The organism is Streptomyces sp. NPDC017246, from assembly GCF_044331325.1.
In the GTDB taxonomy this organism is placed as follows: Bacteria; Actinomycetota; Actinomycetes; order Streptomycetales; family Streptomycetaceae; genus Streptomyces.
This window is the reverse complement of sequence record NZ_JBIRMW010000001.1, coordinates 626,610-1,007,830: the sequence shown is the minus strand read 5'-3', so window position 1 is coordinate 1,007,830 and position 381,221 is coordinate 626,610. Positions and strand designations below refer to the sequence as shown.

General features: G+C 72.6%; 341 protein-coding genes, 1 tRNA gene, 13 pseudogenes and 1 riboswitch (1 of these 356 only partly in view). Of the genes and pseudogenes, 227 read left to right on the top strand and 128 right to left on the bottom strand.

Annotated elements, in window-relative coordinates; all coding sequences use genetic code 11:
- Both ACH4MY_RS04560 and ACH4MY_RS04555 read right to left on the bottom strand, forming a co-directional pair.
- Nucleotides 1-479, bottom strand: a 479-nt coding sequence (locus ACH4MY_RS04560) for an acyl-CoA dehydrogenase family protein (RefSeq protein ID WP_397997314.1), incomplete at its 3' end; no start/stop codon positions are given.
- A gap of 145 nt (nt 480-624) precedes the next feature.
- Entirely contained in the window at nt 625-1,287 is a 663-nt protein-coding gene (locus ACH4MY_RS04555) for a ScbR family autoregulator-binding transcription factor (protein WP_397997311.1), read from the bottom strand.
- Nucleotides 1,288-1,415: 128 nt separating this feature from the next.
- Here ACH4MY_RS04555 and ACH4MY_RS04550 point away from each other — a divergent pair, with 128 nt between their 5' ends.
- Both ACH4MY_RS04550 and ACH4MY_RS04545 read left to right on the top strand, forming a co-directional pair.
- On the top strand, nt 1,416-2,366 hold the full coding sequence (locus ACH4MY_RS04550; RefSeq protein ID WP_397997309.1) for a ScbA/BarX family gamma-butyrolactone biosynthesis protein: 951 nt from the start codon (nt 1,416-1,418) through the stop codon (nt 2,364-2,366).
- A 14-nt stretch (nt 2,367-2,380) separates the two neighbouring features.
- Nucleotides 2,381-3,442 carry an NAD-dependent epimerase/dehydratase family protein gene (locus tag ACH4MY_RS04545; protein ID WP_397997306.1) on the top strand — a complete coding sequence of 354 codons (1,062 nt, stop codon included), beginning with the start codon at nt 2,381-2,383 and terminating at the stop codon, nt 3,440-3,442.
- A 113-nt stretch (nt 3,443-3,555) separates the two neighbouring features.
- Here the strand turns inward: ACH4MY_RS04545 and ACH4MY_RS04540 are convergent, their stop codons facing one another.
- Entirely contained in the window at nt 3,556-4,206 is a 651-nt protein-coding gene (locus ACH4MY_RS04540) for a ScbR family autoregulator-binding transcription factor (protein WP_397997303.1), read from the bottom strand.
- A gap of 390 nt (nt 4,207-4,596) precedes the next feature.
- On the opposite strand from ACH4MY_RS04540, the pseudogene ACH4MY_RS04535 reads away from it, so the two are divergent.
- From ACH4MY_RS04535 to rfbB, 3 genes and pseudogenes are all read left to right on the top strand, one after another.
- A pseudogene (locus ACH4MY_RS04535) lies at nt 4,597-4,737 on the top strand (sugar phosphate nucleotidyltransferase); the annotation flags it as partial.
- Nucleotides 4,731-4,916, top strand: a pseudogene (locus tag ACH4MY_RS04530) (glucose-1-phosphate thymidylyltransferase); the annotation flags it as partial. The pseudogenes ACH4MY_RS04535 and ACH4MY_RS04530, both read left to right, overlap by 7 nt.
- Nucleotides 4,917-5,218: 302 nt before the next feature.
- On the top strand, nt 5,219-6,187 hold the full coding sequence (rfbB, locus tag ACH4MY_RS04525) for a dTDP-glucose 4,6-dehydratase (RefSeq protein WP_397997301.1): 969 nt from the start codon (nt 5,219-5,221) through the stop codon (nt 6,185-6,187).
- Nucleotides 6,188-6,354: 167 nt separating this feature from the next.
- On the opposite strand, the gene ACH4MY_RS04520 is transcribed toward rfbB, so the two are convergent.
- A complete protein-coding gene (locus ACH4MY_RS04520; protein ID WP_397997299.1) occupies nt 6,355-6,858 on the bottom strand; it encodes a hypothetical protein in 504 nt (167 codons plus the stop codon).
- A gap of 332 nt (nt 6,859-7,190) precedes the next feature.
- Between ACH4MY_RS04520 and ACH4MY_RS04515 the strand changes: the two genes are divergently transcribed.
- The 7 genes from ACH4MY_RS04515 (at nt 7,191) to ACH4MY_RS04485 (ending at nt 16,630) form a co-directional block, all read left to right on the top strand.
- Nucleotides 7,191-8,741, top strand: coding sequence for a vanadium-dependent haloperoxidase (locus tag ACH4MY_RS04515; RefSeq protein ID WP_397997296.1), 1,551 nt, complete (start codon nt 7,191-7,193; stop codon nt 8,739-8,741).
- A gap of 319 nt (nt 8,742-9,060) precedes the next feature.
- Nucleotides 9,061-9,600 (top strand): HPP family protein, encoded by a 540-nt coding sequence (locus tag ACH4MY_RS04510; protein ID WP_397997293.1) that lies wholly within the window; start codon nt 9,061-9,063, stop codon nt 9,598-9,600.
- Nucleotides 9,601-9,705: 105 nt separating this feature from the next.
- The gene (locus ACH4MY_RS04505) at nt 9,706-10,617 is read left to right on the top strand and encodes a sulfurtransferase (RefSeq protein WP_397997290.1); all 912 of its coding nucleotides are present in this window, start codon (nt 9,706-9,708) and stop codon (nt 10,615-10,617) included.
- On the top strand, nt 10,610-11,047 hold the full coding sequence (locus ACH4MY_RS04500; RefSeq protein ID WP_397997287.1) for a cupin domain-containing protein: 438 nt from the start codon (nt 10,610-10,612) through the stop codon (nt 11,045-11,047). The genes ACH4MY_RS04505 and ACH4MY_RS04500 overlap by 8 nt, the downstream gene beginning before the upstream one ends.
- Before the next feature lie 101 nt (nt 11,048-11,148).
- Entirely contained in the window at nt 11,149-11,622 is a 474-nt protein-coding gene (locus tag ACH4MY_RS04495; RefSeq protein ID WP_397997284.1) for a cobalamin B12-binding domain-containing protein, read from the top strand.
- On the top strand, nt 11,619-14,888 hold the full coding sequence (locus ACH4MY_RS04490; RefSeq protein WP_397997281.1) for an FAD/NAD(P)-binding protein: 3,270 nt from the start codon (nt 11,619-11,621) through the stop codon (nt 14,886-14,888). Before ACH4MY_RS04495 ends, ACH4MY_RS04490 begins: the two co-directional genes overlap by 4 nt.
- Nucleotides 14,885-16,630: an acyl-CoA synthetase gene (locus ACH4MY_RS04485; protein WP_397997279.1), complete on the top strand. Its 1,746-nt coding sequence runs from the start codon at nt 14,885-14,887 to the stop codon at nt 16,628-16,630. The genes ACH4MY_RS04490 and ACH4MY_RS04485 overlap by 4 nt, the downstream gene beginning before the upstream one ends.
- Before the next feature lie 277 nt (nt 16,631-16,907).
- Here ACH4MY_RS04485 and ACH4MY_RS04480 read toward each other — a convergent pair whose 3' ends face one another.
- On the bottom strand, nt 16,908-17,486 hold the full coding sequence (locus ACH4MY_RS04480; protein ID WP_397997276.1) for a TetR/AcrR family transcriptional regulator: 579 nt from the start codon (nt 17,484-17,486) through the stop codon (nt 16,908-16,910).
- A gap of 144 nt (nt 17,487-17,630) precedes the next feature.
- On the opposite strand from ACH4MY_RS04480, the gene ACH4MY_RS04475 reads away from it, so the two are divergent.
- Together ACH4MY_RS04475 and ACH4MY_RS04470 are read left to right on the top strand one after the other, a co-directional pair.
- Complete coding sequence (locus ACH4MY_RS04475; RefSeq protein WP_397997273.1) at nt 17,631-18,179, top strand: carboxymuconolactone decarboxylase family protein; 549 nt, start codon at nt 17,631-17,633, stop codon at nt 18,177-18,179.
- Between the two features lie 151 nt (nt 18,180-18,330).
- Nucleotides 18,331-19,344, top strand: a complete 1,014-nt coding sequence (locus ACH4MY_RS04470; protein ID WP_397997271.1) for a LysR family transcriptional regulator — start codon at nt 18,331-18,333, stop codon at nt 19,342-19,344.
- 278 nt (nt 19,345-19,622) lie between these two features.
- On the opposite strand, the gene ACH4MY_RS04465 is transcribed toward ACH4MY_RS04470, so the two are convergent.
- Nucleotides 19,623-20,714: an Lrp/AsnC family transcriptional regulator gene (locus ACH4MY_RS04465; protein ID WP_397997269.1), complete on the bottom strand. Its 1,092-nt coding sequence runs from the start codon at nt 20,712-20,714 to the stop codon at nt 19,623-19,625.
- 63 nt (nt 20,715-20,777) lie between these two features.
- Between ACH4MY_RS04465 and ACH4MY_RS04460 the strand changes: the two genes are divergently transcribed.
- The 8 genes and pseudogenes from ACH4MY_RS04460 to ACH4MY_RS04425 all read left to right on the top strand — a co-directional run bounded on the left by ACH4MY_RS04460 (nt 20,778) and on the right by ACH4MY_RS04425 (nt 27,552).
- The gene (locus ACH4MY_RS04460) at nt 20,778-22,088 is read left to right on the top strand and encodes an MFS transporter (RefSeq protein ID WP_397997266.1); all 1,311 of its coding nucleotides are present in this window, start codon (nt 20,778-20,780) and stop codon (nt 22,086-22,088) included.
- Nucleotides 22,085-23,404: an amidohydrolase gene (locus tag ACH4MY_RS04455; RefSeq protein WP_397997264.1), complete on the top strand. Its 1,320-nt coding sequence runs from the start codon at nt 22,085-22,087 to the stop codon at nt 23,402-23,404. Before ACH4MY_RS04460 ends, ACH4MY_RS04455 begins: the two co-directional genes overlap by 4 nt.
- Before the next feature lie 199 nt (nt 23,405-23,603).
- A complete protein-coding gene (locus ACH4MY_RS04450) occupies nt 23,604-24,200 on the top strand; it encodes a TetR family transcriptional regulator (RefSeq protein ID WP_397997261.1) in 597 nt (198 codons plus the stop codon).
- 286 nt (nt 24,201-24,486) lie between these two features.
- Nucleotides 24,487-24,648, top strand: a pseudogene (locus tag ACH4MY_RS04445) (DJ-1/PfpI family protein); the annotation flags it as partial.
- A 52-nt stretch (nt 24,649-24,700) separates the two neighbouring features.
- Nucleotides 24,701-25,111: a DJ-1/PfpI family protein gene (locus ACH4MY_RS04440; protein ID WP_397997259.1), complete on the top strand. Its 411-nt coding sequence runs from the start codon at nt 24,701-24,703 to the stop codon at nt 25,109-25,111.
- Nucleotides 25,112-25,402: 291 nt separating this feature from the next.
- The gene (locus ACH4MY_RS04435) at nt 25,403-25,585 is read left to right on the top strand and encodes a cold-shock protein (protein WP_397997256.1); all 183 of its coding nucleotides are present in this window, start codon (nt 25,403-25,405) and stop codon (nt 25,583-25,585) included.
- A gap of 142 nt (nt 25,586-25,727) precedes the next feature.
- The gene (locus tag ACH4MY_RS04430; protein WP_397997253.1) at nt 25,728-26,087 is read left to right on the top strand and encodes an ArsR/SmtB family transcription factor; all 360 of its coding nucleotides are present in this window, start codon (nt 25,728-25,730) and stop codon (nt 26,085-26,087) included.
- A gap of 103 nt (nt 26,088-26,190) precedes the next feature.
- Complete coding sequence (locus ACH4MY_RS04425; RefSeq protein ID WP_397997435.1) at nt 26,191-27,552, top strand: MFS transporter; 1,362 nt, start codon at nt 26,191-26,193, stop codon at nt 27,550-27,552.
- Here the strand turns inward: ACH4MY_RS04425 and ACH4MY_RS04420 are convergent.
- Nucleotides 27,501-28,226 carry a TetR/AcrR family transcriptional regulator C-terminal domain-containing protein gene (locus tag ACH4MY_RS04420; RefSeq protein WP_397997250.1) on the bottom strand — a complete coding sequence of 242 codons (726 nt, stop codon included), beginning with the start codon at nt 28,224-28,226 and terminating at the stop codon, nt 27,501-27,503. The genes ACH4MY_RS04425 and ACH4MY_RS04420 overlap by 52 nt on opposite strands.
- Nucleotides 28,227-28,383: 157 nt before the next feature.
- Here ACH4MY_RS04420 and ACH4MY_RS04415 point away from each other — a divergent pair, with 157 nt between their 5' ends.
- Entirely contained in the window at nt 28,384-29,895 is a 1,512-nt protein-coding gene (locus tag ACH4MY_RS04415; protein ID WP_397997247.1) for an MFS transporter, read from the top strand.
- 69 nt (nt 29,896-29,964) lie between these two features.
- On the opposite strand, the gene ACH4MY_RS04410 is transcribed toward ACH4MY_RS04415, so the two are convergent.
- The 4 genes from ACH4MY_RS04410 to ACH4MY_RS04395 all read right to left on the bottom strand — a co-directional run bounded on the left by ACH4MY_RS04410 (nt 29,965) and on the right by ACH4MY_RS04395 (nt 34,762).
- Nucleotides 29,965-31,245: a radical SAM protein gene (locus ACH4MY_RS04410; protein WP_397997432.1), complete on the bottom strand. Its 1,281-nt coding sequence runs from the start codon at nt 31,243-31,245 to the stop codon at nt 29,965-29,967.
- Nucleotides 31,246-31,399: 154 nt separating this feature from the next.
- The gene (locus tag ACH4MY_RS04405; protein WP_397997245.1) at nt 31,400-32,740 is read right to left on the bottom strand and encodes an ABC transporter substrate-binding protein; all 1,341 of its coding nucleotides are present in this window, start codon (nt 32,738-32,740) and stop codon (nt 31,400-31,402) included.
- A gap of 101 nt (nt 32,741-32,841) precedes the next feature.
- Nucleotides 32,842-33,831, bottom strand: coding sequence for a carbohydrate ABC transporter permease (locus ACH4MY_RS04400; RefSeq protein ID WP_397997243.1), 990 nt, complete (start codon nt 33,829-33,831; stop codon nt 32,842-32,844).
- A 4-nt stretch (nt 33,832-33,835) separates the two neighbouring features.
- Nucleotides 33,836-34,762, bottom strand: coding sequence for a carbohydrate ABC transporter permease (locus ACH4MY_RS04395; protein WP_397997241.1), 927 nt, complete (start codon nt 34,760-34,762; stop codon nt 33,836-33,838).
- 355 nt (nt 34,763-35,117) lie between these two features.
- Here ACH4MY_RS04395 and ACH4MY_RS04390 point away from each other — a divergent pair, with 355 nt between their 5' ends.
- On the top strand, nt 35,118-36,122 hold the full coding sequence (locus tag ACH4MY_RS04390) for a LacI family DNA-binding transcriptional regulator (RefSeq protein WP_397997429.1): 1,005 nt from the start codon (nt 35,118-35,120) through the stop codon (nt 36,120-36,122).
- A 144-nt stretch (nt 36,123-36,266) separates the two neighbouring features.
- On the opposite strand, the gene ACH4MY_RS04385 is transcribed toward ACH4MY_RS04390, so the two are convergent.
- Nucleotides 36,267-37,262, bottom strand: a complete 996-nt coding sequence (locus ACH4MY_RS04385) for a LacI family DNA-binding transcriptional regulator (RefSeq protein ID WP_397997427.1) — start codon at nt 37,260-37,262, stop codon at nt 36,267-36,269.
- Between the two features lie 647 nt (nt 37,263-37,909).
- On the opposite strand from ACH4MY_RS04385, the gene ACH4MY_RS04380 reads away from it, so the two are divergent.
- Together ACH4MY_RS04380 and ACH4MY_RS04375 are read left to right on the top strand one after the other, a co-directional pair.
- Nucleotides 37,910-39,349 (top strand): RICIN domain-containing protein, encoded by a 1,440-nt coding sequence (locus ACH4MY_RS04380; RefSeq protein WP_397997238.1) that lies wholly within the window; start codon nt 37,910-37,912, stop codon nt 39,347-39,349.
- Nucleotides 39,350-39,554: 205 nt separating this feature from the next.
- Nucleotides 39,555-41,984, top strand: a complete 2,430-nt coding sequence (locus ACH4MY_RS04375) for an RICIN domain-containing protein (RefSeq protein ID WP_397997235.1) — start codon at nt 39,555-39,557, stop codon at nt 41,982-41,984.
- Nucleotides 41,985-42,001: 17 nt separating this feature from the next.
- On the opposite strand, the gene ACH4MY_RS04370 is transcribed toward ACH4MY_RS04375, so the two are convergent.
- Nucleotides 42,002-43,756 carry a beta-galactosidase family protein gene (locus tag ACH4MY_RS04370; protein WP_397997232.1) on the bottom strand — a complete coding sequence of 585 codons (1,755 nt, stop codon included), beginning with the start codon at nt 43,754-43,756 and terminating at the stop codon, nt 42,002-42,004.
- Nucleotides 43,757-44,101: 345 nt separating this feature from the next.
- Here ACH4MY_RS04370 and ACH4MY_RS04365 point away from each other — a divergent pair, with 345 nt between their 5' ends.
- Nucleotides 44,102-45,154 carry a substrate-binding domain-containing protein gene (locus ACH4MY_RS04365; protein WP_397997229.1) on the top strand — a complete coding sequence of 351 codons (1,053 nt, stop codon included), beginning with the start codon at nt 44,102-44,104 and terminating at the stop codon, nt 45,152-45,154.
- Between the two features lie 85 nt (nt 45,155-45,239).
- Nucleotides 45,240-47,981, top strand: a complete 2,742-nt coding sequence (locus ACH4MY_RS04360) for an ATP-binding cassette domain-containing protein (RefSeq protein WP_397997226.1) — start codon at nt 45,240-45,242, stop codon at nt 47,979-47,981.
- 29 nt (nt 47,982-48,010) lie between these two features.
- Here the strand turns inward: ACH4MY_RS04360 and ACH4MY_RS04355 are convergent, their stop codons facing one another.
- From ACH4MY_RS04355 to ACH4MY_RS04345, 3 genes are all read right to left on the bottom strand, one after another.
- Nucleotides 48,011-48,490 carry a molybdopterin-dependent oxidoreductase gene (locus ACH4MY_RS04355; protein WP_397997224.1) on the bottom strand — a complete coding sequence of 160 codons (480 nt, stop codon included), beginning with the start codon at nt 48,488-48,490 and terminating at the stop codon, nt 48,011-48,013.
- Between the two features lie 160 nt (nt 48,491-48,650).
- Nucleotides 48,651-51,440 (bottom strand): molybdopterin-dependent oxidoreductase, encoded by a 2,790-nt coding sequence (locus tag ACH4MY_RS04350; RefSeq protein ID WP_397997221.1) that lies wholly within the window; start codon nt 51,438-51,440, stop codon nt 48,651-48,653.
- Nucleotides 51,437-52,273 (bottom strand): FAD binding domain-containing protein, encoded by an 837-nt coding sequence (locus tag ACH4MY_RS04345; RefSeq protein ID WP_397997218.1) that lies wholly within the window; start codon nt 52,271-52,273, stop codon nt 51,437-51,439. Before ACH4MY_RS04345 ends, ACH4MY_RS04350 begins: the two co-directional genes overlap by 4 nt.
- Nucleotides 52,274-52,536: 263 nt before the next feature.
- Here ACH4MY_RS04345 and ACH4MY_RS04340 point away from each other — a divergent pair, with 263 nt between their 5' ends.
- Nucleotides 52,537-53,004, top strand: coding sequence for an SRPBCC domain-containing protein (locus tag ACH4MY_RS04340; protein ID WP_397997215.1), 468 nt, complete (start codon nt 52,537-52,539; stop codon nt 53,002-53,004).
- A gap of 232 nt (nt 53,005-53,236) precedes the next feature.
- Here ACH4MY_RS04340 and ACH4MY_RS04335 read toward each other — a convergent pair whose 3' ends face one another.
- Entirely contained in the window at nt 53,237-53,656 is a 420-nt protein-coding gene (locus ACH4MY_RS04335; protein WP_397997212.1) for a hypothetical protein, read from the bottom strand.
- A gap of 186 nt (nt 53,657-53,842) precedes the next feature.
- Nucleotides 53,843-56,011, bottom strand: a complete 2,169-nt coding sequence (gene helR, locus ACH4MY_RS04330; RefSeq protein WP_397997210.1) for an RNA polymerase recycling motor ATPase HelR — start codon at nt 56,009-56,011, stop codon at nt 53,843-53,845.
- A 246-nt stretch (nt 56,012-56,257) separates the two neighbouring features.
- On the opposite strand from helR, the gene ACH4MY_RS04325 reads away from it, so the two are divergent.
- Complete coding sequence (locus tag ACH4MY_RS04325) at nt 56,258-57,274, top strand: FAD-dependent oxidoreductase (protein ID WP_397997207.1); 1,017 nt, start codon at nt 56,258-56,260, stop codon at nt 57,272-57,274.
- A 40-nt stretch (nt 57,275-57,314) separates the two neighbouring features.
- Here ACH4MY_RS04325 and ACH4MY_RS04320 read toward each other — a convergent pair whose 3' ends face one another.
- Nucleotides 57,315-58,514 carry a serine hydrolase domain-containing protein gene (locus ACH4MY_RS04320; RefSeq protein ID WP_397997204.1) on the bottom strand — a complete coding sequence of 400 codons (1,200 nt, stop codon included), beginning with the start codon at nt 58,512-58,514 and terminating at the stop codon, nt 57,315-57,317.
- Nucleotides 58,515-58,695: 181 nt separating this feature from the next.
- A complete protein-coding gene (locus tag ACH4MY_RS04315) occupies nt 58,696-59,718 on the bottom strand; it encodes an RNA-binding protein (protein WP_397997202.1) in 1,023 nt (340 codons plus the stop codon).
- Between the two features lie 142 nt (nt 59,719-59,860).
- On the opposite strand from ACH4MY_RS04315, the gene ACH4MY_RS04310 reads away from it, so the two are divergent.
- The gene (locus tag ACH4MY_RS04310) at nt 59,861-60,379 is read left to right on the top strand and encodes a TerD family protein (RefSeq protein ID WP_397997200.1); all 519 of its coding nucleotides are present in this window, start codon (nt 59,861-59,863) and stop codon (nt 60,377-60,379) included.
- Here ACH4MY_RS04310 and metE read toward each other — a convergent pair.
- Complete coding sequence (gene metE / locus ACH4MY_RS04305) at nt 60,270-62,588, bottom strand: 5-methyltetrahydropteroyltriglutamate--homocysteine S-methyltransferase (protein ID WP_397997198.1); 2,319 nt, start codon at nt 62,586-62,588, stop codon at nt 60,270-60,272. The two genes, ACH4MY_RS04310 and metE, sit on opposite strands and share 110 nt — an antisense overlap.
- Before the next feature lie 163 nt (nt 62,589-62,751).
- A riboswitch (cobalamin riboswitch) is annotated at nt 62,752-62,978 on the bottom strand.
- 191 nt (nt 62,979-63,169) lie between these two features.
- On the opposite strand from metE, the gene ACH4MY_RS04300 reads away from it, so the two are divergent.
- The 7 genes from ACH4MY_RS04300 to ACH4MY_RS04270 all read left to right on the top strand — a co-directional run bounded on the left by ACH4MY_RS04300 (nt 63,170) and on the right by ACH4MY_RS04270 (nt 74,474).
- Nucleotides 63,170-63,748: a TetR/AcrR family transcriptional regulator gene (locus tag ACH4MY_RS04300; RefSeq protein ID WP_397997197.1), complete on the top strand. Its 579-nt coding sequence runs from the start codon at nt 63,170-63,172 to the stop codon at nt 63,746-63,748.
- Between the two features lie 223 nt (nt 63,749-63,971).
- Entirely contained in the window at nt 63,972-65,369 is a 1,398-nt protein-coding gene (locus ACH4MY_RS04295) for a diacylglycerol/lipid kinase family protein (protein ID WP_397997195.1), read from the top strand.
- Nucleotides 65,370-65,483: 114 nt separating this feature from the next.
- Nucleotides 65,484-66,734, top strand: a complete 1,251-nt coding sequence (locus tag ACH4MY_RS04290) for an NAD(P)/FAD-dependent oxidoreductase (RefSeq protein ID WP_397997193.1) — start codon at nt 65,484-65,486, stop codon at nt 66,732-66,734.
- A gap of 404 nt (nt 66,735-67,138) precedes the next feature.
- The gene (locus ACH4MY_RS04285) at nt 67,139-68,929 is read left to right on the top strand and encodes a lysyl oxidase family protein (protein WP_397997190.1); all 1,791 of its coding nucleotides are present in this window, start codon (nt 67,139-67,141) and stop codon (nt 68,927-68,929) included.
- 267 nt (nt 68,930-69,196) lie between these two features.
- Nucleotides 69,197-70,333: a hypothetical protein gene (locus ACH4MY_RS04280; protein WP_397997187.1), complete on the top strand. Its 1,137-nt coding sequence runs from the start codon at nt 69,197-69,199 to the stop codon at nt 70,331-70,333.
- 246 nt (nt 70,334-70,579) lie between these two features.
- Nucleotides 70,580-72,817, top strand: coding sequence for an FG-GAP repeat domain-containing protein (locus ACH4MY_RS04275; protein ID WP_397997184.1), 2,238 nt, complete (start codon nt 70,580-70,582; stop codon nt 72,815-72,817).
- A gap of 196 nt (nt 72,818-73,013) precedes the next feature.
- Nucleotides 73,014-74,474, top strand: a complete 1,461-nt coding sequence (locus tag ACH4MY_RS04270; protein WP_397997181.1) for a hypothetical protein — start codon at nt 73,014-73,016, stop codon at nt 74,472-74,474.
- On the opposite strand, the pseudogene ACH4MY_RS04265 reads toward ACH4MY_RS04270, so the two are convergent.
- From ACH4MY_RS04265 to ACH4MY_RS04255, 3 genes and pseudogenes are all read right to left on the bottom strand, one after another.
- Nucleotides 74,455-74,694 (bottom strand): annotated as a pseudogene (locus tag ACH4MY_RS04265) (transposase family protein); the annotation flags it as partial. The gene ACH4MY_RS04270 and the pseudogene ACH4MY_RS04265 sit on opposite strands and share 20 nt — an antisense overlap.
- 266 nt (nt 74,695-74,960) lie before the next feature.
- Nucleotides 74,961-77,165 carry a trypsin-like serine protease gene (locus tag ACH4MY_RS04260; protein WP_397997179.1) on the bottom strand — a complete coding sequence of 735 codons (2,205 nt, stop codon included), beginning with the start codon at nt 77,163-77,165 and terminating at the stop codon, nt 74,961-74,963.
- Nucleotides 77,166-77,217: 52 nt separating this feature from the next.
- Nucleotides 77,218-77,715 carry a hypothetical protein gene (locus ACH4MY_RS04255; protein WP_397997176.1) on the bottom strand — a complete coding sequence of 166 codons (498 nt, stop codon included), beginning with the start codon at nt 77,713-77,715 and terminating at the stop codon, nt 77,218-77,220.
- Between the two features lie 720 nt (nt 77,716-78,435).
- Here ACH4MY_RS04255 and ACH4MY_RS04250 point away from each other — a divergent pair.
- On the top strand, nt 78,436-81,990 hold the full coding sequence (locus ACH4MY_RS04250) for an ALF repeat-containing protein (protein WP_397997173.1): 3,555 nt from the start codon (nt 78,436-78,438) through the stop codon (nt 81,988-81,990).
- Nucleotides 81,990-82,379, top strand: coding sequence for a hypothetical protein (locus ACH4MY_RS04245; protein WP_397997170.1), 390 nt, complete (start codon nt 81,990-81,992; stop codon nt 82,377-82,379). The genes ACH4MY_RS04250 and ACH4MY_RS04245 overlap by 1 nt, the downstream gene beginning before the upstream one ends.
- 156 nt (nt 82,380-82,535) lie before the next feature.
- Here ACH4MY_RS04245 and ACH4MY_RS04240 read toward each other — a convergent pair.
- A pseudogene (locus ACH4MY_RS04240) lies at nt 82,536-83,289 on the bottom strand (transposase family protein).
- Between the two features lie 325 nt (nt 83,290-83,614).
- On the opposite strand from ACH4MY_RS04240, the pseudogene ACH4MY_RS04235 reads away from it, so the two are divergent.
- The 3 genes and pseudogenes from ACH4MY_RS04235 to ACH4MY_RS04225 all read left to right on the top strand — a co-directional run.
- Nucleotides 83,615-84,981: pseudogene (locus ACH4MY_RS04235) on the top strand (IS1182 family transposase); the annotation flags it as partial.
- 52 nt (nt 84,982-85,033) lie between these two features.
- Nucleotides 85,034-85,135 (top strand): annotated as a pseudogene (locus ACH4MY_RS04230) (hypothetical protein); the annotation flags it as partial.
- A gap of 44 nt (nt 85,136-85,179) precedes the next feature.
- Complete coding sequence (locus tag ACH4MY_RS04225) at nt 85,180-85,533, top strand: hypothetical protein (RefSeq protein ID WP_397997425.1); 354 nt, start codon at nt 85,180-85,182, stop codon at nt 85,531-85,533.
- Nucleotides 85,534-85,987: 454 nt separating this feature from the next.
- On the opposite strand, the pseudogene ACH4MY_RS04220 reads toward ACH4MY_RS04225, so the two are convergent.
- Nucleotides 85,988-86,173: pseudogene (locus ACH4MY_RS04220) on the bottom strand (CorA family divalent cation transporter); the annotation flags it as partial.
- Nucleotides 86,174-86,379: 206 nt separating this feature from the next.
- On the opposite strand from ACH4MY_RS04220, the gene ACH4MY_RS04215 reads away from it, so the two are divergent.
- Together ACH4MY_RS04215 and ACH4MY_RS04210 are read left to right on the top strand one after the other, a co-directional pair.
- Nucleotides 86,380-87,546 (top strand): ISL3 family transposase, encoded by a 1,167-nt coding sequence (locus tag ACH4MY_RS04215; RefSeq protein WP_397997167.1) that lies wholly within the window; start codon nt 86,380-86,382, stop codon nt 87,544-87,546.
- A complete protein-coding gene (locus ACH4MY_RS04210; protein WP_397997164.1) occupies nt 87,543-87,989 on the top strand; it encodes a transposase in 447 nt (148 codons plus the stop codon). The genes ACH4MY_RS04215 and ACH4MY_RS04210 overlap by 4 nt, the downstream gene beginning before the upstream one ends.
- A 642-nt stretch (nt 87,990-88,631) precedes the next feature.
- On the opposite strand, the gene ACH4MY_RS04205 is transcribed toward ACH4MY_RS04210, so the two are convergent.
- From ACH4MY_RS04205 to ACH4MY_RS04190, 4 genes and pseudogenes are all read right to left on the bottom strand, one after another.
- Entirely contained in the window at nt 88,632-89,114 is a 483-nt protein-coding gene (locus ACH4MY_RS04205; RefSeq protein WP_397997445.1) for a hypothetical protein, read from the bottom strand.
- 52 nt (nt 89,115-89,166) lie between these two features.
- Nucleotides 89,167-89,499, bottom strand: a pseudogene (locus ACH4MY_RS04200) (ArsR/SmtB family transcription factor); the annotation flags it as partial.
- On the bottom strand, nt 89,496-89,645 hold the full coding sequence (locus ACH4MY_RS04195) for a hypothetical protein (RefSeq protein ID WP_397997161.1): 150 nt from the start codon (nt 89,643-89,645) through the stop codon (nt 89,496-89,498). The pseudogene ACH4MY_RS04200 and the gene ACH4MY_RS04195, both read right to left, overlap by 4 nt.
- Before the next feature lie 698 nt (nt 89,646-90,343).
- Nucleotides 90,344-90,571: a hypothetical protein gene (locus ACH4MY_RS04190; protein WP_397997159.1), complete on the bottom strand. Its 228-nt coding sequence runs from the start codon at nt 90,569-90,571 to the stop codon at nt 90,344-90,346.
- Nucleotides 90,572-90,581: 10 nt separating this feature from the next.
- Here ACH4MY_RS04190 and ACH4MY_RS04185 point away from each other — a divergent pair, with 10 nt between their 5' ends.
- The 4 genes from ACH4MY_RS04185 (at nt 90,582) to ACH4MY_RS04170 (ending at nt 92,906) form a co-directional block, all read left to right on the top strand.
- Nucleotides 90,582-91,133: a hypothetical protein gene (locus ACH4MY_RS04185; protein ID WP_397997157.1), complete on the top strand. Its 552-nt coding sequence runs from the start codon at nt 90,582-90,584 to the stop codon at nt 91,131-91,133.
- A gap of 23 nt (nt 91,134-91,156) precedes the next feature.
- The gene (locus ACH4MY_RS04180) at nt 91,157-91,288 is read left to right on the top strand and encodes a hypothetical protein (RefSeq protein WP_397997154.1); all 132 of its coding nucleotides are present in this window, start codon (nt 91,157-91,159) and stop codon (nt 91,286-91,288) included.
- Nucleotides 91,289-91,318: 30 nt separating this feature from the next.
- Nucleotides 91,319-91,756 carry an NUDIX domain-containing protein gene (locus ACH4MY_RS04175; protein ID WP_397997151.1) on the top strand — a complete coding sequence of 146 codons (438 nt, stop codon included), beginning with the start codon at nt 91,319-91,321 and terminating at the stop codon, nt 91,754-91,756.
- A gap of 808 nt (nt 91,757-92,564) precedes the next feature.
- Nucleotides 92,565-92,906, top strand: coding sequence for a hypothetical protein (locus tag ACH4MY_RS04170; protein ID WP_397997148.1), 342 nt, complete (start codon nt 92,565-92,567; stop codon nt 92,904-92,906).
- 57 nt (nt 92,907-92,963) lie between these two features.
- Here ACH4MY_RS04170 and ACH4MY_RS04165 read toward each other — a convergent pair whose 3' ends face one another.
- Nucleotides 92,964-93,380: a hypothetical protein gene (locus ACH4MY_RS04165; protein WP_397997146.1), complete on the bottom strand. Its 417-nt coding sequence runs from the start codon at nt 93,378-93,380 to the stop codon at nt 92,964-92,966.
- A 353-nt stretch (nt 93,381-93,733) separates the two neighbouring features.
- Entirely contained in the window at nt 93,734-94,840 is a 1,107-nt protein-coding gene (locus ACH4MY_RS04160) for a magnesium and cobalt transport protein CorA (protein ID WP_397997143.1), read from the bottom strand.
- A gap of 254 nt (nt 94,841-95,094) precedes the next feature.
- Between ACH4MY_RS04160 and ACH4MY_RS04155 the strand changes: the two genes are divergently transcribed.
- On the top strand, nt 95,095-96,216 hold the full coding sequence (locus ACH4MY_RS04155) for a winged helix DNA-binding domain-containing protein (protein ID WP_397997141.1): 1,122 nt from the start codon (nt 95,095-95,097) through the stop codon (nt 96,214-96,216).
- Between the two features lie 70 nt (nt 96,217-96,286).
- On the opposite strand, the gene ACH4MY_RS04150 is transcribed toward ACH4MY_RS04155, so the two are convergent.
- The gene (locus ACH4MY_RS04150) at nt 96,287-97,090 is read right to left on the bottom strand and encodes a response regulator transcription factor (RefSeq protein WP_397997423.1); all 804 of its coding nucleotides are present in this window, start codon (nt 97,088-97,090) and stop codon (nt 96,287-96,289) included.
- Between the two features lie 112 nt (nt 97,091-97,202).
- On the opposite strand from ACH4MY_RS04150, the gene ACH4MY_RS04145 reads away from it, so the two are divergent.
- Together ACH4MY_RS04145 and ACH4MY_RS04140 are read left to right on the top strand one after the other, a co-directional pair.
- The gene (locus tag ACH4MY_RS04145) at nt 97,203-98,879 is read left to right on the top strand and encodes an AMP-binding protein (protein ID WP_397997420.1); all 1,677 of its coding nucleotides are present in this window, start codon (nt 97,203-97,205) and stop codon (nt 98,877-98,879) included.
- On the top strand, nt 98,876-100,480 hold the full coding sequence (locus ACH4MY_RS04140; RefSeq protein ID WP_397997138.1) for an AMP-binding protein: 1,605 nt from the start codon (nt 98,876-98,878) through the stop codon (nt 100,478-100,480). The genes ACH4MY_RS04145 and ACH4MY_RS04140 overlap by 4 nt, the downstream gene beginning before the upstream one ends.
- 80 nt (nt 100,481-100,560) lie before the next feature.
- Here ACH4MY_RS04140 and ACH4MY_RS04135 read toward each other — a convergent pair whose 3' ends face one another.
- The 3 genes from ACH4MY_RS04135 to ACH4MY_RS04125 all read right to left on the bottom strand — a co-directional run bounded on the left by ACH4MY_RS04135 (nt 100,561) and on the right by ACH4MY_RS04125 (nt 102,827).
- Nucleotides 100,561-101,106, bottom strand: coding sequence for a GNAT family N-acetyltransferase (locus ACH4MY_RS04135; protein ID WP_397997135.1), 546 nt, complete (start codon nt 101,104-101,106; stop codon nt 100,561-100,563).
- Nucleotides 101,107-101,125: 19 nt separating this feature from the next.
- Nucleotides 101,126-101,926 carry a TIGR04222 domain-containing membrane protein gene (locus ACH4MY_RS04130; protein ID WP_397997133.1) on the bottom strand — a complete coding sequence of 267 codons (801 nt, stop codon included), beginning with the start codon at nt 101,924-101,926 and terminating at the stop codon, nt 101,126-101,128.
- Between the two features lie 133 nt (nt 101,927-102,059).
- Nucleotides 102,060-102,827: a hypothetical protein gene (locus ACH4MY_RS04125; protein WP_397997130.1), complete on the bottom strand. Its 768-nt coding sequence runs from the start codon at nt 102,825-102,827 to the stop codon at nt 102,060-102,062.
- A 1,262-nt stretch (nt 102,828-104,089) separates the two neighbouring features.
- Here ACH4MY_RS04125 and gcl point away from each other — a divergent pair.
- Complete coding sequence (gcl, locus tag ACH4MY_RS04120) at nt 104,090-105,868, top strand: glyoxylate carboligase (protein ID WP_397997418.1); 1,779 nt, start codon at nt 104,090-104,092, stop codon at nt 105,866-105,868.
- Between the two features lie 73 nt (nt 105,869-105,941).
- On the opposite strand, the gene ACH4MY_RS04115 is transcribed toward gcl, so the two are convergent.
- Complete coding sequence (locus ACH4MY_RS04115; protein ID WP_397997127.1) at nt 105,942-106,913, bottom strand: ArsR family transcriptional regulator; 972 nt, start codon at nt 106,911-106,913, stop codon at nt 105,942-105,944.
- Nucleotides 106,914-106,988: 75 nt separating this feature from the next.
- Here ACH4MY_RS04115 and ACH4MY_RS04110 point away from each other — a divergent pair, with 75 nt between their 5' ends.
- Nucleotides 106,989-108,287 carry an MFS transporter gene (locus tag ACH4MY_RS04110; RefSeq protein WP_397997124.1) on the top strand — a complete coding sequence of 433 codons (1,299 nt, stop codon included), beginning with the start codon at nt 106,989-106,991 and terminating at the stop codon, nt 108,285-108,287.
- Here ACH4MY_RS04110 and ACH4MY_RS04105 read toward each other — a convergent pair.
- The 4 genes from ACH4MY_RS04105 to ACH4MY_RS04090 form a co-directional block, all read right to left on the bottom strand.
- Nucleotides 108,223-108,888 (bottom strand): HNH endonuclease, encoded by a 666-nt coding sequence (locus ACH4MY_RS04105; protein WP_397997122.1) that lies wholly within the window; start codon nt 108,886-108,888, stop codon nt 108,223-108,225. The two genes, ACH4MY_RS04110 and ACH4MY_RS04105, sit on opposite strands and share 65 nt — an antisense overlap.
- 513 nt (nt 108,889-109,401) lie before the next feature.
- On the bottom strand, nt 109,402-110,859 hold the full coding sequence (locus tag ACH4MY_RS04100; protein WP_397997120.1) for a catalase: 1,458 nt from the start codon (nt 110,857-110,859) through the stop codon (nt 109,402-109,404).
- A 188-nt stretch (nt 110,860-111,047) separates the two neighbouring features.
- Complete coding sequence (locus ACH4MY_RS04095; protein ID WP_397997117.1) at nt 111,048-111,938, bottom strand: 2-hydroxy-3-oxopropionate reductase; 891 nt, start codon at nt 111,936-111,938, stop codon at nt 111,048-111,050.
- A gap of 83 nt (nt 111,939-112,021) precedes the next feature.
- Entirely contained in the window at nt 112,022-112,855 is an 834-nt protein-coding gene (locus tag ACH4MY_RS04090; RefSeq protein ID WP_397997114.1) for a TIM barrel protein, read from the bottom strand.
- A gap of 140 nt (nt 112,856-112,995) precedes the next feature.
- On the opposite strand from ACH4MY_RS04090, the gene ACH4MY_RS04085 reads away from it, so the two are divergent.
- The 9 genes from ACH4MY_RS04085 (at nt 112,996) to ACH4MY_RS04045 (ending at nt 121,006) form a co-directional block, all read left to right on the top strand.
- On the top strand, nt 112,996-113,247 hold the full coding sequence (locus tag ACH4MY_RS04085; RefSeq protein ID WP_397997416.1) for a hypothetical protein: 252 nt from the start codon (nt 112,996-112,998) through the stop codon (nt 113,245-113,247).
- A gap of 44 nt (nt 113,248-113,291) precedes the next feature.
- Nucleotides 113,292-113,630: a helix-turn-helix domain-containing protein gene (locus tag ACH4MY_RS04080; protein WP_397997413.1), complete on the top strand. Its 339-nt coding sequence runs from the start codon at nt 113,292-113,294 to the stop codon at nt 113,628-113,630.
- A 155-nt stretch (nt 113,631-113,785) separates the two neighbouring features.
- A complete protein-coding gene (uraD, locus tag ACH4MY_RS04075) occupies nt 113,786-114,310 on the top strand; it encodes a 2-oxo-4-hydroxy-4-carboxy-5-ureidoimidazoline decarboxylase (protein WP_397997111.1) in 525 nt (174 codons plus the stop codon).
- Entirely contained in the window at nt 114,307-114,696 is a 390-nt protein-coding gene (gene uraH, locus ACH4MY_RS04070; RefSeq protein WP_397997109.1) for a hydroxyisourate hydrolase, read from the top strand. Before uraD ends, uraH begins: the two co-directional genes overlap by 4 nt.
- Before the next feature lie 5 nt (nt 114,697-114,701).
- Complete coding sequence (pucL, locus tag ACH4MY_RS04065) at nt 114,702-115,625, top strand: factor-independent urate hydroxylase (protein ID WP_397997106.1); 924 nt, start codon at nt 114,702-114,704, stop codon at nt 115,623-115,625.
- A gap of 71 nt (nt 115,626-115,696) precedes the next feature.
- On the top strand, nt 115,697-117,103 hold the full coding sequence (locus tag ACH4MY_RS04060; protein WP_397997103.1) for a nucleobase:cation symporter-2 family protein: 1,407 nt from the start codon (nt 115,697-115,699) through the stop codon (nt 117,101-117,103).
- A 48-nt stretch (nt 117,104-117,151) separates the two neighbouring features.
- Nucleotides 117,152-118,540, top strand: a complete 1,389-nt coding sequence (locus tag ACH4MY_RS04055; protein ID WP_397997101.1) for an 8-oxoguanine deaminase — start codon at nt 117,152-117,154, stop codon at nt 118,538-118,540.
- A gap of 409 nt (nt 118,541-118,949) precedes the next feature.
- Nucleotides 118,950-120,299: a nucleobase:cation symporter-2 family protein gene (locus ACH4MY_RS04050; protein ID WP_397997411.1), complete on the top strand. Its 1,350-nt coding sequence runs from the start codon at nt 118,950-118,952 to the stop codon at nt 120,297-120,299.
- Nucleotides 120,300-120,358: 59 nt separating this feature from the next.
- Entirely contained in the window at nt 120,359-121,006 is a 648-nt protein-coding gene (locus ACH4MY_RS04045) for an aspartate/glutamate racemase family protein (protein WP_397997098.1), read from the top strand.
- 46 nt (nt 121,007-121,052) lie between these two features.
- Here the strand turns inward: ACH4MY_RS04045 and ACH4MY_RS04040 are convergent, their stop codons facing one another.
- Entirely contained in the window at nt 121,053-121,757 is a 705-nt protein-coding gene (locus ACH4MY_RS04040; RefSeq protein WP_397997096.1) for a hypothetical protein, read from the bottom strand.
- Between the two features lie 167 nt (nt 121,758-121,924).
- Between ACH4MY_RS04040 and ACH4MY_RS04035 the strand changes: the two genes are divergently transcribed.
- The 3 genes from ACH4MY_RS04035 (at nt 121,925) to ACH4MY_RS04025 (ending at nt 126,074) form a co-directional block, all read left to right on the top strand.
- A complete protein-coding gene (locus tag ACH4MY_RS04035) occupies nt 121,925-122,863 on the top strand; it encodes a fibronectin type III domain-containing protein (protein WP_397997094.1) in 939 nt (312 codons plus the stop codon).
- A 220-nt stretch (nt 122,864-123,083) separates the two neighbouring features.
- Entirely contained in the window at nt 123,084-124,199 is a 1,116-nt protein-coding gene (locus tag ACH4MY_RS04030) for a hypothetical protein (protein WP_397997091.1), read from the top strand.
- An 84-nt stretch (nt 124,200-124,283) separates the two neighbouring features.
- Nucleotides 124,284-126,074: a hypothetical protein gene (locus ACH4MY_RS04025; RefSeq protein WP_397997089.1), complete on the top strand. Its 1,791-nt coding sequence runs from the start codon at nt 124,284-124,286 to the stop codon at nt 126,072-126,074.
- 58 nt (nt 126,075-126,132) lie between these two features.
- Here the strand turns inward: ACH4MY_RS04025 and ACH4MY_RS04020 are convergent, their stop codons facing one another.
- The 3 genes from ACH4MY_RS04020 to ACH4MY_RS04010 form a co-directional block, all read right to left on the bottom strand.
- Nucleotides 126,133-127,278 (bottom strand): GDSL-type esterase/lipase family protein, encoded by a 1,146-nt coding sequence (locus ACH4MY_RS04020; RefSeq protein ID WP_397997087.1) that lies wholly within the window; start codon nt 127,276-127,278, stop codon nt 126,133-126,135.
- A 248-nt stretch (nt 127,279-127,526) separates the two neighbouring features.
- Nucleotides 127,527-129,149 carry a malate synthase A gene (gene aceB / locus ACH4MY_RS04015; protein ID WP_397997085.1) on the bottom strand — a complete coding sequence of 541 codons (1,623 nt, stop codon included), beginning with the start codon at nt 129,147-129,149 and terminating at the stop codon, nt 127,527-127,529.
- Nucleotides 129,150-129,376: 227 nt separating this feature from the next.
- A complete protein-coding gene (locus ACH4MY_RS04010; protein WP_397997083.1) occupies nt 129,377-130,003 on the bottom strand; it encodes an NTP transferase domain-containing protein in 627 nt (208 codons plus the stop codon).
- A 187-nt stretch (nt 130,004-130,190) separates the two neighbouring features.
- Between ACH4MY_RS04010 and ACH4MY_RS04005 the strand changes: the two genes are divergently transcribed.
- The gene (locus ACH4MY_RS04005) at nt 130,191-130,517 is read left to right on the top strand and encodes a DUF5955 family protein (protein ID WP_397997080.1); all 327 of its coding nucleotides are present in this window, start codon (nt 130,191-130,193) and stop codon (nt 130,515-130,517) included.
- Between the two features lie 148 nt (nt 130,518-130,665).
- Here the strand turns inward: ACH4MY_RS04005 and ACH4MY_RS04000 are convergent, their stop codons facing one another.
- A complete protein-coding gene (locus ACH4MY_RS04000) occupies nt 130,666-131,292 on the bottom strand; it encodes a response regulator (RefSeq protein WP_397997077.1) in 627 nt (208 codons plus the stop codon).
- A complete protein-coding gene (locus ACH4MY_RS03995) occupies nt 131,289-132,569 on the bottom strand; it encodes a histidine kinase (RefSeq protein WP_397997075.1) in 1,281 nt (426 codons plus the stop codon). The genes ACH4MY_RS04000 and ACH4MY_RS03995 overlap by 4 nt, the downstream gene beginning before the upstream one ends.
- Nucleotides 132,570-132,681: 112 nt before the next feature.
- Here ACH4MY_RS03995 and ACH4MY_RS03990 point away from each other — a divergent pair, with 112 nt between their 5' ends.
- Nucleotides 132,682-133,761 carry an ABC transporter permease gene (locus ACH4MY_RS03990; protein ID WP_397997072.1) on the top strand — a complete coding sequence of 360 codons (1,080 nt, stop codon included), beginning with the start codon at nt 132,682-132,684 and terminating at the stop codon, nt 133,759-133,761.
- Nucleotides 133,758-134,438, top strand: coding sequence for an ABC transporter ATP-binding protein (locus ACH4MY_RS03985; protein WP_397997069.1), 681 nt, complete (start codon nt 133,758-133,760; stop codon nt 134,436-134,438). The genes ACH4MY_RS03990 and ACH4MY_RS03985 overlap by 4 nt, the downstream gene beginning before the upstream one ends.
- A 63-nt stretch (nt 134,439-134,501) precedes the next feature.
- On the opposite strand, the gene ACH4MY_RS03980 is transcribed toward ACH4MY_RS03985, so the two are convergent.
- A complete protein-coding gene (locus ACH4MY_RS03980; protein ID WP_397997066.1) occupies nt 134,502-134,903 on the bottom strand; it encodes a winged helix-turn-helix transcriptional regulator in 402 nt (133 codons plus the stop codon).
- 68 nt (nt 134,904-134,971) lie between these two features.
- Here ACH4MY_RS03980 and ACH4MY_RS03975 point away from each other — a divergent pair, with 68 nt between their 5' ends.
- Nucleotides 134,972-135,664, top strand: a complete 693-nt coding sequence (locus ACH4MY_RS03975; RefSeq protein ID WP_397997064.1) for a nitroreductase family protein — start codon at nt 134,972-134,974, stop codon at nt 135,662-135,664.
- 69 nt (nt 135,665-135,733) lie between these two features.
- On the opposite strand, the gene ACH4MY_RS03970 is transcribed toward ACH4MY_RS03975, so the two are convergent.
- On the bottom strand, nt 135,734-136,540 hold the full coding sequence (locus tag ACH4MY_RS03970) for an IclR family transcriptional regulator (protein WP_328941822.1): 807 nt from the start codon (nt 136,538-136,540) through the stop codon (nt 135,734-135,736).
- 360 nt (nt 136,541-136,900) lie between these two features.
- On the opposite strand from ACH4MY_RS03970, the gene allB reads away from it, so the two are divergent.
- Together allB and alc are read left to right on the top strand one after the other, a co-directional pair.
- Nucleotides 136,901-138,235, top strand: coding sequence for an allantoinase AllB (gene allB, locus ACH4MY_RS03965; protein ID WP_397997060.1), 1,335 nt, complete (start codon nt 136,901-136,903; stop codon nt 138,233-138,235).
- A 1-nt stretch (nt 138,236) separates the two neighbouring features.
- On the top strand, nt 138,237-139,352 hold the full coding sequence (alc, locus tag ACH4MY_RS03960) for an allantoicase (RefSeq protein ID WP_397997057.1): 1,116 nt from the start codon (nt 138,237-138,239) through the stop codon (nt 139,350-139,352).
- Between the two features lie 269 nt (nt 139,353-139,621).
- Here the strand turns inward: alc and ACH4MY_RS03955 are convergent, their stop codons facing one another.
- Nucleotides 139,622-140,362 (bottom strand): SDR family NAD(P)-dependent oxidoreductase, encoded by a 741-nt coding sequence (locus ACH4MY_RS03955; protein WP_397997054.1) that lies wholly within the window; start codon nt 140,360-140,362, stop codon nt 139,622-139,624.
- A gap of 294 nt (nt 140,363-140,656) precedes the next feature.
- Here ACH4MY_RS03955 and ACH4MY_RS03950 point away from each other — a divergent pair, with 294 nt between their 5' ends.
- Together ACH4MY_RS03950 and ACH4MY_RS03945 are read left to right on the top strand one after the other, a co-directional pair.
- Complete coding sequence (locus tag ACH4MY_RS03950; protein WP_397997052.1) at nt 140,657-141,592, top strand: DMT family transporter; 936 nt, start codon at nt 140,657-140,659, stop codon at nt 141,590-141,592.
- Between the two features lie 11 nt (nt 141,593-141,603).
- Complete coding sequence (locus ACH4MY_RS03945) at nt 141,604-141,957, top strand: hypothetical protein (protein ID WP_397997050.1); 354 nt, start codon at nt 141,604-141,606, stop codon at nt 141,955-141,957.
- Between the two features lie 86 nt (nt 141,958-142,043).
- On the opposite strand, the gene ACH4MY_RS03940 is transcribed toward ACH4MY_RS03945, so the two are convergent.
- Nucleotides 142,044-142,265, bottom strand: coding sequence for a hypothetical protein (locus tag ACH4MY_RS03940; protein ID WP_397997047.1), 222 nt, complete (start codon nt 142,263-142,265; stop codon nt 142,044-142,046).
- 145 nt (nt 142,266-142,410) lie between these two features.
- Between ACH4MY_RS03940 and ACH4MY_RS03935 the strand changes: the two genes are divergently transcribed.
- The 3 genes from ACH4MY_RS03935 (at nt 142,411) to ACH4MY_RS03925 (ending at nt 145,613) form a co-directional block, all read left to right on the top strand.
- The gene (locus ACH4MY_RS03935; RefSeq protein ID WP_397997045.1) at nt 142,411-143,625 is read left to right on the top strand and encodes a sensor histidine kinase; all 1,215 of its coding nucleotides are present in this window, start codon (nt 142,411-142,413) and stop codon (nt 143,623-143,625) included.
- Nucleotides 143,622-144,293 carry a response regulator gene (locus ACH4MY_RS03930; RefSeq protein WP_397997043.1) on the top strand — a complete coding sequence of 224 codons (672 nt, stop codon included), beginning with the start codon at nt 143,622-143,624 and terminating at the stop codon, nt 144,291-144,293. The genes ACH4MY_RS03935 and ACH4MY_RS03930 overlap by 4 nt, the downstream gene beginning before the upstream one ends.
- A gap of 141 nt (nt 144,294-144,434) precedes the next feature.
- Nucleotides 144,435-145,613, top strand: coding sequence for a cytochrome P450 (locus ACH4MY_RS03925; RefSeq protein ID WP_397997040.1), 1,179 nt, complete (start codon nt 144,435-144,437; stop codon nt 145,611-145,613).
- Nucleotides 145,614-145,715: 102 nt separating this feature from the next.
- Here ACH4MY_RS03925 and ACH4MY_RS03920 read toward each other — a convergent pair whose 3' ends face one another.
- Nucleotides 145,716-146,714 (bottom strand): Gfo/Idh/MocA family oxidoreductase, encoded by a 999-nt coding sequence (locus ACH4MY_RS03920; RefSeq protein ID WP_397997037.1) that lies wholly within the window; start codon nt 146,712-146,714, stop codon nt 145,716-145,718.
- A gap of 100 nt (nt 146,715-146,814) precedes the next feature.
- On the opposite strand from ACH4MY_RS03920, the gene ACH4MY_RS03915 reads away from it, so the two are divergent.
- The 6 genes from ACH4MY_RS03915 (at nt 146,815) to ACH4MY_RS03890 (ending at nt 152,382) form a co-directional block, all read left to right on the top strand.
- Nucleotides 146,815-147,573 (top strand): GntR family transcriptional regulator, encoded by a 759-nt coding sequence (locus ACH4MY_RS03915; protein ID WP_397997034.1) that lies wholly within the window; start codon nt 146,815-146,817, stop codon nt 147,571-147,573.
- Between the two features lie 122 nt (nt 147,574-147,695).
- On the top strand, nt 147,696-148,715 hold the full coding sequence (locus ACH4MY_RS03910) for a sugar ABC transporter substrate-binding protein (RefSeq protein WP_397997031.1): 1,020 nt from the start codon (nt 147,696-147,698) through the stop codon (nt 148,713-148,715).
- A complete protein-coding gene (locus ACH4MY_RS03905; RefSeq protein ID WP_397997028.1) occupies nt 148,712-149,773 on the top strand; it encodes an ABC transporter permease in 1,062 nt (353 codons plus the stop codon). The genes ACH4MY_RS03910 and ACH4MY_RS03905 overlap by 4 nt, the downstream gene beginning before the upstream one ends.
- Nucleotides 149,740-150,564, top strand: coding sequence for an ATP-binding cassette domain-containing protein (locus tag ACH4MY_RS03900; RefSeq protein WP_397997408.1), 825 nt, complete (start codon nt 149,740-149,742; stop codon nt 150,562-150,564). The genes ACH4MY_RS03905 and ACH4MY_RS03900 overlap by 34 nt, the downstream gene beginning before the upstream one ends.
- 67 nt (nt 150,565-150,631) lie before the next feature.
- Nucleotides 150,632-151,807 carry an ROK family glucokinase gene (locus tag ACH4MY_RS03895; RefSeq protein ID WP_397997025.1) on the top strand — a complete coding sequence of 392 codons (1,176 nt, stop codon included), beginning with the start codon at nt 150,632-150,634 and terminating at the stop codon, nt 151,805-151,807.
- Complete coding sequence (locus ACH4MY_RS03890; RefSeq protein WP_397997023.1) at nt 151,804-152,382, top strand: hypothetical protein; 579 nt, start codon at nt 151,804-151,806, stop codon at nt 152,380-152,382. Before ACH4MY_RS03895 ends, ACH4MY_RS03890 begins: the two co-directional genes overlap by 4 nt.
- Nucleotides 152,383-152,448: 66 nt before the next feature.
- Here ACH4MY_RS03890 and ACH4MY_RS03885 read toward each other — a convergent pair whose 3' ends face one another.
- The gene (locus tag ACH4MY_RS03885; RefSeq protein WP_397997021.1) at nt 152,449-152,889 is read right to left on the bottom strand and encodes a MarR family winged helix-turn-helix transcriptional regulator; all 441 of its coding nucleotides are present in this window, start codon (nt 152,887-152,889) and stop codon (nt 152,449-152,451) included.
- Between the two features lie 169 nt (nt 152,890-153,058).
- Here ACH4MY_RS03885 and ACH4MY_RS03880 point away from each other — a divergent pair, with 169 nt between their 5' ends.
- From ACH4MY_RS03880 to ACH4MY_RS03870, 3 genes are all read left to right on the top strand, one after another.
- Complete coding sequence (locus ACH4MY_RS03880; protein ID WP_397997018.1) at nt 153,059-154,549, top strand: MFS transporter; 1,491 nt, start codon at nt 153,059-153,061, stop codon at nt 154,547-154,549.
- A 465-nt stretch (nt 154,550-155,014) separates the two neighbouring features.
- Nucleotides 155,015-155,386, top strand: a complete 372-nt coding sequence (locus ACH4MY_RS03875; protein ID WP_397997015.1) for a hypothetical protein — start codon at nt 155,015-155,017, stop codon at nt 155,384-155,386.
- Between the two features lie 97 nt (nt 155,387-155,483).
- Nucleotides 155,484-155,918: a hypothetical protein gene (locus ACH4MY_RS03870; protein ID WP_397997013.1), complete on the top strand. Its 435-nt coding sequence runs from the start codon at nt 155,484-155,486 to the stop codon at nt 155,916-155,918.
- Between the two features lie 68 nt (nt 155,919-155,986).
- Here ACH4MY_RS03870 and ACH4MY_RS03865 read toward each other — a convergent pair whose 3' ends face one another.
- A complete protein-coding gene (locus tag ACH4MY_RS03865; protein ID WP_397997011.1) occupies nt 155,987-156,802 on the bottom strand; it encodes an NmrA family NAD(P)-binding protein in 816 nt (271 codons plus the stop codon).
- Nucleotides 156,803-157,115: 313 nt separating this feature from the next.
- Here ACH4MY_RS03865 and ACH4MY_RS03860 point away from each other — a divergent pair, with 313 nt between their 5' ends.
- The 9 genes from ACH4MY_RS03860 to ACH4MY_RS03820 all read left to right on the top strand — a co-directional run bounded on the left by ACH4MY_RS03860 (nt 157,116) and on the right by ACH4MY_RS03820 (nt 164,212).
- A complete protein-coding gene (locus ACH4MY_RS03860; RefSeq protein ID WP_397997009.1) occupies nt 157,116-157,415 on the top strand; it encodes a hypothetical protein in 300 nt (99 codons plus the stop codon).
- Nucleotides 157,416-157,539: 124 nt separating this feature from the next.
- Nucleotides 157,540-158,790 (top strand): alpha/beta fold hydrolase, encoded by a 1,251-nt coding sequence (locus tag ACH4MY_RS03855; RefSeq protein WP_397997007.1) that lies wholly within the window; start codon nt 157,540-157,542, stop codon nt 158,788-158,790.
- Nucleotides 158,791-158,819: 29 nt separating this feature from the next.
- Entirely contained in the window at nt 158,820-159,452 is a 633-nt protein-coding gene (locus ACH4MY_RS03850; protein WP_397997005.1) for an MBL fold metallo-hydrolase, read from the top strand.
- A gap of 62 nt (nt 159,453-159,514) precedes the next feature.
- On the top strand, nt 159,515-160,294 hold the full coding sequence (locus ACH4MY_RS03845) for an exodeoxyribonuclease III (protein ID WP_397997002.1): 780 nt from the start codon (nt 159,515-159,517) through the stop codon (nt 160,292-160,294).
- 116 nt (nt 160,295-160,410) lie between these two features.
- Nucleotides 160,411-160,854 carry a DUF6278 family protein gene (locus ACH4MY_RS03840; RefSeq protein WP_397997000.1) on the top strand — a complete coding sequence of 148 codons (444 nt, stop codon included), beginning with the start codon at nt 160,411-160,413 and terminating at the stop codon, nt 160,852-160,854.
- A gap of 162 nt (nt 160,855-161,016) precedes the next feature.
- Nucleotides 161,017-161,763 (top strand): amino acid ABC transporter ATP-binding protein, encoded by a 747-nt coding sequence (locus ACH4MY_RS03835; RefSeq protein ID WP_397996997.1) that lies wholly within the window; start codon nt 161,017-161,019, stop codon nt 161,761-161,763.
- A 14-nt stretch (nt 161,764-161,777) separates the two neighbouring features.
- The gene (locus tag ACH4MY_RS03830; protein WP_397996995.1) at nt 161,778-162,695 is read left to right on the top strand and encodes a glutamate ABC transporter substrate-binding protein; all 918 of its coding nucleotides are present in this window, start codon (nt 161,778-161,780) and stop codon (nt 162,693-162,695) included.
- 18 nt (nt 162,696-162,713) lie between these two features.
- Nucleotides 162,714-163,358 (top strand): amino acid ABC transporter permease, encoded by a 645-nt coding sequence (locus ACH4MY_RS03825; protein ID WP_327164999.1) that lies wholly within the window; start codon nt 162,714-162,716, stop codon nt 163,356-163,358.
- A complete protein-coding gene (locus ACH4MY_RS03820) occupies nt 163,355-164,212 on the top strand; it encodes an amino acid ABC transporter permease (RefSeq protein ID WP_397996991.1) in 858 nt (285 codons plus the stop codon). Before ACH4MY_RS03825 ends, ACH4MY_RS03820 begins: the two co-directional genes overlap by 4 nt.
- Before the next feature lie 37 nt (nt 164,213-164,249).
- On the opposite strand, the gene ACH4MY_RS03815 is transcribed toward ACH4MY_RS03820, so the two are convergent.
- Both ACH4MY_RS03815 and ACH4MY_RS03810 read right to left on the bottom strand, forming a co-directional pair.
- Nucleotides 164,250-165,821: an alpha/beta fold hydrolase gene (locus ACH4MY_RS03815; protein WP_397996988.1), complete on the bottom strand. Its 1,572-nt coding sequence runs from the start codon at nt 165,819-165,821 to the stop codon at nt 164,250-164,252.
- Nucleotides 165,822-165,936: 115 nt separating this feature from the next.
- Nucleotides 165,937-167,229: a hypothetical protein gene (locus tag ACH4MY_RS03810; protein ID WP_397996986.1), complete on the bottom strand. Its 1,293-nt coding sequence runs from the start codon at nt 167,227-167,229 to the stop codon at nt 165,937-165,939.
- Nucleotides 167,230-167,318: 89 nt separating this feature from the next.
- Here ACH4MY_RS03810 and ACH4MY_RS03805 point away from each other — a divergent pair, with 89 nt between their 5' ends.
- Nucleotides 167,319-168,620, top strand: a complete 1,302-nt coding sequence (locus ACH4MY_RS03805; RefSeq protein ID WP_397996983.1) for a cytochrome P450 — start codon at nt 167,319-167,321, stop codon at nt 168,618-168,620.
- On the opposite strand, the gene ACH4MY_RS03800 is transcribed toward ACH4MY_RS03805, so the two are convergent.
- Nucleotides 168,571-169,302: a hypothetical protein gene (locus tag ACH4MY_RS03800; protein WP_397996981.1), complete on the bottom strand. Its 732-nt coding sequence runs from the start codon at nt 169,300-169,302 to the stop codon at nt 168,571-168,573. The genes ACH4MY_RS03805 and ACH4MY_RS03800 overlap by 50 nt on opposite strands.
- Before the next feature lie 105 nt (nt 169,303-169,407).
- On the opposite strand from ACH4MY_RS03800, the gene ggt reads away from it, so the two are divergent.
- Nucleotides 169,408-171,219: a gamma-glutamyltransferase gene (gene ggt, locus ACH4MY_RS03795; RefSeq protein ID WP_397996978.1), complete on the top strand. Its 1,812-nt coding sequence runs from the start codon at nt 169,408-169,410 to the stop codon at nt 171,217-171,219.
- Nucleotides 171,220-171,235: 16 nt separating this feature from the next.
- Here the strand turns inward: ggt and map are convergent, their stop codons facing one another.
- Nucleotides 171,236-172,003 carry a type I methionyl aminopeptidase gene (gene map, locus ACH4MY_RS03790; protein ID WP_397996975.1) on the bottom strand — a complete coding sequence of 256 codons (768 nt, stop codon included), beginning with the start codon at nt 172,001-172,003 and terminating at the stop codon, nt 171,236-171,238.
- 32 nt (nt 172,004-172,035) lie between these two features.
- Between map and ACH4MY_RS03785 the strand changes: the two genes are divergently transcribed.
- Together ACH4MY_RS03785 and ACH4MY_RS03780 are read left to right on the top strand one after the other, a co-directional pair.
- Nucleotides 172,036-172,287 (top strand): helix-turn-helix domain-containing protein, encoded by a 252-nt coding sequence (locus tag ACH4MY_RS03785; RefSeq protein WP_397996972.1) that lies wholly within the window; start codon nt 172,036-172,038, stop codon nt 172,285-172,287.
- Between the two features lie 61 nt (nt 172,288-172,348).
- A complete protein-coding gene (locus ACH4MY_RS03780; protein WP_397996970.1) occupies nt 172,349-172,921 on the top strand; it encodes a DinB family protein in 573 nt (190 codons plus the stop codon).
- Between the two features lie 34 nt (nt 172,922-172,955).
- Here ACH4MY_RS03780 and ACH4MY_RS03775 read toward each other — a convergent pair whose 3' ends face one another.
- The gene (locus ACH4MY_RS03775; protein ID WP_397996967.1) at nt 172,956-173,393 is read right to left on the bottom strand and encodes an NAD(P)-dependent oxidoreductase; all 438 of its coding nucleotides are present in this window, start codon (nt 173,391-173,393) and stop codon (nt 172,956-172,958) included.
- Nucleotides 173,394-173,402: 9 nt separating this feature from the next.
- Between ACH4MY_RS03775 and ACH4MY_RS03770 the strand changes: the two genes are divergently transcribed.
- From ACH4MY_RS03770 to ACH4MY_RS03730, 9 genes are all read left to right on the top strand, one after another.
- On the top strand, nt 173,403-173,738 hold the full coding sequence (locus tag ACH4MY_RS03770) for a winged helix-turn-helix transcriptional regulator (RefSeq protein WP_397996964.1): 336 nt from the start codon (nt 173,403-173,405) through the stop codon (nt 173,736-173,738).
- Nucleotides 173,735-174,118 carry a PPOX class F420-dependent oxidoreductase gene (locus ACH4MY_RS03765; RefSeq protein ID WP_397996962.1) on the top strand — a complete coding sequence of 128 codons (384 nt, stop codon included), beginning with the start codon at nt 173,735-173,737 and terminating at the stop codon, nt 174,116-174,118. Before ACH4MY_RS03770 ends, ACH4MY_RS03765 begins: the two co-directional genes overlap by 4 nt.
- A 138-nt stretch (nt 174,119-174,256) precedes the next feature.
- Nucleotides 174,257-175,561: a UL36 very large tegument protein gene (locus ACH4MY_RS03760; RefSeq protein WP_397996960.1), complete on the top strand. Its 1,305-nt coding sequence runs from the start codon at nt 174,257-174,259 to the stop codon at nt 175,559-175,561.
- Nucleotides 175,562-175,809: 248 nt separating this feature from the next.
- Nucleotides 175,810-176,652, top strand: coding sequence for a nitrilase-related carbon-nitrogen hydrolase (locus ACH4MY_RS03755; RefSeq protein WP_397996957.1), 843 nt, complete (start codon nt 175,810-175,812; stop codon nt 176,650-176,652).
- A complete protein-coding gene (locus ACH4MY_RS03750) occupies nt 176,649-177,929 on the top strand; it encodes an aspartate aminotransferase family protein (RefSeq protein WP_397996956.1) in 1,281 nt (426 codons plus the stop codon). Before ACH4MY_RS03755 ends, ACH4MY_RS03750 begins: the two co-directional genes overlap by 4 nt.
- A gap of 37 nt (nt 177,930-177,966) precedes the next feature.
- A complete protein-coding gene (gene hydA, locus ACH4MY_RS03745) occupies nt 177,967-179,370 on the top strand; it encodes a dihydropyrimidinase (protein WP_397996953.1) in 1,404 nt (467 codons plus the stop codon).
- Nucleotides 179,371-179,418: 48 nt separating this feature from the next.
- A complete protein-coding gene (locus ACH4MY_RS03740; protein WP_397996951.1) occupies nt 179,419-180,420 on the top strand; it encodes a TIGR03842 family LLM class F420-dependent oxidoreductase in 1,002 nt (333 codons plus the stop codon).
- 94 nt (nt 180,421-180,514) lie between these two features.
- The gene (locus tag ACH4MY_RS03735) at nt 180,515-181,078 is read left to right on the top strand and encodes a GNAT family N-acetyltransferase (RefSeq protein ID WP_397996948.1); all 564 of its coding nucleotides are present in this window, start codon (nt 180,515-180,517) and stop codon (nt 181,076-181,078) included.
- A 192-nt stretch (nt 181,079-181,270) separates the two neighbouring features.
- The gene (locus tag ACH4MY_RS03730; RefSeq protein ID WP_397996947.1) at nt 181,271-182,809 is read left to right on the top strand and encodes an NCS1 family nucleobase:cation symporter-1; all 1,539 of its coding nucleotides are present in this window, start codon (nt 181,271-181,273) and stop codon (nt 182,807-182,809) included.
- Here ACH4MY_RS03730 and ACH4MY_RS03725 read toward each other — a convergent pair.
- The 4 genes from ACH4MY_RS03725 to ACH4MY_RS03710 form a co-directional block, all read right to left on the bottom strand.
- The gene (locus ACH4MY_RS03725) at nt 182,763-183,575 is read right to left on the bottom strand and encodes a serine protease (RefSeq protein ID WP_397996944.1); all 813 of its coding nucleotides are present in this window, start codon (nt 183,573-183,575) and stop codon (nt 182,763-182,765) included. The genes ACH4MY_RS03730 and ACH4MY_RS03725 overlap by 47 nt on opposite strands.
- Nucleotides 183,576-183,683: 108 nt before the next feature.
- A complete protein-coding gene (locus ACH4MY_RS03720; protein ID WP_397996941.1) occupies nt 183,684-185,390 on the bottom strand; it encodes a hypothetical protein in 1,707 nt (568 codons plus the stop codon).
- Nucleotides 185,365-186,135 (bottom strand): hypothetical protein, encoded by a 771-nt coding sequence (locus ACH4MY_RS03715; RefSeq protein WP_397996938.1) that lies wholly within the window; start codon nt 186,133-186,135, stop codon nt 185,365-185,367. The genes ACH4MY_RS03720 and ACH4MY_RS03715 overlap by 26 nt, the downstream gene beginning before the upstream one ends.
- Complete coding sequence (locus ACH4MY_RS03710; protein WP_397996935.1) at nt 186,132-187,058, bottom strand: hypothetical protein; 927 nt, start codon at nt 187,056-187,058, stop codon at nt 186,132-186,134. Before ACH4MY_RS03710 ends, ACH4MY_RS03715 begins: the two co-directional genes overlap by 4 nt.
- A gap of 224 nt (nt 187,059-187,282) precedes the next feature.
- Here ACH4MY_RS03710 and ACH4MY_RS03705 point away from each other — a divergent pair, with 224 nt between their 5' ends.
- Nucleotides 187,283-187,984 carry a 4Fe-4S single cluster domain-containing protein gene (locus ACH4MY_RS03705; protein WP_397996933.1) on the top strand — a complete coding sequence of 234 codons (702 nt, stop codon included), beginning with the start codon at nt 187,283-187,285 and terminating at the stop codon, nt 187,982-187,984.
- Here ACH4MY_RS03705 and ACH4MY_RS03700 read toward each other — a convergent pair.
- On the bottom strand, nt 187,959-189,161 hold the full coding sequence (locus ACH4MY_RS03700) for a macro domain-containing protein (protein ID WP_397996930.1): 1,203 nt from the start codon (nt 189,159-189,161) through the stop codon (nt 187,959-187,961). The two genes, ACH4MY_RS03705 and ACH4MY_RS03700, sit on opposite strands and share 26 nt — an antisense overlap.
- A gap of 197 nt (nt 189,162-189,358) precedes the next feature.
- On the opposite strand from ACH4MY_RS03700, the gene ACH4MY_RS03695 reads away from it, so the two are divergent.
- From ACH4MY_RS03695 to ACH4MY_RS03680, 4 genes are read left to right on the top strand one after another with little or no spacing between them, the layout of a single operon-like run.
- On the top strand, nt 189,359-191,749 hold the full coding sequence (locus ACH4MY_RS03695; RefSeq protein ID WP_397996927.1) for a protein kinase: 2,391 nt from the start codon (nt 189,359-189,361) through the stop codon (nt 191,747-191,749).
- Nucleotides 191,746-193,488 (top strand): hypothetical protein, encoded by a 1,743-nt coding sequence (locus tag ACH4MY_RS03690; RefSeq protein ID WP_397996924.1) that lies wholly within the window; start codon nt 191,746-191,748, stop codon nt 193,486-193,488. Before ACH4MY_RS03695 ends, ACH4MY_RS03690 begins: the two co-directional genes overlap by 4 nt.
- Nucleotides 193,485-195,578 (top strand): AAA family ATPase, encoded by a 2,094-nt coding sequence (locus tag ACH4MY_RS03685; RefSeq protein ID WP_397996921.1) that lies wholly within the window; start codon nt 193,485-193,487, stop codon nt 195,576-195,578. The genes ACH4MY_RS03690 and ACH4MY_RS03685 overlap by 4 nt, the downstream gene beginning before the upstream one ends.
- The gene (locus tag ACH4MY_RS03680) at nt 195,578-196,033 is read left to right on the top strand and encodes a hypothetical protein (protein WP_397996919.1); all 456 of its coding nucleotides are present in this window, start codon (nt 195,578-195,580) and stop codon (nt 196,031-196,033) included. The genes ACH4MY_RS03685 and ACH4MY_RS03680 overlap by 1 nt, the downstream gene beginning before the upstream one ends.
- Nucleotides 196,034-196,074: 41 nt before the next feature.
- Here ACH4MY_RS03680 and ACH4MY_RS03675 read toward each other — a convergent pair whose 3' ends face one another.
- Genes ACH4MY_RS03675 through ACH4MY_RS03665 form a run of 3 tightly spaced genes read right to left on the bottom strand, consistent with a single transcriptional unit; the run spans nt 196,075 to nt 200,905 of the window.
- Nucleotides 196,075-196,734, bottom strand: coding sequence for an RES family NAD+ phosphorylase (locus tag ACH4MY_RS03675; RefSeq protein WP_397996917.1), 660 nt, complete (start codon nt 196,732-196,734; stop codon nt 196,075-196,077).
- The gene (locus ACH4MY_RS03670; protein ID WP_397996914.1) at nt 196,734-197,369 is read right to left on the bottom strand and encodes a hypothetical protein; all 636 of its coding nucleotides are present in this window, start codon (nt 197,367-197,369) and stop codon (nt 196,734-196,736) included. Before ACH4MY_RS03670 ends, ACH4MY_RS03675 begins: the two co-directional genes overlap by 1 nt.
- Entirely contained in the window at nt 197,366-200,905 is a 3,540-nt protein-coding gene (locus tag ACH4MY_RS03665; protein WP_397996912.1) for a CHAT domain-containing protein, read from the bottom strand. The genes ACH4MY_RS03670 and ACH4MY_RS03665 overlap by 4 nt, the downstream gene beginning before the upstream one ends.
- Before the next feature lie 378 nt (nt 200,906-201,283).
- Here ACH4MY_RS03665 and ACH4MY_RS03660 point away from each other — a divergent pair, with 378 nt between their 5' ends.
- The 10 genes from ACH4MY_RS03660 (at nt 201,284) to ACH4MY_RS03615 (ending at nt 208,748) form a co-directional block, all read left to right on the top strand.
- Nucleotides 201,284-201,589, top strand: a complete 306-nt coding sequence (locus ACH4MY_RS03660; RefSeq protein WP_397996909.1) for a hypothetical protein — start codon at nt 201,284-201,286, stop codon at nt 201,587-201,589.
- Nucleotides 201,586-202,239, top strand: coding sequence for a hypothetical protein (locus tag ACH4MY_RS03655; protein ID WP_397996906.1), 654 nt, complete (start codon nt 201,586-201,588; stop codon nt 202,237-202,239). Before ACH4MY_RS03660 ends, ACH4MY_RS03655 begins: the two co-directional genes overlap by 4 nt.
- A 98-nt stretch (nt 202,240-202,337) precedes the next feature.
- On the top strand, nt 202,338-203,174 hold the full coding sequence (locus tag ACH4MY_RS03650) for an inositol monophosphatase family protein (RefSeq protein WP_397996903.1): 837 nt from the start codon (nt 202,338-202,340) through the stop codon (nt 203,172-203,174).
- 105 nt (nt 203,175-203,279) lie between these two features.
- Nucleotides 203,280-204,683 (top strand): phytoene desaturase family protein, encoded by a 1,404-nt coding sequence (locus tag ACH4MY_RS03645; RefSeq protein ID WP_397997405.1) that lies wholly within the window; start codon nt 203,280-203,282, stop codon nt 204,681-204,683.
- A gap of 9 nt (nt 204,684-204,692) precedes the next feature.
- Complete coding sequence (locus ACH4MY_RS03640; protein ID WP_397996899.1) at nt 204,693-205,313, top strand: L-threonylcarbamoyladenylate synthase; 621 nt, start codon at nt 204,693-204,695, stop codon at nt 205,311-205,313.
- Between the two features lie 114 nt (nt 205,314-205,427).
- Nucleotides 205,428-206,189: a metallophosphoesterase gene (locus ACH4MY_RS03635; RefSeq protein ID WP_397996896.1), complete on the top strand. Its 762-nt coding sequence runs from the start codon at nt 205,428-205,430 to the stop codon at nt 206,187-206,189.
- Between the two features lie 135 nt (nt 206,190-206,324).
- A complete protein-coding gene (locus ACH4MY_RS03630) occupies nt 206,325-207,809 on the top strand; it encodes an AlkA N-terminal domain-containing protein (protein ID WP_397996894.1) in 1,485 nt (494 codons plus the stop codon).
- 6 nt (nt 207,810-207,815) lie between these two features.
- Nucleotides 207,816-208,313: a methylated-DNA--[protein]-cysteine S-methyltransferase gene (locus ACH4MY_RS03625; RefSeq protein WP_397996892.1), complete on the top strand. Its 498-nt coding sequence runs from the start codon at nt 207,816-207,818 to the stop codon at nt 208,311-208,313.
- Nucleotides 208,314-208,345: 32 nt separating this feature from the next.
- Nucleotides 208,346-208,549: a DUF2191 domain-containing protein gene (locus ACH4MY_RS03620; protein WP_397996890.1), complete on the top strand. Its 204-nt coding sequence runs from the start codon at nt 208,346-208,348 to the stop codon at nt 208,547-208,549.
- Nucleotides 208,550-208,553: 4 nt separating this feature from the next.
- Entirely contained in the window at nt 208,554-208,748 is a 195-nt protein-coding gene (locus tag ACH4MY_RS03615) for a hypothetical protein (protein WP_397996887.1), read from the top strand.
- Nucleotides 208,749-208,764: 16 nt separating this feature from the next.
- On the opposite strand, the gene ACH4MY_RS03610 is transcribed toward ACH4MY_RS03615, so the two are convergent.
- Nucleotides 208,765-209,538 (bottom strand): ADP-ribosylglycohydrolase family protein, encoded by a 774-nt coding sequence (locus ACH4MY_RS03610; protein WP_397996884.1) that lies wholly within the window; start codon nt 209,536-209,538, stop codon nt 208,765-208,767.
- 52 nt (nt 209,539-209,590) lie between these two features.
- The gene (locus tag ACH4MY_RS03605) at nt 209,591-211,273 is read right to left on the bottom strand and encodes a BCCT family transporter (protein ID WP_397996881.1); all 1,683 of its coding nucleotides are present in this window, start codon (nt 211,271-211,273) and stop codon (nt 209,591-209,593) included.
- A gap of 145 nt (nt 211,274-211,418) precedes the next feature.
- Here ACH4MY_RS03605 and ACH4MY_RS03600 point away from each other — a divergent pair, with 145 nt between their 5' ends.
- On the top strand, nt 211,419-212,537 hold the full coding sequence (locus ACH4MY_RS03600) for a glycerate kinase (RefSeq protein ID WP_397996878.1): 1,119 nt from the start codon (nt 211,419-211,421) through the stop codon (nt 212,535-212,537).
- Nucleotides 212,538-212,605: 68 nt separating this feature from the next.
- Here the strand turns inward: ACH4MY_RS03600 and ACH4MY_RS03595 are convergent, their stop codons facing one another.
- Both ACH4MY_RS03595 and ACH4MY_RS03590 read right to left on the bottom strand, forming a co-directional pair.
- Complete coding sequence (locus ACH4MY_RS03595) at nt 212,606-212,794, bottom strand: hypothetical protein (RefSeq protein ID WP_397996875.1); 189 nt, start codon at nt 212,792-212,794, stop codon at nt 212,606-212,608.
- A 194-nt stretch (nt 212,795-212,988) separates the two neighbouring features.
- Entirely contained in the window at nt 212,989-214,197 is a 1,209-nt protein-coding gene (locus ACH4MY_RS03590) for a PucR family transcriptional regulator (RefSeq protein WP_397996872.1), read from the bottom strand.
- A gap of 207 nt (nt 214,198-214,404) precedes the next feature.
- On the opposite strand from ACH4MY_RS03590, the gene ACH4MY_RS03585 reads away from it, so the two are divergent.
- Genes ACH4MY_RS03585 through ACH4MY_RS03565 form a run of 5 tightly spaced genes read left to right on the top strand, consistent with a single transcriptional unit; the run spans nt 214,405 to nt 219,478 of the window.
- The gene (locus ACH4MY_RS03585; RefSeq protein WP_397996870.1) at nt 214,405-215,223 is read left to right on the top strand and encodes an ABC transporter ATP-binding protein; all 819 of its coding nucleotides are present in this window, start codon (nt 214,405-214,407) and stop codon (nt 215,221-215,223) included.
- Nucleotides 215,220-216,152, top strand: coding sequence for an ABC transporter ATP-binding protein (locus ACH4MY_RS03580; RefSeq protein WP_397996868.1), 933 nt, complete (start codon nt 215,220-215,222; stop codon nt 216,150-216,152). Before ACH4MY_RS03585 ends, ACH4MY_RS03580 begins: the two co-directional genes overlap by 4 nt.
- Nucleotides 216,149-217,039, top strand: coding sequence for a branched-chain amino acid ABC transporter permease (locus tag ACH4MY_RS03575; protein ID WP_397996866.1), 891 nt, complete (start codon nt 216,149-216,151; stop codon nt 217,037-217,039). Before ACH4MY_RS03580 ends, ACH4MY_RS03575 begins: the two co-directional genes overlap by 4 nt.
- Nucleotides 217,032-218,216 (top strand): branched-chain amino acid ABC transporter permease, encoded by a 1,185-nt coding sequence (locus tag ACH4MY_RS03570; RefSeq protein WP_397996863.1) that lies wholly within the window; start codon nt 217,032-217,034, stop codon nt 218,214-218,216. Before ACH4MY_RS03575 ends, ACH4MY_RS03570 begins: the two co-directional genes overlap by 8 nt.
- Nucleotides 218,213-219,478: an ABC transporter substrate-binding protein gene (locus ACH4MY_RS03565; protein WP_397996860.1), complete on the top strand. Its 1,266-nt coding sequence runs from the start codon at nt 218,213-218,215 to the stop codon at nt 219,476-219,478. Before ACH4MY_RS03570 ends, ACH4MY_RS03565 begins: the two co-directional genes overlap by 4 nt.
- Nucleotides 219,479-219,482: 4 nt before the next feature.
- Here ACH4MY_RS03565 and ACH4MY_RS03560 read toward each other — a convergent pair whose 3' ends face one another.
- Complete coding sequence (locus tag ACH4MY_RS03560) at nt 219,483-220,328, bottom strand: NAD-dependent epimerase/dehydratase family protein (RefSeq protein ID WP_397996858.1); 846 nt, start codon at nt 220,326-220,328, stop codon at nt 219,483-219,485.
- Between ACH4MY_RS03560 and ACH4MY_RS03555 the strand changes: the two are divergent.
- A pseudogene (locus ACH4MY_RS03555) lies at nt 220,234-220,809 on the top strand (GNAT family N-acetyltransferase); the annotation flags it as partial. The gene ACH4MY_RS03560 and the pseudogene ACH4MY_RS03555 sit on opposite strands and share 95 nt — an antisense overlap.
- A gap of 102 nt (nt 220,810-220,911) precedes the next feature.
- Nucleotides 220,912-221,427, top strand: coding sequence for a GNAT family N-acetyltransferase (locus ACH4MY_RS03550; protein ID WP_397997403.1), 516 nt, complete (start codon nt 220,912-220,914; stop codon nt 221,425-221,427).
- Between the two features lie 71 nt (nt 221,428-221,498).
- Here the strand turns inward: ACH4MY_RS03550 and pssA are convergent, their stop codons facing one another.
- The 9 genes from pssA to ACH4MY_RS03505 all read right to left on the bottom strand — a co-directional run bounded on the left by pssA (nt 221,499) and on the right by ACH4MY_RS03505 (nt 232,360).
- Nucleotides 221,499-222,365 (bottom strand): CDP-diacylglycerol--serine O-phosphatidyltransferase, encoded by an 867-nt coding sequence (pssA, locus tag ACH4MY_RS03545; protein WP_327166650.1) that lies wholly within the window; start codon nt 222,363-222,365, stop codon nt 221,499-221,501.
- The gene (locus tag ACH4MY_RS03540) at nt 222,358-223,014 is read right to left on the bottom strand and encodes a phosphatidylserine decarboxylase (RefSeq protein WP_189834654.1); all 657 of its coding nucleotides are present in this window, start codon (nt 223,012-223,014) and stop codon (nt 222,358-222,360) included. Before ACH4MY_RS03540 ends, pssA begins: the two co-directional genes overlap by 8 nt.
- Nucleotides 223,015-223,183: 169 nt before the next feature.
- Nucleotides 223,184-224,389, bottom strand: coding sequence for an acyl-CoA dehydrogenase family protein (locus tag ACH4MY_RS03535; RefSeq protein ID WP_397996855.1), 1,206 nt, complete (start codon nt 224,387-224,389; stop codon nt 223,184-223,186).
- 2 nt (nt 224,390-224,391) lie between these two features.
- Nucleotides 224,392-224,916 (bottom strand): MaoC family dehydratase, encoded by a 525-nt coding sequence (locus ACH4MY_RS03530; protein ID WP_229315537.1) that lies wholly within the window; start codon nt 224,914-224,916, stop codon nt 224,392-224,394.
- 5 nt (nt 224,917-224,921) lie between these two features.
- Nucleotides 224,922-225,887: an HpcH/HpaI aldolase/citrate lyase family protein gene (locus ACH4MY_RS03525; protein WP_397996852.1), complete on the bottom strand. Its 966-nt coding sequence runs from the start codon at nt 225,885-225,887 to the stop codon at nt 224,922-224,924.
- A complete protein-coding gene (locus tag ACH4MY_RS03520) occupies nt 225,884-227,896 on the bottom strand; it encodes a protein meaA (RefSeq protein ID WP_397996849.1) in 2,013 nt (670 codons plus the stop codon). The genes ACH4MY_RS03525 and ACH4MY_RS03520 overlap by 4 nt, the downstream gene beginning before the upstream one ends.
- Nucleotides 227,897-227,910: 14 nt before the next feature.
- Nucleotides 227,911-229,248, bottom strand: coding sequence for a crotonyl-CoA carboxylase/reductase (gene ccrA / locus ACH4MY_RS03515; protein ID WP_397996845.1), 1,338 nt, complete (start codon nt 229,246-229,248; stop codon nt 227,911-227,913).
- A gap of 387 nt (nt 229,249-229,635) precedes the next feature.
- Nucleotides 229,636-230,463 carry a TetR family transcriptional regulator gene (locus ACH4MY_RS03510; RefSeq protein WP_397996842.1) on the bottom strand — a complete coding sequence of 276 codons (828 nt, stop codon included), beginning with the start codon at nt 230,461-230,463 and terminating at the stop codon, nt 229,636-229,638.
- 115 nt (nt 230,464-230,578) lie between these two features.
- Nucleotides 230,579-232,360: a 3-hydroxyacyl-CoA dehydrogenase family protein gene (locus tag ACH4MY_RS03505; RefSeq protein WP_397996839.1), complete on the bottom strand. Its 1,782-nt coding sequence runs from the start codon at nt 232,358-232,360 to the stop codon at nt 230,579-230,581.
- A gap of 347 nt (nt 232,361-232,707) precedes the next feature.
- Between ACH4MY_RS03505 and ACH4MY_RS03500 the strand changes: the two genes are divergently transcribed.
- Nucleotides 232,708-233,310 carry a HEAT repeat domain-containing protein gene (locus ACH4MY_RS03500; protein ID WP_397996836.1) on the top strand — a complete coding sequence of 201 codons (603 nt, stop codon included), beginning with the start codon at nt 232,708-232,710 and terminating at the stop codon, nt 233,308-233,310.
- 87 nt (nt 233,311-233,397) lie between these two features.
- Here the strand turns inward: ACH4MY_RS03500 and ACH4MY_RS03495 are convergent.
- The 3 genes and pseudogenes from ACH4MY_RS03495 to ACH4MY_RS03485 form a co-directional block, all read right to left on the bottom strand.
- Nucleotides 233,398-233,799, bottom strand: a pseudogene (locus tag ACH4MY_RS03495) (RidA family protein); the annotation flags it as partial.
- Nucleotides 233,800-233,877: 78 nt separating this feature from the next.
- A complete protein-coding gene (locus tag ACH4MY_RS03490) occupies nt 233,878-235,539 on the bottom strand; it encodes an alpha/beta hydrolase (protein ID WP_397996833.1) in 1,662 nt (553 codons plus the stop codon).
- Nucleotides 235,540-235,655: 116 nt separating this feature from the next.
- Nucleotides 235,656-236,687 (bottom strand): Rv2578c family radical SAM protein, encoded by a 1,032-nt coding sequence (locus ACH4MY_RS03485; protein WP_397996831.1) that lies wholly within the window; start codon nt 236,685-236,687, stop codon nt 235,656-235,658.
- Between the two features lie 192 nt (nt 236,688-236,879).
- Here ACH4MY_RS03485 and ACH4MY_RS03480 point away from each other — a divergent pair, with 192 nt between their 5' ends.
- On the top strand, nt 236,880-237,323 hold the full coding sequence (locus ACH4MY_RS03480; RefSeq protein WP_189834665.1) for an SRPBCC family protein: 444 nt from the start codon (nt 236,880-236,882) through the stop codon (nt 237,321-237,323).
- A 253-nt stretch (nt 237,324-237,576) separates the two neighbouring features.
- Nucleotides 237,577-240,030 (top strand): MFS transporter, encoded by a 2,454-nt coding sequence (locus ACH4MY_RS03475; protein WP_397997400.1) that lies wholly within the window; start codon nt 237,577-237,579, stop codon nt 240,028-240,030.
- Nucleotides 240,031-240,046: 16 nt separating this feature from the next.
- Here the strand turns inward: ACH4MY_RS03475 and ACH4MY_RS03470 are convergent, their stop codons facing one another.
- On the bottom strand, nt 240,047-241,321 hold the full coding sequence (locus tag ACH4MY_RS03470) for a hypothetical protein (RefSeq protein ID WP_397996828.1): 1,275 nt from the start codon (nt 241,319-241,321) through the stop codon (nt 240,047-240,049).
- A gap of 172 nt (nt 241,322-241,493) precedes the next feature.
- On the opposite strand from ACH4MY_RS03470, the gene ACH4MY_RS03465 reads away from it, so the two are divergent.
- From ACH4MY_RS03465 to ACH4MY_RS03440, 6 genes are all read left to right on the top strand, one after another.
- A complete protein-coding gene (locus ACH4MY_RS03465; protein WP_397996826.1) occupies nt 241,494-243,269 on the top strand; it encodes a hypothetical protein in 1,776 nt (591 codons plus the stop codon).
- 96 nt (nt 243,270-243,365) lie between these two features.
- Complete coding sequence (locus ACH4MY_RS03460; protein ID WP_397996823.1) at nt 243,366-244,199, top strand: M55 family metallopeptidase; 834 nt, start codon at nt 243,366-243,368, stop codon at nt 244,197-244,199.
- Nucleotides 244,192-245,526 (top strand): M20/M25/M40 family metallo-hydrolase, encoded by a 1,335-nt coding sequence (locus tag ACH4MY_RS03455; RefSeq protein WP_397996821.1) that lies wholly within the window; start codon nt 244,192-244,194, stop codon nt 245,524-245,526. The genes ACH4MY_RS03460 and ACH4MY_RS03455 overlap by 8 nt, the downstream gene beginning before the upstream one ends.
- Nucleotides 245,527-245,568: 42 nt before the next feature.
- Nucleotides 245,569-247,572 (top strand): prolyl oligopeptidase family serine peptidase, encoded by a 2,004-nt coding sequence (locus ACH4MY_RS03450; RefSeq protein WP_397996818.1) that lies wholly within the window; start codon nt 245,569-245,571, stop codon nt 247,570-247,572.
- A gap of 85 nt (nt 247,573-247,657) precedes the next feature.
- Nucleotides 247,658-248,638, top strand: coding sequence for an LD-carboxypeptidase (locus tag ACH4MY_RS03445; RefSeq protein ID WP_397996815.1), 981 nt, complete (start codon nt 247,658-247,660; stop codon nt 248,636-248,638).
- A gap of 209 nt (nt 248,639-248,847) precedes the next feature.
- Nucleotides 248,848-250,653, top strand: a complete 1,806-nt coding sequence (locus ACH4MY_RS03440) for a CocE/NonD family hydrolase (RefSeq protein WP_397997398.1) — start codon at nt 248,848-248,850, stop codon at nt 250,651-250,653.
- 39 nt (nt 250,654-250,692) lie between these two features.
- Here the strand turns inward: ACH4MY_RS03440 and ACH4MY_RS03435 are convergent, their stop codons facing one another.
- Both ACH4MY_RS03435 and ACH4MY_RS03430 read right to left on the bottom strand, forming a co-directional pair.
- Nucleotides 250,693-251,796: an adenosine deaminase gene (locus ACH4MY_RS03435; RefSeq protein WP_397996812.1), complete on the bottom strand. Its 1,104-nt coding sequence runs from the start codon at nt 251,794-251,796 to the stop codon at nt 250,693-250,695.
- Between the two features lie 55 nt (nt 251,797-251,851).
- Complete coding sequence (locus ACH4MY_RS03430; RefSeq protein WP_397996809.1) at nt 251,852-252,634, bottom strand: GntR family transcriptional regulator; 783 nt, start codon at nt 252,632-252,634, stop codon at nt 251,852-251,854.
- A 177-nt stretch (nt 252,635-252,811) separates the two neighbouring features.
- Here ACH4MY_RS03430 and ACH4MY_RS03425 point away from each other — a divergent pair, with 177 nt between their 5' ends.
- Together ACH4MY_RS03425 and ACH4MY_RS03420 are read left to right on the top strand one after the other, a co-directional pair.
- Nucleotides 252,812-253,063, top strand: a complete 252-nt coding sequence (locus tag ACH4MY_RS03425; protein ID WP_397996806.1) for a DUF1049 domain-containing protein — start codon at nt 252,812-252,814, stop codon at nt 253,061-253,063.
- Entirely contained in the window at nt 253,060-253,410 is a 351-nt protein-coding gene (locus ACH4MY_RS03420; protein ID WP_397996803.1) for a hypothetical protein, read from the top strand. The genes ACH4MY_RS03425 and ACH4MY_RS03420 overlap by 4 nt, the downstream gene beginning before the upstream one ends.
- Nucleotides 253,411-253,570: 160 nt before the next feature.
- Here ACH4MY_RS03420 and ACH4MY_RS03415 read toward each other — a convergent pair whose 3' ends face one another.
- Nucleotides 253,571-253,903 (bottom strand): DUF6204 family protein, encoded by a 333-nt coding sequence (locus tag ACH4MY_RS03415; protein WP_397996800.1) that lies wholly within the window; start codon nt 253,901-253,903, stop codon nt 253,571-253,573.
- A gap of 178 nt (nt 253,904-254,081) precedes the next feature.
- On the opposite strand from ACH4MY_RS03415, the gene ACH4MY_RS03410 reads away from it, so the two are divergent.
- Nucleotides 254,082-256,139 carry a DUF5107 domain-containing protein gene (locus ACH4MY_RS03410; protein WP_397996799.1) on the top strand — a complete coding sequence of 686 codons (2,058 nt, stop codon included), beginning with the start codon at nt 254,082-254,084 and terminating at the stop codon, nt 256,137-256,139.
- Nucleotides 256,140-256,581: 442 nt separating this feature from the next.
- Nucleotides 256,582-257,880, top strand: a complete 1,299-nt coding sequence (locus ACH4MY_RS03405; RefSeq protein WP_397996796.1) for a hypothetical protein — start codon at nt 256,582-256,584, stop codon at nt 257,878-257,880.
- A gap of 15 nt (nt 257,881-257,895) precedes the next feature.
- Here the strand turns inward: ACH4MY_RS03405 and ACH4MY_RS03400 are convergent, their stop codons facing one another.
- Nucleotides 257,896-258,741, bottom strand: a complete 846-nt coding sequence (locus ACH4MY_RS03400; protein WP_397996793.1) for a methyltransferase domain-containing protein — start codon at nt 258,739-258,741, stop codon at nt 257,896-257,898.
- Nucleotides 258,742-258,832: 91 nt separating this feature from the next.
- On the bottom strand, nt 258,833-259,351 hold the full coding sequence (locus tag ACH4MY_RS03395; RefSeq protein WP_397996791.1) for a GNAT family N-acetyltransferase: 519 nt from the start codon (nt 259,349-259,351) through the stop codon (nt 258,833-258,835).
- A 217-nt stretch (nt 259,352-259,568) separates the two neighbouring features.
- Between ACH4MY_RS03395 and ACH4MY_RS03390 the strand changes: the two genes are divergently transcribed.
- The 3 genes from ACH4MY_RS03390 to ACH4MY_RS03380 all read left to right on the top strand — a co-directional run bounded on the left by ACH4MY_RS03390 (nt 259,569) and on the right by ACH4MY_RS03380 (nt 263,508).
- Nucleotides 259,569-260,819, top strand: a complete 1,251-nt coding sequence (locus tag ACH4MY_RS03390; protein WP_397996788.1) for a sulfite oxidase — start codon at nt 259,569-259,571, stop codon at nt 260,817-260,819.
- Nucleotides 260,820-260,948: 129 nt separating this feature from the next.
- Complete coding sequence (locus ACH4MY_RS03385) at nt 260,949-262,181, top strand: aminotransferase class I/II-fold pyridoxal phosphate-dependent enzyme (protein ID WP_397996786.1); 1,233 nt, start codon at nt 260,949-260,951, stop codon at nt 262,179-262,181.
- A 136-nt stretch (nt 262,182-262,317) separates the two neighbouring features.
- The gene (locus ACH4MY_RS03380; protein ID WP_397996784.1) at nt 262,318-263,508 is read left to right on the top strand and encodes an MBL fold metallo-hydrolase; all 1,191 of its coding nucleotides are present in this window, start codon (nt 262,318-262,320) and stop codon (nt 263,506-263,508) included.
- On the opposite strand, the gene ACH4MY_RS03375 is transcribed toward ACH4MY_RS03380, so the two are convergent.
- Both ACH4MY_RS03375 and ACH4MY_RS03370 read right to left on the bottom strand, forming a co-directional pair.
- The gene (locus ACH4MY_RS03375) at nt 263,488-264,153 is read right to left on the bottom strand and encodes a DedA family protein (RefSeq protein ID WP_397996782.1); all 666 of its coding nucleotides are present in this window, start codon (nt 264,151-264,153) and stop codon (nt 263,488-263,490) included. The two genes, ACH4MY_RS03380 and ACH4MY_RS03375, sit on opposite strands and share 21 nt — an antisense overlap.
- A gap of 52 nt (nt 264,154-264,205) precedes the next feature.
- On the bottom strand, nt 264,206-264,985 hold the full coding sequence (locus ACH4MY_RS03370; protein ID WP_397996779.1) for an MBL fold metallo-hydrolase: 780 nt from the start codon (nt 264,983-264,985) through the stop codon (nt 264,206-264,208).
- A 136-nt stretch (nt 264,986-265,121) separates the two neighbouring features.
- On the opposite strand from ACH4MY_RS03370, the gene ACH4MY_RS03365 reads away from it, so the two are divergent.
- The 7 genes and pseudogenes from ACH4MY_RS03365 to ACH4MY_RS03335 form a co-directional block, all read left to right on the top strand.
- Nucleotides 265,122-265,538 (top strand): hypothetical protein, encoded by a 417-nt coding sequence (locus tag ACH4MY_RS03365; RefSeq protein WP_397996776.1) that lies wholly within the window; start codon nt 265,122-265,124, stop codon nt 265,536-265,538.
- 209 nt (nt 265,539-265,747) lie between these two features.
- On the top strand, nt 265,748-267,889 hold the full coding sequence (locus ACH4MY_RS03360) for a phage holin family protein (protein ID WP_397996774.1): 2,142 nt from the start codon (nt 265,748-265,750) through the stop codon (nt 267,887-267,889).
- A gap of 295 nt (nt 267,890-268,184) precedes the next feature.
- The gene (locus tag ACH4MY_RS03355) at nt 268,185-268,895 is read left to right on the top strand and encodes a hypothetical protein (protein WP_397996771.1); all 711 of its coding nucleotides are present in this window, start codon (nt 268,185-268,187) and stop codon (nt 268,893-268,895) included.
- Between the two features lie 22 nt (nt 268,896-268,917).
- Nucleotides 268,918-269,898 (top strand): hypothetical protein, encoded by a 981-nt coding sequence (locus tag ACH4MY_RS03350; protein ID WP_397996768.1) that lies wholly within the window; start codon nt 268,918-268,920, stop codon nt 269,896-269,898.
- Between the two features lie 195 nt (nt 269,899-270,093).
- Entirely contained in the window at nt 270,094-270,471 is a 378-nt protein-coding gene (locus ACH4MY_RS03345; protein ID WP_397996766.1) for a hypothetical protein, read from the top strand.
- Between the two features lie 57 nt (nt 270,472-270,528).
- Nucleotides 270,529-270,693 (top strand): hypothetical protein, encoded by a 165-nt coding sequence (locus ACH4MY_RS03340; RefSeq protein WP_397996763.1) that lies wholly within the window; start codon nt 270,529-270,531, stop codon nt 270,691-270,693.
- Nucleotides 270,694-270,770: 77 nt separating this feature from the next.
- Nucleotides 270,771-271,972, top strand: a pseudogene (locus ACH4MY_RS03335) (alpha/beta-hydrolase N-terminal domain-containing protein); the annotation flags it as partial.
- Between the two features lie 63 nt (nt 271,973-272,035).
- Here ACH4MY_RS03335 and ACH4MY_RS03330 read toward each other — a convergent pair.
- Nucleotides 272,036-273,244: a low temperature requirement protein A gene (locus tag ACH4MY_RS03330; RefSeq protein WP_397997395.1), complete on the bottom strand. Its 1,209-nt coding sequence runs from the start codon at nt 273,242-273,244 to the stop codon at nt 272,036-272,038.
- Nucleotides 273,245-273,505: 261 nt separating this feature from the next.
- Between ACH4MY_RS03330 and ACH4MY_RS03325 the strand changes: the two genes are divergently transcribed.
- Nucleotides 273,506-273,928 carry a hypothetical protein gene (locus ACH4MY_RS03325; RefSeq protein ID WP_397996762.1) on the top strand — a complete coding sequence of 141 codons (423 nt, stop codon included), beginning with the start codon at nt 273,506-273,508 and terminating at the stop codon, nt 273,926-273,928.
- A gap of 63 nt (nt 273,929-273,991) precedes the next feature.
- Here ACH4MY_RS03325 and ACH4MY_RS03320 read toward each other — a convergent pair whose 3' ends face one another.
- The gene (locus ACH4MY_RS03320; RefSeq protein ID WP_397996759.1) at nt 273,992-274,819 is read right to left on the bottom strand and encodes a helix-turn-helix domain-containing protein; all 828 of its coding nucleotides are present in this window, start codon (nt 274,817-274,819) and stop codon (nt 273,992-273,994) included.
- Between the two features lie 90 nt (nt 274,820-274,909).
- Between ACH4MY_RS03320 and ACH4MY_RS03315 the strand changes: the two genes are divergently transcribed.
- Both ACH4MY_RS03315 and ACH4MY_RS03310 read left to right on the top strand, forming a co-directional pair.
- On the top strand, nt 274,910-275,215 hold the full coding sequence (locus ACH4MY_RS03315; RefSeq protein ID WP_397996757.1) for a 4a-hydroxytetrahydrobiopterin dehydratase: 306 nt from the start codon (nt 274,910-274,912) through the stop codon (nt 275,213-275,215).
- A 53-nt stretch (nt 275,216-275,268) separates the two neighbouring features.
- On the top strand, nt 275,269-276,003 hold the full coding sequence (locus tag ACH4MY_RS03310) for a class I SAM-dependent methyltransferase (protein WP_397997392.1): 735 nt from the start codon (nt 275,269-275,271) through the stop codon (nt 276,001-276,003).
- A gap of 161 nt (nt 276,004-276,164) precedes the next feature.
- On the opposite strand, the gene ACH4MY_RS03305 is transcribed toward ACH4MY_RS03310, so the two are convergent.
- Nucleotides 276,165-277,055, bottom strand: coding sequence for an NmrA family transcriptional regulator (locus tag ACH4MY_RS03305; protein WP_397996755.1), 891 nt, complete (start codon nt 277,053-277,055; stop codon nt 276,165-276,167).
- A 95-nt stretch (nt 277,056-277,150) separates the two neighbouring features.
- Here ACH4MY_RS03305 and ACH4MY_RS03300 point away from each other — a divergent pair, with 95 nt between their 5' ends.
- Together ACH4MY_RS03300 and ACH4MY_RS03295 are read left to right on the top strand one after the other, a co-directional pair.
- A complete protein-coding gene (locus tag ACH4MY_RS03300; RefSeq protein WP_397996753.1) occupies nt 277,151-278,083 on the top strand; it encodes an AraC family transcriptional regulator in 933 nt (310 codons plus the stop codon).
- Nucleotides 278,084-278,167: 84 nt separating this feature from the next.
- On the top strand, nt 278,168-279,091 hold the full coding sequence (locus ACH4MY_RS03295) for a class I SAM-dependent methyltransferase (protein ID WP_397996750.1): 924 nt from the start codon (nt 278,168-278,170) through the stop codon (nt 279,089-279,091).
- 18 nt (nt 279,092-279,109) lie between these two features.
- Here the strand turns inward: ACH4MY_RS03295 and ACH4MY_RS03290 are convergent, their stop codons facing one another.
- A complete protein-coding gene (locus ACH4MY_RS03290; RefSeq protein ID WP_397996748.1) occupies nt 279,110-279,574 on the bottom strand; it encodes an RICIN domain-containing protein in 465 nt (154 codons plus the stop codon).
- A gap of 139 nt (nt 279,575-279,713) precedes the next feature.
- Between ACH4MY_RS03290 and ACH4MY_RS03285 the strand changes: the two genes are divergently transcribed.
- Entirely contained in the window at nt 279,714-280,991 is a 1,278-nt protein-coding gene (locus tag ACH4MY_RS03285) for an SUKH-4 family immunity protein (RefSeq protein WP_397996745.1), read from the top strand.
- A gap of 67 nt (nt 280,992-281,058) precedes the next feature.
- On the opposite strand, the gene ACH4MY_RS03280 is transcribed toward ACH4MY_RS03285, so the two are convergent.
- From ACH4MY_RS03280 to ACH4MY_RS03270, 3 genes are all read right to left on the bottom strand, one after another.
- Nucleotides 281,059-281,847 carry an aldo/keto reductase gene (locus tag ACH4MY_RS03280; RefSeq protein WP_397997389.1) on the bottom strand — a complete coding sequence of 263 codons (789 nt, stop codon included), beginning with the start codon at nt 281,845-281,847 and terminating at the stop codon, nt 281,059-281,061.
- Nucleotides 281,848-282,109: 262 nt separating this feature from the next.
- Entirely contained in the window at nt 282,110-283,933 is a 1,824-nt protein-coding gene (locus ACH4MY_RS03275) for an AMP-dependent synthetase/ligase (RefSeq protein WP_397996743.1), read from the bottom strand.
- 329 nt (nt 283,934-284,262) lie between these two features.
- On the bottom strand, nt 284,263-285,129 hold the full coding sequence (locus ACH4MY_RS03270; protein ID WP_397996740.1) for a LysR substrate-binding domain-containing protein: 867 nt from the start codon (nt 285,127-285,129) through the stop codon (nt 284,263-284,265).
- Between the two features lie 262 nt (nt 285,130-285,391).
- Between ACH4MY_RS03270 and ACH4MY_RS03265 the strand changes: the two genes are divergently transcribed.
- The 14 genes from ACH4MY_RS03265 (at nt 285,392) to ACH4MY_RS03200 (ending at nt 298,982) form a co-directional block, all read left to right on the top strand.
- Nucleotides 285,392-286,600, top strand: coding sequence for a bile acid:sodium symporter family protein (locus ACH4MY_RS03265; RefSeq protein ID WP_397996738.1), 1,209 nt, complete (start codon nt 285,392-285,394; stop codon nt 286,598-286,600).
- 25 nt (nt 286,601-286,625) lie between these two features.
- Entirely contained in the window at nt 286,626-287,168 is a 543-nt protein-coding gene (locus tag ACH4MY_RS03260; protein WP_397996735.1) for an isochorismatase family protein, read from the top strand.
- The gene (locus ACH4MY_RS03255; protein ID WP_397996733.1) at nt 287,165-287,548 is read left to right on the top strand and encodes a (2Fe-2S) ferredoxin domain-containing protein; all 384 of its coding nucleotides are present in this window, start codon (nt 287,165-287,167) and stop codon (nt 287,546-287,548) included. The genes ACH4MY_RS03260 and ACH4MY_RS03255 overlap by 4 nt, the downstream gene beginning before the upstream one ends.
- A 173-nt stretch (nt 287,549-287,721) precedes the next feature.
- The gene (locus ACH4MY_RS03250; protein ID WP_397996731.1) at nt 287,722-288,678 is read left to right on the top strand and encodes a beta-ketoacyl-ACP synthase III; all 957 of its coding nucleotides are present in this window, start codon (nt 287,722-287,724) and stop codon (nt 288,676-288,678) included.
- A gap of 319 nt (nt 288,679-288,997) precedes the next feature.
- On the top strand, nt 288,998-289,570 hold the full coding sequence (locus ACH4MY_RS03245) for a hypothetical protein (RefSeq protein ID WP_397996728.1): 573 nt from the start codon (nt 288,998-289,000) through the stop codon (nt 289,568-289,570).
- A 189-nt stretch (nt 289,571-289,759) separates the two neighbouring features.
- Nucleotides 289,760-290,539, top strand: coding sequence for a class F sortase (locus tag ACH4MY_RS03240; protein WP_397996727.1), 780 nt, complete (start codon nt 289,760-289,762; stop codon nt 290,537-290,539).
- Nucleotides 290,540-290,705: 166 nt separating this feature from the next.
- Nucleotides 290,706-291,887: an ROK family protein gene (locus ACH4MY_RS03235; protein ID WP_397996725.1), complete on the top strand. Its 1,182-nt coding sequence runs from the start codon at nt 290,706-290,708 to the stop codon at nt 291,885-291,887.
- A gap of 336 nt (nt 291,888-292,223) precedes the next feature.
- Complete coding sequence (locus tag ACH4MY_RS03230) at nt 292,224-293,711, top strand: sugar ABC transporter ATP-binding protein (RefSeq protein WP_397997387.1); 1,488 nt, start codon at nt 292,224-292,226, stop codon at nt 293,709-293,711.
- A complete protein-coding gene (locus ACH4MY_RS03225; RefSeq protein WP_397996722.1) occupies nt 293,708-294,709 on the top strand; it encodes an ABC transporter permease in 1,002 nt (333 codons plus the stop codon). The genes ACH4MY_RS03230 and ACH4MY_RS03225 overlap by 4 nt, the downstream gene beginning before the upstream one ends.
- Before the next feature lie 89 nt (nt 294,710-294,798).
- A complete protein-coding gene (locus ACH4MY_RS03220; RefSeq protein ID WP_397996720.1) occupies nt 294,799-295,845 on the top strand; it encodes a substrate-binding domain-containing protein in 1,047 nt (348 codons plus the stop codon).
- Between the two features lie 98 nt (nt 295,846-295,943).
- The gene (locus ACH4MY_RS03215; protein WP_397996717.1) at nt 295,944-297,194 is read left to right on the top strand and encodes a Gfo/Idh/MocA family protein; all 1,251 of its coding nucleotides are present in this window, start codon (nt 295,944-295,946) and stop codon (nt 297,192-297,194) included.
- Between the two features lie 13 nt (nt 297,195-297,207).
- Nucleotides 297,208-298,212, top strand: coding sequence for a sugar phosphate isomerase/epimerase family protein (locus ACH4MY_RS03210; RefSeq protein ID WP_397996714.1), 1,005 nt, complete (start codon nt 297,208-297,210; stop codon nt 298,210-298,212).
- Between the two features lie 538 nt (nt 298,213-298,750).
- Nucleotides 298,751-298,838, top strand: a tRNA-Leu gene (locus ACH4MY_RS03205).
- 6 nt (nt 298,839-298,844) lie between these two features.
- A complete protein-coding gene (locus tag ACH4MY_RS03200) occupies nt 298,845-298,982 on the top strand; it encodes a PhnA domain-containing protein (RefSeq protein ID WP_397996712.1) in 138 nt (45 codons plus the stop codon).
- On the opposite strand, the gene ACH4MY_RS03195 is transcribed toward ACH4MY_RS03200, so the two are convergent.
- From ACH4MY_RS03195 to ACH4MY_RS03185, 3 genes are all read right to left on the bottom strand, one after another.
- A complete protein-coding gene (locus ACH4MY_RS03195) occupies nt 298,969-299,730 on the bottom strand; it encodes a class I SAM-dependent methyltransferase (protein WP_397996710.1) in 762 nt (253 codons plus the stop codon). The two genes, ACH4MY_RS03200 and ACH4MY_RS03195, sit on opposite strands and share 14 nt — an antisense overlap.
- A 134-nt stretch (nt 299,731-299,864) precedes the next feature.
- On the bottom strand, nt 299,865-300,377 hold the full coding sequence (locus ACH4MY_RS03190; RefSeq protein WP_397996707.1) for a hypothetical protein: 513 nt from the start codon (nt 300,375-300,377) through the stop codon (nt 299,865-299,867).
- A 5-nt stretch (nt 300,378-300,382) separates the two neighbouring features.
- Nucleotides 300,383-300,826: an ATP-binding protein gene (locus ACH4MY_RS03185; protein ID WP_397997384.1), complete on the bottom strand. Its 444-nt coding sequence runs from the start codon at nt 300,824-300,826 to the stop codon at nt 300,383-300,385.
- Nucleotides 300,827-301,089: 263 nt separating this feature from the next.
- Here ACH4MY_RS03185 and ACH4MY_RS03180 point away from each other — a divergent pair, with 263 nt between their 5' ends.
- From ACH4MY_RS03180 to ACH4MY_RS03170, 3 genes are all read left to right on the top strand, one after another.
- Nucleotides 301,090-301,965, top strand: coding sequence for a helix-turn-helix transcriptional regulator (locus tag ACH4MY_RS03180; protein ID WP_397996704.1), 876 nt, complete (start codon nt 301,090-301,092; stop codon nt 301,963-301,965).
- A complete protein-coding gene (locus tag ACH4MY_RS03175; protein WP_015037566.1) occupies nt 301,966-302,202 on the top strand; it encodes a DUF397 domain-containing protein in 237 nt (78 codons plus the stop codon).
- Between the two features lie 74 nt (nt 302,203-302,276).
- A complete protein-coding gene (locus ACH4MY_RS03170; RefSeq protein WP_397996703.1) occupies nt 302,277-303,083 on the top strand; it encodes an SAM-dependent methyltransferase in 807 nt (268 codons plus the stop codon).
- 123 nt (nt 303,084-303,206) lie between these two features.
- Here ACH4MY_RS03170 and ACH4MY_RS03165 read toward each other — a convergent pair whose 3' ends face one another.
- Nucleotides 303,207-305,102 (bottom strand): M64 family metallopeptidase, encoded by a 1,896-nt coding sequence (locus tag ACH4MY_RS03165; RefSeq protein WP_397996701.1) that lies wholly within the window; start codon nt 305,100-305,102, stop codon nt 303,207-303,209.
- Between the two features lie 69 nt (nt 305,103-305,171).
- Entirely contained in the window at nt 305,172-306,515 is a 1,344-nt protein-coding gene (locus ACH4MY_RS03160; RefSeq protein WP_397996698.1) for a 6-phospho-beta-glucosidase, read from the bottom strand.
- A gap of 113 nt (nt 306,516-306,628) precedes the next feature.
- Between ACH4MY_RS03160 and ACH4MY_RS03155 the strand changes: the two genes are divergently transcribed.
- Complete coding sequence (locus ACH4MY_RS03155) at nt 306,629-307,102, top strand: YchJ family protein (RefSeq protein WP_397996696.1); 474 nt, start codon at nt 306,629-306,631, stop codon at nt 307,100-307,102.
- Nucleotides 307,103-307,177: 75 nt separating this feature from the next.
- On the opposite strand, the gene ACH4MY_RS03150 is transcribed toward ACH4MY_RS03155, so the two are convergent.
- The 3 genes from ACH4MY_RS03150 to ACH4MY_RS03140 form a co-directional block, all read right to left on the bottom strand.
- Nucleotides 307,178-309,292, bottom strand: coding sequence for an MDR family MFS transporter (locus tag ACH4MY_RS03150; RefSeq protein ID WP_397996693.1), 2,115 nt, complete (start codon nt 309,290-309,292; stop codon nt 307,178-307,180).
- Nucleotides 309,293-309,462: 170 nt separating this feature from the next.
- Nucleotides 309,463-309,714: a hypothetical protein gene (locus tag ACH4MY_RS03145; protein WP_371635200.1), complete on the bottom strand. Its 252-nt coding sequence runs from the start codon at nt 309,712-309,714 to the stop codon at nt 309,463-309,465.
- Nucleotides 309,715-310,095: 381 nt separating this feature from the next.
- The gene (locus ACH4MY_RS03140; protein WP_397996690.1) at nt 310,096-311,154 is read right to left on the bottom strand and encodes an ATP-dependent DNA ligase; all 1,059 of its coding nucleotides are present in this window, start codon (nt 311,152-311,154) and stop codon (nt 310,096-310,098) included.
- 52 nt (nt 311,155-311,206) lie between these two features.
- Between ACH4MY_RS03140 and ligD the strand changes: the two genes are divergently transcribed.
- Nucleotides 311,207-312,298 (top strand): non-homologous end-joining DNA ligase, encoded by a 1,092-nt coding sequence (gene ligD / locus ACH4MY_RS03135; protein ID WP_397996688.1) that lies wholly within the window; start codon nt 311,207-311,209, stop codon nt 312,296-312,298.
- Between the two features lie 113 nt (nt 312,299-312,411).
- A complete protein-coding gene (locus ACH4MY_RS03130; RefSeq protein WP_397996686.1) occupies nt 312,412-313,323 on the top strand; it encodes an alpha/beta hydrolase in 912 nt (303 codons plus the stop codon).
- 26 nt (nt 313,324-313,349) lie between these two features.
- On the opposite strand, the gene ACH4MY_RS03125 is transcribed toward ACH4MY_RS03130, so the two are convergent.
- Both ACH4MY_RS03125 and ACH4MY_RS03120 read right to left on the bottom strand, forming a co-directional pair.
- On the bottom strand, nt 313,350-314,018 hold the full coding sequence (locus ACH4MY_RS03125; protein ID WP_397996683.1) for a TetR/AcrR family transcriptional regulator: 669 nt from the start codon (nt 314,016-314,018) through the stop codon (nt 313,350-313,352).
- Nucleotides 314,019-314,147: 129 nt separating this feature from the next.
- Complete coding sequence (locus ACH4MY_RS03120; RefSeq protein ID WP_397996681.1) at nt 314,148-314,942, bottom strand: IclR family transcriptional regulator; 795 nt, start codon at nt 314,940-314,942, stop codon at nt 314,148-314,150.
- 200 nt (nt 314,943-315,142) lie between these two features.
- Here ACH4MY_RS03120 and ACH4MY_RS03115 point away from each other — a divergent pair, with 200 nt between their 5' ends.
- The 8 genes from ACH4MY_RS03115 to ACH4MY_RS03080 all read left to right on the top strand — a co-directional run bounded on the left by ACH4MY_RS03115 (nt 315,143) and on the right by ACH4MY_RS03080 (nt 321,786).
- Nucleotides 315,143-315,268: a putative leader peptide gene (locus tag ACH4MY_RS03115; RefSeq protein WP_397996678.1), complete on the top strand. Its 126-nt coding sequence runs from the start codon at nt 315,143-315,145 to the stop codon at nt 315,266-315,268.
- A 347-nt stretch (nt 315,269-315,615) separates the two neighbouring features.
- Nucleotides 315,616-316,641, top strand: a complete 1,026-nt coding sequence (locus ACH4MY_RS03110; protein WP_397996676.1) for an ABC transporter substrate-binding protein — start codon at nt 315,616-315,618, stop codon at nt 316,639-316,641.
- A gap of 57 nt (nt 316,642-316,698) precedes the next feature.
- The gene (locus ACH4MY_RS03105; RefSeq protein WP_397996673.1) at nt 316,699-317,733 is read left to right on the top strand and encodes an ABC transporter substrate-binding protein; all 1,035 of its coding nucleotides are present in this window, start codon (nt 316,699-316,701) and stop codon (nt 317,731-317,733) included.
- Complete coding sequence (locus tag ACH4MY_RS03100; protein ID WP_397996670.1) at nt 317,730-318,566, top strand: ABC transporter permease; 837 nt, start codon at nt 317,730-317,732, stop codon at nt 318,564-318,566. Before ACH4MY_RS03105 ends, ACH4MY_RS03100 begins: the two co-directional genes overlap by 4 nt.
- Complete coding sequence (locus ACH4MY_RS03095; protein WP_397996668.1) at nt 318,563-319,363, top strand: ABC transporter ATP-binding protein; 801 nt, start codon at nt 318,563-318,565, stop codon at nt 319,361-319,363. Before ACH4MY_RS03100 ends, ACH4MY_RS03095 begins: the two co-directional genes overlap by 4 nt.
- Nucleotides 319,360-320,223: an ABC transporter substrate-binding protein gene (locus ACH4MY_RS03090; RefSeq protein ID WP_397996665.1), complete on the top strand. Its 864-nt coding sequence runs from the start codon at nt 319,360-319,362 to the stop codon at nt 320,221-320,223. The genes ACH4MY_RS03095 and ACH4MY_RS03090 overlap by 4 nt, the downstream gene beginning before the upstream one ends.
- Before the next feature lie 5 nt (nt 320,224-320,228).
- Nucleotides 320,229-321,311: an LLM class flavin-dependent oxidoreductase gene (locus ACH4MY_RS03085; RefSeq protein ID WP_397996662.1), complete on the top strand. Its 1,083-nt coding sequence runs from the start codon at nt 320,229-320,231 to the stop codon at nt 321,309-321,311.
- Nucleotides 321,312-321,528: 217 nt separating this feature from the next.
- Nucleotides 321,529-321,786, top strand: a complete 258-nt coding sequence (locus tag ACH4MY_RS03080; protein WP_397996659.1) for a WhiB family transcriptional regulator — start codon at nt 321,529-321,531, stop codon at nt 321,784-321,786.
- Nucleotides 321,787-321,989: 203 nt separating this feature from the next.
- Here the strand turns inward: ACH4MY_RS03080 and ACH4MY_RS03075 are convergent, their stop codons facing one another.
- From ACH4MY_RS03075 to ACH4MY_RS03045, 7 genes and pseudogenes are all read right to left on the bottom strand, one after another.
- Nucleotides 321,990-322,964, bottom strand: coding sequence for an acyl-ACP desaturase (locus ACH4MY_RS03075; RefSeq protein WP_397996656.1), 975 nt, complete (start codon nt 322,962-322,964; stop codon nt 321,990-321,992).
- A gap of 226 nt (nt 322,965-323,190) precedes the next feature.
- Entirely contained in the window at nt 323,191-323,466 is a 276-nt protein-coding gene (locus ACH4MY_RS03070; RefSeq protein WP_397996654.1) for a hypothetical protein, read from the bottom strand.
- 21 nt (nt 323,467-323,487) lie between these two features.
- Nucleotides 323,488-323,676, bottom strand: a complete 189-nt coding sequence (locus ACH4MY_RS03065; RefSeq protein ID WP_397997443.1) for a hypothetical protein — start codon at nt 323,674-323,676, stop codon at nt 323,488-323,490.
- Nucleotides 323,677-323,744: 68 nt separating this feature from the next.
- Nucleotides 323,745-323,867, bottom strand: a pseudogene (locus ACH4MY_RS03060) (Scr1 family TA system antitoxin-like transcriptional regulator); the annotation flags it as partial.
- Between the two features lie 501 nt (nt 323,868-324,368).
- Entirely contained in the window at nt 324,369-326,012 is a 1,644-nt protein-coding gene (locus ACH4MY_RS03055) for an ABC-F family ATP-binding cassette domain-containing protein (protein ID WP_397996652.1), read from the bottom strand.
- A gap of 277 nt (nt 326,013-326,289) precedes the next feature.
- Nucleotides 326,290-326,706, bottom strand: a complete 417-nt coding sequence (locus ACH4MY_RS03050; RefSeq protein WP_397996650.1) for an SsgA family sporulation/cell division regulator — start codon at nt 326,704-326,706, stop codon at nt 326,290-326,292.
- Nucleotides 326,707-326,898: 192 nt separating this feature from the next.
- Complete coding sequence (locus ACH4MY_RS03045) at nt 326,899-327,363, bottom strand: (4Fe-4S)-binding protein (protein WP_397996648.1); 465 nt, start codon at nt 327,361-327,363, stop codon at nt 326,899-326,901.
- Nucleotides 327,364-327,439: 76 nt separating this feature from the next.
- Here ACH4MY_RS03045 and ACH4MY_RS03040 point away from each other — a divergent pair, with 76 nt between their 5' ends.
- A complete protein-coding gene (locus ACH4MY_RS03040) occupies nt 327,440-328,534 on the top strand; it encodes a WD40/YVTN/BNR-like repeat-containing protein (protein WP_397996645.1) in 1,095 nt (364 codons plus the stop codon).
- On the opposite strand, the gene ACH4MY_RS03035 is transcribed toward ACH4MY_RS03040, so the two are convergent.
- Nucleotides 328,535-328,834: a YciI family protein gene (locus ACH4MY_RS03035; RefSeq protein ID WP_397996643.1), complete on the bottom strand. Its 300-nt coding sequence runs from the start codon at nt 328,832-328,834 to the stop codon at nt 328,535-328,537.
- 140 nt (nt 328,835-328,974) lie between these two features.
- Here ACH4MY_RS03035 and ACH4MY_RS03030 point away from each other — a divergent pair, with 140 nt between their 5' ends.
- The 3 genes from ACH4MY_RS03030 to ACH4MY_RS03020 all read left to right on the top strand — a co-directional run bounded on the left by ACH4MY_RS03030 (nt 328,975) and on the right by ACH4MY_RS03020 (nt 330,273).
- Nucleotides 328,975-329,670 (top strand): endonuclease V, encoded by a 696-nt coding sequence (locus ACH4MY_RS03030; RefSeq protein WP_397996640.1) that lies wholly within the window; start codon nt 328,975-328,977, stop codon nt 329,668-329,670.
- Between the two features lie 100 nt (nt 329,671-329,770).
- Nucleotides 329,771-329,905, top strand: a complete 135-nt coding sequence (locus ACH4MY_RS03025; RefSeq protein ID WP_397996638.1) for a hypothetical protein — start codon at nt 329,771-329,773, stop codon at nt 329,903-329,905.
- A complete protein-coding gene (locus ACH4MY_RS03020) occupies nt 329,902-330,273 on the top strand; it encodes a VOC family protein (protein WP_397996636.1) in 372 nt (123 codons plus the stop codon). The genes ACH4MY_RS03025 and ACH4MY_RS03020 overlap by 4 nt, the downstream gene beginning before the upstream one ends.
- Nucleotides 330,274-330,301: 28 nt before the next feature.
- On the opposite strand, the gene ACH4MY_RS03015 is transcribed toward ACH4MY_RS03020, so the two are convergent.
- The gene (locus ACH4MY_RS03015) at nt 330,302-331,591 is read right to left on the bottom strand and encodes a saccharopine dehydrogenase family protein (RefSeq protein ID WP_397996633.1); all 1,290 of its coding nucleotides are present in this window, start codon (nt 331,589-331,591) and stop codon (nt 330,302-330,304) included.
- Nucleotides 331,592-331,820: 229 nt separating this feature from the next.
- Here ACH4MY_RS03015 and ACH4MY_RS03010 point away from each other — a divergent pair, with 229 nt between their 5' ends.
- Genes ACH4MY_RS03010 through ACH4MY_RS02995 form a run of 4 tightly spaced genes read left to right on the top strand, consistent with a single transcriptional unit; the run spans nt 331,821 to nt 337,605 of the window.
- Complete coding sequence (locus tag ACH4MY_RS03010; protein ID WP_397996630.1) at nt 331,821-332,978, top strand: CaiB/BaiF CoA transferase family protein; 1,158 nt, start codon at nt 331,821-331,823, stop codon at nt 332,976-332,978.
- Nucleotides 332,975-334,117 carry an acyl-CoA dehydrogenase family protein gene (locus tag ACH4MY_RS03005; RefSeq protein WP_397996628.1) on the top strand — a complete coding sequence of 381 codons (1,143 nt, stop codon included), beginning with the start codon at nt 332,975-332,977 and terminating at the stop codon, nt 334,115-334,117. Before ACH4MY_RS03010 ends, ACH4MY_RS03005 begins: the two co-directional genes overlap by 4 nt.
- 51 nt (nt 334,118-334,168) lie before the next feature.
- Nucleotides 334,169-335,383: an acetyl-CoA C-acetyltransferase gene (locus ACH4MY_RS03000; protein ID WP_397996626.1), complete on the top strand. Its 1,215-nt coding sequence runs from the start codon at nt 334,169-334,171 to the stop codon at nt 335,381-335,383.
- 47 nt (nt 335,384-335,430) lie between these two features.
- The gene (locus tag ACH4MY_RS02995; protein WP_397996623.1) at nt 335,431-337,605 is read left to right on the top strand and encodes a 3-hydroxyacyl-CoA dehydrogenase NAD-binding domain-containing protein; all 2,175 of its coding nucleotides are present in this window, start codon (nt 335,431-335,433) and stop codon (nt 337,603-337,605) included.
- A gap of 67 nt (nt 337,606-337,672) precedes the next feature.
- Here the strand turns inward: ACH4MY_RS02995 and ACH4MY_RS02990 are convergent, their stop codons facing one another.
- Entirely contained in the window at nt 337,673-338,410 is a 738-nt protein-coding gene (locus ACH4MY_RS02990; protein ID WP_397996621.1) for a MerR family transcriptional regulator, read from the bottom strand.
- Nucleotides 338,411-338,705: 295 nt separating this feature from the next.
- On the opposite strand from ACH4MY_RS02990, the gene ACH4MY_RS02985 reads away from it, so the two are divergent.
- A complete protein-coding gene (locus ACH4MY_RS02985; RefSeq protein WP_397996618.1) occupies nt 338,706-339,224 on the top strand; it encodes a hypothetical protein in 519 nt (172 codons plus the stop codon).
- A 22-nt stretch (nt 339,225-339,246) separates the two neighbouring features.
- Here ACH4MY_RS02985 and sph read toward each other — a convergent pair whose 3' ends face one another.
- On the bottom strand, nt 339,247-340,251 hold the full coding sequence (gene sph, locus ACH4MY_RS02980) for a sphingomyelin phosphodiesterase (RefSeq protein WP_397996615.1): 1,005 nt from the start codon (nt 340,249-340,251) through the stop codon (nt 339,247-339,249).
- Nucleotides 340,252-340,409: 158 nt separating this feature from the next.
- On the opposite strand from sph, the gene ACH4MY_RS02975 reads away from it, so the two are divergent.
- A complete protein-coding gene (locus tag ACH4MY_RS02975) occupies nt 340,410-340,895 on the top strand; it encodes a hypothetical protein (protein ID WP_397996612.1) in 486 nt (161 codons plus the stop codon).
- Nucleotides 340,896-340,990: 95 nt separating this feature from the next.
- Nucleotides 340,991-341,899 carry an oxygenase MpaB family protein gene (locus ACH4MY_RS02970; protein WP_397996609.1) on the top strand — a complete coding sequence of 303 codons (909 nt, stop codon included), beginning with the start codon at nt 340,991-340,993 and terminating at the stop codon, nt 341,897-341,899.
- 105 nt (nt 341,900-342,004) lie between these two features.
- Here ACH4MY_RS02970 and ACH4MY_RS02965 read toward each other — a convergent pair whose 3' ends face one another.
- Nucleotides 342,005-343,570 (bottom strand): M1 family metallopeptidase, encoded by a 1,566-nt coding sequence (locus ACH4MY_RS02965; RefSeq protein WP_397996607.1) that lies wholly within the window; start codon nt 343,568-343,570, stop codon nt 342,005-342,007.
- A 231-nt stretch (nt 343,571-343,801) separates the two neighbouring features.
- On the opposite strand from ACH4MY_RS02965, the gene ACH4MY_RS02960 reads away from it, so the two are divergent.
- From ACH4MY_RS02960 to ACH4MY_RS02950, 3 genes are all read left to right on the top strand, one after another.
- Entirely contained in the window at nt 343,802-345,886 is a 2,085-nt protein-coding gene (locus tag ACH4MY_RS02960; protein ID WP_397997381.1) for a Xaa-Pro dipeptidyl-peptidase, read from the top strand.
- A complete protein-coding gene (locus tag ACH4MY_RS02955; RefSeq protein WP_397996604.1) occupies nt 345,883-347,190 on the top strand; it encodes a M14 family metallocarboxypeptidase in 1,308 nt (435 codons plus the stop codon). Before ACH4MY_RS02960 ends, ACH4MY_RS02955 begins: the two co-directional genes overlap by 4 nt.
- 127 nt (nt 347,191-347,317) lie before the next feature.
- Nucleotides 347,318-347,611, top strand: coding sequence for a hypothetical protein (locus ACH4MY_RS02950; protein WP_397996601.1), 294 nt, complete (start codon nt 347,318-347,320; stop codon nt 347,609-347,611).
- A gap of 79 nt (nt 347,612-347,690) precedes the next feature.
- Here the strand turns inward: ACH4MY_RS02950 and ACH4MY_RS02945 are convergent, their stop codons facing one another.
- Nucleotides 347,691-348,650, bottom strand: a complete 960-nt coding sequence (locus ACH4MY_RS02945) for an FAD-dependent oxidoreductase (RefSeq protein WP_397996599.1) — start codon at nt 348,648-348,650, stop codon at nt 347,691-347,693.
- 71 nt (nt 348,651-348,721) lie between these two features.
- Here ACH4MY_RS02945 and ACH4MY_RS02940 point away from each other — a divergent pair, with 71 nt between their 5' ends.
- The 4 genes from ACH4MY_RS02940 to ACH4MY_RS02925 are packed head-to-tail and all read left to right on the top strand — an operon-like array spanning nt 348,722 to nt 352,051.
- On the top strand, nt 348,722-349,210 hold the full coding sequence (locus tag ACH4MY_RS02940; protein ID WP_397996597.1) for a hypothetical protein: 489 nt from the start codon (nt 348,722-348,724) through the stop codon (nt 349,208-349,210).
- Between the two features lie 13 nt (nt 349,211-349,223).
- Nucleotides 349,224-350,864, top strand: a complete 1,641-nt coding sequence (locus ACH4MY_RS02935) for an ABC-F family ATP-binding cassette domain-containing protein (RefSeq protein WP_397996594.1) — start codon at nt 349,224-349,226, stop codon at nt 350,862-350,864.
- A gap of 57 nt (nt 350,865-350,921) precedes the next feature.
- Entirely contained in the window at nt 350,922-351,650 is a 729-nt protein-coding gene (locus ACH4MY_RS02930; RefSeq protein ID WP_397997379.1) for a 2-phosphosulfolactate phosphatase, read from the top strand.
- A complete protein-coding gene (locus ACH4MY_RS02925) occupies nt 351,647-352,051 on the top strand; it encodes a hypothetical protein (RefSeq protein ID WP_397996591.1) in 405 nt (134 codons plus the stop codon). The genes ACH4MY_RS02930 and ACH4MY_RS02925 overlap by 4 nt, the downstream gene beginning before the upstream one ends.
- An 81-nt stretch (nt 352,052-352,132) precedes the next feature.
- Here ACH4MY_RS02925 and ACH4MY_RS02920 read toward each other — a convergent pair whose 3' ends face one another.
- Together ACH4MY_RS02920 and ACH4MY_RS02915 are read right to left on the bottom strand one after the other, a co-directional pair.
- Nucleotides 352,133-354,547: a helix-hairpin-helix domain-containing protein gene (locus ACH4MY_RS02920; RefSeq protein WP_397996589.1), complete on the bottom strand. Its 2,415-nt coding sequence runs from the start codon at nt 354,545-354,547 to the stop codon at nt 352,133-352,135.
- A gap of 121 nt (nt 354,548-354,668) precedes the next feature.
- Complete coding sequence (locus tag ACH4MY_RS02915; protein WP_397996586.1) at nt 354,669-355,535, bottom strand: hypothetical protein; 867 nt, start codon at nt 355,533-355,535, stop codon at nt 354,669-354,671.
- A gap of 193 nt (nt 355,536-355,728) precedes the next feature.
- Here ACH4MY_RS02915 and ACH4MY_RS02910 point away from each other — a divergent pair, with 193 nt between their 5' ends.
- Both ACH4MY_RS02910 and ACH4MY_RS02905 read left to right on the top strand, forming a co-directional pair.
- Complete coding sequence (locus tag ACH4MY_RS02910) at nt 355,729-356,751, top strand: GlxA family transcriptional regulator (protein ID WP_397996584.1); 1,023 nt, start codon at nt 355,729-355,731, stop codon at nt 356,749-356,751.
- Between the two features lie 9 nt (nt 356,752-356,760).
- Nucleotides 356,761-357,405, top strand: a complete 645-nt coding sequence (locus ACH4MY_RS02905) for a DJ-1/PfpI family protein (RefSeq protein ID WP_397996581.1) — start codon at nt 356,761-356,763, stop codon at nt 357,403-357,405.
- An 18-nt stretch (nt 357,406-357,423) separates the two neighbouring features.
- Here the strand turns inward: ACH4MY_RS02905 and ACH4MY_RS02900 are convergent, their stop codons facing one another.
- Nucleotides 357,424-358,167 carry an enoyl-CoA hydratase/isomerase family protein gene (locus ACH4MY_RS02900; RefSeq protein WP_397996578.1) on the bottom strand — a complete coding sequence of 248 codons (744 nt, stop codon included), beginning with the start codon at nt 358,165-358,167 and terminating at the stop codon, nt 357,424-357,426.
- Nucleotides 358,168-358,299: 132 nt separating this feature from the next.
- Here ACH4MY_RS02900 and ACH4MY_RS02895 point away from each other — a divergent pair, with 132 nt between their 5' ends.
- Nucleotides 358,300-358,911, top strand: coding sequence for an HdeD family acid-resistance protein (locus ACH4MY_RS02895; RefSeq protein WP_397997377.1), 612 nt, complete (start codon nt 358,300-358,302; stop codon nt 358,909-358,911).
- A gap of 94 nt (nt 358,912-359,005) precedes the next feature.
- Nucleotides 359,006-359,563 carry an ATP-binding protein gene (locus ACH4MY_RS02890; protein WP_397996575.1) on the top strand — a complete coding sequence of 186 codons (558 nt, stop codon included), beginning with the start codon at nt 359,006-359,008 and terminating at the stop codon, nt 359,561-359,563.
- On the opposite strand, the gene idi is transcribed toward ACH4MY_RS02890, so the two are convergent.
- The 3 genes from idi to ACH4MY_RS02875 form a co-directional block, all read right to left on the bottom strand.
- Entirely contained in the window at nt 359,529-360,149 is a 621-nt protein-coding gene (idi, locus tag ACH4MY_RS02885) for an isopentenyl-diphosphate Delta-isomerase (RefSeq protein WP_397996572.1), read from the bottom strand. The genes ACH4MY_RS02890 and idi overlap by 35 nt on opposite strands.
- A gap of 152 nt (nt 360,150-360,301) precedes the next feature.
- Nucleotides 360,302-361,549, bottom strand: a complete 1,248-nt coding sequence (locus tag ACH4MY_RS02880) for a GNAT family N-acetyltransferase (protein ID WP_397996569.1) — start codon at nt 361,547-361,549, stop codon at nt 360,302-360,304.
- Nucleotides 361,550-361,747: 198 nt separating this feature from the next.
- Nucleotides 361,748-362,689: a cation diffusion facilitator family transporter gene (locus tag ACH4MY_RS02875; protein WP_397996565.1), complete on the bottom strand. Its 942-nt coding sequence runs from the start codon at nt 362,687-362,689 to the stop codon at nt 361,748-361,750.
- A gap of 415 nt (nt 362,690-363,104) precedes the next feature.
- Between ACH4MY_RS02875 and ACH4MY_RS02870 the strand changes: the two genes are divergently transcribed.
- The 17 genes from ACH4MY_RS02870 to ACH4MY_RS02790 form a co-directional block, all read left to right on the top strand.
- The gene (locus ACH4MY_RS02870) at nt 363,105-364,892 is read left to right on the top strand and encodes a DUF5941 domain-containing protein (RefSeq protein ID WP_397997374.1); all 1,788 of its coding nucleotides are present in this window, start codon (nt 363,105-363,107) and stop codon (nt 364,890-364,892) included.
- A complete protein-coding gene (locus ACH4MY_RS02865; protein ID WP_397996562.1) occupies nt 364,889-365,626 on the top strand; it encodes a sugar phosphate nucleotidyltransferase in 738 nt (245 codons plus the stop codon). Before ACH4MY_RS02870 ends, ACH4MY_RS02865 begins: the two co-directional genes overlap by 4 nt.
- Nucleotides 365,614-366,675, top strand: a complete 1,062-nt coding sequence (locus tag ACH4MY_RS02860; protein WP_397996559.1) for an iron-containing alcohol dehydrogenase family protein — start codon at nt 365,614-365,616, stop codon at nt 366,673-366,675. The genes ACH4MY_RS02865 and ACH4MY_RS02860 overlap by 13 nt, the downstream gene beginning before the upstream one ends.
- Nucleotides 366,653-367,432, top strand: a complete 780-nt coding sequence (locus ACH4MY_RS02855; RefSeq protein ID WP_397996556.1) for a CDP-alcohol phosphatidyltransferase family protein — start codon at nt 366,653-366,655, stop codon at nt 367,430-367,432. The genes ACH4MY_RS02860 and ACH4MY_RS02855 overlap by 23 nt, the downstream gene beginning before the upstream one ends.
- 47 nt (nt 367,433-367,479) lie before the next feature.
- A complete protein-coding gene (locus ACH4MY_RS02850) occupies nt 367,480-368,325 on the top strand; it encodes a glycosyltransferase family 2 protein (protein WP_397997371.1) in 846 nt (281 codons plus the stop codon).
- A gap of 49 nt (nt 368,326-368,374) precedes the next feature.
- Nucleotides 368,375-369,304, top strand: a complete 930-nt coding sequence (locus tag ACH4MY_RS02845) for an ABC transporter permease (protein WP_397996554.1) — start codon at nt 368,375-368,377, stop codon at nt 369,302-369,304.
- Nucleotides 369,297-370,088: an ABC transporter ATP-binding protein gene (locus ACH4MY_RS02840; protein WP_397996551.1), complete on the top strand. Its 792-nt coding sequence runs from the start codon at nt 369,297-369,299 to the stop codon at nt 370,086-370,088. The genes ACH4MY_RS02845 and ACH4MY_RS02840 overlap by 8 nt, the downstream gene beginning before the upstream one ends.
- Before the next feature lie 118 nt (nt 370,089-370,206).
- Complete coding sequence (locus ACH4MY_RS02835) at nt 370,207-370,854, top strand: TetR/AcrR family transcriptional regulator (protein WP_397996549.1); 648 nt, start codon at nt 370,207-370,209, stop codon at nt 370,852-370,854.
- Nucleotides 370,855-371,167: 313 nt separating this feature from the next.
- Nucleotides 371,168-372,079 (top strand): squalene synthase HpnC, encoded by a 912-nt coding sequence (gene hpnC, locus ACH4MY_RS02830; protein WP_397996547.1) that lies wholly within the window; start codon nt 371,168-371,170, stop codon nt 372,077-372,079.
- Nucleotides 372,076-373,026 (top strand): presqualene diphosphate synthase HpnD, encoded by a 951-nt coding sequence (gene hpnD / locus ACH4MY_RS02825; RefSeq protein WP_397996544.1) that lies wholly within the window; start codon nt 372,076-372,078, stop codon nt 373,024-373,026. The genes hpnC and hpnD overlap by 4 nt, the downstream gene beginning before the upstream one ends.
- 82 nt (nt 373,027-373,108) lie before the next feature.
- Complete coding sequence (gene hpnE / locus ACH4MY_RS02820; RefSeq protein ID WP_397996542.1) at nt 373,109-374,509, top strand: hydroxysqualene dehydroxylase HpnE; 1,401 nt, start codon at nt 373,109-373,111, stop codon at nt 374,507-374,509.
- Nucleotides 374,506-375,606 carry a polyprenyl synthetase family protein gene (locus ACH4MY_RS02815; protein WP_397996540.1) on the top strand — a complete coding sequence of 367 codons (1,101 nt, stop codon included), beginning with the start codon at nt 374,506-374,508 and terminating at the stop codon, nt 375,604-375,606. The genes hpnE and ACH4MY_RS02815 overlap by 4 nt, the downstream gene beginning before the upstream one ends.
- A gap of 107 nt (nt 375,607-375,713) precedes the next feature.
- Entirely contained in the window at nt 375,714-377,699 is a 1,986-nt protein-coding gene (gene shc, locus ACH4MY_RS02810) for a squalene--hopene cyclase (RefSeq protein ID WP_397996537.1), read from the top strand.
- Nucleotides 377,699-378,379 (top strand): 1-hydroxy-2-methyl-2-butenyl 4-diphosphate reductase, encoded by a 681-nt coding sequence (locus tag ACH4MY_RS02805; RefSeq protein ID WP_397996535.1) that lies wholly within the window; start codon nt 377,699-377,701, stop codon nt 378,377-378,379. The genes shc and ACH4MY_RS02805 overlap by 1 nt, the downstream gene beginning before the upstream one ends.
- 7 nt (nt 378,380-378,386) lie before the next feature.
- Nucleotides 378,387-379,409: an adenosyl-hopene transferase HpnH gene (hpnH, locus tag ACH4MY_RS02800; RefSeq protein ID WP_397996532.1), complete on the top strand. Its 1,023-nt coding sequence runs from the start codon at nt 378,387-378,389 to the stop codon at nt 379,407-379,409.
- Nucleotides 379,410-379,422: 13 nt separating this feature from the next.
- Nucleotides 379,423-380,808 carry an aspartate aminotransferase family protein gene (locus tag ACH4MY_RS02795; protein WP_397996529.1) on the top strand — a complete coding sequence of 462 codons (1,386 nt, stop codon included), beginning with the start codon at nt 379,423-379,425 and terminating at the stop codon, nt 380,806-380,808.
- A 75-nt stretch (nt 380,809-380,883) separates the two neighbouring features.
- Nucleotides 380,884-381,221, top strand: partial view of a helix-turn-helix domain-containing protein gene (locus tag ACH4MY_RS02790; protein ID WP_397996526.1) — the 5' end (the start) only. It continues 364 nt past the right edge of the window; only the first 338 of its 702 coding nucleotides appear in the window; it begins with the start codon at nt 380,884-380,886; the stop codon falls past the right edge of the window.

Genomic DNA, 381,221 nt, shown 5'->3' with positions numbered 1-381,221 from the left:
CACCGCTTGACGCCGTTGAGGACCCAGAAGTCCCCGTCGCGCACCGCGCGGGTCTTCATCCCGGCCGCGTCGGAGCCCGCGTCGGGCTCGGACAGGGCGTAGGAGAACATCGCGTCGCCCTTGGCCAGCGGGCCGAGGTACTTGTGCTTCAGCTCCTCCGAGCCGGACAGGATCACCGGCAGCGAGCCCAGCTTGTTGACCGCGGGGATCAGCGAGGACGAGCCGCACGCGCGCGCGACCTCCTCGATCACGATCACCGTGGCCAGCGCGTCGGCGCCCGCACCGCCGTAGGTCTCCGGGACGTGCACGGCGTGCAGGTCGTTGGCGACCAGCGCGTCCAGGGCCTCCTGGGGGAACCGGCCCTCCTCGTCCACCGCCGCGGCGAACGGCACGATCTTCGCCTCCGCCAGCGCACGAACCGACTCCCGGAGCATGTCGTGCTCCTCGGAGGGCCGATACAGGTCGAAGTCCTTGCCCATGATGTGGAGCTCCCCTAGACGCTTTTGGCACTGAGTACCCTCAGCAAAACACACTCAGTGCCATGACGCCAGAGCGCCCCGACGCGGAACTGTGTCGGGGCGCTCATGGGACCGGTCGGTCGGTTTTATTAACCAGGGGTGTACGTCAGGTCTCTTCGTCCCTCCGGCGCCGGCTCGCGTCGTACTGCGCGCCGAGCTCCCGGGCGCGGCCCTCGGTCATGTCGAGATGGGTCAGCAGGGCCGGGGTGCAGATGCTCGGCAGGAAGTGCTGGAGCAGGACCGAAACTCGATGGGCCAGGTCTTTGCGGTCGCACAGAATCTGGGACATCGCCTGAATTCCCGAGAAAGCGCCCGAGAAGAGTTCGGCCGTATCCGTGACGTTCACATGGACGAGCAGCTCTCCCCGTGCCTTCGCGACCATCAGGATCTCCGACACCTGGTCGATCCACGCCTGGAAGGGGGCGGCGCGGTCGACTCCGGTGGCACCGCTGTCCAGAGCCAGGGCGACACTCGCCCGCACCAGCGCGTCGCGCTGCAGCCGGTGGGTCAGCAGGAAGGCCTGGTCCGCCAGCTCCTGGAGCTTGACGGCCTGCGGGGTCAGCGGCACGTCGAGCATTTGGGCGTCCAGCACGCCGAGGGCGAGATCTTCCTTGGAAGCAAAGTGGAAATACAGAGCTCCCTTGGTCACCCCGGCGCGCACAAGGATCTCGCCGATGGTCGTCCGCTCGTAGCCGCGCTCCGCGAAGACTGTCGCGGCCGACTCGAGGATCAACCGTCGGGTTCGGATTGCACGCGCTTGCTGCGCCAAGGCGCCTCCTGCTGTCTCGCTGTCTGTGCTCAACGTGTGACGTGAAGCATTGAAAAGAAAACCGCGCTGTACGTATTCTAAAGTCGGCGGACTCACCGCCCAGGGGCGCGGGGTTGCAAGGGGGATCCATGGATCAGAACTGTCGAGGAGTGACGACACACGTCCCCGGGGAGTTCGTTCACCGAGCGGATCCCGCGGACATCATCCCCACAGGGTGGACCCAGCTACGGGAGAATCGGTTCTCCGTCTCCGCTCGCTGGCCTGCCGCACATCCCTTCTTCTCTCCGGTGGCAGGGGACCGGCACGACCCCGTACTGGTGGCCGAGACGATACGCCAGGCCACCATGCTGATCGCTCATGCCGAGTTCGGGGTACCCGTGGACGACCAGTTCGTCATGTGGGGCCTCGCCTACAACGCGGACCCCGAGGCGCTGACCGTCGACGGGCTCTCCTCGGACGTGACCGTGGACGTCATCTGCTCCGACCTCAGCAGCCGCGGCGGACGCCTCCGTGACCTGCGCACCACCATGGTGCTCACCCGCGACGGCCGGTTCCTCGGCACCGGCAGCGCCCTGGCGCGCTGCACCTCCGCCCTCGCGTACCGCAGGATCCGGGGCGACCGGATGGCCGCGCTCGGAATGCCGGTCCCGCTGATTCCGGAAGTGGCGCCGCACCTGGTCAACCGCGAGCGTTCCGAGGACGTCGTCCTCGGCCCCGGCACCCGCCCCGGTCAGTGGCAGCTCCGGATCAACACCGACCACCGCACCCTCTTCCGGCGCCCCAACGACCATGTGCCCGGGATGGTCCTCCTGGAGGCCGCCCGGCAGGCGGCGGTGCTGACGATCGACGGCGGCGCGTTCCTTCCCACCGTCATGGACGTCTCCTTCTCCCGTTACGCCGAGCTCGACAGTCCCTGCTGGATCGAGACGGAGATCGTTCCCGGCGCCGACCCGTCGACGACCACGGTCCGGGTCGTAGGTCTCCAGGACGGCCGGTCCGTCTTCCACACCCTGCTCACCTCCCCGTCCCGGGTGCCGGCGGTGGCCGGAGCCGGCCTCGTCGGCCGGCTGGCGGGCTGAACCGGAACGGCACGATGGGCCCTCGCATTCTGATCACCGGCGCGACCGGATTCATCGGCGGCCGGGTGGCGGCGGCGTCCGCGGCCGCCACGGCGTCCGCGACGGCTGAGCCGGCCGCGGTGTCGGCTGCGGTGCCAACGTTGTCGGCATCGGGAGCGGCGTTCGTGTCAGCGTCCGCGTCCGGGAACCCCGCGCGCGTACGGCTGCTCGCCCGCCGCCCGCTCACTGCGCCGCCCACCGGCCCGGGGGAGCCGGGGGGACCGGAGGGGCCGGGGACCGAGACCGTCCTGGGCGACCTCCGTGACCCGGACTCCCTGCGCCGTGCCTGCGAGGGGGTCGACGTCCTGATCCACTGCGCCTCGGCCATCGGCGGGGACGCGGAACTGGCCCGCGCGGTCAACGACGAGGGAACCCGCTCGCTGGTCGACGCGGCCGTACGCGCCGGAGTGACCCGGATCGTCGCCCTCAGCACCGCGTCCGTCCACGGCCGCGGCCCTTTCCGCGCCGCCTCCCCGGGCACCCTGCCCCTCGCCCCCGGTTCGGCGACCAGCCGCACGCGGGCGGCCGGCGAGCGGTATGTCATGGACGCCGGCGGGACCGTACTGCGGCCGCACCTGGTGTACGGCACCGGGGACCGGCAGTTGATGCCCGGCCTGGTCCGGCTCCTCACGGCCCTGCCGGGACCGCTCGACGGCGGAGCCTCGCTGCACTCCCTGATCGACGTGGACGGCCTGGCGCGCGCTCTGCTCGGGGCGGCGCTCTCGCCCGCGACCGAGCCGGGTCCGTACTACGTCGCCCATCCCGAGCCGGTGCCCGTCGCGGAACTGCTCGCCGCCGCCGAGGAGCTGCTGACCCGGACGGGGGCGCCGCGGGGGCCGGCGGTCGACATCGCCACGGCCCGCGCGCTGCTCGCCGGGCTCCCCTTCGCGCAGCACCACCTGGACATGCTCGCGACCGATCACTGGTTCGCCGACGACCGTCCCTGGCGGGAGCTCGCCTGTGATCCCGGGCCGGGCTTCACCGCGGGCTTCGCCGACCACGTGCCGTGGTACGGCGAACTCCTCGACCGCGCCTGAACCGACGGGACCGACGGGACCGACGGAACCGCCCGAACCACCGGGACTGCCGGAACCGAAGGAGCCGCCCGAACCGGCCGAACCGGCCGCACCGACGCCCCGTGAACGGTGCCTCAGGCGACCGGCAGGTGTGCCCGGCCGGTCACGGTCGCGCTGCCCGCCGGTTCCAGGCCGGCGAGCGTCTCGGGGCGCGCCAGTATCGGCAGCAGGGTCCGCCACAGGCCGGTCACGGTCCCGGGCGACAGCCACTCGCGGTTGTCCCGGCAGAGGGCCTCGAGTCCGATCGTGGCGGCCACGATCGTACGGGCGAGGTCCTGCTGGCTGCCGATGCCGGCGGCGAGCAGCCCCTCGTCGGCCGCCTCCGCGAGCCGATGCAGTACGCAGCTCTGCCACTCCTGGCGCAGATTGAGGTCCGTACGGCAGCCGTGGGAGCAGCTGAGCCGGAATCCCGCGCGGACGACGACGTCCTCACGGAGCAGCCGGGCCAGGGCGTGCGAGGTGTCGGCCAGGTTCTGGAGGGCGTTCGACCCTTGTCGGTACACGACCCGGGAGGTCCGGCGCAGGGTGGTGGACGCCTCGCCCTCGACGGCGGCCGCGATCGCGGCCTTGTTCTCGAAGTGGAAGTGGAGCGCGCCGGGGCTGACGCCCGCTCCCGCGCTGATCGCCGACAGCTTGGCCAGGGCGTAGCCGTGCTCGTCGAATTCGCCGGCCGCCGACTTGATCAGCGCGTCGCGGGTCCGTGCGGACCGCTCTTGTTTGGTCACCAATGGCTCCAGTAGCACCATGCGTCGCAGCGGAGCGTCCTCGCGTCCCGTCGCGCCGTACCGCTCGACGACGATAAACCGACTGCTTGGTATTGTACGGGGTTTCCGTGCGACCTTGAGCGCTTCGGTGCGCATCGGGTGCCGGCCGATCCGCACGGCACGGGAAACGCTTTCGCCTGCGCGGAGTTGGGTGGCGGGTGTGGGGGGCGGACGGGACGATCGCCGGGCCTAAGGGAAATGAGGGTCCATCAACAAACCGATCTGTCGGTTTGTCAGCGGCCGGGACGCGCTTGAGGCTTCCTCCGTTCAGAACCTGACCGGGCCCCGACCGGGGCGCCTTGAACGTCGCAGCGCACCCGATGAGGCTGGGAACCCCACGAGGAGAGAACCGTGAAAGGCATCGTCCCGGCCGGAGGCCACGGCACCCGGCTGCACCCGATCACCCTCGGCATGTCCAAGCAGCTGCTGCCGGTCTACGACAAGCCGATGATCTCCTACCCGCTCTCGGCCAGGAGAAGGCCCGGGACGCGCTCACCGAGGCCGGCCAGTACGTGCGGATCCTGGAGCACCGCCAGGGCGTACGGCTCGCGTGCCTGGAGGAGATCGCCCGGCGCATGGGGTTCATCGACCGGGAGGCCTGTCTGCGGCTCGGCGAGGAGCTCGCGAAGTCGCCGTACGGCCAGTACGTCATGGAGATAGCCCGCGCCGGCCGACCCTCACGGGTCGGCCGGCCCTCCACGGCCACAGCCACGGGCACAGCTCCCACCGCACCCCCCACCCCACCGCACGCCACCCCACCCACGCCGCCCCGCGGAGAGAGAGTCATGCGATATCTGTTCACCACCGCCCCGGGCACGCCCCCGCCGCTGCCCCTGATCCCGCTCGCCGCCCCAAGGGGAGCCGTGCCGATCGTCACCACCGGTGGCGCCCGACCAGCACCCCTCGCAGGGGTGTCGACCGAGCGCGTCGCCCCCGTGGGCTGCCGGCCCGACGCGCCCCTCAGGAGGACGGCATGAGGATCCTGGTCACCGGCGGCGCCGGATTCATCGGCTCCCACTACGTCCGCTCCCTCCTGGCGGGGGAGTACGGCGGCGACGGCACCGACGCCGTCACGGTCCTCGACAAGCTGACCTACGCGGGCAACCGCGCCAATCTGCCCGTCTCCCACGAGCGGCTCACCTTCGTGCGCGGCGACGTCTGCGACCTGCCGCTGCTGCTCGATCTGCTCCCCGGGCACGACGCCGTCGTCCACTTCGCCGCCGAGTCCCATGTCGACCGCTCCCTGGAGTCGGCCGACGCGTTCGTCCGTACCAACGTCCTCGGCACCCAGACGGTCCTGGAGGCCGCGCTGCGCACCGGTGTCGCGCGGCTCGTGCACGTCTCCACCGACGAGGTGTACGGCTCGATCGACGAGGGCTCGTGGACGGAGGACTGCCCTCTCCTCCCGAACTCCCCGTACGCCGCGTCCAAGGCGAGCTCCGACCTGGTGGCCCGCTCCTACTGGCGCACCCACGGGCTGGACCTCTCGATCACCCGCTGCTCCAACAACTACGGGCCGTACCAGCACCCCGAGAAGCTCGTCCCCCGGTTCGTCACCCACCTTCTGGAGGGTCTCCCGGTGCCGGTGTACGGAGACGGGCGGAACGTCCGCGAGTGGCTGCACGTCGACGACCACTGCCGTGCCGTCCACCTGGTGCTCACCACGGGACGGCCGGGCGAGACGTACAACGTCGGCAGCGGGAACGAGCTCAGCAATCTCCGGCTCACCGAGCGCATCCTCGACCTCTGCGGCGCCGACCGCTCGATGATCCGGTACGTCGAGGACCGCAAGGGTCACGATCTGCGGTACGCGCTCTGCGACGCCAAGATCCGCGAGGAGCTCGGCTACACGCCCCGGACCTCCTTCGAGGAGGGGCTCGACCGGACCGTGCGGTGGTACCGCGACAACCCCGGCTGGTGGAAGGCGGTCAAGGAGGAGTGACGACGCGGACGTAGACGCCCCTGGCCGTCGAGTGGGCCTTCGCCTTCGCCACCGCCCCGTGCGGGCACCGCCGTGCGCCGCGGGGCGGTTACCGGTGGAGGGCGTGCTCGGCGGTGGCGGTGAGGGCCGCGGTGACCCGGTCGACCGTGATCAGCCCTTCGTCCCGCTCAGCGGCGGGGGTGCGTCGTCACGACCACCACGCCCGCGAGCAGCACCACGTTCTTGACGACGAACTCGCCGACCATCGTGAGCAGCAGCGGGTTGGAGTGGGTGAACGCCACCGACGGGGTGAGGACGAGCACCGCGAAGGTGCCGCAGAGGTGGGCGGTGAGCACCGGCAGTGCCACCGCGCGGGCACGTCCCGACATCAGCCAGAGGCCGAGCGCCACCTCGGCCCAGCCGAGAGCGGGGACGAACCAGTCGCCCGCGGGGAACGGCAGGACGTCCACGACCAGCGCGGCCGCCGGACTGAGCCCGATGACCTTGAGCACCCCGAACCATACGAACACGCCGCCGAGGCCGGCTCTGAGCATGCCCAGGCCGTACTGGTGGAGCCGTGGCGCGAGCCGGTCGAAGAGGCCGAGGAGCCCGGACGCGGGGGAGTCCTGCGGAGCGGAGGCCCCCGGGGCGGGGGTCGGGGCGGTAGATATCACCTGGGAGGAAACGGTCATGCGCGGGCATCTCCATCACGAGTCGACGCGGGGGCCTGGCGGGGCCGGGCGGGGCGGGATCGAGGCCGGGTGGGACGGAGCCGGGCGGCGGACCGTTCGGATCACGCCGAAATCCCGGCAGGAGGGTCGGACGCCGTGGGGCCACGCTAACCACGTCCCGAGCACCCCCGCGACGCCCATCGCTTCCTTGCATGCCTGCGATGGAAGAAGTCGATCGGGCGTTGCCGGACGCGATCAAATCTCGCCAGCCTGAGCACTGTTCGAGTTTGTGTTTGATCCACGGACCCGGACCGCGTCCATCCGCTCCCGGCACCATGCGAAGGAATCCACGGATGTCCCACCGACCCGCCGCCCCTGCCACGCCCACGACCCCCGCGCCCCGCACAGCGCTCACACGGCGCCGGGTGCTCACCACGTCCGCCGCCGCGGCCGGGGCGCTCGCCCTGTCCGGCGGCGCGGCGTGGGCCGTCCCCACCAGCTTCGAGGCGGAGACGCGCACCGGTCGCCGCCGGCCCGGCGCCGTGACCGACCCCAGCGTCGTCATCCGCTGGAACCAGGCCGCGATGGACGCGATCCTCGGCCGCTACCAGGCAGCCGGCAACCGCTTCGGCCCCGCCACCGTGAACGCCCGCGCCCTCGCGATCATCCACAACGCCATCTACGACGCCTGGGCGTGTTACGACCACTGTGCCGTCGGCACCCGCTTCGGCGGCTCCCTGCGCCGGCCCCGCTCCGAGCGCACCCTCGACAACAAGAACGAGGCCATCAGCTACGCGGCCCACCTCGCGCTGCTCGACCTGTACCCCGAGTACAAGGTCGCCATCGACAACATGCTGCGCAGCCTCGGCCACGACCCCGAGCTCGTGAACCCGCGCCGCAACAGCCCCGCCTGGATCGGCCGTCGTACCGCGCAGGCCGTCCTCGAATACCGGCACGCCGACGGCGCCAACCAGCTCGGCACCCCGGCCTACAGCGACACCACCGGCTACCAGCCGCGCAACACCCCGCAGATCGCCGGCGCCTTCGACCCGTCCACGGTCACGGACCCGGCCCACTGGACCCCGCTGATCGTCGGCGGCAAGACGCAGCGCTACCTCACCCCGCAGTTCGCCGTGATGCAGCCCTTCGCGCTGAGCCGCCCCGACCAGTTCACGGTCCCCGCCCCGCCGGCGTACCCCACCGTCCGGATGACCGCCGCGATCGAGGAACTCCTCGACATCAGCGCCAATCTGACGGACGAGCAGAAGGCCATCGCCGAGTTCTGGCTCAACGACGACGTCACCCCGCCCGGCGCCCAGCAGATGTGGGGCCGTTACGTCTCCGCCCGCGACGGTTACGGGGTCGACGAGGACGCGCAGATATTCTTCGGCCTCAACATGGCCGAGTGCGACGCCGCCATCGGCTCCTGGGCGGTCAAGGCCGACTACGACTTCGCGCGGCCCTCGACCCTCATCCCGTACGACCGGCGCGGGCAGCAGATCCGTTCCTGGGGCGGCCCCGGACAGGGCGCCGTCACGATGGACGGCGTCGACTGGCAGGCGTACGTGGCCGTGCCGCCGTTCCCGGCGACCGTCTCCGGGCACAGCACCTTCTCCGGCGCCGCGGCCGAGTTCCTGCGCCGCTTCACCGGCTCGGACTCCTTCGGCGACTCGTACCGCTTCAAGGCGGGCGCCTCCACCGTCGAGCCCGGCCTCACCCCGCGCACCGACGTCGTCCTGCACTGGCCCACCTTCAGCGAGGCCGCCCGGCAGGCCGGCATCTCCCGGGTCTACGGCGGCATGCACTGGAGCTTCGACAACGAGCCCGGCATCGAGATGGGCCACCGCATCGGCAAGGTCGTCCACCAGCAGGCCATGCGCTACTTCGGCGGCACCCACCGCTGACCCGCCCGCCGACCCGCCCGCGGGGCGGCCCTCACGGGCCGCCCCCACCGGCGGCCCGGTGGTGCCCGCCCCGCTCGACCGGCGCCCGTCGGAGCCCGTCCCGTTCGACCGGCGGCCGGCGGTGCTCGCCCGCCCCGGCCGGCGGCCCGGTGCCGTGGACACCCGCCACCGGGCCGCCGGCCGGGCCCGGCAGCCCGTCACCCCCGCCCGTCGCCCGGCTGTCCGCTCCGCCCGTCCGCCCCGCCCCGACGTTCCGCGGGGCGCGAGCGCCGCCCCTCGCCCGGCCTCGTCCCGCCCCGCCCCGCCAAGGAGAGAACCCGTGAGCAACCAGACCCAGACCCCCGCGGGCGCGGCGACCCCGCCCGCCCGCAGCCGCTGGGCGGGCGGCGCCCCGCCCTTCCCCGGCGGCCGGCCCGCCGCCCTCGGCACCCTCGCCACCGTCGTCTCCCTGGTGATCCTGGTCGCCCTCGGCGAGGCCACCGGTCATCTCCTGATGATCGCCCCGCTGGCCGCCACCGCCATGATCATCTGCAGCACGCCCGCGCTGCCCCCGGCCCAGCCCCGGGGCGTGATGCTCGGCCAGGTCGGCTCCGGCGTCCTCGGACTCGTCGCCGTCGCCCTGTTCGGCCACTCCCTCTGGGTGGCCGCCGTCGCCGCCGGCCTCAGCGTCGGCCTCATGCTGCTGCTGCGGGCCGTCCACGCCCCCGCCGCCGCCACCGCCGTGCTCGCCGTCCTCCAGGACCCCGCGCCGCTGCGCTTCCTCGTCCTGCTCGCCGTCGGCAGCGCCCTGCTGGTCCTCGTGGGCCTGCTCGCCTCCCGCCTCGGCGTGATCGGCAAGTACCCGACGTACTGGTGGTGACCCCGGGCCACCGGCGGTGAACACCCTCCCCTCCTCCTTCCGCTCGCCTTCTCGTCCCCTTCAGTCCGCCCGTACCTCCGCGTACCGACCCTCAACGGAGCGCCCGTGAACCGAGACAGACTGCTCGTCAGCTGCGAGCAGATCATGGAACAGCTGCGGAACCCCGCGGCCGGGGACGAGAACACGGTCCTCGTCGAGATCACCGACGGCGGCAGCGCGCTGGGCCGGATCCCCGGCTCCGTCCGCCTGGACTGGACCGGCGACCTCCAGGACCCGGTGCGCCGGGACGTCATCGGCCCCGAGGCCTTCGCCGAACTGCTCGGCCGGCACGGCATCACCGCCGACCACACCGTCGTCCTCCTCAGCGGCAACAACAACTGGTGGGCCGCCGCCGGATACTGGCAGTTCACCCTGTACGGCCACCGGGAGCTGCGGATCCTCGACGGCGGCAGGCTCCGCTGGGAGGCGCTCGGCGCCCCCCTCACCCAGGACGTCCCGGAGCGGAAGCCCACCTCGTACCCCGTACCGGGCGTCGACGAGACGATCCGCGCCCGCCGCGAGGACATGCTCGACCACATCGGACGCCACCAGCTCCTCGACGTCCGTTCCCTGGAGGAGTACCTCGGGCAGAGCAACACCCCGCCCGGCGTGCCCGAGGACCTCGGCGTGCGCTGCGGCCACGCCCTCTCCGCCGAGCACATCCCCTGGCACACCGCCGTCCGCCCCGACGGCACCTTCCGCGACGACGCGGAGCTCGCCGCCGCGTACGCCGGTGTCCGCACCGACGCCCCGACCGTCGTCTACTGTCGCGTCGGCTGGCGCTCCGCCCACAGCTGGTTCGTCCTGCGGGAACTCCTCGGGCTCCCCGACATCCGCAACTACGACGGCGCCTGGCGCGAGTTCGGCTCGCTCATCGGCGCCCCCATCGTCAACGGACCCCGGCCCTGGGGTCCCGACGACATCCCGTCCATCGTCGCCCAGCGCGACGCGGCCTCGGAGGTCCGCGCCCATGCCTGACGTGACCGTCTTCCGCAATGTGCTCCGCAACGGTTTCGACCAGACCGACCTGCCCTGGGTGCCCTGGGCCGAACCCGGTCGCGTCGGCGTCGAGTACGTCGTGCTCTGGGGCCCCGACCCGGCCGAGGACGAGGACTCCGCCTCCCTGCTGCTGCGCTTCCCGCCCGGCGCGCACGGCGACTTCCACGAGCACCTGGGCCATGAGCTGATGCTCGTCCTCGACGGCACCCTCGACCACAGCGACGGGCGCCGCTTCCACCGCGGCGACCTCGTCGTCGAGGAGCCCGGCACCCGGCACCAGATGTCCAGCGCCGAGGGCTGCACCGTCCTCGCCGTCCGCGCCCGCCCCGCCGCCTCCCGCACTCCCGAGGCCGGCGAGATCACCACCGGCGTCGGCGCCGCGGCCGGCGCCGGGGCTCGCACCGCCTGAGCCGCTTCGGTCACGCACCAGAGGCCGCCGGGCCCCCGCAGGCCCGGCGGCCCTTCCGTACAGCCACCCGCCCGCCCGCACCCCTTCCGGAGAGAGACGCCATGACCACGTCCGCACGGCCCCAGCCCCTGCGCAGTCCCGAGCCCTCCCGCCGGGTCCTGCTCACCACCGGGTCTTCCGACGCCCACACCTGGAACCTCGTCCACCTCCAGCTGTTCCTGGAGGAGCACGGCCACTCCGTGCTCAACCTGGGCCCCTGCGTGCCCGAGCAGCTGCTCGTCGACACCGCCCGGATGACCAGCCCCGACCTCGTCGTGCTCTCCTCCGTCAACGGCCACGGCCACCAGGACGGGCTGCGCGCCGCCCGCGCCCTGCGCGCCGACCGCAAGACCCGGTCCGTCCCCATGGTCATCGGCGGACTCCTCGGCATCTCCCCGGAGGGCGCCGCCACCCGTACCGCCGAACTCCTCGACGCCGGATACGACGAGGTGTACGCGGACGGCACCCCGCCCACCGCTCTGCTGCGCCGGCTCGCCGACCTCGGCGGCGCGTGTACCGGGCGGGCCGCGGCTTGACGACCTCCGCCCCGCCCCCGCTCGCCCCCGGCGATCTCGGCGCCTTCGTCCAGGAGTCGGCCGAAGCCGGCGAACTGGTCGTCCAGCCCCGGATGGGGATGGTCGGGCCCGAGGAGATGGCCGGCGGAGTCGCCGCCGTCGCCGCCCTGCCCGAGCGGACCGTCGCCACCCTCACCATCGACAGCTACACCCGCGTCGGCGACCACGCCGCCGCCACCGCGGCCCTCCGCGCAGGTCTGCCCCTCAACGGGTTCCCGCTGGTCAGCCACGGGCCGAAGACCACCGCACAGGTCGCCGCAGCGGCCGGACGCGCCACACCCGTCCAGGTCCGACACGGTTCGGCCGACCCGATGGCCATCTTCCGCACCATGGCCGCCGCCGGGCTCTCCGCCTCCGAGGGCGGCCCCGTCTCGTACTGCCTGCCCTACGGGCGCACCCCGCTCGCCGAATCCGTCGCCGCCTGGCGCGACTCCGTCCAGTTCCTCACGGAGGAGAGCCGCGCGCACGGCCGCCGGGCCCATCTCGAATCCTTCGGCGGCTGCCTCCTCGGCCAGCTCTGCCCGCCGTCCCTGCTCGTCGCCGTCTCGGTCCTGGAGTGTCTGTTCTTCGTGGCCAACGGGGCGACCAGCGTCTCCCTCAGCTACGCCCAGCAGACCCATCCCGGCCAGGACACCGGCGCGCTCACCGCGCTGCGGCTGCTCGCCGACGAGTTCCTGCCGCCGTCCGTCGACCGCCACATCGTGCTCTACACGTACATGGGCGTCTACCCGAGGACCGTCCCCGGCGCCCGGCTGCTGCTGCGCCGCAGCGCCGAACTGGCCGTACGGGGCGGGGCGCAGCGACTGATCGTCAAGACCGAGACCGAGGCGCACCGCATTCCCACCGTCGCGGAGAACCTGACCGCCCTGCGGATCGCCGCCGACGCGGCCCGCACCGCGCCCCGGCGCGGCACGCACCCGGGCGGCCGGTCCGCCGCGGAGGCCGACGCGGAGGAGACGCTCGCCGAGGCGCGCGCCCTGGTCACGGCTGTCCTCGCGCTCTCCGACGACCTCGGCGTCGCCCTTCTGAAGGCCTTCGACCGGGGCCTGCTCGACGTGCCGTTCTGCCTGCATCCGGACAACCGGGGCGCCGTCCGGTCCACCGTCGCACCGGACGGGCGCCTGCAGTGGACGGACCTGGGTGCGCTGCCGCTGCTCACCACCAGCAGGAGGACCATTCCGATGACCTCACGTCAGCTCTCCGGCATGCTCGGCAGGGTCGCCCGTGAGCACGACCAGGCGGCGGCCGCGAACCCGCCGCCGGAGCCGGCGCCCCGGGACGCCCCGGCGCCGTCCGAGGAGCCGCTGCGGATCGCGTTCGTGGGCATGGGCCCGCGCGGTCTCTCCGTACTGGAGAGGCTCGCGGCCCGCTGCGCCGACCGGCCGCCCGCGCGTCCGGTCGAGGTGTTCGCGGTGGATCCGTACGAGGCGGGGGCCGGGCGGATCTGGCGGACGGACCAGTCTCCCTGGTTCCTGATGAACACCCCGGCCCAGGAGGTCACCATGTTCTCCGGGCCCGCCGACGCCGGGCCGCACCGGCCCGGCGCCGGGCCCACCCTCGGCGAGTGGTGGGCGCAGGACGACCCGGCGGGCGCCGAGCCCGAGGGGTACGCGCCCCGCGCCGTCTACGGCCGCTATCTGACGTACGTCATGCGGCGGATCGAGGAGACGCTGCCGTCCTCGCTCACCGTCCACCGCGTCCCCGCCCGGGTGATCTGCGCCGACCGCGCGCGGACCGGGGGCGGGCAGGACGGGCCCGCGCACCGGCTGAGACTCGACCGCGGTGACGTCCTCACCGTCGACCGCGTGCTCCTCGCCACCGGCCACCCGGTCAACGAGCTCGACGCCGGCCAGCTCGCCTGGAAGCGGTTCGCGCGGGACCACAGCACGCCCGCCCGTCCCGTCCGCCACATCGCGGGCGGCTCGGCGAGCGAGATGCCGCTCGCCGCGATCCCGGCGGGCGCGAGCGTGGGCATCCTCGGCATGGGGCTCACCTTCTACGACATCCTCACCGAGCTCACCCTGGGGCGCGGCGGCACCTTCACCGAGGGCTGCGACGGACTGCTCTACCTGCCCAGCGGCAAGGAGCCCCGGATCCTCGCGGGTTCGCGCGGCGGAGTGCCGCTGCTCACCCGGGGCGCCAATCAGAAGGGGCCCGCACACCGCTACGAGGCGCGTCTGTTCACCGCCGAACGGATGGCCGCGTTACGCGCGGAGGGGGCGCCGCTCGACTTCGAGGCCTCGGTCCTGCCCTGGCTGCTCGCCGAGGTCAACCTCGTCCTCCTGGCCACCCGGATCCGCCAGGTGCACGGCCCCGAGGCGGCGCGGGAGTTCACCGAGCGCGGGGCGCAGGCCCTCGCGGACCGGCCCGACCCGCGGCTCCTGGAACGGCTCGCCGCCGGGTACCGCGTCGACTCCCGGCCGCTCGGCGCGATCGACGCGCTCGCCCGGCCGTTCGGCGGCCGGCGCTTCGGCTCCCCGGCCGAGTACCACAAGGTGCTCACCGAATGGCTGCGCGCCGACCTGTTCGAGGCGCGGCTGGGCAATGTCGACGGCCCCCTCAAGGCGGCCGCCGACGTGCTGCGTGACGTCCGTCAGACCATCCGTACCATGGTCGACTTCGGCGGACTCACCCCGGCCTCGCACCGCTGGTTCCTGGCCGAGTTCGGCCCCGTCGCCGCGATGGTCTCGACCGGGCCGCCGCAGTTGCGGTCGGAGCAGTTCCTCGCCCTGCTCGCGGCCGGGGTCCTCGAACCGGTCGGTCCCGGAGCCCGGTTCGGCGCGGACCCCGTCGAGGGACGGTTCTCGGTGGAGTCCGCGCAGGTGGAGAACTCCTGGGTGCCGCTGGACGTCGTCGTGGACGCCCGGGTGCCGGGCACCGACCTGGCGACGGACCGGGACCCGCTGATCCGGGGCCTGATGGCGGACGGGGAGATCCGGACGTTCACCAACGCGGTGGACGGCTCGGGGGAGTTCGCCACCGGAGGCCTCGACTGCACCGACTCCCCGTTCCACCCCGTGCGGGCCGACGGCTCCGTGGACACCACCACCCATGTGCTCGGCATCCCGAGCGAGTACACCCGCTGGTTCACCCAGGTGGGCAGCGGCCGGCCCGGCCCCTGGGGTTCCTTCACCCGGGACGCGGACGCGATCGCGGAGGCGCTCGTGGGCGCCGCGGGGGTGGGCCGCCCGGTCGCCGAGCGTGCGCTCGTCGGGGGTGTGGGATGAGCCGCGCCCGTTCATCGGCCCATGAGGAGTACCGGGCCGCGCGGGATCTGCTGCTGCGGCTGCGCGGCGACCGCGAGGCGGCCGGTGCCGCCTTCCGGTGGCCGCGGGCCGAGCACTTCAACTGGGCCCTGGACTGGTTCGACGTCATCGCCGAGGGCAACGAGCGGCCGGCGCTCGAAATCCTCGGCCACCCGGGCGCTGACGGCGGGCTCCCGGAGGGCGGAGTCCCGCACCGCAGGGCTCCGCACGGCGGCCTCCCGGGGTGTGACGTCCCCGTCGTCGACCGGGTCTCCTTCGCCGAACTCGCCGCCCGCTCGGACGCGTTGGCGGTCGCGCTGCGCGAGTACGGGGTGGTGCGGGGCGACCGCGTCCTGATCCTGCTCGGCACCAGGGTCGAGCTCTGGGAGACACTGCTCGGCTGCATCAAGCTCGGCGCGGTCGTCGTCCCCGGCTACCAGGACCTCACCCGCGCCGAGGCGGCCGACCGGATCGGCCGGGGCGCCGTCCGGCACGTGATCTGCGCACCCGAACTCGTCGAACTGCTCGACGGGGCGGCCGTTCGGGTGCCGGGCGTCCGGATGGCCGTCGGGGCGGACCGGGCCGGCTGGGTCCCGTACCCCGACACCCGCCGCCCCGGCCGGCCCCGTTTCGTCCCGGACGGACCCACCCGGGCGGCCGACCCGTCCTTCTGCTACTTCACCTCCGGGACGACCTCCCTGCCCAAGCTCGTCGAGCACAGCCACGCCGGATACGGCGTGGGGCATCTCTCCAGCCTGTACTGGAGCGGACTGCGCCCCGGCGACCGGCACCTCAACCTCTCCGCGCCGGGCTGGGCCAAGCACTCCTGGTCGAGCTTCTTCGTCCCCTGGGCGGCGGAGGCCACGGTCGTCGCACCCCCGGACGGCGGCCTCCCGCCGTCCGCGCTGCCCGGTGTCCTCGCCGCGCACCGCGTCACCAGCTTCTGCGCGCCGCCCAGCGCCTGGCGGTCCCTCCTCCCGTACGTGAGCGGCGGCGCGGAAGCCCCCCGGCTGCGCGAGGCGACGGCCGCCGGGGAGCCCCTGACCGCCGAGACGGTCGAACGGATCGAGGCCGCCTGGGGCGTACGGGTCCGGGACGGCTACGGCCAGACGGAGGCCACGGCCCTCATCGGCCGCGCACCTGGCACCCCGGAACCGCTCGCCCCGCTCGGACACCCGCTCCCCGGGTACCGGATCGTCCTGCGCGACCCGGAGACGGGGGAGAGGGGCGAATCCGGTGAGGTCTGCGTGGATCTGACGGAGCGTCCACCGGGACTGATGCGGGGGTACGCCGGTCTGCCCGAGCGCACGGCGGAGGCCTTCGCCGACGGTCTGTACCGCACGGGGGACCGGGGCGAGCGGTGCGCGGACGGCTCCATCCGGCTGCTCGGCCGGATGGACGAGGTCTTCAAGTCCCATGGGCACCGGGTCTCCCCGATGGAGATCGAGGCGGTCCTGCGCACCCACCCGGAGGTGGCCGACGCGGCCGTGGTGCCGTGCGAGGACCCGGAGGGCGGTCTCGCCCCCTACGCGGTCGTCGAACTTCGCTCCGATCGCTCCGAGTTGACGGACTTCGCCCGGATTCGCATCGGATCCGAACTCCTCGCGCTCGCCGCCGAACGGCTCGCACCGGTCTTCGTTCCGCGCGGTGTCGACGTCGTGGGAAGCCTGCCGCGCACCCGCTCGGGCAAGGTGCGCCGGGGCGAACTGAGCCCCGGGGCCTGAGCCCGGGAGCCCCCGCCCCGGGGCCCGAGCCGCCTCCGGTACCGGAGCCTCCGGGGGAGCGCGTCCGCTGCGAGCACGGCCGGGCCGAGGGTCCGGGCCGGGCCCGGGCACGCCGAACCCGAGGTGTGAGCCGGGCCCGGGCACGCCGAACCCGAGGTGGCGAGCGGGGCCCGGGCATGCCGGTCACGAGGTCCGGTCCGGGCCCGGGGCACGCCGGGTCCGAGGTCCGGAACGGGCCCGGGAGCCGGGCCCGAGGGGCCGGGCCGGCCACCGCCCGTCAGGCGCTCACCGGCTCCCGTTCCGCCGTCCGCAGCAGGATCTCCGCGACGCTCCTGGCCCGTACCGCCGCCTCGGGCGTGCCCTCGCGGAGGGCCGTCACGATCGCCCCGTCGCCGAGCAGGGCGAGCTGGCGGGCCAGGGCCTCGTGGTCGAGGTAGCCGCCCTCGGTGAGGAGCCGGTCCAGGACGGCGATGACCTTCTCCTTGTGCTCGGCGGCCACATGGTGGGCCGGGCTGTCGGGATCGGCCGTCTCGACCATCGTGTTGATGAAGGCGCAGCCCCGGAACGAGGACGCCGCGAAGCGTTCGGCCAGGCCGTCGAAGAGCGCGAGCGGCAGCTCCTCGGGGGAGCGTTCGCTGACCGCGATCCGGCCGTCGAGCCAGGCGCGCCACATGCCGTCGCGGCGTCTCAGGACTTCGACGACCACGTCGTCCTTGCTGGGGAAATGGCGGTAGAAGGAGGCGCGGCCCACTCCGGACTCGGACAGGATCCGCTCGATGCCGACGGCCCGGATCCCCTCTTCGTAGAACAGACGCTCCGCCGCGCTGAGGAGCCGTTCTTTCGCGTTCGTGGCCATACCAGACGGTACCACTCGGTGCCGTATCGGTAATCCGTCGAGGGCGAGCGGAGTGGTGTCCTCCCGTTGCGCCAGACGGAACCGATCGGTACCGTCCTGATGGTACCGATCAGTTCCATCTTGGTCCGGCTCTAGGAGAGCTCCATGCCCCGCCTGCCCCAACTGACCGTCGAGACCGCCAACGAGGAGCAGCGCGAGCTGCTCGAAGGCACCCTCAAGCAGCTCGGCAAGCTGCCCAACCTGTACGCCGCCCTCGCCAACGGCCCCGCCGCGCTCCGCGGATACCTCGCCATGCGCGAGGCCCTCGTCGGCGGCAGCTTCAGCGCCCGCCAGCGTGAGCAGCTCGCGCTCTACATCGCGCAGTACAACGACTGCACCTACTGCGTCTCCGCGCACACCCTGCGCGGCGGCAAGGTCGGCCTGAGCGACCGGGAGCTGCTCGACACCCGCCACGGCCACGACGCCGGCGACCCGCACATGGACCAGGTCCTCCGCTTCGCCGGCGCCGTCATGTCCACCGGCGGCCGCGTCACCGACGGAGCCCTCGCCGACGCCCGCGCCGCCGGCGTGACCGACGCCGAGATCGCGGAGATCGTCGGCCACGTCGCGCTCAACGTGCTGTCGAACTTCTTCAATCACGTTGCGCAGCCGGACTTGGACTTTCCGTTGGTCCCGGCCCAGCTCGCCGAGTAGAGTCTTCGCGGCCGAGCAGGGGTGCCGGGCGCGACGAAGCGTCCGGCACCCCTGCGGCTTGTGCGACAGACCGTCTGGGGCGATCGAAGCGGGTGGTCGACCAACCACCTGGTGCGAGGAACTGCCGCCTGCGCGGCAGGGGGGAATTCACGTGGACATCGACGCAAGAACCCTTCGGACCTTCCGCGAGGTGACCCTGACGGGGTCGTTCACCCAGGCTGCGCGACGCCTCGGGTACTCGCAGTCCAGCGTCACGGCACAGATGCGTGCGCTGGAGAGACAGGTGGGTGAGCCCGTCTTCGAGCGGCTGCCCAACGGCGTCCGGCTCACCCACGCCGGAACCGTCCTGCGGGACTACGCACGCCAGATCCTCACCCTCGTCGGTGAGATGGAGACCGCCCTGCGCCGGCCCGCGGCCAACCCGCCGCGGCTGACCGTGGGCATCGTCCCCGCCCTGGCCTACGGACAGCAGCTCGCCCGGGTCACCCACATCGGGCGCCGTCTCCTCTCCGGGGTCCAACTCGCCCTGCGCGTCATGGGAACGTCCGAGGTCCACGACGCCTTCCGGTCCGGATCGATCGACGGCGCCCTCGTCCTCACCGTCGTCGACTGCGAGGACCCGGCCGTCCTGCCGGCCGACCAGCCGCACGCCGAGCGTTCCGACGAGCTGACCGAAGTACGCCTCCAGGAAGTCGAGTTCGTCCCCGTCACCAGCGTCGGCCACCGGCGCGGCGGCCTCGGCCGCCAGGTCGTCATCGCCGACCCCGACTGTCCCTCGCAGCGCTGGCTCCCCGAATTCCTCCGGCTCCGCAGCGACAGTCCGCCCGAGATCCACGAACTGGGCTCCATGGCGGGCGTCCGCGCCGCCGCCCAGTCCGGCCTCGGCTGCGCCATGCTCCCCATGGCCCTCGCCGCCTCCCACCAGGAGGCCGGCGGACTGCGCCCCCTCCCCGGCGTGCCCCGGATGCGCTGGAACGCCTCCCTCGTCCTCGGCCGCCCCGACACCCGGCCCGCCGTCGACTGGCAGAACCTGACGGAGACCCTCCGTCAGGCCACCGCCCTCTCCTGCGCGGTCCACCCCGGCGAGCCCGGCCCCGCGAGCGCCGTCGGCGTCCTCGGCGGAGACTCCCCGGCCCTCGACCCGAACCCGAGCATCGCCGGCTGACCCTCGGGTCCCGGCCGATCCGCTCCACCCACAGACCGGTGCCACGGCGCACCGCCGCCTCCCCCCGGCCCCACCCCCGACCGGGTCCTTACGGGAGCGACGGCGCGCCGTGGCACCTCCTTGTCCCCGGGAACTCCGCGCTCCCGTGGCCCCCGGGAACTCCGCGCCCCCTACGCCCGGCCCGTCCGCGTTTCCCACGCCCGGCCCGTCCGCCCCCCGACGTCCGGCCCGTCCGCGCTCCCGACGCCCGGCCGGTCCGCGCTCTCCGGGCCCGTGCCTCAGTGCTCCCGCAGCCCCAGCGGGACCCGGCCCGTGGCCCTCCCGTGCTCGTCCAGGAGCCAGCTCATCCGCTTGGGGGAGTGCAGGGCCACCGTCCGGTCCCGCACCTCAAGGGCCGGGAAACGCTCGGCGAGCAGCGCCTCGAAGGGGTCCACGGCGCCGAGGCCGTGCAGCCAGACGAGGACGAGCAGGTTGTACGGGCCGCTCACCGACACGCACATCCGCACCTGTTCGAGCCGGGCGAGCGCGTTTCCCGTCTGCTCGAGGAGCGCGTGGGGCACCGACGTCCGGTAGACCACCATCGTGGAGAGCCCCGCCATCGGGTGCGCCAGATCGCAGCGCAGGGTGATGTCCCCGTCGCGGATCATCCGCTGGAGCCTGCGCCGCGCCGTGTGCTCGCTCATCCCCGTGAGCGCGCCGAGCTCCCCGTACCCCAGCCGTCCGTCGGCACCGAGCGCCGTGAGCAGTGCCTGGTCCTGCGGGGAGGGCCGGTCGTGGAGATGGGTGCTGTACGTCCGGGGCCGGGCGGCCGGCGCCCCGCCGAGCCCGGCGCGCTCGGCCGGGTTCATCGCGCGCATCCGCCAGTCGCGCCCCTCCCCGTACAGCGTGATGCCCAGCCGGGTCCGGGTGGAGCGGACCCCGCGCATCCCGCCGATCCCCCGGTGCACCGCGCGCCCGAGCGACGGCAGGTCCGGGGCGGCGACGGACAGGAAGAGATCGAAGTCCCCGGCCGTCTCGTCGACGCTGAACACCCACGGCAGCGCGGTCACCGCCGCGCTCACCCGGTCGAAGGCGCGCGGCCGGCACCGCACCTCCACATAGGCGACCGTGGCCGTCTTCGCCGCGTCGTAGGCGGTGACCCAGGCGAGCCCTTCGGCGCGCAGCCGTTCGAAGCGGCGGGCGGCCGTCGTCGCGTTCACGCCGAGCGCCCGCCCGATCCGGGTCCACGGCGCCCGGGGGGCCGCCTGGAGGGCGTCGACCAGTGCCAGATCCAGCTCGGAGAAGCCCGTGGGGGAGTCCCCCGTACCGGAATCCGGCACAGGGATGCTGTCGATGATGCTTTCCGGCAATTCCGCGGGGCTTTCGGTCACGGACCGGATCGTAGGGGCACTTCCGGCCGACCACCAGATTCGGCCACCGGCGAGAGGAGTACCGTGCCTGCTCCGACCCTTCCCGCGCCCCCGGCGGCGCCGTCCGCGCATCGCAGAACCGTCCGCGTCACGGTCGTCCTGCTCTTCGCGGCCTGGCTGGTCGACTACGCCGACCGGCTCGTGATCAACCTCGTCCTGCCCTCCCTCGGCGCCGAGTTCGACCTCGACCGCACCCGGCAGGGCCTCGTCGTCTCCGCCTTCTTCCTCGCCTACGCCCTCTGCCAGATCCCCGGCGGCCTGCTCGCCGACCGGTTCGGCGGCCGCCGGGTGACCCTCTGGGCGCTGCTGACCTGGTCGGTCTTCACCGCCCTCACCGGCTTCGCCTGGTCCTTCGCCGTCCTGCTCGCCCTGCGCTTCGCCTTCGGCGCCGCCGAGGGGATCTTCCCGCCCGCCGCCATGAAGGTCCTGGTCGAACGCACCCGGCCCGAGGAACGCATGAGCGCCAACGGCACGGTCATGAGCTCCAACGCCCTCGCCGCCGTCATCACCCCGCTGGCCGTCGCCCCGCTCGTCGCCGTCTTCGGCTGGCGCTCGGCCTTCTGGTCCACCGCCGCCCTCGGCGTCCTCGCCCTCGTCGCCGTACGCCTCTGGCTCCCGGCCCCGCTGTCCCGCACCGAGTGCACGGAGGACGCCGGGACCGTGGCCGCCCGCCCCGCCCTCGCCGCCGTGCTGCGCAAGGGAGTCCTGTGGCGCTTCGCCCTCATGATGTTCGGCTACAACACCATCGTCTGGGGCCTCAACACCTGGGTCCCGTCGTATCTGAGCGAAGAGCACGGCATCCCGCTCAGCTCCGCCGGGGCGCTCATCGCCGTCCCCGCGCTCGGCGCCGCGCTCGCCACCGTCCTCGGCGGGCGGATCTCCGACCGCCTCGGCGGCCACCACCGGAGGATCATCGTCCCGGGCATGGCCGTCGCCGCCGTCGCCCTGCTCCTCATGGCGAACGCGCCGTCCGTCGCCGGCTTCGTCGTCTTCGGCACCGTCGCCGTCTTCGCCGCCTCCCTCGCCTACATGCCGATCTTCGCCGTCCCGCTCGCCGGCCTCGCCCCCGCGTACGTCGGAGTGGGCAGCGCCGTCGTCATCCTCGGCGGCCAGGTCGCCGGCATGGTCGCCCCGCCCGTCATGGGAGCCCTCGCCGACGCCTTCTCCTTCCAGGTCGCCTTCGGCTTCCTCGTCCTCGGCGCGCTGATCGCCGCCGTCATGGCCTGCCTCACCCCGCAGGACGCCGCCGCCTTCCGAGCCGCCGCCGACGCTCCGTCCGCGGCTGCCCCGAGCGACACCGACCCTTCTCCGAACACCGCAAAGGACCCCGTATGACCGTCGAGACCGCCACCCCGTCCGTCGCCCGGCTCCTCTCCGGCCTCGACGCACGGCTGCCCGAGCTGACCGCCCTCTACGAGGACCTGCACGCCCACCCCGAGCTGTCGTTCCAGGAGTTCCGCACGGCGGGTGTCGTCGCCGGCCGGCTCCGCGACCAGGGCTGGGAGGTCACCGAGGGCGTCGGGGGCACCGGAGTCGTCGGTGTCCTCGCCAACGGTCCCGGCCCCGTCGTCCTGCTCCGCGCCGACATGGACGGCCTCCCCGTCAAGGAGGAGACGGGACTTCCGTACGCCTCCACCGCCACCGGCACCGACCCCGACGGCAACGAGGTGCCCGTCATGCACGCCTGCGGGCACGACATGCACGTCACCTGTCTGCTCGGCGCCACCGACCGGCTCGCCGCCCACCGCGACACCTGGCGCGGCACCGTCGTCGCCGTCTTCCAGCCCGCCGAGGAGATCGGCGGCGCGCCCGCCATGATCGAGGACGGCTTCCTGGACCGCTTCCCGCGCGCCGAGATCTGCCTCGGCCAGCACGTGGCGCCGGCCCCGGTCGGCTTCCTCGGCACCCGCCCGGGTCCGGTGATGGCCGCATCGGACAGCCTCCGGGTGACCCTCTTCGGCCGCGGCGGCCACGGCTCCAGCCCCGAGACGGCCGTCGACCCCGTGGTGATGGCCGCGGCGGTCGTCATGCGACTGCAGACGGTGGTGTCCCGGGAGATCGGCGCCTCCCAGACGGCGGTCGTCACCGTCGGCTCGCTGCACGCCGGGACGAAGGAGAACATCATCCCGGACACCGCCGAACTGAGCGTCAACATCCGCTCGACCACCCCGGCCGTACGCGACCGGATCCTGGCCGCCGTCACGCGCATCGTCCGGGCGGAGGCCGCCGCCTCCGGCGCCCCCAAGGAGCCCGAGATCGCCCCGATCAACTCCTTCCCCGTCACCGTCAACGACGCCGCGGCGACCGCCGTCGTGCAGCGGTCGCTCACCGAAGTCCTCGGCGAGGGGAGCGTCTTCACGCTCCCCCAGGTCATCACGGGCAGCGAGGACTTCGGCGTCTTCGGGACCGCGCTCGGCGTGCCCTCCGTCTTCTGGCACTTCGGCGGCGCCGACCCCGCCCTCTACGCGGGCGTCGACCCCGCCTCCCTCCTGGAGAACGGCCTCCCCGACACCGTCCCCGCCAACCACTCCCCGCACTTCGCCCCCGTCCCCGGGCCGACGATCCCGCTCGGCGTGACCGCCCTGCTCGCCGCCGCCGCCCCCTGGCTGACGAAGCCGATGGAGCCGGCTAAGGAGACCCCCGGCGTCTGACACCCCGCCGAGCCTCCTCCGCCCCCGGTATCCGCCCCCGGTATCCGCCCCGGTCTCCGTACCGGGCTCATGGTCCCGGCCCGCGACCCGCACACGGCCCCGCCCCCGCTGCTCCCGGAGGAGGCCGCCGCCACACGGCCCACGTGGGCGGCCGGCTCACCTGGGGCGGGTGGGCCCGCACGGATAAGGTGGCCGCACGATGAGCCGTTTTCGCGAGAGTGTTCGATCCCTGCTGCGCGAGCAGGTGCTCGACGCCGCCTACCGCCTGGTCGCGGCCGACGGCTGGGGCGGGCTGCGCATGACCGCCGTCGCGCGGGCCGCCGGCATCAGCCGCCAGACCCTCTACAACGAGTTCGGCTCGAAGGAGGCCATCGGCAACGCCCTGGTCCAGCGCGAGCTGGAGGGCTTCCTGGTCGGCATCCAGCGCGAACTCGACGCCCACCGGGGCGATCTGGAGGCCGCGGCCGCCGCCGGGGTCGGCTACACGCTCCAGCAGGCCGTGGACAACCCGCTCGTCAAGAGCGTCCTGGTGGCGGCGCGCGGGGGAGAGGACGATCTCCTCGCCTATCTCACGACGCGCCCGGAACCGGTCTTCGGCACGGCCATGACGATGCTCGACGCCTACGCGATCGAGGCCTGGCCCGATGTGGACGAGGAGTCGCGCGGCCTCGCCGTCGAGACGATCGTGCGCCTCACCGTCAGCCACATCGTCCAGCCGGTGGCCTCCCCGGAGGAGTCGGCGCGGCGCATCGCCACGATCACGGCGAGGATCGCCTACCCGGGAGGCAGGGTCTGACGGGAGGGACGTGGCCGCCGTGAGCGGGTGAGCGGGAGGGCGGCGGAGTCATGTGCCCGCGGGCCCGGGAACCGGTCGGCGGCGCCCTCCGACTGTCTCGACGCGACAGAAACGTCGGGACCGCCCACCGCTCCGGGGAGAACCATGAACCGCCGCCACCTGCTCCGCGCCACCACCGCCCTCGGCACCACCACCGCCCTGGCGGGCGTCACCGCCGCCACCGCCGCCGACACGGCTGGCACCGTCACCGCCACCGCGAAACCGGTCCGCGCGCCGCCCGCTCCGTGTGCACCTCGTCCTCTTCGACGGCGTCGAGGAGCTCGACTTCGCCGCCCCCTACGAGGTGCTCTCCGCCGCCGGATTCTTCTCGGAGCGCCCGGTGGAGGTTCGGTACGTCTCCGTCGCCGGCCCCGGAACCGTCACCGCCGCCTACGGGACCGAGGTCCGCGTCGAGCACCCCTGGGCTCCGGACCGGGCCGACCTGCTCGTCGTGCCCGGCGGTGGGTACGCGCGGCGGTGGGTACGCGCGGCGCGACAGCCCCGGTGTCTGGGCGGAGATCGACCGGGGCACCCTGCCCCGCGCCCTCGCGGCGGCCGTCCGGCCGGGACTCACCGTGGGTGCTCTGTGCACGGGCGTGATGCTGCTCGCGGCCGCCGGGCTCACCCGTGGCCGCCCCTGCACCACTCACCACAAGGCGCAGCCGGATCTGGAGCGGCAGGGGGGCGTCTTGAAGAGGGCCCGGGTGGTCGACGACGGCGACCTGGTGACCGCGGGAGGCGTCACGTCCGGCCTGGAACTCGCGCTCTGGCTGGTCCGCCGCGAACTCGGCCCCGACGCGGCGAACGGCCTGGAGGCCATGCTGGAGTACGAGGCCCGAGGCACCGTCTGGACCTCGTCCCGACGCGCGTGAGGATAGGACGAGGCCCGGTGACGGACACGGGGGATCTCCGGCACCGGGCCTCTGTTGAAGATTGTACGAGACTCGGGGGAGTGGCGCGCACACCAGGGTGGTCCGCCGCCTCGGCCTCCGGGTCCGGGGCGGCTCCCCGTGGTCGGGGCCCGGCCGCACCACGGGCGAACGGCGGGTGGACGGGGTAGAAGTCGTCTGAGACGCGAATGCGGCCGAGAGGGCCCTCGCCCCCTCGGCCGCGTCGCCGGTGACGACGAGGAGGCCGCCGTGGAAGGCAGAAGCAAAGGGTTCGTGCATTCCTTCAATCGCACCGGCGGGTACGGATTCGTCGTCCCCGTGGGCTCCGAGGAGCAGGTCTGGTTCAGCGCCGAGGAGATCGAGGCGGAGGATCACGTGGTCTCCGAAGGTCAGCAGGTCACCTTCGTCCTGGTCCTGGGGGAGGGCCGCTTCGAGGCGAGGGAGCTCCGCGTCTGACGCCGGGCCGGCCCGGTTCCGAAGCCGGCCGCACCGCGCGGCCGGCTGCACCGTGAGCCGATCGCCGAGGGCTCTCGTCCCCGGTCCGCGGTGACCGGGGACGAGAGCCGAGGGGCGCCGCCGCCCCGCCTACGATGGGGTCATGTCTGAGCGCCTGGAGCCCGCGGCCGTGTCCCGTCCGCACGAGCGGACGCCGGGAGCGCTCGAACTCTCGGCGGCGGCGGAGGTGTTCGGGCTGCTCTCGGACCCGACCCGGCTGCAGCTGGTGTGGCTGCTGACCAGGGGAGAGGCCGATGTGACCGCCCTGACGGAGGCGTGCGGGGCCGCGCGGCCCGCGGTCAGTCAGCACCTGGCCAAGCTGCGCCTCGCCGGGCTCGTGCAGTCCCGGAAGGACGGCCGACGGGTCGTGTACGCGATGCCGGACGGGCATCTGAAACGCCTGGTGGTCGAGGCGATCAGCCGTGCCGACCACGAGGTGAGCGGGGAGCCCTGGCACGACTGAGGGGCCCCGCGGAGCCCTCCTGAAGTCAACATGTGCGCAAGCGTGCACATGTCGGCTACGGTGGTGCCGTCCGCCGTCCGCCGTGGCCGACCGGGGCGTCCTCATGCTGTCCGTGCTGCGCAATCCCACCTACCGGAGCCTGTTCGGCGCCCAGGTCGTCGCCCTCACCGGCACGGGTCTGGCCACCGTCGCGCTGAGCCTCCTCGCGTACGACCTGGCGGGCGGGAACGCCACCGCCGTGCTCGGCACCGCCCTCGCGATCAAGATGGCGGCCTATGTCGTGATCGCCCCGCTCGTCGGCGCCCTCGCCCACCGCGTCCCCCGGCGGGCCCTGCTCGTCTCCATGGACCTGGCGCGGGCCGCGGTCGTCCTCGCCCTGCCGTTCGTCGGCCGGGTCTGGCAGGTGTACGTCCTGATCCTGCTGCTCCAGGCCGCCTCGGCCGCCTTCACCCCGGCCTTCCAGGCGACGATCCCGCAGGTGCTGCCCGACGAGCGCGACTACACCGAGGCGCTGTCCCTCGCCCGGCTCGCCTACGACCTGGAGAGCCTGGCGAGCCCGGTGCTCGCCGCCGCGCTGCTGACCGTCGTCCCGTACGACTGGCTCTTCACCGCCACCGCCGCGGGCTTCCTCGCCTCCGGCCTCCTGGTCCGGACGACGGCCCTGCCCGACCCGGCCCCGCCCCCCGGCCCGGCCCCGGGCCCCGACAGGGCCCCGGGCGCGACCCCGGACTCGGATCCCCTCCGTCGTGTCGGCGGCGCCGCCTGCGCGAAGGCGGCCTCCGGGATCCGGCTCGTCCTCGCCGTTCCGCGCCTGCGCGCCCTGCTCGCCCTCGACCTGGCCGTCGCGGCGGCCGGGGCCGTGGTCCTGGTCGACACCGTGATCCTGGTCCGCGACACCCTCGGCCGCCCCGCGGGGGACCTGCCGCTCGCCCTCGGCGCGTACGGGGCGGGCTCGATGGCGGTGGCCCTGCTGCTGCCGCGCGTCCTGGAACGGGGCGGCGACCGCGCGGTGATGACACGGGCCGCCTTCGTCCTGCCGGGAGCCCTGGGGCTGCTGGCCCTCGGGCTCACCGTCCCGCCCGGAGACTGGTCCTGGCCCGCGCTGCTGGTGGTCTGGCTGGTCGCCGGCGCCGCGGGCTCGGCCGTCCTCACCCCCGGCGGCAGGGTGGTGCGCGGCGCGGTCCGGAGCGGTGATCTGCCGGCCGTCTTCGCGGCCCGGTTCTCCCTCTCGCACGCCTGCTGGCTGCTCGCCTACCCGCTCGCCGGCTGGCTCGCCGCGACGGCGGGCCCGGCCGTCTCGGCGGCCGTGCTCACCGTGGTCGCCCTCGTGGGGGCGGTGGGCGCGGCCCGCCTGTGGCCCACGGAGGACCCGGCGCCCGAGGAGGTGGCAGCGGCGTCGGACCCCGGCTCCCGTCAGCGGGGAAGCCGCATCTCCAGACCGTCCAGGACCACGTCGAGGCCGTAGGAGAACTTCTTGTCCCGGAGGGCGGCCGGGTCGGCGGGCGCGTGGAGGGCGGCGTCCGCGTAGGCGTCGGCGAGATGGTCGTGCCCGGCCGCCGCCTGCTGTGCGGCGGGCATCAGGCTCGCGATGAACTCGCCCTCGGTCTTCCCCGCGCGGGCGACCGTGGTGAGCCAGGCGGCCTCCGTGGTGCTCATGCCGATCACGTACGACAGGACCGTGTCGATCGCGCGGCTCGGTTCGGGGAAGCCGGCGTCCGTGAACAGGGCGGCGAGCCGCTCGGAGTACGACATCAGGTGGGGGCCCAGATAGGCGAGACCCGCCTGGCCGAGGACGGCCGACAGCCAGGGGTGGCGCAGGGCGGTCGCGCGGAACGAGACCGCCGCCTCGGTGACGGCGGTGCGCCAGGGGCTGCCCGGCGGCGGAACGGTGAACTCGGCCGCGACCTCGTCGACGGCGAGCTCCATCAGCTCGTCCTTGGTGGCGACATGGCGGTAGAGGGAGGTGGCGCCCGCGTTCAGCCGGGCGCCGAGCTTGCGCATGCTCAGCGCCTCGATGCCGTCGGCGTCGAGCATGACGATCGCCTCGCGGACGATCGCGGTGCGGCTGAGCGCGGGCTGGTCGGGGGCGGACCGCTGTCGTGCCCACACCGACGGAACGGGGTTCGCCTTGGCGGTCATGGTCCTCCTCGGTGAGCTGCCGTGCGTACGGCGTTCGCATCCAGCGTACAGCGATCGAAGGTTGCGAACACTGTACGCAGCTGCGTACAGTGTTCGCATCGAAGGAAGCGAGCGCCGACGGAAGCCGGACGCTTCCGGAGCCGAGGGGGAAAATCCCATGGAAACCCGCAACCCACGCCGCTGGTGGATCCTGATCGTGCTGTGCCTCAGCACCCTGGTCCTGGTGGTCGACAGCATGGCGCTCACCGTCGCGGTGCCGGCCATGACCGAGGACGTCGGAGCGAGCGCCCAGGACATCCAGTGGATCCTGGACTCCTACATCCTGGTGTTCGCGGGACTCCTGCTCACCTCGGGAAGCCTCGGTGACCGCTTCGGCCGCCGGAAGATCATGGTCATCGGCCTGCTGCTCTTCGGCGCGGCCTCCCTGGCCGCGACGTTCTGCGCCACTCCCGGCGAGGTCATCGCCGCGCGGATCACCATGGGCGTCGGCGGCGCGCTGATCATGCCCTCCACACTCTCCATCCTCATCACCGTCTTCGACGAGGACGAGCGCCCCCGGGCGATGGCGGCCTGGGGCTCGGTCTCGATGCTCGGCCTGGTCGGCAGCCCCGTCCTCGGCGGCTTCCTGATCGACCACTTCTCCTGGCAGTCGATCTTCTTCATCAACGTCCCGGTCGTCGTCCTCGCCGTCCTCGCCGCACTCGTCCTCATGCCCGAGTCGAAGGGCCCGTGGCAGAAGCCCGACCCGCTCGGCGCGATCCTCTCCGCGGTCGGCATGACCGCGATGATCTGGTGGATCATCGAGATCCCGCAGCACGGCGCCTTCGAGGGCCGCGGGCTCCTCACCCTGGCGGTCGCGGTCGTCACCCTCGCCGGGTTCGTGATCTGGGAGAACATCACCCCCGAGCCGATGGTGCCGCTGGTCCTCTTCAAGCACCGCAACTTCAGCGGCGGTTCGCTCTCCCTGACGCTGGTGCAGATCGGCAACGGCGGCCTGCTCCTCGTCCTCACCCAGTACCTGCAGTTCGTCCTCGGCTACTCGCCGGTCAAGGCCGGCCTCGCCTTCGTCCCGCTCGCCGTGGCCGCCGTCATCGGCAACGGCGCCGGTGCCGGACTCGCCGCGAAGACCGGCAACCGCGTCCTCATCCTGGCCGGCATGCTGGTCATGGCCGGTTCCTTCGCCCTGCTGACCACTGTCGACGCCCACTCCGGCTTCACCGTCCCGGCCGTCGCCCTCGGTCTCCTCGGCCTCGGTGCCGGTCTCGCCATGCCGGCCGCCGTCGGCGCCCTCATGAGCACCATCCCCGAGGACAAGGCGGGCGTCGGCTCCGCCCTCAACGACACCATCCAGCAGGCCGGCACCGCGCTCGGCATCGCGATCCTCGGCTCGCTCCTCACCAGCACCTTCCGCTCCGAGATGCCGGCCGACGCCCCCGAGCAGGCCAAGCAGTCGATCGGTGGCGCACTGGCCGTCGCCCGGGGCGACGCGGAGCTGGTCGAGGCCGCCCGGGAGGCCTTCGCCTCCTCGATGGCCACCACCTTCACCATCAGCGCCGTCGGCGTCCTCGCGGCGGCCGTCCTGGCCACCCTGGTGATGCGGGACGCCAAGCCGGCGCCGGCCGTCGACACGAAGGACGGGACCAGGGAAGGGACGGAGGTCGTCGCCTGACCGCCCATGACGTGAGGGCCGGTACCCCCGCTGGGGTACCGGCCCTCACGTCGTGTCACCCGCCGTCCGTCACTCCGCCGGAGCCGGCGGCAGCGCGTCCATGAACGAACTCACCGAGAACACCGCGCGCCCGGGGCCCGCTGGCCCGTACCCGGGCGGCGCGGTCAGACCGTACTCCTCCAGCGTCGCCGTGTACGCCTCCAGGAGACGCAGGTGGTACTCGAGGGGAGCCCCGTCCGGGTTGTCGCGGCCGAGCGGGGTCGTCGGCTCCGGGCACCAGGTGGTGAAACGGGGGGTGATCCCGCGCGACATGAAGAAGCGCAGCCCTTCCCGGGTGGAGGCGATCGCCTCGTCCACGGTCAGGAAGCCGGACGGCTTGGCCATCTCGACGCCCGCGACGAAGTTCGGGATGACATTGCGCGGCCCGAAGATCTCGGCGGAGTCCAGGATCCGGCGGTGCCACTCGTCCCGGCCGATGTAACGCTCCTTGCCGGGGCAGTACAGCTCGAACAGCCGGCGGTCCCACACCTCGTAGTTGGGGTGGTAGATCCGGATGCCGTAGTCGTGGAACCGCCGCACGTCCTCCTTCGGCAGGGCCTGTGCGACGACCTTGCCGATCCAGCGGCCGGGGAACCGCTCCTCGATCGCCCGCGCGTACTGCCCGTAGAAGTCGGCCTCGTCCTTCCCGCCGACCTGGGACGTGACCGCCCCGCCCGTGAGGGTGTACGCCGTCGAGGTGCGGGCGGTGTCGTGGCGGTCGATGATCTCCAGCGCCTCCAGGACCTCGTCGACCGGCTTCACCCCGGTGTACGGGCGGCCCGCCGCCTTGTGCTGGCGCCAGTTGTGGTTGATGTCGCAGTACTGGCACTCCTCCTTGGCGCCGAAGTACTGGCAGACCCGGAAGACCGTCAGATAGATCAGATAGCCCCACTGGATGGTCGGGGCGACCTCCATCACCGACTTGCCGTTCGTCAGCGGGTGCCGGTAGTACTCCGGCATCGGCGGCAGGCCGACATCGGCGATCCTGACCCCGTCGAGGAAGAGCGCGAGCGTCCCGTCGCCGTCCGGCGCCACCCGGTACGGGGACGACGGGTTGACCCGTACCGACACCACCGTGCGGCGCAGCCCGTACGGCCCGCCCGTGAGCACGATCTCCTCCGGCGGGCGGTTCAGCGCCGCCTCCCCGAGCTCCGGCAGCGTGCGGTGGTCGAAGGAGAAGATGAAGTACGACTTCGGCTTCACCTCGCCCCCCTCGTTGCCGCTCAGCGCGGACGGGTCGAAGGCGACCCCGCCGCGCAGCAGGTCCTCCTTGAACACGGCCTCCGGAGGGACTCCGGGGAAGCGCTCCATGAGGGACTCGACGACGGCGGTACGGGTCGGGGCGGCGTGGGACACAGCGGATCTCCATGGGTGAGAGACGACGGAGCCGACGCGTCTCACGCTACGCGCGTCCGGGCCCGGGGCCGCGACCGGGACCCCGGCGCGGCCCGACGGGCGGCGGTGATCACTTGTTGACGGTGAACCCCTGGTCGTTGCCGTACGTCACGCCGGCCTCCTGCCACTTCTTCAGGCCGTCGGTGAGGGTGGTGGAGGAGACGTACGCCTTGCCGACGGTGTCGTTGAAGATCGAGTTCGCGTACACCTGGTACGGCAGGTAGGTCCAGTCGGCGCCGACGTTCCGCGCGGACTCGGCGAAGATCCGGTTGGCCTGCTGGCCGCCGAAGTACGGGAACGCGGTGTCGAGGAACGCCTTCGACTCCAGATCGGCGCGGGTGGCGGGGAAGGCGCCCGCGGCGACCCGGCTGCTCGCTCCGGCGCCGGTGGTCGCGAACTCCGTGAAGGCGTAGGCCAGTTCCTTGTTCTTCGCGGCCTTCGGCACGGCGAGCGAACTGCCGCCGTTCTCCGCGCTCGCCTTGTCGCCCTTCGTCCACTGCGGCAGCGGGGCGACCCGCCAGTCGCCGGAGGCGGAGGCGACGCCGGAGGTCAGGTTGGCCGGCATCCAGGCGCCGATGGAGAGGGTGGCGAGAGAGCCGTCGGCCAGGCCCTTGTACCAGGCGTCGCTCCATGAGCTGATCGGCGCGACCAGCTTCTCGTCGAGGAGCTTCTGCCAGGTGGCCGTGTACTTCTTCGTGCCCTCGTCGTCGAAGCCGATGGTGACCTTCGTGCCGTCGGTCCTGTACGGCCGGCCGCCGGCCTGCCAGATGAGGCTGGTCGTGGCACCGGCGTCGCCGGTGTCGTTGGTGATGAAGATCTTGGGGTCGGCCTTGTGGAGGGCGCGGGCGGCGTCCACGTACTCGTCCCAGGTCGTCGGCACCTCTATGCCGTGCTTGTCGAAGACCTTCTTGTTGTAGAAGAACGCCATCGGGCCCGAGTCCATGGGGAGGGCGTGGATGGCCTTGTCCTCGGTGACGGCGTTCCACGGGCCGGGGGTGAAGGCCGTGCCGTACTTCTGGGCGCCGTAGGGCGCGAGGTCCTCGACGGACTTGCCGATGGCGAACTGACCGAGGGCGTAGTACTCGACCTGTGCCACGTCGGGGGCACCGGAGCCGGCCGCCATCGCGTTCTGCAGGGCGGTGTACTGCTTGTCGCCGGTGCCCGCGTTGACCAGTTCGACGTCGACCTTCGGGTACTTCTTCTCGAAGTCCTCCGCCACCTTCTTGAGCGTGGGCTCCCAGGCCCACACGGTCACCTTGCCGCCCTTCTCGAGCGCGGCCTTGACGTCCTTCGGCGCGCCGCCGCCGGCATCGCCGTCCGAGGCGTCGGAGCCGCAGGCCGTGACGGTCAGCGCGAGCGTGGAGGCGACGGCGAGGGTGCCGAGGAGTCGGCGGGTGATGTGCGTTCTCATGGGCTGTGCTCCTGGTCGGTGGTGCGGCGGGAGGACGGAGGAGAAGAACGGAGAGAAGAAAGAAGAGGAAAGGGAAGGGGCGGGCGGGGGCGGTGCCGGCGTCATTCCTTGACGCTGCCCGCGGCCAGGCCGGACTGCCAGTACCGCTGGAGCAGCAGGAAGATCGCGACGATCGGCACGATCGTCAGCAGGGAGCCGGTGATGATGAGGTCGAACACGGCCTCGCCGCCCGCCGTCTGGGCCTGGGCGTTCCAGGCGTTGAGGCCGAGGGTCAGCGGGTACCAGTCGGGGTCCTTGATCATGATCAGCGGCAGGAAGTAGTTGTTCCAGGTCGCGACCATCGAGAAGAGGAGCACGGTGACGGTCCCCGGCATCAGCAGCGGCAGCGCGATGGTGAAGAAGGTGCGCAGCTCGCCCGAGCCGTCGATCCGCGCGGCCTCCAGAAGCTCGGTGGGGACGGCCTCGGCGGCGAAGACCCACATCAGGTAGAGCCCGAAGGGCGAGATGAGGGACGGGATGATGACCGCCCACGGGGTGTTCGTCAGGCCCATGTTGCTGAACATCAGGAAGGTGGGGACGGCGAGCGCGGTGCCGGGTACGGCCACCGCCCCGAGGACCACCGCGAAGACCGCCCGGCGGCCGGGGAAGTCGTACGTGGCGAGGGCGTAGCCGCCGAGGACGGCGAGGACCGTGGCGCCGCCCGCGCCGGCGGCGACGTACAGGAGGGTGTTGAGCAGCCAGCGGACGAACACCCCGTCGTCGTACGTGAGGGTGCGGCCGACGTTGTCCCAGAAGTGGCTGTCCTCGGCGAACCAGAGACCGAAGGAGTCGAGGAGCCCGTTCTGGTCCTTCGTCGCGTTGATGACCAGCCAGGCGAGCGGCAGCAGGGTGTAGACGAGGACCAGGCCGGTCACGAGGGTCAGCGGCACGCTGGGGCGGGGGTGGAGCGGGGTGTGCGGAGGGCGCTTGCGGCGCTTCGTCGCGCGGGTACCGGTGCCGGACCCGCTCGTGGTGCCGGGGGTCGCCCCGCCCGGCCTGTGGGAGGCGGGGGTACCGGATCCGGAGACCGCGCTGGTGAGGGAGGTGGTCATCGGCTCAGCCCTTCCGCATGCCGCGCAGCTGGACCGCGTAGGCGATGATCGCGGTGAGGACACCCATCACGATCGCCACGGTCGCCGCGTAGTTGTGCTGCTGGCCCGAGAAGGACAGCGAGTAGGTGTAGACGTTGGGGGTGAAGTCGCTGGTGATCGCGTTGGGGGCGAGCTTCTGGAGGATGCTCGGCTCGTTGAAGAGCTGGAAGCTGCCGATGATCGAGAAGATGGTGGCGATGACGAGGGCGCTGCGGATCGCGGGCAGCTTGATCGAGGTCACGACCCGCCACTCGCCGGCGCCGTCGATCGACGCGGCCTCGTAGAGCGAGCGGGGCACGACCTTCAGCGCGGAGTAGAAGATCAGCATGTTGTAGCCGACGAACTCCCAGGTCACGATGTTGCCGATGGAGGCGAGGACCAGGGAGGGGGAGAGCGGGTCCGGCAGGGCGATCCCGAAGGCGTCGTCGACGTTTCCGACGAGACCGAACCGCGTCCCGTACATGAAGCCCCAGATGAGGCTGGCGACGACGGCGGGCACGGCGTACGGGAGGAAGACCGAGACACGGAAGAAGGTCTTGCCGTAGAGCCGGCCGCTGTCGATCGCGAGGGCGACGAGGAGCGCGATGCCCAGCATGACCGGCACCTGGACCAGGAGGAAGAGGCCGACCCGGGTCAGCCCCTCCCAGAAGCGGGGATCGGTGAGGGCCTTGCCGTAGTTGTCGAGGCCGACGAACGAGGTGCCGCCGATGAGCCGGTCCTGGAAGAGGCTCAGGTACAGGGCGTATCCGATCGGCGCGAGGAAGACGAGGCCGAAGACCGCGACGAACGGGCCGGCGAATCCCCAGCCCACGAGGGCCTCCTTGCGGAGACGGAAGCGGGCTCGTGGGCGGGGCGGTGGTGCTGCCGTAGCGCGCGTCGACAGGAGCGTCATGGCTGGGGTCCTTGCGTCGGTGACCGAGCGGGTCCGGAGACGGGGAGCGGAGCGGGAGAGGCGAAGACGGTATGCGGGAGGATCGTGATGTGACGTGCCGGGCGGGACAGGCGGAGGGGCGAGCGAGGCGTTGAGGGCCTGGCGGCCGGAAATCGGCCCCGCGTGGGCTGGCCGACGAGAAATGTTTACGTAATCATCGGTAGCGTGATGGTGACACTCCCGCTGGGGGGCGTCAAGCGTGAAGCAGCGGTGAATGAGAGGGATTCGGGTGGCGGAGAAGAACACGGGCGGTCGGTCGACGACGGCCGGGAACGACGGCCCACGCGGGGCCAGAGGCAGGCCGCGCCGGGTCTCCATGGCGGACGTCGCCCAGCTCGCGGGGGTCTCCTCGCAGACCGTCTCCCGCGTCTCCAACGGCGACGCGGCCGTCGTCGAGAGCACCCGCGCCAAGGTCCTCGACGCCATGAAGGAACTGGGCTACCGGCCCAACAGCGCGGCCCGCGCCCTCAAGCGCGGCGAGTTCCGCGCCATAGGCGTGATCACCATGGGCCTCTCCAGCACGGGCAACGTCCGGACCCTGGAAGCCATCGCCGGATCGGCCTCCCACGCGGGATACGCGGTCACCCTCATCCCGCTCGACGCACCCACCCAGGACAACGTCAAGGGCGCCTTCACCCGCCTCGACGAACTGGCCGTCGACGCCGTCGTGCTCATCATGGAGGTGCATCTGCTCGACACCGCCGCCCTCACCCTGCCGCCGCACGTCAAGGTGGTCGTGGTGGACTCCGACGCCACCGGACGCTTCCCCGTCGTGGACACGGACCAGCGACAGGGCGCCCGCACGGCGGTGCGCCACCTCCTCGACCTCGGGCACGCCACGGTCTGGCACGTCGCGGGACCCGAGGAGTCCTTCGCGGCCGGCCGCCGCGCCGAGGCCTGGGAGGCCACCCTGCGCGAGGAGGGGCGGAAGGTGCCCCCGGTGCTGCGCGGGGACTGGACCCCCGAATCCGGCTACGAGGCGGGGCTCCGGCTCGCCGACGAGCCCGACTGCGGGGCGGTGTTCGTGGCCAACGACCAGATGGCGCTGGGCGTGCTCAGGGCCCTCCACGAGCGGGGCAGGAGAGTGCCCGAGGACGTGAGCGTCGTCGGCTTCGACGACATCGCGGAGGCGGCCTCCTTCATCCCGCCGCTGACGACCGTCCGGCAGGACTTCGCCCGGGTGGGGGAGCTGTGCGTGGACGCGGTGCTGCGCGAGCTGCGCGGGGAGACGGTGACGGGCGTACGGCTCGTCCCGACGGTCCTGACGGAGCGGGCGAGCACGAGGGCACCGGGGGCGGGTGGAGCGGGGCGGGGAGCCTGACCGGTGGCGGTGGCGGCGGCGGCGGTGGCGGTGGCGGTGGCGGCGGCGTCGAGGGATGGCCGGGCCGGGTGACGTGAGCCGGGCCGGCCGTGGCGGCGCGGCAGGGGGGCGAGGCGTCCGGAGTGTCCGGCGCGCGCCGGGGGATCAGGCCGAAGTCCCCGGTGGTGGCGGGCCCGTGCTCGACCGGACCACCAGGACGGGTTCCACCGCCTTGCGGCGGGGGCCGTCCGTACGCCCCTCGATCTGGTCGAGCAGCAGCGCCACGCAGTGTCTGCCGACCACCTCGAAGTCCTGGTGCACCGTCGTCAGGGGCGGATGGAGGTAGGCGGCCTCGGCGATGTCGTCGAATCCCGCCACGCTGATGTCCCCCGGCACGTCGCGCCCCGACTCGCGCAGGGCCCGCAGCATCCCCAGCGCCATCTGGTCGTTGGCGGCGAAGACGGCGGTCGCCTCCCGCCGGCGGGCGATGCCGAGGCCCGCCCGGTAGCCGGACTCCGCCGACCAGTCCCCGTACAGCACCGGAGGGACGGGCGCGCCCGCGGCGGCCAGGGTCCGGTGCCAGGACTCGGCGCGCCGTCGCGCCGCGAACGAGTCGCGGGGCCCGGCCAGGTGCCAGACCGTCCGGTGCCCGAGCCCGAGGAGGTGGCTCACCACGCTGTGCGCGCCGTGCGCCTGGTCGAAGTCGACGTTGGGGTAGCGGTGGCCGGTGTCGCCGTCGGCGACGACCACCGGCATCGACGGCGGGAGATGGAGGGAGGGGGTGTCGAGCATCTGCGACTCGACGAGCACGATGCCGTCGACGGACTGCAGCATCAGATGCTGGAATGCCCGCCGGACCGCGGCCTCGGTCTGTGCCCGTACCCCCATGAAGTTCACGGAGAAGTCGGCCTCGCGGGCGGCGTCGGCGATCGCGGCGAGGGTACGGGCGTTGCCGTGCGCGCCGACGTCGAAGCTGACCACGCCGAGGGCGCCGAACCGGCCGGTGACCAGGGCCCGGGCCGCGGTGTTGGGGCGGTAGCCCAGGACCTGCATGGCGGAGAGCACCTTCTCGCGGGTGCTCGCGTCGACGTTCTCCCGGTTGTTCGCCACACGGGACACGGTCTGCGAGGAGACGCCCGCCATCGTGGCGACGTCCGCCATGGAGGGCCATTGCCGGGCCGGCCGCGCCCGCGGCGACCTCGTCTTCTTGTCCGTCACCACGCACGCGACCTTCCGCAGGGAACTGAAGGGCCGCCCGCGCGCGAGCAACCGTACTGCGTGCATGTTGACGCAAACATGAGAGAGGGTCAAACCCTCGGCGGATGTCGTCCGATTCCTTGACAGTCCGATTCGCCCCTCCCAGACTCTCCCCCGAAGCGCTCGTGTTAACGCGAACATGGAGGGGCGACATCTCCGCGTCACACGGCGGTCATCGTGCGACCGGGGGCGCCGGGACACCCTCCGGCACGCCCGCCACCGAGCACGTGCCCGAGAGCACGTGCCGCACCGCACTCCCCACCGCAGTCTCCCCACCCCACGTGCCCCGGCTCGGTCTCTCCAACGCACAGGCCTCACTTCGGTCTCTCCACCGCAGGGCCTCACCTCAGCCCTGCCGGCGCCCACGCCCCACCGCACGGCCCCCACGGCACACGCCCCACTGCACGTGCCCCACCGCACGCCCCACCGCACACGCCCCACCGCACACGCCCCATCGGCGTGCGCCCGCCCACCCGGCCGGCTCCCCGCACCCCGGTGCGTCCGGCCCCGCCCGCCCACCTTCCCTTCCCCCAGCCACGAGGTACGCGATCATGCGACGCACTCCCTCGAAGACGCTCACGGCGCTCACCGCGCTCTGTGCCGTCCTCCTCTCCCTTCTCGGCTCCCTCGGTACGGCCCACGCCGCCACGGTGACCGTCACCAACGCCACGCAGTTCACCGACCCGGCGGGCAACCCCGTGCACGCCCACGGCGGCGGAGTCGTCAAGGCCGGCTCGTACTACTACTGGTTCGGCGAGAACCGGAACGCCGACAACACCTTCCGTTACGTCTCCGCCTACCGCTCCACCGACCTGAAGACGTGGGAGTTCCGCCACCACGTCCTCACCCAGAGCACCGACCCCGAGCTGGCATCGGCCAACATCGAGCGCCCCAAGGTCATGTACAACGCGGCCACCGGGCAGTTCGTGATGTGGATGCACAAGGAGAACGCCACGGACTACGGCGAGGCGCGGGCCGCGGTGGCCGTCTCCTCCACCGTCGACGGCGACTACACCTGGCTCGGCAGCTTCCGCCCGCTCGGCCACATGTCCCGTGACATCACGACCTTCGTCGACACCGACGGCGCCGGCTACATGATCTCCGCCGCCAACGAGAACGCCGACCTCCACATCTACCGGCTGACCGCCGACTACACCGGCATCGCCTCCCAGGTGCAGAAGCTCTGGTCCGGCCAGTGGCGCGAGGCCCCCGCCCTCTTCAAGCGCAACGGCGTCTACTTCCTGCTCACCTCCGGCGCCACCGGCTGGTCCCCCAACCAGCAGAAGTACGGCACCGCGACCAGCGTCACCGGTACCTGGAGCGGGCTGCGGGACATCGGCGACGGGACCACGTACGGCTCCCAGACCGCGTACGTCCTCCCCGTCCAGGGCACCTCCGGCACCTCGTACCTCTACCTCGGCGACCGCTGGGGCAACTCCATCGGCGGCAACGTCAACGACTCGCAGTACGTGTGGCTGCCGCTCCGCTTCCCCACCAAGACCACCATGGCCATGGACTACTTCCCCCAGATCACCGTGGACACGGCGGCCGGTACGGTGAAGGGCCTCGGCAGCTGGGAGACCCTCACCGCCGCGCACAGCGGCAAGTGCGCCGACGTCGCCGACCGGTCCACCGCCGACGGCGGCGCCGTGATCCAGTGGAGCTGCGGCACGAACAGTGTCAACCAGCAGTTCTGGCTCCGAAGCCTCGGCAACGGCCAGGTGCAGATCGTCGCCCGGTACAGCGGCAAGTGCCTCGCCGTGAGCGGCGGTTCGACCGCCGACGGCGCCGCGGTCGCGCAGTACGGCTGCGACGGAAGCACCGGGCAGCGGTGGCGCACGGTCGCCGCGGGTGCGGGCGTCCAGCTCGTCGCCGTCCACAGCGGCAAGTGCCTCGACGTCACCAACACGTCCACCGCCGACGGCACCGCGCTGGTCCAGTGGACCTGCAACAGCGGCACCAACCAGCAGTGGAGCCGCACGGCGGTCTGACACCGCCCTCCGTGGCCGGGGCGGTCCGAGAGACGCGCCCCCTCGCGGTTGGGGGTGGCCCGAGCCCCCGCAGCCCCCGCAGCCGGGAACGGTCCGAGCACCGTTCCCTGTGGTCGGGCCCGTGCCCCCGGGCCCGGGCCCGACCGTCCACCCGCCCCTCCCCTCCCCTCCTCACCCGCACCCGCACCCACCAGGGAGTGAGCACGTGCTGTCCCCACACGTTCGCCAGGCACCCGGGCTCCGTCGCCGAACCCGGCTCCGCGCCCTCGCCGTCGTCTCCGCGCTCGTCCTGCCCACCCTCGCCGCCACCCCGGCGGCCTCCGCGCCCACGGCGGTCGGCGCCGAGGCCGAGGCGCTGACCGTCCGTCCCGACCCCAGCTACCAGCAGCCGGCCTTCGAAGGGTGGGGGACCGCCCTCGCCTGGTTCGCGAACGTCACCGGCGGCTGGCCGGACGAGCGGCGCAACGCCCTCGCCGACGCCCTCTACGGCGCGGACGGGCTCGGCTTCACCGTCGCCCGCTACAACATCGGCGGCGGCGACAGCCCCGAGACCGCCCCCTACATGCGCCCCGGCGGCGCCGTGCCCGGGTACTGGAACCGGCCGGGAGCCGAGTCCCCCGACTGGTGGGACCCGGACAACCCGGCCCACTGGAACGCCCAGGCCGACGCCAACCAGCGCTGGTGGCTCTCCGCCGCCAAGGCCCGCGGCGCCGACACCTTCGAGGCCTTCTCCAACTCCGCCCCGTACTTCATGACCCGCAGCGGTCTCGTCTCCGGCGCGGTCGACGCCGGTCAGGACAACCTCCGCTCCGACCAGTACGAGCGGTTCGCCGCCTATCTCGCCGGCTCGCTCCGCCGGGCCGAACAGGGCTCCGGCGTCACCTTCGACTCGATCTCCCCGGTCAACGAGCCCAACACCGCCTACTGGCGGGCGGGCGGACGGCAGGAGGGCTCCCACTGGGACCCCGCCTCCCAGGCCCGGATGATCACCACCCTGCGCGCCGGCCTCGACGCCCGGGGCATCGGCACCCCGATCGCCGCCATGGACGAGACGAACCCCTCGACGGCCCGCGCGAACTGGGAGCAGTACGCGCCCGCCGTCCGCGACAGCGTCGGACGCGTCAACACCCACACGTACGGCACGAGCGGGCGCACCGGTGTCCGCGACATCGCCAAGGGCGAGGCCACCCCGCTGTGGATGTCGGAGGTGGACCTCGGCGGCAGCGTGCCGCAGAGCTTCACCGACATGAGCCCGGGGCTCGATCTGGCCGGCCGGATCAACGACGACATCCGGGAGCTGGAGCCCCGGGCCTGGGTCCTGTGGCAGGCCGTCGAGGACTACGAGAACATGACGCCGGAGCACGAGAACGCCAACTGGGGCCTCATCCAGACCGACTTCACCCCCGCCGACGCGGCCACCGAACCGCTGCGGAAGAACAAGAAGTACGGGGTCATGGCCCAGTACAGCCGCTTCGTCAGGCCGGGCGCCCGGGTCCTCGCCACCGACGACCCCGACACCCTCGCGGCGGTCCGCCCCGGCGGCCAGGGTCTCGTCCTCGTGCACACCAACCGGAGCGGCGGCGCACGCGAACTCACCCTCGACCTCGACGGCTTCGCGACCGTCGGCGGCACCGTCGAGCGGTACACCACCGACGCCACCCGGGACGTCCTGCGCGGCACGGATCTCACCACGGCGGGGAGGACGCTGAAGGCCACCGTCGGCGCCGGCTCCGTCACCACCTTCGTCCTCCCGGGCGTCACCGGGGTGAACACCGCCGCCACGAGCGCGCCGGTCGGCGCGGCCTGGCAGATCCTCAACGACCACAGCGGGATGGCCCTCGCCGTCACCACCGCGGCCGGGAAGGACAGCCCGGTGCAGCGCACCTCGAACCCGGCGGACACCTCCCAGCAGTGGACGTTCACCAAGCTCGCGGCGAGCGACTGGGGCAGCACGGCCGCGTACCGCGTGACCAACGTCCGTACGGGCAAGGCGCTCGCGGTCACGGCCGGGGCGCTCGGCTTCGCGGCGCCCGGGACCGGCGCCGAACAGCGATGGATGCGCTCGACCACGGGCGACGGCCACGCCACGCTCGTCAACAGCGCCTCCGGGCTCCTCCTGGACGTCTTCGGCGCGGCGACGCACGACGGTGCGGAGGCGGGCGTCTACCGGCCGACCACCGGGGCCAACCAGTCCTGGACCTTCCGCCCGGCCGCGTCCGCAGCCTGGAAGGCGCCGGTGTTCCGCCACAGCTCCAAGTGTCTGGACGTGGTGGGTGCTTCGACGGCCGACGGCGCCTCCGTCGTGCAGTACGGGTGCAACGGGGGAACGAACCAGCAGTGGTCGCTCCGCCCCACCGCGACCGGTTACGTGAGTGTGGTCGCCCGGCACAGCGGCAAGTGCCTGGACGTCAGCGGCGCCTCTGCCGCCGACGGCGCCCAGGTGTTCCAGTACGCCTGCAACGGCGGCCGGAACCAGGAGTGGGCGGTACGGGCGGTCGGCGCGGGCCATGTCACCCTCGTCGCCCGGCACAGTGCCAAGTGCCTTGAGGTGGCCGGGTCTTCGACCGCCGACGGAGTCGCCCTGCGCCAGTTCACCTGCGACGGCGGGACGAACCAGCAGCTGCGCTTCGGCTGAGAGTGATGCGGGAGCTCCTACTCCTCCGTCGGACCGAGGTCCGGCGTCGCGCGGAAGGCGACGGTGCGCGCCCGGTGGGCGGCGTGCAGCTCCAGGACGACGAGTTCGTTCGTGCCGGGGCGCAGCACCGGAGCCGGGACGTACAGGGAGCGCTGGGGGCCGCGGGACCAGTGGCGTCCGAGCGGGAAGCCGTTGATCCAGGCGTTGCCCTTGGTCCAGCCGTCGAGGTGGAGGAAGGTGTCGGCCGGGTCCGCCACGTCGAACAGGCCCCGGTGGAAGGCCGGTCCGACGGGTGTCGTCGTGGTGGGCGCGAAGGGGATGCCGTCCGGGCCGGGCAGGGGCAGCGGGCGATTGGTCCAGCCCGCGAGCTCGACGCCGTCGAGGAGGACCTTCCCGAGGAGCCCCTTGCGGTCGTGGATGCCCTGGCCGTAGTTCACCCGCCCCTGGTTCTCGACGAGGACGGTGAGGACACTGCCCGCCCGGGGGACCGTGAAGGACAGCGCGTGCTCGTGCTGCTCGCGCTCCAGGACACCCACGGGCTGTCCGTCGACGAACACCTGCGCCCGGTCGCGGACCTGCTCGATCTCCAGGAGCGCGGGGCCCCTGACGGGCAGGACGGTCTCGTAGTGGACGAAGCCGAAGTCCTGCTCCAGCTCCTCCATCGTGAGCGGTCGGCGCGACTCCACGGTCGCCGCGGCGAGCGCGGCGGCGTGCGGCAGCAGCTCGGCGCTCTCGGTCAACGCGAAAGCGGGCAGGGCGAGTTTGGGCCCGGGAGCCGGTACGGGCTCGCTCGGCACGGCCGCGTACCTGGCGATGACCTCGCGGAAGGCCGTGTACTTCGCCGTCGGGTCACCGGCCTCGTCGAGCGGCGAGTCGTAGTCGTACGAGGTGACGGTGGGGCGGTAGGTGCCCTTGTCGTTGGCGCCGTTGGTGAAGCCGAAGTTGGTGCCGCCGTGGAACATGTAGAAGTTGACCGAGGCGCCGGTGGCGAGGAGCTCGTCCAGCTCCTGGGCGGCCGTGTCCGGGTCCCTGACGACATGGTGCGCGCCCCAGCGGTCGAACCAGCCGATCCAGAACTCCGTCGTCATCAGCGGCCCCTCGGGCCGCCGGACCCGCAGGGCGGCCAGCTGGTGGGCCGAGCGGCTGCCGAAGTTGGCCGTGGCGAGGACCCCGGGCAGCGCGCCGCGTTCCAGGTCCGCCGGCTGGTCGCAGGTGAAGAGGGGGACGTCGACCCCGCAGCGGCGCAGGGAGTCGGCGAGGTGCTCCAGATAGGCGGTGTCGTCGCCGTACGCCCCGTACTCGTTCTCCACCTGTACGGCGAGGACGGGCCCGCCCTGCGAGGCGAGGTACGGGCGGAGCGGGGTCAGCAGGCGATCGAGGTAGTCGTCGACGGCCGACAGGAAGCGGGGGTCGCGGGTGCGCAGCCGTATGTCCGGTTCGGCGAGCAGCCAGGACGGGAGGCCGCCGCCCTCCCACTCGGCGCAGATGTACGGGCCGGGCCGGAGCAGGACGTACAGCCCCTCGGCGGCGGCCAGTTCGAGGAACCGCGGCAGGTCGAGCCCGCCGTCCAGGCGGAAGGTGTCGGGGCGTGGCTGGTGGAGGTTCCAGGGGACGTAGGTCTCGACGGTGTTGAGACCCATGAGCCGGGCCTTCCGCAGCCGGTCCGCCCACTGGTCGGGGTGGACCCGGAAGTAGTGCAGCCCGCCGGACAGGAGCCGGAAGGGACGGCCGTCGAGCAGGAAACCGGCCTTGTCTGTCTGGAGAACGGGCATGGGGTGGCGGCTCCTGTGCTCGGGGTGCGGTGCGGGCATCGCTGCTAGGAGTATGTTTACGTAAACATACTCTCCTGGCAAGCCCTTGCCGTGCTCCCGTGGCCGCAGTGCGAATTTCGGGTCCAGCTCTTGACGGCGGGGCGTGCGGACGGTCTTATGTGTCGCATCACGTTTGAACGTGTTGAGTTTTGGGTGTTTAGCGACCGCTGATCGCACCCCTCGTCGGCCTCCCGCCGCCCCGCGCCCCCGCTGCCGCACCATCCGATTCCCCTCCGCGCCACCCTTCCGTCCCGCGTCGGGCCGGCCCGCCCCCCGTGCGCGGCCGGCATCAAGGAGATCCCGCAGATGTTCCGAACCTCCCGCACCCGTGCCCTCATGGCCACCGGCCTCCTCCTCGGCCTGGGGCTCACCACCGCCTGCTCGTCCGGCAAGACGGACTCCACCGGCTCCCCCGACGACGCGGCCGCCGGCCCCAAGACGGGCAAGATCTCCCTGACGTACCTTCAGAAGCAGGGAGACCAGGAGTACTTCGTCGGCGAGGCCGCCGGAGCCAAGGCCAAGGCCGATGAACTCGGCATCGACCTGAAGGTCGTCAACCTCGGCAACGACGCCAACAAGACCGTCAGCGAGGTCCAGGCCGCCATCGCCCAGAACGCCGACGGCGTGATCGTCGTCGTCCCCGACCCGGCCGTCGGACCCCAGGTCGTCCGCACCGCCCGGGACGGCAAGGTCGCCCTCCTGACCTCCGACGACCAGATCTGCGCCACCGGCCCCGACCCGGCGGCCTGCGCCAAGGCCGACCTCGTGCCCCGGATCGGCTTCAGCGGGGCCCAGATGGGCGGCGAGGTCGGCAAGCGGGCGGCGGCCGAGTACGCCAAGGCGGGCTGGAAGGCGTCCGAGACCAGGATCATCTCCGCCTGGAAGCAGGACGTCACGGTCTGCGGCGACCGCGTGAAGGCCGCGCGGACCGCCTTCGACGCCGCCGCACCCGGGGTCGAGGCCATCGACGTCGCCACCGACAACACGCCCACCGGCGCCCAGGACAAGGTCGCCGCCACGCTGACCGCCAACCCCGGTGTGAAGAACTGGATCGTGTGGGGCTGCAACGACGAGAACGTCGCAGGCGGCGTCACCGCCCTGACCAACGCGGGCCTCGGCCCCGACCGGGTCATCGGTGTCGGTCTCGGCGCCTACCTCGCCTGCAAGGAGTGGGGCTCCGGGAAGCCCGGCGGCATGAAGGCCGCGCTCTTCATCAACGGCAAGGACGTCGGGGCCCTCGCCGTCCAGACCATGTACGACAAGCTCAAGAGCGGCAAGGAGTTCCCGGCCGAGGGCTTCGCCCCCACCACCATGGTCGACGCCGCCACATGGAAGTCCTCGGGCCTCACCTGCGGCTGACCGCCCTCCTCCGCCCCACCTTCGTCGCCCCGGCCTCTTCGCCCAGCCCTTCCACTCCCGTACCCCCGACCAGCGAGGTCCCCCTATGACTCCCGCACGCAGTCCGTCCCCCGCCCCGCCGGTGCTCGCCGTCGACGGCATCGTCAAGCGCTTCGGCGGCGTCCGGGCGCTCGGCGGCGTCACCCTCGACTTCCCCGCGGGCCAGGTGACGGCCCTGATGGGGGAGAACGGGGCGGGCAAGTCGACGCTGCTCAGGATCCTCACCGGCGACCACACCCCCGACGAGGGGCGGGTCCTCCTCGAAGGGCGCGCCGTCACCTTCGACTCGCCGGCGGCCGCCCGCGCCGCCGGGGTCCGCGTCATCCCGCAGGAACCCGAGATCATCCCGCACGTCACCGTCGCCGAGAACGTCTGGGCCGGAGCGCTGCCCCGTCGGCGGGGGCGGTTCCTCGACCGCCGCGAACTCGTCCGCAGGGTCGCGGCGGACCTGGAGGACCTCGGCTTCTCCGAGGTCCTCGACCCCCGCCTCCTCGGCGCGCAGCTCACCCCTGCCCAGCGCCAACTCGTTGAGATATTGCGGGCGTTGACCGGGGACGTACCACCGCGTCTGATCGCCTTCGACGAGCCGACGTCCTCGCTCTCGGAGCACGAGGTCGACGCGCTGTTCGGCCTGATCGGGCGGCTCCGCGCCGACGGCATCGCCGTCGTCTACGTCTCCCACCGGATGCGGGAGATCTTCCGGCTCGCCGACCGGATCGCGGTGCTCAGGGACGGCAGCCCGGCGGGCGTGGTGGAGGCCTCCGAGACCGACGAACGCGCCCTGGTCCGGCTGATGGTCGGCCGCGATCTCTCGACGGTGTTCGTACGGGAACGGGAGCGGCCCGGTGAGGTCGTCCTCGACGTCCAGGGCCTCACCACCGACGACGTGCGCGGCATCACCCTCCAGGTCCGGGCCGGGGAGGTCGTCGGCCTCGCCGGCCTCGTCGGCGCCGGCCGTTCCGAACTCGCCCTCGCGCTCGCCGGGGACCGGCCGGTCCGGCACGGCACGGTCACGGTGGACGGTGTACGGCTCCGGGGCGGGCGCCCCAGGGAGGCCATCCGTGCCGGACTCGGGCTCGCCCCCGAGGAGCGCAAGGCGCAGGCCCTCTTCCTGCACCGGTCGATCCGTGACAACACCGCGCTCGTCGTCCTCGACCGCATCCGCCGCTTCCGCTTCGTACGCCGGGGCGCCGAGCGGGAACTCGCCGGGGAGTACGTCACCCGACTACGGGTCCGTACCCCCTCCGTGGAGCAGGAGGTCCGCACCCTCTCCGGCGGCAACCAGCAGAAAGTGGTCCTCGCGCGCTGGCTCGCCCGGAAGCCCAAGGTCCTCATCCTCGACGAGCCGACCCGGGGCATCGACGTCGGCGCGAAGGCCGAGATCTACCAGATCGTCGCGGGCCTGGCCGCCGAGGGCGTCGCGGTCCTCGTGATCTCCTCCGAGCTGCCCGAACTCCTCGGTCTCGCCGACCGGTTGGTGGTCATGCAGGGAGGCCGGGTCACCGGCGAACTCGACCATGCCGAGGCCACCGAGGAAGCCGTGCTCGCCCTCGCCATGGCCGACGACCTGACGCACCCGCCCGCCGACAACCCGGCGCACCCGTCTTCCCACGCCCCGGGACACCCGCCCGCCGACGGCCCGGCGCCGCACCCGTCTTCCCACGCCCCGGGACCCCTCCGCCGACGGCCCGGCGCGCACCCCCGTCGACCTCCCGTCCGTCACCCCCACCCCTGGAGCCCCCTGATGTCGTCCCTCACCACCGATCCCCGCCGCCCGACGGCCGACTCCCCGGGGCACGGCGCCCGCCCGGCCGGGCGCGGCGGGGTCCTCGCCCGGGTCGGCGGTCAGAACCTCGGTCTCGTCGGGGCCCTGGTGCTCGTCGTCGTGCTCTTCGGCACCCTGAACGAGAACTTCCTCAGCCTCACCAACATGCGGGTGATCGCGGAGGCGGCCACCATCACCGGCCTCCTCGCCGTCGTGCAGACGGTCGTCGTCATCTGCGGCGGACTCGACATCTCCGTCGGCTCCCAGGTCGGCGTCGCCTCCGTGGTCAGCGCCATGGTCTTCACCGGTACCGGGTCCAACGCCCTCGTCGGCGCGGCCGCGGCGATCGGCGTCGGTGTCCTGATCGGGGTCCTCAACGGCCTCGTCATCGTCCACGGCCGCGTCAACCCGACCATCGCGACCCTCGCCGGCCTCGCCGCCTACAAGGGGCTGGCCCAGCTGCTCTCCGACGGCCGCGCCCAGGGATACGTCCTCGACGACGACCTGTTCGTCTTCCTCGGCCGGGGCAGCATCGCCGGGCTCCCGGTGATGGTCTGGATCCTGGCGGTCGTCGCCGTCGTCGTCCACGTCCTCCTCACCTACACCGACATCGGCCGCAACATCTACGCCATCGGCGGCAACGACACCGCCGCCCGTCTCGCCGGGATCCGGATCAACCGGTACCTCATCGCGGTGTACGCCCTGATCGGCGTCGTCGCGGCCGTCGCCGGCATCCTGCTCACCGCCCGCACCGGCTCCGGGCAGCCCACCTCCGGCAGCGAGGGCCTCGAACTCAAGGCCATCACGGCGGCGGCCCTCGGCGGCTGCGCGCTGCGCGGCGGCAAGGGCGGCATCGGCGGAACCCTGCTCGCCGTGGCCCTCCTGGGCTGTCTGGAGAACGGCCTGACCGTCCAGGGCATCAACTCCTTCTGGCAGAACGTCGCCCAGGGCGTCCTGCTCGTCGTCGCCGTCGTCGTCCAGCAGCGCCGCAACGGCGAACGCGCGGTCGGCCTCCCCGACTGACCGCCGCCGCGACCCTGCTCCGGCCGGGGTCAGACCGGCACCGGCACGGGACAGCCACCGATCCAGATACCGGTGACGGCGCTGACGTACCGGGCGCCGCAGCGGTCGGAGGGGACGACGAGCTGCGTGCCGGCCCCTTCGAGATCCATGTCGTCCATGCGGGTCGCGAGGAGGACCGGGGCGTTGCCGAAGTCGGCGTCGATCTCCGCCCACGACAGCACGGTGTGGTGGCCGTCGCCCCCGCTCACGGCGAGCAGGAAGCGCGAACGCTCCTTGCGCCGGGCGGGATCGAAGTCCGGGCGGACATGGCCGAGCACCTCGCGCAGCAGCGGACCCTCGAAGGTGTGGTGCTGCGGCCCGGCGGTGGCGCAGTCGAAGACGACCTCGACCCGGTGCTGCTCCCAGCCCCTCCGGAGATCCGCGACGGTCAGGCGGGCCGGCTCGGCCACCTCCCCCCAGAGCGTGAACGCACCCGTGCGGGTGGCGGGCGGAGCGCTGGGTCGACTCATCGGGATCCCCTTCGGACGGCCGGTACGGCGACTGCGCCCAGTGATACCCGACCGCCGGGGCGGAGAACCGTGCATGCCAGGGGTATCCCACGATTCAAGCAGCGGTTGTGAGCTTTCTACGAGTAGCTCGTTCTCATCCTCCGGTCCGAAGCCCCAGGCGTCACCGGTTTCCGCCGTCCGCGGCGCGGGCCCGGTCCAGCGCCAGCCACACACGGTCCCGGGTGACGGGAAGCTCCGTGAAGCGGATGCCGGTCGTGTCGCGGAGCGCGTTCGCGAAGGCGGGACCCACCGGGTTGAAGGGGCTCTCGCTCATCGACTTGGCGCCGAGCGGCCCGATCGCGTCGGCCGTCTCCGTGAAGTGGACCTCCGTCCTGGGCACATCGGCGTACTGGGGGAGCCGGTAGCGGCGGAAGGCCGCGGTGCTGACCTCGCCGCTCTCGTCGATCCGGACCGTCTCGAAGAGGGTGGCGCCGAGCGCCTGGGCGACACCGCCCTCGACCTGGCCCCGGCACCGCATGGGGTTCATGACCTTGCCCGCGTCGGCCGCGTGGACGCTGCGGAGGATGCGTATCTCCCCGGTGCCCGGGTCGACGGCGATCCGGAACCACTGGGCGTTGAACGCGACCGACCGGGGCGAGCCGCCCCAGTGCCCGTCCGCCGCCAGCTCCTCCGCCGCACCGCGCGCGTGCCCCGCCTCGTACAGCTCCTTCAGGGTCACCGTACGGTCGGCGCAGTCGACGGCCTCGGCGCCGAGCACGCACAGGTGCCGGGCGACGCCGGTGTGGCGGGCGGCGAGGGTACGGAGCCGTTCCGCGAGCGACCGGGCGGCGAGGAGGACGGCCTTGCCCGCGACGACGGTGCCCGCCGAGCCGAAGGCGCCGGTGTCGTGGCGGACGACGTCGGTGTCGGACTGACGGATCGTGACGCGGTCCCCGGTGGTGTGCAGGGCGCCCGCGGTGATCTGCTGGTGGACGGTGGTGGTGCCGTTGCCGAACTCGGCGGTGCCCACGGCCACGTCGTACGTCCCGTCGGACAGCAGCGAGACGCGGGCGTCGGCGTAGTGACCGCCGGGAGGGCCGGTGGCGATCATCGCCATCGCCGTCCCCTGCCCGGTGAGCCAGCCCTCGGGCACGTCCTGCTCGCTGGTGTCCTCGGCGATCGCCGTGCGGACGACCGCGAGGCACTGGTCGAGGCCGTACGAGGCGATGTGGAGGTCCTCCTCCTCGCCGATGGGGCTGTGCATGGCCTCCCCGGGGCCGATGATGTTCTCCTCGCGCAACACGAGCGGATCCATGCCGAGGCGGCGGGCCAGCTCGTCCATGACGGACTCGACGGCGAAGGTCACCTGGCCCAGGCCGTAGCCGCGGAACGCGCCCGCCGGGACGGCGTTGGTGTACACCGACCAGGCGTCGACCTTCTTGTGCGGGGCGCGGTAGACGGCGAAGGACTCGCCGACGCTGTGGAACATGACCGCCGGACCGTGGTTGCCGTACGCGCCGGTGTTGGACACCACCCGCATCCGCACGGCGGTCAGCGTCCCGTCCGCGCGAGCGCCCACCTTGATCCCGATGGTGAACGGATGGCGGGTCGTCGCCCCGTAGAACTGCTCGGCCCGGGTGTACTCCAGCTTCACGGGCCGTCGCAGCCTCAGCGCCGCCAGCGTCACGATGTCCTCGGTGAGCATCTCCTGCTTGCCCCCGAAGCCACCGCCCACGCGCCCCGCGACCACCCGGACCTCGTCCTCGGGCAGCCCGTACAACGCGCACAGCGCCCGGCGGGTCAGGAACGGCGTCTGGGTCGAGGAGCGCACGGTGAGCCGCTCGCCCGTACCGTCCTCCTTCGGTTCGAAGTACGCGACACAGCCGTGGGTCTCGAGACTCGCGTGCTGGACCCGCTGGGTACGGAAGGTCTCCTCGTAGACGACGGCGGCCTCCGCGAAGCCCCGCTCGACGTCCCCGATCTCGCCGTGCACCTCACCCGCCACGTTGTCCGCCGCCCGGGCGATCCGCGCCTCCGGGCCCTTGTCGCCGTGGAGCGCCGGGGCCCCGGGCAGCATCGCGGCCTCCGGGTCCAGGACGTACGGCAGCCGCTCGTACGTCACCTCGATCCGGCGGCAGCCCTCCTCGGCGGCCTGCTCGCTGTCGGCGACGACGGCGGCGACCCGCTGCCCGACGTACCGGACGACGCTGTCCAGGACCCGGGTGTCGTCGGGGTCCTCGGTGGGATGTTCGTGGCGGGCGCTGGAGTACAGGGTCGCCGGGGCGTCCTCATGGGTGAGGACGGCATGCACCCCCGGCACCCGGAGTGCGGCCGAGGTGTCGATCGCGACGATCCGGGCGTGCGGGTGCGGGGAGCGCAGCAGCTTCATGTGGAGCAGCCCGGGAACCTCGACGTCGAAGGTGTAGCGGGCCCGGCCCGTGACGACGTCGGGCCCGGCCGGCGCGCCGACGTTCCGGCCGACGGCCTTGCCCGCGCAGGGGAGTTCGGTGTGCCTCACGCCCCGCACGGCGTCCTCGACCGCCCGGTATCCCGTGCAGCGGCAGATGTCGCCCTTGAAGGCGCGGGGCAGATCGTCGAGCTTGCCGTCGTCGTGCGCGGAACCCCGCTCGGCTTCGAGGGCGGCCGTGGTCATGAGGAAGCCGGCCGTGCAGAAGCCGCACTGGTAGCCCTGCGCTTCGAGGAACTTCTTCTGGACCGGGTGGAGTTCACCGTCCGGCGAGGCGAGTCCCTCGACGGTGGTGACACGGCGCCCGTCCGCCCGTACCGCCGGATAGAGACAGCTGTGGACCGGCTCTCCGTCGACATGGACCGTGCAGGCGCCGCAGTCCCCGGCGTCACAGCCCTTCTTCACCCCGAACCAGCCGCGCTCGCGCAGATAGGTGCGCAGGCACTGGCCGGCCCGCGGGTCGGCCTCGAAGGGCCGGTCGTTGACGTGGATGCGGAAGTTCATCGGGGGTCCGCCTGGGCGTCGGGCCGGGTCAGTTCACGGCGGACCTCCTCCGCGAGGCGCAGCCCCATGTGCCGTCGCCAGGCGGGCAGTCCGTGGATGTCGTCGAACCAGTCGTCCTCCGCGACGGCCGACTCGATCGCCTGCCGGAGGCGCGCGGCGTCCGGCGGCAGCGGGAACCAGAACCGGAAGGGGCGCACGGTCGCCGCCGTGATCGTCACGGCCATCGAGCCGTCCACCGGATCGAGCGTCGCGGTCACCAGCGCGCCGGAGTGGCCGAGATCGTACAGCGAGGCCTGCCGAAACGCCGTACGACAGCGCAGGGCCCGCTCCGGCAGGGTGACCGAGCGCAGGAGTTCACCCTCTGCGAGGTCCTTGCGCCCGGCGCCGGTGATGAAGTCGACGACCTTCACACGCCGCAGCGAACCGTCCTGCGCGCGCAGCAGGCACTCCCCGTCGAGGGCGGCGGTCAGCGAGATCATCGGCCCGGCCGGAAGGCCGTTGCAGAGGTTCCCGCCGACGGTCGCCATGTTCCAGATCTTGAACGAGGCGAGAAAGGCCCGGCAGCACTGCTCGAACAGCGGCGCCGCCGGGGAGGCCGACGACCGGCCGAACCGGGACAGCTGGGCGACGGTACAGGTCGCGGCGATCTCCAGGGACCCGTCCGCCCGCCGCGTCAGCGGCTCCCAGCCCATCCGGCTCAGATCGACGAGACGGCGCAGCTGCGGCTGTGGCTCGGAGAACAGATACGTCCCGCCGCCCAGCCAGGCGTCCCCGGGCCGCCAGGGCTCGTGCCGCCGTGCGTCCCGTACCTCGTCCACCGTGTTCAGATCCATGTCTTTCCACGCCTCCCGACCTTTCAATTCAGGCCAGTGAAGCCCGGCGGAGGCAGGGCGGACGACTGGTGCGGAAGCCGGAATATCCCTGCTCGGCAGGCGGGTGCGCTGGAGGATCGACCAAGGAGATTTCGCGCCTCGAGGTGCTGCGTGACGCCGGTCTCGTTACGCTGCGCAAAGAGCGGACGAAGCGGTTCCGCCGGGTGGACCGGGAAGGGCCCGGCCCGGCTCGCCGAAGAGGCCGAACGAAGCGAGAAGCCCTGATGACGATCCCCGAGACGCCCATGGACACCGTCACCCTGGAGCGGCGCATCGACGCCCGCCCCGAGACCGTCTTCGGCTTCCTCGACGACCGCGAGAAGTGGCTGTCCTGGATGGGCGCCGACGGCACCTTCTCCTTCGAGCCGGGCGGCTCGTACCGCACCCGCGTCACCGGGGAGGACGTCGCCTCCGGCCGTTTCATCACCGTCGACCCGCCCCGGCGGATCGTCTTCAGCTGGGGATGGGAGTCCGGCCCCGTGCCCGTCCCGCCGGGCTCCAGCACGATCGAGATCACCCTCGCGCCCACCCCGGACGGCACCCTCCTGCGCCTGATCCACAGCGGTCTGCCCACCACGGAATCCTGCGAGTCGCACGCCGAGAGCTGGCAGCACTACGTCGACCGCCTCGCGACCCGCGCCGAGGGCGGCGACCCGGGCCCGGACACCTGGACGCGCCAGCCGGAGGGCTGAGCGCGCCGGCCGGCGCGTGGATCCGGCACGGCGGCCGTCGGATCCGGAATCCGGGCAGCGGCCGTCGGATCCGGGATCCCGTACCAAGGCCGTCGACTGGGGTCCGTCGCACGGCGGCCGTCGGCCCCGGGTGCTCGTACAGCGGCCGCCGGCCCCGGGGCGGGGGCGGCGGCCGCGGGGGACGCGTGAGACGGGCGCGCCGTCGCGAGGGCCCTTGTGCGTCGTGCGGAGGTCAGGCGCCCACCGGCATCGGGGTACGGATCCGGGCTCCGGCGCCGAGCTCCCCGACGAGGCGGTGCCCGAGGCGGAGATAGGCGGCGAGGTCGGCGCGCGGGGCCTTGCGGACGAGGTGGCGGATCGCCTGCATGGCCTCCCAGGCGGAGGCGTGCGCCAGGGGTCCGCCCCAGCTCTCGCCGAGCCCGTCCCAGAGATAGGCGCTGAAGCCGAGCTGAAGCGCTCCGGCCCGGCGCCGCTCCTCCTCGTGAGCCTCCAGAGCCTGGGCGAAGAATCGTTCCGCCTCCACGGGGGGAAGCGCGGAGAGGATGATGCGCAGGTACGGCGCGACAAGGGACGCGACCTCGGGGCACTCCCCGCCGGGAACGACCTGGTCGTCAGCATCGGGAGCGGCGGCCTGTTCGCGTGTCTGAGTCATGGACCTATCGATACGTCATCTCATCGCAGGAACGTTCGTGGCACGCCCACGTACGCCACCGGTTCGCCCCACTGAGCCAGGGGAGGGAGACCCGGCACCCGAACGGGCGCCGGGCCCCGGCCCGCTCCGCGCGGCCCGGCCCCCCCCGGACGCGGCCCGACACACCCGCCCGGCCCGGCTCCTCCCTCAGGAGCTCGTGAGAACGACGAGCTGCTTGGTCGCGCGCGTCATCGCCACATAGCGGTCGACCGCTCCCTCGATGCCCACACCGAACAGCTCCGGGTCGACCAGGACCACCAGATCGAACTCCAGCCCCTTCGAAAGGGACGGGGTCAGCGACTGGACACGGGACGTCGGCCGGAACCGGGGCGCCCCGATGACGCAGGCCGTCCCGTCCGCGTGGGCGTCGAGCCAGTCGGCGAGGATCCCGTCGAGCTCCGACACCGGGCCCCGGGCGACCGGAATACCGCTGCTGCGGACCGACGTCGGCACATTGGCGTCCGGGAGCGCGGCCCGGATGGCCGGCTCGGCCTCCGCCATGACCTCCTCCGGCGTCCGGTAGTTGATGCTCAGGGACGCCACGGTGATCCGGTCGAGCCCGACCCGCTCGAGGCGCTCCTGCCACGACTCCGTGAAGCCGTTCCTGGCCTGGGCACGGTCGCCGACGATGGTGAAGCTCCGGGACGGGCAGCGCAGGAGCAGCATCTGCCACTCCGCGTCCGTCAGCTCCTGCGCCTCGTCCACGACGATGTGCGCGAACGGCCCGGCCAGCAGGTCCGGTTCGGTGCCCGGCAGTGCGGACTCGTCGACCAGAGTGTCCTTGAGGTCCTGGCCGCGCAGCATCGTGACCGCGCCCTCGCCGTCGTCGTCCGCCGCGAGGACGTCGGCGATGACATCGGCCATCCGCGCGCGTTCGGCGGCGATGGTGGCCTGCTGCCGACGCCGGTGCCGTGCCGCCTCGGGGTCGCCGAGCCGCTGCCGCGCCGCGTCCAGGAGCGGCAGGTCGGACACCGTCCAGGCCTGCGCGTCCGCGCGCTGGAGCTTCCGGACCTCCTCGCGGTCGAGCCACGGAGCGCACTTGCGCAGGTACGCGGGGACCGACCACAGGTCACCGACGAGGTCGGCGGCCTCGAGCAGCGGCCACGCGCCGTGCAGAGTGCCGGCCAGCTCCTCGTCCTGCCGCAGCGACCGCCGGAACTGGTCCTCCGGGACCTCGCCGTCGAGCTTGCCCAGGAGGATCGTGCCCAGCTCCTCCCAGATCTGCTCCCGCGCCTCGTTGTGCGGCGTGCCGGCCTCCGGCGCGTCGAACGCCTCGGCCCAGTCGTCGGCGCTCAGCCGCACGTCGGCCCAGTCCGTCGACACCGTCATCCCCCGGGCGGGCGGCTCCTCGTAGAAGCGGACGGCCGCCTCGATCGCCCGCACCATGCCCGCCGACGACTTCAGGAGCGCCACCCCGGAGTCGCGCTCGACCGCCGCTCCGGCTCCCTCCGCGACGAGGTCCCGCACGGTGCAGGTCTGCACGCCCTCCTCACCGAGGCTGGGGAGGACATCGGCCACGTACCTCAGATAGGGCTGGTGCGGACCGACGAACAGCACGCCGCCACGCCGGTGTCCGAGACGCGGGTCCGCGTAGAGCAGGTGCGCGGAACGGTGCAGCGCGACCACGGTCTTGCCCGTGCCCGGTCCGCCGTCGACGACGAGTGTGCCGCGGGAGCCCGCCCGGATGATGGCGTCCTGGTCGGCCTGGATGGTGGCGAGGACATCGCGCATCCGCGGCGACCGGCTGCCGCCCAGGCTGGCGATGAACGCGGACTGGTCGTCGAGCGCCGCATGCTCCTCCAGCCCGTCGGCGGTGAACACCTCGTCCCAGTAGTCGCTGATCCGGCCGCCGGTCCAGCGGTACCTGCGGCGGCTCGCGAGCCCCATCGGGTCGGCGTGGGTCGCCGCGAAGAACGGCTCGGCCGCCGGGGAGCGCCAGTCGACGAGGAGCCGGCGCCCCGTGCTGTCGGTGAGGCCGAGGCGTCCGATGTACACGGGCTCCGCGCCGTCCGCGCCGACGATGTGCCCGAGGCACAGGTCCAGGCCGAAGCGGCGCAGGGTGCGCAGGCGTCCGGTCAGCCGGTGGATCTCCGCGTCCCGGTCCATCGCCTCCCGGCCGGCACCCCCGGGCGCCCTGCGCGTGGCGTCGAGACGGTCGGACAGTTCGGCGATCGTCTCTTCGAGGCTCGTCGCGATCGCCGCGAAGTGCCGCTCGTCGCCGGCGATCAGCGCCGGGTCTGCCTTGGCGGAGAGACGGTCGGGAAGGTCGAACGCACCGGCGCCGCGCGACTGGTCCACCGACGAAAGCACATGCACGGGGTGAGTCTCATTTCTGCAGGTCCTGGCTGAGGTGAGTGATTCTGCGGTACGACGGGGGCCTTGCCGCAAGCCCCCCTGTGCGCTATAAGTTGTAAGTGGCGAGAGGTGAGTGCACCTTCTCGCCCTTGTCATTTGCGCATCGCCACCGGCCCTCATCGCCGCCGTCGCCCTCGGCGCGGCAGGCCCCTGCCGCCGTCGGCCTCCGGTACACGCCCGGACCGGGCCCCCTGCTGGAATGGCCCCATGGCCGACACACCGCCCCGCACGGCTCAGCCCACCCTCACTCCTGCCCCCACCCGTCGTACCCCCGTCTCCGTCTCCGCCTCCGTCCCCGACACCGACCTGATCGTCATCGGCGGCGGGCCGGCCGGCTGCGCTGCCGTCCGCACCGCGGCCGGCGTGGGGATGCGGACGATCCTGATCGAGCCGGACGCCCTGTGCCGCAACCTCTACCGCATCCCGGCCCTGAACAACGTCCTCGGCGGCTGGACCAACGGCCCCGAGCTCGCCGACGCCGTCACCGCCGAGCTCAGGAGCACGGAACTGTGCCGCCTCGAACTGGGCAGCCGCGTCGCCGTACTTCACGCCGACGACGAGCGTGTCACCGTCACCCTGGACACCGGTACGCGCCGCACGGCCCCGTACGCCGTCGTCGCCACCGGCGTCGGCCCCCTCCAGCCCCACGACGCCGGCTGGATCACCGCCCCCGGCACCCGGCCCCTGCCCCCGCTCTGGCAGGCCACCGCGCAGGACGCCGAGACGCGCACCCTCCTCGTCCTCGGCGGCGACCGCCCGATCGGCACCTTCCTCCGCGCCCACCCGGGCACCGACACCCGACTGCTCGTGGCGTACCCGGAAGCGGACGCGTACAAGATCGAGGAGATCCGCGACGACCCCCGTGTCACGCTCCTGCCGACCGAGCGCCTGACCCTGTCCGATGCGCTCTCCGGGCGGCCGACGGCGGACATCCTGGGCAGGGACGGCGGACGTCGTACGGTCACGGCGGACGCCGCGTACCTGAGCATCGGGAACGCGCCCACCGCCCCGCCCGGCGACCTCGTCCGGGGCGCGGACGGCTACTGCCCGCCGGGCGGGCAGCATCCCCGTGTCATCGTCGCAGGCGACCTGCGCGCCGCCCGCTTCCAGCGGATCATGACCGCCCTGGGCTCGGGCAGCGAGGCGGCGCTCCAGGCCTACTACGCGGCGAGGGACCTCGCGGCGGGGGACTTTTCGGCAGGGGGCTCTTCGGCAGGGCCCTGAGGGGCCGCGGCGAGTCCCCCGAGTTCCTTGGCGCGGTGTCCTACCGGGGGGCGGTCCCGCCGTCGTACACGTTGTCCGGGGTGGCGACCGCGGTGATCGCACGGGCGAGCAGCGTGGACGGCTCCTGGCCCCCGGCCCGGGAATCCGTGTTGATCATGACGACCAGGGTGGCCTTCTGCGAGGGCAGGTAGACCGTCACGGTCTCGTAGCCCGGGATCGAGCCGTTGTGCCCGATCCAGCCGTTGGTCTCGAAGATCCCGAGACCGTAGCTGGTGCCGGGGAAGCCGGTCGGCAGCGTCTTGAGGCGCTGCGCCTGCGTCTCGGGGCTGAGCAGTTCACCGGTGGCGACGACCTTGGCCCAGCGGCGCAGGTCGTGCAGGTCCGAGATCATCGCGCCGGCCGCCCAGGCCCAGCTGGGGTTCCAGTCCGTGGCGTCCGCGACCGTGTTGGTCAGCGTCTGGTCGGTGTAGCCGCGCGGGTGCGGTTCGGGGAACGCGGCGTCCGTGGGGAAGAACGTGTGGCGCAGGTGGGCCGGGCGGAGCACCCGGTTGCGGATGAAGTCCGGGAGCCGCTGACCGGTGACCTTCTCGACCACCAGGCCGAGCAGGACGAGATTGGTGTTGGAGTACTCGAACTGCGCCCCCGGCTTGAACGTGTTCTTGTGCTTGAAGCCGTACGCGAGCACCTCCCGCGGGGTGAACGAACGCTGCGGATCGCTCAGCAGGTCGTGGATGAAGTCCGCGTCGGAGGTGTACGGGAAGAGGCCGCTGCGCATCTCCGCGAGCTGCCGCAGGGAGATCCGGTCACCCTTCGGCACACCGTGGACGTAGCGGGAGATCGGGTCGTCGAGACCGATCCGGCCGTCGTCGACGAGCTTGAGCAGCGCGGTGACCGTGAACGTCTTGGTCTCGCTGCCGATCCGGACGAACCCGTCGGTCTCCATCGGCCTGCCGGTGGCGGTGTCGGCGACCCCGGTGGACCGGACGTAGCTGCCCTTGCCGGGCATCCAGAGCCCGACGACGACACCGGGGATGTTCGCCTGCTTGCGGACGTCCTCGATCGTCTTGTCCAGCCGTGCGGTCAGCTCGGGCCCCAGCCCGCCCTGCGGACAGTCGTCCTCACCGTGCGCGGCGACGCTCGCGGCGTGGGCGGGCGTGGCGGGAGTCGTCGCCATCGGCGCCAGCACGGACGCCACGAGCACCGTCGCGGCGAACAGTCGGCGATAGGGGGTACGTCGCATATCAGGACGCCTCTTCCAGATCACGGGCACGGTCACGGACGGCCACATCACCACCGCCACCCCGCACCCGACAGCCCCCGCCCACCGGGCCCCCCGGCGAGTCCACTCATTCGGCGCCACCCACGTCACCGGGGGTGCCGGCCTGGATCACCTCACGGCATCGGGGTGTGCCGCACGTCGTTCACGGCAGCGGCGGCTCATGCCCGGCCGCCCATTCCAGGTCGTCGGGAGTCGGCTCCGTACGCCAGCGGGCCCGTAGAACTCCGTCGCTGTCGGGCAGGGCGGCGGTGAACAGGGGGCGACGGCCGTCGAGGTCGAGGGAGAGAACGGCGGCCCGGGCACCCGTCGGTCGCGCGGCGTCCGCGAGGTCCTCGGTGGAGTCGACGAGAGCGCTGGTGACCGTCCCGTTCCCGTCCTCCCGGACGAGCTCCACCAGGCCCTCGTCCGGGGGAATCGCGGCGAGCACCGCTTCGACGTCCTCGTCGTCCTGGAAGAGGTCCGGCCAGACGGTCAGCCTGGCGCGCGGCGTGAGCCCGGCGCGCACGGCGTCGAGGGTGCCCACGGTGAGGCGGTGCCAGCGGCAGGCGTTCTGGACGTACGCCTCCTCCAGCAGACAGGCCTCCCCGTCGGCCACGGACCGGCGCAGACGGGCCCAGAAATCCTCGTCGGCGGGGCGCTGCACGCCGGGTTCGTCGTCGAGGACCGCGTCGTACGGCGAGGACCGCAGACGTTCCGGGAACAGTCCGAGTGCCCGGGTGGTGGCGAGGGCGTCCTCGCAGGGCCGGTCGCTGCCGACGAAGACGTACTGGTCCCATCCGACGTGCACGGTGAACCGGTCCTCGACCTCCAGCCGACACCACGCTCCGTTGTCGCGGAGCATGGCCCGGACCAGCTCCAGGGCGAGCGACAGGGGTACCACGGCCCCGTCGTGGTACCCGCCGAGGTCCGGCGGGAAGAGCCCGAGCAGGCCGTGGCCCTCGATCTGCGGCTCCAGGCCGAAGTCGACGAAGTCGACGCCCACCTGTGGCTCGCGCACGGCCACGTGATCGATCCCCGAGGCCTCGGCGAAGGCGGCCACGGCCGCCAGGTAGGCGGCCTCCACCGGCCCGTGGTCACTGATCGGCTCCTCGTCGCCGATGTAACCGCCGTGCTCGTCACGGTCGGCAGGGTCGTACTTGGTGATCCGGTGGACGAAGGACGGCACGCTGCTCCCTGGGGTTCCAGAGGACGAGGATCGCCGTCGGGAGCACCTCTCGCAAGCCGATTCGGTCGTCGGGCCGTCCGGCTGCCGGAACGCCCGGCTGACGGACTGTCGGCGGTGTCCGGCCCGGTGTCAGGATGCGCGTATGACACAGATCATCAAGGGGGGAAACCTTCCGCTCAGTGGCGAGCCGATGCGGGTCGCCGTCGTGCGCCGGTCCGGTGGGGCGGGAGCACCGGAGGTCGGCGCGGCCGCGCTGCTGGTCGACGGGGGTGGCAAGGTCAGGGGCCGGGGCGACCTGGTCTTCTACAACCAGCCCGAGCACGCGGGAAGCGGTGTACGGCTGGCGGGGCACGCACAGGGTGAGGGCGGGGTGGTCGCCGACTGGCTGGAGATCGACCCCGGCCGCGTCGAGCCGTCCGTGGAACGGATCATGGTCGCGGCGTCCTGCGACGGCGGGACCTTCGGCCGGCGGGCAGCGTCGGGTTCTGGACCCGCCGCCGCTAGCCGACTCCGGGCCCGGGGGCGCGTACCCCCGGGCCCGGCGGTCGGGGTCAGGACCGGGGCAGCTCGTCACGGACCGTGCGGGCGGCCGCGACCAGGTTCTCCAGGGACGCGCGGGTCTCCGGCCAGCCCCGGGTCTTCAGACCGCAGTCGGGGTTGACCCACAGGCGCTCGGTGGGGATCGCCTCAAGTCCCCTGCGCAGCAGGGAGGCCGCCTCCTCGACGCCGGGGACGCGCGGGGAGTGGATGTCCCAGACACCGGGGCCGGCCTCGCGCGGGTAGCCGTGGGCGGCGAGTTCGCGGGCGACCTGCATGTGGGAGCGGGCCGCCTCCAGGCTGATGACGTCGGCGTCGAGGTCGTCGATGGCCTGCACGACGTCCCCGAACTCGGCGTAGCACATGTGGGTGTGGATCTGGGTCTCCGGCCGCACCCCGCCGGTGGAGAGACGGAAGGACTCCGTCGCCCAGCCGAGGTACTCGGGGCGGTCGGCGGCCCGCAGCGGAAGCGTCTCGCGCAGGGCCGGTTCGTCGACCTGGATGACGGAGGTGCCGGCGGCCTCCAGGTCCTCGACCTCGTCGCGCAGGGCGAGCGCGACCTGGCGGGCGGTTTCGCCGAGGGGCTGGTCGTCGCGGACGAAGGACCAGGCGAGCATGGTGACGGGGCCGGTGAGCATGCCCTTGACCGGCTTCGCGGTCTGCGCCTGCGCGTACGTCGTCCAGCGCACGGTCATCGGCTCCGGACGCGAGATGTCCCCGGCCAGGATCGGCGGCCGGACGTAGCGGGTGCCGTACGACTGGACCCAGCCGTGCCGGGTGGCCAGATAGCCGGTGAGCTGCTCGGCGAAGTACTGCACCATGTCGTTGCGTTCGGGCTCGCCGTGCACGAGGACGTCGATCCCCGTCTTCTCCTGGTAGGCGATCACCTCCTGGATCTCGGCCCTGATCCGCTGCTCGTAGCCGCCGGAGTCGATCCGGCCGGACCGCAGGTCGGCGCGGGCGGTCCGCAGTTCGGCGGTCTGCGGGAAGGAGCCGATGGTGGTGGTCGGCAGCAGGGGCAGACCGAGGCGGGTGCGCTGGGCGGCGGCCCGTTCGGCGTACGGCAGGGAGCGGCGGGTGTCCGCCCCGGTGACGGCGGCGGCCCGGGCCCGTACCACCGGGTCACGGGTGATCGGTGAGGCGGTGCGGGAGGCGAGGGCGGCCCGGTTGACGGACAGCTCGCCGGAGATGACCCCGGTACCGCCCCGCAGGCCCTTGGCGAGGGTGACGACCTCGGTGGTCTTCTGACGCGCGAAGGAGAGCCAGCGCAGGATCCGCGGGTCGATGTCGCGTTCGGCGGCGGTGTCGAGGGGGACGTGGAGGAGGGAGCAGGAGGCCGACACGTCGACCCGGTCGGTGAGCCCGAGGAGGGTGCCGAGGGTGGCGAGGGACTTCTCCAGGTCGTTGATCCAGATGTTGCGGCCGTCGACGACGCCGGCGACCAGACGCTTGCCCGGCAGGCCGCCGACGGCGGCGAGTCCGTCGAGATTGGCCGCGGCCCGGCCGGTGAAGTCGAGGGCGAGCCCGTCGACCGGTGCCTTGGCCAGGACGGGCAGGGCGTCGCCGAGCCGGTCGAAGTAGGAGGCGACGAGCAGCTTCGGGCGGTCGGTGAGCGCGCCGAGATCGCGATAGGTGCGGGCGGCGGCGTCGAGTTCGGCCGGGGTCCGGTCCTGGACCAGGGCGGGTTCGTCGAGCTGGACCCATGCGGCCCCCGCGGCACGGAGGTCGGCGAGGACCTCCGCGTACACCGGGAGCAGCCGGTCGAGCAGCGTCAGGGGATCGAAATCGGCGGCGACTCCGGGCGCCGGCTTGGACAACAGCAGGTAGGTGACGGGGCCGACGAGGACGGGCCGGGCCGCGAGGCCGAGCGCGAGGGCTTCCCGCAGCTCGTCGACCCGCTGGGAGGAATCGGCGGCGAACACCGTGTCCGGCCCCAACTCCGCCACCAGATAGTGGTAGTTGGTGTCGAACCACTTCGTCATCTCCAGCGGCGCCACGTCCTGAGTGCCGCGCGCCATCGCGAAGTAGCCGTCGAGCGGATCCGCGGCGACGGCCTCCCGGTGGCGCTCGGGGATCGCGCCGACCATGACGGTGGTGTCGAGGACGTGGTCGTAGAGCGAGAAGTCGCCGGTGGGCACTTCACGGATGCCGGCCTCGGCGAGCCGCCGCCAGTTCGCGGCGCGCAGTTCGGCGGCCGTGGAGCGCAGGGCGCCTGCGGTGACGCGGCCCTTCCAGTAGCCCTCGATCGCCTTCTTCAGCTCCCGGTCACCGCCCTGGCGGGGGTGGCCGTACACGGTGGCCCGTGCGGCCGGGGCCGTGGACTTCGTGGTCACGGAGATCTCCTTCGCGAGATGAATCCCTGAGATCCCGGAGACGGGACGAGAGCGCGAAGGGGCGACGACCGGACGGCCGACCGGGCGCGCTACGGCGCGGTCGTCCGACTGGTGTGTACGCCGACCCGCCCTCGAGGTCACCGGGATGTCCGCGCGCGGAATCGTCCGCGTGCGGGCAACGGGCAGGTCTTCGGACTCGCGGGCACGCCCTCCGGATTCCACCGGCGGACACCTAGTGGCCGTCGCTTCCCGGACCCTTCCCGGATCCAGTGCGTATGACGGCGGTCGTTCCCGCTCACCGCTGCGGGGCAGTCCCGGATTCCCACCGGGTTCCCTCTTACGACGCATCCCGCCTGGCGGACGGGGCGAACCAGCTGCACGCCCAGGCTACGGCAGCGGTCACGGCCGCCGCTGGGAAGATCGACTTGTCGCCGGCCGCCGCCCGCCGTTTCCACGAGTCCGCTGTCGACCTTCGTCGCGGAGGAAGGCCGGGTATGTCACTGATACGATTTCGAATCGTGTTCGAGAAAACACCGGCAACCCGGACTCCCGCTCGCCCGGCCGTGGTGCAGCGCCGGGGCGTGGAGCGCAGACGGGCCATCCTCGACACCGCGGAGGTCCTGCTCGTCGAGCAGGGCTACGAGGCCGCCACGCTCAAGGCGATCGGAGAGCGGGCCGGGATCCCCGTCGCCTCCGTCTACCACTACTTCTCCGACCGGCACCAGGTCGACGCCGAGCTGCTGCAAGGCCATATGAACGAGGTCGACGCCCTCGTCGGCGCCGAGCTGGAGGCCTCGGGACCGCAGACGCTGAGTGACACGGCCGACGCCGTCATCAACCCGCTGCTCGGCTACTTCCGTCGCCACCCCGGCTGCGTCGAGCTGTGGTTCAAGGGGCGCGGCGAGCCGCTCGTCGAGCTGGTCCGCGCGTTCGACGAAGCGCAGGCCGAGCGCCTCCGGCACCTCCTCGTGGAACGCGGCCTCGTCCCCGCCGACGTACCGCCGCTGGTCCTGGAGCTCGCCTTCGAGATCGGCAACCGGCTCTTCGACGTCGCGTTCCGGCGCTCGCCGGACGGTGACGACGCCACGATCGACGAGGCCCGCCGCGTCGTGACCGCGTATCTGGAGACCTACGCCTCGGACGCGCGGCGCCGGGGCTGACGGCGGTCACCGCCCGGCGGGGCGGCGACGGCCGGGGCGGCGTTGTGCGGGGCGGTCCGGGCCGCGGGGCGGCCCGGGTTCCCGAGGGGAGAAGAGGAAGCGGCGCTCACCCGCTCGGCCCGCCAGGGATGCCCGCCGGTCCGTGAATGGGAAGGCTGGTGGCACGGAGCGGGCGCTGACCGGGCGCCGACCGGGCGCGTGCGGGGTGAGAGGCGGACACGGGATGGGGCAGGACGGCAGGGGTGGGACGCGGTTGACGGAAACCGGCCCGCCGCCGGCCGCGCGGCTGCTGGCGCGCCTGGCCGTGCTGGCGGTGGTCGGTTCCGTCGTCGTGCTCGTGCTCGCGGTCGGCGAGGGCGGACTGGAGGTCGTCGGAGCCGGGCTGCTCGGCCTCGTCGTCTGTGCCGCGGGTGTCTGGTGGTTCGTGGCGCACCGCGGTGCGGTCCGGCTGCTGGGGGCGCTCCTCGCGGTCGCCGCTCCGGTCGGCGTCGTGGTGCTCTTCGCACACGACGGTCTGTGGCTGACGGCGCTGGTGCTGGTCCTGTGCTGGGGTGCCGCGCTGGCCCTGGCCCGTGCGGCGCTGCGCAAGGCCCGTCCCCGGCGGGTCAGTCGCGGCGTCGCCGCGCCCCGGCCCCGACGGCCGTACCTCATCATGAATCCGAAGTCGGGGGGCGGGAAGGTCGGCCGTTTCGGGCTGGTCGAGCGGGCGGAGGCACTCGGCGCCCGGGTGACCGTGCTCGATCCCGCGGCCCCGGCCGACGTGGCCGAACTGGCCCGCGAGGCGGTGGCCGAAGGAGCGGACCTGCTCGGCGTCGCCGGCGGCGACGGCACCCAGGCCCTGGTCGCGGCGGTCGCCGCCGAACACGACCTGCCGTTCCTCGTCGTCCCGGCCGGCACCCGGAACCACTTCGCCATGGACCTCGGCCTGGACCGGTCCGATCCGGCCCGCTGCCTGGACGCGTTGACGGACGGCGAGGAGCTTCGGATCGACCTCGGTGACGTCGCGGGCCGGCCCTTCGTCAACACGGTGTCCTTCGGCGTCTACGCCGATGTCGTCCAGCGCCCCGAGTACCGCGACGACAAGGCGGGGACGGCCCTGACCCTCATGCCGGACCTGCTGGTCGGCGAAGGGGTGCGACGGCTCGACGCGCGGATCGACGGCACGCCGCTCTCGTCCCAGCAGGCACTGCTGATCAGCAACAACCCGTACGTCTCACCCGACGTGGTGAGCAGTGGCGGCCGCCGGCCCAGTCTCGACGACGGCGAGCTGGGCGTGCTGGGCATCCGGGTGGAGGGCGCGGCCGAGGCGGCGGACCTCGCGGTGCGCGGCTCGCAGTCCACCGGCCTGACCGTCACCACCGCACGACGGGTCGAGGTGACCTCCTCGGCCGGGGAGGACTCGGAGGAGATCCCCGTGGCGGTGGACGGTGAGGCGCTGCGCATGTCCCCACCGGTCGTGTGCACCCTGCGTCCGGGCGCGCTGCGGGTCCTGGTGCCACGGGACCGCCCGGGTGTCGTCGACCCCACCCCGCCGGTGAACTGGCGACGGCTCTTCGACCTGGCCTTCGGCCGTACGGGACGGCCCCGGGAAGAGCGGACCACCGCAGGGCGGAGCAGCTGACGCGCTCCCGAACCGCGCCACCCCTTGGACTTCGTCATTACCGGTCAGTAGTGTCGCGCGCACCGCACCACTCCTCCCGCGTACGGCACCACGACCCGAAGAGGCGATCAGCGCATGACGGAACCTGAGAGCGCGGTTCACGACTACGACGTCGTCATCGGCGGAGCCAGCGTCGCCGGCAGTGCCGCGGCGATCCTGCTGGCGCGACGCGGTGCCCGTGTCGCCCTGCTGGAACGGCGCTCGGACCTCGGGGCGTACAAGGTGCTGTGCACCCACTCCCTCACGGCCAACGCCTACCCGGTGCTGGACGAACTCGGCCTCGTCCCCGCCCTGGAGAAGGCGGGGGCCGTTCGCAACGACGCCCGGTGGTACACCCGTTGGGGATGGATCGAGCCGCGGGCCGCGGCGGAGGGCCCCGAGCTCCCGCACGCGTACAACATCCGGCGCAGCGTCCTCGATCCGCTCATCAGGTCCCGGGCGGCCGGGACCCCCGGTGTCGACCTGCTCCTCGGCCACCAGGTGACCGGACTGATCCGGGAGGCCGGGCGCACCGTCGGGGTGCGCGTGTCGACCTCGGAGGGCGAGCGGGAGATCCGGGCCCGCCTGGTCGTCGGCGCCGACGGCAAGGACTCGGCCGTGGCGAAGTTCGCCGGGGTGCCTGCCCGGCAGTACGAGAACACGCGGTTCGGCTACCTCGCCCACTTCCGCGACCTTCCCCTGCGGGGCGGAACAGGCCAGACGTGGTTCCTCGAACCCGACATGGCGTACGCGTTCCCCAACGACGACGGGGTGACCGTCCTGGCGGTCCTCCCGGACAAGAAGCGGCTGCCGGCCTTCCGGGAGGACCTGGAGGGCAGCTTCCACGACTTCGTCCGCGCCCTGCCCGACGCGCCGCCCATCGACTCCGCCCAGCGCGTTTCGAAGGTCGTCGGCCTGGTCAACTACCCGCTGCACAGCCGCAGGCCGACCGCACCGGGTCTCGCGTTCATCGGCGACGCGGCCCTGACCGGCGATCCCCTGTGGGGAGTGGGCTGCGGATGGGCTCTGCAGTCCGCGCGATGGCTGGCCGAGGCGGTCGGCCCGGCCGCGACCGGCCGAGGCGACCTCGACAAGGCGCTCACGGCGTACGCGCGCACCCACCGGCGCCGGCTGCTGGGCCACCAGTTCCTGGCCGCCGACTTCGCCAAGGCGCGCCCGTTCAATCCCGTGGAACAGCTGATGTTCTCGGCGGCGGCACGCGACGAGGCGCTGGCGCGGCACATGCATCTGTTCGCGTCCCGCCTGATCGGCCCGATGCGCTTCCTGAACCCGATGGCCCTGGCCAGGGCCGCGGCCGTCAACATCAAACACCGCGGGGCGGCTTAGCCCCGCGCCCGCCGGGGCGACGACGGCCCGAACCACGATGCCGCCCGCGGTCACCGTGACGCTTGCGGGACCTCGGCGAGCCGTTCGATTTCATCGTCCCCCCCGGCGCGGTCGCCGCTGGGCGAGAGCCCTCCCGCGCGCGCCCGGACACGGCTGCCCGGGTCCGTTTCCCGGGAGGGGCGTACCGATCGCGGCGACGGTTCGTTTTCTACCAAAGGAGCGCTATCCGGCCAACATTCTGATGATTTCGACCGCCCGGACAACCGGAAATCCGGTCCCCGCCTCTCACGGCACGGGTGCAGCGAGTGCCTCTCACCGCGCCGGCCGGACGGCTGTCCCGTCCCGCAGGGCCGGGTGGCCCGCTGTCTGCTCCCTTCCCACAGCATCCGGAGGACGAGGGAACGATGACCACCACGCGCACCACCCGGCTGCGGCGTCCGCTGCTCGCCGGTACCACGGCCGTCGCCGTCATGGCCGTCACGGCCGGCTTCATGGCCGCGTCGTCGGAGCAGGCGAAGGCCGCGACCGGGCCCAAGCTGAGTCTCATCGCCGCGACCGACTCGGTCACGCTCACCTCCTGGAAGGAGGAGCCGGGCGTCTACCTGGACCTGGGCACCTACCTGACCGCGGAGGGGACACCGCTGGAGCTCAAGGTGACCCGGAAGTCCTACAAGGACCCGGTGACCATCACCCAGACCGTGTACGAGGGCGGCAAGGCCAAGGCCAAGACGCTGCCCCTCGGCACCGTGAAGGACTTCTCCGGCCTGCCCGGCTTCGCGGAGATCACCATCACCGACAGCACGGGCAAGAAGGTCGCCGGCCGGACGGAGGGCTTCTGCCCGAACAACGCCAGCGGACGGGTCCGGCCCGACGCGCCCTCCACCTCGAAGTATCCGGAGAGCTGCCCCACCAACCCGTTCACCCTCGGGTCCGTCTGGGGCGTCGAGAAGGGGTGGGCCGCCAACACCTACGCCGGTTCCTACACCCAGCCGGTGAAGCTCGCCGCCGGCACGTACACGGCCAAGGTCGGGGTCGCCAAGAAGTACCGCGACCTCTTCGGGATCGCCGACAAGCCCGCGACGGTGAAGGTCACCGTCCAGGAGCGCAGCTGGGAGGACGGCCCCGGCGTCCCGGGCGCCCGTTCGGCCGCCGCGGGGGAGCACGCCGGTCACGGCGCCGGCCACCAGGCTTCGGCCGGCCACGCCGGTCACGGTGCCGACCACCAGGCTCCGGCCGGCCACGCCGGTCACGGGCCCGGGCACGGCCCGACGCCCGCCCAGGCCGGTGCGCCGGAGACCAGCGGCGCGGGCCCCTCGTACAACGTCGGCCACGGGCCGCTGAAGGCCGCGCCGCCGGCCCTGCCCTGGGCGCTGAAGAAGCAGCAGGCCGCGCGCGCCGACCTGCGGGCCGACGACACCGCCGGTCAGACCGACGGCTCCCGCATGGCCCCCGCCCTCACGCCGCTCGCCAAGCGGCCCACCGGCAGGGCCTCCGTCCCGAACGTCCCCAAGCCCGACCTGCGGTCGCTGCCGGCGTACGGCATCACCATCAGCGACGGGGGCCAGGACGTCCCCGGCAAGGACTACCTGGCCTTCAGCGCCAACGTGTGGAACGCCGGTCCGGCCCAGCTCGTCGTGGACGGCTTCCGCACGCCCGGCAAGGCCACGATGGACGCCTACCAGTACTTCTACGACGCCAACGGCAAGCAGGTCGGATACACCCCGACCGGCACCATGGAGTGGGACCCGCGTCCCGGCCATGTGCACTGGCACTTCACCGACTTCGCCAGCTACCGGCTGCTGAAGGCCGACAAGAAGGAAGCGGTGCGCAGCGGCAAGGAGGCCTTCTGCCTGGCCAACACCGACGCCGTCGACTACACGGTGAAGAACGCCAACTGGCACCCGTACAACACCGACCTCTCCACCGCCTGCGGCCAGGAGAACTCCATCTCCGTCCGCGAGGTGCTCGACGTCGGCTCCGGTGACACCTACACCCAGGACCTGCCGGGCCAGTCGTTCGACATCACGGACGTGCCCAACGGCACGTACTACATCCAGGTGCTGGCCAACCCGGCCAAGCAGCTGAAGGAGACCAACCTCGACAACAACTCCGCCCTGCGGAAGATCGTCCTGGGCGGCACGCCCGGCAAGCGGACCGTGTCCGTCCCCGCGCACGACCTCGTGAACGCGAACTGACTCGTGCACGCGAACTGATCAGGCACCACACGCCGTAACGCCCGCTCCGCGCCCCCGAGGCCGGAGTGGAGCGAACAGCCGCGCACCCCGAGGACGGAGGATTCCTCGGGGTGAGTGTGTGTGCTCCGGTACGCGGAGTCGCGGGCGCGTGGGTATGCGCGCGTACGAGGGTGCGCACGCGTGTGTGCGCGGGGCCGCGGGTGCGTGGGCGCCCGTTCTCCCCGGATTCTCCCCGGCGAGCGGCCCGAACCTGGCACGCTTGCCGCCGTGAGATACGTCGTAACGGTGGAGACGCGCGTACCCGATGGTTCGGACGAGCTGGAGGCGCTGCAGCAGGTCGGCGCGTCCGTGCTCCTGGAGCGCGGGTTCGACGCGGTGGAGGGGATCGAAGGGCCCGACGGAGTCGAGGTCGACGTCCTGGAGGCGATCGTGGCCGTCTACCCGGGCGGGGCGATCCTCAAGGTGTTCGTCCACGCTCCGTCCCTGGAGATCGCCGAGGAGGCCGTCGGCTCCGTCGCCGAAGACGTCCTGGACCGCTCCGAGCTCCTCTCCGACTGGGTCGTCGAGAGCAGCGAGGTCAAACTGCACCTCGATCTCACCCGGGAGAGCCTGGAGGGAGCCGACGGGCCGGAGGCACCCTCCAGCGACCTCGAGGTCAGGCGGGCTCGGCACGAGGCCGAGGCCGCCGTCCCGGCCGACACCGAGTTCAGCGGTATCCCGGAGGACCACGAGGCACAGATCAGGCTTCTGGCCCCGCGGCTCAGCTCCTTCGCACCCGCCTCCTTCGGCAGCGGGGGCGACCAGGGGCCGGAGGAGGGCGAGCGGGCGTACCCCGTCGGCGCCGGGGCCGCCGAACTGGCCGCCGGCGCCCTGGTGTACGCCTCCGAGGTCCTCATCGACGAGCTGTACGACGATGTCCGGACTCTCGCCGAGGAGGAGTCCAACGTCGCCGAGTGCGCGGGCGAACTCTGGCACCTCGACCGGCTGCCGCCCCGCTACGCGCTGCGGTACGACGAAGCCTTCGCCCGCCGCTTCCTGGTCACCGTCATCGCCCTGACCACCCGGTTCACGGACGGCGGCTTCCGGAACCTCGGCTGCCTCGCGGAGGGGCTCGTCCTGAAGCTGCTCCTCGAAGAGGCCCACGCCACGCTCGACCTCTTCGGGCTGCTGAGCGGCGAGGTCGCGGAGGCACTGGAGTGCTTCAGCACCGGCGTGTACGAGGACAGGGACTTCGAGTGGCTCTACGACGACTCGAAGGACGGCATAGACGAGGACCCCGACCTGAACGGCATGGGCATCACACCGCTCGGCTTCCGCACGTGGTTCACGCCGTCCGGCACCGGCAGGTACGTCCACCCTTACGCCGTCCACGAGAAGCACGAGGGGAGCGGCGCCGACAGCTGAGGCACCGGCACGCGCCCGGATGCCCGACGCACCGGCACGGCCCCGACAGGTGGGGCGCGGAAGGCGTTCCGCGCGGCGGGTTCGACCTTCCTGTACGGCGGGTTCGACCTTCCTGCACACCGCCCCGATCCGGACCTGACGGACTTGCTCCGGCTTTCGAACCCTCGTACAACCCTGAACAGCTCCCGCGAGTCCTGTGGTCGTGGCGCCTGGACGCCACGACCACAGCATCCGGGAGGAATCCCCTTGAACCACCTCAGCCCCGCCGGACGACGTCTCGCCGGTCGAGGCCGCGCCGGTCGACGACTCGCCGTCGCCGTTGCCGTCACCCTCGCCGTGACGGCCGGAACCGCGATGACGTCCGCCCCCGCCCTCGCGGCGCCGCGGACCGCCACCGCCACCGCGTCGGAGGAGCAGGCGGGTCCCTTCGCCATCGATGTCAACGCGCATCTGCTCGGCGCGGGGGCGACCGGCTTCCTCACCTACGTCAGCGACCGCACGGACACCACCTTCCGCTGGACCCGGTTCGAGGACGGGGCCACGACCACCCTGCCCCAGGGCGTGGCTGGCGACAGCCCCACGGTCTCCGTCGGCGGCGACCTCGTCGCGGTGCGGACGCGGGGACGCACCTACCGGCTCATGGACATGGCGGGCGGCGGGTCCGTCGACATCGACACCACCCCCGTCGGCCCGAGTGCGGACCTCTGGCAACTCGCGGGGGACACGCTCGTGATGCGGAGGTACGACGGCCCCGGCCGCCACAGCCTCCACCTCGTCTCCCGGCCCGCGGACAGGACCGTGCACCGCGCGGTGACAGGCCTTCCCGCCGACGCGGACATCGCGAGGGTGGAGTACTCCCCTTCCGGGGTCCTCGTCGTCCAGTACCGGGGCACGGCCGGCGGTACCACCGGCGAGCACCTGGCCGTCGTGGACCTCGCCGGGGCGAAGGTCGTCGAGGACCGGGCCGTGCCCCGCTTCTACCCCAACTCCGGCGTCTCGGTCACCGACACGCACCTGGCGTGGGCGGAGACGAACCCCGAGGGCGACGTGACCCTGGTGACGGCCCGTCGGGGTGCGGCGGAGTCCACGCGGCTCACGACCTTCGAGCCCGTGGGCCGCTACGTATCCGTCTCGCTGCTGGGGGACTGGGTCACGTACGGAGTGAGCGAGGAGGAGCTCTCGGCCGTCTCCCTCAAGGACGGCACGACCACCGGCCCTCTCCTCGACGGAGTGCGGGACGCGTACGGGACAGGAGACGGCCTGCTGGCGCAGGGCACCACGCCGGAGCACCGCAAGGGTGTGTACAGGATCGTCGCCGGAGCCGACGGACGACCCACCGTCGCCGTGGTGGCGACCAACGGCGTGACCACGCCGCTCACGATGGTGAACGAGCAGGTGCCCGCCACCGCCGGCTTTGCCCGGGCGGGTGCCAAGGCGGTGCTGCGGTGGCGGTTCGGGCGCGGTGACGTGTGGGTGCGCCTGCGGCTGACCCACAAGGCGTCGGGCCGGAGCTGGACCGCCGAGCAGAACCTCCTGGGGGCGAGCACCGAGGCCGTCTTCGACTGGGAAGGCACCTTCACCTACGGGACCGCCGCCCACAACGGCGCCTACACGTGGAAGATGACCGTCGCCCCGCTCAACGACGTCGGCGAGCGGATCGAGCGGACCGGCACCCTGGAGGTCGCGAGCGGCACGGCCCAGCACGACTACTCGGACAGCGGCTCGCCCGACCTGCTCCTGCGGGACGCGGCCGGACGCCTGGCCTCGTACGACACCCGGCAGTTCACCACCGTGCCGGACCGGGACTGGGAGCGGACCGACCGGGGCGCCGGCTGGCACGTGTACGACCGGCTCCTGGCCCCCGGGAACCTGGACGCGTCCCCGTACTCGGACGTCGTCGCCCGGGACAAGGGCGGCGTCCTGTGGTTCTACTCGGGCACCGGCCACTCCCTCGCCAAGCCGACCCGCGTCGGCGGCGGCTGGGGCATCTACGACAAGCTGGCCGCCGGTTCCGACCTGACCGGCGACGGGCGCCCCGACCTCGTCGCCACCGACAGGACGGGCGTGCTGTGGCTGTACCGGGCGACCGGCTCCGCCGCCTCCCCCTTCGCCGCCCGCAAGCGGATCGGCGGCGGCTGGGGCGTGTACGACACCATCGTCGCGGCCGGCAACCTGGGCGGTGCCAAGGCGGGCGACCTCCTCGCCCGCGACCGCTCCGGCGTCCTGTGGTTGTACCTCGGCAAGGGCGACGGCACGTTCGCGCCCCGGACACGGATCGGCGGCGGCTGGAACGCGTACAAGCAGCTCGTCGGTGTCGGCGACATCGACCGGGACGGACGTCCCGACCTGCTGGCCGAGATCCGCTCCGGGGACACGAGCCTGCTGACCCACTACAAGGGCACGGGCGACTGGAAGGCCCCCTTCGCACGGCCCGTCGTCCTCAACGTGCCCGCCCCGTACTCCGGCCCGGCCATCCTCTTCTGATCCCTCCCGGCCACCCGCCGCGGCCCCGTGGGGGACATCCACCCCCTCGGGGCAGCGGGGATGCAGCGGCACGAGGAGGGGTGGCCGCGGGGCCGCGGGGCCGCGGGGGTGCGGGGACGCGAGGGCGTGGGGACGCCGGTCCCCACCGGGCGAATCTCGCTGGTGGGGCGGAGAACGCCCCCGTTAGCATCCGACGATGACCACGTCGCCGGACAAGTCCTTCCACGACGCGGTGCGTCGAGCCGACGTCCGCCGGCTGGCCGGCCGTCTCGACGCACGGCTCTGCCCGCCGGCCGTCTTCGAACTCCTCGTCCGGCACGAGGATCCCCGCCTGCGGCACCTGGGGCTGGTCCTTCTGGACGAGCGCGCCGCAGCGGGTCGGCCGGGCGACGAGAAGGAGACGGCCGAGCTCGCGCGACTGCTGCCGGTCGTGGTGGACGGCCCGCCGGAAGCGGCGCTCGTCCTGGCGCGGCTCCATGAACGACTCGGTCCGTATCGCCGCGGGCTCCACCGGCCGTCGTGGCGTACGGCCGAGCTGCCGGCCCGGGTGCGGATCGCCTGGCTGCGCGCCGAGATCCTGAACGAGCCGACGGTGATCCGGAAGGAGCCTCCGGGCGAACTGCTCTACCAGGCCGTGCGGGAGATCACCGTCACCTGCGCGCACCGGCCCGAGCGACTTGTGAACGAGCTGGTGGACAGCGGTGATCCGGTGTTGCAGGCAGCGGCACTGCGGCTGGCCCGGCAGGGACCGCACGCCGGTCTCCTGTCACCCGCACTGGTGCGCGCGTGTGCGATCGGCCTGCTCGGTGCCGACAGCGCGGACACCGTTGCCGCCGCACTGGGGGAACTCGGCGAGCCGTGGGCGGCGTTGGAACCCCTGCCGCCGGGGCGCCTCGCCCCCTTTCTCTCTTCCGATGCGGTGATCACAAGGCCCGGGGTGGCCGATGCCGCGATCACGGCCGCCGCCCGTCACGGGCACCGTGGCCTGCTGCGGCAGGTCGTCGACGATCCTGATCTCCCGCCGGATCTTCGTAGGCGCGGGATGGAACTGCTCGGTGACCTGGCGGACCGCGGTGACATCGGCGCATTGACGGCTGTCGCCGCACGCGACCCCTTGCTGTTCGGCGGGCCGCTGATGGCCTGCCTGCGCGGGCTCCACCGGCGCGGGCACTTCCCGGACGGTCCGCACGTCGCCTCCCTCATCGGCCTGGCGCTGGCCGATCACTCCCTTCCGTCCCACGAGGTCGCGACGATCCTGTTCACCTGCCGGCAGGTGATGTTCCGTGTACTGGTGGACGTCGACGCCGACGCCGACGCCGACGCCGACGTCTGCGTGGACGTGGACGCCGGCGATCCGAGCTGGCCGCGGCGGCTCGCCCTGCTGGTCGCCCTGGCCGAGCAGGGGACGGGGGAGCTGCCGATCGGCGACGCGATCACACGGATACTTCCCTCGGCCCCCGTGCCGAGGCCGTTTCTCGACGCCATCCGCGCACTGCGCCACGTCGATGCCGAAGACGCCGTGGTCGCTCTCCTTCCGTCCGCTCCCGCAGCGGCCCTGGAGGCTCTGGAGGCCCTGGAGGCCATCGGCGGGGACCGGACCGTCACCACGCTGAGGGAAGAACTCGGCCTCGCCACGGCCTCGAAGCAAGGAGTTTGATCACGCTCTGTGCGTGGGCGTGGGCGGTGCCTTCGCTGATGCGGAACCCTGCGGCGAGCTTCGCGTAGGTCGTGTGCTCGCGCAGGTAGACCAGGGTGATGATGGCGCGTTGTGAGGGCCGCAGTTTGCAGCGGCGGTCACCCTCGCGGGTGACGATCAGCATCGTGACCCACCCCACAAGCGCATGCGGCAGGTCGAGTGCGGCAGGATAGACGGCCAACGAGACCTCCGGGCGCAGCGGTTGAGACGTCAGACAACTCGAACCACTGCCCGAAGGCCTCGCCTGCTATCCACCTTCGGCCGTCACCCGATCGGTGACCACGCTGAAGATCCTTATTGATCGCGATGCCCGCGCTGATGGCCGCAAAAGGGGAATCGACCTTGCGTCCGTCGGCAGTTGCGCCGTTGCCGGCCCACGTCCTCGCGGGGCCGCTGGACAGCCAGTGTGACGCCTACAGGTTGGCTGTCCAGCGGCGGACGCCTACATCAGCGGGCTTGCGCGCCGAAGCGGGTGCCGACGTTGGGCAGGCCGCCGGTGCCCGGCTTGTACGCGGTCACCGGTGCGACTGTTCCGCCGATGATGGTGTTGGACATGGGCAGGGCGTACAGGGCGCCGAGGCCGGGTCCGTAGGGCATGCCGACGTAGAGCTTGGTGCCGGTGTAGTGGATGTTGCGGCCCAGGTACTGGTTGGCGCCCGGGGTGCCGGGGATGCCGTCGCCGTCTCCGGCCTCGATCCAGCGGTCGTTCGTGCCGGCCGCTGCGACCAGAGAGAAGGTGTGGATGGCGCCGGCGTTGTCGGTGGTACCGAGGGCCTCACCGGGGGTGCCGACGGCGAGGCGCATGGTGGCGCCGGTGCTCACGGCACGGGGTGCGGTGTTGACGGCGGTCAGGCTCTCGCCCATGCGGTCGCCGGCTTCGGCGGTGCCGGAGACGTCGTCGTCAGCGGTGCCCTGCCACAGCTGACGCGTCTCGCTCCACGCGCCCGCGGCGGTCACGCGGCCGACCACGACACGGCCCGCGTCGGCCTTCTGCGTGGCGCCGCCGTCCGTGGACATGGCCTCACCGGGCGAACCTATCGCGAGGATCGACTCGTTGGCGGTGGCCGAGCCCGAGGGGCGGTAGTCGGTCAGGGAGAGCGACCAGGCGAAGTCGTCGTTCGCCTCGGCGCCGCCGGAGACGTTGTCGAGGTCCTGGTCGAGGCCGAACAGCGGCTTGGGGTGACCGTCGGCGTGCAGGGTGTGGCTGAACACCGCGAGGTTGCCTGCGGCGGCGTCGCCACCGATGACCTCATTGGGTGCGCCGATCGCGATGTGGTTGGAGTCGGCGGCCAAAGACGTGCTGAAGCCGTCGTTCGCCTCGGCCGCACCGGGGACGTCGGTCTTGTCCTGGTGGATCGCGACGTTGACGGATCCACGCAGGTAGAAGGCCGCACCGGCCTTGGCGATCGTGCCCACCTTCTCGCCGGGCGCCGAGACCACGATGTAGGGCTCGCCCGCGGCGGTGGTGCCGGCCACGATGTTGTCGCCCATCCGGTCGCCCGCCTCGGGCGTGGCGGCCTTGATTGCTCCGTCACCCGCACCCTGCTCGAAGTGGGTGCTCTTCAGAGCGCCGGTGCCCATACCGCCCGGGGCGCCGTACAGGATGTCGAAGAAGCCCGCGTCGGCGGCGGTGCCCACGTCCTCGAGGGTGGTGCCGACGACGAGGTCGGTGTAGCCGTCCTCGTTCCAGTCGACGGTGTCCATGGAGTCACCGAACCAGTCACCCTGTTCGGCACCCCCCGCCACCCAGTCGAGGTCCTGGTTGATCTCGGCGACACCCTTGCTCCCGCCGTACACGATCCGCACCAGACCCGCGGTGGTGTCGGTGCCGACCGTGCCGCCCGGGTCGGCGATCGCGATGTCCTCGAGACCGTCACCGTTGAAGTCCACGATCCGGGTGGCACCGACCTTGCCGTCGATCCAGGACTTGAGGTCGTCGACACGGGAGATGACACCGGCCGTGGAGGTCTGCGCGGGGTCGATACCGTAGCAACCCCCCTGCGAGGACTGGCTGCTGAGGCCGACGAGCTGGCCGGCGCGTACGACGGGGCCACCTGCGTCGCCCATGCAGGCGGCCGCGCCGTCCTTGCCGGTGACGGTCGCGGAGGTGGCGGCCGCCGAGTCGACGGTGTAGGCGGCGGTGTGCAGCTTGAGCGGTGCCCACTCGGTCTTGTTACGGCCGTAACCGGCGAACTTCAGCTCTTCACCCGCTGCCAGTGCGGACGTGGCGAGCGCCACCGGAGTGACGCCTGTGACCGGTCTGTTGAGGCGGGCCAGGACGACATCGCGGTCGGTACGCGGGACAAGTTCGACCACGCGCCGCTCGGCACCCTGGGTGCCGGACAGATCAGAGCGGCCGATGATCGCGGTGGTGCTCTTCTGCGGGGCTCCGGCCGGGACGGCGAGCGAAGCGGCCGGGTCGGCGGCGAAGCAACTCGCCGCGGTCAGCAGCCATTCGGCGTCCACGAGGACGGCGGAGCAGCCGCGGTCGTGCGGACCGACGGTGATCTGGGCCGTGTAGGCGTAGGTGGTGTCGGAGTCGGCGACAGGCGTGCCGGTGACTGCGGAGGCGGGTGCGGCGCACAGCGCCAGCGGAGCCGCTATCAGGGCTGCGCCGAGCGTGGCCAGGCGGAGACCTCGGGAGTGCTGCATGAGTTGTTTCCTTGCTGCGGAATCCAAGGGGTGAACAGGCGGTCTGACGTTCCTACTTGGAGGTGCGGATCTCGACGAGCATGTGGTCGCGGCCCTCGGGGTCGGCACTCTCGCCGACCGCGGTCCAGGTGTTCTTGGCGACGTCGAAGGACTTTTCCTCCGTGCCGACCGTCATGTCGACCTGGGCGCTCTGGTCGACGCTGCCCCTGACGGCGTACACGGAGGGGATCTCAAGCGTCAGCCAGCCGCTGTTTCCCGTGACCTTGAAGCAGATCTTGTCCTTGCTGCGGGCCCAGACCTCGAGCAGTCCAGTCTCGCTGGCGCAGTCGGCCAGCACGATGTGCCCGTCGCCCCGCTTCAGGACGATGTTCTTCTCGGCGAGGATCTTGTCCGCGTTCGGGTAGTTGTAGTCCTCCACGGCATAGCCGGGTGCCGCGTCGGCCACGGAGTCCGTGTCTCCCGTCGGCTGGCCCGCCGACGAAGTCGTCCACAGAACGGCCGCCAGGCCGGCGGTACATGCCGTCGCAATGATGCGAGTGACGAGTTTCATGTGCAGTTCCCTCTTACAGATCAGGTGCCTCATCCCCTTTTTCTATGCATAGCGACGCGTCCCGACCGGGTGCCTCTACGCTGTTTCAGGGAAATGCGAGCAAGCCCTGGATGCAGCCGGGATGACGGCTGCCGAGATATTTCCGCGCAGGCCATTTCAGCCCACCTGGCGAGGCGTGCGAATTCATCCAGGCGAGCTGAAGCGGCTTTCTGCGGCGCCTCATTCAAGAGCTCAATCCCTCCACATGTCCAACAGGGCAAACCGGAAGCAGCTATGCAGGGTTGGCGAATTCGCCCGCTGAAACAGCCAGTTGCACGAAGGTTGTAGAGATGATCGTGAAGGGCTTGTGAAAAATTTGAGGCGTGACTTTCACGGACGTGTGGGCTTTGACGCGCGAATGGAAATTCTATCGGGAGATGTTTGGAGTCGAAACTTCCAATTTGCTGGATGGATCGCGCTTTGCGATCCATCATGAATGGTGGAGTGGATTCCCCGAGAAAACGGAACAATTGCCACAGATCAAACCGTAGAGCTGCACCTCGCATTGCCAGCCAATTGACGTTTAACTGAATGGATGTTGGGATCATGCTGCCTCGACGCCCGGACAGCATCTGCGCGCCATTTGCGCATCTGTCTCGGCGACGCGGCGGGCGGCACCGTGCCGCGCCATCGGGGCGAGTGCGGGTCGGATAGACACAGTGAGAGTGGAAAGGAGTCGTGATGTCACAGCAATCACGGCGGGTGTTGAGTAGGCGTCAGACGCTGGCCATTTTCACCGGGGTAGCGGCCGGCAGCGTGCTGTCCACCGGTATGTTCGGGACGCGCCCGGCGTACGCGGCGAGCGGTTCGGGTGGCACGCCGGTGGTGCCCGAGGGATCTGGACTTCCGGATACCGATCGCGGCAAGGTGGTCTGGGCGTACCGATCGGGCCGCCGGGCCGTCCGCACCGCGGCGTCTGCGGCGCTGGCGGGATCCGCCGCGGACATAACGGAGTTCCTCGCTCAGAAGGCACCCGTGGCCTGGGCCGAGGACAACAGGTTCGCGCTCGCGGAGTCCCTGGCCACAGCGGGCTTGGCGACGCGCAACGCCATCGGTGCGGCGTTGTCCAGCGGGGACGCAGCGGTCGAGACCCTCCTCCAGGGCGGTTTCCAGACTGCCGTGGACGAGGATCTCAGGGTGGCCGTGAGTACGGTCCAGGCCCACGGTGCCAAGGCTGTGAAGCGTGATGCATCCGCCGCGCTGGCGGCCGATTCCCCCTTCGCGTTGCGCGCCTTCCTCAGTGACGGGCGGTTCACCGCGCAGGAGGAGGACGACCGTGTGCAGGTGATGACCATCCTCGCCTCAGCGTCACCACAGGTGGCTGACTACGCGAGTCGGGCCATGAACGACGGGTCGGCCAGGGCCATCCGGTGGTTCCTGGAGACGGGTCAGTACATCGCCCGGGCACGCGACGAGGAATCGGCCACGATCCAGCAGTTGGTCGACACCGTGGAGAAGGAAGCACGCCGCGCCGGTCAGAAGACCGATGAGGCTGTCGAGCTGTCCGAGCAGGCAGTCAAGGCTTCCGAGAAGGCGAAAGCCTCGGCACTGGAAGCCAAGGCCGAGGCCTTGGCCGCCGAGCAGGATGTCGCACGCTCGGCCAAGGCGGCGGGGAAGGCCGCGCAGGCGGCCAAGGGCGCGGCCGCGGCCGCGTCGACCGCGGTGGCGGCCTCACGGACGGCACAGTCCGCCGCACAGCGTTCGGTGGCTGCCGCCAATGCCGCTGCCGCGGCAGCGGCATCGGCGGGACGCGCTGCGGCGAATGCGTACCGTGCGGCGATCGCCGCTTCCAAGGACAGGGCGATGGCGGGCGCGGCCACCGCGGCGGCGGACGTGTGCCTGAAGCTGGTGAGCTTCGTGCGCACGGTGGCCGCCAAGGCGGACCTCGCGGCCTTGGCTTCCGACGCGGCGGTGCGGGCGGGCGACGCCGCCCGCAACTCGGCGGTCAACGCGGCCGCCGCCGCCGGCGCGGCGGCCGACGCGGCCGTGGCCTCCGGAGCAGCCAAGTCCGAGGCCGCCGCCGCGAAGCAGGCCGCCGCCGAAGCGGATGCCGCCGCGGCCGTGGCGACCACGGCGGCGGGCAGGGCGCGGAACCTGGCCGGGCAGGCGGCCGTCGCTGCCCGCACGGCGCGTGACGCGGCCAACAGCGCCGCCGATCACGCCGAGAAGGCCGCGGCCGCGGCCAAGGAAGCGGCCGCCCACGCCGGTGAGGCGGTCGACTACGCCAACCGGTCCACGCTGGCTGCCGACGCCGCTGTCGAGGCGGCGAACGCCGCCGCCGCCGCGGTCGCCAAGGCGGGGGATGTCGAAGCGCTGGCCCGCCAGGCCGAGGCCGACAGTCTGGCCGAGGAGACCAGCGAGGCGATCGAGCAGGCACGGCTCGCGGCGAGTGCGGAGTTGAACGAGCTCGAACGGTTCAACCGGGAGCGGACCCAGGAAGCACGCCTCTCCGAAGAGCTCCGGGCACTCATCAGCTCTGCGGAATCAGCACTGCAGAACGGAACCATCGAGCAGGCCGCGGCGGCCGGGCGCAAGGCGGCGGTCCGCCTCTTGGAGGGTTCGGGGACCTGGACCCGTCAGGCAGCGGAGTACGCGCTGGCCGGTTCGGACCAGGACGTCGTCAACTGGATCTCGACCGACCGCGTCCTCGCGCTGCAGCAGGACAACGTCGAGAACGTCGGGGCGGTCGCCGCGACGTCGACGGAGGCCGTGGCGACGGCGGCCGCGGCGGCTCTGAAGACCGAGGACCACGCCAAGATCAAGGCGTTCCTGGAGACCGGAGCGGTCGAGGCGGGCGCTGAGGACAACCGGGTCGAGGTGGCCAGGATCCTGGCCGACCCCAGCAGCGGCACGAGGGTGCGAAGCGAGGCATCGGCCGCACTGGACGCGGGGACCGCCGAGGCCCTGCACACCTTCCTGTGGGTCGGCCGCGAGGCGGCCGTACGCGAGGATGACCGGGTGGCCGCTTCCGCACTGCTCGCAAGCGGAGGCCCTTACACCAAGGCGGCGGCGCAGATCGCGCTCGAGGGCGACACCTTCATGCTCCGCCAGTTCATCTCAACCACTCAGTACGACCTCGCGCGGATCGACCACGATCGCGCCACGCACATCAGCGCGGTCCGTGCGTCGATCGCACGCGCGGCCAAGATCGCGGCGAATGCGCAGGAGGACGCGGCCCGCGCCTCCGAGGCTGCCGCCCTCGCACGCCAGGCCGCTGACAAAGCGCTCGAGTGGGCCGACCTCGCCAAGGGTTATGCCGCGGATGCGGAGAACTCTGCGCAGGAAGCACGTGACAACGCCGACGCCGCCGAGACGTCTGCGGCCGAAGCGGCGAAGTCCGCCCAGACCGCGAGCAACGCGGCCGCCGCGGCAGTCAAGGCGAGCAGCGTGGCACGCAAGGCCGCGACGCGAGCCGTGCGGTCCGCTGAGATCGCCGCGCGCTACGCCACGGACGCCGCGATCTCGGCAACGTTAGCCCGCAAGCAGGCACTCGAAGCCGGCAAGGACGCCGTCGCCGCCGCGCAGGCCGCAACCCAGGCCTACATTCTTGTTGCCCAGGCCGCGGTGCGTGAGGCGATCCAGAAGGCGATCGACAACGCTTCCGTTCCCATCGGCGGCGGGAACGGCCTTCCGGCCGGAGCCGAGAGCTGTCTGACGCCGTTCGGCAAGCCCATCCCGTCCGGAAACGGCAATAACCCGTTTGAGCTGGGGTGGAGCTGGCTCACGGGGGGCGGCGACCGTTCCCAGTGTTTCGGCCCGGACGACGGGTTCACCAAGCTCTACCGCGAGCATCCCTGGACCAGTGAGGCCCTCGGCTACTTTGCTGATCGGGTGCGGGCCGGGAACTACGAGCTGGGTCACACGTACATGTACGACTACAGCCTCGCCGGCTTCCAGGGCCTGAAATGGCTCAGAGACATCCATGCCACGCAACCAGGAGACGGGCTCCTGACCGGGTACACCGGAAACTTCGCGTACGCGTTCCTGGGCTCACAGCAGATCCGGATGACCCCCATCCGGAAGAACGCGGACGGCAGCGTGGTGTGGCGGTACACGGCGTTCAGCGCGCAGAGCATTGAGTCCGCGACCCGCCCGCCTGTCATCGGATACCAGGACTGGTACAAGGACACCGCCGGTAAGGCCATCAACGGGTTGATCGACTGGGTCAGCGGCGACTCAGGGCCGGGGTCGACCATGACCATGGTCATCGAGTTCAACGTGACGCTGGGGCCGTAGTGGGCAAGCTGACGAGTGGACGTTGGTTCGCCGCTGCCCTGGCCGCTTCCGCGGTACTCATCGCAGGCTGCACGGCTCAGGCCGACGCCGAAGACCTGCCCGGTCTGTACCGCAACAAGGAGACCGGCGGCGAGATCCGGCTTGATTCCAACGGCACATTCACGGCCACTCATCTGTCGACAGACGCGCACACCGACCCCGCCGATTTCCACGGCCAATGGGAGTTCGTCGACAGCAGCGGCAGCGACTTCGTCTACCTGGACATCGATGAGCGTGGCATCGGTGAGGTCTCCGGTGTCCAGCTCTACGCGCGCGGCGGAGGAAAGGTAGCGTTCAGCACTCCGGATGGGGCGTGGTCCCTGGTGCTCACCAAGAGCACTGAGACTTAGGGGCCGTGTCTCAACCGGTCATGGAACGTATGGGTCGAACAGGGATCCTGGCCGGGTGATCTTCCGGTGGTGCGCGCATGAAGGCAGGGCCTCTCGGTAGCTCAGTGGTTGTTGAAGCCAAGAGCTGTTCCAGGAGGCCCTGAGCCTTTTCCAACCTCACGCTGATGCGTGGTGAAGGACGACGACGGCCTTCACGATGCTGGTGGTGCGGTCAGGACAGCAGCAGAGTTTCCGCAGTGGACGCCAGCACTTGAGCGTGGCCATGGCCTGGTCGCCGGCACAGCAGATCTTGGCGTGGGTGGTGTTGTGCCGACGCTGCCGTCGCTTGAGCCGACGGCCCCGGAACGGGACGCGAACACACCGGCCGGCACCCTGATAGGACTTGTCCGCCCGGCACTTGATGTCGGCATCGGCAAGGGCGTCGACGATGCCGTGCGTCCGGGCGGCGGCGAGGTCGTGGGTGGAGCCGGGCAGCGCGGGTGAGGCCCACAGCAGCCTGCCGTGCGGGTCGGTGAGGACCTGGACGTTCATGCCGTGACGCTTGTGCTTCCCGGAGCAGTACGGGCGGGTCGGCGGCGACGCGGTCGATCGGCAGCAGCGTGCCGTCCAGGATCACGAACGCCAGACCGCGCGCGGCCTGTACGGCGCTGGCGGGGCTGGGCGCCTGCGCGGCCAGGATGTCGATGGCCTCGCGTATGTAGCGATAGGCGGTGGCGATCCCGATGCCGAACCCGGCAGCGAGCTGCGCGTAGGTGTCGCCGCACCGCAGATGAGCCAGGGCGAGCAAGGCCGGCCGTCCTGCCGTGAGGCGCCGCCATCGGGTGCCGATCTCCGCGCGGTGCAGCGTCAATTGGCGGGCGAGGTACACGCAGGTGCGTGTTGGACAGATCGATCGCCTACGGGTGGACAAGCACGCGAAGCTCCTGCGCAGCACGGTGGATCTTGGTCGTGACACCGTCTACCAGGAGCTTCGTCATGCTGCAGAGCTGACCAAGCCGACTCTCCCGCCGCTGCCTGCTGCGGCCCGGGCAGCGACTCCGCCCGGCCCCCGGATCGGCCGGCATCAGCGGCTCGATCCGGTCCCACATTGCATCGGTGATCACTGAGCTTCTTCGATGTGACCACCGATCGGGTGACGGTCCGTGAAGCGCAACGAGCGAGGCCCCCGGGCTGTTGATCGAGATGTCTGACGTCTCAATGACGTTGCTCGGGGGCCTCGTTGGTCATGCGTCCTGCTGCACGGGCTCTCCGACTTCGAGACGGTCCAGGAACTGCGCTGTGACCTGCGGTGGAAGGCCGCCTGCGGGCTCGGCTTGCACGACACCGCGTTCGATCCGTCCCTTCTGGCCTACTTCCGTCGGCGCCTGCGCTCCAGTGACCCGAACCGGCTGTTCCGCAAGGTCAGAGAGGTCGTCGCGGCCACCGGTGTCCTCAAGGGCCGGCAGCGGCGGGCCCTGGACTCCACCGTGCTCGACGACGCGGTCGCCACCCAGGACACCGTCACCCAGCTCATCGCCGCGATCCGCCGGGTCATCCGCGAAGTCCCCCACGCCGAGCGGACCGCCGCGACCTGGTGCACCGCCCACGACTACACCGACCCCGGCAAGCCGAAGATCGCGTGGAACGACGAGCAGGCCCGCACCCGCCTGCTCGACGCCCTGGTCACCGACGCACTGAACCTGCTGGGCCGCCTGCCCGAGCAGGACCTCGGGGAAGCCGCGGCGAACGCTCTCGGCCTGCTGGCCCTGGTCGCGGGCCAGGACGTCGAACCCGCCGCCGACAGCGACGGCCGCGACGGGCGCTGGCAGATCGCCCGGCGCACCGTCTATGACCGTACGGTGTCCACCGTCGACCCCGAAGCCCGTCACATCCACAAGAACCGGACCGCCACGAGGAGGGGTTCCGCGCGCACGTGGCCTTCGAGCCCGAGACGGGAGTGTTCACCGAGGTCGCGCTGACCGTCGGCAGCGGGACCGGCAACCACGCGGCAGCCGTCGCCCGGGACCTCCTCGCCGACGAAGACCTGCCGGTCACCGCCCTGGGTGATGCCGCCTACGGAACCGGCGACCTGCGCGAACACCTCCAGGACCTGGGCCATGACCTGGTCCTGAAGCCCCCGCCGCTCAAACCCGCCGTCCCCGGCGGCTTCACCGCCGACGAGTTCACCGTCGACACCGAACAGGGCCACGTCACCTGCCCCGCCGGACACGCCGTCACGCTCGGCCGACGACTGGCCAACGGCGCACGCCAGGCCCAGTTCAAGAAACTGTGCGCCGCCTGCCCGCTCAAGGACCGCTGCACCCGCTCCAAAACCGGCCGCGTCTTCAGCGTCCACACCCAATACGACCTGCTCAAAGCCGCCCGCGACCAGGCCGCAACCGACCCCCACTGGCAGGCCGAGTACCGCCGCTGGCGCCCGCCAGTCGAACGCGCCATCGCCTGGCTCGTCGCCAAAGGCAACCGCCGCGTCCCCTACCGAGGCGTCATCAAGAACAACACCTGGCTCCACAACCGCGCCGCCGACCTCAACCTCCGCCGCCTGATCAACCTCGGACTCACCCCAACCAACGGCACCTGGACACTCACCCCTGCCACCGCATAACGCGAGGGGCCACCCGGCCCACCGCCAGGCGACCCCTCGGACAAGATTTTCAGTGATCTTCCAGGTGACCGTCCCTGAGGGCGGGGCCGAGCTGGAGATCTTCGTCGAGCCCTTCGGCCGGGTCAACTACGGCCCCCACCTGGCCGACCGAAAGGGCCTGATCGGCGGCGTGCGCCTGGACCACCAGCACCTCTTCGGCTGGGACATCAGCGTGCTGCCCCTGGACGACCTGACGGTTCTGCCCACCAGCCCCGCCGCGGAGACGGCGGCCGGCCCGGTCTTCCACCGCGCCGACGTGCAACTCCAGCAACCTGCAGACGCGTTCCTCGCCGTCCCGGCAGCCACGGCACCCTGGTCTGGCTCAACGGATTCCTCCTCGGCCGCCTGTGGACCAGGAAGGGGCCCCAGCACACGCTGTACGCCCCCGGGCCCCTGTGGCGCGCGGGCACCAACGAGATCCTCGTCCTGGACCTCCCGGGCACCGCCGCAGGCCTCACCGTCGAACTGCGGGACCACCCCGACCTCGGCCCTACGGCACCGGCGCGGCACTGACTGCGGGTCACGTCGCTCATCCGTGCTTCACCATGAGGACGCCGGAGGCACTTCTACCCGGCGGGCAGCGGCAGACGGCGCCGGAACTTCTCCCGGTACGCACCAGGTCCTCGGCAACCGCGCCCGAGGGATCCCTTGAGGAACTGACGTGTTGCTCCGCCCTGAAGCCAGTGTCACTGTCCGTGATCGGCCAGGAGGCGGAGCTACTGGCGAGATGCCGAGCAGGGAAGAGGACACGGACCGAATCCGCAGACGAAGGAGCTGCGTCGCCGGCTGATTTCTCCCCGGATTCTCCCCAGCGCTTACAGGAGGGCAAAAGTCCTGGTCAGGGCCTTTCCGGAGGCAGGTAGACGAGATCACCCGCATCACTTCTCCCCAGAGCCCGAATTGGGCGGTTCGCGCAGGAGGTGCAGAAGCAAACCGCGTGTGCTGTGCGTGTAGGGCCGGGCGCCTGCTACAGCCAGTCTCGACGCTTGAAAATAGCGCACAAACTCACGCAGACCACCCCCAGCAAGCCGATCGCGAAGGGATATCCGAGGCCCCAACTGAGCTCAGGCATCTGCTCGAAGTTCATGCCGTAAATAGTTCCCACGAGTGTGGGTGCGAAGAGGATGGCGGCCCAGGCGGAGATCTTCTTGAAGCCGTCGCCTTCAATGAGCCGACCTGCGCAAACATCTGTATGAGTCGTGCTGACCTGCGGCGCCCGCATGCCGTTGGAGAGCGAAGGTTCTGGCTCAGTTTCCGTGAAGCGCATACGTTGAGTGACGGCTGACGTCTGCGGCAGCTTCTGGAAAGTTGCCTGAAAACGATCAGGGCCGATACTGAGGTGGCCGACAGTTCGAGGTCGTGGAAGAGGGATTGCTCCGGCTGGAAGCTCTGTTGTTCCCGTCGGTTGCGGACGTGTCGGTGCTGTCGGTGCTGTCGGTGGACGTGTGCGACGAGGTGGTACGCGTCGAGGCCCGCAGCACGACGGCCGAGGCGGTATGTCCGAGCTGTGGGTGCTCTTCGAGCCGGATACACAGCTCCTACCTGCGGTTTCCCGCCGATGTGCCCAGCGCGGGAAGGCGGGTCGTTCTGTGCCTGCGCGTCCGCAGGTTCTTCTGTTCAGATGCCGCATGCGGACGGCGAACTTTCGCCGAGCAGATGCCGGGCCTGACCAGGAGATACAGCCGGTGGACCGAACGGCTGCGATCGACCCTGGCCCTGGTGGGCCTCGCTCTCGCAGGCCGAGCCGGCTCCCGGATGGCGGGCGTGTTCGGCGTGTCCGTCAGCCGCAGCACAGTGCTGCGGCTCGTCGCGGTACTGCCTGAGCCGGACGTGCCGGCACCGCGGGTGGTCGGCGTCGATGAGTACGCCACGCGGAAAGGCCACGTCTACGGCACCGTGCTGGTCGACTGCGAGACCCGCCGGCCGGTGGACCTTCTGCCTGACCGGGAGGCGTCCAGCCTGGCCGAGTGGCTGGCGGAGCGGCCAGGCATCGAGGTGGTCTGCCGGGACCGGGCTCCGTTCTTCGCCGAAGGCGCTTCGGCCGGGGCACCCCAGGCGGTTCAGGTCGCTGACCGGTGGCATCTGTGGCACAACCTCACCGAGGCCGCCGAGCGAGCTGTCGCCCGCCATCGCCAGTGCTTGCGCGTCCTGGTCCCGGAACCGGTCGAGGAAGGATCCGCCGGGTCCACACCCTCGGTGGTGGACCCGGCCTCGCCATGGAAGAGCGACCGGTTCGCCAACCGCATCCGATCCAGACACGCCACGGTCCACGCGATGCTGGAAGCCGGCCACAGCCGCCGTTCCATCGGCCGTCAACTCCACATGACACACCGCACCGTCAAGAGCCTTGCCGACGCGGCCAGGCCGGAAGATCTCTTCACCGGTCAGTACCAGTTCAACCGAGCCTCCGTGCTGGACGAGTACAAGCCCTACCTCGACGAACGCTGGAACGAGGGCTGCACCAACCCTGGAAACTCTGGGAGGAGATCGTCCCGCTTGGTTACAAGGGCAGCTACGGCATCGTGAGCGCCTATATCAGGAAGAAGCGCACGTCGCCCCGGCCGGTCACCGCGCAGCCCCCGGCACCCCGCCAGGTGGCCAGATGGATTCTCAGGCGCCCGGAAACGCTTACGGAGGTCGAGCAGCTTCGGCTCAAGGCGGTGCTGGCCAACTGCCCCGAGCTCGACGCCCTCACCGGCCACGTCCGGTCCTTCGCCCAGATGCTCGCCGAGCGCCAAGGCCAACGACTCCCCGAATGGCTCGACGCCGTTCGCCAGGACGACCTTCCCAGCCTCCACACTCTCGCCGCGGGCATTGACCGCGACCGCGAAGCCGTGATTGCTGGCCTCACTCTGCCCTGGAACTCAGGCGTGGTCGAAGGACACGTCAACCGGATCAAGATGCTCAAACGCCAGATGTTCGGCCGCGCCGGCTTCGCGCTCCTCCGCAAGCGGGTCCTCCTCGCATAACAACCTGGCCGAGCATCACGACCATCCAGTTCTGGCCGTGGATGTCGTGCGAGTGCCAGGATGCGTGCCGAAGTGCAGACAGACATGGGGAGGGGAACGGATGCGACTGACGTCGGCAATGCGTGAGTGGAGTACACGGCGCAAGGTGACTACCGCTGCGGTGCTGCAAATACTGTGGCTGGGTGTTCTGATCACCGCCTTGACCACTTGGGACCTCTCGCTCTCCCTCCCCGCCGCCATCGCAGTATGGGCCGGTCCGGCCCTGGGAGGAGTGGTCGGCACCTGGGCTGCCTCGAAGACATCTGCCCGGTGACGATCAGTTACCGCTTCAAGAAAACTGAGCCAGAACCAGAGCGAAACCGGCAGGTCGGCGTGAGTGAGGAAGGCAGCCGCTGTCGCTTGCCGCGCAGGGTCATGGCGCGCAGCAACCTGCCGCAGAGCCGAACCCGGGTCGCCGACCTGATCAGGGACGCGGTACGGGCGGCGAGCCGACCGCCCGACCTCGGCGTATTTCTGGCAGGCATACGCGTCGACATGTGCCTACAGGGCGTCGTGCGGCGGCGGAGCGGCCCGGTCCACGCAGTCGGTCCTCGAGGGGAGACCGGGGACCGGGGCGCCCGATGTTCGACTCAGGCGTCGCCTTCAGGCCTGCCCAGGGACGGCGACGCGAAGGTCGAGGAGCTGTTGCGTATGCACGGGCACGTGGTCTTCGGTTAGGCCATTGAGGAGGCTTGCCAGCGGAATCGGCTGGTCGAGCACGAGTGCGTCATGGGACAGGAGGAGCGTCGGCACAAGAACCGAGGCGGCTTGCTCGTTGAGCTGATCGGCGATGTCGCAGAGGACGGTGGCCTGGCTCCGGACATGATCAATCAGGTCCGCCCGCCCTGAGTGCTCGGTGATGATCCGGTCAAGGTTCCAGGTGTCGAGGGAGATCCGGTTGTCGAAGGTGGGCCGCGAGCCGGCGACGATGCCCAGAGCAACCGCTGCGATCGAGGCGTCGACGCTGAGGAGATGGGCCAGTATCTGGTCGGCGTTCCATCCTCCATCGTCCGCGTCGCCGAGGTCGGGGATGGCCGCCGCATCGAGCAATGTGGCGTAGGCGCTGCGAAGTACCGTCGTATCCATGACGTGCTTCCTTCATTCGGGGCGTGTCGAACTCGAATCCCGCTCCGCTGCCTGCCTCAGCGACGTGTTTGATGTTCGCCAACCACTGGTCCCAGTAGGCCGCGAGCGAGGCCATCCACCGTGCCGTCGTGTCCAGCGCCGCGGGCCGCACTGCATACCGCACCTCCCGTCCGACCCGGCCGCCGGAAACCAGCCCGGCGGCGTCCAGGACGGCGAGGTGCTTGACCACCGCTTGCCGCGAGACGGGAAGTTGTTCGGCGAGCGTCGTGGCAGTGGCCTCGCCCTGTGCGGCGAGCAGGTCCAGCAGTTGACGTCGCGTCGGGTCGGCCAGCGCACCGAGGACGCTGTCGACGACCTCGGCGGCTCCAGAACGTTCTTCTGTCACGTGGAGGGCTGTTCGGCGCGCGTCTTGAGCGCGTCGAGCTCCAGGGGCCAGCCTTCGGTGTGGTCCTTCAGGTTCTGACTGCGCGGGGGGCTGTTGTCCTCGCGCAGCTCTTCTCCGGGGAACGCGCTGGTCCAGCGGTACGCCAAATCTGTGCCACCAGTGACCAGACCCGCTCCAGGGGTGCAGCGTTCAGGGTTTCGCGTTCGATCCGGTCCTCGCTCATGAGGGACTCCTTCACCGTGACCATCGGATGCAACCCCAGGGTTGCACTTTGACCGCCTAGGTGCAACCTTCAGGTTGCACCTAGGCGGTCATTGTTGGGGTTGGTCATGATGGAGAGGGGCTGAGTGAGGGCCGTAAAGCTGCTCAAAGACCGTAATGATCACGTCCCACCAGCGGTCGGCGCGCCTGAGACCGGGAGATACCCGATGCGGCGGGTGGCGATCCTGCCGTCGAACGGACCAGTACTCCGAGGGGACACCGTCATCGGCACCAAGGTTCTGCTCATCACCTCGTTCCAGTACGTCACCTTCTCCTGATCCGGCACGGAGTCGGTCGTCAGTACCACGCCCAAGCTGGCCTCCACTCGGGGATGGGTCTCAAGTGCTGAGGGCGAGACGGCGGCGGAGTGGACCTGCGAAAACGAGTGCTGCCATGACGCTCATCGCCGACGTGGTGAAACCCGTGGTGACCGCTGTTCACCGCTCGTAGAGGCACGGTTGGGGCACGCCGGCGGCGAGGACATCCGAGAAGAGTCGCCAGCGCAATCCTGCGGGATTCACGTACCAGCCCAGCGTCAGTGCACCCGCAAGCTGTCAGCACGGCACCCTGCTACCGACGGGCGTCAGCGGCGGGGGACTCCGGCCGTCGCGTTGCCGAGGATCTCGCACAGCTCGATGTCGTCGTGATACGAGACGTATCCGTACCTCTTCCACGTGAACGAGTACACGTATCCCATTCCCCGGATCAGACCGAGTGCGCCGCGGATGAGCAACTCACCAGCGGCACCGGCCGGTGCGGTCGGCGTGCCGAGGAGACAGGGGAGCGTGTGCCGCTGGCTGAGTGCGTCCAAGGCCTCTACCTTGACCGCATCCGTCCCGGTGGCCGCCTGGACCGCTGGTACATGCGGCGCGACCTGCAGCTGGGCCCCCGACCGCCGTCGGCTCGCCGGTCTGACACCGGGCGATCCCACGGAACCGAACATCGCCGACCCGCTGTGCTGGCTCGACTTCGAGTTCGCCGGCCGCAACACCGTTGCGGGCGAGGCAGCCAACCTGATCTGGTACCTGCTGGCGCTGGGCGGCTGGCTCGTCCCCCGCTACCAGCCCGACGTGTACGCCCGCACCTTCCGCCTCGCCCTGCCCATCCTTGGCGTCATCCCGCCCTCCCGGCTGACCGGACACGACCTCCTGCTCGTCCTGATCAAACTCGCCGAGAGCCAGGACCCGCACACGACGCTCGACACCTTCTTCACCACCACGCCGGCCCCTCACCTCCACCGCGGTGAACGGAGCAGTGCATCGGCAGCGTCAACGCCCGCGCCGGCCGGACGAACCTCGTCGCGTACAGCACCGCGAAAGCCGGGCTGCGTCGAACGCGCGGGCCCCCCGGGATCGCAGTCAACGCCGACCTGACCGACCCGGGCTCCGTCCGGACCATGGCCGAACTCGTCCGCACCGAGATCGGGCCCGTCGACATCCTGGTCAACAACGCCGGCCTCGTGGGCCCCTCCGCCTCGTTCTTCACGGGGCAGTCCGTCCACGTCGACGGCGACTGGATGCTCCACTGAGACCGTCAACAAGCAAGGAGACGAACCGAAATGATCGAACGAGTCCGCGCCGTCCTCGTCACCGAAGACGACACGATGCTGGTCATCCGCCGTACCAGGCCCGGCATCCCCGAGTACTGGGTCCTGCCCGGCGGCGGCGTCGAACCCAGTGACGCGTCCCGGGAGGCCGCCCTCCACCGGGAGATCCACGAGGAGATCGCGGGGAAGGCCGACATCGTCCGCCTCCTCCACACGATGGAGACCGACGACGAGCGCCAGCTCTTCTACCTCGCCCGCATCGTGACCTGGTCCTTCGACGACCGCACCGGTCCCGAATTCAGTGCCGAAGGCCGCGGCGAGTACGCGCTGGAGGAGGTCCCACTGACCCTGGAGGGGCTCGACGGCATCGACCTCAAGCCCGAGGAGATCGCCCACGTGCTGCGGGGAGCCATCGGCGCCGGAAGCCTCGGAGTCGAGACATCGCTCTGAGCCTGCGCGTACGTCGCCCTGCTGCCGGGACCGGCTCTGAGATGAGCCGGTCCCTGCGGCCTTCCGAGGTCAGGGTGTGGGCCAGTGACTCCTGGAACCAGGCGTAGTCCTTCGCCCGCACGTGGCAGCCCCGTACGGGTTCCGGTGCCACCAGGCCCTCGGTCGGCGGGTGGATGTCAGGTATCACGTTCGACTGGAACGGTGGGGGTTCAGGTTCGGCTCACGGCCTTCCGTCGGGGACAGCCGACCTCCGCCGCCGAGTGCCTGGAGGGCGTGGACGGTCATCGTGCCGCCGTCCGTCGGGAGCTGTGTGCTGAACGGCAGGCCGGGGGTCTCGCTCCACGCGCCGATGTGGACCGCTTCGGCGTGGGCCGAGGCGGAGGCCAACTACTCGGCGGATTGGCGGAGTCGCTGTGGTTGCCCGTGCAGGCGAGGGGGGTGACGAGGGACGGCTCGCCCGGCCGCCAGGCCTCAGTGAAGTACTGGGGACGATAGCGGTACTTCACCTTCTCGCCCTTGTCCCTGCTGGTGAGGGCCCAGCCCGCGCGTAACGCCGTGTCGGCGGGGACGATCGTCACCGAGTGGTCGGGGAAGCGGCTGCCCAGCATGTGCTCGGTGAGCGTGAGCGCGAAGCCGATGCCGAGTTCGCCGGACTGCAGCGACTTGTAGGGGTCCGCGATGCGGTGGCCCTCGTCGGTGAGGCCGAGGAAGGAGTTGCGACCGCCCGCCAGGGCTCTCGCCGCAGGACGTCGACTTAGAGCGTGGCGTCATCCGCGTGCGACGACAGGTTCAACTGCTCGATGGCCGATTGCACTTCACTCTGTCCAAGGGTGGGAAGACCCGCGTCGTCGGCATGCCCCGCTCGGTCGCCGCAGAGCTGGCCGCCTACTTCCTGCAGTGTCCGGCCGTGGAGGTCGAGCTGCCGTGGGGCGGACCGGAGTCCCTCCGGCACACGTACGCCTCGATCATCCTCGAAGCCGGAGAGTCCGTGGTCACTCTCGCCCGATGGCTCGGCCACTCCAGCCCGACCATCACCCTCGACCACTACGCCCACTTCATGCCCGAAGCTGGCGGTAAGGGCAGGGCAGTCGTCGACGCGCTGCTCGGCGTCGTCCCCGAGTGCGTCCCGGAAAACCTCACCTTGGCATGAGCGAGCGGGGGCACGGCACACGCTGTGCCCCCGTTGTCGTTGGGCTGCCTGCAGGATTCAGCCGGTGAGGCTCTTGCGGCGGACCCGCATTCCGTACTTCGTTCCCTCAGGTCCACTGCTGATGCCCCAGCCGACGCTGGTGGCGACGTCCCATCCGCTCTGTGCCTTCATCTGGGCTGCGAAGGTTCGGAGGTTGTGGATCGTGCAGCCGCAGTCCAGAGAGACGTCGATGCTCAGATACGGGCTGCGGGGATTGTCGTTCCCGTACGAGGTCTCCTCCCACCGCACCTCGTGGGTGTGTTCCTTGAGGCCGGTCCGCCCCTCGTCGTGCTTGATGCCGTGGGCCTTTGCGTACTCGTCCAGGTCGTCGATCACGAACAGGTGGCTGGACCACGCGCCTGGCCAGACCGCGAAGAGCCGTGAGCTGCCGGCCAGAGCTCGTTCGTAGGTGGCACGGTCAGCCCCGTGTGTCACTCTGCCGTCGTCGTGGACCTCGATGTAGCACGTCGTATGTGCGGTGTACGGGAAGTCCCTTCCCGCAGCCGCTGCACTCCTCGGTTCCAACCGGCCCTCCCTGTGTGCGATGCCCCGCGTGGAAGTCAACAGCATCCGGGGAGCGGTCCGCAGGGCTTCGCCCGGCACCCTCGGTGACGGCGGACTCTCAGCCTTGCCTATGGGACCGTGGTGGCCGCAGCACTGCGAGCGGGGGGCGGCAGGCGTTCACTCCCCAGCGTCGCGCGTTCTCCCCAGATTCTCCCCAGGCGTACGGAACACCCTCTTCCAGGCGTTCGCGCCTGTGAAGGTGATCAGGCGGTAGCGAGGCGTTGCTACAGCCAGTCCTTCCGCTTGAAGACCACGTACAGACTCACGCACACCACCGCCATCAGCACCACCGCGAACGGATACCCGCCCGCCCAGTGCAGCTCCGGCATGTGGTCGAAGTTCATGCCGTAGATCGTTCCCACCAGCGTCGGTGCAAACAGAATCGCGGCCCACGAGGAGATCTTCTTGATTTCCTCGTTCTGTTCGAAGCCCGCTTCCGCCAACGCTCGCATCTCCGCGTTCTGTTGTTGGGTGACCAGGGTCGCGTTGACCGTGAGGATGTCCGTGAGGGCCTGGCGGAAGCCGTCGACGCGTTCGCTGGTGTGGGTGACGTGGTCCGCCACGTCGCGGAGGTAGCGCTGGAGTTCCTCGTCCGTGCCGTACTTGGCGAAGCCGGCCATCAGGCCGTGGAGCATGCCCACCAGGGGGCGCGTGGCGCGTTGGAACTCGACCATCTCCCGGGAGAGTTCGTAGATGCGGCGGGAGACCGCCGGGTCGCCGCCGAAGACCTCCGTCTCGATCTCGTCGATGTCGTTCTGGACGCCCGCCACCACCGGGGCGTAGCCGTCGACCACCGCGTCCAGGATCGCGTACAGGACCGCCTCCGGGCCCAGGGCGAGGAGTTCCGGGTCCTTCTCCATGCGGCGGCGGACCGTGGACAGGTCGGGAGCGGCGCCGTGGCGGACCGTGATCAGGAAGTCCGGGCCCACGAAGATGTGGAGTTCGCCGAAGTCGACCTCCTCCTGGGCGTCCAGGTAGCGGGCGGCCCGGAGGACCACGAAGAGCGTGTCGCCGTACCGTTCCAGTTTCGGGCGCTGGTGGGCCTCCATCGCGTCCTCCACGGCGAGTTCGTGGAGGTCGAACTCGGCTGCCAGGGAGTGGAGTTCCTCCTCGGTCGGGCGCTGGAGGCCGATCCACGCCATGCCGTCCGGGTGTTCGCGCAGCTGTCGGAAGGTCTCCGCGAGGGTGGTGGGGGAGGAGACGCGGCGGCCGTCGCGGTAGAGGCTCGCCTGGACGACGCTCGGGCGTTCCGCCGGTGGCTCCGGGGACGTGGTCGCCGGCGGCTCCGCCAGGGGGCGGCGCCACCCCGCGCGCGGGCGTCGGTCGGACATCTCGTGCACCTCCTCGGTTCCGGCGGGGCGGTGGGGCGGTGGGGCGGTGGGACGGAGGTACGGCGGTGGGGCTGCGGGTCCGGGGCTCTGTGGGCCGCCGGTCCGTTGGTCTGCGGCTCTGCGGTGCGGCTGGGCGTTCCTCGGCAGGATATATGGGGTGAATGGTCGCAGCGCGGGCTCTGGTCCCTGCGACCCGCCCCTTCCCCGGGGCTTGCGGACCGTATCTGTCCGCAAGCCCCGGTAGCGTGCCTCTCATGGCCCTCAAGACGACCCACCCCGTGCTCGGTCCCCGCGCCCTGAACCGGGCGACCCTCGACCGCCAGCTGCTCCTGCGGCTCTCCCCGATGGGCGTCACCGAGGCCGTCGGCCATCTCCTCGGCCTTCAGGCGCAGAACACCAAGCCGCCGTACTACGCCCTCGCCGCCCGCCTCGACGGCTTCCGGACCGAGGACCTGTCCGAGCTCATGGAGTCCCGGCGGGTCGCGCGGATCGTCTCCCTGCGGTCCACCGTGCACACCCACACCGCCCGTGACGCCGACGCCCTGCGCCGCCTCGTCCAGGCCGGGGCCGTCGACCGGGAGCTCAAGATGTTCCGCAAGGGGCTCGAAGGCGTCGACCTCGACCGGCTCACCGCGCTGGCGACCGAGTACGTCGAGGAGCGGCCCCGCACCCCGAAGGAGCTGCGCGAGCGTCTCTCGGCCGAGTGGCCCGACGCCGACCCCCAGTCGCTCGGCATCGCCGCCCGCTGTCTGCTCGTGATGGTGCAGGTCACCCCGCGCGGCCTCTGGGGCCGCAGCGGTCAGGTCGCGCTCACCACCACCGACGTCTGGTTCCCCGGGCAGGAGCGGGAGGCCGCCGACCTCGACGAGACCGTGCTCCGCTACCTCGGCGCCTTCGGCCCCGCCTCCGTCAAGGACATGCAGACCTGGTGCGGCCTCACCCGGCTCCGGCCCGCCTTCGAGCGGCTGCGTCCCGAGCTTCTCGTCTTCCAGGACGAGGCCGGCACGGAACTCTTCGACCTGCCCGACGCGCCCCGCCCGGACGGGGACACCCCGGCCCCGCCCCGCTTCCTGCCCGAGTTCGACAACCTGCTGCTGTCGCACGCCGACCGCGGCCGCGTCGTCCCCGCCGAGCACCGGGGCCGCACCTGGACCGGCAACCAGGCCCACCGCGTCTTCCTCCTCGACGGCTTCCTCGCCGGGCTCTGGTGGCTCGACGAGCAGAAGGACCGCACCACGCTCACCGTCGAGCCCTTCGCGCGGGTGACGCGCGCCCAGCGTGACGCGCTCACGGCGGAGGCCGAGCGGACCCTCCGGCTCATGACGCCGTCGGACACCCCGTACGACATCGTCCACGCGGAGGGCCGAGAGGGATAAGGGGAGCAGGAGGCGCACCCCTGGCGCACCCCCGGCGCACCCCGGCGCAGGGCGGCGCCTGGAAAGGCCCCTAGGGCAGCGCCCCCGCCCGTCGGGCCGCGACCACCGCCTCCAGGCGGGTGTGCGCGCCCAGTTTCCGCATCGCCGAGCGCAGATAGCCCTTCACGGTCTCCGGGCGCAGGCCGAGGCGGGCCGCCGCCCTCGCGTTCGTCGCCCCGGAGGCGACCGCCGCCAGGACGTCCGTCTCCCGAGGCGTCAGGGCGATCCCCGGAGCCGGGGCCGAGGTGCCGGAGGCCGATTCCAGGCGGCCGCAGACCGCGAGCAGCCGTTGGCGCAGCTCCGCGTCCGCGACCCGGGGCGCCAGTTCGCGCAGCTCCCCGTACGCCTGGCGGACCTCCTCCCAGGACGGTCCCGAGGGCGCCGGCGCGAGGAGCTGCCGGACCTCGTCCCGTACGGCCAGGGCCTGCTCGATGTCGCGGGCCGCCGAGACCGCCGCGTCGAAGACCCGCTCGCCGATCGGCATCGCGTCGCGCAGCGCCCCGTACAGCACTCCGCGCACCTTCCGCCGTACGACGACCGGCACCGCGATGACCGAGCGCAGCCCCTCCGCCGCGACCGGTCCGTCGTACTCGTGGGTGATGTGCCGGGCCGAGGGGTAGTCCGTGACCGCGCACGGCCGCGACAGGGCGAGGCACTTCCCGCCCAGGCCGGAACCCGCCGAGATGGTGAGTCCGTGCAGCGCGGGCGTCACCGCTCCGCTCATCTCGGCGATGCGCAGCGCGCGCCCCTCCTGGAGGAGTCCGCCGAAGACCACGGGCAGCCCGCTGCCGCGGCGCAGCCGCAGCAGCGCCGCGCGCAGCTCGACCGTTTCCATCTGCTCGGCCACGGGACCACTCCTTCACCCCCGAACGGGGGTAGTGAGACCTGGGTCACTGATTACACGATGTCCTGGACGGGTCCCGCAACGAGGAGGATGCATGTCGGCTGTGAGCGCGACCAGTGCGACGGAGAGGTTCCGGGCCGCCCGGGACTTCCTGGTCCAGCATCGCGAGGACTACGAGACGGCCTACGAGGGCTTCGTCTGGCCCCGTCCCGACCGCTTCAACTGGGCGCTCGAATGGTTCGACGTCATCGCCGAGGGCAACGACCGGACGGCGCTGCACCTCGTCGAGGAGGACGGCTCCGAGACGAAGGTGTCCTTCGCCGAGATGTCCGCCCGCTCGAACCGGGTCGCGAACTGGCTGCGTGCCCAGGGCGTGCGCGCGGGCGACCGGATCATCGTGATGCTGGGCAACCAGGTCGAGCTCTGGGAGACCGTCCTCGCCGCGATGAAGCTGCGCGCCGTCGTCATCCCCGCCACCCCGCTCCTCGGCCCCGCCGACCTGCGCGACCGCGTCGAGCGGGGCCGCGCCCGCCATGTGATCGTGCGTGCCGAGGACACCGCCAAGTTCGACGACGTCCCCGGGGAGTACACCCGGATCGCGGTCGGCGGCGACGGGGTGAGCTGGCTGGGGTACGAGCTCTCCGCCGACGCGTCGGAGGTGTTCGAGCCCGACGGCGCCACGCTCGCCGACGACACCCTGATGCTGTACTTCACCTCCGGCACCACCGCCCGCCCCAAGCTGGTCGAGCAGACCCACACCTCGTACCCGGTCGGGCACCTCTCGACGATGTACTGGATCGGTCTCAAGCCGGGCGACGTGCACCTCAACATCTCCTCGCCCGGCTGGGCCAAGCACGCCTGGTCGAACCTCTTCGCCCCGTGGAACGCGGAGGCGACCGTCTTCATCCACAACTACACGCGTTTCGACCCGGCCCGGCTGATGGACGAGATGGACCGGAACGGCGTCACCAGCTTCTGCGCCCCGCCGACCGTGTGGCGGATGCTGATCCAGGCCGACCTGGGCCGGCTGAAGACCCCGCCGCGCGAGGTCGTCGCCGCCGGCGAACCGCTCAACCCCGAGGTCATCGAGTCGGTGCGGCGCGCCTGGGGCGTCACCGTCCGGGACGGTTTCGGTCAGACCGAGACCGCCGTCCAGGTCTCCAACAGTCCTGGTCAGCGACTCAAGGAAGGCTCGATGGGGCGCCCGAGCCCCGGCTTCCGGGTCGTCCTCGTCGACCCGGTGAGCGGCACGCCGGGCGTGGAGGAGGGCGAGATCTGTCTCGACCTCTCCACCCATCCGGTGGGCCTGATGACCGGCTACCACGGCGATCCCGAGCGTACGGCGGAGGCGATGGCCGGCGGCTACTACCGCACCGGCGACATCGGCTCCCGGGACGCGGACGGCTACATCACCTATGTCGGGCGCGCCGACGACGTCTTCAAGGCCTCCGACTACAAGATCAGCCCCTTCGAGCTGGAGAGCGCCCTCCTGGAGCACGAGGCCGTCGCCGAGGCGGCCGTCGTCCCGGCTCCCGACCCCCTGCGGCTCGCCGTCCCGAAGGCGTACGTCGTGCTCGCGGCGGGCTGGGAGCCCGACGCGGAGACCGCGAAGATCCTCTTCGCCCACTCGCGCGCGGTCCTGGCCCCGTACAAGCGGGTCCGGCGCATCGAGTTCGCGGAGCTGCCCAAGACCGTGTCGGGCAAGATCCGGCGGGTGGAACTGCGCCGGCTGACGGCGGAGGGCGGCGGTACGGAGTTCACGGAAGGGGACCTCGCGTGAACGCGCCCAAGGAGCTCTCGTACGCCCACGGGGTGTCCACCACCGCCCTCCTGGGCGACACCATCGGCGCCAACCTCGACCGGGCCGTCGCCGCGTGGCCCGGCCGTGAGGCGCTCGTCGACCTTCCCTCCGGCCGCCGCTGGACGTACGCCGAGTTCGGCGCGGACGTCGACCGGCTGGCCGGCTCCCTCCTCGGCAGCGGGGTCCGCAAGGGCGACCGGGTCGGCGTCTGGGCGGTCAACTGCGCCGAGTGGGTCCTCGTGCAGTACGCCACCGCCCGCATCGGCGCCGTCATGGTCAACATCAACCCCGCCTACCGATCGCACGAGTTGGCGTACGTCCTCAACCAGGCGGGGATCACGCTGCTCTTCGCCTCGCTCGCCCACAAGACGAGCGACTACCGGGCGATGGTCGAGGAAGTCCGCGCGGAATGCCCGGAGTTGAGTGAGGCGGTCTACTTCGGGGACCCGGGCTGGGACGCGTTCCTCACCCGTACACCCGGCGAGCTGCGCCCCGAGGAGCTCTCCTGCGACGAACCCGTCAACATCCAGTACACCTCGGGGACGACGGGCTTCCCCAAGGGGGCCACCCTCTCCCACCACAACATCCTCAACAACGGCTACTTCGTGGGCGAGATGATCGCCTACTCCGAGCAGGACCGGATCTGCATCCCGGTGCCCTTCTACCACTGCTTCGGCATGGTCATGGGGAACCTGGCAGCCACCTCGCACGGCGCCTGCATGGTGATCCCGGCGGCCTCCTTCGACCCGGCGGCCACGCTCCGGGCGGTGCAGGAGGAGCGCTGCACCTCGCTGTACGGAGTGCCGACGATGTTCATCGCCGAGCTGAACCTCCCCGACTTCGGCGCGTACGACCTCTCCAGCCTCCGCACCGGCATCATGGCCGGGTCGCCGTGCCCGGTGGAGGTGATGAAGAGGGTCGTCGCCGAGATGAACATGGCCGAGGTGTCGATCTGTTACGGCATGACCGAGACCTCACCCGTCTCCACCCAGACCCGCCGCGACGACGACCTGGAGCGCAGGACCGGTACGGTCGGCCGGGTCATGCCGCACATCGAGGTCAAGGTCGTCGACCCGGCGAGCGGCCTCACCGTGGAGCGCGGCACGGCGGGGGAGCTGTGCACCCGCGGCTACAGCGTCATGCTCGGCTACTGGGACGAGCCGGAGAAGACCGCCGAGGCGATCGACACCGGCCGCTGGATGCACACCGGGGACCTCGCGGTGATGCGGGAGGACGGCTACGTCCAGATCGTCGGCCGGATCAAGGACATGATCATCCGGGGCGGCGAGAACGTCTACCCGCGCGAGATCGAGGAGTTCCTCTACGGGCACCCCGGCATCGCCGACGTCCAGGTCGTCGGCGTCCCCGACGAGCGCTACGGCGAGGAGATCCTGGCCTGCGTCATCCCCCGCGACCCGGCCGACCCGCCCACCCTGGAGGACATCGCCGCCTTCTGCCGCGACCGGCTCGCCCACTACAAGATCCCGCGCAGGGTGGAGATCCTCGCCGAGTTCCCGATGACGGTGAGCGGCAAGGTGCGGAAGGTGGAACTGCGGCAGCGGTACGGGGAGGGGAAGTAGGCCCGCCGGGCCCGGCGGCGCGGGAGGGCGACGCGAACGGTCCGCGCAGCCCGGCGGCCCGGTCTCCCCTCTCCCCGGGGCTACGGGACGAGAGGGGTCAGCCGGACGCTGCTCTCCACCTCCCGGCGCATGCAGACGCGCGGCCAGACCGAGAGGCCGTGGTCGGCCTCCGCGCGGCTGATCGCCCGCAGGCCCTCCGTGAGCGCCGGGTCGGATTCGTCGAGCGGGCGGAAGCCGAGCCGTGCGTAGTACGGGGCGTTCCACGGCACCTCGGCGAACGTCGTCAGGGTCAGCGCCGCCAGGCCCTGCTCCCCGGCCGCCGCCGCCAGATGCTCGATCAACGCCCGGCCGACGCCCCGGCGGGCGGCGTCCGGATGCACCGAGACCTGCTCGATGTGGGCGGCACCGTCGACCGTGTCGTTCAGGAGGTACGCGACCGGACGGTCGGAGGCGTCCACCGCCACCCACGCCCGGCCCGCACAGCGATAGGACTCCAGGACGTCCAGGGGCAGCGGGTCGTCGTCGGCGATCGCCGCCATGCCGAGGGTACGGAACGGCTCGCCCGCCGCCCGTTCGATGTCCTGGAGCAGCGGGAGTTCGGCCGGAGCGGCCGCTCTGATGCGCATACGACAGTATGGCGCGGCCTCACCCCGCGGCGCCGCCCGTGAACGGACCGCGCTCCTGCGGCGGCCGGTTCGGATCCACCTCCCCGGGCCGGTCCAGGAGCCCGCCGTCCCGCGAGAACCGGGGCAGGAAGAGAGCGAGCGCCGGATCGCCGTACAGCGCCACGTACAGCTGGACCAGCCGTCCGTCCGTCACCTCGCGCCGATGCACCGGCAGCGGGTACCGCTCCCGCAGACCCGCGAGGAGCCGCCGCGCCGTCCGGGTGGCCGGCGGCAGCCTCAGCAGCACCACCGCCACCAGCACCGGAACGGCGCCCACCGCGAGCGTCCCCGCCAGACCCGCACCGGACGCCCCCGTCGCGTACGCCCCCACCGACACCGTCAGCGGTACGCAGCCGAGCAGCGCCCTCGCCGCCCACAGCCGTACCGGCGGCCGCAGCAGCCCCGCTCCGTGGAGCTCGTGGCGCAGCGCGTCCACCGCCCGCCGCGCCTCGGGGCGCACCGCGAGGTCCCGCAACGCGAAGGCCCGGTGCAGCGCCCCGTGAACTCCCAGCTGTACGGGGTCCCGGGTGCGGCCGGGCCCACCGTTGGCCCGAATCGTATGTTTGCGGCCCGCGGCGACCGCGCCGCGCTGATGCAGCGCCACGAGCGCCACTATGACGGCCGCCCGCCGCCCGCCCCGCAGCAGCGCCAGGGCCTGCGGCTGCGGTACGTCGTCCGGACGCGGCCCTTCGCTTTCCTTGCTGCGGGTTCGCAACAACACGGCGGCGAACAGCAGTTGCCCGCAGGCCGCTCCGATGAACCACCACATCCCCGTCGGCATGACGCCCACCCCCCGAGGGTGTTGTGCCCGGGAGAGCGTGATCGTCACGCGTGAATGGCCGGATTCGGATGCCGAGGTGTTGTGCGCGGTACGGTTCCGGCCCCGTGGCCGCGCCGCCGCGCCGCCCGGCGGCTCAGGCGCCGCCCGAGGCCAGGTCGTCGGCGGCGGTGTTCACCGGCTGCGGGGTGCCGGTCAGGTCGAGGACGAAGAGCGGCAGCCCGACCTCGGCGGCCCGCGAACGGGCCTCCGGGGTGTAGCCGGCGAGCGAGAAGCACACGCTCACCGAGGAGGTGCTCAGCCCGTTCAGCCACAGGCACTCGACGGCCCGCAGCCCGGTCGGCCGGGTGCTCGGGTCGACCTGGGCGACGAGCCCGGGCGCCCGCAGATCCACCCCCGACGCGGGGCGCTCCTCGGGCTGCACGACATCCCGGAAGCCCAGCCACCGCAGATACCCGGCCGCCGCGGCGACCGCGTCCCGCGCCGTCCGGATCGTCAGCGGCCGGAAGGTCCCGCGCACCGGAGCCGGGCGCGGGGCGGTGGGCGGCAGCGGGATGTGGGAGGGGTACCGCTCGGCGAACGTACGGTGCGCGCCCGGGCGGGGCGGGGTCGCGGGGCGACGGTGACCGGCGGGCCGGGGAACGGGACCGAAAGCCGGGCCGGCGGCACCGGGATCGCGTCCGGGGCCGCCGGGGCTGCCGCCACCTGTACCCGGGGTGCCGGGGCCGTCTTCGGGACCGTCGGGACCCGTGCCCGGGGTGCCGGAGCCGTGCCCGGGACCGTCGGGACCCGTGCCCGAGGTGCCGGAGGCGTATCCGAGGCTGCCGGGACCCGTGCCCGAGCTGCCGGGGTCCGTACCCGAGGTGCCGGGACCCGCTTCCGCCCCGCCGGTCCCAGGTCCCACGGCCCCGGGTGCCGTCCCCCAGGCACCGAGGCCGGTGCCGCCAGGCGGTGTGGCCGGGCCGATGCGGGGTGTGTCGGTACGGGGTGCGTCGGCGTCTCGCCCGTCCGCGCGGGGGTCGCCCGAGTCGGCATCGGCCGGGCCGTACCCGGACGCGGCTGCGCCGCGTGGTGCCGAGGGGCCCGCGCCGAACCACGCCGAGCCGCGCTCGACCGCCCGGGGGTGTGCCGTACCGGCGGTGCCGTCCGTCCCGGGCGGGCAGGGCCCGCCTGCGGCGGAGGGGTCGGAGAGGGAGGGCGAGGTGGGGCCAGTGGCGGACGGGCCGGCGGGGGAGGACGGTGCCCTACCTGGGGCAGACCCCTCCGTGCCCGAGGCGGACCCCTCCGCGCCGTGAGCGCCGCCCTCCGCTCCGCTCCCGCCGGACGTGCCCGCACGGGGGCCGCTCGTGTCGGGCCCGCTCACGCCCGGCCCGGCCGTACCCGTACCCCTGCTTCTGCCCGTACCGGGCCAGGCCGCATCCGCTTCCGGCCACGACCCGGCCGTTCCGCCGGAGCCCGCCGCCGCGCCGCCCGTCCCGGGCGCGCGGGGCGCCGGGTCATCAAGGTGGCCGGGGCCGCCCGGTGCCGTGTCCCGGCCCGGCTGTCCGGTTCCCGCTGTCGTGCCGAAGTGTCCCGGCGCACCGGCCGGACCCCCTGCCGTACCGAAGGGCCCCGGCTCACCGGCCGCACCATCCGTCGGGCCGGCCGCCGAGGCCTCCGCGTCCACGGCCCGGACCGGTACCCGCAGGACCGTTCCGCACGTGCAGCCCAGTTCCGGGTGGGGCCAGTCGTCCTCGCGGCCGCAGGCGCCGCAGCGGACGGTGACCCATTCATCCGTCCAGTTCCGGTGGGTGATGGGTTCCGCCGTGGCGCCCGCCGTGACCGGTGGCGCCACCGGGCTTCCGCAGGCGCAGGGGAAGACGGGTGCCGCGTATGCCTGCGTGCGCAGGCATTCCGGGCAGCGCACCGGTACCGACTCGCCCACAACCAACCCCCTGTCGTTCGGTCCCATCGTCCACCCATCGGCTGCCTCGGGGGAGGGTGTTCGGCCACTTCCGTGATCCCGCAGCGCGGACTTCTCTTGACGGTTCTCCAGAGCCCGACCTACATTGCTTCCGTATAGCAGAACAGTATTTCCGCATTACGGAAACAAGCCGCCCCGGGGTCCTGAGCCGACCGGTGGGCTTGGATCCGCCCGGCCGAAGCAGGAGCACTCCCATGCCTCGTATGACCGCCGCCGCAGCGGCCGTTGAGATCCTCAAGCGCGAAGGCGTCACCACCGCGTTCGGCGTGCCCGGCGCGGCGATCAACCCGTTCTACCGCGAGCTCAAGAACGTCGGCGGCATCGGCCACACGCTGGCCCGCCACGTCGAGGGCGCGTCCCACATGGCCGAGGGCTACACCCGTGCCAAGGCCGGCAACATCGGTGTCTGCATCGGTACCTCCGGCCCGGCCGGCACCGACATGATCACCGGCCTGTACTCGGCGATCGCCGACTCGATCCCGATCCTCTGCATCACCGGCCAGGCCCCGGTCTCGAAGCTCCACAAGGAGGACTTCCAGGCCGTCGACATCGCCTCGATCGCCAAGCCGGTCACCAAGAAGGCCACCACGGTCCTGGAGGCCGCGCAGGTCCCGGGCGTCTTCCAGGAGGCCTTCCACCTGATGCGCTCCGGCCGTCCCGGCCCGGTCCTCATCGACCTGCCGATCGACGTCCAGCTGACCGAGATCGAGTTCGACCCGGAGACCTACGAGCCGCTGCCGGTCTACAAGCCGCGCGCCACCCGCGCCCAGGCCGAGAAGGCGCTGAACTTCCTCCTGGAGTCCGAGCGCCCGCTGATCGTCGCCGGCGGCGGCATCATCAACGCCGACGCCTCCGACCTGCTGGTCGAGTTTGCCGAGCTGACCAACATCCCGGTCATCTCCACCCTGATGGGCTGGGGCGCCATCCCCGACGACCACGAGCTGGCCGCCGGCATGGTCGGTGTCCAGACCGCGCACCGCTACGGCAACGCGACCTTCCTGGAGTCGGACTTCGTCCTCGGTATCGGCAACCGCTGGGCCAACCGTCACACCGGTTACAACCTGGACGCGTACACCAAGGGCCGGAAGTTCGTCCACGTCGACATCGAGCCCACCCAGATCGGCAAGATCTTCGCCCCGGACTTCGGCTTCGCCTCCGACGCCAAGGCCGCGCTGGAGCTCTTCGTCGAGATCGCCAAGGAGCTCAAGGCCGACGGCAGGCTCCCTGACTTCTCCGCCTGGGCCGCCTCCGGGCAGGAGCGCAAGGCGACCCTGCAGCGCCGTACGCACTTCGACAACATCCCCCTGAAGCCGCAGCGCGTCTACGAGGAGATGAACAAGGCCTTCGGCCCGGAGACCCGCTACGTCACCACCATCGGTCTCTCCCAGATCGCCGCGGCCCAGTTCCTGCACGTCTACAAGCCGCGCAACTGGATCAATTGCGGCCAGGCCGGCCCGCTCGGCTGGACCATCCCGGCCGCCATCGGTGCCGCCACCGCGGACCCGGAGACCCCGATCGTCGCCATCTCGGGCGACTACGACTTCCAGTTCATGATCGAGGAGCTGGCGGTCGCCGCCCAGCACAAGGTCCCCTACGTCCACGTCCTGGTGAACAACGCCTACCTGGGCCTGATCCGTCAGGCGCAGGGCGGTCTGGGGATCAACTTCGAGGTCAACCTCGAGTTCGAGAACATCAACACCCCGGAGATCGGCGTCTACGGCGTCGACCACGTCAAGGTCGCCGAGGGCCTCGGCGTCAAGGCGATCCGCGTCACCGACCCCGACAAGCTGGGCGAGGCGTTCGAGGAGGCCAAGAAGCTGGCCGTCGAGCACCAGGTCCCGGTCGTCGTCGAGGCCATCCTGGAGCGCATCACCAACATCGCGATGAGCAAGACGGTCGACATGAGCGATGTCACCGAGTTCGAGGAGCTGGCCACCGAGCCCGGCCACGCGCCGACCGCGATCAAGGCCCTCAAGGTCTGATCCGGGAGCCCTGACACGGCCCCCGCCCCGAGGAGCACCGGGGCGGGGGCCGTTCCGTGCGCCCGCGCTCCCGTCAGCGCTGCGCCCGTACGAGCACCGCGCCCGCCTCCGTCCACTCGTACAGCACCGACCGGCCCGCCCGTCCCCGCCGTACGAGACCGGCGTCGAGCAGCACCTTCAGATGCCGTCCCACCGACCCGAGGCCCTGACCGGTGAGTGCCACCAGCTGACTGGTGGACTTGGGGGATTCGAGCCGCACGAGGACCCCGGCGCGCGCTCCGCCGAGCAGCGTCCCGAGCGCCTCGGGCACCACGGGGCCCGTCGCGTCCGTCAGGGCGCCGGAGCACGGGTAGACGATCGCGAACCGTTCGGAGCCCTCCCAGGAGACCCAGCCCCGGCCGGGCGTCACGGGGACGAAGAACAGCCGGCCGCCGCCGACCCGTCTCGGCGGATACGCGCGGGGGTTGACCTGCAGCCGTCCGTCGCCCAGCCAGCGCATCTTCCCCGGGCACAGCTCGTCGAGCGCCGCCGCCCAGCCGCCCCGGCCCAACAGGGCGGTCCGCGCCACCACATCGGCTTCCAGGACCCGGCGGCGGCGCGGCCAGTCGGCGAGCACCGTCTCCCGCCACACCCACTCCAGGACGCCCGCCATCCGGTGCGGCAGATCCCTCGCCGACCGCAGCGGCTCCGGTACGGGTCCGCCGACCGCCACCTCCAACTGCGTTACGGCATGGGCTGCTTCGGCCCCGCGGACGGCCGCGACCTCCTCCTCGAAGGACCGCTCGCGCTCTCCCGTCGGCGTCGGCGTCAGGAAGTCGGCGTTCCAGGTGGCCCCGATGGCGGCCCGTACGAGCAGCGCGTCGAGCGGCTCGGCGGCGAGGCGCGCGCGGTACGCGGGCAGGTGCGCGGCCAGCCAGGCGCGTTCGCCCGGGTGGGCGCCGACCGCGGCGTGCAGGGTCTTCAGGGCCGCGGTCGCCTCGGCGAGCGGCGAGACGAGGAATCTGCTCCCGGCCAGCGAGTCCGTGCCGATCTGCCACCACCCCATGGCCCGCGCCCCTCCGTCGTTTCGCGTCTCCGCGAAACAGTACCGAGGCGGTCGGCCCGCCCCGAGACTCCCGGCATGCCCCGCTACCGCGACCTCTTCCGTACCCCCGAGTTCACCCCGCTCTTTCTCACCGGCGCCGCCCACACCGCCGCCCAGACGGTCGTCGGGCTGGGGCTCGCCACGCTCGTGTACCGCGCGACCGGCTCCCCGCTCCTCTCCGCGCTCGCGCTCTTCGGGCCCTCGCTCGCCCAGCTGATCGGCGCGACCACCCTGCTCTCGGCCGCCGACCGGCTGCCGCCGCGCGCCGCCATCGCCGGGATCGCGCTCTTCTTCGCCGTGGGCACCGTCGTCCTCGCGGTCCCCGGGCTGCCGACCTGGGCGGTCTTCGCGGTCCTCCTCGCCGAGGGGCTCGCGGCCTCGCTCGGCGGCGGGGTGCGCCACGGGCTCCTGAACGAGATCCTCGCCCGGGAGGACTACCTCCTCGGCCGCTCGGTGACGAACATGTCCGTGGGCGTCTGCCAGATCGCCGGCTTCGCGGCCGGCGGAGTCCTGATCGCCGTGTTCTCGCCGCGCGGCACGGTCCTCGTGGGCGCCGGTCTCTACCTCGCCGCCGCGCTCCTCGCCCGTGCCGGTCTCGGGGCGCGCCCGCCGCGCGCCGCTGGCCGGGCCTCGGTCGGCGAGACCTGGCGCACCAATCGCCGGCTGCTGTCCTCGCCCGCGCGCCGGCGCACCTACCTCGCCCTCTGGCTGCCCAACGGGCTGATCGTGGGCTGCGAGTCGCTCTTCGTGCCGTACGCCCCCGAGCGCGCCGGGCTCCTCTTCGCCTGTGCCGCGCTCGGGATGCTGGCCGGGGACACCGTGATCGGCCGCTTCGTCCCGGCACGGCTGCGCGGCCGGATCCGTTTCCCGCTCCAGGCGCTGCTCGCGGCCCCGTTCCTGGTGTTCGCCCTGGACCCGGCGCCGCCGGTCGCGCTGCTCGCGGTGACGGTCTCGGCGGCCGGGTACGGGGCGAGCCTCCTGCACCAGGAGCGGCTGATGGCCCTGGTGCCGGAGGAGCTGAGCGGTCACGCCCTCGGCCTGCACACCTCGGGGATGCTCGCCCTCCAGGGGGTGAGCGCGGCGCTGGCCGGCACCCTCGCCCAGTACACGTCGGCGCGGACCGGGATGGTGGTGCTCGCCCTCGCCTCGCTCACCGTGACGTTCTGTCTGGCCCGGGCCGACCGCGAGGCCGACCGCGGGGCCGAGCGCGGGGCCGAGCGCGGGGCCGACGGCGAGCCGGCCGACTCGCCGCGGCGCGGATCCGAGCCGCTCAGTGGGGGGACGTCGAGCGGATCACGACGGTCTCCTCGCAAGGACCGTCGGCGAACAGCTTGAGCGCCTCCACCTCGTCCTTGTCGGCGGACAGGCCCCAGCGCAGCTTGGTGGCCACCCACTCGCCGATGTAGCGGCAGTACCGCGAGGCGTCCGAGGGCACCCAGTCGGCCGGGTCCCGCCCCGCCCTGTCCCGCTGACCGCGGGTGGTGACCGCGACGAGGGTCGCCGCCGCGCCCTGGTCGTTCGCGAACCGTTCGCGCCGGGCCGCGCTCCACCCGGAGGCCCCCGACGCCCAGGCCTCCGCGAGCGGGACGAGGTGGTCGACGTGGAGCGCGGCCGGGTCGGAGACGTTCTGGCCGTCGTAGTACGAGGTCCAGCGGCTCCCGGTCAGCGCGCAGTTCGCGCCGGTCGCGGGCGCGTCGACGGCCTCGGCGAGCAGGACCTCGGAGCGGGTGTCGCAGCCGTCCGCCGGGTCGAGGCCGGCGTTCCAGTGGGGGAACGCGCTCACCCGGAAGCCGTCCGGGTCCTCGGCCGCCTCGGTGAGCTCCGCGAGCGCGTCGGGCAGCATCACCACGTTCGCGGAGAGGGCGGGGGAGGGGGCGGCCAGCGGGGAAAGGATCAGGACGAGCGGGGTGAGCCCGCGCGTCAGGTTCTTGATCATGTACGAGTGGATAGCGCCGGTGGCGTGGTCCCATGGACCCGAATCGCGGTGCGCTCCTCCGAGCGGGTGCGGATCTTCACCGCAGAAACGATGCGCTCCCGGGGCCGTCCGCACGACGCAGTACGGGCCGGGGCCTTGCACACGAAGAAGAGCGCGGAACCAGGGACCGTAAACCTGGTTCCGCGCTCTTCGGCTTGTGACCGCCCGACGGCACGAGGCTGGCGCGACAGGACGTTCGCGCCGCCGGGCGGAGTCTTCGGGGGATCCCCTCGGGAGGGAATCGCTCGGGAGGGGGCGTTGGGACCGCGGCGGTGCCGACGGGCGGCCGGTGGTCTCCTTCTTTCAGGTCAAGAAGGGGGACCGGCGCCCTTACCACCGCACTGGCTCGGCGCCGCCGCGGTCCTCACGCTTGTCCGGATCGCCGGCCACCCCTCATCCGGGTCGGTGATCCGGACCACGTACGACACTGACCTCCCGTCAGATGTCGTACGCAGTCTGGGTGTCGCTGGTCGGTCAGTCCTCGCGCAGGGCGTTGACCGCCTCGGCCACGCGCTTGCCGTACTCCGCGTCGGCGGCGGCGAAGTGCGCGAGGTTCTTCTCGATGACGTCCTCGCGGGACACCTGGGAGAGACCGCCGGCGATGTTGGCGATCAGGCGCTTCTTCTCGTCCTCGGACATCAGGCGGTAGAGCTCACCGGCCTGGAAGAAGTCGTCGTCCTTGGTGTGCTGCGGCGCCTCGTGGGTGCCGGTCCAGCCGTGGATCGCGAGCGGGGCGGAGAGCGCCGCTTCGGTCTGGGCCGGGCCCTGGTACGAGTTGGGCTCGTAGTTCTTGTCGTGGCGGGAGCCCTGGCGGGTGGCCATGAGACCGTCCCGGCCGTAGTTCTCGGCCACGGTCGCCTTGGGGGCGTTCACCGGCAGCTGGGTGTGGTTGACACCGAGGCGGTAGCGGTGGGCGTCCGCGTAGGCGAAGAGGCGGCCCTGGAGCATCTTGTCCGGCGAGGGACCGATGCCCGGGACGAAGTTGTTCGGGGAGAACGCGGCCTGCTCGACCTCGGCGAAGACGTTGTCCGGGTTGCGGTCGAGGACCAGACGGCCCACGCGCTGCAGCGGGTAGTCGCTGTGCGGCCACACCTTGGTGAGGTCGAAGGGGTTGAAGCGGTAGTCCACGGCCTCGGCGGCCGGCATGACCTGGACGTACAGGGTCCACGAGGGGTTCACACCGCGCTCGATGGCCTGCAGCAGGTCGGTCTGGTGCGAGTTCGCGTCCTTGCCGACGAGCTCGGCGGCCTGGTCGGCGGAGAGGCTGCGGACGCCCTGGTTCGTCTTGAAGTGGTACTTGACGAAGAAGGCCTCGCCCGCCTCGTTGGTCCACTGGTAGGTGTGCGAGCCGTAGCCGTTCATGTGACGGTACGAGGCCGGGATGCCGCGGTCGCCCATGAGCCAGGTGATCTGGTGGGTGGCCTCGGGGGCGTGGGCCCAGAAGTCCCAGACGTTGTCCGCCTCCTGCTTGCCCGTGAAGGGGTCGCGCTTCTGGGAGTGGATGAAGTCGGGGAACTTGATCGGGTCCTTGATGAAGAACACCGGGGTGTTGTTGCCGACGAGGTCGTAGTTGCCCTCTTCGGTGTAGAACTTCAGCGCGAAGCCGCGCGGGTCACGGACGGCGTCCGCGCCGCCGAGCGAGTCGGCCACGGTGGAGAAGCGGATGAACGTCTCGGTCCGCTTGCCGACCTCGCCGAGGAAGTCGGCCTTGGTGAAGCCGGTGACGTCGTCGGTCACCTCGAAGTAGCCGTACGCGCCGGAGCCGCGGGCGTGGACCACGCGCTCCGGGATCCGCTCACGGTTGAAGCGCGCGAGCTTCTCCAGCAGGTGCTGGTCCTGGAGGAGGAGAGGGCCACCGACGCCGGCGGTGGCGGAGTTCTGGTTGTCGGCGACGGGGGCGCCGGACTCGGTCGTAAGCACGCGCTTCGACATCGTGACCTTCCGTACGGGAACTCTGCTGACGGTCCGAGGAGCGTAAATTCGGCTCGAACGTGACGTCAACAGTTTGTTGAAAAGGAAGTGTGGTGTTCCGGTCGGTGGCGGCGCCTGGGCGCGACAGGACAGTTGTCAGCGACGCCACCGACCGGAAATCTGGGGCCCCCGCTCACGGGGGCGCTGTGTCAGACCTGCTGGCCGGAGAGGCGCTCGACGGCGCGCAGCAGGGCCGAGTGGTCCAGGCCGCCGTCACCCTGGGCGCGCAGCGAGGCCACGAGCTGGGCGACGACCGCGCCGACCGGGAGGGCCGCACCGACGTTGCGGGCGGCGTCGGTGACGATGCCCATGTCCTTGTGGTGCAGGTCGATCCGGAAGCCGGGCTTGAAGTCCCGCTTCAGGAAGTTGTCCTTCTTGCGGGTCAGCACGGTCGAGCCGGCCAGACCGCCGTTGAGGACGTCCAGGGCGGCCTCGAGGTCCACACCGGACTTCTCCAGGAAGACCACGGCCTCGGCGCACGCCTGGATGTTGACCGCGACGATCAGCTGGTTGGCGGCCTTCACCGTCTGGCCGGAGCCGTGCGGGCCGCACAGGACGATGGTCTTGCCGAGGGCCTCCAGGATCGGCAGGGCTTCGTCGAAGTCGGCCTTCTCGCCACCGACCATGATCGAGAGCACGGCCTCGATGGCGCCGGCCTCGCCACCGGAGACGGGCGCGTCGATGACGCGGATGCCCTTCTCCTTGGCGTTCTTCGCCAGGTCGACCGAGGTCTGCGGGGTGATCGAGGACATGTCGACGATCAGCGCGCCCTGCCGGGCATTCTCCAGGATGCCCTCGGGGCCGTAGGAGATGGCCTCGACGTGCGGGGAGGCGGGCACCATCGTGATGATCACGTCGGCGTCCTTGACGGCCTCGGCGATCGACGCGGCGGAGGTGCCGCCGGCCGCGGTGAGGCGGTCCAGCTTGTCCTGCTCCAGGGTGAAGCCGGTGACGGAGTAGCCCGCCTTGATCAGGTTCTCGGACATGGGGGAGCCCATGATGCCGAGGCCGATCCACGCGATCTTGGGGAGGTTGCTCATGAGGGTGCCTCTCGAAAACTGGTCGTACGGGGGAGGGTCGCGGGGCGGCGGTCGGCCGGCCTGCCGGTCAGCGGGGAGGCTGGTCAGCGGGCGGGTCGGGCCTCGGCCGGGAGCCACTCGAAGGACGCGGCGGCGTCGGCGGCCTTGTACTCCAGGCCGATCCAGCCCTCGTAACCGGCCTTCTTCAGCTCGTCGAGGAGCTGTTCGAGCGGCAGGTCGCCGGTGCCCGGCGCGCCGCGGCCCGGGTTGTCCGCGATCTGGACGTGACCGGTCTTCGACGCGTACTCGGCGATGACCCGGCCGACGTCCTCGCCGTTCATCGACAGGTGGTAGATGTCGAGGAGGAACTTGGCGTTGCCGAGCCCGGTGGCCGCGTTGACCTTGTCGATGACCTCGATCGCGGAGGGGGCGCTCACCAGCGGGTAGAGCGGCGACTCCGGCTTGTTGAGGGTCTCGACGAGGAGGTTCGCGCCGATCCGGTCCGCCGCGCGGGCGGCCAGGACCAGGTTCTCCAGGGCCAGGGCGTCCTGGATCTGGGGGTCCACGCCCTCGACGCGGTTGCCGTAGAGCGCGTTGAGCGCCTTGCAGCCGACCGAGGCGGCGAAGTCCGCGGCCACCTCGATGTTGGCGCGGAAGCGGTCCGACTCGTCCCCGGGTACGGAGAGGGCTCCGCGGTCGGGGCCGGGCAGCTGTCCGGCGTAGAAGTTCAGGCCCACCAGCTGGGTGCCGGCGTCCTCAAGGGCTTTCTTGAGGGCGTCGAGCTCGCTCTGCTCGGGGGTGGCGGTGTCGATCCAGGGCCACCACAGCTCGACCGCGGTGAAGCCCGCCGCGGCGGCGGCCGCGGGGCGCTCCAGGAGCGGGAGTTCCGTGAAGAGGATCGACAGGTTCACATCGAAGCGCTGGTCCGTGAATCCCATGAGGGGCGGCGCTCCTTCCGTATCGCGGAAGTAAGTTTCTGTCTGACGGAATGTTGCAAGGAGGGTGAGGTGCTTGTCAAGAGGTCCCCGCAGGTCCGGGGCTCCCGCAGGCGGGAGCGGGGCCGTAGCGTGGGGCCATGGTGCGTTTGAGAGTGGAGTTCACGACCGAGCCGTTCGACCTCGACGAGGCGCCGGCGCACGCGGTCGTGGCCCGTGAGGTCATCCAGTCGGCCGAGCTGGACGCGGTCGATGTCGGCCCCTTCGGCAATACGGCGGAAGGCGGCGCCGACGAGGTGCTCACCGCCGTCGACGCGCTGCTGCGCAGGTCGCTCGCGGCCGGGGCCACCCGCGTCTCGCTCCAGGTGAACGTGATCGGGGAGGACCTGAAGTGAGTGAGCACCCTCTGGTCGCCGCGGTGAAGCCCCTGGTCGACGCCATGGGCGCCGAGCTGCTCGTCCCCGCGCAGGCGGAGGCCGACGATGTCGTCCTGGCCTGGGAGGGCGAGGACGTGCTCGCCGTGCGGCTGCCCCAGCTGTCCGAATCCCTCGATCACATCCTGGCCGCGATGGAGCGGCGGCACGGGATGCCGCTGGCCGAGCTGGACCGCAAGGCCAAGCAGGAGGCCGTCCGGCTGCTGGAGGCCCGGGGGGCCTTCTCGGTGCGCCATGGAGTGGAGACGGTCGCGGGTGCACTGGGTGTCAGCCGCTTCACCGTCTACAACTACCTGAACAGGGAGACCGCCCTGAACAGGGAAAAGGCCGCCAAGGGCGACTAGTTGATCATGTGTGGCCGCGAGCCGTCGTCCGGATGTCGGGACGACGGCTTTTGCGTGGCCGAGTTTTCAACAAAGTGTTGACGTGATGTTGCGGAGGGCGTTAGCTATCCGCAGCCCGTCCGACGCACAGCGAAAAACAGCCACGGAGGCTTCCCGTGACTTCAGGTACGACACCGGGCCTCACCCGGTTCAACACCTCGGCGGACAGCGAGGCCCTCGCCGCGCTCCACGAGGTGTGTTCCAGTTCGGCGTGGGGGAGCAAGATCCTCGCCCAGCGCCCGTACACCACCGCCGACGCTCTCTTCCTCGCCAGCGACGCCGCCATGGCCGAGCTGACCGCCGAGGACCTTGCCGAAGCGATGGCGGGGCACCCGCCGATCGGTCGTCCGAAGGCCGGGGACCCGACCTCCTCCCGCGAACAGAGCGGGATGGCCGGCGCCTCGGCGGAGCTCAAGACCGAGATGCTCGAACTCAACCTGGCCTACCAGGACACGTTCGGACACGTCTTCCTCATCTGCGCCACCGGCCTCACCGGCGAGCAGATGCGCGACGCGCTCCGGCAGCGGATCGGCAACTCGTCCGAGGAGGAGCGGGAGATCGTCCGCACCGAACTGGGCAAGATCAACCGCATCCGGCTGACCTGTCTCGTAGAGACCTCCGAGGAAGAGAGCTCCGCATGAGCACCGACACCACGGCCTCGGTGTCCACACACATCCTGGACACCAGCATCGGCCGCCCCGCCGAGGGCGTCTCCATCACCCTCGCGGCCCGCAGCGGCTCCGACGCGGAGTGGATCGCGCTCGGCGGTTCGGCCACCGATGCGGACGGACGTTGCAAGGACCTGCCGGCGCTGCCGGAGGGCACCACCCACGTACGGCTCGACTTCGAGGTCGAGACGTACTTCTCCAAGAAGCAAGCCGAGGCGCAGCAGGACGCCCCCCGCGTAAGGGACAGCGGCGCGTTCTTCCCCGAGGTGGCGATCACATTCGCCGTCACCCCGGGTGAGCACTACCACGTACCGCTGCTGCTCAACCCGTTCGGCTACTCCGTATACCGAGGGAGCTAGCAGACATGCCCACGATTCTCGGCCAGAACCAGTACGGCAAAGCAGAGAACCGCGTCGTCAAGATCACGCGGGACGGCGACACCCACCACATCAAGGACCTCAACGTCTCCGTCGCCCTCTCCGGCGACCTCGACGACGTCCACCTCACCGGCTCCAACGCCCACTGCCTCCCCACCGACACGACGAAGAACACCATCTTCGCGTTCGCCAAGGAGTACGGCATCGAGTCCGCCGAGCAGTTCGGCATCCACCTCGCCCGCCACTTCGTGACGAGCCAGGAGCCGATCAAGCAGGCGCGCATCCGGATCGAGGAGTACTCCTGGGAGCGCATCGCGTCCTCCGAGGCCAACTCCAAGTTCATCGGGGCCGACGAGGTCAACCACTCCTTCGCCCGCAAGGGCCAGGAGACGCGGGTCACCCAGATCACCTACGACGGTGAGCGCTGGGAGGTCATCTCCGGCCTCAAGGACCTCGTCGTCATGAACTCCACCAACTCGGAGTTCTGGGGCTACATCAAGGACCAGTACACGACGCTCCAGGAGGCGTACGACCGCATCCTGGCCACGCAGGTGTCCGCCCGCTGGCGCTTCAACTGGACCGACGACGACCAGCGGATGCCCAACTGGGAGCGGTCCTACGAGCAGACGCGGAAGCACATGCTCGAGGCCTTCTCGGAGACGTACTCGTACTCCCTCCAGCAGACGCTGTACCAGATGGCCACGCGCATCATCAACCACCGCTCGGAGATCGACGAAGTCCGCTTCTCGCTCCCGAACAAGCACCACTTCCTCGTCGACCTCGAGCCCTTCGGCCTGAAGAACGACAACGAGGTCTACTACGCCGCCGACCGCATGTACGGCCTCATCGAGGCCACCGTCCTCCGCGACGGAGCCACGGCGCAGATCCCGGTCGACATGACCAACCTCTAAGCGGCATCTGAGTGACCGGCCCCCGCCCGCCCGCAGTCGGGCGGGGGCCGCGCCAGACCGGAGGGATTCCCATGGCACAGCCCGCAAAGGGGCCGGCACACGCCGAAGGCCCGTGTTCCACCCCGCCGGACACCACCCGTCAGGTCCATCCGGTGGACGAAAAGCTCCCCGCCTCGCGGCTCGTCCCCGCGGCACTCCAGCACATCGCCGCCATGTACGCGGGCGTGGTCACCCCTCCGCTCATCATCGGTCAGGCCGTCGGCCTGGACGCCGCCGGAATGACCCGCCTCATCGCGGCCAGCCTGCTCATCGCCGGCTGTGCGACCATCCTGCAGACCCTCGGCATCCGACGCTTCGCCGGCAACCGGCTCCCCTTCGTCAACGCCGCCTCGTCCGCGGGCATCGCCCCGATGCTCGCCATCGCCGAGACCAGCGCCCCCGGCCACCAACTCCCCGCCATCTACGGCGCTGTCATGGTCGCCGGAGTCTTCTGCCTCGCCGTCGGCCCCTTCTTCGGCAGGCTCCTGCGCTTCTTCCCGCCGCTCGTCACCGGTGTCGTCATCACCCTCATCGGGGTCACCCTGATGCCCGTGCCCGTCGGCTGGGCGCAGGGCGGCGACCGGACGGCCGCCGACTTCGGCGCCATGAAGTACCTGGCACTGGCCGGCTTCACCCTCGTCGTCATCCTGCTCTTCCAGCGCTTCGGCAAGGGCTTCGTCAAGCAGATCGCCCTGCTGCTCGGCCTCCTCATCGGCACCCTCGCCGCGATCCCCTTCGGGATGGCCGACTTCACCGCCCTGCGCGAGGCGCCCGTCGCGGCCCTGCCCGCCCCCTTCGCCTTCGGCGCCCCCGAGTTCCAGCCCGCCGCGATCCTCTCCCTGTGCATCGTCATGCTGGTCCTCATGACCGAGTCCAGCGCGGGCATGCTCGCCCTCGGCGAGATCTGCGACCGGCGCAGCGACGGCCGGACCATCACCCGCGGACTGCGCACCGACGGCATCGCCACCCTGCTCGGCCCCGTCTTCGGCGGCTTCCCGACCTCGGCCTTCGCCCAGAACGTCGGCGTCGTCTCGCTGACCCGGGTGCGCTCCCGCTATGTGGTCGCCGTCGCCGGCGGCGCCCTGCTCGTCCTCGGCGCCTTCCCCGTCCTCGGCGCGGTTGTCTCGACGGTCCCGATGCCCGTCCTCGGCGGCGCCGGCATCGTCCTCTTCGGCTCGATCGCGGTCAGCGGCATCCGCACCCTGTCGGAAGCCGGACTCGACGACAGCTCCAACATCATCCTGGTGGCCGTCGCGCTCGGAGCGGGCATCATCCCGCTTGCCGCTCCCACCTTCTACGCGGAGTTCCCGGCCTGGGCCCAGACGGTGCTCGGCTCCGGCATCAGCGCGGGGGCGCTCGTCGCCGTCCTGCTGAATCTGTTCTTCCACCATCTCGGCACCCGGAGCCGTCACACGGCCCCGGCACTCAAATCCTCCTAGGGTCCTGCCGTGCCCACTCCACCCCAGAGGAATGAAGGAACCACCGCCATGGCAGCACCTGCGGCAGCCCAGCGCATCGTCATCGAGAACGCGGCGATCGCGACCGTCGACGCGAACGACACCGAGTACGCCTCCGGTCACCTCGTCGTCGCCGACAACAAGATCGAGTCCATCGGTGCCGGCAAGGCTCCCGAAGGCCTGGAGAACGTGGTCCGGCGCATCGACGCCACCGGCCACCTCGTCACGCCCGGTCTCGTCAACACCCACCACCACTTCTACCAGTGGATCACCCGGGGCCTGGCGACCGACCACAACCTCTTCGACTGGCTGGTCGCGCTCTACCCGACGTGGGCGCGGATCGACGAGCAGATGGTGCGTGCCGCCGCCCAGGGTTCGCTGGCCATGATGGCCCGCGGTGGTGTGACCACCGCCATGGACCACCACTACGTGTACCCGGTGAACTCCGGCGACCTCTCCGGTGCCATCATCGGCGCCGCCTCCGAGATGGGCGTCCGCTTCACCCTCGCCCGCGGCTCCATGGACCGCAGCGAGAAGGACGGCGGCCTGCCGCCGGACTTCGCCGTCGAGACCACCGAGGGCGCGCTCGCCGCGACCGAGGAGACGGTGAAGAAGTACCACGACGCCTCCTTCGACGCGATGACGCAGATCGCCGTCGCCCCCTGTTCGCCCTTCTCCATCTCCACCGAACTCCTCCGGGAGGGCGCGGCGCTCGGCCGCCGCCTGGGCGTGCGCATGCACACCCACGGCTCGGAGACCGTGGAGGAGGAGAAGTTCTGCCACGAGCTCTTCGGGATGGGCCCGACGGACTACTTCGAGTCCACCGGCTTCCTCGGCGAGGACGTGTGGATGGCGCACTGCGTCCACATGAACGACTCCGACATCGCCGCCTTCGCCCGCACCAAGACCGGTGTGGCGCACTGCCCCTCCTCCAACGCGCGTCTGGCCGCCGGCATCGCCCGCGTCCCCGACATGCTGAAGGCGGGCGTACCCGTCGGTCTCGGTGTCGACGGCACCGCCTCCAACGAGTCCGGCGAGCTCCACACCGAGCTGCGCAACGCGCTCCTCATCAACCGGCTCGGCGCCCACCGCGAGGCCGCGCTCAACGCCCGCCAGGCCCTGCGCCTCGGCACCTACGGCGGCGCCCAGGTCCTCGGCCGCGCCGACAACATCGGCTCCCTCGAAGCCGGCAAGCTCGCCGACTTCGTCCTGTGGAAGATCGACGGCCTCGGCCACTCGACCATCGCCGACCCGGTCACCGCCATCGTCTTCGGTGCGGCGGCCCCGGTCACGGCCTCCTTCGTCAACGGCAAGCAGATCGTCGAGAACGACCGACTGCTCACCGTCGACGAGGACACCATCGCGCGCGACGCGCGCGCGGAGGCGCAGCGTCTGGCCCGCATCGCGGCCCAGGGCTGACCCTCCCCGCAGAGTCCGACCGAGGGGGACGGCCCTCGGTCGGTCGCCGCGGACCCGAGCGGGGTCCGCGGCAGCCCGACCGGGAGGTGCCGAGGGCAGAAGACCTCGGCACCTCCCGGAACGGTGATGTCCGCCCGCACCCCCACCGGGCACCTCACCGGGCATCCCCGTCCCCGCGTAGCGACTCCCCGCGCACGCACGCATTCCGCAGCACCCCGCAACGAGCCGCACCTCCTGCACCCGCACCGCATCGCACCACCTCCCTGACCCCCGCGTCACCGCCGACGTGTAACCGACCGGAGGAACCGCCGTGGCCGCCAAGCCCCAGGTTCGCAATGCACAAGACGCAGGTTCCGCCCCCGACGACCGTGAGACGCATCCGGTCGACGAGAAGCTGCCCCCACTGAAGATGATCACCAGCGGCCTCCAGCACGTGGCCGCCATGTACGCGGGCGTCGTCGCCCCGCCCCTGATCGTCGGAGCGGCCGTCGGCCTCTCCGGCACCGAACTCACCTTCCTGACCGGCGCCAGCCTCTTCACGGCCGGCCTCGCGACCTTCCTCCAGACGCTCGGGGTCTGGAAGATCGGCGCCCGGCTGCCGTTCGTCAACGGCGTCACCTTCGCCGGTGTCGCGCCGATGCTCGCCATCGTCGACACCACCGACGACAAGGCCGACGCGCTCCCCGTCATCTTCGGCGCGATCATCGTGGCCGGACTGCTCGGCTTCCTCGCCGCTCCCTGGTTCTCCCGCCTCGTGCGGTTCTTCCCGCCGGTCGTCACCGGCACCGTGATCACCCTCATAGGTGTCTCCCTCCTCCCGGTGGCCTTCGGTTGGGCCCAGGGGCCCAACCCCGCGGCCGAGGACTACGGTTCGACCACGTTCCTCTCGCTCGCCGCCATCACGCTGGTCGTCGTCCTGCTGCTCCGCCGCTTCACCCGCGGCTTCCTCAAGCAGATCGCCGTTCTCGTCGGCCTCGTCATCGGCACCCTGATCGCCATCCCGTTCGGCGTCACCGACTTCTCCCCGGTGACCGAGGCGGACATCGTCGGCTTCCCCACGCCGTTCCACTTCGGCGGACCGCAGTTCGCCCTCGCCGCGATCATCTCCATGTGCGTGGTCATGCTGGTCTCCATGACCGAGTCGACCGCCGACATGCTCGCGCTCGGCGAGATCGTCGACCGGCCCGCCGACGAGAAGACCATCGCGGCCGGACTGCGCGCCGACACCCTCGGCTCCGCGATCAGCCCGCTCTTCAACGGCTTCATGTGCAGCGCCTTCGCACAGAACATCGGCCTGGTCGCCATGACCCGGATCCGCAGCCGCTTCGTCGTCGCCTGCGGCGGCGGCTTCCTGGTCCTGATGGGCCTCTCGCCGGTCGCCGCCTCGCTGATCTCGGTCGTCCCCCGGCCGGTCCTCGGCGGCGCGGGTGTCGTCCTCTTCGGCTCGGTCGCCGCCAGCGGCATCCAGACCCTGGTCAAGGCCGGCCTGGAGAAGGACAACAACGTGCTGATCGTGGCGGTGTCGCTCGCCGTCGGCATCATCCCGATCACCGCGCCGGAGTTCTACCACGCCTTCCCGGAGACGGCGAAGATCATCCTGGACTCCGGCATCTCGACCGGCTGCGTCGCCGCGGTCCTGCTCAACGTGGTCTTCAACCACCTCGGCGGGGGCCGGGACGACGACGAGGTCACCGCACCGATGGAGCCCGGCGACGAGATCTCGGGCAGCCACACGGCCAAGGCGGCGCACGTCCACTGAACCGCCCCGCCGTTCCACCGCCCGCCCCGGTCCCCGCGCACACCGCGGGGCCCGGGGCCGTGGTGCTGATCAACCCCAACACCTCCACCGCCACGACCGCGATGATGACCGCCATCGCCCGGCGCACCCTGGGCCGCTCCCTCGCCGTCCGGGGCGTGACCGTGTCCAGCGGCCCGCGCATGCTCACCGACCCGGCCGCCCTGCGGGCCGCCGTCCCCGAGGTCCTCGCCGCGGGCCTCCGCGCCGCGGCCGGCGGCGACTGCGCCGCACTCCTCGTCGGTGCCTTCGGCGACCCGGGCCTCGCGGAGCTCCGCGAGGCGACCGGCCTGCCCGTGACGGGTCTCGGCGAGGCGGCCCTCACCGAGGCGGCCGCCGACGGGACCCCGTTCGGCATCGCCACCACGACACCGCTCCTGGCCGACGCCATCACGGCCCATGTGACGGCCCTCGGCCTCACCGACCGGTACACGGGCCTGCGCCTCACCACGGGCACCCCCGAACACCTCTCCGCCCACCCCGAGTTGCTCCTCGACGCGCTGGAGCGGGCGGTCCGCGCCTGCGGGGAACGGGACGGGGCGCGCGCGGTCGTCATCGGCGGCGGCCCGCTCGGCGAGGCCGCGGAGGAGCTCCGCTCCCGGTGCGCGGTCAGGATCGTGGCCCCGGTCCCGGCGGCCTGCCGGGCGATCGTCCGCAGGCTGTACGGCTGACCCTCGCGGGTGCCGGGGTCGCACAGGGCCCCGGCCGCGTGCCCGCTCACCGCTCCACCGCGATCCGGCGACGGCACTCGCCCTCCAAGGAGGGGTACGCGGCGGCGATCGCCTCGTACAGCCGCCGCCGCAGCAACCGCTCGGCCTCGCCGCGGCCCGTCTCCCCGTACAGCCCGTCGAGCAGCGCCTCGTACCGCGACAGCGCATGGCGCAGATAGCTCACCTGCCACCGCACGAGCGCCCCGCGGGGCACCTCGGCGGGCGCTTTCGAGGGTGGCTCGGCGTCGGCCTTCGGCTGTTCCTCGGCATGAGCCTTCGGTGGCGCCTCGGCGGAGGTCTCCGGGGGCGCCCCGGCGGTCGAACGGGCCTCGCCGGGGGAACTCCCGGGGCTCCGGGCCCCCAGCAGTCGCCGATGCCGCACGGCCCGCCGTTCCAGTTCGGGCCCGGGGAGCCGGGGCACCTCGATCGGTTCCGCGCGGATCGCGGCCAGGACGGCGGCCCGGCGCCGCACGGCGTAGGCCGCGGCGGCCGCGGAGCGGGCCGGGGCGAGCGTCGAGGTCTCGGCGAACTCGGGCGTCCGCTCCACGGTTTCGACCCGGGCCAGGAGATAGAGCCGCAGGGGCACCAGGGACCAGCGGCGCGGGTCCCGGCCCTGGACGTCGGGCGTGCCGAGCAGATCCCGCACCATCGTGTCGGTCCAGCCGCGGCGGCGTACCCCGGCGAATGTCACATAGGTCGTACGGTCCGTCATGATTCCCTCGGATTCGACTACGGAGAGTGATGTTCTCAGTGAAGCGCATGCCACTGACAACGCCCTCTTGCCGGTGCCGCCCCGACTGTGGGATATAGGTCTGGACCTTTCCGACGGACGGAGGCCGGACCGTGCACCCCCCACAACGCCCGCTCCCCGCAAGCCTGTTGACCACCCTCGTGCTCGCACTCGCCCTCACCGGGTGCTCCGCCGCCGCCGTGCCCGAGGCGAAGGACACCCGCGCCCCCACCGTCCCCACCGGCGTCACCGCGACCGCGGGCAGCGCGAGCACCGTCCATGTGATGTGGAGCGCGGCCACCGACGACCGGGCCGTCACCGGCTACGCGGTCTACAGCGAGGGCCGCAAGGTCAAGGACCTCCCCGCCACCACCCTCATGACCGACGTCGTCGGACTCGCTCCCGCCACACCCCACCGCTTCACGGTCCGCGCCCACGACGCCGCCGGCAACGTCTCGCCCCCGAGCGCCACCGTCACCGCGACCACCCTCCGCGCCGCCGCCGAGGACCGCACGCCCCCCAGCACGCCGTCCGCGCTCCGTGCCGCCCCCGACGGCAGCCGCGCCGTCACCCTCCGCTGGTCCGCGTCCAGGGACGACACCCGGGTCACCGCGTACGACGTCTACCAGGCCGACACCCGCATCCACACCGTCCCCGGCACCGCCACCAGCGCCCACGTCACCGGACTGCGCCCCGGCACCGCCTACGCGTTCACCGTCCGCGCCCGCGACGCCGCCGAGAACTCCTCCCCGGACAGCACCCCCGCCGACCTCACCACCGCCCCGTCCCCCGGCGCGCCCGCGAACACGGCCCCCACCCGGCTCACCGCCACCGCGGCCAAGGGCGAGATCACCGTCACCTGGACCCCACCGGACACGGGAGCCCCGGTGACCCACCACGAACTCCATCTCAACGGCCGCTTCGCCACCACCATCATCTGGGGCACCACCCCACCCCCCGGCCGCGCCACCTACACCTTCCCGGTCCAGGACCCCCCGGGCACCCGCTACACCGTCACCCTCCGCGCCCAACTCCCGGACGGCACCTGGGGAGACTTCTCGGCACCCCGGACGGTGGTGGTGCGCTGACGGTGTCGTCGGATTGGCCGGAACCGCCCCCTTTCGCCGGGCACCATCGCCCCTCACCCTGCGAACAGGGGATGCAGCGGGCCGCTGGGGGGCGCCGATGTTCGAGCCGATGTCCGATGCGAAGTCCGAGCCGTCGTCCGAGTGCTCATCAGGCACCTCGTCAGGTCCGCCACCCGATCCGTCATCCGGTCCGTCGTCCGATCCGCTGTACGTCCCCGCGTTGCCCGCGCGCCGGAGCGCGCTCGACGCGTACGACTGTCTGCCGCCCCGGGTACGCGGGTGCGTGACGCCGCTGTGGAGCATCCCGCCCCGGGTCGGCCGGATCCGCACGATGGGCCGGCGGCCGCTCCATCCGCTCGATCCCGACCCCGTCGCGCTCGCCGCCCACCTGGGGGCCGTGCTGCACGGGATCGAGACCGTGCAGCGCGGCCGGCCCGCGTGGGTGGACGCCTTCCATGTCGAGGACGAGGCCTGGCCCTTCGCCACGGCCCACCGGGAGGGGCCGGCGCGGACCTCGCTCCGGCCGGTGACGGGAGTCGAACGTGCCGCCGGGCAGCAGACGGCCAGCGCCGAGGCCGCCCGCGCGAGCGGAAGCGGCCTCGGCGTCCGGGTGTTCCTCACCTCCGCGCCCGACGAGAGGCTGGGGGACGAGGTCCGCCTTCTCCTGGACCGGATCGCTTTCGCGCGCTGCCCCGTGGACCTGCTGCTCGATCTGGGGGCCGTCCTCGACGAGCACTGCCCGGCGGAGAAGCGGGCGCTGCGCGCCCTGGGCCTGCTCGGCCCGCTCCACCGCTGGCGAACCGTCGTCCTGCTGGCCGGCTCCTTCCCCCCGGCGTACCCCGAGGACTACGGCGCGCCGCTCGCCGAGGCGCACCGATTCGACTGGGACGCCTGGCACATGCTCGTCGACGGGCCCGACCGCCCGGACGTACGCGTCGTCTACGGCGACTACGGGGCCGACCACGCCGGCGGCGCCGACCGGCCCGTGGTCACGGGCGGCGGCTCTCCCCGGGGAGTCGTCCGGTACACCACCGAGCGCACCTTCCTCCTCGCGCGCGTGCCCACCCGGGGGCCCGACCACGCGGACGCGGTCCGTGCGCTGACCCGGGAGATCGTCCGCGCGGAGGGCTTCCGGGGGGCCGAGTTCAGCGCCGGGGAGCGCTGGCTCGTCTCCTGTGCGGCCGGAACGGGTGGCGAGGGGGCCGGCGGGCCCGAGGTCTGGCTGCGCACGGGGCACGTCCAGCACATGGCCCAAGTCGTCCGGGCCCTGAGGAGACGTCCCCGATCCGGAGACGACCGATCCGGAGACGACCGATCCGGAGACGACCGCTCCTGAGTCCACCGCTCCCGATTCCCGTGATTCCGCTCCTCCGCCTGCGTCGTACGCCCGATTCGTCCCCGCCGAACTACCCTGGGAAGCGTGGCCGAGACCGTTCTCACCAACACCGGGCTCGACAGCTTCCTCGACGGAGCACCCGAGCGCCGCGATCCCGTTTACGTGCGTGCCGCCGAAGCGGTGCTGGGCCTGCTGGCCCTCCGAGGGGCCGATCGGGGGAGCGGGGTGCCCGAGCCCACGCCCGGTCTGGTCCGGCAGCTCCTGGTCGAGGACCTGCCGACGTTCGTCTACGCCCCGCCCGGAACGCTCGCCGCCTACCCCGCCGTCGTCGGGCGGCTCGCGGCGCGCTTCGACGGGGCACGGGGCGAGCAGGTCGCCGTGGCGGTGAGGGAGACCGCGGGCGACTTCGAGCGGGCCATGACAGACCCCGGGAACCTCACCTGGCACCGCTGGTACGCCTCGCTGCTGCGGACCTGCGGCGCCGACCTCGCCGACCCCGAGGACGTACGGCGCCGGCTCGCCGCCCTCGACGGGGCGCCCCTGCCCGACGGGGTGCACCGGGCCGACCTCATGGGGCGGACGGCCCTCGCGGACGTCCTGCTCGCCGAGGCCCTCACCCGCGCGTACGTCCGGGACGCCGAGGAGCCGCCCGCCGCCGGGCCGCTCCTCACCGATCACGCCGTCGCGACCGGCATCGGGCAGGTGGCCGCCGCGCTCCAGGACCGGTGGACCGCCGCAGGTCTCGCCGAACAGCTCGCCGGGCCGTACGCGCGCTTCGCGCCCGGGCCCGACGCCTTCCCGCACCTCGTCCTGGCCGACGCCCTCCTCGACGAGCACCTCGACCACTACGGGGACGTCTCCCTCCCGGTCCCCCCGCCGCCCGCCGTCGAGGCCGGCCCCTTCGAGGAGGACGCGGACGTCCTCATCGCCGCCGTCGAGGAGCTGACGGAGGAGGAGTTCGAGCCGTACGGCGGGGAGGCCCCGCATCTGCTGTACGTGGTCTACCGGCGCGGCTGTTCGGCCGAGTCCGTCGCCCGCAAGGCCGCCGAGTACGAGGACTGGGCGGTCGATCCGGCCCTGGAGGACCTGCCCGTACCGGTACCGGCCGAGGCGCCGGCCGGCCCGTACACGACCCCGCCCCTGCCGGAGCTCGTACGGCTCGTCGGCTCGGCGGAGCTGACCGAGGCGGACCGGGAGCGGCTCGAAGGGCCCGCCCGCGAGCTGGCCGCCGTCGTCGACCGGCTCGCCGCCACCGGCCTGGTCTTCCGCGCCGGGGACGCCTTCGGGCTCACCCCGCGCGGCGCCGGAGTCGTGCGCTATCTGCTGGGGGTGCGCGGGATCGCCGCTCCCGACGTCACCGAGGCGAGGGGGTGGGCCGCGCCCGAAGTCGTGGCCGCCGCCGGCGGCTGGCCGGCCTGCGTCGCGGCGTGCGTGCTCACCGACTGGCTCCACGCGCGCGGGGACAGCTCCGACGCCTGGTCCCAGCTGCTCGCCGCGCTCGGCACGGTGCACGCCGGCACCTCCGACGCGGCCGCCGTCCGTGGGCTCTTCGCCGCTCTGGACACCTCCGCCGCCCCGCCCGACGCCCTGCGGGGAGCTCTTCGTGACCCGGTGGTCGGGGCCTATGCCCATCAGGCCCTGCGCGGGCGGGGCGAGCCCTCCGACCTGATCCAGGTACGGATCTCGGCGAGGGCGCTGTTCCTGCTCGACGCGCTGCCCGCCAAGCAGGGGCCCCTGGAGTCCCGCCGTACCGCCTTCGACGAGGCGGCCGCCTCCTGGCCGGGCGGTTCCGCCGCCCTGGTCCGGGCGATGGCGGCGGCCGACCGGCACGAGACGGAGCGGGTGCTCGGCCCGCTCGGTCTCGTCCCGCACTGAGACCCCGGCGCGGACGTGCGTCCGCGCCGGAAGGCGTGTCCGTCCGCGCCGGGGTGCGTCAGCCCGCGGTGAGGTACATCCCCGACGGGCCCGCCCCCGCCGTGTTCCGGCAGCTCTGGTTGCCGGTCGGGCGGGCCTGGACCAGTGCCAGGCAGCGGCCGAAGGCCTGCTGGCCATAGGCGTTGGGGTGCATGGACTCCTGGACGAGCCCCTGCGTGCTCTGGCTGTCGATCCAGCGCGCCCACTCGCTGCTCGTCCCGGACGCGGGTGCGGTCGAGGTCACCTGACGGCTCGCCTTGGCGCACACCTCACGCCCCTGGAGGGCGTCCCGCAGGTCCATGAACTGCACGCCCTTGGCCGCCGCGACGCCCTTGAGACGGTTCGCCAGCTGGGGGACGAGGGAGTCGCGCGCCCAGTCGGAGTCGCCGTTCCAGAAGGGGCAGCCGCCGGTGTTCGTACGGGTCCAGCCGCTCTCGCCGTACCGGTTCTCGGAGGCGCGGGGGATGGGGGAGGGATAGGACTGGAGGACGATCCGGTAGTCGGAGGCGCTGTAGCCGGCTTCCGTCATGACCGCCCGGATCTCGTCGACCGAGCGGCCGACGTCCGCCATCACGCCGTCGATCCGGGCATCCACCTCGACCTGCTGGTCGTCGTGGCAGTACGAGTACCAGACGATGTAGTCCTTGGCGCAGGTGGCGATGATGTCGGCGAAGCCGAGGTCGTTGCCGCCGATCGAGAGCGCGATCAGCTCCACGTCGTGCGAGGCGGCGACGGCCGCCAGCTGGTCGGCCTGCGGGGCCTCGCCCCGATAGGTCTGGCCGCCCTGCGAGGCGCGGAACACGTTCTTCGTCGTCGCCCCGGAACAGGCCAGATTGACCAGGGAGCTCGCGATCGGTCCGGCGCTCTTCACCTCGGCGGTGTCCGAGCGGTGGCAGCCGCCCGCGGTGGTGCCGTACACCCGGGACGGGTCGTAGGCGCTGCCCGTCCAGGCCCGGTCGGTGCCGTTGCGGCTCCCCGAGTTGGTGAGGCTGTTGCCCAGCCAGCGGCCGGCCTCTCCGGAGATGTAGCTGTCGCCCATGGTGACGACGGCGGTGGGGCCCGTGCCGGGGGAGGCCTGGGCGGGCTGGGCGGCGACGGAGGCGAGCCCGGCGGCGGTACACAGTGCCAGGAGTGCGCGCAGCGCGCGGTGGGGGGTCGAAGGCATGGCTGTGCTCCTGCGGTACGCAGTGACGTGGGGGACAGCCGCCGGCCGGTGGCATGGCGGAATCTGTCACCCCCCGGCTTGTTACCGCTAGGTAGCTGCATATCTCGGTTCCGTCACGTCCCCTGTGCGCCCACAGGAACGCGAACAGGGCCCCGCCTCCGGTGCTGTGCGACACCGGGGACGAAGCCCTGCTCAGGATGCTGTCCGACCGCTGTGCGGGCCGCCGGGTCAGCCGTACTCGTCCGAGATCAGCCGACCAGCTGCTCGTACGCGGGCAGCGTCAGGAAGTCTGCGTAGTCCGCGTCGAGCGAGACGTGCAGGAGGAGGTCGTGGGCCTGCTGCCACTTGCCGGCCGCGAAGGCCTCCTCGCCGACCTCGGCGCGGATCGCGGTCAGCACCTCGGCGGCGACCTCGCGGGTCAGCTCGGGGGTGGCCTTCCTGCCGTTCTCGAAGACGACGCCCGCGTTGATCCACTGCCAGATCTGGGAGCGGGAGATCTCGGCGGTGGCCGCGTCCTCCATCAGGTTGAAGATGGCGACGGCGCCGAGGCCGCGGAGCCACGCCTCGATGTACCGGGTGCCGACCTGGACGGCGCTCACCAGGCCGTCGTAGGTGGGCTTCGCGTCCAGCGAGTCGATCGCGATCAGGTCGCCCGCCGCGACGGAGACGTCCTCGCGGAGGCGGTCCTTCTGGTTGGGCTTCTCGCCGAGGACGGCGTCGAAGGAGGCCATCGCGATCGGGACCAGGTCGGGGTGGGCGACCCAGGAGCCGTCGAAGCCGTCGCCGGCCTCGCGGTCCTTGTCGGCCTTGACCTTCTCGAAGGCGACCTTGTTGACCTCGGCGTCCTTGCGGGACGGGATGAACGCCGCCATGCCGCCGATCGCGTGCGCGCCGCGCTTGTGGCAGGTGCGCACGAGGAGTTCGGTGTAGGCGCGCATGAACGGGGCGGTCATCGTGACCGCGTTGCGGTCCGGCAGGACGAACTTGGCTCCGCCGTCACGGAAGTTCTTGACGATGGAGAAGAGGTAGTCCCAGCGGCCGGCGTTCAGCCCGGCGGCGTGGTCGCGGAGCTCGTAGAGGATCTCCTCCATCTCGTACGCGGCCGTGATGGTCTCGATGAGGACCGTGGCGCGGACGGTGCCCTGCGGGATGCCGACGTAGTCCTGGGCGAAGACGAAGATCTCGTTCCAGAGGCGGGCCTCCAGGTGCGACTCCGTCTTCGGCAGGTAGAAGTACGGGCCCTTGCCGAGGTCGATCAGACGCTGGGCGTTGTGGAAGAAGTACAGCCCGAAGTCGACGAGCGCACCCGGCACGGGGCGGCCGTCGAAGGCGAGGTGACGCTCCTCCAGGTGCCAGCCGCGGGGCCGCATGACGACCGTGGCCAGCTCGTCGGCCGGCTTGAGGGCGTACGACTTGCCCGAGCGCGGGTCCGTGAAGTCGATCTTCCGGGCGTAGGCGTCGATCAGGTTGAGCTGCCCCAGGACCACGTTCTCCCAGGTCGGCGCGGAGGCGTCCTCGAAGTCGGCGAGCCAGACGCGGGCGCCGGAGTTGAGCGCGTTGATCGTCATCTTGCGGTCGGTCGGGCCGGTGATCTCGACACGGCGGTCGTTCAGGGCCGCCGGGGCCGGCGCGACCTTCCAGGAGTCGTCGGCGCGGATCGCGGCGGTCTCCGGGAGGAAGTCCAGGGTGGACGTACGGGCGATCTCGGCGCGACGCTCCGCTCGGCGGGCGAGGAGCTCGTCCCGGCGCGGGGTGAACCGCCGGTGCAGTTCGGCGACGAAGGCCAGGGCGGCCTCGGTGAGCACCTCTTCCTGACGCGGCAGGGGCTCGGCATCGACGACGGCCAGGGGGGACGGCGCTGGTGCGGACATGAACTGTCACTTCCTTCAGCGGACTTCACGGGCGTGCCAGGCGGCCGCCGGGCGTCGCGCGGGACGGCACGGAGTGCCGCAGGCGCCGAGATACGGCCGCGAGCGCCCTCTGAACTGGCAGGCGCTTCTGAACAGTGGATACTAGTTTCCTCATGGTGGAAGTTCAATGGTTTGTTGATGTCGAGATTCTCCGGATCGACACAACATGGCGCTCGGTGCCATCCCTTTCACTCCAGGTGCGCCAGATCGGCCTCCGTGTCGATGTCATAGGGCTCGGCCACATCCGAACAGTCCACGGGGGTGATCGCATCCCGGTGTGCCGCCAGATAGTCCCGCGCGCCCCGGTCGCCCACCGCCAGCTCGGCGATCCCCGCCCAGTGCCCGGCCCCGAAGAGCACCGGATGGCCCCGCTCCCCGTCGTACGAGGCCGCCGCGAGCGAGTCCCGCGACGCGTAGGCCGCCCGCACCCGGGCCGCCGCCTCCGCCCCGATCCCCGGCTGGTCGACCAGCATCACCAGCGCCGCGTCCACCCCGCGCGGGTCGGCGGCCAGCGAGGCGAGCCCGGCCCGCAGCGAGGAACCCATCCCCTCCGCCCACTCCGGGTTGTCCACCAGCACGCACCCGGGCAGCTCCGCCCGCTCCCGTACGGCACCGGCCGAGGCACCGAGGACCACGTGCACCACCTCGCAGCCGGCCGCGCGCAGCACCCCCACCGCGTGCTCGACGAGGGGACGGCCGCGATGGGAGAGCAGCGCCTTGGGCCGGCCGCCGAGCCGCCGCCCGCCCCCGGCGGCGAGCAGCAGACCCGCGACGACGGGTCCGCGGACATCGGTTCGATCATGCGCAGTTGTCATGGGGACTGCATACCGCATCGGGCGGAATCACACGGTCGCCTGAATTCCGTCCACGGAGGGTGGCGCGCCGGGGTGGCGAAGGAGTTAACTGACCGCTACTCACGGCGCCCGGCCACCGTCCGACGGGTCGGCTCGGAGTGTTCGGAGTATGGCGTTCTGCGCACAGTGTCGTGCGAGGGGGAGAACCATGTTGCGAAGCGTGGGGCAGAGGCGAGTGACCGGCGAGGGTGTGGACCCCAGGGTGGCCGAGCTGCGCTCCGCCGTGTCCCGGCTCCGACGCGAACTGGCGGCCCATCGGGTCGATTTCGCGGATCGGGGCATCGCCGAGGGCGAGCTCGCCGCGCTCGACGCCATGGCGCTCAGCGGCGCACCCGAGGTGCGGCGACTGCGCCGCGCCCTGCTGATCGTCGCGGGCTCCGTCGGCTCCGTCAGCGCGCTCGCCGAGGGCCTCGCAGGGGTCCGGCGCGCGGTGGAACTCTTCGGTCCGCCCCCGCCCCGGGAACCCCTGGACTGACGCGGGGGCCGGACGCCGGATGCCGGCGAAGGGTGCTGGATACGGGTGTTCCGGCGCCGTAGGCAGGTCGCCGCGCAGGGGGCGGCACGCAGCGCAGGGCTTCCGGCACATCGCGCCGGAGGCCGGCACACCGCGCCGGAAGCGGAACCTACCGCCGGATCAGCCGGCGTGCCGTCGCCGCCGCCACCGCCGCCGTGCGCGAGTCCACGCCCAGCTTCGCGAAGATGTGCACCAGATGCGACTTCACCGTCGCCTGGCTGAGGAACAGCACCTTGCTGATCTGCTGGTTCGACAGGCCCTCGCCCACCAGCTGGAGCACCTCCAGCTCGCGTCTGGTCAGCGCCTCCGCCGGCGTCCGCATCCGGTCCATCAGCCGGTGCGCCACCGCCGGGGCCAGCGCCGACTGCCCGGCCGCCGCCGTCCGCACCGCCGCCGCCAGCTCCTCCGGCGGCGCGTCCTTCAGGAGATAGCCGGAGGCGCCCGCCTCCACCGCCGCCAGGATGTCCGCGTCCGTGTCGTACGTCGTCAGGACGAGCACCTTCGGCCCGCCGGGCGCCGCCGTGATCGCCGCCGTCGCCTCCGAGCCGTGCATTCCGGAGCCGAACTGCAGGTCCATCAGGACCACGTCCACACCCCCTGCGGCGGCCAGCTCCACCGCGCGCTCGGCGGTCGCCGCCTCCGCGACGACGGTGAAGTCCGGCTCCGTGTCGAGGACCGCGCGCAGGCCGGCCCGTACCACCGGGTGGTCGTCGGCGAGAAGAAGGTGGATGGTCATGCTCGGACTCCTGCGGGAAGGGGGAGGGAGACGGCGACGGCCGTGCCCTGGCCGGGGGCGGACTCGACGGTGAACGTGCCGCCCAGCGACTCCGCGCGCGAACGCATCGCCGGAAGCCCGAAGCCGCCGTCGGAGGACGGGCGGACGGACCCCGGCTCGAAGCCCGCGCCGTCGTCGACCACGTCCAGGGTCACGGACGCGTCCATGAACGACAGCGTGATCTCCGCCCGCGAGGCCGCCGCGTGCCGCACCGTGTTCGCGAGCGCCGACTGCGCGATCCGCAGCAGCGCCACCTCGTACGGGGTGGGCAGCTCGACCGGTGTGCCGCTCACCGAGAACCGGACCCGCGGCCCGGCCCCCGGCTCGTACGCACCCGCGCCGGCCCCCGGCTCGTACGCACCCGCACCCACACCCGCGCCGCCCCCGGGCTCCTGGCCGCTCGCACCGGCGCCCGGGCCGTACAGCCCCGCACCCGCCCCCGGCTCGCACAGACGTTCCAGGGCCGCCGCGAGGGAGCCGTGCTCCAGGTCCGGTGGCGACAGTGCCCGTACGAACCGTCTCGCCTCCGCCAGGTTGTCCTGGGCCGCCCGCCGCGCCCGGTCGATGTGGCCGGCGGCCGGAGAACCCGGCGGCAGGGCCCGCTCGGCCGCCCGCAGCAGCAGCTGGATCGAGGACAGACCCTGGGCGAGCGTGTCGTGGATCTCGCGGGCGAGCCGCTCCCGCTCGGCGAGCGTCCCCGCGTGCCGCTCCGCCGCCGCCAGCTCCGCCCGTGTCGCGATCAGCTCCTCGATGAGCCGGCGCCGCCGCTCGCTCTCCCGGTACAGCGCCTGGTAGCCCAGGACCGTCGCCACCGCGACCGCCGCACCGAGCAGCGGCCCGATGAAGACCCCCGGGTTGAGCGCGGCGCCGTGCCCCACGTACGAGAGGATCGCCGCGCCCGCCGTCAGCGCGACCGCAGGCAGGGACCAGCGCGGGGGCAGCAGGTGCAGCTGGAGGAAGTAGAGCGGGAAGGCCACCCAGAGCGCCTCCGGGGTCAGCCAGAGCAGCGCGATCCAGGACACGCCGAGGGCGGCCAGCCAGACGCCCGCGGCCCGCTGCGAGTTCCGCACGGAGGGCAGATACGAACCGGCGGCGTAGACCGCGCCCGTCACCACCGCGAGCGCCGTCCCGGCGGCCGAGTCCGCCCGTACCGCCGCGAGGACGAGCAGGCCCCCCATCAGCAGGTGGAGACAGAGGCGCAGTGCGCGCAGGGCGGGGGTGAGGGAACGCGGATCCATGTTCCCTCCAGCGTAGACAGCGGCAGACAATCCGGACTCAACCGAAAGATTGATTACGGAGCCATCCGTGGCGCGATGCCCCCGGGGCCCCTCCCGCACCACTCTGGTCAGCATGTTCGTGGCATGGAGAGACCTCAGATTCGCCAAGGGGCGATTCGCCCTCATGGGCACCGTGATCGTCCTGATCACCCTGCTCGTGGGGCTGCTGTCAGGGCTGACCGCCGGGCTCGCGCGGGAGAACGTCTCCGCGATCACCGGTCTGCCCGCCGACCGTCTCGCCTTCGCGGCGCCGCCGTCCGGGCAGTCGGTCTCCTTCACCAATTCGACGGTGACGGAGGAGCAGTGGCGCCGCTGGGCGGAGCAGCCCGGAGTGAAGGCCGCGGCGCCCCTCGGCATCCGCACGCTCAACGGCGCCGCCGGGGACCGTACCGCCGCGGTCTCCGCCTTCGGTACGGATCCGGAGGCAGGCCTCGCACCGGTGGCCCCCGCTCCGGGCAGGGCCGTCCTCTCGGAGTCGGCGGCCGAGGAGCTGGGCGTCTCGCCGGGCGACGCCGTCCGCCTCGGCCCGCTGGAGCTCACCGTCACGGCGGTCTCCGGCGACGCCTCGTACAGCCACACCCCGGTGGTGTGGACCTCGCTCGACGACTGGCAGCGGCTAGGCCACAGCGGCACGACCGCGCAGGAACAGGCCACCGTCATCGCGCTCCGCGGCGGCGGGGGGACCGACTGGGCGGCGGGCGACAAGGCCGTCGGCACCGAGGCGCGGACCGCCGACGAGGCGCTCACCGCCATAGGGTCCTACCAGGCGGAGAACGGGTCGCTCCAGCTCATGCGGGGCTTCCTCTTCGCCATCTCGGCCCTTGTCATAGGAGCCTTCTTCACCGTCTGGACCATTCAGCGGAGCGGCGACGTCGCCGTCCTCAAGGCGCTGGGGGCCTCGACCCCGTACCTCCTCAAGGACGCCCTCGGACAGGCGGTCCTGATGCTCGCGGCGGGCACGCTGCTCGGCACGGCGCTCGCTGTCGGCATCGGGGCGCTGGTCAGCGGCGGGAACGTGCCCTTCGTCCTGGAGCCGCTGACCGTCCTCGGACCGGCGGCCGTCATCGTGGTGCTCGGTGTGCTCGGCGCCGCCCTGTCCATCCGGCGGATCACCGCCGTCGATCCCCTCACCGCCCTCGGGAGCGCCCGATGAGTCTCGTCCTCGACGCCGTCACCCTCACCTACCCCGACGGGGACGGCCGGCTGACCGCGCTCGACGCCGTCTCCCTCGACGTCCCCGCCGGTACGCTCACGGCCGTCGTCGGCCCCTCCGGCTCCGGCAAGTCCAGCCTGCTCGCGGTCGCCGCGACCCTGGTCACCCCCGACCGGGGCGGGGTCGTCGTCGCCGGGACGGACACGGGCGCGCTGGACGCGGCCGGGCGGGCGGCACTGCGGCGGGAGCGGATCGGGATCGTGTTCCAGCAGCCCAATCTGCTGCCCTCGCTCACGGCGGCCGAACAGCTCCAGGTGATGGCGCATCTGTCCGGCCGTCCGCCGAAGGAGGCCAGGGGCCGGGCACTGGAACTGCTGGACGCGGTCGGCCTCGCGGATCTGGCCGGACGGCGGCCGCACCAGCTGTCCGGCGGTCAGCGCCAGCGGGTCAACATCGCGCGTGCCCTGATGAACGAGCCCGCTGTGCTCCTCGTCGACGAGCCGACCAGCGCGCTCGACCACGAGCGGGGGGCGGCGGTGGTGGAGCTGCTCGTCGGACTGACGGGCGAGCGGGGTACGGCGACGGTCCTCGTCACCCACGACCGTACGCACCTCGCCCGCGCGGACCGGGTGGTCGAGGTCCAGGACGGCCGCCTGTCGGAACGCGCGACCGTCTGACCACCGGCCGCCCCTCGCCGGGCCGGGGCTCGTGTCACCGCCTGAGGGGTACGGCGCGGTGGGTCAGGGCGCCTGGGTTTTCCTCGCCGCCGCGGCGGCGAGGGCCCGGGCCCGTTCGATCTCGTTGATGTGGGTCTCCGTCCATTGCCGGAGTGCGGCGATCGGCTCGGCGAGGCTCCGGCCCAGGTCCGTCAGGTCGTACTCGACCCTGGGCGGGATGGACGGGTACGCCGTGCGGGTGAGGAAGCCGTCGGCCTCAAGGCCGCGGAGGGTCTGGGTGAGCATCTTCTGCGAGACGCCCTCGATGCGTCGGCTCAAGTCGGTGTAGCGCATGGTGCCTTCGAGGAGGGCGTCGACGACCAGGATCGTCCATTTGCCGGCGATGTGGTCGAGGACCTGGCGCGTCGGGCACTTTGCGGAGTAGGCGTCGGCCGGTAGTCCGGAGGATTCCACGACGGTCTTCATGCCGGGAGAGTAACGCACCAATAAGTGCCTTATTCCTATTGGAGAGTGACTCTCCAATAGTTCGTGTCATGACGAACCACACGCTCTCCGTAGCCGACGCGATCCGCACGCGCCGCACCGTCCGCCACTACCGCCCCGACCCGATCCCGGACGACGCCCTCACCACGCTGCTCGAACTCGCGGTCCAGGCACCCTCCAGCTGGAATCTGCAGGACCGGTCGATCGTCGTGGTCGCCGACGGCGAGGGCCGCGACGGGCTGACCCGGGCCACCGGAGGCCAGCCCCAGACGCGGGAGGCCCCCGTGGTCCTGGTCTTCGTCGCCGAGCCGGAGTCCTGGCGTGACGATCACAGCGACGTCTACGACCGGGCCCGCCGCGACGGCGCCTGGGACGACGAGTTCATCGCCATGTTCTCGGCCGCCTCGACCGCGTTCCAGGAGGACCTCGACCGGCGCGGTCTCCTGCGGGAGTACGCGGTGAAGGACGCCGTGATCGCGGCATCCTTCCTGATGCTCGCCGCGACCGAGCTGGGCCTGGCCACCTCGCCGATGAACGGCTGGGACGAGGCCGAGGTGAAGAAGGTGATCGGGATCGGCGACCGGGACGACCTGGCCATCGCCCTGCTCGTGTCGGTCGGCTACCCGGCGGAGGAACGACGCCATCCCGGCCGGCGAGCCATGGAACGCAACGTCTTCCACGGACACCACGGTGCGTTCCGCGGACAGCGCGGCGCCGAGGAGAGCGCCGCACGCCGGGAGTAGACGCCTCGCGCCGGCACGGCGGGGGCGGGCGGGCGCCGCCCGCGCCGTGGTGGGCGGGGGAGCGGGGCGCTACGACCCGCCGTTGCCCGTCGTGTTCGCCAGGGCCGCCGAGAGTTCCCGGGCGACCTCCTGGAGGATCGGGACGATCTTCTCCGTGGCCGCCTCGGTCACCCGGCCCGCCGGGCCCGAGATCGAGATCGCCGCGGCGGTGGGGGAGTCCGGCACCGATACCGCGAGGCAGCGGACTCCTATCTCCTGCTCGTTGTCGTCGACCGCGTATCCCGTCTCGCGGACCGCGACGAGCGCGTCGAGGAAGCCGTCCGGCGTGGTGATCGTCTTCTCCGTCGCGGCCGGCATGCCGGTACGGGCGAGCAGCGCGCGTACCTCCTCCGCCGGGGTGTGGGCGAGGAGCGCCTTGCCCACACCGGTCGAGTGCGGGAGCACCCGCCGGCCGACCTCGGTGAACATGCGCATCGAGTGCTTGGACGGCACCTGGGCGACGTACACGATCTCGTCGCCGTCGAGCAGTGCCATGTTCGCGGTCTCGCCGGTCTCCTCGACGAGGCGCGCCAGGTACGGGCGGGCCCAGGTGCCGAGGAGGCGGGAGGCGGATTCGCCGAGCCGGATGAGCCGGGGTCCGAGCGCGTACCGCCGGTTGGGCTGCTGGCGCACATAGCCGCAGGCGACCAGGGTGCGCATGAGGCGGTGGATGGTGGGGAGCGGGAGTCCGCTGCTGGCGGAGAGCTCGCTCAGCCCGACCTCGCCCCCGGCGTCGGCCATCCGCTCCAGGAGGTCGAAGGCACGCTCAAGGGACTGGACGCCCCCGCTCGCGGCGGGCTTGGCGGCGTCGGTGGTGCTGGCGCTGGACGTCGGCACGTCAACGGTCCTTTCGGGGCAGGCGGGCAAGTCAGCAGCCTACCGGCCCATCGGTCGGGGCACATGGTCCCGGTGTCGGCGTCCGCGCCGGTCAGGACGTGTTTGTCCGGTGTCGGCGACGGCCGGGAGCGGTCCGGGTCCGCCCCACCTGTGTGGAGCTACGTTCTACTGTACGAAATTTACATTCCACTTCGTGGAAACATCCAAGCAGGGTTCGGTGAGGGCCGATCCTGGAATTGTGCCCTTGACGACATGTCGTCCGGAAGTGAAGACTCCTTCAACAGTTCGTTGAATTTCCTGCCGGGCGGTTCCTCGTCGAAGCACCCGGTTCTCGCCGAAGCACTTGAAGAAGGGGTACGGGTGGACGTCAACCTGGTCCTGCGCTCGACGCGTGTCATCACCCCCGAGGGAACCCGCCCGGCGTCGATCGCCGTCTCCGGGGGGACGATCGCGGCCGTGCTGCCGTACGACGCCGAGGTACCCGCCGGCGCCCGGCTTGAGGACGTCGGCGACGACGTCGTCCTGCCCGGACTCGTCGACACCCACGTACACGTGAACGACCCCGGCCGCACCGAGTGGGAGGGCTTCTGGACCGCCACCCGCGCGGCCGCCGCCGGCGGCATCACCACGCTGCTCGACATGCCGCTCAACTCGCTGCCGCCGACCACCACCGTGGAGAACCTGCGGGTCAAGCAGGAGGTCGCCCGCGCCAAGGCCCACGTCGACGTCGGCTTCTGGGGCGGCGCCCTGCCCGACAACGTCAAGGACCTGCGCCCGCTCCACGACGCCGGAGTCTTCGGCTTCAAGTGCTTCCTGTCGCCCTCCGGCGTGGAGGAGTTCCCCGAGCTCGACCAGGAGCGGCTGGCGACGTCCCTCGCCGAGATCTCCGGCTTCGACGGCCTGATGATCGTGCACGCCGAGGACCCGCACCACCTCGCCGCCGCGCCCCAGCGCCCGGGCGGCGCGTACGCCGACTTCCTCGCCTCCCGCCCCCGGGACGCCGAGAACACGGCGATCGAGAACCTGATCAACCAGGCCCGCCGGCTCAACGCCCGCGTCCACGTCCTCCACCTCTCCTCCTCGGACGCGCTGCCGGTCATCGCCGCCGCCAAGGCCGAGGGCGTGAAGATCACGGTCGAGTCCTGTCCGCACTTCCTCACGCTCACCGCCGAGGAGATCCCGGACGGCGCCACCGAGTTCAAGTGCTGCCCGCCCATCCGCGAGGCCGTCAACCAGGACGCGCTGTGGCAGGGGCTCGCGGACGGCACGATCGACTGCATCGTCTCCGACCACTCCCCGTCCACGGCAGACCTCAAGACGCCCGACTTCGCGTCCGCCTGGGGCGGCATCTCCTCCCTCCAGCTCGGCCTGCCGGCCATCTGGACCGAGGCCCGCCGCCGCGGCTTCGACCTGACGGACGTCGTCCGCTGGATGTCCGAGGGCCCGGCCCGGCTCGCCGGACTCACCCGCAAGGGCGCCATCGAGGCCGGCCGCGACGCCGACTTCGCCGTCCTCGCGCCCGAGGCGACCTTCACCGTCGACCCGGCCGACCTCCAGCACCGCAACCGGATCACCGCCTACGCGGGCAAGACCCTCCACGGCGTCGTCACTTCCACCTGGCTGCGCGGAGAGCGGATCGCCGACGGCGGCACCCTCGCCGAGCCCTCCGGCCGCCTCCTCGAAAGGAACAACTGACGTGTCCGTCATACCCAGCTTCACCGGTGACGCGAGCCCCTACGGCGGCGGCGACCCGTACGCCGACTACCGGACGGCCGACTTCCCCTTCGCCCAGTACGCGGACCTCGCCGACCGGCGCCTCGGCGCGGGCGTGATCGCCGCCAACGACGAGTTCTTCGCCGAGCGCGAGAACCTCCTCAAGCCCGAGGCCGCCGAGTTCGACCCCGAGCACTTCGGCCACAAGGGCAAGATCATGGACGGCTGGGAGACCCGCCGCCGCCGTGGCATCTCGGCCCAGCAGCCGCACCCCACCGAGGACGACCACGACTGGGCCCTCGTACGGCTCGGCGCGCCCGGTGTGGTCCGCGGCATCGTCCTCGACACGGCCCACTTCCGCGGCAACTACCCGCAGGCCGTCTCCGTCGAGGCCGCCTCCGTCCCCGGCTCGCCCTCGCCCGAGGAGCTCCTCGCCGACGACGTGAAGTGGACGACGCTCGTCCCGCGCACCGCCGTCGGCGGGCACGCCGCCAACGGCTTCGCCGTCGACGTCGAGCAGCGCTTCACGCACCTGCGCGTCAACCAGCACCCCGACGGCGGCATCGCCCGCCTCCGGGTCTACGGCGAGGTCGCCCCCGACCCGGCGTGGCTCGGGGTCCTCGGCACCTTCGACCTCGCTGCCCTGGAGAACGGCGGCCAGGTCGAGGACGCCTCCGACCGCTTCTACTCCCCGGCCACCAACACCATCCAGCCGGGCCGCTCCCGCAAGATGGACGACGGCTGGGAGACCCGCCGCCGCCGCGACAAGGGCAACGACTGGATCCGCTACCAGCTGGTCGCCGAGTCCGAGATCCGCGCCGTCGAGATCGACACCGCCTACCTCAAGGGCAACAGCGCCGGCTGGGCCGCGCTCTCCGTCGCGGCCGAGGGCTCGGAGGAGTGGACCGAGATCCTGCCCCGGACCCGCCTCCAGCCCGACACCAACCACCGCTTCGTGCTCGGCACCCCGGCGGTCGGCTCCCGGGTGCGGATCGACATCTACCCGGACGGCGGCATCTCCCGCCTCCGTCTCTTCGGCTCCCTCACGGAGGCCGGTGCGGCCCGGCTGACCGCCCGCCACCAGGAACTCGGCGGCTGACGCCACCGGACCACCACCAGCAGGCCGGGCGCGCCCGGCCGCCCCGGGACTCCGGGGCCGGGCGGCCGACACCGCCCGGCCCCCGGGGACCCCGGTCACCCCAGAACTGGGCGGGTACGACACCCCGCCCGGCCCGCGAGGGCGCACCGGACCGACAGCACCGGTGCGCCCTCGCGAACCCCTTTTCCGGCTCGCTTCCCCCGGCGGCACTCTTCCGCCCACTCGCCGGGCTCCGCGCACGGGCGCTTCGAGGCGGTCGCCGTACGGGGCTACGCCGCGTGCCCGCCGTCCACCGAGAACTCGGCGCCCGTCACGTACCGCCCCTCGGGCCCCGCCAGGAAGGCGACCATGGAGGCCACCTCGTCCGGGGTGCCGAAGCGGCCCAGCGCCGTCATGGCCGCCTGGCCCGCCGCGTACGGCCCGTCCGCCGGGTTCATGTCGGTGTCGACGGGGCCGGGGTGGACGAGGTTCGCCGTGATCCCGCGACCGCCCAGCTCCCGGGCGAGCGCCTTCGTGAGGCCGGTCAGAGCCGACTTGCTCATCGCGTACAGGGACCCGCCGGGCCCCGGCACCCGCTGCGTCATGCAGCTGCCGATCGTGATGATCCGCCCGCCGTCGGGCAGGCGCCCGGCCGCCGCCTGCGAGGCGAGGAAGGACGCCCGGACGTTCACCGCGAGGACCCGGTCCACGTCGGCGAGGGCCAGCGACTCCAGCGGGCCGAGGACCCCGGCGCCGACGTTGTTGACCAGGACGTCGAGCCGGCCCAGGGCGTCCGCCGCCCAGTCGACCGCCCCCGCCGCGTCCCCGGCGTCGGCCGCGTCGGCCCGCAGGGGCAGCGCCTTCCGGCCGGCCGCCTCGATCCGTGCGGCGACCTCCTTGGCCCGCGCCTCGTCCTGGACGTAGGTGAAGGCGACGTCGGCGCCCTCCTGCGCGAGGCGTACGGCCGTGGCCGCGCCGATCCCGCGGCTGCCGCCCGTCACCAGAACCGCCGTGCCGTTCATCGTGGACATCCCGAAACCTCCGTAGGGAGAAGCCATAAGTGGTTGCGGGTTCAATGAAAGTCGTCCGGGTGCCCGGAAGCTGGCAGGAATCGGACGCCGACCCGACCGGCACCCCGCGTCGGCTCGTCGGCGACTCGCGGTCGACCCTTCAGCGGCTGGTGAGCGGCTGGTGAGCGGCTCGGGGGCGGCTCGTGGGCGACAGAAAGGTGTAGCCGCCACAGGCCTGTCCGGGTACGGTGATCGCTCCACGTGCGAGCCGCAGAAGTCTCCACCCCACCCAGAGAGTTGGAGAACCGGCCCGCCATGGCAGCTTCGTCCTCCCTTGCCGCCCCCGTGCCGCTCGGCGCCCCGCGCCGCGCCTGGCTCACCGACCTGCCCGTGCTGCTCGTCGCCGTCGTCTGGGGCGCCAGCTACCTCGCGGCCAAGGGCATCACCACCACCCACACCGTCATCGCGGTCCTCGTGCTGCGGTTCGCCGTGGTGCTGCCCGTCCTCGTCGTCGCCGGGTGGGCCAGGCTCCGGGCGCTGAGCGCGGCCCAGTGGCGCGGCGCGGCCACCCTCGGACTGATCCTCGCCGGGATCTTCCTCCTGGAGACCTACGGCGTCGTCCACACCTCCGCCACCAACGCGGGTCTGATCATCAGCCTCACCATGATCTTCACCCCGCTCGCCGAGGCCGCCGTCACCAGGGTCAGACCGCCCCGCGCTTTCCTCGGCGCCGCCGCGCTCTCCGTCGCGGGCGTCGTCCTCCTCACCCAGGGCGGTGGCTTCACCGCCCCCTCCACGGGCGACCTGCTCATGCTGCTCGCCGCCCTGGCCCGTACCGTCCACGTCCTGGCCATGTCCCGGATCAAGGCGGTCCGGTCCGCCGACTCGCTCTCCCTGACCACCGTGCAGCTCGGCTCCGCCGTCGCCGTCTTCGCCGTCATCGCGGCCTTCCCCGGCACCGGCGCCTCGCCCTGGGCGGTCGCCCTGGACTTCGGTCCGCGCGAGTGGGCCGGGCTGCTCTTCCTCTCCGTCTTCTGCACGCTCTTCGCCTTCTTCGTGCAGATGTGGGCGGTCCGCCGCACCTCGCCGTCCCGGGTCAGCCTCCTCCTCGGCACGGAACCACTCTGGGCCGCCGCCGCGGGCATCGCCGTCGCGGGGGACCGCCCCGGGGTCCTCGGCCTCGCGGGCGCGATCCTCGTTCTGGCGGGCACCAGTTGGGGCCGTCGGGCCGCCGACGGGGACGCCGGGTAAGTTCTTCGATCATGCGTTCACTCACTTACGACAACGAGTTCCGCGCCCGTGCCCGGCGCACCCAGGGCTGGGGCCTCGGCCTCCTCGCCGTCGCCGGGCTGCTCTGGGTCTGGTTCGGCGTCCTTCTCCTCACCCCGTACGAACCGGCCGACAGCAGCAACACCTGCCCCGTGCTGCTCACCAGCGAGTACCTCCACGACAAGGCCTGCGAGGAGTCCCGCGACTGGCCCGAACTCGTCGGCGTCATCGGTGCCTCCGTCCCCGTCGCCGTGCTCGGCGCCGCCCTCTACACCAGCGGTTCGGTCTCCCACCGCATGGCCGAGCACCTCGCCGAAGTGACCCGCATCGACTCGGCGAGCGCCTGACCGCCGAGGTCACCGGCGAGCGCCCGACCGCCGAGGCGACCGGTGACCGGTGGGCGCGTGCCCGCCGGTCCACCGCGACGGGCGGATCAGGACTTCGCCACCCGGTCCGACACGATCATGAGGACCAGGCCGAGGACCGCGATCACGATGTTGGCGAACAGCTCCCGGCCCTCCAGGAACCACACGTTCTCGGTGAGGAACCGGGTCACGCCGAGCAGGCGGAACCAGCCGTCCGTCAGCTCGCGCACCACCCCGGCCACACCGAAGAGGGCGAGCAGGAAACCGGCGACCTCCAGAAGCTTCTTCATGAAGTGATCATGGCGCGGCCGGGCGACCGGCCGCGTCCGCCGCAGGTCCACGGCCACCGCTACCGAAGTATCGACCTCCGCGACTTCGGTACCGTCCCGGGCCGCTCATGCCCGCACGGCGCCCCCGGCTGCGTACATTGCCGCTATGACTCGCACGGACCGGCAGCGCTGGCTGCTCCCCTCCCACCTGGTCGCACCGGGCGGGAGCGGGGCGGCCCGGCCCCGCCGTACCGTCCGCGACTGGATCGTGGACATCTCGCTCTTCCTGCTCGCGGCCTTCGTCGGCCTCATCGCCGCCGACACCAGCGCGGAGTACACCAGCGAGACCGTCACCCTCGTCGACCAGCTCCTCGGCGCCGCCGCCTGCTGCGCCCTCTGGCTGCGCCGCCGCTGGCCCACCGGACTCGCCATCGCCCTCTCGCTGCTGAACGTCGTGGCCCCGGTCGCCGCGGGCGCCCTCCTCGCGAGTCTGTTCAGCGTCGCCGTCCGCCGCCCCTTCCGCGAGGTCGCCTGGATCGGGGCGCTCGCCGTCGCCGCGTCCACCGTGCAGGCCTTCGTTCGGCCCGACCCCACCACCAACACCGGGCTCTCCATCGGCCTCGGCTTCATCCTCATCCTGCTCGTCACCGCCTGGGGCATGCTCGTCCGCTCCCGCCGCCAGCTCGTCGAGGCCCTCAGGGAACGCGCCCGCCGCGCCGAGGCCGAGGCCGAACTGCGCGCCGCCCAGGCCCAGCGGCTCGCCCGCGAGGCCATCGCCCGCGAGATGCACGACGTCCTCGCCCACCGCCTGACCCTGCTCAGCGTGCACGCCGGCGCCCTGGAGTTCCGCCCCGACGCCCCGCCCGAGCAGGTCGCCCGCGCCGCCGGGGTCATCCGCGACAGCGCCCACGAAGCTCTCCAGGACCTCCGCGAGATCATCGGCGTCCTGCGCGCACCCGGCGAGAACGGCGACGGCGGAGACCGGCCCCAGCCCACCCTCGCCACCCTCGACGCGCTCATCGACGAGTCCCGCGAGGCCGGGGCGGAGGTCGTCCTCGACACCACCGTGGACGACCCGTCGGCCGTGCCCGCCGCCACCGGCCGCACCGTCTACCGCATCGCCCAGGAGGGCCTCACCAACGCCCGCAAACACGCCCCCGGCACCACGGTCACCGTCACCGTCCGCGGCCGCCCCGGCGAGGGCCTCACCGTCGACATCCACAATCCGGCGCCCGCCGGAGCGGTCCCGCACGTCCCCGGCTCCGGCCAGGGCCTCATCGGACTCACCGAGCGCGCCGCGCTCGCCGGCGGCCGGATGGAGCACGGACCCGCCCCCGACGGCGGATTCGCGCTGCACGCCTGGCTACCGTGGCCCCCATGACCATCCGGCTGCTCATCGTCGACGACGACCCCCTGGTCCGCGCGGGCCTCACCCTCATGCTCGGCGGCGCCGAGGACCTGGAGATCGTCGGCGAGGGCGCCGACGGCCGCGAGGTCCCCGAACTCGTCGCCCGTCACGCCCCCGACGTCGTCCTCATGGACATCCGCATGCCCCAGGTGGACGGGCTCACCGCCACCGAACGCCTCCGTGCCGAACCCGGCGCCCCCGAGGTCGTCGTCCTCACCACCTTCCACGCCGACGAGCAGGTGCTGCGCGCCCTGCGCGCGGGCGCCGCCGGATTCGTCCTCAAGGACACCCCGCCGGCCGAGATCGTCGCCGCCGTACGCCGGGTCGCCGCCGGGGACCCGGTGCTCTCCCCGGCCGTCACCCGTCAGCTCATGACCCATGTCGCCGGGCAGCCGGAACAGACCCCGCGCACGGCGGCCGGCGGCCGGCTGGCCGAACTCGCGGGCCGTGAGCGGGAGGTGGCGATCGCCGTGGGCCGAGGTCTGTCCAACGCCGAGATCGCCGCCGGGCTGTACATGAGCGTGCCGACGGTCAAGACCCATGTCTCGCGCGTGCTCGCCAAACTCGGCCTCAACAACCGCGTCCAGATCGCCCTCCTCGTCCACGACGCGGGGCTCCTGGAGGAGGACGACCAGAACTGACGGCCGCGGGCCGGGCCGACGAGGGCCGGAGCCGACGGGCGCCGACGAGAGCCGACGAGGCCGACCGGAGTCGACAGAAGCCGCCTAGAACCGGCGAGCGCCGACCCGGACGGCTTCGGGCCGGTCGGCTAGGCTGACTCGATGTCCGTCATCGAACTGGGGGAGTACGGCGCGGACTTCACCGCGAACCCGTACCCCTTCTACGCGAAGCTCCGTGAGTCCGGCCCCGTCCACGAGGCGCGGATGCCCGACGGCTACCGGTTCTGGCTGATCGTCGGCCACGACGAGGGGCGCGCGGCGCTCGCCGACCCGCGGTTCGCCAAGTCCCCGTCCGTGATCGGCGTCCGGCCGCCGGAGGAGGACATCATCGGCGTCCACCTCCTCGGGGCCGACGCCCCCGACCACACCCGGCTGCGCCGCCTGGTCACGGGCGAGTTCACCGGCCGCCGGGTGGAGGGCCTGCGCCCCCGCATCGAGCGGCTCACCGCCGAACTCGCCGACGCGATGGAGCCCGCGGGCCGCGCCGATCTCGTCGACGCCTTCGCGTACCCGCTGCCGATCACCGTCATCTGCGAGCTCCTCGGCGTCCCCGCCGAGGACCGCGACACCTTCCGCCGCTGGTCGACCGAGCTCGTCACCCCGGGCGACGAGCGGGCCATGGCCGAGGCCATGGAGGGCTTCGCCGGGTACCTCGACGAACTCATCGAGGACAAGCGGGCCGCGGGCCCCGCCGACGACCTGCTCTCCGGGCTCCTCGCGGCCCGTGCCGAGGACGGCGACCGGCTCTCCGGTCCCGAACTGCGGGCCATGGCCTATCTGCTGCTCATCGCGGGCCACGAGACCACCGTCAACCTGATCGCCAACACCGTCCGCAACCTGCTCACCCATCCCGAGCAGCTCGCCGCCCTCCGCGCCGACCCGAGCCTGCTGGACGGGGCGATCGAGGAGTCCCTGCGGTACGACGGGCCGGTGGAGACCGGTACCTTCCGCTTCACCCGGGAAGCCGTCACCCTCGGCGGCACCGAGATCCCGGCGGGGCAGAGCGTCCTCGTCGCCATCGGGGCCCTCGACCGCGATCCGGCCCGCTTCCCCGAACCTGACCGCTTCGACATCCGCCGGGACACCCGCGGCCACCTGGCCTTCGGGCACGGCATCCACTACTGCCTGGGCGCCCCGCTGGCCCGTCTGGAGGGCCGGATCGCGCTCCGTACGCTCCTGGACCGCTTCCCCCGGCTGGAGCTCGACCCCGAGGGCGAGCCCTGGGAGTGGCTCCCCGGCCTCCTCATGCGCGGGGTCCGGCACCTGCCCGTCCGGTGGTGAACGGGAGGGGTGCTGTCCTGCGGTGAAGGGGAGGGGCGTCGTCGGGTGGTGGGCCGGGGGAGTCGTCAGGGGCCGTCGTCCGGTGGTGGGCCGGGGGAGTCGTCAGGGAGCGTCGTCCAGCCGTACCGGACGCCGCTCCCGGCGCGAGGTCTCGCAGGCGTCGGCGATCCGGAGCGCCGCCAGGGCCTCCCGGCCGTCGCAGGGATTGGCCGCCTCGCCGCTGACCAGCCGTACGAAGGTGTCGAGCTCCGCCTCGTACGCGGGGCCGAACCGCTCCAGGAACCCGGGCCAGGGCTTTCCCGGCGCGGCCGGTCCCTGCGGTTCCACCGAGGTCAGCGGGGTGCGGTCGTCCAGGCCCACCGTGATCTGGTCCCGGTCGCCCGCCAGCTCCATCCGGACGTCGTACCCGGCGCCGTTGCAGCGGGTCGCCGTCGCCGTGACCAGCGTGCCGTCGTCCAGGGTGAGCAGAGCGGCGGCCGACGACACGTCCCCCGCCTCCCGGAACATCGCGGGGCCGGCGTCCGAGCCCGTCGCGTACACCTCCACGATCTCCCGCCCGGTCACCCAGCGCACGATGTCGAAGTCGTGCACCAGACAGTCCCGGAAGAGACCGCCGGAGAGCGGCAGGTACGCGGCCGGCGGCGGCTCCGGGTCGGAGGTCGCCGCCCGTACGGTGTGCAGCCGGCCGAGGCGCCCCGAGCGCACGGCCTCGCGCGCCGCCCGGTACCCCGCGTCGAAGCGCCGCATGAAGCCGAGCTGGAGCTCCGTCCCCGCCTGCGCCACCGCCGCGAGCGCGGCCCGCGTCCGCGGCACGTCCAGGGCGATCGGCTTCTCGCAGAAGGCCGGGAGCCCGGCGCCCGCCGCGCGGGCGATCAGCTCCGCGTGCGCGGCCGTCGCCGAGGCGATCACCACGGCGTCCAGGGCGTGTCCGAACAGCGCCGTCACATCCGGCGCCGCCTCCGCCCCGAGCGCTCCCGCGACCCCGGCCGCCCGGGTGGCGTCCACATCCGCCACGACCAGCGACTCGACCTCCGGGTGGCGGGCCAGCACCCCCGCGTGGAAGCTCCCGATCCGTCCCGTTCCGATGAGTCCGATGCGCATGGCCCCACCGTGGAGCGGTCCGTCCCCGGTGTCAAGGATTTGTCAGGACAACCGGACGTCACGACTTCCCGTCATCAGCGCACCGGGCTACGCTCCCCCCGTGTCCAAGCAGTCCGGCTCCTGCCTGCCCCCGCTCTCCGTGGACCGCACCAGCCCGGTCCCGCTCTACTACCAGCTGGCCCAGCAGCTGGAGAGCGCCGTGGAGAAGGGGACGCTGACCCCGGGCACCCTCCTCGGCAACGAGATCGACCTCGCCACCCGTCTCGGCCTCTCCCGGCCCACCGTCCGCCAGGCCATCCAGACCCTCGTCGACAAGGGCCTCCTGGTCCGTCGCCGGGGCGTCGGCACCCAGGTGGTGCACTCCACGGTCCGCCGGCCGCTGGAACTGAGCAGCCTCTACGACGACCTGGACGCGGCCGGGCAGCTCCCCGCCACCCGAGTCCTGGTCAACCGCCTCGAAGCCGCCACCGGACCCGTCGCCGCCGCCCTCGCCGTACCCGAGGGAAGCGAGGTCCTCTACCTCGAACGGCTCCGTACCGCGCACGGGGAGCCCATCGCGTACCTGCGCAACCACCTGCCGGCCGGACTCGTGGACCCCGACACCGAGCGCCTGGAGACCACCGGCCTCTACCGGATGCTCCGCTCCGCAGCGCTCACCCTGCACAGCGCCCGTCAGGCTGTCGGCGCCCGCGCCGCGACCGCCGCCGAGGCGGCACTGCTCGACGAGCGGGAGGGCGCCCCGCTGCTGACGATGGAGCGCGTCACCTTCGACGACACCGGCCGCGCCGTCGAGTACGGCTCCCACCTCTACCGGGCCGCCCGCTACTCCTTCGACTTCCAGCTGATGGTCCGTCCGTAGCCGGTGCACACCGGCGAAGCGGCCGGACACCCGCCCCCTGACAAGCGCCACGACCCGCATGACCGATACTGCAATGCACGACTGCAATGCACGCAGAAGGACACAAAGGAGGGCACGGCCTCGTGACCAGGCTTCGGACAGGAGGGGTACGCGCCGCAGTCGGCGCCGTGCTCGCGCTCGCGCTCACAGCGGCGCTCGCCGGGTGTAGCAGCACCGGCGGAAAGCGGGCGGAGGACGCCCGCAAGGCCGCCGAGGCCCAGGGCAGGGCGGCCGTCGACACCCCCCGCTGGACCGTCGCCATGGTGACCCACTCGGGTGACGGCGACACCTTCTGGGACATCGTCCAGAAGGGCGCCAAGCAGGCCGCCGTCAAGGACAACATCAACTTCCTCTACGCCCACAGCGACGAGGCGCAGCAGCAGGCGCAGCTGATCGACTCGTACGTCGCCAAGGGCGTCGACGGACTGATCGTCACCCTCGCCAAGCCCGACGCCATGAAGGCCGCCGTCGAGAAGGCCGTCAAGGCGGGCATCCCGGTGATCACCGTGAACTCGGGCGCCGAGCAGTCCAAGGCCTACGGGGCGCTCACCCACATCGGCCAGGACGAGACCGTCGCCGGTGAGGCCGTCGGCGAGGAGCTCGACAAGCGCGGCAAGAAGAAGGCGCTCTGCGTCCTGCACGAGCAGGGCAACGTCGGCCACGAGCAGCGCTGCGCCGGTACGAAGAAGACCTTCGGCGGCGAGCTGGTCAACCTCTACGTCGACGGCACCAACATGCCCGACGTCAAGGCGTCCATCGAGGCCAAGCTCCAGTCCGACAAGGACGTGGACGCCGTCGTCACCCTTGGCGCGCCCTTCGCCGACGCCGCCGTCCAGGCCGCCAGGAGCGCCGGGAGCAAGGCCGAGATCGACACCTTCGACCTCAACGCCAAGGTCGCGGCCGCCCTCCGGGCCGGCACCCTCGGCTTCGCCGTCGACCAGCAGCCCTACCTCCAGGGCTACGAGGCCGTCGACCTGATCTGGCTGTACCGCTACAACGCCAATGTCCTCGGCGGCGGCAAGCCGGTCCTCACCGGCCCGCAGATCATCACCAAGGACGACGCCGCGAAGCTCGTCGAGTACGCGGAGCGTGGCACCCGATGAGCTCCACCGCACCGGCGTCCGGGCCGTCGGGCATCGACCACGTCGACGAGCGGCTCCTGCGCACCACCCCGCTCAAGAAGCTCCTCGCCCGGCCCGAGCTCGGCTCGGTCGTCGGCGCGATCGCCGTCTTCGTCTTCTTCTCGGTGGTCGCCGACAGCTTCCTGAAGCCCTCCAGCCTCGGGACCGTGCTCTACGCGGCCTCCACCATCGGCATCATGGCGGTCCCCGTCGCGCTGCTGATGATCGGCGGCGAGTTCGACCTGTCCGCCGGTGTCATGGTCACCAGCTCGGCCCTGATCTCCTCGATGTTCAGCTACCAGATGACGGCGAACGTCTGGGTCGGCGTCGGTGTCTCGCTGCTCGTCACCCTGGCGATCGGCGTCTTCAACGGCTTCATGCTGACCCGTACCAAGCTGCCCAGCTTCATCATCACGCTCGGCACCTTCCTCATGCTGACCGGTCTGAACCTGGGCCTCACCAAGCTGATCAGCGGCACCGTCTCCACCAAGACCATCGCCGACATGGAGGGCTTCTCCTCCGCCCGCAAGCTCTTCGCCTCGCAGCTGACCATCGGCGGCGTCGAGTTCAAGGTCACCATCCTGTGGTGGTTCGGCCTGGTCGCGCTGGCCACCTGGATCCTGCTCCGCACCCGCTTCGGCAACTGGATCTTCGCGGTCGGCGGCGGCGCCGACGCGGCCCGCGCGGTCGGCGTCCCCGTCTACCGGACGAAGATCGGCCTCTACATGGCGGTGGCGTTCTGCGCCTGGATCTCCGGCCAGCACCTGCTCTTCTCCTTCGACGTCGTCCAGTCGGGCGAAGGCGTCGGGAACGAGCTGATCTACATCATCGCGGCCGTCATCGGCGGCTGTCTGATCACCGGCGGATACGGCTCCGCCATCGGCTCGGCGGTCGGCGCCCTCATCTTCGGCATGACCAGCAAGGGCATCGTGTACGCCGAGTGGAACCCGGACTGGTTCAAGTTCTTCCTGGGAGCGATGCTCCTCCTGGCGACCCTGCTGAACGCCTGGATCCGCAAGCGCGTGGAGGCCACCAAGTGACGAACGGGACCGCGCCGCTGGTCGAGCTCGACGACGTCAGCAAGTACTACGGCAACATCCGCGCCCTCGAAGGGGTCTCCCTGGAGGTCCGCTCCGGCGAGATCTCCTGCGTCCTCGGCGACAACGGCGCGGGCAAGTCCACTCTCATCAAGATCGTCGCCGGGCTCCACAAGCACGACGCCGGCACCTTCCGCATCGAGGGCGAGGAGGTCACCCTCGCCAACCCGCGCGACGCCCTCGACCGGGGCATCGCCACCGTCTACCAGGACCTCGCCGTGGTCCCCCTGATGCCGGTCTGGCGGAACTTCTTCCTCGGCTCCGAGCCCACCAGGGGCTCCGGCCCCTTCAAGCGGCTCGACGTCGGTCTGATGCGGGACACCACGCGGGAGGCGCTGCTCCGCATGGGCATCGACCTGCGCGACGTCGACCAGCCGATCGGCACCCTCTCCGGCGGCGAGCGCCAGTGCGTGGCCATCGCCCGCGCGGTCCACTTCGGCGCCAAGGTCCTCGTCCTCGACGAGCCGACCGCCGCGCTCGGCGTCAAGCAGTCCGGCGTCGTCCTGAAGTACGTGGCCGCCGCCCGGGACCAGGGTCTCGGCGTGGTCCTCATCACCCACAACCCGCACCACGCCTATCTCGTCGGCGACCGCTTCGTGCTCCTCAAGCGCGGAGTGATGGCCGGCAGCCACACCAAGGGCTCCGTGACACTCGACGAGTTGACCCGGCAGATGGCCGGCGGCACCGAGCTGGAGGACCTCCGCTACGAACTGGAGCGGCCCTCCACGTCGTAGCCGGCGGCCCCGGCCCCGGCCACGATGTAACGGCCCCTTCACACCGCACCTGGCAGAATCGGAGCCGATGAGTACCTACCGTGACCTCGCGCACCGGGGCTCCGCCCGCGGCACCGTGCTGCGGACCGTCGGCACCCGGGAGCGGCGCTCCCACCTGACGGCGCCCCGGGTGCCGACCGTCGGCATCGACATCGGCGGTACGAAGGTGATGGCCGGAGTCGTCGACGCCGACGGCAACATCCTGGAGAAGCTCCGCACGGAGACCCCCGACAAGTCCAAGAGCCCCAAGGTCGTCGAGGACACCATCGTCGAGCTGGTCCTGGACCTCTCCGACCGGCACGATGTGCACGCCGTCGGCATCGGCGCGGCCGGCTGGGTCGACGCCGAGCGTGCGACCGTGCTCTTCGCCCCGCACCTCGCCTGGCGCAACGAGCCCCTCCGTGACGCCCTCCAGGGCCGCCTCGCCGTCCCCGTCATGGTCGACAACGACGCCAACACCGCCGCCTGGGCCGAATGGCGCTTCGGCGCCGGACGCGGCGAGGACCACCTGGTCATGATCACCCTCGGCACCGGCATCGGCGGCGCCATCCTGGAGGGCGGCCAGGTCAAGCGCGGCAGGTACGGGGTGGCCGGCGAGTTCGGCCATATGCAGGTCGTCCCCGGCGGACACCGCTGCCCCTGCGGCAACCGCGGCTGCTGGGAGCAGTACAGCTCCGGGAACGCGCTGGTCCGCGAGGCCCGCGAGCTGGCCGCCGCGGACTCCCCGGTCGCGTACGGGCTCATCGAACGGGTCAAGGGGAACGTCCCCGAGATCACCGGACCGCTCATCACCGAGCTCGCCCGCGAGGGCGACGCCATGTGCGTGGAGCTGCTCCAGGACATCGGCCAGTGGCTAGGCGTCGGCATCGCCAACCTCGCCGCCGCCCTCGACCCCTCCTGCTTCGTCATCGGCGGTGGTGTCTCGGCCGCCGACGACCTGCTCATCGGCCCCGCGAGGGACTCCTTCCGCCGCCACCTCACCGGCCGCGGCTACCGTCCCGAGGCCCGCATCACCCGCGCCCAGCTCGGCCCCGAGGCCGGGATGGTCGGCGCCGCCGATCTCGCCCGGCTCGTCGCCCGCCGCTTCCGCCGCGCCAACCGGCGCCGGGTGGAGCGGTACGAACGGTACGAGCGCTACGCCCAGGCCCTGCGCAACGGGACCTCGGGCCGGGCCGCCCGTACCCCCGAGGATCCGCCTTCATGACCGTGCCCCACCAGTCCGCCCCTCCGCGCCCCCCGCAGGACAAGCTGCCCGAGGACCGGCGGCACATGATCCGCCGCCGCTGGCTGACGGCGATCATCATCGTCCTGCTCGTGGGGATCCCGGCCGGCTATCTCGTCATCTCCGCCGGCCAGAGCCGCGACAGCGGCCGCGACAAGGAACGCGAGTCCTCGGCGGCCGGCCTCCAGGACAACCTGCCCTCGCTCATGAAGCGCCGGGTCTTCGAGGTCCCGATCCCCGGCGGCGCCTGGGACGTGGCGTACTACGAGACCAGCAACTGGAAGACGAGCCGGCTGTACGTGCAGTTCACGACGACCGCCACCGGCCTCGACGCCTTCCTGGCGGAGTCCGGCACCGGCCGTTCGGCCCTCACTCCGGGCCGGATCACCGTCGGCGAGCGCGATGCCGACATCGCCGGCTGGACCTTCGCCGACGGGATGACCTGGGCGGGCACGACGGTGAGGCGCGAGGAGCCGCGCCCGACGACGGACCTCACGGTCGATCTCACCGACCCGGCGTTCCCCCGGGTGTACGCGGTGTCGGCGACGAGCCCCTGACCCGCGGCGTCCTGCCTCCGACGGAGCGGGCGACCGAGCGATCGAGCGCCGACCGGCCCCTGCCGGTCAGGCGCTCTTCTCCATGCCCGGGCGCAGCCGGGCGAGCAGGGTGTAGAGGGTCGCGCTCTCGTCCGCGTCGAGGGTGTCGAGGGCTCCGCTGGTGGCCTGCATCTCCTCGCGGACGCGACGGATGATGTCCCGGCCCTCGTCGGTCGCCACGACGTTCTTGACGCGGCGGTCGGAGGGGTCGGGCTCGCGGCGGACCAGGGAGCGGGCCTCCAGGCGGTCGACGATGCCGGTGACGTTGGACGCGTCGCACACCAGCAGGGTGGCGAGGGCGCGCATCGGCAGGGGGCCGTTGAGCTGAGCGAGGACCTTCGCCTGGGTGGAGGTCAGACCGTGGTGGGCCGCGGCGGCCGCGAAGTCGCGCCACTGCGCCGTGCCGATGGCGGCGAGGAGCTCCAGCAGCTGGAGCTTGGTGGGGGTCTGGGAAGTCGTCGCGCTCATGGGTCGAGCGTACTCAGAACACTTGACATTATCAATTGTTTACTTGACCACCTCAAGCATCCGGGTCTACCGTCGGCGAAGTACTTGATGACATCAAACATCGACGATCTGAAGCAGTGACGCTCCGAAGCGCCGACGTTGCCGAAGCACTGAAAAGGCCTGCCCTGCCATGAGCCACACCCCCGCGCCGACCACCGCCGATCCCCGGCGCGAGACGCGCATCGTCTTCGCCCTGAGCCTGGCCGCCATGGTCGTGTCGATGATGCAGACCCTGCCCGTCCCGATCCTCGGCCTCATCCGCTCCGACCTCGGCACCTCGACCGCCAACGTGAGCTGGGTGACCACCGCGACGCTGCTCTCCGCGGCCGTCTTCACCCCGCTGCTCGGCCGGTTCGGCGACCAGCACGGCAAGAAGCCCACCCTCGTCGCCGTGCTCGGCGTCATGGTCGCCGGCTCCGTGGTCGCCGCCCTCGCGACCTCGCTGCCCCTGCTGATCCTCGGCCGCGTCCTCCAGGGCGCCGCCACCGCGATCTTCCCGCTCGCCCTGTCCGTCCTGCGCGAGGAGGTCCGGCCGCAGCGACTGCCCGGCGCGATGTCGCTGGTCAGCGGCACCCTCGCCTTCGGCAGCGGCCTCGCGCTCGTCGCGACCGGCCTGCTCACCTCCGGCTCCGACGCCGACTACCGCAGCGCCTTCTGGATGGCGACCGGCTTCGCCGCGCTCGCCCTGCTCGCGGTCGTCCTCCTCGTCCCCGCGACCCGCCACAAGACCGGCGGCCGCACCGACTTCCTCGGCGCGCTGACCCTCGGCCTCACCCTGCTGCTGCTCCTGCTGCCCATCTCGCAGGGCCACGAGTGGGGCTGGACCTCGGCCCGCACGCTCGGCAGCTTCGCGGCGGCGGCCGTCATGACGGTGGTCTGGGTCCTCACCGAGCTCAAGGTCCGCGAACCCCTCGTCGACATGAAGATGTTCGTGCACCGGCCGGTCCTCATGGCCAACCTGGCCGGCATCCTCGTCGGCTTCGGCATGTTCGCGAACTTCCTGGGCGTCTCCTACCTCGTCCAGATGCCCGAGGCCCTCACCGGCTACGGCTTCGACGCGTCCATCCTCCGCGCCTCCGTGCAGTTCCTGCTGCCCGGCGCCATCGTCTCGCTGCTCGCCTCCCCGATCGGCGGCCAGCTGGTCCGTCACCGCGGCCCCCGTACTGCCCTCGCCCTGGCCGCCGGCCTCGGCGCCGTGGGCTTCGCCTGGCTCGGCCTCGACCACGGCCACACGGCGTCCGTGATCGGCGCGGGCATCGTCGTCGGCGCGGCCGTCAGCTTCGGTTACGCGGCCATGCCGGCCGTCATCATGGCGAGCGTCCCGCACCACCAGAGCGGCATCGCCAACGGCATCAACTCCATCTCCCGCTCCACGGGCAGCGCGATCGGCAGCGCGGTCGTCACCACGATCCTCGCCTCGCAGACCCTGGAGCACCTCCCCGCCGGAGTCCCGCCGCTCCCGGCCGAGTCCGGATTCACCCTCACCTTCTGGATCGGGGCCACGGCCTTCGCCCTCGTGGCGGCGATCGCGGGCCTGGGCCTGCGCACCCGCCCGGCCGCGTCCACGACGCCGGCCCCGGCCCCCGCCGCGGCCGTCCCGGAGAAGGTGACCGCCGGCTAGGGACCTGCCGGACGACGAAGCCCCGCCGGGCAACATGAGCTCCGGTGGGGCTTCGTGCGATATCGGCACGCGAAGGCGAATCCCTTTTACCGGCAATCGAATACGCTGCTCCTTCTTCGAATGACCGGAATCGGTGACGGCCTTGAAAGGGCCGGAAGAATGCGGGATTTCATAAGTCCACACTCGGTGTGGCGCTCCTCCGTCGACTCTCCCGCCAACTGCGTTGGCGCGTTTGTGACATGAAGGCGATCCGCCACGGTCAGCCCGTTGCCCCGCTCCGCGCAGAGCCGGAAAGTGAATGCCGAATGCGGCAAGTACTTATTTCTCGCGACGAGTAGGAGACGCTCATGCATCCACCGTTCTCTTTTCGCGGCGAATCCGGCTTCCCCCACCTCCCTCCGCCTCACCCTGCCCGATTCGGTCCGCGACGACCTCCTCCGGGCCGCCGACGGAACCCGGGCGAACGTGCCCCTGACGCTGGTGACCGGCGACAAGGTGCACCTCGCTGTCAGCAAGGACCGGCGACCGGTCGTCCGTGAGATCGAGCCCGCGGCGCGGCCCGGGAACGCACCGGTCGTCGACGATCTGAGCGCACATATCCTCAGCCTGTTGGTGACCGGCCTCACCGACCAGGCGATCGCCACCCAACTGCGCGCCTCCCTGCGGACGGTGCAACGGCGGATCCGCCACTTGATGGACACCGCCCACGTCCAGAACCGCATGCAGCCGGGCTTCCACACGGCACGCCTGGGCCGGCTGGAGGACCAGCGGGACGCGAAGCCTCCCGGCCCGGGCGCACCGGCACCCGGCGACGGCGACGTCCTGTCCGCGGGATAGCGTCCGGAGCCCGACCGCGCGAGGGGGCTCCGCGCCCGCTCGCTCGTTCGGAGCAGCAGAACGATCGCTCCCGGACCGACGGCCGGACGATGAGCCCATGAGCCAGAACACCGCACCCCGCCCGCCCCGCGCCACTTCCGGCGGCACAGGGGTCTCCGGCGGAACCCTGCTCGCCGGTGTCCTCATGGTGGTCATCGGCGTCCTGGACGTCCTCCAGGGCATCGCCGCCATCGCCGAGGACGACGTCTACGCCCGCGTCGGCGACTACGTCTACAAGTTCAACCTGACCGCCTGGGGCTGGACCCACGTCGTCCTCGGCATCCTCGTCGGCCTCGCCGGCGCCGGGATCCTCAAGGGCTCCGAGTGGGGGCGGATGGGCGGCATCACGCTGGCCTCCCTGAACGCCGTCGCCCAGTTCCTCTTCCTGCCCTACCACCCCGCGTGGGCACTCTTCTCGATGGCCGTCTCGATCCTCGTGATCTGGGCGCTGGCCACGGACGACACGTCCTTCCGGAAGAGCCGCGCGGAGTGACCGCCCGTGTCCGTCCCGAGTGCTCGCCACCGGGGACGGACACGAACCGGCGGACGGCCCGTGCGAGCTCAGCGGAACGTGGCCGCGTTCTCCCGGGCCCACTGCGCGAACGTGCGCGCCGGGCGTCCCGTCACCTTCTCGACCACCCCGTTCGGGGTGTTGTACGCGGCCGGCGGGTCGGCGAACACCTCCAGCTGGAAGTCGATCATGTGCTCCGGCACGCCCTGCTTCCGCATCGCCGCCCGCGCCTCGTCCGGTGTCAGCTCCGCGAACTCCACCTGCCGCCCGGCCGCGGTGCCCAGTGCGGCGATCTTCTCGCGCAGCGAGATCCGCTCGGGACCGGTCAGCAGGTACTCCGCGCCCGCGTGCCCCTCGTTCAGCAGCGCGGTCGCGGCCACCGCGCCGATGTCCCCCTCGTGCACCATCGCGGTACGTGAGTCCCCGTACGGCCGCTCGATCCGCCCGGCGCGCACCTCGTCCGCCCACTCCAGGGCGTTGGCCATGATCTCGGTCGGCGCCACCAGGGTCCACGCGAGGCCCGACGCCCGTACGGCCGGCTCCAGCGTCGACTCCGACCAGCCGGCCAGCATCGTGACCCGGCGGACTCCCGCGGCCTCGATCGTCGCCGACAGCTCCCCGCCGTTCTGCAGCGGTGCGTAGCCGTCGCCCCCGAAGTTGATCAGGTGTACGGCGCTCACGCCGCGCAGCGCGGACTCCAAGGACGACGCGTCGGTGAGGTCACCCCCGACGACCTCCACTCCGGGACCGAACGTCGCCGCCCCGGGCCGCCGGGTCAGCGCCCGCACCGGCGCACCGGCCTCCCGCAGCGCCGCCACGACCTGTCGCCCGACCGTGCCGGTCGCGCCCGCCACCAGAATCGTCATGCCCGTCTCCCCGCATCGTTCGTGGCCGGTCTCCCCGGCCACGAACCCACGTTGACACCCCATGCGGACAGGTAGCGTCCGCATGGGCGATCCGCCGGAGAACCACCGGAGCGTGCGCCCCGGCGCACTGCCACCCGGAAGTGCCACCGACCGAACAGACGTCGCTTTCTCGTTTCTGCCGCCCCGTTCGAGTGCACCGGCCGTCCTGGTGCCCCGGCACGGTCCCGGCGGAGCGGTTGACTCTCGGCAGCACCCGACGTCCGCGACACCGGCGGCGTCAGCCGTGTCGCGGAAGCCAAGAGGCGGTCCGGTCATGCGGGTCCGCTTCCCGGCGGACCTCTCGATCCCGGCGCGTACGACCGTCGACATCTGTCTCGTGCTCAAGGAGCCCACCCTCGCGGTCGACTTCTCGGCGGAGATCTCCGGTGAGACGGGCGTGGAGGGCTGTCTCGGTGTCATCGCCAAGAGCATCATGACGAACGCGGCCTTCCTCGGGGAGAAGGTGTTCGCGGGTGCCACCCGTAACGAGGACACCGGGGAGCACGAGCTGTACGTGACCAAGCCGTACCTCGAGAACGGCATGCTCGTCGTCCACTTCGCCACGTCCGCGTAGACCCCCTCGTCAACCCGTCCCCGTCCTCCCGGGCCGTGCCCGGGAGGCCCTCCCACCCGGCCCGACCCGCACAGCCGTGGCCCCGGTCACCCGGGCGGCGGCGAGAGATGAGAGGGTCGGGCGGGTGAGTGAGACACCGACGAACACCCTTCAATACCGGCTCGACGGGCGAGAGGACGCTCCGGTCCTCGTTCTGGGGCCCTCGCTGGGGACGACCTGGCACATGTGGGATCGGCAGATACCCGAGCTCACCAGGGACTGGCGGGTCGTCCGTTTCGACCTTCCCGGGCACGGCGGCGCCCCCGCCGAGCCCTTCACCTCCGTCGCCGAGCTCGGCGACCGGCTGCTCGCCACCCTCGACGCGATCGGCGTCCAGCGCTTCGGGTACGCGGGCTGCTCCCTCGGCGGGGCCGTCGGTCTCGACCTGGCCCTGCGCGCGCCCCACCGGGTCGCCTCCCTCGCCATGGTCGCCACCTCGCCGCGGTTCGGCAGCGCCGACGAGTTCCGCCAGCGCGGTGTCATCGTCCGCGCCAACGGCCTGGAGCCGATGGCGCGCACCGCCCCCGAGCAGTGGTTCACCTCGGTGTTCGCCGGGGCGCAGCCCGCGATCGTGGACTGGGCCGTCCAGATGGTCCGGACGACCGACCCCGCCTGCTACATCGCCGCCTGCGAGGCCCTCGCCGTCTTCGACGTCCGGGAGGCCCTCGACCGGATCGGCATCCCGGCCCTCGTCCTCGTCGGCTCCGAGGACCAGGTCACCGGCCCCGCCGAGGCCCGCACGCTGGTCGCCGGCATCGCCGACGCCCGGCTCGCCGTCGTCCCCGGCGCCTCGCACCTGGCCCCCGTGGAGCAGCCGGCCGCCGTCACCGACCTGCTCATCGAGCACTTCGCCGGGACCGCCCCGGACACCAGCGGCTCGCTGACCGTGCCGCCGCTGCCCGCGGCCCCGGTGCCCCCGGTCGAGCCGGTCCCGGCCGCCGAGCCCACCGAGGCCGGACGCCCCGACCCGTACGAGAAGGGGCTCGGGCTGCGCCGTGAGGTCCTCGGCGACGCCCATGTCGACCAGGCGCTCGCCGCCGACGCCGACGGCGCCTTCCAGGACCTGGTCACCCGGTACGCCTGGGGCGAGGTCTGGAGCCGGGAAGGTCTCGACCGGCGCACCCGCAGCGTCGTCACCCTTACCGCCCTCATCGCCGGAGGCCACCGCGAGGCCCTCGCCGACCACACCCGCGCGGCCCTCCGCAACGGTCTGTCGGCCGATGAACTGCGCGAGATCGTGCTCCACGCGGGCGTGTACTGCGGCTTCCCCGCCGCCGAGACCGCGCTGCGCGTCGTGGCCCGCGTCGTCGAGGAGGAGACGACACCTCCGGCGTAGGACGGTGTCCCCGGCGTAATCTGGGGTCCGTGAAGCTGACGAAGAAGTCCCACGCCTGCGTGCGTCTCGAGAAGGACGGGCGGACGCTCGTCCTCGACCCCGGCATGTTCACCGAGGAGGACGCGGTCGTGGGGGCCGACGTCCTGCTCGTCACGCACGAGCATCCCGACCACTTCGACGAGAGCCGGCTGCGGGCGGCCCTCGAGGCCAACCCGGCCGCCGAGATCTGGACGCTGCGCAGTGTCGCCGACCAGCTCTCGGCGGCCTTCCCCGGCCGGGTCCACACCGTCGGGCACGGCGACACCTTCACTGCGGCCGGTTTCGAGGTCCAGGTGCACGGCGAGCTGCACGCGGTGATCCACCCGGACATCCCGCGCGTCACCAACGTCGGCTATCTCGTCGACGGCGCCGTCTTCCATCCCGGCGACGCGCTCACCGTGCCCGACCACCCCGTGGACACGCTGCTGCTCCCCGTCATGGCCCCCTGGAACAAGATCTCCGAGGTCATCGACTACGTCCGCGAGCTCAAGCCGCGGCGGGCCTACGACATCCACGACGCCCTGCTGACGGATCTCGCCCGGCCCATCTACGACCGCCAGATCGGCGCGCTCGGCGGCACCGACCACGGCCGGCTCGCGCCCGGGGCGTCCGCCGAGCTCTGAGCCGGGCGGGCGGCAGCCCGGCGAGGCACCGATTGTCGGACCCCGCACGTAGGCTTGCGACCATGCGCATCGCCACCTGGAACGTCAATTCGATCACCGCCCGACTGCCCCGGCTCCTGGCCTGGCTGGAGAGCAGCGGCACGGACGTGCTGTGCATCCAGGAGACCAAGTGCACCGCCGAGCAGTTCCCCACCGAGGAGCTGCGCGCCCTGGGGTACGAGTCCGTGGTCAACGCCACGGGCCGGTGGAACGGCGTGGCGCTGGTCTCCCGCGTCGGCCTCGCGGACGTGGTCACCGGTCTGCCCGGCGGCCCGGAGTACGACGGGGCCGAGGAGCCCCGGGCGATCTCGGCGACCTGCGGCCCGGTCCGCGTCTGGTCGGTGTACGTGCCGAACGGCCGGGAGATCGCCCACGAGCACTACGCGTACAAGCTGCGCTGGCTGGAGGCGCTGAAGGGGGCCGTCGCCGAGGACGCGGCGGGGGAGCGTCCCTTCGCGGTCCTCGGTGACTACAACATCGCGCCGACCGACGACGACGTGTGGGACATCGGCGTCTTCGAGGGCGCCACGCATGTGACGGAGCCGGAGCGGGCCGCGCTCGCCGGCCTCCGGGAGACCGGTCTGGGTGATGTCGTCCCGCGCCCCCTCAAGTACGACCACCCCTTCACGTACTGGGACTACCGCCAGCTCTGCTTCCCGAAGAACAAGGGCATGCGCATCGACCTGGTCTACGGCAACAAGCCCTTCGCCGAGGCGGTCACGGACAGCTTCGTGGACCGCGAGGAGCGCAAGGGCAAGGGCGCCTCGGACCATGCGCCCGTCGTCGTCGACCTCGACGTGTAGCCCCCCCGGCCGGGTGCGCGGGGCCCGGTGGCGGGCGCGCGTCACGACCCCGGCGGCGGAAACGATCTCCGCGCGCCGGGTGGTCGACCGGGAGGTGGCGGTGCGAGGGTGTTCGGATGAACATCCCGTTTCTGGACAACTGGCGCAAGCGGCATGAGCCCGAACCGGCCGGTTCCCCGCTGGCCGCGGCCTTCGACCGCGACCCCGAGGGAGTGGCCGCGTTGCTCGCCGAGTGCGAGCTGCTGCGCGCCCGTGTCGCGGAGTCCGGGGTGGCGCTCGACGACACCCCGCGCTCCCTCCAGGAGCTCGACCAGCTGCCGCCCCGCTGGCGCGACGATCCGGAGGAGCTGCCCTGGGTCGGGAACGACGCCGGGCTCTACCTCGGCACCGTGATCGTCCGGAACGTGCCGGGCGCCCGCTGGCAGGTGTGGCCGGGCGGCGGTCCGGTGGTCCGACTGGCCTCCGGCCGGGAGATCCAGGTCGTCGAGGCCGGTCTCGACTGGGCGATGACGGGCTCCCCGGAGCTCTCCCGGGTGTACGCCGAGGCCGCCGAGTACTGAGTCCCTCACCCCCCTCGGGCAGGCTCCGTACCACCGCCTCCGCCACCCTTTTGCAGTAAATACGGCTTATTCCTGTTTCATGCGTGTCGGGTGTGAAGTCCCTTTTCTGATGGATAGTTTGCGCTGACCCGACTACCGCCGAGAAATGGGGCAGGGCAGCGTATGGCCGTCGCCGATCCGCTGATCGAACTGCGTGGCGTCAACAAGCACTACGGCACGTTGCACGTCCTCCAGTCCATCGATCTCACCGTCGGCCGGGGGGAGGTCGTCGTCGTCATCGGCCCGTCGGGATCCGGGAAGTCCACCCTCTGCCGGGCGATGAACCGCCTGGAGCGCGTCGAGTCGGGCGAGATCGTCATCGACGGACAGCCGCTCCCCGAGGAGGGCAAGGCGCTCGCCCGGCTGCGCGCCGAGGTCGGCATGGTCTTCCAGTCGTTCAACCTCTTCGCGCACAAGACCGTCCTCGCCAACGTCTCCCTCGCGCAGATCAAGGTCCGCAAGCGCAAGAAGGGCGAGGCGGACCGGCGCTCGCGCGAACTCCTCGACCGGGTCGGACTCGCCGCACACGCCGACAAGTACCCGGCCCAGCTCTCCGGCGGCCAGCAGCAGCGCGTGGCCATCGCCCGCGCCCTCGCCATGGACCCCAAGGCGCTCCTCTTCGACGAGCCGACCTCGGCCCTCGACCCCGAGATGATCAACGAGGTCCTGGAGGTCATGCAGCAACTCGCCCACGAGGGAATGACGATGGTGGTCGTCACCCACGAGATGGGCTTCGCCCGCTCGGCCGCCAACCGGGTCGTCTTCATGGCCGACGGGAAGATCGTCGAGGACCGCGCGCCGGAGGACTTCTTCACCGCCCCGCGCAGCGAGCGCGCCAAGGACTTCCTCTCCAAGATCCTCAAGCACTGAGCGGGGTGGGAACCATGCAGCGCACGCACCGCACCCCTGCCGCGCTCGTCCTGCTGCTCGCCGCGACGGCGGTGCTCGGCGGCTGCGGCCGGGAGGGCAGCCCGCCCGTCAAGGGTCCGCAGCCCGGCCAACTCCCCGTCTACCAGGTCCAGTCGAACTTCACCCTGCCCGACTCTCCCACCTGGGAACGGGCGAAGAAGCGCGGGCATCTTGTCGTCGGAGCCAAGGAGGACCAGCCCTACATGGGCGAGCGGGACCCCGCCACCGGCCGCTACTCCGGCTTCGACATCGAGATCGCCAAGATGATGGCGGCCTCCCTCGGCTTCGACCCGGCCGGCATCTCCTTCCGCACGATCGCCTCGGCCAACCGCGAAACCGCCCTGCAGAACGGGCAGATCGACTACTACGTCGGCACGTACACCATCAACGACAACCGCAAGAAGCTCGTCGGCTTCGCCGGGCCCTACTACCTGGCGGGCCAGTCCCTCCTGGTGCGCGCCGACGAGCACGACATCCAGGGGCCCCAGGACCTGGCGGGCAAGCGCGTCTGCTCGGCCGCCGGCTCCACCCCGTACCAGCGGATCGAGAAGGACTACCCGAAGGCCGAACTCGTCGCCTACGACACGTACTCCGCCTGCGTGGACAACCTGCTGACCTATCAGGTCGACGCGGTCACCACCGACGACACGATCCTCCTGGGCTACGCGGCCAAGGTCCCCGAGGAGCTCAAGGTCGTCGGCAAGCCGTTCTCCGAGGAGCCGTACGGCATCGGTGTCCCGCGCGACGACAACGCCCTGCGCTTCGCGCTCGACGACGCCCTCGTCGCCCACGAGAAGAACGGCGACTGGAAGAAGGCCTACGACGCCACCCTCGGCCTCTCCGGGGTCCCCGCCCCGACACCGCCCGCCATCGACCGCTACCCGGCGAGCTGACCGGAGGAACCTCCCGACATGGACGTCCTGACCGAAAACTTCTCGCTCTACGGCGAAGGATTCCTCGGAACCGTCGAACTCACCGTCTACGCGTCCGCGTTGGCCCTCGTCCTGGGCTTCCTCATGGCCTCGTTCCGGGTCGCGCCCGTGGGCTCCTTCCGGGTCTTCGGCACGGTCTGGGTCACCGTGCTGCGCAACACCCCGCTGACACTGCTCTTCTTCGCCGTCATGCTGGGCCTGCCCCGGTTCGGACTCGTGCTGCCCTTCGAGGTGTTCGCGGTCCTCGCGCTCGGCTGCTACACCTCCGCGTTCATCTGCGAGGCGCTGCGCTCCGGCATCAACACCGTGCCGCGCGGACAGGGCGAGGCGGCCCGCAGTCTCGGTATGACCTTCACCCAGACCCTCGGCACGGTCGTCCTGCCCCAGGCCTTCCGTACGGTCATCCCGCCGATCGGCTCCACCCTGATCGCCCTCGCCAAGAACTCCGCGATCGCCGGCGCGTTCAGCGTCACCGAACTCCTCGGCACCTACAAGACCTTGAGCGAACTCGGCTACAACATCGTCTGGACCTTCGTCTGGATCGCCGTCGGATACCTCATCATCACCCTCACCATCAGCGCCCTCTTCCACGTCATGGAGAAGCGCTGGGGAGTCGCCCGATGACCGAGTCCACCGCCCTCTACGACATCCCGGGGCCGCAGGCCCGGCGGCGCCATCTCCTCTACGGCCTCGCCTCCACCGCGGTGCTCCTCGCGCTCCTCGGCTGGATCCTCTATCTCCTCTTCGACAACGACCAGTTCACCTCCACCAAGTGGTCGCCCTTCCTCTACGAGGGCATCCAGGAGCTGCTGCTCGAAGGGCTCGGCAACACCCTCAAGGCCTTCGCCTACGCCTCGGTGCTCTCGCTGGCACTCGGCGCCGTCCTCGCCGCCGGCCGCCTCTCCGAACACCGGGTGCTGCGCTGGGTCTCGACGCTGCTCGTCGAGTTCTTCCGCGCCATGCCGGTCCTCGTGATGATCTTCTTCATCTTCGTGGCGCTCAAGGTGCAGCCGCTGCCCGCGCTCGTCGCCGGGCTGACCCTCTACAACGGCTCCGTGCTCGCCGAGGTCTTCCGCACCGGCGTCCACGCCGTCGCACGCGGCCAGGGCGAGGCCGCGTACGCGCTGGGCATGCGCAAGACCCAGGTCATGACCTACGTCCTGGTGCCGCAGGCCGTCCGGGCCATGCTGCCCGCCATCATCAGCCAGCTGGTGGTGGCCCTCAAGGACACCTCGCTCGGATTCCTCATCACCTACGAGGAGTTCCTGCACGCGGGCAAGCTGATCGCCTCGAACCTGGACTACGACCTGCCGTTCATCCCGGTCGTCATGGTGATCTCGCCGATCTACATCGGGATGTGCATGCTGCTCTCCTGGTTCGCCACCTGGGTGGCCCGCAGAGAGCGCCGCAGCCCGAAGACGAAGGCCACGGAGGTCGCTCCGGCCGAACCCCAGACGCTGCTGCCGGGACCGCAGTAGCGAGCGAGAGCCGCACCCGCCCGGCGGCAGCCGGTGATCACTCCTTCCGCAGCGGTACCGACACGTACGACGGGTCGGCCGAGGGGGAGGAGAAGGTCAGCTGCGCGCCGGTCGGGTTGTGCTCGATGTAGAGCGGGTCGACGGTGTCGACGACCAGGGCGAGCCGGTGCCCCGCCGGTACGTCGTACGCCGTGGAGAACAGCTCCAGGTCGACGCCGAACGGCTCCCCGGGGGTCCGGTCGTGGAAGGTGTACGGCGCGTTGCTGACCAGCTTGCCGATGCCGAGCGGGCCCACGTCGTAGAGGTACGCGACGAGGGTGCCGCTCTCCGCGGTGGAGGAGACCGTGGTGTGCACCTTCACCGTGCCGCGCACCCGCTGCGGGGTGGCGTACCGCTCGGACTGCCAGACGCCGGCGAAGGCGCGGGGGAGGAGGGGGACGGAGACGACGGGCGGGGTGCGGAGGAACTGGTCCAGGGCGTTGGTGAGCAGGGTGATGCCGCCGTCGGCGCCGGAGTCGATGTTCGCCCGGACCCGCTGCGTACCGCCGAGGTCGAACTTCCGCTGGTTCGCGTGCACGGACTTCCAGTCGGCGTAGCCCTCGTAGCCGCCGGTGGAGCGGGACTTGAGCTGGACCGGCTGCTCGCGGTCGATGCCGTTGTCTACGCCCTTGAGGTAGCGGTCGAACCAGCGGTGGGCGCTGGTCCAGGTGTCGTTCGGCAGTCCGAACAGGCCGGTGGCCTCGGCGGTGGCGTGGTCGCCGGGGCGGAACTCCAGACGCTTGGGGCCGGTGAGCTTCTCGAAGAAGCTCGCGTACTGGTTGGGCGGGAAGATGGTGTCGCCCCAGGCGTTGCCGAGCATGATGGCGGCGCCGTTGGCGTTGATCCGGTCCAGCTGCTCGACCGCGGAACGCTTGCGGCCCCAGGCGATCATGTCCTCCTCCTTGTCCAAGTGGGAGGAGAGGAAGTCGCCCAGGATCTGCTGGAGTTCGGGCCCGGGACGGCCGGTGAGGTAGCCGGCGCCGCCGAGCAGGGCGGCGGCCTGGAGGTGCTGTGTGCGGCCGCTGTAGATGGAGTCGATGAGGTCGGCCCAGCCGCTGAGAGCCGCGACGGCCTTGATCCGCGGGTCGTGGGCGGCGGCCAGGAGGCTGATCCCCGCTCCGTACGAGACGCCCGCCATGCCGATGTGGGCGGGGTCGGCGGCGGTGTGGGCGAGTGCCCAGTCGATCACCTTGGAGGCGTCGGCGATGTCCTTGGGGCCGGCCGTCTCGATCTCCCCGCCGGACTGCCAGAAGCCGCGGGAGTTGTAACTCACCACGATGTAACCGGAGTCCGCGAGCTTCTTGGCCTGGGCGAGGTACTCGATCTGGGGCATGGCCCAGCTGGTGGGCAGCACGATCAGGGGGTGGCGGGCGGCGCCGGCGGCGGCAGGGGTGACGACGTTGGCCTTGAGGACGGTGCCGCCCTCTCCGGCGATGTCGACGAAGCGGATGCCGGCGGACGTGGTCTCGCCGGTCTCTCCGGCCTCTCCGGCCTGGGCGGCGGGGGCGAGCCCGAGGGCCGTCCCGGCCACGAGTGCGGCCGAGACGGCGAGGGCCAGGGATGTGCGCACGGGTCACTCCTCACTGGGGCGCTGCTGGGTGGGCAGCACGGGTGCACGGATGGGGGGCAGTGAAAGTGACCCGACGGTAACCGCCACGCATTACCCGTGGTAACCGGTCGGTAAGTTACGTGCGGGTAACGATTGAGGGGCTGATGGCGCCGTTCAGGAGGCCGACGACCTCGGCGAAGTCCGCGCGGGCCTCCTCGTACCGCTGGGCGGCCACGAGGAACATGGCGCGATCGGTCAGGGCGTCGGCGAGCGCCTCAGGGGAGGCCGAGACGTCGCGAGCGGACGGTCCCGGCTCGCCGCGGGCGCGCCCGGCGAGCGCCACACCCTCGTCGAAGACGGGGCGGAGCTCCTCCTCGAACCGCCAGTGGTGCGCGTTCTGGCGCACGGCGACCCGCCGGGCGAGGCGCCGGTGCGCCGTCCACGCCCCGGCCGGGCGCCCCGCCCCGGCCAGCGCCGCGACCTCCGCCTCAAGGGCCGGGATCCCGGCGAGGTAGGGCGTCCTCGTGTCGGGGGACCACTGGAGGAACTCGGCGCCGAAGGGCGGCACCGGCGCCTCACGGGTGCCGACGGGCTCCGCCCTCCGGCCCGAGAGGGTGAACAGGGTGACCCACCGGCCGAGGGCGTCGCTCCGGCTCCCGGGGTCGACCGCCTCCGCGAGGCGGGAGAGCGTCAGAAGGGCCTCCTGGCGATCCGCCCCCGCCTCCTCGCGGCGACCGCAGGCCTCGAACATCCGGGAACGGTGGACGAGTTCCCCCACCAGGGCGGCCGGCGGCGTTCCCTCCGTCCCCGCCTCCCGCCGGGTCGTGTCCACCAGTCCGGTGAAGGCCGCGAGGGCCTCGCCGTGCCGCCCGGCCGCCTCCAGCTCCGCCGCCCATTCGACCGTGTCCCGGAAGTCGGCCCGGTGCCCGCGGGACGCGGCCCTCCGGCCGAGGGCGTCCGCGGCCTCCGCGTGGCGCCCCTCCTCGGCGAGCACGGCCGACAGGCGGCCCTGCCCGCTCACGGGACCCGTCACCCCGCCCCGCTCGAAGCCGAGCCGCCCCGCCTCGGCCATCTCCTCGCACACGGCGAGCGCCTCGGCCCGCCGCCCCGTGAGGAGGAGCGTGCGCTGGTACGCGTCCAGCGCCGCGCAGAGGACCTCGGTCCTCCCCGGTTCGTCGGCGTCGACGCGCCGGGCGGCCCCCGCCGCCTCGGCGTGCAGGGCGAGGCGCCCCTCCAGGCCCCCGTCCCCGGCCCGGTACCCGAAGGAGACCAACGCCCTTGCCAGCTTCGGCAGATACGTCGTCGGCCCCACCGTCACCAGCACCCGGTACGCCCAGACCTCCTGCGACAGGTTCGGTCCGCCGGATCCGAGCAGCATCGTCCGTGCCCGCAGCACCGCATCATGATCGACGTTCTCGGAGTGATTCATGACGGCGATTCTGGGATCCGGAGGAGGGGCCGGACAAGGCTGCTGAAGTGTGCGATCAGTCCTACGAAAACCGCCTCTGACCTGTCATGATGGATACGTCATCACCCCTGACGGGAGGTGCGGTGGAAGATTCGAGCGGCGTACCCGACGTCTTCGACCCACGGATCTACGCGACCGGGATCCCGCACGACCGCTTCCGTGCGCTGCGTGATCGCGCCCCCGTCGTCCGGCAGGACGAGCCCGAGACCCTGGGGTGGCCTGCCGGTCCGGGTTTCTGGGCGGTCACCCGGCATGCCGATGTCGTCCGGGTGCTGAAGGACTCCGGCACGTATTCGTCCTGCCTCGGCGCCACCCAGATCCGGGACCCCGACCCCGCCGACCTGCCGTTCATCCGGCGCATGATGCTCAATCAGGACCCGCCAGGACACGGCCGGTTGAGGCGGCTGGTCAGCCGGGCCTTCACCCCGGGGCGGATCGAGCGCTTCGGTGCCACCGCGCGCGAGCGGGCCCGGCAGCTGCTCGCGGAGACGATCGAGGCGGCCGAAGGGGCCGGTGGCGAGGTCGACCTCGTCCGGGCCGTCACCGACGACTACGCCCTGCTCAACCTCACCGATCTGCTCGGAGTGCCCCCGGGCGACCGGGGGCTGCTGCACACCTGGACCGAGCGGGTCATCGCCTATCAGGACCCCGACGAGCCGCCCGTCCTCGACGAGCGGGGGCGACCGGTCAACCCGCGCTCACCCGCGATGCTGGCCGAGATGTTCGGCTACGCCCAGGAGCTCGCCGCGTTCAAGCGCGCACACCCCGCCGACGACATCATGAGTGTGCTCGCGGCCTCCGAACTCGCCGACGCCGAACTGGAGATGTTCTTCTTCCTGCTGACCGTCGCCGGAAACGACACCGTCCGCAGCGCCGCCCCCGGCGGACTCCTCGCCCTCGCCGATCACCCCGACGAGCAGCGGAGATGGTGGAAGGGGGAGGTGGCGGCGGACACGACGGTCGACGAACTGCTGCGCGTGCACCCGCCCGTGCTCTCGTTCCGGCGCACGGCTGCCCGTGACACCGAGCTCGCCGGGCAGGAGATCCGGCGCGGCGACAAGGTCGTCGTCTTCCACGCCTCCGCCAACCACGACGAGCGGGTCTTCCCCGACCCGCACCGCCTGGACCTCGGCCGGACCCCGAACCCGCACGTCTCCTTCGGCGACGGCCCGCACGTCTGCCTCGGCGCCCACTTCGCCCGGCTTCAGCTCCGGGTGCTCCACGAAGAGGTACGCGACGCCTGCGGCGGCCTGGAACTCGCGGGACCGCCGCGGCGCCTCGTCTCCAACTTCATCAACGGCGTCAAGTCGCTGCCGGTTCGACTGCGGGCGCCGTCCGCGCCGCACGCGTGACATCGGCCACCAGCTCCACCACATCGGGGCCGTACGCCTGCGAGTTGACCACCTTCAGGAGCAGCACGAAGGAACCGGACCTGTGGCGGCGCGCCAACTCCTCGTGATGGCGGGCGAGATAGCGGGTCGCCGCCTGATTGGTGATGGCGCGCTGCCCGCAGAAGAGGAACACCGGCCGGCCGGCCTCACCGGCGGTCAGCCGGGCGAGGATCACATACTCGGAGACCCCCTCCTCCGAGGGGTAGCGCTCCCCGCCGACCAGGAACGACCCCCGGTCCGGGCTCGGCTCGACCTCGACGTTCACCTCGACGCCCGGGAGCAGGGTCGCCAGATGGGCCGCCATCCGCCGGTTCGAATAGGGGCCGCCGACGCAGAACTCCGTCCGGTCGCCGAACCCCTGGTGGCTCTGATCGTGCGAGAGGATCCGTGCCTGGGCCCCGCAGTCCTTGATCAGCGCGGACAGTTCGAGCAGCGCGAACACGTCGAACCGGTGGACCGAGCGGTCGCCGCCCGACTCCCTGTTCACCACGAGCAGGCACTCCGAGTTCCCCGGCAGGCCGAAGAAGTCCTGCTTGCGGCGGAGCTTCCGCCGCCAGAGGTACGTGCGGCCCAGCCAGCCGAGGGACGCGCTGAGCCCCGTCGCGAGCACCCCGAGCGCGATGTTGCGCAGGTCTTCGTTCATGGGCGCGCATGGTAGCGGGGAAACGGCCTCCTGTTCGAGGCGGTCCTGACGGGAGGGGCCGGGGGAAGTTACGCTGCGCGGACGGTCATTGACTGGAGGTAGGGAATGCGTCGCTCCACCGCTGGGAAGGTCTCCGTACTCGCCGTCGCGGCGACGGTGCTCTCGATGGGTGCCGCCGCTCCGCCCCCGGCCCCGGCGACCGCCCCGCCACCTCAGGTCAAGGAACCCGTCGCCGTCGGGTACGGCGGCGCCGTCGCCAGTGTCGACGCCGACGCCTCGGCCGCCGGAGTCGAGGTCCTCCGCAAGGGCGGCAACGCGGTGGACGCCGCCGTCGCCGTCGCGGCCGCCCTCGGGGTCACCGAGCCCTACTCGGCGGGCATCGGGGGCGGTGGCTACTTCGTGTACTACGACGCGAAGAGCCGCACCGTGCACACCGTCGACGGGCGCGAGACCGCGCCCCGCTCCGCCGACGCGAACCTGTTCGTGGAGAACGGCGCTCCCATCCCCTTCGAGGAGGGCATGACCAGCGGCCTCGGCGTCGGCACCCCCGGCACCCCGGCGACCTGGGAGACCGCGCTCGACGCCTGGGGGAGCAAGCGCCTCGGCACCCTGCTCGAACCCGCCGAGCGGCTGGCCCGCGAGGGCTTCACCGTCGACCCCACCTTCCGGGCCCAGACCGCGGCCAACGAGGCACGGTTCCGCGACTTCCCCGCCACCTCCCAACTCTTTCTGCCCGACGGGCAGTTGCCGGTGGTCGGCGCGGTCTTCAAGAACCCCGACCTGGCCCGTACGTACAAGACGCTCGGCCGTCAGGGCGTCGGCGCGCTCTACCGGGGGCCGCTCGCCCGGGACATCGTGAACACCGTCCGCACGCCCCCGGTCCGCGAGGGCGCCACCCGTAAGGTCCGGGCCGGCGACCTCACGGAACGGGACCTCGCCGCGTACCGCACCGAGTTCCGCCGGCCCACGAAGGTCTCGTACCGGGGACTCGACGTCTACGGCATGGCCCCCTCCTCCTCCGGCGGTACGAGCGTCGGTGAGGCGCTCAACATCCTGGAGGGCACCGACCTGGCCGGCGCCTCCCGGACCCGCTACCTCCACCGTTTCATCGAGGCCAGCCGGATCGCCTTCGCCGACCGCGGCCGCTGGGTCGGCGACCCGGCCTTCGAGTCCGTGCCGACGCGCGGTCTGCTCTCCCAGCGGTACGCCGACTCGCGCGGCTGCCTGATCCGCGACGGCGCCGTCCTCACCAGTCCCCTCCCGCCCGGCGACCCGAGCAGCCCGGTGCCGTGCGCGAGCGGCGGCACGGCGGCCCCCACCACCTTCGAGGGCGAGAACACGACCCACCTCACGGTGTCCGACAAGTGGGGCAACGTCGTCGCCTACACGCTCACCATCGAATCCACCGGCGGCAGCGGGATCACCGTGCCCGGCCGGGGCTTCCTGCTCAACAACGAACTGACCGACTTCTCCTTCGCCCCGGCGAACCCGGCCGTGCACGACCCGAACCTGCCCGGTCCCGGCAAGCGGCCGCGGTCCTCGATCTCCCCGACGATCGTCCTCGACGGCCATGACCGGCCGGTCCTCGCGCTCGGCTCCCCGGGTGGGGCGACCATCATCACGACGGTCCTGCAGACCCTCACGGGGGTCGTCGACCGGGGGCTGCCGCTCGTCGACGCGATCGCCGCGCCGCGGGCCAGCCAGCGCAACCAGACGACCACCGAACTCGAACCCGGTCTGTGGAACAGCCCCGTCAGGGCGGAGCTCGAGGCGATCGGGCACGGATTCCGGCAGAACCCCGAGATCGGCGCGGCGACAGGCGTCCAGCGGCTGCCGGACGGCCGCTGGGTGGCGGCCGCGGAGACGGTCCGCAGGGGCGGCGGGTCGGCGATGGTGGTCCGGCCGGCGGGGAGGTAGCCGGCCCTCGGCACCCCTACAGCGCCGTCAGCACGCGCGGGCCCTCGTCGGTGATCGCCACCGTGTGCTCCGCGTGCGACGCGCGCGAGCCGTCGAGGGTCCGGATCGTCCAGCCGTCGCGCGCGGTGTAGTGGTCGTCCGTACCGCCCCCGATGAGCATCGGCTCGATCGCGAGCACCATCCCGTGCCGCAGCTTCATGCCCCGGCCCGGGCGTCCCTCGTTGGGGACGCCCGGGTCCTCGTGCATCGTGCGGCCGATGCCGTGACCGCCGAAGCCGTCCGGGACGCCGTATCCGGCGGCGCGGCAGACCCGCCCGACGGCGTGCGCGATGTCACCGATCCGGTTGCCGACGACGGCGGCCGCGATGCCCGCCTCCAGGGCCTCCTCCGCCGCGGCGATCAGCCGGGCGTCCTCCGGCCCGGCCGGTCCGACCGTGAAGCTGACGGCCGCGTCGCCCGCCCAGCCTCCGAGCAGCGCCCCGCAGTCCGCGGAGACGAGGTCCCCCGGTGCCAGCAGGGTCCCGTCCGGGATGCCGTGGACGATGGCGTCGTTCACGGAGACGCAGACGACCGCCGGGAAGGGCACGGGTGCCCACTCCGGGTGGTAGTCCAGGAAGGGCGAGCCGGCGCCCGCCGCGGCCAGGACCTCCCGCGCGGCCCGGTCGAGCTCGGTCAGCGGGACGCCGGGCGCGGCCTTCTCCCGTACGGCCTGGAGGGCGCGGGCCACCACCCGCCCCGTCTCACGCATAGCGGCCAGGTTCTCGTTCGTCTTGATCTCCACCATTCCAATTACTATACCGGTATTAGAATGGCCGCATGGTGCGCACACCCCTGACCCCCGAAGAGCGCGAGCGCGGCGAGCGCCTCGGCCTGTTCCTGCGCGCGGCGCGCGGCGACCGGTCCATGGTCGAGATCGCCGCCGCCGCCGGCCTGTCCGCCGAAACCCTCCGCAAGATCGAGACCGGCCGGGCCCCGACCCCGGCGTTCTTCACCGTCGCGGCCCTCGCGGGGGTCCTCGGCCTCTCCATGGACGAGCTGGTCGTCCGGTGCGCGCCGGTGCCCGTCTGACGGCCCGGGGGCGGACTCCGGAGCGGGAAATCGGTGGCACACCGGGCCGCCACGCACGATCATGCCCAGCATGAGCGACGAACCCGCACGATGGACCACCGCGACCGTCTACCCGGACATGTGGGCGGACCCGGACGAGGACCCCCGCAACAACAACGGGGGTTCCAGTCCGGAGGGCGAGGCCGCGACGCTGCGGGACTCCCTGAGGGACTACCGCCTGACCCTGCGGATGAAGTGCGAGGGGCTGGACGCGGAGCAGCTGGCCCGCCGGTCCGTCCCGCCGTCGACCATGTCGCTGCTCGGCCTCGTGCGGCACCTCGCCGAGGTGGAGCGGGACTGGCGCAACTGGATCACCGACGCCGAACCGCTGCCGAAGCTGTACGGCGGGAAGGACGCGGACTTCCACGGGGCCGTCGCCGAACAGGCCGTGGTCGAGGCCGCGTTCGCCGATCTGGAGCGCGAGCAGGCGGCGCTCGACGCCGAGCTGGCCGAGCACCCGGACCTCGGCGCGCGCGTCGGGAAGGACAAGATCGCGATCCGTGAGCTGATGGTGCACCGGATCGACGAGTACGCCCGCCACTGCGGACACGCCGACCTGCTGCGGGAGTGTGTCGACGGCCGCGTGGGCCAGTAGCGCGCGGCCCCGGCCCGGTCGGCAGGACGATCCTCTAGACCGACACCGCCAGCTGGACGCGACTGTGGCGCGGGTGCTCGATCTCGTCGAGGAGCGCCCGGGCCAGGTCCGCGTGCGCGATCCGGCCGGGACCGTCGATCACCGTGCCCACGGCCGTCCGGTAGCCACCGGTCACCTCGGCCTCCGCGTTCAGGTCCTGCGGCGGCACGACCATCAGCCAGTCGAGCTCCGGCCCCGCCTCGGCGGTCAGCAGCGCGAACTCGGCCACGTGCCCCTGCGAGAACAGGCGCCACTGCTCAGGGAACCCGGGCGCGTCCATGACCCGCACCCCCGGCTCCGCCTCCAGGGTGGTGGCGATCCCCAGGGTCAACAGCCTTCGCACACCCGCCTCTTCGAGGCCCGCGATCAGTGCCCCCGCCGCCGCCGTGAAGTACTCCTCCGAGGAGACGTCGAGACGGGCCGACGCGTTCACGGCCGCGTCATGGCCGGCCGCCAGGGCGGCCACCGAGGCCGGGTCGGTGACTCCGGCCGCGCCCAGCCCATCAGGGTCGGCGGCAAGTGGACCGCCGTGGTGCTCCGCTGCCTGGAGGACGGCCTGCCGCGCCGCTTCTCCGAGCTGCGTGTGCCGCTGCACTGGATCACCCTCAAGGTGCTCACCGAGACCCTGCGCGCCATGGAGCGGGACGGCTTCCTCACCCGCACCGCGTACGACGAGAACCCGCCGCGCGTCGAATACGCCCTGACCTCCCTGGGCCGCTCGCTGATCGACCCGCTCGCACGCTTCCGATCCGACCCCGGCATAGGCTCCCGGCCATGATGCCCGAAGAGCTGCGGCGCGGCCGCTACGTCAGCCTGACCACCTACCGGAAGAACGGCACGGGGGTCGCCACGCCCGTCTGGTACGCGGTCGACGGCGCCGAGCTGTACGTCTGGACCCGTAGCGACTCCTGGAAGGTCAAGCGTCTGCGGAACGACCCGAGGGTCGAGGTCGCCGTCTGCGACCTGCGCGGGAACATCGCCGAGGGCACTGAGCGCTTCACCGGCGAGGGCCGGCTGGTGGAGGGGGAGGGGCTGCGCCGGATCCGGAAGCTGCTCTCGCGCAAGTACACCTGGCAGTACTGGCTGACCGACGTGCCGGCCATGATCGTCCGGCTCGGGAAGCGCCCGCACACCGGGATCGTCGTGCGACTCGGATGAATTGGCCGGTGAGGCACGCGCAGGAAAACGGTCCGTAGTCGTCCCGTAACACGACTGCGGTCGAATACCCCCGCGGACCGGAAGGTTCCAGTCGACCGCGGGGCAGGTGCGTAGCGCATGACGGTGTATCAACTTCCGTTGGAAGTCTCCACGTTCACGCGGTGGCTGGTGGAGCTCGCGGGCCTGGTCCCACCGGGCGGCGGTTGGTACGGAGTCTTCGCCGAGCGCGACCCGGAGGGGCTGCGCGCCTGCTTCGACGGGACGGAGATCCTCCCCTGGGACATCGTCGAGTCCCTGCTCCAGGACGCGGGGGAGACGGCCGGCGGGCCGCTCGCCCTCCGGGGCAGGACGCTGTACGCGGCAGCCGCCGGCGCCCACGACCGCCGCCCCGGTGGAGCGGCGTCGCTCGTCGAACGCAGGGACCGGATGGAGCACGAACGCCGCTCCGCCGAGTCCCGCGCCCACGAACTGCTCGACCGGCTCCGCGCCGCACCGGCCCCGGACCCCGCGGAGACCGCCCGCCTGGAACACGACCTGGCCTGGACCCGGGACGACCACGCCCGGGCGGTCGCGAGGGTGGTGGACCTGACGGCGCGGCTCGCGGGGCTGGCGGCGCCCCGGTCCCGCCTGCCGCACGGCTCCCCGTCCGACCTGCCGCACGGCTCCCCGTCCGACCCGCCGCACGGCCCCCCGGCCGAGCCCGCTTCCCGTCCCGCCGAGGTCAAGCGCCGGCCCCGTGGCGCGCGGTACGCGTGGCTGGACGGCGGCGACGGGGAGCAGGGGCCCGTGGCCGCGCCCGTGCCCCTCTCTCCGACCGGGGGAGCGGCGGCGCCCCGCGGGGCCCGGTTCGGTGGTGCCGCCCCCTCCGACAGGGGATCGGTCACCCCCGCCCTCCCCGAGGCCGAGTCCGCCGAGACCGCCCGCGCCGCCGCCAACGCCGTCTACGCGCTGCAGCGTCTCCGTGCCCAGGGGCGTACCGGCGAGGCCCATGCCCTGCTCTGCGAGGCGCTCAACGGCCCGCCCGCCCGGCTGCCCGCCCTCGCCGGGGAGCTGCACCGGGCCGGCCTCGGCGCCGACTGGTCGATCCTGCTCTGGGAGGCGGCCTCGCTGGCGCCGGGGCGGCTGGCCGCCGTCGCCGGTGTGCTCGCCGACGCGGGCCGGGCCGCCGACTGCGAGCAGCTCCTCCGCCAGGGTGTGTCGCGCCCCGTCGGGGAGCTCGCCGGAGCGTGTGCCGCCCTGCGCGCCGAAGGCCATCACCGCGAGGCCCGGTCGCTGCTCACCGCGTTCGTCCGGGTCCGCGCCCCCGAGGACGCGGCCCGCCTCGCGGCCGAGGACCCGCGCGGGCTCGCTCCTCGCCTTCTCGAAGCCGCCCGTTCGGTCTCGGCGGCCCGCGAGCGCGACCTGCTGCACGCCTTCCGCGTGGCCGGTCTCGCGGGTTCCTGACCGGCGCGGCCGGGCTCCGGGGAGGGGCGGGACACCCACCCGTCGGAGGGTGCCATCCCGTACGTGTCAGGCATGCCCGTACGTGTCGGTACGTGTCCGACGTGGACCACTCGGGTATGAAACATGATCGACCCCGCCGCATCACGGCGGCGGTCTTGCTCCGAGGTGTGACGGGGCTTACGTTCTCCTCCTACGCATCGCGTCTACGTGCGTAGAGGCTCTCTGACGCCGTGCCGAAGGAGCAGCTCATGACCGACGTCGTACGCGCCGCGCTCGTCCAGGCGACCTGGACCGGCGACACCGAATCCATGATCGCCAAACACGAGGAGTACGCCCGGGAGGCGGCCCGGCAGGGTGCCAAGGTGATCGGCTTCCAGGAGGTGTTCAACGCCCCCTACTTCTGCCAGGTCCAGGAACCCGAGCACTACCGCTGGGCCGAACCCGTCCCCGACGGCCCCACCGTCAGCCGGATGCGGGAGCTGGCCCGGGAGACCGGCATGGTGATCGTGGTCCCCGTCTTCGAGGTCGAGAGCGAGGGCTTCTACTACAACACCGCCGCCGTGATCGACGCCGACGGCAGCTACCTCGGCAAGTACCGCAAGCATCACATCCCGCAGGTCAAGGGATTCTGGGAGAAGTACTACTTCCGCCCGGGCAACGCCGGCTGGCCGGTCTTCGACACCGCCGTCGGACGGGTCGGGGTCTACATCTGCTACGACCGGCACTTCCCCGAGGGCTGGCGCCAACTCGGCCTCAACGGAGCCCAGTTGGTCTACAACCCCTCGGCCACCCACCGCGGCCTCTCCTCCTATCTCTGGCAGCTGGAACAGCCCGCCGCGGCCGTCGCCAACGAGTACTTCGTCGCCGCCATCAACCGCGTCGGCGTCGAGGAGTACGGCGACAACGACTTCTACGGCACGAGCTACTTCGTCGACCCCCGCGGCCGGTTCGTCGGCGACGTCGCCTCCGACAAGACGGAGGAACTCCTGATCCGCGACCTCGACTTCGGCCTCATCGAGGAGGTCCGCCAGCAGTGGGCCTTCTACCGGGACCGGCGCCCCGACGCGTACGACGGGCTGGTGCAGCCGTGAACGACCTCTACGACCGCCACCGCGCCGTCATCCCCGACTGGGTCGCCCTCTACTACCGGGACCCCATCGAGATCACCCACGGCGAGGGCCGTCACGTCTGGGACGCCGAGGGGCGCAGGTACCTCGACTTCTTCGGCGGCATCCTCACCACCATGACCGCCCACGCCCTGCCCGAGGTCACCAAGGCCGTGGCCGACCAGGCCGGCCGGATCATCCACTCCTCCACCCTCTACCTCAACCGTCCGATGGTGGAGCTCGCCGAGCGGATCGCCGGTCTCTCCGGCATCCCCGACGCCCGCGTCTTCTTCACCACCTCCGGCACCGAGGCCAACGACACGGCGCTCCTCCTCGCGACCGCGTACCGCCGGTCGAACCAGATCCTGGCCATGCGGAACAGCTACCACGGCCGTTCCTTCTCCACCGTCGGCATCACCGGCAACCGCGCCTGGTCGCCCACCGGCCTCTCCCCGCTGCAGACCCTGTACGTGCACGGTGGCGTCCGCACCCGGGGCCCCTACGCCGAGTTCACCGACGAGCGGTTCACCGAGGCCTGCGTCGCCGACCTCGAAGACCTCCTCGGCCACACCCGGAACGTCGCCGCGCTCATCGCCGAACCCGTGCAGGGCGTCGGCGGCTTCACCTCCCCGCCCGACGGCCTGTACGCCGCCTTCCGCCGCGTCCTCGACCGGCACGGCATCCTGTGGATCTCCGACGAGGTGCAGACCGGCTGGGGCCGTACCGGCGACAACTTCTGGGGCTGGCAGGCGCACGGCCAGGCCGGACCGCCCGACATCCTCACCTTCGCCAAGGGCATCGGCAACGGCATGTCCGTCGGCGGCGTCGTCGCCCGCGCCGACATCATGAACTGCCTGGACGCCAACTCCATCTCCACCTTCGGCGGTTCGCCGGTCACGATGGCCGCGGGCCTCGCCAACCTCTCGTACCTCCTGGAGCACGACCTCCAGGGCAACGCCCGCCGCGTCGGCGGCCTGCTCATCGAACGGATCAGGGCCGCCTGCGCCGGAGTGGCGGCGGTACGGGAGGTCCGCGGCCGCGGTCTGATGATCGGGATCGAACTCACCGATCCGGGCACCGACCGGGCGGATCCGGACGCGGCCGGCGCCGTCCTGGAGGCCGCCAGGGAACACGGCCTGCTGATCGGCAAGGGCGGCGGCCACAACACGAGCACGCTGCGCATCGCCCCGCCGCTCTCGCTCACCGTCGCCGAGGCCGAGGAGGGCGCGGCGATGCTCGAAGCGGCCCTGCGCGCGCTGTAGTCACATCGTCCCGCCGTATCGAGCAGGGAGAGTCCCCGTGAGCACCCGTACCGTCATCCGGGGCGGCCTCGTCGTCACCGCCGCCGACGAACTCCACGCCGACGTGCTGATCGAGGACGGCCGCGTGGTCGCCCTCGCGGCCCACGGCTCCGATGCGGCGGCCGCCTGGACCGCCGACCGGACCGTCGACGCCACCGACCGCTACGTGCTGCCCGGCGGCGTCGACGCCCACACCCACATGGAGCTGCCCTTCGGCGGCACCGCCGCCTCCGACACCTTCGAGACCGGCACCCGCGCCGCCGCCTGGGGCGGCACCACCACCATCGTCGACTTCGCCGTCCAGACCGTCGGCCGGAGCCTGCGCGAAGGGCTCGACGCCTGGTACGCCAAGGCCGACGGCAACTGCGCGATCGACTACGCCTTCCACATGATCCTCTCCGACGTCAACGCGCACACGCTCAAGGAGATGGACCGGCTCGTCCAGGAGGGCATCACCTCCTTCAAGCTCTTCATGGCCTACCCCGGCGTCTTCTACAGCGACGACGGCAAGATCCTGCGCGCCATGCAGCGCTCCGCCGACAACGGCGGGCTGATCATGATGCACGCCGAGAACGGCATCGCCATCGACGTCCTCGTCGAGCAGGCCCTGGCCCGCGGCGAGACCGATCCCCGCTACCACGGGGAGGTGCGCAAGGCCCTCCTGGAGGCCGAGGCCACCCACCGGGCGATCCAGCTCGCCCGGGTCGCGGGGGCTCCGCTGTACGTCGTGCACGTCTCGGCGGAGGAGGCCGTCGCCGAGATCGCCACCGCCCGCGACAAGGGACTGCCCGTCTTCGGCGAGACCTGCCCCCAGTACCTCTTCCTCTCCACCGACAACCTCGCGGAGGCGGGCTTCGAGGGCGCGAAGTACGTGTGCAGCACCCCGCTCCGGCCGAAGGAGCAGCAGGCGGCGCTCTGGCGCGGACTGCGCACCAACGACCTCCAGGTGGTCTCCACCGACCACTGCCCGTTCTGCTTCACCGGCCAGAAGGACCTCGGGGTCGGCGACTTCTCCAAGATCCCCAACGGACTTCCCGGGGTGGAGAACCGCATGGACCTCCTCCACCAGGCCGTCGTCGACGGGCACATCTCGCGCCGCCGCTGGATCGAGATCGCCTGCGCGTCCCCGGCCCGGATGTTCGGGCTCTACCCGCAGAAGGGCACGATCGCCCCCGGCGCCGACGCCGACATCGTGATCTACGACCCGCACGCCGTCCAGACCCTGTCGGCGGACACCCACCACATGAACGTCGACTACTCCGCGTACGAGGGGAAGCGGGTCACCGGCCAGGTCGAGACGGTCCTCTCGCGCGGCGAACTCGTCATCGACCAGCGCAAGTACGTCGGTCACGCCGGGCACGGCACCTTCACCCCCAGGTCCACCAGCCAGTACCTGAACTGACCGAGCCGCACCGAACCGAGCCGCACCGAACGAACCAGGAGGTCCCGCGTGGACTTCGGACTTGTCCTGCAGACCGATCCGCCCGCCTCGCAGGTCGTCGGGCTGATGCGCCGGGCGGAGCGCAACGGCTTCCGCTACGGCTGGACCTTCGACTCCGCCGTGCTGTGGCAGGAACCCTTCGTCATCTACAGCCAGATCCTGGAGCACACGACGAAGCTGCACGTCGGCCCCATGGTCACCAACCCCGGGACCAGGACCTGGGAGGTCACCGCCTCCACCTTCGCGACCCTGAACGACATGTTCGGCAACCGGACCGTCTGCGGCATCGGCCGCGGTGACTCCGCGATGCGCGTCGCCGGGCGCAGGCCGAACACCCTGGCCCGGCTCGGCGAGGCCATCGACGTCATCCGTGACCTGGCGGAGGGCCGCGAGGCGGAGGTCGACGGCAGCCCGGTCCGCATCCCCTGGATCAAGAACGGCAAGCTGCCGGTGTGGATGGCCGCGTACGGCCCCAAGGCCCTCGCCCTCGCGGGACAGAAGGCCGACGGCTTCATCCTCCAGCTCGCCGACCCGTATCTGACGGAGTGGATGGTGAAGGCGGTCCGCGCCGCCGCCGAGGAGGCCGGCCGCGACCCGGCCGCGGTCAAGATCTGCGTCGCCGCCCCCGCGTACGTCGGCGACGACCTGGCGCACGCCCGCGACCAGTGCCGCTGGTTCGGCGGCATGGTCGGCAACCACGTCGCCGACCTCGTCTCCCGCTACGGCGAGCACTCCGACATGGTCCCCGAGGCCCTGACCGCGTACATCAAGGACCGGCAGGGCTACGACTACAGTCACCACGGCCGCGCCGACAACCCCGACACCGCGTTCGTCCCCGACGAGATCGTGGACCGCTTCTGCCTCCTCGGCCCGGCCGAGGCCCATATCGAGAAGCTGCGGGCCCTGCGCGAGCTTGGCGTGGACCAGTTCGCGGTGTACGCGATGCACGACGCGAGGGAGTCGACCATCGACGCGTACGGCTCCGGGATCATTCCGGTGTTCAGCGGCTGAACGCGGTCCGGGTGCCGGTGGACCGGCGGAGCGGTACGGGCGGACCGGGTGCCGGTGGACCGGCCGCCGCGTCGGCGATGGATACGATCGGCCGATGAACGCCACCGTCCTGCTCAAGGCCCCTGCCACGTCGACCGCTTCCGCCCTTCTTCTACGGCCCTGGTGCGTCGACGACGTCGCGGAGCTGGTCGAGACGTACCGGGATCCCGAGCTGCGCCACCGGGTGGGTGTGCCGATGGAGAGCGAGGCCGACGGGCTGGCGTGGGTGGAGGCCCAGGAGGAGGGCCGGGTGGCGGGTACGCGGTTCTGCTTCGTCGTCCTCGAGGAGCCCTTCGGCACGGAGCCGCGTCGGCTCGCGGGCAGCGTGGTGCTCAAGGAGGTCGCGCCCGGCAAGCCGGCCGCCGAGGTCGGCTACTGGACGGCGGCCCGGGCCCGTGGGCGCGGTGTCGCGCCCCGGGCCCTGGAAACCCTCACCGCCTGGGCGTTCGACACCTTCGGGGGCGACGGACTGGAACGCCTCGAACTCCTCCACCAGGCCGACAACACGGCCTCCTGCCGCGTGGCGGAGAAGTGCGGCTACGCGTTCGACGGGATCCTGCCGGCATCGCCTCCCGCGTTCCCGCTGGACGGCCATCTCCACGTACGGGGCCGGTCGTAGCCGTTCCACGGACGGCGACGTGCCGCGCGGGCCTACCCGCGTCGCGCGCCGAGTGGCAGAATCGAACCCCAACTCCTTGGCCACAAGTGGTCCTTGACAGACCACGATGGAGCCGATCCGGCATGGCACCCCTCGCCCCTCCCCGGGCGACACCTCGTTCCGTCCTCCCCGTCGAACGAAGGGTTCCTCCGTATGACCGCGACCATCCCCTCGGGAAGACCTTCCGGACCCGCCGCCGACGGCCGGGTCGAACTCGCCCCCGGCACCGCCCCCACCGACCCCCGCTTCGTCAACGAGGACCTGCTCCCCGTCCCCGTCGCCCAACGGCGCTGGACCACCTACAACTTCGCCGCCCTCTGGGTCGGCATGGCCCACAACATCCCCTCGTGGCTGCTCGCCTCCGGTCTGATCGCCCTCGGCATGGACTGGAAACAGGCCGTCCTCACCATCGGCCTCGCCAACGTCGTCGTCCTGCTGCCGATGCTGCTCACCGGGCACGCCGGACCCAAGTACGGCATCCCCTTCCCCGTCCTCGCCCGCGCCTCCTTCGGGCTGCGCGGCGCGAACCTGCCCGCCCTCGTCCGGGCCGGGGTCGCGTGCGCCTGGTTCGGCATCCAGACCTGGATCGGCGGCCAGGGCGTCTTCGTCCTGCTCGACAAGGTCTTCGGCGGCGGCTGGGCCGACGCGTCGAGGATCGGCGGCCAGCCGTGGACGCTCTGGCTCTGCTTCCTTCTCTTCTGGGCCCTCGAACTCGCCGTCATCTACCGGGGGATGGAGGCCCTGCGCCGCTTCGAGAACTGGGCCGCGCCCTTCGTCATCGTCGGCGCGCTCGTCCTCCTCGGCTGGGTCGCGGCCGAGGCGGGAGGTCTCGGACCGCTCCTCGACCAGCCGTCGAAGCTCGGCTGGGGCGCCGACTTCTGGCCGGTGTTCTTCCCCGCCCTCATGGGCATGATCGCCTTCTGGGCGACGCTCAGCCTGAACATCCCCGACTTCACCCGCTTCGGCGCCGGCCAGCGCGCCCAGGTATGGGGACAGACCCTCGGCCTCCCCACCACCATGACCCTGTTCGCGCTGCTGTCGGTGCTCGTCACCTCGGGATCGCAGGCCGTGTACGGGGCGCCCGTCTGGGACCCGGTGGCGCTCGCCGCCAAGACCGACAACGTCTTCGGACTGCTCTTCGCCCTGGTGACCGTCCTTGTCGCCACCCTGTCGGTGAACATCGCCGCGAACGTCGTCTCGCCCGCGTACGACCTCGCCAACCTCGCCCCGAAGCTGGTGAACTTCCGCAGGGGCGCGCTGATCACCGGGGTCGTCGGCGTCCTCGTCATGCCGTGGAAGCTGACCGCCACCCCCGAGCTGTACATCTTCACCTGGCTCGGTCTCGTCGGCGGTCTCCTCGGCACGGTCGCCGGCATCCTCATCGCCGACTACTGGCTCGTCCGCCGCACCGTCCTCGACCTCGAAGGGCTCTACCGGGCCGACGGCCCCTACTGGTACCGGGGCGGGTGGAACCCGGCGGCCGTGCTCGCCTTCGCGGTCGGCGGCGTCCTCGCCGTCGGCGGCTCCCACTCCGCCCCGGGCACCGGGCCCTTCCCCGAGGACGGGCTCATCCCCTTCCTCAAGCCCCTCGCCGACTACGGCTGGGCCGTCGGTCTCGCCGCCTCGCTGCTGCTCCACACGGCCCTCATGAGACGCGGGGGAGCCTCCCGGTCGTCCGCTCGATCCAGCTGAGATAGGAGCGCACCCGGGTGTTCACGGCGGGGGTGTCGGTGGCGCACTCCCTGCCGTAGGACACCAGACCGACCACGTACGGCCGTCCCCGGACCGTGCGGACCAGCGGCCCGCCGGAGTCGTACTGGCAGGTGTCGCGCCCGGGGGCGTAGGTGCAGATCTGGGTGGGGGCGACCTGTGCCATGCCCCGGCGCGCGCAGACCGAGTTGCTCATGGTGGCGAGGGCCACGGTCCGCAGGACGTCGGAGGTGTGCCCGCCGAACGAGGTGGTGCCCCAGCCCGGCACCTCGACCTGGGTGTCGTCGGGGCCGGCCTGGACGGACGGGCCGGGCAGCCCGACCGGACGCACGTCGCGGTTGAGGGCGACCGGCTCGGCGAGCTCGACGAGGGCGATGTCGTTCAGCTGGGTGTCCGGGTCGTACTCCGGGTGCGGGACGAACCGCGCGGGTGCCGCGAGCACCGCGTGCGGGCTGTCGGAGCCGGTCGTCAGGTCGTGGTCGCCGAGCAGCACCCCGACCCGGGTGGGACTGCTGTACGAGCCGGTCAGGCAGTGGGCGGCGGTGAGGACGTACCGGTTGCCGATCAGCGCCCCGCCGCACATCACCCGTCGCTCGACGACGTCCACGAGTCCCGCCATGAAGGGGTACTGGTGGGGCCGGGCCTCCTTCCCGCCGACCACCGCCTGCGCGGGCGGCGCGATGCCGAGGGGGCTCACCGTGAGCACCGCGCCCGCGACCGCCGCCATGAGCCTTCTCGCCCGTCCCACCTGATCTCCGTACCGTCGGCGCCGTGTTCCCGGGGCCGGGAGAGTGCGGAGACGTTTCCTCAGAACCGCCCGGCCCATACGGGCATCAACGAACCGGGCGGGTCGCGGTCACCCTCCTGGGGCCGTGTGAGGGAAGGGAAGCAGGGGCCAGGTGTTCGACAGGCGCATGGCGGCCTCCGTGACCGCCGGGTCCGCGGAGCGCTCGGCCACCCCCATGAGGAACGCGTGCGCCGCGGCCTCGTACAACTCCGTCGTCGCTCGCTGACGGGCCCTGGTCGCCTCCGCGCGCAGCTCGCTGTCCTCGGTGGCCGAGGACTCCACCGCCCGTGCCCGCTGGGCCGCGGCGACGGCGGCCTCCCGGGACCGCTCCAGCCGTGCGCCCCGCTCCAGATGGGAGCGGTAGGAGTCGAGGTACGGGTGTTCCCGCAGCAGCCCCAGCAGCAGACCGATGCCGCCGGACAGCACCAACAGGGCCACGAACATCCACGTCACGGTGGTCTTTTCGAGGTGCAGGCTCTCTATCAGCGTCGGCTGCGCGTCCCCCAGTCCGGCCACGTCGCCGTACTCCGCGGGGACCTCCTGCGGCGCGCGGTGCCGGAAGACCAGCTTGGACCGCAGATGGCCCAGGGCCCAGGTGGAGAAGCCCCACACGCCGATCAGCGTGAGCGCGGGCAGATTGGCCCATTTCATCGAGCCGGTGCCGGACCCACCGCGCAGGGCGCGGCCGGCGAGGTGCGGCACGACGACCATGACGATCGCCGCCGAGACCGCGAGGGTGCCCGACAGCGTGTCCGACTCGGCGTTGCCGGACCCGTGGAAGGGCTGGAACGCGATCCAGTAGATCGGCACCTCCACCGCCGCGATGACCAGCAGCAGGCTCCACACCATCCACCGGGGCAGGCCGGGACGGCCGGGCAGCCCCTCCCACTCGGTGGCGTCCGCCTGGGCACGCGCGGCGTGGGCCCCCGCCGCCGGGGGCCGGTCCGGCTCCCGGCGGAGCGCGGGACCGGTCGGGCCGGCGGACGCCGGATCCCGGTCCAGGCTCTGGTAGTCCTCGTCGTCGTCCGGCAGCCGGGACGGCGTCGCACCGGGAGCGCCCGGCCCGTCGCCGTCGGCCCAGGCGTCGTCCCCGTCCCGGGAAGGGCGGCCGGAGGCGTCGGTGCCGTGGACGTCCCCGGGCTGGCCGGTGAGGGCGTCCGCCCTTCCGTCCGTCCGAGATCCCTCGTGCCCGTGCCCGTCCGCCCCCTCGTCGAGGTACAGATCGCCGAACCGCGCACGCAGCCAGCGTTCCTCCACCCGCTCCCGCACACCGTCCCGGAACCGCTCCCAGCGCACGGACCGGGCGGCGAGCCGGTCCAGCTGGCGTCGGTTGGTGTCCAGCCACCGACGATTCTCGGCCAGCCGGTCCTCCAGCCGCCGGACGTCCGTCTCCGCTGCGGCGGCTTCCCGGGCGGCCCGGTTGCCCCGGGCGCGCACCAGGGCCTCGTCCCGCAGGGCCTCCTCGGACGTCCGGGCGTGCAGGAGGTCGCGCACGGAGGCCAGTTCGGCGAAGTAGGGCACGCGGTCCCCGCTGCCCAGGACCCAGGGGTCCAGGACGCGGGCCTTGGCCACCTTGCGCCCCCGGCGGTGGGCGGTGCGGCGCACGCGCTCCTCGCGCCGGCTCTCGGTGGCGAGCGGTACCCGGCGTTCCCCTGCCGGGTCCGCGGTGCGGCGGGTGCCTCCCGCCGTGGCACCGGTGCCACGCCGGAAAGGCAGCGGGAACCGGGCGCGCCGGGGCGTCCGTCCGGGGTCAGCGCCGGTATGCGTCGTGGACACGGGCCTTGCCCCTCCTCACCATGAGCTCCGTCCAGAAGGCGTCGAACGGCTCGAACGCGCTGGGCTTGGCCTGGCGGCTCATGCCGTAGCCCACCGGGTAGACGTCCATGCCGGAGAGCGGCGGTACCCCGCGGGAGTCGATCAGCTTGTCGATGGACTTCCTGCGGGCCTCGGGGGTGGCGATGGACTTGCCGGTGAGCGAGAACTCGGGGTCGAACTGCTCGAAGTCGCTGACCACGAGCAGGGCCTTGCGCCCCTCGCCCGAGGGCAGCGCCTCGGCGGCGCGCGCGATGCCGCCGAGGACGTCGGAGCCGCCGTTGGTGTTGTGCGCGCAGGTGAGCATCGTGTGGGCACCCGCCACGGCCAGGACCCTGGCGTTCTGGCGGATCGCCTCCACGTCGTCGGTGCTCTCGGACGGCGGGTCGAGGTCCACGTCGCTGACGTGGCACGGGGAGGCCTTGGAGGAGGCGGTGATCGGCGCATAGGCCAGCGAGCCGCAGTGCTGGTCCTTCATGAACGGCACGATGGTCGCGTTGAGTTTGGCCTTCGCGTCGAACCCCTTGTTCGCGGAGCCGGAGCCCGAGCCGTCCACGACGACCGCACAGACGGTGTCGAGGGCCTCGGGCTTGTCGCCGGTGACGCAGCCGGCCGTGGCGAGCAGGGCGACGGCCAGCGGCAGGGCGGTGAGCGGCCCGGCGAGCCGCCGGACGCGCAGGGGTCGCGGATGTGCGCGGCGGTACCTCATCGGATGTCCCTCCCGTGGTGGTCGGCGGTCCCGGGAGACCGCTCCGCGCCGGCGGCGGCCCGGCCCCGGCGCTCCTGGGTGTCGAGGATCTCCAGCGCCCGGGCGACGGCGGGCGTGCGGGCCCGGTCGCGTGAGGTCCGCGCCGAGCCGCCTTCGACGAGCAGCCAGGCGTCGACGTCGTCCCAGGTGGCATCGAGCGTGACGCGCCCGGGCAGCCAGTGCTCGGGCCGGACGGTGAACGGCGGGTAGGCCGGGGGAGTCCGCTCCGGACCGGGTGCCGCGGACGTCCCCGGCGTCGGGGCCGACGCGGCCCGGGTCCCCGGTGTCCCGGTCGGGTCCGTCTGCGGGGCCCACGCCTCCGGCGTTCCGCTTCCGGGCGGCCAGGCCTCCGGCGAGAGCCCGTTCCGCTGCCGCGCGCGCCGGGCCTCCACCGCCTGCCGGTACTCCTCGGCCCGGGCGGACTGGACGGCCAGCCAGACCGCGTCCCAGTAACAGGCCAGCCGCTGGTTGGCCTCGTGGGTGAGCGCGGAGGCCCGCGCGCGGCACACCTCGGCGTCGGCCCGCCAGGCGCCGACCGTCGCACCGTAGCGAGCGAGCGCGGCCGGCGAGGGCACGGCCCGCACGTCGTACTGGGTCACCACGCGCACCGACTCCGCGTGGATGCCGATGATCGCCCGCCGCTCGTCCCGCAGCAGGCGGGAGCGCAGCTGCCCCACCGCGCGCAGCGCGCCCGCCCGGGTCTCCATCACGAACGGCGTCACGATGTCCGGGAGGTCCGGAAGCACTCCGGCCTCCGGCGGCGGAAGCAGCAGCGGGCGCAGACCGGGGGCGTCGCGCCGGCCGCGCCTGCGGGCCCGGAGCGCGGTCACCCGCCCGAGCCGGGCCCGGCGCGCGGGTCCCCTGATCTGGTCCGTGGCGATCATGATGACGGATTCCCCCTTCTCCGCTGCCCTCGTTCCAGATGAGGACGGTAGCCGAAGGAAAGCAGAAAGGACCCCGTAATTCGAGGGGTTCCCGGCTTCCCGCAGTCACTTCTCGAAGCCGTCCGGCCGACGCCCGGAAAACGACCGGAACATTCTCCGTAAGTGTTTGCGGCGTGAGGTCAATTGAGTTGATACTCGATTCCGGTCCATCGGGGGAGGGCATGATGCGCATCAGGATCAGCGGGACGCATTTCCCGCTGGAGACGCTCGGCCCGGGCCGCCGTCTCGGTGTGTGGTTCCAGGGCTGTCCGCTGGCCTGTGCCGGCTGCATGTCCCGGCACACCTGGGCGGCGGAGGGTGGCCGGGAATCGTCGGTCGGCGCACTGCTCGACCTGTGGCGGGACGCGCTGGACGAGGGTGCGCGGGGACTGACGGTCAGTGGTGGGGAACCGCTCGAACAGGCACCGGCCCTGGAGGAGTTCCTGGCGGGGGCGGCCGAACTGCGGGAGGCGGCGGAGGGCGCGGGGGCGAGCGGGGTACGGCCCGGACGGCGTGCCGACTTCCTCGTCTACACCGGGTACGAGCAGGACGAGTGGGATCCGGACCGGCTGCGGGCCCTGCGGCACGCGGACGCGGTGGTCGCGGGGCGGTTCCGGGTCGCCGAGCCCACCACGCTGGTCTGGCGCGGTTCGGCGAACCAGCGGCTGCTGCCGCGCACCGCGCTGGGCCGGGACCGCTACGCACCCCACCTGGACCGGCGGGCGACGGGCCCGACGGTCCAGGTGGTGGTGGAGGCGGGGCGGAATCCCGGCGAGGCTCCGGCCGCCCATCTCCTGGGCGTACCGGCACGGAATGAACTGGCTTTCTACGAGAGGTGGTTGGGGGATCGTGGGCTGCGACTCAGGGAGCGGAGCTGGCGTCCGTGAGGAGCCGGGCCAGCTCGGGGTCGCGGGTCACGAAGTGCACCGTCCAGTCGGGGTGCCGGCTCAACTCCTCCTGAACGGCCCAGCGCAGCCAGCGGGCGGCCTTGACGGGAGGAAGGCCGCCCTGGCCGGAGCCGAGCAGCGGGAAGCAGAGGGACGTCAGGGGCGGGTCGTACGCGTCCCGTTCCGCGTTCGCCAGGGCGAAGACGGCGGCGACGGCCTCGGCCAGCGTCTGGGGGGCGACGTGATAGCCGGCGCCGTCGGCGTCGGGCAGGGCGACGGCCGCGTGGTAGACACGGCGCACCCCGCGCTCGGCGAGGGCGCCGGAGGAGGTGGGGACGACGGTCCCGGGCCGTACGGGCAGTCCGGTGCGGCCGTTGGAGCGCATCCAGTCGGCGAGTTCCCGGGCGAGTACGTCGTCCGTGATCTCGCCGCCGGTGTTGCGTATGGCGGCGGCCCTGCGCAGAGCGCCCGAGACGGTCGGGCGGAAGGTCTTCGACATCTCCATGTGCGTGTTCTCCGAGGACACGATGATGTCGATGTCCCGCAGCAACTCCACGGAGGAGAAGTGCACGGTGATACGGCGCAGGGTCGCCGGCGGCAGCGCCGGTCCGCCCGCGCGACGGGGCGGATCGGGCAGCGCGTCGGGCGCCTCGCGGCGCACCGGGGCGGCCGTGGCCGTACGGGCCAGCGCGAGGGCGGCGCCCGCGAGTTCGGCGATGACCTCCTGTTCCTGCCCCCTGCGGAAGCGTTCGGGGGTGACTCCGTACACGGCGGCGGCGGCCTTGCGGCGCTCCGGCGCCGGGGTGCCGCGCCGGCCGGGGAACAGACCGAAGGTGTGCGCCGCGGCCCGGCCCAGCGGATCGGCCCGCCGGTCGTCCGCCGCCCCGCCCGGCGCGGCGGACTCACCGGGCGGAGCGGGGGCCGCGGCGAGCCGTCGTACGGCGGCCTCCAGCAGCGCCTCGATGCCGGCGGCCTCGTCGGTGCCGTCGAGCGCGTACCCGGCGGCCCGCGCGACCTGTCCCAGGGCCTCGGGCCGGATGCGCCTGAGGCCGGCGAGGCCGGGTCGGCGCAGGGCGTGCAGCTCCTCGGCCAGGCGGGCGTGGGACGGCAGTTCGGCCTCGGCCGGATCCGCGGTGGACCGCTGCTCCGGCGCGGACGGGGGAATCTGCTGGGTCATGGCCGACACGATAATCCCGGCCGTGGGATTCCGGGGCCGAGCGGTGGGAAAACCGGCCGGAATGATCTTTTCCAATTGTGTACGGACCTTCGCACGAAAGGGATATCCGCGTCCCCGCCCCCGGGGGCGGATGTCGTGAATGCTCCCGAAAACGCCGTCCCTTTCTTCGCCCTTCCGTTCGACAGGAGGCGGACGTCATGACGACACTCCCGCCCACGGAATGGGACCCCGAGGGATTCGCCGGTCATGCCGACAGCGGACCCGAGGAAACCCGCCGCGGACTCGACCGCGTCCCCGCCCCGCTCAGCGAACGCCTCGACCTCACCGAGGTCCTCGGAGACGTCCGCCGACCCGCCCAGGCGGTCGTCCTGCGGGTGAAGGACCGCGAGGCCCGCCACCGGGACGCCGCGGTACCGCTGGTCCTCAAGTGGTACCACCGCGCCTTCGCACCCGACCCGGAGGCGAGCCGGGTGCTCACCGGGGACCTCGGCGACCACGTCGTGCACATCCTGGAGCACGGGACCGCCGACGGCCATCCGTACGAACTGATGCCCTCGTACGGCGAGACCACGCTGGACCAGTACCACGCACGCCACCCCGGCGCCCTGCCCGCACCCCTCGTCCGCACGGTGGTCGCCCATCTGCACCGGGCACTCACCGCCCTCCACGACCAGGAGCTCGTCCACCGGGACGTCACCCCCGACAACATCGTCGTGAGCACCCAGAACGCCGACCGCCTCGACCTGGTCCTCGTCGACTGCGGCGCGGCCGTGCACACCGGCCGGGACGAGGACACCCCGCGCCGCCGTGGCTGGCAGGGAAAACCCCTCTACCTCGCCCCCGAGGCGAGCATCCACCGGCAGAGCGTCACCCCCGCCGCCGACTGGTGGTCCGTCGGCATGGTCGTGGCCGAACTCGCCGGCGGGCGGCACCCCATCGACTACCGCGGCGACGAGGAGGTCCTCGCGGAGATCGCCACCCACGACCCCGAGCTCCCGCTCGTGACCGACCCCCGCCTGCTCATGCTCTGCCACGGACTGCTGACCCGGGCCCCCGAACACCGCTGGGGAGCCGAGCAGGTGGGCCGCTGGCTCGCCGGCGACTCCCCGCTGGTCGCCCCGCGCACCACCGGCGCGGCACCCGAGAACCTGCCGCCGCGCTCCGTGGCCGAGCCCTTCGCCTTCCTGGGCCGCGCCATCACCAGCACCGAGGAACTGGCCCGCCAGTTCGACGTCCAATGGCGGGCCGCCGACGACCTGCTGGCCCGCCGCGGCGGGCGCGAACGGCTCGCGGCCTGGCTCGGACAGTTCACCGACGCGCCCGGCCGCTCCCCGGAGGACGCCAGGACCCTGGGAGAACTGCGCGAACTGCTCGCCCAGCCGCTGACCCCACCGGACATGCTGCGGCTGCTCAACTGGATGGGCCCCCGCCTGCCCGCCTCCTGGCACGGGGTGCCCCTGGACACCCTGGGCATCGAGCAACTGGAACAGGAGGCGGTACGCGGCGACGACCGCGGCCGGGGAATCGTGGCGGCCCTGGTCCGCCACGCGCTGCTCCCGCTGCTGAGCACCCGGCCCGGCGGCGAAGGCCTCGACGACGTACAGCGCCGCTGGCAGGACCACCGGGACGGCTGGCGGCAGGCCACCCCGGACCTGTTCGTACGCGGCGGCCCGGCCGACCGGCGGTCCGCGGCCCGGCTGCTCCGCCACGGACCCGACCTGGACGCCCGGCTGCTGCGCCTCGCCCGCGAACCGGACCGCACCACCCTCCGGTTGCTGCACCGCACCGCCTGGGACCCGAGCCGCGGCGACCCGCCCCAGTGGTACCGCGCGCTGCGCGCCGACGAGGACAACCCCCTGCGGCTCCTCGCCGCCTCCCTGCTCGCCGGACTCGCCCACCAGGAGGCCGAACGGCACCAGGCCGAGTCGCGGGCCCGCGAGTGGGAGCGGCTGTTCGCCCAGGAGACCGACGCCCGCTTCCACTACCTGCGCCGCCTTGACCGGCAGCCCACCCTGGGCTGGGCCCTCCTCGGCGCCACCGTGGTCACCGCGCCCTGGACCTTCGTCATCGGCCTCGCCGACCTGCTCGGCCGCGCCGAGCAGAGCGAGGTCGTCGTCGCCTGGCTGCTCGCGCTGCCCGCCGCCGCGGTCGTGTTCACGCTGGAACTGTGGATCGCGGTCTACCTCGGTCCGCCCGTCTACCACCCGGCGCGTTCACTCGCCGGTCTGCTGATCCGCTCCGGCGAGCGGCCCGCCCGTGCCACCCGCTCCCGCGGCCGGCTCGGCCTCGCGGTGGCCGCGGCGATCCTCGTCGCGATCGGGGCGCTGGGCCTCTGGGCCGTCGTCCTCGCCCCCTGGGTCTGGCCGGCCGCGACCGTCGTGGCCCTCACGGTATGGACCGTCCGGCGATGGTGGACGTGGCGGAGCTCGGCCCGGGAGGCCCGACTCGACCGGGCCGCCCACAGGGCGGGCCGCACCCGCGTACCCGGACCGGCGCCGACGGACCCGGCGGCCGCTCCGGTCCGGGGCCTCCCGTACCCACGGATCGGCGGACGGCGTGCGTCGGCACCCACCAGGAGGAACACATGAGCTACGGCCTGGCCTACCCCTCGATCTCCGAGATCGTGCCGACGGTCGGCTACCCGACCTCCGCCACGACCGGCACGGCCGACCTCGGATCCTTCGCCGACGGCGCGGGCCAAGGCGTCGGGCACGCCGTCGACGGGATGCAGGCGACGGCCTCGCACGCCGTCGACGGTGTACAGGCGGCGGCCTCGCACGCCATGGACGCCGCCGGCCACGCCCTGCAGGAACTTCTCGAACCCGCCGCCATCGCCCTCGGCGCGCTCAGCGGCGCGCTGCTCGTGGGCCGGGCCGCGATGGTCACCACCCAGGCCCTCGCCGCGGCGGCCGTCCGGGCCGCCGAGGAACAGCGCTGCCTCGAACGTGTCCAGCAGGTCGCCGCGGCCGCCACCGCCCAGTGGGAGGCGGCGGCCTTCGCGGCCGTCCGGGCCAACGCCCGCCGTGCCTCCTTCCTCGCCCGGGTGCGCCGGGCGGCCTTCCGCACCGTGCCGGGCACACCCCCGCCCCCACTGCCCGACCTGCCGCCCCCGCTCACCTGCGTCGGCACCCGGCTGGACGTGCTGCGCCGGGAACTGGCCGTGATGGAGAAGGCCTTGCGGCAGGCGGAGGCAGCCCAGGACCGGTGGACGACGGAGCAGGCGCTGGGCGCCGCCGACGGTCCGGAGGAGGAGGCCTGGCGACGGCGGCTGCTGTCCCGCCGCGAGGCCGCCGTACGGGCACAGCAGGAGCAACCGGCGGCCGCGGCCGCCGTCCTGCCCCAGCCGCCGGCGGCCGACCGGCTCGACCGGAGGCAGGCGGAGGAGGCGGGCGTCGAACTCCTCGCCCTGCTGGAGTCGGGCGCCGATCCCAAGGACGCCGAGCTGGCCGTCGCCGCCGTCCGGCACGCCGTCGAGTGCGCCGCGGAGCGGCCGGCCAAGGCCCGCAACCACCTGCGGGAGGCCCGCCGCTTCGTCACGGACGCCAACCGGGCGGTACGGGCCCGGCTCGCCGCGCAGGAGAAGGCCGCCGTCCAACTGGACTTCCTCCTCACCGAGGCGCCGCCCGGCGAGCCGCCGCTGCCCCCGGCCGACGAGGAGATCGCCCTGCTGCACGGCGTCCTGGAGCACGGCCGGACGCTGGACGCCGCCGAGCAGCGCACCGTCGACCAGCGGGTGGGGGAACGACTCGCGGACCTGGAGGCCCGCTACACCAGGGAGCTGATCGGGCTGGCCGTCGCCCGGCTCGCCGACCCGGCCGCCGCGGGACGGCCGACGGCCGGGGGCGCCGGGGCCGCGGACCCGGACGACGCGCTCCACGAAGGCTCCGGCGCCGCGGGCGGACCCCTGTGCTTCGACCTGACACCGGCCGGCTGGTGGCCCGATCACTGGCTGCGGATCACCGTGCGCGACACCAGGACCGAGATGGTCACCATGTACGCGGAGCGCCCGGGGCCGCGCGGCACGGCGGAGCTGGCCCTCGACGCCCGCCGCTGCCACGAGGCGCGCGGACATCTGGAGGAGCTGCGGGAGGCCGGGCGCCGCTGGGGCATCGACCTTCCGGTGCACTTCGAGGCGAGCGGGTCGGTCGTTCCCGGGGTACGGGGCGGGGACGGCGCGATCGTCCTGGACACGGCCGACACGGCCGACACGGCCGACACGGAGACGCGGCGGACGCAGGGCGGAGCCGGCACCGGGAGCGAGGCCCGCCGGGCCGAGCCTCCCAAGGCGCGACGCGTGGATGACGACCGGAGGAGCACGGGCCGATGAGCACCGACGACCGGAGGAGCGCGGGCCCGATGAGCACCGACGACCGGATGACCAAGGCGCCCTCGGCCCCCGGGAGCCCGGGGCCCTCCCCGGACCCCGCCGCGGACCGGCGGGTCCCCCTGTTCGTCGAGGAACTGACCGGGACGCTCAGCGTCCACGCGCAGTACGTCCTGTACGGCAACATCCACGACCTGCACCTGGTCCGGCGCCCCGGCGGAGACCGGCACCACGAACTGGTCACCGTGCTGTGGAACTCCCTGCGCGCACAGGGCTACCAGGCACTCGTCCGGTACGACCAGATCGCCGGGTTCAGCGTGGCCGCTCCCCCCGGACCCGAGCGGGACACGGTCCAGCATCTGCTGACGGAGAGCGGACCGGCCGCGCTGCCACGGGCCGGCCGTGGCACCCGCCCGTCCCAGCTCCTGGACGTCGTCCCGCAGTTGGAGGAACTCGTGGAGGGCTGGGCCCGGCGGCGCACCGCGGCCCCGCCCGGCGGACGCGAGGCGGAGCCGCTGCGGGTCGCCCTGCTCATCGACCACGCCGGGCGGCTGACGGCCGACCCGAGCCGGCCCACCGAGGCCGAGCGGGACTTCTTCCTCGCCTGCCTCAAACTGGCCGACTCGGCCGTCCCCCTCGCCCCGGGCCCGGCCGCCGCCCTGACCCTGTCCGACCACCACACCCCGCCCAAGCTGTTCAACCCGATCATCTGGCTCACGGACGGCGAACGGGACCTGCCGAGCTGGCTCGTCTCGGGCAGCGACCGGATCCGCACGATCGCCGTCCCCGAGCCCGACGCCGACGAACGGCGCCGCATGGCACGGCTGCTGGAGGGCGAGCACGCCGACGAGTCGGGCCGCGCGCGCCGGGTCCGCGAGGCCGGTCCGGGTGCGCAGACCGGGGCGGAGGGGGAGACCGACCGGGCGGAGATCTTCGCGCGGGCGGCCGCGGGCATGACCCTGAGGGCGATGCGGGAGAGCGTCAACCTGGCCGTGGCCCGCCGCATGCCGTTCGCCGCCATGCCCGACGCGGTGCGCGTCTACCGCCTCGGAGTGGAGAAGAACCCGTGGCGGCGGGAGGAGATCCGGCAGCGGATCAGCGAGGGCGAGCAGCAGATTCCCGCCCGTGTCCTCGGCCAGGAAGCGGCCGTGTCGATGACCCTCGCCATCCTCAAACGGGCGGCCCTTGGTCTGTCCGGAGCCCAGGCGAGCAGCCCCGGCCACCGCCCCCGCGGCACCCTGTTCTTCGCCGGACCGACCGGCACGGGCAAGACCGAACTGGCCAAGGCGGTCGCCTCGGTCCTCTTCGACAGCGACCAGGCCTATCTGCGCTTCGACATGAGCGAGTTCTCCGCCCCGCACTCCGCCGACCGGCTCGTCGGCGCGCCGCCCGGCTACGTCGGCTTCGAGGCCGGCGGCGAACTGACCACGGCGGTGCGGGCCAACCCGTTCCGGGTGATCCTCTTCGACGAGATCGACAAGGCGGACAAGGGCGTCCTGGACAAGTTCCTCCAGGTCCTCGAGGACGGTCGTCTGACGGACGGCCAGGGGGTCACCACGTACTTCAGCGAGTGCGTACTGATCTTCACCTCGAACCTCGGCGTCCAGCGCACGGATCCGGTGACCGAGGAACGGCAGTGGATCGTGGAGCCCGGCACCCCCTACCGGGAGCTGGCGCAGAAGGTGAAGCGCAACGTCAAGCACCACTTCGAGGCGGTCGTGGGCCGGCCCGAGCTGATGAACCGCATCGGCGGCAACGTCGTGGTCTTCGGGTTCATCACCGAGGAGACGGCCGGCCGGATCCTGGACCTCCAGATCGGCAACATCAGACGCCAGCTGGCCGCCGAGCACCGCCTCCACCTGGAACTGGCCCCCGAGGCGCGCGCCCGGCTGGCGACGTACTGCACCCGGGACCTGTGGAACGGTGGCCGCGGCGTCGGAATGATCCTCGAGACACACCTGCTCAACCCGCTGGCCTGCGAGCTGTTCGACCGGCCCGGGGTCGGCCCGGGCGACACCGTCCTCGTGCGGGCGGTCCGCGAGACGGACGACGGACAGGTGGAGATCGACATCGAGACACTGCAGGGGGAGTGATGAGCACGCCGGAGGACGACTGGGACGACCTGGACGCGGCGGAACCGCAGCGCGGCCCCGCCCCGGAGCTCGTACCGCGGCAGCCGCTGCCGGACCCCTCGGTCGCCCCGGCCCGGCTGCGGTTCAGCGAGGTCGCGCTGACGCTGACCGTCCTGCCCGGCACCGTGGCCGGACTGGGCCGCGACCCGGACTGGGCGCCCGGCACCGCCGCCGCGCTCGCCGCTCACCCCACCGTGTCGGCACGGCACGCCGGGGTGGCGGTCGCGGCGGACGGCTCCGCGACCGTCACCGAGGAGCTGCCGGGCGCCGTCAACCGCACCCGCCTGAACAGCACCGTCCTGGTCGCCGGCCAGGCCTACGCGCTGACTGACGGGGACCGTTTGTGGCTCGGCGCCAGGATCAGCTGCGTGGTCACCCTCGGCCGCCGGCACCCGGGACCGGCCGACGGCGGCTAGGCCCTGTAGTCGTGGGGCGGGCGGGAGTCTGACGACAGGGCCTACTCCTCCGGGAGCGAGATCCGCGCCCGCAACGGCTCCAGCAGGGCGTTCGCCTCCTTCACGTCGGCCGGGGTGTCCAGGCACAGGGTCTCGGAGGGCTCGGGCAGCAGCGGCCCCCCGCCGCAGCGGTCGCCGAAGAGCTGGAGGGCGGGTCGGGGGCGGCAGCGCTTGGACTGCCACAGCAGACCCTCCGCACCGGCGCACTGCTCGCGGATCAGACGGGCCCAGTACCGGGTCTTGGCGTAGTCCTCCTCCTCGCAGTCCACCAGCCAGCTGTCCTGCCAGACGGCGGCCAGGCCCTCGGCCGTCGTGAGGTCGACCAGACGCAGTTCCGCGGTGGTACGCAGCACCGAGAGGCGATAGCGGGAGGCCTGCGCCCAGGGCACCAGCCGGACCCCCGTGGCATCGTCGAACTCGACCGAACGCAGCAGGACTTCGGAGAGCGCCGTCACCGGGTCCAGAGCGGCGTACAGATAGGGGTACGGGTCCTTCTCGGTGGCGTCGAACCGGCTGCCGCGGAAGAACTCGTGGGCGAGCCGCGGGTTGAACTCCGCGGCCTCGTAGCGGTGCAGATGCAGTCGCCACAGCCGGGTGCCGGCCGGCACGGTGTGGGTCAGGGGTGCCATGGGGACTCCGGCGGGCGGGATCTGGCGTGCCATCAGTCGCCCTCCACCAGTTCGCGCGCGGCGCGCGTCAACTCCTCGTCGGGTACGGAGCCGAGGAGCTCCGCCGGTACGCCGCCCAGCCAGCGGTTGCCGCCCAGCCACCAGCCGGCCGCACCCCAGGGGTCCCGGCCGGCCATGAGCAGGCGGTTGATGCGGCTGACCACCGGCAGGGGCCGGGCGGTGCCCTCCGCGAACTGGAACAGCGGGTAGCGGTAGCCCAGTTCCGGGTGGCGGAGGCGGATGAGACCGGGGTCGCCCGGGGCGGCCTCGATGTCGGCGTCGGCCAGCGAGGGCGCGGCCAGCAGCCGGGCGCGGACCGGATCGGCCGGCGGCGGACCGTGCAGCGTCGCCAGCAGGGCGAGCAGCGGTGCCCGGTCGGCCACCGGGGTGTCGGGGGCGCCCACGAAGCGGACGCCGTCCCGCAGCGCCCGGGTCACCGGGTGCTCGTCGGGCAGGACGCGCAGCAGGCGCCGCAGACGCCGCAGCACCGCCGGCACGGCCTGCGGGTCCGTGGTGTCCGCCAGGCTCCGGAGGAGCGTCGCCAGCTCCTCGCGGGTGGCCGGGTCGAGCGCCGTGAGCGTCTGGGGCCAGTGGTCGCGGAGCAGTGCGACGAGTTCGTCGGGTGTCATGCGGTCGGTTCTCCTTCCCCTCGGTGGTGCCGGGGGCCCTTCGCGGACGGGGGTGTCCCGTCCCGTACGGGCGTGGGATTGCCCTGGTGGATGAACGCGCCCCAGGAGGCGGGTCCGGTCATCTCCGGCCGGGCCGCGGTCCGGTGGAGGTGCGGGGTCAGGCCGGCCACCGGGGGCCGCTGCCCGGCGGGGGCCAGCATCCACCGCTGGGCCGCCCGCAGGGCGTCGGGCGGGGCGAGCCCGGCGGCCAGATGGTGGTGGAAGACGGTCATCAGGACGGCCGACGCGTCGTCACCGACCTTCCAGCGCGAGCCGACGGCGTCGGCCGCGAGGCCGTGCACGAACGCGGTGGTCACGGTCAGCGCCTCGTCGTGGTCACGGGTGCTGAGGTCGGTCTCGCAGGCGCTGAGGACGACCAGCGGCCGGCCCGAGCCGTCCGGTCCCGCCGGGGTGTCGAGCAGCCGGGTCACCGAGAGCCACCCGGCCTCCGGGTCCGCGCCGACGGGACGCCCCAGTTCGAGCACCGATGAGCCCGGGTCCGCGCCGGCCGTGCCGTGGCAGACCAGGTGGACGACGGCGACCGGCCGCGCCCCGGGTCCCCGCGCTCCCAGCAGCCCCAGCACCTCGGCCGGCGTGCCCAGGGGCAGCGGCGGTTCGAACCCGCGGGTGTCGAACTCGCCGTACAGGGCCGCCCGCGGGTAGTAGGCGTCGTGCACCGCGAGCACTTCGTCCTCGGCCATGTCCAGGCCGGCGGGTACGCAGACCAGGGCCTGGCCCTGGGCGAGGGGGAGGCGCCGGGTCAGTACCGCCCGCAGGAACTCCCGGCCGGAGGCGGCGTATGTCAGCACGGCCGGTTCGCAGGCCCGTACCGTCGCGGGAGCACCGGCCGCCCGCCACCGCTCCGGGACGGTGAGCCGGGCCGCCTGCCACGGCACCACGCCCAGGTTCCCGCAGGCGACGACGGTCAGCCGCACCGGTGCGGCCGGCGGCGCGGAGTCCGCTCCGGCGAGCAGGCCCGCCTCCCGAAGTCCCCTCTCCCACAGGCCGAGTTCGTCCAGGACGGGCCCCATGACCCCGGTGCCGGCCCAGTCGCACAGTGCGTCGAGGGCGCTCTCCCAGCGCTCCGCTCCGCGGCGGGCGGAGAACCGGGCACCGGTGGCCTCCAGATAGGCGGTGACCGGGGCCCGGCCCGGCCCGGACAGGGCCGGCAGGGGCAGCACCCGCGGCGGCCGGTCCGGCACCAGGAGGAGTGCCCAGCCTTCGTCGTCGGCCTCGCCCGGCAGCAGGTAGACGAGGGCGTCCGCGCCCGACCGGGCGATCGCGTCGCGCAGCTCGTCGACGTCGGGCACCCGGCCGTCCTGGCCGTCGCCCTGGCCGCGCAGCAGTTCCAGCGCCCGGCGGCGCAGTCCGCTGGGGAGCCGGGGCTCGTCGAGCGGGCTGTCGAGCAGCGCGGTCAGCAGCCGGGACGGGCCGGTCTCCGCTCCCGCCCCGGTGGCTCCGGGCCGGGCCTCCCGCCACTCACGGGCCAGTTCCTCCTCGCCGAGCGCGGAGAGCCGTTCCGGCACGGTGGCCGAGACGGCCGCGGCCGCGAGCACCAGGGCGCGGCCGGCCTCCAGACAGGCCACCGCCTGGTCGGGGCGGTCGGCCCGGACGGCCCAGGACGCGGCGCGCAGACCGCGTGCGGCGCCGCCGCGGGCGACCTCCAGACCGTGCTGGACCCCCTCCTGCAGCAGGACGTCCGCGGCGGTCGCGCGCAGCGATTCGCGGGCGCCGTCGACGGCCTGCGCGAGGTCGGGGCCGGCGCCGGGGCCGGCCCGCAGGGCGTAGGCCTCGGCCAGGTCCCAGTGCAGCGCGGAGGCCGCCTGGGCGGTGGCGGTGGTCAGTTCGGCACGGGCGTGCTCCAGCTCGGTGATCGACTCGTCCAGGACCGCCGGATCCCCGGACGACCGGTGCTGGAGGGCGAGTGCCATGGCGATGCCCATCCGGGTGCGGATCCGCTGGTCGGCGACGACGGGGTTGCCTTCGAGGGACGCCCTCGCCCTGGCCACCGCGGTGGCGACCCGCTCGGGCTCGGGGTCCAGGAACGAGGTGAGGGCCAGCAGGGGGGCCCACAGGGCGTCCATGAGCGTCTGGGCGAACGGGTTGGTCCGCGCGGCCGCGTACGCCTGGTCCAGGTGGTGGACCGCACTGCGCAGGACGCCGACCTCGGACGTGATCCACGCGAGGGCCAGCTGGGCGTAGCCCAGGAGGAACAGCGGCATGAACCGCTGAGCCGCCCGCGCGTCGGGGCCGTCGGTACGGCCCGGGTGCCCGGGGGCGGCCTGCCCGTCGGACGAGTCGGGAGAGCCGGGTGTGCCGGGCGGGTCGGGCTCGTCCGGGTCCTCCAGTTCGTCCAGCAGGTCGAGGATGTCCCCGATCGACTTCTCCAGGGCCGGTACGTCCCGCGCGTCGGCGGACCGCGTCAGCTCCGAGAGCAGCAGCAGGTTCCGGTTCATCAGGAGCAGGTCGTCGGCCCCGGGCCGGTCGGGCGGCTGCCGGGCGACCAGCGGACCGGTCCCGGGCGCGAGCGATTCCATCAGCACCTTCTCGGCCGCGGCGAGGTCCGCCCTGCTGCCGCCCGTCATCGCGGAACCGGCGAGCAGCCCGGGCAGTACCCCGCGTACGAACCAGGGGAAGTCCTCGTCCCCTTCCTGCCCCTCGACGGACCGCCGCAGCAGCTGCAGGGCCTGCTCGTACTGGCGGGCGTCGCCGGTGCGGCCGCCGAGGAGCGCGTGCGCCATGGCGAGCATGGGATCGGAGACGAGGTGTCCCGGTCGGGCCCCGGGATCCTCGACCTCCCGGAGCAGACCGGTGATCTGCTCGGTGGAGAGGGCGCCCGGCCGGGCGGTCTCGGCCAGCAGGCCGAGCAGCGACCGCAGTCCCTGCTGTTCCTCCGTCGTGGGGAACCGCAGGTCGGCCGGCGACGGTTCGTATCCCGCGGGCGGCAGCATGTTCCGCAGCAGTGCGACCACCGGCGCCATCGGTCCCATCATGCGCGGGTCCAGGGAGTCCACCCGGTCCAGCAGCCCCAGCATCGCGGCGCCGTCCCCGGAGACGAGTGCCGCCTGCAGGTCCGTCTGGAAGGTCAGGAGCTCCGCCATGCCCGGCGGCATCCCCCCGGGTTTGGTCGCGGCGATCTCGTGGACGAGCCGCTCGATCTCGGGGGCGGACTCGATGAGGCCGGGGCCGCCGTTCCGTTCGGGCACCGAGGCGTCCAGGATGCTCTGCATGGCGTCGAGTCCCGGCACCTCCGGCGAGGAGAACGGAAGCATCAGCAGGAGGAGCAGGTTCCGGCCCGCCTCGGTGTGCGGTCCGATGTCCAGCAGGCCGTCCTCCCGCGCCCGGCGCAGCAGGGTCATGCCCTCCTCGCGGTCGGCCGCCTCGCCGTTCTCGGTCCAGCGGGCGCCGAGCAGCGCGCCGAGCCGTGCGAGGCATGCCTGCGGCAGAGGCCCGTCATCGGCCGGCAGATCGTCCAGTTCCGGGATCAGCCGACGCAACTCCTCGATGAGTAAGTCCCGTTCGCCGGCCGGAGGCCCCGGTACGGGTACCGTCCCCCTCGGCGTGACCTTGGCCCCCTCGGAGCGTCGTATCAACTCACGTGCGAGATCGGCGAGTTCGCCGACATGTCGCCCCGGCGTCCGGTTCCCTGGCTCCAACGCCCCTCCTCCGTCAGCGGATACGGATCATCATGGACCGTCCGCCCGGCGTACGGGGAGGGCGCGTGCGGGCCCGCGGAACACGCCCGGCGATCGACCGGGCAACGGCCGGAAGAGCCGGATCGGCCGGGCGTCCGCGTGGCACGATCGAAGACGAGAGGGTCCGCGCGTACCGACCCGGCCCTCGCCCCGGTCCTCCGCTCCGGAAGGCGGCCGCCCTTGACCGTGCTCCCCTACCTCGAAGTCACCGCCGCGGGCTATGCCGCCGCGTACACCGCCGGGCTGCTGGTGACGGGCACCCGGGACGGTGCCGTGCTCAGCGGCACGTGTCCCCGCTGCTCCTGCCCGTTCGACTTCACGTACACCCGCCGTGTCTACCGCCATCCGCTCGTCGGCGGCCGGTCCGCGCACACCGTGACCGTCCCCGTCCTGTGCGTCTGCGAGACCTCGCACGAGGGGCGGCCCGCCGACGAGGAGGGCTGCGGCGCGTACTGGAACGTCCTGCTGGAGAGGACGGCGCGATGAGCTGGCGGGCCGGCCCCGGCCCGGCCGGGACGCCCGCCGACCTGACGGCCGCCCGTCGCGGGCGCCGGCTGCTGCGCGAGGAGCTGCCGAGGGTCCGGGAAGCGGCGCTGGCCTGGCGCAACGGGCTCGGCGCACTGCTCCTGGGGCTGATCGGGTTCGGCCTGCTCAAGGGGCGCACGGACGTGGGGGCGCTCGCGCCGCCGTACGGTCCGCTGGTCGGTGCGCTGCTCCTGTGCGCGCTGCTCTGCGGGACGGCCGGCGGGATCCTGCTGCTGCGCGCCGCACACGGCCGGCCGGCCGCCTCTGCGGTGTCCGACCCCGTCCCCGGCACCCTGCCCGCCGGACCGGTCACCGTCGGGCACGCGGAGGCGCTGCGCGCGGCGCGGGCCCTGACCCGCGGCGTGCTGGCCACCCTCGGCTGCGCCGCGCTGCTGACCGCCGCCGTCGCGCTGACCTGGTACGGACCGGCGAAGGAGGGCCCGCGGATCGCCGTCACCACCCCGGCCGGCACCTTCTGCGGGGAGCCGCTGCGCACGGCCGGCGGGCGGCTCCAGCTCAGGACGGACACCGGTGAGAAGGCCGTCGACCTGTCGACCGCCGTCACCCTGCGGGCGGTCGCCGCCTGCGCGCCGCCGCCGGGTCGGCCGTGACCGGGCGGGGTGAATCCGGCCGGCGGGCAGAGGCCGGGGAAACGGAGGGTGACACATGCGCCGGTCCCGTTGTCAGCGCCCCGTGCTTAGCTGGACGCATGAGCGATGACTTCCTTGACCACGTCCTCGGCGGCCGGACGGCCGAGGTGGAGGAAGCGGTCCGCAAGGCGGCCGCCACCGAGATCATGCCCCGGTTCCGGCAGCTCGCCGCCGACGACATCGTCGAGAAGAACGGGCCGCACGACCTGGTCACCGTCGCCGACCGGGCCGCCGAGGCCCATCTCGCGGCCTCCCTGACGGCGCTGCTGCCCGGCTCGGTCGTCGTCGGCGAGGAGTCGGTCCACGCCGACCCCGCCGTCTACGAGGCACTGCGCGGCGACGCCCCCGTCTGGATCGTCGACCCCGTCGACGGCACCCGCCAGTTCGTCCACGGCGACCCCGGCTTCTGCACCCTGGTCGCCCTCGCCCGGCACGGCGAGCTGCTCGCCTCCTGGACCTTCGCGCCCGCCCTCGACGAGTTCGCCGTCGCCGTGCGCGGCAGGGGCGCCACCCTCAACGGGCAGCCGCTGCACGCCGGTTCGCCCGCGCCCGGTGCCGTCCTCCAGGTCGCCACCTCCCACCCCGACTACACCACCCCGGACCAGAAGCGGGCCCTGCTCGGCCTGGTCACCGAGGGGGTGAGCCCCCGGCCCTGCGGCTCCGCGGGACTCGAATACCTGGCCGTGGCGCGCGGTGCCCTCGACGCCACCGCCTTCTCCTGGGAGTACGCCTGGGACCACGCGGCCGGACTGCTCCTCGTCACCGAGGCGGGCGGCACGCATCTGACCCTCGCGGGGGAGCCGTACCGGATCACCGGGGGCAACGCCCTGCCGTTCACCACGGCCCGGGACGCGGAGACAGCCCACCGGATCCGGAAGCTCCTCGAAGGGAGGTGACGGACCCTCGGCAGGGGCCTGCGAAGGCCCCGGAGTCACCGGCCTATCCTGAGAGTCCTGGCCATCGGCAGACGAAGGAGTCCGAAGGTGTCGAAGGGGACGTCGATGCTCGATGCCGTCGTCGTGGGGGCGGGGCCCAACGGACTGACCGCCGCCGTCGAACTGGCCCGCCGCGGCTTCTCCGTGGCCGTCTTCGAGGCCAGATCCACCGTCGGCGGGGGCGCCAGGACCGAGGAACTCACCCTCCCCGGCTTCCTTCACGACCCCTGCTCCGCCGTCCACCCGCTCGGGGCCGGCTCGCCGGTCTTCAAGACGATGCCGCTGAAGCGCTACGGACTTGAGTGGCTCCACCCCGAACTGCCCCTCGCCCACCCCTGGGAGGACGGCACCGCCGCCGTCCTCGCCCGCTCCGTCGCCGAGACCGCCGCCTCCTTCGGGCCGCGTGACGCGGGCGCGTACCGCAGGCTCGTCGCGCCCTACGCGGGCAAGTGGGACACCCTCGCCCGGGACTTCATGCAGTTGCCGCTCACCGCGCTGCCCCGCGACCCGGTCACCCTCGCCCGCTTCGGCCTCACCGGACTGCCGCCGTCCACCTGGCTGATGCGCCGCTTCCGGGACGAGAAGGCCCGCGGGCTCTTCGCCGGGCTCGTGGGCCATGTCATCGCCCCGCTCGGCGGCTTCGCCACCGGAGCCGTCGGCCTCGTCTTCGCGCTCGCCGCCCACGCCGAGGGCTGGCCCATGCCCCGGGGCGGCTCGCAGTCCGTCTCCGACGCCCTCACCGCGTACCTCAAGGACCTCGGCGGCGCCGTCCACACCGACTTCGAGGTCAAGCGGCTGGACGACCTGCCGCCCGCCCGCGCCTATGTCTTCGACACCTCGCCGACGGCCCTCGCCCGGATCGCCGGTTTCGGCGGTCACTACGACCACTACCGGTACGGCGCGAGCGCCTTCAAGATCGACTACGCCCTCGACGGCCCCGTGCCGTGGACCGCCGAGGAAGCCCGGCGCGCCGGAACGGTCCAGATCGGCCCCACCGCGCGGGAGATCGACACCGCCCTGCGCCGGGCCTCCTCCGGCACCGCCCCCGACGCGCCCTTCCTCATCACCGCCCAGCCCAGCCTCGTCGACCCCTCCCGTGCCCCCGAGGGCAAGCAGGTGTTCTGGGCGTACGGCCATGTCCCGAACGGCTGGCGGGGCGACCTCACCGAGGCGATCGAGCGCCAGATCGAGCGCTTCGCCCCCGGCTTCCGCGACCGCGTCCTGGCCCGCGCCACGGCCGGACCGCCCGAACTCGCCGCCCGCAACGCCAACTACGTCGGCGGCGACATCGCCTGCGGCGCCGCCCGCGGCCTCCAGCTCCTGCTGCGCCCCACCCTCTCGCTCCGCCCCTACGCCACCCCGCACCCGGCGGTCTTCCTCTGCTCCTCCGCCACCCCGCCCGGCCCCGGCGTGCACGGCATGTCCGGCCACAACGCGGCGAAGGCGGTCTGGCGCCGACTGCGAAAATAGACTGCCCCCATGGCGAAGTACTTCGACGTGCACCCCGACAACCCCCAGTCGCGCACCATCGGCACGGTGGCGGACAGCATCCGGAACGGCGCGCTCGTCGCGTACCCGACCGATTCCTGCTACGCGCTGGGCAGCCGACTGGGAAGCAAGGACGGCATCAGCCGCATCCGTGCGATCCGCGACCTCGACGACCGGCATCACTTCACGCTCATGTGCCAGAACTTCGCCCAGCTGGGCCAGCTCGTGCACATCGACAACGACGTCTTCCGCGCGGTCAAGGCCGCCACCCCCGGCCCGTACACCTTCATCCTCCCGGCGACGAAGGAGGTGCCGCGGGCGATGCTCCACCCCAAGAAGAAGACGGTCGGAGTCCGCATCCCCGACCATGTCGTCACCCAGGCGCTGCTCGCCGAACTCGGCGAACCGCTGCTCTCCAGCACCCTTCTGCTGCCCGACGAGGCGGAGCCGCTGACCGTGGGCTGGGAGATCAAGGAGCGGCTCGACCACCTGGTCGACGCGGTCCTCGACTCCGGCGACTGCGGCACCGAGCCCACCACGGTCGTCGACTTCTCCAGCGGCGAGCCCGAGATCCTGCGCCGCGGGGCGGGGGACACCACGCGCTTCGAGTAGCGGCGGCGCCGGAAGCGGGCCACCGCTCGCGAAGCGGCCCTTACGGCACGGACCGTGACCACCGTACGGTCGGACGGGCACCCGCCCGCCCGACCGTACGGAGGACCGAGTCACGTGATCGTCATCGCGCATGTCAGCGACATCCATGTCGACCTGGAGCGGCGCAGCGCCGACCGCACCCGCGCGGTCATGCGCTACCTGGAGGACCTGCCGTACGACCTGGCGGCCGTGCTCGTCACCGGGGACATCGCCGACCACGCGACCCCGGACGAGTACGCCGTCGTACGGGAGCTGCTGACCTCCCGTCACCCGCTCCTCGTCTGCCCGGGGAACCACGACGACCGCGCCGTCCTCCGGAAGGTCCTCCTCCCCGAGGCGACCGGAACGCGCCCGTACGCGCCCGTCGACCAGGTGTTCCGGGGCGAGGGCTTCGTGATCGCCCTCTGCGACTCCTCCGTCCCCGGCAAGGACGAGGGCTTCCTGGAGGACGAGACGATCGACTGGCTGGACGGGGTCCTCGAAGCCACCCCGCGCGAGGTGCCCGTCCTCGTCGGCTTCCACCACCCGCCCGTCCCGCTGCACACCCCGTACGTGGACGAGATCCGCCAGTTCGGCGAGGAGCGGCTGGCCGCGCTCGCCGACCGCCATCCCCACCTCACCGCCTTCCTCGCGGGGCACGCCCACACGGCCGCCGCCACGACCTTCGCCGGGCGCCCGCTGCTCGTCGCCCCCGGGGTCGTCTCCGCGATCCGCCTGCCCTGGGAGCGGCCGGACACCCACCCGCACGTCCACCTCGACCAGCCGCCGGCACTCGCCTTCCACGTCCTCGGCGAGGACGGCCGGATCACCACCCACTACCGGACCGTCACCGTCTGACCACACCCGGCCACGGCGCCGGGGCGGGCCACGCCTCCCCGAGACGGCCACGGCGCCCGGCCACGGCCACGGTCGCCGGACGACCATGTCGTTTTCTCGCCAGCCCGAGCGCCGCCCGTCCCCGATCCTGGACTCATGCACACCGACACCGAGCGCTGCGTACGGGCCGTCCAGTCGAAGGACGCCCGCTTCGACGGCGTGTTCTTCACCGCCGTCCGCACCACCCGGATCTACTGCCGGCCCAGCTGCCCGGTCGTCCCGCCCAAGCCCGAGAACATGGAGTTCCACGCCAGCGCCGCCTCCTGCCAACGCGCCGGATTCCGGGCGTGCAAGCGCTGCCGGCCCGACACCAGCCCCGGCTCGCCCGAGTGGAACGTCCGCGCCGACGCCGTCGCCCGGGCCGTACGGCTCATCCAGGACGGGGTCGTCGACCGGGAGGGCGTCACCGGGCTCGCCCGGCGGCTCGGCTGGTCCACCCGCCAGATCGAACGCCAGCTCCTCGCCGAGCTCGGCGCCGGACCGCTCGCCCTGGCCCGCGCCCAGCGCGCCCAGACCGCCCGGGTCCTCGTCGAGACGACCCCGATGCCCCTGGGCGAGGTCGCCTTCGCGGCCGGCTTCTCCTCCATCCGCACCTTCAACGACACCGTCCGCGAGGTCTTCGCCCTCACCCCCGGCGAGCTCCGCGCCCGCGCCGCCCGCCCGGCCCCGGGCCGCGCGCCGACCCCCGGTGCGATCAGCCTCCGGCTGCCGTTCCGCACCCCGCTGGAACCCTCCAACCTCTTCGGCCACCTCGCCGCGACCGCCGTCCCCGGCGTCGAGGAGTGGCGCGACGGCGCCTACCGGCGGACCCTCGACCTGCCGTACGGGCACGGCATCGTCGCCCTCGCGCCCCGCGCCGACCACATCGCCTGCCGTCTCTCCCTCACCGACCCCCGCGATCTCACCCACGCCATCAGCCGTTGCCGCCGGCTCCTCGACCTCGACGCCGACCCCGTCGCCGTCGACGAGCGGCTGCGCGCCGACCCGCTGCTCGCCCCGATCGTGGACGCGGCGCCCGGCCGCCGGGTGCCCGGGACCGTCGACCCCGCCGAATTCGCCGTCCGGGCCGTCCTCGGCCAGCAGGTCTCCACGGCCGCGGCCCGCACCCACGCCGCCCGCCTCGTCGCCGCGCACGGCACCCCGGTCGACGACCCCGAGGGCGGCCTCACCCACCTCTTCCCGCGCCCCCGGGCGCTCGCCGTCCTCGACCCCGAGACCCTGGCCCTGCCCCGCAGCCGCCGCACCACCCTGCTCACCCTGGTCAGGGCGCTCGCCGACGGCTCCCTCACCCTCGGTCCCGCCGACGACCGCGAGGAGGCCCGCGCCCGGCTGCTCGCCCTGCCCGGCTTCGGCCCCTGGACCACCGAGATCATCGCCATGAGGGCCCTCGGCGACCCCGACGCCTTTCTCTCCGGGGACCTCGGCGTCCGCCGCGCCGCCGAAGGACTCGGCCTGCCCGGCACACCGGCCGCCCTCACCGCCCGCGCGGCCCACTGGCGTCCCTGGCGCGCGTACGCGGTCCAGTACCTGTGGGCGACCGACGACCACCCGATCAACCACCTGCCGAGCGAAGGACACTGAACCCCCATGAGCCCCATCGTCCGGCACACCGTCGTGGACAGCCCGTACGAGCCGCTGACCCTCGTCGCCGTCGACGGCGTCCTCAGCCGCGTCCATATGACCGGGCAGCGGCACCGTCCGCCCGAGGAGACCTTCGGCGAGCCCGACCCCCGCCCCTTCGGCGAGGCGATCCGCCAGCTCGACGCCTACTTCGCGGGTGAACTCACCGCGTTCGAGCTCCCCTTGCACCTGATCGGCACCGCGTTCCAGCTGCGGGTCTGGGAGGAGCTCCGCCGTATCCCGTACGGGGAGACCCGGACGTACGGCGAACTCGCCGAGCTTCTCGGCAACGCCGGCGCCTCCCGCGCGGTGGGCCTCGCCAACGGCAAGAACCCGGTCAGCGTCATCGTCCCCTGCCACCGGGTGGTCGGCGCGGGCGGCGGCCTCACGGGCTACGGGGGCGGGCTCGACCGCAAACAGCGGCTGCTCGCCTTCGAGTCGGGCCGGGACTCCACCCTTTTCTGACGCGGCCGGCGGACGGCTGCTAGGTTCCCGGCATGGCCAAGGTGAACGTCGGACTCGACGCCGAACTCGTCGTGGAAGTCATGGTCCTGGCCGGTATCGGCAACCCCCAGGACGCCGTCGAGGCGGTCGTCCGCGACTTCATCGCGCGCGGCCACCGCACGGAGGCGCGGGCCGTCAGCCGGGACGAGGCCGAACGCACCGACGGGACGCTCCCGCCGGAGCCCCCGCAGGGCTGACGCGATGGCGGACGATCCCGGCCGCCGCACCCGGCTGCTGATCGGCGGCTGCCTGTGGACCTTCATCGGCGCGCTCACCCTGCTCGTCCTCTTCCTCCTCCTGGTGTCCGTGGCCCTGCCGAGCGGCCTGGGACGCTCGACGGAGCCGCCGAAGGCACCCACGGGCCCGACCACGCCCACGCCGAGGCACCTGTTCTAGAGGGTGCGGGGTGTGGTCACTCGGCCCGCTCGGCCAACCGCACCGTCCGTTGGGCCAGTTCACCGATCCCCACCCCGTCGAAGCCGAAGACGGCGCTGCGCACCCGGTCGCGCAGCGGCTCCGACCACCGCGCCGGGATCGCCGCCGCCCCGCACATCCCCCCGGCCACCGAACCCGCCGCCGCCCACATCGCCCCGTACACCCCGTTCCCGGTGTGCGAGAGCGCCGCGTCCCGCCGGGCGAGCGAGGCCGCCCGGCGCGGATCCCCGGGACTGGTCCAGCCGTGGACGTCGGCCCGGATCAGCGCACCGATCCACTCCTGGTCCGGATTGTCGTACGTGGCCGTCAGCGGCGGCCGCAGGCCGTTCGCGAGGTTCCGGTAGGCGGCCCGCTCGGCGGTGAAGGTCTGCAGATACGGCAGCCGGAGCAGCCACTCCCGGCCCACCTGCTCGGTCGTGAAGCCGAAGCCGTACGTCTCCAGGAGATGCAGCCCCAGGATCGACCAGTCGATGTCGTCGTCCCGGCAGCTGCCGTCGATCCCGCCCCGCACACACCGCTCCCACTCGGGGCGCAGCTCGAAGCCGGCGGCCCCGGGCGGCGGGGGCGGCAGGTAGTCCGTGAGCGGCAGCGCGCCGGTCAGGCGCAGATAGGCGTCGATGCGCTCCCGGGTCCAGTGGTCGCCCCGCTCCACGGGCTTGCCGAGCATGTTCCCGGCGATCCGGCCCGTCCAGCCGCCCAGGACACGGTCCGAGAGCTCCCCGTGGGTGAGTTCCCCGTACGTCCGGCCCATACCTCCGGTCTACCGAACGGGACGGCCGGCCGCGCGCCGAACGGTCCCCGGGTCAGCCCTCGTCCTCCGGCGGCTCCGTGTCGGTGCGGGCCTTCGCCGCCCGGCGCAGCCGGTGGTGACGGGTCCCGCCCTGCTCGGTGATCGCCTCGCCGACCAGGGCCCGTACCGCGTCCCCCAGCCCGTGCAGCGCGTGGTGCCGCGCCGGTCCCGCGCCCGGGTCGTCCCGGAGCTCCTTCAGGAGCGCCCAGCACAGCACCAGCATCACCACCACGAACGGCAGCGCCACCAGGATCGTCGCCGTCTGCAGCGACTTCAGACCGCCCACCACGAGCAGCACCGCCGCCACGGCGGCCATCAGGATGCCCCAGGCCACCACCAGCCAGGTCGGCGGATGGAGCGAGCCCCCGCTCGTCAGCGAACCCATCACCAGCGAGGCCGAGTCCGCGCTGGTGATGAAGTACGTCATCACCAGGAGCATCGCGACGACCGAGGTGACCGTGCCGATCGGCAGCGCCTCCAGCATCGCGAACAGCGAGGCCTCCGCCCCGTCCTTCAGCGCCGTCGCCAGGTCCGCCGCTCCGGTGGACTGGAGCCGGATCGCCGTGCCGCCCATCACGCAGAACCACACCACCGTCGCCCCCGACGGCACCAGCAGCACGCCCACCAGGAACTCCCGGATCGTGCGGCCCCGCGAGATCCGGGCGATGAAGGTGCCGACGAACGGCGCCCAGGACAGCCACCACGCCCAGTAGAAGATCGTCCACGCCCCGAGCCACTCACGGTCGGTGAACGCGCCCGTACGGCTCGCCATCGGCAGCAGCTGGTGCAGATAGCCGCCGACGGAGGCCGGGATGGTGTCCAGGATGTAGACGGTCGGACCCAGCAGGAACACGAACAGCATCAGACAGCCCGCGAGGACGATGTTCATCGTCGACAGCCACTTCACACCCTTGTGGAGGCCCGAGAAGGCCGACAGGACGAAGGCGGCGGACAGCGACACGATGATGATCAGCTGGGTGGACGTGGAGTTCTCCACGTCCATGGTCAGATTCAGCCCCTCGGCGACCTGGAGGGCGCCGAGCCCCAGACTCGTCGCCGTTCCGAACACCGTCGCGAAGACCGCGAGCAGATCGATCGCCCGGCCCGGCCACGAAGCCGCCCGGCGCGCCCCGATCAGCGGCACGAACGCCGAGCTCAGCCGGTTCCCGCGGCCCTTGCGGAAGCCCGCGTACGCCAGGGCGAGCCCCGCGATGCCGTAGATCGCCCACGGGGTCAGCGTCCAGTGGAAGAACGAGTACTCCAGGGCCGTACGGGCCGCCGGGCCGCTCCCCGCCGGGACACCGGTCGCCGGCGGAGGGAACAGGAAGTGGGTGAGCGGCTCCCCGACCCCGTAGAACATCAGCCCGATGCCCATACCGGCGCTGAACATCATCGCGATCCACGCCACGTTGGTGAACTCGGGCTCCGAGTCGTCCGCGCCCAGCCTGATCCGGCCGAACCGGCTCAGCGCGATCACCACGCACAGCACCAGGAAGGTGTCCGCGGCGACCACGAACAACCAGGCGAAATTGTCGAGCACCCACCGCAGGGCCGTGGACGAGGCGCTGTCGAAGGAGTCCTCGCCGAGGGCCGCCCAGGCGACCACCGCGACGACGGCCGCCATCCCGATTCCGATGACCTGGAGATCGGGCGCGTGCCGCTCCCGAGCGGCCTGTTCGTGGGGTTCCGTACTCATGTGACCCCACTATGGTGCGAAATATCAGCCGATCCGGGGGTGGCACGCCGTCCGGCGGTACGGATAGGGTCGGCGACGGCGCGACTGCACGTTCGAAAGCAAGGGATGCAAGGTGACGGACGGGGCAGCAACTCAGGTCGCTCACGTGCTCGTGGCGGCCGACAAGTTCAAGGGCTCGCTCACGGCCGTACAGGTCGCGGAACGGGTCACAGCAGGACTGCGACGGGTCGTCCCGGAGCTCACGGTGGAGACACTGCCCGTCGCGGACGGCGGCGACGGCACCGTCGCCGCGGCCGTCGCGGCCGGATTCGAACGCCGCGAGGTCCAGGTCACGGGACCGCTCGGCGAAACGGTCACCGCGGCCTTCGCGCTGCGCGGCACCACCGCGGTCGTCGAGATGGCGGAGGCCTCGGGCCTCCAGCTCCTCCCGCCCGGCGTGTTCGCCCCGCTGACCGCGACGACGTACGGCTCCGGTGAGCTGCTCCGCGCGGCCCTGGACGCCGGCGCGACCACCGTCGTCTTCGGCGTCGGCGGCAGCGCCACCACCGACGGCGGCGCCGGCATGCTCGCCGCGCTCGGCGCCCGCTTCCTGGACGCCTCCGGCGCCCCCGTGGCCCCCGGCGGCGCGCCCCTCGCGGAGCTGGCCACCGCCGACCTCGGCGGCCTCGACCCCCGCTTCGCCTCGGTCGACCTGATCCTCGCGAGCGACGTCGACAACCCGCTCACCGGACCCAAGGGCGCCCCCGCCGTCTACGGCCCGCAGAAGGGCGCAACCCCGGACGACGTCCGGACCCTGGACGCGGCCCTCGCGCACTTCGCCACCGTCCTGGAGAAGGCCATCGGCCCCAAGGCGGCCGAGGCGGCCGCCGCCCCCGGCGCCGGCGGCGCGGGAGGCATCGGCTACGGCGCGCTCATCCTGGGCGCGAGCTTCCGCCCCGGCATCGAGCTGATGCTGGAGGTGCTGGGCTTCGCCCCCGCCCTGGAGCGCGCCACCCTGGTCATCACCGGCGAGGGCTCCCTCGACGAGCAGACCCTCCACGGCAAGGCCCCGGCGGGCGTCGCCGCGGCCGCCCGTGCGGCGGGCAAGGAGGTCGTCGCGGTCTGCGGCCGTCTGACCCTGCCGCCCGAGGCCCTCGGCAGGGCCGGCATCCGCCGCGCCTACGCCCTCACGGACCTGGAACCCGACACCGCCACGTGCATCGCGAACGCGGGCCCGCTCCTGGAGGACACGGCGGCCCGCATCGCCGAGGACTTCCTGCGGTAGGCCCTCGGAGTTCCCGCCGGCTGCCGCGGAGCCTCGGACCGCCGCCCGCACGGGTGGCGGACCGGGCCCTACGGCACCGACAGCTCCGGCTTCCCGGTGCGCGGATAGAGGCGCACCGTCCTCGTCTCGCCGTCCCCGGTCGTGAGGACCAGGTCGCCGGGCCCCGACCAGGCCGCCTCCGCCGGCCCGGCCGGCTCGGCGAGCCGGGGCCCCATAAGACAGCCGGCTCCCGCCGCCGCCCCGCCGACCAGCAGCACCTGCCCGAGGCCCGGTGCCGGGGGCGGTCTGTACGTATGTCCGCGGTGATCATCACGGCCCCGTCCCGGCAGGCCCGTTCGGCCGCCCGCAGTCGAGAGCTGGAGGGCGGGCGACCGGCCCGGGTCCGAGTTCCGGCGGGCGGGCGCACTGGTCCGGTCCCGGTTCCGGCGGGCGCGCGACCGGTCCGTAGGGCTCAGACCGCACCCCCCGCCGCCGTCAGCCGGAAGGCGTCCAGCGCCAGGGTCATCTCCGTCAGGTCCCGCGGCCGGGACAGTGACCGTGCCGTCAGCTGCTCAAGGCGCCGCAGCCGGTTGAAGACCGTGTTGCGGTGGCAGTACAGACGGCCCGCCGCCCGCCCCGCCGACCCCTCGCACTCCAGCCACGCGTCCAGCGTCTCCAGAAGCACCGCCCGGTCCGCCGGGTCCAGTTCGAGCAGGCCCCCCAGGACGTCCGAGACCAGCAGGTTCGCCATCTCCGGCTGGCCCACCACCAGCGCGCCGGTCATCCGCCGGTCGAGCCGCACGATCTCGCGGCTGCCTGGCGGACAGGTCCGCAGTGCCAGCTCCGCGAGCCGCCGGGCCCGGCCCAGCTCGGTCAGCCCGACCACCACCGGACTGATCCCGCCGGGCCCCGGGCACCGGCCGTCGAGGAGCTCCGACAGCGCGTCCAGACCGGTGTCCCCGGCCAGCGCCACCACCCCCAGCTCGCAGTCGGCGCCCATCCGCCACAGGAACCGCACCCCCTCGCCCTGCACCTGACGGTGGAACGGCTCCCGCTCCTCCCGCCGGTCGTAGCGGAGCACCACCACCGCGTACCGCCCCTGCTCCGACAGATCCAGACCCGCCGCCGCCCGCGACACCAGCTCGGGCGACCGTCGGCCCTGGAGCAGCGCGTCCAGGAGCGCCTGGAGCTGCTCGTCCGTACGGCGGCGCAATTCGAGCTCCGTCGTCCGGTACGCCTCCGACGCCGTGTCCGCCTGCGCGTCCACCGCCGACCACACCGTCGTCGCCGACTGCATCAACGCCGCCAGCTGCGCCGAGTCCGCCCCCGCGCCCTCGATCAGCGCGTCCCAGACCAGATGACCGGCATGCCGGTAGGCGTGGACGACCAGCTCCAGCGGCATCCCCTGCGCCGCCCGCCGTCGGCCCATCTCGTCGGCGTGCTCCAGATCCCGCCGGGGCGAGCTCCGCGGCGCCGAGATCATCTCGATCCCGATCCGCATCGCCTCCCGGGCCTCCTGCCAGTGCTGGTCGTACGGCAGGATCCGCCCGTAGGCGGGCTCGTACGCGTGGAGTTCCCTCAGATGCTCGTCCACCAGCTCCGGCACCCGCTCCAGAAGCGCCGTGCACGCCTGAGCGAGCACCTTCCAGTCGTCACCGGTCCGCCGTCTGCGCCGTCCCATGCCCGGAGGATCCACCGCCCCGGCCCCCGCTGCACAGCCCTGACGCGCACTGTTGTGCGCATGCACAGCCCGTCGGCGCACCCGCTGGTCACCGGCAGCGATTCGGCCGCGGGCCGTGGACGCGCGGTCCGGCGCGGTGTTGGGGTGAGCGCCATCGAACGGCCGAGTAACAAGAGGCGGCCGGGAACAACCGGAAAAAGGGGAACCATGGGAGGTACCGCACCCGCCCTCGAGGTGACGGACCTGACGGCGGGATACGGACCGGTACGCGCACTGCGACAGGTGTCGCTGACCGTGCCGGCGGGTGAGGTCGTCACCGTCCTGGGAGCAAACGGAGCCGGCAAGTCGACGCTGCTGCGGGCGGTCTCGCGCACCCTGCGGTTCCACGGCGGCGCCGTGGTCTCCGGCACGGTGAGCCGGGACGGCCGGCCGCTCGACGGACTGCCGCCCGACCGGGTCGTCGCGGCCGGCGTCTCCCAGGTGCCCGAGGGCCGTCAGGTCTTCGCCCGGATGACGGTCGAGGACAACCTGCGTGCGGGCGCCCTCGGCAGACGCGGCGGCCGGACGGCGAAGGCCGCCGCGCTCCGCCGGGTCCACGAGCTGTTCCCGGTCCTCGCGGACCGCGCCCGCCAGCCGGCCGGGCTGCTCTCCGGCGGTGAGCAGCAGATGCTGGCCGTCGGCCGCGCCCTGATGGCCGCGCCGGGTCTGCTCCTCCTCGACGAGCCCTCGCTCGGCCTCGCCCCGCTGATGGCGGCCCGGATCGCCGACGCGGTCCGGGAGATCAACGCCCAGGGCACGGCGGTGCTCCTCGTCGAGCAGAACGCGGCGCTCGCGCTGCGGCTCGCCTCCCGCGCGTACGTCCTGGAGGTCGGCGAGGTCACCCTCTCCGGTCCGGCCGCCGAACTCGCGGCCTCCGACGAGGTGCGCCGCCGCTATCTGGGCGTGGTCGACGAGGACGCGGCCGCCGACGCGGCCCGCGCCCGCGCCACCCACCCGGTCCTGTCCCGCTGGGAGGAGACCCGATGACGACGCTGCCCCCGTCCCCGCCGCCCGGCGCCGATCCGGAGCCGCCGTCCGGCCCGACGGCCGAGCCCGGGTCCGGGCGTGCGGCCGCACCCGGGCGCGGCCCGGCTGCCGCGGCCGAGCCCGCGCCCGGCCCCGACACCCCCCGGTCCGACGCGCACGTCCCCGCCCTCGAAGTCCGGGACCTCACCGTCCGCTTCGCCGGCCTCACCGCCCTCGACGGCGTCGGCTTCACCGTCCGGCCCGGCACCGTGCACGCCCTCATCGGGCCCAACGGCGCCGGGAAGTCCACCTGCTTCAACGTCCTCTCCGGCGTCTACCGGGCCACCGAGGGCTCCGTACGCCTCGGGCCGCACGAACTGACCGCCCTGCCCCCGCACCGCATCGCGGACCTCGGCGTCGGCCGGATCTTCCAGAACCTCGCCCTGCCGCCCCGCGCCACCGTCGAGGACAGCCTGATGCTCGGCCGTCACCGGCTGACCCGCACCGGTTTCGTCGCCGCCGGACTCCGGCTCCCCTCCGCCGCCCGCGAGGAGGCGCGTCACCGGGCCAGGGTCCGGGAGATCGCCGCCTTCGTCGGCCTGGAGCAGCAGCTCGACCGGCCGGCGGGCTCGCTCCCGTACGGGCAGCAGAAACTCGCCGAACTGGCCCGTGCCCTCTGCATGGAGCCGAAGCTCCTGCTGCTCGACGAGCCCGTCGCGGGGATGACCGCCGACGAGCGGCGCCGGACCGCCTCGGTCATCGCGGGGGTCCGCGACAGCCTCGGCATCTCGGTCCTCCTCGTCGAACACGACATGGGACTGGTGATGCGGCTCGCCGACTCCGTCACCGTTCTCGACTTCGGCCGCCGGATCGCCGACGGGGCCCCCGACGACGTCCAGAACGACCCGGCGGTCGTCCGCGCCTACCTCGGAGAGGAGTCCGCCGCGTGAGCACCTTCGCCGAGTTCCTGATCAACGGCATCTCACTGGGCTCGATCTACGCCCTCATCGCCCTCGGCTTCGTGGTCATCTTCCGCGCCACCGAGGTCGTCAACTTCGCCCATGCCTCGCTCCTCCTGGCCGGCGGCTACGTCACCGCCGTGCTGCACGACGAGATCGGCTTCTGGCCCGCCCTGCTCGCCGGCATCGCGGGCGCGGCGGTGGTCGGCGCGGCCGTGGAGTTCCTGGTGATGCGCCGGCACCGGGGCGGCGACCAGAGCGTCCTCGCCATCGTCACCATCGGTGTCGACATCCTCCTCGCCACCGAGCTGACCCGCCGGATCGGCACCGACATCCTCTCCCTCGGAGACCCGTGGGGCGACGCCGTCGTCTCCGTCGGCGGGGTCACCGTCGCGGAGACCCGGATCGCCGCCCTGCTCGCCGCGGCGCTCCTCATCACCGCCTTCCTCCTCGCCTTCCGGTACACCTCCTGGGGCGTCGCCATGCGGGCCGCCGCCGAGAACCAGGAGACCGCCGCCCTCATGGGCATCCGGCTCGGCCGGGTCTCGCTCGGCGCCTGGGCCGTCGCCGGCGGGCTCGCCGCCGTCGCCGCCCTCTTCCTGACCGTGTTCCCGACCCCGGGCCTGGAGCGGGCCACCTCGCTCGCCGCGCTCAAGGCCTTCCCCGCCGCCATCCTCGGCGGCCTCGACTCCACCACCGGCGCCCTCGTCGGCGGCCTCCTGGTCGGGGTCACCGAGTCCCTCGCCACCGGCTACCAGGGCGACCTGGCGTTCCTCGGCCGGGGGATCGGCGACCTCGCCCCCTATCTCGTCATGGTCGCGGTGCTCCTGATCCGCCCGGCCGGACTCTTCGGCACGAAGGAGCTCGCCCGTGTCTGAGACCCTCGCCCGGAGCGGCCTGCGGGTCCGTACCCCCTCGGTGTACGGGTGGGCCGCCGCCGGCCTCGTCCTCGTCGTCCTGCCCTTCTACCTGGACCGCTTCTGGCTCCAGGCGGGCCTGTTCGCGATGGCCGCCGCCCTCGGCGCGATCGGCATCAACCTGCTGACCGGCGCCACCGGACAGCTCTCGATGGGGCACGCCTTCTTCCTCGCCGTCGGCGCCTACGGCTACTGCGCCTTCGCCGGGGACGGCGGCGACGGGCTCGCCGGGCTGGGACTGCCCGGCTGGCTCGCCGCGGTCCTCGCGGTCGCCCTCTCGGGCCTGGCGGGCGGGGTGTTCAGCCCGATCGCGGGTCGGCTGCGGGGCGCGTACCTCGGCATCGCCACCCTCGCGCTGATCTTCATCGGCCAGCACGTGCTGTTCAACGCCCATGACCTCACCGGCGGGTACAACGGCCGTGCGGTTCCCCCGCTCTCCCTCTTCGGCCTCACCTTCGACGACACCGAACTCCTCGTCGCCCAGGTGCCGTTCGGGTCGGTGGAGAAGCTCTGGTACCTCGGGCTGATCCTGCTGCTGGGCGGGGTGCTCTTCGCCCGGGGTGTCCTCCGGGGCCGCCCCGGCCGCGCGATGAACGCCATCCGGGACCACCGGATCGCCGCCGGGGTCATGGGCATCCCCGTGGCCCGCTACCGCGCCGGCGTCTTCGTCCTGTCCTCCATGTACGCGGGCCTCGCCGGCGTCCTGCTCGCCCTGGTCTTCCAGCGCACGGTGCCCGAGTACTTCGGCATGGCGCTCTCCCTGGAGTACCTGGCCATGATCGTCATCGGCGGTCTGGGCTCGGTCGCGGGGGCGGTGGCCGGAGGCGTCTTCGTCTCCCTGCTGCCGCAGCTCCTCAACCGGTACAGCGACGCGCTTCCCCTGGTCTCGGCCCCGGGGACGGGCGGCATCGCACCGGGGGAGGCCGCGCGCTATCTGTACGGCGCCGCCGTCGTCGCGGTGGTGCTGTTCCTGCCCGGCGGCCTTGCCCGGCTCTCGGCCGGAAGGCCGGGCAGGCCCGGGAAGCCGGGGAAGCGCGAGAACCCGACACCCACGGACCCCACACCCACGATCCCCCCGTCCACCGACACCCCGTCCCACGAACCCTCGAACAACGAACCCTCAGGGGAGGCACGATGACCCACAGACGACAGGCCGTGCGGGGCCTGGCCGCCGCGCTCGCCGCACTGGTCGCCCTCACCGCCGCCGGATGCAGCTCGAAGGCCAAGACCGACGACGGCAAGCAGACCGGAGCGGGCGGGGTGAAGACCGGCAAGGGAGTCACCGACAAGACGATCTCGCTCGGCGCGCTCACCGACATGACGGGCGTGTACGCCACCCTCGGCAAGAGCGTCACCCAGTCCCAGCAGCTGTACGTGAAGCAGGTCAACGCCGCCGGCGGGATCTGCGGCCGGCAGCTGGAGCTCACGGTCCGCGACCACGGCTACGACCCGCAGAAGGCGCTCGCCGCCTACACCGAGCTGGAGCCGAAGGTGGTCGGCTACGCCCAGTTCATCGGCTCCCCGTTCGTCGCGTCCGTCAAGCCCAAGGTCGACGGCCTGGACAAGGGCCTCGTCCTCCCGCAGGCCTGGTCGGCCTCGCTGCTCGGCTCGCCGTACATCCGCGTCCTGGGCGCCACGTACGACGTCGAGACGATCAACGCCGTCGACTTCCTCCTGAAGGAGAAGGGCCTGAAGTCGGGCGACAAGCTCGGCCACGTCTACTTCGAGGGCGACTACGGGGAGAACGCCCTCAAGGGCTCGAAGTACGCGGCGGAGAAGGCGGGCCTGACCGTCGTCGAGCAGAAGATCAAGCCCACCGACAACGACATGTCGGCGCAGGTCGCGGCGCTCAAGCAGGCCGGGGTCAAGGCCATCGTGCTCAGCGCGGGCCCGCGCCAGGCCGCCTCCCTCGTCGGGGTCGCCGCCGCCACCGGCCTCAAGGTGCCGGTCGTCGGGAACAACTCGGCCTTCGCCCCGCAGCTCCTCGGCACCCAGGCGGGCCCGGCCCTGGAGAAGATGTACTGGTTCGCCTCCCCGAGCCTTCCCATCGGCGCGGACACCCAGACCGCGAAGAAGCTCGTCGCCGACTACAAGGCCGCCTACCCGAGCGACGCCCTCGACAACGGCATCGTCGCCGGCTGGACCGCCGCGAGCGTCTTCGGCGAGGCCCTGAAGAAGGCCTGCGCGAACAAGGACCTCACCCGCGACGGCGTCGACAAGGCGCTCCTCACGCTGACGGCCCACGACGCCGGCTTCGGGATGAGCCACAACCTCGGCGACCCCAAGGCCCCGTCCTCCCGCGAGTCCGTCATCATCCAGCCGGACAAGTCCGTCCCCGGCGGTATGCGCACGGTCCGGCAGCCCTTCGTCTCGGACGCGGCGAAGTCCTACACGCCCTGACCGGTCAGCTCGGGCCCCGGTCCGCGAAGCCCGTCCGCCAGGACGGGTGGGCCGGGGCCCAGCCGAGGGCGCGGGCCCGCGAATTCACCGCGCCCCGGGCCCAGGGCGCCCGGCCGCCGGTCCGTTCGGGGGCGGGGACGTCCAGGGCCGCCGCGAGGACGGGCAGCCAGGCGTGGCCGGGTGCCGGCTCGTCGTCCACGACGTTGTACGCGCCCGGGGGCCATGCCAGAGCCCGTACGGCCGCCTCCGCGGCGTCGTCGACGTGCACGAGGGAGCTCACCGAGTCGTCGGCCGCCGTGCTGCCGAGGAACCGCGCCGCCGGGTCCCCGGCGAGTGCGGCGGCCACGGCGCCGCCCGGGGCGTACCAGGTGCCGGGGCCGTACAGGATCCCGTACCGCAGGACGACCGCCTCCGGGAGTTCGGCCACGGCGGACTCCAGGGCCCGCACCCCGGCGACGATCCGCGACCGGGGCACCTCCTCCGTGGGATCGAGCGGGACGGACTCGTCGGCGGGCCCGTCCCCGGGGGCGTACGCCCAGCTGATCGACTGCGCGACGATCCGGCCGACACCGGCCGCGCGCGCCGCGTCCACCAGGTTCCGGGTGCCCTCGACCCGTATCCGGTTGTTCGCGGCCCCGTCCGCCGCCCCCAGGTCGGTGAGCTGGTGGACGACCGCGTCCGGCGCGGCCTCGGCCACCGCGCGGCGCACCGCCCCGGCGTCCAGGACGTCCACGGGGCGCGGACCGCGCCGGGAGATGCCCACGACCTCGTGGCCGGCCGCCTCCAGGCGGGGCACGAGCCGACGACCAATGGCGCCCGTTGCGCCCGCGACCACTACACGCATACCCATGGGCCGCAGCCTAGAAGATCGTCACACGCGCGAAACAACGCGGTGTGAAGCTCGACCCATGAACGTGACGATCGAGGAGAACCGTTCCCACCCGCGCCTTCCCGACCTGCTGGGCGCCTATCACCTGGTCAACCAGGCCGAGAAGGGGACGCCGGTGACGGCGGTCGCCGATCTTCCGGCCGTATACCGGAGCGAGGCCGAGGATCCGGCCGCCGCCTTCACCGCCGACACGGTCCTGCTCGCCACCGCGACCGGTGACGAGCTCCCGGCCGGCTGTGTCGTGCTCAAGGCCCCGTACGAGGGCCGGGCACCCGAGATCAAGCGGCTCTGGGTCGCGCCCGAGGCCCGCCGCAAGGGGATCGCGAAGGCGCTCATGGCCGAGGCCCTGCGCCGGGCCGCCGCCTCCGGAGCCTCCGCGGTCCGCCTCACGGTCTGGAACTGGCGGGAGGAGCCGCTGGCCCTCTACCGGAGCCTCGGCTTCGAGGCCGTCGCCTCCTGGGACCGGCGGCCCGACCTCCTGTGCCTGGAGAAGCCGCTGGAGAGGCCGCTGGAGAGGCCCGTGCGGCCGGCGGCCACCGACCGCATCGACCGGCTCACCCCCGAAGAGGTACGCGCCCACGCCTCCGAAGGTCTCGCAGCGCTCCTCCTCGACGCCGTGGACTCCGGCGCCTCCGTCGGCTTCCTCGCACCCCTGGAAGCCCCGGAGGCCACCGCCTGGTGGTCCCGCGTCGCCGACGAGGCGGCCGAGGGCGTACGGGACGTCTGGGCGGCCCGGGGCCCCGACGGGAACCTCACCGGCGTCGTCACCCTCGTCCGCGCCGGCGCGGACAACGGCAGACACCGCGGGGAGATCGCCCGGCTCCTGGTGCACCGCTCCGCCCGCGGCCGCGGCCTGGGACACCGGCTGCTCGCCACGGCCGAGGCCCACGCCGCCGCCACGGGCCTCACCCTGCTCGTCCTGGACACCCAGACCGACAGCCCGGCCGAGCGGCTCTACCGGGGAGCGGGCTGGACGGCCGCCGGCACGATCCCGGACTTCGCCGCCGACCCGGCCGGCGTCCCGCGCCCCACCACGCTCTACTACAAGCGACTGGGGTAGTCCGGGCACGCGGAAGGGCCCCGGAGGCGATATCGCCTCCGGGGCCCTTCTCGTACATCTGCGGGCGTGCGCTACGGCAGCTGTGCCGCCCGCGCCTCCCGGCTCTCACGCCGGTTGCCGCGGAAGGTGTTCACCCGGCGGGCCGTCGCGAAGAGGGGGATCACGGCGCCCATCACGACCTGGAGCGCGCAGCCGGTCTGGAGCAGGAACTGTCCGCCCGGAGCGTCGAACGCCCAGGCCGCCAGCATGCCCATCGCACCGACGATCCAGCTGAGCATCGCCACCGCGAGGACACCCCGCGGCTTGGGGTACTCGACCCGGCTCACCATCAGCCAGGCGACTCCGATGATCGCGAGCAGCGTCGGGATGAACGGCAGCTCGAGAAGCACGATCGAGACGACCGTCAGCGCACCGAAGGGGCTCGGCATGCCCTGGAACATGCCGTCCTTCATGGTCACGCACGAGAATCTCGCCAGCCGCAGCACCACCGCGAGGAGCACCACGATCGCGGCCACCGCCGAGACCTTCTGCTGCGCGTCGTCCGCGACCATCCCGTACACGAGCACGAAGTAGGCCGGGGCCAGACCGAAGCTGATCAGGTCCGAGAGGTTGTCGAGCTCGGCGCCCATCGGCGACGAGCGCAGCTTGCGTGCCACGATCCCGTCGAAGAGGTCGAAGATCGCCGCGCAGAGCATCAGGATCACGGCGGTGGCGGCGCTGTTGCGCGCCATGCCGGTCTCGGTGCTTCCCGTCAGATGCGGGATGAGGATGCCGGTGGTGGTGAAGTACACCGCCATGAATCCACACGTGGCGTTACCGAGCGTGAGGGCGTCCGCTATGGACAGCCTCAACGACAGCGGCATCTCCTCGGCCTCTTCGGCCGCTTCCTCATCGGTGCCGGCGACCCAGTCGGCGGCCCGTGTGTCGGGATCAATCACGGTCAATGCGAGTCACCCCCGCTGTGGTGGCCTGGCCGACCTCGACGGCGACCTCGACACCCTCGGGGAGGTAGATGTCGACGCGCGAGCCGAAGCGGATAAGACCGATACGGTCACCCTGCTCGACCTTGGTCCCCTGCGGGATGTACGGCACGATGCGCCGGGCGACGGCACCGGCGATCTGCACCATCTCGATGTCGCCGAGCTCGGTGTCGAAGTGCCAGACAACGCGCTCGTTGTTCTCGCTCTCCTTGTTGAACGCCGGGACGAACCCGCCGGGAACGTGCTCCACGGACGTCACGGTGCCGGCCAGCGGCGCGCGGTTGACGTGGACGTTCAGCGGGCTCATGAAGATGGCGACCCGGGTGCGCCCGTCCTTCCACGGCATGATGCTCTGCACCACACCGTCGGCGGGGGAGATGACCCGGCCCTGAGCGATCTCGCGCTCGGGGTCGCGGAAGAACCACAGCATGCCGGCCGCGAGCGCGGTGACCGGCACGGCGATGGCCGCGGCACGCTTCGACTTGCGCGCGCGCACGAGGCTGAGCGCCGCGGTGGCGACGGTCGGCAGAAGCCACGGCGATGCTCCGCGCGCGAGGCGTACGCCCGTGAGGCTGTCGCGGTGTGCAGAGGTTTGGCTGTGGGGCATGGATGACCTTCGTAGCGGATGATGCCGCACTGGCAACGGGGGACGGCGGCTTTCCCGCGATGCTATCGGTTGCGGGGCGCAACTGGGTAAGCCAGGAACCGAGTCGACGGCCGGAAGGCGAACACAGGGTGTGATCTTCTTCGCGGCCGAACCGACTCAAAACCGACAATCAACCCTGGAATCGGTACTCCTCGAGCAGCCGACGACCAATGATCATTTTCTGGATCTCGGCGGTACCTTCACCGATGAGCAGCATCGGCGCCTCGCGGTAGAGACGCTCGATCTCGTACTCCTTGGAGAACCCGTAGCCGCCGTGGATGCGGAAGGCATCCTCGACGACCTCCTTGCAGTATTCGGAGGCGAGGTACTTCGCCATCCCTGCTTCGAGGTCGTTTCGTTCCCCGGAGTCCTTTTTGCGTGCTGCATTCACCATCATGGCATGAGCGGCCTCGACCTTGGTAGCCATCTCGGCCAGCTTGAACTGAATCGCCTGGTGCTGGGCGATCGCCTTGCCGAAAGTGTGACGTTGCTGGGCATAGGAGACACCGAGCTCAAACGCACGCTGAGCGACACCGCAGCCACGGGCCGCCACGTTGACCCGGCCGACCTCGACGCCGTCCATCATTTGGTAAAACCCTCGGCCGGTGGCCCCGCCGAGGACCCGATTGGCCGGAATGCGCAGTCCGTCCATGATGAGTTCGGTCGTGTCGACGCCCTTGTAACCCATCTTGTCGATCTTGCCGGGGATGGTGAGGCCGGGGCGGACCTCTCCGAAGCCGGACTCCTTCTCGACGAGGAAGGTCGTCATCGACTTGTGGGGGGCGGTGCCCTCCGGGTGTCCTTCGTCACTTCGTACGAGAACGGCGACCAGCGTCGACGTTCCGCCGTTCGTCAGCCACATCTTCTGGCCGTTGAGGACGTACTCGTCGCCGTCCTTGACCGCCTTGGACGTGATGGCCGACACGTCCGAGCCGAGGCCCGGCTCCGACATCGAGAACGCGCCACGCGTCTCGCCGGCCGCCATCCGCGGGAGGAAGTAGTCCTTCTGCTCCTGGGTGCCGTGCTGCTTCAGCATGTACGCCACGATGAAGTGCGTGTTGATGATGCCGGAGACCGACATCCAGCCACGGGCGATCTCCTCCACGCACAGCGCGTAGGTGAGCAGCGACTCGCCCAGGCCCCCGTACTCCTCGGGGATCATCAGACCGAAGAGGCCGAGCTCCTTGAGCCCGTCGACGATCTGCTGGGGGTACTCGTCGCGGTGCTCCAGCTCGGTGGCGACCGGGATGATCTCCTTGTCGACGAACTCCCGGACGGTCTTGAGGATCTCCTGCTGGACGTCCGTGAGCCCGGCGGTCTGGGCGAGTCGGGCCATGGCTACTTCTCCGTCTTCTTGGCGGGCTCGATGAGCTCGGGGCGGCCGGGCTGCTCGCCGCCGCGCTCCTTGATGTACGTCTCGGTGGGGACCATCACCTTGCGGCGGAAGACGCACACCAGGGTGCCGTCCTGCTTGTAGCCCTTGGTCTCGACGTAGACGATCCCGCGGTCGTTCTTCGACTTCGACGGGGTCTTGTCGAGGACCGTCGTCTCGCCGTAGATCGTGTCGCCGTGGAAGGTCGGCGCCACGTGCCGCAGCGACTCGATCTCCAGGTTGGCGATGGCCTTGCCGGAGACGTCCGGCACGGACATGCCCAGCAGCAGCGAGTAGATGTAATTGCCGACGACGACGTTCTTCCCGAAATCCGTCGTGTTCTCGGCGTAGTTCACATCCATGTGCAGCGGATGATGGTTCATCGTCAGCAGACAGAAGAGATGGTCGTCGTACTCGGTGACCGTCTTTCCGGGCCAGTGCTTGTAAACGGCACCGATCTCGAATTCTTCGTAGGTACGGCCGAACTGCATCGGGATCAGGCCTCCGGGATCTCGAACTTGCTGGTGCGCTGCATGCCGGCGGCACGGCCCTTGCCGGAGATGACCAGGGCCATCTTGCGGGAGGCCTCGTCGATCATCTCGTCGCCGAGCATCGCGGAGCCCTTCTTCCCGCCCGCCTCGGACGTGTAGAAGTCGTACGCGTCGAGGATCAGCTCGGCGTGGTCGTAGTCCTCCTGCGAGGGCGAGAAGATCTCGTTCGCGGCGGCGACCTGGTCCGGGTGGAGCACCCACTTGCCGTCGAAACCGAGGGCCGCGGCGCGCCGGGCGACCGCCTTGTAGCCCTCCTGGTTGCGGATCTGGAGGTAGGGGCCGTCGATCGCCTGGAGGTTGTTGGCGCGGGCGGCCATCAGGATGCTCATCAGGATGTGGTGGTAAGCGTCCGCCGGGTAGCCGGGCGGCTGCTCGCCCACGACCAGCGACTTCATGTTGATGGAGGCCATGAAGTCGGCCGGGCCGAAGATGATCGTCTCGACGCGCTGGGAGGCCTGCGCGATCGCGTTGACGTTGTTCAGGCCCTGGGCGTTCTCGATCTGCGCCTCGATGCCGATCTTGCCGACCTCGAAGCCCATCGTCTTCTCGATCTGGGTCAGCAGGAGGTCGAGCGCCACGATCTGCTGGGCGTCCTGGACCTTCGGCAGCATGATGCAGTCGAGGTTCTGGCCGGCGCCCTCGACGACCGTGACGACGTCCCGGTACGTCCAGTGCGTCGTCCAGTCGTTGACGCGGACCACACGGGTCTTGCCGGTCCAGTCGCCCTCGTTCAGGAACTTGACGATGGTGTGGCGGGCCTCGGGCTTGGCCAGCGGGGCGCAGGCGTCCTCCAGGTCCAGGAAGACCTGGTCGGCGGCGAGGCCCTGGGCCTTCTCCAGGAAGCGCGGGTTGGATCCGGGGACCGCCAGGCAGGAGCGACGCGGGCGGAGTCGGTTCACGGGGCTGGTCATGCGGGGACCTCCAGGGGGTCGAGCTTGTTCGCTTTCCGGATCTCGTCGACGATACGGCCGATGATCTCCGTGATACCGAAGTCCTTCGGTGTGAAGACGGCGGCCACACCCGCACGCTTCAGTTCTGCTGCGTCGGCGTTCGGGATGATCCCGCCGACGATGACCGGCACATCGGCCGCGCCCGCCTCGCGGAGGCGCTCCAGGACGTCCGGGACCAGCTCGGCGTGCGAGCCGGAGAGGATCGAGAGACCCACGCAGTGCACGTCCTCGGCGAGGGCCGCGTTCACGATCTGCTCCGGGGTCAGCCGGATCCCCTGGTAGACCACCTCGAAACCGGCGTCACGCGCGCGTACGGCGATCTGCTCGGCCCCGTTGGAGTGTCCGTCGAGGCCCGGCTTGCCGACGAGCAGCCGCAGCCGCCCGCAGCCGAGCTCCTCGGCGGTCCGCGCCACCTTCTCCCGTACGAGAGCCAGCGGGGTGCCCGCCTCGGCCGTCACGGCGACCGGGGCGGAGGACACGCCCGTGGGGGCGCGGAACTCGCCGAAGACGTCCCGCAGCGCCCAGGACCACTCCCCGGTCGTGACGCCCGCACGCGCGCACTCCAGGGTGGCGGCGAAGAGGTTGCCGTCACCGGCAGCCGTCGCCTTCAGCGTCGCCAGGGATTCCTGGGCGCGGGTCTCGTCGCGGTTGTCGCGCCACTCGTGGAGGGCCGCGACCACACGCGCCTCGTTCGCCGGGTCCACCGTCATGATCGCGGTGTCCAGGTCGGCGGTGAGGGGGTTCTCCTCGGTCGCCTGGAAGATGTTGACGCCGATGATCTTCTCGTCACCGGCCTCGATCCGGGCGCGCCGCTCGGCGTGCGAGGAGACGAGCTGCGACTTGAGGTAGCCGGACTCGACGGCGGCCATCGCGCCGCCCATCCCCTGGATGCGCTCGATCTCGGCCAGGCACTCCTCGACGAGCGAGTCGACCTTGGCCTCGATGACGTGCGAGCCGGCGAAGATGTCCTCGTACTCCAGCAGGTCGGACTCGTGGGCGAGGACCTGCTGGATGCGGAGCGACCACTGCTGGTCCCACGGGCGGGGCAGGCCGAGCGCCTCGTTCCAGGCGGGCAGCTGGACGGCACGCGCGCGTGCGTCCTTGGAGAGGGTGACGGCCAGCATCTCCAGGACGATCCGCTGGACGTTGTTCTCCGGCTGGGCCTCGGTCAGGCCGAGCGAGTTGACCTGCACGCCGTAGCGGAACCGGCGCTGCTTCTCGTTCTCGATGCCGTACCGCTCGCGGGTGACCTTGTCCCAGATGCGGCCGAAGGCGCGCATCTTGCACATCTCCTCGATGAAGCGGACGCCCGCGTTCACGAAGAAGGAGATACGGGCGACGACCTCGCCGAAGCGGTCGGCCGGGACCTGCCCGGAGTCCCGAACGGCGTCGAGGACCGCGATCGCGGTGGACATCGCGTACGAGATCTCCTGGACCGGAGTGGCCCCGGCCTCCTGCAGGTGGTAGCTGCAGATGTTGATCGGGTTCCACTTCGGGATGCTGTTCACCGTGTAGGTGATCATGTCCGTCGTGAGGCGGAGGGAGGGGCCGGGCGGGAAGACGTGCGTCCCGCGCGACAGGTACTCCTTCACGATGTCGTTCTGGGTGGTGCCCTGGAGCCGGGTGACGTCCGCGCCCTGCTCCTCCGCGACCACCTGGTAGAGCGCCAGGAGCCACATCGCCGTGGCGTTGATGGTCATCGAGGTGTTCATCTGGTCCAGGGGGATGTCCTGGAACAGCCGCCGCATGTCACCGAGGTGCGAGACGGGGACCCCGACCCGGCCGACCTCGCCGCGGGCGAGGATGTGGTCGGGGTCGTATCCGGTCTGCGTCGGCAGGTCGAACGCGACCGAGAGGCCGGTCTGACCCTTGGCGAGGTTGCGCCGGTACAGCTCGTTGGACGCCTCGGCGGTCGAGTGACCGGCGTACGTCCGCATGAGCCACGGCCGGTCCTTCTGGCGCTCAGTCATCTATGGTCCCGGGCTCAGATGTTGCGGAAACGGTTGATGGCGTCGATGTGCTGGGCGCGCATCTCCGGGTTGCGCACGCCGAGGCCCTCCTCGGGGGCGAGCGCGAGGACGCCGACCTTGCCCTGGTGCAGGTTGCGGTGCACGTCGTGGGCGGCCTGGCCGGTCTCCTCCAGGGAGTAGACCTTCGACAGGGTCGGGTGGATCTTGCCCTTGGCGACCAGGCGGTTGGCCTCCCACGCCTCGCGGTAGTTGGCGAAGTGGGAGCCGATGATGCGCTTGAGCGACATCCACAGGTAACGGTTGTCGTACTCGTGCATGTAGCCCGAGGTGGAGGCGCAGGTGGTGATGGTGCCGCCCTTGCGGGTGACGTACACGGAGGCGCCGAAGGTCTCGCGGCCCGGGTGCTCGAAGACGATGTCGATGTCCTCGCCGCCGGTGAGCTCGCGGATGCGCTTGCCGAAGCGCTTCCACTCCTTCGGGTCCTGGGTGTGCTCGTCCTTCCAGAACTTGTAGCCCTCGGCGTTGCGGTCGATGACCGCCTCGGCGCCCATCGCCCGGCAGATGTCGGCCTTCTCGGGGGAGGAGACGACACAGATCGGGTTGGCGCCGCCGGCCAGGGCGAACTGCGTGGCGTACGAGCCGAGGCCGCCGCTGGCGCCCCAGATGAGGACGTTGTCGCCCTGCTTCATGCCGGCGCCGTTGCGGGAGACCAGCTGGCGGTACGCGGTGGAGTTCACCAGGCCGGGGGAGGCGGCCTCCTCCCAGCTCAGGTGGTCCGGCTTCGGCATCAGCTGGTTCGACTTGACGAGGGCGATCTCCGCCAGGCCGCCGAAGTTGGTCTCGAAGCCCCAGATCCGCTGCTCGGGGTCGAGCATCGTGTCGTTGTGGCCGTCCGAGGACTCCAGCTCGACCGAGAGGCAGTGTGCGACGACCTCGTCACCGGGCTTCCACGAGTTCACGCCGGGGCCGGTGCGGAGCACGACTCCCGCGAGGTCGGAGCCGATGATGTGGTACGGCAGGTCGTGGCGCTTGCTGAGGTCGCTCAGCCGGCCGTAGCGCTCCAGGAAGCCGAAGGTCGAGACCGGCTCGAAGATCGACGTCCAGACCGAGTTGTAGTTCACGGAGCTGGCCATGACGGCCACCAGGGCCTCGCCCGGGCCGAGCTCGGGCACCGGCACGTTGTCGAGGTGCAGCGACTTGCGCGGGTCCTTGTCGCGGCTGGCGAGCCCGGCGAACATCTCCGTCTCGTCCTTGTGGACGGTGACGGCGCGGTACGACTCGGGGAGCGGGATGTTCGCGAAGTCGGCGGACGTGGAGTCCGAGGACTGGATCGCGTCCAGGATGTCCTTCACGGGGTTGCCTCCGGCGGTGCGGCGTCCTGAGGGGGAACGCACTGAGGGGTTACGTCTGGGGCTGCTGCTGTGGAGGTGTGCCGTCGGTTCGGCGGGGGTGGTGCGGCTGCGCCTGGTGGGCGCTGAGGGTGCCTGTGACGCAGGCGTCCGGGCGCACAATCACGATCGCTTGTGGGGACAGCCGGCGCACGAGGAGAACTCTGCGCGCCGACCGCCCGGACAACATCAACGTATGGCACCGCGTGTCACGTGACAAGGCACTGCGTGCCAACAATTTCACTCAGATGCAATCTGCTGGTCACAGATGAGCGATGATCGATCGAACCGCAGGTCAAAACGGGTAAAGGCCGCCCCGGAGTGGGGCGGCCTTCGTCCTGCGGAGGGGTGTCAGTTCTTCGTCAGCGCCTGCTGGATCGTGCGCATGACCTCGTCGAGCGGCGCGTCCGTCCGGGCCACCGCGACCACCACGTCACCGTTCGTGGAGGCCCGGACCGCCGGAGCCGGCTCGGTCTGCGCGGAGGACGAGGAGGGGGCCGGACGGCCCGCGCCTATGCCCGAGCCGAAGGTCTCCCGGACGATCGCGAAGGCGTGGTCGAGCTGGTCCTCCACATCCCCCTGGCCCCCCGCCCGCAGCCAGCGGCGCAGCACGTGGTTGTGGGCCGTGACGACCGCGGAGGCGGCCACCTCGGCGAGCAGCGGGTCGTCGTTGCCGTCGTGGTGGTCGCGCTCGTCGAAGTGGCCGAGGAGATAGCGGGTGAACAGCCGCTCGTAGCGGGCCACCGAGGCGATCTCCCGCTCCCGCAGGGTCGGCACCTCACGGGTGAGCCGGTAGCGCTCCACCGAGACGGCGGGGGACCCCGCGTACATCTTCATGACTTCCTTGATGCCCCGGCACACCGTGTCGAGCGGGTGCTCGTGCGGCGGGGCCGCGTTCAGCACCGCCTCCGCCCGCACCAGGGTGTCGTCGTGGTCGGGGAAGATCGCCTCTTCCTTGGAGCGGAAGTGGCGGAAGAACGTCCGCCGCGCGACCCCGGCCGTGGCCGCGATCTCGTCGACCGTCGTGGCCTCGTACCCCTTGGTCGCGAAGAGTTCCATCGCGGCGGTGGCGAGCTCCCGGCGCATCTTGAGCCGCTGGGCGGCGGCACGAGTGCCCGCCGCGCTCTCCGGAGCGTCGGACGGGGCGGTGGCACGGGGTGTCTTCGCGGCCTTGGGCATGGTCCGAACGTACTGCATCGGAGGGGGAGTGTGCCCAGGTGGGGGCAGGGAGACCCCCGGCGCACCGACGGTGCCCGGGGGACTCAGCAGACCGCCCCAGCCGGCCGCTCCCGGCTCAGCGTCGGGCATATTCGCGGAAGCCGCGCCCCGTCTTGCGGCCGAGGCAGCCCGCCGCCACCAGGTGCTCCAGGAGCGGGGCCGGGGCGAGACCCGGGTCGCGGAACTCGCGGTGCAGCACCTGCTCGATCGCGAGCGAGACGTCCAGACCGACCACGTCGAGCAGCTCGAACGGGCCCATCGGGTAGCCGCCGCCCAGCTTCATCGCCGCGTCGATGTCGTCCAGGGTCGCGTAGTGCTCCTGGACCATCTTGATCGCGTTGTTCAGGTACGGGAAGAGCAGCGCGTTCACGATGAAACCGGCCCGGTCGCCGCAGTCCACCGGGTGCTTGCGGATCCTCGTGGTGACCTCGCGGACGGTGGCGTGGACGTCGTCGCCGGTCAGCACCGTACGGACGATCTCGACCAGCTTCATCGCCGGAGCCGGGTTGAAGAAGTGCATCCCGATGACGTCCTGCGGGCGCGAGGTGGCGCGGGCGCAGGCCACGACCGGCAGCGAGGAGGTCGTGGTGGCGAGCACCGCGCCCGGCTTGCAGATCTTGTCGAGCCGCGCGAACAGCTCCTGCTTGACCTCCAGGTCCTCGGCGACCGCCTCCAGGGCCAGATCGACGTCGGCGAAGGCGTCGAGGGTGCCCGCCGGGGTGATCAGGGCCAGCGTCGTGTCACGGGCCTCGCCCGTCATCCGGCCCTTGTCGACCGAGCGGGCCAGCGACTTCGCGATCCGGGCCTTGGCCGTGTCCGCCTTCTCCTGCGAGCGGGCGGCGAGGACGACCTCGTACCCGGCCTTGGCGAAGACCTCGGCGATACCGGAGGCCATGGTGCCCGAGCCGGCGACGCCGACCGAGCGGATCTCACGGCCGCCGGCGGCGTCCGCCGAGCCGAGCGGGGTGAGCGCGTCCCGCACGACCTCGCCGGAGCCCGGCGCCTCGTACGTGTAGAAGCCGCGGCCCGACTTGCGGCCGGTCAGGCCGGCCTCGCTGAGCTGCTTGAGGATCGGGGCGGGGGCGTGCAGCCGGTCGTGGGAGTCGGCGTACATGGCCTCCAGGACCGTGCGGGCCGTGTCGACGCCGATCAGGTCGAGCAGCGCCAGCGGGCCCATGGGAAGACCGCAGCCCAGCCGCATCGCCGCGTCGATGTCCTCGCGGGAGGCGTACTTGGCCTCGTACATGGCGGCGGCCTGGTTCAGATAGCCGAAGAGGAGCCCGTCCGCGATGAAGCCGGCCCGGTCGCCGACCGCGACCGGCTCCTTGCCGAGGTCCTGGGCGAGCCGCGTGACGGCGTCGACGGCCCGCGGGTCGGTGAGCACGGAGGAGACGACCTCGACCAGCTTCATGGCCTGGACCGGGGTGAAGAAGTGCAGGCCGAGGACCCGCTCGGGGTGCGCCGAGTCGGCGGCGAGCCGGGTGACGGAGAGCGCGTTGGTGCCGGTGGCCACGATCGTGCCGGGCCGGACGATCCCGTCGAGGGCCCGGAAGACCTCCTGCTTCGCCTCGTACGACTCGGGCACGACCTCGATCACGAGGTCCGCGTCGGCGGCCGCCTGGAGGTCGGAGAAGGTACGGAAGCGGGCCAGGACGTCCTGCCGCTCCTCCTCGGTGATCCGCTCACGGGCCACCGCACGGGCGGTGGAGGCCTCCAGGGCGGCGACGGCCTGGGCGGCGGCGGTGTCGCTGATGTCGATGCCGATGACCTCGCGGCCGGCCCGGACGAGGACATCGGCGATACCGGTGCCCATGGTGCCGAGACCGACGACGGCGATGGTGGAGAGAGGGGTGTCCATCAGGGGACTCCAGAGAGGAAGAGTGACGACTGAGGGCAGTACGTGCGAGAGCGGTACGTACAGGTGGTGCCGCTGAATTGCGCGCGGAGAGGTCGCGCGGAGAAGTCGCGGGCGATCACGCGGGAGAAGGCCCGAAGAAAGGGCGGTGCCCGGTGAAAGGGCGACGGACTCTGTCCCGGAGCCGTCGAAACTGCCGAACCGACAAACACCCACAACGGCTGCGTCACCAGGCCGTTGTGAGAAGCGGGGGGTGTCCCGCTCACCTGAGACTAACCGGCGGGTAACGAGCGCGCCAGTCCCGGGAAGTTGAGGAAAATGTGATCTGGATCGCGGATAGGCTCGGATTCATGGAATACGCCGAGGATCCGGAATTCTGCTCGATGATCGATCGATTGCGCGACGAGATCGAGAATGACACCGGAGAGGTCCCGGCGGCATTCGAGCGCCTGGCGGAAACCGTCGACCCGGAGGAACTGCACCATGTCCTCACCGCGCCGGGTCAGCCCCTCTGGGCCCGCGAGATCGCGGCCTACGCCCTCGGCGTCGCGGGAGACCCGCGCGCCTTCGAGGCGCTCGTCCTCCTCCTCAACCACCGTGACTCCGAGCGCTGCGTCACCGCGGCCCACGCGCTGACCCGGCTCGGCGACCCGCGCACCGCCCGCGCGGCCGCCGCCCTCGCCACCAATGAACTCCGGGCCGCGTACGCCCTGCTGCCGGTCCGGCTGCTCGCCGACCTCCGCGCCCCCGAGTCCGTGCCCGCCCTGATCACCGTCCTCGAACGGCGACTGCCCGCCGACGACCCCCACTGGCGGGTCGGCCTCGCCTGCGTCGAGGGCCTCGGCACCCTCGCCGACCCCCGGGCCCGGCCGGCTCTGGAGGCCGCGCTCCCGCACCCGCGGCTCGGCGCCGCGGCGCAGCGGTCACTCGGCCGACTCGGCACCGCCGACTGACCGCAGACGCGGACGGGGGGCGGGGGAACCGGCGGAGTCGGTGACCGGTGTCCGCTCGGGGACCCGCTTCGCGGCCCCCTGCGGCCTCCGCTCCGGTACGAGTGCGAACGCCTCGATCTCCACCAGCAGTTCGGGGCGGACGAGCGCCGACACCTGTACCGCCGAGCTCGCCGGCAGCGGCGCCCCCGCGAAGTGGGCGTCCCGCGCCTCGCGCACCGCGGGGAGGTGGGCCACGTCCGTGACGAAGTACGTCAGCTTCACCACGTCCTCGAACCCGGCGCCCGCCGCGGCGAGGCAGCGGTCCAGGTTCGTGAAGACCTGACGGGCCTGGGCCACCGCGTCACCCTCCCCGACCACCGCGCCCGAGGCGTCGAGCGCGCACTGGCCGGATATCGCGACGAAGCGGCCCGTCCCCCACACGACATGGCTGTACTGCGGGCTGGCGGCGATGCCGTCGGGAGCGGGGACGTGGGTGAGGTGGCTCGTCATGCCCCACATCCTCGCGCACGCCACTGACAGTGCCCGCGTCCCGGGGGGCGCGGGCACTGCCGACGGTGAGCGGCCAGGTCAGCGCACGTGGCCGAGGAACCCGTGCAGGGTGTCGCCGGCCGCCCCGGCCGCCCCGGCCGCCCCGGCCGGTACGGCCCCGACGGACCCCGCCGGCGCGGGCAGGGTCCGGGGGGCGGCCTTCTTCCCGGCCGGCGGCGCCGGGGGCTCGGGCTTCGGCTCCGGGAGCGCGGCGCAGACCGCGTCCACCTCGGACTCGCCCTCGCCGCGCGGCACCCTGCCGGTGGCGAGATAGGTGACCAGGTGCTCGTCCAGGCAGTCGTTCCCGCCGAAGGACACCCCGTGGTTCCCGCCGCCCTCCTCGACGACGAGGCTGGAGCCGCGCATCAGCCGGTGCAGGGCCACCCCGCCCTCGTACGGGGTCGCCGCGTCGTCCGTCGCCTGGAGGATGAGGACCGGCGGCACCTGGTCGTTCGTGACGTCCGGCGGGGTCAGCGGCTCCACCGGCCAGAACGCGCACGGAGCGTTGTACCAGGCGTTGTTCCAGGTGGAGAAGGGCGCCTTCGCGTGCACGTCCCAGCTGTCCTTGCGCCAGACGTTCCAGTCGCGGGGCCAGGCCGCGTCCCGGCACTGCACGCTCGTGTAGACCGAGTAGCCGTTGTCGGCGGCCGCGTCCGCCTCCCCGTACCGCTCGTAGGCCTCCGTCAGCGGCACCGCGTCGGCGTCGTTGACGTACGCGGAGAACGCCTTCGCGAGGCGGGGCCAGTAGCCGTTGTAGTACCCGCCGGGCAGGAAGGTGTCCTCCAGCTCGCCCGGTCCTACCTTCCCGCCGGCGGGGGTCGCGCGCAGCGCGTCGCGCATCCGGTACCAGGCGGCCTCCACCGCCTCCGGGTCGGTGCCCAGCCCGTACACCTCGTCATGTCCGGCCACCCAGGCCATGAAGTCCTTGTGGCGGGTGTCGAAGGCGTAGTCCTGCGCGATGTTGTCCTCGTACCAGACGCCGTGCGGGTTCACGACGGAGTCCAGCGCCATGCGCCGCACCCGGTCCGGGTGGAGCCGTGCGTACACGGCGCCCAGGTAGGTGCCGTACGAGTAGCCGAGGTAGTTGATCTTCTCGGCGCCCAGCGCACGCCGGATGACGTCCAGGTCGCGGGCGGTGCTCACGGTGTCGATGTACGGCAGCACGTCCGCGTACTTCTTGCCGCAGGCCTCGGCGAAGGACCGCGCCCGCTCGACCGCGGTCCGCTCGGCCTCGGCGCCGGACGGCACCGAGTCCGGCCGGACCGGTGCGAAGTGGCCGGGCTTGCAGTCGAGCGCGGGCTCGCTCTTGCCGACCCCGCGCGGGTCGAAGCCGATCACGTCGTACTCGGCGGCCACCTTCGGGGGCAGTGAGGCCGCCACGTACCCGGCCATGCCGCGCCCGCTGCCGCCGGGGCCGCCCGGGTTGACGAGCAGCGGTCCCTGGAAGGTCTCCGCGGTGTGCGGGATCCGGGTGAGGGCGAGCGTGACGGTCCGTCCGGCCGGGTCGTCGTGGTTGAGGGGCGCCTTCACGGTGGCGCACTGGAGCTTCGGGTACGCCTTCGTGGCGCAGTCGGTCCAGGCGAGCGGGGGGAGCGGGCGGGGGGCCGGTTCACCGGCATCCGCGGGGGTGGCGGGCAGGACGGTGACCGTCCCGGCGACCAGCGCTCCTGCGGCGATCAGCATTCCTGCGCGTGGGGTCATAGGGCGTTTGTGTCCCGAACCGGCGTGGAGAGGACCTGTTTCGCCGAGAGTTGACCCGAACGGAGGGGGATCCGACGGCGTGTCAGGTGACCGGTCCGATGATCCGAGGAAAGTGCTCAGAGGAGGGTGAGCTGCTCCGGGGCGGCCGCCGGGGAGGGCTCCTCCGGTACGGGCGCCCGGCGCGCCGCTCCCCGCTGCGCGGGTCCGATGCCGAACTCGGCCGCCAGTTCGTGCACCTGACGGGTGATCCGGCGCTGGTACCAGGTGGGCGCGTAGGCCCCGTCCGCGTACATCCGCTCGTACCGCCGCACCAGACCGGGGTGGTGGTGCCCCAGCCACTGCATGAACCACTCGCGGGCGCCCGGCCGCAGATGCAGGACGAGCGGGGTGACCGAGCTCGCCCCGGCCTCGGCGATCGCGCGGACCGTGTCGCGCAGCTGCTCGGGCCGGTCGCCGAGGAAGGGCACCACGGGGGCCATCAGGACCCCGCAGTCGATGCCGTGCTCGCCGAGGGTGCGGACCACGTCGAGCCGGCGCTGCGGGGACGGGGTGCCGGGCTCGACCGTGCGCCAGAGCTCCCGGTCGGTGAAGCCGACGGAGACGGAGATGCCGACCTCGGTGACCCGGGCCGCCTGGGTGAGGAGCTCCAGATCGCGCAGGATCAGCGTGCCCTTGGTGAGGATCGAGAAGGGGTTGGCACGGTCCCGCAGGGCGGTGAGGATGCCCGGCATCAGGCCGTACCTGCCCTCGGCCCGCTGGTAGCAGTCGACATTGGTGCCCATCGCTATGTGCGCGCCCTGCCAGCGGGCGGAGCCGAGCTGGCGGGCCAGCACCTCCGGGGCGTTGATCTTGACGACGATCTGGGAGTCGAAGCCCAGCCCGGTGTCGAGATCGAGATAGCTGTGCGTCTTGCGCGCGAAGCAGTACACGCACGCGTGCGTGCAGCCCCGGTACGGATTGACGGTCCACTCGAACGGCATCCGTGAGGCGCCGGGCACCCGGTTGAGGACCGAGCGGGCCCGTACCTCGTGGAAGGTGATGCCCCGGAACTCGGGGGTGTCGAAGGTGCGGGTGGTCACCGCGTCCGTGCCGAACAGGGCGATGTCGGCGGGAGCGGCAGGGGTGTCGCCCAGATTGTCCCAGCGCATGGACGCCTCCTCGGTGGCTCTGCCTCGACTGGTGCCTCGGCTCCGCCCGGGGTCCGACGTGACCCCGGCTCGACCGTTCGGTCAGAATAGAACATCTGTTCCCTTGATCGCCGCAACCCGGATTTCGCGCCCCGGAGCCCACGTGGTTCGCTTGGCCCACACCCCTGAGGAACCACGAGCTGGAGGAAGTCAATGGCGCAGGTCGAGGCCACCACCGAACGGATCATCGCCGCGGACGCGGAGACGGTGTTCGACGCGCTGGCCGACTACAGCGGCACGCGCGCGAAGCTGCTCCCCGAGCACTTCAGCGAGTACGAGGTGCGCGAGGGCGGCGACGGTGAGGGCACCCTCGTCCACTGGAAGCTCCAGGCCACCAGCAAGCGCGTCCGCGACTGCCTCCTGGAGGTCACCGAGCCGACCGACGGGCAGCTCGTCGAGAAGGACCGCAACTCCTCCATGGTCACCACCTGGATCGTGACCCCCGCCGGCGAGGGCAAGTCCAAGGCCGTCGTCACCACCGTCTGGGACGGCGCCACCGGCGTCGGCGGCTTCTTCGAGCGCACCTTCGCGCCCAAGGGCCTCGGCCGGATCTACGACGCCGTCCTCGCCAAGCTGGCCGACGAGGTCGAGAAGTAACGCCCGGAGCGTTCACCGATTCGAGTGGATCGCCCGCACCCCCACACCGGCGCCCCCGCGCACCGGGGGGCGCGGGCCCCCTCGTAAACGCGCTGATGAGCGACCCAAGTGCGCCGTGACGCGGGGACGTTCACCTCCCCGGGCGCCACTGTCCTCCCGTACCGCCCGACTTGCTCCCTCTTCGTGCCCAATGCGAAGAATGGCGCGGCGCAGACGCCGTGACGAGGGGAGCAGGCACGTGGGTTCGATCACGATGGCGAAAACCGCCGAGGACACCGAGGACGGGGCGGGCACGGAACCGCTCGCCGCGGGCGGCCCGACCGCCGCGCCGGCCGACCCCGGACCGGCCGAGCACCTCGACCCCCGCCGCGTCCGGCTCGTCTTCTGCGGCCTCATGCTCGCGCTGCTCCTCGCCGCGCTGGAGCAGATGATCGTCGCCACCGCGCTGCCGAAGATCGTCGGCGAACTCCAGGGCCTCGACCGGATGTCCTGGGCGATCACCGCCTACCTGCTGACCTCCACCATCGGCCTGCCGGTCTACGGGAAACTCGGCGACCTCCTCGGCCGCAAGGGCGTCTTCCTCTTCGCCATCGTCGTCTTCGTCATCGGCTCCGGCCTCGCCGGCTGGTCCCGCAGCATGGACGAGCTCATCGCCTTCCGCGCCGTCCAGGGCATCGGCGCGGGCGGCCTCATGATCGGCGTCCAGGCGATCATCGCCGACATCGTCCCCGCCCGGGAGCGCGGCCGGTACATGGGCCTGATCGGCGCCGCCTTCGGCCTCGCCTCCGTCGCCGGCCCCCTCCTCGGCGGCTTCTTCACCGACCACGTCTCCTGGCGCTGGTGCTTCTACTTCAACGTGCCCTTCGGGCTCGTCACCCTCGCCGTCGTCGCCGTCGTCCTCAAACTCCCCAAGCCCACGGCACGCGCGCGTTTCGACGTCCTCGGCGCGCTCCTCCTCGCCGCCGCCTCCACCTGCCTGGTCCTGCTCACCAGCTGGGGCGGCACCGAGTACGCCTGGGACTCCCGCGTCGTCCTCGCCCTCGCCTGCGGAGCGGCCGGAACCACCCTGCTCTTCCTGGTGGTCGAGCACCTCGCGCCCGAACCCCTCATCCCACTCCGGCTGTTCCGCGACCCGGTCTTCACCGTCACCGCCCTCGTCGGCGCCGTCGTCGGCATCGCGCTCTTCGGCGCCGCCAGCTACCTCCCCAGCTTCCTGCAGATGGTCGAGGGAGCCAGCGCCACCGAGTCCGGCCTCCTGATGCTGCCCCTCATGGGCGGCATCGTCATCGCCTCCGTCGTCTCCGGCCAGCTCATCAGCCGCACCGGCCACTACAAGATCTACCCGGTGGCCGGCGGCGCCGTCTCCGTCCTCGGCATGTGGCTGCTCTCCCGGATGGACGTCGACACCCCCCGCCTCCAGCACAGCCTCTGGCAGGCCGTCCTCGGCACCGGCATCGGCCTCGTCATGCCGGTGCTCGTCCTCGCCGTCCAGAACTCCGTACGCCCCGCCGACCTCGGCACCGCCACCAGCGCCCACACCTACTTCCGCCAGATCGGCGGCAGCATCGGCGCCGCCGTCTTCGGCACCCTCTTCGCCTCCCGGCTCGACGACGCCCTCGGCGACCGGCTCGCCGGCGTCCTGTCCGACGGCGCGACCGCCCTGCCGCCCGCCGAGTCGATCACCCCGCAGACGGTGCACACCCTGCCGCCCGCCGTACGCGACGCCTACATCCAGGCCTACGCGGACGCGATGCCGCGCATCTTCCTCTACCTCGTGCCGGTCCTCGTGCTCGGCCTCGTCCTCGCCTTCTTCCTCAAGGAGAAACCGCTGGTGACCCACCACAGCCCCACCACCGAGGCCACCGGGGCCGACGACTTCGGCGGCGTCCAGGCCGTCCCGCACGCCCGCCACGCGGCCCCCGCGGCCACCCCCGTCGCCCCGCCGCACTCCGGTCTCCCCGTCTGCGGCACCGTCCAGCACCACGACGGCAGCCGCGTCCCCCGCGCCGCCCTCACCCTCATCGACGTCCAGGGGCGGCAGGTCGGCCGCGGCGCCAGCGGCGAGGACGGCCGGTACGCGCTCAGCGTCCCCGGCGGCGGCGCGTACGTCCTCATCGCGGCGGCCGGCGGACACCAGCCCCAGGCCGTCTCCGTCACCGTCGGCGACCGGCCCGTCGAGCTCGACGTCGTCCTCGGCGGCGCCGGGCGGCTCGCGGGCGCCGTCGTCACCGCCGACGGGACGCCCGTACGGGACGCGGCCGTCACCCTCACCGACGTACGCGGCGAGGTCGTCGCCTCCACCCGCACCGGCCGCGAGGGCGGATACGTCATCTCCGACCTGGTCGCCGGCGAGTACACGCTCGCCGCCAGCGCCCCCGCCTTCCGGCCCGCCGCGCTCCCGGTGAGCGTCCAGGCCTCCCGCGAGACCCGCCAGGACATCGAGCTGGCCGGCGGCGCGGTGCTGCGCGGCACCGTACGGGCCGGCGGCGGACGCCCCGTCGAGGACGCCCGCGTCACCCTCCTCGACGCCGCCGGGAACGTCGTCGACACCCTCACCACCGGGGCCGACGGCACCTTCCGCTTCGTGGACCTGTCCTCCGGGGAGTACACGGTCATCGCCGCCGGCTACCCGCCCGTCGCGACCGTCCTCCAGATGGCCGGCGGAGGCCGCACCGAGCGCGACCTCCAGCTCGGCCACCAGGACTGAGGCCGCCCCTCGGAGGTCAGGAGGCGGTCGACGCCCTGCGCAGCGTGCTGATGCAGGAGCTGATCGCCTCCTGAAGGGCTTCGAGGCGCTGGAGCATGTCGTCCTCGAAGATCTCCTCCTCGAGGACCTCGTCGAGCGTCAGCTCCTCGAAGACCTTCGTCGCCTTCTGCAGGCTGCTGTAGAACTTCGTCCGCCGCTCCTGGACGCGCAGCGCCGGATCCTCCTCGACCGCCTTGGCGACCAGGCCCTTCACCGCGTCGTACGCCTCACCGGCCCACTCGCCCGCCTCCTCGGAGTCGTCGAGCTCGTCGAGGAGCGAGAGATGCCGCTCGGCCTCGGCCCGCAGCCCGGCCGGTGCCTCCACGGTCTGCCCCGCGGGGGTCTTGATCTGGCCGTTCTCGACGATCTGGCGCACATAGCCGATGCGGTCGGCCGCCTTCGCCTCGCTCGCCACCGCCTTCTTCAGATCGTCGGTACGCGCGATGGCGCGGGCCATCTCGGTCTGGAGGGCCGGGTCCTCCTTCATCCGGTCGAGGAGCGCGCCGCGCGCCGCCTCCGCCGTCCCCGGGTCGGCGAGGATCGCGGCCCGCAGCGCCGTCGGATTCTCGGCGACCTCGAGCGCCTTCGTCGGCCGGATGCCCTCCGCCTCGGCCGCCGCGCTGATCGCCTGGCCGCGCACCGACGAGGCGCTGTTGCGGGAGGTGTAGTACGAGAGCCAGACGTCCGCGTCCGGCAGCTCGATGTCCTCACCCGGCACGAGCACCTCGAACTGCGGCACGAGACCGTCGTCGGCCGCCATGTCCCAGGCCTTGTAGTAGCGCATGACCCGCTCCGGCGAGCACCCAGCGAGCTCGGCGAAGGCCTTCGCCGAGACCTTCGTCGCCGACCTCCCCTCGGCGGGCTGGCCGCCGGGCCGTACGCTCCGCGCCACCTTGAGCGCGAAGGCCCAGCCGCCGGTGCGGGCGTACACCCCGAAGTCGAGGGCGTCGCGGACGACGACGGGGTCGAGATCGGCGGCGTCCGGGACCTCCGCCTCCGCCTCCGAGCCGTTCTCCGGGGCAGCGGATGCCGCCGGCTCCGCGCCGGCGTCCGGGGCGGCGGGTGCCTCCGCCTCGGTTTCGGGGGCAGCGGATGCCGCCGGCTCCGCTTCCGGGGTCGCGTGGGCCTCCGGCTCCGGCTGCTGTACCCAGAACTCCTCCGGCGCGCCCGGCCGCTCCGCCGTGGGGGGCTCGGGATCGGCGGGCGCGGGGACGGCGGGGGAGATGTCGGACGGGTCGAGGGCGATGGTCACCGAGAACACTCCGGAAGGTCGGGTAAGAGAACTGCGGCCGACAGCCTATACGCACCCCTTGGCGATGTTTCGTCCGATTCCATGCATCGGCCCGCGGAAAACCGCTGGCGCGACGGGCGACCGCGGGCCAGGATGCCGCCATGACCTGCGGAATCGAGTCCCACCCCGCGCGATGAGCGCGCCGTACGAGCGCCCGGCGCTCGCACCCTCCCTGTACGCGTACGCCAAGGGCCTGCGCGACGCCGCACCCGACGCGCCCCTGCCCCACGGCGGCCTCCCGCTGCCCGACGGCGCGTGCCCACCGCGTGACCCGGCCGACGCCCGCGCCGCCCGCGAGGCCCGCCTCGCCCTCCCCGGGCTCCTCCGCCCCTTCCTGGCCGACCCGGACCCCGAGCGGGCCGCCGTGGAGATGGAGCGGGCACTCGCCGCGATCCACGTCCGTGAGGGGGCCGTCTTCGCCGCCGCGGCCGCCCTGCCGTCACCCGAGGATCCCGCCGCCCGTGAACGGGCCCGTGCCCTCGGACGGCACCTGACCAGGCACGGGACGATCACCCGCGCCGTCTCCGCCGGCCTCGGCCTCCTCTCCCGCCTCGGAGAGCCCGAGGACGTGCCCTGCCTGCGCGCTCTCGGCCACCTCGACAGGCTCGGCACGCAGGTCGTCACGGCCCTCGAACCCCTGGACCGGAAGGCCGCCGCCCTGGTGTGGTTCGTCCACCGGACCAGTGGCGAGGAGCTGCGCGGATTCGCCGTCGCCCTGGCCACGGGGGACGAGGCGGCCGCGCCAGACCGGCTCCCCGGGCTCCCGGCCACGCCCCGCGAGCTGGGCCCCGAAGACGCCCGACGCGTCGCCGAGGCCATCGGCCTGCCGGAACTCCTCCGGCGGGAACCGCACCGCCCCGGGCTCCTCGCCCAGGCGCTCGACCTCCTCACGCGCATGTGCGGCGGCCGGTACGACGAGGCCGAGATCCGCAGGTACGACGAGGCCGTCGCGCTGTACGAGGCGGTGGCCGCCCACGCCCACGCACTGCCCCCGCACCTCGACCACCGGGCCCGCCTCGTCACCCTCGCCCTCGGCCTGCACAGCGGCCCCGCGCACGTCCTGCCCTGGCCGGCGGGACGCAGACGGGAGCTGATCACCCTCCTCCTGGACGCCGCGGGGGAGCCCGGGACCCCCGCGGACCTCGAAGGGCGACGACGCGCCGACTGGATCCGCCGTACCGCACGACACCTCCGCGCCGCCCGGCCCGAGGAACCCGCCGACACGCCCACGCTCCGGATCGAGGTCGCCGTCCCCGACCCCGGTGACGCGGACGTCGTCGAGACCCGCTTCCTCGTCGACGGACGCCCCCTCCTCCCCGAGGCCTTCGGACACGGCCCCGGCCAACCGCCCGAAGAGCTCCTCGAAGGCGGAGCGCTGCGGGCCGGACCCGAACCGCACGAGGTGCGGCTCGCCGAGGCGTACTGCACCGAGGGCTGCTGCGGCGCCCTCCACGTCACCGTGCGGCGCGAGGACGCGCACGTCGTCTGGGACGGCTGGCGAAGGCCCTGCGCGCCCCGCTCGGCGCCGGCCCTCCCCGCGTACCGCTTCGACGCCGACGCGTACGACCGCGAGATCGCCCGCGCCGAGCAGGACCGCGACTGGACCTGGCCGGCCCGCCGGACCGCCCGGCTGATCAGCTCGGGGCTGCGCGAACGGCCCGAGCCGCTCGCCCGGTGGGGGCTCGGGCGAGGGTGGATCTCCACGGACTCCCGCACACCCGACACCACCGTCGTCACCTTCACCGGCCCGCCCCTGACCGCCGACGGCACACCCGATACGGAACAGCCGGTACGCCAGTTCCTCTGGCGCGTCCCGGACGACGGAACCCCGCCGGAGGAGCAGGCCGCGGCCGCCCTGCGCCGCCTCGCCGAAGAGGACCCCAGGAGCTATGCGGAACCGCCGGGGTGATCCGTTCCGCCGTCCCGGTGAGTGTCAGTGGTCCACTCCAACGGCGGTTTTCCACAGGGGTGGTGAGGCCGCCGGACGACGCGTACGGTGCCAGACATGAAGATCCTCATCAGCGCCGACATGGAGGGCGCGACCGGTGTGACCTGGCCCGCCGACGTGCTGCCCGGCACGCCCCAGTGGGAGCGCTGCCGCTCGATGTTCACCTCCGACGTGAACGCCGCCGTGCTCGGCTTCTTCGACGGCGGCGCGGACGAGGTCCTCATCAACGAGGCGCACTGGTCCATGCGGAACCTTCTCCTGGAGCGGCTCGACGAGCGCGCCGAGATGCTCACCGGGCGGCACAAGTCCCTCTCCATGGTCGAGGGCGTGCAGCACGGGGACGTCGACGGCATCGCCTTCGTCGGCTACCACACCGGTGCGGGCACCGAGGGCGTCCTCGCCCACACCTATCTCGCCAACTCGATCACCGGCGTCTGGCTCGACGGCGAGCGGGCGAGCGAGGGCCTGCTCAACGCCCATGTGGTCGCGGAGTACGGCGTGCCCGTCGTCCTGGTCACCGGGGACGACCTCACCTGCGAGGACGCCCTCGGCTACGCGCCGGAGGCACCCAAGGTCGCCGTCAAGGACCATGTCTCGCGGTACGCGGCGGTGTGCCGCACGCCGGCCAGAACCGCCGCCGACATCCGGGCCGCGGCCAAGGCCGGCGCCGCGCTCGCCGTGCGCCGCGAACCGGTCCGGGGCGGCCCCTTCACCGTGGAGCTGGAGTTCGACGCCGAGCATCTGGGCGCCGCCGCCACGGTGGTTCCCGGCGTGGCGCGGAGCGGAGAGCGGCGCGTCACGTACACGAGCGAGACCATGTACGAGGCAATTCGCACATTCAAGGCGGTCACGACCATCGTCTCGGCCGCGGTGGAGGAGCAGTATGGCTGAGGAGGTCCGGGGCCCGGACACGACGGCGCTCGACGAGGTGGTCACCTTCACCTCCGAGCTCATCCGCATCGACACCACCAACCGGGGCGGCGGCGACTGCCGCGAGCGCCCCGCCGCCGAATACGTCGCCGAGCGGCTCGCCGCCGCCGGCCTCGAACCCACCCTCCTGGAGCGGACCCCCGGCCGCACCAACGTGGTGGCACGCATTCCCGGCACGGACCCCTCGGCCGAGGCACTCCTCGTCCACGGCCATCTGGACGTCGTGCCCGCCGACCCCGCCGAGTGGACCGTCCACCCCTTCTCCGGAGAGGTCCGCGACGGAGTCGTGTGGGGGCGCGGCGCCGTCGACATGAAGAACATGGACGCGATGGTGCTGGCCGTCGTCCGCTCCTGGGCCCGGCAGGGCATCCGGCCGCGCCGCGACATCGTCCTCGCCTACACCGCCGACGAGGAGGCCAGCGCCGAGGACGGCTCCGGCTTCCTCGCCGACCGGCACGCCGCGCTCTTCGAGGGCTGCACCGAGGGCATCAGCGAGTCCGGGGCCTTCAGCTTCCACCCACAGCCTGGCACCACCCTGTACCCGATCGCGGCGGGGGAGCGGGGCACCGCCTGGCTCAAGCTGACCGCCCAGGGCCGCGCGGGCCACGGTTCCAAGGTGAACACGGCCAACGCCGTCACCCGCCTCGCCGACGCCGTCGCCCGGATCGGCGCGCACACCTGGCCGGTCCGCCTCACCGCGACCGTCCGCGCGGCCCTCGCCGAACTGGCCGCGCTGTACGCCCTCGACATCGACACCTCGGCCCCCGACCTCGACGTGGACCTCCTCCTCGACAAGCTCGGCCCCGCCGCCGCCCTCGTCGCGCCGACCGTCCGCAACAGCACCAACCCGACGATGCTGACGGCCGGTTACAAGGTCAACGTCATCCCCGGTCAGGCCGTCGCCCACATCGACGGGCGGACGCTGCCGGGCACCGAGGAGGAGTTCGCCGCGACCATGGACCGGCTCACCGGTCCGCACGTGGAGTGGGAGTTCCACCACCGCGAGGTCGCCCTGGAGGCCCCCGTCGACTCGCCGACCTTCGCGAAGCTGCGGGCCGCCGTCGAGCGCTTCGACCCGGACGGGCACGTCGTGCCGTTCACCATGTCCGGCGGCACCGACGCGAAGCAGTTCTCCCGGCTCGGCATCACCGGCTACGGCTTCTCGCCGCTCCGGCTGCCACCCGATCTCGACTACGCGGCCCTCTTCCACGGCGTCGACGAACGTGTTCCCGTGGACGCGCTGCACTTCGGTGTCCGGGTGCTCGACCACTACCTGAAGACAGCCTAGGACCGTGACCGTTCGCGCAACAGCCTGACAGGGGGAGTTGAGATGGCCACGACCACGGCCGCCTACGGCAGCTGGCCGTCACCCGTCGACGCGGCGCTCGCCGCCGCCCACGACGGGCGGCCCGAGTACCTCGGCGCCGTCGGCGACGAGCTGTGGTGGACCGCGCCACGCCCCACCGAGGGGGGCCGGCGCGCCCTCGTCCGGCGGCGTGCCGACGGCACCGAGGAGAACGTGCTGCCCGCGCCGTGGAACGTCCGCAGCCGGGTGATCGAATACGGCGGCCTCCCCTGGGCGGCGGTCGACCGCCCGTCGGGCGGACCCCTTTCGGTGTTCTGCCACTTCCCGGACCAGCGGCTGTACGCGTACGAGCCCGACGCCGCGCCCGGCGCCGGGCCGCGGCCCCTCACCCCCGTCTCCGGGACCGGCGGCGGACTGCGCTGGGTGGACCCGGTGATCCACCCGGAGCGCGGCGAGGTGTGGTGCGTCCTGGAGGAGTTCACCGGACCCGCGCCGACCGATGTGCGCCGGGTGCTCGCCGCCGTACCCCTCGACGGCTCGGCCGCCGAGGACCGTACGGCTGTACGCGAACTCTCCGACGGACGGCACCGGTTCGTCACCGGGCCACGGCTTTCCCCGGACGGGCGGCGGGCGGCCTGGATCGCCTGGGACCACCCCCGGATGCCCTGGGACGGCACCGAGGTCCGACTGGCCGAGGTCGCCCCCGACGGCACCTTCCAGGAAGCCAGGACCGTCGCGGGCGGCCCCGCCGAGTCGATCCCGCAGGTCGACTGGGACGCGGAGGGACGGCTGCTCCTCGTCAGCGACCGGACCGGCTGGTGGAACCTCTACCGGGCGGAGCCCGACGCGCACGGCGGTCTGGGGGAGCCGACCGCGCTCTGCCCGCGCGCCGAGGAGTTCGGCGGACCGCTCTGGAAGATCGGGCTGAACTGGTTCACGCCCCTGGAGAACGGTCTGATCGCCGTCGTCCACGGCAAGGGCACCACCGCCCTCGGCATCCTCGACCCCGAGCGCGGCACACTGGCCGACGCCGCGGGACCCTGGACCGAGTGGGCCCCGACCCTCGCCGCCCACGGCACCCGGGTCGTCGGTGTCGCCGCGTCCCCGCACAGCTCCTACGAGCTGGTCGAACTCGACACCCGCACCGGCCGCACCCGGGTGGTCGGCGCCGCGCACACCGACCCCGTAGACCCCGCCCACCACCCGGAGCCCCGCGTCCGTACCTTCACCGGGCCCGGCGGGCGGGAGATCCACGCACAGGTCCACCCGCCCCGCCACCCCGACTTCACCGGGCCCGAAGGCGAGCTGCCGCCCTATGTGATCTGGGCGCACGGCGGCCCCACCGGCCACGCGCCGCTCGTCCTCGACCTGGAGATCACCTACTTCACCTCCCGGGGCATCGGCGTCGCCGAGGTCAACTACGGCGGCTCGACCGGCTACGGCCGGGAGTACCGGGAGCGGCTGCGCGAGCAGTGGGGGGTGGTCGACGTCGAGGACTGCGCGGCCGTCGCCGCGGCCCTGGCCGCCGAGGGCACCGCCGATCCGGCCCGGCTCGCCGTGCGCGGCGGCAGCGCCGGCGGCTGGACGACCGCCGCCTCCCTCGTCGCCACCGACGTGTACGCCTGCGGCACGATCATCTACCCCATCCTCGACCTGCGGGGCTGGGCCACCGACGAGACCCACGACTTCGAGTCCGAGTACCTCCAGGGCCTCATCGGGTCGCTCGACGACGTGCCCGCCCGGTACAAGGAACGTTCGCCGATCGAGCACGTCGACCGCGTCACGGTGCCCTTCCTGCTGCTCCAGGGCCTCGACGACGTCATCTGCCCGCCCGCCCAGGCCGAGCGCTTCCTCGGCCGCACGGCCGGCCGGGGGATTCCGCACGCCTACCTCGCCTTCGAGGGGGAGGGGCACGGCTTCCGCAGGGCCGACACGATGGCGCGTGCCCTGGAGGCCGAACTCTCCCTGTACGCGCGGACCTTCGGCGTCCGGCGGACGGACGTGCCCGACCTGGAGTACCGGACGTGAGCGCGCCGAACCGGAGTACCGGACATCAGCGCGCGCGAACCGCAGCGCCGGACATGACGCCACCCGCCGAACCGGAGTACCGGACATGAGCGCGCACGATTCCGCCGGCCTCGACGTGGCGGCGGCGGCCCGGACGCACGTCGAACCGCTCACCCGGCCCCACCGTCTGCGACCCGGGGCGCGGGTCGCCGTCGTCGCCCCCAGCGGTCCCGTCCCCGAGGAGAGGCTCCGCGCGGGCCTCGACATCCTGCGCGGCTGGGGCCTCGACCCCGTCGTCGCCCCACACGTCCTGGACACCCACGCCACCCTCGGTCATCTCGCGGGCGCCGACCGGGCCCGCGCCCGGGACCTGACCGAGGCCTGGTGCGAGCCCTCGGTCTCCGCCGTGATCTGCGCGCGCGGCGGATTCGGGGCCCAGCGGATGGTCGACCTCGTCGACTGGAGGGCGATCCGGGAGGCCGGGCCCAAGGCGTTCGTCGGCTACAGCGACATCACGGCCCTGCACGAGGCCTTCGCCCTCCGGGCCGGATACGCGACCCTGCACGGTCCCATGGTTGCGGCGGGCACTTTCCTTTCGGACCCGCACACCCAGGAGTCCCTGCGGGCGACGCTGTTCGAGCCCGAGTCGGTGCGGACACTCGGCCTGGGGACGGCGCGGGCCCTGGTCCCGGGCCGGGCCCGGGGTGTGACGCTCGGCGGCTGCGTCAGCCTCCTCGCCGCCGACCTCGGCACCCCGTACGGCCGGCCCTCGGCCCGTGGCGGGCTGTTGCTCCTGGAGGACGTGGGGGAGGAGCCGTACCGGCTCGACCGCGTCCTCACCCACCTTCTGCGCTCCGGGTGGCTCGACGGTGTCGCGGGCATCGGTCTCGGCTCCTGGGCGGAGTGCGGTCCGTACGAGGAGGTGCGGAAGCTGCTCGCCGACCGGCTCGGCGGGCTGGGGATTCCGGTCGTGGAGGAGCTGGGCTTCGGCCACAGCGAAACGGCGCTGACCATGCCGCTCGGAGCGGCCGGCGTGCTCGACGCGGAGAAGGGCACCCTCACGCTCGACGTGCCGGCTCTGCGCTGAGTCCGACGTGCCGGCTCTGCGCAGAGTCCCGACGTGCCGGCCCGGCCGTGGCTCGGAAACCCGGTCGTGGCCGGCCCGCGGCCTTCACTGAATCTCCGTCAACAACCTTCGTTCGGCTCATTGACGGGGTCTGACACGTGTCACACGATGGGCGCTGCCCGGTACCTACCAGTCGGTACGTGACCGGGTCACTCGGCGTCGTCCTCAGCGTGGAGGTCTCTGTGTCCCGTGCCGTGCCCCGAACCCGCAAGACCCTCGCGCTCGTGGCCGGAGCGGCCGCGCTCGCCGTGTCGCCGGCACTCGCCGCTCCCGCCGCTCCCGCCGCGGGAGCCGAGGCGGGATCCGCGACCGTTGCGTACACCGTCACCCCGCTCCGGTTCACCGTCGAGGCGGGCGGACGGAGCTGCGCCGTCGACGCCGACCTCTACCGGCCGGCCGGAGTGGACGCCGCGCACCCCGCGCCCGCCGTCCTCGCCACCAACGGCTTCGGCGGCAGCAAGAGCGACGGCTCCACCGACGCCATCGGCAGGGCCTTCGCCGAGCGCGGCTACGTGGGCCTCGTCTACTCCGGCCTCGGCTTCGGCGCGTCCGGCTGCCTGATCTCCCTCGACGACCCGGAGATCGACGGCCGCGCCGCCGCCCGGCTCGTCGACTTCCTCGCCGGCGGCCGGACCGCCGACGACGGCACCCGCGTCGACTTCGTCACCCGGGACGGCGCGGGCGACCCGCGCGTCGGCATGATCGGCGGCTCCTACGGCGGGGCCGTACAGCTCGCCGCCGCCTCCGTCGACCCCCGGATCGACGCCCTCGTCCCCCTCATCACCTGGAACGACCTCGCGTACTCCCTCGCCCCCAACGCCGCCGACCGCGCCACCCCCGGCGTCTTCAAATGGCAATGGGCCAACGGCTTCTATCTGATGGGCGAGGGGCAGCCGCTGCTCGTCCCCTCCCTCGACCCCAGCCGGATCAACTCGCTCGGCTGTCTGCACTTCGTCACCGACGCCTGCGCCACCGTGCGGCTCCTCAACTCCGGCAGCTACCCGAAGGCCGAGACGGAGAAGATGCTCGCCTACGCCCGCAGCGTCTCGCCGGTCTCGTATCTGGACCGGGTCACCGCCCCCACCCTGATCGTCCAGGGCCAGGCCGACACCCTGTTCACCCTCAACGAGGCGCGGGCCACCTACGACCGCCTGCGGGAACGCGGCGTCGACACCCGGATGATCTGGCAGTCCTGGGGGCACAGCGGCGGACAGCGGCCGGGCGAACTCGACCTGGGGCAGGGGAACCTGGAGAGCAGTTACGTCGGGCAGCGCGTCCTCGGCTGGTTCGACCGCCACCTTCGGAAGAACCCGGGCGCGGACACCGGCCCCGCGTTCGCCTGGTACCGCGAGGGGCAGAGCGGCTACGGCACGGCGTCCGGGGTGCCGGCGCTCAGCCAACGGCTGTACCTGTCCGGTGACGGCAAGCTCGTCGACAACCGCGCGAAGGTGGCGCGGGGCTCGCGGACCTACAGCAACTGGCTTTTCGCGACGAGCCATTCGGAGTCCTCGCTCGCCGGGACGATCGGACTGCCCGACCCGGAGCCGTACGACACACCGGGCACCCACCTCGGCTGGACCAGCGCCCCGCTCACCGGACCCGTCGACCTCGTCGGAGCCCCCAGGGCCACCCTGAAGGTGGTCTCCCCGGCGACCGAGCGGGTCCAGGGCTCCGGTGACGCCGCCGACAAGCTCGTGCTCTTCGCCAAGCTCTACGACCTCGCCCCCGACGGCACCAAGACCCTGGTCAACCGGCTCGTCGCACCGGTGCGGGTGCCCGACGTCACCCGTCCCTTCACCGTCGAGCTGCCCGCCGTCGTCCACCGCTACGAGGCCGGTCACCGGCTGGAGCTGGTGATCGCGGCGAGCGACACGGCGTACTCCGGCAACCGCGGCGTCAAGCCGGTGACCGTCGTCAGCGCCCCCGAGGAGACGGGGACGTTCGAACTGCCCCTGGTGCGGGGGCGAGTGGGCTAGACCGCCTCCCCCGGATCGTGCCCGGCCCGGAAGGGCGACCTAGCCCGAGACGGCCCGCAGCGCCGTGTAGCCCGGGCGGACGACCTCGTCGATCAGCCGCTGCCGCTCCGGCAGCGGCAGGAAGGCGGCTTCCAGGGCGGCGACCGTGAACTCCTCGAAGACCTCCGGGCCGTACCCGAAGGCGTCCACCATGTGCTGGAACTCCTCGCTCATGGTGGTGCCGGAGACCAGCCGGTTGTCGGTATTGAGCGTGATCCGGAAGCCCAGGCGGCGCAGCTCGTCGATCGGGTGCGAGGCGTAGTCCTTCGCGGCGCCCGTCTGGAGGTTGGAGGTCGGGCAGACCTCCAGGGCGATGCGGTTGTCCCGGACGTACGAGGCGAGCCGGCCCAGCGTGCCGTCCTCGGCGATGTCGTCCGTGATCCGCACGCCGTGGCCGATCCGCTCCGTGCCGCAGACCTGCACGGCCTCGTGGATCGACTCCGCGCCGACGGCCTCGCCCGCGTGGATCGTGAAGTGGCAGTTCTCCCGCTTCAGGTGCTGGAAGGCGGGCAGGTGGCGGGCCGGCGGGTTGCCGATCTCGCCGCCGGCGATGTCGAAGCCGGCCACGCCCCTGTCCCGGTGCGCGACGGTGAGCTGCGCGATCTCCAGCGAGCGGTCCGTGTGGCGCATCCCGGTCAGCAGGGTGCGGACGGTGATGCGGCCGCCGGAGCGGTGCTCGCCCTCGCGGAATCCGTCGTTGACGGCCTCGACGACCTCGTCGAGGCTCAGACCGCCCTCCAGGTGCTGCTCGGGGGCGTAACGGATCTCGGCGTAGACGACACCGTCCGCGGCCAGGTCCTCGGCGCACTCGGCCGCGATGCGCGTGAGCGCCTCGCGGGTCTGCATCACCGCGCAGGTGTGGGCGAAGGTCTCCAGGTAGCGCTCCAGCGAACCGGAGTCGGCGGCGTCGCGGAACCAGAGCGCGAGCGCGGCCGGGTCCTCGGTCGGCAGCGCGGTGTAGCCGCACTCCCGCGCGAGCTCGACGATGGTCGCGGCGCGCAGCCCACCGTCGAGGTGGTCGTGGAGGACGGCCTTGGGGGCCCGGCGGATCCACTCGGAGACGGTGGTGGCGGCAGGCGTGGCAGGGTTGTCAGACAAGTGCATGGCGGGGAAGTGTACGCCACGCCGCCCCCTCCGGCGGATCAGGGGCGGGCGCGACCTAGTGGGACTGCAGCACCGGCAGCGCGGGAGCGCCCGTCGGCAGCATGTGCTTGGCGGCCAGGATCGGGGTCTCGCCGACCCGCACCACCTGGGTGACGAGCACGGCGGGAGTGTCCGCCGGGCGCCCCAGCTGCTCCCCGCGCCGCCGTCCGAGCAGCGTCGCCGTGATGCCGCTGTGCGCGCTCAGCGCCGTCTCGCGCGAGGCGCCCACCAGCACCGACAGCATGGAGACGGCGGGTCCGTGCCCGGCGCCCCCGGCCGGCGCCGGGGAGTCCTTCTCCGCCGCCCGAAGGGCCCGGGCGAACTCGGGATGCACCCGGTCGAGCAGCTCGTCGGCCGCCGCCCACTCGTGACTCAGGGCCGCCGCCACACCCTCCCCGGCCAGCACCGACTCCCAGAACCGCAGCTCGGCGCGGGCCGGTGCCAGCAGGTGCTGGGTGGTGAAGTCGGTCGGTTCCTCGACCGTCCGCAGCAGCGCGCGTACCCGGAGCGGCGTGCCCGCCCCGATCAGCTCCTCGAGGGGCTGGACGTGCTCGAAGCCGCGCCGGGGCGGCCGGTCGTTCACGGTGCGGCCCACCCCGCGCCGTACGGTCAGCACACCGTCCTCCTGGAGCAGCAGCAGCGCCTCGCGCAGGGCGGGCCGGCTCACGCCCAGCTCGGCGGCGAGCTTCGGCTCCGAGGGGAGGGTCGACCCCGGCGGATAGGTGCCGTCGTGGACGGCGTCCGCGATCCGCTCGTAGAGCGCCACGACCGGTCGCCGCCGCTGTCCGCTGACCGCCACGGCCGCTCCTCGTCTGTCTCCGCCGGTGTCCGGCACCTACCGTAGTCGGCCCACGTTGTCTGACAAGTCACCCGTACGGCTCCCCTCGCCGTCACGGTGGGGCTCCACGCGCCCCATTCTGGTCCCACGGCGGTGGCCGGGTACGACCGACGGCACGACGGAGGAGAGGGCCGGGCAATGAGTCCCAACGAGACGTCACGGACAGCGGGCGGGGGCAGGTCCCGGCTCGCCGAGGCCCTCACCCCGAGCCGTATCGGGATGATGGCGCTCGCCGTCGTCACCCTGGTCTTCATCTTCGAGAACACCCGCGAGGTCAGGATCCGCCTTCTCATCCCCGAGGTCTCCATGCCGCTCTACCTGGCGCTGCTCGCGACCGCGCTCCTCGGTGCCGCCTGCGGCTACTACGCCGCCGCCCGGGGGCGGAAGTGAGGCGGCGTGCGGTCGTCGGCGCGGGTGCGGTCCTCGCGCTCGCGGCCGTCGCCGTCACCTCGACGGAGGAGAGTGCCGCGGCCGGCGACGACGCCGGGACCCGCCCGATGCCGGACTTCCTCGACCGGGGTCTGTGGCGCGTCCTCACCCGGCTGGACCGCCGTACCCGGCTCGCCGTCCACGATGTCAGCGGGCGCGACCGGCGGGTGCTGTGGCCGCCGCGCTGGCAGGTCTGCACGCAGTACCCGGCGGCGGGCACGGACCTCGACCGCCGGACCACCGTCACGATCGGAGTCGTGCGCAAGGGGGAGACCTGCCCGCCCCGCGTACGCACGGCACGGCGCTGAGGGCCTGGCTTCCGCACGGCGCCGCCGGCCCCGCGACGCACGGCGCGGCGTCGACGGCCCGGCGTCCGTGCGCACGCGGGGCCGACGGCCGGCCCCGGGTCCCTGCCCCCGGCCCTCGCCCCCCGCCCCGCCCCGCCCCGGCCGTCGGGTCCGGTGTCGCTCAGCGCTTGTAGTTGATCTTCATCGTGTCGAGGTCGGTCACGGTCGAGCGCAGCGCCCCGTACCCGTGGCCGAGTCCCCGCAGCGCCGTCTCCACCCGGTCCTCCGCGAGCGCGCCCGCCATCTCCTCGCCGTCCTCCGCGTCGGAGACGACGACCAGGCGGTACGAGAAGTGCTTCAGCGTCCGGTCGTAGGTCAGCGAGCCCTCCTCCGTGAACTGCATCGCCGTCAGCCCGTGCGCGTCCACCTCGGCGAGCAGCCGCGCGCGGCTCTCCTCCGACAGACCGTCGAACGTGCCGCGCACGATGACCCGGTAGGTGTGCTGCGTGCCCATTCCGCGTACTCCCTGTGCCATGATCCCCGGCCGCCGGGCGGCGGGCCGACCCTCCACAGTACGGCGGCGGCCGTCCCCGCCGCCGGGAATATCCGGCCGCCCCCCGGCCCCGCCCTTTACCGAAGCCTGACGCGGAGAACCCCTGGTCAGGACGGGCCCCGGCGTGTTCCATGGGGCAATGACGACCGTACGACGTGCCGTACTGACGCTGCCCGCGGCCCCGTTGGGCCCGGACAACCCTCTTCCCGCACTGCGGGCCCCCGCCGGTCCCGGGGCCCACGCGGTCGACGCCCGGACTCTCGCGGAACTCCCGCGCGACATGGCCCGGGGCATCGGGCGGGCGCCCCTGCGCAGCCTGCTGCCCGCCCCCCTGCGCGACGGCTACGGCCGTGAGCGCGCCCCCGCGGACCTCGACACGCTCGTGATCGAGAACGACCGGCTCCGGGTCACCGTGCTGCCCGGTCTCGGCGGCCGGATCCACTCCCTCCACCACAAGCCCACCGGACGTGAGCTCCTCTACCGCAACCCGGTGCTCCAGCCCGCCGCGTTCGCGCTCAACGGCGCCTGGTTCTCCGGCGGCGTCGAGTGGAACATCGGGGCCACCGGCCACACCACCCTGTCCTGCTCGCCCCTCCACGCCGCGACGGTCCGCGCGCCCGACGGCGGGCCGATGCTCCGCCTCTGGGAGTGGGAGCGACTGCGAGACCTGCCCTTCCAGGTCGACCTCTGGCTCCCGGAGGGCTCCGACTTCCTGTACGTCGGGGTCCGGATACGCAACCCCCACGAGCGCCCCGCCCCCGTCTACTGGTGGTCCAACATCGCCGTCCCCGAGGACCGCCGGATCGTCGCCCCCGCCGACGCGGCCTGGCGCCACGGCTACGAACGCGGCCTGCGCCGCGTCCCCGTACCGGTCACCGAGGACGGCGTCGACCGCACCCGCCCGTCGAACAGCACGCACGCCGCCGACTGGTTCTACGACCTGCCCGAGGAGCAGCGCCGCTGGATCGCCGCCCTCGACGCGGACGGCACCGGACTCGTCCAGACCTCCACCGACGCGCTGCGCGGCCGCAAGCTCTTCGTGTGGGGCACCGGGCGCGGAGGGCGGCGCTGGCAGGAGTGGCTGACGGAACCCGGCACCCCCGGCTACGCCGAGATCCAGGCCGGGCTCGCCCGCACCCAGCTGGAGCACCTGGAACTCGCGGGCGGCGAGGAGTTCAGCTGGCTGGAGGCGTACGGTCCCCTCGCCGCCGATCCCGAGGCGGCGCTCGGCGGCGACTGGGCGGCGGCCCGCGCCGACGTCGAGCGGAGCCTGGCCGACGCGCTGCCCCGTACCGCAGTCGACGCGGCGTACACGGCCTGGCGGGAGAACGCCGCCGACGCCGCGCCGGACGAGGTCCTCGCGGCCGGCTCCGGCTGGGGCGCGCTCGAAGTGCTCCGCGGCGGTTACGCGTTGCCCGGCACTCCGTTCCCCGAGTCGACGCTCGGACCGGAGCAGCATCCCTGGCGGGAACTGCTGCGCACCGGTGTCCTGCCGCCCCCGGCGAAGGGTGCCGCGCCGGGGCCGCCGCTGGTCGCCGTCCCCTGGCGGGACATGCTGGAGACCGCGCCCGCCGACCCGTCCACCGAGTACCAGCTCGGCATCGCCCAGTGGCACGCCGGTGACCGCGCCCAGGCGGTACGGAGCTGGGAGCGGGGACTCAAGGAGGCGGCCGTACGGTGGCCCCTGCTGTACTGCCTGGCCGTCGCCGACCGGGAGGACGGACACCCGGACCGGGCCGCCGAGCGCTTCGCGGAGGCCTTCGCCGACCACATCGGAGGGGAGGCGGCCGGCGCCTCCTCCGCCGTCCGGGACGCCGGCCCGGGCCGGAGTGCGGCGGACGGCGCACCAGGCCGGGACGCCGCCGCCGACCCGGCCCGCGTCGCGACGGACGTCACGCTCGCCGCCGCGCTCGGTCACGAGGCCCTCGTCGCCCTGCTTGCCGTCGGTCCGCCCGACCGCGCCCGCGCCCTCTGGCACCGGCTGCCGGAGCCCGCCCGGCGGAGCGGGGCCTTCCGGCTGATCGAAGCCCGGCTGCTGCTCGCCGAGGGCCGGCGGGACGAGGCCCGGGCCGTCTTCGACGAGGGCTTCGAGGTCGCGGATCTGCGTGAGGGGGCCGAGGTGCTGGGCGAGCTCTGGGAGCGCCTCACCGACGAACCCCTGCCGGACGCCTACGAGTTCAGGATGCGACCGAGCTGAGCACGGGTCGATCCGGGGGCGCGGTCGCTACCCTGGAGAGCACGGAGACCGGGAGGGGGCGGAGGTCCGGAGATGGCGGCCTGGGCGACACAGGAGTGCCGGTGCGGACACCCCCGCTTCCGGCACGGCGAGCCCCGCTTCTCGGGCACCTGCGGCGCCTGCCTCTGCGGATCCTTCGCGATGCCGCCGCCGGCGCCGGACCTCCAGGGGCCGCCTCCGCCCCCCGAGCCGGACCGCACCCCCCATCCGAGTTGCCCTCTCCAGGACCCGGACTGCCTCGGGGTGCACGACTTCTCCTGAGGACGGCTTCGAGAGCGGGGACGGCGCCCGAAGGCGGACGCCGTCGTCACGTCGTACCCGCTCCCGAGCGGGTGCGGCGGCGACGATGGGAACGGGCACCCTCGCGCCGGGGGGTGCCCGTTCCCGCACAGGAGGTACGTGAATGGCGTCCACGCGCGAGGTCTACCTGTACGACTACGCTGCCGACTTCGGGCTCAGCGGCCTCGCCGGCACGCTCTGCTCCCGTGCGACGCTCCGTCTCGACGAGCCGGTCGTCCTCGGCATCGCCGCATCCGAGGCGGAGGACGACGACTACCGGCTCGGAGCGGACGTACGCCTCCTCCTCGACTCCGCGCTGCCGGACGAGGTGCTCCACACCGTGTGGCTGGCGGCCGTACGCCGCTGCTTCGACCCGGCGGAGGAGGGCACGGACACCAGGGCCTGGCTGGACCGGGTCGCGGAGCTGTGCCCGCCGCGCACACCGGAGCGCGACCCGTACGAGGTGAAGTCCCTGGACGCGTCGCGGCCGGTGGTGCCGGAGGGGGAGCTGCGGACGGCCGTGGCGGCGGAGATCGACGCGGCCTCGGCCGGTCTCGGGCTCCGTGTCGCCGTGCCGGGAATCGTCCCCGCCCTCCACCGGGTCGTGCGGGAGGTGGACGCCGACCTCGGGTTCCGGCTGTTCCTGAGGGCCCTCAAGGCGTACTCGGTGCCCGTCGCGGCGGACGCGTACGACCGGCTGCTCGCCATCGGCGACCTGCTGGCCTACCCCCGGGCCGCCGTCCACGAGAAACTGACCGTGCGCTGGCGGCCGCTCGATCCCGGCCGCCGCGACCTCGGGGCCGGCCGTTTCGGGCTGCCGATGCTCGCGTCCGCGCTCCACGGAACGGACCGGCGGTACACGGGCGCCGCACGCGAGACCGTCCGGCAGGTCGCCGCCGACGGCCCGGGACGCGCTCCGGGCGCCCACGCCGCCGTGCTCCTCGACGACGTCTGGCGGCTCCTCGACTCCGCCCTGTCCGACGAGGCGATCGGTCTGCTCTGGCGGACCGCCTCCGGGCGGCTGTACGTCCTCGGCGAGGAGGAGTTCGACGTCGACGCGAGGGCCTGGCTGGAGCAGGTCTCCGAGGTGTGCCACGCGCATCTGGAGGAGGTCGATCCGGCCTACGCGCCCTACCTGGCCGCTGCCAGGACCGAGCTGACTGAGCCGGTGCTGAGGGAGGTCCGCGAGGCGGTCCACGCCGACGCGGAGGCGGTACGGCGAGTGGCGCGGGTCCTGGAGGACGTGGTCACGGCGGTCGACCCGGACCTCGGCTTCCGTCTCCTCCTCCAGATCCTCTCCGTGTACGACGTCCCCGTCACCGGCGACCGGCGCGACCGCTACCGGGCGATCGCCGGACGCCTCGGGTTCGCCGCGGACCACCTCGACGACCGGCTGCCCGCCGACGGCACCGGCATCGCCTAGCCGGCGGCCGGCCCGTCAGGACACCCGGCACAGGATCTCGCCGTGCGGGACCATGAACCAGGCGTCCTCCCGGGTGCCCCACTCCCGCCAGGCCTCCGAGATCGACGTCAGTTCGGCGCCGGTCGCGTGGCCGCCTGACACGGCCAGGTCCGCGTAGGTGGAATCGGTCGTACGGTCCGCCCACAGGCCGCTCCACCAGACCCGCTCGTCCGGCGTGGCGAAGCACCAGGTGGCGGCGGTCGTCGTGATCTCGGTGAAGCCGGCCTCGCGGGCCCAGGCGAACAGCCTTCGGCCCGCGTCCGGTTCGCCGCCGTTGGCGCGGGCGACACGGTGGTAGAGGTCCAGCCAGCCGTCCAGGGCGGGCCGCTCGGGGTACCAGGCGAAGGCCCCGTAGTCGCTGTCGCGGGCCGCGACGACACCGCCGGGGCGGCACACCCGCCGCATCTCGCGCAGCGCCCGCACCGGGTCGCCGACGTGCTGGAGCACCTGGTGGGCGTGGACGACGTCGAAGGAGTCGTCGGGGAAGTCCAGGGCGTGGACGTCGGCGACGGCGAACCCGACGTTCTCCAGGCCGCGTTCGGCCGCCACGGCACGGGCCTTCGCCAGGACGTCCTCGGCCGCGTCGACCGCCGTCACCCGGCCGGGTGCGACCAGGGCGGCCAGGTCGGCGGTGATGGTGCCGGGGCCGCAGCCCACGTCCAGGACGTCCAGGCCGGCGGAGAGCGAGGGCAGCAGATAGGCCGCCGAGTTGGCGGCGGTCCGCCAGCTGTGCGAGCGCAGGACGGACTCGTGGTGGCCGTGGGTGTAGACGGCGGTCTCATGGGGAGCGGGGTGTGCGGAAGGGGCGGTGGCATGCGTCATCGGAACGACTCCCTCGGTGTGGGTGCGTGCTCACCACCGTACGCACCCATGTCGAATGATGAGACCTGCGTCTTGGAATATGGACAGCAGCTCAGTCGAACAGGTCGCGCCGGTAACGGAGTTCGTCGAGGACCCGACCCCCCGTCTCCTCCCGCATCACCGTCCCGTCCGGCCGCCACCCCGCCGCCTCGTAGAAGCGGCGCCCCCGTGCGTTCTCCGCGAACACCCACAGCGCCGCCGTGCGGAACCCGGCCGCCACGAGCGCCTCCGTGGACTCCGCGAGCAGCGCCCTCCCGACCCCCGTGCCCCACACTTCCGGCAGGGCGTAGAGCGCCGCGAGCTCACCGGTGGTCCCGGGATCGAGCCCCTCGCCCGACCAGGCCCGGAAACAGGAGAACGCCCGCACCCGCCCGTCCGGGCCCGTCGCGACCAGGACCGAAGGCCGGTCCGGGGCCGTCAGACGCGACCGCCACACGGCGGTGCGCTCCGCCACGTCCAGGGCGTCCAGGTAGGGACCGGGGAGCAGGTCGCGGTAGGCGGCCCGCCAGGACAGGACGTGCACGGCGGCGAGAGCCGCCGCGTCCTCGGGATGTGCTTCACGTATCGGCATGCGGCATTGTCGGCCGTGACGCGCCTCGGCCGCCTCCGGGAATTCCCGGGCGTCCGGCCTCACCGGCCCGCCCGGCCCGCCCGGCCCGCTGTCGGGACGGACCTGACGAACCCACTGTGACAGCAGCGTGAACGGACCGTCCGGACCGCCTCCGCGCCCCTAGGATCGGCCGCGCCGCCGCCCGGTGGCGCCCCTCTCCCGCCCGCCGAGGAGTCCCGTGCAGAACCCGCCCGCGCCCGCCCGCCGCTCCCTGCTGAAGGTCCTCGCGGCGGCCCCGGCGGTCTCCGCCCTCGGGGGGATCGCCACCGCCGCCCCCGCGCACGCCGTCCCCGGAGCCGCCGGCCCCCTCGCCGCGCCCGGAGCCGTCGCCACCGCTCCCCTCGCCGCGCCCGGCATCGTCAAGGCCCTCCCGGCCGAGTACTTCACCGGCCGGGGCACCAACGCCGAAGCGCGCTTCGACAGCTTCGGGGACACCGGCGCGCTCACCCCCGCCGACCGCTTCTTCGTCCGCAACCACACCTCCACCCCCGTCCTCGACGCCGCCGACTGGCGGCTGACCCTCTGGGGCGACGGACTGCACGGCCGGGCCCCGGTCCACTTCACGTACGGGCAGCTCCGCGACCTGCCCTCCGTCACCCGTACGGCCCTGATCGAGTGCGCCGGGAACGGCCGCAGCCTCTACACGAGCCAGCAGGGCGAGCCGGCCACCGGGACCGCCTGGACCCTCGGGGCCGTCGGAGCCGCCCGCTGGCGCGGGGTGCGCCTCTCCGACGTGCTGCGGCGCGCGGGGATCGCCCGGGACGCCGTCGACCTCCTGCCGCGCGGCCTCGACGACCCGTACGTCTCCGGCGGCGTCGACTACGGCCCGGTCCGCCGCCCGCTGCCGGTCGCGAAGGCCTTCGACGACGTGATCCTCGCGTACGAGATGAACGGCGAGCCCCTCCCGTACGACCACGGCCACCCGGTCCGGCTCGTCGTGCCCTCCTGGGTCGGCATCGCCTCGATCAAATGGCTCGGGGACATCGAGGTCTCCACCCGTCCGCTCAGCTCGCCCTGGTCCACCGACTGGTACCGCCTCTTCGGCCCCGCCCACCCCGAGGGTGGCTCCGCCCCGATCGGCCGCCAGACGCTCAAGTCCGCCTACCAGCTGGCCTTCGGCGCCACCCTGGAGGCCGACAGGACCCACCGGCTCACCGGCCGCGCCTGGTCCGCCCTGGCACCCGTCCGGAAGGTCGAGGTCTCCACCGACGGCGGCACCCACTGGCGTCGGGCCCACCTCCACGACACGCCCCGGCGGGACGGCTGGGTCCGCTGGAGCGTGCCCTGGCGCCCGCACACCACCGGGCCGGTCACCCTGCTCTCCCGGACCACCGACACCGCGGGCAACACCCAGCCCGAGCGTGCCGTCCACAACACCCAGGGCTATCTCTTCAACGCCGTCGTCCGGCACCCAGTGACCGTCGTCTGACCCGCCCGCCCGCGGCCGCCCCGCCCGTCGCCCGAAGCGACGCCTGGAGCGGCGAAAACGGGCGAACCTTCGTATAAAGGGCACGGGGGTGCCGTGTCGGCGCCCCCGTGCGCTCAGGAGGTACGGGACATGCGGCAGACGGCTCCGGACGGCCGCGGCCCGGTGCGCTACGGCCCTCCCGCCCCCGACACCGGCCTGCCCGTCCTGCCGGGACTCGCCGGACTCCTCGCCGCCGCCGCGGGACGGACCACCCCCGAGCCGCCCGGCGGCGGCCCCGTCCTGCGCGAGGCCGCCTCCGGCTACTGGTGGCGCCGCGGCCTGCGCACCCATCCCGAGGACGTGGTCGCCGGCCCCGGCGCCCCCGCCCTGCTGCTCGCCCTGATCGCCGCCCACGGCGGCGACCTCCTGCTGCCCCGGCCCTGCCCCGCCTGGTGGACCCCGCAGGCCCGCCTCCTCGGCCGCCCGGCGTACCACGTGCCGACCCCCGCCGAGTGCGGCGGCGTCCCGGACCCCTACGCCCTCCTGGAGACCGTCCGGCGGATCCGTGCCGAGGGCGGCTCCCCGCGGGTCCTGCTGCTCTCCGTCGCCGACGACCCCACGGCCACCGTCGCCCCGCCCGAACTCGTCCGCGAGGCCTGCGAGGCCGCCGTGGCCGAAGGCCTGCACGTCATCAGCGACGAGACCTGGCGGGACACCCGCCACCACCCCGAGGACACCGTGCTCCTCAGCCCGGCCGAGATGTGCCCGGACGACGTGACCGTCCTCTGCGACCTCGCCGGGGCGCTCACCCCGGCCGCCTGGCCCTGCGCCGTCGCCCGCTTCCCGCCCACCGACCCGTCCCGGGCCGACCGCTGGACCGACCGCAGGGCCCGCGTGCTCGACGTGCTCACCGCCCTCGGGGCCGTCGTCCCCGGGCCCGTGGCCCCCGCCGCGTCCCACGCCCTCGACGAACCCGAGGACGTCACCGAACGGGCCCGGCGCGCGGCCACCGTCCACGGCCGCCTGGCCGATGCCGCGCACCGCACCGTGCTGGCCGCCGGCGCCCTCGCCCGGCCCCCGCAGGCCGGCCGTCACCTCTACGCCGACCTCGGACCGCTGCGGGCCGGTCTCGCCGCCCGCGGCGTCACCGACTCCCTGGAGCTGGAGAGCCATCTCACCGGGCGGCTCGGCGCACCGGCCACCGGCGGCCACCGGTTCGGCGACGAACTCGGCGCCCTGCGCGTCCGGTTCGGCACCGACATGTTCCTGGGCGGTACGGAGGAGGAGCGCGCCGAGACGCTCGGGGCGCGGGACCCGGAGGAACTGCCCCATGTGGCGCGGAGACTGGCCGAGTTCGGAGGGGCCCTGGAGGAACTCCGGTGACAGCGCCCCGGGCCGACCGGCGACGGCGGCCCCCGCCCCGTACCGCGCCCGGGTGCCGCACCCCGCACGACCGAAGCGCCTCGCACCGGCGACGACCCGCCCCACCCGTACGATCCGCGCAGAACGGAGCCCGCAGATGACGGAACGGACGGCAGACCCCGCGCGGGCCGCCCAGGCCCCGTATCCCCCCGACCCTGCCACGGCCCCCGCTCCCGCGCCGGCCCCCGCCACGACCTCCGCCCCTCCGCCGGACCCTGCCCCGGCTCCCGCCCCTCCGCCGGACCCCGCCACGACCTCCGCCCCTCCGCCGGACCCCGCCACGGCCCCCGCCTCCGACCCCGGCACGGCCCCCGCCCCGGCTCCCGCCCTCCAGCCCGTCGGGCGGCTGCGCCTGGACTGGCCCCGCACCTTCGCCGACCGGCTCACGGCCCCCCTCCCCGGCGTCCGGGCCCTGGCGCGCCTCGCCCGTGAAGGTGCCGTACGGCCCCGGGCCGAGGGGCTCAACGACATCCCCCTGCTTCCCTTCGAGCCGGGCCCGCTGCCACCGGCGGGACCCGACACCCTGGCCGTCACCTGGGCAGGACACGCCAGTTGGGTGCTGCGGCTCGGCGGGCTCACCGTCCTCACCGACCCGGTCTGGTCCCGCCGCATCTTCGGAACCCCCGCCCGGCTCACCCCGGTCGGGGTCCGCTGGGAGGACCTGCCGCGCGTCGACGCCGTCGTCATCAGCCACAACCACTTCGACCACCTCGACGCCCCCACCCTGAGACGGCTACCCCGGCACACGCCGGTCTTCGTCCCCGCCGGCCTCGGCCGCTGGTTCGTCCGCCGCCGCTTCAGCCGCGTCACCGAGCTCGACTGGTGGGAGGCGGCCGAACTCGACGGCGTGCGCTTCGACTTCGTCCCCGCCCACCACTGGTCCAAGCGCACCCTCCTGGACACCTGCCGCTCCCTGTGGGGCGGCTGGGTGCTGACCGACCGGTCCGGGCGGCGCGTCCACTTCGCCGGGGACACCGGCTACGGCCACTGGTTCGCCGAGATCGGCCGCCGCTACCCCGGCATCGACCTGGCACTGCTCCCCATCGGCGCCTACGACCCCCGCTGGTGGCTCAGCGACGTCCACACCGACCCGGAGGAGGCCGTCCGCGCCCACCAGGACCTGGGGGCCCGGCGGATGGCGCCCATGCACTGGGCGACCTTCGTGCTGTCCTCCGAGCCCGTCCTCGAACCCCTCACCCGGGTCAGGACCGCCTGGGAGCAGGCCGGGCTGCCCCGCGAGGACCTGTGGGACCTGCCGGTGGGCGGCTCACGGGTGCTCGTGCCCTGACACCCCGCCGACGTCCGTCCTTCCCCGGACCCGCCGCCACAGCGACGGGACCGCGCTGATCAGCACCGTGAGGCCCACCGCGGCGACCACTCCCTGCCACGGCTCCGGGAAGAGCGAACCGCCCAGGATCCCGATCAGCTGGTACGTCGCCGCCCACGCCAGACAGGCGGCCGCGTCGCCCCGGACGAAGCGCCGCAGCGGCATCCCCGACAGCAGGCACGCCAGCATCACCGGGATCCGCCCCGCCGGCACGAGCCGCGACAGCACGAGCACCGACACCTGATGCGTGTCGAGCCGCTCCTGTGCGTGGGCGAGCCGCTCCGGGGTCACCCGGCCCCGCAGCGAGGAGAGCCACCGCGACCCGTTGCGGGACCGGACCCCGCGCTGGCCGAGCCAGTAGAGGGCGGCGTCGCCGAGCCACGCGGCGAGGGCCGACACCAGGAAGACGAAGAGCAGCGACAGCGGCGAGGACTGGTGGAAGGCGACCACGGCCGCCGAACTGACGATCGCGCCCGTCGGCACGACCGGCACGAGGGCGCCGAGCGCCACGAGCAGGAACAGCGAGGGATAGCCGACGGCATGCTGCGTCGACTCGGGCGGCAGCTCCCGCACGGCCGCCGCGACACCGGTGAGGCCGTCGATCACCGGGCGGCCTCCGGAACCGCCGTCGTACCCGGCCGGGCCGTGGTGCCCGCCCTCACCGGGCGACCTCCGGCCGCACCCGCTCGCCGTGGGCGAGGAGGTGGACCACCACCTTCGGCGCGAGCCGTGCCGCGTGGCGTACGAACTCGTCCCCCGGCGCGTGGAACTCGTGCGGGCGGATCCCGTCGAGCCCGATCGGCCAGTACGTGCCGTAGTGCACCGGGACCGCCGCCGCGGGCGACAGCGCGGCGAGCGCCTCGGCGGCGCGGCCCGCGTCGAGGTGGCCGTGCCCGAGGTACGGGCCCCAGCCGCCCACCGGCAGCAGTGCCACGTCCACCGGCCCCACCGCCTCCGCCATCCCGTCGAAGAGTCCGGTGTCCCCGGCGAAGTACGTACGCGCCTCGCCCTCGACGACGTATCCGAGCGCGGGGGCGCGATGCGGTCCGACCGGCAGCCGCCGTCCGTCGTGGCGCGCCGGTACGGCCCGTACGGTCAGGCCCTCCACCGTCACCGAGTCGCCCGGCTCCACCTCGGTCAGCCGCACCCCGTTCCCGTCGAGCCTCCGCAGCCCCGGGACGGCCGCGGGGGCCCCGCGCGGCACGATCAGCAGCGTCCCGGGCGCGAGCCGGGCCAGCGACGGCAGATGCAGATGGTCGGAGTGCAGGTGCGAGACGAGGACGGCCTCGGCGATCGCGGCCTCGGGCGGCGGCAGGGCTCCGCGCCGCCGCCGCAGATGCGCGAGACGCCGTGCGAACAGCGGATCGGTGAGGAAGCGGACCCCGGAGTCCTCGACCGTGCAGGTCGCGTGACCCCACCAGGTGACCTCCACCGGCATGCCGCCTTCCGTCGTCGGGGGCCACGGCCGCGGCGCGCGATGTCCGCGGCCGTTCCGTAACTCCGTAACGAGGGTAAATGTCCGGAGCGGGCTCCGGAGGATGTTCGGCCGCGCCGTCCGGCAGTAGGGTCGGTTCATGGACGACGTTCGGGTGGCGGCGATCGCGAGCCTCACCCCGCTCGAAGAGCTGGACAGCGACCCCTTCCTTGTCGACACGCGTGGTCAGCACGCGCTGTGTGCCCGCTGGGCCGACGACAAGGGGTACGTGGTCGCCCGCCAGTTGCTGTTCTACGGCATCCGCCCCGATCACGCGGCGCTGTGGGCGGACGTGGAGGCGGGCGCGGTCGATCTCTTCGTCGCGGCCAACGAGCGCGTGCTCGCGCGCGCGTTGACCTCCGTGCCCGGATTCCGCGCCGAGTGCGCGCGGCGCGGGGTGCGGGTGGAGACCGTCTGCCCCGACGAACCGGCGTGCGAACCGGCGTACGACGCGGCGGCCAAGGCGGGGGTCCATCGGCGGCTCTCCATGCCGACCGCCGGGTACGACGGCTGCTGAGCCGACGCGGCGAGTCGGACCGGGCGACGCTTCCCGGGCGCCGTGAGCCGGACCTGACGACGCTTCCCGGGCGCCGTGAGCCGGACCGGCCGACGCGGTCCGGCGTACGACCTGACACATCCGGGCCGATCCCCGCCGCCCGTTTTCCCCGCCGACCGAGGGCGTTGTGCCACGCTTGAGGCAGGAAACGGGCGAAAGGTGAAGCGGGCGTGAGTGACGGGCGATGGGGTGGCGCCGAGCGCTGGCGGTCCGTGGGTGGCGCGCTGGGGCGGGTGGTCGTGGTGTGGGCGGTGTCCACCCTCACCATGCTGATCCTCGCCGGGCTGCTCCCCGACTTCGAGCTCCAGTCCGCCGACGGTGACAGCTTCACGAGAACGGCGCTCACCGCCGCCGCCGCGGCCGGTGCGTTCGGCCTGCTCGGCGCGCTCGTGTGGCCCCTGATCGTGCGGGCCCTGCTGCTCGTCCCGGCCCTCGTCCTCGGTCTCCTCGTCTTCTTCCTCAACGGTTCGATGCTGCTCGTCGCGCTCTGGCTGATCCCCGACGGGCGCGGCGCCGCCAACCCGGAGACGGCCGTCGTGGTCGCCGCCGTCATGTCCGCCGTGGCCTCCGCGACCTCCACCGGCCTCGCCGTCCGCGACGACGACGCCTATCGCCGCCGCCTCTACCGGCTCACCGGCCGCACCCGGCCCCGCGCCTCGGTCGGCGTGCCCGAGCAGGTCCCCGGCACCGTCTTCCTCCAGCTCGACGGAGTCGGCCACCACGTCCTGCGCGAGGCCGTCGCCGACGGGCTCATGCCGACCGTCGCCGCCTGGCTGGAGGACGGGCACCGGCTCACCCCCTGGCGCACCGACTGGTCCAGCCAGACCGGTGCGAGCCAGCTCGGCATCCTCCACGGCTCCAACGAGGACGTGCCCGCCTTCCGCTGGTACGAGAAGGACACCGGCCGGCTGATGGTGTCGAACCGCCCGGCCAGTGCGGTGGAACTCCAGCGCCGGGCCGTCCGCCGCACCGGCGACGGCGGTCTGCTCACCGTCGACGGGGCCTCCCGGGGCAATCTCTTCAGCGGCGGCGCCGACCAGCTCGCGCTCGTCCTGTCGATGGCCGCCCGGCGCGGCTCGCGCAACCGCTCGCGCGCCGGCTACTTCGCGTACTTCTCCGACCCGGCCAACGCCGTCCGCACCGCCGGATCGCTCGTCGCCGAATGCGCGCGCGAGATCTTCCAGTCCACCCGGGCCCTGCTGCGCCGCGACGGCCCGAGGGTGTCGCGCGGCGGCACGTACCCCTTCGTGCGTGCCTTCGCGACGGTCGTGGAGCGGGACGTCGTGGTCTCCGCGGTGATGGGCGACATGCTCGCCGGGCGGACCGCCGTCTACGCCGACCTGGTCGCCTACGACGAGGTGGCGCACCACTCGGGTCCGCACGGCCGGGACACCGACCAGGTCCTGCGCCGTCTGGACCGCTCGATCGCGCTCATCGCCACGGTCGCCGAGCACGCCCCCCGCCCGTACCGGATCGTGCTCCTCTCCGACCACGGGCAGAGCCCCGGAGAGACCTTCGAAGGGGCCTACGGGCTGACGCTCAAGGAACTCGTCAGGGCCGGGTGCGGGCTTCCGGTGCCGCGTCGGGTCCGCCGGACCCGCAGCGGTTCGGAGGCGCGTGACGCGGCCCGCGACGCGCTGCGGCTCGCGCTGCACCGGCCGGTGGACGAGTCGGGGGAGACGGCGCGGGAGCTGCCCGACCGGCCCTCCGAGCCACTGGTCCTCGCCTCGGGCAACCTGGGCCTCGTCTCCTTCCCCGACGTGCCGCACCGGATGACCCGGGAGGAGATCGACCGGCGCCATCCCGCGCTGCTCCGGACCCTCGCGCACCATCCGGGGGTCGGCTTCGTGCTGGTGGCCAGCGCCGAGCACGGTTCGGTGGTGCTCGCCCGGGACGGGGCGGAGGTGCCGGTCGCCGAGCTCGACGACGCGGGACCGCTCGCGGTCTTCGGGCGGGGCGCGGCGCGGGCGGTACGGCGTACGGACGGCTTCCCGCACGTCGCGGACATCATGGTCAACTCGATGTACGACCCGGCGACCGGCACCGTGCACGCCTTCGAGGAGCAGATCGGCTCGCACGGCGGTCTCGGCGGGGAGCAGTCGCATCCCTTCCTGCTCTCGCCGCCGGAGCTGTCGCCGCCCGTCGGCGCGGGGGAGGAGCTGGTCGGCGCCGAGCAGGTGCACCGGGTGCTGCGGCGCTGGCTGCGGGAGTGCTCGGGTCCGCAGGTGCCGCTGGAGATCTCACCGCCCACCGGCCGATCGGAATCGCCGCTTCCCGTCGATCGGCCGATCGCGCGGGACAAGAACCACTGACGCGGGACAAGAACCACTGAGGGGAGGCCTGTTCGCCGCGACCGGACCATGACCCGAAGGTGCGACGGACGGCGCACCACCGTCGCGCCGACGCCGACGCGCAGGCCGCATCGCCGAGTTGCGGCCCGTGATCGCGGGGAACAGACTGAAGGAGTAGGCGCGGCGCGCCGTCAGGCAGCGAGCCCAGGACACGACTCCGGGTCTCCCGGTCCCAGCTTCCCTCCCGCAGGCACTCTGCGTTCGCGTCACGGTCGCATTCATCACCCGGGGTGACCGGAACCAGGAGTTGATGACGGTGAACCAGAATGCCCCCGCCTCCGACGTGCCCTTCGAGACGCTGCTGCTGCGAGCCGGCCCCGAGGCCGCCCTGGTGCGCGAAATCGGCCTCCAGCTCAGGGAGTTGCTGCCCCTCGTGAGCCTCGACGACCTCGAGAAGAAGCTGAACGGTGGACCGTTGACCGTCGGCGGGGAGTATCTGGAGCCGCGCCTCCTCAGGTCCCACGTACCGGAGCAGCTGTTCCCGGTGACCGACGAGGCCGATCTCGCCGTCAAGCTCACCGCGGCCGTACACACCGCACTGCGCGAGGCCGGCTCGCCCGGCCGGGGGAGCCCGCTCCCCGCCGGTCCGGTCCGCACGGAACTCGCCCGCACGGCCGCCAGGATCGCCGGGGCCGAGCACGGCACCGGGTACTTCGGCGACGGTTCGGTCCTCGGCGCCAAGGCCGCGCAGGTCGCGGAGGAGGGCGGCTTCGCCCCCTGGCTCGTCACGCTCCGGCTGAGCGACTGCGTCACCGGGGCGCCGCTGCCCTGGTCCTGGATCACCGACGGGATCAACACCTATCTGTTCGGCTGGGACGCCCAGTTCCACGCCGTGGTCCCCGGCGAGTGGGAGGGATACGGCGTCCGCATCATGCGCGAGGGATACATCAACCTGTACGTCGTGCTGATCAGGTCGACGATGGAGGGCACGACCCAGGACCTCTGTCTGACCCCCGCGACGGGCTGACTGGGACGAAGGAGTGGCCATCATGGGTCTGCGCGTGACGATCGACATGTGCTCGGGGCGGCCGAACCCCTCGTGGGAGATCACCGACCCCGACCGGGTGCACGAGCTGGTGACCCTCCTGGAGGCCGAACGCGACGCGCTCGGCGAGGTGGGCAGCGGCTACACGGGCCTCGGCTTCCGCGGTGTCCACGTGGACGTGACCGCCGACCCGAGGACGGAGAGGAGCGCGCTCGGAGGTCTTCCCCCGAGCTTCGAACTCGCCGGAGGCGGGACGAAGGACGCGAGCGCCGCGGCGGAGCTCGCCGAACGACTCCTCGCGACCATCCCGTACGACCTCGGGGAAGGCGGAGGGGTCGACGTCGGATCGACCCGGTACGCGGACCTGGTCCTGGAGACCGCCCGGCAGGAGGTCGCGAGAACCGTCGGCAACGGGCCCGACGCGGCCACCTACCGCGCGACGACCGAAGAGGGCCCGAGGTCCACGATGGACGAGGAGGCGCTGGAACAGCTGCGTGCCCTCCGATCGAGAGACGTCTCCTGTCCCTACGACAGCTACCCCTACAACCCGGCGTTCTGGGGCCAGCCCAGCATCGAGCCGTACAACAACTGCTACGCCTACGCCGTCAGCCGTGTGGTCAACGTGTTCGCACGGCCGGGCCTCGCGCACGGCTACACGATTCCCGCGACGATGCTCGGCTTCCAGGTCGCGGTCGGCTGCTACAAGGACGGGCTGAACCTGTGGGGTTACCCCTGCCGCCCCGAAGGCAGCCTGCGGTTCGTCATCGCCCTGTACACCGGGGCCTTCCCGAGCGGCTTCCGGGACTTCCACTTCTACCGCTGGCACGCCGAGGGGTACTGGTCGCACAAGCACGCGGGCAACGCGGTGCGCAGGACCGACGCGTCGGGAAACCTCATCACCGATCTGTCCACGATGAACCCCGGCACCGTCTACACGGAGTACTACGCGCTCTTCCAGTCCCACAACACGGTGGTCATCGCCTGAGGACCGGGGGAGCCGGACCCGCCGGGGGTACCGGGGGAGCCGGACCCGCCGGGGGTACCGGACCCGTCGGGGGAGCCGGACGCGCCCGGGGAGCCGGACCCTCCCGGGGACAGGCCTTACGCCGCTCGGGCGGATCTCCGGCCCGGAGGGCCTCGCCGGGGTCCTCGCGGGGCAGGACGGTTCACCGTGAGCCCCGTGCACCGGACGACCTGCGCGCCCGCCACTCCGGCGGGCCGTCGGGCGCGCCCGGGCCCCGGGCCGCGCCGCTGGACCGTGCTGCTCCTCGTCCTCGCCGCACTGCTCGGCACCGGCGCCGCCGCGCTGCTCACCGGTGGCGCCGAGATGCGGCCCGCCGCGGCCTCCCCGGCGTCCGACCCCGGTGCCGAGACGCACGATCCGGCCGCCGCCGAGGCGGGGCTGCCCGGCCGGGGCCGGCGGCACCGCACGGGTGTCCGGCCGGCCCGCGGGCGGCACCGCCCCCGTACCGCCCGGCGGCCGTCCCGTACCGCCGCCCCCGCTCCCGTCCCCGCCCCGCGCGGTGACGCGCTCCGGTGCGTGGTGATGCGCTGCTGAGAGGCCCGCGCCTCCCCGCAGTTACCCCATCACCCCCGCACCATGAGGAGCTTCGCCATGCCCGTCGACCCGTACGCCGCCCTCCAGGCCCTGCTGCGCGCCGAGGCCTCCCGCGCGCGCCGCGCCGACCGCAGCGCGTCCGAGCCCGCCGGCCCGGCCTCCGAGGCCGCCCCGGTCCCGGCGCCCGAACCGCCCGTCCACCGCGAGGACAGCGCCCGCTGACGCTTCGTGACGCCCCGACGCGGGCCACGGCGAAATCCGATTTGCGTACCGGTGTTCGGGCGTACGAGGCTGTTCCGATGACCTCGACCGACCGGAACACCAGCCCCGATCGGTCCGCCGGACCCGCGTCCGGCACGAGCCGGGTCACCGCGCACGACCCGGACGGCGAAGGAGGCCCGGAGAGGAGAGCCGCCCCGGGGCGAGACCCCGAGGACGGAAGCTCCGACCGCGACCGAAGCCCGGACCGCGACCGAAGCCCCGCCTCCGCGGCCGCTCCCCGCCCGCCCCTCCCGCGCCGCGCCGCCGACCGGATCCTCGCCTTCGCGCGGCGCCCCTACTGGGACCGCCCGGACCTCTCGTACCGCATCCGCCGCTGGCCCGACCTCATCGCGCTCTGCCTCGCCACCCTCTTCTTCTGGTCGAGCCTCACGCCCTCCCTGGTGCCCCGGCCCTGGTACCTCCAGGGCCTCGTCGGCGGCATCACCGCCGTCATCGGGTACGCCCTCGGCTCCACGCTCGCCTGGATCGTGCGGGTCTTCGTGCCCCGGCGGCCCGCCGACCGGCTCCGCACCCGCTGCTGGCAGGCGTACTGGCTGCTCAGCCCGGTCCTCGCCGTATGGCTCATCTCCGAGAGCGCCCGGATGCAGCGTCGGCTCCGGGTGCTCCAGGGCCTCCCGCCCTCCCTCACCTGGCACACGCCGATGATCGCGCTCATCGCGCTCGGCCTGCTGCTCGTCGCGCTCCTCGTGGCCCGCGCCGTGCGCCTCGGCTCCGTCACCCTGATCCGGCAGCTCGGCCGGCTCCTGCCCCGGCCCGTCGCCTTCGCCGTCGGCGCGGTCCTCTCCGCCCTCGTGGTCCTCGTCGGCGTATGCGACATCGTCTTCGACCGAGGAGTCGTCGACATCGCCGATCGCATCGCCGCGGCCACCAACGGCGATACCAAGGACGGCATCCGGCGCCCCGCTCCCGGCTCGTCTCCGGCGGACCCGGTTCCCTCATCGCCTGGGAGAACCTCGGCTACCAGGGCCGCAACTTCACCGGCTCCGCCCCCACCCGCGACACCCTCACCGCCTGGACCGGCCGGCCCGCCCACGACCCGGTCCGCGTCTACGTACCCTCCGCGCTCCCCGCCGCCTTCGACGACGACAGCCCCTTCGCCGCCCAGGCCCGGCTCGCCGTCCGCGAACTCGACCGCACCGGGGCCTTCGACCGTGCCGTGCTCGCCGTCGCCGGCACCACCGGCACCGGCTGGATCGACCCGAACGTCGCCGAGGCCCTGGAGTACATGTACGGGGGCGACACCGCGATCGTCGCCGTCCAGTACTCGTACCTCCCCGGCGTCTCAGGCCGCCTCGACGGCCTCGAACACCGGCGCCTTCCGCCGGCCGTGCAGCCAGACCAGGACCGCCGCGACCGTGGCGAGGGCCACGAGCGCCACCAGGGCGGGAACCAGTCCGACGAGCGGGCCCGCCGCCAGACAGCACACACCGCCCGCGGCCAGGGCGGTCGGCCGCCGGCCCGTGGTGCGCAGCAGAATCGCGGCGGCCCCGAGGAGGTACACCCCGACGCCACCGGTCAACGACCAGGCCACGACCCCGTGCAGGGGCTCGGCGAGACCGTAGTGCCCGGTGTCGGCGACCTGCTGGAGGACCTTCTTCATGCCGAGCGCGCAGAGCACGACGCCCGCGACCAGCGGCAGGTGCAGGAAGGTGTACACGTCCCGGGCGAACCGGGTGCGGTCGTCACCCTCCAGCCCGGCGAGCCGGTGCTCGGCGGCCTCACCGAGCTGCCGGAAGTACAGCCGCCACAGCCCGGCCGAGAGCAGCAGCCCGGCGGCCGAGGCACCGAGCACGGCGAGGGTGAGCGGGAAGCCGGAGACACCGACGCCCATCGCGACGATGGACTCCCCGAGCGCGATGATCACGATCAGGCCGTGGCGCTCGGCGAAGTGCCCGGGAGACGTCACCCGCCACCCGGAGGAGCCGGTGACATAGACACCGCCGTAGTCGATCGCCACCGCCGCCAGCCACAGGAGGAGTTGGGGCCGGCCGCTGTACGCGCTGCCGATCAGCAGCGGCACGAGGGGCGGGAGGACGGACACCAGGGCAGTACGCCGCAGGGTGGTGCGCAGGGCGAGGTCCCCGGGGCTGGAGAGCCAGTACGAGGCCAGGTGCAGGACGCGCACCGCCCCGTAGCAGAGCACGAAGAGCAGCGGGGTCGACAGCCCGCCGGGCGCGTCCGCGAGAACCTCCGGCACGGCCAGTGACACGATCAGGACGACGGCCATGACGGTGACGAGGACCGCGAACAGCACGCCGGAGTCGGCCCGTACGACATTCCCCAGCCAGGCGAAGCAGCACCAGCACCACCAGAGCAGCGCCAGCACGACCATCCCGCCGACCACCCGCAACGGCGAGGGCGCGCTCGCCATCAGAGCGGTGACCTGCGTGATCGCGTACACGAACACCAGGTCGAAGAAGAGCTCCGCGGGCGTCACCGTGTGATCGTCCCCGGTGGCCACCATGCGGGCCCGTTGCCTGTTCCACGCCATGCGTCTCTCCCCCCTCCGGGGGACCACTCCCGGCCACCCCGGCGCGAACAATACTCACGCCCGCCCGCGCACCGACACACCGTCCGAACTCCGACGAGCCCACCCGCACCGGCCCTCGTCGCCCGCGCGCATTACCTCCCGCGTAATCGACCCGCTCCGACGTCCGCGGCATGCTCGGGAACACCGGAACCCGGGCGGCGCACTCCGCTCGGGCTCCGGGTCCACCACCAGCGCCAACGTCCCCATGGAGGGCGATCCGCCATGTCCCAGGCCCTGCTCGTCGGTCTTGCCCGCACCACCCGGCCGCACTCCGCGGTGCGCCGCTTCCTCGCCCTCGACGCCGTCGTCACCGGGGCCAACGGCATCGCCTACGCCGTCGCCTCCGGCCCGCTCGGGGAGTTCCTCGGCGTCGACGCGGGCCTGCTGCTCGAACTCGGCGTGCTGCTCGCCCTGTACGCCGCCGGCGTGGCCTGGCTCGCGAGCCGCCCGCAGCCCCCGGCGCTCGGCGTCAGACTCGTCGTCGACATCAACGCGCTGTGGGCGGTCCTCAGCATCGTCGCCCTCGTCGCCTGGCTGGAGCCCACCACCGCCGGCCTGGTGTGGACGCCGATGCAGGCGGCCACCGTCGCCGGGTTCGCCGTACTCCAGTGGGCCGCGCTGCGAGCCGTCGCGGCCGGCCGCTGAGGGCCGGCCGACGAACGGCCGGTCCACAAAACGCTGGTCCATAGACGGCTGGTCGTCGAACGCCTAGTCGTCGAAAGGCGGCAGGGACTGCAGATACGCCACTGTCGCCGGGTCGGCCGGGAGGAACGTCTCGATGGCCAGCTCGGCGACCGTCACGTCCAGCGGGGTGTTGAACGTCGAGATCGACGACACGAAGGACAGCACGTGCCCGTCGTGTTCGATCCGCAGCGGCAGGGCGAAGTACGGGTACACGTCCTCCGGCCCCGGGGCCTCGGGCGCGTCGTCGTCGTCCGCGCCCGGAGGCAGCGGGTACGCCGTCACCTCCGTGTACAGCGCGCGCAGCGACTCCGAACGGGCCAGCCCGATCTGACGCTCCATCTGGTGCAGCAGATGCCCCCGCCACTCCCGCAGGTTCCGGATCCGGCGCGCCAGGCCCTCCGGATGCAGGGTGATCCGCATCGCGTTCAGGGGCGGGGCCAGCAGATGCTCCGGAAGTCCGTCGAGCAGCATCCCGATCGCGCGGTTGGCCGCCACCACCGTGTACGAGCCGTCCACCACGAGCGCCGGAAACGGCTCGTACCCCTGCAAGAGCTGCCCGATGCCCTCCCGCAGCGTCTCCAGGCGCGGGGCGTCGAGCGGCGACTCCGCGTACCGGGGCGCGTACCCGGCGGCGAGCAGCAGCGCGTTCCGCTCCCGGACCGGCACCTCCAGGTGCTCGGCGAGCCTCAGGACCATCTCCTCGCTCGGCCGGGACCTGCCCGTCTCCACGAACGAGATGTGCCGCGCGGAGGAGTCGGCACGCAGCGCCAGCTCCAGCTGGCTCAGCCGCCGCTGCTCACGCCAACCGCGCAGCAGTGGCCCTACCCCCGTGTCGCTCACGACCGTTGTCATGGCCAGACGGTATCCCAGAGGGGGACCCGGGTACGTTTCCCCGGGGACCCCTGTCCGTCACCCGCGCCACCCGACCGGAGGGAGCACCGCGTGCCCACACAGCCGCTGTCGCAGAAGGAGATCGAGGACCGCCTGCGGGAGCTCCCCGGCTGGTCCGTCGGAGACGACCGCCTCAGCCGCGAATACCGGCTCGGCGACCACTTCGCGGCGACCGCGCTCGTCGTCCATGTGGCCCGGATCCAGCAGGAGCTCGACCACCACTCGGATCTGACCCTCGGCTACAACACCGTCGCCCTGTCCGTGAACACCCACTCCGCCGGTGGCACCGTCACCGAGAAGGACTTCGAACTCGCCGAGCGCGTCGAACGGATCGCCCCGGGCCACGGCGCCCACTGATCCTTCGTCGGCCCTCCGCGTCTCCTCGTACGATCATCGGCATGGCGGAGACCGTGCTCGACTACGAGGCAGAGGCAGCGCACTACGACCGGACCCGAGGCGGGACGCCCCGGGCCGCGTCGGCGGCCGAGGCCGTCCTGCGGCTCGTGCCGCCCGGCGCCCGCACCCTGCTCGACCTGGCCTGCGGCACCGGGCTCGTCACCCAGCGGCTCACCCGGCCCGGACTGCGGGTGTACGGGGCCGACGCCGCCCACGCCATGCTGCGGGTCGCCGACGGGCGCGTCCCCGGCCGGATCGTCCGCGCCGACGCCCGCAGGCTGCCGCTGCCCGACGCCTCCCTCGACGCGGTCGGCGCCGTCTGGCTGCTGCACCTCGTTCCCTTCGCGGCGGAGATCGTCGCCGAGGCGGCCCGTGTCCTGCGCCCCGGCGGCGTCCTGGTCGCCACCGTCGACAAGGACGCGGCCCACGACGTCGGCAGCGACGTCGACGCGATCCTCCGCCCGTACCGCTCCGCCGCGGCGGCATCCGACCGCGCGGACCTGATCACCCGGTACGCCGTCGCCCACGGTCTCGAACCCGCCCCCGGCACCCACTTCACGGGACACGGGCAGGGCGGCACCCCGCGCGACACCGTACGGAAGCTGCGCGCCGGGTACTTCGCCTCCTGGTTCCCCGGCGACCCGGCGACGCTCGAGACACTGGCCGCCGCCCTGGCGGGCCTCCCGGACCAGGACCGCCCCCGCGACGACCCCCGCTACCGGCTCGCCTGCTTCGTCCGGAGGGTCTGAGCGCGACGAGGCCCCGGCCGCGGGCCCTTGGTACCCGCCCGGGGCCCGGCTTCGGGACGCGTTCCACGCCCGGCCCCCGGCTTCGGGGCGCGCCGCTCGCCGAGGGCCCGGCCTCAGGCCCGTCCGCGGACCCGGCCTCAGGCCCGTCCGCGGACCCGGCCTCAGGCCCGCCCGCTCGCCCACGTGGCGTCCGCGAACGCGGTGAAGGAGCGCGGCTCGCGGCCCAGGACCCGCTTGACCCCGTCCGTCACCGAGGCGTTGTGACCGTCGAGGAGCGTCGTGAACAGGGCCGCCAGCCACGCCGCCTCCGGGGCCGGCAGCCCGAACCCGGTGAGGAGCTCGGTGTACTCGGCCTCCGACACCGCCTCGTAGACCACCGGACGGCCCGAGGCGCGCGCGATGTCCGCCGCCACCTCGGCGAAGCCCACCGGCCGCGGCCCCGTCAGCTCGTGCACCCGACCCGCGTGACCGTCCGCCGTCAGCGTCTCGACGACGACGTCCGCGAGGTCGTCCACGTCGACGAACGGCTCGGCCGTGTCACCCGCGGGGAAGACGACCGCGCCCTCGGCGACCCCCTCCGCCAGCAGTCCCTCCGAGAAGTTCTGTGCGAAGAACGCGGCTCGTACGACGGCCAGTTCCACCCCTGGGGCCGCCGCCCGCAGGGCCTCCTCCGCCACGACCGCCTCGGGCTCCCCGCGCCCGGACAGCACCGTCAGCCGCCGCACCCCGTTCTCCGCGGCCAGCCGGCCGAAGGTCCGCATCGCCTCGACCGCGCCGGGGGCGGCGAGGTCCGGGTAGTAGGCCACGTACGCGGCGTCCGCGCCCCGCAGCGCCGGGGCCCAGGTCTCCGGGTCCTCCCAGTCGAAGGGGGTGGCGCCGCTGCGGGACCCGGCGCGGACCGCCACCCCCCGCGCCGCGAGCCGCTCCGCCACACGCCGCCCGGTCTTGCCGGTGGCGCTCGTCACCAGGACGGTCCGCGGGGTCTGCCCGGCCGCCGCCTTCCGCGTGTTGTCGGTGTCGTTCGTCCGCGGGTCGTTCGTCTGCTTCGTCATGTTCCAAGACTCCCGCCCACGGCCCCTGCGGCCCATGCTGCGCAGTCTCACGTCCCTACGCGTCCGTCTCACCGGGCCGCCTACCCTTGCGACTCATGGACGCACTCGCCGGACTCCTCGACGGACCCCGCGCCCGGGGCGCCTTCCTGCTCCGCATGATCATGGAACCGCCGTGGTCCGTGCGCATCGAGGACGGCGCGCCGATCTGTCTGATGTGCGTCACCGAGGGCGAGGCCTGGATCGTCCCGGACCGGGGGGAGCCCGTCCTGCTGCGGCCCGGGGACATCGCGATCGCCCGGGGTCCGGAGCCGTACACCGTCGCCGACACCCCCGACGCCCCGCCCCGCGCCGTGATCGGCCCCGACGGCGCCTGCACCACCCTCTCCGGGGAGCCGCTCGCCGAGACCATGCGGCTGGGCGTCCGCACCTGGGGCAACGCCCCCGACGGCGGCACCACGCTTCTCGTCGGCACCTACCGGATGGACGGCGAGGTCGGCCGCCGGCTGCTCGACGCCCTGCCGGGGCTGCTGCATCTGCCCGCCGAGGAGTGGAACTGCCCCCTCACGCCCTTCCTCGGTGAGGAGATAGCCCGCGACGAACCCGGCCAGACCGCCGTCCTCGACCGGGTCCTCGACCTGATGCTCATCACGGGTGTCCGCGCCTGGTTCTCCCGGCCCGGCGCCGAGGCCCCCGCCTGGTACCGGGCCATGGGCGACCCGGTGGTCGGGCGGGCGCTCCGGCTGCTCCAGAACGACCCCGCGCACCCCTGGACGGTCGCCTCGCTGGCCGCGAAGGCGGGGGTCTCCCGGGCCGCGCTGGCCCGCCGCTTCGCCGAACTCGTCGGCGAGCCCCCGATGGCGTACCTCACGGGCTGGCGGCTCGCGCTCGCCGCCGACCTGCTGCGCGAGAGCGATGTCACCGTCGAGTCCGTCGCCCGTCAGGTCGGCTACAGCGGCGCCTTCGCCCTGAGCGCCGCGTTCAAGCGGGTCCGGGGCGTCAGCCCGCAGGAACACCGCGCCGCGGTATGACGATCTGAGCAACACGGGATCGATTTTCTTGCCGGAACGGCAACACTTCTCGCGCTTCGGGCCGACGCGTCGCACGCTGGTCCCATGAGCCAGCACAGCGCATCGCACCACGACCACCCGCACGGCGAGGGACACGGCCACCGGCACACCCACACCCACGACAGCACCCCTCTGGACTGGAGCACGATCGGCCCGCTCCTGGAGCAGCAGGCCGAGATCGCGATCCCCGCCTACGCGGACGCCGCCGCCTGGCTCGACACCCTCGCCCCGGCCCAGGGCGTCCGCCGCGTCCTCGACGTCGGCAGCGGCCCCGGTGTCGTCACCGGCGTGCTCGCCGAGGCCTTCCCGGCCGCCGAGACGGTCGCCGTCGACGGCAGCCCCGAACTCCTCGCCCGCGCCCGCGAGCGCGCCGAGGCACACGGCCTCGCCGCCCGGGTCTCCACCCTCCACGCCGAACTCCCCGAAGCCATCGGCACCCTGGGACGGGCCGACCTGATCTGGGCGGGCAACTCCCTGCACCACATCGGCGACCAGCGGGCCGCGCTCGTCGAGTTCGCCGCGCTGCTGAACTCCGGCGGCCTGATGGTCCTCGTCGAGGGCGGTCTGCCCACCCGGCACCTGCCCTCGCACCTCGGCTTCGGCCGACCGGGCCTGGAGGCGCGCCTCGACGCCGTCCACGCGGACAGGTTCGCCGACATGCGTGCCGAGCTCCCCGGCTTCAAGGACGAGCCGGACGACTGGCGGACGCTTCTCGCCGGCGCGGGCCTCACCCCCGTCGGCACCCGCACCTTCCTCACCGATGTGCCCGCGCCGGTGTCCCCGGTCGTACGGCAGCTGGCCCTCGCCCACTTCGAGCGGATCAAGGAGGGCTTCGGCGACCGGATCGAGGCGGCGGACCGGGCGATGATCGACCGGCTCCTCGACCCGGCCGACGACCTGTCCCTGCACCACCGCACGGATCTGTTCCACCTGACGGCCCGCACCGTCCACACCGCCCGCAAGGGCTGACGGACCCGGCGCCCGGTGTCAGGACACCGACTCCAACCGCCACCACTGGAACGGGGAGTCGGTGTCCTCCCACTGCCGTACGTTGCCGCCCTCGGCCGTCGAACCGTCGGCGACCTCCAGGAACAGCCCGCTGATGAAGCTCACCAGAGCCACCGTCCCGGGCGACTGGAGGTCCTGCTCGATGATCCACTCCTGCGCGCCGAAGTTGTTCGCCTTCCACTGCTGGATGTTGGCGCCGTTCTCCGTGGAGGCGTTGGCGACGTCGAGCCGCTTGCCGCTCGCGGCGTTGACCAGGTGGTAGAGCCCGCCGCCGTTCGGCACGGGCGTGATGTGCCAGTGCTGCCCCGGAGTGCCGTTCTCGGTGCCCTGCTGCACGTTGGCGCCGCTGCGGCCCGACCCCTGGTACACCTCCAGAAGCAGCCCGCTGGCCACGTTCCGCACCCGGTAGAGGCCCTCCTCGACAGGTCCCGGAGAACCACTCACCGTACCGACTCCTTCTCTCCACGCGCCTGTTGGACGCCACCGACTCTACGTCCCGGGTACGACAACGACGCCGACCGCCGACGGCCCGCGCACACGCCGCACGCGCCCGCGCCGCCCGCCCGGCTGGCACCATGATCCGATGACCACCGATGCCGATCTCCGTGCCCTGCTCGACGACCCCGCCCGGGTCCTGCGCCACGACCGCGCCGAGCTCCGCGCCCGCCTCGACTCCCTGCCCGACGATCTCGGCTCCGTGGGACGCGAGGTGTTCACCCAGGCCGAGGCCGTGTTCGGCTCGGCCCGTGTCACGCCCGCCGAGTTCGCGTCGTGGCTGCACTTCGCGGCGACCGTACTGGGCCACCGGGAGTACGCCGAGCGGGTGGCCGCCGCCGAGCCCGGACTGCCGTGGCGGACGGTGTGGGCCTGGTGGCGGCCGGTCGGCGCGTACGAGGTGGAGCCGAACCTCAGCGGCGACCGCTCCGCCGAGGTCTACGAGACCGAGGACGGGCCGCTCCTCAAGGTGTGGGCGCTGTGGTGCGTGGACACCTGGTTCGACCTGGCCTCGGGCCGGCCGCACCCCGCCCCCGACGAGGACGCGGCGGAGCCCCGCGAGGAGACGGAACCGGACGGCCCCTGGCTGTTCGACACGGACGACGACGCCCGGGCACTCCACGTGCCGTACGGCTGGGAGGAGCCCGTCCCGCTGGACGGCGGCCGCTACGTCTTCCTCGACGCACGCGGCGTGGTCGTCGTCGAGCAGAACGACACGGCCCTCGCCGACTGGCCGACGGGCGGCTCCGACCCCGAGGGCATGACACCGCCGGACGGCGAACCCTGGTTCCGCCCGGGGACCAGGAACACCGAAGGGCCGCTCACCGCGGCCCGCCTCGACCGGACGTTCGGCCCCTCCGGGGTCGTACGCGTCCCCGCCGCCGACGCCCCCGCCGTCCTCACCCACGAGCCCACCAGGACCCTGCTCGCGGAGGCCGGACTGCCCCGCCACTGGGGCGCCGGCGTCACCTCCTTCGCGGTGGCCGAAGAGCTGCTGAGCCCCGGCCCCGAGGGCCTGCTCCGCGTCGGCGAATTCGACCTCGGCCACTGCGACCCCGGCGAGGTCCTCGTCCACCCGGCGACGGGCGCGGTCGGCCTGCGCCAGCCGGACGGCAGCCACGGCCCGGGCGGAGACGCGGTGTTCCCGCTCGTCCGCGACCTGGAGGCCTTCGTCCGCTTCCTGGAGGGCGTCCGTGTCCACATGGGGGCCTGCTGGGACCCGTACCCGGGCGAGGGCGGTGTGAAGACCTTCCTCCGCGCGATGGAGAACGTCGACGCCGGGGCGCTTGCCGAGGGGGCACCCGGCGCCGAGGTCTGGGAGCACCTCTTCGCCTCCGTCACCGAGCTCGGCGTCCACGGCTACTGAGCCCGAACACCCGGCCGGCGCCGCGCCGCACCGTCGACACGGCGCGGCGCGGCGCGGTCCGCCGCCTTCAGGCGCCGAACTCCGCCGGGTTCGGGCCCAGCCGACGGTTCTCGTCGAGCGCGGCGATCGCGGCCAGGTCCTCGGCGTCCAGCTCGAAGCCGAACACGTCGATGTTCTCCCGGATACGGGACGGGGTGACCGACTTCGGGATCACCACGTTCCCCAGCTGGAGGTGCCAGCGCAGCACGACCTGGGCCGGCGTCCGCCCGTGCTTGCGGCCGATCGCCACGATCGCGGGGACGTCCAGGAGGCCCTTGCCCGAGCCGAGCGGCGACCACGCCTCGGTCGCGATGCCGTGCCGGGCGTGCGCCTCGCGGGACTCCTGCTGGGAGAGCTGCGGGTGGAGCTCGATCTGGTTGACGGCGGGCACGACCGAGGTCTCGCCGATCAGCCGCTCCAGGTGCTCCGGGAGGAAGTTCGAGACGCCGATCGCCTTGGCGCGCCCCTCGGCGTAGATCTTCTCGAAGGCGCGGTACGTGTCGACGTACGCGTCCTTCGAGGGCACCGGCCAGTGGATCAGGTACAGGTCGACATAGTCGAGACCCAGCTTGCCGAGCGAGACGTCGAAGGCCTTCAGCGTCGAGTCGAGGCCCTGCTCGCTGTTCCACACCTTGGTGGTGACGAACAGGTCCTCGCGGGCGATCCCGGACGCGGCGACGGCACGGCCCGTGCCCTCCTCGTTCCCGTAGATCGCGGCGGTGTCGATCGAGCGGTAACCGGCCTCCAGGGCGGTCGCCACGGTCGCCGCCGCCTCGTCGTCCGGCACCTGCCAGACACCGAAGCCCAGCTGCGGCATCCGGACGCCGTTGTTCAGGGTGACCGAGGGAACCTTGCTGTCCGTGCTCACGTGGGAGGGATCCTTACCTTGTCGCGGTTCGTGACGGCCGTACGCCCCTGGAGGCCGTACGGGGTACTCCCAGCGTCAACGATCACGGGCCGCTCCGCATTCCGCATCCGGCCCGCCGGTAGGACCGGCCCCCGGCCGGGCCCGCGCCCCGGCCCCGGCCCGCGCCGGCCCGTACGGCGCACCCGCACCGGCCCCGCACCGCGCCACGGCCTCAGCCGTACAGCGCCGCGACCTCCGCCGCGTACGCCCGCTCGATCGCCTTCCGCTTCAGCTTCAGGGAGGGGGTCAGCAGCCCGTGCTCCTCACTGAACGGATGCGCCAGGATCCGGAACGTACGAATCGACTCGGCCTGCGAGACCAGCGTGTTCGCCGCCACCACCCCCCGCCGGATCTCGGTCTCCAGGGACGGATCGCGCACCAGCTCCGACGGACCCAGCGGCGCCCGCCCCTGCATCGCCAGCCAGTGCTCCACCGCCTCCTGGTCGATGGTCACCAGCGCGGCGATGTACGGACGGTCGTTGCCGACGACGATGCACTGGGAGATCAGCGGATGCGCCCGCACCCGCTCCTCGAGACCCGTCGGGGCGACGCTCTTGCCGCCCGAGGTCACCAGGATCTCCTTCTTCCGCCCGGTGATCGTCAGATAGCCGTCCTCGTCGAGGGAACCCAGGTCCCCGGTGGCCAGCCAGCCGTCGTTCAGCACGGCGGCGGTCGCCTCGGGCGCGTTCAGATAGCCGGAGAAGACCTGGCCGCCGTGCAGCCACACCTCACCGTCCTCCGCGATGTGCACCGTCGTCCCCGGCACCGGCTGGCCCACCGTGCCGTACCTCGTCCGCTCCGGCGGGTTCGCGGTCGCGGCCGCCGAGGACTCCGTCAGGCCGTAGCCCTCGAAGACCGTGACCCCCGCTCCGGCGAAGAACAGCCCCTGCCGGCGGTCCATCGCCGAACCGCCCGACATCGCGTGCCGCAGCCGCCCGCCGAGGGCCGCGCGGACCTTCGCGTACACCGTCTTCTCGAAGAACTGGTGCTGCACGCGCAGCGCCGCCGACGGGCCCGGGCCGGTACCGAAGGCCTTGTGCTCCAGCGCCTCCGCGTACGCGACCGCCACCTCCACGGCCTTGTCGAACGGGCCCGTCTTCCCCTCCCGCTCCGCCTTGCGGCGCGCCGCGTTGAAGACCTTCTCGAACACGTACGGAACGGCCAGGACGAAACTCGGCCGGAAGGCGGCGAGATCCGGGATCAGCTCCGCGGCCGCCATCACCGGCTGGTGCCCCAGCTTCACCCCGCTCCGGACCGCCGCCACCTCCACCATCCGCCCGAAGACGTGCGCGAGCGGCAGGAACAGCAGCGTCGACGCCTCCTCACCCGGCCGGGAACGGAACACCGACTCCCAGCGGCCCACCAGCATGTCCGTCTCGAACATGAAGTTGGCGTGGGTGATCACACAGCCCTTGGGGCGGCCGGTCGTCCCCGACGTGTAGATGACCGTCGCCACCGTCTCCGGGGTCACCGCCCGCCGGTGCCGGTGCACGACGTCCTCGTCGATCTCCGTCCCCGCCGCCGTCAGCTCGGCCACCGCGCCCGCGTCCAGCTGCCACAGGCGCTGGAGCCGGGGCAGCCGGTCGATCACCGAACCGATCGTCATCGCGTGGTCCTCGTGCTCCACCACGCACGCCGTGACCTCGGAGTCGTGCAGCGCCCAGAAGACCTGCTCGGCGGAGGAGGTCGGATAGATCGGCACGGGCTGCGCGCCGAGCGTCCACAACGCGAAGTCGAAGAGGGTCCACTCGTAGCGGGTACGGGACATGATCGCGACCCGGTCGCCGAACCGCACACCCTCCGCGATCAGACCCTTCGCGAGGCCGAGGACCTCGTCCCTGAACCGCGCGGCGGACACGTCCCGCCACTCCCCGTCCGGGGCCTTCCGGCCGAACGTGATCCGGTCCGGCTCGGCCAGGGCACGCTCGAACAGGGCGTCCGCCAGACCGCCGACCTGAGGCGCCGCCTCGACGGGCGGCACGGTGAACTCGCGCACTGACCTGCTCCTCGACGGCTCGATGGCTGGAAAAGCTCGTTGTAGCGCTCCGTACGGCGCGGGTGACGGTACCCCACGCGACAGCCCGGCGGGAGGGCCTTCACCAAGCCGGGACATTCCGCGTTCGCACAGGTCAGAGCCGGTGGGAAAGCCAAGTCGCGGGTGCGCCAGGCCCGTTACCGACCGCTCGGTACGCCCATCGGACGTCAATCTCCACGGAATCTGTACCGACTGCTCACTCACCGCGACCCCACGGGCCACCACACCCGCACGTCGCCGACCCCCACGGTCCCCGCCGCCGACCCCCACGGCCCCCGCCGCCGGCCCGCTCAGCCGGGCCGGTGCAAGCGGTCGCCGCCCGCCAGGATCGCCTCCGCCAGCGCGTCCGCTGCCTCCTGCACCGCCCCGCCGCGCCGCCCCGCGCGCAGCACGAAGCCCACCTCCCCGAGCTCCGGCAGCCCCGCACGCGCGGGGACCGGCACAAGACCCGGCGGCACCAGGCCCCTCGTGTGCGCCATCACACCGAGCCCCGCACGGGCCGCCGCCACGTTCGCGCTCAGGCTGGAACTCGTACACGCGATCCGCCACGCCCGGCCCTGTGCCTCCAGGGCCTCCAGCGCCCGCGCCCGGGTGATCCCCGGTGGCGGGTACAGGATGAGCGGCACCGGACGGTCCGGATCCAGCCGAAGACCCGGCGCCCCGATCCAGATCAGGGAGTCCTCCCACACGAGCCGCCCCTCGCTCTCCCCACCACGCCGCTTGGCCAGGATCAGATCGAGCCGGCCGGCCGCGAGCCGGGCCTGGAGCGTGCCGGACAGCTCGACCGTCAGCTCCAGATCCACCTCGGGATGCTCACGCCGGAAGGACTCCAGGATCTCCGGCAGCCGGGTCGTCACGAAGTCCTCCGAGGCGCCGAAGCGCAGCCGCCCCCGCAACCGGGTCCCCCCGAAGAACGCCGCCGCCCGCTCGTGCGCCTGCAGGATCGTGCGCGCGAAACCGAGCATCGCCTCGCCGTCCTCCGTCAGCGCCACCCGGTGCGTGTCCCGGGTGAACAGCGGCCGGCCGGTCGCCTCCTCCAGGCGCCGTACGTGCTGACTCACGGTCGACTGCCGCAGCCCGAGACGGTCCGCGGCCCGGGTGAAGCTCAGCGTCTGGGCCACGGCGAGGAAGGTGCGCAGCTGTGCGGGCTCGTACACACGACGACGGTACCGCCCGCCGCCCACGCTCATCATGAATCGTGATGGCAGTCAGAGCCCTGTACGGGATTCCCGATCACCGACCGCTGGGCCAGGATGGGAAGGCGCGACCCGCCGACGGGAAGGCGCGCCCCACCCTCTCCTCGCCGTGCGCACCGAGCACGGCGACCCGGTCCTTCGCCGTGCCCCCGGAGCACGCGCCCGCCCCTCGCCGTGCCCCCGGAGCACGCGCCCCCCCGCAGTGCACAGAGCAGTGGAGCCCATGACCGCCCGTACGCCCGCCCGTACGCCCGCCCGTACGCCCGCCCGTACCCCGCGCCGCAGCCTCCGGCTGCCGTCCTGGCTGCCCGTCGACGGGTACGTCCTGGCCCTGCTCGGCACGGTCGGCCTCGCCGCCCTCCTCCCCGCCTCCGGGGCCGCGGCCCACCTCGCGGAAGGCACGGCCACCGGGGCCGTGGCCCTCCTCTTCTTCCTCTACGGGGCCCGGCTCTCCACCCGCGAGGCCCTCGACGGCCTCAAGCACTGGCGGCTCCACCTCACCGTCCTCGGCAGCACCTTCCTGCTCTTCCCGCTCCTCGGACTCGCCGCACGGGGCCTCGTCCCCACCGTGCTCACACCCCAGCTCTACAGCGGGTTCCTCTTCCTCTGCCTGGTGCCGTCCACCATCCAGTCCTCCATCGCCTTCACCTCGATCGCCCGCGGCAACGTCCCCGCCGCCATCTGCGCGGGATCCTTCTCCTCGCTCGCCGGCATCGTCCTGACCCCGCTGCTCGCGGCGCTGCTCCTCGGCAACAGCGCGGGCGGACTCTCCGCCGACGCGCTCCTCAAGATCGTGCTCCAGCTCCTCGTGCCGTTCCTGGCCGGACAGTTCCTGCGCCGCTGGGTCGGCGGCTTCCTCGTACGCCACAAGAAGGTCCTCGGGTACGTCGACCGGGGATCGATACTCCTCGTCGTCTACACCGCCTTCAGCCAGGGCATGGTCGCCGGCATCTGGCACCTCGTGACCCCGGCCAGGCTCGGCCTGCTGCTCGCCGTCGAAGCCGTCCTGCTCGCGGCGATGCTCGCCCTGACCTGGTACGGGTCCCGCCGTCTCGGCTTCGGCCGGGCCGACCGGATCGCGATCCAGTTCGCCGGATCGAAGAAGAGCCTCGCGGCCGGACTGCCGATGGCCAGCGTCCTCTTCGGCCCGCAGGCCTCGCTCGCCGTGCTCCCGCTGATGCTCTTCCACCAGATGCAGCTGATGGTGTGCGCGGTCATCGCCAGGCGCCGCGCACACGACGAAGACGAAGGGGACACGGGGGACACGGCCGCCGACCGGACGACTGCGGACTCCACGGCGACGAGTGTGGACCCCACGGCGACGACTGCGGACCCCACGGCGACGGGTGGCGCGACGGCGGGTGGGGCGGCGGGTGGGGCCGGTGGCGGTCCCTCCGTAGGCCGGATCACACCCACGACCGCCCCTCGATGATCATCGGGGCCGCTACGGTGCTCCCATGACCGCCCTCGATCCCGGCCGCCCCGCCCTCGATCCCCGCCGCACCGCGCTCGTCCTCGTCGACCTGATGGAGCGCATCGTCGCGCTGCCCCTCGCCCCCCGCCCCGGCACCGACGTCCTCGCCGCCGCCGCGCGGCTCGCCGACACCTTCCGGGCCGCCGGCGCACCCGTCGTCCACATCCGGGTCGAGCGGCCGAACATCGAGACCCAGCCGCCCGGCAGCGAGCTCGTCCCCGACCTCGTCCGGGACGGCGAGCCCGTCGTCGTCAAGCGCACCATCGGCGGCTTCCAGGACACCGGACTCCACGAACTGCTCTCCGGCCTCGGCGCCACCACCCTGGTCCTCGGCGGCATCGCCACCAACCTCGGCGTCGAGTCCACCGCCCGCGCCGCCTGCGACCTCGGCTACGAGCTCGTCTTCGCCGAGGACGCCATGTCCGCGCTCACCGGCGACGAGCACCGCGCCTCCGTCGACCTGGACTTCCCCCGCCTCGGCACGGTCGCCGCCGTCTCCGCGATCACCCTGGACGGCGCCGAGTGACCCCGGTTCCGATACGGTACGGGGCCCGCCCCTGCTCCCTCGTCGTCTGCCGTGGCTGCTGCTGCGGAGACGCCCGCAAGAACCCCGGCACCGACCACGCCGGCCAGCTCGCCCGCCTCCGGGAGGCCGCCGCGGCCTCCGGCGGCCGTCTCGCGGTCCGTACGAGCGACTGCCTCGGGCCCTGCGCCCAGGCCAACATCGTCGTCGTCCAGCCCTCCACCGAGGGCCGCCGACGCGGCGGACGGGCCGCCTGGGTGGCCTTCACCCTGGACGAGGACGCCCTCGACGACATCCTCGCCTGGACGGCCGCAGGCGGCCCCGGGATCGTCCCGCCGCCGTCCACCCTGGCCCTCCAGATGATCGACGCGCCGAAGAACTGACCCCCGAGAGGGCGCGGCCCGGCACCCCGGAGGCCGTGCCACGCCCGGGTCCTTGTCACGGTCGGCCAAGGGGTACGGGTGAATCTTGGTGGTTTACGTCACCTGTTACCCATGAGTCGCTGGCAAGACTGGGAAATCCTGCCGGACGATCGAACCACCGAGGGGGTCCCGGGATGACGGGCACTCGCATTGCCGCGCTCGGGCACTACCAGCCCGCCAAGGTGCTCACCAACCACGACCTCGCGGAGTTGGTCGACACCGACGACGCGTGGATCACCAGCCGGGTCGGTATCCGCACCCGGCACATCGGCGGACCCGACGAACCCGTCGACGAGCTCGCCGCGCACGCGGCGGGCAAGGCGCTGGCCACCGCCGGGCTCACCCCGGACGACATCGACCTCGTCCTCGTCGCCACCTCCACGGCCATCGACCGCTCGCCCAACACGGCCGCCCGCGTCGCCGCCCGCCTCGGCATGACCTCGCCCGCCACCATGGACCTCAACGTGGTCTGTGCCGGGTTCACCCATGCCCTGGCGACCGCCGACCACGCCGTACGGGCCGGCGGCTCCCGCCGCGCGCTGGTGATCGGTGCCGACAAGATGAGCGACGTGGCCGACTGGACCGACCGCACCACCTGTGTCCTCGTCGGCGACGGCGCGGGCGCCGCGATCGTCGAGGCCGTGGACGACGAGGAGGCGGGTGCCGTGCGCGGCATCGGCCCGGTCCTGTGGGGCTCGGTGCCGGAGATGGGCCACGCCGTCCGGATCGAGGGCACCCCGCCCCGCTTCGCTCAGGAGGGCCAGAGCGTCTACCGCTGGGCGACCCAGCAGCTGCCCGCCCTCGCCCGGCAGGCCTGCGAGCGGTCCGGCATCGGCCCCGAGGAGCTGGCGGGTGTGGTGCTGCACCAGGCCAACCTGCGGATCATCGAACCGCTCGCCGCGAAGATCGGCGCCGTCAACGCGATCGTCGCCCGCGATGTCGTCGAATCGGGCAACACCTCGGCCGCCTCGATCCCGCTGGCCCTCGCCAAGCTCGTCGAGCGCGGAGAGCTCCCCTCCGGAGCTCCGGTGCTGCTCTTCGGATTCGGCGGAAACCTTTCGTACGCGGGGCAGGTCGTCCGGGTTCCGTAGGGCGGGTCCTCGTTCCGCCCGAGGGGCGGGTGCGGCTGCTGTTCGACCGCGGACACGGCTGCGCGGGGGTGTGCCCGTGAGGTGCCCGTGGGGCGGTCGCGTCCGGCCGTGGCCGTGGCCCGTGAGGCGGCTGAGACCGGCGTGCTGTGGCCGTGCCCCATGCGGCCGGACGCGACCGGCACTGTGCCCGTGCCCCGTTCGGCGGAGCCCGGTGGCGGCGCGCCTGAGGCGGACCTAGCTTCGATCGCGGGTAGGGTCGTCGCCTTCCGGGCACGGAATCGCTCCGTGACCGAGCCCTCCCGTGATGTGGAGGACCGCCATGCGCGCGATACGTGCCGCTTCCGTCGCCCTGCTGAGCGCCGCCGCCGTGGTCACGGTCGCGCCGACGGCCCTGGCGGGGGAGGACGACAACAACGGCATCACGTCGTTCGGCTTCTCCGTCGCCCCGGCGACCATCGCTCCCGGCGGCACCGTCACGCTGAAGTCCGACGGCTGCGAGGTTCCGTCGGTGACGGTCACCTCCGGTGTGTTCGACACGATCACCCTCAGCGAGGGCCGTACGGGCACGGCGACCGTCGACCTCGACGCCAAGGCCGGCGCCCAGTACGAGATCACCTTCGACTGCAAGGGCGAGCGCGGCACCACCACCCTCACCATCGCCCAGGGCGACACCGGCGGGAACGCCGGCGGGACCACGGGCGGCCACGACGACGGCACCGCCCCCGGAGCCCACAAGGGCGTGAAAGCCGGCTACGGGACCGCCGCCGCCTCCGGAGCGGACACCGAGGGCCTCGGTGTCACCGAGGTGGTCACGGGCGTCCTGCTCATCGCCGGGGCGCTCGGCGCCGCCATCGTCCTGACCCGCCGCCGCACCGCCGAAGGCCGCGTCTGACGGCCGGGACCCGGGGGCCGAAACGGCCCCTCCGCCCCGGTGTGACGAGGTCCGGGACGGAGGGGCGCCAAGCAGACGGACGCCCGCCGGCCACCGGCGGGCGCCCGCACGAGGAGTGCCCGTGCGAGGGCGTCACCGGATGCCGCGACCACGCGGGCCGACGGACGCGAACACGGCAGGAGGGCGTACGTGGGGCGGTCGGACAGGACGGGACGCTCGGACGGAGCGGAGCCGTCGACGGGTGCGAGGTGGCCGGGGGACACGGGACGAACGCGGGGCACGGAGCGTACGAACGGCACGGAGCGTACGAACGCTACGGGCCGGTACGACGGCGCGGGGCGGCACGGCGCCTGGGGCCTCGTCGCCGTCGTCCTCCTCGTGGGCGTCCACCTCGTACGCGGCGGTACGCAGGAGCTGACCGCCACCGGTCCGCCCCAGCCGGTCTCCACCGCCGCGCCCGACGGCACCCGGGTCTTCGCCGCGCTCGCCCCCCTGCCCGTACCCGATCCGCTGCCCCGGTCGACGCCGGTCCGCGTCCGCGTCCCCGCCGTCCGTATCGACGCGCCCGTCACGGAGGTCGGGCTCGACGCCGACGGCTGGATCGAGGCCCCGCCCCCCGAGGACGACCGGCTCGCGGGCTGGTTCACCGGCGCGGTCACCCCGGGCGAGCGCGGCACGGCCGTCGTCGTCGGCCATGTCGACACCCCGAGCGGCCGGGCCGTCTTCTACGACCTCGGCGCCCTCGGCAGGGGACACCGTGTGGAGGTGGAGCGCCGTGACGGCCGGACCGCCGTGTTCGCCGTGTACGGGGTCGAGGTCGTCCCCAAGGAGGGCTTCCCCGCCGACCGGGTCTACGGCGACGCCGGGGTGCCCGAGCTGCGCCTGATCACCTGCGGCGGCGCGTTCACCGAGGAGAACGGCTACGCGGGAAACGTGGTGGTCTCGGCCCGGCTGGTCGAGGTCCGCTGACCGCCCGCCCGGCCCCTTCTCCCGTACCGACCTCGTCTTTGTCCCCGACCGGGAAAAAGTAAGGTCGATTCCTGCTCGACTTCTTCCCAGCCCGGAACACCGCTGCTACGTTCCCCTCGAAAGCCGGCAGACGAGCGGGTACGAGAGGGAGGGGCGCGTGAGACGCATGACGGCACGACCTGCCAACCGGCATCAGGCGCGGCTCCTCAGGCTGTTGCGCGACGGAGGACCCAACTCCCGCGCCCAGCTGGGAGATCAGATCGATCTCTCCCGCTCCAAGCTCGCCGTCGAGGTCGACCGGCTCCTGGAGACCGGTCTCGTCGTCGCCGACGGCCTCGCAGCCTCCCGGGGCGGCCGTCGCTCGCACAACATCCGGCTCGCGCCCGAACTCCGCTTCCTCGGCATCGACATCGGCGCCACCTCCATCGACGTCGCCGTCACCAACGCCGAGCTGGAGGTGCTCGGGCACCTCAACCACCCCATGGACGTCCGTGAGGGTCCCGTCGCCGTCTTCGAGCAGGCCCTGTCGATGGCGGCGAAGCTCCGCTCCACGGGACTCGCCGAAGGCTTCGACGGCGCCGGCATCGGAGTCCCCGGACCCGTCCGCTTCCCCGAGGGCGTCCCCGTCGCACCGCCGATCATGCCCGGCTGGGACGGCTTCCCCGTACGGGAGGCACTCAGCCAGGAACTCGGCTGCCCCGTCATGGTCGACAACGACGTGAACCTCATGGCCATGGGGGAGCAGCACGCCGGTGTCGCCCGGTCCGTCGGCGACTTCCTCTGCGTCAAGATCGGCACCGGTATCGGCTGCGGCATCGTCGTCGGCGGAGAGGTCTACCGCGGTACGACGGGCAGCGCCGGCGACATCGGACACATCCAGGTCGAGCCCGACGGCCGCCCCTGCGCCTGCGGCAACAACGGCTGCCTGGAAGCCCACTTCAGCGGAGCCGCCCTGGCCCGCGACGCCGAGGACGCGGCGCGCGGCGGCAGGTCGGAGGAACTGGCCGCCCGGCTCGCGGCGGCCGGGCGCCTCACCGCCGTCGACGTCGCCGCGGCCGCCGCCGCGGGCGATGCCACCTCGCTCGCCCTCATCCGTGAGGGCGGCAACCGGGTCGGGCAGGTCATCGCCGGACTCGTCAGCTTCTTCAACCCCGGTCTGGTGGTGATCGGAGGCGGTGTCACCGGCCTCGGTCACAACCTCCTCGCCAGTGTCCGCACCCAGGTCTACCGGCAGTCGCTGCCCCTGGCCACCGGCAACCTCCCCATCGTCCTCGGCGAACTGGGCCAGACCGCCGGCGTGACCGGCGCGGCCCGCCTCATCAGCGACCACCTCTTCTCCCCGGCGTAGCCGCTCCGGGGACGCCCGCCCCCGCCCACGGGGTTCGTGGGCACCCGTTCCGCGAGGGCGGAACGAGTGGGCACGACCCCACCGCCGGCCGCACCCGCGGAACCGCCTGCCCGCACCCGCAGATCCGCCTGCCAGCAGAACCACATCCCCGCGTACGCGGAACCGCCGGCCCGCACGCGCCGAACCGTTGCTCCATACGCGCTGAACCGTTTCCCCGCACCCTCTCGCCCAGGCGCCACCCACACCGCCGGACGGCACCCCGCACCCCGCACCCCGCACCCCGTACCCGCCGAGGGGATCCCCGCCATGCCCGAAGAACACCCACCCCTGCTCACCATGTCCGGAATCACCAAGTCCTTCCCCGGCGTCCGGGCCCTCGACGGCGTCGACCTGGACGTCGCGCCAGGCGAGGTCCACTGCCTCCTCGGCCAGAACGGCGCCGGCAAGTCCACCCTCATCAAGGTCCTCGCCGGAGCCCACCAGCCCGACGCGGGCGCCATCACCTGGAACGGCGAACCCGTACGGCTCCGCTCCCCGAGCGCGGCCGTCCGCCTCGGCATCGCCACCATCTACCAGGAACTCGACCTCGTCGAAGGCCTCTCCGTCGCCGAGAACGTCCACCTCGGCCACGAACCCACCACCGCCGGCTTCGTCCGCACCCGGGCCGCACGGGAGACGACCGCCGCACTCCTGAAACGCCTCGGCCACCCGGAGATCGACCCCGCCCGCCGCGTCGGCGCACTCTCCGCCGCCCAGCGGCAGATCGTCTCCATGGCCCGCGCCCTCTCCCACGACGTCCGCCTCATCGTGATGGACGAGCCGTCCGCCGCCCTCGACCCCGACGAGGTCGCCAACCTCTTCCGGATCGTCGCCGACCTCACCGCCGACGGAGTCGCCGTCGTCTACATCTCCCACCGCCTGGAGGAGATCCGCCGCATCGGCGACCGCGTCACCGTCCTCAAGGACGGCCGCGCCGTCGCCCGCGGACTGCCCGCCGCGACCACCCCGACCCGCGAGGTCGTCGCCCTCATGACCGGCCGGGACGTCCCGTACGTCTTCCCCGAACGCCCCGCCCGCCCACCGACGGCCGAACCCGTCCTCCGCGTCCAAGGGCTGGCCAGGAAAGGCGAGTTCGAGGCCTTCGACCTGGAACTGCGCCCCGGCGAGATCGTCGGCCTCGCCGGACTCGTCGGCTCCGGACGCTCCGAGATCCTGGAGACCGTCTACGGAGCACGCCGGCCCACCGCCGGCCGGGTGATCGTCGACGGACGGCCCCTGAGCCCCGGCAGCGTCCCGGCCGCCGTCGCCGCCGGACTCGGCCTCGCCCCCGAGGAACGCAAGGCGCAGGGCCTGCTGCTCCTCGAATCCGTCACCCGCAACGTCTCCGTCTCCTCCCTCACCCGCTTCTCCCGGGCCGGCTGGATCGACCGCTCCACCGAACGTGAGACCGCCCGAACCGCCACCCGCACCCTCTCCCTGCGCCCCGACCTCCCCGACGCCCCCGTCCGCACCCTCTCCGGCGGCAACCAGCAGAAAGCCGTCCTCGCCCGCTGGCTCCTCCGGGGCTGCCGCGTCCTCCTCCTCGACGAACCCACCCGAGGCGTCGACGTCGGCGCCCGCGCCGAGCTGTACGCCGTCATCCGCGGCCTCGCCGACGACGGCCTCGCCGTCCTCCTCGTCTCCAGCGAGGTACCCGAGGTCCTCGGCCTCGCCGACCGCGTCCTGGTCCTCCGCGAGGGCCGGGTCGTCCACCGGGCGCCCGCCCATGAACTCGACGAACACCGCGTACTCGACCTCGTGATGGAAGGGAGCCCGGCGGCATGACACTCACCAGCCCGGCCAAGGCGCCGATGCAGCAGAGCCGTTGGCGCGCACTCGGCCTCCGGGCCGACGTCCGCAACCTGTCCCTGCTCGGCGTGCTCGCGGTCCTGGTCGCCGTCGGCGGCCTCACCCGCCCCGCCGAGTTCCTCGCCACCTCCAACCTGCAACTCGTCCTGACCCAGGCCTCCGTGATCGGTGTCGTCACCGTCGGCATGACCTTCGTCATCACCAGCGGGGGCATCGACCTCTCCGTCGGCGCGATCGTCGCCCTCGCCTCCGTCTGGGCCACCACGCTCGCCACCCAGGAGTTCGGCTTCGCCGGCATCCTCTTCACGGCGGTGGCCGTCGGACTCGGCTGCGGTCTGGTGAACGGCGTCCTCGTCGCGTACGGCCGCATGGTCCCGTTCATCGCGACCCTCGCCATGCTGGCCTCGGCCCGCGGCCTCGCCCTCCAGATCACCGACGGCAGGACCCAGATCGTCACCGTGCCGTCCGTCCTCGACCTCGGCCTCCCCGAGGCCTACGTCCTCGGCATCCCGCCGCTCGTCCTCGTCTTCGCGGCCGTCACCGTCGCCGGCTGGCTGCTCCTCAACCGGACCACCTTCGGCCGCCGCACCCTCGCCGTCGGCGGCAACCCGGAGGCCGCCCGCCTCGCCGGCATCGACGTACGCCGCCAGCGGCTCCTCCTCTATCTGCTCTCCGGACTGTGCTGCGGCATCGCCGCCTTCCTGCTCGTCGTGCTCGCCGGCTCCGGCCAGAACACCAACGGCAATCTGTACGAGCTCGACGCCATCGCCGCCGCCATCATCGGCGGCACCCTCCTCAGCGGCGGCCGCGGCACCATCGTCGGCTCCGTCCTCGGCGTCCTCGTCTTCACCACGATCACCAACATCTTCGCCCTCAACAACCTGCAGAGCGACGTCCAGCAGATCGCCAAGGGGGCGATCATCGTGGCCGCCGTCCTGGTCCAGCGCCGCACCGTCCGCGACGGCGAGAGCTGACCGCACACCCCCCACCGCACCCCCGCCTCACATCCCACCCCGTTCACCGCGCCCCTTTCACCACCACCCCTCGGAAGGGATCCACCGCCATGCCCGAAACCAGCCGCAGACACCTCCTCCTCGGCGGCGCGGCCGTCTCCGCCGGCGCCCTGCTCACCGCCTGTACCAGCAACGAGCCGAAGAACGCCCAGGGCACAGCCCCCGCCGCGAGCGCCGCCCCCGCCGCCGACGACAAGCCCGGCACCCCCGTCACCATCGGCTTCGCCGGCCCGCAGGCCGACCACGGCTGGCTCAACGCCATCAACGAGAACGCCGAGCGTCGCGCGAAGAGGTACTCCGACGTCACCCTGGAGATCACCGAGGGTTCGAACGACACCGCCACCCAGATCGGCCAGGTCCAGACCCTCATCAACAAGAAGGTCGACGTCCTCGTCATCCTCCCCGCCGATGGCAAGGCCCTCACCCAGATCGGCCTCCAGGCCATGAAGGCCGGCATCCCCGTCATCAACCTCGACCGGATCTTCGCCTCCCCGCAGGCCTACCGCTGCTGGATCGGCGGCGACAACTACGGCATGGGCCTCAACGCCGGCAACTTCATCGGCGAACGCCTCAAGGACAAGCCGAACGCCACCGTCGTCGAACTCGCCGGCATGGACAGCCTCGAACTCACCAAGCAGCGCACCCAGGGCTTCGACGACGCCCTCAAGAACTACCCCAACATCCGCAAGGTCGCCCGCCAGGCCGCCGACTTCACCGTCGAGTCCGGCCAGGCCAAGATGGCCCAACTCCTCCAGGCCCAACCGAGGTTCGACGCCCTCTGGAACCACGACGACGACCAGGGCGTCGGCGCCCTGCGGGCCGTCGCCCAGGCCGGACGCAAGGACTTCCTCATGGTCGGCGGTGCCGGTGCCACATCCGCCATGGACGCCATCAAGGCCGACAACGGCGTCCTCAAGGCCACCGTCCTCTACCCGCCGACCATGGCCGCCTCCGCCATCGACCTCGCCCGCGCCCTCGGCCGGCAGAAGGGCGTCGGCGGCATGGCCGAACTGGAGATCCCCGCCTCGATCACCCTCTACTCGGCCGTCGTCACCAAGGAGAACGTCGACGAGTACCTGCCCACCGGCTTCAGCTGACCGGCCCGGACACGGGCGGTCCGGTCGGACCGGCCCCCCGGCGGTCGGGCCGCCCCCGGGGAGCAGCACCTCGCCGCACCACGAAACGGAGGAACCGTATGGAACAGACGGAGAGCGGGGCCGCACCGCCGACGCTCGGTATCGGCATGGTCGGCTACGCGTTCATGGGAGCCGCCCACTCACAGGGCTGGCGCACCGCGGGCCGCGTCTTCGACCTGCCGCTGCTGCCCGTCCTCGCCGCCGTCGCGGGCCGGGACGCCACCGCGGTCCGGGCCGCCGCCCGACGGCACGGCTGGGCCGCCGCCGAAACCGACTGGCGCGCCCTGATCGCCCGCGACGACGTCCAGCTCGTCGACGTCTGCACCCCGGGCGACAGTCATGCGGAGATCGCCGTCGCCGCCCTGGAGGCCGGCAAGCACGTGCTGTGCGAGAAGCCGCTCGCCAACTCGGTCGCCGAGGCCGAGACGATGGCGGCGGCCGCCGAAGCGGCCGCCGCCCGCGGCCAGATCTCCATGGTCGGCTTCAACTACCGCCGGGTGCCCGCCCTCGCCTACGCCCGGCGACTCGTCGCGGAAGGGCGGCTGGGGGCCCTGCGGCACGTCCGTGTCACCTACCTCCAGGACTGGCTGGTCGACCCCGCCTTCCCGCTGACCTGGCGCCTGGAACGCGAGCACGCCGGCTCCGGGGCGCTCGGCGACCTGGGCGCCCACGCCGTCGACCTCGCCCAGTACCTCGCGGGAGAGCCGCTCGTCGGCGTGTCCGCGCTCACCGAGACCTTCGTACGGAAGCGTCCGCTGCTCGCGGGCGTCGGCGCCGGCGGTCTCGGCGGGGGAGCGGGAGCGGAGGCGTACGGGCAGGTCACGGTCGACGACGCGGCCCTGTTCACCGGGAGGCTCGCTTCGGGCGCGCTCGCCTCCTTCGAGGCCAGCCGGATGGCCGCGGGCCGCAAGAACGCGCTCCGTCTGGAGATCAACGGAGAGCGCGGCTCGCTCGCCTTCGACCTGGAGCGGCTCAACGAACTGTCCTTCCACGACCACACCGAACCGGCGCTCTCGGCCGGCTTCCGCCGCATCCTCGTGACCGAACCCGGCCACCCGTACCTGGAGGGCTGGTGGCCGCCCGGCCACGGACTGGGGTACGAGCACACCTTCGCCCACCAGGCCCGCGACCTGGTCCACGCCGTCGCGAGCGGCACCGCCCCGACGCCCTCCTTCGCCGACGGCCTCCAGGTCCAGCGGGTCCTGGCCGCGGTGGAGGAGAGCGCCCGGAGCAACGCCGTCTACACCCCGGTCCACTCCCCGGCCCACCCCCCGGTCCGGAACCCCTTCGACACGCCCGTACCGAGCTAGGAGGCACCCGACCGTGCCACGACCCTTCACGCTCTTCACCGGCCAGTGGGCCGACCTGCCCCTGGAGGAGGTCTGCCGGCTCGCCCGCGAATTCGGCTACGACGGCCTCGAACTCGCCTGCTGGGGCGACCACTTCGAGGTCGACAAGGCCCTCTCCGACCCGGCGTACGTCAAGGGCAGGCGCGAGCTGCTCGACGCGTACGGCCTGAAGTGCTGGGCGATCTCCAACCACCTGGTGGGGCAGGCCGTCTGCGACCACCCCATCGACGAGCGCCACCAGGCGATCGTGCCCGCCCGGATCTGGGGTGACGGGGACGCCGAGGGGGTACGGCGGCGGGCCGCCCGCGAGCTCGCGGACACCGCGCGGGCCGCGGCGGCGCTCGGCGTCGACACCGTCGTCGGCTTCACCGGCTCGTCGATCTGGCATCTGGTGGCGATGTTCCCACCGGTCCCCGAGCGCATGGTCGAGCGAGGTTTCGAGGACTTCGCGGAACGCTGGAACCCGATCCTCGACGTCTTCGACACCGAAGGCGTCCGCTTCGCCCACGAGGTGCACCCCAGCGAGATCGCCTACGACTACTGGACCACCGAGCGGGCCCTCGAAGCGGTCGGCCGGCGTCCCGCCTTCGGGCTCAACTTCGACCCGAGCCACTTCGTGTGGCAGGACCTCGACCCCGTCGGCTTCCTGTGGGACTTCCGCGACCGGATCTACCACGTCGACTGCAAGGAGGCCCGCAAGCGGCTCGACGGCCGCAACGGGCGCCTCGGCTCCCATCTGCCCTGGGGCGATCCCCGGCGCGGCTGGGACTTCGTCTCCGCCGGACACGGGGACGTGCCCTGGGAGGACGTCTTCCGGATGCTCCGGTCGATCGGTTACGCCGGGCCCGTCTCCGTGGAGTGGGAGGACGCCGGCATGGACCGCCTGACCGGCGCCCCCGAGGCCCTGTCCTTCCTCAAGCGGTACGACTTCGACCCGCCGACGGCCTCCTTCGACGCCGCCTTCGGGAGCGCCGACTGAGGTGAACGCGCAGGTCCGCGCCGGGCGGTGAGCGTGCCGCCCGGCCGGACAGGGCTGCCCCCGCACGGGCGATCCTCTGCGTCGTCGACGACGGCCCCGACGTCGGCGCCGGAGGTGCCCGTACCGCCGAGCGACTCGGCACCGCCTTCACCGGCGACCTGACGGACTTTCGCCGACGCATTGGCCCGGACCGCGTCGGGGTCGTCAATGTGGCATCCACGGAGCCGGCGTCGGGGGGCGCCGGGCTCCCCTCCAACCGCCTCTACGCGGCCGCCGCCGACAAGGAACGCGTCTCTGGCGGACCGAGTGCGACAACGCCGTCGGCTTCCTGGGCTTCGCCCTCCGGTCGAGGTCCCCGCACCCTTCGGGTACGACCGGGCACACCCTGTGCGCACCGCCCGCGCCCTTCGGACTTGATCAAGGTCCGCAAGGCGGCCGCACCCCACTGACCACGGAAAACGCTGGTGAAAGCCACCGCGAACCCCTGGTAGAGTTACATCTGTCGCCGCGAGGGAAACCCCGCTGCGGCAGACACCTTGTCCGGGTGGCGGAATGGCAGACGCGCTAGCTTGAGGTGCTAGTGCCCTTTATCGGGCGTGGGGGTTCAAGTCCCCCCTCGGACACCAGCCGAAATGCCGGTCGATCTCGTATCGACCGGCATTTCGCGTTGTACGCGGCGGCCGTGGGACGCGGTCGGCACTGTGCTGAACGACGGCGACACGGTGACCGTCGTCAAGGCCCTCAAGTCCAGCGTGGTCAAGAAGGCCTGAGCCCGCGCCCAGGGCCTCCGGCCTTCGCCTCGCCCGTCTCCCTCTTCCGCGCCACCACGAGGCGGCACCGCGGGCTCCCGTCGTCCCGGCGGCCCAGGGTTTCGACCGGGGTGAGGGAGACGTCGAAGCCCGTGTCCTCCAGGCGCTCGCGGATGTCCGCGAGGCGGAAGGTGCGGTAGTACATGACGAACGGTGGGCGCCACAGGGTGTTGCGGACGCGCATCGTGGCGTCGAAGCCCCACAGCGTCCAGTAGAGGCGGGAGCCGACCCGGGGCGGGGCCGCGACCGGGAAGGCGAAGGTTCCGCCGGGGCGTAGTGACGCGTGGACCTGGGTGCACAGGGTGTGCTGTTCGTCCGGGAGGAAGTGACCGAAGGCGCCGAAGCTGACCGCCAGGTCGAAGGCCGGGGCGAAGGGCAGGGCCAGGGCGTCGGCGCGGACCAGGTCGGCGGCGGGGTGGGCGTCGCGGGCCCGGGTCAGCATGCCCGTACTGAAGTCGACGCCGGTGACCCGCCCGGCGCAGACCGCGCGCAGGACGCCGAGTCCGGCGCCGGTGCCGCAGCAGACGTCGAGTCCCGAGTCGAAGGGCCCGAGGGTTTCCAGAGTGCGGGCGACCGCCGTCAGGAGGCGGTCCGAGGTGCGGAACGGGGTCGCGTCGAACTTGTCCGCGAGCAGGTCGTAGCCGTGCTCGACGGAGGAGAGGGCCTGGACGGTCAGCTCGCGGAGGCTGGGACCCTGCGGGGTGAACATGCTCCCGACCCTATGCCGTCATGGGGCCGCGGTGGGGCTGCCGAGGGCGCGTGTGCGTCCGGGCGCGGCCCGTCTGCGCCCGAGCGCCCTCCGAGCGCCCTCCGTGTCCGGCCGGAGGCGCCCGGCGACACGCGTCAGAGGCTGCTGCGTACCGGCGGTGCCGCCCAGGACGGCGCGATCCCGGTCAGCTGGCACACCAGCAGGTAGAGAGGGATCGGCGGTGTGTAGGGGGAGGTGCCGTCGGGGTGGTGGATGAGGCGGGGCCGGCGGTCCGGGATCTCGCCGCCGCGTGCGTAGCAGGCGGGCAGCGGCCAGGTCACGTCGTGGTCGGAGCCGCCGGGGACCAGCCACCACCACCAGTCGGAGTCGGCGTAGACGCAGCCGTTGGCGGGGAGCCGGGAGAGGATCTTGAAGCCGAAGCGGGCGGGGACACCGACGGCGTCGCAGCCGAGGCCGGTGTGCAGGCCGACGGGGACGGCGAGGCGGGTGGCGCCCAGTTCCTGAAGGCGGGCGGAGCCGGAGGTGCCTCGGATGCCGGGGAGGAGTTCGGGGGAGCGGCGGGGTTCCGGCACACGGCCGGCGTTGCCGGCGGCTGCGGAGAGGGACCTGCGGGCCCCGGGGAACAGCGGGATCATACGGGTGGCCATCGCCCTCAGCACGGCTCCCCCATGCCGTGGGCCAGCTCCGCCCACACGACCTGGGCGGTGCCGTGTCCGGTGCGGTCGGCGCCCCAGGCGGTGCACAGCGCGTCGACGATGAGGAGTCCGCGTCCTCGTTCGTCCTCGCCGCAGTCGCGTATCCGCGGTCCTGCCGCGCCGCCCTCGTCCCGTACGGCTATCCGCAGTGTCTCCTCGCCCTCGCGTATCTCGCAGACCACCCGGTCACTGGCGGTGTGCACCACGGCGTTGGTGACGAGCTCGGAGACGACCAGGGCCACCGTGTCACGTATGTCGGGGCCGCAGCCCCACAGAATGAGTCGCTCCTCCGCGAGCCGGCGGGCCCGGGCGACCGACCCGGTGAGGGCCGGAAGCTCGAAGGCGAAGCGGCGCACCGTATCGGTGCCGCGATCGGTCTGGGGCTGCGGGCGCGGGGCCATGACTCGGGGACTCATGAGACCTGAAGGCTGCGCGTTACCAGAAGCCACGACCGGTTCCTCACAACAGTGGGCAGGACTGCCGTACGGCGCTGTCGCCGTGGCGCGGTGGCGCACGGCGGCAGCGAGTACTGGTTCACCGGAACACTGTCCTCCTGACTCGGACACTTGGCAAGTGGCACTCTGAAAATTGCAGAGTGCCGTGTTCTCTCTGTCCCTCCTTCGTGGCACACTCATCGAAACAGTGCGTCGGGGAGGTCTTGAGAGTGAGCGAGCCGCGGTCCGCCCCCACGGTGGGACAGGTCGTTCTCGGCAGGCGCCTGCAGGATCTGCGGGAGCGAGCCGGCCTGAAGAGGGAAGAGGCCGCGAAGATCCTCCGAGTGGCCCCGGCCACCGTCCGGCGGATGGAGACCGCCGAGGTCGCGCTGAAGATTCCGTACGTGCAGCTCCTGTTGAAGGAGTACGGGATCACGGACTCCGAGGCCGAGGGCTTCATCGCCCTCGCGGAGGAGGCCAATCTCCCCGGCTGGTGGCAGCGGTTCCACGACGTGCTGCCCGGCTGGTTCTCCATGTACGTGAGCCTGGAAGGGGCCGCCAGCCTCATCCGGGCCTATGAGCCCCAGTTCGTCCCCGGTCTCCTCCAGACCGAGGACTACGCCCGCGCCATTCTGCGCAGCGGGGCGGTCGGTGGCGGCAGCGATGCCGGCAAGGACGAGGACGCCGAGCGGCATGTAGCCCTACGGATGGAGCGCCAGTCCCTGCTGACCAGGGAGGACGCCCCGAAGTTCTGGGTGATCATGGACGAGACGGTGTTCCGCCGACCGGTCGGCGCAGGGCCCGAAGTGATGCGCGACCAGCTCGACCGGCTGCTCGAAGCGTCCGAGCTGCCGAACGTCACCCTGCAGATCGCGGAGTTCGCGTCCGGCCATCACCCCGGCACCTACGGACCGTTCGTCCTCTTCCGCTTCGCCATGCCGGAACTTCCGGACATGGTCTACAGCGAGTACCTGACCGGCGCGGTCTACCTCGACGCGCGTCCCGAGGTGGCATCCCACCTGGAGGTCATGGACCGCATGGCGGCTCAGGCCGCGACTGCACAACGCACGAAGGAGATCCTTCGGGGTCTCCGCAAGGAGCTGTGAATGGATCGCATATACAACGGCATGCCCGCCGCTGAGCTCGGTGCCGAGGGTTGGCACAAGCCCTGGAGCGGCGGGAACGGGGGCAACTGCGTCGAGGCCATGAAGCTGGCCGACGGCAGAGTCGCCGTGCGACAGTCCGCAGACCCTGAGGGACCCGCGCTCATCTACACCCACGGAGAGATCGCCGCATTCATCCAGGGGGCCAAATCCGGTCAGGCTGACTTTCTGCTCACCTGACCCCTTCCGTCACGCCCCTACCGTCGCGTAACTCTTGCTGTAGTGCCACTCGTTCATTCCGATCAGGAGAGCCGATGACCCAGGACCCCGCATCCGTACGGATCGACACCAGCACGCCGCATCCGGCACGTATGTACGACTGGTTCCTGGGCGGCAAGGACAACTACCCGGTCGACGAGGCCATGGCACGCCAGCTGCTCACCGTCGACGCCCGGGGCCGGGACATGGCCCGCGTCAACCGGGCCTTCATGCACCGTGCCATCCGCTGGCTCAGCGCCCACGGCGTCCGCCAGTACCTGGACGTCGGTACGGGCATCCCGACCGAGCCCAACCTGCACCAGATCGCGCAGGAGGCCGCGCCGGACTCCCGCATCGTCTACTGCGACAACGACCCGATCGTGCTCGCGCACGCCGCCGCCCTGCTGCGCTCGACCCCGGAAGGGGCCACCGAGTACATACAGGCGGACGCCCGCGAGCCCGAGATCATCCTCGAAAGGGCCGGAAAGGTCCTTGATTTCGATCAGCCCATCGCGCTGTCGATGCTCGCCCTGCTGCACTTCGTGGGGGACGAGGACGGCGCGTACGAGCTGGTCCGCAAGCTCGTGGACCAGCTGGCTCCGGGCAGTTACCTGGTGCTCTCCCATGTCACCGGGGACTTCAACCCCGAGGGCGCGGCGGAGGCGGTCGCGATGTACAAGCAGCGCGGGCTGACCCTGCGGCCCCGCTCGCGGGACGAACTGGCCGCGTTCTTCGACGGACTGGAGTTCGTCGAGCCCGGGGTCTCGCTCACCGCCGAGTGGCACCCGGAGCTGGGCGAGCCCGTCCCGGTGGCGGGCGACGAGCCCATCCCCGGGTGGGCCGCTGTCGCCCGCAAGCCCTGACCCGGCAGGAACAGCGCAGGAGAAGGCCCGCGGACCTCAGGTCCGCGGGCCTTTCTCCTGTGCTCGGGCCGGTCTCCTACGGTCTGAGGTGCTCGGGCCTGTCTCCCGCGGTCCGGCCCTCTCCTACCGCCGGCCCGGCGGCGTCAGCGTCACCAGGAAGCTCCGCGCGGCGCCGACATTGCCGGCCGCGTCGATCGTGCGGTACTCGATCGTGTGCGTGCCGTAGTCGGGGCTCGCGTCGTCCCACGGCACGGCCCGGCTCCGGCCCAGCTTCCCGTACACGAGGTCGTCGATCACGGTGCCGCCCGGCGAGAAGCGGAACGGCGCGTCCGCGTCCGTCGGCCAGCCGTAGTACGTGTACCAGCCGTCACCGTTCACCCGGAACTGGCTCACCACCGCGCCCTCCTGGTCGTCCCGCGCGGTCAGCCGCATCGTGAACGGCCCGTCGTAGACGTACTCCACGGGCCGTCCGGGGCGCCGCACCGTACGTACCGGCTCGGACAGTTCGTACGAGGCCGTGGCGGGCCGGGCGTCCACGGTCCAGCTCACCTTCTCGTCCGTACCGGCGAGGTGCGCGGTCAGGATGTGGGTGCCCGGAGCGAGCCGGAGCGGACGCAGGTCCAGGTCACGGTCGTCGGCGCCGGTGGCGACGGGCCGGCCGTCGAGCCGCCAGCGCACGGCCGGGGTGCGGTCCGCCGGGTGGGTGGTGTCGGCGTGGACGACGGACCGGGCGCCGACGGGCGAGCCGGTGGGGGTGCGGCCGGTGAAGGCGGCCGCGGTCGCCTCCCGCACGGTGGTGACGGAGCCGTCCACGGTCCAGGTGACCGTCCGGGTGAGCGCCGTGGACGCGCGGACCGCCGGGTCGCGGACGAAGGGCGTCGGGTCGGTGACCGTCGCCGTGAGGGTGTGAGGGCCGGGGGAGAGGCGCAGTCTGCGCAGGTCGACCGTGCGTGCGCCGTGCGTGCGAAGCGTCCGCCCGTCCAGCCGCCAGGTCACGGAGAGCGCCCCGCCCACCGGGTGCAGGGTGTCCACCCACACCGTCCGGTCGGCGCCGATCGGCGCCGTGGCCGGTGTGTGGCCCTGGACCAGGTTCACCTTGGCGGAGATCGTCTGCACCATCACCTCGCGTTCCACCTGGTCGAAGGCGTAGCCGAGGGTCTTCATCAGGGAGTGGCGGCTCGGTCGCCAGACGCCCCGCGTGCTGTACAGGCCGCCCTCGAAGCGGCCGACGACTCCGCCGGACTCGCTCTCCTCGCCGAGCCAGCGCCACCATTTGGCCCGCTGGTCCAGCATGTGGCGTTCCGTCAGGAGTGTGTGGTGGGTGGAGGAGGGTTCGGGGCCGGAGTACGCCCCGCCCGGCACTCCGCGCGCGTAGTAGTCGTACTCGTCCTGGAGGCCGCCGAGCGAATGCCCTATCTCGTGCGGGGTGATGAGGGAGGAGAGCGCGTTGCCGCCGGACGCGGTGGCGTAACCGCCGCCCGCGCCGCCGTAGGTGGAGCTGTGTGCGAGGGCCACGACCTGCCGGTTGGCGCGGCTGGTGCCGGGGACGAGATCGGCGAGCGCGGCGGCCTTCGCGCTGTCGACGGTCAGCAGCCGCTGCACGCTGTCCGGGTTGCAGCCGCCCCAGAACCCCATGCCGAGGACGGTGTCACGGGCGGGGGCGGTCAGGGCGGGGTCGCAGTCCACTCCCGACTCGGCCGAAGGGGCCTCCACCGCCCACACGTTGATGTACGAACGGTACGAGGCGAACGGCTCGATGCTCCACAGGGTGTTGAGGTGCCGTTCCAGGTCCGCCCGGAACGCCGGCATCTCCGCCGCCGTGTAGCCGTCTCCCATGAACACCAGGTTGAAGCGCCGGTCCGTGGGGCCGGTCGTCTGTACGGGGACGACGACCGGGCCGTCCCCCGGCGTCGGGGTCCCGGCCGCCGCCGGTACGGTTCCCACCAGACCGGCGGCCAGCAGACAGACCGCGACGAGGCGGGCCACCTCTCGTCGAACTCCCGTGCGCTGTGAGGTCATGGGGCGCGAGCCTAGGCCGCGCCCCCGGCCGCGTAAAGATGTTCGTCGGCCGTACGACCGGGTGTCGGTTCAGTGCCGCAGATAGGCCAGACCCGGGTGCTCCGCGGTGTAGCCGTCCACGAGCCGGCGGGCCACCGTCACCGAGTCGACCAGCGGATGCAGGGCGAAGGCCTTGACCGCGGTGGCGCGCGAGCCGCTCTCCGCCGCCGCGAGGACCTCCCGCTCCACGGCCTTCACGGCGGTCACCAGCCCCACCGCGTGGTACGGCAGCGGGGACACCGCCACCGGGTGGGCGCCGTTCGCGTCCACGAAGCAGGGCACCTCGATCACCGCGTCCGCGTCGAGCGCGGTGAGCGTCGTCCCGTTGCGCACGTTGAGGATCAGGGTGGCCCGCTCGTCGCGCGCGACCGCCCGCATCAGGGCGAGCGCCACCTTCTCGTAGCCGCCGGACTCCAGGTCCTCCTCGTCGCGGTCCCCGATCCCGGCGGCCTCCCGGTTGGCCGCCATGTAGGTGGCCTCCCGGTCGGCGAGCGTTCGGTGCCAGGCCGCCAGGGCGGGCGTCCCGGGCTTCGTCGCCTCCGCGTAGAAACCGGCCTGCTGGTCACGGAGATAGGCGCCGCGGGTCCGCTCCGCCGTCCGGTAGGCGTGCACCGCCTCCCGGTTGAAGTAGTAGTAGTGCAGATACTCGTTGGGGATCGCGCCGAGCGAGCGCAGCCACTCGGGTCCGAAGAGCCTGCCCTCCTCGAAGGAGCCGAGCGCCTCCTCGTCGGCGAGCAGCCGGGGCAGCTCGTCGCGGCCGCCGATCCGCAGTCCCCGCAGCCAGCCCAGGTGGTTGAGGCCCACGTAGTCGATCCAGGCCTCGTCCGGGTCGGCGCCCAGGATGCGGGCGACGCGTCGGCCCAGGCCCACGGGGGAGTCGCAGATGCCGACGACCCGGTCGCCGAGGATCCGGGACATCGCCTCCGTGACCAGGCCCGCCGGGTTGGTGAAGTTGATGACCCAGGCGTCCGGGGCGAGCTCGGCGATCCTGCGGGCGATGTGCACCGCGACGGGTACGGTCCGCAGTCCGTACGCGATCCCGCCCGCGCCCACCGTCTCCTGGCCGAGGACGCCTTCGGCGAGTGCGATCCGCTCGTCGGCCGCCCGGCCGTCGAGGCCGCCGACCCGGATCGCGGAGAACACGAAGTCCGCGCCGCGCAGGGCCTCGTCCAGGTCCGTCGTCGCCGTCACCCCGGGCGCGTCCGGCACCCCCTCGCCCTGCTCCGCCAGCACCCTGGCGATGGCCGAGAGCCGCCCCTCGTCGAGGTCGTACAGAGTGACGTGGGTGACCCGCCCCTCGGCGTGGTCGCCGAGAAGAGCGCCGTACACCAGCGGCACCCGGAATCCGCCGCCTCCGAGAATCGTCAGTTTCATGCTCGTACGCTACTCGGACGCACCCTCTGAGCAGCGGGATTCCCGCCCGGCGTCCACGCGGCCGTCCACATGCCGGGCGCCGCGCCGCGCACCCGGTGGGGGACAATGGCGGCATGTCCCGACGCAAGACCCGCCCGCGTACGCCCGCCCCCCGCCCGTTCGCGCCCGCCGTGACCGCGGAGTCCCCCTGCCCGTGCGGCCTCGACGCCCCGTACGGCGCGTGCTGCGGCCGGTTCCACACGGGTACGGGCGGGACGGCGCCCACCGCCGCCCTTCTCATGCGCTCCCGCTACAGCGCCTTCGTCGTCCACGACGAGGCCTATCTGCTGCGCACCTGGGCACCGGAGACCAGGCCGGGCGAGGTCGACTTCGACCCCGGTCTGCGCTGGACAGGCCTGGAGATCGAGGAGGCCACCGAGGGCACCGCCTTCCACCGGCGCGGCACTGTCACCTTCACGGCGCGTCATGTCCACGACGGCGAACCGGGTGCGATGCGCGAACGGAGCCGCTTCGCCCGCCACGAGGGCGCGTGGGTGTACGTGGACGGCGACGTCACCGACCAGGACGCGGACCGCCGGCCGGAGTAGCCGGCTGTGCCAGTCCCGGATGCCGCGCTGTCGTCGGGAGTGGTGCCGCGTCGTCCCTCCCCGCGCGGTCCCGTGTCAGCCGCCGGCGGTCCGGCTCAGCGCGCGGGCGCCGTCGCCGTCGAGCGAGCGGTCGGGGAGGCCGTTGGCGAGGTCCTCGGCGACGACCTTCTTGGCGATGGCGTCCGTCGCCACCCGCAGTTCGGGGCCGCTGGGCCGGCCGCTCTCCTGCTCGACGCGGTCGGAGAGCCAGTCGCCCCAGGCGTGCGTGATGACGTCCGCCTCGCGCCTGCCCGCCGATGTGTGGGAGAGGAGATGGCCGTCGCGGGTCAGGAAGCCCTCGTCGACCATCCGGTCGAAGACCGGCAGCAGCACCTCGGGCGGGACCCGTCGTCCCGCCGAGATCAGTCCCAGGCTGGCGTGGCCGACCGTCCGCGTGTAGAGCTCGACCTGCATCACCGCCCATGCCCCGGCCGTGTCGAGCCGTGTGTCGGAGGTGTCGAGGATCCGCCGTGCGGTGGTGAGGTCGATCCTGCGCATGATCCTGCCCACGGCCAGTTCCAGGTGTTGCGCGGAGTCGCCGGACGAGGTGGGGGAGGCGAAGCCCTCGCCCATGTCGGGTGCGGCGGCGCGTGCCGAGTCGCGGAGCGTCACCTGCTTGAGGAAGAGCGCGACGACGAAGCCGACGGCGGCGACCGGCACCGTCCAGAGGAAGACGGTGTGGAGGGTGTCGGCGTAGGCGTTGACGATCGGCTCGGCCACCTGGTCCGGCAGGGCGTGCACCCCGGCCGGGCTCTGCGCCGCCTGCGCGATTCCTGTCGGGTCCACGCCGAGGCTCTCGGCGACGGCCGTGGCCTCGCCGACCCCCGCCGCGAGGTTGGGGGTGAGGGAGTTGACGTAGATGGTGCCGAAGACGGCGGTGCCGAAGGAGCTGCCGAGGGTACGGAAGAAGGTGACGCCGGAGGTGGCGGTGCCGAGGTCGGAGTAGTCGACGGTGTTCTGCACGGCGATGGTGAGGACCTGCATGCACAGGCCGATGCCGACGCCGAGTACGAACATGTAGAGCGACGCGAGCCAGGTGCCGGTGCCCGGGTCCATCAGCGACAGCAGATAGAGCCCGAGTCCCATCACCAGACAGCCGACGATGGGGAAGATCCGGTAGTGGCCGGTCTTGCTGACCACGTTGCCGCTGAAGATCGAGGCGATGAGCAGGCCGACGACCATGGGCAGGGTGCGGATGCCGGAGACGGTCGCCGAGTCCCCGTCGACGTACTGGAGGTACGTCGGCAGGAAGGTCATCGCGCCGAGCATCGCGAAGCCGACGACGAAGCTCAGCACGGAGCAGACGGTGAAGACCGGATTGCCGAACAGCCGCATCGGAAGCATGGGTTCGGCGGCGCGGGTCTCCACCCAGCAGAACAGGGCGAGTGCGATGATGCCGCCGGCGAAGAGGCCGATGATGACCCCGGAGGTCCACGCGTACTCGTTGCCGCCCCAGCTGGTGGCCAGGATCAGGGCGCTGGCTCCGGCGGCGACCAGCGCGATGCCGGCGTAGTCGATGACCGGCTTGCTCGCCGACCGTACGGAGGGGATCGTGCGGGCGGCCGCGATGACGACCAGGATCGCGATGGGCACGTTGACGTAGAACGCCCAGCGCCAGCTGAGATGGTCGGTGAACAGACCGCCGAGGAGCGGGCCGATGACGGTGGACACGCCGAACACGGCCCCGATCGCGCCCTGGTACTTGCCGCGTTCGCGCAGCGGGATCACATCGGCGATGAGCGCCATCGAGGTGACCATCAGACCGCCCGCGCCGATGCCCTGGAGGCCGCGCCAGACGATCAGCAGCGTCATGTTGGTGGCGAGTCCGCAGAGGAACGAGCCGGTGATGAAGACGACCGCCGAGATCTGGAAGATCACCTTGCGGCCGAAGAGGTCGCCGAACTTGCCGACGAGGACGGTCGCGACCGTCTCGGCGAGCAGGTACGCGGTGACCACCCACGACATGTGGGCGGCGCCGCCGAGGTCCGAGACGATCGTGGGCAGGGCGGTGCCGACGATCGTCTGGTCGAGTGCGGCGAGGAGGACACCCAGCATGATCGTGCCGAAGACGATGTTGCGGCGGCGTCTGTCGAGCACGGGTGGCTCGGTGGCGGCCGGGGGCGCGGGCGCTGCGTCGCTGGTCGTGGTCACTCTCGCAGCGTCACACCGGCCCCGTCCGGGTGCATGCGGGGGACGGCCGAACGGGCGGACCCGTGAGGACGTGACGGGCGGACCTGCCGGGGGGTGTCCCGCAGGGGAGATGACGGGCGGACCCGTCAGGCGTTCCGTCGCCGGGTGAGGGGCCACGACCCGCCGGGGGTTCAGGGGGTGACGGGCAGTTTCGGGTGGTGCTTGGCGAGGATCTTGTTGGCGCGGGCGAGCGCGGCGAGCGCGTGCTCGCGGTCCGCCCGGTCCTCCGCGCAGAGCGGCCCCCGGAAGCGGTACACCTCGCGCGCCGCGCAGTCCGCGTCGACCTCGGCCTGGAGAACGTGCAGCGGCAGACAGGAGCCGATCAGCGCGGCGACACGGTCGGGGATCGGGACGGGGACGAGGCGGGACGGCGAGGTGATCACGGGTCAGTCCTAGTGGGTCCGGGAGGCGTACGGAAGGGTCTTCTCTCCATACGTACCGGATCGCCGTACGGGTTCCGGCACGGCGATGTCGCGGTGGGGCAACGACGCGACGGCCCTCCGGCGCGGTGCGGGGGAGCCCGGGCGGGCGAGCGGGCGCGGTCGCCCGGCGCGGCCCGGGACGTTCTCGCAGGTACGGGCCCGGGTGCTCGCCGCGGGATTGTTCACCGTCTCTGCGTATCGACCGTACGTGCGACGAACGCATGCTCGACGGAGAGGTGTTGGGGCCGATCGGGTGCTCGGCGAATGTGAAGCATCTCACTCGGCGGATCGGCGTCTTCCCGACAGCGGCGGGGCAGGGGAAGTGGCCGGGCGGTGACGCCCCTAGGTCAGGATCGCGGACAGGTCGTACGAGACGGGCTCGTCCAGCTGTTCGTATCCGCAGGACTCCGGAGCGCGGTCCGGGCGCCAGCGCTTGAACTGAGCCGTGTGCCGGAAGCGGTCGCCCTCCATGTGGTCGTACCCGACCTCGCAGACCCGCTCGGGCCGCAGCGCCACCCACGACAGGTCCTTCTTCCCCGACCAGCGGCTGGGCGCGCCCGGCAGCCGGGCGCCCGTGTGCGCGGCCTCCTCCGCCCAGGCCGCCCACGGGTGCCCGTCCGGCGGGTCCATCCGGAGCGGCTCCAGCTCCTCGATCAGCTCGGCCCGCCGCTGGGCGGTGAAGGCCGCGCACACGCCGACGTGCTGGAGCGCGCCCTTGTCGTCGTGCAGGCCGAGCAGCAGCGAGCCGACCACCGGACCGCTCTTGTGGAAGCGGTATCCGGCCACCACGACATCGGCCGTCCGCTCGTGCTTGATCTTGTACATGAGGCGGGTGTCGGGCCGGTACGGCAGATCGAGCGGCTTGGCGATCACCCCGTCGAGCCCCGCGCCCTCGTACTGCTCGAACCAGCGGGCGGCGAGTTCGGCGTCCCGGGTCGCCGGGGCCAGATGGAGCGGTGCGTCGACGCCGGCGAGCATTCCCTCCAGGGCGGCCCGGCGCTCACCGAGCGGGGTGTCGAGGAGCGAGGTGTCCCCGAGGGCGAGCAGGTCGAAGGCGACGAACAGCGCCGGGGTGGTCTCGGCCAGCATGCGGACCCGGGAGTCGGCCGGGTGGATCCGTTCGCTGAGCCGGTCGAAGTCGAGATGGCCGTCGTGTTCGATGACGATCTCGCCGTCGACCACACAGCGTTCCGGCAGCCGGGCCGCGAGCGCCTCGACGAGCTCGGGGAAGTAGCGGGTGAGGGGCTTGCCGGTACGGCTGCCGATGACGAGCTCCGGCCCGTCCCGGTGCACGATCGCGCGGAAGCCGTCCCACTTCGCCTCGTACTGCATCCCGGGCGGGATGCGCTTCACGGACTTGGCGAGCATCGGTTTCACGGGCGGCATCACCGGAAGATCCATGAGGCGATTGTCCGGTATGCGGGACTTGTCGGCGAGCCCTAGGCTGACCGGCATGGCAGGCAAGGCGGCAGCGGTGGAACTGGAAGTCGGCGACCGGACCGTACGCGTGTCCAATCCGGACAAGGTGTACTTCCCCGAACCCGGCTACACCAAGCTCGACATGGTCAGCTACTACCTGGCCGTGGGCGACGGCATCACCCGCGCCCTCCGCGACCGGCCGACCACCCTGGAGCGCTACCCCGACGGGGTGACCGGCGAGTCCTTCTTCCAGAAGCGGGCCCCGAAGTATCTGCCCGACTGGATCCCGACCGCCCACATCACCTTCCCCAGCGGCAGGTCGGCCGACGAGATGTGTCCCACCGAACCGGCCGCCGTGCTCTGGGCCGCCAACCTCGGCGCCGTCACGTTCCATCCCTGGCCGGTGCGGCGGAACGACACCGAACACCCCGACGAACTCCGCATCGACCTCGACCCGCAGCCCGGCACCGACTACTCCGACGCCGTCCGCGCCGCCCACGAACTGCGCGCCGTCCTCGACGAGCACGGACTGCGCGGCTGGCCGAAGACCTCCGGCGGGCGGGGGCTCCATGTCTTCGTCCCGATCACACCGGACTGGACCTTCACACAGGTCAGGCGGGCGGCCATCGCCTGCGGCCGGGAGCTGGAGCGGCGGATGCCGGAGCAGGTCACCATCAAGTGGTGGAAGGAGGAGCGGGGCGAGCGGATCTTCGTCGACTACAACCAGACCGCCCGGGACCGCACGATCGCCTCCGCCTACTCCGTACGCCCCCGTCCGCACGCCCCGGTGTCGGCGCCGCTGCGGTGGGAGGAGGTCGACGACGCCGTGCCGCAGGACTTCGACATCAGGACGATGCCGGTCCGGTACGCCGAGGTCGGCGACGTCCACGCCGACATGGACGCCGAGCGGTTCGGTCTGGAGTCCCTGCTGGAGCTGGCCCGGCGGGACGAGGCGGACCACGGGCTCGGCGATCTGCCGTATCCGCCGGAGTACCCGAAGATGCCGGGCGAGCCGAAGCGGGTGCAGCCGAGCCGGGCGAAGAAGGAGCCTGCCGGGGAGCCCGGGGAGCCCGGGGAGCCCGGGGAGCCCGGCGAGCCCGGCGAGGAGCCGGCGGGGGAGGCGTGAGGCGGGCCGGTGCTTTCCGGGTGGGCACCGGCCCGCCTCTTCTTCGATCCTAAAACAACACGAACGATCGTGCTAGCATTTTTGGGTACCCAGGACGACCGAGGAGATCCGGCATGTACCCGATGGCTCCGCTCATCCGCACCGCCCTGAACGTCACCGCCCGCGTCGCCCCCGGACCGGCCGGCCGCTGGGCCTTCCAGCTCTTCGTCCGCCCGCTCGGCCGGGCACGGGTGAAGCCCGAGGAGGAGGCGTTCCGCGCCGCCGCCCGCACCGGACACCTCCGGATCCGGGGCCATGACGTCGTCACCTACACCTGGGGCGACGGCCGCCGACCCGTCCTGCTCGTCCACGGCTGGTCCTCGCGCGCCTCACGCCTCACCGCCTTCGCCGAAGCGCTCCTCGCGCGCGGCTACAGCCCGGTCACCTTCGACGCGCCCGGCCACGGAGACTCCTCCGGAAAGGCGAGCAACATCGTCGAATACCGGGAGATCATCAGGGAGTTGCACACGCGACACGGTGACTTCGACGCGGTCGTCGCCCACTCCTTCGGAGTCCTCGCCTCCCTCTTCACCCTCCGGGACGGCGTCCGCACGGCCCGCTTCGTCGGGCTCGGCGGCGTCGGCTCCTTCGATCTGCTGGTCAAGGGCTTCCGGGCCGGACTCGGCGTGGACGACCGGGTCGTACGGTGCATGCGCGACCACGTGGAGCGGCGGCTCGCACCGGGCGAGCAGGGCATCTGGGACCGCTTCGACGCGGATCGCGACCCCGGCGCGCTCGGTGCGCCCGTCCTGCTGTTCCACGACGAGAGCGACGACATGGTGCCGCTCGCCCAGTCGCGGCTGCTCGCACGGGCCCACGGCGACCGGGCCCGGCTCGTCGTCACCCGGGGGCTGGGGCACCGCCGCATCCTGCGGGACCCGGACGTCGTGGCGGAGGCGGTGGAGTTCCTGACGGCGCCGGCCGCCGAACCGTCCGTGGCGTCGCCCGGTGGGCCGTCGGAGGAGCGGGTGGCCGCCGCCGGCTGAGAGGGGGGCGGCGGGGGCGGCCGGGGCTATTCGGCGTCGAGGGCGCTCCGGCCCCGGTCCGTCGCCGAGGCGCGCAGCCGGGAGGTGATGCCCCGCTCGCCGCGGGTGTACGCCAGGGTGTCGCCGAGCAGGACGGACTGCGCGTTGGCCCCCTCCATGAGGGCGATCACCTCGAAGGCCAGCTGCTCCGCGTCCATGTCCCCGGCGAAGTCGCCGACCGCCTGAGCCTCCGTCAGGGAGCGCTCCACATAGGCGTTCCAGTCGAGGCGGGTCCGGGCGACGGCGTCGTGCACCGGACCCGTACGGGCGTCGAACTCGGCCGAGACCGCGTAGAAGAAACAGCCGCCCGTGAAGACCCGGTCGGAGGAGTACGTGAGCCAGTTCCGGCACAGCTCGCGGACCCGGCGCGCGCCCGGCGGCACGTCGTTCACGGGGGTGACGACGTGCTCGGCGAAGACGGCGACGGCGGCCCTGATCGTGGCGAGCTGGAGCTCCTCCTTGGAGCCGAAGAGGGCGAAGACACCGCTCTTGCTCAGCTGCAGCTCGGTCGCGATCCGCCCCAGGGACAGGCCTTCGAGCCCCTCGATCGAGGCGATGTCCATGGTCCGGCCGAGCACGAGGCGCCGGGTCTGGTTCCCGCGCTCGACGCGTCCGTCCGTCTTGGTCCCGGTGCTGCCGCCGGTGCTGCCGCTCATCTGTCCATGGTACTGAACGCACGACCGTGCGGATATCTTCGCGACGGGCGACGGGCGACGGGCGACGGGCGACGGGCGACGGGCGACGGGTCGCTGGCCGCGGGTCACGAGCCGGGTGGCCGGCGGTGGCTACCCGGCCCGCTCGCCGGGGTCCCGGCGCTCCGTCGGGGCGAGCAGCAGGACCTCCAGGGCGCGGGCGCAGGACCGCGCCTGCGCCAGGTACCAGTCGAGCCGTGCGTCGGTGATCAGCTCCGGGGTCGCGCGGACCGCGAGCGCGAACCTCGCGTGCCCCGCCCGCTCCAGGACCGGCACGGCCACGGTCCGCACCCCGAGGGCCGACTCGCCGTCGTTGAGGGCGTACCCCGCCTCCCGTACGCGGGCCAACTCGGCGCTCAGCGCCGGAGGTTCGACGATCGTCCGCTCGGTGAACGCGTACAGCGGCGGCAGGGAGCGCGGGCCCGCCTCGCCCGCCCGGGGCCACGCGAGCAGCACCTTTCCGAGTGCCGTCGAGTGCAGCGGCCGGCGCAGCCCCACCTTCGGGGTCACCGAGCCACCCGCCACGATGATCACATGCGATCCGCTGCGGAGGGCCAGGTCGGCGGTGGCGCCGGTCCGTTCGGCGAGATCGGCGAGCTCGGGCGCGGCCAGATGGAGTCCCCGCTGGTGGTACGAGAGCCGGCCCAGCTCCGTCATCGCCGGGCCGAGGCGGTAGCGGGCGGTCCGGGCGTCCTGCTCCAGGAAGCCCGCGCCGAGCAGGGTCCGGGCGAGCCGGTGCGCGGTGGAGGTGGAGAGCCCGAGCCGCCGCGCGAGGTCGGAGGCGCTCAGGTCGGGCCCGTTGTCGTGGAAACAGTGCAGCACATCCAGTGCGCGGCGGACCGCCTGGGCGCCCGCCGGGGGTCGGACGGTGCCGGCCTCGGTCGTCATAGGGTTCGCTCCCCGTGGGTGATCGGGCTCCCACGCTCCCATATGACGGGAGCCGAATCGGGGATCGGGTGAGGTCGGAAACACTCCGTTCATACGCAATCCCACATCGTGGGAGGCGAGTTGTCGACGGTGGAACTTCCGTGGCAGGGTTCCGGCCAAGCCACCACAGCGGCACCGAGCCGAAGGGAGCAGGGCCGGCCATGAACGGACGACGCACCGCACGACGCACCGCACGATGTGCGCCCCCCGCCTCTTCCGCGCCGCTCGCGCTCACCCGGCGCCGCCACATCGACCTGGCGCGGGTCGCGGGGGCCGGCTGTCGCTGACGCGACTCGTCGTCGCCGTGCGCCGACCCGGCCCGTCGCCGGGACCGTCCGCGGCCTGGCGTCCTGCGTGACGGACGTCCGTCCGCTTCCCGGTCCGTTCCTCGACGGGGTCGTTCCCGGCCGAGGGCGGACGGTGCGCCGAAGGCCGCCGGACGCGTGAGCCGTCCCACGCCGAGGCCGTCGCCCCGGCCGTCACCTTCGCCCCTGCGTTTCCCCTCCCTTTCGTTTCCGCTCTCCTCGCCCTTCGCCTTCGCCCGCACACCGCCCACGGTCACGGCGGCGCCGACCGACATTTCCGTCGTGCCCCGATGCCGCCCGCCGCCCCACCACACCCCGGGAAGCCCTCCATGACGCATGCCCGCGTTCCCGACACGCTCTGGTTCACCCGCTGCCCCGTTCCCACCGCCACCGGTGTCGCCGCCGACCGCGGCTGGCTGGCCCGGGAGTTCGCGCCCGACGGCATCTCCGTCCGCTCGCTCCAGGACGCCGAGCCCGGCGCCGACCGTGCCGCCCACTTCACCCACGCCCTTCCCGGACTCTTCCGCGAGGGCGGCAACGTGCCCGCGCTGTGGGCCCGTTCACGCGGGGAGCGCACCCGGCTCATCGGTCTCACCTGGATCGAGGAGCGCCAGGCGGTGCTCGTCGCCCCCGGCTCCCCGGTCCGCGGCGCGGCCGCCCTGCGCGGTCTCCGGCTCGCCCTGCCCCGGCACTCCGTGGCCATCGACTTCTGGCGGGCGATGGCCCTGCGCGGCTTCGAAGGGGTCCTCGCCTCCGCGGGGTACGGACTCGGCGACGCCGCCCTCGTCGACGTACCCGCGGACGGTCATCGGGGCCAGTGGGCCGCCGAGCTGGACGCCCTGCGCCGGGGGGAGGTCGACGCCGTCTATGTGAAGGGCGCCCTCGCCGTCGAGGCGGCCCGCCGCGCCGGGGCCGAGGTGGCCGTGGAGCTCGACGCGCTCCCCGACCCCGCGCACCGTGTCAACAACGGAACCCCGCGCCCCCTCACCGTGCACCAGGACCTCCTGGACGAGCACCCCGAGCTCGTGGCCCGCTTCCTGGCCGTTCTGCTCCGGGCCGCCGACTGGGCCGCCGGCGAGCCGGACGAGGTCGCCCGCATCCTCGGCGCCGAGACCGGGGCGGGCGCCGAGGGGGTCGCGGGTGCCTACCGGTCCGGCACCCACCGCACCCTCCACCCGGACCTGTCCGGTACACGGCTCGACCTGCTCGCCCGGCAGGAGGAGGCCCTGCGCGCCCACGGTTTCCTGCCCGAGGCCGTGGACGTACGCACCTGGGCGGACCCGGAACCCCTGCGCCGGGCCCGGCGGCTCGCGGCCACCGCCCGGCCGGAGCCGTCCCCTCAGCCGGTCCCGTAACCCGCCCCGCACCAGCACCCCATCCCGCCCGCCCCGATCTCCCGAAGGACGACCGTCATGCGCCCACTCACCCCGCCCGCCGTCCGTGCCGCGCTCGCGGCCCTCGCCGCCCTCGCCACTCTCACCGCCTGCGGAGGCGGCACGGCCGCGGACTCGGCCGCCGGTCGGGGCGGCGGCGGGGCGAAGGCGGCGAAGGGCACGGTCACGATCCGGATCCCGGACCCCGGCAACGCCGGCGTCCTCGCCCGCGGCAAGAAGGACGGCAGCCTCGACAAGGCCCTCGCCGCCGTCGGCGCCAAGGTGGCGTGGACCGGTAGCGCCGGTCCCTTCGCACCCGCCGCCCAGGCGATGAACGCCGACCGGCTCGACATCGCGACCGGCTCCATCACCTCGGGCATCACCTCCCTCTCCCAGAGCCCCGGCTTCGCCTTCTTCACGGCCACGGCCCCCGACCCGGTAGGCGAGGGCATCCTCGTCCGCGAGGGCTCGGACATCGACTCCGTCGACGACCTCGTCGGCCGCAAGGTCGCCGTCAACAAGGGCGGCACCGGCGAGTACCTGCTCCTCAAGGCCCTGGCCAAGGCGGGGATCCCCGCCGGCGAGGTGGAGCGGGTCTATCTGCGCCCCGACCAGACCGCCGCCGTCTTCAACGCGGGCCAGGTCGACGCCTGGGCCGTCTGGTCCACCTACGCCGTCGCCGAGATCGGCTCCGGCAAGGCCCACTTCGTCGCCGACGGCACCGCCATCGGCTCCGACAACTACAGCCTCAACGCGGTCCGTTCGGGCTTCGCCAAGGAGCACCCCGAGGTCGTCAAGGCGCTCTACACCTACCTCCACGACAACAGCGCCAAGGAGAAGCGGGACCCGGCCGCGTATCTCAACGTCTTCACCGACGCCGGACCCACCGCCGTCAACGGCAGGGCCAAGGAGGTCCAGATCTCCTTCACGGGCAAGTCCGGCAACGTCGAAGCGATCAGGCCCGAGGACATCGAGCGCTTCGAGACCGTCGCCCGGTTCTACGCCGACCAGAAGGTCACCCCGGACAAGGTCGACATCGCCGCCCACCTCCTCGACATCGAGAAGCTGTCATGACGGCGCCCGTGAGCCCTCCCGGCCTCGTCGCCCCCCGCCCCCAGCTCCGCCGCCCCCGCTCCCGTACGTACTCCCTCACCGTCCGCGCCCTCGGCCCGGTCGCCCTCCTCGTCCTCTGGTGGGCCTCCTCCGCCACCGGTCTCCTCACCCCCGACGTGCTCGCCTCTCCCTCGCAGGTCATCGACGCGGTCGGGGAACTGTGGGGCAACGGCCAGCTGCCGGACGCGCTCGCGACCTCCCTCACCCGCTCCGGGATCGGGCTCTTCATCGGTCTCGCCGCCGGGCTCGCGCTCGGCATCACCACCGGCTTCACCCGGCTGGGCGACGAGCTGCTCGACTCCTCGCTCCAGACACTGCGGACCATCCCCTTCCTCTCCCTCGTCCCCCTCTTCATGGTCTGGTTCGGGATCAACGAGACCGCGAAGATCCTGCTCATCGCGGTCGCCACCACCTTCCCCATGTACGTCTCCACCGTCGGCGGCGTCCGCAGCACCGACCGCAAACTCGTCGAGGCCATGCGCACCTTCGGTCTCGGCCGGCTCGCGATCGTCCGCCAGGTCGTCCTCCCCGGCGCGCTGCCCTCGCTCCTGGCCGGACTGCGGCTCTCCATGACGCTGAGCGTCATCGCGCTCATCGCCGCCGAGGAGATCAACGCCACCGAAGGCATCGGCTATCTGATGTCCCAGGCCCAGAGCTACGCCCGCACCGACATCCTCGCCGTCTGCATCCTCGTCTACGGTCTGCTCGGCCTCACCGCCGACGTTCTCGTCCGCGGCCTGGAGCGGGTCCTCATGCCCTGGCGCACCGCCGGCCCCGGAGGAGGAGCCCGATGACCCCGTCCACGACACCCCCCGCCACGGCGGTACGGGTACGAGGCCTCCGCCGCGTCTTCGGCAGCCGACCGGTCCTCGACGGACTGGAACTCACTCTGGAAAGAGGCGAGTTCCTCGCCCTGCTCGGAGCGAGCGGCAGCGGCAAGACCACACTGCTCCGCATCCTCGGCGCCCTCGACGGCGCCGACGGGGGAGAGGCCCTGGTCCCCGAGGCCCGCACGATCGTCTTCCAGGAGCCCCGGCTCATCCCCTCCAAGAAGGTTCTCGCCAATGTGACCGTCGGCCTCCCGCGCGGGGCCGCGACCCGGGCGACGGGCCTGCGCGCCCTGGCCGAGGTCGGGCTCGAACGTCACGCCGAGGCCTGGCCGGCCACGCTCTCCGGCGGCGAGGCCCAGCGGGTGGCGCTCGCCCGCGCCCTGGTCAGGGAGCCCGAACTCCTGCTCCTCGACGAGCCGTTCGCCGCACTGGACGCGCTGACCCGGCTCCGGATGCAGGACCTGGTCGGCGAGCTGCGCCGGATCCACCGCCCGGCGGTGCTGCTCGTGACGCACGACGTCGACGAGGCGGTGCGCCTCGCCGACCGGGTCGCCGTCCTGCGCGACGGCCGGCTGGTCACCGACGAGCCCGTCACGGTCGCCCGCCCCCGTGACCCGGGCGACCCGGCGTTCGTCGCCCTGCGCCGCCGCCTCCTCGCCGACCTCGGGGTCCACGCGCCCGAAGAGGCACCCGCGTACGCCCCCGCACCCGCCCCCGTCCCCGTCCCCGCACCCGTCTCTCCCGAAGGAGTGTCCGCATGACCGTCGTCATCGGTGTCCACCGCAGCAACCCCTCCCTCTACCACCTCTCCCGGCTCGGCTACGCCGAGGAGGAGCTCGCCGCGCTCGGCGAGACCGTGACCTGGCACCCGTACACCGACGGCGTCCGCACCGGTGCCCATCTCGCCGACGGAACCATCGACTTCGGCGGCACCGGCTCCACCCCGCCCGTCACCGCGCAGGCCGCGGGCCACGACATCGTCTACACCGCCGTCTCGGCGCCCCGCCCCGACCACGGCGCCCTCCTCGTCCCCGAGGACAGCCCGGTCCTGACCGTCGCCGACCTCAAGGGCGGCACCGTCCACCTCGCCGTCGGCTCCTGGCAGACCCACCTCGTCGCCAAGGCCCTGGACGACGCCGGCCTCTCGTACGCCACCGACATCACTCCCGTACGCGGCGACTCGGCCAGCGAGGAGAAGCTCCGCGCCGGCGCGATCACCGCCTGGGTCGCCCAGGGCGCCGAGCTCGCGGCAGCCCGCCGCACCGGCGGGCTGCGCACCCTGGTCCGTACCGGCGAGGTCATCACCGACCGGTCCGTCTTCTTCACCCGGCGCGACCTGGCCGAGCGGCGGCCCGAGGTGGTCGAGGCGCTCACCCGGGCGCTCCGGCGGGCCGACGACTGGGCCGCGGCCCATCCGCGCGAGGCCGCCGGGATCGCCGCCGCCGACCAGGGCGGCACGGTCGACGACTGGGAGACGGCGCTGCGCGCCCTGCCGTGGACGATCGAGGCGGTCACCGAGGAGTTCGTCGCCGAACAGCAGGAGGCGGCCGACATCTTCCACCGCACCGGTTTCATCGACCGCGCGATCACGGTCGCCGACGCCCTGCCCCGGAAGGCCTGATCCCCATGACCTCCCCGGCACCCGAAGTCCTCTGGTACATCATCCCGCGCGAAGGCGCCTACCCCTGGGAGCCGGCGGGCCGCCGGCCCGTCGACCTGGGGTATCTGACGCAGCTCGCCGGAACCGTCGAACGCCTCGGCTACACCGGCGCGTTGCTCGCCACCGACCTCTACGACGTGTGGCCGCTCGGCTCGGCGCTCGCGGCCTCCACCAGCACGCGGTTCAAGCCGCTGCTCGCCGTCCACCCGGGTCTGATCGCGCCGACCCTGCTCGCCAAGATGGCACTGAGCTTCGACAACCTGTTCGGCGGGCGGCTCCGCTTCAACGTCGTCAACGGCTCCACGGCGTCCCTGCGGGAGTACGGGCTCCACGTCGAGCACGACGAGCGGTACGAACTGAGCGCCGAGTACTGGTCGATCGTCAAACGGCTCACCGCCGGGGAGGTCTTCGACCACAAGGGGCGCTTCTACGACCTCAAGGGCGCCGGTGCCTCCTTCCGGGACCTGCGGCCCGTCCAGGAACCGCACGTCCCGCTCTGGTTCGGCGGCTCCTCCGCCCCCGGCATTGAGATGGCCGCCGAGCACGTCGACGTCTATCTCACCTGGGGCGAGCCGCCGCACCTGCTGAAGGAGAAGCTCGACCACGTACGGGCGCGGGCCGCCGCCCACGGCCGCACCCTCCGCATCGGGCTGCGCCTCCATCTGATCGTCCGGGACACCGAGGACGAGGCCTGGGCGGCGGCCGACCGGCTCCTGGACGTCACCAGCGAGGCGACGTACGCACGGCAGCTCGGCGAGCGGGCGGGGGAGGACGGCGTCGGCTGGCAGCGCCAGTTCCGCCAGCACGGCGGCCGGGTCCCCGCCCACGCCCGAGAACTGGAGACCCACCCGAACCTGTGGCCCGGGATGAGCCTGTTCCGGCCCGGCCCGGGAACGGCCGTGGTCGGCTCCACGGCCCAGGTCGTGGAGCGCCTCAAGGAGTACCAGGACCTGGGCGTGGACACGTTCATCCTGTCCGGGAACCCCCTCCTGGAGGAGGCGTACCGGGTGGCGGAAACGGTCCTCCCGGCGCTGGGCGTCACCCGCTGAGGTCCCGCACACCCCACTCGCCGGACCGTTCGGCCGCGACGTGAAGCCCGATGGCACGCCCCTGGGGCGTCACCGGGACGTCGGGCGTGGGCCAGGCCCGCCGGCCGTGTCGGCGAGCAGGCGACGGCCTTCGGCGAGCCGCTTTGCAAACGGCGGCGAACGTCGCATTGATCGAACGTTGATGGCGCGTTTACGCCCCTCCGGCAGCGTGTACGGCATGCAGACCGACACGATCGTACTGACCGCACCGGAGCCCGACATGACCTGGCAGGAGAACGCGCTGTGCGCCCAGGCCGGCCCGGAGTTCTTCTTTCCGGCGCCCGGCTCCTCGACCCGCGAGGCGAAGCAGCTCTGCGGGGCCTGTGAGGGGCGCGTGGCGTGCCTGGAGTACGCGCTGAGCCACGACGAGAGGTTCGGGGTGTGGGGCGGGCTCTCCGAGAAGGAGCGGTTCCGGCTCAAGCGCCGACAGGGCTGAGCGGTGGCGGACGCCTCGGCGCGGGGGTACGAGGGGTCCGGGCGCGGAGCGGCACGGGCGCGGGGGGGGGGGGGGGGGGGCGGGCCCCCGGGGGGGGGGGGGGGGGGGGGGGGGGGGGGGGGGGGCGGGCCCGGCGGGGCCCCCCCCCCCCCCCCCCCGCGCCCGTGCCGTCCGTCGCGTGCGGTGTGTGTCGAACCGGTGGCTCAGCCGGCCGCGCGGGCGGCCATCCGCGCCTTGCGGGCGGCGAGCCTCTCGTCGAACTTGCTCGCCTCGGAGTCCAGGCCGTTCATGTAGAGCCCCAGCTCCTCCTGGGCCTGCAGGCCCTCGGGGCCCAGGCCGTCGATCTGGAGGACCTTGAGGAAGCGCAGGACGGGCTGGAGCACGTCGTCGTGGTGGATGCGCATGTTGTAGATCTCGCCGATCGCCATCTGCGCCGCCGCCCGCTCGAAGCCGGGCATTCCGTGTCCGGGCATCCGGAAGTTGACCACGACGTCCCGCACGGCCTGCATGGTCAGGTCGGGGGCGATCTCGAAGGCCGCGCCCAGCAGGTTGCGGTAGAAGACCATGTGCAGATTCTCGTCGGTGGCGATGCGGGACAGCATCCGGTCGCAGACCGGGTCGCCGGACTGGTGGCCGGTGTTGCGGTGCGAGATGCGGGTGGCGAGCTCCTGGAAGGCGACGTACGCCACGGAGTGCAGCATCGAGTGCCGGTTGTCGGACTCGAAGCCCTCCGCCATGTGCGCCATCCGGAACTGCTCCAGCTTGTCCGGGTCGACGGCGCGCGAGGCGAGGAGGTAGTCGCGCATCACGATGCCGTGCCGGCCCTCCTCGGCGGTCCAGCGGTGCACCCAGGTGCCCCAGGCGCCGTCGCGGCCGAAGAGGCTGGCGATCTCGTGGTGGTAGCTCGGGAGGTTGTCCTCGGTGAGCAGGTTGACCACGAGGGCGATCTTGCCGATGTCGGTGACCTTGGACTGCGACGGGTCCCAGGCCTCGCCGTCCTCGAAGAAGCCGGGGAAGTTCCGGGCGTCGGACCAGGGCACGTACTCGTGCGGCATCCAGTCCTTGGTGACCTTGAGGTGCCGGTTGAGCTCCTTCTCCACGACCTCTTCCAGCGCGTGGAGCAGCCGCGCGTCGGTCCACCCTGTCGAGCTGCCGAGGTGGGGAGAGGTGAGTGTCACGGGGACTCCTGGGGACGGAGAGGGGGCATACGGGCATACCTACGGATTCGTAGGTTACGAGACCGTAGGTTAAGGCTCCGTAAGGCGTCGGCCAAGCCCGTCCCGGCGATGTCCGGTTACGTTCCGTTATGTGCGCTGCTCGGGTGGGGTGCCGGAGACGCAGGTCACGTCCGGGGAGCCCCTCGGCGGCCGTGCGGACGACTACGCAGAGCTGACGCCCGAGCGCTCAGAGCAGATGGTCGGCGGCGCCGGCCTTCACCGCCGAGATCAGCGCCCGCAGCGCCTCCACCGAGTCGCTGACGTACGCCCCGGGGGTCAGGGTCGAGCCGATGTACGCACGGCCCGCCTCGTCGAGGCCGAAGCGGAAACAGTTGGCGCCCTCGCTGCGGAAGGCCTCGTTCCAGTCGATCTCGACGCCGGGGCGGGCCGCCGGGCCGGCGGCGGGGGAGACGGCGACGGCGGGGGCGGGCGAGGCGTCGACGGCGGTGTCGGTGGAGGGCATGAGGTTCATGGTGGGGGACCTTCACCGATCCTGAGCGATGGTGCGGATGAACGCGCGTGACTCGTCCGCGGCCAGGGCGAGCCCGCGCAGCAGCAAGCCGTGGGAGGAGTCGAGCTGTACGGTGTCGAGCTGCGCCACGGGCGCGGCCACATAGGTGAACGACTGGCCCGCGCCCGGGAGACCCCCCGCGGTGAACGGGATGACGCGCACCGAGACGGTGTCCGCTCGGAGTGCGCCAGGACGCGTTCCAGCTGCTCCCGCGCGATCTTCGGTCCGCCGAACTGCATGCGCAGCGCGGCCTCGTGGATCACGGCCTCGTACTGCACGGGCCGGTCCCGGTCCAGGACCTCCTGGCGGCGCAGCCGCAGGGCGAGCCTGGCCTCCGGATCGGGGCCGGGCAAGGGGGGGGTACGGCGGTGTCGAAGACGGCCCGCGCGTGTTCCTCGGTCTGCAGGAGTCCCGGGATGTGGGTGGTGACGGCGGTGGACAACTCCGCCGCGTGGAAGTCGAGTTCGGCGATGTCGATGAGTGCGGGCGGCAGCAGTCCGCGGTGCTCCTCCCACCAGCCTCTCCGACCTCTGCGAGACCGCCACCCTCGCCGCCTCCGAACTCGTCGCCGCCGCCTATCGGTTCACCCCCGACCGGGAGTTGATCCTGCGGGTCCGCTGGCAGTTCGAGGCGGTGCGGATCGTGGTCTACGACCAGCACCCCGCCCACGGCTCACCCCTCTCGGCCGAGGAACGCCGCGACCGCCGCAGCCGCAGCATGTGGCTGCTGGCCGCGGCGGTCGACGCGCACGGAGGGGACTGGGGGCTGGCCCCCGTCCTCACTCCGAGCGGCGGCACGAAGTCCTGGGCGTTACTCCACGGCTGGCTCCACAGGGATCTCCCGGTGTCTCCCCGCTACCTCGGGCCGGACGCCGTCTCCCGCACCTCCTCCACCGTCGTCGGCCGCAGCTCACCGTCGAGCAGCAGCCACCGGGTGATCCCCAGCGACTCCAGGAAGGTCACGTCGTGGCTCGCCACGATCAGCGCCCCTTCGTACGCGTCGAGCGCCGCCGTCAGCTTCCGTACCGACGCCATGTCGAGGTTGTTCGTCGGCTCGTCCAGCATCAGCAGCTGCGGAGCCGGCTCCGCCAGGAGCAGCGCCGCGAGCGTCGCCCGGAAACGCTCCCCGCCCGAGAGGGTCCCCGCGGGCTGATCCGCCCGCGCTCCCCGGAACAGAAACCGTGCCAGCCGGGCCCTGATCGCGTTCCCCGTCGCCGTGGGCGCGAACCGGGCCACGTTCTCCACCACGCTCAACCCGTCGTCGAGGACATCGAGCCGCTGCGGCAGGAAGCGGAGCGGCACCCGCGCCTCCGCCTCGCCGGAGAGCGGCGCGACCTCCCCCGCGATCGTCCGCAGCAGGGTCGTCTTCCCGGCGCCGTTCCTGCCGACCAGCGCGATCCGCTCCGGTCCGCGCAGCTCGAACGCGCCGGCCACCCGGGCCCCGTACCGCAGCTCCAGGTCCCGCAGGAAGAGCACTTCGCGACCCGGCGGCACCGAGGTGCGGGGCAGCTCGACCCGGATCTCGTCGTCGTCCCGCACCGCCTCGACCGCCGCGTCGAGCCGCTCCCTGGCCTCCGACAGCCGCTCCGTGTGCAGCGCGCGGTGCTTGCCGGCCGAGACCTGGGCCTCGCTCCTGCGGTTGTTCGCCACGATCTTCGGGACGACCTTGTTCTCGAAGCTCTTCTGTCCGAACCGCTTGCGGCGGGCCAACTTGACCTGGGAGTCGGCGAGTTCCCGCTTCTGCCGCTGCACATCGGCCTCGGCGACCCGGACCATCCGCTCCGCCGCCTCCTGTTCGGCGGCGAGCGCCTCCTCGTACGCGGACCAGGCGCCGCCGTACCAGGTGACGGAGCCGTCCCGCAGATCGGCGATCTGATCGACGAGCTCCAGGAGCTCACGGTCGTGGCTGACCACGACGAGGACGCCCGACCAGTTCTCCACCGCCTCGTACAGCCGGGCGCGGGCGTGCCGGTCCAGGTTGTTCGTGGGCTCGTCGAGCAGCAGGACGTCGGGGCGGGCGAGCAGCAGCGCCGCGAGGCGCAGCAGTACGGACTCGCCGCCCGAGACCTCCCCGACGGTCCGGTCGAGACCGACGGAGCCGAGGCCGAGCTGGTCGAGGGTGGCGCGAGCCCGCTCCTCCACGTCCCAGTCGTCGGCGAGGGCGGTGAAGTGCTCCTCCGCCGGGTCGCCCGCCTCGATGGCGTGCAGGGCGGCCCGCTTCGCGGCGATGCCGAGGATCTCGTCCACCCGTCGCGAGGTGTCCAGAACCACGTTCTGGGGGAGGTAGCCGAGTTCGCCGGTGACCCGGACCGTGCCGGAGGCCGGGGTCAGCTCGCCCGCGATCAGCTTGAGGAGCGTGGACTTGCCGGAGCCGTTGAGCCCGACGAGCCCGGTACGGCCGGGGCCGACCGTGAGCCGGAAGTCGTCGAGGACCTCCGTGCCGTCGGGCCAGGAGAAGGAGAGGGCGGTGCAGGTGATGAACGTGGGGTGATGCGCCATGGGGGCCTCCCGAAGTGCGTGAGCGCGAGCGTGAAGAGATGCGAACGCGTGGAGACACCGGGGCGCGGGCAGTCGAAAGAACGGCTCGTACGCCGAGGTCGAGAACGGCACACGCGGCACAGGGGGCACGCGCGGCGCGGTGTCTCGCAACCTCAGACGAGCAACGTCCTTCTCCGATCGGGTGACGACAAGGTCAGTACGGACCGTACGCCGGGGAGCGGGAGAGCGGCAAACCATTTATCCGGGGCGGCAGGCCCCGCATCCGCTGACGGTCTGCCTACGGACGGTCGCGCAGCAGCTCCGTGAGGTCCTGGTCCCAGTCCAGGTACTGGTGCTCGCGGCCCGCGGGCACCAGGTGCTGCGAGCGCTCCAGGAAGCGGCGCAGCTCCGAGGTCCGGACATGGACCATGGCCACCCCCTCGGGAGCGTGGAACTCCACCACCGTCCGGTCGTACCCGTACGGACGCAGGCGTACGTCCCCGACTCCCGCCGGGCGCTCGACGCCCTGGACGAGCAGCTCCCGCGCGAAGGCCCAGGAGACCTCGACACCCTCCAGGGTCGCCGGGGGAGGGAAGGCCATGCTCACGGCGTACGGGTCCTCGCGGTCGTACCGCAGAGTGGCGGGGACGGTCTCCATCCGCGGAGCGGATGCGACCAGTCGGGCCTGGACGGCCTGCTCGATGACGGCGGACACGACCGGCTCCTTTCACACGGGCTGGATCCTGTGCGTCTCCCCGACACCAGGGCACCTGACACCTGAGAAGACGAGCGGCGGACCCGGAACGTGCACTCCGGATGTGCGTGAGCTGCGTCACGGCCGCGTCGCGGGCCGCGCGCGGCGACGGGCCGCATGTATCACCGCAGGTCAGAGCGGGGTGGAAAGAGGTCAGCGCGCTTCGGGTACGTCGTCGTCCGGCTCGGCGCAGGGACCGGAGCGGTCGCAGTACGGCTGGTTTCCGGAGGCTCCGCAGCCACAGAGCATCACCCGTGTCTCGTGCCGGTCTCCGTGCGCGCCGCTCACGAGCAGGTCGCCGCGCATCACGAGCCGGCCGGAGGGCGACCGGCGGACGGAGGTGGGGGAGTCGGGGTGCTCGACGGAGCCGTCCGCCGGGTGGTACCGCAGCGCCCCGGAGGGGCAACGACGGACGACCTCCGCCACCAGACCGGCCTCGGCGGCGTCGGGCAGCACCCACGGACGCCGGGAGAGATCGAAGACCTCGGGCAGCCCGTGGACACATTCGGCCGCGTGCAGACACCGGCGCGGCTCGAACGTGACGGTGATGCCCTCGCCCTCGTACTCCTTGAGGTTCGGCGTCTCGTCGGGCGTCCGCTCGCTCGTACGGTCGGTCATGGCATCCAGCCTAGGAACGCCCGGCCGGGGACGCACCCTGGACGGGGAGGGGCCGGGGGCACTAGCTTCCGGCGCCATGACGTCCATGGGGAACACGAGACGAATGATGTCGGTGGGACTGATCGGGGTGGCGCTCGCGCTGACCCTGGCCGCGCCCGCGCGAGCCGGGGAGACCCCCATGGCAGCGGCCGACACGCACACGGCGGGCTGGCAGCTGACGCCGACCGGTACCGACGCCCGCTTCCGCGGCCTCGCGCCGGTCGACCGCGGGACCGCCTGGGCCGCCGGCTCCAAGGGAACGGTGCTGCGGACCACCGACGGAGGCCGCAGCTGGCGAAACGTCTCGCCGCCGGGCGCGGCCGAGCTGGAGTTCCGCGATGTGGAGGCCTTCGACGCCCGCCGGGCCGTCGTCCTCGCCATCGGGGAGGGCGAGGCCTCGCGGGTGCTGCGCACCGAGGACGGCGGCGCCACCTGGACCGAGTCCTTCCGCAACACCGATCCGCGCGCCTTCTACGACTGCATGACGTTCTTCGACCGCCGGCACGGGCTCGCGATGAGCGACCCGGTCGACGGGAAGTACCGCATCCTCTCCACCCGCGACGGCGGCCGCTCCTGGACGGTGCTGCCCGACGCCGGAATGCCGGACGCGCTGCCCGGCGAGGCGGGCTTCGCGGCGAGCGGCCAGTGCCTGGTGTCGGCCGGCCCGCGTGACGTCTGGCTGGCGACGGGCGGCGGGGCCACCGCGCGCGTGCTCCACTCCGCCGACCGGGGGCTGACCTGGACCGCCACCGACTCGCCGATTCCGGCGGGGGACCCGGCCCGGGGCGTCTTCGGCCTCGCGTTCCGCGACCGCGCGCACGGCATCGCCGTCGGCGGCGACTACCGCAAGGACCAGCCGTCCCCGCAGGCCGGCGCGGTCACCGGCGACGGGGGCCGCACCTGGCGCACCTCGGCCACACCCCCGCCCGCGTACCGCTCCGGTGTCGCCTGGCTTCCGCACAGCCGGAACGCTGCGCTCGCCGTCGGCCCGACGGGCACGGACCTGACGACCGACGGCGGCCGCACCTGGCGCACGGTCGACACCGGTTCGTACGACACGGTGGAGTGCACCCGTGACGGCTCCTGCTGGGCCTCGGGCGAGAAGGGCAGGATCGCCCGGCTCGGCCGGTAGTCAGGAGGGGAGCTGCTCCCGGTACGCGGCGAGTCCGTCGGCCGTCTTGGTCGCGTAGAACTCCGTGATCCGGTACGCGCAGACGCCCTCGACGCTGAACGGGTCGGCCGCCGCGATCTTCTCGATCTCCGTGCGGTCGACCCCGGCGGCCAGGATCACCCCGCCGTCGCGCGGGTTCTTCCGCCCCGAGGCGACGAAGACGCCGGCGGCGTACTGCGCGTCCAGCCACTCGACGTGGGCGTCCAGCAGTGCGTCGACCCGCTCGACGGGCGCGGTGTAGGTCAACTCCAGTACGAACATGATCGCCAGGCTACCGGGCGCCGGACGGGCGGGGACCGGACGTCCCAGCCCTCGGAACGGCCTTCGCGGAGCCCGCAGGCCGGTTTCCGTGCCGCGGGGCTGGGAGCCGGTCCACGGGCGACCATAGGCTGGCCCGCATCATGACGATCATCGAGATTCCGGCGGGCTGGCCCGCCGACGAGACCGCCGCCCGGGCCGTCCAGCAGGAGCTGTGCGGGCGCCTCGTACGCGACGAGGAGGGCCCGGGTGTCGGTGAGGGGCATGTGACGGGCCTCGACGTGGCCTACGACGACGAGCACGATCTCGTCGCCGCCGCGGCCGTCGTCCTCGACGCGCGGACCCTGGAGGTGGTGGAGGAGGCCACGGCCGTCGGCCGGGTCTCGTTCCCGTACGTCCCCGGGCTCCTCGCCTTCCGGGAGATCCCGACGGTGCTGGCGGCGCTCGGCAACCTGACCGCCGACCCCGGTCTGCTCGTCTGCGACGGCTACGGCGTCGCCCACCCCCGCCGCTTCGGTCTCGCCAGCCACCTCGGCGTACTCACCGGCCGGCCGTCCATCGGGGTCGCGAAGAACCCCTTCACCTTCACGTACGAGCAACCCGGCTCGGCGCGCGGCGACTTCGCCCCGCTGCTGGCCGCCGGAGAGGAGGTGGGGCGGGCCCTGCGCACCCAGGCCGGGGTGAAGCCGGTGTTCGTCTCCGTGGGCCACCGGGTCTCCCTCACCAACGCCTGCGCGCACACCCTCCACCTCTCACCCCGGTACCGCATCCCGGAGACCACCCGCCATGCCGACTCCCTCTGCCGCCGCGCCCTGAAGGACGCGCGCGGGGACGCCTAGCCGGGGCGTGTCCCCTCCCGCGGCGACGGCTGAGTACCTGTGACGAGCTGAGTACCTGTACGGATACCGGGGCCCGAACCCGACCGGCAGAGTGGGGTTCATGACAACACCCCTTTCCGCCACGTCGCGTTCCGCGGAGCGCGGCCCGAATCGGACCCCCGCCGGCGCCGGGCTCGTCGCCCAGGCCCGGGTCCGCGCCGTGCTGTACGTCCTCGTCGACGGGACCCCGGCGTGATCGGGCGGCTGCGGTGCCTCGTGCTCGACTGCCCGGACGCCTGGGAACTCGCCGACTTCTACCGGAAGCTGATCGGCGGACAGGTGGAGAACCCGGATCCCCGGTGGGCCGTCGGCGAGGGTTCCGCGGTACTGCTCGGCGAGGGGGGTCCCGTCCTCGCCTTCCAGGGCGTGGCCGACCACCGGCCGCCCGTCTGGGGCGCGCCCGAGCAGCAGTTCCACCTCGATGTGCGGGTCGACGACCTGGGCGCCGCCCATGAGGCCGTTCTCGCCCTCGGGGCCGTACCGCTCGACGACGGGGGCGCCGACGCGGCCTGGCGCGTCTACGCCGACCCTGCCGGGCACCCCTTCCGTCTCGTACGGCCCTGATCCCTCACGGACCGCCGGGCGGCGCCGCTCAGCTCCGGTGCGCCACCCGGAAGCGGATGCCCGCCGCCCGGAGCCGGGCGACGAGCGCGTCGCCCATCGCCGCCGCCGTCGTCACCTGGCCCGCCGACTTCGGCAGCGGGTCGAAGGCGAGGCAGAGGGCGGACTCGGCGAGCATCTTCGCCGTCTCGTCGTACCCCGGGTCACCGCCCGACACCTCGGTGAAGACCCGGCGGCCACCGCCCTCTCCGACGAAGCGCACCGAGAACCAGCTGCGTGCGCGCCGCTCGGCGGACGGGCCCTGGCCTGCCCGGTAACGCTCCATCAGCCAGGCTCGTACCGGCGGGAGTTGGGCGGCCGCCACGCCCGCTCCGGCGGCCGCGGCGCCCCCGAGGGCCATCGGCAGCGTCTTCACGGAGGCGTAGTGCCGGTAGCGGAAGTCCGGCCCGTACCGGTCGAGGGCCGCGGCCGAGCGGGCCACGACCTGCGGGTCGAGCGTCGGCAGCGGCAGCGCCCACGTCCCCGTCTCCCGGCTGAACCGCGGTCCGCCCAGCGGCGCGCGGGCCCGGCGTCCCACCAACCGCGGTTCGTACAGGTGCCGTTCACGCGCGGCCCGCAGAATCTCCCGGCCCCGGCCGAGCGCGGTCAGCGCGGACGCGAAGGTGCCGCCCGAGAAGGCGGCTCCGGCCCGGACGAAGCCGTCCACCCGCAGGGGTACGTCCTCCGGGAGCTGCTGGACGGTGAAGTACACGCCCAGGTCGTGCGGGACGGAGTCGAAGCCGCAGGCGTGCACGATCCGGGCGCCGGTCTCCCGGGCGCGCGCGTCGTGCCGTACGTACGTCAGGTCGACGAACTCGGCCTCGCCGGTCAGGTCCAGATAGTCCGTGCCGGCCTCCGCGCAGGCCCCGACGAGCCCGTCGCCGTACCAGACGTAGGGGCCGACCGTGGTGGCCACCACCCTGGTGGACTCGGCGAGTTCGCGCAGCGAGCCGGGGTCCGCGGCGTCGGCGACGAGGAGCGGCAGGTCGGCGCAGTGCGGCCGGTCGGCGGCGAGCCGCTCGCGCAGGGCGGTGAGCCCGGCCAGGTTGCGTCCCGCGAGCGCCCAGCGGCACTCGGCCGGGGCGTGCTCGGCCAGATAGGCGGCGGTGAGCTCGCCCACGAAGCCGGTCGCCCCGAACAGGACGACGTCGTAGGCCCGGGTCCCGCCCTCCGCGCGCGCCTCGGTACCGCTCTCCGGCGCGCTCTCCCGTGCGGCCCCGGTGCGGTCGCCCGCCGTCCGGTCCGCGTCCGACTCGCGTCCCACGCCCGCCCCTGTCTCCATCCAGCCCCTCATTTCGGCCGTACCGCGCCGCCGTGCGCGGTTCTCGTCGTCGGCGGAGGATAGCGGGTCGCCCCGCCGTACCCCGCTGCCGCCCTACCCCCGGTTACCCCACCCGTGCCCGTCCATGAATTTCCAAGCGCTTGCTCGGCCGGGGGGCTTGTGCCGAGTGGGGCACGTTCATAGCATCTTCGGTGTTACATCATTGGTGTCACACATGCCTGGGGGCTCGATGAGCACGACGCACACCGCCGGGAACGGCCCGCTCACCGGGGTACGCGTGGTCGAACTCGCCGGCATCGGCCCCGGCCCCTTCGCCGCCATGCTCCTCGCCGACCTCGGCGCCGACGTCGTCCGCGTCGACCGGCCCGGCGGCCCCGGCCTCGGCATCGACCCGGCGCGCGACCTCACCAACCGCAACAAGCGCTCCGTCCTCGTCGACCTCAAGGCCGAGAACGGCCCCGCCACCGTCCTCGACCTCGTCGCCCGCGCCGACATCCTGATCGAGGGCTACCGGCCCGGCGTCGCCGAACGCCTCGGCGTCGGCCCCGACACCTGCCTCGCCCGCAACCCGCGCCTCGTCTACGGACGCATGACCGGCTGGGGCCAGGACGGCCCGCTCGCCGCGACCGCCGGACACGACATCGGCTACATCGCGATCACCGGCGCCCTCGGCATGATCGGCCCCGACCCGGACGGCCCGCCCACCGTCCCCGCCAACCTCGTCGGCGACTACGCGGGCGGCTCGCTCTACCTCGTCATCGGCGTCCTCGCCGCCCTCCAGCACGCCCGCGCGCACGGCGAGGGCCAGGTCGTCGACGCCGCCATCGTCGACGGCACCGCCCACCTCACCACCATGATCCACGGCATGCTCGCCGCCGGCGGCTGGCAGGACCGCCGGGGCGTCAACCTCCTCGACGGCGGCTGCCCGTTCTACGGCGTCTACGAGACCTCCGACGGCGGCCACATGGCCGTCGGCGCCCTGGAGGAGCGGTTCTACGCCGAGTTCGTCCGCCTCCTCGGCATCGAGGAGGCCGCCCCCGCCCGCCGCGACCTCGCCCGCTGGCCCGAACTCCGCAAGGCCGTCGCCGACCGCTTCCGGAGCCGTACCCGCGAGGAGTGGACCACCGCCTTCGAGGGCAGCGACGCCTGCGTCGCCCCCGTCCTCTCCCTGCGCGAAGCCCCGTCCCACCCCCATCTCGCCGCCCGCGCCACCTTCACCGAGCGGGGCGGAATCGCCCAGCCCGCCCCCGCACCCCGCTTCTCCGTCACCCCCGGCACCCTCCGCACGGGCCCCGCCCTGCCCGGTGCCGACACCGCCGAGGTCGCCCGCGACTGGGCCGTACCCGCGCTCCAGAGCCCGATCCAGACCCAGGAGACCGAAGCATGAAGCGCCAGCTCTACACCGCCGACCACGAGGCCTTCCGGAGCACCGTCCGCACCTTCCTCGGCAAGGAGGTGCTGCCCCACTACGCACAGTGGGAGAAGGACGGCATCGTCGCCCGCGAGGCCTGGCTCGCCGCCGGACGCCAGGGACTCCTCGGCCTCGCCGTCGACGAGGAGTACGGAGGCGGCGGCAACCCCGACTTCCGCTACGGGGCCGTCCTCGCCGAGGAGTTCACCCGGGCCGGCGCCCCCGGGCTCGCCGTCGGACTCCACAACGACATCATCGGCCCGTACCTCACCTCGCTCGGCACCGAGGAGCAGAAGCGGCGCTGGCTGCCCGGCTTCTGCTCCGGCGAGCTCGTCACCGCCATCGCCATGACGGAACCCGGCGCCGGTTCGGACCTCCAGGGCATCCGTACGACCGCCGAGGACCACGGCGACCACTGGATCCTCAACGGATCCAAGACCTTCATCTCCAACGGCATCCTCGCCGACCTGGTGATCGTCGTCGCCCGCACCACCCCGGAGGGCGGGGCGCACGGCCTCTCCCTCCTCGTCGTCGAGCGCGGCGCCGAGGGCTTCGAGCGCGGCCGCAACCTCGACAAGATCGGCCAGAAGTCCCAGGACACCGCCGAACTCTTCTTCAACGACGTCCGCGTCCCCAAGGAGAACCTGCTCGGCGAGCTCAACGGCGCCTTCCTGCACCTCATGACCAACCTCGCCCAGGAGCGCCTCGCCATCGCCGTCGCCGGCATCGCGGGCGCCGAGCACCTCCTGGAGATCACCACCCGGTACGTGAAGGAGCGCGAGGCCTTCGGCCGCCCCCTCGCCCGGCTCCAGCACATCCGCTTCGAGATCGCGGAGATGGCCACCGAGTGCGCCGTCACCCGGACCTTCGTCGACCGCTGCATCACCGAGCACACCGAGGGCGGCCTCGACGCCGTCCACGCCTCCATGGCCAAGTGGTGGGCGACCGAACTCCAGAAGCGCGTCGCCGACCGCTGCCTGCAACTGCACGGCGGATACGGCTACATGAGCGAGTTCCCGGTCGCCCGCGCCTACACCGACGGCCGGATCCAGACCATCTACGGCGGGACCACCGAGATCATGAAGGAGATCATCGGCCGTTCCCTCCTCGGCTGATCCCCGCCCCTCCCGCCGCTCCCCACCCTCATCCCTCGCGAAAGGCTTCCCGTGAGCACCGAAGCGTACGTGTACGACGCGATCCGCACCCCGCGCGGACGCGGCAAGGCCAACGGCTCCCTGCACGGCACCAAGCCCATCGACCTGGTCGTCGGCCTCATCCGGGAGATCCAGTCCCGGAACCCCGGCCTCGACCCGGCCGCCATCGACGACATCGTCCTCGGCGTCGTCGGCCCCGTCGGCGACCAGGGCTCCGACATCGCCCGGATCGCCGCCATCGCCGCCGGGCTCCCCGACACCGTCGCCGGAGTCCAGGAGAACCGCTTCTGTGCCTCGGGCCTCGAAGCGGTCAACATGGCCGCGATGAAGATCCGCTCCGGCTGGGAGGACCTCGTCCTCGCCGGCGGCGTCGAGTCCATGTCCCGGGTGCCGATGGCCTCCGACGGCGGCGCCTGGTTCGCCGACCCGATGACCAACCTGGAGACCAACTTCGTCCCGCAGGGCATCGGCGCCGACCTGATCGCCACCATCGAGGGCTTCACCCGCCGCGACGTCGACGAGTACGCCGCCCTCTCCCAGGAGCGCGCCGCGGCCGCCGTCAAGGACGGCCGCTTCGGCCGGTCGATCGTCCCCGTCAAGGACCGCGCGGGACTGACCGTCCTCGACCACGACGAGTTCCTGCGCCCCGGCACCACCGCCGACTCCCTCGCCCGGCTCAAGCCCTCCTTCGCCGACATCGGCGAACTGGGCGGCTTCGACGCCGTCGCCCTGCAGAAGTACCACTGGATCGAGGAGATCGACCACGTCCACCACGCGGGCAACTCCTCCGGCATCGTCGACGGAGCCTCCCTCGTCGCCATCGGTTCGAAGGAGGTCGGCGAGCGGTACGGGCTGACCCCGCGCGCCCGGATCGTCTCGGCCGCCGTCTCCGGCTCCGAGCCGACCATCATGCTCACGGGCCCCGCCCCCGCCGCCCGCAAGGCGCTCGCCAAGGCCGGCCTGACCATCGACGACATCGACCTGATCGAGATCAACGAGGCCTTCGCGGCCGTCGTCCTGCGCTTCGTCAAGGACATGGGCATCACGCTGGACAAGGTCAACGTCAACGGCGGCGCCATCGCGCTCGGCCACCCGCTCGGCGCCACCGGCGCGATGATCCTCGGCACCCTCGTCGACGAGCTGGAGCGGCAGGACAAGCGCTACGGCCTGGCCACCCTCTGCGTGGGCGGCGGCATGGGCATCGCCACCGTCGTCGAGCGCGTCTGACCGTCCCGTCCGAACCCCTCTTCACGGATCCACGGAGAAGCAGAGACATGAGCGAGAGCACCACCATCCGCTGGGAGCAGGACGAGACCGGGATCGTCACCCTCGTCCTCGACGACCCGAACCAGTCCGCCAACACCATGAACCAGGCCTTCCGGGCCTCGATCCTCGCGATCGCCGACCGCGTGGAGGCCGAGAAGGACTCGATCCGCGGCATCATCTACACCTCGGCGAAGAAGACCTTCTTCGCCGGCGGCGACCTCAAGGACATGGTCCAGGCGGGCCCCGAGCACGCCGAGGACATCTTCCGGGGCGCCCTGGCGATGAAGACCGCGCTGCGCCGCATCGAGACCGTCGGCAAGCCCGTCGTCGCCGCCATCAACGGCGCCGCGCTCGGCGGCGGCTACGAGATCGCCCTCGCCTCCCACCACCGCGTCGCCCTCGACGCCCCCGGTTCCAAGATCGGCCTGCCCGAGGTCACCCTCGGTCTGCTGCCGGGCGGCGGCGGCGTCACCCGTACCGTCCGTCTCATGGGCATCACCGACGCGCTGCTCAAGGTGCTCCTCCAGGGCACCCAGTACACCCCGAAGCGCGCTCTCGACAGCGGTCTCGTGCACGAGGTGGCCACGAGCCCCGAGGAGATGATGGCCAAGGCCATCGCCTTCATCGACGGCCACCCCGACTCCCGGCAGCCCTGGGACGTCCCCGGCTACCGCATCCCCGGCGGCACCCCGTCGAACCCGAAGTTCGCGGCCAACCTGCCGGCCTTCCCGGCCAATCTGCGCAAGCAGCTCAACGGCGCGCCCTACCCGGCGCCGCGCGCCATCATGGCCGCCGCCGTGGAGGGCTCCCAGGTCGACTTCGAGACCGCGGCCACCATCGAGAGCCGGTACTTCACCGAGCTGGTCGTCGGGCAGACCGCGAAGAACATGATCCAGGCGTTCTTCTTCGACCTCCAGGCCGTCAACTCCGGCGCCAGCCGCCCCAAGGGCGTCGAGGCCCGCCCGGTCCGCAAGGTCGCCGTCCTCGGCGCGGGCATGATGGGCGCCGGTATCGCGTACTCCTGCGCCCGGGCCGGCATCGAGGTCGTCCTCAAGGACGTCTCCGCCGAGTCCGCCGCGAAGGGCAAGGCGTACTCCGAGGCGCTCTGCGCCAAGGCGGTCGAGCGCGGCCGTACGACCAGGGAGAAGGCCGACGCGCTCCTCGCCCGGATCACCCCGACCTCCGACGTCCAGGACCTGGCGGGCTGCGACGCCGTCATCGAGGCGGTCTTCGAGGACACGGCGCTCAAGCACAAGGTCTTCCAGGAGATCCAGGCGGTCGTCGAGCCCGACGCGCTGCTCTGCTCCAACACCTCGACGCTGCCGATCTCCGTCCTCGCCGAGGGCGTGGAGCGCCAGGGCGACTTCATCGGCCTGCACTTCTTCTCGCCCGTCGACAAGATGCCGCTCGTCGAGATCATCAGGGGCGAGCGGACCGGAGACGAGGCGCTCGCCCGTGCCTTCGACCTGGTGCGGCAGATCAACAAGACGCCGATCGTCGTCAACGACTCGCGCGGCTTCTTCACCTCCCGGGTGATCGGCCACTTCATCAACGAGGGCGTCGCCATGGTCGGCGAGGGCATCGAGCCCGCCTCCGTCGAGCAGGCCGCCGCCCAGGCCGGATACCCCGCCAAGGTCCTCTCCCTGATGGACGAGCTGACCCTGACGCTGCCCCGCAAGATCCGCAACGAGACGAGGCGCGCGGTCGAGGAGGCCGGCGGCACCTGGGCCACCCACCCGGGCGAGGCGGTCATCGACCGCATGGTCGACGAGTTCGGCCGGCCCGGACGCAGCGGCGGCGCGGGCTTCTACGAGTACGCCGAGGACGGCAGGCGCGGAAAGCTCTGGCCCGGCCTGCGCGAGCACTTCGCCAAGCCGGGACACGAGATCCCCTTCCGCGACATGCAGGAGCGGATGCTCTTCGCCGAGGCCTTGGACACGGTCCGGCTCGTGGAGGAGGGCGTCCTGACCTCGGTCGCCGACGCCAACATCGGCTCCATCATGGGCATCGGCTTCCCGGCCTGGACCGGCGGTGTGCTCCAGTACATCAACGGTTACGAGGGCGGCGTCGCGGGCTTCGCCGCCCGGGCCCGCGAACTGGCGGAGACCTACGGCGAGCGCTTCACCCCGCCCGCCCTCCTGGTGGAGAAGGCCGAGCGGGGCGAGGTCTTCACCGACGCCTGACCGCGTGGCCGGCGCCGGACCGGTCCTCACCGAGGCCCGTCCGGCCGTGGCCGGCTTCCGGCCGGCCTCAGCGGCTCCGGAACGCCGTGCTCAGCTCCTCGCTCAGCGAGCGCTGGAAGGCGGTGAGCAGGGCCTGGACCACCATCGGCTGCATATGGGCCGAGAGCGACTTCATCGCGCTCAGGTGGTCCGGGTCCTCCCCGCTCTCCCGGTACGGGCTCCACACCTCGTCCCGGAAGAGCCGGGACAGCTCCTGGGCGGCGGCGCGCGCGTGCTCCAGGAGCACGGTGCGGGAGGCGAGGATCGTCTCGTGCTCGATGGGCACGTCCAGCAGCTCGACGCCGAGCCGCAGCAGCGCCCCGTCGAGCCGGAAGGTGTCCTCCTCGGCGGTCCGGTCGAGCACTCCCATCGCGGCCAGCCGGTCGACGTCCCGCTCGGTCAGCTCCCGCCCGGCCCGCCGCTCCAGCTCGCGGCGGGTGATGGACTCGGCGGACTCGGGCGCCCAGGAGGCGACCAGGGCCCGGTGGATCGCCAGGTCCTGCGCGCTGAGGTCGGGCGGCAGCTGCTCCAGGTAGCGCTCGATGGCGGCCAGCGTCATGCCCTGCCGTCGCAGCTCCTCGATGAGCGCGAGCCGCGACAGATGTCCCGGCCCGTAGTGGCCGACCCGCCGTGCCCCGATGACGGGTGGCGGAAGGAGCCCCCGGGTCCCGTAGAACCGCACGGTCCGCACCGTGACCCCGGCCCGCGCGGCCAGCTCGTCGACGGTGTAGCTCGGCCCGCTCTCCCCGTCGCTCCCGACGTCCATCCGAGGTGCCCCGCTTCCGCTGCCACCGACCCGCCGGTCCGGGTCGCTTGAACAGTATTGCTGTCTCACCAGCTGTGTAAAAGACCTGGGCGGAAGACCGGCGCCGTTGTCGGTGGCGGGCCGTACCGTGATCGTCGTGAACGGGACCGGTCGGCCGGTCGAGCGGGGGATACCGGTCACCGTGGACGACTTCGGCGCGTAAGGGGCGGGAGGGCGGGGGGCGGTGGGGGAGCCGGGGCCCGGGGGCTAGAGTCTGCGGCTGTTCGAACTGGGGGAACGGGAACAGGGGAGTCAGATGTACACGCAACTCAGGGAGACGGCAGCCGAATTGGCCGGAGTCCTGTGGCGGGAGCACACCGTCTACCGCGAGCGCGGCGGCGGTGTGGTGATCCGGGGCGAGCACGTGGGCCGCTGGATAAGCCTCGGTCCGACCGGGGGCAAGGACCAGGCGCTGCTGCGCGCGGGTCGGCTGCTCGACGGGGGGACGACCGCCCCGGCCCGTACCGAGGTGGTCGTCGATCTGACGGCCGGGACGGCGGAGCTCGCGGCGGTCTGCCGTCGTCTGCTCGCCGACGTCGCCGCGGTAGCCGAGCCCGCCCCGGCCCCGTCGGGACGCGGGGGGCGAGCGGGACGTACGGACGCCGCCGGGAAGCCGGAGAAGCAGAGAAAGCCGGGCCGGGCGGCGCGTGCCGCCCGGCCCGGCCGGCCCCGGAAGGAGCGGCACACGAGTCCGGGCTCGTTCGTGGTGCTGCTCTGTGTCGCCGGGGTCCTCGGTGTCTGGCTCTACAGCCTCTTCGGCGGGTACGGGTACTGACCCGCGCCCGCCGCCGTTCCGGTCAGAAGCCGGTGACGGGGTAGTGGTCCGAGAGGTTGGTGTAGGTGTACGCGGTGCCCCAGCTGGAGACCGTCCACGGGGCGCTCTGCTCCAGGACCACGTGGTTGGTCCAGCCGGCGGGGCGGGCGTGCCCGGCGCGGTGGAGGACGTAGTCGAGGTCCTCGCGCGGGTCGTCCGGGTAGCGCTCGGAGGCGATCGAGTTCAGGTCGGTGTCGAAGGAGTACGGGTGGCCGGTGCGGGCGTCGGCCCCCACCAGCCCCGCGTCGGCGAGCATCGTGGCGTACTCGGGCGTGTGGGAGTCGACGTTCATGTCGCCGGCGACGATCACCTGCTCGTTCGCCGGGATGTTCTTGGCGTCGAGGAAGGCGTCGAGTGCCTTGAACTGCCGGCTGCGCATCTGCGCCGCCTCGCCCGCCGAGCAGCCCGGGTCGGTGGACTGGGCGTGGGTGCCGAGGACGTGGACCCGGCTGCCGTTCACGTCGAGCACGGCGTAGGCGAAGCCCTTGTTCGACCACCAGTCGGCGCCGCAGGCGTCCTTGTAGACGTACTGCTCCTTGCGGACGATCGGCCACTTGCTGAGGATCGTCACTCCGCCGTCCTCGGGCGTGGTCGAGGAGTAGGACCCGCCGGTGGCGTCCCAGCCGCTCTTGCCGCGGCCGACGACCGGGGTCTGGTGCGGGTACTGCCCGGCGGCGTTCGCCTTGAGGGCGTCCGAGGCGGAGTTGTCGAAGGCCTCCTGGACGACGACGACGTCCTGCCCCTGGAAGAAGGGCGCGGCGGGGATCGCCTTGGCCCGGTGGTCCTGGCCCCAGTTCGGGTAGAGCGTCTTGGAGAAGAGGAACGTGTTGTACGTGAGCACCTTCAGCCGCGGGGCATCGGCGGTGGCCGTGGCGGGGGCGGCGGTCGCGCCCGGCGCGGTCACCGCCAGGGTGGCGGCGGCGAGCGCGAGCGAGAGGGCGGCGCCGGGGGCGCGGCGGAGCGCGGCGAACGACACGGGAACTCCCATGAGGGTGTGGGGGGTTGAGCTGGCGCCGCACATACAATCAGCCGGAGTTACCTTCCGGTAGCCTTTGGGTGCCGGGAATCTTGCGGGCCCCGCACGAACGCGCCAACTCTCACGCCAGTGTCTGATTTGTACTGTTTTGAACCAGGTAGAATGCGCGCATGACCCTCGCGAACTCACAAGTCTTCAAGACGGACCTCGGTCCGCTCAACCCCGTCTGGGCCGAGCTCATCCTCGGTCTGGTCGTCTTCGGCTTCACCTTCCTCATCCTCGCGAAGGTCATCCTGCCGAGGATCCGGCGCACCCTCGACGAGCGCGAGGACGCCATCGACGGCGGCACCGAGCGCGCCGACGACCTGCGCTCCGAGGCCACGCAGATCCGTGAGCAGTACGAGGCCGAGCTGGCCGAGGCCCGCCACGAGGCGGCCCGTATCCGCGCCAAGGCCGTCGAGGAGGGCTCGGTCGCCATCGCCGCCGCCCGCGCCGAGGGCAACGCCGAGCGCGAGTCCATCCTCGCGGCCGGTGCCCAGAAGATCGCCGCCGAGCGCGCCGCCGCCGAGCGCGAGCTCACCGCGGACGTCGACGCCTGGGCCCACGCCCTCGCCGCCCGTATCGTCGGCGAGCCGGTCGGCGCCGACCGCGCCTGATCCGTACTCCCCGGAAGGGGCCGTCACCAGGGGCCGCAGCGCCCTGGTGACGGCCCCTTCGTCGTGGGTGCAGCCTGGAGTGTGAGGAGAAGCCCATGGAACGCGTGAACCCGGTCGAGACCGGATCCTCCCGAGCCCCCGTCGACCCCACCGCCCCCGGCGACCCGGTGCCGCCGCCCGTCGGCGGGGTGCTGTGGAGCGTCGCCGGAGACGTCCGGGCGCTCCTGATGCTGCCCGCCGCCCTGACGATGCAGGTCGCCCACCCCGCGATCGGCGCCGGGGTGGACGCCCACTCCGTCTTCCGCACCGACCCCTGGGGCCGGGGGGAACGCTCCCTGCGCTCGGTCCAGCTGTGGATCTACGGCGGTGAGGACGCCGCACGGGAGGGGCGCCGCCTCAGGAAGCTGCACCGCGACATCCAGGGCACGGACGCCCACGGGCGCCGCTACCACGCCCTCGCCCCCGCCTACTACTCCTGGGTGCACGCGACCGGCTTCCCCGTCTACGCGCACGGTCTCCGCCTTCTCGCCCGCCCCCTCACCGAGGCGCAGGAGCGGCAGCTGTACGCGGAGTGGCTCCAGGTCGGCCGGATCCTCGGGATCCACGACCGGGACATGCCGCAGACGATCGAGGAGTTCTGGCCGTACTACCGGAAGGTCCTCGCGGAGGAGCTGGAGGCGACGGTCGTCGTCCGGGAGCTGCTCGACACCGAGCAGCCGGTCCCCGCGCCCGACCGGGGCCCGCTGCCGCTCCGGCTGGTCCTCCGGGTGCTCTGGCCGGTCCTGCGCCGCCCGTTCCTGCGGCTGCGGGCCTTCCTCACCGTGGGCCTGATGCCGCCGGACGCGCGAGAGGCGATCGGCCTGGAGTGGACCGACGCGCAGGAGCGGACGCTGCGCCGGTTCGGCCGGGTGGTCCGGGCCGTGGTACCCGTCCTGCCGGAGCGGCTGCGCTATCTGCCGCTGGCCCGGAAGGCACGGGAGGCCGCCCGTCGCGCCACGCGCTGACGGACGGCCCCGGGGGCACGGTTGCGGCGGCCCCGGTGGTCGTGCGGTCCGGTGTCGGTGCGGCCCCGAGACCCGTGAGTCCGCCGAGCGTGCCGCCCGTACGGCTCAGTGCCCGCCGCGGTGCTCCGTCTCGTGGACGGTGTCGGTCGCCGCGATCTTCTTCCACGACTTCGGCTGCACCGGCTTCGGCTGCGCGGCCCTCGGCGCCGCCGAGCGAGCGGACGCGGTGCCGGCGGCGGGGGCCGCGGCCGGCGCGGTCAGACCGACCGCCGCCGCCGTCGACGCGGACGGCTTCGACGGCTGGTACAGCCAGGTGTCGAAGAGCTCGGCCAGCGGCTTGCCGGAGACCTTCTCCGCGTACCGGACGAAGTCGGCGACCCGGGCGTTGCCGTAGGCGAACTGCTGCGGCCAGCCCTTCAGGACGGCGAAGAAGTCCTCGTCGCCGATCTCGTTGCGCAGCGCCTGCAGCGCCAGCGCGCCCCGGTCGTAGACGGCGATGTGGAACTGGTTGTCCGCACCCGGGTCACCCGGCTTCACCGTCCAGAACGGGTCCTCGGCCGTCCGGGTGGCGTACACGTAGTCCGCCAGCTCCTGGGCCGTGCCCTCGCCCTCCTTCTCCGACCACAGCCACTGGCTGTAGCGGGCGAAGCCCTCGTTGACCCAGATGTCCTTCCAGTCGCGGACGGACACGCTGTCGCCGTACCACTGGTGCGCCAGCTCGTGGACGACCACCGACACGTTCGCGCCGTTGGCGAACTGCCGCGGGCTGTAGAACGGACGGGTCTGCGTCTCCAGGGCGAAGCCGCTGGTCACGTTCGGCACGTACCCGCCGAGGGAGTTGAAGGGGTACGGCCCGAAGACCCCCTCCAGCCATTCGGCGACCTCGGTCGTGCGCTCGATCGAGGCGCGCGCGGCGCCGTCGTTGTCGCCGAGGTCCTTGCTGTAGGCGTTGAGGACCGGCAGTCCGTTCGCCGTGCGGTCCGTCGTGATGTCGAACTTGCCGACGGCGAGCGTCGCCAGATACGTCGCCTGCGGCTTGTTGGAGCGCCAGTTGAAGCGGGTCCAGCCGAGGCGGGAGGACTGCGACTGCAGCACACCGTTGCTGATGGCCTGCGTGCCGTCCGGCACCGAGACGGAGACGTCGAAGGTGGCCTTGTCGAGCGGGTGGTCGTTGGACGGGAACCACCAGACGGCCGAGTCCGGCTCCTGCGCGGCGACGCCGCCGTCGGGGGTGCGGGCCCAGGCCGACCAGCCGTCGATCTTCACCTCGGAGGGCTTGCCCGCGTAGCGGACGACGATCGAGATCGCCTTGCTCTTCTCCAGCGGGACGGCCGGGGTGACCTCCAGCTCGTGGGCACCCGATGTGGCGAACTTCGCGAGGCGGCCGTTGACGCGGACCTCACTGACCTTCAGACCGAGGTCGAGGTTGAAGCGGGACAGGTTCTGCCTGGCGGTGGCGACGATCGTCGCCGTGCCCTCCAGCAGGTCGGTGGCGGGCTCGTACTTCAGGCGCAGGTCGTAGTGGGAGACGTCGTAGCCGCCGTTGCCACTGGTCGGGTAGTAGGAGTCGCCGATGCCCGGGGCCCCAGGGGTGAAGTCGGCCGCCGATGCCGGGATCGCCAGCAGCAGGGAGGCCGCGAGGGCGCTCGGAACGATGATTCTGCGGTGCACAGGTGCTCCCCAAGTCATAAGAAACGTAAGACGCGCGGGTGGTCGTCGGTCCTTAGTCCGGACACTATTCAGCGCCCCGACGGACCGTCACGTCCAGAGGACCCGCTGTCACACGATCGCCATTCGGCCGACATGAACCCCTCCACCCCCGGAATCACCCTGAATCCCCCCTGATTGCCTCCGGCACTCTTTTGCACGGGAGTTGACCGGGGTACGTTCCCGCCCATGCCGATGCGAACGCGGAGAACCCGCGGAGCCCGACTGCCGTACGGAACCCTCGTGGCCGCGGCCACCGCCGCCCTGCTCGCGACCCTGGTGACGCCCGCCGGCGCGCGGCCGGAGCCCGCCGCGCCTTCCGGACCCGCCGTGTCGTCCGCGCTGTCCGGACCGGCCGCGCCCGCCGCGTCCTCCGTACGTGAGTCCCGGCCCGTGTACGCGTACGCCGACGCGATCCGCGAGTCCGTCTGGGTCGACACCGGCCTCGACGGCGACGGCGACGGGCGCGCGGACCGGGTCGCCGTCGACATCGTCCGCCCCCGGGAGACCGCGGCTGCGGGCCGCAGGATCCCGGTCGTCATGGACGCCAGCCCGTACTACGCCTGCTGCGGCCGGGGCAACGAGAGCCAGAAGAAGACCTACGACAGCGACGGAAACCCCGTCCGGTTCCCGCTCTTCTACGACAACTTCTTCGTCCCGCGCGGCTACGCCTTCGTCGCCGTCGACCTCGCCGGCACCAACCGCTCCGACGGCTGCGACGACGTCGGCGGACGCTCCGACGTCCAGTCGGCCAAGGCCGTCGTCGACTGGCTCAACGGCCGCGCACGCGGCTACACCTCCCGTACGGGGGACGCCCGGGCCCGCGCCACCACCTGGAGCACCGGCAACGTCGGCATGATCGGCAAGAGCTGGGACGGCACCATCGCCAACGGCGTCGCCGCCACCGGCGTGGAAGGGCTGAAAACGATCGTTCCGATCGGTGCCATCTCCTCCTGGTACGACTACTTCCACTCCCAGGGCGCCCCTCTCTACAACGCCAACCCGAGCTGGCTCTCCGAGTACGTCAACAGCCCCGAGGCGCAGGCCCGCTGCTCCGCCGTCCAGGACCGCATCACCGCCGGCACCCCGTACAGCGGCGACCGGACCGCCTCCTGGACCGAGCGCGACCACGTACGGAACGCCGGCAAGGTGAAGGCCAGCGTCTTCGTCGTGCACGGCCAGCAGGACCTCAACGTGCGCGCCAACCAGTTCGGCCAGTGGTGGGACGCGCTCGCCGCGCACGGCGTCGAGCGGAAGATCTGGCTCTCCCAGACCGGCCACGTCGACCCCTTCGACTTCCGGCGCGCCGAGTGGGTCCGCACCCTGCACCGCTGGTTCGACCACTACCTCCTCGGTTACGAGAACGGCATCGACCGCGAGCCGGTCGCCGACATCGAGCGTGCCCCGGACCGCTGGACCACCGACCGGCAGTGGCCGCCGCGCACCACCGCGAGCACCACGCTGCGCCCCGCCCCCGGCACCGCGCCCGCCCCCGGCGTCCTCGGCCGCGCCCCCGCCGCTCCCGGCTCCGGCGCGACGTTCACCGACGACCCGGGGCTCGGCGAACTCGACTGGGCCGCCCGGATCGACAGCGCGACCCCCGAGAAGGCCGGGTTCGTCACCCGCCCGCTCTCCCGGGAGCTGCGGATCTCCGGCTCCTCCAAGGTGACGGTCACCGCCACCCCGAGCACCTCCACCGCGCACCTCTCCGCCGTCCTCGTCGACCTAGGACCCGACACCATCCGCGACTACGGCGCCGAGGGCGAGGGCATCACCACCCTCACCGACCGCACCTGCTGGGGCGCGAGCACTCCCGGTGACAGCGCCTGCTTCAAGGAGACCGAGGCCCGCACGGCGGCCGTCGGACACACGGTCGTCAGCCGGGGCTGGGCCGATCTCGGCACCTGGGCCGACCCGGGCGCGGAGCGCCCGCTGACCCCCGGCAGGGCGTACACGATGACCCTGGACCTCGCCGCCACCGACCATGTCGTCCCCGCCGGACACCGGCTCGCCCTGATCGTCGGCGGCACCGACAAGGACCTGCTCGATCCTCCGTCGAGCACCCCGACCCTGACCCTCGACCTCACCCGTACCTGGGCGAAGGTGCCGCTGGTCGGCGGCGCCACGGCCTTCGGCCGTGCCACGTCCGGGCCGTACCCGGCCGTGCCCTCGGCCCCGGCCGCCGCCCCGTACCCGAGTGGAGCCGTACCGCCCGCCGCCGTCACCGGTCAGCGTCTCCCCGGAGCCGGAGCCGGAGCCGGAGCCGGAGCCGCCCGATGACCGCCCGTACCGCGCCGCGCGGCCGGCGCCGCACGCTGGCCCTCGTGGCGGGCGCGGCGGCCCTCGCCCTGCCGCTCGTCACCGTCCCCGCCAAGGCGGCGGACAGCGCGCCCGTGCAGCCGCTCCCGCGCACCGGGTTCGAGACGAGCCTGGGCGCCCGGTGGACCACCGAGTCCGAGGAGCGGGACTTCCTCGCCGCCGTCGACCGGGCCAGCGCCCGGGTGTCGCTGCGGGGGATCGGCACCACCGCGCAGGGCCGTCCGCTCCGGCTCGCCACCCTCGGCACGGGCCGCACCACCGTGCTGCTCGTCTGCAGCCAGCACGGTGACGAGCCCGCGGGCCGCGAGGCCTGTCTGAGCACGGTGCGCGACCTCGCGTACGCGCAGGACCGGGAGACCCGGCGGTTCCTCGCGCGAACGACCCTCCTCGTCGTGCCCACCGCCAACCCCGACGGCCGGGAGGCCGACACCCGGGGCAACGCCGACGGGGTCGACATCAACCGGGACCACATCGCGCTGCGGACCGCGGAGGCGCGGGCGGTCGCCGCCGTCATCCGCGACCGGCACCCCGAACTCGTCTACGACCTGCACGAATACGGTGCCACCCCCCGGTACTACGACAAGGACCTGCTCGCCCTCTGGCCGCGCAGCCTCGACGCCGACCCGCACGTCCACGAGGAGTCCAGGACGCTCTCCGAGGGGTTCGTCCGGCCCGCCGCCGGACTCGCCGGATACAGCAGCGGTATCTACGGCATCTGGACCGACCCCCTCACCGGCAGGCCGCTCAAACAGGTCGCGGGGGACGGCCAGGAGCGGATCCTGCGGAACACGGCGGGGATCAAGCACTCCGTGGGGCTGCTCGTCGAGACCCGGGTGGACGCGTTCGACGAGGCCGAGCAGAACGATCCCGCACGCAATCACCGGCGTCGGGTCGCCACCCAGCACGCGGCCCTGGAAGGCGCCTTCGCCTATGTCGAGAAGCGGCGCGGGCCGCTCACGGCGGTCACCTCCGCCGCCCGGCGCGCCGGATTCGCCGACCGGGGACCGGTCTTCCTCGGCGGCGCCGACAACGACCCGGCGGAACCGGCGGAGATCATCGCCGACCCGCCGTGCGGCTACCGGCTGGGCGCCGCGCAGTACGCCGAGGCCGGCGACGAACTCGCCCTGCACGGCGTCACCGTCCGGCCGGAGGCTGCGGGGGTGTTCGTCCCGATGAGCCAGTCGCGGCGCGCGCTGGTCCCGCTGCTCCTGGATGCGCGTGCCACCTATCACCTCGTCAGTGGGAGTCCTGTGGAGGTGTGTTGACGATCACGTGCCGCGGGGCCGCGATGGCGTGAATCCAACGTTTGCCGAGGTAAAGTTACCGCCTGGTACTGACCATGCCTCGAACAGGTCCCCACGGCCTGGAAGTTGGAGAAACACCATGCGTTCCATGAAGATCGCCCGTCGTGCCCTGACGGCGGCGCTCGCCACGACGCTGCTCGCCGGCGGCGTCCTGCTCGGCCAGACGGTGACCGCGGAGCCCGCGGCCGCCGGCACCATCACCTGCAACGTCAGCCAGCTGAAGAGCGAGGCCCGCAAGGAGCGCGACCGCGCCGCGAAGCTCAAGCACCTCGGCGCCACGACGGAGGCCCGCAAGGCCCTCGCCCGCGCCAACGCCCTGGAGACGCGCGCCCGCCAGTGCGAGGACGCGGACAACAACAGCAAGCCGCCGCTCTGGAAGTAGCGACGCGAGCGGGGCGGGTGCGATCCGAAAGGACCGCACCCGCCCCGCGGTCGTTCGCACCGGCGCGGCCCCGGTCGTCTCAGCCGCCCTCCACCAGCTCCGCCGCCCTCGCCGCACAGCCCCAGGACACCGTCACCCCCGCGCCCCCGTGCCCGTAGTGGTGCACCAGACGCCCGCCGCCCGGCAGCGGCACCGCCTCGATCCGGACCCCGCCCACCCGCGCCGGGCGCAGACCCACCCGGTGCCCGAGCACCCGCGCCCCCGCGATCTCCGGCCGCACCCGCGCGCAGCGCGCCACGATCGCCGCCGCCGTCGCCGGATCGGGTACGAGCCGCTCGTCCCCCTCCTCGGCCGTCCCGCCGAGGACGAGCCGCCCCGGCTGGGGGAAGAAGTACGTCGTCTCGCTCGACCCGGCGTCCGCCGAGGTGAACCACTCCTCGATCCCCGGGTTCTCCACCAGCACCAACTGCCCCCGCACCGGACGCACTCCGGGATCCGGCGCGAGTTCCCGCGCCGCCGCCCCGGTGCAGTCGACGACCACCCGTGCCTCGGCCGCCGCCTCCCCGAAGCCGCCGACCGCCCGCCGCTCGAATTCCCCGCCCGCCGCCTCGAACCGGTCCCGCAGCCACTCCAGATGGACCGGCATGTCGATCAGCGGCAACCGTGCGGCCAGACCCACCTCGTACGGCCCCGGCACCTCCCCGGGCGGCAGCTGCCGCAGGCCCGGCACCTCCCGTGCCCAGGAGCCGAGACCGTCCAGAACCGTGTCCGCGTGGACCCCGGCCACCCAGCGCACCCCCGTCCGGTCCGGATCGGCGGCCAATTCCTCGTACACCCGCAGCGAGGCCAGTGCCCAGGCGCCCGCGTCGGCCTCCGGCTCGATCCGGTACGGCCACCACAGCGCCCCGGCCACCGCCGAGGTCGTCGCCGCCACCTCGTCCCGCGACCAGATCCGTACCCGCAGCCCCCGCTCCGCGAGCGTCACCGCGGTCGTCAGACCCACGACCCCGCCACCCACCACGATCACGTCGCTCTCCATGCCCGGGACCGTACCGGGACCGGGACATTTCCGGGACGGCCCGGCCACGCGAGCGGGGAAGAATCGATGGCATGCGCGGCGCCTGCACGACCCTCGAACTCGCCCCCGCCACCCGTGCGGACGGCGTCCCCCACGTGAGCTCCACCAGCCCCCGGCACGACCTTGTCGACCTCCTGGTCGACGGCAGGCCGCTGCGCCGGCTGCTCGACGAGGTGGACGGCGTCGACACGGTCTCGCCCCTGGCGGCCGACCTCCCGCCCGTCCTCCGCGCCGACCACGTCGAGCGGCTCCTCGGCCTCGGCCCCGGGCCCGAGGAGGGCCGCCGGGTGATCTACGCGTGCCCCGACTGCGACGAACCCGGCTGCGGCGCGGTCACCGCCCTCGTCGGACGCGACGGCGAGGACATCGTGTGGCGCGACTTCGCCTGGCAGACCGGGCCCACCGCCGACCTCGCGCGCGAGGGCTATCCCGGCGTCGGCCCGTACCGCTTCCACGGCGCCGCCTACCGGTCCGTGCTGCTGCGGCTCCTCGAATCCTCGGCGTGTCGCTCCGTCGCCTAGGATTCGTTCCCTGATGACTGCAACCCTCGTCGCCAAGGACCTCGCCGCCGGCCACGGCGCACGCACCCTCTTCGCCGAGCTCGACCTCGTCGTCGCCCCCGGCGACGTGATCGGCCTCGTCGGCGTCAACGGAGCCGGCAAGTCGACCCTGCTGCGGCTGCTCGCCGGGATCGACACCCCCGAGGAGGGCGAGCTCCGGCTCTCCCCGCCCACCGCCGCCGTCGGACATCTCCCGCAGGAGCCGGAGCGGCGCACGGGGGAGACCGTGCGGGAGTTCCTCGCCCGGCGCACCGGCGTCGCCGCCGCCCAGACCGCGATGGACGAGGCCACCCAGGGCCTCGTCGACGGCACGCCCGGCGCCGACGACGCCTACGCCACCACACTGGAGCGCTGGCTGAACCTCGGCGGCGCCGACCTCGACGAGCGCGCCGAGGAGGTCGCCGACTCCCTCGGGCTCACCGTCGGCCTCGACCAGCCGATGACCTCGCTCTCCGGCGGCCAGGCCGCCCGCGCCGGTCTCGCCTCGCTCCTGCTCTCCCGCTACGACGTCTTCCTGCTCGACGAGCCCACCAACGACCTCGACCTCGAGGGCCTGGAGCGCCTCGAGGCCTTCGTGAAGGGGCTGCGCGCCGGGACGGTCGTCATCAGCCACGACCGCGAATTCCTCACCCGTACCGTCACCAAGGTCCTCGAACTCGATCTCGCCCAGCAGCAGATCACCCTGTACGGCGGCGGTTACGAGGCGTATCTGGAGGAGCGGGACACCGCCAGGCGCCACGCGCGCGAGGACTTCGACGAGTACGCGGGCAAGAAGGCGGCCCTCGAAGCGCGCGGCCACATGCAGCGGTCCTGGATGGACAAGGGCGTCAAGAACGCCCGCCGCAAGTCCACGGACAGCGACAAGCTCGGACGCAACGCGCGCAGCGAGGCCAGTGAGAAGCAGGCCGCGAAGGCCCGGCAGACGCAGCGCATGATCGAACGCCTCGACGTCGTCGACGAGCCCCGCAAGGAGTGGGAGCTGCGGATGGAGATCGCGGCCGCACCGCGTTCCGGCTCGGTCGTCGCGACCCTGCGCGACGCCGAGGTGCGCCGCGGTGACTTCTCCTTCGGGCCCGTCACCCTCCAGATCGACTGGGCCGACCGGGTCGCCGTCACCGGGGCCAACGGCGCCGGGAAGTCGACCCTGCTCGCCGCCCTCCTCGGCCGGCTGCCGCTGGACTCCGGCGACGCCTTCCTCGGCTCGGGCGTCGTCGTCGGCGAGGTCGACCAGGCCCGCAAGCTCTTCCACGGCACGGAGACGCTCCTGGAGGCGTTCTGCGCGGCCGTGCCCGAGACCGAGCCCGCCGAGGTCCGCACCCTGCTCGCCAAGTTCGGCCTCAAGGCCGTCCATGTGATGCGGCCCGCCACCACCCTCTCCCCGGGCGAGCGGACCCGCGCCGCACTCGCCCTGCTCCAGGGCCGGGGCGTGAACCTGCTCGTCCTCGACGAGCCGACCAACCACCTGGACCTGCCCGCGATCGAGCAGCTGGAATCCGCGCTCGACTCGTACACCGGCACGCTGCTGCTCGTCACCCACGACCGGCGGATGCTCGACGCGGTCCGCACCACCCGGCGCGTCGAGGTCGCCGACGGCAAGGTCACGGAACTCCGATGAAGGTCCCGCGCGGCGGCCGGTGGCCGCGGTGACCGTCTCCTCCTGCCGGTGGCCGCGATGACGGTCTCCTTCGGCTGGGGCCCCGTCGAGGCACGGGCCCTCGCCCCCTCGGCCGCCTGCGTGGTCGTGGTGGACGTGCTGTCCTTCACCACGGCCGTGGGCGTCGCCGTCGAGGCCGGCGCGGCGGTCCACCCGTACCGGTGGCGCGACGCCACGGCCGTCGCGTACGCCCGGAGCGTCGGGGCGCGCCTCGCCGTCGGGCGCCGCGAGGCGACCCCCGAGCACCCCTGGACGCTCTCCCCGGCCGCCCTGCGGGCCGCCCCGATGCCACCGCGACTGGTCCTGCCCTCGCCGAACGGCTCCACCATCGCCGCGGAGGCCGGCGCCGCGACCGTCGTCGCCGCCTCCCTGCGCAACCACTCGGCCGTCGCCCGCTGGCTCACGGACCGGGGATACGGCTCGGCCGAACGCCCGCTCGCGGTCATCGCCTCCGGTGAGCGGTGGCCCGACGGTTCGCTGCGCCCGGCGCTCGAAGACCTGCTCGGCGCGGGCGCGGTCCTCGCCGGACTGCGTGCCGCGGGCGCGCACCCCCTGACCCCGGAGGCGACCGCGGCGGCCACGCTGTGGTCGGCCACGGAGGACCCGGTCGCCGCCTTGCACGGCTGCGACTCGGGCCGTGAACTGTACGCGTACGGCTTTCCGCAGGACGTGGCCGTGGCCGCCGAGACCGACACCTCGACGACCGTCCCCGTGCTCGTGGACGGCGCATTCCAGGAGGCACCATGACCGACGACGTCATCACCCGGCTCATCACGATGCTGGACGACCTCGACGCCGACGTCGACGCGACGATCGACCTCGCCGACGAGATCGCGGCGACGGGAGACCGGGCGCTGCTGCCGCGGCTGACGGACGAGCTCGACCGGGCGATCGCCGAGCGGAACGCCTACGCCCGAGAGCTGCTCGGCGGTGTCGTCGCGGGTGTCGGCGGCGTCGAGACCCTTCCGGTGCTCGTGCGGGCCTCCGCCGTCGACCTCGGCGACGACCAGGACGGCCTGGCCACCGAGATCGTCGACCTGGTCCAGGCGGACCCGAAGACGGCCCGCGGCCTGCTCCAGCCGCTCACGGAGGACGACGACCTCTCCGTCGCCAACCGCGCCGACTGGGCCCTGCGCTTCCTGCCGTAGCGAAGGCACGAGGGAGGGGTCACGGCCCGCCTGGCCGTGACCCCTCCCTTCCGTCCGGACACCGCTTCCGGCCCGTGCGTCCTACCGGCGCTTGCGGTCGCCCTCGCCCAGCAGCCCGGCCTTGCGCAGGGCGTCCGCCATCGCGCTGTTGGAGGGTGCGGGCGCGGCCGCGCGATCCCGGCCGGCGCGGTCCCCGCGGTCGTTCCTGTTGCCGCCCTCGGCCCTGCGGCCACCGCCCTGCCGCTGCTGCGGCGGCCGGCCGGAGCGCTCGCCCCGGTCCCCGCGCTCGCCCCGCTCACGCTTGGGCGCACCGCCCTGGGCGTCCGCGCCCGGCTCGTCGTCGAGCCGCAGCGTCAGCGAGATCCGCTTGCGCGGGATGTCCACGTCGAGGACCTTCACCTTCACCACGTCGCCGGACTTCACCACGTCGCGCGGATCCTTGACGAAGTTCTTCGACATCGCCGAGACGTGCACCAGACCGTCCTGGTGCACACCGATGTCCACGAACGCCCCGAAGGCGGCCACATTGGTGACGACCCCCTCCAGGACCATGCCGGACGCCAGGTCGCCGATCTTCTCGACCCCGTCCTTGAAGGTGGCCGTCCGGAACGCCGGACGCGGGTCGCGGCCCGGCTTCTCCAGCTCGCGCAGGATGTCCGTCACCGTCGGCAGACCGAAGGTCTCGTCGACGAAGTCGTCCGCCCGCAGCGAGCGCAGCGTGCCCGTGTCGCCGATGAGCGCCGCCACCTCGCCGCCCGTCGCCTTCACCATCCGGCGGACCACCGGGTACGCCTCCGGGTGCACCGACGAGGAGTCGAGCGGGTCGTCGCCGCCCCGGATGCGCAGGAAGCCCGCGCACTGCTCGTACGCCTTCGGGCCGAGCCTGGCCACGTCCTTGAGCGCCCGGCGGGAGCGGAAGGGGCCGTTGGTGTCCCGGTGCGCGACGATGTTCTCCGCGAGGCCCGAGCTGATGCCGGAGACGCGCGAGAGGAGCGGTGCGGAGGCGGTGTTGACGTCGACGCCGACACCGTTGACACAGTCCTCGACGACCGCGTCGAGGGAGCGCGAGAGCTTCACCTCGGCCAGGTCGTGCTGGTACTGGCCGACGCCGATGGACTTCGGGTCGATCTTCACCAGCTCGGCGAGCGGGTCCTGGAGCCGGCGGGCGATGGAGACCGCGCCGCGCAGCGACACGTCGAGGCCCGGGAGTTCCTGCGAGGCGAAGGCCGAGGCCGAGTACACCGAGGCGCCGGCCTCCGAGACCATCACCTTCGTCAGATTCAGCTCGGGGTGCTTGGCGAGGAGTTCGGTCGCCAGCTTGTCGGTCTCGCGGGAGGCCGTGCCGTTGCCGATCGCGATCAGCTCGACCGCGTGCTCCTTCGCGAGCCGCGACAGCCTGTCCAGCGCCTGGTCCCACTTGTTGGCGGGGACGTGCGGGTAGATCGTGTCGGTGGCGACGACCTTGCCGGTCGCGTCGACCACGGCGACCTTCACCCCCGTACGGAAGCCGGGGTCGAGGCCGAGCGTCGCCCGCGTGCCGGCCAGCAGCAGATCACGCAGGTTCGTCGCGAAGACCCGTACCGCCTCGTCCTCGGCGGCCGTCCGCAGCCGCAGCCGCAGATCGATCCCGAGGTGCACCAGGATGCGGGTCCGCCACGACCAGCGGACCGTGTCCTGAAGCCACTTGTCACCCGGGCGACCCCGGTCGGCGACCCCGAAACGGCCCGCGACGATCCCCTCGTACGAGGAGGGCCCGGGGGTCTCGGAAGGCTCCTCCGGCTCCAGGTCCAGGCTGAGCACGTCCTCCTTCTCGCCGCGCAGCATGGCGAGCACCCGGTGCGAGGGCAGGGCGGTGAAGGGCTCGGTGAAGTCGAAGTAGTCGGCGAACTTCGCTCCCGCCTCCTCCCGACCGTCCCGGACCTTCGCCACCAGCCGGCCGCGGCCCCACATGCGCTCACGCAGCTCGCCGATGAGGTCGGCGTCCTCGGAGAACTTCTCGGCGAGGATCGCCCGCGCGCCCTCCAGGGCCGCGGCGGCGTCCGCGACACCCTTGTCCGCGTCCACGAAGGCCGCGGCGGCGGCCGCCGGCTCCACCGACGGGTCGGTGAGCAGCCCCTCCGCCAGCGGTTCGAGACCGGCCTCGCGGGCGATCTGCGCCTTCGTCCGGCGCTTCGGCTTGAAGGGCAGGTAGATGTCCTCCAGGCGCGCCTTGGTGTCGGCCGCCCGGATGCGGGCCTCCAGCTCCCCGGTCAGCTTGCCCTGCTCGCGTACCGAGTCGAGGATCGCCGACCGGCGGTCCTCCAGCTCGCGCAGATAGCGCAGCCGCTCCTCGAGCGTGCGCAGCTGCGCGTCGTCGAGCATCTCCGTCGCTTCCTTGCGGTAGCGCGCGATGAACGGCACGGTCGAACCGCCGTCGAGCAGCTCGACGGCTGCCTTCACCTGTCGCTCGCGTACGCCGAGTTCCTCGGCGATCCTTGCTTCGATGGACGTCGTCACGGTGTCCCGACTCGCCTTCTCGTGCCTCAAGCTTGCGAGTGCATTGTGCCGGGTCGGTCACCCGTACGCGGCAACCGACCCTTCCCGCGCGCGTCCCGGAGGGCCGACGGGCGCCCCGCGGTCACCCCTTGCCGACGAGATCCGCCGGGAACGCGCCCGCGCCGGCGGCCGTGACGAGGAAGCCGCGCCCCAGCTCGGTGAGCCGCTCGACCCCGGCCGCGCCGAGGTGCTCGTAGGGAGCGGCGTCGAGGCGGTCGGTGTGGTCCTCCAGCTCGGCGCGGAGGGCCGTACCCGCCTCGGTGAGCTCGCCGTCGGCGTCGGTCAGACCCCGTCCGCGCAGCCGCTCCGCCGCCGCCTCCCAGTCGGCGCGCCGCCAGCCGCGGGAGCCGAGGACCCAGCGCGGGGACATGCCCTTGCCGGTGGCGGTGTGGGAGGCGAGGGCCTCGACGGGGTCGAGTCCGGCGGAGAGCAGGGCCGCGAGGTGCCCGTCGCCCCGGTGCTCGCGCAGCAGGGTGGCGGCGTACCAGTAGGCGAGGTGGGGCTCCTCGGGCACCGGCAGGTCGGCGTTGGCGGAGTACAGCGGCCGGGCGTGCCGGGTGCAGGCCTCGGTGGCGCGCAGGGCGAGCTCCGCGGCCTCGGCCATCTCCGGGGAGGCGACGGTCTCCTCGCCGAGCAGACGGCGCAGGGTCGCGTCGGCGGTGCGCAGCCGCGCCTCCAGGACCTCGGCGGGGGAGACGGTGTCCCAGACGGCGGGGAGGTGCCGGGCGAGCAGCTCGTGGTTGTAGTTGTAGAAGGTCGCGGCGACGGTGCCGGGGCCGACCGCGCCGAGTGGGGCGCTGCGCGCGGCGAGCCGCATCGCGCTCTGGTCGGTGAAGCCCAGCGCGCCGAACTCGCGGTCGAGGTCGGGGGAGAAGTAGAGCGTGGAGTGCATCGGGTTGAGGGCGTTGTGGCAGCGGCGTCCCGCGCGCGGCGGCAGAGCAGTCGTCATACCCGAAGGTTACCGACTGGTCGGTACGACGGGAACAGCCGGGACCGTCGCGACCCGGGAACAGCCGGGACCGTCGCGACCCGCCCGGAGCCGCCCAGGCCCTCGCGACCCGTCGGGCCGGCCGGTGCGGGAGGGCAGGAAAGGTGGGGTCGGCGTCATTGCGGCCGTCCCGGCGGCCTCCGAGGATGGAGCCATGACGCAGCGATCCGTACTCGTCGTCCTCTTCGACGGCGTGCAGAGCCTCGACGTCACCGGCCCCTTCGAGGTGTTCGCCGGTGCCGGCCGAGCCGCCGGGCACCCGTCCGCGTACACGATCCGCACCGCCTCCCTGGACGGCGGCCCGGTCCGTACGCACAGCGGGCTCCGCCTGCTCCCCGACACCACCCTCGCCGAGGCGGTCGCCGACGGAGCCCCGCACACCCTCGTCGTCCCCGGCGGCGAGGGCACCAGGCGGCCCGCCCCCGCCCTGGTCGACTGGCTGCGCACCCACGCCCCCACCGCGGGGCGTCTGGTCTCCGTCTGCACGGGGGCGCTGCTCCTCGCCGAGGCCGGCCTCCTCGACGGACACCGGGCGACCACCCACTGGGTCGCCTGCGACCATCTCGCCCGCTGCTACCCCGAGGTCGAGGTCGAACCGGACCCCATCTTCGTCCGCGACGGACGGATCTCCACCTCCGCCGGGGTCACCGCCGGCATCGACCTGGCCCTCGCCCTGGTCGAGGAGGACCTCGGCCGGGACGTGGCCCTCACCGTCGCCCGCCACCTGGTCGTCTTTCTGCGCCGGCCCGGCAACCAGGCCCAGTTCAGTGCCCAGCTGGCCGCCCAGACCGCACGCCGGGAGCCGCTGCGCGACCTCCAGCAGTGGATCACCGAACATCCCGAGGGGGACCTCTCCGTCGAGGCCCTCGCCGCCCGCGCCCGGCTCTCGCCCCGCCACTTCGCCCGCGCCTTCCGGGCGGAGACCGGCACCACCCCCGGCCGCTACGTCGACCGGGTCCGGCTCGAACACGCCCGCCGCCTCCTGGAGGAGACCTCGCGCGGGGTCGAGGAGGTCGCCCGCGCCGCGGGCTACGGCACCCCCGAGGCGATGCGCCGCGCCTTCACCAAGGCCCTCGGCACCGCGCCCGCCGACTACCGCCGTCGGTTCCACGCACCCGTGAACCGACCACGGCCCGACCACGCACCGGTCGGCCGCCCACGCACCCGCCATCCCTAAGGAATCACCGTGCAGATCGCCGTCCTGATCTACGAGGGCTTCACCACGCTCGACGCCGTCGGACCGTACGAGCTCCTCGCCCGCATCCCCGGGGCCGAGACCGTCTTCGTGGCCACGCAAGCCGGACCCGTCCGCAACGACCAGGGCAGCCTCGCCCTCGTCGCCGACAGGACCCTCGCCGAGGTCCCTCGCCCGGACATCGTCCTCGTCCCCGGCGGACCCGACGCCCGGAAGGCCATGAACGACCCGGAGATCCGGGCCTGGCTCCGCACCGCCGACGAGACCAGCACCTGGACCACCTCTGTCTGCACCGGCTCCCTGATCCTGGCCGGTGCCGGAGTCCTCGACGGCCGCCGCGCCACCACCCACTGGCTCGCCTTCGACGAGCTCAGGGCGCTGGGCATCGAACCCACCGCCGAGCGGGTCGTCTTCGACGGCAAGTACGTCACCGCCGCCGGTGTCTCCTCCGGCATCGACATGGCCCTGCACCTGCTCGGCCGCATCGGCGGGGCCGAACTGGCCCAGTCCGTCCAGCTGCTCACCGAGTACGACCCGCAACCGCCGTACGACGCGGGCTCGCCGGAGAAGGCCCCGGCCGAGATCGTCGCGCGGTGGCGGGGCGTGAGGACGGAGGACCTCCCCCAGGGGCGCTGAGCGGGGGCGCTCCGGGCCTCAGCTCCCGTACGTGAAGCGGGGCGCCCGGCGTTCCAGGAAGGCGGCGACACCCTCCGCGGTGTCGCCGCTGCCGCGCGCCTGCTCCGCCCAGTGGGCGTCCCGGTCCAGCCGCCCGTCGGCGAACTCCTTGGCCGCGGCCTGGGTCAGCAGCGAGCGCGAGGCCAGCACGCGGGCGAACTCGGCCACCCGCTTGTCCAGCCCACCCACCGGGTGGAGCTCGTCCACGAACCCGGTCCGCAGCGCCCGGTCCCCGTCGATCAGCTCGCCCGAGAACAACAGGTACTTGGCGGTCGACGGACCCACCAGGGCGGTGAGCCTGCGGGTCGACGACGACGGGTAGACGATGCCGAGCTTGGACGGGGTGATCCCGAAGCGGGCGCCCTCCTCGGCGAACCGCAGGTCGCAGGCGGCGGCGAGCTGGCTGCCGCCTCCGACGCAGAAGCCCCGGACGGCCGCCAGGGTCGGCCTGGGGAAGGCCGCGAGCGCCTCCTCGGCCCGTACCGCGAGGGTCTGCTGCTCGTCCCCGGGCTCCCGGAGCGCCGAGATGTCGGCGCCGGCGCAGAAGGTGTCGCCCTCGCCTGTCAGGACCAGGACCCGCACCGCGGGGTCGGCGGCGAGCCGGTCCAGCACGCCGGGCAGCGCGCGCCACATGCCCGCGCTCATCGCGTTGCGCTTGGCGGGGTTGGCGATGACGACGGTGGCGATCCCGTCCGCGACGTCGGCCTTCAGCTGCGGATCCATGGGCCGGATGCTATCCGCCCCACCCGAACGTACGATCAGGAAGGGGCCGCCACGAGGAGGCACCGCATGGCCGATGACGCCCACGGGACGCACGGGGCCCCGGACCCGGCATCGGAGGACCCCGTCCGGGAGATGGCGCGCGAGGGGAAGCGGCTCAACCGGAGCTTCGGCTGGCTCGCCGTGCTCGGCGTCCTGCTCGTCCTCGGGGGCATCGTCGGGCTGATCTACACGGGCCTCGCCACTCTGACCTCGATGCTGCTCTTCGGCTGGCTGCTGCTGATCGGCGGGGCCGTGGGGCTGCTCCAGGCGATCCAGTCGCGGGGCACCAGTTACTTCTGGCTCGCCGCGGTGGTCGCCGCCCTGAACATCGCCGCGGGTGTGGTGGTGATCCGTCACCCGCACGGTTCGGCGGAGGCGCTGACGATGTTCGCCGCCCTGCTGTTCCTGACCGGCGGTCTCTTCCGGCTGGTCGGCAGTGTGGTGGTGCGAGGGCCGCAGTTCGGCTGGACGCTCCTCCAGGGGGCCTTCGGCCTGCTGCTCGGTCTGCTCGTCCTGTTCGACTGGCCGGACAGCAGCCGGTACGTTCTGGGGGTCTTCTTCTCGCTGGCCCTGCTCTTCGACGGCCTCGGCCTGATCGCGATCGGGGTGGGCGGGCGGCGCATCGTCAGTATGGTGACCCCGGCACCGGTGTCCAGCGCGCCACCGGAGCCGTCAGAAAGCGCGCCCGATCAGTCGAACAACTGACATCGGCATACTCACCCGATCAGAAGGCAGCCGATAAGTGTCGACTTCTGGTCAGTAGGTCGGTACGCCCACGCGAATTGCCAAGACTCGATCCGTGGCGAGAATCGAGCACGAGGGTGGGAACCGTACCGTGGAGACCCACGGAGGTGGCCCCGCCCGGCAACCTTCCTACGAAGGAGTCTGGCGCTTCACCGCTGCCGCGGTCGACGTCTCCGTCCCGCAGGCGCGGCACGCCGTACGGGACCTGTTGGTCCGCCAGGGCGTCCCCCTCCACGAGGAGATCATGGACGGCCTGCTGCTGATCGTCTCCGAGCTGGTCACCAACGCCGTGCGGCACGCGGCGCTGCTGTCCCCGGAGATAGCGGTGGAGGTGGCGATCGGCCCCGAGTGGATCCGGGTGTCGGTCGAGGACAACCACCCGTACCGCCCCAAGGCCCTGGAGGCGGACTACGGCCAGACCGGCGGCCGCGGGCTGCTCCTGGTCCGCGAGATCGCCCAGGAGGCCGGCGGCGCCTGCGACGTCGAGCACACCGCGGGCGGCGGCAAGATCATCTGGGCGGCCATGCCCCTGACCCCGATGGCACCGGGGCCGGGAGCGGCGGCGCACCAGCCGATGGTCACCAGCCCCCGGACGGACCCGTCAGTTCCCTGACCGCCGGACGCGCCGCGTCCAGCACCGTCATGAACCAGGCGGAGAAGGGCGCGGCGGCATGGCGCTCGGCCAGCTCGGCCGCGGTCACGAACGCGGTGTCCTCGATCTCCTCCGGGTCGGGCCGCGGCTCGGCCTGCACCAGGCCGACGAAGAGATGGTTGAACTCCTGCTCCACCAGGCCCGAGGCCGGGTCCGGGTGGTTGTAGCGGACGGTGCCCGCCTCGGCGAGCAGCGTGGGCGAGACACCGAGCTCCTCGAAGGTCCGCCGGGCGGCGGCGGCGAACGGCGCCTCGCCCGGGTAGGGGTGGCCGCAGCAGGTGTTGGACCAGACACCGGGGGAGTGGTACTTGCCGAGCGCCCGGCGCTGGAGCAGCAGCCGGCCCGACTCGTCGAAGAGGAAGACGGAGAAGGCGCGGTGCAGCTGGCCGGGCGCCTGGTGGGCGGCGAGCTTCTCCGCCGTACCGATGGTCGTCCCGTCCTCGTCGACCAGTTCGAGCATGATCGGCGCCGGGGCTCCGGACGGCTGGACACCGTTCGACATGATCTCCGGCGAGATCTGAGCCGCGGTGGCTGGTGTGGTCGGCATACCCATCCTTCGCTTCGGTCCTCGCCCCGGTGGGGCCACCTCAGTCTGCCGTACAAAAGCGGCTTGTCCGTACTTCGGCGGCCGGACGTGGCCGCTCCCACCGCACCGGAGTACAACCGGCGCGGCAGGAGCGGAGGGGCGGCTCGGGGCGACTAGACCCCGAAAGCCGCCGGATAGGCGATCGTCCCCGCGGGAACGGGTACGGAGTCGTCGAGGACGAGCGCCATCATCGCCTCGTCCGGCACCTCGAAACCTGGCTTGATTCCATACTCAGACGCACGTACGAACCCGAACTTCGGGTAGTACTCCGGATGGCCCAGGACCAGGACGAGCGACTCGCCCCGCAGCCGTGCCGCGTCGAGCACCGCTCGGACGACGGCCTGCCCGGCCCCCGTCCGCTGGTACTCGGGTGCCACCGCGACCGGAGCGAGCGCCGCCGCGGGGGCGTCCCCCACCCGGCAGCGGGTGATCAGGGCGTGCGCCGCGACCGAGCCGTCGGGGGCCTCGGCCACGTACGACAGGCCCGGGAGCCAGGCGTCGGGGTCCCGCCGGAGCGCGTCGACCAGATCGGCCTCCGCGTCCGACCCGAAGGCGGCCGCCACCAGCGGACGGACGGCCCCCGCCTCGTCGGCGGCCTCCGGCCGGGTGTGCCAGCGGGGATCGGCGGGCCGCAGGACGAATCCCGCGTACCCGTAGTCGGAACCGTGCTCGCGCCGCAGAGCGATCTCGGCCCGGGCCCCGGCCACCGCCTCGGCCATGCCGGGGACGGTGGTGTCCGCCGCCTCGGCGTGCGCGGCGAGCGGGACGTAGTACTCGTCCCAGTCGCTGTCGGGCTGCGTGACCGTCCCCAGGACGTGATAGTCGGCGGCGACCGCCGCCGCCGCGTTCCCGGTGACGGTACGGAGCGGATAGTGCTCCTCCCAGAAGGCACGGGCCACCGGGCCCGGCTCCCCGGTGGTCCAGACGCACTCGGTGAGCACCAGGGCGCCGCCGGGGGCCGGCAGCCTGCGCCACTCGGCGAGCGCCCGGTCGAAGCCCAGGACGAAGACCGAGCTCTCGGCCCAGACCAGGTCGAAGGAGCCGTCGGGGAACGGCAGTGCGCCCATGTCGGCGCGGAGGGTGCGGATCGAGCCGTCCAGCCCACGGGCGGCCGCGGCCTCGCGCAGTTCGGCGAGGAACGGCTCGTGGGTGTCGACGGCGGTCACCTCGGCGCCCGCCTCGGCGGCCAGGAGCAGCGCGGAACGGCCGGGGCCGCAGCCCAGGTCGAGCACCCGCGGACGCTCGGGAAGCCGCCCGCAGAGCGCGAGAAGCCGACGGGTGGTGGCGTCGGAACCGGGACCCTGCCGCGGAAGACCGTGGTGCAGGGCGAAGAAGGAGTCGTGCAGAGCGTTGTCGGACAACGTGGGAAACCCTTTGTGAGAGGGCCCCGGCCGACGACGTGACGGACCGGTGGGAACCGGGATCAGGTCAGCCGGAGACCCGGAAGCTGAGGAAGGACCGGGTGCTGCCGCTCGCGGCAGCCTCCATCGCGACGGTCATCAACCTCAGCTCCTCTCTCCACACGTTCGTGCGAAAAGACTAACAGGCGGGCGCCGGCCTCACAGGCAGAGCTTCGCCTCGTGCTCCGCGTGCCCGACCGGCTCCAGCTGGAAGGTGCAGTGCTCCACGTCGAAGTGGGAGCCCAGGCATCCCTGGAGGGAGTGCAGCATCTTCTCGTGCCCGACCGAGTCCAGCGCGCCCTGGTCCACGACGACGTGCGCGGAGAGCACCGGCATCCCCGAGGTGATCGTCCAGGCGTGGAGGTCGTGGACGTCCTCGACGCCCGGCAGGGCCAGGATGTGGGCCCGCACCTCCGCCATGTCGACGCCCTTGGGGGCCGCCTCCAGAAGGACGTCCAGGGTCTCGCGCAGCAGCTTGACCGTGCGGGGGACGATCATCAGACCGATCGCGATCGAGGCGATCGGGTCGGCGTACTGCCAGCCGGTGAGCAGGATGACCGTGGCCGCGACGATCACGGTGACCGAGCCCAGGGCGTCGGCGAGCACCTCCAGGTACGCCCCGCGCACATTGAGGCTGTCCTTCTGGCCCCGCATGAGCAGCGACAGCGAGATCACGTTGGCGACCAGACCGATCACCGCGAAGACGATGGTGAGGCCGCCCTTGGTCTCGGCCGGCTCCATGAAGCGCTGGACCGCCTCGTACAGCACATAGCCGCCGACGACGAGGAGCAGCAGACAGTTGGCGAGCGCCGCCAGGATCTCGGCCCGCGCGAACCCGAAGGTCCGGTTTCCCGAGGGAGGCCGGTTGGCGAAGTGGATCGCGAGCAGGGCCATCGCCAGGCCGACCGCGTCGGTCGCCATGTGCGCCGCGTCGGCGATCAGCGCGAGCGAGTCGGCGAGCAGTCCGCCGATGATCTCGATCACCATCACGGAGAGCGTGATGCCGAGCGCGATCCGCAGTCGGTTCTTGTACGCGGCCCCGGCGGTGCCCGTCGGCGGCGGGCCGCCGTGGCTGTGCCCGTGGTCGTGTCCAGCCCCCATGACGTGGCCTCCAGATCGTGTGTGCGCAGGTGCCCCGATGAGCAAGTCAACTACGGGTGGGGGGTATGTGCAACACGGTACTGAACACCGTTGTCATATGCTCTGACCTGCGACGATCCGATCAGGACCGGCCATGGCGCGAGGGCGGCTCCCGAGGCCCCCACGGCGGGCGGGGACCGTGGTTTGTGAGGCGGGCCACCGATCGCCCATGATGATCTCCGCAGGACGCGGCGCACCCGTGAGGACACGGGTGAGCCCGGGGGAGTCCTGCCCGCGAAGCCTCGGTGAACTCACGCTTCTGTTCATCCGATAGCCTCAGCCGACGTGTCGCCGCCCCGTGCCGGGCCGCACCGCCGCGCCCGGGGCCGCCATGGGTCCCGCCGGCCCCTCCGTCAGCTCCAAGGAGTGAGTTCGTCTGTCGACCGCCATCCTCACCGGCCCGCCGGCACCCGGATCCTCGCTCGACGGAGATCTGCGGTCGCTCGGTTTCGACGTCAAGGCCGCCTCCGGCGCCGACGAGACCGGCGCCCTGCTGGCCGCCGTCCCGGCGGGTGAACGCGTCGCGCTCGTCGACCCCCGGTTCGTCGGCCATGTGCACGCGCTCCGCCTCGCCCTCACCGACCCCCGGTTCCCCGCCGCCGCCGCCCCCGGCGCGCTCACCGCGCAGAGCGGGGCCCGCCCCGCGCTCGCCCGGGCCCTGACCACCGCGGGCGCCTCCGGCACCGACGACCTCACCGGCACGCTGGCCGACGCCCTCGACGCCGACGGCGTCACCGTGCACCGGCCCCAGCTCGGCACCCTCGTCGCCACCGTCCCCGCCGACGCCGAGGCCCGCCACGAGGCCCGCGCCGCCGTGGACGCCGTCGACGACGAGGCCGTACGCCTGCGGTCGGCGGTCAAGGCCCACGACGGCTTCTTCACCACCTTCTTCATCAGCCCGTACTCCCGCTACATCGCCCGCTGGTGCGCCCGCCGCGGACTGACCCCCAACCAGGTCACCACCGCGTCGCTGCTCACCGCCCTGGTCGCGGCCGGCTGCGCGGCGACCGGCGAGCGCGGCGGCTACGTCGCCGCCGGCGTCCTCCTCCTCGTCTCCTTCGTCCTCGACTGCACCGACGGACAGCTCGCGCGGTACGCGCTGAAGTACTCGACGATGGGCGCCTGGCTGGACGCCACCTTCGACCGCGCCAAGGAGTACGCCTTCTACGCGGGCCTCGCCCTCGGCGCCGCCCGCAACGGCGACGACGTCTGGGCCCTGGCCCTCGGCTCGATGGTCCTCATGACCTGCCGGCACGTCGTGGACTTCTCGTTCAACGAGGCCAACCACGACGCCACCGCCAACACGAGCCCCACCGCGGCCCTCTCCGACCGGCTCGACGGCCTCGGCTGGACCGTCTGGGCCCGCCGCATGATCATCCTGCCGATCGGCGAGCGCTGGGCGATGATCGCGGTCCTCACCGCCTTCACCACCCCCCGGATCGTCTTCTGGGCGCTGATCGTCGGCTGCGCCTTCGGTGCCTGCTACACCACGGCCGGCCGCGTCCTGCGGTCCCTGACCCGCAGGGCGAAGCGCACCGACCGGGCCGCCCGGGCCCTGGCGGACCTCGCGGACTCCGGCCCGCTCGCCGGGATCGTCGCCCGCGTCATCGGCCGTACCGGCCTGCGCGCCCCCGGCGTCGTGCTCGCGGCCGTCGCCACCGGCGCGCTCCTCGCCACGGTCCTCGCCCGGCCCTTCGGCGACCGCCAGATCGTGATCGTCGCGGTCTTCTACGCGGTGTTCGCCGGCGCGGCCGTCGCCCGCCCCCTCAAGGGCGCCCTCGACTGGCTCGTCCCCCCGCTCTTCCGCGCCGCCGAGTACACCACCGTCCTCGTGCTGGCCGCCCGCTCCGACTCGGCGCACGCCCTCCCGGCGGCGTTCGGGCTGGTCGCGGCCGTCGCCTACCATCACTACGACACGGTGTACCGCATTCGCGGGGGCACCGGCGCGCCGCCCGCCTGGCTGGTGCGCGTCACCGGCGGACACGAGGGGCGCACGCTCCTGGTGACCGTCCTCGCCGCCCTGCTGGCGGACCGCGGCGACGACTTCACCCTGGCACTCACCGCTCTCGCGGTGGCCGTCGCGCTCGTGGTGCTCGTGGAGTCCGTCCGCTTCTGGGTCTCCTCCGGAGCACCCGCCGTTCACGACGAAGGAGAAACAGCATGATCGGTCTCGTACTGGCAGCCGGTGCCGGACGGCGTCTGCGCCCCTACACCGACACCCTTCCGAAGGCCCTCGTGCCGGTCGACGGCGAGACCACGGTCCTCGACCTCACGCTGAAGAACTTCGCCGAGATCGGCCTCACCGAGGTCGCGATCGTCGTCGGCTACCGCAAGGAGGCCGTCTACGACCGCAAGGAGGCCCTGGAGGCGAAGTACGGGGTCAAGCTCACCCTCGTCGACAACGACAAGGCCGAGGAGTGGAACAACGCCTACTCCCTGTGGTGCGCCCGTGAGGTCCTCAAGCGCGGTGTGATCCTCGCCAACGGCGACACGGTCCACCCGGTCTCCGTCGAGAAGACCCTGCTCGCTGCCCGCGGCGACGGCAAGAAGATCATCCTCGCCCTCGACACGGTGAAGAGCCTCGCCGACGAGGAGATGAAGGTCATCACCGCCGAGGGCAAGGGCGTCCAGCGCATCACCAAGCTGATGGACCCGGCCACCGCCACCGGCGAGTACATCGGTGTCACCCTCATCGAGGCCGAGGCCGCCGAGGAACTCGCCGACGCCCTCAAGGCCACCTTCGAGCGCGACCCCGACCTGTACTACGAGGACGGCTACCAGGAGCTCGTCAACCGCGGCTTCACCGTCGACGTCGAGCCCATCGGCGACGTCAAGTGGGTCGAGATCGACAACCACGAGGACCTCGCGAAGGGCCGGGAGATCGCGTGCCAGTACTGACCCGGCTGATCCCCTCGCCGGTCGTCGTCGACATCCGCCGGGGAGCGCTGGACGATCTGTCCACGCTCCTCGCGGACCAGCGGATCTCCAGCAACGGCAAGATCGCCGTCGCCATCAGCGGCGGCTCGGGCCTCAAGCTGCGTGACCACTTCGCCCCCGAGCTGCCCGGCGCCGACTGGTACCCGGTCGCCGGCGGCACCATCGACGAGGCCGTGAAGCTCGCCGACGCCATGCGCGGCAAGCGGTACGACGCCGTGGTCGCCCTCGGCGGCGGCAAGATCATCGACGTGACGAAGTACGCGGCGGCCCGGGTCGGGCTGCCGCTGGTGGCCATCGCCACCAATCTGTCGCACGACGGGATCTGCTCCCCGATCTCGACCCTGGACAACGACAACGGCCGGGGTTCGTACGGTGTGCCCACCCCGATCGCCCTCGTCGTCGACCTGGACGTGATCAGGGACGCCCCGGTCCGCTTCGTGCGGTCCGGCATCGGCGACGCGATCTCCAACCTCTCCGCCATCGCGGACTGGGAGCTCTCGCACCAGGTGACCGGGGAGCCCGTCGACGGCCTCGCGGCCGCCATGGCCCGCAGCGCCGGTGAGGCCGTGCTCCGCCACCCCGGCGGCGTCGGCGACGACGACTTCCTCGTCACCCTCTCCGAGGGTCTGGTGATGTCCGGCATCGCCATGTCGATCAGCGGCGACAGCCGCCCCTCCTCGGGCGCCTGCCACGAGATCAGCCACGCCTTCGACCTGCTCTTCCCGGCCCGCGCCGCCAGCCACGGCGAGCAGTGCGGTCTCGGTGCGGCCTTCGCCATGCACCTGCGCGGCGCCCACGAGGGCTCCGCCCAGATGGTCGAGACCCTGCGCCGGCACGGGCTGCCGGTCCTGCCGGAGGAGATGGGCTTCACCGTGGACGAGTTCGTCCAGGCGGTGTCGTTCGCCCCGCAGACCCGGCCGGGCCGTTTCACCATCCTCGAACACCTCGACCTGTCCGACGACGAGATCAGGGACGCGTACGCCGACTATGCCAAAGCCATCCGTAGCTGAGCTCCGCCCGGTCGTTCACCCCCCGGGTGTGAAGGACCGGCGCAGCGGGGAGCACTGGGGCGGCCGCATGTACATGCGGGAGATCTCGCTCAGGATCACCCGGCAGCTCGTCGGCACCAGGATCACGCCGAACCAGCTCACGTACGTGATGACCCTCGCGGGCGTCCTCGCGGCACCGGCCCTGCTGATCCCCGGGATCCCCGGGGCGCTGCTCGGCGCGCTCATGGTCCAGCTCTACCTGCTGCTCGACTGTGTCGACGGCGAGGTGGCCCGCTGGAAGAAGCAGTTCTCGCTGGCCGGTGTGTATCTGGACCGGGTCGGCGCGTACCTCTGCGACGCGGCCGTGCTCGTCGGCTTCGGTCTGCGGGCCGCCGACCTGTGGGGCTCGGGCCGGATCGACTGGCTGTGGGCCTTCCTCGGCACCCTGGCCGCCCTCGGCGCCATCCTGATCAAGGCCGAGACCGACCTCGTCGGCGTCGCCCGGCACCAGGGCGGTCTGCCGCCGGTCAAGGAGGCCGCCTCCGAGCCGCGCTCCTCCGGCATGGCGCTGGCCCGCAGGGCCGCCGGCGCGCTGAAGTTCCACCGGCTGGTCCTCGGCATCGAGGCCTCGCTGCTGATCATCGTCCTGGCGATCGCGGACCAGGTCCGGGGCGATCTGTTCTTCACCCGTCTCGGTGTCGCCGTCCTGGCCGGCATCGCGCTGCTCCAGACCGTGCTGCACCTGGTGTCGATCATGGTCTCCAGCAGGCTGAAGTGAGGCCGGCCGTGAGTACGCCGCTCAAGGTGGGAGCCGTCGTCATCACGATGGGCAACCGCCCCGACGACCTGCGGGCGCTGATCGACTCGGTCGCCAAGCAGGAGGGCGACCCCGTCGAGGTCGTCGTCGTGGGACAGGGCACCCCGGTCACCGGGGTGCCCGACGGGGTGCGGACCGTCGACCTGCCCGAGAACGTCGGCATCCCCGCCGGCCGGAACGTCGGCATCGAGGCCTTCGGTCCCGGCGGCACCGACGTCGACGTCCTGCTCTTCCTGGACGACGACGGGCTGCTCGCCCACGCGGACACCGCCGAACTGGTCCGGCAGGCGTTCACCGCCGATCCGCGCCTCGGCATCATCACCTTCCGGATCGCCGACCCGGAGACCGGGGCCACCCAGCGCCGGCACGTGCCGCGGCTGCGCGCCTCCGACCCGATGCGCTCCTCGCGGGTGACCACCTTCCTCGGCGGCGCCAACGCCGTCCGCACCAAGGTGTTCGCCGAAGTGGGCGATCTGCCGGGCGAGTTCTTCTACGCGCACGAGGAGACCGACCTCGCCTGGCGCGCGCTCGACGCCGACTGGATGATCGACTACCGTTCGGACATGGTGCTGTTGCACCCCACCACAGCACCCTCCCGGCACGCCTCGTACCACTTCAACGTGGCCCGCAACCGAGTCTGGCTGGCACGCCGCAATCTGCCCGCGCCCCTGGTGCCGGTGTATCTCGGCGTCTGGCTCCTGCTCACCCTGGCCCGTCGGCCCTCGCTCCCCGCACTGAAGGCGTGGTTCGGCGGATTCCGCGCAGGCTGGACGACCCCCTGCGGACCGCGCCGCCCCATGAGGTGGCGTACGGTGTGGCGGCTGACCCGGCTGGGTCGCCCCCCGGTCGTCTGACATCGTGGTACCGACGTGCCGCGCATCTTGAACACGAAAGTTTCGACTTGTGAGTGACACACAGCAGGGCGGGGCGGTCGCGACGAGCGCGCCCCCGTCCGTCGACGAGGGCCTGACGCCGGCCGCGCTGGCCGCGAAGTACGGCCTCTCGGTCAGCGGTGCCAGGCCCGGACTGTTCGAGTACGTCCGTGAGCTGTGGAGCCGCCGCCACTTCATCCTGGCCTTCTCCTCGGCGAAGCTGACCGCCCAGTACAGCCAGGCGAAGCTGGGCCAGGTGTGGCAGGTGGCGACGCCGCTGCTGAACGCCCTGGTCTACTACCTGATCTTCGGGCTGATCCTGGGCGCCGGGCAGGGGATGTCCAAGGACGTCTACATCCCCTTCCTGGTGACCGGCATCTTCGTGTTCACCTTCACCCAGAGCTCCGTCATGGCGGGCGTCCGGGCGATCGCGGGCAACCTCGGACTGGTCCGGGCCCTGCACTTCCCCCGCGCCACCCTCCCGATCTCCTTCTCGCTCCAGCAGCTCCAGCAGCTGCTGTTCTCGATGATCGTGCTCGTGGCGGTGGCCATCGCCTTCGGCAGCTATCCCTCGCTCCGCTGGCTGCTGGTGATCCCGGCGCTGTTCCTGCAGTTCGTCTTCAACGTCGGACTCGCCATGATCGTGGCCAGGATGGGCTCGAAGACGCCCGACCTCGCCCAGCTGATGCCGTTCGTCATGCGCACCTGGATGTACGCGTCCGGCGTGATGTTCTCGATCCCGGTGATGCTCGCCGACAAGCCGGCCTGGATCGCCGACATCCTCATGTACAACCCGGCCGCCGTCTACATGGACCTGATCCGCTACGCCCTCATCGAGGGGTACAGCGCGCACAACCTGCCGGACCACGTCTGGATGACTGCCGTGGCCTGGGCCCTGGTCTTCGGCATCGGCGGCTTCGTCTACTTCTGGAAGGCCGAGGAGAGGTACGGCCGTGGCTGACACGAACACCAACCGGTCCGACGTTCCCACCGTCATCTGCGACGACGTCCACATCGTCTACCGGGTCAACGCCGGTGGCGGCGGCAAGGGCAGCGCCACGGCGGCGCTGAGCCGGATCGTCGGCCGCGGCAAGGCCGAGGTCACCCGGGGCGTCCGCAAGGTCCACGCGGTCCGCGGTGTCACCTTCACCGCCTACCGGGGCGAGGCCATCGGCCTCATCGGCTCCAACGGCTCCGGCAAGTCCACGCTGCTCCGCGCCGTCGCCGGACTGCTCCCCACCGAGAGCGGCATGGTCTACACGGACGGCCAGCCCTCGCTCCTGGGCGTCAACGCGGCGCTCATGAACGACCTCACCGGTGAGCGCAACGTGATCCTGGGCGGGCTCGCCATGGGCATGAGCCGCGAGGAGGTGCGCTCGCGCTACGAGGGCATCGTCGACTTCTCCGGGATCAACGAGAAGGGCGACTTCATCAGCCTGCCCATGCGCACGTACTCCTCCGGCATGGGCGCCCGGCTCCGCTTCGCCATCGCGGCCGCCAAGAACCACGACGTCCTCCTCATCGACGAGGCGCTGGCGACCGGTGACCGCAAGTTCCAGATCCGCTCCGAGGAGCGCATCCGCGAGCTCCGCAAGGAGGCCGGCACGGTCTTCCTGGTGAGCCACAGCAACAAGTCCATCCGGGACACCTGCGACCGGGTGCTCTGGCTGGAGAAGGGTCAGCTCCTGATGGACGGGCCCACGGACGAGGTCCTCAAGGCGTACGAGCGGGAGACCGCCCGCTGATCGGGTGCCCCGCGCCGCCGTACCGCCCCCACCCTTTCCGGTGGGGGCGGTTCCGTTTTCTGCGCGTCGCGCCACGACCTGGAATGTTCCTGCGGTAAACATCGGGCAGGATGAGCCCATGGCAGCGATCTCGGGGGGAAAGACCTACCACCACGGCGACCTGCGCAACGCGCTGATCTGCGCCGCCGTCGACCTCGCCACCGAGGGCGGCCCCGAACGGGTCGTCCTGCGTGAGGCGGCCCGACGGGTCGGCGTCTCGCCCACCGCCGCCTACCGGCACTTCGACGGACGGGGCGAACTCCTCCGCACCGTCAGGACCCACGCCCAGCGGCTGCTCGCCGATGCCATGGAGCGGGCCGCCGGGCGCGAGCCCGGCGCCGACGACCCCACGCTCGCCGCGGAGCGCCGGGTCACCGCCCTCTGCCGCGCGTACGTCGGCTTCGCCGTCGACCAGCCAGGCCTCTACCGGGCCGCGTTCTGCGTGCCCCGCCCGAACGACACCGCCGGGCCGATGCCGGAGCGGCAGACCCCCGAGCCCGAGCTCCGCGCGTTCACCCTGCTCCGGGAGGCCCTTGAGGCCCTCGCCAGCGCCGGAACCCCCCGGCCCGGCATGCGGCCCGCCTCCGGCGCCGCGGCGTGGTCGGCCGTGCACGGATTGTCACTTCTCCTGCTCGACGGCCCTCTTCGCCGCCTGTCCGCCCAGCGCAGGAACGCCGTCGTCGAGACCACCCTCGCCATGGTCGTCTCCGGCACCCGTTCCCCCTGAGTCCCGCGCGAAGCCGAACTTCCTTGCGTTGCGGGCGGGTTGACGACTCGTATGGGTGACCCCCGGAGCGCCCGGTACCCCGGAATGGCGACGGCCGTCGTACAACGTAAGCTGGACCGGTCTGTTTCGCGGCAAGTAGGGCGATACTCCACGACCATCGGGCCTCCGGGCGGCGGCTCCACGGGCAGGGGTCGGCGGCGTGTCCGAAATAGGATGGATTGGATCGGCAGTGTAGAACGGGAGACGTGACGGCCATGACGCAGAATCTCCAGCTCCACGAGGGTCTCGCCGTCCCTCCGTCGGGCAGTGACCTGTGACGGAAACCCGGCAGGCGCGCACCGACGCCTCCTCGCGCGCCACCCTCGGCAAGGCCGCGGACGAGAACTTCCCCGTGGCACCCTTCTTCCTGCCCCGGGCCTGGCGCGACGACCTCATGGCCGTCTACGGCTTCGCCCGGCTCGTCGACGACATCGGCGACGGCGACCTCGCCCCCGGCGGCGCCGACGCCCGCCACCTCGGCCTCGACCCCGAGACCGCCGAGGACCGGCTCGCCTTCCTCGACGCCTTCGAGGCCGACCTCCACCGCGTCTTCGACGGCACCCCCCGCCACCCCCTCCTCCGAGGCCTCCGGCCCACCGTGCTGCGGTGCGGGCTCACCCCCGAGCCCTTCCTCGGCCTGATCGCCGCCAACCGGCAGGACCAGCTCGTCAGGCGCTACGAGACGTACGACGACCTCCTCGCCTACTGCGAGCTCTCCGCCAACCCCGTCGGCCGGCTCGTCCTCGCGATCACCGGCACCGACACCCCCGAGCGGATCAGACGCTCCGACGAGATCTGCACCGCCCTCCAGGTCGTCGAGCACCTCCAGGACGTCGCCGAGGACCTCGGCAACGACCGGATCTACCTCCCCACCGAGGACCTCAAGCGGTTCCACGTCACCGAGAGCGACCTCGCCCGGCCCACCGCCGGAGCCTCCGTGCGAGCCCTGATCGCCTTCGAGGCCGAGCGGGCCCGCGAGCTGCTCCACGCGGGCACCCCCCTCGTCGGCAGCGTCCACGGCCGGCTCCGTCTCCTCCTGGCGGGCTTCACCGCCGGAGGACTCGCCGCGCTCGACGCGATCACCGACGCCGGATTCGACGTGCTGACCGGCCCACCGAAGGCCACCAAGCCGAGCCTGATGCGCCAGGTGGGAGCGGTTCTGCTCCGGGCGCGGAGAGAGGGGTGAGCGCGACCGTGGAGGCACAGCCCCAGCCGTCCGCGCCGGTACAGGCCGCCTACAGCTACTGCGAGGCGGTCACCGGACAGCAGGCGCGGAACTTCGCCTACGGAATCCGGCTGCTGCCGACCGAGAAGCGCCAGGCGATGTCCGCGCTGTACGCCTTCTCCCGGCGCGTCGACGACATCGGCGACGGCACCCTTCCGCCCGAGGCCAAGCAGGAGCGCCTGGAGGCCACCCGCGCCCTGCTCGACCGGATCCGCGCCGGCGGGATCGACGAGGACGACACCGACCCCGTCGCCGTCGCCCTCGCCGACTCGGCCCGCCGCTTCCCGATCCCGCTCGGCGGCCTCGACGAGCTCATCGACGGCGTCCTCATGGACGTGCACGACGCGACCTACGAGACCTGGGACGACCTCAAGGTCTACTGCCGCTGCGTCGCCGGGGCGATCGGCCGGCTCTCCCTCGGCGTCTTCGGCACCCAGCCCGGCGCCCAGGGCGCCGAGCGCGCCGCCGAGTACGCCGACACCCTCGGCCTCGCCCTCCAACTCACCAACATCCTCAGGGACGTACGCGAGGACGCCGGGAACGGGCGGACCTATCTGCCCGCCGACGACCTCGCCAAGTTCGGCTGCGGCGAGGGCTTCGACAGCGAGACCCCGCCCGCCGGCGCCGACTTCGCCGGCCTCGTCCACTTCGAAGTGCGCCGCGCCCGCGCCCTGTTCGCCGAGGGCTACCGGCTGCTTCCCATGCTCGACCGGCGCAGCGGCGCCTGCGTCGCCGCGATGGCCGGCATCTACCGCCGCCTCCTCGACCGGATCGAACGCGACCCCGAGGCCGTGCTGCGCGGCCGCGTCTCGCTGCCCGGACGCGAGAAGGCGTACGTCGCGGTCCGCGGGCTCTCCGGCCTCGACACCCGCACCATCGCCCGACGCACCGTCAGGAGGCGTGCCTGATGCGCCCCTGCGCCCCCGCCCACCGGGCAACCCCGGGCGCCGTTCCGGCGTCCCTGCCCGCGACGACCCGAACGGAGGCAGCGTGACCCACGAAGCGACCGGGCAGCACGCCCGGCAGCCCCACGCCGTCGTCGTCGGCGGCGGGCTCGCCGGGATCACCGCCGCGCTCCAGCTAGCCGACGCCGGTGTCGGCGTCACCCTCCTCGAAGGCCGGCCCCGGCTCGGCGGCCTCGCCTTCTCCTTCCGCCGGGGCGACCTCACCGTCGACAACGGCCAGCACGTCTATCTGCGCTGCTGCACCGCCTACCGCTGGTTCCTCGACCGGGTCGACGGCGCCCGGCTGGCTCCCCTCCAGGACCGCCTCGACGTCCCCGTCCTCGACGTCGCGCACCCCCGCGGCCCCCGGCTCGGCCGGATCCGCCGCGACAACCTCCCCGTACCGCTGCACCTGGCGCGCAGCCTCGCCACGTACCCGCACCTCTCCCTCGCCGAGCGGGCCTCCGTCGGCCGGGCCGCACTCGCCCTGAAGAAGCTCGACCCCGCCGACCCGGCGCTCGACGGCATCGACTTCGCCACCTGGCTCGGCCGCCACGGACAGTCCCCGCGGACCGTCGAGGCCCTCTGGGACCTGGTCGGCATCCCCACCCTCAACGCCCCCGCCCCGGAGGCCTCCATGGGGCTCGCCGCGATGGTCTTCAAGACCGGCCTCCTCTCCGAGCCCGGTGCCGCCGACATCGGCTGGGCCCATGTCCCGCTCGGCGAACTCCACGACACCCGGGCCGCGAAGGAACTCGACGCCCTCGGCGTCCGCACCGCGCTGCGCACCAAGGCCGAGCGGATCTCCCGTACCGACGAAGGGCGTTGGGCCGTCGACGTCCCCGGCGAGACGATCACGGCGGACGCCGTCGTCCTCGCCGTACCGCAGCAGGAGACCCACGGCCTGCTGCCCGAGGGCGCCCTCGACGACCCCGACCGGCTTCTCGACATCGCCACCGCGCCCATCCTCAACCTGCACGTCGTCTACGACCGCAAGGTGCTGAAGCGGCCGTTCTTCACCGCTCTCGGCTCCCCCGTGCAGTGGGTCTTCGACCGCACCGACTCCTCCGGACTCACCGGCGGCGGCCAGTACCTCGCCGTCTCCCAGTCCGCCGCACAGGACGAGATCGACGAGCCCGTCGCCGCCCTGCGCGAGAAGTACCTCCCCGAGCTGGAACGGCTGCTGCCCGCCGCGCGCGGCGCCGGTATCCGCGACTTCTTCGTCACCAGGGAGCGGATGGCCACGTTCGCCCCCACCCCGGGCGTCGGCCGGCTCCGCCCCGGCGCCCGCACCCAGGCACCGGGGCTCTACCTGGCCGGGGCCTGGACCGCCACCGGCTGGCCCGCGACCATGGAGGGGGCCGTCCGCAGTGGTTTCAGCGCCGCGGGCGCCGCGCTCTCCGCCCTCGGCCGCCGCCATGACCACCCGCTACAGGAGGCGGCATGAGTGTGAGTACCGGAACAAGAGGAGAGACCGTGCCGACTGTGCCGCCGGGTAATCCGGCCGTCGACACCGCGGACGTGTCCGCACTGCTGGAGCGGGGACGGACCCTGTCCACCCCCGTACTGCGCGCGGCCGTCGACCGCCTCGCGGCGCCCATGGACACCGTGGCCGCCTACCACTTCGGCTGGATCGACGCGCAGGGCAACCCCGCCGACGGCGACGGCGGCAAGGCCGTCCGCCCCGCGCTCGCCCTGCTGTCCGCCGAGGCCGCGGGTGCCGCGCCCGAGGTCGGCGTCCCCGGCGCCGTCGCCGTGGAGCTCGTCCACAACTTCTCGCTGCTGCACGACGACCTCATGGACGGGGACGAGCAGCGCCGTCACCGCGACACCGTGTGGAAGGTGCACGGCCCCGCGCAGGCCATCCTCGTCGGCGACGCCCTGTTCGCGCTGGCCAACGAGATCCTGCTGGAGCTCGGCACCGTGGAGGCCGGCCGGGCGACCCGCAGGCTCACCACCGCCAGCCGCAAGCTCATCGACGGCCAGGCCCAGGACATCTCCTACGAGCACCGCGAGCGGGTCACCGTCGAGGAGTGCCTGGAGATGGAGGGCAACAAGACCGGCGCCCTGCTCGCCTGCGCCGTCTCCATCGGCGCCGTCCTCGGCGGCGCCGACGACCGCACCGCCGACAAGCTGGAGGAGTACGGGTACCACCTCGGGCTCGCCTTCCAGGCCGTGGACGACCTGCTCGGCATCTGGGGCGACCCGGAGGCCACCGGCAAGCAGACCTGGAGCGACCTGCGCCAGCGCAAGAAGTCCCTGCCCGTCGTCGCCGCCCTCGCCGCCGGCGGCGAGGCCTCCGAGCGGCTGGGCGAACTGCTCGCCGCGGACGCCAAGTCCAATGACTTCGACACCTTCTCCGAGGAGGAGTTCGCCACCCGGGCGGCCCTCATCGAGGAGGCCGGTGGACGCGAGTGGACCTCCCAGGAGGCCCGCCGCCAGCACGCCGTCGCGATCGAGGCCCTGAACGAGGTGGACATGCCCGCCGGTGTGCGGGCGCAGCTCACCGCGCTCGCCGACTTCGTGGTCGTACGGAAGAGATGATCACCATCACCCTGATATGAGTTCGCGGTCGCCGGCCGGTGCCTTCCGGCGCCGGCCGACGGCAGACCCGTAGAAGCAGAAGTAACCGACTGCGCAAAGGGGAAGCCATGACAGCGACGACCGACGGAAGCGCCGGGGCCGTGGGCCCCCGGGCAGCCGCGGCCAGCACGACGCACGACACCGACGCCACGGCGCCGGACCTCGACGGGACCGCCGCGCGCGCCGCGGAACGGGCCGTCGGGAACCTGCTCGCCCGACAGGACCCCGAGGGCTGGTGGAAGGGCGACCTGGAGACCAACGTCACCATGGACGCCGAGGACCTCCTCCTCCGCCAGTTCCTGGGCATCCTCGACGCCGACACCACCCGCGCCGCGGCCCTCCACATCCGCCGCGAACAGCGCGAGGACGGAGCCTGGGCCACCTTCTACGGCGGACCCGGCGAGCTCTCCGCCACCGTCGAGGCCTATGTGGCGCTCCGGCTCGCCGGAGACCCGCCCGAGGCCCCGCACATGGCCCGGGCCGCCGCCTGGGTCCGCGCCGGCGGCGGTATCGCCGCCGCCCGGGTCTTCACCCGGATCTGGCTCGCCCTCTTCGGCTGGTGGCGCTGGGAGGACCTGCCCGAACTGCCCCCGGAGCTGCTCTTCCTGCCGAAGTGGTTCCCGCTCAACATCTACGACTTCGGCTGCTGGGCCCGGCAGACGATCGTGCCGCTCACCGTCGTCTCCGCGAAGCGCCCGGTCCGCCCCGCGCCCTTCCCGCTCGACGAGCTGCACACCGACCCGGCCCGGCCGAACCCGCCCCGGCCGCTCGCCCCGGCCACCGGCTGGGACGGGATCTTCCAGCGGCTCGACAAGGCCCTCCACGCCTACCACCGGGTGGCGCCGCGCGCCCTGCGCAGGACCGCCATGAACCTCGCCGCGCGGTGGATCGTCGAGCGCCAGGAGAACGACGGCTGCTGGGGCGGCATCCAGCCCCCCGCCGTCTACTCGGTCATCGCCCTCCACCTCCTCGGCTACGACCTCCAGCACCCCGTCATGCGGGCCGGACTGGAGTCGCTCGACCGCTTCGCGGTGTGGCGCGAGGACGGCTCGCGGATGGTCGAGGCCTGCCAGTCGCCGGTCTGGGACACCTGTCTCGCCGCCGTCGCGCTCGCCGACGCGGGGCTGCGGCCCGACCACCCGGCCCTGGTGAAGGCCGTCGACTGGATGCTCGACGAGGAGGTCACCCGGACCGGGGACTGGGCGGTACGGCGCCCCGGACTGCCGCCGGGCGGCTGGGCGTTCGAGTTCCACAACGACAACTACCCCGACACCGACGACACCGCCGAGGTGCTCCTCGCGCTCCGCCGGGTCGCCCACCCCGACCCCGCGCGGGTCGAGGCGGCCATCGCCCGGGGCGCCCGCTGGACGCTGGGCATGCAGTCTCGGGGCGGAGCCTGGGGCGCCTTCGACGCCGACAACACCAGCGCCTTCCCCAACAGGCTGCCGTTCTGCGACTTCGGCGAGGTGATCGACCCGCCCTCCGCCGACGTCACCGCCCATGTGGTGGAGATGCTGGCCTACGAGGGGCTCGCCCAGGACCCCCGCACCCGCAGGGGAGTCGAGTGGCTGCTCGCCCACCAGGAGCCGAACGGCGCCTGGTTCGGCCGCTGGGGCGTCAATCACCTGTACGGCACCGGCTCGGTGCTCCCCGCGCTCACCGCCGCCGGGCTGCCCGTCTCCCATCCGGCGATCCGCCGCGCCGTCGACTGGCTCAGGTCCACCCAGAACGAGGACGGCGGCTGGGGCGAGGACCTCCGCTCGTACCACGACGAGGCATGGATCGGGCGCGGCGCCACCACCGCCTCCCAGACCGCCTGGGCACTGCTCGCCCTCCTCGCGGCCGGCGAGCGCGACTCCGAGCCCGTCCGGCGGGGCATCGCCTGGCTCGCCGCCACCCAGCGCGAGGACGGCTCCTGGGACGAGCCGTACTTCACCGGCACGGGCTTCCCCTGGGACTTCTCCATCAACTACCACCTCTACCGGCTGGTGTTCCCCCTCACGGCGCTCGGTCGCTACGTGTACGGGGAGCCCTCGCCCGCCAAGGAGGGGTGATGGGCCGCGAACCGGGCCCCGGCGCCCCGCCACCGCTGCTGATCGCCTGCGCGCTCGGCATCGAACAGCTCGCCCTGCGCAGCGGGGACCGGGCCGGCGCCCCCGGGCCCCTCAAGGTGCTCCGTACGGGCATGGGCCCCGACCGGGCCCGCAGGGCGGTCTCCCGGGCGCTCGGCGAGGAGGGATGGCGGGACGCCGCCGTCATCGCCTCCGGCTTCTGCGCGGGACTCGCCCCCGGTATGCACCCGGGGGACCTGATCGTCGCCGACGAGACCCGCGGCCCGGACGGCGTCACCCTCTGCACCGGGTCGGAACTCCTGGTGAAGGCTCTGGTCAGGGCTGTACCGGGGCGGGCCGTCCACACGGGGCCGCTGGCCGGCTCCGACCATGTGGTGCGCGGCCCCGAGCGGGCCGCGCTGCTCGCCACCGGCGCGATCGCCGTCGACATGGAGTCCGCGGCGACCCTGCGGACGGCGGGCGCGCTCCGCACCGCGGCGGGCCTCGGCGGAGGGCCGGACGCCCGCCCGGTTGCGGCCGTCCGGGTGGTCGTGGACGCTCCAGAACATGAACTGGTCCGGATCGGCACGGTACGCGGGGGAATATCGGCCTTCCGTGTTCTTCGTGCCGTCCTTCCCGCGTTCTTCGAATGGCACCGTTCTTTGCTGCTCCCCAGGAGGTGAGCGAGTTATGGCCATGCCGCTCCGTCAGTCCATCAGGGTCGGGACCTACCTCTTCGAACAGAAGCTCCGCAAGCGTGAGAAGTTCCCGCTGATCGTCGAGCTCGAGCCGCTGTTCGCCTGCAATCTCAAGTGCGAGGGCTGCGGAAAGATCCAGCACCCGGCAGGTGTCCTCAAGCAGCGCATGCCGGTCGCCCAGGCGGTCGGCGCGGTCCTGGAGTCCGGCGCCCCCATGGTGTCCATCGCGGGCGGCGAGCCCCTGATGCACCCTCAGATCGATGAGATCGTGCGCCAGTTGGTGGCCAAGAGGAAGTACGTCTTCCTCTGCACCAACGCCATGCTGCTCCGCAAGAAGCTGGAGAACTTCACCCCCTCGCCGTACTTCGCCTTCGCCGTGCACATCGACGGCCTGCGCGAGCGGCACGACGAGTCCGTCGCGAAGGAGGGTGTGTTCGACGAGGCGGTGGCGGCCATCAAGGAGGCCAAGCGGCGCGGTTTCCGCGTCACCACCAATTCGACGTTCTTCAACACCGACACCCCGCAGACCATCATCGAGGTCCTCAATTTCCTCAACGACGACCTCCAGGTCGACGAGATGATGATCTCTCCCGCGTACGCGTACGAGAAGGCCCCCGACCAGGAACACTTCCTCGGCGTCGAGCAGACCCGCGAACTCTTCAAGAAGGCCTTCGCGGGCGGAAACCGGCGCCGGTGGCGGCTCAACCACTCGCCGCTCTTCCTGGACTTCCTGGAAGGAAAGGCGGACTTCCCGTGCACCGCCTGGGCCATTCCGAACTACTCGCTCTTCGGCTGGCAGCGACCCTGCTATCTCATGAGCGACGGATACGTCCCCACGTACCGCGAACTCATCGAGGACACCGACTGGGACAAGTACGGCCGCGGCAAGGACCCGCGCTGCGCCAACTGCATGGCGCACTGCGGCTACGAGCCCACGGCCGTCCTCGCCACCATGGGCTCCCTCAAGGAATCCCTGCGCGCGGTCAGGGAGACCGTCTCCGGGAACAACGCGTGAGGACGGGGGAGCGATGAGCGGCGAGTTCGACCTCGGGGCGCTGCTCGCCGAGCGCGGCGGCGAGCGGTACGAGCTCCACGCCAGGTACCTCAACCACCAGCTGCCGCGCATGCTCCACACCATCGGCTTCGACAAGGTGTACGAGCGGGCCGAGGGCGCCCATTTCTGGGACTCCGACGGTGTCGACCACCTCGACATGCTCGCCGGCTTCGGCGTGATGGGCCTCGGACGGCACCACCCCGTCGTCCGCAGGGCCCTCCACGACGTCCTGGACGCCCAGCTCGCCGACCTCACCCGCTTCGACTGCCAGCCGCTCCCCGGACTCCTCGCCGAGCGGCTCCTCGCCCACAGCCCGCATCTCGACCGCGTCTTCTTCGGCAACAGCGGCACGGAGGCCGTGGAGACCGCCCTCAAGTTCGCCCGGTACGCCACCGGGCGGCCCAGGGTCCTCTACTGCGTCCACGCCTTCCACGGGCTCACCACCGGCTCGCTCTCGGTCAACGGGGAGGACGGCTTCCGGGACGGCTTCGCCCCGCTGCTGCCCGACACGGCGATCGGGCTCGGCGACCTCGACGCGCTGGAGCGGGAACTGCGCAAGGGCGACGTGGCCGCCTTCGTCGTCGAACCCATCCAGGGCAAGGGCGTCCACGCGGCCCCGCCGGGCTTCCTCCGTGCCGCCCAGGAGCTGCTCCACCGGCACGGCGCCCTGCTCATCGCCGACGAGGTGCAGACCGGCCTCGGCAGGACCGGCGACTTCTACGCCTACCAGCACGAGGACGGCGTCGAACCGGATCTGGTCTGTGTCGCCAAGGCGCTCTCCGGCGGCTATGTGCCGGTCGGCGCCACCCTCGGCAAGGACTGGATCTTCAAGAAGGTCTACTCGTCGATGGACCGGGTCCTGGTCCACTCGGCGAGCTTCGGATCGAACGCGCAGGCCATGGCGGCCGGACTCGCCGTCCTCTCGGTCATGGAGAACGAGGGGACGGTCGCGCACGCGCGCCGGATCGGCGACCTGCTCTCCGGGCGTCTGCGGGAGCTGGTGCCCCGGTACGAGCTCCTCCACGAGATCCGCGGCCGCGGCCTGATGATCGGGATCGAGTTCGGCCGGCCGTCCTCGCTGGGGCTCCGCGGGCGCTGGACGATGCTCCAGGCCGCCCGCAAGGGACTCTTCGCCCAGATGGTCGTCGTCCCGCTGCTCCAGCGGCACCGGATTCTGACCCAGGTCTCCGGGGACCATCTGGAGGTGATCAAGCTGATCCCGCCGCTGGTCATCGACGAGGCGGACGTGGACCGGTTCGTCACCGCCTTCACGGCGGTGATGGACGAGGCTCACGGCGGTGGCGGGCTGATGTGGGACTTCGGGAGGACACTGGTCAAGCAGGCGGTCGCCCAGCGCTGAGCCGCCGGATCCCGGGACTTTTGCCTCTGAGGCAAGAAACTTGCCTCAGAGGCACGATCCTGGCGGAATGGACGCATGGACCACGTCCCCGGGGAAGCCTCCCCGGACCCCACCACTCCGGGCGTTCCGCCCGAAGCCGCCCCGTCCGGCGCGCGTGCCGCATCCGCCGCTTCCGGCGCCCCGGCCGACCCCGCCGTCCTGCCCGACGTCGCCCCGCAGCTGCGGGCCCTGCGCCGCCGCAGGGGGCTCACCCTGGAGGCCGCCGCCCAGCGGGCCGGGCTCTCGCCGGCCCACCTCTCGCGCCTGGAGACGGGAAACCGGCAGCCCTCGCTCCCTATGCTGCTCGCCCTCGCCCGTATCTACGGTACGACGGTCTCCGAGCTCCTCGGCGAGGCACCGCCCGAGCGCGACCC

Bases quoted from the DNA above. Each gene is read 5' to 3' on its own strand.
- ACH4MY_RS04550 (WP_397997309.1), top strand. From the start codon at position 1,416: ATGGATCAGAACTGTCGAGGAGTGACGACACACGTCCCCGGGGAGTTC.
- ACH4MY_RS04545 (WP_397997306.1), top strand. From the start codon at position 2,381: ATGGGCCCTCGCATTCTGATCACCGGCGCGACCGGATTCATCGGCGGC.
- rfbB (WP_397997301.1), top strand. From the start codon at position 5,219: ATGAGGATCCTGGTCACCGGCGGCGCCGGATTCATCGGCTCCCACTAC.
- ACH4MY_RS04520 (WP_397997299.1), bottom strand. From the start codon at position 6,858: ATGACCGTTTCCTCCCAGGTGATATCTACCGCCCCGACCCCCGCCCCG.
- ACH4MY_RS04515 (WP_397997296.1), top strand. From the start codon at position 7,191: ATGTCCCACCGACCCGCCGCCCCTGCCACGCCCACGACCCCCGCGCCC.
- ACH4MY_RS04500 (WP_397997287.1), top strand. From the start codon at position 10,610: ATGCCTGACGTGACCGTCTTCCGCAATGTGCTCCGCAACGGTTTCGAC.
- ACH4MY_RS04495 (WP_397997284.1), top strand. From the start codon at position 11,149: ATGACCACGTCCGCACGGCCCCAGCCCCTGCGCAGTCCCGAGCCCTCC.
- ACH4MY_RS04485 (WP_397997279.1), top strand. From the start codon at position 14,885: ATGAGCCGCGCCCGTTCATCGGCCCATGAGGAGTACCGGGCCGCGCGG.
- ACH4MY_RS04480 (WP_397997276.1), bottom strand. From the start codon at position 17,486: ATGGCCACGAACGCGAAAGAACGGCTCCTCAGCGCGGCGGAGCGTCTG.
- ACH4MY_RS04475 (WP_397997273.1), top strand. From the start codon at position 17,631: ATGCCCCGCCTGCCCCAACTGACCGTCGAGACCGCCAACGAGGAGCAG.
- ACH4MY_RS04455 (WP_397997264.1), top strand. From the start codon at position 22,085: ATGACCGTCGAGACCGCCACCCCGTCCGTCGCCCGGCTCCTCTCCGGC.
- ACH4MY_RS04450 (WP_397997261.1), top strand. From the start codon at position 23,604: ATGAGCCGTTTTCGCGAGAGTGTTCGATCCCTGCTGCGCGAGCAGGTG.
- ACH4MY_RS04430 (WP_397997253.1), top strand. From the start codon at position 25,728: ATGTCTGAGCGCCTGGAGCCCGCGGCCGTGTCCCGTCCGCACGAGCGG.
- ACH4MY_RS04425 (WP_397997435.1), top strand. From the start codon at position 26,191: ATGCTGTCCGTGCTGCGCAATCCCACCTACCGGAGCCTGTTCGGCGCC.
- ACH4MY_RS04420 (WP_397997250.1), bottom strand. From the start codon at position 28,226: ATGACCGCCAAGGCGAACCCCGTTCCGTCGGTGTGGGCACGACAGCGG.
- ACH4MY_RS04415 (WP_397997247.1), top strand. From the start codon at position 28,384: ATGGAAACCCGCAACCCACGCCGCTGGTGGATCCTGATCGTGCTGTGC.
- ACH4MY_RS04410 (WP_397997432.1), bottom strand. From the start codon at position 31,245: ATGGAGCGCTTCCCCGGAGTCCCTCCGGAGGCCGTGTTCAAGGAGGAC.
- ACH4MY_RS04405 (WP_397997245.1), bottom strand. From the start codon at position 32,740: ATGAGAACGCACATCACCCGCCGACTCCTCGGCACCCTCGCCGTCGCC.
- ACH4MY_RS04400 (WP_397997243.1), bottom strand. From the start codon at position 33,831: ATGACCACCTCCCTCACCAGCGCGGTCTCCGGATCCGGTACCCCCGCC.
- ACH4MY_RS04395 (WP_397997241.1), bottom strand. From the start codon at position 34,762: ATGACGCTCCTGTCGACGCGCGCTACGGCAGCACCACCGCCCCGCCCA.
- ACH4MY_RS04390 (WP_397997429.1), top strand. From the start codon at position 35,118: ATGGCGGACGTCGCCCAGCTCGCGGGGGTCTCCTCGCAGACCGTCTCC.
- ACH4MY_RS04385 (WP_397997427.1), bottom strand. From the start codon at position 37,262: ATGGCGGACGTCGCCACGATGGCGGGCGTCTCCTCGCAGACCGTGTCC.
- ACH4MY_RS04380 (WP_397997238.1), top strand. From the start codon at position 37,910: ATGCGACGCACTCCCTCGAAGACGCTCACGGCGCTCACCGCGCTCTGT.
- ACH4MY_RS04370 (WP_397997232.1), bottom strand. From the start codon at position 43,756: ATGCCCGTTCTCCAGACAGACAAGGCCGGTTTCCTGCTCGACGGCCGT.
- ACH4MY_RS04365 (WP_397997229.1), top strand. From the start codon at position 44,102: ATGTTCCGAACCTCCCGCACCCGTGCCCTCATGGCCACCGGCCTCCTC.
- ACH4MY_RS04360 (WP_397997226.1), top strand. From the start codon at position 45,240: ATGACTCCCGCACGCAGTCCGTCCCCCGCCCCGCCGGTGCTCGCCGTC.
- ACH4MY_RS04355 (WP_397997224.1), bottom strand. From the start codon at position 48,490: ATGAGTCGACCCAGCGCTCCGCCCGCCACCCGCACGGGTGCGTTCACG.
- ACH4MY_RS04350 (WP_397997221.1), bottom strand. From the start codon at position 51,440: ATGAACTTCCGCATCCACGTCAACGACCGGCCCTTCGAGGCCGACCCG.
- ACH4MY_RS04345 (WP_397997218.1), bottom strand. From the start codon at position 52,273: ATGGATCTGAACACGGTGGACGAGGTACGGGACGCACGGCGGCACGAG.
- ACH4MY_RS04340 (WP_397997215.1), top strand. From the start codon at position 52,537: ATGACGATCCCCGAGACGCCCATGGACACCGTCACCCTGGAGCGGCGC.
- ACH4MY_RS04335 (WP_397997212.1), bottom strand. From the start codon at position 53,656: ATGACTCAGACACGCGAACAGGCCGCCGCTCCCGATGCTGACGACCAG.
- ACH4MY_RS04325 (WP_397997207.1), top strand. From the start codon at position 56,258: ATGGCCGACACACCGCCCCGCACGGCTCAGCCCACCCTCACTCCTGCC.
- ACH4MY_RS04320 (WP_397997204.1), bottom strand. From the start codon at position 58,514: ATGCGACGTACCCCCTATCGCCGACTGTTCGCCGCGACGGTGCTCGTG.
- ACH4MY_RS04310 (WP_397997200.1), top strand. From the start codon at position 59,861: ATGACACAGATCATCAAGGGGGGAAACCTTCCGCTCAGTGGCGAGCCG.
- ACH4MY_RS04295 (WP_397997195.1), top strand. From the start codon at position 63,972: ATGGGGCAGGACGGCAGGGGTGGGACGCGGTTGACGGAAACCGGCCCG.
- ACH4MY_RS04290 (WP_397997193.1), top strand. From the start codon at position 65,484: ATGACGGAACCTGAGAGCGCGGTTCACGACTACGACGTCGTCATCGGC.
- ACH4MY_RS04285 (WP_397997190.1), top strand. From the start codon at position 67,139: ATGACCACCACGCGCACCACCCGGCTGCGGCGTCCGCTGCTCGCCGGT.
- ACH4MY_RS04270 (WP_397997181.1), top strand. From the start codon at position 73,014: ATGACCACGTCGCCGGACAAGTCCTTCCACGACGCGGTGCGTCGAGCC.
- ACH4MY_RS04260 (WP_397997179.1), bottom strand. From the start codon at position 77,165: ATGCAGCACTCCCGAGGTCTCCGCCTGGCCACGCTCGGCGCAGCCCTG.
- ACH4MY_RS04255 (WP_397997176.1), bottom strand. From the start codon at position 77,715: ATGAAACTCGTCACTCGCATCATTGCGACGGCATGTACCGCCGGCCTG.
- ACH4MY_RS04250 (WP_397997173.1), top strand. From the start codon at position 78,436: ATGTCACAGCAATCACGGCGGGTGTTGAGTAGGCGTCAGACGCTGGCC.
- ACH4MY_RS04205 (WP_397997445.1), bottom strand. From the start codon at position 89,114: ATGGATACGACGGTACTTCGCAGCGCCTACGCCACATTGCTCGATGCG.
- ACH4MY_RS04180 (WP_397997154.1), top strand. From the start codon at position 91,157: ATGGCCGAACTCGTCCGCACCGAGATCGGGCCCGTCGACATCCTGGTC.
- ACH4MY_RS04175 (WP_397997151.1), top strand. From the start codon at position 91,319: ATGATCGAACGAGTCCGCGCCGTCCTCGTCACCGAAGACGACACGATG.
- ACH4MY_RS04160 (WP_397997143.1), bottom strand. From the start codon at position 94,840: ATGTCCGACCGACGCCCGCGCGCGGGGTGGCGCCGCCCCCTGGCGGAG.
- ACH4MY_RS04155 (WP_397997141.1), top strand. From the start codon at position 95,095: ATGGCCCTCAAGACGACCCACCCCGTGCTCGGTCCCCGCGCCCTGAAC.
- ACH4MY_RS04150 (WP_397997423.1), bottom strand. From the start codon at position 97,090: ATGGAAACGGTCGAGCTGCGCGCGGCGCTGCTGCGGCTGCGCCGCGGC.
- ACH4MY_RS04135 (WP_397997135.1), bottom strand. From the start codon at position 101,106: ATGCGCATCAGAGCGGCCGCTCCGGCCGAACTCCCGCTGCTCCAGGAC.
- ACH4MY_RS04130 (WP_397997133.1), bottom strand. From the start codon at position 101,926: ATGCCGACGGGGATGTGGTGGTTCATCGGAGCGGCCTGCGGGCAACTG.
- gcl (WP_397997418.1), top strand. From the start codon at position 104,090: ATGACCGCCGCCGCAGCGGCCGTTGAGATCCTCAAGCGCGAAGGCGTC.
- ACH4MY_RS04115 (WP_397997127.1), bottom strand. From the start codon at position 106,913: ATGGGGTGGTGGCAGATCGGCACGGACTCGCTGGCCGGGAGCAGATTC.
- ACH4MY_RS04110 (WP_397997124.1), top strand. From the start codon at position 106,989: ATGCCCCGCTACCGCGACCTCTTCCGTACCCCCGAGTTCACCCCGCTC.
- ACH4MY_RS04105 (WP_397997122.1), bottom strand. From the start codon at position 108,888: ATGATCAAGAACCTGACGCGCGGGCTCACCCCGCTCGTCCTGATCCTT.
- ACH4MY_RS04100 (WP_397997120.1), bottom strand. From the start codon at position 110,859: ATGTCGAAGCGCGTGCTTACGACCGAGTCCGGCGCCCCCGTCGCCGAC.
- ACH4MY_RS04095 (WP_397997117.1), bottom strand. From the start codon at position 111,938: ATGAGCAACCTCCCCAAGATCGCGTGGATCGGCCTCGGCATCATGGGC.
- ACH4MY_RS04090 (WP_397997114.1), bottom strand. From the start codon at position 112,855: ATGGGATTCACGGACCAGCGCTTCGATGTGAACCTGTCGATCCTCTTC.
- ACH4MY_RS04080 (WP_397997413.1), top strand. From the start codon at position 113,292: ATGGGCGCCGAGCTGCTCGTCCCCGCGCAGGCGGAGGCCGACGATGTC.
- uraH (WP_397997109.1), top strand. From the start codon at position 114,307: ATGAGCACCGACACCACGGCCTCGGTGTCCACACACATCCTGGACACC.
- pucL (WP_397997106.1), top strand. From the start codon at position 114,702: ATGCCCACGATTCTCGGCCAGAACCAGTACGGCAAAGCAGAGAACCGC.
- ACH4MY_RS04060 (WP_397997103.1), top strand. From the start codon at position 115,697: ATGGCACAGCCCGCAAAGGGGCCGGCACACGCCGAAGGCCCGTGTTCC.
- ACH4MY_RS04055 (WP_397997101.1), top strand. From the start codon at position 117,152: ATGGCAGCACCTGCGGCAGCCCAGCGCATCGTCATCGAGAACGCGGCG.
- ACH4MY_RS04050 (WP_397997411.1), top strand. From the start codon at position 118,950: ATGATCACCAGCGGCCTCCAGCACGTGGCCGCCATGTACGCGGGCGTC.
- ACH4MY_RS04040 (WP_397997096.1), bottom strand. From the start codon at position 121,757: ATGACGGACCGTACGACCTATGTGACATTCGCCGGGGTACGCCGCCGC.
- ACH4MY_RS04020 (WP_397997087.1), bottom strand. From the start codon at position 127,278: ATGCCTTCGACCCCCCACCGCGCGCTGCGCGCACTCCTGGCACTGTGT.
- aceB (WP_397997085.1), bottom strand. From the start codon at position 129,149: ATGTCCGCACCAGCGCCGTCCCCCCTGGCCGTCGTCGATGCCGAGCCC.
- ACH4MY_RS04010 (WP_397997083.1), bottom strand. From the start codon at position 130,003: ATGACAACTGCGCATGATCGAACCGATGTCCGCGGACCCGTCGTCGCG.
- ACH4MY_RS04005 (WP_397997080.1), top strand. From the start codon at position 130,191: ATGTTGCGAAGCGTGGGGCAGAGGCGAGTGACCGGCGAGGGTGTGGAC.
- ACH4MY_RS04000 (WP_397997077.1), bottom strand. From the start codon at position 131,292: ATGACCATCCACCTTCTTCTCGCCGACGACCACCCGGTGGTACGGGCC.
- ACH4MY_RS03995 (WP_397997075.1), bottom strand. From the start codon at position 132,569: ATGGATCCGCGTTCCCTCACCCCCGCCCTGCGCGCACTGCGCCTCTGT.
- ACH4MY_RS03990 (WP_397997072.1), top strand. From the start codon at position 132,682: ATGTTCGTGGCATGGAGAGACCTCAGATTCGCCAAGGGGCGATTCGCC.
- ACH4MY_RS03985 (WP_397997069.1), top strand. From the start codon at position 133,758: ATGAGTCTCGTCCTCGACGCCGTCACCCTCACCTACCCCGACGGGGAC.
- ACH4MY_RS03980 (WP_397997066.1), bottom strand. From the start codon at position 134,903: ATGAAGACCGTCGTGGAATCCTCCGGACTACCGGCCGACGCCTACTCC.
- ACH4MY_RS03975 (WP_397997064.1), top strand. From the start codon at position 134,972: ATGACGAACCACACGCTCTCCGTAGCCGACGCGATCCGCACGCGCCGC.
- ACH4MY_RS03955 (WP_397997054.1), bottom strand. From the start codon at position 140,362: ATGTCCACGATGAACGGCACGGCGGTTCTGGTGACGGGCGGCAGCCGC.
- ACH4MY_RS03950 (WP_397997052.1), top strand. From the start codon at position 140,657: ATGGCAGCTTCGTCCTCCCTTGCCGCCCCCGTGCCGCTCGGCGCCCCG.
- ACH4MY_RS03945 (WP_397997050.1), top strand. From the start codon at position 141,604: ATGCGTTCACTCACTTACGACAACGAGTTCCGCGCCCGTGCCCGGCGC.
- ACH4MY_RS03940 (WP_397997047.1), bottom strand. From the start codon at position 142,265: ATGAAGAAGCTTCTGGAGGTCGCCGGTTTCCTGCTCGCCCTCTTCGGT.
- ACH4MY_RS03935 (WP_397997045.1), top strand. From the start codon at position 142,411: ATGACTCGCACGGACCGGCAGCGCTGGCTGCTCCCCTCCCACCTGGTC.
- ACH4MY_RS03930 (WP_397997043.1), top strand. From the start codon at position 143,622: ATGACCATCCGGCTGCTCATCGTCGACGACGACCCCCTGGTCCGCGCG.
- ACH4MY_RS03925 (WP_397997040.1), top strand. From the start codon at position 144,435: ATGTCCGTCATCGAACTGGGGGAGTACGGCGCGGACTTCACCGCGAAC.
- ACH4MY_RS03920 (WP_397997037.1), bottom strand. From the start codon at position 146,714: ATGCGCATCGGACTCATCGGAACGGGACGGATCGGGAGCTTCCACGCG.
- ACH4MY_RS03905 (WP_397997028.1), top strand. From the start codon at position 148,712: ATGAGCTCCACCGCACCGGCGTCCGGGCCGTCGGGCATCGACCACGTC.
- ACH4MY_RS03895 (WP_397997025.1), top strand. From the start codon at position 150,632: ATGAGTACCTACCGTGACCTCGCGCACCGGGGCTCCGCCCGCGGCACC.
- ACH4MY_RS03890 (WP_397997023.1), top strand. From the start codon at position 151,804: ATGACCGTGCCCCACCAGTCCGCCCCTCCGCGCCCCCCGCAGGACAAG.
- ACH4MY_RS03885 (WP_397997021.1), bottom strand. From the start codon at position 152,889: ATGAGCGCGACGACTTCCCAGACCCCCACCAAGCTCCAGCTGCTGGAG.
- ACH4MY_RS03880 (WP_397997018.1), top strand. From the start codon at position 153,059: ATGAGCCACACCCCCGCGCCGACCACCGCCGATCCCCGGCGCGAGACG.
- ACH4MY_RS03870 (WP_397997013.1), top strand. From the start codon at position 155,484: ATGAGCCAGAACACCGCACCCCGCCCGCCCCGCGCCACTTCCGGCGGC.
- ACH4MY_RS03865 (WP_397997011.1), bottom strand. From the start codon at position 156,802: ATGACGATTCTGGTGGCGGGCGCGACCGGCACGGTCGGGCGACAGGTC.
- ACH4MY_RS03860 (WP_397997009.1), top strand. From the start codon at position 157,116: ATGCGGGTCCGCTTCCCGGCGGACCTCTCGATCCCGGCGCGTACGACC.
- ACH4MY_RS03845 (WP_397997002.1), top strand. From the start codon at position 159,515: ATGCGCATCGCCACCTGGAACGTCAATTCGATCACCGCCCGACTGCCC.
- ACH4MY_RS03840 (WP_397997000.1), top strand. From the start codon at position 160,411: ATGAACATCCCGTTTCTGGACAACTGGCGCAAGCGGCATGAGCCCGAA.
- ACH4MY_RS03835 (WP_397996997.1), top strand. From the start codon at position 161,017: ATGGCCGTCGCCGATCCGCTGATCGAACTGCGTGGCGTCAACAAGCAC.
- ACH4MY_RS03830 (WP_397996995.1), top strand. From the start codon at position 161,778: ATGCAGCGCACGCACCGCACCCCTGCCGCGCTCGTCCTGCTGCTCGCC.
- ACH4MY_RS03825 (WP_327164999.1), top strand. From the start codon at position 162,714: ATGGACGTCCTGACCGAAAACTTCTCGCTCTACGGCGAAGGATTCCTC.
- ACH4MY_RS03820 (WP_397996991.1), top strand. From the start codon at position 163,355: ATGACCGAGTCCACCGCCCTCTACGACATCCCGGGGCCGCAGGCCCGG.
- ACH4MY_RS03810 (WP_397996986.1), bottom strand. From the start codon at position 167,229: ATGAATCACTCCGAGAACGTCGATCATGATGCGGTGCTGCGGGCACGG.
- ACH4MY_RS03805 (WP_397996983.1), top strand. From the start codon at position 167,319: ATGGATACGTCATCACCCCTGACGGGAGGTGCGGTGGAAGATTCGAGC.
- ACH4MY_RS03800 (WP_397996981.1), bottom strand. From the start codon at position 169,302: ATGAACGAAGACCTGCGCAACATCGCGCTCGGGGTGCTCGCGACGGGG.
- ggt (WP_397996978.1), top strand. From the start codon at position 169,408: ATGCGTCGCTCCACCGCTGGGAAGGTCTCCGTACTCGCCGTCGCGGCG.
- map (WP_397996975.1), bottom strand. From the start codon at position 172,003: ATGGTGGAGATCAAGACGAACGAGAACCTGGCCGCTATGCGTGAGACG.
- ACH4MY_RS03785 (WP_397996972.1), top strand. From the start codon at position 172,036: ATGGTGCGCACACCCCTGACCCCCGAAGAGCGCGAGCGCGGCGAGCGC.
- ACH4MY_RS03780 (WP_397996970.1), top strand. From the start codon at position 172,349: ATGCCCAGCATGAGCGACGAACCCGCACGATGGACCACCGCGACCGTC.
- ACH4MY_RS03770 (WP_397996964.1), top strand. From the start codon at position 173,403: ATGGCCGGCCGCCAGGGCGGCCACCGAGGCCGGGTCGGTGACTCCGGC.
- ACH4MY_RS03765 (WP_397996962.1), top strand. From the start codon at position 173,735: ATGATGCCCGAAGAGCTGCGGCGCGGCCGCTACGTCAGCCTGACCACC.
- ACH4MY_RS03755 (WP_397996957.1), top strand. From the start codon at position 175,810: ATGACCGACGTCGTACGCGCCGCGCTCGTCCAGGCGACCTGGACCGGC.
- ACH4MY_RS03735 (WP_397996948.1), top strand. From the start codon at position 180,515: ATGAACGCCACCGTCCTGCTCAAGGCCCCTGCCACGTCGACCGCTTCC.
- ACH4MY_RS03730 (WP_397996947.1), top strand. From the start codon at position 181,271: ATGACCGCGACCATCCCCTCGGGAAGACCTTCCGGACCCGCCGCCGAC.
- ACH4MY_RS03715 (WP_397996938.1), bottom strand. From the start codon at position 186,135: ATGAGGTACCGCCGCGCACATCCGCGACCCCTGCGCGTCCGGCGGCTC.
- ACH4MY_RS03710 (WP_397996935.1), bottom strand. From the start codon at position 187,058: ATGATCGCCACGGACCAGATCAGGGGACCCGCGCGCCGGGCCCGGCTC.
- ACH4MY_RS03705 (WP_397996933.1), top strand. From the start codon at position 187,283: ATGCGCATCAGGATCAGCGGGACGCATTTCCCGCTGGAGACGCTCGGC.
- ACH4MY_RS03700 (WP_397996930.1), bottom strand. From the start codon at position 189,161: ATGACCCAGCAGATTCCCCCGTCCGCGCCGGAGCAGCGGTCCACCGCG.
- ACH4MY_RS03695 (WP_397996927.1), top strand. From the start codon at position 189,359: ATGACGACACTCCCGCCCACGGAATGGGACCCCGAGGGATTCGCCGGT.
- ACH4MY_RS03690 (WP_397996924.1), top strand. From the start codon at position 191,746: ATGAGCTACGGCCTGGCCTACCCCTCGATCTCCGAGATCGTGCCGACG.
- ACH4MY_RS03685 (WP_397996921.1), top strand. From the start codon at position 193,485: ATGAGCACCGACGACCGGAGGAGCGCGGGCCCGATGAGCACCGACGAC.
- ACH4MY_RS03680 (WP_397996919.1), top strand. From the start codon at position 195,578: ATGAGCACGCCGGAGGACGACTGGGACGACCTGGACGCGGCGGAACCG.
- ACH4MY_RS03675 (WP_397996917.1), bottom strand. From the start codon at position 196,734: ATGGCACGCCAGATCCCGCCCGCCGGAGTCCCCATGGCACCCCTGACC.
- ACH4MY_RS03670 (WP_397996914.1), bottom strand. From the start codon at position 197,369: ATGACACCCGACGAACTCGTCGCACTGCTCCGCGACCACTGGCCCCAG.
- ACH4MY_RS03655 (WP_397996906.1), top strand. From the start codon at position 201,586: ATGAGCTGGCGGGCCGGCCCCGGCCCGGCCGGGACGCCCGCCGACCTG.
- ACH4MY_RS03650 (WP_397996903.1), top strand. From the start codon at position 202,338: ATGAGCGATGACTTCCTTGACCACGTCCTCGGCGGCCGGACGGCCGAG.
- ACH4MY_RS03645 (WP_397997405.1), top strand. From the start codon at position 203,280: ATGCTCGATGCCGTCGTCGTGGGGGCGGGGCCCAACGGACTGACCGCC.
- ACH4MY_RS03640 (WP_397996899.1), top strand. From the start codon at position 204,693: ATGGCGAAGTACTTCGACGTGCACCCCGACAACCCCCAGTCGCGCACC.
- ACH4MY_RS03630 (WP_397996894.1), top strand. From the start codon at position 206,325: ATGCACACCGACACCGAGCGCTGCGTACGGGCCGTCCAGTCGAAGGAC.
- ACH4MY_RS03625 (WP_397996892.1), top strand. From the start codon at position 207,816: ATGAGCCCCATCGTCCGGCACACCGTCGTGGACAGCCCGTACGAGCCG.
- ACH4MY_RS03620 (WP_397996890.1), top strand. From the start codon at position 208,346: ATGGCCAAGGTGAACGTCGGACTCGACGCCGAACTCGTCGTGGAAGTC.
- ACH4MY_RS03615 (WP_397996887.1), top strand. From the start codon at position 208,554: ATGGCGGACGATCCCGGCCGCCGCACCCGGCTGCTGATCGGCGGCTGC.
- ACH4MY_RS03610 (WP_397996884.1), bottom strand. From the start codon at position 209,538: ATGGGCCGGACGTACGGGGAACTCACCCACGGGGAGCTCTCGGACCGT.
- ACH4MY_RS03605 (WP_397996881.1), bottom strand. From the start codon at position 211,273: ATGAGTACGGAACCCCACGAACAGGCCGCTCGGGAGCGGCACGCGCCC.
- ACH4MY_RS03590 (WP_397996872.1), bottom strand. From the start codon at position 214,197: ATGGGACGGCGCAGACGGCGGACCGGTGACGACTGGAAGGTGCTCGCT.
- ACH4MY_RS03585 (WP_397996870.1), top strand. From the start codon at position 214,405: ATGGGAGGTACCGCACCCGCCCTCGAGGTGACGGACCTGACGGCGGGA.
- ACH4MY_RS03580 (WP_397996868.1), top strand. From the start codon at position 215,220: ATGACGACGCTGCCCCCGTCCCCGCCGCCCGGCGCCGATCCGGAGCCG.
- ACH4MY_RS03565 (WP_397996860.1), top strand. From the start codon at position 218,213: ATGACCCACAGACGACAGGCCGTGCGGGGCCTGGCCGCCGCGCTCGCC.
- ACH4MY_RS03560 (WP_397996858.1), bottom strand. From the start codon at position 220,328: ATGGGTATGCGTGTAGTGGTCGCGGGCGCAACGGGCGCCATTGGTCGT.
- ACH4MY_RS03540 (WP_189834654.1), bottom strand. From the start codon at position 223,014: ATGCCCCACAGCCAAACCTCTGCACACCGCGACAGCCTCACGGGCGTA.
- ACH4MY_RS03535 (WP_397996855.1), bottom strand. From the start codon at position 224,389: ATGGCCCGACTCGCCCAGACCGCCGGGCTCACGGACGTCCAGCAGGAG.
- ACH4MY_RS03530 (WP_229315537.1), bottom strand. From the start codon at position 224,916: ATGCAGTTCGGCCGTACCTACGAAGAATTCGAGATCGGTGCCGTTTAC.
- ACH4MY_RS03525 (WP_397996852.1), bottom strand. From the start codon at position 225,887: ATGACCAGCCCCGTGAACCGACTCCGCCCGCGTCGCTCCTGCCTGGCG.
- ACH4MY_RS03520 (WP_397996849.1), bottom strand. From the start codon at position 227,896: ATGACTGAGCGCCAGAAGGACCGGCCGTGGCTCATGCGGACGTACGCC.
- ACH4MY_RS03510 (WP_397996842.1), bottom strand. From the start codon at position 230,463: ATGCCCAAGGCCGCGAAGACACCCCGTGCCACCGCCCCGTCCGACGCT.
- ACH4MY_RS03505 (WP_397996839.1), bottom strand. From the start codon at position 232,360: ATGGACACCCCTCTCTCCACCATCGCCGTCGTCGGTCTCGGCACCATG.
- ACH4MY_RS03500 (WP_397996836.1), top strand. From the start codon at position 232,708: ATGGAATACGCCGAGGATCCGGAATTCTGCTCGATGATCGATCGATTG.
- ACH4MY_RS03490 (WP_397996833.1), bottom strand. From the start codon at position 235,539: ATGACCCCACGCGCAGGAATGCTGATCGCCGCAGGAGCGCTGGTCGCC.
- ACH4MY_RS03485 (WP_397996831.1), bottom strand. From the start codon at position 236,687: ATGCGCTGGGACAATCTGGGCGACACCCCTGCCGCTCCCGCCGACATC.
- ACH4MY_RS03480 (WP_189834665.1), top strand. From the start codon at position 236,880: ATGGCGCAGGTCGAGGCCACCACCGAACGGATCATCGCCGCGGACGCG.
- ACH4MY_RS03475 (WP_397997400.1), top strand. From the start codon at position 237,577: ATGGCGAAAACCGCCGAGGACACCGAGGACGGGGCGGGCACGGAACCG.
- ACH4MY_RS03465 (WP_397996826.1), top strand. From the start codon at position 241,494: ATGAGCGCGCCGTACGAGCGCCCGGCGCTCGCACCCTCCCTGTACGCG.
- ACH4MY_RS03460 (WP_397996823.1), top strand. From the start codon at position 243,366: ATGAAGATCCTCATCAGCGCCGACATGGAGGGCGCGACCGGTGTGACC.
- ACH4MY_RS03455 (WP_397996821.1), top strand. From the start codon at position 244,192: ATGGCTGAGGAGGTCCGGGGCCCGGACACGACGGCGCTCGACGAGGTG.
- ACH4MY_RS03450 (WP_397996818.1), top strand. From the start codon at position 245,569: ATGGCCACGACCACGGCCGCCTACGGCAGCTGGCCGTCACCCGTCGAC.
- ACH4MY_RS03445 (WP_397996815.1), top strand. From the start codon at position 247,658: ATGAGCGCGCACGATTCCGCCGGCCTCGACGTGGCGGCGGCGGCCCGG.
- ACH4MY_RS03435 (WP_397996812.1), bottom strand. From the start codon at position 251,796: ATGCACTTGTCTGACAACCCTGCCACGCCTGCCGCCACCACCGTCTCC.
- ACH4MY_RS03425 (WP_397996806.1), top strand. From the start codon at position 252,812: ATGAGTCCCAACGAGACGTCACGGACAGCGGGCGGGGGCAGGTCCCGG.
- ACH4MY_RS03415 (WP_397996800.1), bottom strand. From the start codon at position 253,903: ATGGGCACGCAGCACACCTACCGGGTCATCGTGCGCGGCACGTTCGAC.
- ACH4MY_RS03410 (WP_397996799.1), top strand. From the start codon at position 254,082: ATGACGACCGTACGACGTGCCGTACTGACGCTGCCCGCGGCCCCGTTG.
- ACH4MY_RS03405 (WP_397996796.1), top strand. From the start codon at position 256,582: ATGGCGTCCACGCGCGAGGTCTACCTGTACGACTACGCTGCCGACTTC.
- ACH4MY_RS03400 (WP_397996793.1), bottom strand. From the start codon at position 258,741: ATGACGCATGCCACCGCCCCTTCCGCACACCCCGCTCCCCATGAGACC.
- ACH4MY_RS03395 (WP_397996791.1), bottom strand. From the start codon at position 259,351: ATGCCGATACGTGAAGCACATCCCGAGGACGCGGCGGCTCTCGCCGCC.
- ACH4MY_RS03385 (WP_397996786.1), top strand. From the start codon at position 260,949: ATGCGGCAGACGGCTCCGGACGGCCGCGGCCCGGTGCGCTACGGCCCT.
- ACH4MY_RS03380 (WP_397996784.1), top strand. From the start codon at position 262,318: ATGACGGAACGGACGGCAGACCCCGCGCGGGCCGCCCAGGCCCCGTAT.
- ACH4MY_RS03370 (WP_397996779.1), bottom strand. From the start codon at position 264,985: ATGCCGGTGGAGGTCACCTGGTGGGGTCACGCGACCTGCACGGTCGAG.
- ACH4MY_RS03365 (WP_397996776.1), top strand. From the start codon at position 265,122: ATGGACGACGTTCGGGTGGCGGCGATCGCGAGCCTCACCCCGCTCGAA.
- ACH4MY_RS03350 (WP_397996768.1), top strand. From the start codon at position 268,918: ATGGGTCTGCGCGTGACGATCGACATGTGCTCGGGGCGGCCGAACCCC.
- ACH4MY_RS03340 (WP_397996763.1), top strand. From the start codon at position 270,529: ATGCCCGTCGACCCGTACGCCGCCCTCCAGGCCCTGCTGCGCGCCGAG.
- ACH4MY_RS03330 (WP_397997395.1), bottom strand. From the start codon at position 273,244: ATGGCGTGGAACAGGCAACGGGCCCGCATGGTGGCCACCGGGGACGAT.
- ACH4MY_RS03325 (WP_397996762.1), top strand. From the start codon at position 273,506: ATGTCCCAGGCCCTGCTCGTCGGTCTTGCCCGCACCACCCGGCCGCAC.
- ACH4MY_RS03320 (WP_397996759.1), bottom strand. From the start codon at position 274,819: ATGACAACGGTCGTGAGCGACACGGGGGTAGGGCCACTGCTGCGCGGT.
- ACH4MY_RS03305 (WP_397996755.1), bottom strand. From the start codon at position 277,055: ATGACGAAGCAGACGAACGACCCGCGGACGAACGACACCGACAACACG.
- ACH4MY_RS03300 (WP_397996753.1), top strand. From the start codon at position 277,151: ATGGACGCACTCGCCGGACTCCTCGACGGACCCCGCGCCCGGGGCGCC.
- ACH4MY_RS03295 (WP_397996750.1), top strand. From the start codon at position 278,168: ATGAGCCAGCACAGCGCATCGCACCACGACCACCCGCACGGCGAGGGA.
- ACH4MY_RS03285 (WP_397996745.1), top strand. From the start codon at position 279,714: ATGACCACCGATGCCGATCTCCGTGCCCTGCTCGACGACCCCGCCCGG.
- ACH4MY_RS03280 (WP_397997389.1), bottom strand. From the start codon at position 281,847: ATGCCGCAGCTGGGCTTCGGTGTCTGGCAGGTGCCGGACGACGAGGCG.
- ACH4MY_RS03265 (WP_397996738.1), top strand. From the start codon at position 285,392: ATGACCGCCCGTACGCCCGCCCGTACGCCCGCCCGTACGCCCGCCCGT.
- ACH4MY_RS03260 (WP_397996735.1), top strand. From the start codon at position 286,626: ATGACCGCCCTCGATCCCGGCCGCCCCGCCCTCGATCCCCGCCGCACC.
- ACH4MY_RS03250 (WP_397996731.1), top strand. From the start codon at position 287,722: ATGACGGGCACTCGCATTGCCGCGCTCGGGCACTACCAGCCCGCCAAG.
- ACH4MY_RS03245 (WP_397996728.1), top strand. From the start codon at position 288,998: ATGCGCGCGATACGTGCCGCTTCCGTCGCCCTGCTGAGCGCCGCCGCC.
- ACH4MY_RS03235 (WP_397996725.1), top strand. From the start codon at position 290,706: ATGACGGCACGACCTGCCAACCGGCATCAGGCGCGGCTCCTCAGGCTG.
- ACH4MY_RS03230 (WP_397997387.1), top strand. From the start codon at position 292,224: ATGTCCGGAATCACCAAGTCCTTCCCCGGCGTCCGGGCCCTCGACGGC.
- ACH4MY_RS03225 (WP_397996722.1), top strand. From the start codon at position 293,708: ATGACACTCACCAGCCCGGCCAAGGCGCCGATGCAGCAGAGCCGTTGG.
- ACH4MY_RS03220 (WP_397996720.1), top strand. From the start codon at position 294,799: ATGCCCGAAACCAGCCGCAGACACCTCCTCCTCGGCGGCGCGGCCGTC.
- ACH4MY_RS03215 (WP_397996717.1), top strand. From the start codon at position 295,944: ATGGAACAGACGGAGAGCGGGGCCGCACCGCCGACGCTCGGTATCGGC.
- ACH4MY_RS03200 (WP_397996712.1), top strand. From the start codon at position 298,845: ATGCCGGTCGATCTCGTATCGACCGGCATTTCGCGTTGTACGCGGCGG.
- ACH4MY_RS03195 (WP_397996710.1), bottom strand. From the start codon at position 299,730: ATGTTCACCCCGCAGGGTCCCAGCCTCCGCGAGCTGACCGTCCAGGCC.
- ACH4MY_RS03190 (WP_397996707.1), bottom strand. From the start codon at position 300,377: ATGGCCACCCGTATGATCCCGCTGTTCCCCGGGGCCCGCAGGTCCCTC.
- ACH4MY_RS03185 (WP_397997384.1), bottom strand. From the start codon at position 300,826: ATGGCCCCGCGCCCGCAGCCCCAGACCGATCGCGGCACCGATACGGTG.
- ACH4MY_RS03175 (WP_015037566.1), top strand. From the start codon at position 301,966: ATGGATCGCATATACAACGGCATGCCCGCCGCTGAGCTCGGTGCCGAG.
- ACH4MY_RS03170 (WP_397996703.1), top strand. From the start codon at position 302,277: ATGACCCAGGACCCCGCATCCGTACGGATCGACACCAGCACGCCGCAT.
- ACH4MY_RS03165 (WP_397996701.1), bottom strand. From the start codon at position 305,102: ATGACCTCACAGCGCACGGGAGTTCGACGAGAGGTGGCCCGCCTCGTC.
- ACH4MY_RS03160 (WP_397996698.1), bottom strand. From the start codon at position 306,515: ATGAAACTGACGATTCTCGGAGGCGGCGGATTCCGGGTGCCGCTGGTG.
- ACH4MY_RS03155 (WP_397996696.1), top strand. From the start codon at position 306,629: ATGTCCCGACGCAAGACCCGCCCGCGTACGCCCGCCCCCCGCCCGTTC.
- ACH4MY_RS03140 (WP_397996690.1), bottom strand. From the start codon at position 311,154: ATGGATCTTCCGGTGATGCCGCCCGTGAAACCGATGCTCGCCAAGTCC.
- ligD (WP_397996688.1), top strand. From the start codon at position 311,207: ATGGCAGGCAAGGCGGCAGCGGTGGAACTGGAAGTCGGCGACCGGACC.
- ACH4MY_RS03130 (WP_397996686.1), top strand. From the start codon at position 312,412: ATGTACCCGATGGCTCCGCTCATCCGCACCGCCCTGAACGTCACCGCC.
- ACH4MY_RS03125 (WP_397996683.1), bottom strand. From the start codon at position 314,018: ATGAGCGGCAGCACCGGCGGCAGCACCGGGACCAAGACGGACGGACGC.
- ACH4MY_RS03120 (WP_397996681.1), bottom strand. From the start codon at position 314,942: ATGACGACCGAGGCCGGCACCGTCCGACCCCCGGCGGGCGCCCAGGCG.
- ACH4MY_RS03115 (WP_397996678.1), top strand. From the start codon at position 315,143: ATGAACGGACGACGCACCGCACGACGCACCGCACGATGTGCGCCCCCC.
- ACH4MY_RS03110 (WP_397996676.1), top strand. From the start codon at position 315,616: ATGACGCATGCCCGCGTTCCCGACACGCTCTGGTTCACCCGCTGCCCC.
- ACH4MY_RS03105 (WP_397996673.1), top strand. From the start codon at position 316,699: ATGCGCCCACTCACCCCGCCCGCCGTCCGTGCCGCGCTCGCGGCCCTC.
- ACH4MY_RS03100 (WP_397996670.1), top strand. From the start codon at position 317,730: ATGACGGCGCCCGTGAGCCCTCCCGGCCTCGTCGCCCCCCGCCCCCAG.
- ACH4MY_RS03095 (WP_397996668.1), top strand. From the start codon at position 318,563: ATGACCCCGTCCACGACACCCCCCGCCACGGCGGTACGGGTACGAGGC.
- ACH4MY_RS03090 (WP_397996665.1), top strand. From the start codon at position 319,360: ATGACCGTCGTCATCGGTGTCCACCGCAGCAACCCCTCCCTCTACCAC.
- ACH4MY_RS03085 (WP_397996662.1), top strand. From the start codon at position 320,229: ATGACCTCCCCGGCACCCGAAGTCCTCTGGTACATCATCCCGCGCGAA.
- ACH4MY_RS03080 (WP_397996659.1), top strand. From the start codon at position 321,529: ATGCAGACCGACACGATCGTACTGACCGCACCGGAGCCCGACATGACC.
- ACH4MY_RS03070 (WP_397996654.1), bottom strand. From the start codon at position 323,466: ATGCCCTCCACCGACACCGCCGTCGACGCCTCGCCCGCCCCCGCCGTC.
- ACH4MY_RS03055 (WP_397996652.1), bottom strand. From the start codon at position 326,012: ATGGCGCATCACCCCACGTTCATCACCTGCACCGCCCTCTCCTTCTCC.
- ACH4MY_RS03045 (WP_397996648.1), bottom strand. From the start codon at position 327,363: ATGACCGACCGTACGAGCGAGCGGACGCCCGACGAGACGCCGAACCTC.
- ACH4MY_RS03040 (WP_397996645.1), top strand. From the start codon at position 327,440: ATGACGTCCATGGGGAACACGAGACGAATGATGTCGGTGGGACTGATC.
- ACH4MY_RS03035 (WP_397996643.1), bottom strand. From the start codon at position 328,834: ATGTTCGTACTGGAGTTGACCTACACCGCGCCCGTCGAGCGGGTCGAC.
- ACH4MY_RS03030 (WP_397996640.1), top strand. From the start codon at position 328,975: ATGACGATCATCGAGATTCCGGCGGGCTGGCCCGCCGACGAGACCGCC.
- ACH4MY_RS03025 (WP_397996638.1), top strand. From the start codon at position 329,771: ATGACAACACCCCTTTCCGCCACGTCGCGTTCCGCGGAGCGCGGCCCG.
- ACH4MY_RS03015 (WP_397996633.1), bottom strand. From the start codon at position 331,591: ATGGAGACAGGGGCGGGCGTGGGACGCGAGTCGGACGCGGACCGGACG.
- ACH4MY_RS03010 (WP_397996630.1), top strand. From the start codon at position 331,821: ATGAGCACGACGCACACCGCCGGGAACGGCCCGCTCACCGGGGTACGC.
- ACH4MY_RS03005 (WP_397996628.1), top strand. From the start codon at position 332,975: ATGAAGCGCCAGCTCTACACCGCCGACCACGAGGCCTTCCGGAGCACC.
- ACH4MY_RS02995 (WP_397996623.1), top strand. From the start codon at position 335,431: ATGAGCGAGAGCACCACCATCCGCTGGGAGCAGGACGAGACCGGGATC.
- ACH4MY_RS02990 (WP_397996621.1), bottom strand. From the start codon at position 338,410: ATGGACGTCGGGAGCGACGGGGAGAGCGGGCCGAGCTACACCGTCGAC.
- ACH4MY_RS02985 (WP_397996618.1), top strand. From the start codon at position 338,706: ATGTACACGCAACTCAGGGAGACGGCAGCCGAATTGGCCGGAGTCCTG.
- sph (WP_397996615.1), bottom strand. From the start codon at position 340,251: ATGGGAGTTCCCGTGTCGTTCGCCGCGCTCCGCCGCGCCCCCGGCGCC.
- ACH4MY_RS02975 (WP_397996612.1), top strand. From the start codon at position 340,410: ATGACCCTCGCGAACTCACAAGTCTTCAAGACGGACCTCGGTCCGCTC.
- ACH4MY_RS02970 (WP_397996609.1), top strand. From the start codon at position 340,991: ATGGAACGCGTGAACCCGGTCGAGACCGGATCCTCCCGAGCCCCCGTC.
- ACH4MY_RS02960 (WP_397997381.1), top strand. From the start codon at position 343,802: ATGCGAACGCGGAGAACCCGCGGAGCCCGACTGCCGTACGGAACCCTC.
- ACH4MY_RS02955 (WP_397996604.1), top strand. From the start codon at position 345,883: ATGACCGCCCGTACCGCGCCGCGCGGCCGGCGCCGCACGCTGGCCCTC.
- ACH4MY_RS02950 (WP_397996601.1), top strand. From the start codon at position 347,318: ATGAAGATCGCCCGTCGTGCCCTGACGGCGGCGCTCGCCACGACGCTG.
- ACH4MY_RS02945 (WP_397996599.1), bottom strand. From the start codon at position 348,650: ATGGAGAGCGACGTGATCGTGGTGGGTGGCGGGGTCGTGGGTCTGACG.
- ACH4MY_RS02940 (WP_397996597.1), top strand. From the start codon at position 348,722: ATGCGCGGCGCCTGCACGACCCTCGAACTCGCCCCCGCCACCCGTGCG.
- ACH4MY_RS02935 (WP_397996594.1), top strand. From the start codon at position 349,224: ATGACTGCAACCCTCGTCGCCAAGGACCTCGCCGCCGGCCACGGCGCA.
- ACH4MY_RS02930 (WP_397997379.1), top strand. From the start codon at position 350,922: ATGACGGTCTCCTTCGGCTGGGGCCCCGTCGAGGCACGGGCCCTCGCC.
- ACH4MY_RS02925 (WP_397996591.1), top strand. From the start codon at position 351,647: ATGACCGACGACGTCATCACCCGGCTCATCACGATGCTGGACGACCTC.
- ACH4MY_RS02915 (WP_397996586.1), bottom strand. From the start codon at position 355,535: ATGACGACTGCTCTGCCGCCGCGCGCGGGACGCCGCTGCCACAACGCC.
- ACH4MY_RS02910 (WP_397996584.1), top strand. From the start codon at position 355,729: ATGACGCAGCGATCCGTACTCGTCGTCCTCTTCGACGGCGTGCAGAGC.
- ACH4MY_RS02900 (WP_397996578.1), bottom strand. From the start codon at position 358,167: ATGGATCCGCAGCTGAAGGCCGACGTCGCGGACGGGATCGCCACCGTC.
- ACH4MY_RS02895 (WP_397997377.1), top strand. From the start codon at position 358,300: ATGGCGCGCGAGGGGAAGCGGCTCAACCGGAGCTTCGGCTGGCTCGCC.
- idi (WP_397996572.1), bottom strand. From the start codon at position 360,149: ATGCCGACCACACCAGCCACCGCGGCTCAGATCTCGCCGGAGATCATG.
- ACH4MY_RS02875 (WP_397996565.1), bottom strand. From the start codon at position 362,689: ATGGGGGCTGGACACGACCACGGGCACAGCCACGGCGGCCCGCCGCCG.
- ACH4MY_RS02865 (WP_397996562.1), top strand. From the start codon at position 364,889: ATGATCGGTCTCGTACTGGCAGCCGGTGCCGGACGGCGTCTGCGCCCC.
- ACH4MY_RS02855 (WP_397996556.1), top strand. From the start codon at position 366,653: ATGCCAAAGCCATCCGTAGCTGAGCTCCGCCCGGTCGTTCACCCCCCG.
- ACH4MY_RS02850 (WP_397997371.1), top strand. From the start codon at position 367,480: ATGGGCAACCGCCCCGACGACCTGCGGGCGCTGATCGACTCGGTCGCC.
- ACH4MY_RS02835 (WP_397996549.1), top strand. From the start codon at position 370,207: ATGGCAGCGATCTCGGGGGGAAAGACCTACCACCACGGCGACCTGCGC.
- ACH4MY_RS02815 (WP_397996540.1), top strand. From the start codon at position 374,506: ATGAGTGTGAGTACCGGAACAAGAGGAGAGACCGTGCCGACTGTGCCG.
- shc (WP_397996537.1), top strand. From the start codon at position 375,714: ATGACAGCGACGACCGACGGAAGCGCCGGGGCCGTGGGCCCCCGGGCA.
- ACH4MY_RS02805 (WP_397996535.1), top strand. From the start codon at position 377,699: ATGGGCCGCGAACCGGGCCCCGGCGCCCCGCCACCGCTGCTGATCGCC.
- hpnH (WP_397996532.1), top strand. From the start codon at position 378,387: ATGGCCATGCCGCTCCGTCAGTCCATCAGGGTCGGGACCTACCTCTTC.
- ACH4MY_RS02795 (WP_397996529.1), top strand. From the start codon at position 379,423: ATGAGCGGCGAGTTCGACCTCGGGGCGCTGCTCGCCGAGCGCGGCGGC.